Genomic DNA, 461,373 nt, shown 5'->3' on the forward strand with positions numbered 1-461,373 from the left:
CATTTAGTCTCTTAATCTTTGCTTCATTACTATAAGCAATAATTGCTTCCTTAAACACTTTTGAAACTCCAGGCACATTAACAATTCTTGATGATATCATTCCTCCTGTACATGATTCAGCAATAGCAATAGTTCTTCCCTTCTCCATCAATAATTTAACGACTACCTCTTCAAGAGTAATATCTCCTTCTCCGTAAATAAAGTCTCCTAATCTTCTTCTTATCTTTCTCTCCACTTCTTCTATTAATTTCTCTGCCTCTTCTTTACTTTTTGCCTTAGCTGTTATTCTTAAAATAGCCTCTCCTTCTTTTGCATAAGGAGCTATTGTTGGATTGGTTTGATTTTCTATTAAATCCTTTACCCTCTCTTCCATAAAACTTTCCCCTAAACCACAGATTCTTAATACTTTTGACTGAATAGTCTCGGAAGAAAGAGTAAGAAGATATGGTACCACGTATGTTTCAAACATAGGTATCATCTCTCTTGGTGGACCAGGAAGAAGAATTAATATTTTTCCATTAGTCTCCAAAATCAATCCAGGAGCTGTTCCCCAATCATTTGGTATCACTTTGCTCCCTTCAATTATATATGCCTGTTTTATATTTCCTTCTGTAAGAGGTAAACCTCTTTTTTCAAAAAACTCTTTTATTCTATTTAAAGATTCTTCATGTAGGATTAGTTTTTTACCAAAAAATTCAGCAGAAACTTCTTTAGTAAGATCATCCTTAGTAGGTCCAAGCCCTCCTGTGGCAATTACCATGTCACTTCTTGAAAAAGCAATTTCAAGAGCATTTTTTAATCTTTGAGGATTATCACCTACAGTAGTATTGAAATATACCGTTATACCAAGTTCAGCAAGTCGTCTGTTTAAGTATTGTGTATTGGTATTTAAAATATCTCCAAGAAGAAGCTCTGTCCCTACTGATAATACTTCACAAATCATATCTATTTTTCTTTCCTTTTAAAAGTTACTTTTACATGATATTATTATAATAGTTTACAATAATTTTTAATTATGGTTAATAAGGAGAATATGTTGAACTATCTTAATTTACTACTGAAGATTAAAGACGCAACAAAAAGGTCTGAAAATCTTGAAGACTGTATAAATAGAATAAATAATGAACTTAGACCTTATAAGCTAAATATTTCTTACCATTTAAGCTCCAAATATCTAAATTCAGAAAATGAATGCTCAAAATTGCTACAAACCGCTGAAAAACCTTTAACATTAATAATCAAGGGAGAAGAGAAGCTTACAAATTTAGACCTTAGCCTATTTGAGATTATCCTCCTTGAAATAAAGGAATTTTTAAAAGACTTAGAAGTTAAAAGTAAAAGTGAAAATATAAGAAAAATTTTAGAAAAGATATTAGAAGAAATAGAAAAAGTGGTAAGCTACACATCTGCAAATATTGGAATACTTTATGAAGATAAAATTAAATTTTTAGCTTTTAGAGGATATGAAAAATACAATATAGCAGATTTTATCAAGACCTTAGAACTGACAGAAAAAGAGTTTTACACAATAAAAACAGTTATATCCACTAAAAGTCCCCTACTTATAGAAAATACTGATGAATATCCGAATTGGGTATACATACCAGAAACATCATGGATTAAATCTCATCTGATAATTCCTATCATATATAACAATAATCTTATAGGTATTATAGGTCTTGATAGCGACAAACCCTATTCGTTTACTCAAAATGATATAGAAAAACTATCCTTCATGATACCTATTATCGGTCTTGCAATAGAAAATGCCAAGTTATACGAAATATTAGAAAAAGAATTAGAAGAGAAAACCATAGAAGAAAGAAGAGCAAGATCCTCATTATATCAAGTAATAAAAGTATCTTCCGAGCTTGTAGAACTAAAAGACCCATATACCTCTGGACATCAAAAAAGGGTTGCTAAAATATCTTCAGTTATAGGGAAACTATTGGGTTTCACTCAAGAAAGGATAAGGTTTTTAAATATTTGTGCTTTATTACATGATATAGGAAAACTTTCTATTCCCTCTGAGATTTTAAACAAACCAGGTCCACTAACTCCATTGGAGAAGAGACTCGTAAATACACATACAGAAACAGGCTATAATATCCTGAAAAGAATAAATATTTTACAAGAAGTGGCTCCTGTAGTATATCAACATCATGAAAGAATAAATGGATCAGGATATCCTTTAGGCCTTAAAAATGATGAGATTCTTATAGAAGCAAGAATAATAGGAGTAGCAGATGTGTTAGAAGCTATGACATCTCATAGACCTTATCGTCCTGCCCTACCCTTAGAAATTGCTATAGACGAAATTAAAAATAATAAAGGTATTTTATATGATCCTAATGTGGTTGATGCTTTACTATATGCCATAGACAAAGGGAGGATAAGACTATGAATTTAAAAGAGATGATCAAGGAAATACTTCCAGAGGTAATCGAGCTTAGAAGAAGCTTTCACATGTATCCTGAGTTAGGGTTTCAAGAATATAAAACTTCTGAGAAAATAGTAAACTATCTTGAAAAAAATGGAATTGAGGTAAGGAAAAATGTAGCTAAAACAGGAGTTTTAGGCATATTAAGAGGGAAGGAAAATGGGAAGACTATCTTGTTCAGAGCTGATATTGATGCTTTACCTTTGGAGGAGTTGAATAATGTACCATATAAATCAAAGCACAAAGGAGTTATGCATGCATGTGGACATGATGGTCATACAGCCATATTATTAGGCACTGTCAAAATTCTTAGTAAACTTAGAGATCAATTAAAAGGAAATGTTAAATTTGCCTTCCAACCCGCTGAAGAGCTTCCTCCAGGTGGAGCGGAACTTATGATTAAAGAAGGAATCCTTGAAAATCCATATGTAGAGAAAGTTTATGCCCTTCACCTATGGAATCTTTTACCGAAAGGTAAAATAGCAATAAGAAAAGGGGTATTCTGTGCTCAAGCGGATGCCTTTACTATAAAGATAAAGGGAAAGGGAGGACATGGATCTGCACCTCATCACACTATTGATCCCGTTATCGTAACAGTAAATATGGTTCAAGCCCTTCAAGCCATCCCCTCAAGAGAGATAGATCCTTTAACTCCTTTTGTACTAAGTGTTTGTAAAATTCAAAGCGGTAATACCTTTAATGTAATTCCAGAGGAAGCAGAAATTCAAGGTACAGTAAGAAGCTTTGATAGAAAAATAGCAGAAAAAGTAAGAGATAGAATTAAAACCATATCTCAAAAAATAGGAGAAGCCTTTGGCTGTAAGGTAGATCTGGAATATCAATTTGGATATCCTCCAGGAAAAAATGATGATCATGAGGCAGAATTTGTTAAAAATATAGCAAAAGAAGTTATAGGTGAAGATAATATAGAGGAAATGACTCCCTCCATGGGAGGAGAAGACTTTTCATACTTTTTAGAAGAAAGGCCTGGAGCCATGTTTTTCCTTGGTTCAAGAAATGAAGAAAAAGGCTTTATTCAACCCCATCACTCAGCCTATTTTGATTTTGATGAAGAAGCCATGGCAATTGGTATAGAAATGTTTGTTAGAATAGCATTACAAAATCTGATATAATTTTTGTGAAAATAAAAAATGTTAAGAGGGAGGAAGTAATAAATGTTTAACTTAGATAAAACTATATTTAGAATGTATGATATAAGGGGAGAAGTACCAAAAAATTTAAATAGAGAAGTAGCCAAAACAATTGGAAAAGCTTACGCAGAATTTATTAAAAAAAGAATAAATAAAGAAGATCTAAAGGTTTCAGTAGGAAGAGATGCAAGATTATCTTCAAAAGAACTTTCAGAAGGACTAATTGAAGGTTTAAGATCTTCAGGGATAAGCGTTATAGATATAGGGCTCTGCCCAACCCCACTTCTTTATTTTTCACTTTTCAAGCTCCCTGTAGATGGCGGTATTATGATTACAGGAAGCCATAATCCACCTCAGTTTAATGGCATGAAAATCTGTGTAGGGAAGGAAACTATTTATGGTCCTCAAATTCAAGAGTTATATGAGATAGCAATTAATCTTAAAGATCAAATACCAAATAAAGAGGGCACTTATGAAACCTTTGACATCATATCTTTATACAAAGAATTTCTCATTAATGAATTTGGAAATTCCGCCATAACAAAACTCCCTAAAGGAAGCATAAAATTAGTTGTAGATTCTGGAAATGGATGTGGAGGATTAGTGGCTCCTGATGTACTTAGAAAACTTGGAATTGAAGTAATTGATTTATTCTCAGAACCTGATGGAAACTTCCCAAATCATCACCCTGATCCTACGGTAATTGAAACTTTAAAGACATTACGAGAAACCATATTAAAAGAAAAGGCTGATTTTGGTATAGCTTATGACGGAGATGCTGATAGGTTGGGAATCGTAGACGAAAAGGCAGAAGTTGTATATGGAGATAGATTAGCCTATATCTTTGCCAAAGGAATATTAAAGGAAAGACCAGGAGGAAAAATCATAGGAGAAGTCAAATGCTCCAAATATCTTTTTGACCTAATAGAAAAATTAGGAGGACTTCCAGTACTATCCCCTGTAGGCCATTCCCTTATTAAGAAAAAGCTAAGAGAAGAAGATGCACTTTTTGCAGGAGAAATGAGTGGACATATATTCTTTAATGACAGATTTTTCGGGTATGATGATGCCATCTACGCAACTTTTAGACTCGTAGAACTATATGCAATAGAAAAGCTTAATAATCCAAATTTTGTTTTCTCTGATTTTCTTAAAGAATTTCCCGAAGTATATGCATCACCAGAGATCAGAGTCCATTGCAGTGAAGAGAAAAAATTTGAGATCATTAAGACCTTCTTTGATAGATTAAAAGAAAAGTATCCTGAAATAGAAAAAGATATACAGAAGGTCATAACAATAGATGGTGTAAGAATTGAATTTTCTGATGGATGGGCATTAGCAAGAGCAAGTAATACAGAACCAGTAATTGTATTAAGATTTGAAGCAAATTCCCCTGAAAAATTAGAATTTTACCATAAGGTTTTTGAAAGTATAATCAAAGAAGCTTGCTAAGGAGAAGGGCTAAGCCCCTTCTCCTCTTCTACAAAGAAATAACTTTTCTTACATAACTTAGAACATTTTCGATTATCTCTTCTTCTGGTGAATCCTCATCCATAATAATTTCAAATATTTTATCCTCTATCTCTTTAAAATCCTTACCAAGAGCATTCGCAATATCCCTGGCACTTAAATTCCAACTATCCCCAAGAAGCATTTTAGCAATATTTAAATCTTTTTCAGAAAATAGTCTATCTAAAGGGAAACGAGATATAGAAAGTACATAAAGGGTAACAATAGTATTATTAAATACAGGATTTTCCAAAGAAGAATAGCTAAATACCTCACCTGTTTTTAGATCTAAAGCTACAATACCGTTCAGAGTAGGAGGATCATAATGTTCAATAGCCCGTCTCACTATATCCTCTATATTCATTCTCCTAACTATATTCCTAATAGATTTTTCTAATTTCTCTAAATCAATCTCTTTTCTATCCAACCTTTTCACCTAAAGGATCTTTTTTTAAATTCTGTATAGAAGATAAATAATATAAGAGTCAATAAAAAAGATAAAAGTTCATTTGAGAAATAAGAACTAAAAGGCCTTTAAAGATCAAATAAATAAATGAAAAATTAAAGGAAAAAACCTTTAAAAACCTATAAATAACAAAGATAAATAAAAAGAAGAAAATTAGTTCTAAAAATATTAAGAAGATAATTAAAATCTTTCTTTTTACTGCTTCTAATCTTAACCTTTTAAGTATATCAAGAGATACTCTCTCCCATTCCTCTCTTATTCCTGCCTCATAAACTTTTTCACTGATAATTTTTTCTACTTGTAAAAACTTATCAAATTCCTTTTTACACTCTTCACAAGATTGAAGATGTAAAAAGAAATCCCCATCCACATCAGGGTATAAAAACATTTTCTCTCTAAATTCTTCACAATTCATTTTTCTCTTCTTGTAAATAATTATATATCTTTTTTTTAGCCCTATAAATATGACTTTTTATGGTATTAAGAGGAATACTCAGTTTTTTACTTATCTCCTCATATGAATAGCCTTTATAATAATAAAAAATTAAAATTTCCTTCTCAATTTCATTCAGAGGTCTCCATATATCCTCCCTCTCTATTATACACTCCGGATCTTCTACACTCCCTTCTAATAATTCTTCCTCATAAACCCATCTTCTCTCTTTTTTTAAATAATCAATAGCAAGATTTTTGGCTATCTTAAAAAGATAATTCTTTGCTTTTTCTTCTTCTAAGGATACCTTCATGGCTTTCAGAAAAGTTTCCTGAAGGATATCTTTTGCTATCTCCTCATCCTTCAAAAATCTTCTCAGAAATCTGTAAATTTCTTCACCATAAATCTTAAAATATTTCTCAATATAATCCATTTAATAAAATTATATAACAGATATATAAATTTTCCAAAAATTGCATAAGCTCTCTTTATGTTATAAAATAAATGCTAAATTGCATGAAAGGAGACATATTTCTTGGATGACTATTACTTTTTCTCAATTGTAATACCCGCCCACAATGAAGTAGGATATGTGGAGTACACCATCGAACATCTCAAAGAAATAGATTATCCTCAAGAAAAATTAGAAGTAATCATAGTAGAAAACGGATCTACAGACAGTACCCTTGATGTAATCAGAAAATTTTCTCCTTCATGGTTTAAAATTATATCCATAGAGGAATCAGGTGTTTCTAAAGCCAAAAATATAGGCATTGAAAATCTCTCTGAAAACAGTAATTGGGCGATATTCTTAGATGCGGATACCTATTTTGAAAAAGATTTCTTAAAGGATCTTAACAAATATCTACATGAACATGCTAATGAAAATTTAGGATGTGGTATGGTATCACTCCTACCTTATCCAGATTCAAAAAAAGCAAGATGTTGGTACCATTTTTATAATTTTGCCAATAAGACCACAAAAACAACAAGATCTATACAGATAATAAGAAGGGATCTTTTAAAGGATCTCAGATATGATGAAAGCTTAACCTTTGATGAAGATACCATGATGATAAGACAATGTAGGAAAAGGGCAAAATATTTCTTCTTTAAGACTAATAAGGTCTACTCATCCACAAGAAGATTTGAGAAAAATGGATGGATAAAACAATTATTCCAATGGATGTACTATGCATCCCTGCCCTATAATAAAAAGAAAAAGATCAAATACAAAGTACTTCGTTAAAAAAGCCTATATAATAACTCCATTACTGTTCCTGATATTATAGGCACACTAAAATTATCATCAATAGGGTTTGGAACAGCTTCAACAATGGAAGCTATTATTGCTCCTATAAACACTAAATAAAAGGGTAATATATTAAAATACCAAAGAAAGAAAGCACAAGTTATACTAGCACATAGAAAACCGAGAGAACCCTCCAATGTCTTTTTACTACTCTTAAATATCTTTCTTTCACCAAAATTGATTCCAATCCATTTTGCCATCATATCTCCAAGGGATGTGAATCCAAGAGAAGCAAAAGAAATATTTATATCAAAAAGGACAAAACTCAAAAATATTCCAAGAAGAAAGTTTGTTATAGAAGAAACTCTACCCTTCTCTTTCTCCTTAAAAATTCTGAAGTTTTTAAAAAATTCTAACTGGAAAAAGTTCTCTACTTTCCATAATAAAATCCTTAAGAGATCAATTGTAAAGAAAAGAGCAAGAATTATGCCTATCAATATAATTACAAATATTCTGGAAAATATAATAGTAAGAGGTATAAAGAATAAAGCAAAGGGACGTGACATTATCCTCCAAAATGTATGTTTTTCAGTGTAAAATTTAAATCCATCCCTTATTAAGTTTTTAACTGCCTCCATAACAATAATAAAAACTAAAGAAAACATAAACCAAAAGTCTGCATTCAAGCCAATATTAAGCCCTACAAAAGTAACTATAATAGGAAACATGGTCATAGTAAATACATCACCCTTACCCTTTATGGCCATATTAAGCAATAAAGCATAAAGAATAATATATGATAAAAGATAAAAGACCTGCAATACTGAAAAGCTTTGGCAAATTACCTTAAAAAATATAAAAAAGAAAAGGCTTAAAGAAGTAGCAAACCCTCTTCCCCCTCTAAAATCCAAATAAAAGGGAAATTTATGCCCCAAAACAGCAGAAAAACCTGCCAAATATGTATAGGGAAGAGAATATTTAAATAGATAATTAACTATAAACATAGGTATAAATCCTTTAAGAACATCATATAAAGCAGTAATAAAGGCTAAGAATCCTCCAACTGTCCTTTTTACATTCAATGTGCCAGGATTACCATCTCCTACTTTCCTAATATCAATCTTTTTAATCCACAGAGGTAAAAAATAACCTGGTAAAAAGGAACCAAAAAGATATCCTATTAAGGACGATATAAGAACCCTAACTAAAGTGGTCATATTTACGCCCCCAAAAATTTTATTTCTTATTACTACCCTTTCTAATTCATTTTATGCTATACTTCCCATTATGAAAAGAATAAATCTTCCAAAAAAATTATTTTTTGATGGAGCTATGGGCACAGAGCTACAGAGAAGAGGTCTTCCTCTAGGATCTCCTCCTGAAATATTAAACCTTCAAAATCCATCCTTAGTTGAAGAAGTACATAGAGATTACATAAAGGCAGGAGCCATGGTTATAGAAACCAATACTTTTGGTGGTAATAGAATAAGGTTAAGAAGAGCAGGACTTGAGGACAAGATCGAGGAAATAAATAGAAAAGGGGTAGAAATAGCCAAAAAAGCATCAGAAGGAAAAGTATTCATTGCAGGATCAATAGGTCCCTTAGGTGAACTTTTGGCACCCTTTGGAGATATAAATGAAGAAGAAGCCGAAGAGGTATTTTCCGAACAGATAAAAATATTAGTAGATACTGGTGTTGATTTCATACTTATAGAGACCATGATTTCTCTACAAGAAGCCTTGATAGCCCTAAAATCTGCGAAAAAATACAACACCTTGGTTGGAGTAACTATGAGTTTTGAATGGATTGGAAATCAAGGAAAAACTCCTTTTGGGGATGAAGTAGAAACATCTATTAAAAAATTACAAGAAGAAGGAGCAGACTTTGTGGGAGCAAATTGTGGAAAAGGTATAGAAGATATGGTTAAGATCGCTAAAATTATACGAGAAACTACAGACCTTCCAGTACTTATTCAACCTAATGCAGGAATTCCTAAATGGGAAAATGGAAAACTTATATATCCCGCTACTCCCAATGATTTTAAAAAATTTGTAGAAGAGATGCTTAACTTAGGTATAGATTTTATAGGGGGTTGTTGTGGTACTACCCCTACACATATAGGTGTATTCAAAGAGTTCTATCCTATATTATAACAATCTTTAATAGCCTATAATTTCATATACCCTTGGAAGTATTTAATTCTTGATATTTGTACAAAATTTAGATAAAATCAAAAACAAAAAGGATTTGTTAAAAAATGCACGAGTGGGCTTTAGCAGAAGGTGTTGTAAACACAGCTTTAGAAATAGCTCAGAATAAAAATCTGAGAGAGGTAAAAACTTTATTGTTAAAAGTAGGAGAAATTCAACAAATAGATTTAGAAATTTTTGATTTTGCATTAAAAGAACTTTCTAAAGACACAATTTTAGAGAATGCAGAAATAAAATATGAGAATTTTACAGCTTATCTATTATGCAATTTTTGTGGACATAAATGGGCTTTTTACGAAAGTTTCAACCAACTTAATGAAGAAGAAAAAGAAGCAATTCACTTTGTGCCAGAAACCATCCATGTATATATTAAATGTCCAAAATGTGGAAGCCCTGATTTTGAAATAACAGAAGGAAGAGGAGTATTTATAGAGGATGTATTATGAAACTCATTGATCCCAGATTATCGGTAATTGAAAAAAGGTTAGAAAACGTAAAAAGAATTATACCTGTAGCAAGTGGAAAGGGAGGAGTTGGAAAAAGCATTATATCTGCACTTTTGGCCCTTTTGTTAAAGGAAAAAAATTATAAAATAGGACTTTTAGATCTTGATTTATATGGTCCTTCGTTACATATTCTTTTGAACAATCAACATTCCTTTCCCAAAGAGGAATATGGCCTAAAACCGGTAAATATTAACAATATTGATTTCATGTCCATCATTTACTTTACCCAAAACAAACCCCTTATCATGAGAGGGAAAGAATTAACAGACACACTGATTGAGCTATTCACAATTACAAGATGGAATTCTCTTGACTTCCTTATTATAGATATGCCTCCTGGAATGGGAGAGATACTCTTAGATCTTATAAGATTAATCAATAGATTGGAATTTCTTATAGTAACAAACTCTACGAAAATTGCCATGGAAACAGTAGAAAAGCTTATAATATTTTTAAAAGATCAAAATATACCCATAATTGGGCTCATTGAGAACATGAAAATAGGAGATCAGGATTTTGTAAAAGAAAAATGTAATAGTTTAGGTATAAACTATTTAGGAAAAATTTCCTTCTACCATAAGTTAGAAGATTATTACGGAGATAATAAAGAAATAATAAATTCTCCTATCTCAGAAGAAATCTCTCAAATAGTTAATTTCTTTGTATAAAAATCTTGTATAAGAGAGAGGGTGGACTATGGAGAACATCAAGATTAAAGTAAATGGAAGTGAGGTAGAAGTTTCTCCTGGTAAAACAGTACTCCAAGTCTTAAGTGAACTTGGTATACACGTACCTGTGCTTTGCCATTATGAACCCCTTATGCCTCAAGGTTCATGTAGGCTGTGTGTAGTAGAAGATAGAGGTGTTTTAAAAACTGCTTGTACAACTCCTGTAGAGCCCAACATGGACATAAAAACCGATACACCTAACGTAATCAATTCAAGAAAACTGGTCTTACAGCTCCTATTTACCGAAAGGAACCATTATTGTATGTATTGTGAAGTCACTGGTGAATGTGAACTTCAAGATCTGGGATACGAATTTGGATTAGATCACTTTGAGTTTCCTACTTACGAGAGAAAATTCCCCGTAGACAATTCCCATCCCTTCATAATTATGGATCATAATCGCTGTGTACTATGTAGAAGATGTGTAAGAGCATGTTCTGAAATAGCAGGACACTTTGTACTTGGTGAAATGGAAAGAGGAATTGATACCATGATTATCGCAGATATGGACATACCCCTTGGTAAGTCCTCTTGCGTATCTTGTGGACTTTGCGCCCAAGTATGCCCAACAGGAGCTATCATAGATAAAAGATCTGCCTACTTAGGGAGAGAAGTACAATCGGATGTTATCTATACAAACTGTGACTTATGTCCTGTAGGATGTGGTATAGAGGTTTATAAAAAGAAAGGAGCAAATTTCATAGTAAAAATATATGGAGATTGGAACTCTGATGTATCTCAAGGAGTTCTTTGCAAAGTTGGAAGATATTTATCCCTTTATGATGAAAAGAAAAGACTAACAGGAATAAGAGTAAAAGATGATTTTGGATACAGAAAAATTAGTGAAGATCAACTTATAAAATTAGTAAAAGATAAGATAGATAAAGGAATCGCTTATGTAGATGGTACTTTATTTAATGAAGAACTGGAGCTTATTAAAGAATTATTCAAAGATAAAGTATATGCCCTCAATCCTGAGGAAATTCCCATATCATCTAATATAACCTTAAACGATTTGGATAATAGAAACTTCTACGTTGTTATTGGTACAGATCTCAATAGAGAATATGGTACCGTAGGATCCATAGTGAAAAGAAATGTTATAGGAAATAAAGCAAAACTTATGGTAATAGATAAGGAATTTAATAGTCTTGCTAAACTTGCTGATTATGTGTTTAACATAAAAGATATGTCCATGGCTTTGGAAATAATTAAGAAACAAGATGACGTAGTAGTTATATATAAGGATATAAATAGCGATGAAATAAAGCTCCTATCCTCATTAACAAATGCCAAATTCCTCTATCTACCAAAAGAGACTAATTCCTTAGGGCTTCAAAAATTAGGAATAAAACATAACAACATTACTGCTGAATATGTATTTGTATTCGGAAAGAATTTAGAAGGCTTAAAGAATCTAAACATAAAGGATTCAACAGTCTTTGTATTTACACCATATGAAAATGATGAAATTCACAAAGCAACTGTATTAGTCGGAATCTCTAACGGTTTTGAAAGAGAAGGAACTTTCTATAATTTAGAAGGAAAGAAGTTAAAGAGAGAAAAAGTACTAAGACCAACATATGACACTGTAGATTTAAAGACTTTCCTTTCACAAATCTTAGGAAGAGCAGAAAAAGTTTCTTAAAAAGAGGTGAAAACAATGGGTAAGATAAAAGTAGCTTCCATATGGTGTGAGGGATGTTCTGGATGCCATATGTCCTTCTTAGATATGGATGAAAGACTTGTAGAACTTATAAATAAAGGCCTGGAGATCAATGCTACTCCTATAACAGATTTAAAGATACCTGATGAAGGAACAGATATAGGAATAATTGAAGGAGCGGTAGCTACAGACCATCATGAAGAAGAAGTAAAAATGATGAGAGAAAAATGTAAATTTATAGTTGCCCTTGGAGATTGTGCTGTATTTGGTGGAATTCCTACCATGAGAAATTATGTTTCTGTAGAAGAACTTCTTGAAAGAGGCTATATTACCACTGAAAGTACAGTACAAGGTAAAATACCTTCTTCTGAAGAGCTAGGGAAACATCTTCCCAAAGTAAAAGCGGTAAATGAAGTTATAAAAGTAGATTTCTACATCCCAGGTTGTCCACCCTCAGCAGATGCTATTTATTATGTATTAAAAGAAATTTTAGAAGGAAGAGTACCTAAATTAGAAGGCGAACTTCTTAAGTATGAATAATGAGGTGAGAACTATGGAAAGAAAAATTACCATAAGCCCAGTTACAAGAATAGAAGGACACGCAAGAGTTACAATCCATTTAAATGAAGATGGAAAAGTGGAAAAAGCCTTTATGCATGTAGACCAATTTAGAGGCTTTGAAAAATTCTCTGAAGGAAGACATTTCTCTGAAATGCCAATTATAACACCAAGAATCTGCGGAATATGCCCCATTAGTCACCATTTAGCATCTGCTAAAGCTACTGATGAAATCATAGGAGTAGATATACCAAAGACCGCTAAACTTCTGAGAGAACTAATCCACATGGGGCAGTTTATTCAATCCCATTCAATGCATTTTTTTGAGCTTGCAGGACCAGATCTTATACTTGGTTGGGATGCTGATCCCAAAATAAGAAATGTGGTAGGATTAATTCAAGCTAATCCTCAACTTGCTTTAAAAGCAGTAAAGCTTAGAAAATTTGGACAAAGAATTATTGAACTTGTAGCAGGAAGAAGAATACATCCCACATTTGCAATACCTGGAGGAGTAAACTCTGCACTATCTATCGAAGCAAGAGACGAGATATTAAAAGGAATAGATGAGATGATAGAGTATATAAAAGAGGGTATAAAAATAGCAGAGGACTTTATAGAGAAGAATAAAGAAACTTGTGACAAATTTGCCAGCTTCTCCACAGGTTATATGGGACTTGTAAAAGAGGATGGATCATTAGAACTTTATGATGGAAAAATAAGATTCATGGATAAAGATGGAAATATAGTAAAAGAATTTAAGCCTAAGTACTATCTTAAATATATTGGAGAAAAAGTGGAAGATTGGACATACTTAAAATTCCCCTATTACAAACCTTTTGGATATCCTGAGGGAGTATATAGAGTAGGACCTCTTGCAAGACTAAATGTGGCGGAAAAAATAAGCACACCTTTAGCAAATGAAGAATTCAAAAAATTCAAAACTCTTGGAAATGGAAAACCAGTAGAAGGATCCATATATTATCACTATGCAAGATTAATTGAAACCATCTATGCATTAGAAAGAACAAGAGAAATTCTTGAGGATCCAGACGCAATGAGCCAAGATGTATTAAGGCTTGGAGAAGTAGTCAATGAGGAAGGAATTGGAGTAGTAGAAGCTCCTCGTGGTACACTAATTCATCACTATTGGGTAGATGAAAAAGGAACTATTGAAAAAGTAAACTTGATAGTATCAACTGGACATAATAACTGGGCAATGAATAAGGCAGTAGAAGAGGTAGCAAAAGCCTTTATAGATGGGAAAAATTTAAAAGAAGGGATGCTAAATAGAGTTGAGGGAGCCATAAGATGCTATGATCCATGTCTCTCCTGCTCTACCCATGCTATAGGAAAGATGCCCCTTCTAATAGAGCTTTATGATAAAGATGGAAATCTCTTGGATACAATAAAAAGAGATTGAAAAAAGTATTATTAGTAGGTTTTGGAAATCCTTATAGAAGAGATGATGGCTTAGGAATAAAGCTCCTGGACCTTATAGATGATAAGGTAGAAAAACTCAAGGTCCAGGAGCTTACTTTTGATATGGCAGAAATCCTTAAAGATTATGACATAGTCATATTCATTGATGCTTCCATAGAAGGAGATGAAATATCATTTAAAAAAATAACAGAAGAAAAGACTTTTTCCCCTCTTACCCACCACACATCCTGTGAAGAACTACTTTCCTGGACAAAAACTCTTTATAATAAAAATCCTGAATTTTATCTTCTATCCATAAGAGGGTATGATTTTGATTTTGGAGAAGAAATCTCGGAAAAGGCTTTAGAAAACCTAAAAAAAGGATTAGAATTTATAAAAGGATTTCTTGAAAATATATAATGGAAAAAACCTATAAAATAAAAATCTGGGGAATTGTTCAAGGAGTTGGATTTAGACCCTTTGTATACAGGCTTGCTAAAAGCCTAAATCTTAGAGGATGGATCTTAAACTCTACAGGATCTGTTCATATACTAATTCAAGGAGAGGAAGAAAAAATAAAAAAATTTTTAGATGATCTTGTAAAAGAAGCCCCTCCTCTCTCCAAAATAGAAAAAATTGAAAAAGAAGAAATAAATCTCTCAGAAAACATTATAGATTTCTCAATTATTGAAAGCAAAGAAGATACTGGATTTAACTTCATATCTCCAGATATAGCCATATGTGAAGACTGCTTTAAAGAAATGAGAGATCCAAAAGATCGCAGATTTAATTATCCATTTATAAACTGTACTAACTGTGGCCCAAGATATACCATTATTGAAGATTTACCATACGACAGAGATAAAACAACCATGAAAATATTCCAGATGTGTGAAAGATGCGAAGAAGAATATCACGATCCAGAATCAAGAAGATTTCATGCTCAACCTATATCTTGTTATGATTGTGGACCAACTCTCTGGATAGATGGAGAAGAAGCTTCAAACATTTTTGAAAAAATTGGAAAATACTTAGAAGAAGGAAAAATATTAGCTATAAAAGGGCTTGGTGGCTTCCATTTAGCCTGTGATGCCACTAATGAAAGAGCAGTTATAAAATTAAGAGAGAGAAAGAAAAGACCATCTAAACCCTTTGCCCTTATGATGAAAGATATGGATACGATAAAGAAATACTGCTATGTGAATGAGGATGAAGAAAAAATATTACTTTCAAAAGAAAGACCAATAGTCCTTTTAAAAATTAAAGATCCAAGAGATATATCCGAATATGTGGCTCCTAATAACAAATATTTAGGCATAATGCTTCCCTACACGCCTTATCATTATCTCATATTTGATTACTTTCCAAAACCTCTCATAATGACAAGTGGAAATATATCTGATGAGCCTATTATTAAAGATAATGACCATGCAAAGGAAAGACTTAAAAACATAGCGGATGTATTTATCTTTCATAACCGAAATATAGCCCACAGAGTAGATGATAGCGTAGTTTTTGTAGAAAACAAAGAATTAAATATTATAAGAAGAGCAAGAGGATATGCTCCTGATCCAATAAAAATTCCTATAAAGATAAAGCCTACTCTTGCCCTTGGTGGAGAACTGAAAAACACCTTTTCCCTTGGTAAAGAAAATTATGTTTTCATGAGTCCCCATGTTGGAGATTTAAAAGATAAAGATACCCTTCAGGTATATGAAGAAATAATTCAAGAGTTCATCAGACTATTTAGGATAGAGCCTGAAATCTTAGTACATGACTTACATCCCCAATATTTATCCACAGATTTTGCAGAAAAATTTAAAAAATATATGGAGGTAAAAGCCATTCAACATCATAAAGCTCACTTTTTCTCTCTACTTTTAGATAGAGGAATCACTGATAATATTATTTGTTTCTCCTTTGATGGTACTGGATATGGGGAAGATGGAAATATATGGGGTGGAGAAGTATTTATAGGAAATTTGGAAGAAGTAAAAAGAGTAGCTCATTTTAAATATTTTCCAGTAGCTGGAGGAGATTATGCTATAGAAAACCCAAGATTAATTGCACTATCTTATATAACCAAATATTTACCATCTGAAATTGAAAAGATATTCCCCCATATTGATCCATTTGAAAAAGAGATAACAAAAAGATTAATTGAAAAAGATGAAAACATATTTTACACATCCTCCTGTGGAAGAATTTTTGATTTAGTCTCTGCCCTTTTAGGAATAAGGGAAAAAATAGATTATGAAGGTCAAGCTGCCATAGAACTTGAAATGGAAGCTATGGAATCTGACGAAGAAGACTTTTATCCCTTTAAAATGATAAAAGAAAAAGAAACATTTAAGATTGATATATATCCGACCATTGAAAAGATAATTTTAGAAAAAGAAAAGTATGAGAAAAAGGATATCGCTAAAAAATTTCATAACACCATTACCCAAATAATTCTACAAATCTCAGAAATATTAAGAGAAGAATATAAAATCAATAAAATAGGCTTATCAGGAGGTGTATTTCAAAATAGACTTCTTTTAAGAACAACTATACCCTTATTAAGAAATAAAGGTTTTGAAGTATTCACTCATAAAAATGTACCCACCAATGATGGAGGAATCTCCTTAGGACAGATTATTTTAGGAAAAGAATAAAATTTTATACTATTTACTTTTTTCTGTTTTTTAATATAATATAAAGTAAATAGGGTAAATAACAAGACAATTTTAAATGCACATTAGAAAAATCCTAACTCAGAAAATTCAATCCTGAAAATTTTCAGGAAATTCATCAATTTTAGACCTTTGAAAGGGATATAGATTTTCTCCTTTTAAAAGATTCCCTCAAAAAAATTAATTTTTAAGTTATATAGGGGGGCTTATGAATAACTTAAAAAAATTAAAAACATTTTTTCTTTTTATAACTCTTTTTTTCCTTTTATCTCAGTTAACAATAGGGAAAGAAATCACAAACTCTGAAGATTGTATTCTATTTAAAGATGATTTCGAAAGAAAGGAAATAGGTACCAACTGGATCATTGTGGATGATGCTCCTTCTTCTGATTGGAAAATACAAGATGGAAAACTTGTTCAGAACAGTAACGTGTATAGAGCAGATAGTGAGTATGACTACTTTCAAGGTACCCACATAGTTACCAAAGAAAGTTTTTCAGATTTTATTTTTTCCTTTGATTTAACATCCACCGATGATGATGGAATTGGAGCTGTCTTTAGATATCAAGATAAAAATAATTATTATAGATTCATCATGGTAAAAGACCCCCAAAATAAAGGACCTTTTAGAAGAATTGACAAGATTGTTAATGGCAAACCATTTCAAGTGCTTGCTATTGATAAGAATAACGCCTATGAAGTTGGAAAAAAATATAGGATTACTATTGAAGCAGTAGGAAATCAAATTAAAGTATTCATTGATGACAAAGAAATTTTATCCGCTCAAGATGACACATTTAAAACAGGAAAATTAGGTTTTATGACATATGCAAATACTGGATACTTTGATAATGTTTGCGTTTCTATAGTAAATAACAAAACCACATCTTCTGAAAATTTAACAAGTTTTAATTGGACCGGTACGTGGGATACAACCTGGGGAAAGATGTATTTAGTACAAGTAGGGAATATGGTTATAGGATATTATGAGCATGACAACGGAAAAGTTGCTGGTAAAGTAATAGATAATAAATTAATAGGTATTTGGTTAGAAGCTCCCTCATACTCACCCCCAAAAGATGGAGGAGAATTTGAATTAACCCTATCTCCTGATGGCACATCCTTCACCGGCAGATGGAGATATGGAAATTCTGGAGACTGGAATACTGATTGGGAGGGTAAAAAGATTTCTGATATTGTCCCATCTCAAGAATTTAACATCCGATCTGAAAAAGATTCAATCTCAAACATAATTGAAGCAAGTACCAAAGAAAAAACAGTTATTTCTCCTGAAGAAGCATCCTTTTATGATAAGGGAGAAAAAGTCATTCAATCAGAAATGAATATTGGTCCTTCTGGTGGTGAGATAGTATTATCAGATGGAACAAAACTTTTAATCCCTCCAAATACAATCAAAGAAGATACAAAAATAAGCATAAAATCAATCACTAATCCAATATTTTACTCAAAGGAGGCAAAAGGGATTGAAATAAGTGGTATCCAAAAACTTTTTGGTGAAATTACTCTTGTTGTAAATGGGCCAAAAGCTTTAACAAATGATGAATTAAACATCTTTGGCTACGACCATATAAATAAAGGGAAACTTGATTTAGAATATGAATATAATCCCTCCACAGGAATTATTTCAATAAAACTATCACCCTCTTTAATATATAGGTCATCACTGTCAAATATAAAGTTATGTTACAACACATTAGAAAAGATAAGCGCTGATTCTAATACTCTTAGTCTAAAAGATAGACTATTCATATATATAGGATATATTCCTAAATACACCCCAAAACAAAAAGAAAAGATCATAAGAATGCCATACTATGAACAGATTGGAGGATCTTGCGTTTCAACAAGTGCACTAATGTTTCTTAAATTTTCAGGAAAAGATATTGAACTATATGACATTTTAAGAGAGTTAGGAGCAAATGATTCTGATTTTGGCTTAGACGAAGATCAAATTGTATATTCACTGAAAGACTATCTTAGCAAAGAAACAGGTTTTACCGCCTATTCAGTACCTATATTTAAGTTAGATCATTTAAAATGGAGGGTTCTTTCTGAAATAGATAAAGGACATCCCGTTATTTTAAGCTGGGGAGATCATGCTGTAGTATTACTTGGATATACCGAAAATGGAGAAAAAATAATCATGCATGATCCCCAAAATATTTCTCCAGCAAACAATGAAAACGGAACTATGTACACCATCAGAGATTGGAACTTTATAAAAAATAGACATAAATTCCCAACTGAAAAGTATATAATTATAGTTGTAGACGGAAACTTCGCTACAAGCCCGTCTTTATCCTTGGAATTACCTGCAAGAGATGAAAAAGGAGCAATGACTACAGGAGATATATCATTCCTTGTTAGAAATCCCAATAATCAAAAATTAGTACCTTTTTACCAATTACAAATAAAACCATCAGAAAGTAAAGATGGTTATATATGGGTTAAATCAACAGGTGATAAATTAGAAATAATACCTCAAGATGCAGAAGTTTTAAATTTAAAGCTATACATTTATAACGGCTCAAATTACAGCAGAGATATTGAAGTGTATGCCACAATTGATGAAGGAAGATATGGAATTCCAGGAAAGCGTATAACCTACAATAGAGCTAAATTTACCATACCTGAAGCAAAGTTTAATGAGGCAAACTATATAACTTATAATCATCAATTTAAACTTGAAGATATAAGAGATTTAACACTTGGAGATAAAGACGGAAAACAAGAGATATTAATAAGAGTGGGATTATGGGAAGGAGATTTAGTAAGAGACTCCTTCTCTATAAAAGCAGTTATATCGCTTATTCCAAAAGTTCTATCAATAGAACCAAATACAGGATCTCCTGGAGATATAATTACCATAAAAGGTCTTGCTTTTGGAAAAAATCAATCATCAAAAAGTAAAGTTATGATAGGAAATACTCCAGCTGAAATTTTAAGTTGGAATGACAAAGAGATAAAAATCAAAGTTCCTGAAAATGTTCAAACAGGTCCTGTAGTGGTATATGTTGGAGAAAAATATACTTATGAATCAAATAAAGATGTAAATTTTAATGCAAAGACAAAAGTTAAAACTCCTCTAAAAAGAAATTTAAATGGTATTCATGGGTTAAGTTTTACATTACCCGAGTGGGTCCATAGAGAGGGCAAATGGTATATAGAAACACCTGCTGTCGTTTACCTTAAATTTTCTGACGGTAGCATAGAAGGGGTAAAAGAAGAAGGATATCATACATCTATAGCTTCCGGATCTTACAATGATGAAAATTTAATGGTTTATTTTGAATGGAGTTTCTTTGATGATGGCAGAGATTATTGGAATACAATAGTAAAAGGCAAATTTGAGGGTAAAATAAGAGATTGGAAATATCAAAATAATGTAATTGGAGTAATAATAGAAGGAGAGATAAATTGTACAGTCAGATGTTTTTATATAGATGTAGAGAATAATAAAACAGTTTACGATGTACAAAAAGACTTTATCCTTCCTGGTTGGATTTCAATTCAATTTAAATAACTTCTTAATGATATCCTGATTTAAACTTGTATAATTTATCAGGAGGAAATAAGAAGTATTATTAATATAGAGAAAAAAATAATTTAAAACCTATTTTAAGTTAACAATATTCCATTTATCCTTATCTTTTTTAAGAGTAACATACAATATTTCATACTGAGATACTCCATCTAAGGATCTTGGTCTTACAGCCATTTTCACAATTTCCCTTTCCTCTTTAAAATCTTCTACTAAGAAACCAATATTGTCTGATACTAAATTAGAAATCTTCTCTCTTAAAATACTCAACATAATCTTTCTTTCTGGATGTATCTTAGGAAAAATATCTATAGGTATACCCAGGTACCTTTTCTTAAGTTTTTCATATATCCATGAATAAATATCTAAACCTTCATATTTATCATCACATACTACATAATCTGCATTAACTATTTCTTTAACCTCCCATTCACCTTGCTCTCTATAAAGTAAAGAACAAAAATTTAAATAATAGTTCTCTCCTTTCCCCTCCACATATGCGAAGTTTTCTTTTACATTTATGTATGTAATTGTTATACTTATATCAATATCATCAGGAATTTTTATATCTTCCCTTTTGTAATAAAAATCTTGATTCACATATTTTTCTGGAAAATTTTTCAATTCTAACTTTAACAGATCTATTAATAGATTTTTATCTAATATCACCATAGGAAAAACCAAAGGCTTCATTGGCTCTACAATACTTATTTTCTGATCTTCTGCAATTTTAAAAGGAGGAATTACCCTTATAGAGGAAACTCTATCATTCCATCCTATGGTGCTTAAATCAGCAATTGAAGATGTTATTTCTACATTCTTTCCCTCAAAATGAGAATTCTCATAAATAATAACTTTCCAGCCATTTGGTATCTTTATAGATGAGATACGATCATTAAATTTATATATAGAAAGTTCAGAGTAAAAACCACATATAGAATTATTAGGTAGGTTATAAGGCAATTTTAAGAAATATCCTTTGTAATTCTTGTCTTCATAAAATATAGGAAAATCATAAGATGGAATAGAGGCCTTAATAATCTTAACTGAAGATATCTTGTCTCCCATTTTAAAATCATCAGAATGTAGATCCTGAATAGTGCTTTCAACAAAAAGTTTCCTACCTTTATAATTTTTATCCTCATAGACCTCTAACTTCCAGGTATAGAAAGGCAAAAAGATTGATGATATTCTATCATTGAAACCAAATTTAGAAAGATCATCTATATTGTCAAAAATTGGTAAGAAAGCTCCATCACAATTTTTATCCTCAAAAAATACTGGATATAACGGTATTTCTTGAGGAATATCTTCCATCATCCAGATCTTTACATATACTCTTGCCCTTAAATCTCCCTCTCCATAACTTCTAATATAATATCCCTGTATTATATTCCATACTTTCATTCCTGAAATAGCATTGTAACTAAAATCCTTAGGATTAAATTCAAATAGAAAATCTTTTCCAGTGCCTGGCCTTATATCCATCTCCTCATCCTTATGCTGAGATCCACGGAATCCGCTATCACTCTCATACATTCTTATTTGAATTCTTACAGGCTTCAAATCCCATAAAGGTTTTAATATTCCCCAAACTGGAAAAGGATGACTCTTATCCACATATTCTGCTTCAGTGTAAGGATAATCAACCTCATTATTTACCACAAACATTACCCAGTAGTCACTATCTCCTCCTGGTTCCTCATTGTTTATATTATCCCAACCTTTTCCGGTATCAAGATCCATAGCTTCTGGTATTCTAACACGGAGCCATTTTACATCTTTTTCATAATCTATTGTACAATTTCCTAAAAAACTAAAAGCTTCTCTTATTATAGAGTTATCAAGAGGTGCTAAGTTTTGCACCTCTTCCCAATTAACCTTTACTATTTCTCCAAAATCACTTCTTTTTTTCATTCCTTCTTCCAATTTATCTATGCTATGTACTTTTATAAATCCACCTTTATAAGATGCCTCAAAGAGATCCTTAGCTATTAAAGTACAATTTGAAAACCATTCTATTCCCAAAAAAGGATAATCTGGACTATTTTGAGATGTTAAACCTATTCCTGGAACATTAGGCATATCATCAAAAACAATATCCAAACTTCCCCATATTCTTGGAGCTTTCCATGCTCCACCATAGGTACAGAGCCATCTAATAGTTCCCTCATCAAAATCTGTTAATGTATATAGATGTTTTTTATTACCTTCTTTAAAATCATAAATCAAAATCTCATTCCAAAACTTACTATTATTAAAATCTTCCGTCACCCATTTTTTTATAAGTCTTAACCACTCTAAGGATGCCTTATAGGAAGTTCTATATGCAGAATCAAATAATGGTCTTCCCGCATGATCTTTATTTAATACATCATGATTAGTTTTTCCCCAAAAAGTTGTTAACCTATTAACATTAAAATACATACCACCTCTTTTTTTAACATCCTCTATTGCCTTGATTAAATCATTTGGAGCTCTTTTCAAAACATCAAAATAAGTAGCATCCTTTATTTTAGAGTAACTACTCAAGTTTAGTTCAACCCAATTAGAATGAGCATAAAAATCCTGAACAATATGTAAAGAGATACCAATAATAAGAAGTGCTCCTAACTTATCATTTTTATTAACCTTTTCTTTCATAGCATTATATGTATTGAATATTAATTGTTTCCAATATCTTTCAATAACCTCCTCATTATAAAGATTATCAAAGTGTAAAAAATCTACCAATTTTTTAGAAACCCTACAAAAATCATCATCTATTACATACTCAACTGCCTTTTCCTGAAATATATCTACATAAGAATTTCCAACAAGAGCTAAAGAGAAAGCATCTTTATTAAAACCCACTCCCCTCATAACTTCCCTTATCAAATCATAATGATAACCCATAGAGAAACCAAAGGTAATTTCTAATAAAAATATACTTAAAACAATAAAGAAAAAACTAAATCTAATTATCCTTCTCATGTCTAATTACCCCCTTTAAATTGAAGCATTCTTAAACTATTTCATTGAGGGATAATTTTGAATGATTCTGAGTAGCTATAGAAAGTAAAACTTACAGTAATAATTATCCCTTTTTAATTATAATAACACATTCTTATGGTGCTTTAAAAAATAATTTTAAAGTAATACAAACATAGTACCTACTAAAGATATGAGTTGCCCAGGATAAAATTACGTATATTTCTTATGCCTGTTTATTTATCTTATAAGTATGTGTTCTAAAAAAATTATGAATAATAATCGTCTTCCAAAAACATGTAAAACAGCTTATAGATTTTTCATTCTATTCACTATTGATTCATTAGTAATTAATATATTGACTTTTTTAATATATGAGTTACACTATAACTGAGGGAAAATGTAAAAAGTATTAAAATTCATCAATAATACCTCTTATAAACTCTTTTCCCCCAGGCTTTCCTTGTAGACTCCTAATTTAAAATATTAGAACAGGAGGTACAAAAATGAAAAAGTCGATTTTAAGAATCTTTATTTTCCTAATTATCCTTTTAATTCTTGCCTTTGCAAGTACATGGAAAAATAGAAACTATTACGGAGCTAACTTCCCCTATATAGGTGGGCTTTTTTGTCATGACGGTGATTACGTAGAATTCGAGGTAAACGATGAAAATAACGGATTTTATTACATGACCCGCTATAACAAAGAGGTTAATTTAGAACCATATTTTTGGAACAGTGAAGAAAACAAATGGGTAGGCCTTGGAACAACCCTTATCCTTCCTGCAAATGTATATCCAGTAGGAGAAAATTTCAGATACGCCCCATGGAGGTGGGTATCTTTACAACAAGGTTATAAAGGAAAGACAATACAACTTAGACTTGTAGAAAATAGAACAGTAAACAATCATTATTGTCCTTCAAATGATATTATTATAAAATTTAAAGACAATAGTCAAGTAAAGTATTGGAAAGGTGTTGACTCTGAGAGTTGGTGTGATTTAGATCAAGTGGCAAAATAGCCTCTATCTCTCTAAAGCTAAAATATTAAAGAGCCCCCATATGGGGGCTCTTTATTTTGAATATATTTAAAAAATAGTATAATTTGTAACTAATATGTATAAAGTACTATCTTATAAAATCAGGTTTAGGCGTCCCAGATCTTACAATTCAACACAAGTATAAAGAAAAATTTATAAACCTTTGGAGAGAACCTGTATATAAAGATATCTTGAGGTAATGAGAGCAGAAATAGAAGAAATTGCTAAAAATTTAGATTTCTACATAGAAATTGCAGGTAAATATATAGGAATACAAATAAAGCCAATAACTTATGATCAAAACCCAAAAAATTTATAAATGGAAAGAATGGTTAAGTAGTACTTATGAAAAATTTGAGAAAGAAAACGGTAGAAAAGAGATTTATGATAAAGAAATAATAGAAGATATTAAACTGGTTATAAATGGTAAGAAAAGGATTCATCAGTGAATTAGAATTACTGGATTAAACTTCTATATAACTTTAACAATAGAAATAGAATTCATAGTTAAATATAAAGGAGAATATTCAAACCAAAATATTTGGAAAAGAAAAACTGTTATAAAATTAATCTGAATAAGTCTAAACAGACTGGAGTTTATAAATTGAGCTTTTCCAGATGGCATTTTAATGAAAAACATAAAATCACAATAAAAGGGGGCATACAAGAAAAAGAGTTATTATGAAGAAAGAGCATGCTATATAGGGAAGAAATCACAGAATTCATTGACAAATATATTCATTATAAAGAAATATACATTGAAAGTGGCATAATTCACCGAAATATTGCATAGTTTAATAGATCATTCAGAATATTAATCTAATTTAGATAACATAATAGAGATAATCTCAAAAACTGATATAAGAAATACTAATGCCATTAAATAAACTAGCTATTGATTATTTAAAATTATTATTTCCTCATATAAAAGTGCTATTTGGTATTGACAGAGACAAACTTAAAATTTTTTACTTAAAATCTGCTCATAAAAAAAGAGGTATAATAAGAAAACAACTATAAATAGGATATAAAAGTGAGGAGATAAATATATGAATGAGGATTTTGGGGAACTTAAAAAACTATTAAGTGAAATTGAGAGTTTTTTAAAGAAATATGAAGAAAATAGAACCCTTGAATTAGAAAAAGAATTACCTTCTCTCTTAATAAGAACAAAAAATCTTCAAAACTCTTTAGAAAAAATTTTGAAACATCTAGAATTAATAAATGATATGCTAAAAAATATTACACAAACTTTACCCAAAATTCAAAATACTGAAGAAACTATTAATAATAAAATTGAATTAAAAGATTACATAATACCTCTCTTGGAAGCTCTATATAAATTAGGAGGAAAAGCAAGTAATACTGAGCTTATAAAACACATAGAACCAACAATTAAAGCCATATTAATGGAAAAAAATATACCAGACATCAATTTAATTCCATGGCAAAAAGATATTCAAGAGTGCAAGTTAATTTTAATAGATAAGGGATTTCTTAATAAAGACTCTCCGAATCATATATGGGAACTCTCAGTTAAAGGATATGATTATGTAAAACAATATTTAAATGATATTATATATGAAATATTACCGAAGCCAACGTTTACGTTGGAAAATAATGAAAATATTAATGACTATATAGAAGAAGTTTCTACAAAAATGTATAATTTATCAAAGGAATTAAATATAAACATTAATGATGATTCTATAAAAAATTTCATCAAAGAAGTAAATAAATACAAACCCCCTTCACCTTCTGAAGAAATAGCTCTTTTTGAAAAAGTTAAAAAGGGTGATAAAAAAGCAAGAGATACCTTAATATTATCTTATTCATTCCTCGTCCTTGATATAGCCCAAAAATATAAATTAAAAAATCTAGAACTTTGGGATTTAATTCAAGAAGGATATATAGGTCTAGCAAAAGCTGTAGATTCATTTAACTACAAAAAGGGTTCTAAATTTTCTTCCTATGCTACATTTTGGATTAAAACACAAATTGAAAAGTATATTAAAAAGAAAAATAATTAGAAAGTTAAACAATCTTAATTAATGTATATTTAATGTAAATTAAAAAAAATGACTTATATTTAGAAGGTTTATTAGAAAAATCTAAAAAATTTTTAAAAACAAAGAACAAAAATAAGAAAAAGTGAAGTTTCAAAATTTATTATATAAAATATGAAATTTAGACTTAAAGAATACAAAGAAAATTTAAGAAAATTCATTTTAAAGAGATAGCAAAATATAAAGTACTCTCGCCTCTTCAAGAAATAGAACTATTTAAAAAAATGGAGCAAGGCAATAAAATAACTTCTTCCTGTTCCTACTCCTGCTACAAAAGCATCAATCTTTCCCTCTACCGCTTCCCATATTTCTTTTGCAGTAGTTTCTTTATGAATTTTAGGGTTTGCTGGATTCTTAAATTGCTCTGGCATAAAACTTCCTAGAATTTTTTTCAATAATTCTTCTGCTTTCTTTACCGCTCCTGCCATTCCCTTTGAGTGAGAATTACATCTGCTCCGTAGGCTTTTAGGATATATATTCTTTATAAGTTCACAGTCTCAGGCATAACTAAGATACACTTATATCCTTTCACAGCAGAGATCATATCAAGCCCGATTCGAATAAATTTAGGGACAGAAATAAATCCACTTCCACTTTTATTTATAAGAACCGGATATAACGGAGAAAAAGAATCTATAAGTTTTGGATTAGGAGTTAAATTTTCACAATTTAATTTAGATTATGCTTTTCTATGTTCAAAAGGACTTTCTAATCAGCATCTTCTAAGCTTTTCAACAGAATTTTAGAAATAAAAATAATAGTTTATCCTTTTAAAACTAATTACATTAATAAAAAAAATAAAACCCTCTGCACTTGCAGAGGGTGAATTTTCATTTAAAGTCTGAAATATGGTCCCTAAAAGCTATTATCTTTCTTTCTTTAATATATCATTTAGAAATACATTAGTTGTTATTACTCCCTTACCAATAGGAGCAAGCTATACAAGAACTTTTAGGGTTTCGTTTCTCATTGCTATACCAAATAGAACTTGGAAAGAGTTTGATGACCAATTAGCTACGTGGAAACACCATGCATCCTCCTCTCTTGACCAACCTACCCACTTGGTCTCGTTAAAGGCATACCTGTGAGTACCATAGAAAAATGGAATTCTAGAATAGATCTTTTTGAAGAATTCTTTGAAGTTTAAATATTAATGCATAATAGAAATAGGATAGAGAATGTATTTGGGAATGTAAAAAGGGAAAGAGGAGATCACTTTAATACAAGAAAAAGAATCTTGCAAGAATATATACAATTTCTCTTTTCATATTATTCAACATAAGAATTCTTTTAATTTGACTTTTTAAAATATGTCAACGGTTAATGAAAATATCACTACTCTCATATCCTTATGAATTGAGGATATTTTTTCCAAGGTTGAACTTTGGGTTCCATATTTTCTTATACTATTTTTATTCTCTTCTTTCTTTATTTGGTACCAGCTCTATTTGATAAATTTTGCCTTCGTAGTCTGCATTTAACTCACCATCTCCATGAATATGAATACATACTAAACTCCTCTCTTTCTTAAAAATTGTCTTATTACCTTCATTTAGACCATAGATTCTCCCTCCATATGAAATTACAATCCCTTTTAATTCTTCTTCTTATCTCATTCCTATAAAGAATCTCATCTAAAACCTCTTCAAAAACACCTTTCACAAATGATAGAATAGGATCTTAAACTCTATACAAAATTTCTTGTTATACCTCTCTATAAATCCCTTAAGTGAAATATTTGCAGATTCTATATCTTTTATACCTTCTATTCTTAGCTCTTCTTTAAGTCTACACTGCAGAGTCTTAAAAAATCTTTCTATCCTCCCTTTTGCTTGAGAAGATTCTGCATAAATCTGAATTATTCCTAATTCTCTCATAGCTCTACCCAATTATGTTAATGGTTTATCTATTCCTAATAGTTCTTCTTCTATACTTAGCTTATCTTCCTTGGGAATTTTAAAAATGATATGCTTATCATGATAAATAAAAACAGGTATAATATGAGTTTTTATTATGTCTTTCATTAAGAAAAAATATCCTTCAAGATCTTCTGTCTTTTTAGAAACATTAGATAATATTTCTACTATTTCATCATCAATAGCAAATAAGAGATAATATTTTCTCCATCTATTTAGTTGCGAGGCTTACATCTATCTGGACTAACATTCCTTTTGATTCTTTTCTTTATAGGGAAAGAATATACATGGGATTTAAGAATTTTTTTGCTCTGGTATATTGACTTTTTTAATATATGAGTTATTCTATAAATGAGGGGAAAATATAAAAAAATAAAATCTCATTAATCAAACTTATTAAAAATTCTTTTTTCCTCAGTGTTTTCTCAAGTATTTCCATTTAAAATATTAGAATAGGAGGTACAAAAATGAAAAAGTCGATTTTAAGAATCTTTATTTTCCTAATTATCCTTTTAATTCTTGCCTTTGCAAGTACATGGAAAAATAGAAACTATTACGGAGCTAACTTCCCCTATATAGGTGGGCTTTTTTGTCATGACGGTGATTACGTAGAATTCGAGGTAAACGATGAAAATAACGGATTTTATTACATGACCCGCTATAACAAAGAGGTTAATTTAGAACCATATTTTTGGAACAGTGAAGAAAACAAATGGGTAGGCTTTGGAACAACCCTTATCCTTCCTGCAAATGTATATCCAGTAGGAGAAAATTTCAGATACGCCCCATGGAGGTGGGTATCTTTACAACAAGGTTATAAAGGAAAGACAATACAACTTAGACTTGTAGAAAATAGAACAGTAAACAATCATTATTGTCCTTCAAATGATATTATTATAAAATTTAAAGACAATAGTCAAGTAAAGTATTGGAAAGGTGTTGACTCTGAGAGTTGGTGTGATTTAGATCAAGTGGCAAAATAGCCTCTATCTCTCTAAAGCTAAAATATTAAAGAGCCCCATATGGGGGCTCTTTATTTTGAATATATTTACTTAAAATAGTTAAAATAATATAATTTAATATCAGACTATGTATAAAGTAAAGTGGGACAAAGAAAACAATTTAGTATTATTATCAGATTCTACTGATGAAGAAATCACCCCTCCGAGGCCTGTTTTTTTTGAAGAACTTGATCTTTTAGGTTTTGATAAGTATTGGGAATATCCAAAATCAGAAGAACCCCTTTTGTGGAACATTGGAAGAAGATATTACTATAAGGGAAAGTGTGTAGCTGAAGCAAAAGGAGGTAATATTTTTGAAGCCCCCAAAATTAAAATAACTGAGGAAGGGAAAAACCTTGTTTTAAAACCTATTGATATTGACTTATTAATACAGAAAAATATAGATGCCATAAAAACCATAGAAGGTGAAGCTATTGATTTCATAAATAATACATATAAAAACTATAAAGATAAAGTTGATGCCTTTATAGTTGCTTATAGTGGAGGAAAAGATTCACAAGTAGTTTTAGATCTTGTATCTCGTACATTACCCCCAGATGAATATTTCGTTATTTTTACAGATACTACTATGGAAATACCTCCCACATATGAAACTTATGAGGAAACAAAAAAGCTATATCAGAAACTATATCCTAAATTAAAATTTTATACTGCAAGAAATGAAAGACATTCTTACGATCTTTGGAAAGTATTTGGTCCACCAAGCAGATTAATAAGATGGTGTTGTTCCGTATACAAAACTTCTCCCCAAATAAGATTATTAAAATCATTATTTCCTGATAAGACAAATCTAAAAGTATTAGTTTTTGATGGTGTAAGAGCAGATGAGAGTACAAGAAGAGGTAGATATGAAAGAATAGCAGAAGATGTAAAGCATATCAATGTAATAGATTCGAGAATAATATTAAATTGGACAAATCTTGAAGTGTTTATGTATATAATTTACAGAAAGAACTTGATCCATATAAATATTCCCATAAACTATGGGTATAGATATGGTTTGACCCGAATAGGTTGTAGCATATGTCCCTTTGGATCTCCATGGACAGAATATATTATAAACAAATTATTTCCAGAGCAGACTTTAGAATATATATCTGAGATTCGAAAAACAGCATTCTCACTTGGTTTAGAAAATATAAAGGACATTAATAAATATATCTCAAAAGGCCAATGGAAAAAAAGAGGTGGCGGTAAAGGCATAGATAGAGAAAATGGATATATTATATTAACCGAGTTTCCTACTTTAGAAATTATTTTATTCAATAATAACAAAAAGATTAAAGAAAATATAACATGGTTGCAAGTATTAGGGGATACCTCAATATATGTATTAAACAATGGAAATATCTATGAAGGAGTAATAAGATTACAAGATAAAACAATCATTAATTACAAAATATCTTTTACCAATAATGTTCAATGTAAATTCTATACTTTAAATAAAGATAAAATAAGTCTTTTAAAAAAAATTCTGAATAAAATTACATATTGTATTAACTGTGGGGTATGTGAGGTCGAATGCCCTAATAATGCTATCAATGTATTACCCTATATATCAATAGACGAAACTAAATGCAAACATTGTTATTCATGTTTAGATTTTAACTCCTACGGATGTACAGTTGCAAAATCACTCAATCTTCCGAAAGGAGATACAAAAATGAAAAATACAAAAAGCACAGGTATCGATAGATATTCAACATTTGGATTAAGAGAAGGCTGGTTAGTAGCTTTCTTTAACAAAAAATATAATTGGTTTAACGATAACAGTTTAGGACCTAAACAAGTAAATGCTTTCATCATTTGGTTAAAAGAGGCAGAAATATTAGATAACACATTTAGAGGGAAAAAAATATCTAAAATAGGAGAAAGCTTAATCGAATTATTTTATAAGAATACTCAACTTGTATGGGAAATAATATTAATAAATCTTTTTTATAATTCAAAAATTATTAATTGGTATCTATCCGAAATACCATGGAAAACTTCTTATAACAAACATGATCTTTTTAAAAAATTAAAAGAAAATTATCCTAAGCTATCTGATGGAACATTAATGAATCCTCTTAATGCTCTTATTAATCTTTTTGAAAATAACAAATATATTAGTAATGTTTTAAAGATAGGAATAATTAAAAAAGAAGGTTCAAATAAGTTAGTAGAAAAAATAGGCACTGACAATATACACCCAATAGCTATACTTTATTCTATATATAGATACGCTATATCAAAGGATAGATATAGACTTACGGTTTCAGAATTCTATAGAGAAGATAATAAAGATGGAGGTCCTTATCTTATATTTGGAATATCAAGACCAGCATTGGAAAACCTACTAAGGGGATTACAAGAATCTCTAACAGAATTAATAAAAGTAGATATCGTGGCTGATTTAGATAATATATATCTCTCTGAAGATATAAAAGATTACTCTCAGATACTATATTATGTAAAATGAATAATTTTATAAAAATAAATGGTTATAAATACTACACTTTTGGCTTAAGACAAGAGTGGTTATACTCTTTCTTAACAAATGGTGAAAATTTTTTAAAAGAAAATACTTTAGGGCCAAAACAAATAGAAGCATTTATTTATTTACTAAGAGACTGTGAATTAATAGATAAAAATAAAAATCTTACTCCTCTTTTTCACCTTCTAAAATCGATATATTTAAAAGATGGACCATATTCTCAGATTCTTTGGGGTGTAATATGGATAAATTTATGCTTTAATGTTCTAATATTTACTTATTGGAATACTCTCAAAATAGGCATATATTTCAGAAAAGAGATCATTAACAATATTATAATATCTTATGGTAAAAAGAACAGATCAATAATAAATTATTATTGTACTCTCAAAGAAACTCTCTCAAAATCTCCAATAGGTGAAATTTTAGGACAAGGTATACCAATTAAGAAGGGAAAAATTATCCAAGGATTTAATAAAATTGGACTTAAAAGTTTACACCCTTTAGTGATACTGTATAATCTATACAAGTATGCAGAGAGAGAAAATTTATATGAAATAGATCTCTATTCCTTAGAAAATACACTCTATTCACCTCAGAAAATATTTTCCATATCTACAAAAGATTTGCAAAAATCATTGTTAGACAATTCCCAATATTATAATTTATATAGATTATCCTTAGATAGACCAGGCCTCATTATTCTTTATGACTCTTTGAAGGCTATTAATATATTAGAGAAATATGTAGGGGGAGAAAAAAAATGAGATATGAAGAAATAATTGGCCTTCATGAATATTTTCAGCCAGTTTATGATATCATTCAAGAACCAAAAAACTACTGGAAACAGTTTATTCCAACAAAATCTTTTTTAGAAATATTAGAGAAATTTCTTAATTCATTAGAAGCAACAAATCCTAAGGATAGAAAATCTATTTGGATTCAAGGAACATATGGAACAGGAAAAAGCCATGCAACAGGTGTAATAAAACATCTTTTATGGGATGATCCTTCTGAAATAGATGATTATCTCAGAAATATTGAAAAAGTACAATTAAGAGAGAGACTTAAAAATTTTAGAAAAGAAAATAGAGTACTCCCTGTTACTCTAAAAGGTATTTCTGGTATATATTCTCCAAAAGAATTTAGCTTAATAATTGAAATAGCGGTTAAAGAATCCTTAAAAAAGTACAACATTTCAGTGATAGCAGAAAGTGAATTTGATAAATATTTAAAATACATAGATGATCCAAAAATCAATTGGCAAGATGTTATAGAGGGAAATCCACATTTAAAAAGCCTTGTTGGCGATATAAATGGTCTTAAAAATAAATTACATCAGAATGATCCTGAAATAATAAAATTAATAGAAGAAGCATTAGGAGATTTAAAAATTGTTCATCCTAATATAGAGGATTGGCTTAGTGAAATACTGAAAAATTTAAGTGATCAAGGTATAAAATATATGACCATATATTGGGATGAATTTACTCCTCTTTTAGAGCTTTCTCAAAGCCCTGCACTGCTTAATATTCTTCAAAATATAGCAGAAAAAAGTTTCAATGAAAATATATTTCTTTTTATAATATCTCACAGACACCCTCAACAAACTCAAATTGAAAAAGAAGATCAAGAAAAAGTATTAGGAAGATTTTTAAGCATAAACTACTTTATGGAAAATATTACCACGTTCCATATAGTTTCGAAAACTATAGACAAAAAGAGAGAGGAAGATTGGAAAAAAATCAGAGATAATATTTATAACACGTATCCTGGATTAAATAAAGTATTAAATAAGCTCGTACCAGACAATACAGAGACCGCAAAAGTATTAAAAGATTTATTTCCTATCCATCCATACACAGCTCAACTTGCGGTAGGAATTTCAAGATACATAGGATCCACAGAAAGAAGCATCTTTAGCTTCTTATATGATGAAGAAAAAGGTTTTATAAATTTCATAAAGAATTACCCAGATAAAAATAATGTATACCTCTTGACAGCAGATAAACTGTGGGATTACTTCATAGATGATTTAAAAAGAAGACAAGATGATAAAATAGGAAATATTTTATCAAAATATTATTCTTATCATGATTCTTTAAAAAATAAAGGTGAAGAATATCTGACCATCTTCAAAGGCATACTAATTCTAAATCTTCTACAATCAATAATTACTTTAACTGACGAATCATCTTTATTCATACCCAAACGAGAAAACATAGAAGACATGTTTTTAGGAACCCACTATAGAGACCACATAGATCAAGTTTTAGATTATATCGACAAAAATATAATTCCTAAAACCCCAGATGGATTATATCGAATATTCCAAACTCCTCTCCCAGAAGAAGAATTAAGTAGGGAAAAAGAATCTGCAAGAAGAGAATTTGAAGATATAACTAAATTAATAAATGATGATACTAAAAACTCTCTGTTAGATACCATTAAAAACAACCTTTTAAGAGAACCGAATCTAAATATATACTGGGCAGGACTTTCTGAAAATGAGATCTTAAGAAAAATAGACAGAGATTATAGAAATTCATATGAAATAAATATTGCTCTTTTCCTCCCAAAAATCAATGAGGAAATATCAATAATCAAAAAAAATATAAGGAAGATAATAAATGGAAATCCAAAAGCTCGAAATATAGTATTTGTAGTATCAAATAGGGAATTTGGAGAGCAAGACTATGAGAGATTATTAGAGTATATCGCAAGGAAAAAAGTAGCTTATAAACACTCTTTTAATGAAGAAGCCCAAAACAACGAAAAATATATAGATAAATTGATCAATATATGGATTGAAAAAGTTGAGAAAGATTTTGTTAACATATTATTTAGGGATAAAGAAGAAAAGATAACTTTCTCATCAATAGCAGATAAAATCAATAAGGATTATTCAAAAGAAATATTTACCTCAGGATTAGAAAATATCGAAGGTTTAACTAAAAATAGAAATCTTTGGACATTTAGAAATTCAATAAAATACGCTAAAACATTTCTTACAGTTGAGAATAGAAAGCAATTAGAAGATGAATTAAAAACCGCTTTAGATAAGCCAATATTAGAAATATTAAAATCTAAAAGTGGTGAGTATATTGTTAACAGCAATTTCGAATTTTACAACAATATAGATCCAGATCACCCAACCTTTAAGATTTTCAAAGAGGTAGAAAACAGAATAAAAGAACATGCTGGTAAAACCTTCAACTTAGGTGAATTATTAGAATTTTTAAAAGAACCTCCATATGGTATTTATCCTAATATAATACATTATGCCTTATTAGGATTCGTTTTAAGACCACATACAAATAAATTATATGAGACAGGAACAGGCAAAAAAGTAAACCCAACAGTTATGGAAGATAAAATCAAAGATATTTTTGAATATTTTACTAAGGGGAAAGAAAAAGAAAAGTTAGAAGTAAGGCTTGGAACTCAAAATGAGTTAGAACTTACTGAAATTTTAAAAGATATTTTTGGATTAAAGGAGGCTGAAAATCTAAATAAAGCGAAGTGGGAAATAAGAAATTGGATTAAAGAAGTAAATCTACCTATTTGGAGTTTAAAATATTTACCACAACAAAACGAAGGTGTAACAATAGCTATTAAAACAATTGAATATTTAAGTAAAAGTATCGATAAAGAATTAAGCGAAGAGAATGTTATAAAATATCTTCAATTATTTAAGAATGTAAAAACTGATTTAAAACTAATTTTGAAGAAAGAAAAAGTAAAAGAAGGATTTAAGAATTGGTTATTAACTCAGCAAAAAGAGGTAAAAATTAATGAAGAAGAAATAGAAGAAGTAATAGATTACCTATATAAGCACATGCAAGAGGAAGTTGCGTTATGGGATGAAAAAAATGTACTTTTAAAATTGAAGGACTGGGCAAAAGAGAAAGACAAAGAGAGATATAAAATTGAATTTATAAACAATTTATGTAATATATTTAATCTGCAGAAAAGAGATAATATTCAAGAGCTAAGGGAAGATATCAAGAATTATATAAATAACAATTTAAGATATCCCTTGTGGAGCATAAAGTATGTTTTAAAACTTGATGAAATAAACCACATAATCAATTTCTTGGAAGAGTTTATAAGAAGTAATAAAGATCCATCTCAAGAAGATATAATAAACTTCTCTAATTTACTTCCTACATGTGAAAAAATCTTGTATTTAAATCTTAATCCAGAAACAGCGGAAAAAGGCATCCAGGAATTACTAAAAACAAATAGTAAAAAATTATTAGATAATAATGAAATTAATGACTTTTTAGATTTTACAAGGGAAAATCTAAAAAAGGATATTTACTTATGGGAAGAAAAAGATTTAAAAAATTCTCTTACTTTGTATGAATTTCTAAAACTAATAGCAGAGCTCTTTAATATAGATAAAAATTACATAAAGATACCAGATGATCTAAAAATAAAAATAAAAAATCAAGTTACGAATAAGATATATCCCTTCTGGGCCGTTGGATTAATAGATGATAATGAAGTTAAGAAAACAACCGAGGAACTATCATATTATATAACATCAGATAAAAACTATTCATTAACCGACATAGAAAGTTTATATCAAATGCTTGAAAATAATAAAGAAAAAATTAAATCCATTTGGGAATCCACTCAGATAGAAAAATTATATAAAGAATGGTTGAGAGAGATTTTAAAAACCACGGAAGATGTATCTAAAATAGTAAGTGAGATTAAAGCCAAAATACGAAACGAAGATTACTACTGGAAAAAGACTGTCGTAGAAAATCTAATTCTGAAAGAAAAAGAAAATCTCATAAGAATATTGAACAAAGAGAAAAAGGAAAAAATAGCACAAAAGATAAAAAATACTAATAGAGACTTAAGAGAAATATTAGTAAAACTCATAGATAAATATCCCCAAATTATTTCTGATCTAGAGGAACTTCTTTAAATGGACAATATAAATGACTTGTTAAGAACAATTGAGAAAGATAGGAAAACATCGAGTATAACTTATAATAGATTTCCTGTAAGGTTTATATTGTTAAATAATTACTGGGATCTAAAAAATCTTATAAATGCGCTACGATCTATTTTAGATATAGATTTCTTACATTTAACAGATTTTGATATATTTAAATATTATAACGATGCATGGATCACCATATATGATATAATAAATTTAATAAATAATCTTAATCCCCAAAAAGATTATCTTCTCTTATCGATATCAGAATATTGCAGGTTTCTCTCTGATGATAGCTTTTACTCTCTTTTAAGTAGTATTATGAGTATAGAAAACACTCAAAATAACCTTGAAAGAAGAATATATATACCATTAATAGGAATAAAAAATAAATTTGAAAAGATCTTTTTTGATAAATATCCAAGAAGAAGAGAGATAATACCTTTTTGGATATTAGAAGGGAAAAGAGAAAAATACAATTTATATTTCATTAACTTTTTAGATAAAGCAGAAACTCAAGACACACTTATTATCGAAAATTCAAAAGACTTTCTAAATATATGGGAAAAGAATTTAAATAACTATCTTAATATTGTATGTCTTTCTAAAACATTAAATACACACTCTGACCATGTAATAAGTGATGATATATTTGATGTTTACAAAATTAAAAATTATAAAGAATACTTAAACCATCTATTTTACATTAATATCCCCATAGAATACAAAGAAGAAGAGAAAGACAATTGGGAAATATTATGTAAAACACTACAAAATAAAAAATTCACAAACTTTTATGAATTAACAGAAGATCTTCTAAATGTTAAAAAGATCAATATAACAGACCTATTAAAGCTTTGGGTTAAAAATGATAAGTTCCATTTATGGCTTCTAAAGAATTATATAATAAACAAGGAAGAATACAAAGAAACTTATGCATCAAGAGTTCTTAAATCCATAGAAAGCTACGAAATAAAAGAAATTTTAAGTAAATATTACACCCTCATCTTTGAAGATTCAAAACCTAAAAATGATATTTTAGAAGAAAGAAGTAATACCCTCAAAAATCTATTAAAAGAAGATATAAATAATATAGAGCCTATAATCTTAGAAATTGATAAAATTCTCAAAGAAAAAAGTAATATTTTACCTCCAGACAAGTTTAAAATCTATTTAACTGGAACCACATATTTCGAAAAATCATGGATTATGCAAAATTACGATAAAGTAGAAAACTTAAAAGAACTATATCCTGAACTTTACTATTACTTAGAAAAAGATGTTAAAATTGTGAATTTAAAACCAGACCAAAATTGGATTTTAGATTACTTTAAAGAATACCATATCTCGAGATTAAAAAATAAGCCTACAGAAAGACTATTAGAAATTCTTAATGAAAAAAATAGAAATGAAGATACTTTTTACGAATGGTATCATTCCTTTCCTAAAGTTAATAATTACAAAATAAAAGATGAATATGAAAAATTATGGATTGATGCTTTATCCTTAGAATTTCTACCTTTAATAGCAGGAATATTAGAAGAAAAAGGATACAAAATAGAAGCTCATATAGTAGTATCTAATCTCCCTACAATAACAGAGATAAATAAATTTGAAGTAATTGAAAGAATAGATACTCTAGATAAATTTATCCACGAAAAAAAAGATCCAAATATATATCCAGGACTGATTAAAGAGATGGAAATAATAAAGAATATAATAAAAAACAAACTTCTAACTGGAAGTGATAATTTTGTTATATTATCAGATCATGGATTTACTGCCTTTTCCAATAAAGTTTTACAAAATCAGAAACTTCCAGAACTTAAGGTAAAAGAAAATGAGCCAAGGTATGCTGTATTAGAGAAAGATATAGCTCTTAAAGCGAAAGAAGATATAATAGTTTATGACCATGATGATAAAAAATATGTTATAGCATTAAAATACACCTCTTTTTCCTATCCTCAATCTCTTGAAACACATGGAGGTGCAACTCCAGAAGAAGTGTTAGTACCTATTATTTATGTGACAAAATCAAAAGTAAAGGAAAAAATACCATCTTATAAAATTGATATACCAGATAAAGAAGTTAGTATTAGAAATCCTCTTCTAATTTTCTACATCACTCCGTTTATAGAAGATGTCGTAGTTAAATACAAAGGTGAAAAGTTTGAACCCATATATTCAGAAGAAAAAAAGTGTTATACAATTAATTTAAGTAAACTCAAACCTGGTACCTATGAATTAACTTTTCATATAAGAGGTTATGAGGAAAAACATAAAATTATAATAAAAGGAGGCATACAAGAAAAAGAGTTATTATGAACAAACTCAGTAATTTAGATGAAAAAATTAAAAAAGTTTTTCCTGATGTATCCCTCTTAAAAATTAAAGAGAATTATAGCGTTTTTAATGGTAAAAATCTTCCATCTTTTATTAAAGATTGGCTTATTAGAAAGTTTTCTGATGATGAAGGAAAGGTATATAAAGAAGAAATAATAGACTTCATTGATAAACATATTCCCCAAAAAGAATCAGCCAAAAAACTTAAAGGTACTCTCATGTATAATAAAGAATCTATAGATATATTAACAAGAGTATCAATAGAACCTGACATTAAAAAAGGAATTTTCAAATTCTCCATTCCTGACCTTGAAATAAAAGATTACGAAGGAAAAGTTATGGAACATGTCATTGAAAAACATCCAGAATTGAAAGGTGGAGAAATTTGGGGAGTTTTTACTCTTAGATATATAGCAGATACGAAAGAAAACTTTATCGCCATAATAGGATATAAGCCTTTTAAACCTTATGACATAGACTTAGAATACTTTAAGGAAGGAAGAAAAGAATTTGCTCTTGAAGAATGGGTAGATTTATTAATAAGATCTATGGAATATAATCCTATTGGATTTGCTAGTTTTGAACAAAAGTTACAATTTATATCAAGACTCCTTGTCTTTGTAGAGCCAAGATTAAATATGATCGAACTTGCCCCAAAAGGAACAGGAAAATCATATATTTTTAATAATCTTAGTAAGTATGGATGGTGTGTAAGTGGAGGAAAGGTAACAAGAGCAAAAATGTTTTACGATATGGGAAAAAATATTCCTGGATTCATAACAAGATATGATTTTGTAGCTTTTGATGAAGCACAAACCATAGAATTCTCAAACGATGAAGAAATGAGAGCTGCATTAAAAAGTTACTTAGAATTGGGCAAATTTACTATTGGAAACTACCACGGAGAATCAACAGCTGGATTTATACTTCTTGGTAATATTCAACTAGATAGCAATTTAAATCCTATAAATCCCATTTATTTTAAAGATTTACCAGAATCTTTTCATGAATCAGCCTTATTTGATAGGTTTCACGGTTTTATAGAGGGCTGGAGACTTCCAAGAATTAGAGAGGACTTAAAAATAAGTGGATATGCATTAAATGTTGAGTATTTCACAGAAATATTGCATAGTCTAAGAGATCGCTCAGAATACTCTTCTATTGTAGACGATATGTTAGAAATACCTCCTAAAGCTGATACAAGAGATACTACCGCCATAAAGAAATTAGCCACAGGTTATCTGAAATTATTATTTCCTCATGTGAAAGATCCAAGTGACATTGATAAAGATGACTTTGAAATTTTTTGCTTAAAACCTGCTCTTGAAAAAAGAGGCATAATAAGAAAACAACTACACTTGATGGATCCTGAATATAAAGAGGAACTACCTGATATAAAGGTGAAGAAGTAAAATGATGGACTCAGATTTTTGGGAACTCGAAAATCTGTTAAGTGAAATAGATGAATTTCTAAACAAATATGAAGAAAATAAAGAAGAAATTCAAGAAATTATATTGTCTTTCATAGAAAGAATAGAAAAAACCAATAAAGAGCTTATGAATATTTCAAAAAAATTAGAATATATTACTTTAAAGCTAAAAAATCTTGTTAATAACTCCCAATCACCTTCTAAATATGAAGAAAAAGGTAATAGAATTAAAGGAGAAATAACTCCCAAAGCTTTTTTTAGGCTCCATATACTTCTCACATTATATGAATTAGGAGGTAAAGCCCCCGCCTTAGAGGTCCATAAAAAATTAGAAAAAAAATTAAATGATCTATTAACCCAAAAGGATAAAGAACTATTACCCTCAGGAACTGTAAGATGGATTAAAAATGTAGATTGGTGTAGACTGATATTAGTACATGAAGGCTTGATGAAAAGAGATTCTCCTCGTGGTATATGGGAACTTTCTGAGAAAGGATATAAATATATAAAAAAATATTTAGAAGAAATCAATGGACGAGAATGATTTATACTTAGAAAGCCTATTAGATGAGATTAATAACTTTTTAAAAAGCAAAGAGCAAGAAGAAGCACAAACAAAACCCCAACAAGTATTCCCTAAGAAAAGTAAATTTAAACTTAAAGAACACAAAGATGATTTTGAGGAGATTCATTTTAAAGACCCCTCAAAATATGAATTACTCTCTCCTATTCAAGAAAAAGAATTATTTAAAAGAGTTGAACAAGGAGATAAAGAAGCAAAAGAAAAGTTAATACTGTCCAATCTCAAATTAGTATATTCTATTGCAAAAAGATATAAAGGAAGAGGTTTAGAATTCTCAGACTTAATACAAGAAGGATGCATAGGTCTCATAAACGCTGTTGAAAAATTTGATTGGAGAAAAGGTTATAAATTCTCTACTTACGCAACGTGGTGGATAAAACAAGCAATTACAAGGGCTATTGCAGAAAAGGGTGGAACAATTTATGTTCCTATCCATCTTCAAGAAAAGATAAATTATATTAAAAGATGTAGAAAAATACTTATGGAAAAGTTAAATAGAGAACCAACTATCCACGAATTATCAACATACTCAGGATATAGTAGAGATTCATTAAAGTCTCTCATGGATTGTAATTTTACAACTATTCCATACGATGTTCAAATAGAGAATCTTTCAGAGGAAGAATTTGAGAGTATCTATCCCTTAATAGACCAAAACGAAGATTTTACATTAACTATAGATGACATTTTACCTAATAATGACCAAAATTATGACCTCTTCTCCCAAATGGAAATAACATTTATAAAAAAGATTATAGATGAGTTATTAAATACTCTATCAGAAAGAGAAAGAGAAATTATATACCTAAGATTTGGCTTTAAAGATGGAACTCCCAAAACCCTCGAAGAAATAGGTAAAATATTTGGAATAACAAGAGAAAGGGTAAGACAGATAGAGGCAAAAATTATAAAGAAATTTAAGCATCCTTCAAAAAGAAAATACCTAAAATAGGGTAGCAAGTAATTTAAACTTGCTACCCTATAATCTTTTTTACCAAACTATCTTTACAAAGGCTGTTTTCCCTTCTTGAGCCACATAATCCCTTAAAACATTAGAAAATCTTATCATCATTTTATCTCTGTTTTTCATTGTTAACTTCTTCAAAAATGGATATGGCTTTAAATTTACATATACTCCTTGCAATTCTATACTCACGTCTCTCTTCAGATCATTTATAAGCATTACTTCAATAGACAAATCATTTATTTCAATTGATTGATAGAATTTATTAAAAATACTACTGTTTAGCCCTTCAAAAAGAGAATTGTTGAAGTTAACATATAGATTATCATCCTTAAAAGAAAATGATATTACCCTATCCTCTACTTCTTCACCTTTTGTAAGGGGAATTTCAATATCTGCCACATAAAAGCTTTGAAGATTATTCTCTTCATACCTTACATTTTCTACATTATCAAAATACTCTTCTAATACACTGGTAATTTCATCCTTATTTTCCTTGAAAGTATCCTTAGAGACAATTTCAAGTCTCAACAATGAATTAACCCAAATCATATCAGTTTTACTATCATTAACAAAATCATATAGGTCACTAAGATAAATATCTGAAGAGATGTCCAACTTACAGCCTGATAATGTGATAAAAAGACATATAATCAAAGAAACCATTATTAGCTTTTTCAATAAACCCACCCCCTAATTAATTTTTTTATTATACTCCTACATCACTTCTATACTAAATATAAAACTATATGTAATTGTTTTTGCTGAATCCTTTATATATACAGGAATCTTTATTCCTACATTATAAATTCCCCTCTTAAATTCAGAATATATTTCTCCTTCTATAGAATAATAATAACTGCCCAAATAGCTATCATATTCATATTCCAAAAGGTCATAAGGAATCATATATGCTTTAACTTTCCCATAAGGAAGAATATTACTTACATAAAAAGGATTGTAACATGTATAGTAATAAACATCATCTGGGTTAAAACACGCTAAGTAAGTAGATTTTCCTGATGAGTAAGTAAAGGTTGCGTTACGCCAATTAATTTGCAATTCACTGCTTATCTTATTCTCCAATTCATAATATATCTTGTTTTCGTAAAATACAAAGCTTATTTTTATCAAATCATCCTCAAAATAAAGATTTTCAGACTCCACCGGATAAAGCATCTTTACCTTTGCATGGGGCAACAAACTACATCCTGACAAAATAGCTAAAAGTAAGAATAATATAAATATTATTAAATATTTCTTCATTTTACATCACCTCCTGTAATTAATAATAACCAGTCAAAGGGTCAAAACCTGACCTTATAGAAAAATGTAAAAAAGAATTTAATTATGGAAAATGAAAGATTAATTTCTGTTTTTTAAAAGTCAAATTTTTATTTTTTATGTTAAAATGAACTTAATAAATTTTGGGTTTTACAAAGCATCTATGGATATAAATGGTCCAGTAAATAATATTATATAGATGAATTTGGAATAAATATCTCAGATGTTAATGGAATTCAGATTTTAAACTCTCAGATAAGCTATTGTGGATTTGGATGTATTGGAGGACCTGAAGGTCAGGAGGGTGGTTGGCAAAATGTTCTAATAAATAGATGCATTCTTTCTTATAGTGGCCATTATTATCAAGGAAAAAGGGGACCAGGTCCTTATGATAGACCAGACGGATTTGGTATTGAAACCTCTAATGGACCTATAGAAATAGCAAATACCTTAGTTGAGCATAATAGAGGCGACGGTATTGACTCTAAAGCTGAAAATACTTATATACATCACTGTATTGTAGCTAATAATTCATGTGATGGTATAAAATTGTGGGGCGATAATAGTAAAATAGAAAATACTCTCATATATGGAAGAGGAGATGGAAAAAGAGAAATTACCCCATGGTCAGCTATTGTAATATCTACTGAAAAAAGCAATTCTTCATTTTTAATAATTAATGTTACTGTTGATGACGAAATTGGTAATAACTATCTTATGTATGTTCAATATGACTACCCTGACATACCAATTATTCTAACAATGAAAAACAATATATTAAGCGCAAGGGGTCCAAATTCCCCAATTTTCTTAGGAAATTCTGTTAAATTTAAAATAGAAAACAATCTATTTTACATGCCAAAACATCCTGAAAGAGTTATTGAGCATTTAAATAAAACATATGGGGCAAAAGAGGTTAATAACATAGGAAAAGGCAATTTATACGGTGATCCATTATTTATTCAAACTGCATTTGGAAATTTAGGTGACTATCACCTAAAAGATGGAAGTCCTGCAATTGATAATGGCACATTAGATGGTGCTCCTACTACTGATTTAGATAATAAACCTCGTCCTATTGGTAAGGGCGTTGATATGGGTGCCTATGAAAAATGATTAATAATTTTTTGAATTTTTTACTTTTTCTTGTTTTTGAAATTTTTTTATTATAAAATAATATATATTTAAATTTTAGGAGGAAAAATGTCCAAAAAATATTTTGTATTTCCTTTATTAATAATTCTTTTGCTGACCTTTTCTTTTAGCCAAACTAATCTTTCATATGCAAAATTAGAAGGAAACATATATCATAAAGATGATGGAAAACCAATTGAAGGAGCAATAATAAGAATATTAGGAACAGATTGCATAGGTATTAGCGATGAGGATGGTAGATATGTAATAAAAAATATTCCGATAGTTGGAGAACAAGAAACTTTTACAATAGATGTTTATGAACCCAATTTGAAATCTATAGTCCTGAGAAGACCAGTAATTCTTAAAGCTGGAACAAATCAAATAGATTTTAGTATTTCTTTATCAGAGTTATTTAAAAAATACTTTGGAAATTTTGATCAAGAATTCCCCTTTTCTATAAAGCTAACTAATGATTCATGTTATTTAATATCTGGAAAACTAACTCCCATAAATTCAAATAAAAGCTATTTATATTTATTGAAGGTAGATAAGTATGGCAGAAAAGTTTGGGGAAGAACATATTCTATTGGTGAAGATCTGCTTAATGCATATGTAGATATAAATGACAATGAATATATAGTAACTGCAACAGCAATAAATAAAGATAAAGGCCATGATATATATCTTTTAAAATTAGATAGTAATGGAAAAATTATATGGGAAAAGAATTATGGAAGATCTGATTGGGATGAAATGATAAAGAACTTTATTATAACCAAGGAGAGAGAAATTGTAGCTGTAGGACTTGTAAGGATAAGAAACAAAGAATCAATAAAGAGTGATAATTACATAGTTAAATTTAACAAAAATGGTGAAAAAATATGGGATAAAGTCTATGGAGATAAAGGTGAGGATTATTTTGAAAAAGTCATTCAAGCATCAAATGGAGACTACATAATTGTTGGGTCAACTACACCAACAGATAAACCATCTTATGCTACCTATTATAGAATAGATAGAAACAGCAATTTAATATGGAACAAAGAAATTAAAAGTGAGGGACCTGTTTATGGAAAGGCTCTAATTGCAGGTCCACAAGGTTATGTAATAGTTGGCAATGAGTATAAAAATTTACAACAAGGAATTTTCTTAGTATACATTAACGATAAGGGAGATGTATTAATTAGGAAAAATTATTCCAAAAAGGGAAGAGATACTCATGTTACTTCTATAGCAAAAAATTCTAAAAACTATATATTGGCAGGATATGTAAATGAAAACAAAATTAATAATTCCTACATCCTTAAGTTAGATTTAAATTGGAATTTTGTTGGAGAAATTGTGGAAAGAAAAGATTTTAATAATTTTATAACTGATGTTATAAGTGAGAAAGATATTTACTTTATATTTTTAGGATATTTAATACAAGACCAAAATATGGACATTTATCTATATAAGATTTCTTTATAATTATAAAATACTTTTAAGCCAAGATTAAAAATTATATAGGTCTCTTTTTATAAGATCCCAGTTCCTGAGGAGATTATCTTTTAAAAGATTAATCTTCTCAGGGACAATCTCGTAAGTATATGCATGTCTAAATATATGTCTAAAAACTCTAAGCTCATCAAGAACAGCATAGCTTTCTTTTGATAAAATTTTAGGTCTAATTCCATAAATCTCAACAGTCATTCTCTTTAGAAGTTCTTTATGATAATATTCAAAGTTTTCTATTTCATTTTCAAAGGTTTTGGGTATCTCTCTAAATAAATCCTCAAAAGCATTATAAAGGTTATGTGGATTGTATGCCAAGTAAATAGTCTTTTCTTTTCTTTCCAGCACTGTTTAGTATCCTAAAAGTAAACTAATTTTCTCCTTTTTCATTTTATTTTCAATCCATGCTTATAGATTTCTTCTTTAAATTTACAATATTCAAGTTCCACAAGATCAATTTTTCTTCCTAATAATATCCTCTAAATCGGAAAAAATCCTAAAATAATTCTCCTTTAATCCTTCCACTGCTATATCCACATCAGAAGAATCGTAAAAATAATCCTCCATAAGTATGGAGCCAAATAGATAAACTTTTTCTACTTCTTTATCTCCGAAATAATCTCTGAGTTTTGGAATAATCTCCTTTAATAGCTTTTTCCTCTTTAGCTCTCTTTCTTCTTTTTCTCTTAGAATTTTTTCTTCCTAAATAGATATGTCAAACATGATTTAGTATAACATAAATTTAAATGTTCTATGGGTTATATATTATTTAAAATTGAATATAAGGGGGAGATTAACTTATCTCCCCCATTTTAAATTTACTAATTATTAAAATTCGAGAGCCACATCATAAATCTCTAATTCATCATAGGTTCCCATTAAGGAACGTGCTCCATATGGCCAATAAGCCATATTATATAGAATTAATCCAAATGGATTATGTCCTATAAAGAATAGCTGTTCATTATTTAGTGGTGTATTATAGCTTTCCTCATCCATTAGTTCACCATCAAGATAGAGTTTTATTTTTCCTTGAGTTTGACTCCATGTAAAGGCAATTTTATAAAATTTATCTGGAGAAAGAGTATAAATAGGATCTGTGTATGCATACGACCAGCCATAACCACTCCATGTACCTGACCAAAAATTATTGTGATTTTCCCCGTCACACCAAGCAGCAATAAAAAATGCACCAGTAAACGCATCTAACCAACCTACAGTATCAATCAAAAAACCACCCTTGTGACTTTCTAAATTTTGATAAAACTCATACATATTGCTGTCTGGTTTAAAGTAAAACATTATGGTTCCTTCTGTTGGGTTAATATAGGAAGTACTGTAACAGATATAACTATCTAGCCCATCAAGATGTACTCCATCACCAACCACCCCTTGTGTAAAGGTAATACCCCTTACTGATGATATAGTCTCTTGATAGTAAGGACTTGTATATTGAGATTCATTATTTGTTTTATTATTTTCAAAACTATCCTTAAAGACAGGAATTATTGTCCCTTCACTTACTGTTGTGAAGCTCCATATAGGTCCAGATTTTACTCCACCTTTACCATCTTTTGCCACTATCTTCCAATAGTAAGTAGTGTTATAATTGAGATTTTCCACAGTATAAGTTGTAGAAGTATAGTTTTCTTCTCTAAGTTGTGGGGTTTCTGTATCTCCAAAGTATATGTCATATTTTAAACTATCTCCATCTGGATCACTACATGTCCAAGAAAGAGTAACTGTAATTGGAACATTAGTTGCATTATCTTGTGGATTTGGATTTGAAGGAGCAAGAGGTGGCTGATTTGAAACTGCAGGTTTAGTCACACAACCACCTGCTATAAAAAGGAGTATAAAAATAATCCCAAAAAGCTTTAATATAGAGGTTTTCATTAGGATCTCCTCCCTTTCAAATAAATTAGAGATTAAAAAGTTATAGTTTTAAGGGGCCCAACTATAAATTTTTAATCTCTAATTATATTTTATCTTTAATACATTAATTAGCAAAGTGATATAGATCACACTTTTTTGAGATAATTTTTAAAGTTAATTATTAAAAATTATAAAATTAATATTGACAAAATCTAAAATTTATTTTTAAAATTATTAATAATAAAGGCCAAAATTGGAGGAAATTTTTATAAAAAGAAAACAATTTAAAAATAAAACTTTACATATAGTAAAGAAAAATATAACACTTCTTATTATTACTTTAGTTCTTTCTATTATTGTTTCCTTCACAAACATATATCTCATTAGCCTTGAAAAGAATATTGTAAACGCTATTTTGCTGAAAAATAAAGACCTTTTTATAGAGATATTTACAATGATTTTGTCAATAATGTTAGCGAAAATATTTTTAGAGTACTTTAAAGCATATCTTTTAGGAAAATTCTCTGAAAATGTATTAAGAGATATAAGAAATGATATAGGTAAGAAGTTAATAAATATGAATATTGGTTATATAGAGAAAAATTCTACTGGTGATTATATATCAAGACTTTCAAATGACCTCTCCCTTATTCAAGGCTTTTTAAGTAACTCCTTAAACGACCTCTTATATCATCCTATTACTTTTATTCTCGGTATTATTCTTGCTATATCTATAAATTGGAAATTGACTTTATTTTGTTTTGCCATAATTCCTATATCTATAATCCTTGCCTTAATTATAAGTAAACCAGTAGAGAAATATACAAAAAGACAACAAGAAGCTCTTAGCGATGTAAACTCTGTTGCTCAAGATTCGATTTCTGGCATAACCTTGGTAAAAGTTTTTAATTTAGAAAAGGAACTTTTTAATAAATACGAAAAGGAATTGATAAAGTCTTTTAAATCAGGACTTAATTCAGCCAGATTTGAAGTCCTTTCTGAACCAATTAAAATAATGATACAGATTATACCTTTTGTACTTATGTCCTTTTATGGAGGAAATTTAGTCCTTAAAGGAGAATTAACCCTTGGAGGAATTATTGCCTTTATAGAGCTTATTAATGTATTTTTAGCTCCTATGAATGTGCTTCCTAATGTAATAAATTCCTATAGGAAGGCAAAATCTTCTTCAGAAAGAATAGAGGAATTATTAAATCAAGAAGATGAAAAAGGGAGAGATGTAAAAGAAGAAAAAGTAAGTAATTACGATATAGAATTTGAAAATATATATTTTTCATATGATGAAAAAGAAATATTAAAAGGTATAAGTTTTAAAGTAAAAAGAGGAGAAAAGGTGGCTATTGTAGGAGAAAGTGGTAGTGGCAAATCAACCATTATTAAACTTATACTTGGTCTATACAAACCTCAAAAAGGGAAAATAAAAATTTTTGGGGTAGATATAAAGGATTGGGATCTATCAGCTTTAAGAGAAAAATTTCTGTTGCTAATCAAGATATATACCTATTTCCTGAAAGTATTAAGGAAAATATTAGATATGGTAATTATAATGCAAAGGATGAAGATATCATTTCTGCTACCAAAAATAGTCTTGCCTATGACTTTATTATAGAGAATATAGGTTTTGAGAGAGATTAGAGAAAGAGGAATTTTAATATCGGGTAGAGAAAGGCAAAGAATTGCCATTGCAAGAGCTCTACTTAAAAAGGATGCAAGACTTTTTATTCTTGATGAAGCCACATTAGCCTTAGACACAGAAACAGAACATACCTTACAAAATATATTGAAAGAGGAGTTAAAAGATAAAACTGTTTTAATCATTGCTCACCGATTTTCATCCATAAAAATAGCAGAAAGAATAATAGTCCTTGATGATGGGAAAATTATAGAAGAAGGTACCCATGAAGAACTCATATCTCTTAATGGTAAATATAAGGAACTTTGGGAAAAAGGATTTAAAGAAAGTAATGACCAAGATATGTTAGATATGCAAAGTTAATTTTAAATTATGCACTCTATCTTTTCATATTCTCCATCTCTTAAATAAAGAGAGTATGGATACTCAAGTACTTCTTTACTTATCTCTTCTTTTTCTCCATTTCTTTTATACAATATATATTTCTTTACTTTTATATCCTTACCCAACAAGTCTTTTCTTTCTTGATTTATAAAATATATGAGAGTATTAAAGAATTTTATTACAAAAGTATTTTTGGGTACAAATATCTTTTCCTCGTTTCCATTTCCAAAATATGTTACCTCTTCATCATCTGTTGTAAATAAAAAGCTAGGAATTGAGGGTTCTGGTTTAAAACAAAGTCTATTATTTTCATCAAGATAAAAGGGATTTCCTCCTAATGTCATAAGAATAAGCATGTTATAAAATTCCGCTGTACTTCCAGAAAGTCTCGCTGAAAAACCAGCACCATGCAAATTTTCATCAGGATTTGCACTACTCACAATAAAAGAGACATTTTCAAATATGCTCCTTTTATATACTTCAGGGCTCATAAATGGTACAAGACACTTTTTCATATCCTCATAGTAGGTATCAAATTCTTTTGATCTTAAAATCTCTAAAAGATATTTGTACTCAAGATGGAGAAATACACTCTCATTTTCAAGCCATCCAGGTAGAAAGGCCTTTATTCTTCCAATTTCCAATGGGGCATCTTTCAATGATTCATTCACTTTATACATCTTCAATTTCTTATCATAGAGATCACTTTCTTTTATTCTCTTAATTATTTCCTTCTTTTTATTAGGGTCTTTCTCTACTTTTAGATAATGCACCTGACCTTCAAGAAAGAGAGGTAACTCATTTCTTTCAAATCTTTTAGGCTTTATTACCTTCTTCCCCTCTTTTTCTAATATTTCATAATCTATTAGATCATAATAGAAATATGTATGGTACAATCCTTTATCTTTAATAAATGCTTTCTCAAGTCCTATATCTATTTTCTCTAAAAAAACTTTTATCCTGTCAACAACATCAGATAGCTTTACTGTTATCTCATCTCCACTTATCCCCAATCTTGTTCTTTCTCTATAAAACTCTCTTAATTTTGAGCTTTCATCCCAGAAATTAAAATTAGAAATTTCCCCTATTAGATTTTTCTTTGTAATTTCAAAAAGACCATTAATCAAATCCATGACTTCAATTGGAATTTTTATCTCTCTATCTGATAGACGATATTTATCTATCCATCTTATTAATAAAAGAATTAACCTTTTAAGTTCAAAAGTCTCATTTACAGAAGATCCAAAAAGTCCAGGAAGCCCATTTAAAGCATCATTCCAACCTGGTTTTCCAGCCTCCATCTCTATTCCCACATTATCAGGATCAAGAGTTGAATATTTTACTACTGCAAGGGTGATCAACTTAGAGATCAAGTTAGTATAATATATATCCCCTTTACCATATTTTGTCCTTACTTTATTGGGTTCTATCTTCCTGGATTTTATGAGTTTTTCTTTTTCTTCATCCCTTTTTAGTGATCTATACTGTCTTACACCTTTATCTGTTAAAACATACCTTTCCTCTCTTGGTAAAACAATTTCTGAATTATCATAATAGGTAAAGATATTTAAATCCAAAAGTAGATTAGCCATTTTATCTGGAAAAACAGACTCATAACTTTCTATAAGATCTAAATTGTAGAACCAATGATCAACCCAATATCCTTCTCCATGTTCTGCATCTTCAATCTTTTTAGAATTTGTAAGAAGAAATGATATAAACTCTATTAAATCCCCCTTTTTCAATCTATATTTGTATTTTTCAAGAATCCTTATAACATCATAAGGAATAAAAGGCCTTTTTAAGATCTCATAAAGCTCCTTTTCTATATCTTCATCTAACCAGTCTTTTAATTGATCTAATTTTTCCTCAGATAACAAGTATTTAATTCCTTTAATCACAAGAGGATTATATCCATCCAGTTGAATAAGATTTACAAAATACCATATATTAAAATAGTCTACACTTGGATTGAAATATATATCATTTCTTCTATTTTGATTTATATCTCTATAATTGGCATTACCTTGAGAAAAATAATTAGCTTCAAGTCTAAAAAAGTTATAATCTCTCTCCAAATCTCCATGTTTTCTTGAGAAAAGATAAATTATATCTTTCTTACCCCCATAATCCAAAGTAACAGGAAGACCACCCCTTAATATATTGTCAAGAAAATTCTGTTTAGCATAAGAATTAAATTCTTTTGAAGAACTATAAACAAAGGAATTATCAATAATACTTCTTATAAGTATCTCATTCTCTTCTGCCTTTCTTTCAATAAACTCTTTTTTAGAATATCCATTAATAATGGAATTCAATCTCTCTACAGAGTCAGATCTTCCTATAATAGAGATAATACTCTTTTCCTCATAAGGCGAAAGAGAAATTTGAGAATAAGAAAAAGCTGAGGGGGTCCTATCACCATAAAACAAGGTATTAATCTTAAAATCTTCCTTTGCAAAATTAAATGGATATGAAAAATCATCAGCTGGATAGAATATTAAAGACGGCTCTACAATTATAGGAAGAAGTTTATTATCTTCTACAAAGGAAAAGTAAAAATGCCCATTTTTTATAATCTCAACTTCAGTTACATCTTGAAAGGTTGTATATAACCTATAAAAAGGAGCATTATTTTCTCCATTATCAACCCGATACCATGCTTCTATTGTTCTGGACATATTTTTCATAACCTCATTTGTAAGTCCATAAGGTAAAAACTGTGGTATTCCATCAATAATTTCTAAATCAATATCTTTATTTTTAAGATTCTTAATAAATAATACCCTTATTAAAGCTCCTATAGGCTCATTGGGAAGAGTAAAATAATTTACTTTACATGCAATATTAAGAGTATTATTTACCTCATATATGGTAAGATCATATGGTGTAATACTCATATGATTTTCTTTTTCAAATTTTTGATTTTCAAAGGATTCTCTAAAAGGCTCATAAATAACTCCATTTATCTTTATAAAAGTTCTAAATCCATATATAGGGGTCAATCTATAAGCTTTATTAGCAGGATGAAACTCAAGGATAGCACCATCTTTACTTTCAAATCCAAAACTTGCAATACACTGTGCTCTATTCACATAAAAACACCACATAGGAATACCCATAATTCCAGAAATACCAGGAAGGAAACTGGAAAAAGGATATGCATAGTTATAATTGTATATATTAAAGGTTAAATCTTTATCTTTATCCACTTCGTATTTAACTTTGCTATTCATAATACCCTCCTAACTTTCAATTTGTTTCATCCTAAAACTTATTATATATAACATTTATTTAATAAGCAATAAAAATTCCTTTGTAATAGGATCAAACATTCAAGTAATACAAATTTTCATCTCTTGATTTAAAACTTGCTCTTCTCAATCTTTTATTTATATTCTAAATACTTTATTAAGTTCCCCAATAAAAATATTCAAAGACTTAAATAATTTATTGACTTTTTCTTGAGGCGTAATGAACCATTTTGAAAAAATATCCTTAAGTAGATTATCTTCTCCCAAATTTTTCAGTATCTTTTTATGAAATCCAAAAAGGATACTATATATAATTAGATCTTTAATTTTATTTATACCATCATTATTTTTAATCAAATCATCAAGATTATCCTTTATATATCTTTTATAAGCCCTCCATCTAAATGCCATTAATTTACCTTCATAAGTATAGGTTGAACATTTAGAAATAAAAATTGATCCAAAAATTAGATTATGAGCTGAAATTATTATTAAGCCTAAATCAAAGATTAATAATGATATAAATAAAACCAAAACCCATAAGTAAATATTTAATAGAAAATATTTTTTAGGTTTTACATTAATCCATCTTAACTTCTTATAAAGATTTTCTCCTATTGCTCTATTAAAAGCTTTTTTAAAATTTTTTAGATTTAATTTAGAGATATCGGATAAATTAAACTCATTTCCTATTCTTCTTAATAAAAAAAGTAATATTTTTTGTTCTTCACTTAAATTATCATCTATTTCTTTATCTATCATAATAATTTTGTAATTTCTATTTTCTTCCTTAACAATAATACATTCATTAAAAGCAAGATCTATAAATGTAGCAGAATACGCCCTTTCCGAAACTTTTACATGTTTTTTCAAAAGTAGCTCAACCCATGCTGGAGGTAATTTAAGAGGAAGTACTTCTTTTACCTTTTGCAAATACATCAAAATTCAAAATAAAAAATAAAATTATTAAAAGGATAATAATTTTCTTCATAAATTAATTATAGCAAAAATATTGCTAATTTTCTTAATTATCTCAGAATATTCTTTTTTATAGAAAACTATAAAATTTCATTTATAATAAACATTAAATAGATTATAAACAATGGAGGATCTTTTATGGAAAAGAGAATAACAGTTATAGGAAGCTATAATACCGATCTTGTTTCAAAAGCTCCCCATCTTCCAAAACCAGGAGAAACAATATTAGGAGGTCCTTTTATAATGGGACCTGGAGGAAAAGGATCAAACCAAGCAGTATGTTCTGCAAGGTTAGGTGCAGAAGTATACTTTATAGGATGCATAGGTAATGATAACTTTGGGAAAATAGCAAAAGATTTCTTATTAAAAGAGAATGTAAAAGTAGATTATCTAAAGGTAAGCGATAAAACTCATACAGGGATAGCTTTAATAATAGTAGATGATAAAACAGGAGAAAATATGATTGTGGTAGCTCCTGGGACAAACATGGAGGTTAATATTGAGCAGATAAATGCAGTGAAAGATATAATTTTAAGTTCCGATGTAGTCCTACTACAATTAGAAATCCCTATAGAAACAATATCCTATGTATTGAACTTGGTTTCAAATGAAAGGAAACCATTATCTATATTAAATCCAGCCCCAGCAAGAAAATTAGATGATAAAATATTGGGTAAAGCTGATATTGTAACTCCTAATAGAAATGAATTAGAGATTATAACAGGGATTAAGATAGAAACCTTAGAAGATGTAGAAAAAGCATCAATAAAAATGCTTTCTTATGGGACAAAGGGAGTAGTTGTAACTCTCGGAAAAGATGGGGCTTTTGTAGTAACTGAAAACAAAAGAAAACATATACCATCATTTAAAGTAGAAGCCGTGGATACAACAGGAGCTGGTGATGCTTTTAATGGGGGCCTTGCAGTAGCCCTTTCAGAAGGGAAAGACTTAATCTCTGCAGTAACTTTTGCCAGTGCAGTAGCTGCCTTAAGTGTTACAAAAATGGGAGCTGCCTCTTCCATGCCTTACAGAGAAGAGGTAGAAAGATTTTTGAAAGAATATTCCAATTAATTTGGGGGAATTTGAAATATGCAAAAACATTATTTAAGTTATTATGAAAGATTAAAAGTGGAGGAATTGCAAAGTAAAGATGAAGGAAAAGATTTATCTACATTGAAGGAGGAAATAGAAAATATATCTAAAATGAAAGATTGGGAAAAAAGAGAAGAGATAGCCAAAAAGTTATTAGATAAGATTCAGGCTATACCCATAAGAAAGGATTATAAATATAATGAACCATCAAAATTGGAAGAAATATTTAGAGAGTCTGATGAGGAAAAGGAAAATTATAGAGTAAAAATAACTCTTGATGAGAAACTTTTAGACAAGATCTATGGGGCTTATTTAGGGAGAATGGCAGGATGCCTCTTAGGAAAACCTATAGAAGGTTGGCCTCGTAATAAAATATGGAATTTTTTGAAAGATACTAATAATTTCCCCATAAAAAAGTATCTTTCTTCGGATGTTGATAAAGAGATAAAAGAAAAATATGGAATTGAGGATGTAAAGTGGCGAGGATGGATTAATAAAATTGATCATATGATTGAAGATGATGATATAAACTATACTATTCTTGGACTCTACATTTTTAAGAATTACGGAGAAAACTTCACTCCTGAAGATGTAGCTGAATCATGGCTCTTTAATCTTCCCATATTTCACACTTATACCGCAGAGAGAGTTGCTTATCAGAATCTTGTAAATTTAATTATGCCTCCTAAATCAGGAGAATTTAGAAACCCTTATAGAGAATGGATTGGCGCTCAAATAAGGGCTGATTTTTGGGGATATATAAATCCAGGAAACCCCAAAAGATCAGCAGAATTTGCATTTAGAGACGCATGTGTGTCTCACGTAAAAAACGGAATCTATGGAGAGATGTTTATAGCATCCTCTCTTTCTTGGGCTTTTGTATCGGATAACATAGAAGAAATAATAAAAGTAGGACTTTCTGTAGTCCCTAAAAATAGTAGATTCTATGAAGCTATTAAAAACATCATAGAATTTAAAAAAGGAGGTAAAGCTTTTGATTGGGTAAGAGAATATATTTATGAAACCTACGAGAAGAATAGGAAAAATGAAGAATATTGGCATAATTGGTGCCATGTTTTGTCAAACGCTCAAGTTGTGGTTGCATCCCTTTTTTATAGCGACCTTTCCTTTGAAAAAGGAATAACAAATGCTGTCTCTTGTGGACTTGATACTGATTGTAATGGGGCAACGGTAGGTTCCATCTTAGGAGCAATATATGGAGCAAAAAATCTTCCAGAATACTGGATAAAACCCTTAAATGACACAGTAGAGTCAGGAGTATCTGGTTATAATATTTGCAAAATTTCTGATTTAGCCAAGGAAACACTGGATATAGTTAAAAAGATACAAAATTCAACTTAGAGCATTTCAAAATATTTTCTAATTTTCTGTGCCATCAACTTCCTTCTCTCTTGTAGAAAATTTAAGTAATCTATATCATTATTTTCAAGAATGGTTATAGGTATACAATGCATCTTAAAATTTTCTACAAGATCATCAAGATTATTTATACCTCCGTATTTCAAATTCTTAGTATTACATTGACTTATAAGCTCCTTAATATACTCTTTCGGGGGTTTATTACCTATAGCCAAATTTATCTCTGACTGTGCCATAACGTAATTAGCTATTTGGTTATAATCCTTCCGATCACTAAACCCACTCTTTTTTAGATAATCTTTCGGAAATATATGATGTACATCTCCCTTTATAGAAATAAGATCTTCTACAGTAATATCCTTTGACAAGAAACCTTTATCTTTCATCTTTACTTGAGCTGCAAGAAAAACCTGAAAATAAGGATAATCGCTTGAAGTAATCATACTCTCTGGTAACGTAACACTCCAAAAAGAATCTGAAAGTTCTGCCTTAAAAATATTATTTATAAATTCCTCAGGATTACTTTCCTCTAATCTCTTAATATCTTCATCAAACTGAGAATCAGGCGATCCTGAATACCTTGATGTTAGTACAGACATGACAAACCACTTTCTTACATAAGATTCTATTTTAGCAGGATGTATCCCTTTCTCCTTTAATGTAAGAAACAAAGCATAGGAAAAATTCAACGGGTTATATGCTCTTATCATAGAACTATCTATGAAACCTGCAGACCTAATAATCATGATAAATTTTTTAAAATTGGCTTCATTTATATAATCAAATAATCCTTCTCTAAATTTGTTTATAGTATCCTCTATTATTTCTTCTTTATATTCCTTGGTTTTAAAATCTCTTCCAGATAATAAAGCAACTAAATCTTGTAATTTACCCCTTTTGAATTTATAAGTAAATATAGTCCTCAACAAATCCACATATGATGGATCATATAAATCTTCTTTACTCTCTTTAAGCCATGCCATCTTTTTAAAATAATCTGTATTAGCAAACTCTTTATCGTTTTCTAAAATTTCATGATAAAATTCAGGTTTGTCAGCTAAATAACAAAAATAATCTATAGCCTTACGAATGATATCTCCCCCATATTTATCATTGACAGCAAATTTCGACATGGCAAAATCAGACTGATTAAGTTGGGTACCTTTTGAATTCATTCTAATAAATATCTCTGTAACTTCCTCTAAATCTAAATCTGAGTTTAATTCAATAACTCCTACAGGTACATTAACTATACTTCTTAGAGCATCAAGAGACAAAAATATATCATCTTTAATCACATCAGGATTAGATAAAACATAGTCTTCTACTAACTTTAAAAAATTAAAATCTTGGGAAAAAACTTTTGAAATATCTGAAATCCATTCCTTGTTCTTTTCTATAGCTGTATTTGTTACCTCGAATATTTTCTTCTTAGGATTAAAGGCTATCCTAATTTTTCTCTTTCTATAATCTTTATCTACTATCTCTTTACCTAAAATTGCGGTCATTAGAGCTGTAACCCTTTGTTGACCATCTATTAATATCTTTTTACCCTTTGACAATGCTCCGTCCTTTGTTTTCACATTAGGATTTTGCCAAATAATGATATATCCCACAGGATAACCTTTATATAATGAATCTATAAAATCTCTAACTTGAGTAGATTCCCACACAAAAGGTCGTTGTATCTCAGGAACTGCTACTTCACCAGATTGAACCCAAGAAAGTAATGTTGATATAGGGTATTGATTAACTGAGAATTTTTGAATAATCATTTCTTATATCCTCCGTCTGATCCTAAAATATAATAACATATATAGGATATCATAATAAAAAGAAGACTATCAATCCATTAATTTTCCAAATATTACTTAATTTGTTATTTATTAAAAATTGTGTCATACTATTTATGGGACAAAATTATCCCCAATTAGGAGGTATATTATGAAAAGGAGATTTATAGTCTTTTCCATTCTTTTCCTTTTAATACTTTCCTTTTCCCTGTCTATGGATAATAATACAGCAATAATATCTGCAAGCAATAATGCCTTTGGTATAGATCTGTATAAAAAAATAATTACTGAAGAAAAAGGAAATATCTTTATATCACCCTATAGCATATCATCTGCTTTAGCAATGACTTATGCAGGAGCAAGAGGAAATACAGAAAAACAAATGGCAAAAGTATTATACTTTAATATTCCACAAGAAGATCTTCACAAAGCTTTTTCATCCTTAAATTCATACTTTAATAGACCCAACAAAAGTTATCAGTTGGCTATTGCAAATTCCCTTTGGGGACAGACTAATTATCCTTTTCAGAAGGAATTCATAAATCTATTAAACAAATATTATTCAGCAGGATTTAATGAAGTAGACTTTATAAATGAAGAAAATAGAGAAAAAGCAAGATTAACCATTAATAAATGGGTAGAGGATAAGACAAATAATAAAATTAAAAATTTAATACATCCAGAAGATATCTCTGCTCTAACACGGCTAATACTTGTTAATGCTATTTATTTTAAGGGAAAATGGCAAAACCAATTTGACCCTCAAGAGACAAGAGATATGCCCTTTAATTTAGAAAACCAAAAGAAAATTAGTGTACCTATGATGCATCAAGAAGGAAGATTTAATTATACAGAAGATAATGAAGTACAAGTTTTAGAATTACCATATTCAGAAAATGAAGTATCCATGATTATATTCTTACCTAAGGAAGGTATAAGTCTTTCTGACTTTGAAAAAGAAATTTCTGTAGAAAGAATTAATAAATTGTTGGCAAATTTAACTCAAGAAAAGGTTGATGTATATATCCCCAAATTCAAAATGGAAAAAAGATACATATTAAATAAACCTCTTATTGATTTAGGCATGAAAGATGCTTTCGATATGAGTCTTGCTGACTTTTCAGGAATGGCCGAAAGTAAAGATTTATATATAAGCAAGGTAATACATCAATCCTTTATCGAAGTAAATGAGGAAGGTACAGAAGCTGCAGCAGCAACAGCAGTGATAATGTCAGGTAAAGCTATAGCCCCAATGATTATTGAATTTAAAGCAGATAGACCATTCCTATTTATCATTCGTGATATTAAAACAAATACTATACTCTTTATGGGAAGATTTGTAGAACCTTAAATAAATAGGGTCAAGCCTCAAGGCTTGACCCTATTAAAATTTATATTTCTAAATTTTCAATTTTAACCCATTCAAGAATAATATCTTTATATTCATCCTTTATTCTATACACATAATCTTTTTCTGATTTATCCCAATAGCCTTCTATAAAATCCTCTTTACCCAATAGTTTTCTTTTTAGCTTCAACCCTCCACGTGCCCCCGCAATCTCTTTTCCTGATAATTTTTTTCCAATACCTAAAAATGCTTTTTCCTTAGCAATTTCATTCATTAAAACAAGTAAATACTTTTTTGTATAGGATATCTTTCAACTTGAGCCAAAGCAGCTATTAATACTTTTTGATAGTGAGTACATCCTCTCAAAAATTCTAAAAGTTCATCTTTTGTCCATGGTTTTTCTGATTTTTTCTCTTCATTTTCATCCTCTATACTCTGTTCAGATATAGCTTCTGCTATTTCTCTTATCAATTTAATTATATTTCCAATATTTACACTCTCAATCGGGAATATAAGACTTTGAATTTTTTCTATAGCCTTTGATTCACCTACTACAGGAGTCAATTCTATTTTTAAATTAACTAAATCAATAAGGTCAGTATATAATATTACTCGTATTTTGTCTTTATACTTACTTCCAACTATTTGTTCAATCAAAGGTTGAACATCACCTTTACCAATAACATATAACCCAAAAACCCTTTCATTATCGTACTTTTTCTCAAGTTGAACAATATATTCTCCAAGTTGTGAAACACTTCCGATAGGCCATGTATTTTTTACCACGTTGTTTCCAAAGGCCATTTATCTTTCTCAATAAACTCTCTAAATTTTTTCGTCTGTTCACTTCCATCCTTCAATTCATTACCTATTAAATTTAACATATCCTTTATCTCAAGCATAAACCCTCACTCCCGTTCATAATTATCTAAAATTATACAATAAACTTTAAATGCCAATCTGGAATATTTTTAAACTCATCAGGTATTATATCTGTCACAATATAATCTACCTTTTCAAGCGTACATACACGGAAGGGTGCAGATGTACCAAATTTACTACTATCTGCCAATAAAACCACCTTGTCTGCCTTTAATATTATAGTTTTTGCAACCTCTGCTTCCTCCATATCAAAAAAGGTAATACCACTTTTTAGATCAACACCATTTGCTCCTAAAAAGTAAAAATCAATCTTACCTATCTCTTGGAAAAACTTTATAACATATCCACCTATACATTCAAAAGATTTTTCCTTTGTAGTACCTCCAGAGTGAATAAGTTTAAAAGATTTCCTCAGATTAATAACAGCCCAAGCAGAAGTTATAGAGTTAGTTAAAATAGTAAGATCAGTTATAGGACTTTCATCTAATGCTTGCACCATATAATATATGGTTGTTCCTCCACTCAAGGCAATTATTGATCCATCTTTTAATAAGGATAAGGCCTTTTTACCTATTTCTTTTTTAGCCTCTTTATTTTCTTCCAATTTAACAAAAAAAGAATTTTCAGAAGTAATTCCTGTAAGGGTAGCTCCTCCTCTTACTCTCTTTATCAATCCTTGACCTTCTAAAAATCTTAAATCTCTTCTTACGGTTATCTCAGAGATACCAAGTTCCTTAGCTATTTCAGGAACAGTGATATATCCTCTTTCTCTAATAAGTTTAATTATTTTACTAAATCTATATTCTTTCATATTAATAAAACCCCATTCTATAAGTATTTTGATATTTGTTCTTTATTATATTTGATCCAAAAATGATTGTAAAGAGACAAAAAAACTCTTCTTTTTATAAATTTCTTATCTATAACATTCAAAACACATTGTTTATTTAGACTAAAATTGATATAATAATGAACAAAAAATAAAAGGAGGTGTTTCAATTGAAAAAAAATAGTGGTTCTCCTTATTACTTTCCTTTCTTTACTCTTGATCACTACTTCTTTTGGTCAAAAAACAATCACAATTAGATATGGAGTATGGATGAGTGAACAAATAGATGGCATTAAAGCACAAATTTCTGCTTTTGAAAAAAAATATCCTAATATCAAAGTAAAACTTGAACATGTACCATGGGAAGAATATTGGACTAAGTTACAAACCATGATAGCAGGTGGAGATTGCTGGGATGTATTCACTATGGATAATGGATTCTATCTAAAAGATTATGTGGCTAAGAAAACCATAGTAGATATTACATCGTTCATAGAAAAAGACAAAATTGATCTTAGTGTCTATCCTTCTGGAATTCTTAAGCTTCATAACATAAACGGAAGATATTATTCTCTTCCAAGAGACTATGATACTATCGCTATGTATTTTAATAAAAAGGCTTTCGACGAACTTAAACTAAAGTATCCAGATACTAATTGGACTTGGGAAGACGTAAAGAAGGCTGCAGAAAAATTAACGAAGAAAGATGCAAAAGGATCTGTAGTAAGATATGGTATAACAGCTGACGGCGGAGCATTAGCTGTTTCTCAAGGATTTCTATTCCCATTGATTCTATCTCTTGGTGGATCATTAGTAGACAAAGAAGGAAAAGTAGTTTTAGATACCCCTCCAGCTGTAGAAGCACTTTCTTTTACAAAAGAATTAACTGAAAATGGTTTTGCACCTAAACCTGGCGTTACTTCTGAAGATTTGTTTATAGCCGGAAGAAGTGCTATGAATTTTGGTGGATCATGGATGCTTGGATATTATGCTCAAAATATTAAAGCCTTTAATTTTGGAGTAGTTATGCTTCCAAAATCCAAATTAGGAAAGAGGGCTACCATATCAGATTCCTTAGGTAATGTAATTTGGAGTAAAACTAAAAATTTAGATGCTGCTTGGACTTTTGTAAAATGGATGGCTGGAAAAGGAGCAGCTAAAATACTTGGCAAGACTGGGACTGTAATTCCAGCCTATAAAGATGCAGATAAACTCTGGGTACAAGGATTTAAGAAATTCGGAAAGGAAAAGGATGCTCGGGTATTTATTGATTCTGTAAAATTCACTAATCCATGGCCTCAGACAGAAGGAGCAAGTGAATGGTTTGACAGATGGGAAACCTATTATATTGTTGAATTTATATCTGGAAGATTGCCAGTTGAAGATGGCCTAAGGCAAGCTGTACAAGAAATAAACGATATCATTATTAAGGCTAAAGAGGAATAAAAATATTATAAGAGGGGAAAGATTTTGTCTTTCCCCTCTTTATCTTAGGAGGAACTTTTCATGAGAGAGCCTGGAGGTATAAAGAGAAGTATACAAGGATTATATTTTTTTCTTTTCATTCTTCTTTCTCTTATATTTGCGTTATTAGCCTATTATATTCCTTTTGGAATATCCTTTAAACTTGCCCTTTCCAAATACGATGCCATTTCACCTCCAGAATTTGTTGGTCTTAAGAATTTCAAAAAAATATTACAAGACAAGATATTTTGGATTTCATTGAAAAATTCATTCTTATATACTTTATATGTAGTACCTGCTTCTTTAGTATTAAGTTTCCTTATTGCAGTTGGCCTTAATCAAAATTCAAAATTTATAAGAACATTAAGAGTATTTTATTTTGTACCTACAGTTACCTCATCTGTAGCTATAAACTTTGTATGGTTATGGTTCTTCAATCCTGAATATGGCCTATTAAATACAGTACTTGGCCTTTTGAGTTTAAAAAAAATTTATTGGTTAACAGATCCTAGAATAGCCCTATTTTCTTTAGCCTTAGTGGGTATATGGGGTAGCCTAAGCTATAACATAATTTTATTTTTAGCAGGGCTTCAAAACATACCCATTACATATTACGAGGCTGCAGAACTCGATGGGGCTACTAAGAAAGATATTCTATTAAATATAACTATACCTCTTATGACTCCTATCATATTTTTTATACTCATCATGCAGATCATAAGTACAGTACAAATGTTTGAAAGCGTATTTACTATGACTCGCGGTGGTCCTGGTTACTCCACATATACTATAGTATATTATATTTACAGAAATGGCTTTAACTGGTTCCGAATGGGATACGGCACAGCCCTCTCTTGGATTCTTTATTTCATCTTACTTATCTTAACAATCATTCAATTCAGATTTCAAAGGAGATGGGTATATTATGAGTAAAAAATTCATTTCTATAATTCTATTGATTGGAGCTATTCTCATGTTTCTTCCATACTGTTTCATGCTAATAGTATCCTTCGAAACCATAGAGGAAGCACCTTCTGTTCCACCTCGACTCTTTCCCCTGAATCCTATTACTAATAACTATAAAGAAATATTTATTAAATTAGATTTTGCTAGATATTTTTTAAATTCTCTTTTTGTTACCTTAACTTTAGTATTTTCCCAAATATTTCTTTGTTCTTTAGCAAGCTATGCTTTTGCAAGGCTTTATTTCCCGTATAAAAATGCCATTTTCCTAATATTTCTTTCAGTAATTATGCTACCCGGAATTGTACTCCTTATACCCAGATATATTATTCTAAAAAATTTAGGATTAATTAACACTTTAACAGGAGTCATTCTTCTAGAAATATTTAGTGAATTTGGCATATTTCTTTATAGACAGCACTTTCTTTCTCTACCCATTGAAATGGAAGAGGCAGCAATTGTAGATGGGGCAAGTATATGGAAAATATTATGGCATATTATGATGCCTTTATCAAAACCTATTACTTTATCCTTTGGACTTTTAGTCTTCATATATGCATGGAATTTATTCCTATGGCCCCTTATAGTTATTACATCCCCTGAGAAGAGAACCCTCCCTATAGCAATAGCCTTATTACAAGGGCAATATTTCAGTAATTGGGGAGTTATAATGGCAGGAGGTATTATTGCATCACTTCCACCAATTATATTATTTCTATTCACCCAAAAGAGTTTCATAGAAGGAATAGCCTTTAGTGGTCTTAAGTAGATTAAGGAGGTGCTAAAGAATGAAAATATGTTTTATTGGTGCAGGTAGTGTAGTATTCACAAGAAATCTTCTAAAAGACTTAAGTTTATTTCCAGAATTTAAAGATTTAGAAATCGTCTTAATGGATATAGATCCAGAGAGATTAGAAGTAGCTAAAAAAATAGCAGAAGAGATAAAAGAAACTAAAAAACTAAAATGGTCTATAAAAAGTTATTTAGAAATGAAAGAGGCCATAAAAGGCTCAAGTTATGTCATAAATACAGTACAAATAGGAGGAAAAGAAGCTACATATGTAGATTTTGATATATCTGAGAAATATGGTTTAAGACAAACCATAGGAGATACTCATGGTATTGGCGGAATAATGAGATTTCTAAGAACAGCACCATTCTTTAAAGAATTAGTAAGAAATATTGAAGAATATGCTCCTAACTCATTACTTATTAATTTTACAAATCCTATGTCCATGAATCAGTGGTTCATAAATGAAATATCAAATATTAAAAATATAGGTCTTTGCCATTCCATACCATACACTATTGAGCAATTAGCAAGCTACATAGATGTGTCCGTAGAAGAAATAAATTACAAGGTAGCAGGAATAAACCATATGGCATGGGTCTTAGTTTTTGAAAGAAAAGGTGAAAATTTATATCCCTACCTATTTAAAGCAATGGAGAAAAAGGAAATTTGTAAAAAAGACTCAGTAAGATTTGAAATATTAAGAAGATTTCATTATTTTGTAACTGAATCCTCAGAGCATAATGCAGAATATTTCCCATACTTCTTAAGGGACAATGATTTGATTGAAAAACTCAATATCCCTATAAGAGAATACATAAGAAGAGTGGAAGAGAATGAAAAAGTCTTTGAGGCTTTTAAGAATTATTATTTGAGAAATATAAAAGAAGAATATAATTTAATAAAAAGATTTTATGGTGATGACAATACAGATACCTCTAAAGAATACGCAGTTCAGATTATTCATGCATATGAAACCAATGAGTCTAAACAAGTATATGGTATCGTAAGAAATAAAGGAATTATAGAAAACTATCCATATGATTGTATGGTAGAAGTACCATGCTATGTAGACAGAAATGGAATTTCCCCTCTCTATATTGGTAAAATTCCAGACCAACTTGCTTCATTAAATATTATGCAAATAAATGTACAAAGATTAGCAGTAAGAGGAGCAATAGAAAGTAATAAAGATTATATTTACTATGCTGCCCTTTTGGATCCAGTAGCTTCTTCTCTCCTATCCCCTGAAAAAATCCATAAATTGGTAGATGAACTACTTGAAGCCCATAAAAAATATTTAGGAGATATGTTTGAAAGAAAATAGGAGGAATTCAATATGTGGCTTAATAAGGATTATTTAAGGAAAAAAGGAGTATATTCCATATGTACATCGAACTCTTTTGTGATAGAGACATCCTTAGAATATGCTGAAGAAAATGATGATTATATACTGATTGAAGTTACACCCCATCAAGTAAATCAATATGGAGGATACTCAGGAATGACTCCTGAAGATTTTAAAAACTTTGTTCATAGACTGCTGAAAGAAAAGAACATAAAAGAAGAAAGAGTTATCTTAGGTGGAGACCATTTAGGACCTCTACCTTGGCAAGAAGAAAAAGCCTCTTCAGCAATGAAAAAAGCAAAAGATCTTGTAAAATTATTTGTTGAAAGTGGATATAAAAAAATACATTTAGATTGTAGTATGCCCTTAGGAGATGATCCTCCCATATTAAATATGGAAACTATTGCAGAAAGAGAAAAAGAACTTTTAGAAGTAGCAGAAAATGCGGCAGAAAGGCTTAATATTAAACCAGTTTATGTGGTAGGGACAGATGTACCTGTAGCAGGTGGAGGTGAGAAAGAAGGAATAACCTCAATAGATGAATTTAAAAAATCTCTCTCTGCCTTTAAAAAATCCTTTCAGAATTTTCCCCATATATGGGATAGAATTATAGGGTTTGTAGTAATGTTGGGCATAGGTTTTGATAATGATAAGGTTTTCGATTATGATAGAAAAAAAGTTATAAATCTTTTAAATAAAGTTAGGGAAGAAGATTTATTTATTGAAGCCCATTCTACTGATTATCAAACTAAAATACATTTAAAAAAGATGGTAGAAGATGGTATAAGAATTTTAAAAGTAGGCCCTGCTCTTACTGCGTCCTTCAGAAGAACCCTTTTTATTTTAAACTTAATCGAAAACGAACTGATACCAAAAGAAAAAAGATCAAATCTTAAAGAAATTGTTCTACATGTGATGAAGAAGAATGATAAATATTGGTCTAAATATTATAAAGAAGAAAATACTGATAAGGATATTTTATATAGCCTATTGGACAGGATAAGATATTATTGGGAATTTCCTGAAATTAAAAGATCTCTTCAAATTTTATTGAAAAACCTCTCTGAAAATATAGATATGAGATTTATATATCAATATTTTTATGACGAATATTACCTCATAAGAGAGGGAAAAATTAAAAATAAAGTAACAGATATAATAAAGCACGAAATTAAAAAAACCTTAGAAGATTATCACTATGCAATTCATATATAATTTTTTAAAGTTTCTCCATCTACCACTCCCTCCATAGGTCCCTTCTTTGTTACACTCAAAGCTCCAATAATATTTGCAAGTCTTAATGCCTTATTAATATTATATCCTTGCAATATACTTGCTATAAATCCTGCATCAAAACAATCACCAGCTCCCGTAGGATCAACCTCATCTACTGGATATGGATCTACCCTATAATGTTCCTCTCCATAATAAGCTTCTGCTCCCCTTTTTCCTTTCTTTATTACAATGATTTTTATCCCAAATTCTCTCAGCTTATCCAAAGCTTCTTCCATACTTTGAGATTCAGTTATAGTCAAAATCTCTATCTCTCCTGACAAAACTATATCTGATTTAGAAAGAATATACTTGAGAGTTTTTAAATATTCTGGGGATAAACCCAATTCAACCCTAATATTGGGATCAAAAATACCATTTTCTCAAATGAATAAGCCAAATCAACAGCCTTCATTATAGCATCTTTCATATTTTTACTTATTGCCAAAGAACATCCCATAATATGTAAACATTTTACATTTTTTATCAAATCCTCTGTAATATCTTCTGAAAAAACCTTACTTGCTGCTGAATGAGGAAGATGAAAAATAAATTTTCTTTCCCCATTTGAAAAATAAGTAACAAAAGCAATACCAGTTATATATTCTCCAGTTCTTTTTATCAGATCAGTTTGAATCCCGTCCCTCTTTAACCTTTGATAAACCATTTCTCCAAAATCATCTTCCCCAACACATCCTATTATTCCCCCTCGGAGCCCTAATTTTACAATCTGATCAATAAAAATTGCAGGAGCACCACTCGGGTAAGGACCTAATAACTCTCCAGGATGCAAAAAATCCTGATCCAAATTTTTGGCCATCATCTCTACAAGTATTTCACCTACAGTTAAAACATCAAGTTCCATACAATATACCCCCTATCTTATTTTTGTTTAATTATATCTCAGATCATACCCATTATAAGGTATAAAATATGGTATAATCTTAAAATACAAAGAAATAATTTAGGAGGAAACATATGTGCCTTGGAGTACCATTAAAAGTGGTGGTAGTTAGAGAAGATAACACTGCTCTTGTGGACATGGGAGGTCCTACTCTCGAGATAAGTACTATCTTTACCCCTGAAGTAAAAGTAGGAGATTATGTTTTAGTACATGCAGGCTTTTCTATTAGTATTCTAAGCGAAGAAGAGGCCGGCGATATATTCTCTACCTTAGAAGAGATTGAAAAGTAAAGTGGATATTAAGGAAGTAGTAGAAAGAATAAAAAAGATATCAAAAAAAAAGATAAATATAATGGAATTTTGCGGTACTCATACTCATGAAATCTTTCGTTACGGAATTAGACAACTTTTACCTGAAAATATTCATCTTTTATCAGGACCTGGCTGTCCTGTATGTGTAACATCAGAGGATGATATTGATTACATAATAGATCTTGCACAAAATTATGATTTAGGCATTATAACCTTTGGAGATCTGATAAATGTACCAGGAAATAATGGTAGTTTAAATTACCTAAGAGCAAAAGGTAAAGAAGTAATTGTTGTGTACTCCCCTTTAGAATCTATAAATATAGCAAAACAAAATCCAAACAAAAAATATCTACTTATAGGGATAGGTTTTGAAACAACAGTTCCTAACTTAGCCTTCACTTTAATTAAAGCTAAGGAGGAAAATATCAAAAATCTGTATTTTCTCTCATTACATAAACTAACACCTCCTGCTATGAAAGCAATTTTAGACATGGGAGAAATAAAAATTGATGGGATTATCGGTCCTGGACATGTGTCTACAATAATAGGGAGAAAGGGTTGGGAAGAATTATTTAATACATATAAAATTCCTTTTGTAATAATGGGATTTAAACCTGAAGAAATATTATATGGAATATATCACTTATTAAAAATTATAGAAGAAGAAAGGCCAGCTCTTATCAATGCATATGAAAAAAGCGTAAAAGAAGAAGGAAATAAAACTGCATTAGAATATATGTACAAGGTATTCAAAAAAGGAAGTGCCAATTGGAGAGGTTTAGGAACCATAGAAGATAGTGGTCTTATTTTAAATGAATCATTTGAAGAATTTGATATCCGAAAAATATATCCTCAAAAACCAAATATTTTAAAGTCAAAAAACAATTATTGCCGATGCGGAGAAGTGTTAAGAGGAGTTATAAAGCCTACAGATTGTCCTCTTTTTGGAAAATCTTGTACACCTGAAAGCCCAAAGGGACCTTGTATGGTATCCTCAGAAGGCACATGTTCAGCCTATTACATTTATGGAGGAGAATAAATGGAAGATATTATTCTTCTTTCTCATGGAAATGGAGGAGAAGCAACAAGAAAACTTATTGAAGAAGAGATATTGAAATACCTTGGAAATGAAATCTTAGAAGAGCTATTAGATTCTGCTCTTATAGATATAAAAGGGAAAATTGCATTTACGACAGATTCCTTTGTAGTATCTCCTATCTTCTTCAAGGGTGGAGATATTGGAAAACTATCCATATACGGTACCATAAATGACCTCTCAGTAATGGGAGCAAAACCTCTTTATATAAGTGTAGGATTTATCTTAGAAGAAGGCCTATCTTTAAATGAGTTTAGAAAAATATTAGAATCTATGCGATCTGCTATAGATGAATGTAATGTTAAAGTGGTGACTGGAGATACAAAGGTGGTAGAAAAAGGTAAGGGAGATAAAATTTACATAAACACTACAGGAATTGGCATAATAGAAGATGGGATAAGTTGGCATGGTAGAAAAATAGAGGAAGGTGACATTGTAATTATAAATGGAGAGATTGGAGAACATGGACTATCAATAATGTTGGAAAGATTGGGAATAAAAACCGAAGAAATAGAATCAGACCTTGCTCCACTTCATAACATAACTCTTCCTCTTTTAAAAATCAGTAGTGGGATAAAATTTATGAGAGATCCAACAAGAGGAGGAGTTGCTGGTGTACTAAATGAAATTGCTCAAAAATATAATGTGGAAATTGAGATAGATGAAGAAAAAATTCCCGTAAAACCATGGGTTAAAAATGCCAGTGAAATTCTTGGAATAGATCCTCTATACTCTGCCAATGAAGGAAAAGTTGTTATCATTGCAGATAAAAAGGAGGAGAAAAAAATTATAGAATTTTTAAGAAATCACCCTTTAGGTCAAAAAGCACAAATAATAGGAGAAGTAAGGGGAAAAGGAAAAAGAGTTTACTTAAAAACTAAAATGGGAACAAAGAGGATATTAGATCCTCTAAAAAAGGATCTTTTACCAAGAATTTGTTAAAATCTAAGAATTAGGAAGGAGAATAATTTTATGAATACAAAAGTTGTAGTATATGAAACCGATTATAATAAAGATGAGTTAAAAGAAAAAATTTTAAAAGCTTTTGATCATTTTAAGCTACCAGATCTTAAAGGAAAAAAGACTTTTATTAAGCCTAATCTTCTTATGGCAGCACCTCCAGAAAAAGCTATTACAACTCACCCAATTTTAATAGAATCTTTAATAGAAGTACTTAAAGAAAAAGGAGTAAAGGACGTATATATTGGGGACACCCCTGGAACCACAGCTACAAACATGGATCATCTATATAGAATAACAGGTTTAAAAGAGGTAGCAGAAAGACAAGGAGCAAATCTTGTTAATTTATATACCTATGGAGTTATAAGTATTAAGAGTGACATTGCAGGAGAAATACCAATAACAAAATTTATAAAAGAAGTGGATTACATAATAAATGTACCCAAATTAAAAACCCATACCTTTATGCTAATGACGTGTGCTATAAAAAACACATTTGGTCTTGTACCCGGCATGAATAAATCAAAAATGCATGCTATTGCAATAAATCCAGAAAGCTTTGCCAAAATTTTAGTAGATATATTTAAAGAAGTAAACCCCTTAATAAATATCGTTGATGGAATTATAGGTATGGAAGGAGAAGGACCATCTGCTGGTAATCCAAGAAGATTTGGGAAATTAATAATAGGTGATGACGCAGTTGCGGTAGATGTAATATCAAGTATAATCCTTGGATATAGTCCCCAGGAAATATTCACAAACTTGATAGCCTATAAGAAGGGTCTTGGTGAGATAGATATAGAGAAAATTGAGATTATCGGTGAAGAAAAAGATAAACTTTACAATCATAATGTAGCAAAGGTTAAAAACTTCTACTCCATAACAAAAAATTTACCATCTTTTATGGGTAATATAGCTTCTTTTTTATTTAACAAACTAATACGACAATATCCTGTTATTGATGATACCAAATGTATAAAATGCAGAATATGCGAGAATGGTTGTCCTAAGAAAGCTATATCTTTAATAAATAATAAAATGGTTATAGATTACAGTAAATGCATCTCTTGTTTTTGTTGTCATGAACTTTGCCCTCAAAAAGCAATTAGACTTGAAAAAAGTTTATTAGCAAAGAACATATTTAGATAAAAAATTAATCTTCTTCCAAAGACAAAATTTTTCTTCCAAAAATGGAGATAAGAAAGACAAAAATCAAAACCATTATAGTAGATAAAGTATATATAAAACTTAAATCTCCTTCTTCAACACCTACAGATATTCTTAAAGCTTTACCTACATAATAAAGGGGCAAAAAACGAGCTAAAATCTTCAGATAATTAGGTAGAAAATCAAGAGGAAAATACACACCTGAAAAGAAAAGCATTATATTTACAAGTAAGTTCCCTACATTATTTGCAGTTTGTGGCTCTTTAAATAAAGCAGAAAGTATAATACCTAATACCATCATACCAAGAATTGAAGAGAATAAAGACAATAAAAAGAGACCCCAATTGATTGAAAAGTTAAGATTAAAAATGATTTGGGCTACCAAAAGAACAAGTATACATGATAAAATACTTAAAATAACGTTAGCAAAGACCATACCTGATACAAATGATAAAGGACTTATTGGAGTTACTGCAAATCTTTTTAATACCTTCCTTTTCCTATAATATCCAAAAAGAGCAATCATAGTAAATATAGATCCTGAAATAGAAAAACTTAAAACACCAGGAATGCTATATCCTAAGCTTGTTACACGAACCTTTCCAGGATCAATAAATTCTTCTTCAACTTTAACAATTCCCCTTCCCTTGCCTATCTCATGGAGTGCATAAACATTAGCAAGATTTTCTCCAAGAGTCCTTAAGAATGGTTTCTGCTGAAAACTTGAAAAGTTAATTAATAAATTAAATTCATTTCTGTCAAATATTACTCCCCCATCTATATACCCTCCTAATACCTGATTCCTTAATTCTTCCTCATTATCTACTAATACAACTTTCATATCTCCTAACTCTTTTAATACTTGAACAAGATCACTATTATCTTTAATAATTCCTAAAGAAATACCATATTCGTTAGTACCTGTAGCACTTTCACCAAAAACAAAGCCAAATATTATGACAAAGATAAGAGGAAGTATAATGGTAAAGAGAAAGGTAAAGGTATCTCTATAAAAACTTTTTATTCTATAAAATGCAATATTAATAAATACTCTCATGTTAATTCCATATTTCTATATTTTTTAATAGATATCAGCAAAAAGATTAAAAAGTAAACTAAAGGAATCAAAATAGTTAAATATATAGGATATGGTGAAGGCATAATACCAAGCGTATCCCTTATACCCGCTGCCAAATACGTGATAGGATTAATAATAACAATCCACTTTACAAACCACGGCACATCATTCACAGGAAAGTAAATTCCACCAAGAAATTGTAATGGAAAATTAAGAATCTGCCCTATCACATTAGCTGAATTGGTGTTTTTAGCTACCGCTGATATAAAAAATCCAAAGGTAGAAATGGTAAACATGGTAAGAAATACATAAAAAATAAAATAGAAAGAGAAAGGATTAACAGAACTTTTATAAATCACCTTTCCCACAAAGGAGAGAACCAAAATCTGAAGAATAAAAAAATAAAAGCGAGAGAGAAAATAAGATAGGAAAAAATTAAGAGGTGAAATAGGGGTTAACTGAAATCTTTTTAATATTTTACCTTCCCTATACCAGGAAAGTTCTTGCCCAATTCCAAACATTCCTGTAAAAAATATAGCAATTATAACAATTCCTGGAAATATGAAATCAACATATGAAAATCCCTTTTTGCTACCTAATATTTTGCTTTTCACCTTATATTCATTGACATTTGTCATCCTTTTTACAAATTCTAAATTCATTCTATCTATAATACTTCTTACAACCATACTTGCAGCTTGAGAAGAAAGACTATGCCTTAAGGTATAAACTTTAATTGGTACAGGATTTACATCAGCCCCAAACATTCTCATAGTGATATTAGAAAGTACAAGAGAATCAAATCCTTCGGGAATTTCTACTATAAGTTTTGTCTTACCCTTTTTCAAATCTTCAAGTAGTTTTTCTCCAATACTAATATCTTTAAAAATTTTTAAATTAAATATCTTTTCTTCTCCTTTACTTAGATCTTCAAATACATTGTAAATAATATTTGAAAAATCTCCTGATTCATTTTTTACCAAATAAATATCAAAATTAACCCTCTTTACTTCATATAAAGATGAAAAAATAGTTATAAGAATCATCATTAAGATTGCTGGAAATGCGATACACCAAAAAATATAAGCTTTTTCCCTTATAGCAGATTTAAAAAAATAGGTTGAATTTTTAATAATCATCATTCTTCTCTAAGCTGTCTTCCTGTTAATGTTAAAAACACATCTTCTAAATTTGGCTGTCTTATAGTCTCATTTCTAACCTTTATACCTTTTCCTTTAGCTATCTTTAAAAGGTTCTCGATAGCCTCTAAAACATTGTTTGTCTTAATCACAAGACGCTTATTCTTAGAATTAAATACATAATTCAATCCCATATTATTTAAATCTTCTAAAAAGCTATGATTTTCTTCTATATCTACTTCAATCACACTTTCCCCTCCTATACTTCTTATTAGATCTTCTGGAGTACCCTCTGCTATTATTTTTCCATGATCCATAATACATACCCAATCAGCTAAAAATTCTGCTTCTTCCATATAATGTGTTGTAAGAACTATAGTTTTACCTTTCTTCTTTAGATCCAAAAGAAGATCCCATACACTTCTTCTTGCTTGAGGATCAAGGCCAGTTGTTGGTTCATCTAAAAATAAAAGAAGAGGATCATTAATAATAGCAAGTCCTATAGCAAGTCTTTGTCTTTGACCACCCGAAAGTTTCTCCACATAACTTTTCTCTTTTTCTTTTAAATTAACAAAGTCAAGTACATCATCTACCCTTAGTCCGCGCTTATAAAAACTTCTAAACATAGAAAGAGTTTCCCTTACAGTAAGATGAGAAATAAGATTAGTCTCCTGTAAAGAAACACCTATTAACTCTTTCTCTTCTCTCCCAATTCTATCAACTTGTCTTCCAAATATAGTAATCTTGCCACTATCTGGGGTTCTTAAACCTTCAATTATTTCAAGTGTTGTTGTCTTTCCCGCACCATTAGGCCCCAAAAGAGTAAAAATAGACCCTTGTTTTATCTTAAAGCTTACACCATCTACCGCTTTAACATTACCATAATATTTTCTTAGATCTTCGACTTCTACAAGAAATTTATGGCTATTCATAAAATATATAGTAGGATAAACTCAAAAGAAAGTCAATTAAAGTTATACATAAAAAGGGAAATTGATATGATGGTTAAAATGTTAAAAAACAATATATTGACTTATGTCTACCAATTATATTAAAATTTCTACTAAATATTTATAAAAAGGGATGGTTAAAATGTTCGTCACTAAAGGTAATATAAAAAGGTTTTTTAGTACTATGTATACAATCGTTTTTATTATTATCTTCCTTTTATTATTAATTCCATTAAAGGCAGAAACAAGCGCTACGCTTAGTGCGGATATTATAGTTATACCTAAAAAACCTATTGGTAAAAAACCGACTAATGGGAATCCATTAATATCCCACAAATTTGGTGCAGATCCAGCTGTTCTTGTATATAACGATAGAGTGTACATATATCTTACTAATGACATTTTAGAATATGATATTAATGGTAATGTAAAAGAAAACTCATATAGTAAAATTAACAAGATAAGCGTTATATCATCAGAAGATCTTGCCAATTGGACTGATCATGGTGAAATTGAGGTAGCCGGATCTAATGGCATTGCTAAATGGGCAATGAATTCTTGGGCTCCTGCAGTAGTATGTAAAAAAATAAATGGTAAAGATAAATTTTTCCTTTATTTTTCAAACAATGCCAGTGGTATTGGTGTCTTGACATCAGAATCACCAATTGGTCCTTGGACAGATCCTCTTGGAAAGGCTCTTATTTCTTGGTATACTCCCGGAGTAGTGGGAGTTGTATGGTTATTTGATCCTGCTGTACTTGTAGATGATGATGGAAAAGCATATATTTATTTTGGTGGGGGAGTTCCAAAAGGAAAAGAAGAAATGCCTAACACAGCAAGAGTTATGCAGCTTGGCAATGACATGATAAGCGTTATAGGAGAGGCAAAAGTAATACCAGCTCCCTTTATGTTTGAAGCCTCAGGAATTAATAAAATAAATGGTCTATATTACTACTCCTATTGTACAAATTTTTACGCTGGACCAAAACCTGCAGGAAGCCCTCCCACAGGAGCTATAGTATACATGACAAGTAAAAACCCTATGGGACCCTGGGAATACCAAGGAGTAATATTGAAAAATCCAGGATACTTCTTTATTGTTGGTGGTAATAATCATCATCAACTTTTTGAATTTAAAGGTAAATGGTATATCGCATATCATGCTCAGACTCTTGCGTTAGACATGGGAGTTGCAAAAGGTTATAGATCACCTCATATAAATGAAGTAAAAATTGAAAACGGAAAGATTAAAGAAGTTATAGCAGATTACAAGGGAGTATCTCAAATAAAACCCTTTGATCCTTATAAAACTGTTGAAGCAGAAACGTTCGCATGGTGTGCAGGAATCTCTACAAAGAAAGAAAATGCAAGCAACAATATGTGTTTAACAGATATAGATAATGGGGATTGGATCGCCCTATCAAAAGTTGATTTTGGAAATATACCACCGAAGAAATTTGAAGCCGTGGTTTCCAATATCAATGGGAAAAGTTATATAGAAATTAGATTAGATTCTATAGATAGTAAACCAATTTCTGTTATAGAGATTACCCCACAGAACAATGATTCATCAAAATGGATTAAAGTGGAAGCAGATATCAACAACATAACAGGTACTCACGACTTATATTTTGTTTTTAAAGGTGAAAAAGCAGTTAATTTATTTGATATGGATACATGGAGATTTGTAAAGTAAAAAGAAAATTTATAAATATTGGAGGTTAATAAATAATGACTCATATCAAAATTGAAAAAGACAAACAAATAGGAACTTTTCCTGACAATTGGAAATTTTGTGTTGGTAGTGGTCGAATAGGTCTTGCTCTTCAAAAAGAATATATTGATGCTCTAACTTATGTACAACAGCATATTGGATTTAAATATTTAAGAGCCCACGGACTCCTTCATGATGATGTAGGAATATACCGTGAAGACATAGTTGGAAATACCGTTCAACCTTTTTACAACTTTACATATATTGATAGAATTTACGATACATTTTTAGAACTTGGTATACGTCCTTTTGTAGAAATAGGCTTCATGCCATCAAAACTTGCTTCTGGTACACAAACTATATTCTATTGGAGAGGAAATGTTACTCCTCCCAGTGATTATAATAAATGGGAAAAACTCATTAAAGCAGTAGTTAAACATTTTATTGAAAGATATGGAGAAAAAGAGGTAGAACAGTGGCCCTTTGAAATATGGAACGAACCCAATTTAAGTGGATTCTGGAAAGATGCCAATCAAGCTGAGTATTTTAAATTATACGAGGTCACAGTAAAAGCTATAAAAGAGGTAGATGAAAACATAAAAGTTGGTGGACCCGCTATTTGTGGAGGAGGAGAACATTGGATAGATGACTTTCTAAATTTTTGTTATAAAAATAACGTACCTGTAGACTTTGTAACCAGACATTCATACACAGCAAAAACACCTGAATATACGCCACACTTTGCTTATCATGATGTAAATCCTATTGATTACATGATAAGGGAATTTAGAGAGGTAAGAAATCAAGTAAAAAATTCACCTTTCCCTAATTTACCCATCCACATAACCGAATACAATAGCTCTTATAATCCTTTATGCCCTATACATGACACTCCCTTTAATGCTGCATACCTTGCAAGGGTTTTAAGTGAGGGCGGGGATTATGTAGATTCCTTCTCTTACTGGACATTTAGTGATGTCTTTGAAGAGGCAGATGTGCCAAGATCAATTTTTCATGGTGGCTTTGGGTTAGTGGCATTTAATAACATCCCGAAACCTGTATTCCATATGTTTACATTTTTCAATGCAATGGGCAAAAAGATATTGTATAGAGATGAACATATTTTAGTAACTCAAAGAGAAGATGGATCTATTGCTATTGTTGCATGGAATGAGGTTATGAGCAAAGATGCAGAACAAGAAAGAGAATATAAGCTCGAAATACCAGTAGAATTCGAAGATGTATTTATAAAGCAAAAATTAATAGATGAGAATCATGGTAATCCATGGAAGACATGGATCGATATGGGTAGACCAAGATTTCCATCAAAGGAGCAAATAAAAACCTTGAAAGAAGTAGCTCAACCCTACATTACCACATGGCGAATGAAAGCAAACAATGGATACATAACATTCAATATAAAACTTGGTAAAAACGCAGTAGCATTGTATGAATTGTCAAAAATTAAAGATGAAACACCTACATACATAGGACTTGATGATAGCAAGATTCCGGGATACTAATATCCTTATATATTAATGTATAAATTCGAAGGAGGAGTCTTATAATGGCCATCATGGAAATTAATTTTTATTCAAAGATGCTTAAAAGAAGTACAACACTAATGGCTGTATTACCTGTAGATAGATTTGATAGAAGCTTTTCCAAAAACACAGATATTGATTCAATGAAGACAATATATCTCTTGCATGGATATGCAGGAAATCATATGGATTGGTTATATGGAGCCCAAATAGTAGAATTATCTTTACGTTACAATGTAGCAATATTTATGCCATCTGGGGAGAATAGTTTTTATTTAGATGATGAGGATAGAGAAGCTTATTACAGTAGATTTATAGGCGAAGAACTAATCGAATTTACAAGAAATATATTTCCTATACCGGAAAAAAGAGAAAAAACTTTTATTGGAGGATTATCCATGGGAGGATATGGAGCATTGAGAAATGGCCTTGTTTATAATAATGTTTTTGGAGGAATAATTGCTCTATCCTCAGCCCTTATAATTAACAAGATATCAGGCATCACTCCCGATTATAATAATGGCATTGCAAGTTATAAATACTATAGACACGTATTTGGAGATTTAAATTCCTTAATTGGTAGTGATAAAGATATAACAGCTCTTGCTAAAAGGTTAAAAGAAAAAGGAGAAAGTATTCCCAAAATATATATGGCCTGCGGAAAAGACGATTTTCTTATTCAAGAAAACAGAGATCTATATAACTCATTAAAACAAGAAGGAATAGATGTAACCTATGTGGAAGATGATGGTACCCATGACTGGCAATTCTGGAATAAATACATATTCAAGGCTTTAGAATGGATTAATAATAATTTTTAAAAATTAATTTACATTTTTACAGACCTTTTTATCATATCTATCTCTTCTTTTGTTAGCTCTCTGTATTCACCAGGGGCAAGATCTTCGTCAAGTCTCAAAGGTCCTATTCTTACCCTTTTTAAATATAAAACTTCATGTTTTAACTCAGACATTATATTTTTTATTATGTGATATTTCCCTTCTGTTATAGTAATAAGTATTTCTGACTCTTCTGGGGAGGTTTTTAAAACTTCCACTTTGAAAGGTTTTGTTTTATACTTCTCCTTTTTTAAATATATTCCTTCCTTTTCATATCTTGAAAAATCAATATCTGATACATCACCATCAACAATTACAAAGTATTCTTTTTCTATATTCCACTTAGGATGGGTAATTCTATGAGCCAGTTGTCCATCTGAAGTTATTATAAGAAGTCCTTCTGTATCAATATCAAGCCTTCCTATAGGAAATAGTTTATCAATCATTGGTTCAGAAGAAAATAAATCCATGACTGTTGGGTATTTTTCATCATAAGCTGCAGTAATGTATCCCTTTGGTTTATTAAGCATAAAATAAAAATTTTCTTTATACTCTATTTCTTCACCATCAATATTCACTATATCCTTATTGGGATCAATATGATATGAAGGGTCGTCTATAACCTCTTCATTTACCTTAACAACTCCTGATTTTATAAGTTTTTGTACTTCCTTTCTACTTCCAAAACCTTGATTTACAAGAAATCTATCAAGTCTCATCATCTTTTCTCCTCAAAGGGGAAGAAAGAATAAACTTTCTTCCCCTAAATTTTTAAAATACAAGATGATAAACGGTTAATTGAGGCACTTTTAATTCAAAATAGTTATTCTCAATATTACTAATAGTATCTATTTTCTTAATTTCAGGAGACCTATAATCAAATCCATAAATGGTGCAAGATGTATAAGTATAGTCCCCGCGAATCTTTATCTTAGCAATTCCTTCCTCATCCCACGTTCTATTTATCAAAATAATATGCAACTTATTTTGATCATCTTTGTGTATAGAGGCATATACAGGCATCTTCTCCACATCTGATGAGTCTGCTTTTACACATATATCCCCATACTTTGAGCCTTTACCATCATAGTTTAGATAGATGTTATAAGCTGAAGCAGCATAGGAACCACTCTCTGCCCATCTTGTAGCAAGATAAACCCCATATTTTCCAAAAATGCCAAGTACATCTACGAGAGCAATTCCCCCTGATATATGATCTTTTCCACCATAATCAAATTCTGTAATAGCAAGCTTTGTTCCTGGGAAATAAGTATCTATATCCTCCTTTATTCTTGGAATGAGAGGCAAAAATTCTGGAAACCATTGATTAATCCAGCTATTCTCACCAGAAGTTATCTGCCCTTTCACAGAAGTTTTATAGGTTGGATCCCAGAGAGTTCTTGGAGCTTGCATCCTTGCTATACATATATCTTTATCTTCTGCCCCTTCCCCATCGAAACATATTCTAACTCCAGAAGAAGATCTTGCCTCGGGATACCAATGAATAGACAAAACATCAAGAAGTCTCTTTCCAAACTGCTCAGAAGCCTCTCTCATTTTCTGCAGATAATAGCTTATAAACCACTTATGATTACCTTTTACGTTATTCCAATCTGGCGCATCTTGTAAACTATAAAATCCCATAAAGCCATAAGATTCATAACCAAAAACCAGAGCCTTTGGATCCATTTCTTTTATTACCTTTGCAAGCTCAATTGATTTTGTAATAAGCTCATTACATGTTACTTTTTGGGGATGAATCCTTGGATGAGTGCTATTCCAAAGATCTGGTTCATTGTCCAAAAGATATCCTTTTATACCTGTTTGGGAATCTGAATTTCCATATTTTGTTATAAGAAAATTTAGAAGCTCATCTATATAAACAAAATTATCATTAGTATCAGGATTTAAAGAAAGATTAGATCCCTTTCTAAATTTCACCTCAGCCCACCTTGAAGATGGTGCTGTCTCCTCTTCTGATACAGAACCATTAGCATCTTTTGCTACATATCCTGCCATCTGAAGAGTAATAAGGCTTATTGCTCCCATCTCTAAGGACTTATCATGAAACTTAGTAAGTACTATGGCAGGCTTATTATAGTCACTTTGAGGAATCCCCATATGCCATGGTAAGTAATAATCACTACTATGATACCAGTCTGACCCTGCATTAGAAGCATTATTCTCCCAATTATACCCTGTTAGCCTATTCCCTCCTATCCTTCTTGCTGTAGCTTTGACCCCTTCTATATCCTGATTTACCCCATATATGTAAGGACTTATTTCAGTCCTATCCTGATAAGGATCTATTGTAATATTACACTCAAAATTTCCTGTTGGCATAACAGTACCGTCATTGGTAGATGATTGTTTTGTACAACCTGCAATAAAAAGAAGAATAACAACAAGAAGTATTATTTTTAAATATTCCATAGTTTATCCTTCTCCTTAGCTAGAAATAATATCTAAATCCTATTGCTCCATCTACATCCAAATTAGTAGCAGGCACAAGATTAAGGGTTGGGACTATCTCAAAAAAGAAATCCAAGGTTGTTCCTTTTGGCATAAAAACTATTCCTAAGGGAACTCTCACCCCAAAATTTGTATTATCCTTTGCAAGTATTCTTAATCCTATACCATAATAAAAAGGCATAGAGCCCGATGTGGGTTTAAATATTCCAAAATTATGGGTTACATAATCGGCTGAGATATGCAATATATTGGCATCTATACTCCAAGCAATGCCAAAATCAAAAGCATTTACCTTATCTTGCCAAAGTCTCAAAGAGATTCCTGTTGGCTCACCAGCAATTATACCTACCCCAAAATTTCCTGCATAAGTCACTGAAAACAAGAAAATTAGAGTTGAAACAAATAAGATTAATCTTCTCACTATAACACCTCCCAAATTACATGAGATATATATTTAGTGCCATTTATTATATCATACAGAAATGAAGTCCTCTAAATATTATTCTGTCTGTTCCTTTATTACGATTGCTGGTGAAATCTTTCCTATTCTTCTTCTACTTAAATATTTAGATAGTATAAAAGCGCCAAAAAGAATAATAAAAGTTAGCCATATATCCTTAAATCCTGCATACATCTTCAATGAGAAGTCAAGATCCCTTAAAGCAACATTAACAATATACTTGATGAATGAACTATATAAAGGAATACCTATTAAAAATCCAAGAAGAAAAGAAACATTATTAAATCCTAAAAACATGGTACTTAATTCTCCATCTCTAAAACCAAGTATCTTAAATATACTTAATGTCTTTCTATTCTCAGTAATAATAAGAGAAGAAAGTATATAGATAATAATAAAGGCCATAAAGAAAGACACAATGTACATCATTTGCAATATCTGGTTCACACTTTCAGTAGAATCCTCAAAGGCTTTCATCAAATCTGATTTGCTCATGGATACAATTAATTCTTCCTCAGGGATATTTAATTTATCAATGGAATATAGCCCAATAAAAGCCCCATCTTCTAATCCAAAGGTTTTATTAAATTCTTCAAGATTCATATAACCAGTATTTCCTACAAAAAGATCTACTATTTTTGAAATCTTAAGAGAATATCTCTTCCCATCAATTGTATTTATTACCTTTAACATGTCACCTTCTTTTAAATTTAGCTTATCAGCAAGGGCTTGTGATATAACAAACCCTTCTAAATCTACCCTATTTCTTTTGTTATCTCTTAACACAATTAGTTGGGATTTCTTCTCTATTCCGTAAATTGTAATCCTCGTTTTTGTCCCTTCCTTATAAAAGGATAACATATTGAATCTTTCAGAATTAGGATATCTATGATCTTTCTGATAGAAATTAAAAACATACATATAGTTATATCTGAAAGTATTTTGAAATGTATCATAAACAAGGTTTGAAAGAGCTGATCCAGCAGTAATACCATACATTAATATCAAAGCAGAAAAAGCAACACCCAAAATAATTACAATCTCTCTCGAAGGATGAAGAAGAGCATGCTTTATCATTATTCTAAGCTTAAAAGATAATTTATCTAAAAAACCTATACGAAACTTTACTTTAAATGCCTTTTCTGCTTCTCCTTTTATTATCTCAACTACTTTTTTCCTTAATAGATCTCTTATAGCAAAGAATCCAGAAAACCCCATAAAAACTATTGGCAAAAATATACCCACAAAAAGATCTTTTACAGGAAATATCTTTTCCACAATTGGTACACTAATGAAAGATACATATAAATTTATAAAACTATCAGAATATATATAGCCTAAAATTCCACCTGGAATAGCACCAAAAAGCCAAATATAAAAAGGAAACATAATATATATCCTTGTAATCTCACCCTTGGTATATCCAAGAGCATAAAGAGTTCCTATCTCCCTATGCATAGAATTAATTATTCTTCTCAAAACAATAAAAAGAAGTAAAGAGGAGGTTAAAAGAATAGTAAACGCCATAACATATGAAAGAGGTTTTCCACTTTCTACTTTTTTTTCAGTAACAATAATTCTCCAATTCTCGTCTTTTTCTTGAAAAGAAATCAAATTATATTTTGAATTTATATCTGCCTTGAAAGAATCTATATCATTGACCTTACCTCTTACCATGTAATATCTATAAGCTACACTGGAAATAAATTTTTTCATATCTTCCATATTCATTATTCCAACACCAAAATGAGACGGGTCTGGTAAAATATCAGTTTCATTTTTTGTAATATAGATATAATCAGGGAGAGCCACATATCCAGAAATCTTAAAGGGTATTCCATTTATATTTATAGTATCTCCAATCTTCAAATTGTTATTTTGAGAAAAATTGGGATCAATAGCTACTTCTCCTAAACTTGGTATTTTACCTTCCAATATTAATGGATTATTTACCTTCTCAGTAATATTGAAAAATCTAATGGTTTTATCATCATAATTATAATCAAAATTAAATTTTTCCTCTATCTCCACATTATACTTTTTCTCAATCTCTTCTATATCAATAGGGAAAAAGGTAATAAAATGAAAATTTTCCTGTTTGTATTTCTCAACAAAATTTTTGTAATTGATGTCCACATTTGTCATAGTTACGCTAAAAATATTGTAGACAAAAGAGGCAAGAAAAACTAAAAGAATTATTCCTATAAAATGGGATTTATCTCTCCACATTATCCTTAATGGTATTTTATTGAGCATTACCAAACCACCTCCTCAGCAGAGAGAGGAGTGGCATTATCAACAAATTCAGTAAGTTCTCCACTTCTTAATTTAATAATTTTGTGAGACATTTGAGATATAGCAGTATTATGTGTAGCTATAATGATGGTAGTTCCATACTTTCTATTAATATCTTCCAAAAGCCTCAAAACTTTCTTTGCATTTTCAAAATCAAGAGCTCCAGTTGGCTCATCACACAAAATAATTGCTGGATTTTTTACTACTGCCCTTGCTATAGCAACCCTTTGTTGTTCTCCCCCTGATATTTCAAAAGGGTACTTATCTCTATGTTCCCACATTCCTACCACTTCTAAGACTTCTTTGGGATCCAATCCATCTTCAGAAAGATACTTAGTAGAGAGTACATTCTCATAAACAGTAAGAGAATTTACAAGATTATAGAATTGAAAAACAAAACCCAGTTTTCTTCTTCTATAATTTGTTAAAGCTTTATCGTCATATCCTGTTATCTCTTCCCCATCCACTATTACTTTTCCTTCGTCAGGTCTGTCTATTCCTCCAATTATGTTTAAAAAGGTAGTTTTTCCAGATCCCGAAGGACCAAGTATTACACAAAACTTACCTCTTTCTAATGACATATTAATGTTCTTAAGAGCATTTACTTTAAACTTTCCCACTTGATAGACCTTAGAAACATTTTCTACTTGAATAAACATAAAAACCTCCCCTAAAAATATCCTTACATCCTTTCAATACAATTATGACTAATCAGTCATAATTTGTCAAGATAATTTCATTTTTTCTCTATCCCCTCTTTTAAAAGTTTAAGGTAATCATTTTCTGTTTTTTTAACATAGTCCTTTGGAAGATCATATACATTTAATCCCTGCAATTTAGCCATCTCAATAAAAAATCTTTTTAACCCCCATGATGAAGACTCAATAAAAATTAAAATTAATTCAGGAGAAATATCCTCTCTAATCAATCCAACTTTTTGATTTTTTACAATCAATTCGTAAAGAAAAGATTTAGTTTTAGTTTTTAAAAATTCTTGTATTTCTTCTTTGTAGGGTGAATCATCATAAAAAGCAGTTTTTTCAAGAAGCATGTATTCATAAGGATGTTCTTTAATAAACTTCCATGTATCTTCAAAAGATTTTTCCACATATTCAAAAAGACTAATCTTTTCAAAATCATATCTGCCTGCAACTTCTAATATCTTTTTTGCTGACTCTTCTATAACATAAAAATACATATCTTTTTTATTCTCAAAATATAGATACATACTTCCTTTTGCCACTTTACATTCTCTTGATACATCTTCAATATCTACCTTACTATAAGGCCTTGTGGCAAAATATTTTATAAGCGTGTCTGTTATTTTCTTTCTTTTTTCTTCAGGCAAATTAAAAAAGGTCTTCCTTGGCACTACCTTTTCTCCCTATTTTTAAAACTACCCAAAATATCAAATTTTTACTTTACAGGAAGATAATTTATCTGTGATCCTACTACAATTTTCCCCTTTTCAATCATTAATACTGGTATAGTCTCTATCTTAATCATTTTAATACTGCCATCAGGCATACTTACTGATACCATTGATTCAAAAGGTTTTGGCCCTGGAAAGGAGAAGGCAATTTGATATATCCTAGTTATATCGACTTCTCCTACTTTAACTTTCTTCCCAAGAATACTAAAAGCTACTTCAAAAGCTACTTTTTCTACTTTAATATAAATCCTATTCTCATTCAATAAATACTTTACCGAAACTTCTCCGTAGGCAGGTGTAGTATAGCTCACAGAAGGAAACTTTATAGATACAGAAACATCAGCTTCAAATCTTGCCTTGTTGTCATCTAAAATTATTCTTGGATTTTTAACAATCCAGGTATACTCACTTTTAATCCCAGAAACATTAAAGCTCTCAGTTCTTTTTATCTCTCCAATTGCAGACAAAAATTTATTTAGAGTTTCTTGAGATATAACTATACTTGCATCAGCTTCATTTTGAGAAAAGGAGAAAACAGATATCAAGGTAAGTATAAATATAGATAGTAAAATTATTTTTAAACTTTTCATTTTTATTCCAACCTCCTCTATTCTTCCTTATCAACCCCATGATTGTATGCATATTCAAGGGCTTCTATCTGCATATTCTTCAATAAATCTTTGTAATAACCTCCTTTATTCTGCAAATCTTCTACCCTTTCAATAACATCCATGGCTATGCTATAACGATCTATCTGGTTCAATATAGCAAGTTGAAGGGGTGTGGTTATACCTCCTCTTCCTTTTAAGAAAGGTGCAAGATATCCAGCATCTATTCCTATTTTTCTATTTTCCCTATATCCTCTCACATGAATATTTCTATGATTATTTCTCCTATAGGTTAACCTATGTATAAGCCATGGATAACCATGGAAGTTAAATATTATAGGTTTGTCTTTTGTAAAGTAAGAATCAAACTCTTTATCTGTCAGTCCATCTGGATGCTCTGTATTAGGTGTAAGAGTAAAAAGGTTTACCACATTTACAAATCTTATCTTTAGATAAGGGAAAAACTCTTTTAAAAGCTTAACAGCATAGATAGCCTCTTTAGTTGGGATATCACCACAACTTGCAATAACAACATCAGGATCTTCTTCTGGATGATTACTTGCAAAATCCCATATTCCAATACCTTTCATAGCATGTTTAAAGGCATCATCCATAGAAAGATATTGAGGATGTTTTTGTTTATCTATGACTATAATATTTATTCTATTAGTGGTTTGGAAACAATGCCATACGGTACAAAGTAATGTGTTGGCATCTGGGGGGAAGTATACTCTTACCACATTAGGCCACTTATCCACAATAGATGTTATAAATCCTGGATCCTGGTGAGTAAAACCATTATGATCTTGTCTCCATACTACAGAGGTTAATAATAGATTCAATGAAGAGATAGGAGCTCTCCAAGGTACATCAGAAGAGATATCAAGCCATTTTCCAAATTGATTTACCATGGACGAGATTATGGGGGCAAATCCCTCATATGTATTTAAAAATCCATGTCTTCCAGTAAGAAGATACCCTTCAAGCCATCCCTCCAAGGTATGTTCTGAAAGCATTTCCATAGTTCTTCCAAATGGTGTAAGATATCCTTCATCCTCATCTTCAGAAAGAATCTTCCCCATAAAAACCTTTCCATATTCAAATACTGCATCTAATCTGTTTGATTTTGTTTCATCAGGTCCAAAGACCCTAAAATTATCTGGATTCAATCTTATAACTTCCCTTAAAAACACACCTAAAGGACGTGTATTTTCTGCCTTATCCTCAAAGGGTTTATCCACCCCCACTGCATAATCCTTAAGATTGGGAAGTTTTAATTCTTTTCTCAATAATCCACCATTAGCATATGGGTTAGCACTCATTCTTCTCTCTCCAGATGGGGCTATCTCCCTTAAATCTTCCCTAAGCTTACCATCAGGAGTAAATAATTTTTCAGGTTCATAACTTCTCAGCCAAGCCTCCAAAACCTTCAAACTTTCAGGATTTTCCTTTGCATCAGAAAAAGGCACTTGATGAGCTCTCCAATATCCCTCAATATAGTGTTTTCCAACCTTCCTTGGAGCAGTCCAACCCTTTGGAGTCTTTAAAATAATCATAGGCCAGTAAGGTCTAAATGGCTTATTCTGAGATCTGGAAGTATCCCATATATTCAGGATTTTTTCTATACAAGAATCCATAGTCTTTGCCATCTTCTCATGTACTTCAAGAGAATCTTCCCCTTCCACAAGATATGGTTCATATCCATAGCCTTTAAAAAGATTTAAAAGCTCTTCATTATCTATTCTCGCCAAAATAGTAGGATTATTTATCTTATATCCATTAAGAAGTAATACTGGGAGTACTGCTCCATCCTTAACAGGGTTTAAAAATTTATTTGAATGCCAACTGGTGGCAAGAGGACCAGTTTCTGCCTCACCATCACCTACCACAGTAATGGCTATAAGATCTTTATGATCAAAAACAGCACCATAAGCGTGAGACAAACTATAACCAAGCTCTCCACCCTCTTGTATAGATCCAGGAAGTTCTGGAGTACAATGGCTACCAAGACCTCCCGGAAATGAAAAGGCTTTAAAAAGATTTTTCATACCCTCTTCATCTTGACTAAACTGAGAATAAAGTTCACTTATAGTTCCTTCTAAATATGCTGGTGCAATAACACCTGGTGCTCCATGTCCAGGACCTGCAATAAATATACAATTAAGATCATATTTTTTTATTACCCTATTACCATGAACATATACAAAGGAAAGTCCAGGACTTGCCCCCCAATGTCCAAGAAGCCTCTCCTTTATATGCTCAGGTTTTAATGGTTCCTTTAAAAGAGGATTATCAAGAAGATAAATCATCCCAGCTGAAATATAACAGCAAGCTCTCCAATACTCGTTTAACTTTTCAATCATAATATCAACTCCTTTCTTAAATTTTTAATCAGCCCCTCCACCACCGCCCCCACCTCCTCCACCTCCTCCAGAAGAAGAGGAGGAAGATGTAGAGGAAGCTACACTACTTGAAAAGGCATTGCTAAAACTCTCAAGAGAAGAACTAAAACTTTGAATAGAATCTGATAAGCCCGTTATACTCCCTGCATAAGCGGGAGCATACCATGTTATCTGATCTACAGGGATACTTAACATCTGCATTGCCTTTAAAACTTCCTTAGCAACTCCTAACACAGTACCATAGACCAAATACTTCTCCCAAAGAACTAAAGAAGAGGGTGGTCGCTCTGAGATAAGAGAAAAATCTTTCAAATACCTCTTAAAAGCCTTCCATCTTAAAGCAAGTAATTTCCCTTCAGGAGAATATCTTTGTGCTGAATGCATAAAAATAATAGAAATAACAATGTTTATACCTATAATTAACATTAGCATAAGTATACTCCAAGAGTGTAGTATAGAGGTCAAAATTCCCAAAAAAACCTCTACCACAATCCACAAAATCATTAAGTATAATAATTTTCTTTTTCCTTCATCAATTATCCATTTCTTCTCTTGAAAGACTACTTTTTCTACTTCCTTATCAAAATCTTTCTTGAAACTACTTAAATTTTTTTTCTTTAAATCAGAAACATAGAATTCTTTACCAAACTCTTTAAATTTATTAAGAAGAAGTTTTAATTCTCCAGAAAGATCTTTCTCTACTTCTTTATCCATTATGATGATCTTATAATCTTTATGCTTTATACCTAAAAACCCCTCTTTAATCTCTTCTTTAAATTTGAGATATCCTCTTCTTGCCAGCTCAAGAGTTGAAGCCACAATAGAATCAGGCGAAAGGTTAGATGCTTGATTTAAAAGAGCATCTACCCATGCTGGTGGTATATCTGAAGGTGGCTCTTGCTCATACTCTCTATCATATTGTACCTTAGGCTCCCTTCCATATTTAAAATATATACGAAGAGGTAAAACAAAACCAAGAAGTAAGAATATTACTGACAATATACCAAAGATAATCGTTAAAATAGCTTGTATAAGCTGTTTTCTTTCTTCTTCCTTTTGCCACCTTTCCTCTTCTTTTAAGATTAAATCTTTACCATTTTTAGATATTGACTCAACCTTAAACGGATCCAAATTGGTCAAATAACCTCTTGGAAATACTACTCTTACCTCTACCCATTGATGAGGTGGTATATTTCCAGCATATGCAATTATGCCTCTGTAATCTCTTTTTATTCCTATCTTTCCCTCTATCTTAGGATGGAGCCAATAATTTATATCATTTTTGGATTTTATTTCAGAGGGTAAATTAACTTCTACCCACAAAACTGGAAGTCCTATATCCCAATCTCCTCCCCATACTTTCCAATAGAATTCAGCCACGTCATTATATACTTTTAGGGCATTGGTTAACTTATAGCTTATTACAAAAGTCTTTTCCGTATAATTTGCTCTATAAAACCAACTAATTTTATACTCTTTACTATTCTCAACCACATCAAAAGTAGCTGGAATCCTCTCTGATGTTTCAGGATGATAGGCATAATTCTTTAGAGATCCCCCAACTATCTCACCTACGGATACATCCTCCAAAGTATATTTTCCTCTTGGTATAGTAATCCATGCCCTTGAGAAAGATCCTGAAAAATCATAGGTTAATTGATTTTTAACATCTATCTCTCCACTTGGCAAAATATTGTAATATACTCTTGCTTCTCTTATTCTATATTCCTTTCCATAAGATATGGTAAATAATAAAAGAAGGATTAATAAGAATTTAAAAATCTTATTCATGTCTCCTCCTAAAATTATGTAAAGTTTAACATAATTATAGCATTTTAAAAGGTAAACTTTTGAAGAAAAGAAACTTGATTTCATAAATTTTTATCGATAATTGTAACAAAGATAAAATGTTATAATATGGAATAGTTACGATATTTAGAAAGGAGAATAAAATGAAAAAATTATTGATTACTATTTTAATCCTTACTCTTTTTATTTCCATAAGTTTTTCTGAGATATCAGTTAAAAAGGTATTAAAACTTGAATCCAATATAAATGGAAATAAGTTAGGAGAAGCTGTTAAATTTTATGAAAAGATAGTAACTACTAAAAGCTTTAGTATCAATGTAAAAAAAGAAAATAAAGTTCAATATAAGGTCTGGCAGAAAACTTTTGGTGGGGAAAATGATGATTATGGGTATTCTGTAAAGCAGACAAAAGATGAAGGGTACATCATTGCAGGACATACATGGTCTTTTGGGAATGGGGGGTCTGATTTGTATGTAATGAAGCTTGACAAAAATGGATATACAATTTGGGAAAAAGCTTATGGGGGAAAATCTTGGGATAAAGGAAACTCAATTTATGAAACAACAGATAATGGGTTTATTGCTGTTGGTGGAACAAAATCCGTTGGATCAGGCAATGTTGATTTTTACATAATAAAACTTGATAAAAATGGAAATAAAATTTGGGAAAAAGCTTATGGAGGAAGTAAGAATGAGGAAGCATATTCTGTTCAGCAAACAAAAGATGGAGGATATATTGTTGCAGGTTTAACATATTCCATTGGCTCAGGAGGAAAGGATGTTTACATTATAAAACTTGATAGAAATGGTAATAAAGTTTGGGATAAAACATATGGAGGAAATGGTTGGGATGAAGCCTTTTCAATCCAACAGACAATAGATGGAGGTTATATTGTTGCAGGATTTTCAGATTCATTTGGGGCAGGTAATGGTGATTTTTATATCATAAAGCTAAATAAAAATGGAAGTAAGGAATGGGAAAAAACTTTTGGTGGAAAAAATTATGATGAAGCATATTCTATCCAGCAGACCAAAGATAAAGGATATATTGTTGTAGGTTGGACAGAATCCTTTAGTAAGGGGGGGAGTGATGTTTACATAATAAAGCTTAACGAAAATGGAGACAAAGTTTGGGAAAAAACTTTTGGTGGAAAAAATAATGATTGGGGATTATCAATACAGCAAACAAATGATAGTGGTTATATTGTTGCAGGGGTTACTGAATCTTTTGGGTTTGGTGGAAAGGATGTTTACATTATAAAACTTAATAAAAATGGGAATAAAGCCTGGGAAAAAACTTATGGAGGAATAGATCGTGATGAGGCACTTTCTATCTGGCAAACATGTGATGGGGGATATATTATAGCAGGATTTACATTGTCTTTTGGATCAGGAGGATATGATGTTTATGTGATAAAAATAAATGAAGAAGGTAACACAGGACCATATCCACAGTAATATGTTTATCCAAAAAAATTTTGAAACCATGTATTTTTCCCAAAAAGACAACATAAGAGTGGTAGAGCTTAAAGGTAATCCCTATGAGATAGGCTATCAGCATGGAATAGCTCTTAAAGACGAGATTCAATATTTTAATGATAACTTTGAGAATTTAATATGTCTTTTTCAAGGCAAGATAAAAGGGAAATTATTTTATAGATTAATGCTTAAAACTGCAAAAGATTTTGAGAAAAAGATACTTAATTTTTACCCTGAATCCAAGGAATTTTTTGAAGAAATGAAGGGAATTTCTGATGCCAGCCATGTACCCTATGAAAAAATTCTTCTTTTCAATCTTACCGATGAAATATCTACTTACTATATTGGTAAAAGCATGAGAAAAAGCTGTTCATCCTTTGTTTTTAGAAATAAAGATGGAAGTTTAATTATAGGAAGAAATCTCGATTATGGGGTATTCATAGATGAACTTCCATTATGCACTACTATTTTTAAATATTACCCAGAAAAAGGAAATTCCTTTATAGCTATTTCTTGGCCTGCCCTTGTTGGGTCTTATACTGGTATATCAGACAATTTATTCGTTTCAATAAATGTATCCCAAAGTAAAAGAAAAGAGATGGGAGCTCCAGAATTTCTCCTAACCCGCAAAATAATTCAATATTCTAATAACTTAGATGATCCTTTAATAAATGCTCCATATACTTTTCAAGGATTAAATGTACTTGTCTCAGATAAAAATAATGCAGTTATTCTTGAAATAAGTCCAAAGATGAAATACATAAGGGATTTAAGGGATAAAGGCTTCCTAATAGCTACAAATCACTATCAACATCCTGAAATGATATCAGAACAAGCACAAAAACTTGTTGAAGAAATGCCTATCCCTCTTAAAGATGGGTCTTATGTTCACCAGATAGATACAAGGGAAAGGGAGAAAATAATAAGAGAAAAAATAGAAAAAGTTAATAATATAGATGTGGAATACGCCAAAGAAATTCTTAAAAGTGTAAGTACGAGGTTAACATTACAAAGTATTATTTATTTACCAAGAGAAAGAAAATTATTTATAGCCCAAAACATTAAATCTCCGGTAACTTATGGAACATGGGAGGAATTTAATATATGAACCTAAAATTAATAATAAAAGTTTTTCTTCTTTCAATAACACCCATTGGAGAATGCAGAGTTTCCATACCATATGGAATATATAATGGGCTTTCTCCTTGGGAAACTTTTTTAATAAGCTTTTTAGGAAATACATTAATGGGTATAGCGATATATTTTACTATTGATTTTATAAGTAGGGCTCTCCTTAGTAGAGAGCCCTTAAAAAGTTATTATGAAAGATTTTTAAAAAGAAAATTGAGAAAGCTAAAAATATATCCATCTGGCCTTGTTTTTTCATTGGTAATTTTTATAGGAATTCCTCTTCCTGGAACAGGAGCTTTTACTGGTGCCATATTAGCCAGAGTCTTAGGCCTAAATTTTAAAGAAGCCTTTTTTACCATAACCTTAGGTGTTATATTTGCAAGTTGCATTGTATCAATGCTTACCCTATTTAGTAATATAATTTTTTAAATCATTCTATTTCATTAAGTCTAAAGTAGAACCTAACTACTGATTTTGCATTTGGAATTTGACCCGCAAATATATAGTTTTCCAATCTCTTCTTCCAAGAATTTATTTTTTCTTCTCCTTTTTCCAAAAGAGAAAGGTTATCTCCAATTTTCTTCTTCATAGTTTTCAAATTTTTCTCCACTTCAACAAGTCCTAAAAGCTTTTTCCCCTCAATTTCTCCCCCATAAAGCATTATATTTAACATATTCTCAATATTCTGAATACCTTGCAAAGAAGTCCCAATTATGTCCATAGCCTTTTTACTTTGAAAAGCAAGATCCCCAATAAAATCTCCAATGTTTTTTATATCATCTGAGAAACTATTAGTCTCTATCTCTTTCTTAACCTCTTCCGCCATCATCAATGCCTTTTTCCAATCTTCATCATTACTACTTTCTGCTTTCCCCTTTATAAATCCATATAAATTATTAAAGCTTTTGGGATACTCTTTTAAATTTTTTGATATTAAATAGGCTTTATTTTGATTAGCCATAAGGGTAAAGGGCAAAGTAAGGTATTCTTGTGGAATAATTGGAGTATTTTTCTCTATACCTTCAAGGATTCCTTTAAGAATTTTTTGATGAGCTTGATTAAGTAAAAGAAAGCCTTCAATTCCCTCATTAATAGATTTAAGTTGCTCTTTCATTGATAAATCAACTGGAGGAAGGGATGGAAGTGCAGTGAAGGTAATAGCAGGTACCTTCAATTTTTTACCTCTCAAAGAAAGCCTTAATTTTGCATCAGGAATAGGATATGTAAAACCTGTAAGCCTAACTGTTTTCCCCAATACCATTATCATAAAATCATTGGGATTCCTAAGTACAAAATCATCGGCAGAAAACTCAGTAGACATTACTACTCTTAAAGGAATATCTTCATTAGGTTTCATATAAATCTCTATATCTAAATCTCCTGATTTCCCTAAAAAATCCCTTGGTTGTACTAATTTTCCATTATATTTATAAGTAATCTTAAAATCTAAAGGAACCTTTTTATTAACTTCTCCTGTTAAATATATATTCTTATTGTCAGAAGATTCTCCATAAATCACTATGTTACCCTTTTCTACCTTCATTTTTAGATCGTTAGTGTGCAACTTTACATTTTTAATATATTTTCCATCTTTTATGATATTAAAATTTCCCTTTCCTTCTATACTAATCCAATTTACAAGATCTACCCTTTTAGCTTTACCTTCAGCTCCAAGAAGGACATAAATGGTTTCATCATTTTTAATCTCTAAAGAATGTCCCAAAGAAATACTAAAAATTATACCCATCAATATTAATATGATAATTCCTCTTTTCACCTTCTCTCCTCCTTCCTTATAAAACCTAATTTATCAAGAAAAGAATCCAAAGTTACAAGGATAGGGACCACTAATAAGGTTACAAATAATACACTAATAATAGCTCCTCTGCTGACAAGCATAGCTAAATTCTTTGCCATAAAAATATCAGAAAAAATACCTAAAGGAAAGGAGATTAAAAACATGGTACCTGCACTAATTATGATACTATTTATACCTTCAAAGGCAAAATGGGCAGAGGTAATTCTATCAAACCCTTTTCTCTTTGCTTCCAAATATCTAGAGGTTAAAAGCACAGCATAATCTATAGTTGCTCCAAGTTGGATAGCCCCTATAAAAAGATTAGAAGAGAAAAAGATAAAACCATATGTTAGGTAATCTATAAGAAGATTAATCGTTATGGCAATCTCTATAACAAGAACAAGAAGGATGGGAATAGGTAAGGAAAGAAAAGAGAAAGCTACAACCATAAAAATAGCTATTGTAGATATAACGTTTATCTTATTTAAGTCATTAGTGGTTACATCTTTAAGATCATAATTTAAAACAGGAATTCCTGTAAAAGTAACATTATATCTTTTTTCTATTTTTTCTCTCATTCTTTCTATAAAATCATAAGATTCTGGGGAACCATAGGAAAAATTTGCATCTAAAGATAGATAAGAAACTCCATCCTTAAAGAAACTTTTCTTCACACTTTCTGGCACCATATAATCTGGCAGTAATAGATCTACCATTTCATAGTACCCCATGATACCTGTCACGTAAGGTTCTTTCTTTAATACTTTTATAATTTCTTGCCAATTATCTGGTGATTCTTTACCTATAACAAAAATGGTAGACTTTTTTTCAAATATGTCTTCTAACTTTCTTTGTCCTATCATGGAAGGTATATTTTCTGGAAGTCCTCTTAAAAGCTTATAATCTACAGGAAACTTAGGAATAATAAAAAGGGAAAAAGCACCAATAAGAAATATAACAAATATTACAGGCCTCCATCTTATTACAAAATTGAATAACTTTTCTCCAGGTACTCTTAAGACCCACCTCTTAGAACTTGACCATTTATGATGAAATTCATATAGGAGTACAGGAAGAATAGTAAGAGAAGAAATAAAAGATACCAATACACCTCTTGTCAAAATAAATCCAAGATCTTTACCGAGCCCAAATCTCATATAAGTCATAGCAAGAAAACCAGCCATAGTAGTAGCTGAACTTGCCACAATACTTGTAGCTGTAGTTCTAACTGCTTCCCATCCTGCTTCTCCCTTACTTTTTGTTTTTGATTCTTCCTCATATCTATGGTACAAAAATATGGCATAATCCATAGTAACACCAAGTTGTAAAATTCCCACAATCATCCGAGATATAAAACTTATCTCTTGCCCTAAAAGAGTAGAGATGGCAGTATTTATAAGAATAGAAAGAAAGATGGTATAGTAGATAAGAACGGGTACATACATTGAGGGTACAAGGAAAAATAAGAATATTATGACCAATATACTACCAATAAGAAGATAACGAATGGTTTCTCTTTGAGTTAAATTGCTTAAATCTTGAGCAATAACCGCATTACCTGTAAAATAGCTTCCCTTTGGAAGAATCAAATTTATCTCTTTTATTGCTGATTTTGTTAAAGGACTCTGGGAGGATTCTATAAACTCAACTTTCAAAAATGTATATCCCTCTTTTATAAACTTATCTTTTATATTTTGATCCCAAAAATAATCAGGCAAAAAAATATCTTGAAAATCTGAAATCCATGAAACCTTTGATACTCCTTTTATTTGAGACACCTTTTTCTTTAAAGAATCCACATCATAGGGATTATTAAAACGAAGTAATATAAATGCTTCTTCACCCAGTTTAAAGGTACTACGCAGTTCATTTAAAGCATTAACTGAAGGAAGGTTCTTTGGAAGTAGAGAATAAATGTCATAGTTTACCTTAATATTTAAACTAAGATAAAAGGACAAAATAAATAATACCAATGATAAAATGGCTATAATCTTGGAATGTCTAAAACAAAAAAGATAAATCCTTTTCATAACTCTCCCTCCTCATAAATTCCCAGAATTCTTTTAGTAATCAGAAGGATGAAATCCATAATTCCTTTAACATAACTACTTTCAATCTCAAGATTTTCATGCAAAAGACCATAAACCCCATAAAGTATAAATACTGCACATCTTTTGGAATCAAGCTGAGGATCTTTTTTTATTTTCTCAATAAGTTGAGAAAATGGCTCTATTAATTTATCCAATATTTCAAACGATATCTTAACCCTTAATGGAAAATATTGAGGACTATAATAGATCTTAGAAAAGGATCTTAAATCCTCAAAAGCCTTTATCACTGAGCTTACAATCTTATTGTATTTATCCACTAAAGAGATTCTTTCATCTTTAAGTATTTCTATAAGTCCCTTTATATAATTCTCCACATAATACTTTATTGCTTCCTCAAAAATCTCTTCTTTTGAAGAAAAGTAATAATAAAACATACCAGGAGAACCCTTAACTTCTCTCAATATATCCCTTATGGATGTTTTTTCATAGCCCTTCTTGAGAAAAAGGCGAAGAGCAGTTTCAATAAGTTCTTTCTTTCTTATTTCAGGATCTTTACTTATTCTCATATTTATTCCCCACTATTGAACGAACGTCGTTCTGTTTATTATAAAAAAGATAAATTCTTTATGTCAATAAAATTATGGACATAAATAAATATTAAATGGCCTCTTTTTTAGGTTTATAAAAACTCCAAAATAGATAGATTATAAGAGCTATAAAAACTAAAATAGAAGGTAGTTGAAAACCATAAAAAGCTAATATTATAGAAAAAGCAAGAATAAATCTATAATATGAAAATACCTTTAAAGATGATTTTTTCACATAATTTAAAAGAATATGAATACTGAAGATTCCTACAACAAAGGATACTAAAGCTCCGTATAAGATATATGTAAACTCCCCTGTTTGGTTACCTTTAAAAAGGTCTATAAACTTAAAGAATACCGCCCCACCTATTAAAGGAAGGGACATATAAAAAGAGAATTTTGTAGCTTCATCTCTTCTTAATCCTACATACATTCCACCTGATATAGATGAACCAGACCTTGAAACTCCAGGAAAGAGTGCAAATACTTGCCAAACTCCAATAATTATAGCCTTTTTTATATCTAAATCTTTAAGTTCCAAGGGCTTACTTTTATATCTTTCCAATAGGAGAAAGATAATACCAAAGACTACTACTCCCACCAAAATAATCCATATTGCAAAAGGATAAGTTTGAGGCTCTGAAATTTTCTCCACAAAAGGATCTAATAAAATCCCAAAAATACCAGCTGGAATAGTGGCAAGAATTATAAGTCCAAGAATTTTCCTTTTTTCTCCCCCTTTAAATATGGCAATTAAAAACTCTATCCAATCTTTTATAAAATATAAAAATACAGCAAGAAAAGTACCAAGATGTAATCCCACATTAAAAGTTAGCCCAAAATCGGGTACCTTAAATAAATAAGGAATTAAAATCAAATGAGCGGTACTACTTATGGGTAAAAATTCTGTTATTCCTTGGACAATACCTAAAATTATTACCCAAAATTCCATAAAAACCTCCTATTTACCAACACAGAAGTTTTCAAATATCTTATCCACAATATCTAAGGATACTTCCTCACCTAACATATTCCCTAATGATCTTTCAATATCATAAAGAAAAGACCCAAGTATATCAATAGCATTAAAATTTTTCAAGGTTTTTATTGACTCATCTATTAAGTTATTTATTTTTTTTAGCTCTTCTTTGTGATATATATTTAGAAACAATCCATCTATAGATTCTTCTGCAATTATATATTCTTTAAGCTTCTCTTCTAATCTATCAATACCTATATTATTTTTAGCAGACACGTATACCCTTTCTATATTCTCAGGGAAAAAGGATAGATCAATTTTCAAAGGTAAGTCTATTTTATTGATAACTAACAAAACTTTCTTATTTTCATAACTCATTATCCCTTGAAAAAGATTCTTTTCTTCCTCAGTAATTTCAAGACTTCCATCAAGTACAAAAAGAATAATATTTGATTTTTCAAGGATCTTTTTAGTTTTTTCCATTCCCAATTTATCCAATATATCACGGGGAATAGAAAGACCCGCAGTATCATAAATTTTTATAAGATAACCAGATAAATAAATCTCTCCTTCGATATAATCCCTTGTAGTACCTGGTATTGGTGTTACTATTGCCCTATCTTCCCTCACTAAAGAATTAAAAAGGCTTGACTTTCCCACATTTGGCTTTCCTACTAATATAACTTTATAGCCTTCTTTAATTAAATCACCTTTCTCCCCCTTTAATAAAAGTTCCTCTACCTCTTTTTTAATCTCTTCCAATATTCTTATCCACTCTGATTTCTCCTTCTCTTCCACATCCTCAGGAAAATCTATGGAGGCTTCCAATTGTACTCTTAAAAATTCTACTCTATCTTTTAATTCTCTTATCCTTTTGGAAGTGTCACCTTCCAATTTTGATAGAGCTATCCTCAATGACGTTTTACTTTCTGCCCTTATAATTTCATTTATGCTTTCTGCTTGGAGAAGATCAATCTTTCCATTTAAAAAGGCTCTTTTGGTAAATTCACCTTTTTCTGCTATTCGAGCACCTTCATTAATGATAATCTTTAAAACTTCTTCAAGAATAATAGGACTCCCATGGGTAAATATCTCTACCATATCCTCGCCTGTATAGGAATTTGGACCTTTGTAAACAGCTAAAAGTACCTCATCAATGAACTCATCATTATAGTAGATTCTTCCATAATGTAAAGTATGAGAAGGTACTTTTTCAAGATCCTTCTCTCTGATAGGTAAAAAAATTTTCTTGGCAATTCCTATAGCCTGTGGTCCACTTATTCGGATTATCCCAATAGCACTATAACCAAGAGGGGTAGCTATAGCTGTAATTGTATCTTTCATTTTTCCTTAGGTGCTATAACCACATACCTATATGGATCTTCTCCTTCACTATATGTAATTACATCAGGATCATTTTGCAAAGTTAAGTGAATTATTCTTCTTTCTTTTGGAGTCATAGGTTTTAGTTTGTACTCTTTCTTTTCTTTTTTTACCTTAGCAGCTATCTTCCTTGCCAACTCTTCTAAATACTTTTCTCTCCTTTCTCTATAATGATCAATATCCAAGGTAATAATATCGGTTATCTGCATTTTAGAGGCATAAAGACGGATTATATACTCTAAGGATGAAAGTGTTCTTCCTGCAGGACCAATTAATTCTCCTAAATTATCCCCTTCAATACTTATTTTTATATTCCCCTCTTCCTTTAATATCTTTATTTTGGCTTTAACATTTAACATTTTTAAGATTTCTTTTATAAAATTCCTTAATATATCTTCAGGAATTTCCTTTATCCAAGCATATATGCGAAAAGGCCTTGCTCCTATCCCTAAAATTCCTTCTCTTCCATACTCAATAATTTTATAATCTATCTTATCAAGAGGAACTTCCAAAATCTCTTTAGCCTTGAGAAGAGCATCTTCTAAGGTCTTGCCCTCTATCTCAATCTCCTTCATATCAGTATTAGCCCTCCTTATGGAGCCTAAATACTATATACTGTTGCAGTAACTGGAATAAACTAGATACAAGCCAATAAAGCATCACACCAGCAGGTACTTTATAAAGCAGAAACATTCCAGTAAAAAGTAAGGTTGTAAAGATATTCATAATTTGCTGCTGTCTCTTTTGCTCTGGTGTTGAAGACAAAGAAGACAATATCCCAGAAAAATAAGTTACAATAGCCATGATAATCAAAAGAAGATAGTCTGGCTTAGTGAGATCTGACATCCATAAAAAACTGGGAGTTACAGTATACTTATAATTCAATAAAAGCTGGTACAAAGCAATAAGAATTGGAAATTGGATAAGAAGAGGTAAACACCCCATCATCGGGTTAATTCTATACTGCTGATAAAGTATCATAATCTGCTTATTCATTTCTTGAGGATCATCTTTAAATTTCTCCTGAATCTTTTTTATCTCAGGCTGTATTTTTTGCTGAAGATATATACTTCTTAATTGGGCATGAGTTAATGGATATAAAATAATCCTTACAAGAATCACTAAAAATATTATGGCAACCCCATAATTCCCAGTCCAACTATAAAAAAGCTCCAAAAGATATCCTAAACCATTTGCTAAAGCATTTATCATTTATTTATTCCTCCTTTGCAATTTCAATTCTAATAATTCTTCTTTTGTAGGTACAGGATCATAACCACCCGGATTAAAAGGATGACACCTCAAAATTCTCTTTATAGCAAGAATACTCCCCTCAAAAACCCCAAACCTTTCTATGGCTTCTAAGGCGTAGGAAGAACATGTGGGATAAAAACGACAGGAAGAAGGTAAAATAGGAGATATAAATCTTTTATATATTTTTATAACTAAAACTAACAATTTCTTAAGCATCCCTTAAAATACCAGCTTTTATCCATATATTTAATAGCATATCCTTCATTTTATGATAATTAATATTTTCTATATTTTCTCCTGGCTTAACTATTACAAGAATCTCTGCATCATCACTTAAGTAAGGTCTATGAAGTCTATATACTTCTCTTATAAGTCTCTTTATTCTATTCCTAACAACTGCAGGCCCTACTTTTTTACTTACACTTATCCCTATTCTTCTTTTTTCTCCTCTTCTTATATAAACAACAAAATTCTTAGAGAGGGAATAAGGTCTTCCCTCTCTTAAAATACGTAAAAAATCTTCTTGTCTTTTTAACCTTTCTTCTTTTGGAAATGAATAAAGTCTCAATTATACTGTTAATCTCTTTCTTCCCTTCGCTCTTCTTCTTTTTATAACTCTTCTACCACCGGGAGTTCTCATACGGGCAAGAAAACCATGGACTCTTTTTCTATGATGTTTTTTAGGCTGATAAGTCCTCTTCATTCCTTACCCTCTCCTTTTCTTTAAAAATTTCTGTATTTCTAGGGATACAAAGTAATACTAACAAAAAAGGCTTTTATCGTCAAGGTAAAAACTCGGGAATGTATTTCTTTCCTCCTTTTATAATCTTAAATTCCTCGGGTAAAGAATTGATATTATTTAATATTCTCTTTCTAATATTATCTGTCTCTTCAAAGTCTCTTATGATCTTACCTTGAGATATAAGAGGCTTTAAAAGAGGCTTTTTACCAGGAAGTAATTCTGAAGTATGAAGTCTTACAGTATCGTTAAAATTTTCACTTCTCTGAACCTGTTTTGCACCTGGCATATTACCCACTTTAGCAATTGGGTTCCCATCTACTTCTACGATTTTTAATGCAAAATCTATAACTGGAGCATTAGCTACCCTTGTTCCAATTCCAAAGGCATCTACCAAGTCTCTGTATTTTTCTACTTCATACTCATCAAGACCCCCACTCAAAAATATCTGAATATTATTATAACCTCTTCTTGCAAATTCCCATCTAATATCTTTTATAAGATAAGAAAAATCTTTACTATCTATTCTTATACCTTGAAGCCTATCTTTCAAAGCTTCCAAAGCATTTAATGCACCTATAGTAGGAGAACCATAGGTATCTACAAGGGCAATTCTTGGTATTTTAGGATCTACATATTGATCAAAAGCTGAAAAAGCTTCTTTTTCGTCTCCTATAATCAAAATTAATGCATGAGGCATAGTGCCAACAGGAGTTTTATAAATATACTTTGCCCCTAACACATTAGATACTCCATCAAATCCAGACACATATGTGGCATACTCTACTACTGGAGCTAAAAATGGATGTTGTCTTCTAGTCCCAAAACTATATATCTTTTTATTTCCTGCTGCAATTCTTACACGAGCTGATTTTGTTGCAATACCTGACATAAAACAGATAAACCCTAATATAGCAGTTTCATATCGAGCAAAATCTCTATATTTTCCCCTTATTTGGAGCACAGGCTCATAAGGGAAGAATATCTCTCCCTCTTCCATGGAATAAACATCTACTGGAAGGCCTTCTAAAAGCTTCGCTACTTCATATATTCCAAGAACTATTCCAAAGTGATAATTTTCATCAGGAAAACTTTTTGTAAAAAGTTCCATTACTACTTGAGGATTTTTGCTTAAACCATCTAATACCTCTTCAGTCCTTAAAAAATAGGCATCAGTACATAAACCATTCTTTATTTCTTCTGGTCTTGCAATCAAAAATTCTTTCAATTTATCTCCTCCCATTTTTCTATAAATTCTTGAGTTGTATATATCTTTGCATTATGAATATCTTTCATATATTTTAAAGCTCTTTCATGCTCTTCGGGGACAAAAGATGCTGTGGCATCTGAAATAACAATCACCTCAAATCCTCTAAAAAAGGCATCAGCAGAATTGTGAAGTACACATATATGGGTGCTTGTACCTGTAAGTATCACTGTATCCACATTATGTTTCTTTAAAACATCTTCAAGATCTGTTTTATAAAAACCGCTATAAACTTTCTTATTTATTACATAATCTTGAGGAGAAGGGGCAAGTTCAGGTATTATCTCAGAACCTTTATCTCCTTCCATAGCATGTTTTCCCCATAAGGAAAGCTCTTTATCCTCCTCAGAATGAGAATCTCTTAAATAGATAACAGGTATATTTTTCTCATGAGCTTTTTCAATAAGAAGCTTAATATTAGGAACTATCTCTTGAGCATATGGATTACCAAACTTTCCTGTAACAAAATCTACTACCATATCCACTATAATTAAAGCAGGACGCATCATACTCCCCCTTTCTATTCTCTTTGATTTCTATTATAACAATAACAATAAAAAATATAAATAAAGAAGGAAGGCCTCTATAGACCTTCCTTCAAGAATGATCTAAAAATTAGAAAATTAAAATCCTATTTCTTCCCCTTCATGAAATACCAAATAAGAAGAATAATCACAATAACTATCAACACCCACCAATACCACGCCATCTTATTTTTCCCCCCTTTCTATAAGTACTAACTATAAATAAGTTTATTCCTTTTCTTCCCATATGTCAACCCACACTTTTCTATACCTTGGTCCATCAAACTCCGCAAGAAAGACTCCTTGCCAAGTTCCAAGATTAAGCTTACCCTCCCTTACAAATAGAAAGGTATTTGTCCCTACAATAGTACTCTTAATATGAGCAGGAGAATTTCCTTCAGCATGAGCATAGGGAATGTTAGAGGGAACTATCTTATCATAAGTAGATATAATATCTCTCACCACACTAGGATCATAATTTTCATTTATTAATATTCCTGCTGTAGTATGAGGGACAAAAATGAAACAAATTCCATTTTTTACATTACTTTTCTTTATAGCTTCTTCAATCTTATCTGTTATATCTACAAGAGCCACCTTTTGAGGAGTAGATACGGAGATTTCGTAAAACATAAGCCTGCTTTCCTCCCTTCTTTTTATTTTTCCTATTTTTTCATTATAATAAATATTAGGAAGATTTAGAAATACAAAAGTTTTAGGGGGTGTAATAAAAAATGGGAAATGAATGGAAAGGAAAACTTATTAAGATAGATGATTATAGATATATGATACCTGAGGATCATAAGCCTTTTATGAAGGTACCGGGGATTATATTTGCTGATGAAAAATTAATGGAAGATATCGTTAAAGACCAATCTCCAGAACAAGTAGCCAACGTTGCATCTCTACCTGGCATACTAAAATACTCTTTAGCTATGCCAGATATCCATTGGGGATATGGATTTCCTATAGGTGGAGTAGCAGCTATGAAGAAAAAGGGAGGGGTTATTTCTCCAGGAGGTGTAGGATACGATATAAATTGCGGTGTAAGATTGATAAGAACTAATTTATCAAAAGAAGATGTTTTACCAAAGATAAGAGAGTTGGTAGATGAGCTTTTTGATAAGATACCAGCTGGTGTAGGCTCAGAAGGAGATCTGAGGGTAAAAGGTAAAGAACTTGATGAGGTACTTGAAAAAGGTGCTCAATGGGCTGTAAAACAGGGTTATGGATGGAAAGAAGATTTAGAACATATAGAAGAAAGAGGAAGACTAACATATGCAGATCCAGATAAGGTATCCAAAAAAGCAAAGGAAAGAGGAGAGTATCAATTAGGTACTTTGGGCTCAGGAAACCACTTCTTGGAAATTCAGGTAGTTAGCAGAGTTTTCGAGCCAGAAATAGCTGACAAGTTAGGAATCTTTCCAGATCAGATAGTAATTATGGTACATACAGGATCTCGTGGTCTTGGACACCAGGTAGCAGAAGATTATATCAGAGTAATGTCTAATGCCATGAGAAAATATGGCATTGAAGTACCTGATAAACAACTTGCTTGTGCTCCCTTTGATTCTCCTGAGGGTCAAGATTATTTCTCAGCCATGTCTTGTGCAGCCAACTTTGCTTGGGCAAATAGACAAATGATAACCCACTGGGTGAGAGAGGTATTTGAAAAAGTATTTAGGGAGGGGGCTGAATCCTTAGGAATGAGGCTTATTTATGATGTGGCCCACAATATTGCCAAATTAGAGGAACACGATATTGATGGAAAAATAGAAGAGGTAATAGTACATAGAAAAGGAGCTACAAGAGCCTTTCCAGCAGGACATCCAGACCTTCCAGAAGATTACAAGGATATAGGTCAGCCAGTGATAATACCCGGAGATATGGGAAGATCTTCTTTTCTTCTTATAGGTCTTCCTAAGGCAATGGAACTCTCCTTTGGATCTACTTGCCACGGAGCAGGAAGAACCCAAAGCAGAAGTAAGCTTTTAAAAAGTGGCTTAAGAGCTTCGGATATTGAAAGGGAGCTACTTGAAAGAGGGATTATAGTAAAAGCAGCATCTAAGGCTTCTATAGTAGAAGAGGCTTCAGAAGCTTACAAAAATGTAGTAGATGTGGTAAATGTAGTACATAACGCAGAAATTTCAAAAAGAGTTGCTCAGATGAAACCATTAGCTGTAATTAAAGGATAGAAAAAAGGGGAAGGACGTAAGCGCCCTTCCCCTTTAAAATAGTTCCCTCAAAAACTCATAGAAAGCCCTACTCTATGGTAAAATCCACCCAAGTTTAAAGAGTATAAAAGAGCATAATCAATTACTATATTATCCTTTTTAAAACCAAGACCAAAAGTAGGAGAATCCACATTCCATCCTAATCTCACATATACGACTTTCCTAAACAAATATTCCCCACCAATCTGGAAACTTAAAGATGGAATACTAACATTTCCAGATACTGCTAAGTTTTCTGATTGATATGAAAGTCCAACCTTGATGTTTGGTGTTATTGGTTCATCATAAGATTCTGTTCCATCAGACCATGACACATTATTATAAAGATTATAAACTACAGCTCCAATTTTAACTTGAGGAGTAAGTTTAAATATTACTCCTAAATCTATACCAAAGCCTTCTGAATTATAAGGAGATGGTAAAACTGCCCACATTCTTTTTATATTCATTCCTACAGAAAGATTAGAAAACAAAACTTTACCTATAGAATAGGCTAACACATTCTCAGAATAGGGTACTCCTAATTCTTCATCAGGAGAAATTCTACTATAATATAATGCACTTGCCCACATTCCCTTATCAGGTACAGCAAAGGATATAATAGTACCTGTTATGTTAGGTCCGCTAAAACCAAGACTTTCCGGAGTTAAACCTAAATAATTATAGGAGATAAAAAATTGAGAATTATAAAGTCTTGCTATTGATGCTGGATTATATGTAATCCCATTAATATCTCCTTCTATTGCTATAAAAGCACCTCCCATACCCATAGCCCTTGGACTCCATGAAAGATAAGGTCCTTCAGAAAAACCCCCATAGGTTTGAGCATAAGATCCAGAGGATAAAATTGTTATAGCTAAAATAAGAAACACTATTTTTCGCATTTTAACTCTCCTCCTAAAAATTATCACTTAACTACAACAAATCCCTTAAATTTATATTTAATCGCCCCATTTGACTCTTTAATTGTAATCTTTACGAGATAATAACCATTAGGCACTAATCTACCTAAATTGTCCTTACCATCCCATGTTACAGTATCTTGAGCTTGCACACTAGTAAAAGTTCTACTATATATGGTCTTTACCAATGTACCGTTCATACTGTATATATCTATTTTAACCTCTGATATATTTCCAAAAGAAGCCTGTACTTGGAAATCTATTCTAAGTAACCCTTTCTTAGGAGAAAAGATAGATGGCGTTACAATAACATCTCCAGAAGCAGTTGAAGAAGCTTCTAAATTTAAGGTAAAAGTATAGGTATCATCTACAGAGTTACCAGTATTATCTGTAGCCCTTAAGATTACAGTATAAATGCCTTTAGTCCATGTATAAGAAGTAGTATTTACAGTAAGAGTAGCTGTACGAGAATCTGAGGAAATCTGATATGTATATGTCCCAACTTCCATTCCATTAGGATCTCTAAGCTTTATGTATGTCTTATAAATGTTAGTATCAATTCCAGTAGTATTATCTTTTACTACCACTGATACTTGAGAGGGCGGTAATACGAGTATAGCATTCTTTGTAGGATAGGTACTTTCTATATAAGGTTTACTCATGTCTAATGTAAAGGAAGTATAGGTGATAGTATAATTTCCTGCCATATCATATAGAGTTATAGCCATATTATAAACTCCGTCTTGAGCCAAAATATCAGATGATATAGGTACTACAAGTAGGTTCTTATCAGATAAAGTAGGATCAAAAGCTAAAGGAAAATTACCTATGGGTGTAACTAAGTTTATTCCAGACTTTGTAATATCAATTCCTGTACCTGTATCTATATATTTTACTTCTATTTTTTCAACTTTTGATACATTGCCAGTTGGCAAGACTGAAATTATAACGGGACGGCTCAAATCTATTGTAATTTTTGAGGTATTAAAGAAAGTATTCCCAAGAAGATCGGTAAGTCTTATAGTTAGATAATAATCTCCTTCTGTAAGATTATAGCCTGAAGGGATATTTAATATTAGAGTTGCATTATTAGGAGTAATAGAGGTATAGGTATAAGTTCCAGCTATTTCAGGCCCTGCTATGATAGTACCAGATGCTGAGGAAATTTTTACAAAGGTTTTTACAGGAGATAAATCTATTCCGACACCAGCATCCCCAACTGATACTTGAATTTGAGTAAATGTATAGTTTAGGGTAGTAGAATTTAAAGAAGAATTTATAACATAAGGTGGGGTCGTATCTAATAAGAAGGTGGATGTGGTAAATGTAGAATTTCCAGCTTTATCTATTAAATAGATGCCCATATTATATATTCCATCAATCATATTTATAGATGAAGGTATATCAGCTACAGCTAATATAGATGTGGTTTTATCTTTATTAAATAATATTTTTTGAGAATTTCCATTTGGAGTAAAGAGTTCAATATAAGAGCCTACAGGAGAATAAGGATAATTATCCCAAAGATTTAAACCAGATCCTTCATCCTTATAATTAACTCTTATCTCCGATGTCCCAATTATAGCCCCTTTAGGCTCTACATCTATAAATTGGGGGGAAGAATTATCTATAATAAAACTTGAAGTTACCAAGCTTCCTTTATTTCCCTTTTTATCTATTGGTTCTACTTCTATAGTATAATATCCAGTTGTAAGAGCACTAGTAAATGTCCAATAAATTGTATCATGACCATTATGAGATTGAATTCCCCCTACATATCTTCCAATATTATCTCTTACCCTTATAGCAGATTTTTCTAAATCTGGACCAATACCTCCTCCATCATCTAAAATAGCAAAAACACTGGATATATTACTCACTAAAGACCCCGAAGATGGATATATTGAGAGGACTTTAGGAGGAGTTATATCTTCTGGTACAACTATAACTTCTCCTAAAGTGATATTTGTTATTAAAGGTTTTAGGGGAACATTAATAACAGTATTACTGGTAGAATCTATGATAGTATATATTGGCTCTAAAATAACTTTATAATTTCCTGGAGGATTTCCCACAATCTTATAATACCAAGTAGTTAGATCTTCCGGTTTCTCTTTAACAAGCTCTAAATCCTTTTCACCATACCAATAAAATGTTGCAGGACTTGTTACATTCTCAAAAGCCATAGTTCTTACCACGTTGTTATTACCATCAACAACAGATATTTTCACATTTGTCAAAGATGCTGTATAAGGCTTTATGTCAAAGCTTAGAGCTATACTACCTATGGTTATACCTTCCTGATCAAGATAAAAAGATGGATCCCTGTTAAATTCATTCCCATAGGTGTCTGTAAAAGGTTTGGTATACGTAGCCTTATAAAATGGTTTATTCGGATCTAACATAGAACAAAAAGGATTAGGTGTTCCTATAAGATTAGAAACTTCCACATCAGGAATATCTAAGATCAATTTACTAGATGCTGTATTAACATTTCCTGCATAATCAGCAGCAGTTATTGTATAAATAATTATTCCTTCCTTAGCCAAGGAACCACCAAAATAGCCATCCCATTCCAAATTATATGTACCAGGGACCGGACAAATTCTTCCATTCCAATCAAGTAATGTATAAGTTGCATTATTACTATCCATGAGAGTAACTGTAACTGTAGCATATTCACTTATATAAAATGATATATTAACCATGTCTCTAAAACCATCCCCATCAGGAGAAAATGGATTAGGAGACGCAGAGAGATTCTCAATAGATGGTTTTGTCCTGTCAGCTTTAACAGAAACAATAGGAGAAGTATATGTTGTCCCTGATACTTTAGTTGCTACAACATAACTATATAAAACGCCATCTGTGGTATTTGTATCAGTGTATACATTAGAAGTTACAGTAAAGTATGTATAAGATGGATATGGATTTCCATCACCTTCAATTCTATAAATTGTATAACTTGTAGCTCCAGAAACAGCATTCCATCTTAATTCGATACTTCCCCCAGGTAGGGGTTTTGGATAACCGGATTGCCAAGTAATAGTTTGAGCTAAAGTATAATCAATAATTAAAAATAAAAAAATTGTTAAAAATAAAACTTTTCTATACATAAATCCCTCCCCTAATTATTCTCAATCTTAAGAATTTGTTGATATTATATCACAAAAATCCTTATTAACCCCATTAAACTTCTTTAATCCTTTACACTTCCTTGCTTTTTCTGATATAATAAAAACAAGAGATTATAAGTTTTTTAAAAAATCTTTGTAAGAGGGGAGAGAAATGGAAAATAAAAAAATCAGTGTGAAAGAATTCCTGGACGTTATTAAGGGAAGTCCTATTATTGCCGCTGTTAGAGAAGAGGAAAGACTTCCTCAAGCTCTTCAAAGTAAATCAAAGGTCTTATTTTTGTTAAAAACAAATGTCCTAACTTTACCCAATATTGTACAAGAGATAAAAGCTCATAATAAATTAGTATTTATCCATTTAGATTTATTAGAGGGTTTGGCACAAGACAAATATGCTTTAAGATATTTGGGAGATGTGGTAGGAATAGATGGGGTTATTACCACAAGATCCAATTTAATACAGCAAGCAAAAGCAGAAGATTTGATAGCCATACAAAGATTCTTTGTACTTGATTCTTCCGCCTTAGCCACCGGTGTAAAGATCATGCAAACAGCAGAACCTGATCTTGTAGAAATCCTTCCTGGAATCATCTTTATTCATTTAGGAGAAGAGCTAAAAAGTCAGATTCCATACCCATTAATTGCAGGAGGATTAATAAGAACTCCAGAAGAAGCAAAGGAAATTCTTGCAGCAGGAGCAACAGCTATATCTACAACTTCTTTCACTTTGTGGAATCTTTAGTCTCTAAGAATAATTGGAGAGCTCTTTTCTTATAAGAGTTTAAAAGAAGAGCATATTTAATCTCGTCGCGGGTTTCTTTATCTGGGGTTTCTTTTAGTTTCTCTCTTAGCTCTTTTTCTTCCTTTTCTAAAGTATGAAAATCAATTTTCTCTATCATCTCTGCGTTATCGGTAATAACATATGCCTTATCTCTAATAAACTCCATAAATCCTTTACCTACTACAAAATAAGAAGATCCTTTATCAGTTTTTGAAATAAGAATTCCAGGGATAATTCTTGCCAATGTATTTACATGTCTTGGTAAGATTCCAATCATGCCATCCTCTACCGGTACAATAATGGAATTTACATATCCCCTATATATTACTTTTACTGGTGTTACAATCTCTAAATATACTTCCTTCTTAACATCTTCTTTCATGGCTAATACATGAGAGCACCATGCTCTTCAGCTTTTTTCTTGGCATCTTCTAAAGTACCAACCATATAGAAAGCATCTTCAGGGAGATCATCCACTTCTCCCTCAACAATAGCCTTAAAACCTTCAATAGTCTTCACTCTTGGTACATAGACCCCCGGTATATTTGTATAATGGGCTGCAACAAAAAGAGGCTGAGATAAGAAAAGTTGTACTTTTCTTGCTCTATTTACTATAATTCTATCCTCTTCAGAAAGTTCTTCCACTCCCAATATGGAAATAATATCTTTAAGACTTTCATAATGTTGTAATATCTCTACTACTTTTTTTGCCACCTCTGCATGCTCATATCCTACAAACTTTGGCTCTAATATTTGAGAAGAAGAAGCAAGAGGATCCACCGCAGGATAAATACCCATTTCTGCAATACTTCTTGAAAGGACAAGGGTAGAATCAAGATGAGAAAAGATAGTAGCAGGAGCTGGATCACTTAAATCATCTGCAGGAACATAAACTGCTTGGACAGCTGTAATAGAACCAGTATCTGTAGATAAAATTCTTTCTTCCACTTCACCAAGCTCTGTAACAAGAGTAGGTTGATAACCTACAGCAGAAGGAATTCTCCCTAACATTGAAGAAACTTCAGACCCAGCTTGAACATAACGGAAAATATTGTCCATAAGAAGTAGCACATCTTTACCTAAATAATCCCTAAAATATTCAGCAATAGTTAGAGCAGTGAGAGGTACTCTCATTCTAACTCCAGGGGGTTCATTCATCTGCCCAAAAACAAGAGCTGCCTTAGACAAAACCCCTGATTCCTTCATCTCTAACCACAATTCATTCCCTTCACGAGATCTTTCTCCTATACCTGCAAAAACTGATATCCCACCATGAGCTACCGCTACGTTATGTATTAATTCCATAATTAAAACTGTCTTTCCAACCCCAGCACCCCCAAAAAGTCCTATTTTACCACCTTTGGGGAAGGGTGTAAGTAAATCTATCGCCTTTATCCCTGTTTCAAGGATAGCATAGGAGGGTTGTACTCTTCTAAACTCAGAGGCTGACTTTATTATAGAGGATAATTCTCCTTCAATCTTATCTCCCCCATCTATTGGCTCACCAAAAACATTAACTACTCTTCCTAAAACATCTTCTCCTACTGGTACTCTTATGGGATGAAAGGTCCTTTTCACCATAAGACCTCTACTTATACCTTCTGTAGAACCTAAAGCCACTGTTCTCACTTTTCCTTCCCCTAAAAGAATTCTTGTTTCAAGAATAAGCTTTTCCTTCTTGACTGGGTTCTCTACTTCTAGAGCTTCATATATGCTGGGTAGATCATATTGGAAATAAACATCAACAACAGGACCATTTACAGCCACAACTTTTCCTTCCAAATCATTTCACCTCTTTTTCTAAAGTTTCCATACTGGAAGTTATATCTAAAAGCTCTCTGGTAATTTGCGTTTGTCTGACTTGGTTTAGCTGAAATAACAATCTTGAGTATACCTTTTGTGCATTCTCATGTGCTCTTTTCATGGCAAATCTTCTAAAAGCTTGTTCACTGGCTGCTGAATCAAGAATTATCTGGTGAATTTGAGTCTCTATTATGTCATTAAGAAGAGGATCTAATATGGAAGATAAGGAAGGCAAAAATATAAAAAATTCTTCTTTTTTATTTTCCAAATTTATAGGAATCATAGGAAGAATTCTATGTACTTTAACCTCTTGTCTCACAATATTTATAAAATCAAAATGAATAACATAAAGCTCATCTATCTCTTTTTCAAGAAAATCATTAATAAGTTCTCTTGCAAGAACCCGAGCATGGGAGAAGGATGTATCCTCTAAAAATTTTAAGTAGGTTTTCTTAATATTTAGCTTTTTCTGAGAAAGATACCTTTTAGCATGAGACCCAATTACATAAAAGTTTAAGTTTTGAAGCTTTCTATTATTTAAAAATTTTTCCAATGCATCTATAATTTGTAAATTATAACTTCCACAAAATCCAAGATCAGATGTAACAACTAAGATTCCTGTTTTGAATATAGGTCTTTCTTTTATAAAAGGATGATTCAAATACTCATCAGGAATTCTAACAACCATCTCTTCTAATATCCTATAAAGCTCTTCTGTGTAAGGCTTCAATCTTAAAGCTTTATCCTGTAGAGCCCTAATCTTTACCATACTTAGGGTTTCCATAGAATGGATAATATGAGTTATATTTTGTATGGTCTTTACTTTACGCCTGAGTTGTTGTAAGGTTGGCATATTCTTTTTGAAATTCCTGAAATGTAGTATGAAGTTGATAAATTATTTGATCTGATAATTCTAATTGCTGTCTTAGTAAAACCAATAGAGACGAAGCCTTAAGTTTTAGATAAGCAATATATTTAACTACCACATCCTTAACTTTTTCTACAGGATAAGAGTCCAGAAATCCACCATTAGCAAGATAAAAGGTTATAATTTGTTCTTCTATTGGCTGTACCTCATGAGCACCTTGTTTAAGAATTTCCTCAATTCTTTTGCCTCTTTCTATCTTTTTCTGAGTAGCCATATCAAGTTCTGTACCAAATTCAAGGAACATTGCATATTCCCTATATTGAGCAAGATCAAGTCTTAATCTTCCAGCAACTTGTCTCATTCCTCTTGGTTGAGCAGAACCACCTACCCTTGATACCGAAAGTCCCACATTTATGGCAGGACGAATACCTGAATTAAATAAAGATGTATCAAGATAGATTTGTCCATCAGTTATAGATATGAGATTTGTAGGAATATAAGTTGCAATTTCTCCTGCTAAGGTTTCTGCAATTGGTAAAGCAGTAAGAGCTCCTCCACCTAATCTTTTATTTAATTTGGCAGCTCTCTCTAAAAGATGAGCATGAAGATAGAAAATATCCCCAGGATAAGCCTCTCTTCCAGGTGTTCTTCTCAATAGTAATGCTATTTCTCTGTAAGTATTAGCATGTTTTGTAAGATCATCATAAACTACAAGTACCTTTTCCCCTTGATGCATAAAATACTCACCCATAGCACATCCTGCCATAGGAGCAATATATCTTAATGCGGGTGCTTCATCAGGAAAGGTTGCTATTACTATAGTATGGGAAAGAGCATCATATTCTCTCAGAGTTTGCACAAGCCTTGCAATATTTGTCCTTTTTTGAGCAATAGCTACATAAATACAGATGGTGCCATAATTCTTTTGATTTATAATAGTATCAATAGCAATTGTAGTTTTTCCAGTCTGTCTATCCCCTAATATTAGCTCTCTTTGCCCATGTCCAATAGGAATTAAAGCATCTATCGTTCTTATACCTGTATACAAAGGCTCTTTTACAGGCTCTCTATCAAAAATACTTGGCGCTTCCCTATCCACAGGCATATATCTCTCAGGGAAAATAGGCCCACCATCATCTAATGGATCTCCAAGAGGATCTATTACTCTTCCCAAATATCCCCTACCAACTGGCACTTGTAATATTTTACCAGTGGAGTATACTATATCTCCTTCTTTTACATATTCGTCTTTTCCAAAAAGAACTATTCCAACTGTATCTTCTTTCAAACTAAGTACAAGACCCTCAACCCCAGATTCAAAGACTACCATCTCTCCTACAAAAGCTGAGTTCAAAAGCGTAGCCTGTACTACTCCGTCTCCCACACTTTTTACATAACCAATATTAGATATTCTTGGAGAAAAATCATATTCTTTTAATTTTTCTTCAATTCTTCCTATAGGAAAGCGTAATATTTCCTCCCTCATATATTCTCAACCTCTTTTAGGAGTTCATAAATTTGTGAAAGATGATACTCTAAGGAATTATCAATAAGAAATTCTCCTATCAATAATTTAAAACCAAGACCCATATTAGGATCTACCTCAAAAGAAAGTTTATAACCTCCTGGAAGAATTGACCTCAATTTTTCTTCAATCTGAGCTTTCAATGAGGGTTTGATATTATCCGAAGAAATAAATTTAACTTCCTCCAAATCATTTGGTTTTACCTGAGAAATTACTAAATTCATACCATTAACAAATTTAATAATAAGGAGCTCTTCCGTACCTTCGGGTAAGAACCTTCTGAAGAATTCCTTTATAATAATCTTGGATAGATCCAAAATCTCTTTTTTAGCTATCTCCAAGGCTCTTTTTCTTTCTGCCATCGATATTTCATGAGCTCTTATAATAATTCTCTCTGCTTCTTCTTCTGCCTTCTGGAGTATATCCCTCTTCATCTTCTCAGCAGTATCCACTGCTTCTTGGATAATTTTAGATGCCTCCTCTCTTGCACGAGAAAGCTGTTCTTCTCTTTGTTTTTTCAATTCTTCTGCCTCTTTTAATTTAGTCTCTGCCTCTAAAATTGCACTTTCTATCTTTTGTTTTCTTTCATCCATTATCCTAATGATAGAACCTAAAAGATATCTTTTAACTAACCAGGCAAGAGCAAGCAGGTTTACAATAGTAGATATTATAGTGAGAAGACTAAATGAAAACATATTTTTCCCTTCTTAATTTATGAGATTTTTCCCAAAAGAGGATTTGCAAAAAGAAGTATAAGAGCTACACTTAATGTAAATATCATAATAGTCTCAATAAAGGCAAGGGCAAAAAGAAGCATACGGTTAATTTGATCAGCAGCCTCTGGTTGTCGAGCCACACTTTCAAAAGCACTTGCAGCTGCATTTCCCTGAGCCTTTGTAGCATTCATACCTACTAATGCAACAGAAAAACCTGCTGTAACAATAGAAACAATAATTACCCATACGATCATATTCTTTACCTCCTTTACTCTTCTAAAGCTGCTGCAAGATATGCAGCGCTAAGGCTTGTAAATATAAAAGCTTGAATAAATCCCATAAACATATTCAAGGCCATAATAGGTACAGGAACAATCAAAGGTGCAAGAATAGTAATTATTCCAAGAACAATATGTTCACCAGAGATATTTCCAAAAAGTCGCAGTGCAAGAGATACAGGACGGGTTATCTGCTCAAGGATATTTATAGGAAGAAATAGGATAGAAGGTGAGATAAAACTCTTAAAATATTCTATTCCCTTCTCTTTAAAGGCTACATATTGAATATACAAAATAGTACCTATAGCAAGACCTGCTGTTACATTAATGTCGGATGTAGGAGAAGTAAAACCCGGTATAAAGCCAGACCAATTTGATATAAGGATGAATAAAAAAAGAGTCCCAAAAAAAGCAAGGTGTCTATCTGCTACATCCTCAGGTAAAAAACCAGTAATGTATCTTTTGAACATTTCAACAAGAGTTTCAACAATATTTTCCTTAGTGGTAAGCTCTTCTCTGGGTTTATAACTAAACCAAAATAAAAGAACAAGAACTATTAGAGATATAATCTGTAGAGATATGAAAGTGTCAGTAATAGGTATACCAAAGATTTCTCCTATAATTCGAGGTCCTATTTCAGGCCCTTTTTCCATCCTTATTCCTCCATGTTATTATTATCATATATCCTTGCCCTATTAAATAGCCAATTAAAAATAATATAATTCCTACAAAGCCAGCTCTCAAACTTAATAAAAAAGCTAAAATCAAAACTCCATATCTTTTTATTATACTTCTATTATATCCTCCTATTCCATACCTTTTTAAATCATAAGCTAACCAACAAAAAGTTATTATACTACCACATAATCCAAAAATCAAAGATGATATGGGAGGATATAAAAAGAAGAAAACAAGTCCTATCAGTACTCCTATAAAGGCAATCTTCAAATATTTACCGTAGAAATCTAAAGATATCACGGAAACCTACCCATATTCCAAGAACTGTAAATCCTAAAAGAAAAACAGGTGATGTACCAAAAACTTTATCTAAATAATATCCTATAAAGATACTAACCAACAAAGAACCAAGAAGCCCTGTTCCAAGGGCAAAAGTAAAATTAAATATCTCCCAAATGTTCTTAGGTTTCTTTTTATTCATTTTTTTAAAATCAAAATTTTTTTATCTGTCTCAACGCCTCATAAACCACTATAGCTACTGAATTTGATAAATTTAAAGATCTAACTGGACCAAACATGGGTATAGTTATTGAATTCTCCCAATACTTATTGACAATATCCTCTGGTATTCCTTCATCTTCAGATCCAAATATCAGATAATCTCCTTCTCTATACTCTACCTCAGTATAAAATTTATAGGCAGGAAATTCAACTAAGAAAAACCTTCCCCTTTTATTCTTCTCATAAAAATCTTCCCAACTCTTGTAAGTTTCGTAATCAAGATAACTCCAGTAATCAAGACCTGCTCTTTTTAAATATTTATCTGTCAAGGAAAAACCAAGCTTACCAACTAAATGAAGCTTGGAATTAGTTGCCACACATAACCTGCCAATATTACCAGTATTATAAGGAATCTGTGGTTCTATAAGTACTACATGGAGATTATGCTTCATTAACCTTTGAGAAGCTCCTCTACTATCTTTCTTATCCTTTCTCCTTCAGCCAATCCTTTTAATCCAGAAATTGCTTCTTTCATAACCTTTCCCATATCTTTGATATTAGTAGCTCCAACTTTCTCTATTATTTCCTTAATCTTTATCCTTAATTCCTCATCTGATAGCTCTGCTGGTACATATTCCTCTAAAATCTTTAATTCCCTCTCTTCTTTTTCAGCAAGGTCAAGCCTCCCACCTTGATTATACATTTCAATAGCTTCTCTTCTTTTTTTAAGCTCCTTCTTAATTACCTCTAACACTTCTCCATCATCTAATTCTTTACCCTTTTCTCTTAACTCAATTTCTCTATACTTGATTGCAGATCTTAAAGTGCTTAAAACTTCTGCCCTAAAATTATCTTTGTTTTTTAGAGCAGTCATATAATCTTTTGTGATCTTTTCATAGAGCATTGTTTTAATCCTCCTTCTCCAGTATTTCTATAATTTTAATCCAACCTCTTTTTGTATTTTCAGGATTGTAACCCCCACCGCCAAGTATCAATAGTTTTCCATTACACACCATATTTGAAAGATCTATTATTTCTTTTACAAATTTCCCATAACCTTCCACACTGTAATTTAAATGGGTAATTGGATCACCTGAAAGTCCATCTACTCCAGCTTGTAGAATTATAAAATCAACCTTAATTTCCCAAGCAAAATTTTTAATCTCTTCTAAAGCAAGTAAAAGCTCATCATCAGAAGCTCCAGGAAGCAAAGGAATATTCAACTTAGTACCAAAAGCATTTCCTTTTCCTCTCTCATCCCTTTTCCCTGTACCTGGATAGAGAAATCTACCATCCTCATGAACATCTGCAATGTATAGATGAGGATCATCCACGTATTCGTAAAAAACCCCATCCCCATGATGGGCATCAACATCTATATAGAGAATATCTTGAATGTTATACTTTTTTCTCAAATACTCAATACCCACTCCAATATCATTGAATATACAAAAACCCGCAGCAGTATTCCTTCTTGCATGATGCAAACCTGCCATAGGTACAAAAACTCTTTTATATTTTCCCTCCATTATGAGATCTATCCCTTTTAAGGAAGAACCTACTACATAAGAGGCCGCCTCATAACAATCTAAAAAGGCAGGTGTATCTCCATAATCCAAATAACCCTCTCCTGTCTTTGATTTTTCAATCACAAAATCTACATATTCTTTTGTTTGAAAAAGCAGTAAATCATCATAGGAACTTATTTGAGGAGTTTCTCTTTTTATCAAAGTATCTCTTCTTTCTAATTCTTCCTTAAAAGATTCCAATCTTCTTCTATTCATAGGATGAGGTTCTGGAAAGGAATAGAGTAAAGATTCTTCTCCCCAGATAAAACTACTCTCCGTATTCTTCAATTTCTACCCCCCTTTTAGAAATATATTCTCTAAATTCCTCCTTTAAAGATATAGGTACCTTTACTTCCAAAACCACATCTTCACCAAAATTCTCATCTATCTCGCAGGAAAAATTTTTAATAAGTTCCCTCTTTATATTAGGGAAATCTTTATATGTAACCTTAATTCTATAGTTGACAGTAACTATCTTTTTTACAATTTTAGCCTTTTCTATGGTTTTCTCCATTGTAAAATGGTAAGCATCAATAAGTCCTCTAACACCTAATTTAATCCCACCAAAATATCTCACCACAATACCTATTATATTATATAAATCTTTCTCTCTTAAAGCATTCAATATAGGAATTCCTGCTGTTCCAGTAGGTTCTCCACCATCAGAAAAGTACTCTTCCCCAGTTACCTTTCTATAAGCATAACAATAATGGGTAGCATTTTTGTAGTTTTCTTTCACACCTTTTAATATATCAGAGGGATTTGTTTCCAATGGTTTTATTATGCCTATGAAAAGAGATCTTTGAATTTTCACTTCAAAGGTTTCTTCATTTTCAACTGTTAGATATTTTTCTACAGGACTCATTCGCTTCCAAGTATTATCTCTAACTCCCTTATCTTTTCATTTCTTATAACCTTGAATATAACCTTACTGTTTGGTGGTGTATGACTCAAAAATCTATGTAAATCATCAATATTATTTATTAATTCATTATCAGCCATAATTATTATATCACCACTTAGTAAGTTTCCCTTTTGAGCAGGGCTTGATGGAGCTACTCTTATAATATATACTCCACCTTCTTGCTTCAAATTTAACATATCCCTCAATTTTCTTGGGATTACTACACTTTGACCTATAATACCAAGATAACTTCTTCTTACCCTACCCTCCTTTATAAGAAGACCAGCTACCCATTTTGCTGTATTGATAGGAATAGCAAAACATATTCCTTGAGCACCCTGTATTATCGCTGTATTCACTCCTATAACTTTTCCATATATATCCACTAATGGTCCTCCAGAACTTCCAGGATTAAGGGCTGCATCTGTTTGGATAATATTTTCCATAAGATGCCCACTATAACTTCTTAATGATCTCCCTAAAGCACTTATTACCCCACTGGTAACACTATGCCCAAATCCTAAGGGATTTCCTATGGCAAGAACAATCTGTCCTACCTTTAAAGCATCAGAATCTCCCAATTCCAAATAAGGAAGATCCTTTTCGGGGATCTTAAGCACTGAAAGATCTGTTTGAGGATCTTCTCCCACAAGCTCTGCATTATATGATCTTCTATCTGAAAGAGTTATCTGAATTTTTGTAGCTTGGCGAGTAACATGACTATTAGTAAGGATATATCCATCAGAAGTAAAGATAAAACCAGAGGCAAAGCCTTTAATCTCTTGAGGACCAAAAAAGAATGGAATAAAAGTACTTTGACTTAGATCAATATTAACAACAGCAGGACTAACCTTTTCCACTACCCTTACCAAAGCATTAGAGTATGCTTCTAAAAATTTTTCATAGTCTTCCATCTTTTGAACCCCCTAAAATCCAATGATAAATCTTCCCTATACTTTTCTCTAAAACATCAAAATGATCTGTCTCTTGAAGTATTACAAAGGTAATGTTATTCCTTTTATATTTTTCTGCTATTTTAAATAATTCATCCCTATTATAAAATTTATCTCTATCTCCCACCACTACAAGAGTAGGAACATACAGACTATCCCATATCTTCTTAACAGAATCTGGAAAGGCAGATTTAAAAAAGGCTAAAGAGTAATTATTAACTAAAAGTTTATCCTCCACTCCCTCAGGAAGATCCCATGAAATAATCCTAAAATGAGGGAATAAAAAAGATAAGAATTGAAATATTTTGGTAGTATTCTTTATTTTCAAAATATTATTACTATTAGTAGAGATCTTTTCTACTGGTAATCCACCAGATATTAGAATCAAACCTGCAGGATTTAAATTATACTCCATAAAGTATTTTAGGGTCAAAGCTGCTCCCATACTATGGCCACCTAGGTAAACTGGTAAACCAGGATTTTCCATCCTTACAATCTCGTAAAATCTATACATATCTTCCGAAAGAGACTTAAAATCAGGGGAATCTCCTCTTCTTCCTTCTGACCTTCCATGTCCTCTTATATCAGGAAGATAAACCTTTATCCCTAAATCAGCCAAGGCTTTTGCAAAAGGGAGGTAATACTTACCATAAACAGAAATACCATGAATAAATATCAAAGTTGCCTTTGAATTATCCGTTTTTACTATTCTATATGCAATAGAAGTGCCATCATAGGATTTAAAATATAATACATCATTATCCATATTTTTTATTCTTTTAGCAAATTCTTGAAAATCTAAAGACAAACCACAACAAAGGAAAACTAATAAAAGGAATAATAAAATACAAAGTAATTTATTCCTCATACAGTAACTTTTCCTTATCCTCAACGATCTCTTGATTCTTTATTAGAGTCACAACTTTGTTAACATATTTCCTTTTATCACCAAGAAGAATAGCTCCAACAAGCTTATCATCCTTAAATATTAGCTTTCTATAAAAACCTTCTTTATTCTTATTAACCTTTATTTCATAAACTTCTCCTTCTGGATTAATCTCTCCAATAGAAGTAAGATCTATTCCTGTAACTTTCAAGGAATTAAGAGGAATAGTACCTTTATATTCTACTTTTCTTCCCATCATATTTTCTACAGCTACCCTGGCTTGCTCCAAACATGCTGGAATAATGCCATAAATTCTTCCTTGATGCTCTATACAGTCACCCACAGCAAAAATTCCTTCCGCACTTGTTTCCATATAGTCATTTACAACTATTCCTTTATTTACTCCTATTCCCGAATTTTTTGCAAATTCCACATTGGGTATAATACCAGCAGAAATTATAAGTAGATCGCCGTTTATTATTTTGCCATCTTCTAATTCAATCCCTACAAATTTTCCATTATTTTCTAATACTTTCTTGGCCTTTACTCCAAGATAAAAGCTAAAACCAAATTTAGATTGAATAATACTTTGAAGTACTTTACTACCCTCATCATCAAGCTGTCTGGGTAAAAGTCTTGGGAAAAATTCTAATCCAATAATTTTTAGACCTCTTTGATATAAAGCCCTTCCTGTCTCTAGCCCTAAAAGGCCACAACCTAAAAGTATTGCTGTTTCTTTTCCCTTTATATAGGAAAGAATATTTAAGGCATCATCTAATGTTCTAAGGGTAAAAACACCTTCTACATTTATGTTTTCAAGAGGAGGTATTTGAGGTCTTGCTCCAGAAGCAATAAGCAGTTTATCATAATTGTATTTTCCCTTATTCGTTTCAACTTCTTTTTTAGAAATATCTATCCTTAATACTCTTTCTCCCAATATTACATTAATCTTTTTACTTTTGTACCAGTCGTCAGTATAAAAGAAAATTTCCTCTTTTTTAATATTTCCTGCTAAAAATTCTATAAGTTGTGGCCTTGCATAATAGGGATATTTTTCTTCAGAAATAATAATTACTTCGGATTCTTTATCCTTTTCTCTTATTAATTCTGCTGAAGTTATTCCTGAAACCCCGTTACCAATAATAAAATATTTCATATACTATAACCTATACTGGTTTGAACATACTTTTATCCGCACCACACACAGGACATACCCAATCATCTGGAATCTCTTCAAAAGGTGTTCCTGGTGGAATATTCCCATGAGGGTCTCCTTCCTCTGGATCATAAATGTACCCACATACTATACATCTATATTTTGTCATAAACTTAACCCCCTTATTAAAATTTATTTTCAGTTTTAAATTATATCAAAAAACTACAAGTATTTCTATTAAAAACTTGGTAACAAGGTAAATCCCTCAGGTCTACCCATAAGTTCCAATCCTTTTGATGGAAACGCCTTGAGATATATGCTAAATTGGAAACTTTGGGTAGCAAAATAATATGTAGCTTTCATATTAAAACAGTGAAGATCCTTCTCTAAGGAGAGAGAATAAAAGGTATTCCCTAAGGTAGGTATATAATAACCTAAAAGACTAAGTTTACCAGCATAATGCCAATCTCCTGTTATATTAATTCCTACCTTATAATCCACCCTTTTAATTAGGTTAGCATTTAAATCATATAGACTACCGAAAGAAAAATAAAAATTTGGATTCTGAAAAATACCTTGGATAAAAAGAGGCGTGAATGTTTGTGTATTCCAAAGATAAGACGTCTTAGCAGAAAAGGTTGCCGTTTTTTCCAGTTTTAGTATTCCTGAAATAGATAAAGATGTAGGTGTATTATTGATAAAATTATAGCCTTGCTGTAAGGATATATTTATATTGGGGTTTCCAATAGTAGCTTGGAGACCTATATTGTTGATATTAGTTAAATAATCGAAATAGAAAGGAGTATTCCCAGAATCTCCAGTTACAATATCTTTTCCTAACCATTGGAAATTATAATTTAGAAATCCTGATATTAAAGATGAAAGTCTATAGCTATAACTTATATTTCCAAATAAAAGATAACGTGCATCTTGAGTACCATAGAATTCCTGCTTAAATCCAAGATTTGAAGAGATATTTCCAGTAGAAAATAATAACTTGGGAGATAAAGTTAAAGAAAATCCCATTTTCCATGTATTGATAGTAAAAGGAATACCTGGCTCAATATAATTTCCAAAAAGTAATTCCAGCCTTGATGGAATACTTGCAAGTGATAATTTTCTACTATAATAAAATTCTGGCACCTTCTTTAATAGCAAATCTGCAGTATTAGTCCATCTTTCATTGGCATATATATAAAATCTTTGAACAGTATCATCGTAATCAAGATTAATATTTCCCTGCAAATCCTCTTGTCTACTTCCTAAAGTATAAGAAAGCTTGCTATATCTTATATTGGACTGTAGTTTTAGATTTTTATTGAAATCAAGAGTTGTATTAATATTTACCCCTTTATTATCAAAGTTGGGATTATTATTCCAAGTACCAAGTATATTAGTTCTTAATATTCCAGAGGTATAGGTTAAATTAACTGAGTTTTGCAAGGAATAATTACCAGAATAAGGATAAGAAAAATATATGGAATTAAAATTTAAGGAAAGAGAAGAAAGAACATATTTACCAGTAATACTAAGTCTTAATTCATCAGTATTAAGATTGTAATTATAAAGGTAGTGAGCATCTATATTTCCATAAAGATTTGGAAAACTATACTTTTGAGATAGAGAGAATTTAAACCCTTGATTTTGAGATATAAGAAAAGTAAGAACACCAGGAACCCCCCAAAGATTATATGAAAAAGGATAAGTAAGATATAGTCCAAGAGTAGAATCATAACCAATCTGAGGAAATGGAGAAGGCTCCTTTGTGAGAGGAATTACATAATAAGGAACATAAAAAATTGGTAGATAAAAAGCAGGATATGGAAATCTTAAAAAGAAAATCACATTAATAAAAACTACCCTATCATTAGGATAATATTCAATTTGAGATGCAGAAAGGAAATAATGAGGATTTTCATAAGAACAAGTAGTAAAAGCACCTTTCTTAAGGGATATATCTCCCTTCTTCCATATTAAATCTTCTCCTTTTATATACATCTTTTCCTGAGAGTCAAGTACCTTATATTTTAATTTCACATTTTTTATAGTAGCTTTCTCTTCCTTATAAAAGTACTCTATATCTTCTGCCCAAAATTCTCCCTCTCTATCTTTAAAATAAACATTACCTTCTGCTATAAATAAGGCTTCTCTTATATTTCCCTCTAATCTGTCTGCCTTTATTAATATATCTTTTCCTGAAAACTCCACATTACCTTCCGCCTTAAAAAATTGGGTTTCCCAATTAAAAGATATTTTTTCTGCCTTTATTTTCCAAGGAGTCTCGGCAAAAGCTATATGTAGGATGAAATATAGTATTATAGTAATAAAAACTAATCTTTTTACCATTTTCTTATCTTCCATATAAATACTCCCAAACTGATACTTCCTAAGGTAATATTAGGCAACCATGCAGAGATAAAAGGAGAAAAAATAGCATGTTCTCCTAAGGATCGAGCGATAATGTTGAAACCATAATAAAAGAAGGCAATAATAATACTAAAGGCAGTTCCCCAAAGTCTTCCTCCTCTTCCTGTAATAAGGATTACACTAAATCCAAGGATAGCAAATATAGGTAATGCAACACTTTGGGCGATCCTTAGATAATCCTCTACAAGATAGGATCTGGCAGATATTCCCGATTTTCTATAAACTTCAATTCTTTTCTTAAGTTCATTAGTAGGCATCTCTTGAGGAGTTCTATCTCTATAAAAGATTAGCATAAAATCTTGAGGAAGATTTATCTTAAACTCCTCAAAATTTCCCTCCCATGCTACAAAGGAATCCTCTCCTAAATAATGTACTATGCCATTTTTCAATATAAGTGAATCTCTATTCCAAATAGCCTCCTTTGCAGTGTAAATAACAGGAAATTTATTGGAATTTGAGGTATCATATACAAGTACATCTTCCATTTTATTACTCTTTTCTATTATTTTTTTAACGTAATAATACCTTCCCTCTTCATCATGAAAAAAAACATTTTCACCCTTTACAGGAGCAGGATTTAAAAAAAAGTATTTTTGAATCAATTGATTAGCACGAAAATTAGATTCTGGAATAAGAGAATAAGTAAAAAACCAAAGAATTATGGAAAGCAATAGGGAAAACAAAAGGGGTACAATTGTCAGAGAAAAAAAATAAATTCCACTACATCTCATAGCAAATATTTCGCCATCTCTCATAAGCCTTCCAAAGGAAAAAATTATAGCGAAAAGAAGAGACACAGGAATCACAAATACTAACAATGATGGAATCTTATAGTAAAGAAGTTTCAATACAACCTCTAAACTGATCCTTCTTAAAATAATAAAATCAGAAAACTCATAAAGTATTTGGATTAGCATTACTAATATAAATCCAAATATTCCCAAGAAGAAGGGACCTAATAATTCACTTAATACATACTTGTGATAAGTTTTTATTCTTATCATTCTTTTACATAAAAGGTAGTATCTATATTGCCTTCTGCCTCAACCCTCTTATCCTTTACATATACTACAAGCTTTTTACAATTTATTTCATTCTTATCACTATCCAACATCTTTACATTATCTAAAAAGGTATAAACCTCTTTATCAGTATCAAAGTCTGCACTACTTGCAGTTACTATAAGATCTTCCCTCTCTATTCTTACGCTTCCAGTTAAACTTCCTGTTTTATTCTTTAAAGAGTAAACTACTCCCTGAGAAAAAAGTTTTGTAATTTCTATTTTCTCTCCACTTTTTCTCTGCAAAACCACATTTACATTTTTCTTTAACTCCAAGATCTCCTTTTTAAGATCTACCTTTAAATCCTCCCCGACAATTGATAAATCTTTTTGAGTAATACTTACTTTTCCTGGAGCTTCTACAATACTGGTATCTTGATTATAAAATATCATTGTGCTTGTAATCTTTGTCTCATCCTCTTGTCCAGGTTTATATATAACAGTAACATTTCCCTCTGCTCGAGTCACCTTTTTTCCAAAATCATATGATATTTTCTGGGCAGAAATCTTAATAGGAGTTTTAGTTTGTGAAAAACCAATTCCTATAATTAGCACAAAGATTAAAAAAATTCCAATTATCTTATTCATGTTTTTCCTCCCCTCTTAATATAATACTTCTATCACCACATTACCTTCAAAATCAGCTTTTCCTTCCTTAGAATCAAATCTAAAAATATCTGCCTCGGCCCTAAACTCTCCTCTCTTCTCAAATCTTACCCTTCCCTTTGTACTAACAAATTCCCCTGTATCAAAATACCATACCCCTTCTCTTGCCTCACCCACATAACCATCCTCAGTTTCAAAATATAATCTATCTGGTATTTTCATTATCTTTTTATCCCTATCTACCTCTGCCTTTTCTGTTTTTATATACAAAGACAATTTATTATCTCTATATACTTTACCATCTATATTCCCCTCAAAGAGAAATTTTCTATAATTTAAATCAATACTTAAATTATCAGCTGAGATCTCCCAACTCAGATTTCCCTCATCTCTACCCTTCAAATGTACCTTTTTGGCATAAATACCAGGCTTCTCATAATTAGAAGATACTTCTTCTTTTTGTGGAGGAAAAAGATAGTAACTTCCTCCCCAAGCAATAAGAACCACCAATATCAATATACTAAGAAAAATTGTCCGTCTCATTCTTTAATCAATTTTATCAAAAGAAATATTAAAAATCCCAAAAACATGGGCATATCCCCCCAAAAAGTATAAAGAGAAAAGCTCCCTTTTGGAACTTCTCCATAAATAGCAACTTTTTCCCCTTCTTTTGTTTCTTTTATAATCCTACCATAAGGATCAGCGAAAAATGTAATCCCCGTATTTGCTACCTGAACTATAGGTCTCCTATTTTCTACTCCTCTAAGAAGAGATTGATTCTTATGCTGATAGACTGCTGGTGTCCCTTGAAACCAGCCATCATTAGTTATAACCACAATTATATCACTATGTCTTTGAGAAAGTATTTTTGATGGATCTGAGAATAAAGATTCAAAACATATAAGTACACCTATTTTCTTCCCATCAATAGATAAAGGATAAAAACCAGGGCCACTACTATAATTTCCAATAAGTCCTCTAAAATACTCTGGAATTACATAATTGAAAGGAAAGGGAACTTCCTCAACAAAAGGTACAAGTTGTACCTTCCTATGCACTTTATATCTTCCATCCCTTGTGATGAGATATGCAGAATTATAAATATTTCTTCCATTCATCTCCAAGGATCCTAAAAGAAGATTAGTATTTTTAAACTCTGCAAGCTCTCCCAACTCCTTGAGATATATGGGAGAATGATTTAAATAGCAAAAAAGTACACTCTCTGCCCATACCACTAAATCCAAATTATCAGGAAGATTTAATGTTAGTTCTTTATGAACCTTGAATTGGTCATAAATATTGGTATAAAAATATTTGGAAAAGCTATCATAACTTCCTTGTACCGCCCCCACCTTCATAAATGAATTGTAATCTCCCCTGCCTATAAAAAATCCTACAATAAATAGAGAAATAAAAACAAAAATAAAAGAAATCTTTCTTTTAAAATCCGATTCCCTAAATCTTGCTATTACAGTATTAACTAAAACGACCAAAAAAACTAAACCCAATTCGCCAAATATACTTGCCCATTGAAGAAGAGGATAAATATGAACCAAAGGCTCCCCAAATGACCCCCAATTAAAGGCAAGAGGTCCATGGGATCTTATCCATTGTATAAATACCATAAAAAAGGCTGGAAAAAATATAGAATTCTCTTTTCTTTTTACCCCCCAAAGAAAAACTCCATAATATAGAGAAAGATAAATAATAAGAAGAAGATACACAAATATGGAGAGACCTATACTTGTAAAATGAGATACCAAGCGTGGTATCCAATAAAAGTTAACACTATTATAGCCAATTCCATATAAAAAACCTAAGATAAAAGCTTTCCTTTGAGTAATTTCCGGAAGAAGGGAAAAAAGAGGTATAAGGGTAAAAAAGATAAGAAATGAGAAATTAAAGGGAGGAAAAGAGAGAATATAAAAGAGTATAGATATAAAAAGATATATAAAAATTCTGAACTTGTTTACTCTAACCATATTTTTATATGACTTACTTGATCAGAAAAATATTCATCATACAATATTTTTCCACTGATAGGATTGGTTAAATCTATATATATATCTTCCTGATATATATCTTCCTGTGGAACACTCCATAGAAGATCAGCTAAACCTTGTATGTATGATGGGCTTCCTAATATTTTGTATAAATATATCTTCATATAAAGCTTACTTAGAGATCCCCCAAAAACAATCAATGGAATTTGAAAAATCAAAGTAGTTTTATCCTCTGAAATCTCACCTTTAAGTTGAGCATGTATCAAAGAAAATAGTTGAAGAGTTGACAGATCTCCATTTTTGCCCCACTTAAAGTTCAATATATCCCTATCTCCATCACACCATATGAAGTATTGCCATGTACTTAGATCATTACTTACATATCCATCTTTATTAAATGGAATCACAAGGGAATAGTAATTACTACCATCGTATAAACTTAAAGGATTATAAAACTCTAATTGAATTTTTAAAAGTCCTTTCGGTCTTATAGTAACAGTACGTGCACATCCTGATAAAAAAAATAAAATAATAAGTAGAAAAATAAAAATTCTTTTCATAAATGCTACTTTCTCCTCTTTAAGAAGAATGTACTTCCCTCTCCTTCTCTACTTTCCACTTCTATCTCAAGACCTGCCACATCTGAAAGCTTTTTAGCAAGAGAAAGACCAAGCCCATACCCCCTACTACTTCTTGACTTATCCAATTTATAAAATCTTTCAAAAATCTTAGAAATCTCTTCCTCAGGTATACCTTTTCCATAATCTCTTACGAAAAATTTACCATCATTATAACCTATATCAATTAACTTTTTATCAAGAGAATTTTTTATTCCATTCTCAATAAAAATTCCCAGGATAATTTCAAGAACTTTCTTTGGAAAAATCACTTCTTCATTTTTATTTAGAATTATATGAAATTCATATTCTGAATAAATCTTTGAATATTTCTCCTTTATCTCTTCCAAAAACTCCTTTACCCAAAATTTATTGAAAATTATATCTTCTGAGACCCTTGCTGTTTCAAGAAGAGTATCTACCATATTTACCATATATTGAGTTGTTTCCTCCAATATGTTTAATGACTCCTCAAGAACTTTTTTATCCTCTTTTCCCCACCTTTTTAACATTTTTATATACCCCAAAATAGAAGTAAGAGGAGTCTTCAATTCATGAGAAACATCCGAAGAAAATTCTTCCTCCCGTTTATAAACCTTTTCTATCCTATCAAGCATCATATTCAATGTATTCACAAGCTCCCAAAGTTCATCCTTTGTCCTGGGAAACTCTATCCTATCTTGTCTTCTTATATCCACCTTTTTTGCCTCTTTTATTATTCTTCTTATTGGAGATAAAAATCTATTGGACATAAAATAACCAATAGCCATGGAAGGAATTATGGAAAGTAAAGCAAAAAGTATGGAATTTCTTTTTAACCTATCAAGGGCATATATGGTAGATGTAATATCCTTACCAATAAGATATTCATCTCTTTTAACTATGAGTACATAATATCCATCATTAGTATTATATATACCTTCTTCTTTCACTTCACCCAAACTAAAGGGATCTTGAATAACCACTCCATTTTGGGCAATATAGTAGGAAGAAATTCTTCCCATTCCCCTTCCCATCATAAATCCTCTTCCATAGGAAAAGCCAAAAAAACTCTTATACAGATCCTTTTTATGCTCATCCATAATGGTATTTTTAGAATTCTCGTAAAAAATCAAAGAAAAAAGAGAAATAAAAGTTACTATAACAAAAGTATAAGTTAGAGTGATCTTCCAAGCTATTTTCATAATTAATCTTCCCTAAAAGAATATCCAATTCCTCTTATGGTTTTTATATATTTACCTTTATCCCCCAGTTTTTTTCTCAGATAATTTATGTATACCTCTACTAAATTTTTTCTCTCATCATCATAATCTCCCCATACATATGACAAAATCTTATCCTTAGAAAGAACCATCCCTGCATTTCTCATTAAAAAATAAAGAAGAGAGAATTCAGTTTTAGATAACACTATCTCTTTTCCATCAACTAAAGCTCTATACTCTGATGGGAAGATTGAAATACCATATTTTTCAATTACTTCTTCCTTCTTTTCCTTTCTTCTTGAGACAGCCTGAATTCTTGCTAAAAGCTCTTCTATACTAAAAGGTTTTACTACATAATCATCCACCCCAAAATTAAAAGCTTCTACTTTATCCTTAACTTCGTGAAGAGCGGTAAGCATTATAATACCCATATCAGGATATTTATACCTCAATCTTTTTGCCACTTCTTTTCCAGATATTCCAGGTAGCATTATATCAAGAATTACCAAATCTGGCTTAAATTCTTCTGCTTCTATAAGGGCATCATAACCATCATAGACTACCTTTACCTCATATCCTTCATGGGTAAGCTCAAGATTTAACAGATTTGCTATTTTCTTATCATCTTCCACCACAAGAATACGCATAGTTTAAGTATATCACAAAAATCTGATATAATTTAAAATCATGGATATAAGTGTGATTATGCCAACATATAATAGAAAAAATCTATTGGAGATCATTCTTCCTCAAATTCTTAATCAAGATTTTGAAGGGGAATATGAGGTTATTATCTCTGATGATGGGTCTTCTGATAATACTAGTGAGCTGATTAATAACTTTCAAAAAATGTACCCTAACTTGAAATATATAAAGAGTAAGGAAAGAAAAGGACCAGCCCATGCAAGAAATATGGCACTTAATATCTCTCAAGGTAAGCTTATAGTATTTATAGATAGTGATATATACGTTAAGAAGGATTTTCTTAAAAATCACTATGATATCCAAAAAGAAAATAATTTTAATGTAATAGTACAAGGACCTGTGATAAACACATATAACTGGAAAGAACCATGGACAGAAAAATTCAAATTAAGGGATATTTCATCCGCCTTTTTCGCTACGGGAAATGTAAGTGTTTCAAAAGAGCTTCTATCCGTTACAGGATTTTTTGACGTAAATTTTTCCTTTTATGGTTGGGAAGATTTAGAATTAGGAATAAGACTTAAGAAACTGGGAGTAAAACTGGTAAAATCAGAAAAAGTTATTGTTTGGCATCTTAGTATTCCTCCTGATCTTACTAATTTACCATATCTACTAAATAAAGAGAGAGAAAGGGCAAGATCAGCTATTTATTTTTATAAGAAACATCCTACTTTAGAAGTTAAAATGATGATACAAATGGGAAGAATTTATAAAATAGGAAACTTTATTCAAAGATTCTTTGGATTAATAAATGAAAAGAATATAGAAAAGTGGTTTAATTTTGCAGAAAAGAAAGGATATCATACATTATCCCAGATTTTCCTTTCAGGAGTACTAAATAAGGCCTATTTAGATGAATTGGATAAAATTTCCTCATAAACTGCTCTTGTTCTTTTAGCCATTTTTGCAGAAGTAAATTCATTTATAAATTTTTCATATCCTTTTTGAGCTAACTCATTCCTCATATTTTCCTTCTCAATAAGAGTTACAATTGCATTAGAAAGAGCATTAATATTCTTAGGAGGCACCAAGATTCCATCGATACCATCACTTATAATCTCTGGTATCCCACCTACACTCGTTGCAATAACAGGTACTTTGACTGAAAAAGCCTCTAATATGACTAATCCAAAAGCCTCAAAAAGTGAAGGCAAAACAAATATTTGAAAATTCTTTATGTAATCTCTTGCCCCAGGCATCTTTCCTAAAAAGTATACTTTATCTCTAATATTTAACTTTTTAACTAAATTCTCTAATGATTTTCTCTCTTCCCCATCTCCTATTATTACTAACTTCACATTATTATATCTTTTCGCTACCTCATAGAAAGCATAAACTAAGTATTTAATACCTTTTGTCTTTGTTAATCGGGCAGTAGTTCCTATAATAAACCCATCCACCTTAATAGGTAAATTTTTCCCTTCAGTACTTTCTGCAATTCCATTGTGAATAACTACAACCTTATCCTTTGAAAGACCTTTTTTAATAAGAATTTCTTTATCATAATTAGACACACATATGACCCTATCAGCCAACCTACTAAAAAAGACAGAAAGAGAATAATTTAGATAAAAAAATGTGGGTGGATAACCATGACAAGTAAATACAACAGGAATATCCGGAAATAACTTTTTAGCAATAAATATCAATTCATGTGCTCCATGTATATGAATCAAATGAGGATTAAAATCATTAATTATTTTTCTAACCCTATCCTTATATTCTCTAATATTTAAAAAACCAAGATATGGAATTTCACTATAAGGTATATTGTTGCTATTTAATATGGTTATTCCTCCCCCTTGAGGAGCTGTTACTAAAAATTCATACTCATCCTTTAAAGCCTTAATAAGCTCTATTACATGGTTTTCTGTACCTGCAAGATTAAAGTATGGAAGAAGAAAAAGTACCCTTCTCATATAAACTTCTTAAAATAGCTCCAAAGAAGAAAAATATAATTCCAAGATGTAGTGACCACATAGTACCATCAAAAAACTGATGTCCCATATATGCTGTATACCCACTCAGAACAGCCAAAGAAAGGTAATCTTTATCTCTCAAATAAGCTTTTATTCCCCAGTAAAAAAATTGAAAAATGACTAAAGAAAAAGAAAGAAAACCCAATATACCAGTTTCAGCAAGAAGATTCAGGGGAAGATTATGAGCAAAAGACATATTTTCTTTTATAGCTTGAGGTAATCTATAATAAGGATACATCTTGCTAAAAGCAGAAAAGCCTACCCCAAAAATAGGATGATCTAAAAACATTTTCCAAGCAGATATCCATATATAAATTCTTTGTATTTTTGAACTTGAATATGGATCAACTCTTGTCAAGAAAAAGGAAAATAAATTGTCCTTTACTAAAATAGATTTTATAAGAAAAAATACTAAAATTAACAGTGCTATTATGCTCATATATAAGACCTTTCTTTTAACCTTTTTATCCCCTAAAATAAATATCAAGATCTCAGCTAAAATCAATCCCAAAATTGCTCCTTGTGACATACTAAGGATGAGTCCTACAATAAGTATAATTAAAGATATAAAATGCCACAATTTACCATTATCTGTTAAAATTTTCAATTGTACTAAGGGAATAGTAGTAGCTAAAACAGTACCTAAAGCATTTTTACCTAAAATAGGAGTTTCTGCATAATATCCCTTATTATGAAGAAATATATTTATTCCAGAAAAAGCAAGTAGAGTAGCACCAAAAATAAAGTAGTCTAATACTCTATCAATTAATGAGGGGGAGAGATTTTCCTTTATAAAGAATAAGTAAAATAAAACCAAAAATAGCAGTACTAAAAAATTTAATAATGAAAATTTCCTAAAAGTAGAAAATAAAGAAGATAGAAAAAAAGAGATGATAAAAAAAATTAAAATTGGATCTATGTTTTTAAAACTAAGCTCTCTGATTCTTAAAACACGAGAGAAAAAATATATGATAAATCCAATTGTCCCTCCACCTACTCCTAAAAAAAATCCCAATATATATAATATTTCTTCCATTCTCATGAAATAAATTATAACACAATTTTAGAAAATAGGGGGGATTTTTGTCCCCCCCTTCATTTTTTATTTATAATGTTTATTCATCTCTTCATTCCAAGGTTGTGAGAGAAGAGTTTCAACAAGATTCTTCCCTTGTTCAAAACTTTGAGTTCTTGGGTCATCCATAACCATAAGAAGAAGACTCTTCCTATCTCCCTCACGAAAAGCTTGAAGTATTCTTTCCATTCTTAACCATCTTGGTATTAATACATAAAGCATCAAACGGGATGGAATTTTCTCAATCTTTTCTCTTTCAATTCCATTCTTATCTACATATACTGGTATCTCCACAATTACATCATCAGGGATTCCAGGAATAGCACCATTGTTTGGTACATTAATAACCAATCTTCTTCTGTTATTGTTTACTATAGCATCTACAAAAGGTATTATAGATTCCATACTTTCTTCCATCGGTAATTCTTTTACTACTGACACATTAGGATCTCTTGCCAATCTCTCCATTTGCTGCAATCTAAGCTTTAATCCATAAAGATACATGGTCCATCCTATCTCGGAATCTGGACCTCCTGCAGGATACCATTTTTTCTTCTCATTCAAGCTTGTATGGAACCACCAAGGTGAAACACTTCTTGGAGTATCTCCGATAGGGAATAAACCATAAAGTCTATACATCTCTACACTTGCAGGAGAAAATTGAGTATATTCCCAAGGAGATATCATATAATCATAAGAATTCCAAATCTTTGGAGCTTCTTCCTCTATCCATTTATCTATTAAGGGATAGGCATCTTGCCCTTTATACTTAAATTTCGTCAAAAAGATGCAATGATTAAACCCTGCTACTTGCTCTTCTATATCCTTAGGATCCAACCCCAAAGCTCTTACCAAATGGAAAAGCTCTAAATATCCATGACAGAAACCAACCACCTTAAGGCCAGATTCTCTTAAAGCTAAATTTGTACTTTCAAATACAGGATTAGAAACCTGCATATACCATGCATTAGGAGCCAACTTTTCTACATCCTTCACCAAATCTCTTACAAACCTTAGTTGTTCATAGGCAGCGAATCCCCCATAGTAATCACTTACTTTATCATCCACTCCCCTGTAATAACCTAAACTTTCAGCAATTTCTCTTTCCTTCTCCATATTATGATATCCACCTATTTTTACTGTATTTATTACAAAATCAGCTCCATCTAATGCTTTTTTTCTATCTGTGGTCTTTTCAAGTTTTAAATCAGTACCGGCCTCTTTTCTATACTTATCAGCTAAAGAATAAACAAGATCAAGCCTATCCTCATTAATATCCATAAAGGTTACTGTGCTTCCAGAAAGATCTTTGTAGTAATTAAGATCTTGAATAAGCTTCATAGAAAAGGCTACACTACCAGCACCAATAATAGCTATTTTTACCATAAAACTACCTCCTTAATTTAAATTTTTTAAGAAATATATTTATGACACATTACCCAACGATCATCTATAAGAATCTTTTTAGGCTCTTCTCTAAAACATATATCTCTTGCCTCATCACAACGATCTGAAAATTTACAACCAAGTTTAGAAAATTCTTTAACCTCTTGGACAGAAAGTTTTATATTACCTTCCCAACGTTTATCTATGTCCGGCTCTGGCACAGAGTCAATTAAGAGCTTGGTATAAGGATGTAGAGGTTTAAGCATAACCTTCTCTACAGGTCCTATTTCCACAATATTTCCTCTATACATAATGGCAATCCAATCACTAATATAATAGGCAGTAGTCAAATCATGGGTTATATATAATACCGAAACACCATATTTTTCCTTAAGTTCTTTGAACAGATTAACTATGGACATCCTTAAAGAAGCATCAACCATAGAAACTGGCTCATCCGCCACAAGCAAAGACGGAGTTGTTATAAGCGCTCTCGCAATAGAAACTCTTTGAAGCTGTCCTCCAGAAAGTTCATGAGGATATCTTTTTTCTATCTCTTTTAGATTCAAGCCTACTGCTTGTAAACTCATATCAACAATATCCATCGCTTCTTGCCTATTCTTAGCAAGACCAAAATTGATAGCTGTATTAAAAAGATAAGAATCTACTCTTTTTAAAGGATTAAAAGCTTCAAAAGGATTTTGAAATATGGGCTGTACTTCTTTCATAAATTTAAGTTTATTTTTTCTAGAACTTAAATCAGTTACTCTTTCCCCCTTATAATATATTTCTCCGGATGTTGGTTCAATTAAACCTAATATCATACGAGCTAAGGTGGTTTTTCCAGATCCTGTCTCCCCAGCAATAGTCAGTATTTCAGGCTTATTTAAAGGTAAATAAAAACTTTCTTTATTCACTGCTACTAATTTTACCCCTAAAAATCTTCCCCCAATTACAAATATCTTGGTTAAATCTTTAACGTATAACAAAAAATCTTGTTCCATCATGTTTTCTCAACCTCCTTGCTGTGAAGAAAACAGGCCACTTTATGTCCTTTCTCTATCTCTACTAAGTCTGGCACCATCTCTTTACATTCCCTCATTGCATAAGGGCAACGAGGATGAAATCTACAGCCAGATGGAGGATTTAAAAGAGACGGAGGAGCTCCTGGGACACTCTTTTTCAAGGTTTTATCGCCTATCCTAGGAAGGGATTCAATAAGATATTTAGTGTATGGATGTAGAGGATTCTTAAAAATATCTTTTGCGCTACCTATTTCCACCAACTTTCCTGCATACATAATAATTATTCTATCAGCCATATTAGCATGAACTCCCATATCATGAGTTACCATAATTATTGTATCTTTAAACTCCGACTGAATCCTTTTTAAAAGTTGGATTACTCCTCTTTGCACTACCACATCTAAGGCTGTAGTTGCTTCATCAGCTATAATCACCTTAGGTTTAAGTATAGTACTTAAAGCTATAGTAACTCTCTGTCGCATACCTCCTGAGAGTTGATGAGGAAATGAATTCAGAACTTCAAAAGGAAGACCCAAACTCTTTAAATGTTCTCCCACCATATCCCTAATTACATTATTATTTGTGATGTTAAGATGTAACTTTATTACATCTTCAAAAGTCTTTATGATTTTTCGTGTTGGATTTAGTACACTCATTGAACCTTGAGGCACATAGGAAAAGACCTTCCATTTTAATTCTTTTAAAACATTAATATCCTTTAATATATCTACTTCTCTACCACCATATTTATAATATATCCCACCTCCCATCACGCTTAAGGGAGGTTTAATAAGCCCAATAAGGGTTTTCAATAGAGTACTCTTACCACATCCAGACTCTCCAGCTATTCCCAAAATCTCATTCTCCATAACTTGAAAAGACACATTATCAACTGCCCTAACTTTTCTCTCAATACCATATAAGGAAGTAATATAATAAGCCTTTAAATTTTCCACTTTTAAAGCATACATTAGGCTTCTTGGCCTCCTTCTTTCATCCTCATTCTTTGAATTCTTGTTCGTGGATCAAGATAATTACTAATACTCACCGATAGAGTATAAAGAGCTATGAAAAGAAGTATAGCTAAAATTACAGGGGTAAAAATCCACCACCATATTCCTCTTAGAAGAGCTTGATATTGTAATGCCCAGTAAATAGTCGTCCCTATAGTAGGAGTTTCCAAACTTGAAAGTCCAAAAATAGCGAGGGTAGTTTCCATTCCAATTGCCCATAAAATTGTGTTTATAAAGTTAGCCATTACCCATGGTATAACAAAAGGAAGATGCTCTGTCATAATAATCTGAAAAGTACTCATTCCTGAGAAATTTGCTGTATATGTAAATTCTCTTTCTCTAAGACCTAATACAATAGCTCTTACCTGTCTTCCTCCCCAGGGCCAGGAGAATAAAGAAAGTATAAAGGCAATTAGAATAAGACTGATATGCTGTTTTATTATTGAGGATATAAGAATAAGAATAGGTAGACTGGGAATAACAATAAAACTATCATTTACAGACATTAGAAATCTATCAAGACTTCCACCTCTGTAACCAGAAAGAAGCCCCACAAAGGTACCAATTACAATTGATATTACTGCAGTAAGAGACCCAAGGATTACAGAATTTCTTATAGCATGTGTTAAATTCCAGAATATATCTTGTCCCATAGAATTTGTACCCAATAGATAACGAAAAGAGGGAGGCTGATTTTTAGGAACCACATTCCATAATTTTGGATCATAAGGAGAAACAAAAGAAAGTAAAGCTAAAAAAATTAACAAACATATAACTGTAAAACCAAAGGCAAACTTTTTATCACTCCTATATAAATCTCTTATCACCAATAACATAACTATATCTTTCCTCCTTATCTATAACGTACACGAGGATCAAAGAGAGGATATAATAAGTCAATTACAAGAGCTGCTGTGGCTATTCCTATAATAGAAAGTACAGCTATTCCCATAATTAAATTAAAATCACCGTTATTAATTGCCATATAAAGAAGTTGTCCTAATCCAGGATATGAGAAAACTGTCTCTGTAATCAAAGATCCACTAAAAATACCACCTATTTGTAAGGCTAAATTCGTTATCTGAGGAAGCAAACCATTCCTCATAACATATTGAAACAGTATCTTCCTTGATGGAATCCCCATTACTTCAGCATATGTTACAAAATCTTCAGCTACAATAGTGGATGTTAAAGATCTCATACTTAGGAACCACCAACCAATACCTATTAGGATAAGAGATAATGCTGGTAGAGTAGCATGCTTAATTACGTTAAATATAAATTCTAAAGATAAAGATGGTGTAAGACCTATGCTGTATCCTCCTACCATTGGAAAAATAGGAAAAATATAGGCAAAAAGAATTAAAAGTACCAAAGCCATTATATAATAGGGAATTGGATAAATTGACATGGCAATTATAGACATAAATTTTGACCATTTTTTATCAGCATAATATCCAGCTATTCCACCAAGAATATTACCTATTACCCATGAAAGGATAGCAACAACAACTAAAAGACCTGCAGTCCAAGGTAAAGAATTTGCAATTATAGAAATTACAGGTGTTGGAAATATTGATAAGGAAGGCCCAAAATCTCCCTTAAATAACCTTTTCCAAAAACCTAAATATTGTTCCCATATACTCCCCTTCAATCCATATAACTCCATCATAGTATCCTTCAATTTCTCTATTGCAGAAGGATCAAGATATTGAGCACCGTAAGATGTCATTCTATTAAGAACTGTTACTACAGGATCTAAAGGGGTAAATCTTGGAACTAAAAAAACCACAGTCACACCTATAAATATAACAATAAAATATTGAATCAATCTGGGAATTATATATCTTTTTAATAAATTCATTTTATAATTTTCTCCCTCCCTAAAACAGGGTTTCCCCCTCGTTTAGAGGGGGAAACCCCAAAATATATTCTTATTACTTTCTGCCAGTTGGCTTTATATGTGGTAAGATAAACTTAAATTGACCCCACCACCATACAGGTGCCATATAAGAATTGTCCGATGTTGGGAAGTTAGTCCAATAGTAATGATCCTGTGAATTAAATTTCAAATTGATTATAAAGACTGGTGCTGGCATTTCTTCTACATAAAGCTTCAATATATCACTTACTATAGCCTTTGCCTTTTGAGATTCTGGCTGTAATTTTACTAACTCATCAAGGAGTTTATCTAACTTAGCACTCTTCCACCTAATCTGGTTCCCTGAAGTAGCCACCTGCCCTGTTGGTTTATAGAATCTGGAATGATAACCTTGTACAAAGGTGTAGAAATCAGTTGCTGGTACTTCCCAGTAAGAACCAACCTCAAAGTCTCCAAGATTCCACTTATTCCCGAATGGTCCTGCCTCTACCGTCTCTACATTTACATCTATACCAAACTTTCTCCACTGATCAGCTACTGCAAAAGCAAGTCTTGTAGCATGTATTTCAAAATTAGCAGGAGCGGTAATAGTTATCTTCCAAGGAGTTCCATCTGGTAAGTACCATTTTCCTCCAACTTTCTTAAATCCATTCTTTACTAAGAGTTTTTCTGCCACATCTGGAGCATATTTCCACCAACCTATACCAAAGATTTCTCTTGGATTACCTGTTACTACATAACCTCTCTTCTTTGCATAATCTACAATTCTATCTGGCACTGTTGGATCCCAGGGTTTAAATCCATCTTCTAAAGTAAAATTCTTCAACCAATTTTCCATAGGTAAGTAGTACTCTTTTAATAGAGATTCTGTTGCACATATCCATAAAGGATTGACCCTTGCAATTCCATCAAATCCAGATGTTACTACATCAACTATATCTGTAGCTAATGTTAAAGCCCATCTTACATCTTTATTATTGAATGGTGGCTTTTCTAAATTCATAGCCATTATTCTTGCCCTTACATCATCCATCCAAGCCCATGGAAAATCTTTATACCATACCCTTGAATAGGGGTTGCTTTTTCTTAGAATCTCCCAAGATTCAGGAGTTAAGTCAAATATTAAATCTAATTGATGTTGAGCTTGTGCCATTACCTTCTTTTCATCAGGACCATAGTAAATAAAAAGTACATATTTGGGCTGAGGCATACCATATATCTGGCCTACACTTGTCCTTCTCCAATCAACTCTTCTTTCAAATAACCACCAATATCCTTGAGGATCATATTGCTTCAAAACATAGGGTCCTAAAGAAACAGGTGGGTTAAATTCAAACTTTAAAGGATCTGCTACTTTTTCAAACACATGTTTAGGCATAATATAACAGGTAGCATAGACAATAGAGGTAAAGAGATAATGAAAAGCCGGTACTGACTCTTTTAGTTCAAACACTACAGTGTAGTTATCTTTCTTATAGACCTTAGATACATATCTATTTAAAGCATCACTATAAGACATTCCAGGATGTTTCATAAGATAATCTACAGTAAATACAACGTCATCAGCAGTGAAAGGCTTTCCATCACTCCAATATATTCCTTTTCTCAACTTAACTGTCATTTTTCTAAAATTATTTTCATATACTGGTTCAGATTGAGCTAAAGCATTGATTACTTTACCTGTTTGTGAATCTAAGTACCAAAGACCATCAAATAACATCTGTTGAGCCCCATTACCTACTGATACTCCTGGTTTCCAGAAATTAAAATCTTTTGGATTAGCTAATCTTCCATGTAGTGCATCCACTATAAGTGTTTCATGACGAGGAACCTTAGGAAGTACTTGAGAAAATGTAACAGTTTGACCTACTAGGGAAAGCATCAGAATGAATAATATTATAATTGAAAACTTTTTCATTTAATCTTATCCCCCTTTCCAAATATTTTTTAAAAACAGAACCCTCAGAACCATAGCTTTAAACCCTAATTACCCTTTCATCACCTCCCTAATTTAATTAATTTTTATTTGTGTAAGCGCTTTTACAGAATGATAAATATCATAAAATAAAAAATAAGTCAAGGGGTATATAAAAAATTAGAATTAAAAATATCTTCAATTTAAATTTTAAGACGTCAATCTAATAATAAGCTCTAAAGGAAGCTCTAAATGGGTAAAAGAAGTTTCAATTCCCAATAATAAATCAAGGAGTATTTTTGCTCCTACTTCTCCCATTTCAGTCATTGGTTGTTTTACTGTGGAAAGACCTAAATATCTGGCATCTGATATGTCGTTAAAACCAATTATAGCTACATCTTCAGGTACCTTTATTCCTTCCTCTAAAAGTGCTCTCATCAACCCTATGGCTTGAGTATCTGACGCACAGAAAACAGCATCAAAGGGAATTCCTCGACTAATTAAAGTCTTACCTGCTCTATATCCTTTCTCCAAGGAAAAACCAGTTTGAATATGGAGTAGAGGATTAAAAGGAATCCCAGCCTCCTTTAATGCTTCTAATAAGCCTTCATATCTCCTATAACTTGCCATAAACCCTAAAGGATCATTTATCACACCACTAACAAAGGCTATATTTCTTCTACCTGTAGCAATAAGATATCTTACAGCCATATAAGCTCCCTTTTTATTATCAACATATACACTGGAAAACTCAGGATGAAAACTATCAATAAGTACTACAGGCTTTTGAGCATTTTTTAAGATCTTAGCCTCATCCTTTTTAATATCAAAGGAAACTACAATTAGACCATCACATCTATTAAAAAGCTCAGGAGAAAAAATTTTCTCTCTATCTTCTATCCTCTCAATATTATATAGATGAATAGAATAATCGGTTTTAGATATCACATTATTTATACCCCTTAAAACCTCTACAAAGAAATCCCTTGTGAAAAAAGGAACTACAATAGAAATAACATTGGTTTTTAAAGACTTTTTTGCCAAACTTCTTGCCACCACATTAGGAGAATATCCTAATTTTTTTATTGCCTCTAATACCTTCTTTTTTGTCTCTTCATTTACTCTTGGAGAATTATTAAGTACTCTTGATACTGTTGCTATACTAACTCCAGCCTCTTTTGCCACATCTTTTATTGTTACCATTAATACACTCCCCTTTCTATTCATTGCCTTTTCTATTTATATCTAAATATTTATTTTACCAAATATTATATATTTGTAAACGTTTTCTTAGATAAAAATAAAATTGACATATTGTTTTTCATAGACTTAAAATCTAAAACATGAGAGTTTTATTTATTAGTAATGGCTATGGAGAAGATTACGTAGCAGTCAATATTATAAAAGAGTTAAGAGAAATAGATAGTTCAATAGAAATAGAAGCCCTGCCAATTGTAGGGGAAGGATTTTTATATAAAAAAAATCAAATACCTCTTTTAGGACCTCATAAAAAATTACCATCAGGTGGATTTATAACTAATCTAAGAATTTTATATAAAGATTTAAAAGAAGGATTATTGAATCTTCATCGGAAACAGTGGGGAGAAATTAAAAAGTGGTCTAAAAAAAATGGATATATAATAGCAGTAGGCGATATTATACCCCTCTTTTTAGCAAGATTATCCCACCAAAAATTTTTCTTCGTAAGCATTCAAAAATCAGTATATTACACATTAAAAGATGATAAAAAGGTAAATATACAAAAACTTTCCAAGAATAAAGCAATGGAAATTGCTATAAGAACTTACCTGTTGGAATATTTTCTTATGAAATCAGAAAATCTTTTAAAAGTTTTTCCACGTGATCTTCTCTCTCACTTAATTCTGGAAAAAACAGGAATAAACTCCGAATACTTAGGAAATCCTATGATGGATGGCTTAGAACCTGAAAACAAAATACCCATTAACAATTTTTACAATTACATAAAAATTCTGATTCTACCAGGATCTAAAATACCAGAAGCTTATTATAATTTTCAGCTCCTTACTGAGGGTATATTACATCTTTTGAGATCAAGATTAGAGGAAAAATTTCTTTTTCTTACTGCTATATCTCCTAATATTCCCATAAAGGAATTAGAAAACATTTTGTTTTCCAAAAATTTTAAAAAGTATATAGAAACAAAAGATTATATACTTTTCAAAAATAACAGTCATGCACTAATTCTTACCCATGCCTTCTCTGATTGTATTCATCATGCACAGATAGGACTTTGCATGGCAGGAACAGCAACAGAACAGTTTGTAGGTCTTGGTAAACCAGCCATTGCCATATTTGGTAAAGGGCCTCAATTTACTAAAAAGTTTGCTCTTTTACAGAAGAGACTCTTAGGTGATTCTCTTTTTTTAGCCAAAAATGCAGAAGAAATTCCTAAAATATTCTCCATGATACACAATAACAATGAACTTCTAGAGAAGATATCCATAAATGGAAGGAAAAGAATGGGGGAAAAAGGAGCTTCCAAAAGGATAGCAGAAAAGATTTATCAAATTATTAAAGTTTAAAGGGGGAGGAAAATGGAAGAGATAAAAAAGAATTTTAAAAATCCTGAAAAAATATATAGGGCGATACCTTTTTGGTCATGGAATGATAAGCTTAATGCTCAAGAACTAACAAACCAAATAAAAGATTTTAAAGAAAAAGGTATTGGTGGGTTCTTCATGCACTCAAGGGTAGGTTTAGAGACTGAATATATGGGAGAAGAATGGTTAGATTTAGTAGAAGAAGTGGTAAAAAATTCCAGGGTAATAGATATAGATCCATGGCTTTATGATGAAGATAGATGGCCTTCTGGCTTTGCAGGAGGTAAGGTCGCAGAAAAAATTGGAGACGAAGGAAGGGCTAAAATTCTTACTTTAAAAATATTGAAAGATGCAAAAGAACTTAATGGAAAAGAATTGACTATTTACAAAGGGAAAATAGAAAGTGAAAAAATAAATAGTATAGAAAGAGTAAATAATATCGAGAATTTAAGACTTTATAAAGATGAAAACATTTTAGCATTATATAGGATCGTTGCTGGAAAATCTGATTGGTATAATGGTGATGCACCACCAGATAATCTAAATCCTAAAAGTGTGAAAACATTTATACAAGTTACCCATGAGATATATTACGAAAGACTAAAGGAAGATTTTGGAAAACAAGTTAAGGGTATATTTACCGATGAACCCAATATATCTCCTTTTCTCTGGGGAGGAAATTTAGAATATTATGCATTACCTTGGACTGATATATTTCCTGAATATTTTAAAGAAAAAAGAGGATATGACTTTTTTGATATAGCTCCCTTTGTATTCTTTTCAGGAGAAAAGTCCATAAAGGCAAGATATGACTATTGGAGAACCATTTCAGAGCTTTTCTTAGAAAGTTACACTAAAAATATCTATAATTGGTGTAAAGAGCATAATATATTATTTACTGGGCATTATTTAGAAGAAGATAACTTCCCTCATGTAATATTATGTAGTGGATCTATAATGCCTCATTACGAATACATGGATATTCCAGGAATAGATATATTAACCGAGGTAAGATATGAATACCTTACAGCAAAACAAGCAACCAGCGTGGCAAATCAATTAGGAAAAAGTAGAGTTATTTCCGAAACTTATGGATGTACTGGATGGGAATTTACCTTTGAAGGACAAAAACATGTGGCAGACTGGCAATATGCCCTTGGAGTAAATATGAGATGCCAACATCTTTTTTTGTATTCTCTTAGAGGTTGTAGAAAAAGAGACTATCCACCCTCTTTCAATCACAACCCTTCTTGGAAGTATCATCCTCTCATAGAAGATTATTTTGCAAGACTTTCCTATATTCTAACCTTAGGTAAACCTGTAAGGGATATTCTTCTTATCCACCCTATTGAAAGTAGTTGGTGTGAATTTAATGGAAGAGATAAATCTGTACCCCAAGAAAGAGGAGAAGAATTTAAAGAGATTATAAATGCCCTTTTAGGAATTCATTATGATTTTGATTTGGGAGATGAAAAGATTATTGAAAAATATGGGAAAATAGATAAGGAAAGAAAAGAGTTTATAGTAGGAGAAGCCAAATATATATTAGTAATAGTGCCACCAGTAATTACCCTAAGAAAAAGTACCCTTTCCTTACTTTTAGAATTTCTAAATAATGATGGGAAAGTAATTATTATGGAGCCATTACCAGAATATGTGGAAGGAGAAAAAGGGAAAGAAGAATTGAAAAAACTTTTTGATCATCCAAATGTAATAAGAGTAAAGGGAAGAAAAGAACTTGCAGAAAATATTAAAAATATAATTCCAAGAAGAATATCCATAAGAGATGTGGTAGGACAAGAAGTAGAACAGTTTCTATATATGGAGAGAAATTATGATGGTAAAAAGATTTTCTTTATAGTAAATAATGATAGGGAAAGATCCTATAATGTGGATCTATACTTAGAGGGAAAAGGAAGAATAGAAGAATGGGATCTTCTTACAGGAGAGATAAAAGATGTATTTTCAATAGAAACTGAAGGATATCAACATATTCGTACTACTTTTGCTCCCTCAGAATCCAAATTATACATACTATATAAAGGAGAATACAAGAAAATAGAAAGGCCAAAGAAAATAAAAAGGACCATCTTTTTAGAACCTACCTTTGAGGTTAAAAGATTAGACCCTAATGTACTCACTATAGATACTGCTCAATTTAAATTAGATGGAGAATGGTCTGAAGAGACACCTATCTGGATTATTCAGAGAAAAATTAGAGATACCCTTGGAATGATTAACATCGATCTGAATAGTGGAATTCAAAGATGGAAATGGGTTAATATACCTCATCCTAAGGATAATACTAAGATTGAATTAAAAATGAGATTTAATATAAAAGATCTGCCAGAAAAAGACTTATATCTTTTAACAGAAAATATAAAGGAAATGATCAGCTTAAAGCTAAATAATAAAGAGATACCTATAATAGATGAAGGATGGTTTATAGATAGATCTTTAAGAAAGATTCCATTAAAGGAATTTAAGATAGGAGAAAATATTATAGAGATACTCTTGAACTATAGAAATTCAACAGAGCTTGAAGATTTCTATATTATAGGTGATTTTGCTGTAAATATAGATAGAGAAATAATTAAAGAAAATAATAGAATTACATTAGGAGATTGGGTTTTTCAAGGATATCCCCACTATGCAGGAAGCCTTATATACAAACAGATATTCCCTTTCCATAAAGATCCTAACGAAAAATATCTACTAACTATTGAGGATTTTTCTGCAGGAGTTATTAAAGTAAATCTAAATGGAGAAACAGTAGGATTTATCCCATGGAGATTTTACAAATTAGATATCACTGATTACTTACAAAACAGTAATAATTTATTAGAATTAGAAGTAGTAGGTAGCCTAAGGAATATGCTTGGTCCTCTTCATAATAGAGCAAAGAAAATCCACTTTGTAAGTGCTCTCTCTTTTAGACCAGAGGGTGAGGAATATACAAAGTCATACGTATTCCATTCTTATGGATTATTTTCACCAGTAAAAATAGAGGTGATAGGTTAATATTCCTTTCTTTCGTCCCAACTTTTATAGCTACCACATAGCCAATTAAGAGTTAAAAACCTCTCAAGAATAATTCCTGAGAGGAAGAGATAATCTTCACCAGTAATACGATAAAAGGGCTTTCCTTGTACTGGAAAATCATCTTCTATAGTATAAGAGATAGCACCAGAAGAAAGAGCTTTTTCTACCAATAACTTTACAGCATCTTTATATGATTTTCCTTCTTCTAATTTATAATTTTCCTTTTCCATTCTCCCAAGCTTCCACCTAAAATACCATATCTCAGCTATATCTCTTTCCTTAATTAGCTCTTTAAATGGTCTTAATTTAACTTTTCCTAAAAATTCATCTCTACTTTTTAATACTGGAATCACATCTATCACATCACTTAATCTAAAACCTATATCATAAGGGGGAAGTTTATCAATAAGAGATAAAGCCCAGAAAAGTACACCTAAGGATTCCAGATAGGTAAAGGAAAGTAAGGTTTCATTCTCATCCCATTTTCCTATATCTTTTCCAAGAAGTATTCTTTCTTGTTCTGTAAAAAAATTTTTTAAATTTTCCTCTTCAATCCATTTATATACTTCTTGGAAAAAATTACTTTCAATATTGAAAATTTCTTTATCAGGGGAAGAAAGATAAATTGCCTCTGCCTGTGACCTCAGAAACAAAACAGAAAGACAAAGAGCTCTATTTATAACCTCTCTTTCAGTAGGTGGATTTAAGTAAATCTCTTCTTCCACTTTTTACACCTTATAAGTCACAAAAAATATAAAGGCATAAAAAAAGGTAACAAAAGTTAAAATTAAGCTAAGTAATAATATAATTTCTCCAAACTTCTCTTTTATTTTCCTCATTTCTATCCTCTCCTTTACATTTCATTAGAGTATATTATAATAAATAAAGGTTGCAAATTAAAAGAGGAGGGAAAGGTGATTCATTCTCTAGATTTACCTCAAAGAATAATTTATGGGATTGGTTCAATAGAATTTCTTGGCACAGAGCTTAAAAAAATTGGAGAAAAATTTCTACTTCTTACCGGAGAGCACTCTCTTAAAAAAAGTGGAGTCTTAGATAAGATTTTAGAAGATATTAAAAAGCATAAGTTAAACGTAATCCTTATTACAGGAATTCCCCCAGAACCATCTTTAGAAATTGTACATCAACTCTGCGATAATATTGTAGGTAACAACTTTGATGGAATTATTGGAATTGGTGGTGGTAGTGTAATGGACATGGCTAAAATCATCGCTTTCAGAATAAAAACAAAAGCTAATCTTTTAGAATATAAGGGCAAGGAAATAGAAGAAGCACTTCCTATTATATCAGTACCTACCACAGCTGGAACAGGTAGTGAAGCTACAAGATTCGCAGTAATTACCGATAAAGAGAAAAAGGATAAATTTATTCTCATGGGAAAAGCTTTAATTCCTACTCTTTCTATAATAGATCCTGAACTTACCTTTACCATGTCTCCTCTCGTAACTGCCTCTACAGGAATAGATGCCTTTTCTCATGCCCTTGAATCTTATCTTTCCAGAAACTCTTCTTGCATGGTAGAATGCTATTCAAGATCAGCTTTGGTGGATATATATAATTTTTTACCGAAATCAGTTCTTGAAAATTCCACATATGCCAAGGAAAGAATGGCTTATGCTGCCTTTTGGGCCGGTATTGCCATAAACAATACAAAAACCACTTTAGTACATGCTATGTCAAGACCCCTGGGAGGAATCTATAATATACCCCATGGAATAGCAAATGGAATTTTACTTCCTCCTTATTTAAGATTTAATGCCCCTTTTATTCATGATGAAAAATTAAAGTTTCTAAAGAACCTTTTTAATGGAGATCCTGCTGAAAAAATGGAAGACTTTCTTAAAACTCTCAATCTACCAACCAGAATTAATCAAGTTACCTCTCAACCTCTTGATTTAGACCTTCTTGTAAAGAGGACATTAGAAGCAAAATTTAATGTAGAAAACAATCTTAGGCCTGTTAGGGAGGAAGATATATATTATCTTTTCCAAGAAGTAATGTAGAAATGGTAAAAATAAGGCTCATAACCATATCAAGAGATTTCGGTACAGATATAGATGAAATCATAAATAAAATATCAAAGAAATTTAATGGGGAAATTTTAGACCGTAGAAGAATTCATGAAGAATTAGCCCTTGAAGGTTTTAATATACAAGAATTTGAGAATAAAGAGAAAGAACTGGAAAAAGGAATTAGAGATCCTAATTTCATAGAAACTTACAAAGAACAGGTAAGAATGATTGTTAAAAAGTATATGGAAAAGGATTATATCATTTTTTTATTAGGAAGAGGAGGCCAATTTCTCTTTAAAGACGAAAATTATTCCTTTCATATTAACGTTATCGCACCCTTAGGCTATAGAATAAAATTCTTAACTAATAAATTTCTCCTTTCTGAGGAAAAAGCCTTGGAACTAATAAAAGAAAAAGACTTTTCAAGAGAGATTTTCTATAAAACGTTATTTTTAAACAGTTGGAAAGACCCATCTTTATACCATTTAACTATTGACAGATCTTTTTTTACTGCAGAGGAGATAGAATCTATCATTGAAAAGGTAATAGAAAGGCAAGAATCAAAAATATATACTCCAGAACAACTATCTCTTCCCCAAAAGCCTAAATTTGCTAACAAAACCGAAGAAGAATTTGCAAAGATATTAACCTTTTATCAAATAAGGTGGGAATACGAACCAAGAACATTTCCATTGGAATGGGATAATGATGGGAATGTAATAGAATCCTTTACCCCAGATTTTTATTTACCCGATTTTGATCTATATATTGAACTCACATTACAGAGACCAAGGGTTATGGGGGAAAAACTAAAAAAAATAAAAAAACTAAAAAATTTATATCCAGATATAAAAATAAAATTATTCTATGGTAAAGAATATGAAAAACTTTTATCAAAATATGGAATTAAAGGAATAAGATAGAAATATGGAAAAAATAGGAAAAATACTTTTTACAAAAGAAGATATTGAGAAAAGGATAAAAGAATTAGGAGAAGAAATAAGCATAGATTATAAAGACAAAGATCTTATACTCGCTTGTGTCTTAAAAGGAGCAGTATATTTTACCGTTGATCTTACAAGAAATATTAAAATTCCATTTATTTTAGACTTTATCTCCATATTAAGCTATGGTTCATCTAAGAATAATCAAGGAATTGTCAGAATTACTAAGGACTTAGATATAAATATAATGGGTAAAGATGTAATAATAATAGAGGATATTGTAGATACTGGATTAACTTTATCTTATTTAATAAGAAATCTTCAAACAAGAAACCCAAATTCTATAAAAGTATGCACGCTCCTTGATTGCCCAGGAAGAAGAATAATAGATATAGAGGTAGATTATAAGGGTTTTGAAATACCAAATTACTACGTTATAGGATATGGGCTTGATTATAAAGAAAAATATAGAAATCTACCATATATAGCCATATTAGAAGAATTTTAATTAAAGCCTTGAGGCAAGCGCTAAAAACTTATCTATATAACTCTTCATACCTTCTACATGCTTAATAATCTCTTCCCTAAGCTTCTCTCCCTCATCCGTTAGACGATATACCTTCTTAGCAGGGCCCGTTTCTTCCATGCTCCATCTACCAATAATAATACCTTCTTCTTCCAACTCCCTTAAAATTCTATAACCTCTTCCCATACCACCTATACCTGGTGTAATAATACCTGGGAAAGCCTCGGTAAGACTTGAGATGAGTTCATATCCGTGGAGCTCTCTATCTGATAAAGAAATTATTATCCAAGCTCTCAACCAGAAGGTAGGAGAAAGACCTGTAGATCTTACATTGCATCTTTTCATACTCCAGCCCTCCATATATCCTATATCTACTTTTAATATATATACCATTTAAATATTTGTCAAGTAAGGAATACCCAGCAAAAACGAAGAACAATATATTAATATTTATACTTTCATTATATAATTTTAAAAGATTTTTTTAATTGGAGGTGAGATCAAACATGTTTTTAGTAATCTTTCTTTTAGTTTTATTTTTAAAAGAGATAATAAGCTTTTATTTAGACATAAGAAATCTAAAATATGCCCTTTCTCATAAAGAAGTCCCTGAAATATTTAAGGATATTATTACAGATGAAGACTTTAAAAAATCACAAATTTATTTGAAAGATAGGGTTATATTCAATTTATGGTCTAAAACCTTTGATTTTATCTTTAACCTAATATTTATTTTCCTTCTTTATCCATATATTGAAAAAATTGTTTCATCAATAACATCATCCTTTATTCTTCAAGGTCTTCTATTTTTTGGAATATTCGGTCTCATAAATCTTATTATTTCTATACCCTTTGATTTATATTACATCTTTGTAATAGAAAACAAGTACGGATTTAATACTATGACCCCTAAGATTTTTCTTCTTGATCTTATCAAATCAATTATCCTTTCTATAATTCTTGGCACACCTATACTCTCTTTACTTCTTTACATTATTAAATCTGATCCCAATTTTTGGTGGAAATTTGCCTTAGTAATAATAATATTTGAAATTATAATGGTATATATCTACCCCATATTAATTGCACCTATTTTCAATAAATTTACCCCCTTAGAAAATGAGGATTTGAGAAAAAAGATTATAGAGCTGTTAGAAAGAGTAGGCTTCAATGTAAAACAAGTATTTGTGATGGATGCTTCAAAAAGAACAAGAAAACAAAATGCCTATTTTACAGGTATTGGAAAATCCAAAAGAGTAGTACTTTATGATACATTACTCTCATATCCTCAAGAGGAAATTGTTGCTATTTTTGCCCATGAATTGGGTCATTATAAAAAGAGGCATATTACTATTCTAATGCTTTCTTCAATAATATTTTATGTTTTCTATATCTATCTAACTTTTATTGTCTTTAAATCTGCCCCCCTAAGTAAATACTTTGGAGTACAAAAGGAGTTTACTCTCCTTACTTATGCCTTTATCTTTGCTTCATCTTTCTTTTACTTTTTAAATCCATTAATAAATTTCTTGTCAAGAAAAATGGAATACTCAGCTGACAGATTCTCTGCAGAACTTATTGGAACTCCCTATCCTTTAATAAGTGCCTTGATAAGATTAGTGAAAGAAAATCTTTCAAATCTTTATCCTGATCCACTATATAGGACTTGGTATTACTCCCATCCTACACCTTCAGAAAGAATCTACCATTTATTAACCTTAGAAAAGGAGGTAAAAAAAGATGAAAATAACAATAGCCCAAATTAACCCCACGATAGGAGATGTTGAGGGAAATTTTAATAAAATAGAATTAGCCATAGAGAAGGGGATCAAAGATAATTCTGATTTAATTATATTTCCAGAAATGTCCATATTAGGATTTCCCCCCTTTGACTTACTAAAAAGGAAAAATATAAAAGAAAAATTAGAATATAGTATAGAGAAAATCCTAAGAAAAAATTATCCAATAGGTATTTTAATAGGATCTCCTTATTATACTTCTCATGGCATTTATAATAGTGCCTACTTATTTTATAAAAATACTTTAAAAAGAGTTGATAAATTCCTTTTCACAAAAGATCCACTACTCAAAAATCTTTATTTTCAATGTGGTAATTCAGAATTTATAGAGTTTAATAATCATAAAATAGGCATCTTTATAGGGGACGATCTTTTACAGTGTGATGACACAACGCCTTTACAAGAATATCTCTATCAAGTTGATCTAATTATTATAATTTCCTCTTCTTTTTATTATTTAGGAAAAAGAAAGGAAAAAATTGAAAAGGCAAGAAATATAGCAAAAAACTTCAACAAAAAAATTATATATGTAAATCAAGTAGGGGGAAATGGGGAATTAATCTTTGAAGGTGGTAGCTTTATAATTTCAGAAAAAGGAGATTTGATTTTTGAAGGCAAAAATTTTGAAGAAGATATAACAACCATAAATTTGGAAAATCTATCAGTAACTTCTTATAAAGAAGAAGACATTTCTTTTATATACAATGGTTTAATTTTAGGAGTAAGAGATTACTTTAGAAAATCTGGTTTTGAAAAAGCTGTAATTGGACTTTCAGGTGGGATAGACTCTGCAGTTGTAGCTTGTATTGCCAAGGAAGCCCTAAGTGAGGAAAAAGTATTAGGAGTAAGTATGCCTTCTGTATATACCTCAAAAGAAAGTATCGAAGATGCTAAGGAACTTTCAAAAAATCTAAATATTAATTTTAGGCTTTTATCAATAAAAGATATATTTTACTCATACCTAAAAGAATTAAATCCCTCTCCATCTCCTGTTATGGATGTGGCAGAAGAAAACCTACAATCCCGTATAAGAGGAAATCTACTAATGTTTATATCAAATAGAGAAAATTACATTGTACTTGCAACAGGAAATAGATCCGAAGCTCTTACAGGTTATTGTACCCTTTATGGAGATACAGCAGGAAGTCTGGAGGTTATTGGTGATATCTATAAAACTACAGTATATAAATTGGCAGAATACATAAATAGGGAAAGAGAAATTATACCCAAAAATATTATTACAAAAGCACCATCTGCAGAATTACGTCCAAATCAAAAGGATGAGGATTCTCTTCCACCCTATCCTTTATTAGATCCTATTCTTTCCGCATATGTGGATGAGAACAAATCAGAAGAAGAAATTATAAATTTAGGATTTCCTAAAAATATAGTAAGAAATGTTATAGAAAAAGTTGAAAAAAGTGAATATAAAAGAAGACAAATCCCACCTGTATTGAGAATTAGATCCAAAAATCCTTTAAGAGAAAGGGTCTTACCCTTAGTTTATAAAATAATATGATATAATTCTTTAGATTAACTAAAAAGGAGGTGCTAATTTTAATGAGAAGAAATCGTTTTACCGAACCCCAAATGGATGAGAAAGATATACAATACCTAAAACAATTAGCCCACAAATGTAGAGGCGACATACTAAAAATGACCACATTAGCTGGATCTGGTCATCCCGGAGGTTCCATGTCATCAATTGAAATGTATTTAACCCTTTATTATTTTGCAAATGTAGATCCTCAAAATCCAAAGAATCCTGACAGAGATAGAATTATTATCAGTCACGGTCATACCTCTCCAGGAGTATATTCAGCCTTAGGTAATCTTGGTTTTTTCAATATAGATGAGGCTATTGCGTATTTTAGGCTCGCTGGAAGTATATTTGAGGGACATGTGGAAAGATATGTACCAGGAGTAGAATGGAGCACAGGTAATTTAGGACAAGGACTTTCTGCTGGTTGTGGAATGGCACTTTCTGCAAAACTTCTTAAAAAAGATTTCCATGTATTTGTAGTAATGGGAGACGGAGAACAACAAAAGGGACAAATATCCGAGGCCAGAAGATTTGCTAAAAAATATAATCTATCAAATTTAACAGTCTTAATTGATTATAACAAGCTACAGCTTTCAGGACCATTATCTGAAATCATGCCTCAAAATATAAAAGAAAACTACCTCTCTGATGGATGGGAAGTAATAGAGGTAGATGGACACGATCTACAAGCGTTATATAAAGCTATAAGACAAGCTGTATATGACGAAAAACCAACTGCCATATTAGCCCATACAGTTATGGGTAAAGGTGTTTCCTTTATGGAGAATAAATTTGAATTTCATGGAAGAGCTTTAAAACCAGATGAATACAAGAAAGCCATTGAAGAACTCGGAATTGAAGATGATCTTGAAAAATATAAAGCTATGAGAGAAAACTTCAAACCAAAAGATAAACACATTGTTGAGCCATATTCTATTAATATTGATACTGGTACACCTATCACCTATGATAAGGATGCAAAGATTGATAACAGAGGAGCCTTTGGAAAAGCATTGGCAGATCTTGCCAAATTAAACATTGGTAAAGAAGGAAAGACACCTATTGCGGTAGTTGATTGCGATCTTATGGAATCGGTAAGAACCCATGAATTTGGAAAAATCGCCCCAGAAAACTTCTTTGAGACAGGTATACAAGAACATAATGCAGCTACTCTCTCAGGAGCTCTTTCATCTCAAGGAGTTATAACCTTCTTTGCAGACTTTGGAGTCTTTGGAGTTGATGAGACTTATAATCAGCATCGCTTAAACGATATTAATTATACAAATTTGAAAGTTATAGTAACCCATTGTGGACTCGATGTAGGAGAAGATGGAAAAACCCATCAATGTATAGATTATATTGGTACATTTAGAAATCTCTTTGGCTTTAAAATTATAATTCCAGCAGATGGTAATCAAACAGATAGAATAATAAGATACGTAGCAAGAGAATTTGGAAACTTCTTAGTAGTTATGGGAAGATCTGTAACACCTATAATTACTGATGAGGAAGGAAATCCTCTATATGGTGGGAACTATGAATTCATATATGGAAAGATGGAAAAAGTAAGAGATGGAGATAAAGCGGCAATCATAGCTTGTGGCCCTATGGTTTTTAGAGCAGTACAAGCATGGGAAAAATTAAAGGAAAAAGGAGTCAAAGTTAAAGTATTTAATTTCACATCTCCAAAGGAGATAGATTGGAAAGCCTTAGAAGAAGCAGCTAAAACGGGATTTGTAATCACCTATGAGGATCACAATGTAAATACTGGAATTGGAAGTATCATTGCAGAAGCTCTCTTAGAAGGAGGCTTCAAGATAAAATTTAGAAAATTTGGAGTAAAAGAATATGGACTATCTGGAAAACCAGATGCTCTTTACAAGATGCAAGGATTAGATGTAGATTCTGTGGTTGAAACCATACTAAAAGAAATATAAGAAAATATAAAAAATAGGGGGGTAAATCTTCCCCCCTTATTTTATTTTTAGATTAATCTCTTCTAAATATATTTTCTTCTGTTGGGGGCCAAAGTACATTTTCTTCTTGTAATAAATTAAAAGTGTAAAGCTCTAAGTTCTCTGCAACTCTTTCTTCTCTTTCTCTTATTGCCCTTAGAAGTCTTGCATAAACCCTTTCTATCTCTTTTGCAAGGAAATAAAGCTCCTCGTTAGATTCTATTTTACAATTCCAGGTCTTTCTATCAAATTTAATACTTAATGGCCCCTGATAACTCTCCAATGGAATAAGCATAAGTTCTGCAGTATTTTGTCCCCATTTTTCTGCCAAAGTTCTTGCTATAGCAGAGAGTAATTTTTCTGAAAACTCTATAATCTTCTTTCTGGCTTCCTCTTCCCAAAGCTCTAAATAATCTTTAACTTCAATAGTATCAAGAGAATAGACGCTTATAAATCCATAAGGAGGTAAAATTACAGGAGGTGGATTTGTAGGCTTCCCTTTTTTAAATATCCAAAACTTGATTTCTTCTGCACTTCGGTATAAAACCACACCACTAAATTCCCTATTTTGTAGAGCAGAGAAAAACTTTGCAGGAATTATAGTATTAGCATCCAGATCTATATATAGAGGATTTCCCACATATACAGCAGAAAGAACAAGTATAAGAACTTTATCAGTAGGGTAATAGGTAATTTTACCAAATCCCTGCTGAATCTGCCTCATAATAAAATCTACTGCCTCTATTCCCTCCATAGCTCTATTGTTTTGTACCTTTGCAAAAAATGCCTTCCCTTCATAAACAAAAATTGCTCCTTTGTACTCCTCATCAGTGTAGAGAATTACTCCTGTTGAGTTTTCCTTTCTCAACTTTTTAATAAATCTCTCCGCATTTAATAGAGCAGCAGGTAGGTTCTCAAACTCAGGCTTCACTTTTTCTAAAAGATACATAAACTCTTTCATAGTCTTCCCCCACCTAAATTAAAAAAATCCCTAATGAAAGTTTAACATATATTGTTATAAAATAAAAGATGTTATGTAAAAAAATAAAAAAGATTGGAGGTAATAGATTAAAAAATGATGATCGACTACCACATGCATCTTGAAAGAGGACCTTTTGATGAAAATTGGTGGTTAAAATTTTGGGAAGAAGAGAAAAAGAAAAATATACAAGAAATAGGTATAACAGAACATGGCCATAGATTTAAAGAATTTAGACCTATTTATGATCACATTCCTATTACTGCCCCATGGTGTGATAGTAACTTAGAAGAATATCGAGAATTTACCACTTTTTTAAAAGAGAAATACAAGATCAAGGTAGGAGTTGAGATGGATTACTTCCCTGAAAAAGAAAAAGAGATAAAAGAACTTCTTGAAGAATATAATTTTTTTGATTATGTGTTAGGATCGGTACATTTTATTGATCACGGTTTTGGATTTGATATAGATCCCAGCGATCCAAGATGGACTGAAAAGGATATAGAAGAAATTTTTGAGGATTATTTTGATAAAGTAGAAAAGATGATAAAAAGTAATCTTTATGACGTAATTGCCCATTTAGACCTTGTAAAACTTTGGGGTGGAAGAATTCCTAAGAATATCTCATCCATATATGAAAGGATTTCAAAAGTAATTATAAGTTCTCAAATGTCATTAGAACTAAATACTGCTGGCTGGAGAAAACCAGTCAAAGAATTGTATCCATCCCCTGAATTTTTAAAAATTATATCTTCATATAATATACCTCTAACCTTCGGAGCTGATGCCCATACCCCAGAAGATGCAGGAAGAGATATAGAAAAAGCTTACCAGATTGCAAAAGATTTAGGTTTTAAAAAAATATCTATCTTTGAGAAAAGAAAAAAAATTTTAATAGATCTATGATGAAAGGAGTGAGAAATTTGATTGAAACCGGGAAAGAAATATTAAATTACCTTTCTCGTCTTGGCGTAGATTACGCAGATGTAAGAATTGTAAAAAGACTCAAAGAGGAGATTGAAGTTAAAAATGGAATTTTAGAAACAGCAGTAAAAAACGAAACCTACGGATATGGAATCAGAGTACTCTATAATGGAGCATGGGGGTTTGCATCTTCCTTTGACTTCTCCCAATACAAGAAAGTAGCAGAAAAAGCCCTAATAATAGCCAAAGCAAGTGCCAAAACCAATAAAAAAAGGGTAGCTTTAGCCCCTGCAGAAATCATAAAGGCTAAATGGAGCAATAGCTACCAAATAGATCCATTTTTAGTACCTTTTGAAAAAAAATTGGATCTACTTTTTACAGCTGATAAAACTATGAGAGAAGTTAAAGGCATCACCCTTACAGAATCTTCTCTATCATTTTTTAGAGAAGATAAGGTTTTCTTAAGTAGCGAAGGAACAGAAATAGAGCAGAGTATATTAGAAAGTGGTGGTGGAATTACTGCCTATGCAATCGAAGGAAGCGACATACAAAGGAGATCTTATCCTAATTCTTTTGGAGGTGATTTTAGAAAAGGGGGATGGGAATTTATTGAAGATTTAGACCTGGTTGGACATGCAGAAAAAATAGCAAAAGAAGCAGTTAGCCTCCTTTCCGCAGAACCATTACCCGAAATGGTAACTACTCTTATTTTAGATGGAACCCAATTAGCTTTACAGGTACATGAATCTTGTGGACACCCAACAGAACTTGATAGAGTATTAGGGATGGAAGCAAGTTTTGCAGGAACAAGCTTTTTAACCTTAGAAAAAAGAGGCAACTTCCAATATGGATCAGAGATTGTAAATATTGTAGCCGATGCTACTCATCCTTATGGTCTGGGAAGTTTTGGATATGATGATGAAGGAATACCTGCCCAAAGAAGTTATTTAGTGAAAGATGGTATTTTTGTAGGATACTTAACTTCAAGAGAAACAGCAACCATATTAGGAGAAAAATCAAACGGTACTATGAGAGCGGATGGATGGAATAGAATTCCTATTATAAGAATGACAAATATTAATCTTCTTCCCGGAAATATACCTTTTGAGGACTTAATAGCCTCCACAGAAGAAGGAGTTTACATGGCAGTAAATAAAAATTGGTCAATAGATGATAAAAGATTAAATTTCCATTTTGGGTGCGAGATAGCTTATGAAATAAAAGATGGAAAGATAGGTAAGATTTATAAAAATCCATATTATACAGGTATTACCTATGAATTTTGGAGAAGTTGTGATGCTATAGCTGATGAAAAATCTTGGAGAGTCTGGGGAGTACCAAATTGTGGAAAGGGAGAACCTATACAAGTAGCCAGAGTTGGACATGGTGTATCTCCTGCAAGATTTCGTAAAGTAAAGGTAGGTGGTAAATAATGTGGGGAGAAGATAGAGCATTAAGTTTTCTTAAAGATTTAATTAAAAAGCTACCCTATGAAAGAAAAGAAGTATGTTTACATATAAATTCCCAAGAATTAACAAGATATGCCAATAATATTATCCATCAAAATGTAGCTGAAGAAAATTTAAACCTATATATAAGAGTAGGTGAGGGAAATAAGAAGGTTGCTATATCTACCAGTAATTTAGAAGGAAAAAGTTTAGAAAATCTTATCAAAGATTTGGATACTTTACTAAAAAGTCAACCTGATACAGAAGAATTATATCTGCCAGATCCAGAACCTATCCCAAGTTACGAGAAAAAGACTTTTGATCCCTCACCAGAAAAAAGAGCAGACATTGTTAAAAAACTTATAGACAAAGCTGAAAAACATAATTTAAATACTTTTGGAGCAATATCAGAAGAAATAGGAGAAATAGCAGTAGTAAACTCAAAAGGTTTAGAATCATATGGTACTTACGCCTATTCTCATGGTAAGGTTATGTATATGGGGGATGGATCTGGATACCAAGAAGAAATAGGGAAAGATGTAGATAGTATAGACTATGAATCCCTATCGGAAAGAGCCCTTCAAAAATGTATAGATAGCAAAAATCCTCAAGAAATAGATCCAGGAATTTATACTGTGATCCTTGAGCCTTTAGCAGTAGGGGAACTTTTAGAACAAATAGCCTATTTTGGTTTTTCAGCTAAAGCAGTACAAGAAAAAAGATCTTTTATATCCTTATATCAAGGACAAAAAATATTTAAAGATAATATAACTATCTATGATAATGGCTACGATCCTAACGGAATAATATTTCCTATAGATTTTGAAGGAGTGCCTAAAAAACACGTAGATCTTATTAAAAATGGTATAGTAATGGGACCTGTATACGACACTACAACCGCAGTAAAAGAAGGAAAGAACTCTACAGGACATGCCCTTCCTCCACCATCTACCTATCCATTACCTTTTAATCTTTTCTTTGTTGCAGGAGAAAAACCATTAAGCAAAATTATATCTGAAACTGAAAAAGGAATACTCGTTACAAGATTTCATTATGTCAATGCCTTCTTAGATCCTATTAGAGTTTTGGCAACTGGGATGACAAGAGATGGTACATTTCTCATAGAGAATGGAAAAATTACAAAACCCCTTAAAAATTTAAGATTTACCCAAAGTTTTATTGAAGTCCTTAGTAATGTAGAAGAGATCTCAAAAGAAACCTATTTAGTACCCAATATAGGTTTTGCAAGAGTACCTGCAATTAAGGTTTTAGCATTTAATTTTACTGGAAAAACAGAATTTTAAAAAAATATAGGGGAGAGATTTTTCTCTCTCCCCTCACTAATGCCTTATTAATTACTTTTCTTCTTTAATCTTAATTTTTATTCCTTCAATCTTTTCAGGTTTAGCCTTTGGTAATGTTAAGGTAAGTACTCCATTCTTATATACAGCCTCACTCTTATCAGGTAGTACAGGCTTTGGTAGATCTATTCTTCTATAGATCCTTCCAAGCCTTCTTTCTTTTCTATAAAAGTTCTCCTTCTTTACTTCTTCCTCTTCTTTAGTTTCTCCCTGGATAACTACACTATCTTCTGTTACGCTAATATCTACATCCTCTGGTTTGAAGCCAGGGAGTTCAACTTTTAATACTATATTTTCGTTGGTCTCATACATATCTATAGCAGGGGTAAAGCTCCCTCTTCTTTCCTCAACAATTCCTGGTTCTCCAAAAAATTCGGAGAACAATCTATCCATTTCTCTTTGAAGATGTCTTATTTCCTCAAAGGGATCCCAATATCTTCTTAACATAATTCCACCTCCTCATTAGATTTTGATATATATTAACTTTTTCTATATATATTATATATCCATAAAAATTTTTGTCAAGGGGTCTGAAGAATGTAGGGTAAATAGAAGATATGGAAAGGAGAGTTGGTGTTCTAGAAAATCCTATTACTTATGGCTATGAATACGATAGTTTCGTAATATCCCAATTAAAAGAGGAATATGTATAGAGAATAAATCGTCAACAAGCACATGTCCAAAATATGCCATTAATATAGATAAGATTATTCTCTTCTCGAAGTTAAAATCCCTTCTTATTCCCTTATAAATTTGTTCAAGGGGTTACTGCATGTCTTAGAATTTCTAAAATTCCCTTTTTAATATTAGTATCATCTTTTAAAGCATACTTAGGAAAATAATATACAAAACATCCAAGCCCTACAGCAAACCATAAATTATCCCTAACCATTCTTATTATCCCTTTATATATGTATAGTCTTTCATAAATAGAACTTTCGCTCCCTTTTGAAAAGACATGCAAAAACATATACTTAAGATTTGGAATAAAAAGGTTAAATCTTATAAAAATTATCAAAAGAATAACCCAAAATATATACCAGTATTTCTTAAGAAAATAAAAAACTCTTTGAAAAAAACAAAAATAAAAAACCAAATATAAGCCCTAAAAAGGCTCCTCTCGTTTGGGTAATAAAAAGTCCTAAGAAACAAAACAATAAATAAACAAGATTTTTCAATTTAAAACCATCTTTTATTAAAATTCCCAATCCAGCCATAATGCCAAATTCAAGAATAAGGAAAGCCCTTGTTCACCTACACCTAAAACTAGTCCCCTACTAAAATTCCCATCTACAACCTCAAAATTATCAATGTGGATAGAAATTTTAAATGCATAAGATAAAGTTAAGATTAAACCCAAAAAAAACTGCCCTTAAAAATAGAATCTATAACTTTTTGGGGATATAATATTCTATATTTACCTAACGTATAAAACCAAAGAAATACAATAGGTATAAAGGAGACCAATAAGGCTTCTAATTTTCTCCCCGAGATTAAAGAGCTAACAAATCCTGATAGAATAAATCCTAAAATAAGAACCTTATCCAATTTATCAGAAAAGATATTTCTCAATGCTTCTTTGACCTTTAAACCTATGGATAAATAGATAGCATATGGTAATTGAAAAATATAACTGAAGGTAGATAAGATCAACACCCAAATCTCAAGATTAACATTATTTAGTTTATTACTAAATTTTTTCTCCATAACATATCTTTATACATCAACCTATTAATTTTTTCAAGAATTTTAATTAAAAGGCATTTCTTTACTATATAACATACTAAAGATCAAACATTGACATACTTTTGATAATAATTACAAAAATTTTAAAATTCTATTAACTATTAGAAAGGGTGGTATGTGATATTATTTCATATATAAATTTATAAATTATGTATGAAGGAATTCTGATAAACAAATCTTAAAGGAGGGAAAAAATGAAAAACAGCTTTCCTAAAACTAAAGAAGAAGTTTTAAAGTATATCAAAGACAATGACATTTATTTTGTGGAGATTTGGTTTGCAGATGTATTGGGATATCTTAAAAGTTTCACTATAACAGCCCACGAACTTGAGAAAGCCTTTGAAGAAGGATTGGGATTTGATGGCTCATCTGTTAGAGGATATACGAGAATTGATGAAAGTGATATGATTGCTTTTCCAGAACCAGAAACTTTTACCATTCTCCCCTGGAGACAAAAAGAGATAAAAGTAGCAAGAATGTTTGCCACAATAGTAGAACCAAATGGAAAACTCTTTGACGGAGATCCAAGAAATGTACTTAAAAAGATGCTAAAGAAAGCAAAAGATATGGGATTTACTTACTATGTTGGTCCTGAATTAGAATTTTTCTATTTCAAATCTCCAAACCCACCCCTTGAGGTATTAGATTGGGGAGGTTATTTTGATTTAATACCAAGGGATGAAGCTATAGACTTAAGAAATCAAACCGTTAAAATACTTGAAGAAATGGGTATTACAGTTGAATATAATCATCATGAAGTAGCTCCCTCTCAACATGAAATTGATTTTAGATATTCCGATGCTCTCACAATGGCAGATACAGTTATGACCGCAAGATTAGCAATAAAGGAAGTAGCCTATCTAAATGGAGTATACGCAACATTTATGCCCAAACCTCTTTTTGGACAAAATGGCTCAGGTATGCATGTTCACATGAGCTTATTTAAAGATGGAAAAAATGCCTTTTTTGAGCATAACGATCCATACCATTTATCCCCAATTGCCAAACATTTTATTGCTGGTCTTTTAAAACATGCAAAAGAAATTACATTAATCACCAACCAATGGGTGAATTCTTATAAAAGGTTAGTACCTGGTTATGAAGCACCAGTTTATATATCTTGGGCTATGAGAAATAGGTCTGATCTTATTAGAGTACCCATGTATAAACCTGGAAAGGAAGAAGCTACAAGAATTGAATATAGAGCTCCTGATCCAGCTTGTAATCCTTATCTCGCCTTTGCTGTAATGTTAGCCGCAGGACTTGAAGGAATAGAAAAGAAATATCCTCTTCCAGATCCTGTAGAAGAGAATGTTTATCATATGACAGAAGAGGAAAGAAGAAAAAGAGGAATAGAGAGTCTTCCTGGAAGCTTGATTGAAGCCATAGAAATAACTGAAAAAAGTGAGCTAGTAAGAAAAACATTGGGGGATCATGTATTTACAAACTTTATAGAGAATAAGAAGATTGAATGGGATAATTACAGAAGACAAGTGACTACCTACGAGTTAGAAACCTATCTACCAATACTATAAAAAAGGAGGGAGAATTCTCCCTCCTTTTAATATGCGTATAATCATGCTTCATGAAGCACTCCTTCCTTTACTATAGAGTAGGCTATAACCATATACCCTCCTAAATAGATTATCCTATTTATTTTAAAAAGTTCATAGGAACTAAGTATATATGAAAATATCAAATTAGCAACCGAAAGAAGAGCAATACTTAAAGTTAAAAGGTAATAATTTTTAGCGATCTCTCCACCCCAGAAATTAGTAGTAATAGTTAGAAAGAGAATCATAAAAACAACAAGTAGCATATAGTCTCCTATTAAAAACAATATATTAATAATTTTATCTTCGAGAAGCATGGTGCTATTAAGTAGAGTAGGTAATATACCTACCTGCAAAATCAAGATAAAGAGGAGAATCGCATTAATTACAAGAAGAAAATTCTCGTTAAAGCTCAATCTTACCCTTAAAGAACTGCTTAGGAATATAATAAAAAGTAAAAGGGCAACAAAATTTAGTATAAATGACAAAAGCTTTAACATTTGAGCATTTTCAAATTTAAAAATTATATCGAGAAAATCACTTAAAAGATAGATAAAAAAACCTAAAAGGATAAAAAGCCAACCAAACCACAATTTCTGTTTCCTATCAATCTTAAAGAAGAATAATAAAGCCACAACAAAAGCTAAAAATTCCACAAAAAGATAAACCATATTATAAATATTTTCAGGAATATTAATGTTAAATAAGGGAATAGTTGAAAAGAGAATAACAAGAAGAAGCCCTATAAAGAACAAAATCTCTACCAGTCTCACTTTGTCTTTCATATCACCCTCCTACCCTCTCAAGATTTTCAGGATTCAAATATGAAAATACTTGAGACATCTCTGGACTACTTTTTATACTTTCATAAAACTCTCTATAAACATCTATGTATTTTTGATCTGACATTTTCTTTCCCCAAAGTTTTGAAACCTCTGAATTTATTTTTTTTATCAATATTACAAAATTGCTAACTAATTCATACCAGCTCACATTGAGGTTATTACTTAGTAAGAATTCACCATTGTTTATATTTAAAATATCTTTCCACAATCCCTCATTTTCATTATATATCTTCTCTATAATTTTCCTTATCTTTTCAGGATAAATTCCAATTCCCGTATAGGCTCTGACCAAATAATTTAGAAAAGAAGTAAGAATTTCAGCTATAAATTCTGTATTTCTCTCAATCTCACCAAATCTTAAAGAGGGAAGTTTTAAATTTTTAAAATCTTTTAGAGAAACAATGTGAAGCATCAAAAATCCTGATTTACTATTTAAATAATTTATGAGATTTATCTTATCCTCATCTTGACGCATCTTACCATCTTTCTCTGAATAATATCCTAAATATCTCCCATCATAAAAGAGAAAGTGAAGTTTTTCAGTATTAAAATCTAAAAAGATATGCCCTATCTGCTCCCTTTCCATAAGTTTTTCTATCATACCCATAGAATCAAATATCTTAGCATCACCACTTAAAACAGGATTAATAAATAATCTAATAAGTAAACTTTTTATAATTTCATCTTCAAGAACATATAAAGATATTGAGGAAACCCTCATCATAGCATCAGTAACAAAAGTCTCAATAGCTTCATCATCTTGAACCAAAATTGTACTATCAGTATAGGTAAATGCCTTTCGAGGATCACCATCTGTAATAAGTATTTGAGTAGTAATATCTCCAACTTTTCCCTCTAATACCCCATTAAAATTTTCCATATGAATCCACGCTACAAGTTCTTTTACATTAATTAGTGCTGAAGGCGTATCCTCGTATATAGGCTTTCCTTTTGGAAATTTCATTTTTATGCCCCCCTAAATTAAGAATTTTAGTGTTTATTTAATCTTTAATTTATTTTACCACAGAATAAGATGTGTAATATAATATTTAATCATGAAACTCACAGATCTTTTTTTTATATTCTTAAAAATTGGATGGTTGACCTTAGGCGGTGGATATGTAATGATCCCCCTATTCTTAGAGGAGATTGTTAAGAGAAGAAATTATATGGATGAAGAAGAATTTATAAAAACCCTTACCCTAGCTCAACTTTTTCCAGGTCCTATAGCCTTTAATCTTGCTGTTTCTGTAGGATATAAATTAGGAAAAATAAAAGGAGCTATCATATCTGCGTTAGCTGTAGTTATACCATCCTTTGTATCTATTCTTGTCATAGCTATCTTCTTTTTAAATTTTCAAAAATTAAAAATAGTACAAGGATTCTTTTATGGTTTAAGACCTGCCATTGCCTCTGCTATGGTTCTTGCAGTATTTGAAATTTTCAAAAAAAGAAAGTGGAATACTCTACGCTTTCTTTCTTTTCTTTTTCTATCATTAATTTTGATTGTATTTAAAATCAATCCTATTTATATAATCATTCCATCTCTTATAGTAATAATCTTATGGGTATACTTCAAGAATTAGCAAAAGTCTTTTTTAAAATAGGTCTTTTTGGTTTTGGGGGTGGATATGCTATCATTGCCCTAATAAGGCATTTAGTTGTAGAAGAGACAAAATGGCTTACTAACCTTCAATTCATAGATGTGGTTGCTATATCTCAAGTAACGCCAGGTCCTCTTGCCCTAAATGCAGCAACTTTTATAGGTTATAAAATGGGGGGAATATTGGGTAGCTTAGTGGCAACTTTTAGCTCTGTGTTAGCACCCTTTATCTTAGTGTATCTGGCATCTTATTTTGTCCATAATATTGGAAAAGAAAAAGTAGATCTGTATCTTTCTCTCCTCTCACCTCTCACTTTTGCCCTTATTATGTCTGGGACTTACAGTATATTAAAAGACTCTATATCTGATCCTTTTAGCATACTTCTATTTTTTATCTCATTATTTTTAGGGTATAAGGCAAAATGGAGTTTAACAAGAATCTTGCTTGTTTCTGGAATTATAGGTGAAATCTTATATTTATTCTTTAAATAGATTTATTGTATAGTACGTAAAAATATGGTAGAATTTAATCAAAATATAGCTTATTTTTTAATAATTATGAAAAAATTGGAGGGCATATAAGATGACAACCAACCTTTTAGAAGATTTTTTAAAATCTCTTTCAATCAGTGTATATCCTTCCTCTTTAAGAAGAATTAATGAAAGTTTTTATATTTTTGTAGCAAAAACAAACAAGGAAAAAAGGGTTGGTTTTTTGACAGATTCTAATTCTTTCTACCTACAAGATCCTTATTTTCCTGAGAATAAAAAGATAGAAGAACTTAACCTTTATGTAAATCTATATCCATTGAATTTTGACAATTACAAAAAAATTAATAATTTTATAAAAATATCTCCTTCCATATGTAAAAGAAAAACTTCCTTTGGTACTGGAGATAGATTAGGATTAGTAACCTCAGCTCAAATTTCTGCCCTAAAAGAATATAATCTTTTCCCTATAGTTGCCCAACAATCCCCGAGAGAACTTATCAAAACCCATAGAGATTTTAAAGATGTACTGCTTAAAAGTGTATTAGGAATTTTGGAAGCAAATTATCAAGGAGAATATGGGGCAGACGCAGATCACATAAAAGATGAAAAATACCTTTTAGAAGCAATAGATGCTGGATACACTATGTATACCTTAGATATAAGTGATCTGATACAAAAAATATCCTCCCTTTCTCAAAAAGAATTAAAAGAAAAATTTGAAAAGATATCAGGTACCTCAAAAAAGATAATTGAAAAGTATGCTGGCAGAAAAGTAAAGATCTCTGAAGACCAATACTTCGAACTTTCTTATGATGAACTTTGCAAATCTGCCATAATTTACGAAAATGCTATGCCCTTTATAGAAATGGTTTATGATATCCTAAGAAGTAAACTAACTGAATTTGATATAGAGATTTCCATTGATGAAGGAGAAAGGGATACCACTCCAGAAGATCATGTATTTGTGGTTGAATACCTACATCAAAAGGGAATTGACTTCAAGAGTCTTGCTCCTAAATTTCCAGGTGAATTTCAAAAAGGAATTGATTATCAAGGCAATATAAAAGAGTTTGAAGAATCTCTTGTAAAACATTATACATTAGCTAAAAACTTGGAAGGATATAGATTAAGTCTACATTCAGGAAGCGATAAATTCAGTATTTATAAGATCTTTTATAAAATTACTCAGGAAAATTTCCATATCAAGACATCAGGTACCAGTTGGCTTGAGGCAGTTAAAGTAATAGCCAAATTTGAGCCAGATTTATTCTTAGAGCTATATAACATTGCTCTTGAAAGTTTAGAAGAAAGCAAAAAAGCCTATAAAGTAAATATTAAGAAGGAAGATTTTCCAAAGGAAATAAAAGAAGATCTATTAGCTTTTCTTTCCAAAAAAGAAGTAAGACAACTTTTCCATATATCATATGGAACTCTCTTGGAGGAGAAGAGGGAAGAGATATATTCCATATTAGATAAATATGAGGAAGATCATTATAAATTTGTATATGAAAATATAAAAAGACATCTTCAGGAACTTTTTGAGGAGGGAAAAAATGTATAAAATAGCCATCGTTAATTCAAGTAGTTTTGGTAAATATTTTCCTGAACATATAGAAAGACTCAAAAAGATAGGTAACATAGAAAGATTCACTTTTCCTGGCGATATGCATGGTAAGGAATTGGCAGAAAAACTTATGGGATTTAATATTATTATAGCAAGTGTGACCCCATTTTATGATAGAGAATTCTTTGAATATAAAGATGAAACCCTACTTATAACGCGCCATGGTATAGGTTATAACAACATTGATATAAAAACTGCTACAGAGAAGGGAGTAATCGTAACTAAAGTACCAGGAGTAGTAGAAAGAGAAGCTGTAGCAGAAACAGCTATTGCCTTATTAATGGCGGTAATGAGGAAAATAAGAGAAGCATCTCTAAAAGCAAGAGAAGGTAAATGGGAAGAAAGGGCCAACTTTATAGGTTGGGAAATTAAAGATAAGACTGTAGGAATTATAGGATATGGAAATATTGGAAGTAGGGTAGGAGAAATCCTTAAAAATGGTTTTAATGCAAAAGTAATAGCTTATGACCCCAATATCCCAGATGAGAAATTAAAACAAATGTGGGTAGAGCCAGTATCCCTTGAAGAATTATTAAGTAGATCAGATATTATCTCTCTTAATGCCTCTTTAAATGAAAAAAGTAGGTATATGATATCAGAGAAAGAATTTAATATGATGAAAAATGGAGTAATTATAGTAAATACAGCAAGAGGAGAATTAATGGATGAAGAAGCATTGATTAAAGCTATAAAATCAGGAAAAGTTGCAGGAGTAGGCTTGGATGTAATGAAGGATGAACCACCAGATCCTCAAAATCCTCTCTTACATATGGATAATGTGGTAGTAACACCCCATATTGCTGCATATACTTATGAGTGCTTAAAAGGCATGGGAGACAAAGTAGTTTTAGATGTAGAAAAAATAGTCAATAAAGAAATCCCTGATGAAATCATAAATAAAGATGTATTGGAGAAATTGCCATGGAGAAAGATTTAGTTTTAGCAGTAGATTTAGGAACTACAAATATAAAAAGTGGAATTATTGATAAGGAAGGTAGAATTTTAGCCCTTATACAAAAAGAATTACCTTTAGAAAAGGATGCTTTAGGAAAAGCAGAGCATAATCCAGAGACCATATTTAATATATTTGTAGAAGTAGTGAGAGAAATAGTAAAAGGTTTTGAAGAAAGAATTAGTATCTTAATAACCTCTTCCTATATGTTTGGTCTTCTACCACTTAATAAAAACAAAAAGCCTCTCACAGGAATAATAACTCTCCTTGATACCCGATCCAGAGAAATTTTTGATGAACTTTTAAGAGAGGTAGATTTTAAGGAGATATATAAAAGGACTGGTTGTCCCCCTCTTCTTTATTATCCCTTTGTAAGAATATATTGGTTAAAAAAGAAACATAGGGAAATTTTTGATTCTGCTAAATATTATTTAGGTTCTAAATCATTTCTCATATATAAACTCTTAGGAGAAGCCTATACAGAACCAAGTATAGATTCCTCAACTCAGCTTCTAAATATTCATACCCTAAACTGGGATCCTTATGTCTTAGATTTTTTAGGTATAAAAGAGGAAAACCTTCCCACTGTAGTTCCAGGAGATAAAATATTAGGTAAACTCCCCAAAGAGACCTTAGATCTTCTTGGTCTAAAAGGAGATGTACTTTTAGGAGTAGGACTTTATGATGGTGGTGCTGTAGGTACAGGGATAGGCGCATTAGCAGGAGATGGAATAGGAATAATAAATATTGGTACTACCGCCATGTTTAGAGTACCATATCCTAAGGCTATCTTTGATAACCCAGAAAAAATGAGAATACAAGTACCTTATTTCTTTGATAATAAGTGGTTTCCAGGTGGAGGAATAAACAATGCAGGAATTATTCTAAAATGGTTTAGAGACAATATGTTTAATATGAGTTATGAGGAGCAAACTAATATGACAAAAGATGTTGATTCTGATGACCTCTTCTTCCTTCCTTATCTTACAGGAGAAAGAAATCCAGACATAGGAAGCATAGCCTCAGGTGTTTTATTTGGACTTCGTCCCCATCACAATAAAGCCCATGTAATAAAGGCAGGTATGGAAGGAGTATCCTATATTATAAGGATGCTATATGAAACCTTAAAAGAATTAGGAATAGAGATAAAAGAAGTAAGGGCTGGTGGGGGTGGAGCAAGATCAGATACCTGGATGCAAACTCTTTCAAATATAATGGGTATGGATGTAGCTGTAGCAGATACCGATGAACCTGCTCTTTTAGGTTCAGCTATCTTAGGTTTCAAAATAATAGGAGAATATCCTTCATATAGATCAGCTACTGAAAAAATGGTAAGAATCAAAAAGATTTATAAACCAGAGGAAGAAAAGGTTGAATATTATAAGAAAAGATTTGACTTTTTTGTATATCTTACCAAAAATTTAAAAGAAGCTTTTTCAATCCATACTCAATTAAAAAAGGGAGGTTCTTAAAATGAAAAGTTTTGTGGGGCTTATAGGGCTTGCTGTAATGGGACAAAACCTTGCTTTAAACATAGCAAGAAAAGGATATACTGTGGCTGTTTATAACAGAACACTTGATAAAACAGAGGAATTTATAAAAAACAGAGTAAAAGATGAAAAAATTTCTCCATATTATGACATAAAAAGTTTTGTAGAAGGAATAGAAAAACCAAGGAAAATAATTCTTATGGTAAAGGCAGGAAAACCAGTAGACGATGTTATAAATGAACTTCTTCCTTATTTAGAACCAGGAGATCTTATTATAGATGGAGGTAACTCTCATTATAAAGATACTTCAAGAAGACTCCAAGAATTAAGAGGAAAAAATATTCTATTTTTAGGTATGGGGGTTTCAGGGGGAGAGTATGGAGCTTTATATGGTCCCTCTTTAATGCCTGGTGGGACAAAAGAAGCCTATAGTTTAGTAGAGGAAATGCTTCTCAAAATAGCAGCAAAAACTGAAGATGGTCCATGCTGTACATATGTAGGACATGATTCAGCAGGTCATTTTGTAAAAATGGTCCATAATGGAATTGAATATGCAATTATGCAGATCATTTCTGAAGTTTACGATATTATGAGAAAAGGATTAAAGATGACATCAGAAGAAATAGGTGTCCTTTTTGAGGAATGGAATAAAGGAGAACTTAACTCATTTCTTATGGAAATCTCCTATAAGATTATGAGATACAAAGATCCAGAAACAGGAAGACCTTTGGTTGAGCTTATACTGGACAAAGCTGAGCAAAAAGGTACTGGAAAATGGACAGCTCAAACTGCTTTAGATTTAGGTATACCAACCCCCACCTTAAATCTTGCTGTAGAAGGAAGAATCATCTCTCATTTTAAAGAAGTTAGAGTAAAACTATCTCAAATAGCCTATAAAGAGATGGAGAATATAGATTTAAATAAAACAGAGGTTATAAAAGATTTAGAAAAAACCTTACTTCTTGGAGTATTTATATCCTTCTCTCAAGGTCTTTGGCTAATTGACGAAGCCTCAAAAACCTTTGGGTACGAAATAGATCTATCTGAGGTGCTTAGAATATGGAAGGGTGGCTGTATAATTAGAGCAAAGATCTTAAATTTCTTAAGGGAAATAATAAAAGAAAATCCTGCTAATGCTAATCTATTACTATCTCCTTTGGCCATAGATTTTATAAAAGATAAAATTTCCTCAGTAAAAAGAATATCTCAAATTGGAAGATCTCTATCTATTCCTCTTCTTGCCATAAATTCTACTCTTGACTACTATTATGCTTTATCTTCTGAGAATCTTCCTGCCAACCTTATTCAAGCTCAAAGAGATTTCTTTGGAGCCCATACCTATGAACGAACAGATAAAGAAGGCATTTTCCATACTGAATGGGAAAAATTAGAATAGGAGGTGAATAAAATGGGTTATGTGGAAGAGCTTTTCAATATAAAAGATAAAGTAGCCTTTTTCACAGGTGGGGGAGGTATATTAGCCTCTGCCATATCTGAGGGTTTAGGAAAAGCAGGAGCTAAAATTATACTTACAGATATCAATGAACAAGCTCTTATGAATCAGGTAGAGAAATTAAGAAGTATGGGGATTACTGCAGAAGGATACATAATGAATGCCTTAGATAAAAAGAATGTGGAGGAAGTAGCCCAAAAAGTAAAAAGCACCTTTGGAAGAGTAGATATTCTTCTTAATGCTGCAGGAGGAAATATACCAGAAGCAGTTACATCTGATAAGGTAACTTTTTGGGATCTTCCAGTAGAATCAATACAAAAAGTTGTAAACATAAACCTATTTGCAGGAGCTATAATTCCAAGTCAAGTCTTTGGTAAGATGATGTTAGAAAATCCAGATGGTGGAGTAATTATAAACTTTGCTTCCATGTCCTCTTTTAGACCTCTTACAAGGGTAGTAGGATATTCAGCTGCAAAAGCAGCAGTTGCAAACTTTACTCAGTGGCTTGCAGTATATGTAGCAAAAGAATTTTCTCCTAAGATCAGAGTCAATGCTATTGCCCCAGGTTTCCTTATCACAAATCAAAACAGATATTTACTTCTAAATGAAGATGGATCTTTAACTCCCCGTGGAAAAGCAGTAATAGATCATACACCAATGGGAAGATTTGGAGAGCCTGAAGAACTAATTGGCACAATTATTTGGCTTGCTTCTCCAGCCAGTTCCTTTGTAACAGGTGCAATAATCCCAATTGATGGTGGATTTAATGCTTTTTCAGGCGTATAAAAAAGAGAGGAGCAAAGGCGCTCCTCTCTTTACATTAAATATATAGGGTTTGTAAAGGCAAGAAGTTTATTTCCCTGCCAAAATTCTAAATACACGTAACCTTTATCTTCAAATCTTATTTGAAAAGCTCCTTTCTTTGTTTTAGGTATTTTAATAAATTCTTCTCCGTTGTATATAATCTTTACATCAGCTTCCTCTTCACAAGAGTATTTCAAAAAAATATCATCATCTATTCTTAAAGTCTCACCTATATTTTTATCATTCATATAGAATTCTACTTTAGGTCCAGAAGTAACATATACTTTACCTTCCCTTACACTCCTTATAATATTTTCAAGGGTAAGACTATCTACATAAACATAATTTACAGGGGTATCATCTCTTATATCTTCTATTTTATGCATATCAGAACTTCCAATAGCCGTAACTTTATATCCCTCTTTTAAAATCCTTCTCCATTCTTTTATTCCCTCAGTAATTTCAAATTTTCTAAGACCAAAGGTACCTGTCCATACCTCCATGGCATCCACGTAATCATAATCTATAGATATTTCACATCTACAACCAGGACATATGGGATAAGATAGAGTAAAAGGATGGGCAATACAGAAGATTCCCTCTTGATAATGTACCTTCTCAGCTAATCTTCTTATCCCCACATCAGGATTTACAAGATCCCAAGAGATATAATCACAGATTCCAAGACCTAAAAAATGTCCCCAAAAAGTAGTAAACTCTATACCTCCAAATATAGGGTATCCTTCATCCTCTATAGTGTGATATCCTGAAATTTTATTATGATCAGTTAAAAAAATAAAATCCAATCCTCTTTTAATGCTAAATTTAACAAGCTCTTCTATAGAAAGGGCACCATCACTATGGTTAGAATGAAGATGAAAATCCCCTTTTACCCAACCTTCTTTACTTTCCCATTCACGCAAAACAGAAGTATAAGGAAGAATAGGATCAGCTATTTTTGTATTATTCTCCCTATTCAAAAAGACCACTACATTTAATATACATCTTTTTAAAATCTGCTTTACTTCTAATATTAATTTCCACTCTCCTGGGGGAATCTCACCTGTAACACAACCAAGAGTACTTTCCTCTACTCCTATCTTAATCGGAATACCTTTCGTAAATCTATTATCACCTGTACCTCTAAATTTCCCCTCTGAATCAATAATCCTCAAATTAACTATGTTCTTTAAAGGAGAAAACTCTCTCCATATTTTCTCTAAAATCTGATTATTCTTTACATCTAATGGTTCAAATCCTTGTGATACATATTTCTTAAGAGCATCAATAATGGGCCTTTTAGATTCCTCATAGGATATACTTTCTGGTTCTAAAATTCCTTTTATTACAATCTCTTTTATTCCATCAGGGATTTCTATGTCTATAGGGATAAGCTTCTTAGAGTCTTCAGGATAAAGCTCTATATTAAAATGAAATTCATTACTCATATCCTCATATATCCCCCTTTATGAATGGTATTATACCTTAAATATTTTTATGTTAAAATACTTTATATTGAGAGATGGGAGGTAACTAATGAGTAATAAAGAGGTGAGTTATTTTAAAATTTTTCTTCTTGGTTTTGGATTCCTATCCATTTCTCTCCTATGGGCTATTTATAACTCTGACATTCCCATCATACTTCAGAAAACCTATAAGCTTTCAAGCTTTGTTGTAGGATGGATAATGAATCTTGATAATATCCTTGCTATCTTACTTATACCATTAATAGGGGCATTATCCGATAGAACCGTTACTAAAATTGGTAAAAGAATGCCATATATTATAAGCTCTCTTCCATTAGGAGCTATATTATTTGCCCTAATTCCTTGGATTCCTCTTGTATGGGGAATAAATACTGCTTCCTTGCTTCTGACCATTCTTGTAATTTTCTTAATGAATATTGCACAAGGAATAGGAAGAGGTCCTGTAATATCTTTAATGCCTGATCTGGTACCTCCTGAGGAAAGATCTCCTGCCAATGGGATTATAAATTTTATGGGGGGATTAGGAGCTCTTATCGCTTATTTTTTTGTTGGAAGAATATCCGCTGAAAATCGCCCCTTAGGCTTCCTTATCGTTGGAATTATACAGATTATAGCTGTTTTAATCTTACTTATCTTTGTAAAAGAGCATAAAGATTCCATAGTTTTAAAATCTTCAGAAAAGGTCTCCTGGAATGAATCCTTTAAAAGCCTTCTAAATATAAGGGATAAAAATCTTATATTTTTACTAATAGCTATTTTATTCTGGTTCATAAGTTTTAATGCAATAGAAACCTTCTATTCTGTGTATATGGCATTAGAATCTGGTCTTGACCCATCTGTAGGAGAAACCCTTGCCAAAACAAATTTGGGAATTTTATCCTTATCCTTTATGATATTTTCTATTCCATCAGGTTTCATTGGCAAAAAGATTGGTAGAAAAAAGGCTATTCTTTTGGGGATATTGGGCATGATTGTAACCTTAATGGGACTTATTATTTTGAAAAACATAAATATAATAAGATATCTCTTTATAATTGGAGGAATATCTTGGGCATTAATAAATATAAACTCTCTACCTATGGTTTTAGATTTTGCTTCTTTACAATTTCAAGGTACCTATACCGGTTTTTATTATTTTTCTTCCCAACTTGCCAGTATTATTTCTCCCCCATTAGCTGGCTTTTTAGCCGATATATTTAAAACGCGATTTATCATATTTTCTTTTTCTGCCTTTTTTGCCATACTTGCCCTAATCTCGATTTTAGAAGTAAAGGAGAAAAAAGCAGATGTTAATTTTAGGACATAGGGGCTGTGCATATTATCCAGAAAATACTATGAGGGCTTTTGAGGAAGCATTAAAAATAGCAGACGGTATAGAACTTGATGTACAAAAAACAGAAGATGGAATTCTTGTAATCTCTCATGATGAAAATCTTAAAAGGCTTACAGGAATAGATCTAAACATAAGAAGAACAAGCTTTGAAAATATAAAAAGGATAAATATTCAAGGAGAAAAGATACCAACCCTATCAGAGGTCTTAGATTTTGTTAAAAGTAAAAATAAATTTGTAGATATAGAAGTAAAAAACCCTGAGGATTTTATAGATACATACAAAATGGTTAAGAATTTTTCCTTAGAAAATTATGTGATATCTTCTTTTTGGCACAAGGGACTTTATGCTTTAAAGCTTCAAGAAAGTGCAAAAATAGGACTTCTTTATGTCCATGAACCAAGACCTGAAGAATTAGAAAAGTATTTCCAAATTGCAGATTTTTTAAAACCAAATTATAACTATGTAACAGATGATTACAGGAATTACTTTAAGGTTACCATACCTTGGACTGTAAATGATGAAGAAAAAGCAAAATATTTTAAAAAACGAGACACCTTCGCTATCATAACAGATTTTCCTGACAGAATTTTAGAAGGTATTAAAGGAGGGAAAGAAATGGTATTTAACAGTCCATATTTATCCTATTTTCTTCAAATGATTGATAAGGATACTGTTAAAAAAGGAAACAAATTAATAAGTTTTGAAGCAGTTAACTATATTATTCCCCTACATATAGAGGAACTAAGTATAGAAGGTGGAAATATAAAGATAAATAAAGAAATACCTTTTGTATGGAATATAGGAGAAAGGGTCAATTTTGAGATAGAAGCAATAGAAGAAAATCCAAAGATAAAGATTCGGGTAAGAGAAGTAGGTGAAGTAATATTTACCTTGAAAGATATAAGAAATTTCTTAGTATAGATTATTTATCTACTCTCCCTTTTAATAGATACCATATATAGAGATCCAACTCTCCTGAGACTTTATTGAGTAAAAAGGAGAGCTCTTTAAATTCCATTTCTATTTCTTCGTACCTTTTTTCTGTCCAAGCTTTTGGAATCTCCCTGATTATTCCTTCATTAAAAAGAAATCTCAAAATGTGTTTGTCAAGAATTGCCACATCCAATTTGCCAATATTTCTTAAAAAATGGCTTGCTTCCTTCCAACCTATCCCTTTTGCCTCTTTTACCAAAATCCTTCTTGCTTCTTTCTCAGGTAGATTAAAAAGATCTCTTAAGCTTCCAATAAGCTTACGATTTTCCACAATATACCGAGCTCTCATTAAAGGATACCTATGACCTACTTCTTTTAACTTCTCTGCTAATTCATTTTCTGAAAGTCTTGCAAAGTTTAATTTTCCTATATAATTTTGGGCCTTTATACCTCCTTGAGCAGACCAATTGGCAGTAAGTACACAAAAGGAAAGCTCTGAAAAAAGATCAAGCTCAGTTCCATATTTTCCTAAATTTTCAAATTCCTTTATTCTTTTCTCAACAAGAGGATAAGCCTCTTCTTCTATACTTTTTATCTTTTCTACTGCTGATCTATACTTCCACATCTATAAATTCCTTAAACCCTATCTCCTTAAGATCTATTTTACAAGTAAAGGCGAAAAATATTCCTCCTCTTTCCTTTAAAAGTCTCGCTGATAGAAAGAAATCCATATCAAGATCTTTATTTGGTTTTACTAACTTAGCATCTTCCCTTTGTACCACAAACACTACCCATTTTTCAAAAATCCAATCTGCCATATATTCTAAATGTCTTGTCCCCCTTAAAGTTGGTGCATCTGGAAAAAATCCTATATGATTTTTTACTAATGTAACTGATTTTACTTCTACAAGTATTTTATTATTTACTAGAAAATCATATCTTTTGCCATGGAACGTAAATTCTTTTCTTAAATCTTTGACCTTTACAGGAAATCTATATAGATTTTCTTCAAATATACGATTGGCTAAGGATGCATTTAAAGAAACAAGATTTCCGTTCTCTACCCCAAGAACAGCCTCAAAAGATGTTTTTCTTTTTTCTCCTTCTTTCTTAGATATATAAACCACAGATGAAGGATAAATTATATTTTCCAATCTCCCAGGATTTGGAAGATATGAAAGTACCTCTTTTCCATCATACTTTATAAATAATCTGAATCTTTTTTCTCTTCTTATAACTTCCGCTGATTCTAAAAGAGGAAGTCTCATAGAATGAATTATAACATAAAAGGGAGAAAGGAATATATTTCCTTTCTCCCAAAATAAAATTAGGTTATTACTTATTATTTATGTTTACTTCAAAAGATCCACTATCTTTTTGCCCTGATAGGTTAAAAGGTCCAATTTCTTGAGGGCCAATCTTTTCACATTATCAGGTAGAGGTACATATAAGAGTTCTTCAGCATATTTGTCTCCCTTTTCATATGCCCATCTAATAAATTTTACAAGAGCCTTTCCTTTTTCTAAATCTTTCTGTTCCTTAGGGATCAATAAGAAAGTGTAACCTGTAATAGGATAGCTATTTCTTCCAGGAGCATCTACTATATATACTGCAAAATCATCTGGTACCTTAAAGAAAGCTGCTGAACTCTTTATAGTCTCAAAAGTTGCATCTACCACATTACCAAATTTATTTCTTATTTTTGCATAAGGAAGATTATTTTGCTTTGCATAAGCAAGCTCTACATATCCAATAGCACCTATAGTATTTTTAACAATTCCTGCCACTCCCTCATTACCTTTTCCACCTATTCCTACTGGCCAGTTAACAGATGTACCCGCTCCTACTTTTTCCTTCCACTCTGAACTTACAGTAGAAAGAAAGTTGGTAAAAATAGCAGTTGTACCACTACCATCAGATCTTCTTGCTACAATAATAGGCATATTGGGAAGATTTAAATCTTTATTTACTGCTCTTATTTTGGGATCATTCCAGCTCTTTACTTTTCCAAGATAAATATCTGCTATAAGATCTCTTGTGAGTACTAAGTTATTTATATTAGGTAAATTATAGATCATCACAACAGCACCTATAACAGTAGGTATCATTATTAAACCATTTTCTCCCTGATCTTTTCCAGGAAGAGGTGCATCTGTTGCCCCAAAATCTACTGTTCTTGCCTTTATTTGCTGAATACCTGCCCCACTTCCTACAGATTGATAATTTATTTTAATGCCTGTTTCTTTCTCAAACTCATAAAACCAACGAGAATAAAGAGGATAGGGAAAAGTTGCTCCCGCACCGTTTATAAGAATACTTTGACCTAAGGATATAGAAGAAAGAAGAAGTAAAAACACTAAAATGAGAACCTTTCTCATGAATTTCCCTCCCTTTTAAGAATTAATATTCCTAAAAGAAATCTAATTTTTTAACTATTATCACCTCCCTTTCCAATTATTTCCATTATAGATTCTATTTTTTATAATTTAAAGTCCATTTAATCTTCAGTTAAATTTGTATAAAAAAAGGTTAAGTAATTGTTAAAGATAATCTGTGCTATAATAAATAAAAATTTTTAGAAAGGAGCGTGCAAAATGCCAGAATTTGGTACACCATTTTCAGTATTAGGCTTAGAAAGAAAAATTACAAAGGAAGAACTTATCAGAGCTATAAGATTATTCATTGCTGCAGAGTATGAAGCTATCCAATTATACGAGGAAATTGCAGAGGCTACTGATGATCCACTTGCTAAAAAGGTCCTTTATGATATAGCCAATGAAGAAAAAGTTCATGCTGGTGAATTCTTAAGACTTTTGAAAGAATTACATAAAGAGGAAGAAGACTTCTACAAAAAAGGCGAAGAAGAAGTGGAAGAGATGATAAAAGAGGAAAAAGAGTAAAAAATGTTTCACGTGAAACACTTTTGAGGGGATAGAATGGGTAAGATCATATCTGTTGCTAATCAAAAGGGAGGAGTAGGTAAAACTACTACAGTTATAAATTTGGGATATGCATTAGGAGAAATGGGTAAAAAAGTACTTATTGTGGATGGAGATCCTCAGGGAAATGCTACTAGTGGAATCTCTCCATTAAAAAATAAAAAACCAAATCTTTATTCAGCCCTTATAGGAGAGGTACCTATAGAAAAAGTTATATATCCTTTAAGGGATGGAAAAAATCCTATAAGAGAAAAGCTATTTCTAATACCTTCTAACATAGATCTGGCAGGGGCAGAGGTTGAACTGGTTTCAATGTTATTTAGAGAATTAAAATTAAAAGATTTGTTGAAAAAAATCTCCGATAATTTTGATTTTATTATTATAGATTCACCCCCCTCTCTTGGCCTTCTTACTGTTAATGCATTAGTTGCTTCAGATTTTGTATTAATACCCCTTCAATGTGAGTATTATGCTTTAGAAGGAATATCCCAACTTTTGAAGACTATAAATATAATCAAGAAAAATTTAAATCAAGATTTAGACATATTAGGTGTAGTACTTACCATGTACGCAAGAACTACCCTTGCTCAGCAGGTAGTAGAAGAAGCCTATAATTATTTTAAAGACAAAGTGTTCAAGACCCTTATACCAAGGAATGTCCGTTTAAGTGAAGCACCAAGTTATTCCCTTTCCATATTTGAATACGCCCCCGATTCTACAGGGGCAGAAGCCTATAAAGAATTTGCCAAAGAGGTGGTAGAACGTGTCTCTTAAAAAGAAGGGTTTAGGAAGAGGATTAGAAGCACTTCTTGGTGAAAATGAAAGGGAAGGAATAGAATTTGTTCCCATAGATAAAATTATTCCAAATCCAAAACAACCAAGAGAGACCCTTAACCCTGAGACATTACAAGAACTAATAGACTCAATAAAAAATGTGGGACTTTTACAGCCTATTCTTGTAAGACCAAAAAATGATTTATATGAAATCATAGCTGGTGAGAGAAGATACCATGCTGCAAAAGTAGCAGGTTTAAAGGAAATACCTGTAATTATTAAAGACATTGACGATCAAACAGCATGGGACATAGCCCTTACAGAAAATCTTCAAAGAGAAGATCTAAATCCTATTGAAAAAGCAAAAGCCTTCCAATACTATATAGAAACCTTTAATGTGACCCAAGAAGAATTAGCAGAGAGATTATCAATTAGTAGATCTGAGGTAGCAAACTTTCTCAGGCTTTTACAGCTTCCTCCAGAAATCCAAGAAGAGGTAAGAAGGGGAAATCTTACCTATGGCCATGCAAGAACACTTCTTGGAGTAGATGACCCCTACATTCAAAAACTTCTTGCCCAAAAGGTTATAAAAGAAAAGCTTTCAGTAAGAGAAACAGAAGATTTGGTAAAAAAGAAAAAAGTAAAGGAAAATATAGATCTTCCAGAAATAAGATCCATAGAAGAAAAACTACAAAGGCAATTAGGTACTAAGGTAAAGATACAACCTAAATCCCCTAATAAGGGTAAAATTACTATAGAGTATAAAAGTATGGAGGAGTTAGAAAATATTATTAAATTATTTCTGGACTAAATTATGAAAAAACTAAATGGAAAGATTCTTGAAAATTTAATACTTGATACATTAAAGGAGTTTGTAATTCTTTTGGATAAAAATTTAAAGATTCTTTTTGCCAATTCTTCGGCAGCAGAATCCCTACAACTTCAAAAAGAAGATATGATAAATAAATATTGTTATGAATTATGGCATCAAAGAAAAGAACTATGCATTAATTGTCCAGTAATAAGAGCAATGAAGAAAAAAGAACCCGATGAAGGAGAAGTGGTAACCCCCGATGGAAGATACTGGTATATAAAAGGGTATCCTGTAATAAATGAAGAAAATCAAGATATAGTAGGTGTTGTAGAGATAGTACAAGAAATAACAGAGAAAAAGAGAATGGAAAAAGAAATTCAATATTTAACATTCCATGATAAACTTACAGGTCTTTACAATAGAGCCTTTTTTGAAGAAGAATTAAAAAGATTAGATACAAAAAGACAGCTTCCTATAAGCATTGTAATAGGAGATTTAAACGGTCTAAAATTAGTAAATGATGCCTTCGGACATGAAAAGGGAGATGAACTTTTAATAAGTATCGCGGATGTTTTAAGAAAATCGTGTAGAAAAGAGGATATTATTGCCCGATGGGGCGGAGATGAATTTGTAATAATCTTTCCTAAGACACCTAAAGAAATAGCAGAGAAAATCTGTGATAGAATAAAGCAAAACTGTGAAGAACATAATAAAAACAATAATCAAACCCCTATACCTTTAAGCATCGCTTTAGGATATGCCACAAAGGAAATAGAGAATGAAAAAATAGATGAAATATTAAAGATAGCAGAAGATAGAATGTATAGAAATAAATTAATAGAAGGAAAGGGATTTAGAGATACGGTGCTTCAAACCTTAAAGGAATTGCTTTGGTCAAACTCTTACGAAAGCAAGGTGCATGAGGAAAGAATAAAGGAACTTGCCATAAGGATGTCTGATATACTGTATCTTTCTAATATAGAAAGAGAAGATTTAATACTTCTTTCTTATTTTCATGATATAGGAGAAATTACCATACCCCCTGAAATTTTAAAAAAGTATACATCCCTTACTGAGGAAGAATTTAAAAAAATAAAAACCCATCCAGAGGTAGGATACAGAATAGCAGAAGCATCTTATGAATTAACCAAAATTGCAGACTACATTCTTACTCATCATGAGTGGTGGAATGGTAAAGGATATCCAAGGGGATTAAAAAGAGAAGAAATTCCCCTTGTATCAAGGATCTTTTCAATAATTGATGCCTATGAAGTAATGACCTCAGGAAGACCATATAAGAAAGCAAAGACAAAAGAAGAGGCAATAGAAGAGCTAAAAAAATGTGCAGGATCTCAATTTGATCCAAATTTAGTAGAAGTATTTTTAACAATTATATAAACCATGGAACTTAAAGGGATAATTTGGGATTGGGATGGTACATTAGTAGACTCTTATACAGCTTGTATTGTAACCACTAAAAAGATCTTTTCTCATTTTGGTATAGAGGTAAAAGAAGAAGAATATAGAAAAAACTTTTCTCCAAATTGGTATGAAATATATGAAAATCACGGTTTACCAAAAGAATATTGGGAAAAAGTAGATGAGCTTTGGAAAAAATATTTTGACTATTCTCTAGTTAAGTGGAGAGAGAAGGCAGAAGAATTACTTTATTTCTTAAAAGGTTTTGGCCTTAAATTAGGAGTGGTAACTGCAAGTACAAGAAAAGATATTGAATCGGAAACTCCCTATTTACATCCCGAAAGATTTATAGACGAATGGATTTTTTGGGAAGATTCAGAAAAACCCAAACCAGATCCTATGCCTTTAAAAAAGATTTTACTAAAGATGAAATTATCTCCCTATGAGATTATATATATAGGAGATGCCCCTCAAGATATTTTAATGGGAAAAAGACTAAAGGTAGTAACTATTGGAGTTTATTCTTCATTTGTCTCCCCAGAAAGATTAGAAGAGGCATCTCCTAATTTCATTTTTAAAGATCTAAATGACATCTTTCATTTTTTTAAGGATTTACTTCTCTAATAATTTCTCTAAATTCTCCTTAATACTCTTTATAAAAGTTTCCGTATCTACATATTTATCAACAGGCGGTACTGCAAGAGGTTGAAGATCCTTTGTCATTATTCCACCTTCAATAGTCATAATCACCGACTTTTCAAGCTTATCAGCAAATTCTATAACATCCCTATCTCCATCTAATTCTCCTCTCTTTCTTATACCTCCGGTCCAAGCAAAGATGGAAGCAGTAGGATTAGTAGATGTCTTATTACCTTTCAAATACTCGTAATAATGCCTTCTTACAGTTCCATGAGCAGCTTCATACTCATATTCTCCGGATGGAGATACTAAAACTGATGTCATTAAACCAAGACTTCCAAACCCTGCAGCAATCATATCAGACATCACATCCCCCTCATAGTTCATACAAGCCCACAAAATTCCACCCTCACTTTTTATTATCTGGGCTACTGCATCATCAATAAGAAAATATCTATAACTTATACCACTATTCTCAAAGTCTTTCTTTCTTTTTTCTACCTCATCTCTAAATATTTCCTTAAAAAACCCATGATAAATTTTTGATATAGTATCTTTTGCTGAAAACCATAAATCAACTTTTTCGCTTAAAGCATAGTTTATACACGATTTCGCAAAACTTCTAATAGACTTCTCTGTATTATGAATAACCATAAATACACCTTTACCATCAAAATTATGAACCGAGAAATTCTTGTTTTCAGAATTTTTTAAACTTACTTCCAAAGAAACATTACCTTCCACTTTGTATTCAAAGGCATTATAGATATCTCCATATGCATGTCTTCCAATAATAATAGGCTTTTTCCATGTTCTAACAAAAGGTGGAATATTTTTTACAATAATAGGTTTCCTAAAAACAGTACCATCTAAATATGCCCTTATTGTTGCATTTGGACTTTTCCAAGCTCTTTTTAGATTATACTCTTTTACTCTTTCATCATCAGGAGTAATAGTGGCGCACTTTACCCCTACCTTATATTCTTTTATAGCCTTAGCGGATTCCAAAGTTACCATATCATCAGTCCTATCTCGATTTTCAATTCCTAAATCAAAATAGATTATAGGTATATCAAGATAAGGAAATATAAGCTCTTCTTTTATCCATTTCCACATAACTCTTGCCATTTCATCTCCATCAAGTTCTACAATTGGATTTTTTACTTTTATCACTTTATCATTCCTCCTTAAAAATAATATCTTGAAGGATTATAATAATATAAATAATACAAGAGGAAAGGGAAAGGGAGCAAGTACATGTGGTGGTTTAAAAAACCCTATCTTATTCTTATATATGAAATCACATTTATCTCTCCCTTGACACCTGAGAAGAAAATAGAGATAGAAAATCAAAAAAATTATATTTATAGAATTTTAGAAGAAGAATTTAAAAAAGCAAATTGCGAGGTTATTATTTGGGATAAAGATAAATATCATCAACCAATAAATTCCACTTATGCAGTAATAATTAATCCAGTTTATCTTAGCCTAAATGAAAAAGTAGAAAATGTACTCAAAAATAATACAGAGGATATAAACCTTTTAAGAGAGGATCTCCCAGAGGTAGAACCCTTAGCTGTAAAAATTGGCAAAAAAATTTGTGAAATTCTACAAATTTATCCAGAGCTTCACCCCAATTTTATAAATATGATATTCATGGAAGATAATATAGACATTCATCATATTAAATCCTCCACAAAGGTGCTTTTTATAAGATTCCTTATGGCAAAATTAGGAGCCTTTAAAAATATAATAGTTCCGATAAAAGAAAATAAAATAAAAGATAACAAAATTATCTTAGGAACCTTAGAAGGAGGACATCCCTCCCTTTCTTTAAATGAAATTGCCAAAAGACTTATGGTTTTTGGTTCATGTAAAGAGGTGGGTGGTTGGAAAGAAATAGAAAATATAGAAATTCCAAAAGAAGTATGGCAAAAATCAATAGTTTTAAATAGTGTGATTGACCTTGGAAAATTCTTAGGAGAAAAAGGATTACTTTCTTCTCCTGTAGAGATAAAAAATCTAATAAAAGACGAAAAATTATATAAATTTATTACTAGATTAATCAATTACTCAAGACAGGCTGAAGGAGCTTTCATGGCTTATGAGCCTGATATATATAATGGTGTTTTTGCAGTAACATGTTCAGGAAAATATGGCACTATAAAGAGTAATCTTACCTCTAAGGACATAGCTTTTGTCATACCTATAGAAGAAAGAAGAATTGGAGTAATAAAAAAGGAAGGCGAAGAAACCTTAGGCCCCTCTGTAGAAGCAGAAGAATTTGTTATACCATTATGGGAACATGACAAAAAGATAAAAATTAAAAAGGTAGAAAATGGTTATTTATATGATGAAAAAGGGAAATATATGCCTCCTATAAGAGGAATTGTTCATCTTCATAGAGGATATAAAATTCATTTTTTTAATGATGAATTCATAGAAGTACCAGTAGATATAGAAAATTATCCACCAGTTGGATGTGGAGTAGATCTTATGCAAGAAATGAGCAGATATGCCATTAATAAAGCAGTAGAAATATGGGAAAATAAGGATAGAAAGCCTTGTCTAGCCTTTTTCAATGTACCTAATCATGGTACTAATATATTTATATTTTGGAAGGATATAAATGGTATTATTCCTAAAAATCCTTTTTATTTCCTTATAAAGTATATTTCAGAAAATAAAATAAATTTCATAGAAGTACCCCAACTCTAACTTTAGTATTTTTCTTACAATTTTTGTTAAAATTTTTTAATAATTTCAAAATGAAATTACCCCCCTTTACAAAATTGTTTCTATATGATATTATTTTAAACACAAAGGGACCTTAGAGCATGGTCCAAGATATAATTTACCCCAAATATAGGAGGTGTAAAGATGAGGGGTAAGGTTTAGGGGTACTTTTAACAGTTTTACTTTTAACACTCTTGTTTGTACCTTCTACCTTAGGTCAAGTTTCTTTACCACGTAATGAGACTGTATATACTGTTGGAGCTCTTTGGTCAGCAACTACTTATAGCTTATATGCACCCTCAGCAACCTATGGAACAGAACATTTCATGTACTTACCACTCTTTATCTACAGCAACATGAAAGACGGATGGTTACCAGTTATTGCTGAGTCATTCACAGCAGTAAATAAAACCACATTAAGAGTAAAGATTAGAGATATTGCAAAATGGAGTGATGGTACACCAATTACAGCTCAAGATGTTGAGTTCACCTTCAATTGTACAAAGGAAGTAGGATTTGGTCCTGGTAATGGTTGGTGGGATTACATTAAATCTGTAAAAGCATTAGATAGCAAAACTGTAGAATTTGTAATGAGACCAGATGCTCAAAACTATGCATCTTTCTTAGGTTATGCATTAACAACAAGAATCGTTCCTAAACACGTATATGAACCACTTTTAAAGAAAGGCGTTCAAGCTGTAAAAGACTTCCAAAACGATGATCCAGCCAAACAAGTAGTATCTGGACCATATAAACTCTACTACACAGATCCTAACATCGTTGTATACGGAAGGATTGATGATTGGTGGGGTAAATCTGTATTTGGACTTCCTGTACCCAAATATATTGCCAACGTGATTTATAGAGATAACGCAGTTGCAAACTTAGACTTTGAGAAAGGAAATGCTGATTGGGCAGGAGTATTTATACCAGATGTAAGCTCTCTCTGGAAAACCAAGAAACTCCCAATTGGTACATGGTTCAAAGATAAACCATACTTCATGCCAGATGGACTTGATTTACTCTACATAAGCTACTACAACCCACTTCTTAAAGATCCCGCTGTAAGAAAAGCTATTGCCTACGCTATTCCATACAAAGAAATGCTTGATAAAGCATACTTTGGCTACGGTAACCAAGCCCATCCATCAATGGTAATAGATGACTTTGAAGCATATCATGAATACATTGATCATGCATATGCAAGATATTACTGGGGTTCTCCAGATGGAAAACCTAAGACTGATCTTAAGAAAGCAAACGAGATACTTGATAAGGCAGGATACAAGAAAGGAAAAGATGGAATAAGAATTAGCCCAGATGGAAAGAGAATGGGTACCTTCACCATCCAAGTTCCAAATGGTTGGACCGACTGGATGATGATGTGTGAAATGATGGCAGCAAATATGAGAGCAATAGGTCTCGATGTAAAGACTGAATTCCCAGACTACTCCGTATGGTGGACAAGATGGACACAAGGAACATTTGATTTCATACTTGGATGGTCTGCTGGCCCCGGATTTGATCATCCATGGAACGTCTACAGATTAGTACTTGATCCAGCACTCTATAAGCCATTTGGTCAGGATCAATATGGTAACTTTGAAAGATATAACAATCCAGAAGTAGGAAAACTCTTAGATAAGATTGCAGCAACTCTTGATCCAAAAGTAAAGAAGACATTATTCTACCAGATACAAAGAATTATTTACAGAGACCTTCCTGCTATACCTCTCTTCTATGGTGCCCACTGGTATGAATACAACGAAACAGTATGGACAGGATGGCCTAATGCAGAAAAACCATGGTGGTTCCCAGCTGCTCCATGGAGTGGATATGCACTTCCTGTCCTCTTTGGTATTGCACCAAAAGGTCAAACACCCAAAGTTCCTACATGGGTAGAACTTAAAGCAAAAGGCGGACTCTTGATACCAACCAACGATATACTCAATGCCTTAGCAAAAGCAAAAGCCAAGTAATAATTTAGGAAAGCAAAATGGATCATGCTCTAAGGTCCTAAAGGTTAATAACGAAACATATCCCCCCGGATTAGATTCCGGGGGGTATATTTTGATTAAAAAATGCAATAGGTAAACACAACAATACAAAAGGAGGCTTATAAATAAATGCCAAAATCAGCCTTAAAACCTTTCTTAAAATATATAGGAAGAAGGCTTTTCTTCTTAGTACTAACATATCTCGTTGCCATAACCATAATCTTCATACTACCAAGGGCAATCCCTGGAAATCCTCTTGCCACCCTTCTCCAACGTATAGCTGTACAGGGTGCAGCCAATCCAGAAACCGTATCAAATGTACATAAAGCTCTTATGAAAGAATTTGATATAGACAAACCCATAATAATACAGTACTTAAAATTTATAGGAAGACTTTTTACAGGAAATCTTGGAACCTCTATTCATTTTTATCCTAAAAAATGTCTTGATGTATTAGCACCTTTTATTCCTTGGACTTTATTTTTACTTATACCAGCCACCCTTACAGCCTGGATAATTGGAAATACCTTAGGAGCAGTAGCCGGAAATAAGAGAGGTACATGGATAGATAATATAGTCCTAAATTCTTCTCTTGTAATTAGCCAAATACCTTACTATTGGTTAGGTATGTTACTTATTTATACTTTTGCAGTAAAACTAAATATATTTCCGAACCAAGGAGGATATTCTCAAGGAATAATCCCAAGTCTAAATATCAAATTTATATTAGATGTTCTTCATCACTATATACTACCTTTTTTCTCTATAGTAATTGCAGCTATAGGGGGATGGGCCATTGGTACAAGACTTCTTGTTATTTATGAACTTGATGCAGATTATACCGTTTTTGCTGTAAACTTAGGAATGAGAGATTCCACAGTTTTTAAATACGTTTTCAGAAATATACTCTTACCCCAAATAACAGGTCTTGCTTTAAACTTAGGTTCTGCCCTTGGCGGTGCTTTAATTACAGAGTTAATTTTCAACTATCCCGGTACTGGATATATACTATTTAGGGCTTTGAGCACCTTAGATTACCCCTTAATACAGGCCATATTTGTAATCTTAATAGTTGCTGTTTATTTAGCCAACTTTATTGTTGATTTTGTTTATGCCATTGTAGATCCAAGAATAAGATTAGGACAAGGAGAGGGAAGCTAAAATGTGGAAACAAATGATAAGACCTTTATTTAAAAATCCCAAATTTATTGTTGGATTGACCATATTCCTATTAATAGTTCTTATGGCTTTAATAGGACCAGTGGTCTATCCCAAAGATCCCACTTCCTTTGCAGGAATGCCAGAACAACCACCAAGTAAAGATTATCCCTTAGGAACAGATACTTATGGGGGAGACCTATTAGCTAAACTTCTAAATGGTACTAGATCTTCACTCTATATCGGATTCTTAGTTGCTATTATCTCAATGATCATAGGTTTATTAGTAGGAATCTTCTCAGCAATGAAAGGTGGAATAGTAGATGAGCTTTTAATGTCCTTTACAAATATTGTACTAACCATACCAAGCATTCTTCTTGCCATATTAATTGCAAGTTACCTAAGAATTAGAAGCTTAGAAGTCATAGCAGTAATCTTAGGAGTTCTTACATGGCCATGGTTTGCAAGAGCAATTAGAGCTCAACTTATGAGTTTGATAAATAGAGAATATGTATATCTTTCAAGACTTGCTGGATATAGCGACTTCAGACTTGCAATTGAAGACCTAATTCCTGCAATAGCTACCTATGCCTTTATGGCTTTTATACTCTTTATTAATGGTGGTATTTTAGGTGAAGCAGGATTAAGTTTAATTGGCTTAGGACCAACAAAGGGAGTAACCCTTGGCGTTGTACTACAATGGGCAGTACTTATGGAAGCAGTAAGAAGGGGATTATGGTGGTGGTTTATCCCTCCTGGTGTTGTCATAGTTCTTCTTACTTCCTCTCTTCTAATAATAACCACAGCAATGGATGAAGTATTTAATCCAAAGCTAAGAGAGAGGTGATAGAAATGAAAGGAACATTAATAATAAGCTTAGATAATGTAAAAGCATACTATGCGAGAGGAGAATATTATGTAAAGGCAGTAGATGGAGTAACATTAAATGTTTATAAAGGAGAAACAGTAGGAATTGTAGGTGAAAGTGGTTCTGGAAAATCTACTCTATCAAACGTTATGATAATGAATATCAAAAAACCATTAACTTTTATTGACGGAAAAGTAACATTAAATGTGGGAGCAAACTTCTTAGAGCTAAATAATATGTCAAGACAGGAGCTACAAAAAATTATATGGGGGAGAGAAACCTCCATTATTCCTCAATCAGCAATGAATGCCCTTATGCCAACAAAAAAAATAAGAGATTTCATCTCTGACTTGGTAAAAGATCATTTTGAAAGAGCCTTAAATGAGGAAGAAATCGTTGAAAGGGCTAAACAAAGATTTACCGATGTAGGAATAAGCCCTAACGATATATATAGATATCCTTTTGAACTTTCTGGTGGTATGAGACAAAGAGCAGTAATAGCTATTGCTACTCTCTTAAATCCAAGACTTCTTATATGTGATGAGCCTACATCCGCCCTTGATGTGGCAAATCAAAAATTAGTATTGAAAACCCTTGAACAATTAAGAGTAAGAGAAATTGTAGAGTCTATAGTATTTATAACCCATGATATTGCTACTGTAAGACAGATTGCCACAAGAATGGTGGTTATGTATGCAGGAAAAATTGTTGAAAATAGCCCTACTGATGACATAGTAAAAGAACCTCTACATCCTTACACAAAGGGTCTACTTATGTCAGTTGTAACTCCAGAGCCAGAAGTAAAGAAACGTGGTATATCTTTCATTCCAGGTACACCCCCAGATCTTGCTAATCCACCTATGGGTTGCAGATTCAATACCAGATGTCCTAATAAGATGCCAATATGTGAAAAAGAGGAGCCTCCTCTTATAAAGATAGATACAAATAGAGAAGTAGCATGTTTTCTATTTAATAAATGAGGTGAGATAAAATGGCACTTTTAGAAGTTAAGAATTTAAATAAAATATATGAAGTGGGTCTTTTTGTAAGAAGACATATACATGCAGTGAAAGGTATTAATTTTACAGTAGAAAAGGGAGAGATAGTATCTCTTGTAGGAGAAAGCGGCTCTGGTAAAACTACTACTGCAAAGATGATATTAAGGCTTGAAAAACCAACCTCTGGAGATATTATTGTGGATGGTATAAATGTTTGGAAAGATATAAAGACAGTGGAAGACAAGAAAAACTATTATAGAAAAGTACATGCAGTATTCCAAGACCCTTTTGCCAGTTATAATCAATTTTATCCTATTGATAGAATACTACATCAAGCCTTAAATTTAATAGGTATAGATCCCAAAAATGAAAGATCTAAGGAACTAATCGAAGAAGCATTAGTAAATGTAGGTTTAGAGCCCAAAAACATTCTTGGAAAATATCCTCACCAGCTTTCTGGAGGAGAAAAACAAAGAATAATGATTGCAAGATGCTGGATTTTAAGACCATCATTAATTATAGCTGATGAACCTGTATCCATGATTGATGCATCAACTCGTGGTGGTATAATAAAGCTATTTGAAAGATTAAGGGATGAAACAGGAACTTCTATTATATTTATTACCCATGATATGGGACTTGCTTATTATATATCAAATAGAATCTTCATAATGTATAAGGGTGAAATAGTAGAAGAAGGAACACCTGATGAAATAATTTCATCTCCAAAACACGATTATACAAAGAACCTAATTGGAAGTATACCAACCCTATATAAGAAGTGGGAAGATATTGGAGAACTGGAAAAAAGAGCATAGGGGAGAGGCTTTCTCTCCCCTTTTATTTTTTTATTAATATTATCCACGTTACCTAATCCCCTTTTATAAAATTACCTTTTAATTATTTTATTAGTACCAACGTGAAATTTTCATGATATACTATAAATATAATTTGTTAGGGAGGTATATTAAATGGAGAGGGATATAAAAAAACTTATCTCACAGATGACTCTTGAAGAAAAAGCCTCTTTATGCTCTGGACTTGATTTCTGGCACACAAAACCCATTGAAAGACTTGGCATACCATCAATAAGAATGTCTGATGGTCCCCATGGACTTAGAAAAGAAGAGACCATGTTCAGCAAGACTGTACCTGCCACCTGTTTTCCACCAGCATCATGCCTTTCTGCCTCTTGGGATAGGGATCTAATTGAGAGAGTAGGAAAAGCTATTGGAGAAGAATGCCAGGCAGAAAATGTACAAATTCTACTTGGACCTGGAGTAAATATAAAAAGATCTCCCCTTTGTGGAAGAAACTTTGAATACTATTCTGAAGATCCACTTCTCTCATCAGAGATGGCCAAACACTTCATAAAAGGAGTACAAAGTGAAGGAGTAGGAACATCTATAAAACACTTTGCAGCTAACAACCAAGAACACAGAAGACTTACAGTAAGTGCAGAAGTAGATGAAAGAACATTAAGAGAGATCTACTTAGCCAGTTTTGAGAAGGCAGTAAAAGAAGCAAAACCATGGACAGTAATGTGCTCTTACAACCGAGTAAATGGAGTATATGCCTCTGAAAATGAATTTCTTTTAACAAAGGTATTAAGAGAAGAATGGGGATTTGAAGGATTTGTAGTATCAGACTGGGGAGCTGTAAATGACAGAGTAAAAGGACTATCAGCAGGACTTGATTTACAGATGCCTTATGATGGAGGTTGGGGAGACAAAAAGATCATAGAAGCAGTAAAGAAAGGAGAACTAAAAGAAGAGATTTTGGACGAAGCAGTAGAAAGAATACTAAGCATTGTCTTCAAGGCTATAGAGAACAAAAAAGAGAATGCCACATATGACAAAGAAGCCCATCATAGGCTTGCCAGAGAAGTAGCAAGAGAATGCTTTGTCCTTCTTAAGAATGAAGAAAAGATCTTACCATTAAAGAAAGAAGGAAGGATAGGTTTAATAGGAGCCTTTGCAAGAAAACCTCAAATACAAGGAGGAGGAAGTGCCCACGTAAACCCAACCATGGTAGATGATGCAGTAGAAGAGATAAAGAAACTTTTGGAAGGAAAAGCAGAGACACTTTATGCAGATGGATACAAAATAGAGACTGATGAAGTAGATGAAAACCTCATAGAAGAAGCAAAAGAAGTAGCAAAGAAATCAGATGTAGTAGTAATCTTTGCAGGACTTCCTGAAAGATACGAATCGGAAGGATTTGACAGGCCTAACATGAAGATGCCCGAGAATCACAACAGATTAATAGAGGAGATAGCAAAGATAAACAAAAATGTAGTAGTGGTACTAAGCAATGGAGCACCAGTAGAGATGCCATGGGTAGATAAGGTAAAGGCAATACTTGAGACCTACAGAGGAGGACAAGCCTGGGGAGGAGCAGTGGCAGATGTACTTTTTGGAGTTGTAAGTCCATCAGGAAAGCTTCCTGAAACCTTCCCAAAGAAATTAAGTGATAATCCCTCCTATCTCTTTTTCCCAGGGGAAGGAGACAAGGTAGAGTATAGAGAAGGAATCTTTGTAGGATACAGATACTATGACAAGAAGGAGATGGAAGTACTCTTTCCCTTTGGACATGGCCTCTCTTACACCACCTTTGAATATTCAGATCTAATTTTAGACAAGAAAGAGATGACTGATGAAGAGATATTGAAGGTAAGGGTAAAGGTAAAGAATACAGGAGGGATGAAAGGTAAAGAAGTAGTACAGCTTTATGTAAGGGATGTAAAAAGTAGTGTAATAAGACCAGATAAAGAGCTAAAAGGATTTGTAAAGGTAGAGCTTGAGCCAAAGGAAGAAAAAGAGGTTACTTTTGAACTTGATAAGAGAGCTTTTGCTTACTATAACGTAGAGATAAAGGACTGGTACGTAGAGACAGGAGAGTTTGAGATACTAATAGGAAGATCATCCAGGGATATAGTACTCAAAGATACAGTATTTGTGAAATCTACAAAACAAATTAAGAGAAAGTATCATATTAATTCCACTATTGGTGATATCTTAGATGATCCTGTGGCAAGCGTAAAATTTCAAAATGTACTTAAACAATTTGTAAGCCTATTCCCACAATTCTCAACTGAAGAGGGTATAATGAACTTTGCAGAGATGATGAAATATACACCTTTGAGAGGATTAATACACTTTGGTAGTGGTAAATTTACAGAAGAAATGTTAAATGATTTACTAAAAGAACTCAATTCTTAAATTTCAATTAAAATAAAAGGGAGATAAAACATGGAGATTAAAGGAAGGCCTGCCACTATATGGCTCTCTCTTCCTTCAGATCTTCTTATAGGAGAGAGCGTCTTAGATATAAAGGACGATCTTCTTATAGAAAAAAGAAAAGTATTTTTTGAAGAAAGATATACCTATCTATTATTATCTGAAATAGAAGGTATTGAGATTACTCAAAAAGGGGATAAAATCTTTTCTTTTCTCTTTTTTGCCTTTTTGGCAGGAAGACTCTATTTTCTTTCTTTCATATCTTTACTAATTTACTTACTATGGAGACCCACTTTTCTTATTGTTCATGGAAAAAACTTACAGATAGGAATATCTATAAATCAAAAAGATATTAAACCTTATGTGGAATTTGCTAACAACTTAATTGAGAAAGTAAAAGAATACAAAAAGCATTGAGGGGGATTTTAATATGATTATTCATATAGTACCAGAGCCCAAAAAATTAGAGTTTAAAGAAAGATGGTTTGAGTTTGATGGATTTGAAAATTTTCCTGAATTTCTTTCTAAGGAATTTCAAATACCAAAAGGAAGTTGGAAGATTAAAAAAATAGAAAAAAATGGAACAGGCATCAACATTAAAGATAAAGAAGTGGAAATATGGGGAGATACAAACATATGCTTTGCCACTTTGATCCAGTTAATACTACAAAACAAAAATCAATTACCAGAAATATATGTGGAAGAAGATTTTAAATTTAAATTCCGAGGTTATCATCTTGATATAGCGAGAGGCGGCGTACCTTTACTTAAGGAATTCAAAAGAATTTTAAGACTACTATATTTATTAAAATACAATTTCTTTGCCATATACTTTGAAGATCTTTTCCCTTGGAAAAGCTTTCCCCAAATAGGATCTCTAAGGGGAAGACTTGCTGAAGAAGAATTGAGGGAAATTATAGACTATGGTAAGAACTTAGGAATAGAAGTTTTTCCATCCTTAGAGCTTTGTGGACATATGGAAAATATTCTTATTCTACCTGAATTTATGAAATATAGTGAATGGCATAGACCTGAAGAAGGATGTTTAGATGTTTCAAACGAAGAAGCCAGAAATTTTACCTATAAACTTTTTTCCGAAGTAATAGAATTCTTCCCATCCCAATATATCCATATTGGTGGAGATGAAACATGGGCTCTTGGAAGAGGAAGAAGTCTCGATAAAACAGGTATATTTCAAGGACCTGAACTTTTTGAGATGCATCATAAGAATCTAATCTATCAAGTGAAGGAAAGTGGAAAGATACCAATGGTTTGGGGAGACATGCTCACGGGAATGTATTTGAGAGAGGAAGAAAAGGAAAGATGGAAGATAGTTCTTGAAAGTAATATATGGGATGAAACAGTTATTGCTAATTGGGATTATACCCACCTCTCTGAAGAACATTTTGAGAAGAAGATAAATATGTTTGGAAAAAGAAAGGAAAAAGAAATAGCCTCTCCTGGGGTTTCCAACTGGGGAAGGTTTTATCCAAATTTTGATATTGCTTTAACTAATATTACAAATTTCTTAAGACAAGCCAAAAAAGAAAACCTTCCAGGATTTCTTCTTACAGCATGGGGAGATGATGGGGCTGAATGTCTATATTCTTTTCTAAATCCTTTAATACTTGCCACTATGGAGATTGCGGAAGGAAAGGAAAATTGGGAAGAAAAATATAAGGCATTATTTAAAGAAAAAGATGAATTAATAGAAATAAGAAAATTATTAGGACAAAATTCAGTAGCAGAAACTATAAAACATGTATTTCTTGGAGATACTTTGTACAGATATAATACAGAATTCAAAATTGAATTGAAAAGCACTGGAGATTTTTGGGTAGATTACTATTTAGGCATATCTTCCCTTTTATCTAATAAGGATGAACTTCTCAAAATATATAGCAATGTATTAAACAAAATGGAGTCTATAGCTTTACCAGAAGATCTTTCCCTTATGAAGAATATGCTAAAAATAGCCATCAATAGACTTAATGGAAATTTAAGTTTTTCCGAATATATAGCCTTTGGAAAGAAATACACAGATCTTTGGCTTTCTGAAAGGAAGAAAGCAAACTTAGAAAAGGTCATTATAAAAATATATGGGGCAGGAGGTAGGGCAGATCTTAATATATACTAAAGAGCATTGTAAATAATATGACCCTCTACCATAGTAAGTTTTACATTAAAAGATTCATCCAATACAGTAAGATCTGCATCCTTTGATACTTCAAGGCTTCCCTTTCTTCCATCCATACCTATTACCTTAGCGGGAGAAAGGGAAGCCATATAAACAGCATCTACCAAATTAACAATTTCTTTTTCTACCATATTTTTAATTGCTTTATTCATGGTTAAAGTGCTACCAGCTAAGGAACCTGATTCAAGTGTTGCCTTTCCATCCCTCACTAAAACCCTTTGTCCTGCCAAACTATATTCTCCATTAGAAAGTCCAGCAGCCATAATTGCATCAGTTATTAAAACTACTTTATCCCTTGGTTTTATCTTGGTTACCAATTTAAGTATATGATCTGAAAGATGATATCCATCAGCTATTATCTCCACTGACAATCTATCATCTACTAAGGCAACCCCTATAATCCCAGGCTCACGGTGATGAAGAGGCCTCATACCATTAAAAAGATGAGTAACATGAGAGAGTCCCAAACTTATAGCCCTCTCCACATCTTGAGAAAGGGCAGATGTATGTCCAGCTGATATTATTACTCTTTTTTTTGATAGATATGAAATAAGATCCAAAGCTCCTTCTAATTCAGGGGCTAATGTAATAAGCTTTACATGGGGAGAAAGAAGTTCATTAAGACTATTTAAATCTGGTTTCAAAATAGCATCTTCTCTCTGAGCTCCTTTATAATCAGGATTTAAAAAAGGTCCCTCTAAATGGATTCCTATAAATTTCGTTCCTTTTATGACATTAGATGAAATATACTTTTCTATCTCATAAATTGCCTTTTTCATTTCAGGAAGAGAAGAGGTAGCAAGAGTAGGAAGACAAGAAGTTACCCCTTTTGATGCAAGGAAATAAGAAATTTCCTCCATATCATTAAAAGAAGAATTAAGAAAATCTCTTCCATAAGATCCATGAATATGAATATCAATAAATCCTGGTGATATAAAAAAATCTTCTAAATAAAAAACCTCACTATCTTTGTCTACTTCCTTTCTTTCTCCCACATAAGAAATTTTATCCTCTTCAATCTCAACCATTCCTTTTTGTAAAATCCTATCCTTCAATATAACCTTTCCAATAAAAACTCTCTTTTTCATGTTAAAACTCCTTTATTTTATCTTTATAGATTTTAATAAGCTTCTGATTTATATCATTCTCCCTACTATCAATACTACATCTAAACAAAGGAGGAATAATATCCATTCTCTCTAAAATACAAGCAGTCTCATAAAAGATCTCATGTAAAATGATAGAGGAAATAATAGTAGATACGGGTGAAGTCTTTATCTTTTTATCTCTCTCTAAAGATAGAAGAAGATCGTCAGAAGGTCCTGGAATAAAAATTACAAGATCACATATATCTTTTAAATTTTTCTTGGAAGAATGTTTAGAAGGGATATTAGAATTTTCCTTGTTTATAAGACCTATTGTATAAACTCCTCTTTTCTTTGCCTCCAATACAGAATCAATAGCAATCAAATCTCTACCAGTATAGGATATAACATACAGAATATCCTCAGAAGACAATTTATGATTATTTATTAATACCCTTCCATATCCTTCAATCCTTTCTAAAAAATTACCTTTCAGTATCCCATCCATATAGGAAGTGGAAAAATCCCATATAGGATTAATACATGCAAAAACTCCTGCCCTAAAGAAAAACTCTAAGGATAAAATATTATAATGCCCAAAACCAAGTATATGTATAATGCCACCATTTTTTATAGATTCCGCTGTTTTTATAGCTGATTTTTCAATAGATTCTTTTTCCCTTTTTATTTCCTCGAGAAGTAATGACAAAGTATCTATATATTTCATATTAACACCCTCTTTATAAAAGAGGATACTTTATTATAACACTATTTTATCAAGGTTATTTACTAATCGTTTTCTTTCTGATTTCTTATCCAAGGAGTAGACAGAAAGTAATGTAGGAAGAGGTTTTAATCTAAATTCTTGAATAAAATTTTTTAATATACCCTTAGAAAAAGAAACACCCCATTTCCTATCATACCTTACATAATTTCTTATAAATTCATCAATTAAGATTCTATCTTTCTCATTAAGATTTAAATAATAATTTATAAATTTGTCCCTTTTCTTCAAAGGCAATATATTAAAAAATTTAACTGCAAGGTCTTTTCTTCCCTCCAAAAGAGGATGAGATTTTCCAATAATCTTGTTTGTAAACCACATGATAAACATATTTTTTTCAGCCTTTTGAATAAAAAGATCTATATCATTTATAAAAAGACTATAAAGTTCTTTTAAATTAAAATTACCTTTATAATCATTCCTCTTAATTAAACTCATATAAGTACTTATAAAAAGAATTTTCCTTTCTTCTTTTGAAATCTTATTTAGCTTCTTTTTATTTTGTAGAAACTCCTTAGTTATCTTTAACTTTACATACTCATTTACTATAGGATATGGATCATTCATATAATCTACTTTTAAATCTATCCTTTCAAGTATATTTCTTATAGTCTCTGATCTTACCTTAAAAGTCCAACCTTTTAATATTTTTGAGAGATTAGGCTTACTTATACCCAAAATATCTGATAGCTCATACAACTTTTTATCTTTTCCAATATTAATTAGATACTCCCTAAGCTCTTTTGTATTTTCATAACTTGAGATATCAAAATTAATTCTCTTAGTATTACAAAACTCAAATAAACTCTTATAATGCTCCTTTGTTCCCCATCCTCCCTTTTCTGGAAGATCATCATATAAAAGACAAATTATTTCCGCTGTCTCCCATATATCTTCATCTCTTACAATCTTTTGTATCTCAAACAAAGTATCAAGAATATAAAACCTTCCCTCCATATCCTCCCTAAAACAGCCTAAATAATAACAAGCCTTTTTAGATATGTTAAGAGAAAAGCAAGGATGTATATCTTTAAGATACCAAGAAGCATTATTAAGATTAGATAAAATTCCTGTAGGATGGGGAATTTTTAAAGCAGTTTTTGCTCCTTCAAAATATAGCCTTATTGCCGATCTTATGTTATTCTCCATTACTTCCATATTTGCCCTATTCCAAAGAATAAAAACATAAGTAGATGGATCTTTAAGATATTCCTTACTCCAAAAACGTATCTTAGCAGATCTTCCCTCGTAGGACCTTTTTAGATAATAATCATACAGGATAGGTGCAATTATCTTCCTGGCAAGAATGGGAATTTTAGAAAAATTTTTCCTAATATCCTCTAATATAAATTCAGCATTTTTGTCTTTAAGAAACCTAAGAAAATTAACTTTATCCGAAAGCAAAATATAATATAGGGTTAAATTATCTTTGGAAAGTTTCAGGGCTTTTTCCACATATTGTAGAGCCAGTTCATAATCCTGAGACCACTTATATCTCTGAGCTACAAAATAATAATACCACTCCTTTGGCAATTTTTCCTCTAACATAAGATTTAAAAAGGGTTTGGAAAAATTACCATATTTAAATAAAATATAAGAGATAGTATGTACCTTTTTATACATATTTTTGTTTTATTATATCAAAAAGTAATATTAGATACAGCAATATCAAAAATAAGAAAAAGTATAGAAACATGGATCTCAAAATGTAGATAATATCTTAATCTTTATTAATAGTATATTTGATTGTCAAATAAAAAGATATATTGTTAAAATAGAAGTTATCTTAAAGGAGGATATGTTAATGAAGAAAATAATAACCATTTTAATAATATTGATTATATCATTATTTAATATTGTTTTTGCTGACCCAGCACCAGGTGAAAACCAAACCTATAGTTCTAAGCCACCTGTAGAGGTTGTAGTAAATCTTTCCAACGAGTAAGCTAAAAAAATTATCTGGAAGGGGGGAGGGGGACCCTCAAAAGGGTCCTTCTTTTTCTTATTACATGAAAAAATTTCTAATCCTAAAAATCATAATACTTCTATTATTAATGTTTTTTCCTGCAAAAGGTGAGAACACAAATACTCTTACCTTTGCAGGAGATTATAACTTTCCTCCTATCGAATATATAGACTCCCAGGGAATTCCTCAAGGGTTTGCAGTAGATATTATAAGAGAGTTGGAAAAAAGGATTAATAAAAAGATCAATATAATACTAGTACCATGGAATGAAGCAGTAGAACTTCTTGACAAAAGAGAAATTGATGGCATAGAGTTTATGAGGGTAACCGATGAAAGAAAAAGAAAATATGATTTTATCACATATTTAGAGAGCTTTAGTGTAATAATAATACCCTCTGATTCACCTATACAAAGCTTTGGTGATCTTAAAAATAAAAAAGTTGCAGTTTTAAACCAAGATGTAGCTCATATATTTTTAAAGGATATAACAGAGACTATTCCTTTTAAAAGTTCTGAGCTTGTTGTTCAAGCTTTAATAGAAAGAAAAGCTGAGGCTGGAGTACTTAATTACTACGTGGCAAGATATATCATAAATAAAAATAATTGGAATGATCAACTTAAAATACTCCAAGATAAACTCTTTTCAAGTTTTGCAGGTATTGCCCTTCCTAAAGGAAGCCCTTATTATTCTGAGATTAAAAAAGGCTTAACTGAGATACTAAATAGTACACATTATAGAAACCTTTTAACTAAATGGTTTGGAGAAGAAGTATTACTAAGGCTGGAATATAAAAAGAAAGAAGCAGTATCTAATGCTTTAATTTTTATGATTACTATAATTATCCTTCTATTAATCGGCATTTTAGGAAGCAGAGAATATCTCAAGAGGGAAGTAAAAAAGAGAACTAAAGAGATCAATTTAGCATACACTTTTCTCAAAGATATAGCTCAAAAAAACTTAGATGATATAGAAAAAGTATATTTTGAAAAATTAAAAGAACTTTTTCCCAATTCCAATATCAAATATTACAAGAGAAAAAATGGAGAATTTTTTCTTGCCTACTCCTATCCTCAAGAAAAAGGATATTCATTAACAATTGAAGACATAGAAAATATGGAAGGTTATAGAAGATATTTTATGGTAGAGGGAAATATTTATTCTGTATTAATAATTGAAGAAAATATTCCTTATCCTATTACTTACTTTAACCTTTTATCAGAAGAATTTCAAAATGCATTAACAAGGTTATATATAAAAGAGAAGATAGATAGGGAAAAAGAGATAAATGAAATTATGAATCTACTTTCCAAAAAAGAGGATGAAAATATTCTTTTAGAAAATCTTTTAAAAAGAGTCTTACATATTCTTAAAGCTGATGCAGGATCAATAATGATCTATGATAAAGAAAATAAAATATTAAAAATTAAAGTTGGGATAAATATACCTCATGAGGTAATAAAGAATAGTGTTCTAAAAGAAGGCGAGGGAATAGCAGGATGGGTTTTAGAGCACAGAGAACCTTTAATATTAGAAGATGTATACAAAGATAAAAGATTTAAAATTATAGAACCCCGTTTTGAAATCAAATCCTCTATATGTTATCCGCTAATACACAAGAATGAACCAGTTGGGGTAATAAACATAAACAGCCTAAGAGAAAACAGAATTTTTACTAACGATGACCTTTCCATTATAGAAAAATTTGCCCCTTTAATTTCTGCATATATTTACAATGAGGAAATGGAAAAAAAGATATTTAAACTTCATCGTGAAACATTAATCACCATTGTAGAGATGGTAGATGCAAGAGATCCTTATACAGGAGGACATTCAAAAGAAGTAGGTAACATAACAGTAAATTTTGGTAAAAGTTTACTTCTTAATGAGGAAGATATGAGAAGATTAGAGTATTCTGCCTATCTTCATGATATTGGAAAGATAAAAGTGCCAGATTTTATTCTGAAAAAACCTGGAAAACTTTCTGATGAGGAATATATGATAATGAAAATGCACCCTGTATGGGGCGAAGAACTTTTACACCATATATCAGTCTTTAGAGACATAAGTAAAATAATTAGGCATCACCATGAAAGATGGGATGGAAAGGGTTATCCTGATGGATTATCAGGAAATGATATACCCTTTTTATCAAGAATTATTACATTAGCTGATAGCTTTCAAGCCATGACTGCTTTTAGACCATATAAAAGACAATTAACCATCGATGAAGCTATTCAAGAGATAAAAAGGTATAAAGGTACCCAATTTGATCCAGAGCTTTCAGATTATTTCATAGAATTCATTCTAAAAGAGACTAAGCCAATAAAATAATTAAAACTTACTTACAAAATCCATTATTAATTCCTTTAATGTGGGAATTCCTGCATCTTCATAATGGTAATAAATTCTTATAGTCTTATGTCTTATATTTATCACAGATCTCAAATCTACAGGAGTTCCTATAATTACATAGTCACAATCTACATTATTAATAGTTTCTTCCAGCTCTTTTAATTGTTCTTTACTATAACCCAAAGCAGGAAGTACCTTGTCTATATGTTTATATTTTTCATAAGCCTCCTTTATACTTCCAACTGCATAAGGTCTAGGATCCACCAATATAGCCCCTCTCTCCTTTGCAAATAGATATCCAGCTCCAAAAGGCATTTCTCCATGAGTCACAGTAGGTCCATCTTCTATCACCAATACTCTCTTTCCTTTAATATCTTCTTCCTTCTCGGATATTATGGGTGATTTTGCTAAAACAATCTTTGCCTTCTTATTTCTCTTTCTCACATTCTCCATTACCCTATTAATATTCTCAGAAGGAGCAGTATCTACCTTATTTATCACTATTATATCTGCAAGATATACATTAATCTCCCCCGGAAAGTAAGATAATTCATGACCTACTCTGTAAGGATCAACTACAGTGATAAAAAGATCAGGCTTATAAAAGGGAAAGTCATTATTCCCTCCATCCCAAACTATTATATCTGCTTCCTTTTCTATTTCCTTTAATATCTCTTTATAATCTACTCCTGCATATAAAATAGCCCCCTCTTTAAGATGGGGCTCGTATTCCTCTCTCTCCTCTATAGTACATTCATATTTATCCAAATCCTCTAATTTTTCAAATCTCTGAATCCTCTGTTTTAAAAGATCACCATAAGGCATAGGATGCCTTACCACTACTACTTTAAATCCTCTTTCTCTTAAAGTTTTAACCACATATCTTGAGGTTTGACTTTTCCCTGATCCTGTTCTTACTGCACAAATAGCTATAACTGGCTTTTCACTTTTTAACATGGTCTCCGTTCCAAGAATTTTAAAATCTGCAGAAAGAGATAATACAAGACTTGCTCTCTGCATCACATACTCATGGGATACATCGCTATATGAAAAAATTACTTCATCCACATTATATTCTTTAATGGTTTCTTCCAATCTATCCTCACTAATAATAGGAATACCATTGGGATAAAGTTCTCCAGCAAGTTCAGGTGGATATATTCTTCCTTCTATACCAGGAATCTGGGTAGCAGTAAAAGCTACTACCTCATAATCAGAATTATCTTTAAAATAGACATTAAAATTATGAAAGTCTCTCCCACCTGCCCCCATTATAATGACTTTTCTTCTCATAATATCACTCCCCTAATTTATTCTTTATATATCTTTTTCACATAAGGAGATGTAAAGGCTTGAAGAAGGGCAGAATAATTTAAGGAAAAGCTTAAACTATCTCCTACTTTAAGATCATAATCTCCTATATCCACTACTGTATAATCTGATGTAGCTCCTAATACTTCAATACCTGGAATTTCAGGAATAATTCCTTGAGGATCAATATCTTGTCTTCCAAAATTCATAAGAGCTCTTCTCCTTATCCCTTTATCTACAAAGGAAGGCTTATGGGCAAAGGCATCCTCATTTATAACTCCCCAAGGCATCGATGGCTTTTCCTTTATCTCTAAGATCTCCCCTATAAATCTAAAGGTATCAAGACGAGCCCCTGGAATAGGATTTCTAAAAGCAGTGTCCTTCCCCAGCATAATTCCTTCGCCAATTCTCAGATGATTTATTTTTTTTGGAATTTTCCCTTCAAAAAGAAGAGGAATACTACTGGAATTTCCAGCAGATATAAGAGGCAAATTTATAGAAAAAGTTTTTTCAATTTTTTCCACTAAATCTATAAATTCCCAATAAGTCTCTACAGTAGGTACTACACCCCCAAAACATGTAAAATTAGTACCCAGGCCATAGAGTTCTAAATTTTTCATCCTAAGAACTTCCTTTACCACCATTATCAGTTCATCTTTTTTCCATATTCCTTCTCTAATATCCCCCATCTCTACCATAATTATTACCTTATGCTTTTTTCCTAATCTTTCTGAAGCTTCCTCTAAAGCCCTTAAAGTCATAATCTCTGAATTTAAAGAAACATCTGCATACTTTACTTCTTCTTCCACTTGAGAAAAGCAAGGAAGCCTAATAAGAGTATACTCTATATCTACCTCTTCTCTCATTCTTTTTATGCTCTCAATCCGAGAATCAGAAAGTCCTCTTACCCCAGCCTTTACAAGAATATCTGCTATTTTAGGATCCCCTAAGGAGACCTTTGTAACTCCATCTATATATATTCCCATTTCCTTTCCCTTTTCTACAATTAATTTAGCATTATGATAAATAGCCTTCAAATTAATCTCTAAAAGAGGTGAACATATATTCATAACCTACCTCCAATTCAAAATCCATGCCCCCAAGATCATTATTATAACCCCTATTATTCTCTTTCTTATATCTTCTTTAAAGACATTTTTAGCAAGAAACAAAGTGACCAACATACTCAACATAGAAAGGGGTTCAGCAACACTTACATCTATACTTCTGAAAGCAATAAGAAGAAACATATAAGAATAAGCATTAATACCTGCAGCTATAGTTACTAATAAAGTCTTTTCTTTTAAGAGTTTGAATATTTCCTTTAATTCTTTTCTAAGAAGTATATAAAAAAACTGATATATAGTAATAACAAGATACAAGAAAAAGCAATAAAAAAGAGAATCTATTTTACCAACTACAAATCCATCAATAGTCCTACCAATAGCAATAAGAAAAGAACTTCCCATCATAAAAAGGGTATCCTTTCTTTTAAAGAGCCCATAGAGAGATTTATATAGATTTTCTTGGCGATTTAAAAAGGAAGCTCCATATACTAATAAAGAAAGTCCCACAATCTTTGATATGGTAAAAGGCTCCTTTAAAAATATACTGGTAAGAATAAGAAGAAAGAAAACATTGAAATTATATAATGGACCAACAAGAGAAGCTTCACCAATGGAAAGGGATTTAACGTATAACACAAAGGAGATGGAATATATGAATCCACTAAGGATGCCATATTTAAGAGTGGATAAATCAAAAGAAGGATTGATAATGGCGAAGGGAAGTAAAAATAAAACAGCAATACCAAAAAATAAAAAAGATGTAACTATACTATTACTATCTGTTCCTACCTTCTTAACTACAATTTTTTCATAACCTAAAAGAATAATTCTTCCAAGCAAAAATATATAGGCCATCATAATGAATATTTTACTATAAGATTGTATAATTTAAAGTGGAATGAGAGAAAAGGTTTTTATAAAATTAATTATTTTAACCACATTCATAATAAATATCTTATACGCACAAGATATTAAGATAGATTTTTCCTTAGGTATAAATTCTGAATGGAGAATTGATAGATTCCTCCCCCTATTTGTTGAGATCTATAATGAAGGAAACAAAGTAAAACTCATATTAGAAGTAATATATACTCAGGGACTTCGATCTGCAGGGTATTGTGAATCCACATACAAGAAAGAAGTAGAAGTACCACCTCTTTCTCAAAAAAGGTTTGAATTTCTCCTTCCCCCAATAGATTTCCGCTATCCAGTTAGAGCCAGAGTTTTAAAAGATAATAAGACTATCAAAGAAGAGAAAATAGATTTTTCATTAGAAAGAATAACCTTACCCCTTGTATTAATAATAGGAAGAGAAATACCAAAGATAGATTTCTTTAAAAAAGCAAGAATAGTAAGAGTATATGATGAGAAGCTTTTACCTATCAATTATAAAGCTTATGACAGCTACGATTTAATAATTATAGATAGGAATTTATTTAACTCCTTTTCAAACTCTATAAAAAATTCTTTAATAATGGCAAAGATATTTACAAAAAGGGTCTTATTTAACGATGAAATAAATAAACTTTCCAAATCTATAAAACCCACACCTTATACTATAAGCATTCCTCATAACACTTTCCTATACACACCTGATCCTTCTACATTACAAGGCCAAATGTTCCTTTATCCTGATAGATGGCAGATCCTTATCTTTTTATCTCTGTACTTTATCCTTATCTTTCTTTGGATAAAATTTCTTTTTCAGAAAAGATACTCTTTTATCTCTTTCTTATTCATAATTATTTTTTCATCATTAATAGGTTTTGGGATAAACCAATCCTTTACCAAGGATGCCATAGCCTATGGAGAAAAATATCTAATTTTTCTTGATAAAAATACATATGTTGCAGAAAACCTTATCCATATATCTCTTTTTTCTCCCTTCAAAAGAGATATCACTATAGAATATCCCCCCAATATATTTCTTCTCTATAATGCCTACTATCAGCCTCAAAAAAACAAAACTACTCTATTGGTAAATATCAATAATCAAAAAGCTAATTTATCCCTGGAAAGAAATAGAATATACTTTTTAGAAGGCATATCTTATCATTTTATACCCATAGATATTAAAATTAAGGAGTTAAATGATAGATATATATTGGAGATCTCCAACAATTCTCCTATAAATATAAAAGATTGTGTATTTAAGCATGGAAATAAAGAAAATTATGTGGGATATATTCCTAAAAACGCATATAAAGAGTTCATTATCTGGAAAAGTGGATTAAAAGAGCCTTCTCTTTTAAACGAATTCATAAAAAAATATAGGATAATACCTCCTATTGGAGATAAATTAATAATTTGGGGAAGAATAGATGAGCCCCTGAACCATGTAAAGATTTTAAATATTAAAACCCAAAAAAGTATAGACGGGATTATTATAATTCCTATAGAAGGATGAGGAAAATATGAGAATATGGTGGTTTATTGATTTAAAAGCAAAAATTTCTGATAAGAAATATCTAAGAATTATCTATACTTATTTCTTTATCATAACCCTAATTACCGTCATAATTTGGCCATCTAAATCCTTTGATCTAAATAAGTATTCTATAACAGATCTTTTTCTTATATTTTCCATTGCTCATTTCATATTCATAACATACCTTTCTTCCCTTACTTTCTCAGGAAATCTTATTGCAGAAAGAGAATTTAAGATTATAAACCTTGCTCGCTTTTCACCATTTAAAATAAGAGAAATAATAAGGGGAAGATTTTTATCTAACTTACTTTATCTTATCTTTATCCTTCTTATCCTTCTTCCCTTTAATTTAATGATAGGTTTCTCTGTTGATTTTTCAAAAATAATTATTCTTTACTTTCTTCTTCTTTTAGATTCCCTTCCCATTATGGGATTAGGAATTCTCTGGTCAACCTTTTCCAATCCATCTATAAACTGGCTTCTCCACTGGACCACCTATATCCTATTTATAATTTTTCCCTTTCTCTTCCCATCAACCTTCTTTTTATTTCCTTTAAATAACATCCTCTGGCTTGTAAAGGCAGAAAACATCCTATATTTAAAGGTAAATTTTTACCCTTCAAGAGACCTTCCTATTATTATAATTTTCTACTTAATTATTTTTTTAATCTCTATACTTATCGCCGAAAAAAGGTTAAAATATTATCAAGGAGTTGATAAAAGATGAGATTTTTTTGATAACATAGAAAAACTTATTAATAAAGTAAATTCCTACCACCTTCTCGATATCATTTTTGTTTCTATATTAATTTTTTTAAACACTATTCTCATTTTTAATCTTCTTTCCGTGAAAATGAACTTTTTTATCCTTCTTCTTCCATTCCCTATTTTTTATTTATATTTTATAAAAAAGAAGAAACCTAATTATTATCAGATAATTCTTCAAACAGATAAATATTTCTCTTTAGATGAAGAGTTAATAACTTTTTGGGAATACAAAGATTACGATGATCCATACGGACTTATGGAAAGATTAAGAAAAAGATTAGAAGAAAAGCTTTCTAAAATAGACTTATCAAAGGCTTACAAATTTAAACCCTCTCCTCTTTTGAAAATTCTATTCCTTATCTTTGTATTTCTTTTAATACTAAATCTTATAACCTCTAAGGATATGCCAAAAAGTATTCCTCATATATTGGAAAACAAAGAAAATCAAGAAAGTAAGGTCAGTAGAATACCTGAAGAAAAGTTAGCTCTTAACGAAGAACTTTCCAAGAAGAATATTCCAAAAGAAAAGATATCTCAAGAAGAGTTTGACAAAGAGAAGTTAAAAGAAATGGAAAAACCAAAATCCTTAGAAGAATTTCTATCCCAATATAACTTGGATAAAAATACCCTAAAAAAAGAAAATAATCAAGCTGAAAAACATAAAGAAGAAAGAAAAGAAGCATCAAGTAAAAATAATAATCAAGAAAAGGGAGAAGAGGGAAAAGAGCAGAATATAAGTAATCTTCCCTTCCAAGGAGCAGGAAAATCCTACGCTTATGCTAATCCTTATGAGTCCAAAGAAAAGAGCACTCTTCAAGATGAAAAAGCTCTTAAGGAAGATATGAAGGGTAGTGAAACTCCATCAAATCAAGAGGGAACATTACCAGTTCCTACAGAGAGTGGGAAAGAAGTAGATAAAAATCCAAAATCAGGAAATTTACCAGGTACAGAAGAAAGGCCAGATAAACTTGGTCAAGAAACTCAAAGAAAAGTCTTTACAGGAGAGAAGATTTATGTACCACCATCTCAATCTGAAGAACTGGGCAAAAATTATCTATTTCAAGCACCAACCTTAGAAGGAAGAAGACTTTCTCAAGATAAAAGCCTATCTTTCAATCCTTCTTATGCTAAGGAGAGAGCAGTATCCTCAAGAATTCTCCCTTTAGAATTTAAAGAGATTTTAAAAACCTATTTTTCTCAGTAAAGGAGGTTTAACAAATTGACTTTATCAATACAAGATTTTACAGCTGTGGTAGATAGAATCAAAAAGGAGATAAGTAAAGTAATCGTTGGATATGATGAAATTATTAATTTTACTATTATATCTCTTCTCTCAGGAGGACATGTACTTTTAGAGGGAGTACCTGGTATTGGAAAAACTCTACTTGTAAGAACCTTAAGTGAAATTTTGGATTTGAAATTTTCTCGTATTCAATTTACTCCGGACCTTATGCCTGCAGATATTACTGGTACCAACATCATTTTAGAGGATGAAAACGGAAGAAAATATTTCAAATTCCAAGAAGGTCCAATCTTTGCCAATATAGTATTAGCAGATGAAATAAATAGAGCTACACCTAAAACCCAATCTGCCTTATTAGAAGCTATGCAAGAAGGAAGTGTTACATCTGGAGGAGTAATATATAGCCTTCCAAAACCCTTCTTCGTAATGGCAACCCAAAATCCTATTGAGATGGAAGGAACTTATCCATTACCCGAAGCCCAACTTGATAGATTTTTCTTTAAACTTATTCTTACCCCTCCATCCCAAGAGGAACTATTAGAGATTATTGAAAGAACTACAAATATTGAGACACCTAAGGTTAATAAAGTGGCAGACGGTAATACTATAGAAGAATTAAAGAAAATTGTAAGAAGTGTACCTATACCAATGGCTGTAAAAGAATATGCTGTAAAGATTGTACTGGCGACACATCCCGAAAGCCCCCATGCTACAGAAAAGGTAAAAAAATATGTAAGATATGGGGCAAGTCCAAGAGGAGCCCAAGCTCTAATTCTTGGAGGAAAGGCTTTAGCCCTAATAGAAGGTAAATCAAACGTAAGTTTCAAAAATATCAAAAAGGTAGCCATTCCTGCATTAAGGCACAGAATAATATTGAGCTTTGAAGGAGAAGCTGAAGGAATAACCACAGATGAAATAATAGAAGACATATTAGAGAAGGTGAAAGAATAACTATGGAAATATTAGATACAGAATTTTTAGAAAAAATAGAGAAATTAAGATTAGCAGTTAAAAAAATTAGGATAATAAGTAATGTGGGGGAAAGGAAAAGTCCCAAAACAGGAAAAGGCACAGAGTTTTCAGATTACCGAACTTATCAAATAGGAGATGAACTTAGGTATTTGGATTGGAATATATACGCTCGTTTTGAAAAATTTCTTGTAAAACTCTTTGAAGAAGAGGAAGACTTAGAAGTACATATTCTACTTGATAGCTCCTTATCTATGGACTTTGGAATTCCAACCAAATTCTTCTATGGGAAAAAATTAGCCTTAGCCTTCAGTTATTTAAGCCTTTCAGCCTGGGAAAAAGTCACCGTCACATACTTCCAAGATGATATAAAAGGAATCATCTCCTTAGAGAGGAAAAGAGAAAATATATTCAAATTATTAGATCAGCTTAATAAATTAGAGGCTCAAGGAAAAACAAATTTAAATGAAGTCATAAAAAAATATGTCTCATCTCTTAAAAGAAGAGCTATTTTAATGGTAATATCAGATTTTCTTTCACCCTATAAAGATGGAATCTTATATGCAAGATACAAAAAACTTCCAGTATATTTAATTCATGTGATCTCAGAAGAGGAAATATCTCCTCCATATGAAGGAAATCTCCAGTTAATTGATAGCGAAACCAATGAAATAATCAATCTATATTTGGATAAATCCCTAATAGAGAATTACAAAAAGACTTTAGATAAATTCCTAAAAGATATAGAAAATTTCGCTTTAAAAACTAATGCAGAATATATGAGAACATCCACCGTTATCCCGGTGGAAGATCTACTTTTTAGATACTTAAGGATGGGAGGATGGCTTAAATGAATATAAAATTTCTTAATCCATCCTTCCTATTCCTATTATTTTTAGAAGCTATCATTATAATCCTTTACTTAATAAAACCAAAAAGACTAAAGATAAAAGTACCAAGCTTAATACTTTGGGAAAAGACCATTGAAGAGAAAAATTTAGGAAGATGGTTTAAGAAGCTTCCTAAAAATCTACTTTTACTATTTCAGCTTCTTATCCTCTTTTTCCTTGTATTATCTCTATCAAAACCTATACTTAGTCTTCCCAGCATAGGATCAAAACCCACAATAATCATCTTAGATTCCTCTGCCAGTATGGCATCAAGGGATATATTACCATCCAGATTTCAAGAAGCAAAATCAGAGATTATAAAACTTATCAAAAGAAATCCCTTTAACATAAAGATGATAATAGCAAAGGAAAAACCAGAAATTATCTTAAATAAGAATGGAAGAGAAATAGAAAAGGAATTAGAGAAAGAAAAAGTCTTTCTTGGAGAAGGAAATTTAGAGGAAAGTATTAGAAAGGCAGAAAGTATATCCAAAGGAATCTCTCATGAAATTCATATCTTTACTGACGGAAGCGATCCTATCTCTATTCCAAAAGATTCTATAAACCAATATTTTTTACATATTATTGGAAGAGAAAGCTTTAATATAGGGATATTAGATGGAAGAATATTTCCCAAGAATGAATATATATATGAGATATTTTTAAAAATTGGGAATTTTTCACATAAACCTCAAGAATTTAATTTAAGGATAATACAAGACAACAATAAATTAAAGGAAGAAAAAATAAGAATGGAACCCAAGGAAATAAAAGTAGTAAAAACTGAGATTACAAAGGCTAAAGGAAAAATAGTAGGAGAAATAGATGTAAGAGATAACCTTCAAGAAGATAATAAAGCCTTCTTTTATATACCAACCTTTTCTCCAAAGGTTTTGCTTATCACCCTTGGAAATCCATTCTTAGAGAAAGCATTAAGATCAATACCCAATCTAAAAATCGATGTCAAAAGAGATTTTATAAATGTAGACCTAAAAAATTATAACTTTTACATCTTCGATGGACTAATCCCTTACTCAGATATATCAGGAAATTTTCTATTTATAGGTGGATATCCTGGCATTAATCCTCAAAATATAGAAAAGATAGGAAAAGTTAAGATACTAAGCTGGGAAGAGCATCCTATCACAAGATTTTTACAACTTTATGGAATAGGTATTGATAATGCTTATACCTTTAAAGATGAAAACTTAAAACCCCTTATATATACTGATAAGGGACCAGTAGCCTATATTTATGAAAAAGGCAATTCAAAAGGTATAGTATTATCCTTTGACCTATTATCCTCATCTTTTATATATAGTGATTCCTTCCCCATCTTCATATACAACTTATTAAGATACTATCTTTCTTATGATCCTCAAAAAAGATGCGATAATTATATGGATTCTCCAGGATTTAAAGAATATAATGGATACCTTTACGCTGTAAACATATTTTCACAAAAAGAATCAGATATATCTAATAAAATAAATATGGAAACAAAAAAGGAAGAAAGTAAAAAGGAAGAAAAAGGCTTTATACAAATAGATCTCTCCAAACCTTTAATATTCTTAGTCTTTCTTCTTCTTATAATGGAGATTTTCTTCTATCAAGGAGGAAAATACTATTCATGATATCTTTTGAAAATCCCATCTTTTTAATACTTATCCCCATAATATATATAATCATTAAAAGATACGGAAAAAGATCTCTATTAAGATCCCTAGAAATATTGCTTATCATCTTTGCGCTATCAGGCTTTCAGATTGTATCTTTTTCTGATAGAACAAATGTATTTTTCCTTTTAGACCAATCTGCCAGTATACCATCTTGGGAAAGAGAAAAAGCAATAAGCTTCATAAAAGAATCACTAAGGTATAAAAAATCCTATGATAGGGTAGGTATAGTATCTTTTGGCGGAGATACAAATGTGGAACATGATCTTTCAGAGAACATAGATATATCCTCACTTACTGGGATAAAGAATCCATATTTTACAAACATAGAAGATGCGGTAAATACTGTACTTGGATTAAAAAGCAAAGATACACCAGCAAGAATTATATTACTAAGTGATTTACAAGAAAATGCAGGAAATATAGAAAATATTCTCAGGAAATTAAAAGAGGAAAAAATACAGATTGATATCTTTCCTCTTAATACATCTTTCTATAAAGAGATAGGTATAGAAAAAATTCAAAATCCGGAAATGGTACATTTAGGACAGGTTTTTCCTGTAACAATAAAAATTAAAAGTTATGGGGTAAAAAACGCCAAATTAAGAATAAGATTTGAAGGAAAGCTATATACTTATGAGCTAAAGGATCTTAAAGAAGATAATATCCTTTCCTTCTCATTAACCTCTCAGAAAACAGGTTTAAAAGAGATAGAAGTTGAAATCTTATCCTCAGATGATACCTACAAAGAAAATAATCTTTATTCTTCTTATGTATATGTGCAAGGCAAACCCAAGATTCTTTATCTTGTAGGTAAGGGCTTTTCCTCCATCTTTCCTCAAGCTCTCATTAATCAAGGTTGGGAAATAGATTTTGATTATCCTAAATACAAAAAAATACCAATGATAGATAACTATCAAGCAGTAATAATAGATAATGTGCCAACCAGTGATATTTCTTTGGATAAAATGGACCTTATAAAAAGATATGTAACAGAAAAAGGAGGTACCTTACTTATACTTGGAGGAGACAAAAGTTTTTCTGCTGGAAACTATCATGGAACTCCTTTGGAAGACATTCTTCCTGTTACATTGAAACCAGAACAGATTCTTAAAAAAAGCAATGTAGCTATTGTAATAGTACTTGACGCTTCTGGAAGTATGGGAAGCTACTCGGGAGGAGAAGCAAAAATAGAACTTGCTAAAGAATCATCTCAACTTGTAATAGACCTTTTGGAAGAAAAAGACTATTTTGGCCTTATTGCCTTTGATCACTCCTATCAATGGATTGTACCTTTAGGGCCTCTTTCAGATAAAGAAAAGGCATCCTCCCTTATATATAAGATATCCCCAGGGGGAGGTACTGCTTTATATCCTCCGCTAAAATCTGCAGGAGAAGTACTGCAACGCGTACCCTTAAAGAGTAAACATATTATAGCTATCACTGATGGTCAAACTGAGGGAGGAGATTTTTATAATCTTGTAAGAGAACTTGCAAAAAATAACATCACAGTTTCCACTATTGGAATAGGAGAAGATGCAAATATCCCACTATTAAAAAATATAGCCAGTTGGGGAAATGGGAGATTCTATCATACATGGAATATCCGAAATCTTCCCCAACTTCTTCTCTCTGAAACTAAAGCGTTATTAAGATCTAACATAGTAGAAAAAAGATTTTTACCCCAAGCTAATTTAGAGGAAAAAGAAGAATTTCCGCCTCTTGAAGGATATGTATTAACTTCTTCTAGATATCCTTACCCAGTCTTGTTATCATCTCCTGAAGGAGATCCCATCTTAGCAAAAGGCCAGTTTGGGTTAGGACAGGTTATAGCCTTTACATCTGCTTTAAAACCCTACTGGGGAAGAGAATGGCTTTCATGGATTAAGTTAGGAAGCTTTTTTAGTGAGATGTTGAGAGAATCTATTCCTCATCAGATTTCAGAGGTTCAAATAAGCATAAGGGGGGAAGGAGGAAAGGGAATTATAAACTTAATCTATACTGATAAAAAAGGAAATTACATAAACTTTGCAGATTTAAAATACAAAGTAATAGATATGGAAGGAAAAGAATTCTCAGGAAATATGATACAAAAATCAGCAGGAAATTATGAGGGCACCTTCCCTATTGATAGATTAGGAAAATATCAAATTACTATTTATGAAAAAGAAAAAATTATTGCAAAGGTTCCATGGATGTTTGGAAACTCTCCTGAATTTTCCTCAAAAAAATTCAATAATAATTTAGCCCAAAAAATTCTTTCTTTTACATCTGGAAAGTTCCTCTCAAATCCATCAGAAGTATTTCGTAGAATATCCTATCCCGATATAGAAAGAAAAAATCTTCTTCCCATATTACTTATAACTTCCCTTATACTTTTCCTTTTAGAACTTTTCCTTAGAAGATTAAAAGAGATAAAGGAGATAATCTTAAACTTCCTTGGAAAAGTAAAAATAATAGAAGATCAAGAATGGTATAAAGAAGTAGAAAAGAAGATATTAGAAGAATTCAAAGGGAGTTCATCTCCATCCATGTTGGAAACAGTATCCTTGGAGATGAGAGCCCGTATGTTTATAGCCCATCTCAAAGAAGAGGAGAGAAAGAAAAAAGAGAAAAAGTAAAACTACTTAAGGTAAAAGGTAGCAACTACTGCCACCATAACTTCTTTTTCAATTGTTGAGGTATTGTAAGTTCCATAATCGCTTATCTCTGTAGAGTTTGGAGCCAAGACTTGTACAGCCCCCATATGTACAGATCTAATTGGACCTACTTTTTGTCCAGTACTTTCTGCAATCTTTTCCGCCCTATTTTTAGCATCCTGCATTGCCTCAGAAAGAAGATTAATTCTTAACTCTGGAAGTTTAGAATAATAATACTCTAAGGACTGGGTTGAGAAGGCTACACCATTATCAGTTAACTCTTGAAAATTCTTAGCAAGCTCTGTTATCTTTCGAATATCATTAGATTGCACCTCTACCGTTTGTCTTAAAATGGAATCCCTTGAATATTGCCTATCACTATAAAGCCAAGGTTGTTCAAGGTATACTGGAGATATGATAACAGTATTTGTATCTATGCCATTCTTTTTCAAAAATTCTAAAACCAAATTTAAATCTCTACTCATCTGTTGATATCCTTTATTAAGTGAATTAGCAGGTACAGTCCTTGTAAAAACTCCTACCCATTTCACTATATCTGATGTAACCCTTTTTCTTGCAGAACCTGTAACCGTTAAAGTATTATCTAAAGACCTTATCCTAATAAATGTATAGGATAAAATAAAAGCACTTATGATTATACTTATTCCCAATATTAATGCCCACAAAACATTATCATTCTTCATCTTGCTTCCCATAATAAAAAAATTTAGTTTATTATACCAAATATATTAATCATATTTTCTTATTATAGAACTATAAAATTCATCCAGATCTTTTTTATAGTAGTTTATATCCTCATAACTTTTTCCCATCATATGCCTCATCATAAAATTTCCTTCTTCCTGACATATCCTATCATGAATAGGAAAAACTTCTCTAATTAAAAAGAGGGTAAAGAGTACCAATCTTGAACTTCCATAAACCCTAGTTTCTCTCCCTGGAATAGCCTCCACTCCTACACTATATCCAAGTTTTATACTTTCTATAATATCCTTTAATTCCAAACTTAGTGAAAAAACTACTGTATAATACCAACCAAAAAGACTTCCAGTATCACACCCATGAGCATCTGTAACTCCAACTACAGGAATATTTTCACCCTTACTTTTTTCATAATGGTAAACCATTTGAAGATTATTAGAGGATAATTCAGAAATATGATATCCTCCCACTATCTCCACAGCATCAAAAATCCTCTTTTCATATAAGAGATGAAGGAGTCTTTCTGAAATATAATAGCCTTCTTTAATTCTCCAGAATGGATGACATAAAATACCAAGTCCTTCTGCTTTTCTTATTTTATTAAAAGACCATATAGAGGATGCTAATTGATATCTTTCAGGAATATCTGGTATTTCTAATTTTAACTTTTCCTCTATCTCCCAGACCTCCCGATTATATTTTTCTCTTTCTCTTTCAAATAATTCATTGATACTAAACTTTCCTCCAAAGTTTACAATATGTAAGGGATTATTGGGAGGATGGACCTCTTCTCCAGGAAATATCTTAAATCCCAAATCTAAATCTTTAAAGGTGTCAATAGCCTCAATAGAAGGAAAATATTTACCATGATCTGTAATAGCTACAAAATCTAAACCTATTCTTCTACAAGAACTTGCCACATAGGAAGGAGATTCTAATCCATCAGAATAATAAGTATGAATATGCAAATCACCTTTATAGGGTATTCTCATTAAAAGATCATCATTCACCGAATATATTGAAAAAGAAAAATTTTTATTGCCTATATCTATATAGATCACATGTTCTTGTTCCTCTTCAAAGAAACCCTCTATATAAAGCTTATTCCTATCACGCTTTACTTCAAGCCTCTTATATTCTTGTCTACTATTATAACTAACAGGAGAATGGAAAACTTTAACTTCAACTTCGGGTATTTTCCAATAGGAAAATTTAGGTTCTAAAGTTATAATCGATTTTGTATTTGCTCCTACTACCTTTGGATAAATTTTAAAATAATTATCAAGACTTATCATTTCATATACTCCTTTCTAACAATTTCACCACTTACTTTTAATCATTATCTTTTAAGGTAATAAAAAACAAAAATTCCTTGGTCAGACTCTTAATTTTTTCCACCAATATATAGATAAAATAAACAATACTTATAACATTAGAATAAAGAGTACTACTACTAAAATAATTTCTTAACCCTGAACTTAGAAACCATAAACCAGGAATTAAAATAAAAAGAGAATATAAAAGACTGTAAACCTTAAAAATTGACAGAACATTCTTTTCAGCATTAATTACTCTTAACCTTAACCAAGGAATAAAAAACATTAAAAAGCCAGAAAATAAAAGAGCAAGAGAAAAGATATATCCTTCCTTGGATATCAAAAAAATTATTGAGCTGATCTTTCCATCCCCATCTTTTAGATTTAGCAAGATAAAAACAATATATGGCATTATCGACATTAATGACATTTTGAAAGACTTAGGATATGAGAAAAAATGAATACCCAAAAATATATAAAGAGCAATAATAAACCACTGGGTATACCATCCAAGATTCGTCTCACTTAGAGAAAAGCCATAAAAGATTATAGTACTCTCAATAAGCATTAACAAATAATTAGAAATAGCAGTGCATAAATTATATTCTTTATACTTTAAGAACTCAAGATGAACCGGCATGTAAACTATACCACCAATAAAAGATGCCAAAAACAAAATAATGAATAAAACAGAAAGCTCTTCTTCCTTGTCCCCATAATTTATATAAAAATAAATACTTGTGAATAAAAATAAGATAGAAAAAAGAACCATAAAGGCTATAAACGTCCTATTAATAAAAGCCTCTCTTTTCTTATTTTCCTTTATAGACATTTTTAATCCCAAAAATTAATCTGAGAAAGGTATCCTCAATATAGGATCAAGAATCTTAGGAAAAGGTAAATGAGGTTCTGTTTGGTACCAAAAGGCAGTAGAGGAATAATCATCATATCTATTATTGTTATGTCCCTTTTCTATAGTTACCTTTATAGACTTCTCAAAATAAATAGGATCCTCTATATGGAACCTATAAAGAGTAATATATCCCTTCCAATTATTCTCACCTGGTAATATCAAACCATGGTAAGGAGCAGAATATTTTTGAGTAGGACACCATGCCATATTAAAATAATCTTCAGTACCTGTGCCATGTAATGACGGTGGCCATTTTTCACCATCAATGAATATCATATCATCTCCCTCTCCATACCAATTGAATAAATCCACTTCTCTCCTATTATGTATAAACAAAAAGCATCCCACATAATGCCCTTTACCTTCTGCCTCTAATATTACATAATTACTCTCACCAGTCCTATTTTCACCCCCAAATTGAAAAACATCATTCATGATAAAACCTGAGCTTATACCAAATGCAGATTCCGGTCCTGAAATTATCTCCTTTACTATATCTTCTTCACTTTTACCCTTCGCAATCTCCCTTCTCCATTGGGAATGAAAATATAATGTATTCTCTGGAAACTCTGGCCACAATTCATAATCAATATAATAATATACAGTTAAATCTTGAGAAAAATTCTGATTTTCTATAGAAATAACAGCTCTCTTTTTAAAGGGCATAGGAAACCATAAGTTAAATCCTTTACCATTTTCTGGACTCATCTGTATTGGTAAAGAAACAAAATTCTCAGTCTTACAATGACCACCTCCAAAAAAGTCTCCTATAGGAACCTCAACACTCGGATTTTCCTCCTCATCCCACCACATTCTTAAAATCCCTAATCTCAGAAAATGTTTCTCATTGGATCTAAAAGTCATCCATATATGAACTATTGCCCCGGGACCTTCTATATCTGCTAAAACCTTACTTTCTCCTGCCTTTATTTGTATAAAATCTTTATTCCCCCCACTTTTATCATAACTTGATATTCTCTTTCTCTTTATGTTCCTCTGAAACATCAGAGATCTTAAAGATGTATATGCATATTCCATATTCATCCTCCTGAATTTTCAAAATTTATTAACATAGTTTACCATATAGATAAAGGAGGATAGAAGATTAAATAATGATTAGAGAATCAGGCAATTCGTACTAACCTATAATCGGCACCACCCCTCCCTGGAAATTTTTAAAATAATTACAAGGCAGAAAATAAAGCTCACTGTTAAAGACAAGCAAAATTAAACTCACTTATAATATTCTTTTCATACGCAACCCCACAAGTTTCAATTATTTACCCAAAAATAGAAAAACAGTATCTGTAACTATAACAATTCAAGCTATTTCAATAAATGATATAAGTGTAGCAGATGAAGATAGTCCTTTTAATAAAATATTTCCCCATGAGTCTTTGAAAAAGTAAATTGATATTAAGTAAATAACAAATTGGGATCTCTCAATTTTCTGTCACTTCCCATACAAAACTTTCATTTAATTTCATCATTGATTATTAGCTTAAGAAAAATATACTTGTTTTTAAAGAACTTTTTAAAATAAAAAAAGAGAAGAATATAAACAAAAGCTTATTGTTAAAGATAAATCACAACTTCAGCTATATTTTCTTTTCTCCAAATTTGTTTAAAAAAAGGTTAAAGAAGGCTTATGAAAAAGATTATTAATCTTCTCTTAGTCTTTTTTCTTTTTACCCTTTCAATATCTGGTTTAACATCTAAATATGAATCCGAAGTTTCAATAAGTGTTTGGCAAAAAAACATATAGGGGAAGTAGTGATGACTGGGCTAATTCTGTAAGGCAAACAGAAAATGGTGGATTTATTGTAGTAGGAGGAACAAGATCCTTAGGAGCAGGAGGTAGTGATGTTTATATTTTAAAAATAGATAAAAATGGAGATAAATTATGGGAAAAATTTTATGGCGGAAGTGGTAATGATATAGCATATTCTATTCAGCAGACAAATGACGGCGGATATATAGTCGCAGGATATACATATTCATTTGGAAAAGGAGGAAAAGATGTATACATCATAAAACTTGATGCAGAAGGAAATACAGGACCATATCCTTCTAAGTAATGAATGATTAATAATATCAAGCTAAAAATATGATTATCATGATTCTTAAAAAGATCTATTTAAGAGCCAGAAAGCAAAGGCACATAAACTCCTTTTAAAGGACCTAAATGTGAATTTATGATGTTATATGACGAATTCTTACATTACTGAAGATTTCAGTCAATTTTAAATCACACCTGATTTTGAAAAAATTTTCTGAATATATGTCTCATCTTCTTGAAAGATTATGTTGTGCTTTTCAAAATCAACCTTTTCATAGTTGCCATCCCCAAATATCATTTTAATATCATCATAGGAAGATATGGATACGATAAAAGCATCAAGTATTAGAGTAATATCTCTCCCTTTTACTTTTTCATTTACCTTCTTTTCTATTTCTTTTATATAAGATGCACATAATTGAATTTTATATCATTAAAATTTCCTAAATTTCTAATACCTTTTGGATCAACAAAAATCATATTTTGTTTGTTTCCATTTTTAGCCCATATAATGAAATCAGGATAGAAGCCTGAGCTTATAAAAAATCCTATTCCTTTTCTTGATAGGTTTCTAAGTAAAAATATATCTGTGTTTCCAAGTAAATGTTTGTTTTTATTCAAAAAATTTTTAAAATCTTTAATGAATTTTGTCTCACCCCTATTTAATTTTACAGGAATTGCTTTAATTTCTTCTTTGTCTTTCTTCCAGATGACCAACGGGGTATATAGATGATTGTCAAGATGAACTAAAAAAGAATTCCAATTTTTCCAATTTTCAGGAAATTTTCCACTATTAGGATCATATTCACTTAGCTGTTTTATAACTTCCTCTATATCTTCTGTTAATTTCATTGGAATTTTGATGATAACCTTATTATCTTCTGGAAACATAGTAGAATGCCATTTAGTTAATGGCTCAACTTCCAAATAATCCATAGTTTTTCTTTTTTCTTCTCTTCTGTAAAACTTCTGAATGTAATCTTTTAAAATCACCAAAATTAAATCGTGAATTTTTTTTATTCTTTCAACTTACTTCTTTATACTGATATCTATGTTCATACCTATTGGGAATCCTCCTAAATTCTTGACTTTACATAAAAAAATTATATTAGTATTCTTACATAAAATTGAAATATTTTCAGAGGGATAAAATGAAAACATTAATGAAAATTATGATTATATTGTTTTTATGCTACTTTTTCTCTTCTTTCGAATAGGAACAATAATTTTAATAGCTAATTTCTTTAAGAGAGGCACACCAAAGGATGATAGAGTTTATTCTATTATAAAAAATTACCCTCATTTAACTTATAAAAGTGTGCAATTTAAGTCAAACAAAAGTCAAATTTTAAAGGGATATATCTACTGGAAGAAAGCTGATAAGGCAAGGAAAGGAATAATAGTAATTTCTCATGGATTTGATCAGTCTCATATTGATTTTATAAACGAAATAAATTATTTTACAAATAGAGGATATTATGTTTTTGGATTTAACAATACTGGCTGTGGCGAAAGTGAAGGAGAATCTAAAATTGGCATTCCCCAAGCAGTTATTGATCTTGATTATGCATTAAAATTTATTGAAGAGAAAGATGATTTTAAAAATACTCCTATATTGCTTTTTGGGGTTAGCTGGGGTGGTTATGCTGTCTGCTCATTACTATCAAATCCACATAGGATCGCAGGTGTAGTTTCATGTGCTGGGTTCAATTCTCCGCATGAAATGATAAAAAGTTTTTTAATAGATTCTTATGGATTAGGAGGAAGAGTCATTTCCTTCTATACAAATTTATTTGACAGAATAAGATTTGGGAAACTTGCAAGCATAACCGCAATTGATGGAATAAAGAAAAGTACAATACCTATTTTGATTATGCATAGTAAAGATGATGACACTGTAAAATTAAAGGTTAGTATTTACGAAGCATGCAAAATTTTAAATAAACCAAATGTTACCTTAAAAATATATGATAATAAAGGACATATTGTTTATTTATCAGATAATGCTATAAGATACTATAAACAAAAAAAATAAAGAATTTGAGGAATTAGCAAGAAAATATGGTGGCTATAAGAAAATACCTGAGGATGTACTGGATAAGTTTAAGAAAAGTATTGATCGTAAATTGCTAAATGAGATTGATCAAGATATAATGGACTATATAGTCAAATTTTTTGATAAAGCAATAGAATTAGCAAAAGCTATCTAATTTTTATTTCATTTTTAAATCATGTTAAACTAAAAATATGAGATTAGGAAATAAACCTATTCCAGAAAATATAATGGGGTTAATCCCAAAAGCTCAAAAGATTCTTGATGAGAATCCAAAGGTAATCTTTGCCTATCTTTTTGGAGGACTAGCAAGAGGAAGAATTACCCCTATTAGTGATGTGGATATAGCAGTATATCTAAAAGATTTTAAAAGTGAGGAGGACATTTTTGATATAAAATTAGAGCTTTTAACTTCTTTATCAGAAGTATTAAATACAGAAGAAATTGATTTAGTGGTATTAAATACTGCTCCTTTACCTTTAAAAGCAAGAATTATACAGAATAAACAAGTATTGGTAGATAAAGATCCAAATTTTAGATACTCTTTTGAATCTTTAACTTTAAGAAAGTATTTTGACTTCTCTATTAAAGAGAAGGCAATTCTTTATAGGAGATTTGGCATTGGTAGATAGAGAGCTGATTTTAAGAAAATTATCAGAAATTGAAGAGCATCTTCAAGAATTAGAAGAATTCAAAGATATATCCATTGAGAATTATGAGAAAGATTGGAAAATTCAAAGAATTGTAGAGAGAACTCTTCAAATTCTTATAGAAATTTGCATAGACATAGCTAATCATATAATTTCTGATGAAAAATGGAGGGTTCCTTCAAGCTATAGTGAAACCTTTAAAATTCTATATGAAAATAGAGTTATTGATAGTGCACTTTTCAAAAATTTGGAAAAAATGGCTAAATTCAGAAATATCATTGTTCACAACTATGATAAAATTTCTCCAGAAGTAATGGTTAATATTCTTAGGAAAGAATTAATTGATTTTTTAAAATTTAAGGATAGTATAATTCTTTGGCTATCTAATAAGTAATATATAGCAAGGCAAATGTATTCTACCGTGAGCCCTCTAAGCTACTTAAATCCTCAAAACAATCTAAACAAACCATTTTTCCTTCTTTTATTCTTATACTTCTTTCGCTTGCCATCTCCCCACATATCTCACATTTTATAGAAGGGTATATTCTCGCTCTCTTAGGAATAGGGTCCTTAGGAGGCTTAAAATCAAAAAGTTCTTCTAAAGATGATATAAGAATATACCTTGTCCATTCATCTCTGTCTTCTCCTCTTTTTCCTCCTTTAAAAACTATTCTTACTCCCTCATTGGTATCCCTTCTAAAAAAGGTAAATGCTTGTTTTCCTTTATCCTTAAAGATAAGATTTCCTTTACCAAAGGTGCACCCAATTATATACTGTATTGCATCCACTCCACAAGCATTATTCTCCGTTATACATACCACCTCTTCATCCTCTGAAAAAGTCAAATTAAGCTTTTTAATAGCAGCTTCTGCTGCCCTATATCCTATAGCAAGTCCAGGACATGAATGCCCATGAAAAGATACACATTCATCCCAAAGAAGATCGTTGAAAAAGATTTTTCTTCTTGGCCTTTTTATAGCATCAAGGTCATATACATAAGGCTTAATATCTAAAAGAGGACTTTTATCCAAGGCATCTAAACCTTTAACAACTAAATTATTCCCTTCGATTCTCACAAGATCCACAACACAAAAAGCAATTGGATTTGGCCTTGATGGAGATCTAGTAGCAAAAACTCCTTTTTCTTCAGGTCCCCATGGAGTTACTGTTTTTAATACATCTCTTCTTGCCCTATCACACCAGTACAGAACAATAATATGTCTCAAATCTTGAAGATTCTGAATTGCATCTATATATTCTGGAAATACCTCAATAATAGATTCTTCTACAGGATTTGCCCATCTTCCTTGAAAAGGACCCTTTTCTTTATACGGACTATGAATTATTCCGATAGGTTTTAATTCCGTAAGAATCCCTCCCTTTACTACATAGGTATCACTATAGGAATACCTCTTACCTTTTCTAAAATTACAGGTATTCCATAAACCTCTTTAATCACTTCCTCATTAATCGAATTTATATCTCCATAAGAAAATATGGTACCGTTTTTTAAAAATATGAATTTATCTGAAAATCTAAAAGCCAGATTTAAATCATGAAGCACTATAATAGCTAATATATCTTGAGTTTTAACATGCTCTTTCACTATACTGAGCACCTCTATCTGATTCTTTAAATCCAAATTATTTGTTGGTTCATCCAAGAGCAAAATCTTAGGTTCCTGAGCAAGAGCCCTCGCAATAATAACCTTTTGAAGCTCTCCTCCTGATATCTCATTAATATTTCTTAAGGCCAAATCTTCCAAATTTAATCTTTCTATTATATTCCTTACAACTTCCATATCTTTTTGACTTACATCCCATTTAATATAAGGGCGTCTTCCTAAAAGAATAGCATCAAATACTGTTAAGTTTGTATAATCATACTTTTGGGAAACATAACCTATAATCTTTGCAAGATCCTTTCTTTTTATACTGCTCAAATCCTTCTTGTCCAAATATATAGCCCCTTCTTTAGGCTTTAAAATTCTGTTTATACACTTTAAAAGGGTAGATTTTCCTGCCCCATTATTCCCTAAAATACATAAAATCTCTCCCTTTTCTACTTTAAAAGATATATTTTTAAGAACAGGTACGCTCTTATAACTAAACCCAATATTCTCAATCTCAAGAATCATCTTCTATACCTCTTAGAAAGAAGGTATAAAAAGAAAGGAGCACCAAGGAAAGAAGTAATAGCTCCAACAGGAAGAACAATTGGTGATATAATAGTTCTTGCCAGAGTGTCAGAAAGAAGAAGTAAGACCCCTCCAGAAATACCCGAAGCCGGAATTAAAAATCTATAATCATTTCCCACAAATCTTCTCATTATATGGGGAGAAATTAAGCCAATAAATCCAATAACTCCACAAGAGGCTGTCACTACAGCAGAGATAAAAGAGGAAATAAGCATACTAATAATTCTTTCCCTTTCCACATTTATACCTAAGCTCTTTGCCGTTTCCTCTCCACTTTCCAAAGTATTATAATCCCACCTTTTAAACATAAAATATATAAAGCTAAGAAATACAGAAATAGTCATTATAGTAAGCTCTCTCCAAGAGATTCTCCCTAAATCTCCAAAAGTCCAAAAAACCACAGTAGCTATTTTCACTTCATCGGCAAAATATTGCAAAATTGTAGTAAGAGCAGAGAAAAGAGATCCTAAAGCAACACCAGAAAGAACCATAGCCTCAGGAGTTACCCTATAGTTTATGGAGAGAATAATAATAACAAAAGTTGCTAACATAGAGCCCCAAAAGGCAAAGAGAGGAACAAGATAAGGTATATTTTTACTTATCATAGTTATGGCCAATGTAGCACCAAAAGCTGCTCCTTGAGATATTCCTAAGGTAAAAGGAGAGGCTAAGGGATTTCTCAATATATTTTGGGAAATACATCCTGCTAAAGAAAGACCTATTCCAGCTACAACAGCCCCAATAATCCTTGGTATCCTTATATCCCAAATTATAATTCTTAACCTTTCATCTCCTCTTCCCAAAATAGTCCTTATCACATCCTTAAGAGAGATACTATAGGACCCCGCATTAAGGGCATAAAAGGAAATAAAAAGCATCCCAAAAGCTATAGAAAGAATTATCCATATCTTTCTATTTATGTATAACTTATATTCTTGAATTAAATCTTTTCTTTCCATACTTTACTCTTCCAGATTTACTTTTCTAAATCCGCCATATGCTTTTTCCATTTCTTTATAAATATTTCTTCCTCTTTCTCCAAAGAAGAGAGTATATATCTCATTTGCCTTTTCAACAGGATTTATATCTCTAAATTCCTTAGGATAAACTACCTTTGCAATATAATACATATCACAAAGAGCGGTATCAATATTGGTATTATAATTGTTATAGGGCAAGATACCATATATGTTTTGTTTCCTATATGCCTTTAAAGCTTTATAAAAATCAGGATTTTTACTAAAATCCTCTTTAACTAAATATAGATTTCCAAGGTCCACAAAAATAATATCAGGATCCCACAAAAGAAGTTTCTCCTTCTCAATAAAAATACTTCCCTTCTTACCAATAGAATCAGCCACATTCTTTATGTAAAGAGGAGTAAAAAGAGGAAAGAAACCTTGTGTACTCTCGATACCTCTTGCCCCCTTAAATCCCAAAGCTCCTACATAAACACTTGGCCTGTTTTTATCACTAATATACTTTGTCCTTAATGTAAAACTTCTTTGGGTATTTTTTACAAAGGAGATAAGAGCTTTTACCCTTGGCTCTTTATCTAAAACCTTGCCTATAAGTTCTATAGATTTGAATAAATCCTCTTCAAAGGTCCCAAGAGTTCCATAACTTAATACTACTACAGGAATCTTTGTCCTACTCTGAAGTTTATCTGCTCCATCTTTATCTAAAAGCTGGATTGCAAAAATTACGTCAGGATTTACAGAGATGATCTTTTCAGGATCAGGAGATGTATCAGGTCCTCCTTGCCCTATTATTGGAAGTCTTTCAATAATATCACTAAAGGCCATATTATAACTACGTCCTATTGTGTATTTTTTATCTATATTCTCTACTCCCACAATTCGACTAAACTGATCCACATAACTCACTAACCTCAAAGCTCCAGGTCCAATAGCAACTACTCTTTTTACAGGTTTATTTATCTCTACCTTTCTCCCTAAAAGATCTGTAATTTCTATCCTTGATTTACCTTGGGAAAAGGTGAAATCAATAAGAAAAAATACTAATAAAATCAGTAAAGCAATATATTTCATAAAACATAGTTTCTTCCTTGCCATCTTTACCTCCTCCATTTTAAGTAGCACTTTTTTGAAAAATTATAACACAAAAACAGACAATCTTAAACAAAAAGACCTACAAAAACTATAAGAAGTTAAGTTATAATTGATATAAAGATTAGGAAAGAGGGGGAAGATAATAGTGGAAAAGGTAAACGAGAGGGAGAAGGAATTTAGGTTTGGAGATTGGGGCCCAAAATATTTAATGAGAGGACCTAAATTAGAGTGGGGAATATTAAAAATAACTCCAGGAAAAGAATTAGGAGCTCATTACCATAAAGAAGTTGAAGAAATATTTTACGTATTGTCTGGAAAGGCCGAGATGATTGTAGACGAAAATAAATTTGAAATAACACAAGGAGATGCTGTAAGAGTTGAGGCAAATGAGGAACACAACATTATCAATCCTTCAGAAGATTTTCTTGCGGTATTTATAAAGGTACCATATATCCCAGAAGATAAATATACAAAATAATAACGGAGAATTATTATGTCCATCAAAAAAGGAGAAAATATTGAAGGAATTTACAAATACAAAAAGGAGAAAGAAGTAAAACTTCCCTTATTCATATCAAAAGTTCCCGCAGGATTTCCCTCACCAGCAGAAGACTATATAGAAAAATATTTAGACCTCAATGAACTCCTCATAAAACATCCATCTGCCACCTTTTTTGTCAAAGTCTCTGGAAACTCTATGATAAATGCAGGAATTTACGATGGAGATATTTTAATTGTAGATAGAGCTTTAGAACCACAAAATAACGATATAGTTATTGCAGTAATAGATGGAGAGCTTACTGTAAAAAGATTGATTATAAAAAATAAAAAGATATATCTTTACCCTGAAAACTCCAACTATAAACCTATAGAAGTGGGAAGTGAAGAAAGTAATTTTATAATTTGGGGTGTTGCTACCTACGTTATTCATAAATTATGAAACACAAAAATGTATTCTTCATTGTAGATTGTGATTCCTTTTATGCCTCCTGTGAAAGAATATTTAACCCAAAAACTTGGGGAAAACCTGTAGTAGTACTTTCTAATAATGATGGATGTGTGATCTCCAGATCTCAAGAGGCAAAAGATATTGGTATTGAAATGGGAGTTCCTGTTTTCAAATGCGAAGATCTAATAAAAAAGTATGATGTACAAGTTTTCTCAGCCAATTTCACCTTATATGGAGATATCTCAAGAAGAGTAATGAATACTTTATCATTATTTTCGCCAGACATAGAAATATACTCAATAGATGAAGCATTTTTAATGTTTCCATATGAAGAAAACAAAGATTATACATCCATAGGAAAAGAAATAAGAAAAACCATATTAAAATGGATAGGAATACCTGTTAGCATAGGAATAGGTCCCACAAAGGTCTTAGCCAAAATAGCCCTCAAAATTGCTAAAAAAGATAAGAATGAAAAGGTATTTAATTTCCTGGATATAAAAGATCCAGATGAGATATTAAAAAATTTTCCTGTAGAAGACATATGGGGAATTGGTAAAAGGTATGCAGAATTTTTAAAAAGTAAAGGAATAGACACTGCCTATAAACTAAAAAATCTTCCTGATAGTTTCATTAGAAAATTCCTTACTATAATAGGATTAAGACTTGTATGGGAATTAAGAGGTATATCTTGTATACCCTTTGAAGATATGCCACCTCCTAGAAAATCAATTATTACATCCAGATCCTTTGGAAGCGATATTGAAAATATTGAAGATCTCGAGACCGCCATATCAAACTTTATTACTATATCCTCAGAAAAACTTAGAAAACAAAAAGCTCTTGCCAATTACATCCAAATATTCCTCCTTTCAAACCCCTTCAAAGATACCCCTCAATATTTCAATGAGATTACTATACCTTTAGAAAGACCTACAGCAAACACTATGGAATTGATTAGCTATGCCCTTTTAGGATTAAGAAAAATATACAAAGAGGGGATAAAGTATAAAAAAGCAGGAGTTATACTAATGGGACTTACTCAGGAAAAAGAAATTCAATTAAACTTTTTCTATACTCCATATCCCAAAAGCAAAGATGAAGAACTTATGAAGGCATTAGACGAGATAAACCAAAAATACGGAAGAAACACAATCTTTCCTGCCATAAATGGTATTCCTTCTGAAAATCAAAAATGGAGGATGAGGCAGAGAAGAAAATCAAGAAGATTTACCACATCTTGGAATGAGCTCCCCATTGTCAAAGCGTAAAAGGTTTAAGTAATCTCAGAAATGTGATACAGATCACTTTCAAAAAATCATTTTTTGATTTAATATAATGTATATAAAGAGTTATGATTTATAAATCACCCTCTAAATAAGTTTTATAAATCATCAACTCTTTAATACTTCAATATGAGGGGGGTAAGATGAAAAAATGCATCCTTTTATTCCTCTTAATCTTTTCCATTATATTTCTTTCTTCTACAAATGCTGCTCCAATAACACCAAAGTATGGAGTATTATTTGCAAGAGATGGTCAGACTATAAGCTATAACTTTACATTCCCAGATATCCCAGTCGTCTTAACTTCTGCTCAGATAAATGGGAGAGCGTTATCAAGCTGTGCGGTAGATGTGGAAAAAGATAAGTTTAAGATATCTCTAAGGGATGATGCAGGAAATAGAGTATCCTCTGCATGGGTTCAGTGGATTGCATTCCTACCTAATCCATCCCTTAAAATGGTAGGTGGAATAATAGTTGCAAGCCATGGTCAGAGAATTTCTTTCAATCTTCCCACATATCCAGTTATTGTTACAAATGCACAGATAGGAGGTAACGCATTAATTTCTGGGGCAATGAATAATTCTACTACTGGATTCGACCTTTACCTTGTTGATAGCAATGGAAATCCTGTCCAAAATGCGTGGGTACTTTGGGGAGCTATTGTTCCTGATGAAAAGCTTAATGGATTTAAAGGAGAAGTAAAATTACTCGGAAATGGTGTAAATATCAGCTTCTCACCTCCTTTCCCACAGGATCCTGCATATATACTATCCGCACAACCTGGTGTAATTGCTGGTGCTGTAAATAACAGAAAGGATGGCTTTTTACTTTCCCTTATAAAACATGATGGAACACCTGCCCAAAGCGTTTGGGTACAATGGCTTGGATTTGCTGGAATACCTACTACAACACCTCAAGTTACTATCCCCCCTCAGGTAAGTTATACAGAAATTGGAAGTGGATATGGAGCAGATATTTCCTCTGGTACATATAAATACACCATTGATAATGGATATTTGAAGGCATGGGTCTATGCTTATGCAAAACTGCCTGCAAGTGATGTTACTTCTTATTTAAGAGTACTTACTTACAGAAAAATTCAAATTAATGCTCCTGATAACAATTTTTACAATTGCAATCTAAATATGACAGTAGATGTTAAGGGATTAATTGCAAAAATTGATTATGCAATTCCTTTAGGTGCAAGTGACACTCAGTATTTAGGGAAAGTTGGTGTAGGAATAGTGGAATGGCCAGATCCATATAATTTCCAAAATAAACCTGGATATTCTGCAATAGTATGGCAAAAAGCCTCCCAGGATTGGTTAGAGTATTTACAATCCACAGTTTATACCACATATGGAGGCTTAGTGGGATATTTTGTACCAGGTTATGATGCCTTAGTAACTCTTTTACAAGTAGCTAATCAATCTATTGATGCAGCAGAATGTGTAAACGGAACATACAGATTAGATTTTAGAAATATACGTTTAAAAGGAAACACTACTTACTGTATATATGCATACATAGAAGGAAAGGCAAGAGCAGTTTGTTTAGGTGCTGCAGAATCTGCTTGCGAAGTAGATTTTTATCACCATGCTCCATATATTGCAGAATCTAAAAATAATGATCCTCTTAGGGGAAGAGGAGTAAAAATATTGAACTATAATATTACTTTTAAATCGCAGTAAAGAGAGAGTATATCCTTTTATCTTTCAAGAATAACTAGGATGAATTTTAATAAAAAAGGAGGTAAAAATATGAAAAATAGATTTAATTTCCTTCATATTTTCCTAATTACCATAATTCTCCTAACTATTTCTATTGGAAAAAATTTTTCAGAATTAACCTTTGCTGGAATAACCTATCCTTATCAAGCTGGAATTTTATGTCATGATGGAGATTATGTAAGATTTTACTGTGATGCAAATAAAAATAACTATTTCTCTTATATGACCTCAAAGTCAAAATCTTGTTATATTGAGTTCTACACCTATAATGAACAAACAAAACAAGCAAAAGGAGAGGGCAGTGTCGTAAAGTTAATTGCTAATCAATATATCCCATCAACAAACTTGAATAGCTGTAATTTCAAAATCTTCTATATCCCCTCCAAATATTATGGAAAAATAATTGAGATCCATTTTGTAGAAAATAGATCTGTAGGTGGAGTAAATTGTCCAGAAAATGATCTGATTATAAAACTACCCCATATGGCAGAAGTAAGAAGATGGCGAAAAGTAGAATCTCCTCCTTGGTGCGACTTAGATATCTTTGGATTATATTCGGAAAATGATTGGAAGAACTATGCTAATAGTGTGGCAGATATAAGATTGAAACAAGGTATAGAAAGCATCTTTGGTTATAATGGAATATTCCAATCTATAAAGAATATAAAACCAAATGAAGTTTATACCAATGTAGCCTTAAACAGTATTCTTTCTGGAATAGCAGATGCCTATCTCCCATCCTCTTTTTTAGATCTTATAAATGATTGGATAATTGATAATACAATAGAACTTGCAAGTGTTATCTATGAAATTCAAAAAACCGCTTTAGGAGAGTTAGGAGCAGCTTATGGAGATGTTTTAAGTGCTGGTTTCATGGCAGTAGAATACGTACAATGGACCAAAAGCATATTATGGGAAAAAGTACCATTATCTATACAAAATGCTCAAGAAGCAAAATCTACTATTGAAAATTACCAAAACATAGCCAATTCATTATATTCTACCTCCTACTCCCAATATCAAGCCTTAGTAAATTTAATAAATCAAGAAAAAACTGCAAGACTACAAGGAAATAAATTATCATTGTTAAATGCTCTACAAGGACAAAAAAGCATCTATTATAAAGCTGGCTTTAGAAACAATCCCAAATTCCTAAACGATAATATAAGTGATAGTGAAGGCTTACCTTTGATCCACATTGCCCTCAAAGCCTATAGAATAGCCCAAAGAGAATCAAGCAGAACTGATATACCAAAGGAGTATAAAAATGCTTGGAAAGAGATAAAATTACTTTCCAAAAAATTAACCAACACATACTTTGATCTTTTCATATTGACCGATTGGGTGTTAAAAACAGAAAAGGAAAAATACCTACTTAAAAATTTTTAATAAGAAGGAGGATAAAATGAAAAAGTTCAAATTTATTTTATCCTTAATTCTCATAATTTTTTTAAACATAGGCTTTTCAATTGCCCAAGAGGAAATAGAAGAATTTATAGAAGAGGAAGTTGAAGGCTTAGAACTAATCCAAAATGGTAATTTTAACGAACTTACACCATGGGAAATAATATTAATAAATATAAAAGAGACTAACTACTATGAAGCACAAATATATGTTGACTACTTTATGTGGGTAAGAAAAAATTCAGAAGCTGATGGAGGATTTGTAGGAATTAAACAATCCTTAGGAAACTTCGATTTAAGAGATAAAAAAAGTTTAAAATTATCCTTTGATATATTAATTTCCTTTCAAGAATTAGATTCTGATGGATGGGCAGGAGGAGAATATCCAGCTCAAGTTATACTAATATTTGAAAACGAAAACAATGAGGAATATGTATATAAAAAATGTTTTATACTGAAAGGAAGCACAATAAATTATCCAGAAAATAATGTAACAGAAATAGAAAGTGGAGATTTTTATCACTTTGAGGCAGATTTAATAGAAGAAGATATCTATAATAATATAGTATCTCATCCATATCTAAAAGAGATTATTATTGGTGGAAGTGGTTGGGACTTTGTAGGGGCAGTTGATAACGTATCATTAATCGTAAAGTAAAATTGTTAAAATATTTTAATTTGCCTTTTTTTCAAAATAAGTTATATTTAAATAGAAATAATTATAAACCACAAGGAGGTGGAGCTATGAAAAAAATATTAATATCAGTTTTATTAGCCTTAACTATCTTTACTTTAACTTATTCTCAACAAACTCCCAAAATAGATGGAAAGCTTTCTCCTAATGAATATAATAACTATATTAATCTTTCTAATGGTGATTTTAGGATGTTTTGGAAAATTGTAGGAGATGAAGTCTATATTTTAATGATTGGAAGAACAAAAGGCTATGTAGCTCTTGGAATAGCACCAACAGTAAAAGCTGGAAATGCAGATTATATAATAGGGTATGTGACTGACAAAGAAGTAAAAGTATTGGATTATTTTGCCCCTGAAAAACATGTAGCACATACATTAGATAAAAAACTTGGAGGAAAAAACAACATATTAGAATTTGCAGGCACGGAGGATAATGAATATACCTACATTGAATTCAAAAGAAAACTAATAACAGGAGATAAATACGATAAAGAATTTCCAAAATCTGGGAAATTACTTATCGTTTGGGCTTTAGGAAGCTCTGATGATCCAAGCTCTATGCACGCAAAAAGAGGTTATGGAGAGTTAAACTACTAAAATAAAAATACAAAAAGGGGGCTTTTTAGCCCCCCTTAACTATAATTCTTAACTACTGAGGATTAGCTCCTGTATTTCCATCTTTATCAAGCTTTAACACATAAAAATTATATGCACTTGGTCCAAAAGACGCTGTAGCACCTGCCACTATATATCCACCATCGGGTGTAGTCTTTATACACCTTGCTTCATCATTGGAAGGTCCCCCATATTTTTTATCCCATTCCTTTATACCATTACTATCAACCTTTACCACATATACATCTTTAAAGCTTTCCTGAGAAGTCTCTCCTGCCAAAATAAATCCCCCATCACCAGTTTTTACTATGGAATAAGCTTTATCATTGTTATTTCCTCCAATTTTTCTTTCCCAAGCTATATTCCCATTTTCTAATACTTCCAATAAATAGATATCATAGTCTCCTGATTCTTTTGAATCACTATATCCGCAAACAACATATTTTCCTGCCTCTACCTCTACTACATCAAAAGCTCTATCATCTCCAGTATCTCCATAAACTAAATGCCATTCTTCTTCTCCATCTTCCTTAAGCTTCAATATATATAAATCATAGTCGTTACTACCTTTATTTACATGTCCAACAATGATAAAACCTCCATCGCTGGTAGGCTTAACACTATTTGCACACTCAGGTTGAGTACCCCCGTATGTTTTTGACCATGTTACGTCTCCTTGACTATTAAGCCTTAAAATATAAAAATCACTACCTCCAGCTCCAAAGGAAGTAGTATATCCCGCCAATATATACCCATCATTTAACTTAGCTATACTGTTTGCAATATCAGCATTAATTCCCCCAAAACTTTTTACCCAATCTGCATCTCCATCTTGTTTGAGTTTTAAAACATAAAAATCAGCATTTCCCTCTCCCATAGAATAGGTCTCCCCTACACCTATATATGATCCATCATCCAATTGTAAAATAGAGTAAATTATGTCATCAGCTGAACCACCATAAAATTTTTCCCATAATTTATTTCCATTTGCGTCAAGCTTAAGAATATAAGCATCACTACCTCCTGCCCCATAGGATAATGTCTTTCCTGCAACAATATACCCACCATCATTGGAAACATCTACAGAAAAGGCAAAATCATAGTAATCACCACCAAATACCTTTTGCCAAATAATTGGTTCGAGTGGTTTGGTCCCTGAGGACATACATCCAGAAATAAATAAAAGGAGCAATATAAAGAGATAAACTTTTACATTTTTCAAGAAAACCCCTCCCCTCTGTTATAAATAGAAGAAAAAAAGAGAAGAAAAGAGTAAAATTGTGTTATGAAGAAGATCTGCCAAATTTGCAAAAATTTACTTCTCTTTCTCCTTAATAATATTATAATAAAAAAATAAAAATTCAATTAAATAAACTATTGGTCAGTATTAGTAGTTTTTGTAACAAGGCTAAAATTCACATCCATTTAAGAATTAGTAATTCTATAATAAATAATTACTTAGCATGAGGGGCTTTTATACCTCATTAAAAAATGCTTTAAAGTCTGTTCTTCATAAATTATACCTGAACTATAAAAAATGGGCGATTTTATAATTAATATCTTAAGAAATATTATTCTGTCTCTTCTTTTTCAAATTCTACATTAATTTGCCCTAAACCTTCCCTTAAAATTTCATAATCTTTAGCCTCAATCTCGCCTTTTTCCAAACTTATTTCAATATGAACATTTATATCATCAAAATTCTTGCTTAATTCGTTCAATGCTCTGAAAATATAAGCAAAATTTCCTTTATTTTTTATATTAAAACTTAAATAAATTTTCTTATACTTTTTAACTAAAGTTTCTGAAGAAGAAAGAGATGTCCCATAAGGAGGATTTTCTACTTCTACATCTCTCTGATGTTTAGGTGGATAAACCTCCTCCTCTTCTTTTATTTGGGGTGTAGCTGATTCCTTGACTTGCACATCTTGCCTTTCTTTTGTTAGCACCTCATCATCCTCAAAAGTTGGTTCCTCATATATTTTTCCCTCTCTTTTTATGTAAAATATACCTATTTTTACTCCTTCTATTATTGCATTTTTTAATACATCTTCATTTAAAAGTATTGGATTTCCGGGAGTTCTATAAAAGGACTCTAATAAATTTTTAGTAGAAACTTCTTCCTTAAGATAACGCTCTTCTATATAATTGGGGGTTATCTTATCAAAAATAATTCTCTCACTTCTTAAAAACTCAAGAATCTCCTTATCCAACTTATTTTTACCTATGGTTGCTAAACCTAAATTAGGAATTGTTTTTCCATTAGGAAGATATAAGTTTCTGTAATATTTTCTTAGCTCTTCATATTCTTTTTCTTTTAAATTTTCAAGCTTTTTCTCTATTTCCTTTCTTCTCTTTTCATCAAGTTTTATATTCACATCTTTATATATCTTCTCATATGCTAACTTGGTTTTTATGTAGTCCTGAAAAGAAACCCTATAACTTTCATCAGGATATAGAAATATTAATGTATTTCTATATACTCTTGGGGTTTCTCCCAGTTTTTCCAAAAATTCTCTAAATTTTTTTTCATCTGTATCTTTTGTAATCACAATCTTTATATTTTTATTATCAGGAATATCTCGTGGAAATTGTGGAAATATATAGACAGATATACTCTTATCCTTGGAAATCGAATTTTCTATAATTTTTCTCTCTTCTTCATTTATCTCATGATAAGTTATATTTTCCTTTGTAATCACAACCATACGATTTAAATTAGGCTCATTGGTGAAATAAAGACCATCATCAGAAAGGAAAAATAATTTTTCTCTCAATTTATTTACCACATCATCTATTACACTACTTTGAATTTCTGGAAGAGATGTATATATCTTTAATTCTCTAATATTTATTCCTTTATAAGTAGAATCCTTTTTCCCTGAAAATGAGGTCATAAAAATACATGTTACCACCTTAGTACCTAATTTATATGGGCTATAAGATGATCCCATCTCTGTATCTACTTTCTTAGCTCCTGACGTCTCAAGGGTTATATCATGAGCTATTACGCTATCGTACTCATTCCCAATATGCTCCAAAAGCTCTCTTCTAATCCTATTATTTTTCAAATTAAAATCTCCTAGTCCAATAAAAGGAACCTTCTCATCCTTCAAATCATAAACCACTTGAGAAAGAAGTCTCAAAACCCCTCTTGTTCTTTGGAAGTTAGGATATGAACCCCATCTTGTATAAAGTATCTCTATAACTTCAGGCTTAAATGGATAACTATTTAAAAACTTTTTCCTATAACTTTCCAAATCCTCCTTTTTACTAAAAAGATTTTCCCTTTCCAAATAATCCACATACTCATTTACAACTATTTTTGCTTTATCCTCATCTATCCATTGAAAAAGCCTTTTCCTTATCACGCTACTTATCTCTTCCTCAGCTATAGGGGTAAAAATCTCTTGCATTCTTCCAAAAATCTTTGATACTCTCTGAAATATTTCCTCTCCCTTTTCTCCATATTGCTCCATATCACTCGATGGGAGGGTAACCACAAGCATAGACCTTCCTGAGGATGCAACCGCTTGAGTTAATTCTTGGAAAAACACAATAGTTTGTTCTAATAAAGTAGTTTCTCCTAAATTTATCCCTGCAGATTTTACACAATAAGCAAGAACTTCATCCATAAGAATAAGCACAGGTTCATTTTTATGAAGAATTTCAATAAGCTTTTCCTTACCGCAAGATGTATCACCTTTTGTTATCTCTATTTTCCCTGTAAGTTGTCTTTCCATCTCTTCCCATAATCTTACATCCTTTGCATCGAAAGCTGTACCTTCTAATACTACTACATTTGCCCCCCATTCTCTTGCCTTATGATATAAGGCAATTAAACTATGGGTTTTTCCACCCCCAAAAGGAGTTTGAAGCTGAAGAGTTGAATTTCTACCTTTTCCTTCTAATCTTTCTTCCACTACTTTAATGAGTTCATTAAGTCCATGGGTCATATGGGTTTTTTGGAAAAAAATAACAGGATCAACATATTCTGAAGGTGCGTCTCCTTTATACACTCTCCAAAGGTCTGCAGCATATACATCTAAGGTAAATTTCCCTTCTAATATATCTTGATGAGGTCTTACAATTTGGACAAAGGGAACTAATGAACTCACCAATACTCACCTCTTTTCTTTAACTTTCAAATCTTAATTGCTCAATATTTATCTTTTCTTCATCTTTTTTATAGCTTTCCTTACCAGCTAAGAAGCCATCAATAAGCCTTTTTTCTTTACTATCATTGGGTAAAGTCTCTGAAATTGCTTGAGCAACTATATAGAAATATTCTTTATCAGCAAAACCTTTTCTCTTTAATGCAGACTTTATTAATTCTCTCTTTCCTTCACTATAATAATTCAATACTAAATGAAGAGCATCTATAAGCTCATTTGATTCTTCTATATCACTTATCTTTCTTTCATGAGGTCCCAATACCCTTATAAACTCCTTCTCCTTTTTTATGAATCCCTTATTCCATTCTTTCTCAATATCAATTCCTACACTTTGGGCAAGTTTTCTTGCAGAATCAAATTCTACCTTACTTTCTCCGTAGGTCCATCGCCATAGAATATAAAATCTAGTAAGGGGTGACAAATAAGCTGAAATTCCATCATGCAATATTTTATGAATGGCATAATCAGTAACAACTTCTCTTACATACTCCAACAACCTATCTGCTCTTATCTCATCTCCACTAATATCCATCACCTTTTCATATCTTCCAAATATCTCTATGGCAGAACCTATGGCGGATATGAAATAATCTGCCCCACTCACTCCCTCTTTCCAAAGATGATCCAATTTATTATATACATATTTTTTGATCTCCTCTTTTACCTCATGAAACCAACCTATACCTTCTTTTTTTGCTTTTCTTGCCACTATATATATGGAGGATGATAATGTTGCTGACTCTCGAGCTCTTAATCTTGACTTCATCTCGGTATCTATAGGCCAAGATGCAGAAGGTACAAGGCCAGAATCTAAAAGGGAGTTTATCAAAGTCTCCCAACCTGAGGTAGATTTATGAGTATATACAATCACACAGATTCCATTAGGCTTTAATACTCTATATATCTCTTGAAAAGCCTTTTTAAGATTCTCCTCAAAAAACTTCTTTCCAGCCTCAAATCCACCTTCATTATGAGAATAAGCAACAATCTCTTTACTCTTAGGTGTTAAAGGGGTTAAAAATAAATCTGGGTATAAATCCCCTATACTTCTTTTTAACCATACATAAAAAAAGTCGGATAAATAAGAATATGGCACATTATCATAATAGGGTGGATCAGTAAAAACAGCATCAAAGAAATTATCAGGATAGGGAAGTTCTGTGGCTGATGCTTGAATAACTTTGGGTAGCAAGAGTTTTTTCATTCTTTTCCCTCCAAAAGTTCAAAATAAATTTTTTCAAGGGAAGATTTCCGTTTCATACCCTTTCAAGCTCCCTTAATATATCACTTTTAATTTCCTCTCTAAGAAGCTTTTCCCTCACAAGATCAACCTCACAATCAAGAATTTTTTCAAGTTCATCCCACAACTCAAAAAATTTAAGCCCAATTGGTCTCTCAATTTCAATAAGAATATCTATATCGCTTGTTTCTTTTTGCTCACCCCTTGTATAAGAACCAAATACTCCAAGTATAACCACACCATATTTTTCCCTTATCTCCTCTTTGTGTTCCCTGAGAATCTTTTTAATCTCCTCTAAGCTCTTCATCCTTCATCCTCTTTCTCTACAGGTGGAATTTGAGAAAGATGGGAGAGAGTTTCTATCGTATCCTCTATTAAGGATTTCCACCCTCCCACACTATGACTTAAAGGATTAATTTCAGTATAGTCCCATGTCATACCCAAAGCTTGTCTTGAAAAAGCTCTTTGAACTTTTTCAAATCCTGGTTGCCATGGCGTTAATACACAATGATAAGAAGAAAATCTACTTAAAAATAGCCCCAAATAACTCACCACTGCCTTCGCATACTCTTCATCATATCCATCTTCAATCATCTTTTCATATGCCTTTCTTACCTTCTCCGTAAAAGTAATCAATGCCAGCTTTTGGCGAGAGTTAAAAAGATCACCCCATTTACTCAATCCAAAATTACGAACTGAAAAGGCACGTTCAGCCCCACGCCCTCTTCCCTCTGGAGTTGGTTCATCCGGTACAGGATCCATTCCCCATTCTTCCATTAATTTATTTCTCTTTTCTTCTAAGTATCTCTCTGCCTCTTTAAAAATTTCCATATCTTTTTCTGTTGCCAATCTATATGTCTTTCCTTCACCTTTCCCACTATATAAGACTACTGCTATCATTCTCTGGCCAGATTTTCCATTTTGAAACAGCTTTCTTGTGGTATCATCATCTATGGTAGATCCACATATAGGGCATACTACTATAGCCCTTGAGACAGTGCCTTTTTCAGGATCAAAATCAGGAGGCATCTTTTCATATCCATCGCCAACAATCTTAAACTTAACCTCTTTTCCCTCCACATAGGGATATAGAGAGATCTTTTTATTATCCTTTTTGGCAAGCCAAAATTGCCTTACAAGGGGGATTTCTGCCCCACAACTTGGATTTTGACATAGTATAGTTCTTGCCCAAATATATCCAACAGGAATTTTTCCATCTTCATCCTTGGGATAGAATCTTTCTATCTCCTTTTTTGCCTCATTTAGCACCCATTCCCCCCATTTTTTTACGTCTTCAAGAAGGGGATTTATCTCAGTCTCTTCTTCAAAAAGACCATTGTTTACTTTTATCTTCTTCTTTCCATACTTTTGAGGATACTCCAAGGTACATTTTAATATTAAAGTTGCCACAGGATTATATTCACTGGCATATACTTCGCATCCAATCCTATAAGCTTCTAAGGGGATAGATCCTCCTCCTGAGAAGGGATCAAGAACCTTTGGTGGAACCCCATTATTTGCAGAAAGTATTTCCTCTCTTGCCCTTTTTATATAATGTCTATTAAGAGAATTTTCCCATTTAGAAAAATTTATGATAAATTGCCTTATTTCCGCCTCTTTTACTGGATCATTAGGATATGGGATTAATGCAGAATAAGATGTAACACGTGAGCTTGCTAAGGGACGCCTTGCCCACCATATATGTAAAGTTGATATATGCCCTTGTCTAATATTTTTTTCCTTGGAGGACTCTTCACTTACCTCTTTAACAGGGAATGTTACCTCAATAAATCTTTTATCTTCCTTCATTATCCATATTCCTCCCTCAATTATTTATTCTTATTCCCTTCTCTTTCCATTCCTCAGGACTTACTATATATCTAACCACTTCTATTTTCTCCTCAGGCTTTATAGTGGCCGAAGGATTTTTGATAATATAAAGCTCAGGTGATTTTCCACAATTCACTACCACATAAAGATAATATTTATCCCCAAATCTTTTTGCCATGTACCATTCATTTGGTGTAAGGGCTACCGATCCCTCATCAACTCTTGCCTTTACTTCAATATATCTTACTTCATTCTCTCCTCGTGATTTGATATCATATCCTAAATTTTCCTTTGATACATCCTCGGGAATCCTTCCCTCTTTTCTCTCAAAATCCATGGCTACTTTCATCCCTATTCTCTCTATCTCTTCATCGCTTACCATCTCATCTTTACTTTTTCCAGAGATTACACGTATGACCGTAAGAATTCTGGGCTTAGTATAGGATAAAGATGTCTCTTGCTCAATTTCCTTTTCCAAATTTTTCCTTGCTTCTTGATATTTTTTCTTTTGTTCTTCCTTATTACTAATGACAATATCAACCTTTTCTCCCTTTGCTTTTCTATCTTCATATTCTATGATTTCATTATCAAGCTCTGTGATAAGATCATTTAAAGATTTAAGTCCATATTTTCTTTTTATTTCTGCTTGTCTTTCTCTCTCCTTTAAAAGCTCCTCTTTATATTTTTCTATGAGATTTAGGGAAAAATTTATTATTTTCTTTTCATCAAAATTTATATTTTCATCAACTTTTTCAAAAGGAGTAAGTTCCCATACTATCTTAGGATTCACCTCTCTTATTTCTCTCCCATCATCATATAAAGCAAAGATTCTTTTACCAGCAATACCTTTTGCATCCCTTACTTCTCCCTCTACAAAGTATATAATTCCATTATATCTTCCATCTGGATCTAAAAAAGTAGCTCCTTTCCTTAATTCCTTTTCTCCCTGTTTCATCACCCAAGAGAGGACAGCTTCAAAAAGAGGATGACCAAAGGAAACAAACTCAGCATTCTCTCTTGATGCTATCTTTTTATCAAAGGTTATCTTACTATAACTTGTCGAAATTGTTCCGTATGCATTCTTAAAATTATCATCATTATTAAACCTTCTCAACTCATAAGGCACAGAATCTACTGATAAAATGCCCTCTTTCTTTATTGATAGTTTTCCCCCCACTTTTTCAAAGGCATGTTTGAAAAATCCCTCCACATATTCTGGCACAAGTCTTTGTTCTTCAGCAAGCTCAGTCATCTCCTTTATTGCTGTAAAATCAATATTTCTTACAGCAAGAGATTCAGCAAGCACCTCTTCCTTTATCCTTTTAAGCTCTTCATCATTTCCTATAATCTCTATCTCTTTATATATATCATCTATGCTCTTAATCTTAACTACAGCATCAATAACCAACTGATAAAGATTCTTTCCAGCAAAGATATCACCAATCACATCATATACCCTATCACTCCCTAATTTACTCTTTATTTCCTCCAATTTATCTAATAGCTTACCTAATATCCTACCTTCTATGGTACCCTCAGCTACCATATTAAATATATATACATCCCTATTTTGACCAAATCGGTGAATTCTACCCATCCTTTGTTCCAGTCGAATGGGAGTCCAAGGGATATCATAGTTGATCATTATATTACAAAATTGTAGGTTAATACCTTCACCTGCTGCTTCTGTTGCTATCATTATTTGGGTTTCATTCCTAAATATTTTTTCCTGCTCTATTCTATCCTCAAGTTTCATCCCACCATGTATAAAATTTACCTTATAACCCCATTCTGATATTTTCTTCACCAAATATTCCAAAGTGTCTTTTGCTTCAGTGAATATTAATATTTTTTCTGGACCACCTGTCTCTTTTATCTTATTAAATCCTTCTTCAATAGCTTTTTTAAGCTCGCTAAGCTTTACCTCCTCGCCTCTTTCGTATATTTCCTTCGCCATATTCATTAATTTTTCAACAATTCTTATCTCTTCCCTTAACTCTTCCTTTGTCCTTGAAAAGGTTAATGTCTCCCATTTCTTTTCTTCTTCCCATCTATTTTCCTCTTCCATATCATCAATCTCTTCTATACTTTCTATATCTAAAGAGGGTTTTTCTTGAATATCTCCATCATTTAATAATTCCTCTAATCTCCTTTTTCTTCTTTCTAAGGATCTATATAAAGCATAAGCACTTGATGCCATCCTCCTTTGGAGTACTAAAAGGGCAAATCCCACATTTCTTTTATTATCATTAACCGTTTGTTTGTTATATTCCTCTCTTACATATCTTACAAGCTCATTATAAAGTTCCTTTTCCTTATCTGAAAGTGGAAACTTAACTGTTATGGAATACCTATTAGTAAATATGGGTTTATTATTGAAATCTCTTAAATGTTCTTTTAACCTTCTCACAAAAAGCGGATTATCATTGTTCCTCAAAGATTCTTCTAAAATTTCTTTACTGGAAAAATATCCTGGTCTAAGTAGATCTAAGAATAATCTAAAATTTTCAGGATCTCCCTTATGAGGTGTTGCACTCAAAAAGAGCAAATGAGGAGATATTTTTGATAATACCTCACCTAACCTATATCTTTTGGTTTTCTTAGTTTTATCATTATATCTATATGCAGCCATCTTATGGGCTTCGTCTACAATTATAAGGTCCCATGTGGAATATCTCAAAGCTGATAAGATTTCATCTTGTTTTGCAAAATCAATAGATGTAATAACCTGATTCTTCCTGTTAAAAGGATTATCTCCATATGTAGAATCAAAGATTGATCTATCTATCACCTCAAATGTTTCGTCAAATTTTTCTTTCATCTCTCTTCTCCACTGATCCATTAAATGTCCGGGTACTACTATCAATATTCTATTTATTATTCTTCTAAGCTTTAATTCCTTTATCACTAAACCAGCCATAATAGTTTTTCCAGCACCAGGGTCATCAGCAATAAGAAATCTTATCCTTGGTTGTTTTAAAATATTTCTATATACTGCATCAAGCTGGAAGGGAAGGGGCTCAATCTTTGAAACATTTACAGCTAAGAAAGGCTCAAAAAGATCTGCATATTTAAATCTTATAGCTTGAAGATTCAATTTAACAAACTCAGGATCTCCCAGAAAATCCCAAATATTAGAAATTTTATTTATATCTTTTAAATCTGATTTAGGAATTATGGCATCAACGGGTGAAGGTGATTTTATTGTCCTGCCTAAAATACGAATCCTCTCATCAAAATATTCCACATCTATGACTTCCACAGGCTCATTCCAATATTTTCCTTCTATTATATCCCCCTTTTTTATCTCCTCCATAGATTAAAAATCCCTTATTTTTAATTTTTTTTTGTTTTATTATAATATATTTAGTAAAAACTTAAAGGATCTATCAATATTACCTTAAAAATGAAAAAAATATACTTTCTCCTATTACTTTTCATAGGGATTTTAATTATCTTTACATGGATCTTTACCCATAAAGATGAGATCTTTATTTTTAGAAACAATAAGGAACCCTTCTTTGCTAAGGAGCCAATCTTAGAAAATTTAATGTTTACCTCTAAGAAAGAAGAACTTTTAAAAAAATTTGGAAATCCTGTTAATACAAAAAGAGAGTATTGGGAAACCTATGAAGATTACATAGAATACCTTTATTATCCATGGGGTACAGTATGGTTTGCTCCTTCCCCAAAGAATAATGATTTAGCAAGGTACATATTCTGTGTAGAGATTACTAAAAGAGGATTAAAAGGACCAAGAGGAATTCAAGTGGGAGATAGTTATAAAAAAGTACTAAATAGCTTTAGATATAACCCAGAAAAAATAAGAGATAAAGAGTATCTTTATTATTTTTCAAAAATTGAAAATGGCATATTATATGAAAAATTCGGAATTATAAATTATAAAGATAAAGAGATAGATAGTATCTTCTATCAAGACTCACTATATTGTAATGTGGAATTTAAAATAGAAAAAGGGAAAGTTATAAAAATTAAGGCCTATCTTCATGAATTTTGATAACCTATGTTTAAAATTACTCATGTGATCCCCATCACTTACTTTATTTTTGAAAATGATTTAAAATATTAATAGTTAAAAGATGAGGGGGGATCAAAACCTCAGTCCGAAACATTACATTGATTCTTCCTCAACTTTTAACAAGCAACAATTAAGGAGGAAAAAATGAAAAAAGTATTTCTTATTATCACTCTACTATGGCTCATTCTCTCAATTAGTGTTGTAAGTGCTCAAAACTTTAATGTTCCACAAATTCCTCAAAATATTCCCAAAATATCAGTAAAACTAACCACTCCAGTAGTACTTGATGCCAAAAGCTCCAAAATTATCATCATTAAGAAACCACCTATTACTTTCAAACCCTTTGATTATACCTTCTTTAAGATTCAAAAAAGTCAGATAATCACTCTATCAAATGGAAAAAAAATTACCAGTGAGGATTTTTTAAAAGAGATCAATGAGATCGAAAAAACATTAAACTCCTATGGATACTCTTTGAGAGATCCAGAAGAAGAAATTTTAATACAACGCATAGTAATACCAAAACAAAATTTTGAAATCCAAAGAAAAATATTTAAAGAGATAGTCCCATATACTCCAGAAACAAAAGAAGAACCACCAAAGGAATTTAAAAATTTAAATTGGGAAAGAATTTGGGAACTCCCATTAGGGAATGAAGACTTTAATGTAAAAGTAGGGACTGGACTAAAACTTATAGGAGAAGAGAAGAAAGTAAATTCAAACGCCTTTGCATATGCCACAGTTGGACTTTTAGGTAAAAGTGCAGAATTAATTAAGGTGGAAACTGATATAGGTGCAGGAGAAAACAATACATCACAAAAGGGTTATACAAGAGTCTATATACTGGGAGAAAAAAAGATTGAAGAATCCTTTAAGACAAATGTAAAATATAGGGATAAATCTGAATATAATGTAGATTGGAGCTTTCCAATAACCTGTCCAGTAGGTCCTTTTAATGTATCTGGATCCTTTGGATTAAGAGGAAAAATAGGTGTAGAATTAGGAGCGGTATTAGATCCTCTATATTGTAGTGGTTTTATTAATCCATATGTAGATACCAGTGCTTATGCAGAGATTGGATTAAATTATAAAGTGGCAAGTGCAGGTGTAGGCGGAGAATTAACCTTACTAAAAGATAAACTTAATATAAATGGTAATTTAAACTTAGTATTACAAAATCCAGTTTATAACTCCTATTTCCAAATCTCTGCAAAAGGTGAAAATGAACTAAATGCCTTATCTGGAAATTTATATTTCTTTGTTCAAATAGATTACCTTGTAGGCAAAAAGAAGTTTAAAGCAGAGATCTATGAATGGGACGGATTTAAATACTCTACAAAACTTTTTGAATATAATTCAAAAGAACCAGCATATAAAGACAAAGAATTATGGTTATCCATAAAAGAGATTAGAGGATTAACTCCCTATAGTGCAAGAAATGAAGATTTAAAAATAAAATCTAATTCTTTCCGTGTAATAATAGATGTAGGAGCCCAAACATATAGTAAAGAATTCATAGATTTAGATAAAAATGGGATTTTATCTTCCAGAGACTCTATATGGAACATAAAAATACCTTTAAGTAGTCAAAACCCTCAAATACCTATAAAGATTACTGTCCAACAAATTTATTCCTTAGGAGAATTAAAAAATTTAACTGCCACTTTAGATCTTTCCAAGGATCAAAGAAAAGAGATTGATCTCTTTGTAGATATAAATAGTAACACTTTTACAGGTACTATAAATGGTAAGATCGACGAGGAAAAAATAGCTATAGGTGATACTAATTATTGGGGAGAAAGATATCATCAGCTTAGATTCATTCTCTCATCAAGCTTAAAGTTTCAGCCTGCTCCAGCAAAATAAAAATTTAAAATTTCTAAGGGGGGAGTTATTCCCCCCTCGAAAACTTTTAATTCTTTTTTAATCATCCATTTTTAATCCTTAATTAAACCTTAATTTTAATTTAAACCTCATACCCTAAAGTATATAAAGGGTTAGGAATCATAAAAAATTAAGAAAGGAGGAAATTGAAAGGAATGAAAAAAATCTTAGTATGTCTCTTATTAATCCTAATAACCTTTAGTTTTGCCACCGCACAAACCCCCAAAGGAAAAATAGAAATAGAATTTTGGCACTCTTTTAGTGGAGCTCTTGGAGACAAATTAATAACCCTTGTAAATAAATTTAATTCAAGTCAAGATAAGTACTACATAAATGCTATTTACAAAGGATCATATCAAGAATCAATGTCAGCAGCGATAGCTGCTTTTAGAGCTGGAAAGGCTCCCCACATTGTTCAAATTTTCGAAGTCGGTACAGCAACAATGATAGCAGCAAAAAATGCAATCTATCCAGTACATCAACTATTTAAAGATGTGGGTCTTAGCTTAAATAGCCATATATATCTTCCTGCAGTAAGATCCTATTACAGCTTTTCTACAGGACAAATGGCTGCTATGCCCTTTAATAGCTCCACAGCAGTATTATGGTATAACAAAGATGTGTTCCGTAAAGCTGGATTAAATCCTGAAAATCCCCCAAAAACATGGGAAGAGGTAAAGAAAACTGCATTACTAATAAAAAATAAAGGAGCATCTAAAATAGCTCTCACCACTTCATGGTTTTCTTGGACTCAACTGGAACAATTTGGAGCAATTCATAATATTCCTTTCGCAACTCGTGCCAATGGCTTTCTCGGTTTAGACGCACAATTATCCCTTAATCATCCTCTTTTTGTGAAACATATGCAAAATTTAGTAGATTGGCAAAGAGAAGGTATCTTTACATATGGAGGAAGAGATTCTCAACCAGACAGCCTTTTCATCTCAGGAGATGCAGCCATGTTTATAGGCTCCTCAGCCACATATGCCTCTATCAAAAGAGATGCGAAATTTGATTGGGGAATGACTTATCTTCCTTACTATGATGATTTTATAAAGAAACCGTGGAATTCTATAATTGGCGGTGCTGCACTCTGGGTTATGCGAAGACCAGACGCAACTAAAGAACAATATAAAGGAGTAGCTGAATTTTTTAAATTTCTTGCCAAACCAGAAAATGATGCATGGTGGCACATAAACACTGGATATGTACCAGTAACTCTCGAAGGATATAAATATGCTAAATCTCAAGGATTTTATAAGAAAAATCCTTATATGGAGATACCAATCCTTCAACTTACAAGAACTAATCCCTCAGCGAATACAAGAGGTTTAAGATTAGGAAATTTACCTGCTATTAGAATAGTAATATATGAAGAAATGGAAAAAGCCTTTCAAAATCAGCAAAGTGTAAAGGAAGCAATAAACAATATATTGATACGTGGAAATAAAATCCTTAGAGAATTTGAAGCAATATATGGAAAATGAAATAAGTAAAGGGGAGGGTAAATCCTCCCCTTTATACTTTGATTTTATGAGGAGGAATTAAATGAAGTCACATCCTGTTTTTCGAAACAAGATCTTGCCCCTGATGCTAATAACCCCCCAATTATTAATAACTATAATCTTTTTTATATGGCCTTCTCTTCAAGCACTCTATCTTGCCTTTGTAAGAACAGATCCTTTTGGACTTTCAATCAAATTTGTAGGTTTAGCAAACTTTGTAAATCTTTTTTCAGATAAATACTATATACAATCTATTACTACTACCATTCTCTTTTCCTTAATAGTTACACTGATCTCTATTCCTATCTCCCTACTTTTAGCAGTAATGGTAGAAAAACCAATATACTTTAAAAAAATATTTAGAACCTTATTAATATGGCCTTATTCCTTAGCCTCATCTGTAGCAGCAGTATTATGGATACTCCTTTTTCAACCTTCTATCGGATTAATAACAAAAATTTTAATTTATTTTGGAATTCAATGGAATTATATTTTAAATGGAACACAAGCCATTATTTTGATAACATTAGTAGCCACATGGAAACAGATAAGCTATAATTTTATCTTCTTTCTTTCTGGACTTCAATCTATTCCAAAATCAATGATAGAAGCAGCTGAAATTGATGGGGCAAACTCTAAACAGATATTTTGGAAATTGATATTTCCTCTTTTATCTCCTACTACCTTCTTTTTATTAATAATGAATTTAACATACGCATTTTTTGATACTTTTGGAATAATAGATGCTTTAACTAAGGGTGGTCCCGGAAAAGCAACTGAAACATTAACTTACAAAGTATACGTAGATGGAATAGTTAATTTCAACCTAAGCAGTTCTGCCACCCAATCCGTTGTTCTTCTAATACTAGTAAGTATTTTAACAGCCTTACAATTTCGTTATCTTGACAAAAGGGTTATTTATCAAGGTTAAATCTTTATTAAAAGGGGAAAAATACATTATGAAAAAGAAATCATATTTAAATCATATAAAAAGTTACTGGTTTGCTTATTTTATAATTATATTAAGTATTATACTTTTAGCTTTTCCCGTATATGTAGCTTTTATTGCCTCAACCCACGATGCATCCACTATATCTCGAGGCCAGTTACCTCTAACTCCAGGAAAATATCTATTAGAAAACTACAATACTGCATGGAATATAGGAAAAGGAGAAAGAATTATCAGCATACCTGTTCGTAAAATGTTAATAAACTCACTAATTATGGCTTCTATTATAGCAATAGGGAAAATTGCTCTATCATTACTTTCCGCCTATGCAATAGAGTATTTTTATTTTCCATTCCGTAGTTTCATATTCTGGTTAATCTTCATTACCCTTATGTTACCTTTAGAAGTGCGTATTATACCTACTTATAAAGTTGTCTCTGATCTAAAACTAATTAACACCTTTACAGGATTAACTGTTCCTCTTATGGTATCTGCCACTGGCACACTTCTTTTTCGCCAAGGCTTAAGGAATATTCCAAAGGAACTTTTAGAAGCTGCTAAAATCGATGGTGCTGGTCCTTTAACTTGCCTTGTTTTCTTAGTTATACCTTTGATGCTTCCCACCATATTTTCTTTATTTGTTATACTCTTTATATATGGATGGAACCAATATTTATGGCCATTACTTATAACTACAGATATTAATTTTCAAACTATAGTCATGGGTATCGTAAAAATGATAGGAGGAGCAGATACTTCTGTAGACTGGAATATAGTCATGGCAAGTACTATGATATCTCTACTCATACCAGCACTTATTGTGATATTTATGCAAAAGTTACTTATAAGAGGACTAACTGAAACTGAAAAATAAGAGAGTTAATTAAAAACAAAATTTAGTTAGAATATTACCCTAATATTTAGTATAATTAAATACATGGAGATAGATGTATCTTTTGTAATACCTGTAAAGGATGAAGAAAGCACATTAAAAGAGCTATACAGGGGTATAGTTGAGAATACCACCCCCTTAAATCTATCTTTTGAAATTATCTTTATTGATGATGGAAGTACAGATAATTCTTACCAAGTTTTAAAAGAGCTCCATAAAGAGGATAACAGAATAAAAATAATAAAATTCAGAAGAAATTTTGGAAAAGCTTCTGCATTATCAGCTGGATTCCAAAAAGCGAAAGGTAATATCATTATTACCATGGATGCAGATCTTCAAGATGATCCAAGAGAAATCCCCAGATTTATTGAAAAGATAAAAGAAGGTTACGATTTAGTTTCAGGTTGGAAAAAGGAAAGAAAAGATCCTATTACAAAAACATTACCATCAAAGATTTTTAATAAATTAGCAAGTCTTTTTTCTGGTGTTAATATACATGATTTTAATTGTGGATACAAAGCCTACAGAAGAGAGGTTATTGAAAATTTAGAAATTTATGGAGAACTATATAGATATATTCCTGCATTAGCCTATAGCAAAGGCTTCAGCGTTACAGAGATTCCTGTAACCCACCATGAAAGAAAATATGGAAAATCAAAATATGGATGGGAAAGAATAATTAAAGGATTCTTAGATTTGATAACCGTCATATTCCTAACAAGATTCCTTAAAAGACCTATGCACTTTTTTGGGGGTACTGGAATATTGTTTTTCTTATTTGGCTTCTTAATAAACCTATATTTAGTAATATACAAATTTATAACAGGAGAAAAGATAGGTACACGACCCCTACTAACTCTTGGAGTATTATTAATGATCGTAGGTATACAATTTCTATCTATAGGACTTATAGGCGAGATGCTAAGTCATCTTACCCATGGAAGAAAAAAAGAATATCTAATTTTAGAGGAAGTAGGGTTTGAGTAGTATATATCTAAAAAAGCTTCTTCCTGAAATCCCAAGACTCTTAGGTCTTTTGGACAAGAATTTCCAAAGTCCAACTTTTGGTTGTTTTGATAGAAATTTCTGGCATTACAATATTACTGATTTTGCTTGTGCAAGATTTCAAGAAGCAGTATTAACATTAGCTCTTCTTTATAATTTAAATGACCCTGAAAACATCTACTTCCAAGACAACAAGATCCTATCTTTTATTAAAGGTGGAATAGACTTTTGGTGCAAAATACAAAAGAATGATGGATCTTTCGAGGAATGGTATCCTAATGAACATAGCTTTGTAGCTACAGCATTTTCTACCTATGCTATATCAGAAACTTTAATTATCTTAAAGGAGAAGTTAGATACTGATAAAGTAATAAAGCATTTAAAAAAGGCAGGTGAATTTCTATTATCCCATGAAGACTTTTCAGCCTCCAATCAAGTAGCAGGTAGTATTATATCCTTGTACAATATTTATCTATTAACATCGGATGAAAGATTTAAAAAAGGAGCATTAATGAAATTAAAAAAATTAGAAGAGATACAAAAGGAAGAAGGATGGTTTCCAGAATATCAAGGTCCAGATATAGGATATCTATCCTTAGCTATTGACTATCTTTCAAAATATCATGAGAAGACAATGAATGAAAAAGTACAACACATGATAACAAAGGCCATTAATTTCTTAGTTTACTTCTCCCATCCTGACCTTTCTTTTGGAGGTGAATATGCCTCCAGAAACACAAAATATATAATCCCATCTGGAATAGAATACTCAGCAAAATGGAATGATTCCGCAAGAAGAATCTTATATTCTTTGAGAAAAGCTCTACAAGAAGAAAAAGGCATTGGCCCCTTTAACTTAGATGATCGTTATCTTGCTTATATAGGCTATACTTATCTTCAAGCACACCAAAATTTCTATAATGGAGAATTAAAAAGTCCTATTTATGAAGAAAAATTTTCCCAATATTTTCCAGAAAGCGGTATATTTATAGAGAGTAATGAAAATTTCTATATTGTAGGAAATCTTAAAAAGCAAGGTGTCTTCAGGATAGATTTTAAAAAAACAAACTTTTCTCTAAAAGATAGTGGACCTATAGTATATACCAAAGGCAAAATTTATTCACCCTTTTTAAACCCAGGCTCCAAAATATACTCTCAAGATTGTTACATTACAGAAGGATACCTTTTAAAGATTCCCTTTAACAAAATGACACCTTTAAAAAACATACTGTTAAGATTATTCCAGATAACTTTTGGAAGGAATAAAAAAATAAGTTTTTTGATCAAAAATATATTAAGAGGAATGCTTATTTCCTATAAAAAAGGAGGACCTATTTTTCTTAAGAGAAAAATAAAGGTAATGGAAGATAAATTTGTCATTGAAGAAGAAATAAATTCCCCTTACATAATAGACAAGATAGGAATTGGAGTAGAAAATCCATACATATTCATACCCTCCTCAAGATATTTCCAGATACAAGATTTGAAAGATTCTTTTAGCTATCATATATTAGAAGTGAATAACAAATTTATTAAAATAAGAAGAGAGTATGATGGAGAAGGTAAAGAAAAACTTACTTATTAACATTTTAAAGTCAATAATTACTGTTCTTGTTTTTTACTTTATATTTAAGAAAATACCTACAAAGGAAATAGTAAAATCCCTTGTTTACATAAACATAAAACCTTTATTTTTAGCTGTAGTTTTTGGTTTTCTATTTACCTTCTTTAAGATAATCAAATGGCATCTACTCTTAAAAGACTTATCCAAAGAAAATTGTCTCTCAAAATCTGCAGAAAGCTATTTTATAGGTATGAGTATAGGGCTTATAACTCCAGGAAGAGTAGGAGAGATAGCAAGAGTTGGAAATATTGACAAAGAAAAAAGGGTAGAGGGTTTAAGCTTAGTCATACTTGATAAAGCCTTTGACCTTTTAGCAGTTTTAATCCTTGCATTAGCAGGTTTTTATATATTCTTTGGAAAATTTATTTCCTTTCTTTTAGGAATCTTTATTCTTTTCTCTCTCTTTGTGATTTTTTATCAAAGAGCAATAAAAAACATAAATAACATATTTCCCTTCAACAAATTTCCAGATTTTATACAAGGATTTTTAAAAATAAAAAGGAAAACCCTTCTTATAAACTTTCTCCTTTCTCTATTATCCTACACTATCGTATTAGTAGAGGTATACTTTTTAGCAAACTCCTTTGAAAAATTTTCTTTTTTATCCACCTTTATTGGCTACCCTATAGTCATGCTTGTAAATCTCATCCCTATTACAATTGGGGGATTAGGTATTAGGGAAGGAACAGCAGTCTTTATTTTAGGAAGATTAGGTCTTTCTCAAGCAGCCTCCTTTAACAGTGCCTTTTTGTTATTCTTAATAAATACAGCAATTCCTGCTATTATAGGATTGGTAGAATTAAACAAAGATATAAAAAAAAGCAGTCTAATTCCTATAATTACCATCATAGGATTCATTCTAAGAGTTTATAAAATAACAGAAAGGAGTATTTGGCTTGATGAAGCTATAACTGCCCAAATATCCCAAACCGGAATTTTAGGCATTATTCTCAATAGATCACAAACAGGAATTCATCCCCCCTTATATTTTATACTTGTTTATTTTTGGACATGCATATTTGGTGATTCAGAATTAGCCTTAAGATCTCTTTCTATGATCTTTGGAGTTTTAAGTATTCCCCTTTTATATAAATTAGTTAAGAAACTCTATGATGAAACTACAGCCCTAATTTCTTCACTTATTTTTGCTCTATCCCCCTTTTTAATCTATTTTTCCCAAGAGGCAAGAATGTATCCATTATTTACTTTCTTAGCCCTTCTATCTCTAAACTATATATATGATTTAAGCAATAAAGAATTTAACAAGAAAAATCTTATCAAACTCCTAATAATAAACTCTCTTTTGCTTTATACTCACTTTTTCTCAAGTCTTCTAATAATAGCTGAAAACATTTATATGTTCATATGCCAAAGAAAAAATTTTAAGAATCTTAAAAATTGGATTATAATACAGTTTATAACATTACTCTTCTTTTCTCCATGGCTTTACGTAATCTTCACAAGAAATACTCCAGAAGTATATCAAGGGGCTCAAAAACTTTCCCTCTACACTATTAGTGTCTCCTTTTATCAAGCCTTTTTCGGGTTTGCAAGAAGTCTCCTTGAAAGACTAAACTTACACTACTTCTTATTTATAATATTTTGTGGGCTGATTATTTTGGGATTATTATCACCTTATGAAAACAAAAAAGGTTTTTTATTAAATATCTCGTACTTTTTTATACCTTTCATAACTTTAATTATAATCTCCTCTTTTGGAAAAAGTTTTTATAGTAGTAGATATCTTTCTCCTTTTATACCTGCTCTTTTTATCCTTATGGCAAGAGGAATTAAGAAATTTAGATATTATCCCATAATTACCATAATAATATTGTTTATCACTGGAACATATCTCTTTTTAAACATATCATATTATCAGCGCATGAGCTACCTAAATCGTCCATGGAGAGAGGTGGTAAGGTATATCCATGAGAATTCTCAAGAAGAGCATATAGTATTAATTAGTGAGCCTTTTTACTATAGACCATTTGAATATTACAATAGAGGAAGGCTCCCATATATTCCTGTGAATCCAGATTTTTTCTCTCCTGAAAATATAGAACAAAAAATTAAGAATTATAAAAAGATTATTCTAATCTTATCCGATATAAATCCAAGAACTTTAAAAATAAAAGAATGGCTTGATAATAAATTTAAATACAAAAACAGGACAGATTTTTATAAAGTTGTAATATATTCATACGAAAGTTAGGAGGAAAAAGATGAGAAACGTAGGAATTATAGGAACTGGATATATTGGCCTTGTCACAGCATTAGGACTTGCAGAAGTAGGAAATAGAGTAATATGTTTAGATATAGATGAGGAGAAAATTAATCTTTTAAAGAAAGGCATATCTCCCATTCACGAAGAAGGGATAGAAGAACTTTTAAATAGAAATATAAAAGAAAAAAGAATTTTCTTTACTACAGACTTTCAAGAAACAATAGAAAAATCAGAAATTATCTTTATATGCGTGAATACCCCTTCAAAGGAAGATGGAGAGGTAGACCTATCTCAAGTAATATCTTCGGCAAAATCCATAAGTAAATTTCTAAAGAATAGAAAAATAATAGCTATAAAAAGCACAATTCCCATAGGAACATTATCCAAAATAAGAGAGATTTTTAGTAAAGAAGGTAAAAAAGAAGGAGATGAGTATGAATTAGCAATAGTACCTGAATTTCTAAGAGAAGGAAAAGCGGTTTATGACTTTTTCAATCCTTCGAGAATAGTTATCGGGGCAGAAAAGGATTATGTAATAAACTCTTTAAAAGATTTATTTTCTCCCTTTCAAGCTCCAATAGTAATAACCACTCCCATAACCGCAATCTTAATTAAATATGCCTCCAATGCCTTCCTTGCCATGAGAGTATCTTTCATCAATGAGATAGCCAATATATGTGAGAGATTCTCTGTAGATGTCTTTGAAGTTATAGAAGGAATGAAATACGATAAAAGAATAGGAGGAGAACATTTAAGCCCAGGAATTGGATTTGGAGGCCCTTGTCTTAGTAAAGATCTTATGGGACTCATTAAGATGGCAGAAAAAAGTGGATATGAACCTGATTTCTTAAGAGCTATCTTAGAAAAGAATGAACATCAAGTAAGACATATAGTTTATAAAGTAAAAGAGCAACTTTCTGATCTTTTATATGATTATACCATTTCCATATGGGGACTTACATTTAAACCTAACACTAACGATGTGAGAAATTCTCTTGCTATAAAAATAATAAATTTATTAAAAAATGACGGAGCAAATATAAAAGCTTATGATCCTTACGGTATGGAAGAGGCAAAAAAAATCATAAAAGAAATAGAATATTGCAATGATATATATGAAGCCTCAAAAGATTCAGATTTAGTGCTTATTCTTACCGCATGGAATGAATTTAAAAAAGTAGATTTTACAAAGTTAAAAAGACTTATGAAAAAGCCTATCATTATTGATGGCGTTAATATATTAGATCCTAAGGAAGCTAAAAACCATGGATTTATCTATAGAGGCGTAGGAAGAGAGTAAAAATTTCAAACTCTAAAGTTGAGAGAGAAGATCCATAAAGAATATAAAGATCTCTATGGGGTATATAATGTACAGTTTCGAAGATGTTGTAAAAAAAGTTATTCTAACACAAAAAGAGTTTGCTATATATGAAACATTGAAAATTGATGAAGATAATTTTCTTTCCTATATTTTCTTCTCCCCAAAAGAAAAGTTAATACTTAAAGAAACACAAAATATAAGAGAATTTTTTGAAAAATTAGAGAAAAAACTTCAAGAAGGCTTTTATCTTGCAGGATTTTTATCCTATGAACTTGGATATTTTTTAGATTATAAGGACAATGTGGATTATAATCTTGAATTTCCATTAGCCTTTTTTTATGTCTATGAAAGACCAATAATCTATAATCATAAAACCGGAGTTTTTGAAGAAGGAGTTGATTTAATAAATAACTTTTCCCCTATAAAACTTGATAAGAAAAACCCAAGGTTTAAATTAACTAATCTACGTCTTAATATTTCCAAGAAAGAATACGTGGAAAACATAAAGAAAATAAAGGACTATATCTTTTCCGGTGATACTTATCAGATTAACTACACAATAAAGTTAAAGTTTGACCTTACAGGTTCAATTCTGGGATTATACAATAAACTAAAACAAACCCAAAGTGTCTCCTATTGTGCTTTTATTAAAACAAATAATTTTTCTATAATATCCTTCTCACCAGAACTATTTTTTAGAAAAACTAGGGATATTGTTATTGTTAAACCCATGAAAGGAACAATTTCTCGAGGTAAAGATATCTATGAAGATAAAATTCAAGCCTATAAATTACAAAAAAGTATCAAAAACCGTGCAGAAAACATAATGATAGTTGACCTTTTAAGAAATGACTTGGGAAAGATTTCTTTATTGGGTGAAGTAAAAGCAAAAAAACTTCTTGAAATAGAAAAATATAAAACCTTATTTCAGATGACTTCTACAATAGAAGCAAGAATAAAACCAAATATCGATCTATACACACTGTTTCATTCCTTATTTCCTTCTGGTTCTGTAACTGGTGCCCCCAAAATTAGAAGTATGCAAATAATAAAAGAACTGGAAACAGAACCAAGGTATGTTTATACGGGTTCTGTAGGATTTATAAAACCAAATTACGATGCAGTATTCAATGTGGCAATAAGAACTTTGTTGATAGACAAAAATGGAAAAGGTGAGTTAGGGATAGGAAGTGGAATAGTTGCAGATTCTGACCCTCAAAAAGAATATGCTGAATGCAAGCTTAAGTATAAGTTTTTAGTAACAAAAGTTCCAAAGTTTAGATTAATTGAAACAATTTTGTATTGTGCTAACTTTAATAATGAGATTAAAAATTTTTATGACTTAAATCTAAATATCACAAAAGAGAATTTTGAACAAGGATATTTTCTTTTAACATATCATTTAGAAAGACTTAAGAATTCAGCTTTATATTTTGATTTCCAATTTGATGAAGACCAAATTTTAGATAAGTTATACAGGTTAAGAAAAAATCTAACAGAACAAGCATACAGAATAAGACTGTTACTTTCAAAAAATGGTGATATAGAAATACAAAAATTTGTATATGATATAAAAAACTTTTGTTCAAAAAATATGGAAAAGATTGTCCTCTCCAAATACCTGGTAGATAAAAACAATGTTTTCTTGTATCATAAAACCACTAACCGTAGGCTTTATAATAGAGAATATAAAAAACACTCAGAAAAATTTTTTGATGTATTATTTGTTAACAAGAATGGTGAAGTTACAGAGACATCACGGGCTAATATTTTTATTAAAATAGGAAATCATTACTATACGCCGCCAAAATCCTCAGGATTACTAAATGGCGTATTTAAAAGGTTTTTGATAGAACGGAATAAAGAAAAAATTAAAGAGAAAAAGATAAATGTAGAAGAAGTTTTTAAAGCAGAAAAATTATTTATTACAAATGCTGTTTTTGGAATAAAAGAGGTAAAAATTTACAAAACCTAATTTAGATATACCTAAGGAAAAAAATATGGAGGATAAAGATATAAAAATAAGAGGACATCATCTAATCTGTTTATTACATTTTGAAGGTAAAGGATATTCTGAGGAATTTATTGAAAATATGAAGAAAATAAAAGAAAAATTAGAGGAAAACTCTTTATTTATATTAGTTGCGGAAAGGGATAGTATTTGTGATAAATGCCCATATTTAAAAAATGATAAGTGTTTAAGAGAAAGCTATCCTAAGGAGATAGAAACAAAAGATAAGGAAATTATAAATTATCTAAACTTGACCATAAGGGAAAAATATAATTTTCTCGACATAAAAAGATTGATTTTTAAAACACTAACAAGATCAAATTTTGAAAATTTTTGTAAAAATTGCTCTTGGTTTCCTTTATGTTCTCAAAAAAACTTGTTCAGATAATTTAAATATAGAGTGTAACCTAATTTTTTTTCTATTTTCAAGTATATTTCTTGCAAAAATTTAGAAATTATTATAATCTAAAACGTTAAGTTCCCAAGACATAAACTATATATTAAAAGAGATAGTTTTATTCAATATCATAGATCCTATAGAAAATTCAGTTACTCAATAAATAGCATTGTCTTTGGTTTGATACTTATAGTTTTACCTTTTGAAATATTCCTCTTATCCTTCTATCCACAAGTAACCCTTTTTATGTGTAAATCTACCAAGAAATTCCTTCCCATATTCAGGACATAAATATAGTAAAAAGTGAAAATAATATCTCTAAAAATATATAGTGTCTTAGATATGGAAGGAAAAATATCCTCCCTTAATTTTCCCCTTTTTACATTATTTCTATCTATTTTTGGCATTATGATTTCAAAATTTATTAAAGCTAAACCTATTCAACTTTGGATCATATTTATATTTCTCTTAATTTCAATCTCTTCCGCATTTTTTATTCTTTTTCCTTCAAGATTTCCATATGATATTAAAACTTTCTCTGAATCTTATATGAACACCCAAATTGGAACCCGGCTTACTTTACCGATAATCATGGGTACAACTTTAGGCCTAATTCCTTAGTATCAATAACCCCCAAAATACAATATCAACTTCTCAGAAAATAAAATAACCTTATCAAATAACGAAAAGTTGTCTGGCATAACCCTGGCTCTACCCAAAAACTACATAGTAAAAGACCTTCCCTCTGGAATTATTTTAAATGATGATAAAGATTATCAATATTTAATAATAACCGATAAAAACGCAGATAAAAAATTAACCATTCCATTTTCTTTAAAATAATCCATCTTTACTTAATCATAAAAGTCAGTGTATTATTGGATAAAAGGGCTATAAAAAATAAATAGTGTGGGAGGTCGTCTTTTATGATAAATCCTAAGTTGCCCTACATATGGTATGGGGGAGATTATAATCCTGAACAATGGGACAAAGAAGTTTGGAAAGAAGATGTAAGACTTTTTAAATTAGCCCACATCAATATTGCTACAGTGAACGTCTTTTCTTGGGCTCTTTTACAACCCTCAGAAGATACCTATGATTTCTCAATGCTGGATGAGATCATCGATAATCTCTGGAAAAACGGAATCTACATCTGTCTTGCCACATCCACCGCCTCTCAGCCTCACTGGATGTCTGTAAAGTATCCAGAGATTCTTCCTGTAGATATAAATGGAGATAAGAGGGTACATGGAGGGAGAGTAAATTTTTGTCCCAACAGCAAAATATATAGATATTTTTCAGGAAAATTGGTAGAAAAATTAGCAGAAAGGTATGCCAATCATCCTGCCGTTTTAGTATGGCATATAGCTAATGAATATGGGACTTATTGTTATTGTGATAATTGTGCAAAAAGATTTAGAGATTGGCTAAAAAGAAAATATGGTACATTAGAAGAGTTAAACAAGAGATGGTATACTACTTTTTGGAGTCAAACAATTTATGATTGGAATGAGATAACAGCTCCCACATTAAGGAGCGTAATGTTTCAACACTGGTGGACAGGAAAGCTTTCAACTGTAGCTCAAGGCATGGTACTTGATTATTATAGATTTATGTCTGAAAGTATCTTGGAATGCTATCTAAATGAATACAATATAATAAAAAAGTACAATCCTAATATACCTATAACCACAAATCTTATGGGTACTTTTAAACCCCTCAACTATTTTGAATGGGCAAAGCATATGGATGTGGTTTCATGGGACAGTTATCCTTACCTAACCGATGATTATATTAGTATTGCTTTTAGGCACTCTCTAATGAGAGGCCTAAAACAAGGAGAACCCTTCATGCTTATGGAACAAACTCCCAGTCAAACTAATTGGCAACCTTACTGTTATATAAAAAGGCCAAAGGTAATGAGACTTCAAAGCTACCAAGCAGTCGCCCAAGGTGCAGATACAGTTATGTTTTTCCAATTAAGACAATCAAGAGGAGGACCTGAAAAATTCCATGGAGCTGTTATCTCCCATGCAGGACATGAAAACACAAGGGTCTTCCAAGAAGTTAAACAGTTGGGAGAAGAATTAAAGAATTTAGGAGATATCCTTTTAGGTGGCAAAGTAAAATCTCAGACAGCAGTTATTTTTGATTGGGAAAATTGGTGGGCTCTTGAAAACTCTCAAGGTCCAAGTACAGCAATAAACTATGTAGGAGGTGTAGAAAGTTACTTCAGAGCTCTCTTTGAAAATCTTATGGGTGTAGATGTAATAGGAATAGAAGACAGTCTGGAAAAGTATAAGGTAGTAGTAGCACCTCTCCTTTACATGATTAGGAAAGAGACGGCAGAGAAAATAAAAGAATACGTTAGAAAAGGTGGAATTTTCATAACAACCACATTAAGTGGATTAGTAGATGAAAATGATCTAGTATATCTGGGAGGATATCCCGCCCCATTAAGAGATCTTCTTGGAATATGGGTAGAAGAATTTGATGCCTTACCACCTGAAATGAAAAATGAGATTCAAATAACAGATGAATTTAAAAAGGAATTTTCAAAAGAAGCCTATGAATGCAACTTAGTATTTGATGTAATCCATTTTGAAAAGGACACAGCAAAGGCTATAGGTGTATATACAAAGGACTATTATAAAGGCCAACCGGTGATTACTGTAAATAAGTATGGAGATGGATATGCTTACTATGTGGGATCCTTTGCCTCCCATGAATTTTTAAAGGACCTAATAAAATATATATCTAAAGCCCACCATATAGAACCACTATTCAAAGATGTACCTTATGGAGTTGAAATTACTCAAAGGGTAAAAAATAACAAAGTATTTACCTTTGTATTAAATCATACAGAAGAAGCAAAAAGAATAAATATTGGAAATAGAAAAAAGGACCTTATATCTGGAAAAATATACGAAGGAGAGATAGAGATACCTCCAAGAGAAGTACTAATCCTTGAGGAATAAAAATATATAGGGAGGGGGAAGAAATAATCTTCTCCCTCCATGAAAGGCCAAATTATGATATTTTTTGTTATAGCCTTTCATCCTGAAGCAAAACCATTAATAGAACATTTTAAACTAAAAAAAATTCCATCATCAAAATTTGAAACATTTTCCAATAATCAGGTCTTTCTTATTTTAACGAGGGAAGGAATGATAAAATCTTCTATAGGCACTACCTATTTATTGACAAAATTTTCTGCCCAAGAAAAGGACATAGCCATAAATTTAGGAATATGTGGAGCCCAAAATAGAAAATTTCAAAAAGGTGATATTATTTTATGCCATAAAATCATAAATCATTACTCAAAAAGAGCCTTTTATCCAGATATTATTGTAAATCACGACATGAAGGAAGGCATTCTTGAAAGCTTTATGACACCTGTAAAAAAAGATATGGAAGAGAAAATAGAAGGGGACATTGTAGATATGGAAGGTGCTGGATTTTTTGAATCAGCCTCCTTCTTTTTGCCTCCCCATAATACCCATTGTATAAAGATTGTCTACGACTTCTTAGATTACGAAAAAATTGAAAAGGGAGAAATTTCTAATCTTATTTATAATCATATCCCTAAGATAGAAAGGTTTATTTACTCTTTATCGGAATTAAACGAATGTGAGAAATTACCATTTGAAGAGGAGAATATAAAGAATATTGTAGAAAAGCTAAAAGACAGCCTAAATCTTACCTTCTCAATGACCCATGAATTGGAGAAATATTTAAAGGGCTATATAATAAGAAAAGGTAGTATTCCCAAAGAAATCTTTGATTTCCTTAATATAAAAGTTACTTCAAAAAAGGAGAGGAAAGAATACTTTGAAAGAATTAAAAAACTTCTCTACCCTTAGACCCTTTTCCCATATATATGTAGAAAAAGAGGTTCTATTTCATTCTATAACAGAAAAAATCCTAAATAGATTTCCTAAATCAATAATTATAGAGATTGATAACTATAAAGAGGTATTTTCAAGATCAAACCAAAATTACAAAATTCAAGAGCTAAGCAGAAAACTAATATTGGCAAAGAAAAGAAAGGAATTTATATATCCAGGCCCCCCTTTATGTCCCAATTTCGGACAATATTATTTTTACTATACTACATTAATCCTTAACTGTATCTTTAGCTGTGATTATTGTTTTTTAAAAGGGATGTATCCTTCAGCCCATATAGTGGTATTTGTAAACATAGAGGATTACTTTAAAGAAATAGACAAAATTTTAAAAGATCATCCTATTTATCTTTCCATATCCTATAATACAGACCTTTTAGCCCTCGAAAATATCATTCCTTTCTTTAGCATGTTTTTAAATTACGCTGAGAATAAGAAGGATTTAATCATTGAAGTAAGAACCAAATCAGCAGAATATAAACTATGGGAAAAAATAAAACAAAAGGACAACATAATTTTATCCTGGACATTGCTTCCTGATGAGATCATTAAAAAGTATGAAAAAACACCACCCTTAGATCTTAGAATAAAAGCCATAGAAAAAGCTATAGATTACAATTGGACAGTAAGACTAAATTTTGATCCCCTTATTTATGTGGAAGATTATAAAGAGATATATCAAAGATTTGTGCAAAGAATATTTCAAGAAATTGATCCATCTAAGATCTATGATCTATCCATAGGGGTCTTTAGAATCCCAAAAGATTATTTCAAAAGAATGAAAAAAATCTTTATAAATGAGGTCACCCTCTTCCCTTACGAAGAGGGTGACAACGCCTATACCTATCCTTACGGGCTTAAAAAAGAAATGATAAACTTCTTAATCGATAATGTTTCTTCATACATACCCAAGGAAAAAATCTTTATCATCTAAATTATCTCTTAGAAAATATATATTCTAAAAGCTCTCCTTTCATATCATGAGCATATTCCCAAGCAAAAATTCCACCAAGCCTATTTCTTTTTACATAGTCAATAACATACTCTAATGCTTCCTTATCCATATATGTAATAAAGGTATCTCCATCAAAGAGATATGGAGCCTTAGCAACATCATCCCAATATCTCTTAAATTTTCCACTACTTATAAGCTTTTTTATCCCATCCCAAGAAATAGCATCTATACTCTCCTTATATGGTTGGAATAATCCATTATTCTCATTCTTAACTCCTTTCCAGCCTCTTCCATAAAAAGGTACTCCTAATAGTATCTTCTCTGGAGGAACCACATTTAGATAAAGTTTTATTGCCTGATCAGTACTCCATCCTCCCCAAGCAGGATCCTTTGGATTGTTATAAAGATTTGCATGGTGCCCTGTAGTAGAGCTCCAAGATCCATAGTAGTCATAACTCATGACCTTCAAATGATCTACTATCTTAGAAACTGCCACTACATCATTTTTTTGGAGAAACCATGGAGAGGCAGGAACTGCAACAGATAAGGAATAATTTTTACCAGTAGTTTCTGAAAGATTTAAAAGCATATCCCTTAATTCCTTAAGTAAAATCACATAATTTTCCCTATCTTCTGGCCTTGTCCTTATAGGAAGACCCCAGTCAGGACCCACAGGATATTCCCAATCAATATCAATACCATCAAAACCATAATCCAAGATCATTTTCTTAGCATTAACACAAAACTCAGCTCTTAATTTAGGATCATTAGCCATATCTGAAAATCCTTCTGCTCCCCACCCACCTACCGAAATTATTATCTTTAAATCTTTATATCTTTCCCTTAATTTCTTTACCTCTGATTTTAAATCAAAACCCATTTCCACATCAGGTATAAATATTTCAGAGCCATTTCTTATCAATCCAAAGGCAATAATTAACTCATCAACTCCCTTAAGGTTTAAATCATCTCCCTTCCAATATATTCCCTTACTTATTTCCTCCTCTGTATCTCCCAAGGGCCATGTCCTAATATAGGTTCCTACTAAAAAATAGCCATCTTTTGGAAAAGAAGAATTAAAAAGGAACAAAATAAGAAATATCGTGGATAGCAAACAAATTAATCTTCTCATTTAAAATCCCCCCTAATTTTTTTGATTAATATTATATAATTTTTAGGTAGATATAGTCAACTATATTAACTAAATATTAACTAGCATTGAATAATATATAAAAAAGGAGGATCTCCTATTGAAATTTTCAAGTTTTCAATTAAAATAAAAAAAAAACAATATACTCGTATTGATAATATATGGAAGAAGAGAAGGAAGTATTAATAGTAGAAGATTCGCCAGCCCAAGCAGAGCATCTAAGAAGAATTCTCAGCAAATATGGATACTCTTCTTTTGTTGCTTTAAATGGAAAAGAGGCTTTAGAAATCCTTAAAGATCACTCTCCCAAAGCCATAATCTCCGATGTAATAATGCCAGAGCTTAATGGCTTCCAACTCTGCCAAATTGTTAAGCAAAACGAAAAGACAAAAGATATAACTTTTATTCTCCTTACCTCCCTATCTGATCCCAAAGATATTGTGGAAGGGATAAAAGTGGGAGCAGATGGTTTCATAATGAAGCCCTATAATGCTAATTACCTAATCTCTACCCTCCAATATCTATTGTCTTTGAAAGAGCTAAGAAAAACTGGAATTATTGAACCATCTATAGAGTTTACTCTTTTCGGTAAAAGATATCGATTAAATACATCCCAAATCCAAATATTAAATTTACTTTTATCAGTGTATGAGAAAAAATTTGAAGAAAGTTTAGAAATAAAAGAACTTAAAAACACCATAGATAAATTAAGCAAAGAGATCACTAAGATAAAAGAACAAGAAAGTGAATATGATGTTCTTATTGAAGGAATTCCTGCTCCCATTATAGTAATTAGAAAAGATAATGAAGAGATTATCTCTACTAATTCATATGCATTATCCTTTTTCAATATAAAAAAAGAAGAAATTATAGGGAAAAAAATTACTGATCTTTTATCCTTTACTCCCCTTTATTTTGCCAAATTTAAGGCACTTCTTCTTCAAAATCATGAAAATAAAAGCTTCAATCTAAAAGGAAAATTAATATCTAAGGAAGAGGAATTAGAAATTATCGCCACCTATATAACTTATAAAGAGATACCTTCTTTACAACTTGTTATTAAGAAAGGTTAAAACCCTTTTCCCTAAATAGCCTTATACAAATATCTACCACTTCTTCATAATACTTTATACCTTTCCACTTTTCTATTTCAGAAAGGGCTGTATCAATACCAAGAGGAGGACGATAAGGCCTATGAGATGACATAGCATCTACCACATCCGACACTGATATTATGCCCACTTCCAGACTTATATCTCCATTCTTTAATCCATCAGGATAACCTGTACCATCAAGCCTTTCATGATGGTGATACACAATATCTAAAACCTCTGGAGGAAAATCTATATTTTTTAGGATATCATATCCTTTAAAAGGATGCGTCTTCACAATCTCAAACTCAATAGGAGTAAGTTTTCCTGGTTTATTTAATATCTCCGTAGGAATTGCAATCTTACCAATATCATGAAGTAGAGCCCCTATGTAAATTGCATTTATCTTTTCCTTTGAAAACCCCATCTCTTGAGCTATTCTTTTAGAAAGCTCTGCAACCCTTCTTTGATGGTTGGCTGTATAAGGATCTTTGTGCTCTATAATTGAAGATAGGGTTTTTATTATCTGTTGGGAATAACGTTCCAATTTAGAAACTGAATTTTTTAACTCTTTTTGAAGATGCTTTTGTTCCGTAACATCTACAATATATGCCACAGCCTTCTTTTCCTCAAAGATAGATATAATGCATCTCAAATCTCTAATCCCATAACTTGGATCATAGGCTTCAAGTTCAAAATCCAACTTTTTATCTCCTTTGTAAAACTTAATAATCTCCCTTTTTACAATATCAAGATTTTGAGCAGTAAAATAATTAAAGAAATTTTCTTTAAAATTTTCAAAGGAAAAACCCACATACTCCTTTTCAAAAACATTATTCATCCTAACGAGTTTTATCTTATGTATGAATTCAAATATGGCCTCGGGATATGTATTAAAATAGGCCTCAAGATTCTCTCCTACAATTCTCCTTAAAGTGTCGAAATAAACCATAAGATTCTCAATATCAAGCTCAATAATAGGAACAGGTGCCTCCTGAAAGATCATCAGGTTTTCTTCATAAATCTCTTTTAACTTTTTAACATCATAGAGTACATAAACAGAAAGATCCTCTTTTACAATGGGAAACACATGGTAATGTATAGTTACCTTATTTCCATTCTTAGTTAAAAGATTATCTTTCTTTAATACTTCTTCAATATCTACCCCCTTCAATTCTTCCTTGGAGTAACCAGACAACTCTTCAAAACTCTTATTACAATTAAGAATTTTTCCATGTAAATCTGTTATTAAAACAGAAAATTCAAATTCCAAATCATCTTTCATTAAAAAACGATCTCCTTATTTCTACATATACCCTTTTATATTATATAGTATTTTTATATTATATAGTATAATAATATTAAATTTATGAAGAGAACAATAATTTTTGTCACTTTTATTATCATATTACTTAACATATCTCATCCTCAAAGCTTAGATCTTAGAGGAAACTTAAACTTAAATCTTTATTACTCTTACTTTTTAGGAGAAACTTCTCTTAATTACCTTTCTTCAGATATAAAAGAGGGATTATACCTCTCACAAAACTCTCAATTTTCATTAAACTATCTCTTACCAAATCTATCTCTATCCTTTAATTATCTCTCTCAACCTGTAGAAAAAATAAACCTTTCCATAGACACCTATAAGGTTCTTCTATATTTTAGTAATAATTTATCTTTATCCCTATCTCCTCTAACCCTTCACAATAAAATCCTTAATGGAATATATGTGAACTATAAAAACGATAAGTCAAATATACTTTTTGTAGTATCCCAGATTGAGAGCAAAAAGAAGATAGCTAAAATATATGGCAATAATTCAGAGGGTCCCTATTTCATAGGGGACTTCTTTCTTGTACCAAATAAAGAAAGGGTCTTTTTAAATGGAAAATCCTTAGAAAGAGATACAGATTATATTATAGACTATACCTATGGGATTTTATATTTTAGCTTCCCTATATCCCAAGATGATGAATTACTTATAGAATATGAGGCCTCAGGATTTCAAGAGATATATAATCTATATGGATTTAGTCTATCTTATAGTCTTATTGGCATGAATTTTATAAATCTACAAGATACAAATACTAAAACTAATAGAAGATTTTTAGAAGGGAATATTATATTTAAAAAGAATTTCCAATCCTTAGAAATAAGAAGAGCTTTTTCCTTCTTAGACGAGATTTATTCTGGATATGCAGATTATATAAAATATTCGTTAACACTACCAATATTGAATATAAACTTTGAATACCTATTTGGAGATAAAAATTATCCATATATACCTCAAGTATTAGGAAACCTAAATCTTACTTCAGGAGAAAAAATCTATTCTTTAAACTTAAAATTAAATCCCTCTTTCATAGATCTTCTTTTTAACTTCTCTAAAGGAAAAGATGGAGAAAAAATTATAAGTAATGCAAAATGGAATATATATTCTTCTAATATCCTTTTATCTTATAAAAAGGAAAAGGACAATATTACCAATGGAATATTTTTTACATATACAAAAGCCTTTTTAAATCTTGGATATCAAAAAGAAATCTCCCAAAACTATATAGCAAGTACCTATTCTTACAGTTTTCAACCAAAAACGGACAACACCCAGCTTTATATATCCGTATCTAAGAAAAATATAAATTCATCTGGCTCTATTTTAGAAGAAAACCAGCAAAATGCAGGAATCACCATATCAAACAGATCATGGGAAATAGGTTTTGGAGAAATCTACAAAGAAAATATAAATTTAAATCCCTCCTCTCCAATAAATATTACCCAAAATTTTATCACCGATGGATACAATTCAATTTTTGAGCTCAATTATGTACCTGTTCAAGATCTATCTATTTATATAAATAATGTATATGTGGAAAATAATGGGACCTTTACATATTATCTACCAGACGGTACTTATGAAACCTATACCGTAAGCTATACCATAGAGGAAAATCTATTAAATATATTATTTGAGGATGAAAATGGGAAAAATCCTCCACCCTCTGGACTCACCATAACTGTAAATTATAAAGCCTATATTCCTTTCAAGAGTATTACAAAAACTGATACTTTTAGCCTAAAGCTAAAATTCCAAAACCTTTCTCTCTCTTTGTCTTATCAAAAAATCATAAAAGATCTAAAGGAAGATAAAGTACTTTCATTCTCTACTTACGGCATGATTCTTCCCTCCCTTTGGATAAATATTACAGGAAATACTTACCTTGGGAAAATAAAAAATAATATTTCTCTAAATGCTACTTATTATTTTAATCCTTCCTCTTTATACTTTGGCCTCTATTACAATGAAATAGAAGGTAGAAGAATTTTATCCTCAAATATTACTTTGAAACTATACCTTGCACCTTACGAAGCCAATTTAGGCATTGATTACTACAGAAATGACTATTCCAATGACTATTTTCAAAATACAGGTTACAATCTAAATCTAAAGAGAAAATTTAACACATGGGAATTAAAAGGAAATATATCCCAAAACTGGAAATCAGCATCCTATAACCTTGGCCTTTATAGAACAAATCTCCAAAGTCTATCTATATCCTTTAATTATTTCGAAGGAAAGAATGAATTTTCACTTTCCCATGAAGGTTATAGTAATTCTGCCAATAAATATACTCTATCCTTTTCCTATTCTCCTTCTAAGCTAAAAGATAATATTTTTTACATAAAATATGTATATAATATATTAAATGACCAATTTCTTTCTATTTATCAGATAGGTGTAAAAGGTACTATAAATTTTTAAAAATTTGACATACATTTTTGTAAGTAGTATTATTATCAAGGAATTTATAGGAATGAAAGGAGCGAAAGACCTTGAAAAAGAATAAATTCTATATAACAACTCCCATATATTATTCAAATTCTGAACCCCATATTGGGACTGTATATACTACGATCGTTGCGGATACCTTTGCCCGATTTTATAGGCTAAAAGATTATGATGTCTTTTTCTTAACCGGCCTTGATGAGCATGGCCAAAAATTAGCAAGAACCGCCCAAGAAAAAGGCTATTCTCCTCAAGAATATGTAGATATGATGGCCCAGAAGTTTTTAGATACATGGAAAAAAATTGGAATAACAAATGATGATTTTATAAGAACAACCCAGAAAAGACATGAAGAAGTAGTACAAAAGGTATTTCAAAAGCTATATGACAATGGGTATCTATACAAAGGTACCTATGCAGGATGGTATTGCACCCCCTGTGAAACATTCTATCAAAAAGAGGAACTCCATGATGGTAACTGTCCCAATTGTGGAAGACCTGTGGAATTTTTAGAAGAAGAAACCTACTATTTCAAATTATCCGAGTTTGGTCCCGCTCTCTTAAAATACATTGAGGAACATCCAGAATTTGTGTACCCCGAGTCAAGGAAAAATGAAGTAATAAGCTTTATAAAAAGTGGATTGAAAGATATAAGTGCTACAAGAACTACGGTAAAATGGGGAATACCTGTACCCTTTGATCCAAAGCATACAGTATATGTATGGTTTGATGCGCTGGTAAATTATATAAGTGCCCTTGGATATTTAAGTGATGATGATACAAAATTTAGAAGATATTGGCCTGCAGATGTACATCTTATAGGCAAAGATATTTTAAGATTCCATGCTATCATATGGCCTGCCATCCTCATGGCTCTAAATATTCCATTGCCAAAAACTGTCCTTGCTCATGGATTCTGGACCATAAAGGGTGGAAAAATATCAAAATCAAAAGGAAACAAAGTAGATCCTCATGAATTAATTAATATTTATGGGGTAGATGCCTTAAGATACTTCTTACTTAGAGAAGTCCCCTTAGGATTAGATGGGGAATATAGTGATGAAGCTTTCCACAGAAGATATACTTCAGATCTTGCCAACGATCTTGGAAATCTTTTAAATAGGGTGCTTACAGTGGCAGAAAAATATAGTGAAGGAAAAGTGCCAAACCCATCAGAAATGAAAGAAGAAGATAAAGCCTTATTGGAAAAAACAGAAGAAATGGCAAAAAGAGTAGAAGATGAAATGGAAAAATTCAACCCCTCATCTGCCCTTAGTTGTATTTGGGAAGTTATTCAAGATGCCAATAGATACATAGATCAACAAGCTCCTTGGAACTTAACATCCGATAAAGAAAGATTAAATACCGTAATCTATACCCTTTTAGAAACTTTGAGAAGAATATCTATTCTCCTTTATGCCTTTATACCTGACTCAGCTGTTAAAATACAAGAGCAGTTAGGATATCAAGATCCACAATTCTCTTGGGACCTTATTAAGGATGTTAAGATCCCGGTAGGGCAGAAACTAAATAAAGGTAAAATCTTATTCCCAAGAGTAGAAAGAAAGGAAAAGGAAGAGAAAGAAGAAGTTAAAGAAGAGCCAAAGATCCCTATTGAGGAATTCAAAAAGATAGATCTCAGAGTAGCCAAAGTATTATCAGCAAGAAAGGTTGAAAATAGCGATAAATTGCTTCTTTTGGAGATTGATTTAGGGGACGAAAAAAGACAAATAGTAGCAGGAATTGCAGAACATTACAAACCTGAAGATATGGTAGGAAGGGAAATCATTGTGGTGTATAATCTACAGCCGGCCAAAATAAGAGGATACGAATCTCAAGGTATGCTTCTTGCAGCCAAGGATTCGAAGGGTCGCCTTGCCATATTGACTCCTGAAAAGGAGGTAGACCCAGGATCGAAGGTGAGTTAAGATGCCATTAGCATTATACAGAAAATATAGGCCTCAAACCTTTGAAGAAGTTGTAGGCCAAGAGCATATAGTAATAACATTACAAAATAGCCTTAAGTATAACCATATAGGTCATGCCTACCTCTTTGCAGGTCCAAGAGGTACAGGAAAGACTACTATTGCAAGAATCTTAGCAAAATCTCTTAATTGTGCAGAAGGTCCAACACCAACTCCATGTCTAAAGTGTGCCTCTTGTATGGAAATTGCAGAAGGAAGAAGCATAGATGTAATTGAAATAGATGCTGCCTCTAATCGTGGAATAGATGAGATAAGGGATATCAGAGAGAAAGCAAGACTCTTACCTGTAAGGGATAGATATAAGGTATATATCATAGACGAAGTCCACATGTTAACAAATGAAGCCTTTAATGCCCTATTAAAGATATTGGAAGAGCCTCCAGATCACGTAGTATTTATCATGGCAACCACTGAGCCTCAAAAGGTACCTTTAACTATTCTTTCCCGATGTCAAAGATTTGACTTTAGAAGATTAACAAGGGATGAGATAGTTAAACAATTGGCAAAAATTGCAGAGAAAGAAGGGGCTAAAATAACAGAAGGAGCATTAAAACTCATTGCCTTACAAGCTCAAGGCTCCTTAAGAGATTCCATTAGTCTTCTTGAACAGCTCTTGGTATATGGAGATCAAGAGATCAATGAAGAACTTGCAAGAAACCTTCTTGGTCTTCCCACCTATGAATTTACTTATACCTTTGCAAAGGCCCTTGGAGAATATAACTTAGCAGAAGGTTACAGTCTTCTTCAACAGATATTTCAGATGGGTAAAAACCCACAACAATTTGCAAGGGATCTTTTACGGCATTTTAGAAATTTACTTCTTCTTAAGGCAGATCCAAGGGTTGGAAATATTCTCTCCCTTACTCAGGAAGAATATGACGAACTTATAGAGGAAACGAAACTATATACCATAAAAAGATTACAAGAAATAATTGATCAGCTTCTTATCTTAGAAAATAGACTTAGAGACCTTACCAACGCCCCCTTAGTTATGGAAATGCTTCTAATTCCTCTCTTCATAAAACCAGAAGGTGGAGAAGTAATTTTAGAAGCACCATTAGAGAAAGAAGAAAAGAAGGTAGAAGTTAAAAAGCAAGAACCAGTAAAAGAAGAAAAGAAATCAGAAGAAAAAGGTATAGATATAGAGGTTGTCAAGGATAAATGGACAACTGTATTAGAAAGAGTAAAGAAGAAAAAAGTATCCTTAGAAGCCATGCTTAGAGAGGCAAGAATTGTAGGAATTGATGAGGAAGGAAGATTAGTTCTTGGCCTTCCCAAGACATTATCATTCCTTAAAGAGAGATTAGAAGAAAGACCAAATAGAAGTGTAGTAGAAGAAAAAATAAGAGAGGTTTATGGGGTACAGATTCCTGTAAAATTTATTACCATGGAAGATGATCTAATTTTAGACAATCCCAAAATTTCCAGTAAGAAAGAGGAGAACCTTTCTACTGAGGAGATAAGAAACTTCTTTAAGGGAAAAACCTTAGAATAGGAGGGATAAAGTGAAAGGAAATCCATTTGAAGCCATGAAACAACTTAAGAAGATACAAGAAAAAATGGCCAAAATTGATCAAGAACTTGAACAGACCTTAGTTGAAGGTACAGCAGGTGGTGGAGTAGTAAAAATAGTAATGACTGCGAAAGAGGAAGTAAAAGAAGTAAAAATAGATCCCGAAGTAGTTAATAAAGAGGAGGTAGATGTATTGGAGGATCTCATCTCAGCTGCCTTAAGAGATGCCCTTACAAAGGCAAAAGAAAAGGCAGCTGAAAAAATGGGAAGTCTCACTGATGGACTTCCTTTTCCTCCTGGACTTTTCTAAAATATGCATGAAAAAAGCTTATTTGAACAGCTCATTGATGAGCTAAAAAAGATACCTGGTATTGGGCCTAAGTCAGCTCAAAGGATAGCCTTTTACCTTATAAAACAACCCCAAGAGAATGTAGAGCATTTAGCAAACACCATCTTAAGGGTTAAAAAACAAACAAAATATTGTTCTATATGTTATAATCTCACCGAAAAGGATCCATGTGAAATATGCTCTAATCCAGATAGAGAGCAATCTATTATCTGTGTAGTGGCAGATCCAAAAGACGTATGGGCTATAGAAAAGACATCACATTTTGAGGGAGTTTACCATGTCCTTGGAGGACTTATATCTCCCCTTGATGGTGTATTTCCAGAAGATTTAAGAATAAATGAACTAATAGAAAAGGTTAAAAAGGGAAATATAGAGGAAGTAATACTAGCTACTGACTCTACCCCAGAAGGAGAAGCAACTGCCCTTTATATAGCTCGTCTTTTAATCCCTTATAAAATAAAAGTTACTCGTCTTGCCCATGGACTTCCTGCAGGAACAGAGCTTGATTTTGCTGATGAAATTACCTTAATCCATGCTATAGATGGAAGACAGGAACTGAAAATAAATTTTTAAAAAAAGGAGGTTGAAGTATGAAGGATATGTTAGAAGTTCGCTGGCATGCTAGAGCAGGGCAAGGAGCAAAGACCGCTTCCTATCTCCTTGCTGAAACAGCCATGGAGGCTGGAAAATTTATACAAGCCTTCCCTGAATATGGTCCAGAAAGAACCGGAGCACCTATGAAGGCCTATACAAGGATAAGTGATAAACCTATAAGAATACACAGCCAAGTATACAATCCAGACGTAGTGGTAGTTCTTGATAAAAGTCTAATAGGAAAAGTAAATGTATTAGAAGGGCTACCTTCTGATGGGATCATCATTGTAAATACCACTCAAGATCCTAAGGAGGTTAGAAAAGATCTTGGAATCTCAGATAGGAAAATCTATACCGTAGATGCTACTGGTATAGCTCTTCAAACTATTGGAAGGCCAATACCAAATACCCCAATGCTTGGAGCCCTTATAAGAGTAGTTCCAATAATTTCCTTAGAAGATGTACTCGATCAATTGAAAAAGAAATTTGAAGGGAAATTTAAACCCGAGGTTATCGAGGGTAACCTTCAAGCTATAAAAAGAGCTTACGAGGAGGTAAAAGGAGAATGAAACTTCCAGGATGGAAAGAATTAGTTAATTCGGGTCCAATCCTTCCAGCATCTACATCTAAAGAGTATAAAACTGGAGATTGGAGAACCTTTAAACCAGAAATAGATTACAATAAATGTACTACATGTATGTTTTGCTGGCTCTTCTGCCCAGATTCTGCAGTAAAATTTGATGGGCAAAAAGTATACATTGATTATGATTATTGTAAAGGCTGTGGAGTCTGTGCAGCAGAATGCCCTGTAAAAGCCATAACCATGAAAGAAGAAGAAAAGTAAAGGAGGGAAGAAGATGAAAACCCAAGTTAGAAAAATTGCTATAGAGGGAAATGAGGCAGCAGCATTAGCTTTCAAACAAATAAATCCTGACGTAGTAGCTGCTTATCCTATAACTCCATCTACTGAGGTGGTACAAAAATTTTCTGAATATGTGGCAAACGGAGAAGTAGATACCGAATTTGTACCTGTGGAAAGCGAACACAGTGCTATGAGTGCCTGTGTCGGAGCATCTGCTGCTGGAGCAAGAGTTATGACATCTACAGCATCTCAGGGTTTAGCCCTCATGTGGGAGATGCTTTATATAGCGGCATCCTTAAGGCTACCTATCATAATGACAGTTGCAAACAGAGCTTTATCTGCTCCTATTAACATTCATGGAGATCACAGCGATGCTATGGGAGCAAGAGATTCCGGATGGATACAAATCTTCTCTGAAAATGTACAAGAAATATATGATAATATATTCCAAGCAGTAAAGATTGCAGAAAATGAAAATGTAAGATTACCTGTAATGGTAGGATATGATGGTTTTATCACAAGTCATTCTGTAGAAACCATTGAGCTTCTTGATGATGAGGTGGTTAGAAATTTTGTTGGAAAATATAAACCAAAATATACTCTACTTGACGTGGATAATCCTATCTCTGTTGGACCCCTTGCCCTTACCGACTCCTACTTTGAGTTTAAAGTAGCCCAAGCACATGCTATTGAAAATTCTCTCCCCATTATCAAAAAGGTAGGAAAGGAATATGGAGATCTTACAGGAAGATACTATGATGTGATTGAAAAATATAAGATGGATGGAGCTGAATATGTTATAGTAGCTATGAGTTCTACAGTAGGTACAGCAAGAGAAGTGGTAGATAGCCTTAGAGAAAAAGGGCTTCCTGTAGGACTCCTTAAAATAAGAGTTTTTAGGCCATTCCCCACCGAGGACATCGTCAATGCATTAAAGGATGTAAAAGTAGTAGGAATCCTTGATAGAAGCATGGTACCAGGATCCTTTGGAGGACCTCTCTATCATGAGATCACATCTGCCATGTATCATTTCGATAAGAGACCAATAGCCCAAGCCTATGTATATGGTCTTGGTGGAAGAGACATCACCACAAACCATATAGAAAAGGTATTTGAAGAACTTATGGAGATAGGTAAGAAGGGTAAGCCAAATCCTCTTACCTACATCGGAGTAAGAGAATAGGAGGTGCTAAAAATGGCAATAAATCTCAGAGAATTAGCATTAAAAGAAGAGAGATTAGTAAGTGGACATAGATTATGTGCAGGTTGTGGTGCCAGCATTATTGTAAGAATGATATTAAATGCCATAGACGAACCAGTGGTAGTAGCAAACGCTACAGGATGTCTTGAAGTAGCAACCACCATATTCCCTTTCACAGCATGGAATGTACCATGGATTCATAGCGCCTTTGAAAATGCAGCTGCTACCATATCAGGAGTTGAGGCAGCTTATAGAGCTTTAAAGAAAAAGGGAGAAATAAATAGAGAGATAAGATTTTTAAGCTTCTCAGGTGATGGTGGTACCTATGATATTGGTCTCCAAGCCCTTTCTGGCGCCATTGAAAGAGGCCACAGGGCTGTATATATATGCTACAACAATGAAGCTTACATGAATACAGGTATACAAAGATCTGGTGCAACCCCAAGAGGAGCCTTTACCACAACCTCTCCAGCTGGAAGAGTTATTCCTGGTAAACCTCAAAAGAGAAAAAATCTTACTGAAATGATGGTAGCTAATGGTGCAAGATATGTGGCACAAGCATCCCCAAGCCACTGGAGAGATCTGATGGAAAAAGTAAGAAAGGCTGTAAATACAGATGGTCCTGCCTTCTTAAACATATACTCCACATGTCCCAGAGGATGGAGAACACCAGATAATTCTGCTATAAGCATATCAAGACTTGCAGTAGAAACTGGAGCTTGGTTCCTTTATGAAGTAGAAGATGGAAAATACAAAATAAATTACAAACCCGCAAAAGGATTTAAACCCATTGAAGAATATATCAAGGTACAAGGAAGATTTGCCCATCTCTTAAAGCCAGAAAACGCCCACATATTAGAAGATCTTAAAAAGGATTTAGAAGAAGAATGGAATAGACTCCTCAGACTTGAGGAAGTTACAAATAAATAGTCATGGATAAGAATAGGCACCTCTCCTATAGGAGAGGTGCCATCCCCATAAAAAAGAATATAGATTATAAACTGGGAGTACATCTATTCCGAGGCGATAGAGCTATTTTGGAAGATATAAAACTATTAAAGATAAATACCGCTCAAATATTTTCTGGAAATCCAAGGAGCTACAGACCTAATAACGAAAAACTTCCCACCTTTCCTTTTTCAAGCATATTCATCCATGCACCCTACGTGGTTAACATTGCATCCTCCGATGAAAAAGTATGGAATCTATCTATAAAAAAGGTAAAAGAAGAATTAAAAATTGCCGAAGAAATGGAATGGGAAGGAGTAGTTATACATGCAGGAAGCAGTAAAAAAATGGGAAAAGACGTAGCTAAAAAAAATTTCTTAAAAGCCTTAGAAAAAATCTTTGAAACTGACGGAGTTAAAAGGGCAAAACTTATTATGGAAAATAGTGCAGGAGAAGGAGACGGATGGGGGTCTACAATAGAAGATTTAATCTCTGTATATGAAGAATTTCCTGATATCTATTTCTGTCTTGATACATGTCATCTTTTTGCAGCTGGATATAATCTCAAAAATGAGAGAGTATGTAGAGAAACCTTTTATAATTTCTTTGAAAAGATACCTCAAGAAAAATTAGTTTTAATCCATATAAATGATTCCCATTTTCCCCTTGGATCAAAAAGGGACCAGCATGCCCATGTAGGAAAAGGTGCCATGGGAGTTACAGCCTTCCAAAATCTATTAAAAATTGAAACCATAAGAAGAATTCCTTTAATACTTGAAACTCCTAAGGACTCTCCCATGGCAGACCTCTATAATTTACATATAATAAGAAAAATACTTGAAAATTCCGACTAACCTATCAAATATTTCTTCACAAATTTCATCTTCTCATAAGTATGGAAAGTACCTCCACCTTCATGTCCATTAAAAGGATAAATCTTAATATCCTTTTCTCCTTTGTAATGATTATAGGCTGCAAAAACAGTAGATGGTGGACATATCATATCCATAAGACCTACAGAAAAGAGGGCTTTAGCCTTTGCCCTTGCTGAAAAATTCACCCCATCAAAATAGGAAAGAGTTTTAAATACTTGATCTTCATGATCTCTATGAGTCTTCAAATATTGCACTATCTCTTGATATGGATATCCATCGGTAATCTCTACAGCCCTTCTATAATGGCATAAGAAAGGAACATCAGGCATAGCAATCTTTAGATCTATACCAATATAGGTAGAAAGTCCAGCAACAGCAAGAGTTATACCTCCTCCTTGACTTCCCCCTGTAATACCAACCCTATTTTTATCTACCTGAGGAAAGGACAGTAAAGTTTCTACTGCCCTTACCGCATCTGTAAAAACCCTTCTATAATAATATTTCTTCGGGTCCAAAATACCTCTTGTCATAAATCCAGGATATTCTGGATAAAAAGGTGCATCATCATAATCAGGAGTATCTCCAGGACTCCATGAACTCCCCTGTCCTCTTGTATCCATTACTAAGTGGACAACTCCCATATTAGCCCACAAAAGAAAATCATAAGCAAAACTCCTTCCACCGCCATATCCAATATATTCCACAATCCCAGGAAATTTATCCTTTCTGTCCTTTGGAACAATAAGCCATGCCTTTATCCTCTGCCCCTTATAACCAGAAAAAGTAACATCATAGGTCTCCACCAATTCAAGTCCAAAATCTACCTTCTCAAAAACAGGATCCAAAGGATATTTTCTTGATTCTTCAAGGGTCTCTTTCCAAAAATCATCAAAATCTTCCGGCTCTTCCCTTTCAGGTAAATATTTCCAAAGCTCTGAAAGTGGCAGGTCAAAAAGTGCCATAAAACACCTCCTCTTTAAATTTTTGAAAATAATTATACTACAATTGTATAAGAAAGATGATGATAGAGCTTTTAATACATATAATCTAAATCCTATCTACAAAGAATCTTTCCTTTACTTTTTCTTATGTGTTATAATTATTACAATAAGTTTTAAAATAATTAAGTAGATTAAGGAGGAAAGTAAAATGGCAGATATTAGATCATATGAGATAGTAGAAGGATTATACCTTATTAAAAATCCACAACTTTTCTTTAATTTTAATAGCTATCTTTTATCATGTCCCTTGGATCAAAACATTAAGCTAAACATCCTTTTTGACCCCCTTCCTTTAAGATGTTTTAAAGATTTTGTAAAAGCTATTGATGATCTTATAGGAATAGAAAATATTGATATTATTTATACAAACCATCAAGATCCAGATCTTACCTCTTCTGTTCCTGCTCTTCTTGACCTCTCCAAAAAAGCCTTCTATCTTACTTCTCAGGATACATGGAGACTTACAAGTGGATATAATATTGATCCAGATAGGTTCCAACCCATTGAACTACTTCCCAATAGAAAATTAAAGTTTAGCAAAGATAGTGATGATTGTCTTCAATTTATTCCTACTCCTTTTTGTCACTTTAGAGGTGCTTATGCAGTATATTATCCTAAACTTAAGGTCCTTTTTACAGGAGACCTCCTTGGAGGGGCATCTACAAAAAAATCTGAAGGAATATATGCTGATAAAGATTCATGGGTTGGTATTAAGCTTTTCCATGAAGTTTACATGCCCACAAAGGAAGCCTTAAGACTTGCTATAGATCAAATTGGAAGATTGGCTCCTATTCCCGAACTTATTCTCCCTCAACATGGAGATATCATAAAGGGAGATTTAGTTATAGAGTTTTTAAAGAGATTAAACGAGATTGATGTTGGATTGGATTATATAAAGAAAGAGGAAAGAGAAAAAGAACTTTATATAAGAGTCTTTAATGATATGCTGGACTACGCAAAGAGTAAATATGGAGAAAAGGCAGTGATAGAGAAATTGAATAATATAAGCATTCAAATGTCCAACTATCCTGAGATTATTAAAATAGAAAATGGAGTAATCTCTGAGGTTTACATACCTCCAGCCACTGCTTTTGTATTTATATATGATTTATTCTGCCAGCATCTCTCTGAAAAAGACAAAGAAGATATAAGACTTCAATCTATTGCAATATTCAAAAAATATAACTTATCGGTACCAGAAGAATTGCTTTACAAAAGAAGCAGTTCTTTGGTAGACAAATTAAGAATAATCTTTAATCCTATAAGAATATAATAATCAAAAGCCCTCCAATTTTGTTTGGAAGCTATTTTATACTTTTTGTAAAAAGGCACTCATATCTTCAAAAGTACCAATAATATATAGAATATCTCCTCTATAAATTTTTTCCGATGGACTAATATTACTTATAACATTACCTCCCCTTTGAATAGCCAAAATTGACAAATTATATTTTCGCCTCAATTCCAATTCCTCTATTGTTTTTCCTATAATTGATTCTGGTGGCTCTATCTCAAAAATTTTAACGTTTGCTGAAAACTCCATATAATCAATAACATTTGGAGCTACTAATCTTTGAGCAAGTCTCACTCCCATATCCCTCTCTGGATATACAATAAAATTCACACCAATTTTCTCAAGAATCTTTTCATGTGGCTCACTTATAGCCCTTGCAATTACAAATTGCACACCAAGTTCTTTAACCAAAAGAGCTGTAAGTACACTTGATTCCACATCATGAGCTATAGCAACTATGGCCACATCTACATTTTGTACTCCAGCCTCTCTTAAAGCATTTATGTTCGTTGAGTCTAAAACTCTTACAAAAGACACATAATCTTTGACTTCCTCAACCTTACTTTCATCTTTATCAATAGCTATTACAGAATATCCCATTCTTTCAAGGGTTAAAGCCACCGATACTCCAAACCTTCCTAAACCTATCACTGCAAAACTCGTGAGCTTTGTCTTATCAAGACCTGCCTTTTTTAGACTATAAGCTAAAGATTTCATAAATTAACCTATACTCACCTCCTCAGTTGGGTACTCAACATGAGATCTCTTTGATACAGGCACCAAAATTGCCATACCTGCAGTAACAGTACCAACTCTTCCTAAAAACATGATAAAAATAATAACCAATTTAGCAAAAGGAGAAAGATAAGGAGTTATTCCTGTAGAAAGCCCCACAGTACCAAAAGCAGATACTACTTCAAATAGAATGGAAAGAGGAGGAAATGGCTCTGTTATAAGAAGAATAAACCATCCTAAAATTACAAGAGTGATGGACAATAAAAATACAGTATAAGCCCTTTTCACATTATCCCAAGTAATAGTTCTATCTTTAAAGTGAAGATTTTTCCTTTCTAAAATTACTGCTACTACACTCAACCAAAGAACTAAAAAAGTTACTGTCTTTATACCACCCCCTGTTCCACCTGGAGATGCACCAATAAACATAAGAACCATCAAAAAAAGAAGAGTAGAAGGGTTTAATTTTCCAATATCCAAAGTACTAAAACCAGCTGTTCTTGGAGTAACAGACTGAAAAAAGGACGCTAAAAACTTTGACCATAGATTTAAAGGTTTCAATGTCTTTGGATTATTATATTCAAGCATAAAGATAAAAATAGTACCTATAATAATTAAAAATACTGTTGTAACAATTGCCATCTTACTATGCAGAGAAAGATGTAGCTTCCTTTTAGTAAATTTTTGGATAAAATCATAAATGACAATAAAGCCTATACCTCCAATTACAATAAGAGATGTTATTGTAAAAACTAAATGAGAATTAGAAACATATCCTGTAAAACTTTTAAAACCCCCTAAAAGGTCAAAGCCTGCATTACAAAAAGCAGAAACTGAATGAAATATGGCAAATTTTAAGCTCTTTAAGAAAGAATAATCTTTAATAAAGACAAAAAACAAAGAAATAGCCCCCAATAACTCAAATATAAATACTATAATAAGTACACTTTTTAAAAAAGAAACAATTCCTCTAAGAGACGTAGTATTTAACGAATACTGCAAAAACAATCTTTCTTTAAGTTGTATCTTTCTATTTAAAAGAAGCATCATGCCTGTTGCAATTACAGCATAACTTAACCCACCTATTTGAATTAAGAGAAGAATCACTAAGTGGCCAAAATGGGACCAATAAGTACCTGTATCAACAACTACAAGTCCTGTTACACAAGTAGCAGATGTTGCTGTGAATAAGGCAGTAAGAAAATCAGTAAACTTACCTTCTGCAGAAGAGAAAGGTAACATTAAAAGTAACGTACCTGCAAGAATTACTGCTCCAAAACTTAAAATCAAAAATAAAGCAGGATTTAACCCTCTTTTTTTAGAAACAATTTCACCATCAATCATAAAAGCTAAGAAAAAAATACACCTCTTTTCAAATAAATCTTTTTCTTAACATCTAAGTATTCTATATCTAAAGCATTTATGAGTCAAATTTATAAAATTAATTAGAAGCCATAATATAGATATCATATAAGGTTATTAATTTAACACATTTTTAATTGAAACTTAAGAACATAATATTTATAATTAAACAAAATAAAACTCTTAAAAGAGGTTTTGAGATTTATGGGCAGTGTAAAGGATTTAATAATTTTGGAGAATCCATCCGAAAATTCCCTTGGTAGAGGTAGATTCATCTTTTCTGACAGATATTCTGTATTTGATTATGGAGAAATGCCAGACCTCATAGAAGATAAGGGTAAAGCTATATGTATAGTCACATCTTTCTTCTTTGAAAAATTAGAAAATCTGGGAATTAAAACCCATTATATAGGAGTAGTAGAAGAGGATAAAGTAAAATCCCTTTCTGAGCTAAAAAATACATCTAATATTCTTGAATTTAAAATGGTAAGAGTAGTGAAACCTGAATTAAAAGATAATATTTATGACTATTCTATTTTCCAAAGCCTTAAAAATAATTTTCTCATTCCTTTAGAGGTCATATATAGAAACTCCCTTCCAGAAGGTTCTTCTGTATTTAGAAGATTAAAGGATGGAAGTTTAAAAATGGAAGATCTTGGACTTAACAAGATACCAAGACCAGGAGAAAAACTTGAAAAACCAATAGTAGACTTTTCCACAAAATTAGAGGTAAATGATAGATATCTATCAAAAGAAGAAGCTCAAAAAATAAGTGGCCTCACTATGGAAGAATTTGAAAAACTTATAAATATTACCCTTTTTATAGATGACCTTATAACTCATGAGGCAGAAAAAATAAGTTTAATAAACGAGGATGGAAAATTTGAATATGCTTTTGATGCAGAGAGAAATTTCATGGTAGTAGATGCCTTAGGAACTCTCGACGAATGCAGATTTACCTATAATGGAATACCTATAAGTAAGGAAATAGCAAGAATATATTACAGAAAAACTGAATGGTATAAGGAAATAGAAGAAGCAAAAAAGAAAGACAGATTTAATTGGAAAAATATGGTAGGATTCCCACCAAATCTTCCAAAAGAACTTAAAGACCTTATATCCTCTATATACAAAGCTTATGCTAACGAAATAACCCAAAGAGAATGGTTTGATGCTCCTCCTATGAAAGATCTTTTAAATCGACTCCAAGAGCTTCTTCAATAGATCTTTAATAAACAATTTTAAATGTTTGTAAACTTTATAACATACCCATTTTTTAAAGAGATCCATCTTTTATTGTCCTAACTTTATCCACAACTGTGGATAACTTTGTGGATAGGTTGTGGATAACTCTGTGGATAACTTTATAAATCTGTGGATAACTTTGTGGATAGAATATTAATTGTTGATTATGTGGAAAACTTTGGAAAACTTATCCACAGCCAAAAAACATACATTTCTTAACTCCTTATAACTTATCCACAATATCCACACCCCTAACTACTACAACAAGGTTTTTTATTTTGTAAAACACCCTTTGTATTTGTTACAGTAGGCTGTGGATAAAATCACGATGATGTAAAAAAGCCCCCTAAATAGGGGGCTTTCTTTGAGAAAGGAAATTCTGACTGGGCTTTGTTTCTTTCGAAAAAATTATAACTTATTTTTTGAATTTATGCAATAATATAAAAAAATTTTAATACTACTATAAGTAACACGAGTTATTTTAATAGATCATATAAAAGAATAAAATTTTCATATCTATAAAAAAGTTTCAGAGAAAAACGATTTATTTTAAAAGTATGATATAATTTTTAATATGATCCAGGAATTTGAGATTATAAAAAGACTTATTTTTTCTTTAATACTATCTGGCATAATAGGATGGGAAAGGGAAAAGGAAGAGAAACCAGCTGGATTTAGAACACATATACTGGTTTCTCTGGGAGCTACTCTTTTTATGATTGTTTCAGCTTATGCTTTTCCAAATACTGATCCAACTCGTATAGCTGCTCAGGTGGTTACTGGTATAGGTTTTATAGGTGCAGGTACTATTTTAAGAAATGAACATTCTGTAAAAGGTTTAACAACAGCAGCAAGTATATGGGCTGTCTCAGGTATAGGTATGGCTGTTGGTGCAGGACTTTATTTTCCTGCTTTTTTTACTACTTTATTTATATTAGCTGTTCTCATATTAGCAACAAAACTTGAGAAAGTATTTATAGGTTCCCATAGAGATTTAATATTAAAATGTAAAATAGAAGATAAGCCAGGGGTTATAGGAGAAATTGGAACTATTCTTGGGGAACTTAAGGTTAATATAAAACAAATAGGTTTAAACTCTATAAATGAAAATATAGCAGAATTAAATTTAATTTTGAGATTGCCATCTAAGATTAAAATGGAAGAGATTGTAGAAAAGCTTTCAAAATTATCCTCAGTAAAAGAAATAGATATCATTTAGAAAGGGGAGAGACAAAAAGTCCCTCCCCTTCATTATTTTATTTCTTCCAAAATTCGACCATTTCTCTTATTTGTTTTGTTTTATATTCTTCATATTTCTTTGCTCCTAAATCATCAAAGCCTTTTAAGAATTCAGCCCATACTTTATCAAAATCTTTTTTAGGTGCCATTACTACCTTTGGAATATTTTTAATTACATAATCGAAGAGCTTATTTCCAATGGCTCTCATATCTTCATCTGGTGTTGGATACATCCATAGATATCCCCATGTTTTTACAGGATATTCGTCAGCTTTTGGGAATAGATCTTTCCATATTTCTACCTTATATGCTGCAAGAACTTTCTTTTCTACTTCTGTATAATTCTTTCTTATATCTTCTTTTGTGGTATCAGGAACTACTGGATTTCCTGTAGAATCAATATAGTAATTAGGAAGTCTTGGCCATGGATATACATATACTCCTATTCCAGTCTTTCTTCCGAAGTAGGGATCTGTTCTTCTTGCTTGATCCACATCGGGTAGGAATTGTCTCTTTCCATTTACATATGTATGATGTACTCCTTCTATTCCCCATTGCCTCAAAATATTAGCATCTTCTGTACATAGCCAATCAAGAAATTTTATAGCTCTTACAGGATCTTTACAGCTTTTAGTGATAGCTATACCCCATCCACCGGTGTATCCAACTCTTACATCAGGTGGAGCCTGTTTTATTCTCTCGCTTACAGTAACAGGATAATATCCATACATATATTCATATTTTCCTGATCTTCTTAAAGCTGTAAATGGTTCTCCTACTGCCCATCCTGCATCAATTAGTGCTAAAACTCTTCCACTTGCTATTTTTGCCTTATAAGTATCTTCTTTTTGTATGAATGTTTCTTTGTCTAATAGACCTTCATTCCACATATGATTTAGCCATCTAAAATATTCCTTCTCTATAGCTCTCTTATAATGGAAAGTACATTTTAAAGTTTTAGGATCTACATATAATTCTCCATCATCAGGAGCTCCCGTAGCTTGAAATGCTGGATTTGTTACACTTATTACTGTTCTCCAATCATCAGCACATAAGGTAAGTGGTATAGTTGGAAGTCCGTCTGTAGTTGGATGTTTTTTGTAATATGTTTTTATTGCATTTTCAAAATCTTTTAGAGTTCTAATTCTTGGATATCCAAGTTCCATAACTACTCTGTGTTGAAGCATGAACCCACCATTTACATCAAGAGTTCTGTCATTATCTGTGGTTAAACCAAGACAGTAAATATGAGGATCTTCCTTACTCCATTTTAATCTCTTTAAGTTTTCCCCATAAGCTTTTTTAATATTTGGAGCGTACTTTTCTATTAAATCATCAAGGGGTATTAATGCTCCTGCATCCTTCAAAAGAGAAAGATCTCCTTTAGCATATATTAAATCTGGATAATCTCCGCTTGCTGCCATAATTTGTATTTTTTCTCTTACAGCAGCCTGGTTAGGTGCGTATTCTATATCTAAGGTTACACCAGTGAGTTCCTTTATCTTTTGGGCTACTGGACTTTTGAATTGGTCATCATTGGGATTAACTTCTCCTATATATACTTTAAATGTTATAGGCTTATTTGCTTCGGGTGTAGGATTCATGGGCTTAAATAATTTTGCTTGAGCATTTACTTCTCTTATGCTTACACTGAAAATGAGGCTAATTACTAATACTATAGCAAAAAACCATCCTAATAATTTTTCTGTCCTCCTCATAAAATTCTTTCCCCCTTTAGAGTTAATTTTCATAGAATATTTTTTAATTGTAAATTACTCTTTTTAAACACCTCCTTTCTTAATTTTTTATTGCCCCAAGAGTCATTCCTTTTACAAAATACTTTTGTAAGAATGGATACACAACTACAATAGGCAATGTGGTTACTATAGTCATTGCCATTCTTAATGATTGGGGAGTTACTCTCATAGTTCTTGTAGGATCTAAGTTACTGTAGTAATCAATAGTGGTGGAACTTGCTGCAGCGTTAGCAAGGATTTTCTGAAGTTCATATTGCAAGGTAGTAAGATTTTTATTTCCTCCACAATACAAATAGGTATCAAACCATGCATTCCAATGCCCTACTGCTACAAATAGTGCAACTGTGGCAAGAACAGGTATACACAAAGGCAATATTACCTTTAAGAATATAATAAAATCATTGGCACCATCAATCATAGCTGATTCTTGTAGTTCTGATGGTAAGGTATCGATATAAGCTCTAATAACAATAAAATTAAATGGATTTATAAGTCCTGGAAGGATATAAACAAGAAAATTATTCATTAGTCCTAAACTTCTTATCAAAAGATATTCTGGTACTAAACCACCTCCTACGTACATGGTGATAACAAACAGTGTAGTAATAAGTTTTCTTGCAAAAAAATCTTTTCTACTAAGAACGTAGGCCACTATAGCTGTAGAAATAACACTGGTTATAGTCCCTATTAAAGTTCTTAAGGTTGATATTAAAGTTGCTCTACCAATTGTAGGATAATTGAATATTTCTTTGTAATTATCTAAGGTAAATACTCTGGGGAATATGGTGATACCACCTTTTATTGTATCAAAAGGATCATTAAGGGATACAGCTAAAACATATAGGAAAGGATACAATGTTATTATAACTAATAATATCATTATTCCGTGGTTTATAATATCGAATATTTTATCTCCTAAACTTCTATTCATATTCACGTCCTCCTAAATGATTTTGTACCCTGTAAATTTTTTACTTAATTTATTTGCTGAGAAAAGAAGAATTAAGCTAATTACAGATTTAAAAATACCTGCTGCAGTACCGAAGGAAAATCTTCCTGCTCTAATGCCATAATCAAGGGCATATAGGTCTATAACGTCGGATACATTCCTTACAGCTGAGGTTCTTAAAAGGAATTGTCTTTCAAATCCAATATTTATAATATTTCCTATACTCAATATAAGTATCAAAATAATAGTTGGCATTATGCCTGGTAATGTGATGTGCCAGATTTTTCTAAATCTTCCAGCTCCATCTACTTCTGCTGCTTCGTATAACTCTGGATTTATGGCTGTCATAGCAGCTAAAAATATAATGGTATTCCATCCCAGCTCTTTCCATATGTCTGAGAAGACTACAATCCACCAGAAATACTTAGGTTCTCCAAAAAATAGTATGGGTTGTTCAATTATTCCAATTCTCATAAGAAGGTGATTAACAACCCCATCAGGTGCAAGCATGGCATGTACTATGCTTGCTACTATTACCCACGAAACAAAGTGAGGTAAGTAAGAAATAGTTTGTACTGTTCTTTTGAAAGTAGAATTTCTGATTTCATTTATTAAAATAGCAAGTATTATTGGAAGAGGAAAACCAAAAATAAGTCCAAGAATACTCATAGCAAGAGTATTTCTCATGACAAGGTAAAATTCTGGGTCAGAGAACATCTCTTTAAAATATTTCAATCCAACCCATTGCTGTTGAAATATAGGTATTCCTGGCTTGTAGTTCTGAAAGGCTGTAATCCATCCCCATAAAGGGATATAACGAAAGATGATAAGCCATATAAGAAATGGGAAAATCATAATGATAAGGTATTTTTGTTTTTTTAATGTCTTTATAAAGTAGTTCACTTCAATCCCTCTTTCTTTTTTTCAAAAATTATCAGAATATTCCTTTTAATAAAACCTTAAAAAATAGAAATTTTTAGAGGGAAAAATTAGACTTTTTTCAATTTACAAAAATTGTATTGAAGATTTATACTTTAAAAAATTTTAAAGTTTGGGGTTGTTTTATGTTTATCAAATTTTCCAACATAAAAATGTATAAAAAACTCATAATCAGTTTCATAGCCATATCGATAATCCCCATACTTATCCTTGGTACTGTAACTGTGGTTCATTTTAGGGATTTTGCCTTGGAATCTTCTTCAAAAGAAGTTTATAACAATCTAAACTCAGCAAAATTTCAGATAATGAAGATTACAGAGGAAGTAGTAAAGATTGCAGATAAATTAATGATAGATCAAAGGTTAAAGGAACTTTTACTTTATAAATACAAATCCCCGATGGAGACTTTTATAAAGTATTCTCAGTATAGAGAGATAGAAAATTATAAAACTCTTTTCGCTAATGCCATAGCTTATATAAGAATATATTCTGAAAATCCAACTATTTTAGAGAATGGAATTTTTTATAAAGTAAAGGATTATATTAGAAAGGAGAATTGGTATAGGACTGCCATAAATCTAAATGGATTTATAAGATGGGAATTAATTTATCAGAAAGAAGATATTTATCCTGAAAAGTATTTTAGTCTTGTAAGACTTCTTAGAGATCCTTATAACGAAAGTTTTGGAGTTTTGGTTATTAATCTAAATAAACTGGAAATCAAAAAGATATTAAATCATCAAATTTTTGATACTTTTCTTATTAATAATGATGGATATATTGTAGCGAGCAATAATGAAAACTTAATAGGTACCATCTTCCCTATTGATAAATCAAAAATTATACAACCTGAAGGATATTCTTTAAAGTATAACAATAAAGATTATAGAATTTTCGGTATTTATTTACCTCTTGCTGGTTATAACAAGGATTTTTATCTTGTAAGTATGGTACCCTTGGACTATATAATGAGAGAGCCTTACGGTATGTTTAGATTTGCCATAGCTATGATAGTTATTTCTGTAGGGCTTTCTCTCTTGTTTGCTTTAATATTATCTAAGAATATGAGCAAGAGAATAGCAGTATTAAATAATGTAGTAAATGAGATATCTCATGGTAATTGGGATATGGAGTTTTCAATATCTGGTAAGGACGAAATAGGAGAACTTGCTGAGAATGTAAAAAATATGGCAAGAAATATAAAGATGCTCAATGAGTTGAAGATCAAACAGAAAGAAATGAAATTAAAAATATTGACCAATAATTTGAACCCTCATTTTCTATTTAACACTTTAGAGACTATTCATATGATGGCTATATGTAAAGAGCAGTGGGATATTGCAGATATTACTCTTAAGCTTGGTAACCTTTTAAGGAGAATTATAGAATTTGAAGGAAAACCTATAAAATTAAGGACAGAGTTAGAACTTGTAGAAGATTACTTGAAAATACAAAAATATAGGTTTGGAAAGATAGATTATAAAATAAATGTGTATGAGGATATAGAAGATCTATATATACTCCCTTTTCTAATCCAACCAATTGTTGAGAACTCTATCATACATGGTCTTGAGGAGAAAGAAGAGAAGGGAATTATAAATATAAACGTTGTTAAAAAAGAGGATAAGTTAATAATATCCATAGAAGATAACGGCGTAGGAATGTCTCAAGATGAAATAGAAGCTATCTTTAACAATGAAGATTTAGGTGGAAAAAGAATAGGCGTAAAAAATACTATGGAAAGAATAAAGCTTTTCTACGGAGAAGATTTTGGGCTTAGAATTCAAAGTGAGGTAGGAAAGGGTACAAAAGTAGATATAGTACTACCGTATCATGTTTTAAAAGGAAGTGATAAATATGTACAAGGTATTAATAGTTGATGATGAACCCATTATAAGAAGTGGCTTAAAAAAAGTTATAAATTGGGAAAATCATGGATTGAGGATTGTGGGAGATGCTGATAATGGGGAAGAAGCTTTGGATAAAATTATAAGGCTTAATCCTGATCTTTGCATTGTGGATATAAAGATGCCAAAAATGGATGGATTGGAATTAATAAAAAAAGTTAAAGAGATTGGTATGAGAATAAAATTTATAATTCTTACAGGTTATCCTGAATTTGAATATGCAAAAAAGGCTATAGATTTAGGTGTAGAGAGTTATCTTTTAAAACCTATAGATCCAGAAATTCTTAAAGAAAAGGTTATGCAAATTGTAGAACAGATAAAGAGTGATAAATTATTATATGAGTTATCCCGAGATAAACTTTTAGAAAAACTAATAAAGGGAGAATTGAAAAACGTTAAAGAAGAAGATCTTAATAGAATTTATAATTTCAATTTTCCATGGGATTCTTATGAAATAGTATTAACTGATGATTTGAATATTGAGGGTAAAAAAAATCATAATATTGATAGCATAATTCAAACTTACACTTTTATGGGAAATTCTTTGTGTTTTCTTATTGCTGATATAAAGAATCCTTACTTTAGAAGGAAGTTAATGGATGTAAAAAGGCAATTCAAAAAATTATTTGGATTTAATATATCATTCTTTGTAGGGGAAAAAGTTTTCAAACTTAGTGACTTACCCATATCTTATAACACTGCTTTAAAATTGAAGAACAAGAAGTTTCTCTTTAATCAAAAGGAAATAATAACCTATCCTAAGGAGGCTAAATTTGGTGATTTTCAAAATACCGATGATTCAAAAATAATTTGTGAGATTATAAAAGCTATAGAGTTTGGAAATCTTAATAACATTCATCTTTTTCTTGAGATAAAGATGAATAATCATACTGTAAGAGAGGATGATGAGGAAGAAATAAAATCAAGTTATCTTAATCTATTTATAAATATAATAAATTATTTCTCTTCTAATTATCCTTTCTTTAAGGAGATATCTAATAAATATTTAGATAAAAGAATAATATGCGAATTTTATAAAAAGCGATCCCTTATAGACCTTCACAATTTTGTAAAGGAGATGGTATTAAACGTGTTAAGAGATTTTTCAGAAAAAACAGGCAATAATGTACTTTCTCAGATAATAGAATATATAAATGCTAATTATTATAAAGATATTAAGTTAAAGGATTTGGCAAAACAATTTGGATATAACAGTAGTTATTTTGGAAAGATATTTAGGAAATATACAGGTGAAAAATTTAATACCTATATTGATAGAATAAGGATAAATAAAGCTAAGGAATTACTTTTGAAAGGTGAGAAGGTAGTAGATGTAGCAGAAAAGGTAGGTTATAAGGATCTGGATTACTTCGTTTTTAAATTTAAAAAATATACAGGAAAAACACCTCAAGCATTTAAGGAAAATATCTCTTAAAAAACACATTTCCGTATAGCTTTCCAATTAGTTAAGTTTTGGCATACTTTTAATATAAAATTAATAATTTTAGTTTCATTGAAAAAAGTATTAAATTAGTTTTTTAATTATATCAGGAAAGGAGATGTTGAAATGAAAGTAAAAGAGTTAATATTGAAGAATAAATCAGGTTTGCATGCTCGTCCCGCAGCTGTTTTTGTTCAGACAGCAAGCAAATTTAAGAGTAAAATAATAATAAAAGCTAATAACAAAGAAGCAGATGCAAAAAGTATATTAAAAGTACTTTCTTTAGGGGCTAATCAGGGGACAAAACTTATATTAGAAGTTGAGGGGGAGGACGAGGAAGAAGCTCTTAAAACCCTTTCAGAGCTTATAGAGTTGGGTTTAGGGGAGGATTAATGGGTAAACGGGATAGAAAAGAGAAAATTTTAAATGTTATTTTAGAGGCTTCTCATCCTATAAAGATAGAAGATATAGCGGAGAAGACAGGCTATAGTTTATCTACTGTTAGAAGGGAATTAAGAAGTCTTGAAGAGTTTTTGTTTGCCCATGGAATTGAAGTTAAGCATATCCCATATAAAGGTGTTCATATTACAAATCTTGAAAAGGACTCACATCTTTATATTATGTCTTTATTATCCCAAAATGAACAGATAACTAACAAAGAAAGGCATAAATTGATGATTCTTGACCTGCTATTATCAACAGAAAAAATAACATTAGAAAATTGGGAAGAAAAATTCAATATGAGCCATCCTACAATTGTAAAAGATTTTCAATTAGTAAAGAAATGGATGATTAATCACAAACTAAATATAATAGCTAAGCCTCATTATGGAATTAGATTGATAGGTGAAGAGAAGTATATTAGACAGGCAATCTTGGATTTAATCTTGGAGAGTTTATCGGAAGAAGAAAAAGGTAAGTTGTTAAATGAGGTACTTTTAAATTATAGAGTAAATTTACCTTGGATTGATATTTTTAATGACTCCTTTTTTGGAATTATTAAGTTTTTAAATGAAATAGAGAATGTATGGGATGTAAAATTTACTGATGATAGTTTTCTTCATTTATTGTTAATCATTGGGATTTCTATAAGTAGATTGAAAAAAGGATATAGATTGGAGGACTTTTATACGAATTATTATGATTTAAATCCTCCTTTTGATATTTTAGAAAGTTTTTATGATTTAAATTTAGATGATAGGGAAAAAAGATTTATAAACCTATACTTACTTTCTTCTGAATTAGAATCTGGTAAGAGTTTTCTTAAAGAAGATAAGGATTTAAGAAGTATTTTAGAAAAGGAGATCTTTAATTCTTATTCTTTTAAGAGTAATATCTTTAAAGTTTTTTTGAGTCATATACAGACTGCTATCTTCAAGATAAAGAATAATATAAACATATATAACAATATGTTAGAAAAAATAAAGAAAAACTATCCAATTATATACTATATTTCATGCGAATTATCAAAAACTCTTGAAAAAAGATTTGATATAAAGATTCCAGAAGAAGAAAAAGGATATATAACATTATATTTGTTAAGACTGTTCGAAAAAATGGCTAAGAAGAAAAAGATTATTGTAATATGTCCTTCTGGAGTATTAACAGCGAATCTTTTAGCAGAGAAAATAAAAAAAATATTTGAAGATGTTGAAGTTGTAAAGATAACATCAATAAGAGACTTACCTCGAAATCCCTCTAAAGGATTTATATATGTTAGTACTATTCCACTTTCTAATTTTGGATCACCCTATTTTCAAATTTCACCATTATTCTCTAAGGATGAAGAGGAAAAGTTCAAAAATTACATTTATAACTTTTATAAAGAAAATGTTTATGTAGAGATTATGGAAGTAAAAGATGAAAATGAGATTTTACAATACATACCTAAGGACTCTACTATTATTGCCATAAAGGAGAAACTATATTGGATCTACTCTAAGGAAGAACCAAAAGAAGAAAAGTTTATTTTGTTCTGTAACCCCAACAATAAATCCTATTATATGTATATCCATCTTTTTGATTATTTTAAGACTATATGGTTATCTCAAAAGATAGCTACAAGTATATCTCTGAGAAATTTAAATAGGATCAGTGAGGATTATTTACTCAAATTGCTATATTCCTTGGAAAGGGGAATTTAATATGAAGATAATAAAGGGTATTTCTGGATCTCCTGGAGTTACTATAGGTAAGGTTTTTCTTTGGATTAAGAAAGAAAAAGATCTAAATTATAAAGGAGATGAGGCAAAAAAGATTTGGAGAGAAGCAAAGGAAGCTCTTAAAGAGGAATTAAATAATAGATTATTGGATTTGTCTGAGACAGAAAGAGATCTTGTAAACTTTTATTTATTACTTTTAGATGATCCTACTTTTGAAGAATTTCTCTTTGAAAAAATAGATGAAGGTTTAGATTTTAAAACTGCAGTTGAAATAACCACTGAAAGGTTTAAAAAAGAATTTTTAAATTTAGATGTTTATTTTAAAATGAGGGCCCAAGATATAGAAGCTCTTAAGGAAGAAATATTTAGGGTAGTTGTTGGAGAGAGCTATCCAAGCTTAGAAGAACCTTCCATATTGGTATCAAAAGAAGTAACACCTTGGCAATTAATTAATATTCCAAAAGATAAATTATTGGGTATTGTTAGTGAGAAAGGAGGAGTGCTTTCACACCTTTCCATAATAGCAAGGAATTTAAATTTGCCCCTTTTAATAGGTGCTAATGTTTTAGAGATTAAGGGGGGAGAACTGGCTATTTTAGATGGTGAAAAGGGAATTTTGATATTAGATCCTTCTTCTCAGGAAGTTGAAAAGTATCAGAGATTATACGAACGTTATAAGATACTTCAAAAGAAAGCAATAGAGTTCAAAAACTACGTACCTAAGAAAGAGAATGGAGAAAAATTCTTTATCTCAGGAAATATTGGTAATTTGGAAGATGCCTTTTTAGCTTTAGAGCAAGGAGCAATGGGAATAGGCCTTTTTAGAACTGAATTTTTATTCTTGGAGAGGAATGATCCCCCATCTGAAGAAGAACAGTACGAAATTTATAAAAAAGTTGGAGATCTATTTTTAAATTATCCTGTTATTATAAGGACCTTAGACATTGGTGGAGATAAAAATGTACCCTATATACAGTTTGAGAGAGAAGAAAATCCATTTTTGGGGCTTAGAGGAATTAGGTGGTCATTATATGAAAAAGTACTTTTTAAAACTCAATTAAAGGCGATTTTGAGGGCAAGCATTGGAAATAATATTCATATGATGTTTCCTATGGTAGATTTGGTAGAGGAGGTAATAGAGGCAAAAAAACTTGTGAAAGAAGCAGTAGAGGAGCTGGAAAAGGAAGGTAAAGAATATAAAATTCCCCCTATTGGTATAATGTTGGAGACACCTATATCTATTTTAAACATAAATAGATTTGCAGATTTTGTAGACTTTTTTAGTTTAGGTACAAATGATCTTTTTCAATATACTTTTGCTGTAGATAGAACTAACGAAAAAGTCTCCTATTTGTATAGGCCATATCATCCTGCTTTTTGGGATTTAATTAAGGAAGCAATAGATTCTGCTCATAAAATTGGTAAGTGGATTGGTATTTGTGGAGAATTAGGTGGGGATTTAAGGGCCTTCTTACTTTTATATTCTCTTGGTATTGATGAGGTGAGTGTAGCCCCATTGAGGATTCCAATTTTAAAGTTATTGAGTTCTAAAATAGCCAAGGTTGATGTTTCTTTTGATTCATTACAAGAAGATGAACTTTTAGAAGTATTAGATAAGCATTATCAAAAAATCATGGAAGAAATAGGAAGTTAATAGTTAATTTTTGAAAGAATTTTAATTCTTTAATATTATTTTAACTTTCTTGAATAAAGTTGATGTATCTTTGATAATATTCAAAAACGAGGTGGTGAAAATGTTAAATTTCTTAGAGGCTATAGGAAATAGAATAGAGATTTTAGATAGGGTTGATACATGGGAAGAGGCGGTAAGAATAGGTGGGAAACTTTTAGAGAAGGATGGTATTGTGGAACCTAATTATATAGATAAAATGATTGAGGTATGTAAAGAATTGGGGCCTTATGTGGTTATTGCTCCAAGAGTAGCAATCCCCCATGCTCGTCCCGAAGATGGGGCAAAATCCTTTGGGGTTTCTTTATTAGTAATAAGGAATGGAATAAATTTTGGATCTTATAATGATCCTGTTTATCTTGTAATTTCTTTTGCAACTCCTGATAAAGAATCTCATCTTGAATTTTTACAAGAGTTGGCAGAAATTCTTCAAGATTCGGAAAAATTAGCAGAACAGTTTATAAGTTTTAAAGATAAAGAGGAAATTAAAGATTACATTAAAAAGTTCTTTTCTAAAGTTAATACATAAAAGGGGTGTTACAAATGGTGAACAAGAGACTTAAGATTGTTGCTGTTTGTGGAATGGGTTTAGGTAGCTCCTTAATATTAAAAATGAATATAGAAAAGGTAGTAAAGGATCTTAATTTGGAAGCAGATGTTTCAACAACAGATATATCTACTGCAAAGGCAGTATTAGGAGATGCAGATATTGTTATTACTTCTCCAGAATTAGCTCCACAACTTGGGGAGTTAAAAGCCAAAGTTGTTACAATTAAAAATTTTGTTAATTTTCAAGAGATGAAAGAAACCTTGGAGAAAACCTTAAAAGATTAAAAATATATGGGGAGGTGCCAATATGTGGATTCTTAAGTTTATCCAAGATATCCTAAGTGTACCTGCAATTTTGGTGGGTGTTGTGTCTTTTGTAGGTTTGGTAGTTCAGAAAAAGACATTTTCAGAAGTGATAAGTGGAAGCATAAAAACTGTATTAGGATTTTTGATCTTAGTAGCTGGTGCCGTAACTTTGATTGGTTCTTTGAATGCATTGGGTCCAATGTTGGAAACAGGATTTGGAATAAAAGGGGTTGTTCCTAATAATGAGGCTATAGTTGCTATTGCCCAAAAAACCTTAGGTAGAGAAACTGCTTTAATAATGGTATTTGGTTTCCTTGTAAATATACTGCTTGCCCGTTTTACACCATTTAAGTTCATATGGTTAACAGGACATCATAGCTTTTATATGGCTGCTTTAATTTCTGCAACCCTTGGAACAGCAGGTCTTACTGGAGCGGGACTTGTGATATTAGGGGCAATAATTTTAGGATTAATGCAAGTTTTGATGCCAGCATGGATACATCCTTATATGAGGAAGGTAACAGGTTCTGATGATATTGCTTTAGGTCACTTTGGTACTTTAGGATATTTTGTTTCAGGTGCTATTGGAAGTCTGGTTGGAAAGCCTGAAGATAGTACTGAAAATATATCCTTCCCAAAGACTTTAGGCTTTTTGAGAGAATCTTTAGTAGCAACAGGTATAACTATGATTATAGTATTTTTAATTGCAAGTATTGCAGCAGGTCCTTCCTTTATAGAATCTAAATTGAGTGGAGGTCAGAACTTTTTAGTATATGCAGTTGTACAAGCTTTAACTTTTGCTGCAGGAGTGGGTGTTGTAATTTATGGTGTTAGAATGATAATATCAGAAATTATACCAGCATTTAAAGGAATTTCTGATAAGATTGTACCTGAAGCAAAACCTGCATTAGACTGTCCTGTAACATTCCCTTATGCTCCTAATGCTGTAATAATTGGTTTCATATTTAGTTTCTTAGGTGGAATTGTTTCTATGCTTCTTATGCCTTTGTTGGGTTTACCAGTTATCATTCCAGGTTTGGTGCCTCATTTCTTCGTAGGAGGTACTGCTGGAGTAATTGGCAATGCGACAGGAGGTAAAAAAGGAGCTATTTTGGGATCCTTTGTAAATGGTATTATTATTAGCTTTGGTGCAGCATTGTTACTACCAGCTCTCGGAACACTTGGATTTGAAAATACTACTTTTGGTGATTCTGATTTCCAATGGTTAGGAATATTGATAAGTTTAATAGCTAAGTTATTTAAATAATATAAATCAATCAATTTAGGTATATAATAGAATAGATTGAATTTAAAACCCCCTGTTCTTGCAATAAGACAGGGGGTTTTATTAGGAGGTTAAATAAGATGAAGACAAAGAGGGCTTTTTTAATTGAGCCAAGAAAATTCGAGATTGATTACGTAGATGTGGAGCCAAAGAGAAATGAGGTATTGGTAAAAGTTGTCTCTTGTGGCCTTTGTAATTGGGAACTTAATCATTGGCATGGAAGACTCGGAACTTTTCCACAATCATTGGGGCACGAATGGGCAGGAATTGTGGTGGATGTTGGCCCTGATGTAAAAAATTTAAAGCCAGGAGATAAAGTAACCGCATTACCGGATGATCTTAGTGGTTTTTCACAATACACAGTAGTAAGTGAAAAAAATTGTATTAAGCTTCCTGATAATATAGATATTAAATATGCTCTTGGGGAACCACTAAAGTGTATTATTACCGTATTAAGGGCAGCTCGACCTGAGGTTGGAGATTATGGGATTGTTGTAGGATGTGGTTTTATGGGATTGTTGTGTATTCAAGCATTAAAAGGAAATACATTATCAGAACTTATTGCTATTGATATTGACAAAAAGAAATTAGATATGGCCTTAGAGTTTGGTGCTACAAAGATAATTAATGCAAGAAAAGAAAATGTTGTAGAGAAAATACAAGATATAACGAAGGGACATATGGCCGATTTTGTAATAGAAGGTACTGGAAATCCAAATGTATTAAATATTTGTCAAAGATATTTGAAGACAGGGAGAGGAAGATTGATTCTAATGAGTTCTCATGAAACTGAGTGCGATAAATTTGATTTTAGAGAGGCAATAAAAAGGTCCATAGAGATAATAGTAGCTCATCCTTCTTATTCTTTAGATCCATATGATGATTTAAGAAGGGCTGTAAATCTTTTAGAGAAGGGAACCTTTAATATAGAAAGATTGGTGACACATGAATTTTCTCTTGATAGTATTCAAGAGGCTTTTGAAGCCTTAGAGAATAAACCTAAAGGGTATATTAAAGGCTTAGTAGTAATAAATGAGGTTTAATAAGGGAAGATACCCTCTATCCCAGAATATGGAACAGAGGGCATATTAAAATTATTCCCAGTCAAGGAGTCTTTTTTCTCCTTCAATCTTTTTAATATCTGTAATATCTTGTGTAACTTCTAACGTTCCAAGATAGTTTCCATTTTTATCTCTTACAGCAAAATATCTAATAAGTATTAATCTTCCATTCAAATTTATCCAGAAATCAGCATGATCTTTTGTGCCTTTCTTAAATTCATTCACAATCTTTTCTACTATATGGACACTTTTTTGAGGATGACATTGTTGTACTTTCCTACCAATCACAGCCTTTGTTCTTACGAATATTCTATCTTTTGTCTCGCTGAAATATCTTACTTCATCATTTTTGTCAACAAAAGTTATATCTACAGGAAGGGTGTTTAAGAGTGCTTCTAATTCTTCTAAGGTAAAACTTCCTGTAGGTAGATTTATCATACCTTCTTTCTTTTCTGATTCCTTTTCCTCGGTTTTTTCTACTGGTGTTAATACAGATGGAGGAGTGAAACAGCAATATCCAATTTCATCAAATTGTAATCTTATGTCTTTTAATTCATCCTCAGAAAGTACATGAAGGGCCATGGGAAAGAGAATATTGTTTTCTTTATAAAAGTGGCTTGATAGCATCTCTGAAAGATCTGTAGAAAGAAGTGCTATTTTTCTTATAAATTCTTCAGGTGATATATTTTTAAAAGTGTCCATAAGTTTATATATATCTTTCTTTATGGCTCTTATCTTATCATGATCCATCCACATTATGGCAGGTGGTTCTGTTATTCCATGTTTTTCTAAATATGGGAAAAGTACGTTTTCTTCCCTTAAATAATGTTTCTCTGACTCCTTAAAGTGATTTACTATATCTTGTAATTCGCTTAATTTCTCTTTTCCTTCCTCATAATCTTTTATGTTTCTCATTTGTTCAATAATGTTCTTTAATTTATCTGCAAATTCTAATAGAGCTTTATGCTCTTCCATAAGAATAGTTATAGGATTTCCTGGACCACCTTCGGGTCCTTTTTCTAAGGATTCTTGAAAAACTGCAAGATGTACTTCACAAAGTTTCATTACTTCTTCTCTTGGTAGTCCTTCTTTAATTAATTCTTCTTCAATTTGGGCTATTTCTGTAGGAGTAACACTACCAAACATCTGTTTAAATTGCCTTTTTAAAACTTCCGGGTCTTCTCCTTTGTGAATTTTTTTAATAAGCTCCTTTAATGCTTCTTTTCTACTAATTCTCATTCCAAAAATCTCACTCATTGGAAAAACCTCCTTCTCTTAAATTGATGATTTAAAATTTCTTAGTCTTAAAGAATTTGAAACCACAAATACAGAGCTAAAAGCCATAGCAAGTCCTGCAATCATAGGATTCAAAAGAATACCAGTAAATGGATATAATACTCCTCCCGCTATAGGTATTCCAAGAGTATTATAAATAAAGGCCCAGAAAAGATTCCATTTAATAGTAGATAAAGTCTTTTTACTAAGCTCTAAAGCTCTTACAACCCCCTTTAAATTGTTTCCTGTAATGATTATATCAGATGATTCTATGGCAATATCTGTGCCAGATCCCATTGCTATTCCAAGATCTGATTGAGTTAGAGCGGGAGCATCATTTATACCATCTCCTACCATGGCAACAAATTTACCTTCCTTTTGAAGTTTCTTTATTTTGTTTAATTTATCTTGGGGAAGAACTTCTGCGAAAAAGAAAGATAGATCCAAGATTTTTGCAACTCTTTCTGCAGAGACATTATTATCTCCTGTCATCATTCCTACCTCAAGACCCATATCTTTTAATTTTTTAACTACCAACTTTGCTTCCTCTTTTAACTCATCTGTAAAGGTTAAAATTCCTACGGGAATATCATCTTTTTTCAAAAGAGTGACAATTTTTGACTCTTTTATATATTGTTCATAGATATCTTTTATTTCCTTACTTAAAACTACGGGTTTTCCTAAAAAGTATTTTGAATTATTTATTACTCCTTCTATTCCTTCTCCTGGAATTTCTTTTATCTCTAAGATTTCTATAGGTTTTATCTTTTCAATTTCTCCCTTTTCTAATACTGCTTTTGCTAAAGGGTGGTTTGAAAATTGTTCTAAGGATACAGCAATTTTTAAAATTTCCTCTTTTGAGGCATTATTCAGAGGAATAATATCATCAAGTTTTGGCTTTCCATATGTTAATGTTCCTGTTTTATCAAAAATTATGGAATTAATTTTATCAGTCTTCTCAAGTACTTCAGCGTTTCTTATAAGAATTCCCATTTGAGCACCTTTGCCAATTCCTACAATAAGAGCTGTAGGAGTTGCAAGGCCTAATGCACAGGGACATGCAATGATTAATACCGCTATGAAATTGGAAAGAGCATAATTAAAAGATGGTTTGGGACCAAATATGTACCAAAGAAAGAAAGTAATAACAGATATGGTTAAAACTGTAGGAACAAATATGCTTGCTATTTTGTCTACTAATCTTTGTACAGGAGCTTTTGTATTTTGGGCAGATTCTACCATCTTTATTATTTGAGCTAAGACAGTTTCTCCCCCAATTTTTGTTGCCATAATTTTTAAGGCACCATTTAAATTTATAGTACCTGCAAAAACATTATCTTTTTCTTTCTTATCTTTAGGAGTACTTTCACCTGTAAGCATGGATTCATCAACAGAAGAATATCCTTCTACAACTATTCCATCTACAGGTATTTTTTCTCCTGGCTTTACAAGTACAATATCCCCTTTAACTACATCATTAATAGGTACTTCTATAAATTCATTATCTCTTTGGACCAATGCTTTTTTAGGTTTTAAACTTATTAGTTTTTTAATAGCGTTAGATGTTTTTCTTTTTGCCTTTAATTCTAAATATCTTCCAAGAAGTATAAAGGTGATTATTACTGACGATGTATCATAATAATAAACTTCAGGGGAAAGATTTTTTAAAGCAAAAAAAGATGGATAAAAGGTTGCCAATGTACTGTAAAGGTAGGCTGATGTGGTACTTAGAGCAACTAATGTATTCATATCAGAGGTTTTATGTTTGAGAGCTGTCCAAGCATTTTTATAAAATCTGTAACCTCCATAAAGTTGTACAGGTGTTGCCAAAAGAAAAAGTAAATATGGAGAAAGTTTAAAGAAAAAACTTCCTAAAAAAATGGGAATAGTAAATATTAAGCTTATAATAAATCTTCTTTTTAGATCTTTTAGCTCCTTTTCCCTATATAACTCTTGTAAATCTTCTATTTCACTTTCTTTTGGCTCAAAAGCTTGATATCCTAATTCGTTTATTATCTTTTGTATATCCTTTAATGTTATTAATGAAGGAATATATTCTACATATAACTCCTCTTTTGCAAAATTTACATCAGCCTTTATAATACCATCTAAATTTCTTAGAGTATTTTCTATCCTTTGAGCACAACCTATACAGCTCATTCCAGAAATTGGTATTATTGATTTGTTGGTTATGACCTTATAACCTAATTCTTTTACCTTGTTTTTTATCTCTGTAAGATTTAAGTTGTCCCCTACAATTTCTGCTTTTTCCAAAGAAAAGTTTACTTTAACCTCTTCTATTCCTTTTATATTCCTTAAATTATCCTCAATTCTTAATGCACAGCCTGCACAACTCATTCCAGAGATAGGAATTACAATTCTTTTTTTCATATGTAAAACTCCCTTTTATAAAATTTTCTTTTATATTATATACTAAATTGGTAGGATTTTAAATTAAAAAATTTTAACAATAAAAAAGATAAAAGGTCTAATTTTGACCCTTTGCTTAGATAAAATCCTCAGTAAAAGATATAAGGAGGTGATATATAATGAGATTCAAAAGTATAGTATCTTTATTGTTTCTTTTTATTCTACTTTTTAATTTTGCTTTTGCTCAAAGCTCTGCTCCAAAACTATATGTGGAAAAAGTAAATAGCCCAGAAGGATATCTCATTGATCCAGTAAAAACATATTTTATAGAAAAGATTAGAGCAAAAGGTATAGAAGTAGTGTATGATAAAGCACAAGCAGACTATATAGCAGAATTGACAATAGTATCTGCAAATAGTAGAAGAAGTTTTAATTGGGTATTTCTATTCCTTTTCTATTTCTGGCCTATTGTTCCTGCTACAACTGTTCAAGGAGATGCCATTGTAGCTGTAAGAATATTTGATATAAATGGACAAGAAGTAGTTTTTGATCAGGCAGGATCAGTGAAAAGTGGAATGTGGTTCTTTGGTGATTTTGTCTCAGGAAATTCTGTGAAAAGGGATGCAGCTTTAGATTGTATAAATAAAATAGTGTCAAGACTCAACATAAGATAAAATTTCTTTTTAGGGGGGAAATTTATATCCCCCCTATTTTATTGATGATCAAAATTTTTAAGAGAATTTTTTCATTGAGGGGTTTAAAAATGAAAAAAATTTTTTAATTTTTTTTTCAATCTTTCTTTTTTTATTATGATTTCTGGCTGTACACCGAAAGATACATTATCACCTCAAATATCTATTTCTCTGTCATCCTCTGATCTAAATAATCTTTAAGGAAAAGTGACAATAAGTGTAAACATAGTTGATAGATCCCTGACTAAAGATAATCAAAGGGGTCCAAGTGGGATTAATAAAATAGAATTATATATTGATATGACAAAAGTTATGGAAAGTACAACAAGTTCTCTCACCTATGTGTGGGCTACAGAACAATATAAAGATGGTTATCATACTATAATGACAAAATCTTATGATAATGTTGGAAACGTGGGAATTGTAAGTGTAGGCGTTAGGGTTGTTAATGCTGAGTGGCTCTTTTTAGTTTACTTAGATGGTGATAATGATCTGGAAAAATTTGCTATTCAAGATATGAATGAGATGGAGATGGTAGGCTCTACAAATAAAATAAAAATTCTTGTCCTTTTTGATCGTATACCAGGATATGATACATCAAATGGAGATTGGAATAATGCAAGGCTATATTATGTTACTAAAGATTACGATGCAAATAATATAAACTCAGTTTTGATTAAAGACTACAATGAATTGGATATGTCAGATACAAATACATTAAAGGATTTTATTATCTATGGAATGACAAATTACTCGGCTAAGAAGGCTTGTTTGGTTTTTTGGAATCATGGTGATGGGGTTTATCCAAGATCACCCTCAAAGGATGATGTTCAAAGAGGTATTGCTTGGGATAATACTACACCTGGTTACCCATGGAATTGTTTAACTATTGATAAGGTGATAATTGCTCTTGAATCTGCAAGGCAAGTTACAGGAAAGAAAATAGATGCGATTAATATGGATGCTTGTTTGACACAGATGTTTGAAGTGGCATGGGAGTGGCAGTATGGGACGGATTATTTAGTTGGATCAGAGGCTATAGTTCCAGGTTATGGTAATGATTATTACACATTACTTTATCATCTAACTCAGAATCCTACGATGACACCATCGCAATTTGCAAAAACCATAGTAGACGATTACTACGCTTTTTATAATGGAAAAGATGATACTACCTATTCTTATATAAAATTGGGATCTACTTTTGATACAGTAAAGAGCAAGTTTGCAGTCTTCGCAAAAGCTCTTTATGAAGCTGATGATAATCAAATGGCAATTATTAAAAATGTTTGGAATAATGTAACATACTTTGATAAGACGGAGTTATAATGATCTTTGTGATTTTGCATATAAGTTATATTTAAATAACACAAATTAAGATATAATGATAAAGGTCTATGATTTAGTATATACCCTTTTAAATAATGTTTATTATGAAGATACTGGTAAATATGCAAATACAAATAAAGCATATGGTGTATCAATCTTAATTCCTACATATAGTTCCTGGCAAAATTATAATGGATATGATCAATATAATCTTCTTAAAATAAATCAAGATACTTATTGGTACTATTTTGTTCAAAGATTCGCTTATTATACTCAATATTAATTTATTTGCATCAAAAATATGGCTGGATATGAAAAATATATTTTCCTGCCTTTTTTAATCTAAAAATTTATAAGGACAGTTTTTGTCACTTAAGGAATTTATAATAGTAACCAAAAATAAAATGTGAGGGGTGAGAGTATGGAAGAGCCAAGAAAAATTACATTGGGTTTAATTTTTTCCTATATATTTGGGGGTATGTTTATCATTTCAGGATTAGGGCATTTAATGTCAGGAAATATATTTGGGGGAATAGCAATTTTAATTTCAGGCTTAATTATTTTTCCATCTACTTATAAGATAATAATTGCAAAGACAAATATATCTTTATCAACAGGTGTTAAATTACTAATTGTTTTAATAGCTTTGATTATTTTTGCAAATACTACAGATAATAGTAATTTATCAGAAAAAAGTAATGTGAATTTAGTATCTGAAACTAAAAAGGTAGAAGTAGTAAAAAAGCCTGAATTGGAAATAATTAGCTTAAGAATGGAGAGAGATGAGCTTGGGGGTTATGTAATAGGTATAGTGAAAAATAATACTAATAAACAATATAATTATGCACAAATTGATATAAACCTATATGATAGTCAGGGGGTACAGGTTGGAAGTACTTTTGCAAATATAACCAATTTAGAGCCTGGAAGTATATGGAAATTTAAAGCTCCATTTTTTGAAAAAGAAGCGGTAAAATGCAAGGTAAAATCTCTTTGGGGATATTAGAAGTTTAGATTTGGTGAGATGGGGAGGAATTTTTTTAAGGTCAGTTTTTGACCCTTTAAACATTTATAATATCTCTTAGGAAAAAATTAATAAGGGGGATATCTATGAAGATAATAGATTATGTATCTCAGGTAAAATTTGGAGACCCTCAAAAATATGAAAGTATAACTATCATTCCAATTTTTGCAGAAATAAATAAAGTTCCTTTCTTTATAACTTTGGATGAAGCCTTGAAGACAAATGGGTTCTATATAAAAGAGGTTGATCAAACAGGTACAGTACCAAATTTAAAAGTAATAAATAAGCTTGATCAAAAAGTGTTTATTTTAGATGGGGAAGAATTAAAAGGAGGAAAACAAAATAGGGTGGTAAATACATCTTTGTTAATAAAAAACAAATCTGAATTTGTAATTCCTGTGAGCTGTACTGAGCGAGGAAGATGGCACTATGAATCTCATCATTTTGGGGATCCTGATGTAGTGATACCTGCTGATATTAGAAGAATTAAGAATGAGAGTGTATTAAGCTCTTTGCTTTATAGCAATAGATACAATTCAGATCAAAGTATGATATGGGCTGAGATTGAAAAGTTGCAAAAAGAATTTGGAATAAAATCTGAGACTTCAGCTATGAGGGATGTTTTTGAGAAAAGAAAGAATTTATATGAGAATATGAAAGAAAAGTTTCCTTATATAGAAGGGCAGAATGGAATAATAGTATTTCAAGATAGAAAATTTGATGGTTTGGACATTATCTCTCTAAAATCTGCCTACAAAAATCTTCATGATAAATTGGTAAAAAGCTATATATTCAGAAGCAAACTTCTTAAAAAAGAAAATAATACAGATTATGGAGATGAATACGAAAAATTTTTAAAAGAAATAGAAGCTATAGAGCCATTAAAATTTAAATCTCCTGCCCTTGGCTGGGATATAAGAATTGCGAGCAAAAATTATGTAGGATCCATTTTAACCTATGCAAATAAGCCTATACATATTAACTTTTTCAAAAAAAGAATATAATAATAAGAAATAATTTAATAGAGGGGGGATATAGAATTTGAGATTTAAAGTAATCTTAGAAGGTGATATTCTTCCTGTTGATTATCGCAACCATTTTATGGGCTTTATAAAAGAAGCCTTGAAAGTTTCAGATTTGGGAAAAGAATATTTTGAGAATCTTTATAAATATGAAGAAGGGGGTGAGATTAAGAATAATAAATCAGGAAAGCCTTTTTGCTTTGCAGTAAGATTTATACATGATAAAGAAGAATTCAAGAAAGATAAAGATATTTTATATATTAAAACGCCTATAGAATTTTATATCTCAAGCCCAGATCCATGCTTTTTAGTTGCTCTTTACAATGGACTATTAAGTAAAAAATTATATCCATTTAAAATGGGAGAAGGAGAAATACACAAAAGAAAAAGTATTGTACTTCTTAGAGAAAAAAGTATAAAGGAAAACAAAGTAGTTTTTAGAACTCTTTCTCCTATCCTTATAGAGGATAAAAATGATAAGCCACTTCTTCCTATTAGTCCAGAAGATGGGAAACCTCTTTATAAGGAAAGTGAAGATTTTGTTTACTTTCTCAGAGAGTTTAATTACATCTCTGATACTATTTTAAAAAGTGTAAGGGGATATGGATTAAAAGAGGGATTAGATTTTAAACCTATTAAGCTAAGAAAAGAAGTAGTTAAACATAGGGTAAGGGAAAAGGATATAGAGTCAAAACTTTATACCTTTACATGCTTTTCTGGGGTATTTGAACTATGTGGTGATATTGAGGACTTGAATTATTTATATCAGCTTGGTTTTGGATTAAGAAGGGCTCAAGGTTTTGGTATGGTGGAGGTGGTGTAAATGGCTGATAGTGTGATAAGACTATATCCTGGAAATTGGTTATACAATGCAGGAGTAATTGGATTTTTGTATTCATTAAAGGAAGTTGAAGGAATTCCTTATGAGGATGTGGCAAATTTTAAAGATGATGGATCTTTAGAAATAAGAAAAGATATTTTTGAAAATTTAAAAGTTGATGAGAGGTATTTTAGTGAAAGAAAAATATCTTCTATTGTTGGAAAATCAGATTTGTATAGGAATTACTTACAAGAACCATGGAAAGATAAATTTCCTTATTATGTTGAAAAGCTCTCAAAGATTGAAGAGAAAGAAGATGCTATACCTTGTGGCCTGTGTTATAGAAAATTTTATTTATTAAATGATGATATTAAAGAATTGGAAAATTTAGGATTAAAAAAGTTTTTAGAAGGTGTATCTAAATTTGATATGAGACATATGTCTATGTTAGGTCCATCTATAGGAGGATTTCCAAATGGTTTTTGGAATAATTCTCAAACCTTTCGTGTATGCCCTCTATGTGCATATTTAATTATCCATCATCATCTATCATTGGTGGATCTTTCTGATAAATCTAAGATCTTTGTGAATGCTCCTTCATTTAAGGTTATGTGGCATTTAAATAGATATGTAAAAGAAATTTATGGAAGAGAGAAAATAGAAGTAATAAAAGAACTTTTGGGAATGTCTATTATTGAATTGGCTTTAAAATTTCATATTCAGCTTGGTAAATGGACAATGATGAATATTGAGGTGGTGAACCAATATAGAGAAGGAGATAATGATAAAATAGAATTCTTTTCTTTACCCTATGAAACCATATTACTCCTCATGGATCGTAATATAGCAAGTTTAATTAATGATATAGGTGAGATAAATGTTTTGAATTTGGTTTTGGATAGTAAATACAGAGAGATTTTAGATTTTGGAGAAAGAGTTTTTAAAATTGGAATTAAAAACAAGAATGATTGGGGTAAGCATGAGAATGATTTCATAAATAAAAAGATAAAAATGGATAAGAATAAAAATAATCTCGTAGCCTTCTCTCAAAAGCTTTTTAAACTCTATGCTCTAATTGAAGAGAAGATAGGAAAGGGGGTTTATGTATGAATGATAATTTTAATTTTGATGAAATAATGAGTAATATTAAGGAACAGATTAAAAATGGAGAGGTTAATTGTGGTTCATTAAAAGATTTAATTGAGAAATATAAAGAACTTGGTTTTCATATACAAAAATTATTGGAATATGCAATTAAAAATACGAAAGAAGATAAAGATAAATTGAATAACCTATATGAAGAGATTAAGGAAGAGAATATAGCAAATCTTTGTGAGCAATTGAGATCTTATGGGGAAAGATTAAGATTTAGAAATTCTGGAGTATATGAGAGATTTTATGATAAGAATAAAAATGCTCCTGCTGGTATGACGTTTAGATTGCTTGAGCTTTCAAGACTTGGAAAAAGAGATGAAGTTTTTTACATAATACTTAGAGAATTTGCTACTGCACAAGAAGAGGTTGATGAGAAGCTTGTAATGGCATTTAATCCTAAATATTCCGTGGAAAGTTTTAGAGCCTTGCTTTATTCCTTTTTAAGTGGACTATTAGGTAAAAATTATTAAAGAGGAGGTATCTAAAGATGAGAGAGAATAATTTAAGCCATATAACTATTACTATTATTTTTGAAGGATCTGCTTTAAATAGAGATGAAAAAGTAGGAGGAAATATTTTATCTATTAAGAAACTAAAGAAAGGTAATAAAGTAGTAAGTTTTATAGGAAAACCTGCTATAAGACATTATCTTTTTGAAACTTTAGTGAAAGCTCACGGATGGAGCCCGAGCGCGGTTAGAGTGCAGGATGATGTAGTACAGTTTGATATTACTAAGGATGATATCTTGACAAGTCATGAGCTTGATGCTTTTGGATATATGTATACTATAGGAAAGCAAGTTTCTATTACAAGAAAAGCTCCAGTTGGGATAACAAAGGCGATAGGATTAGATCCTTATGAGGGTGATATGGCATTTTATGCAAATCATGATTTGGTAAATAGGGGGATAAAACAAGGACTTGATGCAACACCTAATCCTTATAATAAAGAAGAACATTATTCCTTTTACAAAGTGAGCTTTACGATAGATGTGGATATTTTGGGAAAAGATGAGTGGATTGTTAATAAAGAGCCTGAATTTGATGGTAATGTATTAAAAATTACATTATCAGAAAATAAGGAAAAAAACACAGTTATAGAAAAGGTAATAAGTTATGTTAAAAAGAGTGACGATAACAGATATGAATTGGAAAATGGGGTTATAAAAATTGAAAAATTAAAAGGAGAGAAATACAAAATAATCTTCCAACTTAACGAAAAAGAAAAGAAGGAGCGTATTATACAAATCCTTGAAGCTATAAAAGATGGTCTTTATGCCCAATCAAGTAATGAACAGAATACTATTATTCCTCTATTTTTAATAGCTGGAAAAGTAAAAGTCCCATCTCCTGTATTTCATCCTTATATAGAAATTGTTCCATTAGACAATATATCTTATAAGGTTATCGGTATTAATGATGCTTTAAATAATAGTTGGCTTGAAGAAGTATTTATTATGGACAGCCAAAAAATAAAAGCTGATAAAGATAAGTTAGCAAAAGAGGTAAAACATGATTGGAATGAATTCTTAGGTAGTCTTGGATTAACTTCTTCAACTTCAGAAAAAGGTGGAGATAATTAATGGGGGATAAGATAACAGCCTTAAAGATTAAGATATATCAGCCTCAGGCTCATTATAGAATACCTTTTACGTATCAGAGAAGGCATACATATCCTATTCCACCCTATTCTACGGTTCTTGGTTTAATTGCTAATGTTCTTGGTATAAGAAATATACCAGGGCAAGAGGAACCATGCATTGAAGAAAATTGTGATTGTCCATATCATAAATTTAAAAATATAAAAATTTCTATATGTGGAAAATTTCAGGCAAAGACTAGTGAATATGTTTGGTTTAGGAATTTAAGCAAAGATGCTCATTTGGGAAGATTTGTTGTCATAAATAATAGATATGTAGCAGGACATATAGAGCATATAGGGGGACAAAGTCCTTGCACAGTTGATATATTAAATGATGTAGAGATCTTAGTTTATCTTTATCATCAAGATAATAGTTTTTTGGAAGAAATTAAAGAAAGTTTCGAGAATCCAATAAATAGAGGATCTCCATTACATCTTGGAAGGGCAGAAGATTGGATTGTAATAAAAGAGATAAAATATGTAGATTTGGAAATAGGGGAAATAAATGGAAACTACGGATATTTCTTTTGGATTCCTGAACGGAATTTCAATAATTATTCTGTTATTGATAAAGTGGAAGGATTAATATATAATCTTCCCACTTTTTACAAGATAAAGGATGGAATTAGAGTTTTCGATTTTATTAGAACCAAGCTAAACGATGGAAATATAGGTGAAATATTTAGCTTTATAGATAAATCAGAAAGAAATTCTGATTTGAAAGAGGGTATACCTATATTTTTTGCTGATTTAAAGGGGGGTTAAAATGGTTAAAATTCTTGCTAAATCCTTTAAAAAAGATCAAGAGGAAATAACTTTGTCAAAGCACACAGAAGATGCCTTAAAAGTTTTTGAAAAAATAAAGGATAAAATTAATGATAAACATTTATTGGAAGCTACAGAGTTGGCTATATTTTTGCATGATCTTGGCAAAGTACTACCAGCTTTTCAAATAAAAACCCTTAAAAATAAAGATTATGAACCTTTTGATGTATCTTATGAAGTTCCCCATTCCCTATTTTCTATCTTTTGGATATCAAAGGATAAATTAAAAGCTAAATTTGGGGAAGATTTTTTTAATTTCATAATATCAGCTATCTCTTATCATCATTGGAGAGATAATTTTGATGATTTCATATCTCGAGATAATGAAATATTGAGAAAATTATGTGAAAAAGTACAAGAGGAGTGGGGAGAAAAATTAAAGAACAATTTGATTACAGAATTTTCAAAATTTAATGAATATAAAGAATATATAGATATAAATCACCCATGGATTAAAGGTATTCTAAATAGAAGAAGTTTGATGAATTATGCAATTCCTCCATATAAATTTGATTATGAGCCTTTGAGAAAGGAAGTAAAGAAGGAATGGGTACTTATAGCAGGATATTTGCAAAGATGTGATCATTATGCATCTTGGTGTGAAGAGGAAGGTGAAGATTTAAATAAAGTTGAAATAGAGTCTCTGAATTATCAAGATATAGTTAATAATATTAAAGACAAAATAGGTGATAAGGCTTGGCAATTTAATAATCTAATAGATGGAAATTTGATCCTTATTGCGCCTACGGGATATGGTAAAACAGAATATGCCTTTTTGTGGTCTAAAGGTGATAAGTTTATATATACCCTTCCTTTGCGATCTGCTGTAAATCAGATATATGAAAGAGCTGAAAATATTTTTAATAAAGATAAAACAGGGTTATTGCATTCTGATGCTGATGTTTATTTGTTGGAGAAAGAGGAAGATGTGATTGATCCTATTAAAGCTTATGAAACTGCAAGACAAATCTCTTATCCTGTATTAATATCTACAGGAGATCAATTTTTTCCTTATGGTTTAAGGCCACCAGGATATGAGAAAATATTCTCTTTATTCTCCTATTCAAGACTTGTGATTGATGAAGTGCAAGCGTATGATCCACAAGCTTGTGCTATTATTACGAAATTTATCGAATGGATTACAAAGTTAGGTGGAAAATTTTTATTAATAACTGCAACTTTACCTACTTTTGTAAAGAAGAGAATTGAGGAAGTAATAAATGGAAATCTTGAGATAATAAATATCTATGAGAAAGAGAGGGAGGATTTTAAGAAGATATTTAAACACAAAATAAAGATTAGGTATATAGAAAGTGATGATAGCAATGAAAAGAGTGAATATATGGATAGAATATCTGAGAAAGAGTTAAAAGAAATAATAAAAGAGGCTGAAAAAGGAAGAAGAATTCTTGTAATTTTGAATACTGTGAATTTAGCCCAGAGAGTTTTTGATGATTTAAAGGAGTTAACCAGAGAAAATAAAGAATTAAATAAGAATATATATCTGTTACATTCAAGATTTACTTTTGAAGATAGAAAAAATAAAGAATTAAAGTTTTTAGAGCAATTCAAGAACCCTAAGGATCCATTGGAAAAAGAAGGAAAGATTCTTGTAGCTACTCAAGTGGTAGAGGCCTCTCTTGATTTGGATGCAGATGTTTTGTTTACAGAGATATGTCCTCTTGATGCTTTAGTTCAAAGAATGGGGAGAGTTTTAAGAAGATATTTTTATAGAGATGGAAAGGTCATAAATAAGAGTGACAATAATGAATATGTAATAAATTCTAAGGAATTTAAAGCATACAATGAACCTAATGTATATATATGGATATTTAAAAATGGTGGAAGTAAAGGTGGAAACAGGGTGTATATGAAAGAATTGATAAATCTTTCTATTAGCTGGCTTTTGAAGAAAAGGGATATTGATGATTTGGAGGAAATAGTTTCAAAGGATTACTTAGAAATATTAAAAGATTTAGTTGATAATGAGAAAGGTAGAGGTAGTAAGAAAAAAGAAGATAATATATATCAAAAATTAATTGAAAAAAGATGGGATAAGAATATAGATGGTATAGAAATTGAAATTTCTGAATACGATAAATATTTGTTAATCGATTTATTTTATAAAACTATGGAAAGTAATAAGCTTAATGTAAAGGACAACAGCTATCTTAATAGATTCTACAATACTATAGATCTTCTTGATTCTGGGTGGATGTCAGAGAAAAAGTCTGAGGCAGAAAGGCTTTTCAGAGAAATGTACACAGTACAAGTTATTCCTAAGAATCTTATAGAGGAATTTATAAAAGATTTGAAACAATTTGTGAATAATGAAGGAAGGTTTGAAGGAGAAAAATTTGACTATACCACTTTTAAAGGAAAAGTTATCTCAAAATTCTGTGTAAATGTGGATTTAAGAATGTATATGAGAGATGGAATTTTAGATGCTAATAGATTAAGAAGAATAACAGAATATTTGCATGAGGTAGGTTTTAAAGAAAAAGAAGAAGTTTTTGAAAAATATGATAAGTTAATCCGATGGTTAAGTGATATTTATTACGATAATGAAGCCGAGTATGAGAGTGAGAAAGGATTTGTGAGAGAGAGTAGTATTTTATAAATGGAAGATTTATCCTTACCTCAAGATCTAAGAATAACAGGAATAAAAATAAATTATCTATTTGTTTGCGAAAGGAAATTGTGGCTCTTTGATAGAGGTATTGGTATGGAACATACCTCGGAAAAAGTATTATTAGGTAAGATTTTGGAGGAAAGTAGTTATCTTTCAGAGGAAAAAAGAAAGATTATGATAGATGAACTTATATGTATTGATATTCTCTCTGAGGATGAGATAAGAGAAGTTAAATATAGCAATAGAATGGAAGATGCAAATAGAATGCAAGTTTTATATTACCTATATTATTTAAAAAAATTAGGAGTAAAGAAAAGAGGCATTCTAAATTATCCAAAGCAAAGAAAAAGAGAGATAGTTGAACTTAATCAGGAATATGAAAAGAAGATAGAGGAGGCTCTTCTTAAAATAGAAGAAATAATAAAAATGGAGAAGCCTCCTCCTGTTGTCAAAAAAAGTTATTGTAAAAAATGTGCATATTATGAATTTTGTTTCATAGGGGAATGAAGATGGGGAGAGATTATTATATATTTTCTAATGGTTCTTTGCGGAGAAAAGAAAATACTGTGTATTTTGAAACATCTAATGGAGAAAGAAAGTTTTTCCCAGTAGAAAATATAGACAGCATACATCTTTTTGGAGAGATAGATTTAAATACAAAAGTCCTAAATTTCCTTGCACAAAACAACATTGTATTACATGTATACAATTATTACGGCTATTACTCTGGATCTTATTTACCCAGAGAAAAAAATATATCTGGAGAAGTTATTGTAAGACAAGCAGAACACTATTTAGATAAGGAAAAAAGATTTTATCTTGCTTATTCTTTCGTGGAAGGCGCCCTTTACCATATGATAAGGAATTTGAGAAATTATAATGGAACTGAGGAAAATCAAAAGAAGATTGAAGAAGAGCTTAAAAAAGCAAGAGAATGTAATACTATAAATGAATTAATGGGATGTGAAGGGAGAGCAAGAGAAAGTTATTATCAAGCGTTTAATATATTTTTAAAAAATAATTTTTATTTTGAAAAAAGAGAAAAAAGACCTCCTACAAATCCAATTAATGCTTTAATTTCTTTTGGTAATTCTTTGATTTATGCGATAATTGTATCTGAGATCTATAGAACCCAATTAAATCCAGCAATAAGTTATCTTCATGAAGTAAGAGAAAGGAGATATTCTCTCAGCCTTGATATTTCTGAAATATTCAAGCCTTTGATTGTAGATCCTGTAATATTTAAGCTTATAAATAATAATATGCTAAAATTATCAGATTTTGAAAAAGATGTAAATTATTGCTACCTTACTGAAGATGGAAGGAAAAAGTTTATTCAAGAGTTTGAGTCCAAAATTCAAACTACGATTAAACATAGAAAGCTAAATAGAAATGTATCATATAGATTTCTTATAAGACTTGAATGTTATAAATTGGTAAAACACTTTTTGGAGGATGATTTATATAAGCCATTGAAGGCTTGGTGGTGATCATGTATGTAATTATTACTTATGATATAAGTGAGGAAAGAGTAAATAAGGTAAGGAAAGTATTAAAAAGATATTTCAATTGGGTCCAAAATTCGGTTTTTGAAGGTGAGATAACTTTAGCAAAACTTGAAAAATGTAAATTAGAATTGAGTTTCATAATAGATAAGGATGTGGATTCTGTATACTTTTATCTTGTAGACAATAGGAATAATATTAGCAAAACTGTTTTAGGAATAGAAAAAGATGTAACAGACAATATATATTAATTTGTTTATTTTTGCAGTAAACCTATTTTTAAATGATTTTTCTTTAAAAATGTTGAAAAATCTAACATTAAATATGAAATTTTTTATTTTGGTAAAATTAAACTTAAGGTTCACTGCAATTATGGTTTTAATCTAAAAATTTTGTAATTATATTAGTAATTGTATAATACTATAGTTACAATTTAATCTGATTGTTGGGTTTGATCTGAACTATGTGGGATTTAAATTTCCTCAAAGATTTCTCGAAAGCGCAGAAGAGTTAGCAGTTTGATCTGAACTATGTGGGATTTAAATGTAACAGCCGATGAGACTGTTGTAGGAATAGCTTTAGTTTGATCTGAACTATGTGGGATTTAAATCATAAAGAAAAAATCTTGAATATAGCGCTAAATAAGGTTTGATCTGAACTATGTGGGATTTAAATAAAACCCAAAGATGCCGCAGGGGTGGACTGGGAAGAGTTTGATCTGAACTATGTGGGATTTAAATCTTTTTTAGTGTTGGTAAAGATGGTATCATCTTAGCGTTTGATCTGAACTATGTGGGATTTAAATGAATTTACTCTCGATGAAGTATTTATACTTCTAAAAGTTTGATCTGAACTATGTGGGATTTAAATGGAAGTTTCCTTCCAGGCGCGCTTGAGAAAAGAGTAGTTTGATCTGAACTATGTGGGATTTAAATGTGTATTGCGTCACAAGTGTTCGCGCTTTTCTATCCGTTTGATCTGAACTATGTGGGATTTAAATGTGCCATCCCACACGTCTGTTTTCAATACTACATACTGTTTGATCTGAACTATGTGGGATTTAAATCCAGTTTGGGCGGAAAAGGTGAGGGATGGGAAGTAGGTTTGATCTGAACTATGTGGGATTTAAATTGTGCGCGTGTATTTGTGCGCACAAGGGAAAAGGGAAGTTTGATCTGAACTATGTGGGATTTAAATTTGGATAATCTCCGTAAGCTGTGTAGATTACAATCAGTTTGATCTGAACTATGTGGGATTTAAATAGTTTGGTCTGGGGGAAGGAAGATAAAAGCAAATATGTTTGATCTGAACTATGTGGGATTTAAATCATCATGAAGGAAATTGGTGAATATGAGATAAAAGAGGTTTGATCTGAACTATGTGGGATTTAAATAAAAAATAAAAAAGGGGGAGGGAAATCCTCCCTTTCGTTTGATCTGAACTATGTGGGATTTAAATACTGTCTCTTGTAAGGAGGCCAGCTCGCTCCGCTTCGTTTGATCTGAACTATGTGGGATTTAAATTGAACTCAGAGTTGATGTTGCGGGGAGCGAATAGCGTTTGATCTGAACTATGTGGGATTTAAATCAAAGCTCTCGCACTGGAAAGAAACAAACTCTTCCCGTTTGATCTGAACTATGTGGGATTTAAATGTTTTAATTTTATTGTTTCAATCCCTTATAGGTACGGTTTGATCTGAACTATGTGGGATTTAAATGGAAGCTTCCAGGCGCGCTTTTGGAAAAAGAGTGCTCGTTTGATCTGAACTATGTGGGATTTAAATATGCTTTTATGGGCGCAAGGAGTTTTGCGCCAAATCGTTTGATCTGAACTATGTGGGATTTAAATTATAGGTACGCTACAAACGCGAAAAGGGAATGCGCGGTTTGATCTGAACTATGTGGGATTTAAATATTTTTAAAGTTTTTTTAAAGTTTTATTAAAACTATGTTTGATCTGAACTATGTGGGATTTAAATGTAGTTAGTCGATGGGCTAAGCTCATATGGCGAATGGGTTTGATCTGAACTATGTGGGATTTAAATCAGCAGTTAGTATGCCAAGCGGAGACTAAACCTAATGTTTGATCTGAACTATGTGGGATTTAAATCCTTCTATCAAGGAAATCTAATAGTTCCGCAAAGAAAGTTTGATCTGAACTATGTGGGATTTAAATCGTTCTGTGGTTTGTTGCAGGATTTGCACTTGTGTGGTTTGATCTGAACTATGTGGGATTTAAATCCCCTTTCTTTTTATTTTTATAGGAGGTGAAAAAATGTTTGATCTGAACTATGTGGGATTTAAATTTCCACGCCCCCTACGAGGAAGGAGCCGACTTCTACCAGTTTGATCTGAACTATGTGGGATTTAAATATTTTGAGTATGCGTAGGGTTTGAGGAGTAAAAGGGGTTTGATCTGAACTATGTGGGATTTAAATATTAGTTGTATAATTGGCACTAAGGCTTTGATTATAGTTTGATCTGAACTATGTGGGATTTAAATCATCTGGGAATAGAGGTGCTCCTGCGTTAGCAAGTTTGTTTGATCTGAACTATGTGGGATTTAAATTCTGTGTAAGCACGATAGACAAGTTCCCTAATAGTTTGTTTGATCTGAACTATGTGGGATTTAAATTCTTCTTTATAGATGTTTTTCTGCCCAGTAAACGAGTTTGATCTGAACTATGTGGGATTTAAATAAAAATTTTGGGTAATCTTTAGCTAAGTCATTTATTGCGTTTGATCTGAACTATGTGGGATTTAAATGGGATCAGGTATGGGTTAAGGTAGCAGAGCATATACAGTTTGATCTGAACTATGTGGGATTTAAATGTCATTTCGTGATCACCAGGTGGCAAGAGAATTGTGTTTGATCTGAACTATGTGGGATTTAAATTTTTTTTTACCCTCTTGACAGAATTTTAAAAAAACGTTTGATCTGAACTATGTGGGATTTAAATTAGATAAACAGACAGTAAATGCAATGCGTGCGATCCGTTTGATCTGAACTATGTGGGATTTAAATATCTGCAAAAAGAAAACTATTCTTATTTGTCCCCGGTTTGATCTGAACTATGTGGGATTTAAATTCTTGGGCGAGGACACCGTCTTGTGGTACAGGATACGTTTGATCTGAACTATGTGGGATTTAAATCATTCTCAAGCTCTGTATCCTCTTCACTTGGTGGAGTGTTTGATCTGAACTATGTGGGATTTAAATGATATCTGTTTGCACTTGAGCTATTTGGTATAGGAGTTTGATCTGAACTATGTGGGATTTAAATTGCATATTCAATGTAGGTGTGCGGAAGGCTTGGAATGTTTGATCTGAACTATGTGGGATTTAAATGGAAAAAAATTTCTGGAAGCATAGCACAGGAAAAAGTTTGATCTGAACTATGTGGGATTTAAATGTTTGGTCTGGGAGAAGGAAGATGAAAACACACATAGTTTGATCTGAACTATGTGGGATTTAAATTTGCCCTGTAGCTGTAAGATAGATTGCAAACGGTGGGTTTGATCTGAACTATGTGGGATTTAAATGAAGAATATGAGGAACAAATCAAGGCAGAGGAAAGAGTTTGATCTGAACTATGTGGGATTTAAATTCAAAATCCTTATGAACCCTAAGTTCTAATAAAATAGGTTTGATCTGAACTATGTGGGATTTAAATTTCTGGTTTTGTATGTATGTCTGATCTTTGGGATGAGTTTGATCTGAACTATGTGGGATTTAAATTTATTTTTTTCGCTTGAGCTTTTTTTGCTCAAGCTTGTTTGATCTGAACTATGTGGGATTTAAATAGTTCCCTAACCTGTTGGGTAATGAAATGATCTGGGCAGTTTGATCTGAACTATGTGGGATTTAAATACCCGAGAGGAAATAGAAGAGTGTTATAGAACACTCGTTTGATCTGAACTATGTGGGATTTAAATCTCTTTAGAAAACACACTGAACAACTGGGTCAAAGAAGTTTGATCTGAACTATGTGGGATTTAAATTATTTCCGCAATAAACTTCTTCATCGGCTGGCTTGTGTTTGATCTGAACTATGTGGGATTTAAATAGCAAATCTTCCCATTATGTGGGACCCATGGATGATGTTTGATCTGAACTATGTGGGATTTAAATAGGAAAATAAGGATGTTTTTATACAAAAATATACCTAGTTTGATCTGAACTATGTGGGATTTAAATCCTGAAAAAAGAAGCAAACGAGGAAGGGAGAAGAAGTTTGATCTGAACTATGTGGGATTTAAATGAGCTATCAAAGCGCTTAGTGGTGGTTTGTTGCTACGTTTGATCTGAACTATGTGGGATTTAAATATGGAAAACTAATGTGTCTGGAGCGTGTTGCAAAAGTTTGATCTGAACTATGTGGGATTTAAATTCAGTTGTAATAACCCATGACCTCCTGCGAAAATTTGTTTGATCTGAACTATGTGGGATTTAAATATGGGAAGATCTATAAAGCAGGCGCATCGCAAGGAGGTTTGATCTGAACTATGTGGGATTTAAATCAATGTGCTTCTTGTAGTAGTAGGGTCTATACATATGTTTGATCTGAACTATGTGGGATTTAAATCTTTGATGATCCTTCTACAATCGCATGAATCGGATAGTTTGATCTGAACTATGTGGGATTTAAATTGTGCGCGTGTATTTGTGCGCACAAGGGAAAAGGGAGTTTGATCTGAACTATGTGGGATTTAAATTTCTTTGGCGATTTTTGGGGGTATATGGCGCAACAGTTTGATCTGAACTATGTGGGATTTAAATTAGAGGCAATGAAAGTCTCAGCAGTCTGTATATAAGGTTTGATCTGAACTATGTGGGATTTAAATTATATATCAACTCCAGTTAGCCTGCAAACTTGAATATGTTTGATCTGAACTATGTGGGATTTAAATGCTCTCTACGAGAATAAATCTTTTGAAAATTTTGAGGGTTTGATCTGAACTATGTGGGATTTAAATTAAGGCATACTATTTTAAAACCCCCTATCATTCGCGTGTTTGATCTGAACTATGTGGGATTTAAATAACAATAGATACCCTACAGACAATTATACTAAAACTCTTGTTTGATCTGAACTATGTGGGATTTAAATGCGGTAGAAGCTCCATCTTCTCTTACTATTACTCCATGTTTGATCTGAACTATGTGGGATTTAAATTTTGTCTGTGAGGAATTCTTTAACAAGCTCCCAAAAGTTTGATCTGAACTATGTGGGATTTAAATGAGACCTCCTCGGATGATAGAGGGGACCTTTGATAGTGTTTGATCTGAACTATGTGGGATTTAAATTTTATATCTTTGGGCATAAAGCACCTCTAAAAGGTAGTTTGATCTGAACTATGTGGGATTTAAATAAAAAAGAGATGGAGACTTTCTTAGAAGAGCTTAAAGTTTGATCTGAACTATGTGGGATTTAAATTGGTTTTTCTTCGATAGCTTGATTGGGGAAATATTAGTTTGATCTGAACTATGTGGGATTTAAATTTTTTATCAAAAAACCTTAAACAAACTATATATTGTGGTTTGATCTGAACTATGTGGGATTTAAATTTGGAAATAAGGCTTGCAGAAATACCTATACTCGATGGTTTGATCTGAACTATGTGGGATTTAAATAGGTATGCTTCGGAAATGGCTTCGTATTGAGAGGAGTTTGATCTGAACTATGTGGGATTTAAATTGCAGTATCAACAGGAAGCACTTCACAAGTAACCTCGTTTGATCTGAACTATGTGGGATTTAAATGTGGAAACAGACACAAAAACAAAAAAAAGAATAAGATGTTTGATCTGAACTATGTGGGATTTAAATTTGCTAAAAAACTCTTGATTGGGGGGACGAATATGAGTTTGATCTGAACTATGTGGGATTTAAATTTTATATCTTTGGGCATAAAGCACCTCTAAAAGGTAGTTTGATCTGAACTATGTGGGATTTAAATGTGCGAGAGTTTCGCGGAAGCTCTCGCACAGGTAAGGTTTGATCTGAACTATGTGGGATTTAAATACCAAATAATCTTTTTGATATTTTTACTTCCTTCTCGTTTGATCTGAACTATGTGGGATTTAAATAGGCAATAGATATTCATTATTGCGCACAAGCCTTCAGTTTGATCTGAACTATGTGGGATTTAAATTTGTAGGAATAGCTTTAGAGAGTGCCGCGCAGGACGAAGTTTGATCTGAACTATGTGGGATTTAAATGCGGATTGAGTTCCTGGCGCTCTCAACTGGGCATCATGTTTGATCTGAACTATGTGGGATTTAAATGCCTTTTTATCTCAAGCTTGATATTTACTACTTGCCAGTTTGATCTGAACTATGTGGGATTTAAATTCTGCACATCTACATTGGATATGCAATGGTGGATGCGTTTGATCTGAACTATGTGGGATTTAAATCAACCAAGGTCAATCTTGACTTCTGACTTCTGAATTGTTTGATCTGAACTATGTGGGATTTAAATAATTCAAACCCAAAAACAAAAACTACAAATAAACCGGTTTGATCTGAACTATGTGGGATTTAAATTACACTATACTTTGATGCGGCGAATGGAATAAAAGCGTTTGATCTGAACTATGTGGGATTTAAATTACGAACTTGCGCGCCAAATCAGGCACCACATAGGCGTGTTTGATCTGAACTATGTGGGATTTAAATAATACACTTGAAGCGATCATGTCAGAGAAGAAAATAGTTTGATCTGAACTATGTGGGATTTAAATGCTTACGACACCCGAGATAATACAACTTGTAAAAGAGGTTTGATCTGAACTATGTGGGATTTAAATTGCTCTGTTCGGCTATGAGGGGGGTATTAATACTGTGTTTGATCTGAACTATGTGGGATTTAAATCAAGTTTTGGCGGAGTATTTGCTCCAGAACATTTGAGTTTGATCTGAACTATGTGGGATTTAAATCCAAATAGCGTTATATCCAAGTCGTTTGTGATCAATGTTTGATCTGAACTATGTGGGATTTAAATGGGATTTGCTTTCTTTTTTGCAATCCTAAAGGGAATGTTTGATCTGAACTATGTGGGATTTAAATGAAATTAGGAAAACTATCGAAGAGGCCAAGAAGGGTCGTTTGATCTGAACTATGTGGGATTTAAATTCTCTTTCTCTTTTTGTGGACAGGGACACAAGAAACGTTTGATCTGAACTATGTGGGATTTAAATTGCTTGGGGAATTTAAAAAGCTTAATAATTCGGGTCGTTTGATCTGAACTATGTGGGATTTAAATATGAATTTTGTCAGTTTTTTGGTGTCTATGTTGTGTGTTTGATCTGAACTATGTGGGATTTAAATATGGGAAGATCTATAAAGCAGGCGCATCGCAAGGAGGTTTGATCTGAACTATGTGGGATTTAAATCAATGTGCTTCTTGTAGTAGTAGGGTCTATACATATGTTTGATCTGAACTATGTGGGATTTAAATCTTTGATGATCCTTCTACAATCGCATGAATCGGATAGTTTGATCTGAACTATGTGGGATTTAAATTGTGCGCGTGTATTTGTGCGCACAAGGGAAAAGGGAGTTTGATCTGAACTATGTGGGATTTAAATTTCTTTGGCGATTTTTGGGGGTATATGGCGCAACAGTTTGATCTGAACTATGTGGGATTTAAATTAGAGGCAATGAAAGTCTCAGCAGTCTGTATATAAGGTTTGATCTGAACTATGTGGGATTTAAATCAATGTGCTTCTTGTAGTAGTAGGGTCTATACATATGTTTGATCTGAACTATGTGGGATTTAAATCTTTGATGATCCTTCTACAATCGCATGAATCGGATAGTTTGATCTGAACTATGTGGGATTTAAATTTATTTGTTCTAATCCCAGTTGTATAACATAAACAGTTTGATCTGAACTATGTGGGATTTAAATTTTCTTGTTTTTCGCAAATTCGCATATTCGCATTTTGTTTGATCTGAACTATGTGGGATTTAAATTAACTCATTATCCCACTTTACGTTTCTCTTAATCTGTTTGATCTGAACTATGTGGGATTTAAATGTAAGTGGTCGTTTACACCTACTGGCTCCTCCAAGAGTTTGATCTGAACTATGTGGGATTTAAATGGTGTTACGAATGGCGTGGTGTTCTTCGATTTAAGAGTTTGATCTGAACTATGTGGGATTTAAATGGAGTTTCTTTGAGACCTCCAAGTCTTTTTGCGCTATGTTTGATCTGAACTATGTGGGATTTAAATTCTACAAAAACGGAGGGGGCTTTTGCAGATCCAACAGTTTGATCTGAACTATGTGGGATTTAAATAGCGCAAGTGTTTTTAAAAGCAACATAACCGGTAAATGTTTGATCTGAACTATGTGGGATTTAAATGCGAAATAAAGTGGCTCAAAGATTACAATATTGAGAGTTTGATCTGAACTATGTGGGATTTAAATAGCACAACTTCAATTCGTTAGATATTATTAGTTTTTATCTTTTATTCTGTAGAAATGATCTTCTATTTCACTCTTTGGATAGTGAGCTATTAAGGATTTTTAATATTAAATCTTTGTAACTGTATCCTTTTGCTTCTGCCATTTTTACAATATCAGAGTAATTAGGAATTAAAAGAGGAAGTGAATTTACATCCAAAATAAAAATTTCTTCTCCTCTTACTCTCACATCAATCCTTGCATAATCTCTAAGTCCAAAATACATAAAAATACTTCTTGCAATATCTTTTATACTTTTTTCTATATTTTTATCTATTCTTGCAGGACAAAAATATTTAGTTTTCTCTCCAAACTCTTCTTTTACTCTTCCAGAGTAAAATCTTTCAACACTTTCAGGAAGTTCTGAAAAATCAATTTCCAAGAGGGGGAGAATCTCTAAATTCTTCTTGTTTCCGAGAATTCCCACACTTATCTCTTTACCCTCTATGAATTCCTCAACTAAAGCTTCTTCTTGAAATTCTTTATGAATATAATCTATCATATATTTTAGCTCTTCTTTGTTTCTTACTAAGGACTCTTTTCTTATTCCCTTTCCACTCCCCTCTCTGTTTGGTTTGACAAAAAGAGGAAAAGAAAGATTAATATTCTTGGGTATTCTTTCATCAGGATACACAAGAAAAAATGGAGGTGTTGGAATTTTGTAGTATTGTAATAAAATCTTGGTATGGGTTTTATTAAGACAGAGAGAGTGGGTATATGCTGAAGGACCTGTATAGGGGATCCCTAAAAAATCACATAGTGATGGTATAAGTATTTGTCTTGTTTCTTTTCCTTGAGTGAAAAGATTGAAAACAAAGTCAACACTTTTAATTCTTTCTAGAAAGTTTTCTGAGACAGGGATTAAAGTTACAGTATATCCCTCATCTTTTAGAATATTTTCTATTTCATTTACCATTAATTCATAATCTGAAGAACAAGGAAGATTATAAGCTATCCCAATTCTCATATTAATCTTTCTATTCTTTCCTTTTCTTTAAGAATTTTTCCCCTTTCATCTACACAATAATTAGCACCATTTATTACGAAAGTTTTAACTTCCCCTCTTGCCACAGAGAATCCTTTGAGCATGGGAGCATCTAATATACCGCATTTGATGGCATTATATATATTTTCAGGTGATAAAAAATCATCCTCTGATTTTGCCAAGTTTTTTATAGCGTCGAGAATAATTAAAGCTTCCTCTTTTAGTTCTTCCTTTCTTTTGAGAATTTCGGGATCCGATGAGAAATCAGGAAGCCCTGAAGAAGCTAAGATATAAGCTCTTTTCACCATCTTTACACTCTCTATAATCTCTTTACTCCTCGCAGGATACATAGCCTCAGAATAGGATACTACATGAATTATATGGGGTTTTAAATAGGCCCCATAAAACATTGAGGATACCAATTGTCCCATAGCAGAATAAGGGTCTGCTGGAAAGGATAAAAGTCCTGTTCTTATCATTCTGTAAGAGACAAAATCTTCATCATGTAAAGATTCTACAAGCTCAATCTTTGCAAGAGCCTTTGCTATATCCATCTTAGGTGATATATTGGGAGGAGTATTTAGCATATATTGAGCTACGTATTCCTTAACCCCAAGTTTCTTTGCTACTAAACTAGCTATATAGCATGTTGCAACTCCAATGGCATCATGGGCATTTCTTAGTTCCCATTGATGAGATTCATTGATTTCTACAGGAATTCCATTTTCTGCATTCCATTTTATACCTTCCATATTTTCTTTTATTGCTGATAAAAGTTCTCGATCTGATCTTCTGTCCAAATCAGAATACCAAGTTAGAGGTATAGCGGACCATGCATTATTAATGGTTTCTTTAAGAAGCTTTGAAAATTCAATAAGATTTTTAGTGCCAGAATAACATCTTAATAATGGAAAGTTTCCTCTTCTTGTAGCATTATATAATCTTATAAAATCCTCTTTTTTCCTTAACGGAACCCCTCCTGCACCATCTTGTTTTGGATCCATTTTTTCAGGTTCAAAAAAATAGCTTTGAGTATTTTGGTCTGGAGCTATTGAGATAATATCTAATAATCCTGAATCTGCTAATTTTTCTATTTCTTTTATGGTTTCATCAAGACTTGGGAGGCCTATATGATGTCTGAATAGAGGAAAGGGACTTTTCCAATTTATTCTTTCTTTTAAAGTTTGAGGAAATGTCCTTTTATCTTTTTTATCTATAATCTCTCCCTGAATCTCTTTTAAAAAATCTATGACATCTTCTATCTCTTCTGAGCCATCAAAAACCTTATAAATATAGGAAAATTCCCTTGCTACTTCACCTGTTTCCTTTGTACCTCCAAATAGAAATATCCTGTTTTCCATTAAGTTTTTGCTTTTAAGTTCCTTTTCTAAATCTGAAAGTAAATTTCTTAACGGTTCTCTTCCTAATCTATAACTTATAGCAACAATTTCTGGATTTGTCTCAATAATTGCCTCTATGAGTTCCTTTATGGAAATTGCTCCTCCAAGATATATAGTTTTAAAGCCTAATTTCTCAGCAAGGTTTAAAAAATTAAGAACTCCTGCGGTATGAATACAACTTCCAATACTTGCCCCTAAAATCTTTTTCACTCTTCCCCCACCTCTATGTATCTTATTATATCTTCTGCAGTCATTCCCTCTAAGCCCAAAGATTTTACAGTCCTCCCCTTAGAATAGTAATCCTCTCCCATCATAACAGAAACAAGATGTATAGTAGCATCTATAGTAGGAGTAGAGATGCCAAAATGTTTTCCAAAGGAGGAGATGGGGACAAGACTCATGGGCACATCTTCTAAAATATATCTATTAGCAATTACGGTAGGTGCCATTATGTCTCTATATCCAGAGTTACTGTGAATAGCTTCATAAAGATCTCTACCATCTACATCATAAGCATATTTTAACCATTGTTTTGCTGTGAGAGGCTCTACTTTAAAAGCTTTCATAACATTGCATCTTTCTTCATCAATAGATTCTAAAACTTTTGCTACAGAAGGGGATATTCCTTCAAAATAGAATTCAAATTTTCCAAAAGTGAATTCAATTCTTGCTACATTTAAAATTGTAGTAGCTGGATGAAAAACTGCACCTATATTGTTGAAACTTGTAATAACTATATTTTTTGCAATTTCAAATTCAGGCATTACTCTTTTTAATGTTTTCTGTAATATTGGATTATCCTTTGCAGGAAGGCAGGATACTGGAACCGCATTCTTTTTTCTAAATATTCTTACTACTCCAGGGTTAGAACATCTTGAAGCAAATATGAAAGTTTGGGCTTCAGCAATAAACACCTTTTTTCTACATCCTTTATCCTTTAAAACTTTTCTAAACTCCAAAGCTCCTCCTGTTCTTCCTGGATTTAAAACAATTAATTGATCATCTTCTAAGTGAGGTGCCAATTTCTCAGCTATCTCTCTATGAGCAAAGGCTGGTACTACAACTAAGATTATTTCTCTATCCTTTATTGCAGATTTTATATCTGTAGTTGCTAAAGAGATTTCATATTCCCCAGAATATTCTCCTTCTAATATGATTTTTCCAGAATTTTTAATAGGTTCTATTCTCCACTCGCTTCTATTGTATAAGGAAACATCATAACCTTTCATAGAAAGGTAACCTGCTAAAGCTTGTCCTCCGTTTCCTGCACCTATTATACATATTCTAATCATAATTTTACCTCAATAATGATTATCTATTAACTTATCTGTATTAATAATAACATGAAATAACTGATTCAGCAATTCAGATCTAACTTTACTTAATGGTTAGGCTATATAAAGTGGAGAAATTTAATCTTATGCATCTTTAATGTAAAATCTACTAAGATGTGTTAAAAACCCGTAGCAATTTAGCCACTGGTAAATTGGTTCATGTTTTTAATTTACAATCTTATGATAGTTTATAAGTTCTGTATTTGATTTCATTTTTTTCTAAAGCCTCAAGTAAGATTAGTATTTGTTTATTAACACTTATTTCACCGATGAAATCTGAGACTCTTGCAAGTTTAAAGGCGTTTTAAAAGGCTTATGTGGAAAGACTGGAGGTGTTTAATATCTCTTTTATGTTCTGGGGAAAAAACCTTTCTTAATACCATCAAACTCATACTAAGAATTAGAAATAAGGGTTCATATATAAAAGTTATGGAAAGAGGATAAAGTTCTTTTGTTTCTTCTCTATTTTGAATATATATTTATTGATCTATCTGAACTATATAAGTAGATTCTTAAAAAGAAAACACTACCAGGATGCAAAATAATAGGTGATCTAAAATATGCTTGATAAAAAGGTTATAATCAATAAGAAACACACAATAATTAAACTTCCTATTTCAGAAGTTTGGGATAAATATAAAAGAAAAAATGGAAAATTAAAAAACTTATAGAAAAAACACTCCACTCCTCAAAAGGTTAAAGAACTTATAGAAAATTTTTCTTATATTTTAAAAAAACTAAAATAGGCCCTTACGAATAATTTAAAAATTTTGAGAGATAACCTTTAAGATCTTTCCAATGTTTATACAGTATAACGGCAAAATTACCAGCGTAAAATAATAGTAAATGTTTTTCACCCAAAAAGAATTTATAAGTTATATATGGAGAAAGTACTATAAATCCCATGATTACTCTTAATGCATCCTCTTCTACAGTGGTATCTTTAGGTTTTATCATTGTAAAGATAGTAAAAGTGGTTCCTAAAATAGTAGGAGCCTCCCATTTGGTAAGTACAGACCATGCTCCAAAGGATACAGCTACAGCTTTTCCCCCTTTAAATCTTAACATAGGGGAAAAGGCATGTCCAAGTACTCCAGCAAGAGCAGAAAAAGCTATAACATATTTGTTTTCTACTATTCCTAAGGATATGAATAAGGCAATAGGTAATGCTCCTTTCAAGTAATCAAGGAGTAGGGCTAATATGCCATATTTCCATCCCTTTGCTCTCCATAAATTTGATGCCCCTGGGTTTCCATCTCTTATTTTTGATAGGTCTATATTTAACATCTTAGCTATAATATATGAGTACATTATGGAACCTGAAAGAAATTGAAAAAGAATTACCAAAATGTTAATCCACACGAATTTTTCTCCCCTTCCATATTACTGTTTTTGTAAAGAAGGTTCTAAATATGGAGTAGGAAAAGACAAATAAAAAGAAGATAAAATGTAAGGGAAAAAATAGGGCATCATACCATTTATAATCTCCTAATTTTCTTTGTAGTATATAAAATTGAAAGACATAAAGGGGGTATAGTATATTGAAAAGATTGCTCTTGAAATAGAAGATGCTGGCATATACACCATAAATATAAAAGAAAATAAGAAGGAAGTTTAATAGGTTAATTGAAAAAGCTCCTTTGGCCATATTTTTACTAAAACCTCTGAAAAGATCTAAAATCCCATTAGGATACATTCTAAATTTTATATATCCATTTCCTAAGAAGTTATTTACAGGTATGTTTTTTTGAATGCAATTTTTGGCAAGGGACATGTCTTCTACTACTTTATCTTTGACCTCTTTATGGCCCCCTACCATTTCGTAATCTTTTTTAGATATCAACATGGCTGGTCCAAAGGCCCCATCTTTTTTACCCAATAATGCCATGGAGAATATGGATACTAAGTTAAAGGTAAAATTCAAATGCTCATAAAACCTTTCAAATCTTTGATATGGCCAACAAGATACCAATCCTTTATATTTTTCATAACTTGCTAAAAGAACCTCTATAAAATCTTCTCTTGGTTCCACATCAGCATCAAGAAATAAAAGCAATTCACCTTTTGATTCTAAATATCCATTCCATATTGCCCAGTTCTTTCCTACCCATCCTGCTGGTGGCTCTTCATGTAAAGACACTACCTTTACATTAAATCTTCTTGCTACCTCTTCTGTATTATCCTCAGAATTGTCATTTACGACTATGATTTCATAAGGTCTGTAAGTTTGCCTTTCAAGAAGAGAAAGAAGCTTGGGAAGATTTCTCTCTTCATTTCTTGCAGGGATTATAACAGAGATCTTATAGTCTCTTGATATCAGGCCTTCCCTCTTAAGAAATTTAAGAGTCTTATAGTATAACCAACCTATTCCCCAAGAAATTATAATTATAATTTCTTTCATTTTTTCAGATTATAGCATTTTTTTGTGTTTTTAAAAAATTAAAATAAGTATTATAATAGATCATAAAAGGTTAAAAATTTATTAAAATACTTGGGGGTGTCTTATGAGTAAAAAGAGAGTATTTTCCATCTTTTAATCCTATTTTTAATGTTAATTTTTGTAACAAACATTGGTGCGCAAACGAAAAAAGTAAGACTTAGTATTATAGATGTGGCAGGAAATTTACAACTTACTAAAGATGCTATAGAGGCCTTTAAATTAGCTCATCCTGATTTAGTAGAGGATATTGAGTATTTGAAGGCCACCGCTCCAGAACTTCCAGCAAAAATAAAGGCGCAACAGATGGCAGGAAATGTAACTACTACTATGGTACTTACTGGCTATGATGCTATGGCCTCTGGTTTGGAGATGGGACTTTGGGAAAATATCTATCCAACCTATAAGCAATATTTTCCTGGCCTTGAAACCAAGTATCTTCCTGGAGCAAAAGCGGCCTTTGATCTCTTCCAAGGATATGGAATAGTAGTAGTATATTGCCCCGGAGGACCAATGTTTACCTATAATCCTGAGAAATTAAAGAAGGTACCTCAAACAGCTGAAGAACTTCTTGAGTGGGCAAAGGCAAATCCTGGTAAATTTATGTATGCAAGGCCTGCAAACTCTGGACCAGGAAGATGCTTATTGCAAGGATTGCCCTACATATTAGGTGATAAAGATCCTAAAAATCCAAAAACATGGGATAAGACATGGGCATATCTAAAAGAGCTTGATAAGTATATAGATTATTATCCTACAGGTACTGCGATTACTTTTAGAGCTTTAGCAGAGGGAAGTGTTTATATTATTGCAAGCCATCTTGGTTGGGATATGAATCAAAGGATATTGGGAGTAATTCCTCAAACCTTCAAGGATTTCTTCTTGAAAAATACTACTTGGGTAACAGATGCGCATTTTATGTGTATGCCAAAAGGATTAGATGAAAATCGCAAAAAAGCTACACTTCAACTTATGGCATGGCTTTTAAGACCAGAAATGCAAGCTTTAACATATGATAATGGATATTTCTATCCTGGTCCAGCTATAAAAAATGTTCCTCTTAGTAAGGCCCCAGCCGAAATTCAAGAAAAGATTAAATCTGCCATGAGGAAAGAATATGAAGATGCTATAAGAAAATTCCCATCAACTACCCAACTTGGAGCAAAAGAATTAGTAGAGGCTTTTGATATGTGGGATAGATTAGTAGGATCAAAAGTAAAGTGAATAATAGGATGGAAGGGGAGGATTATCTCCTCCCCTTTTTGAAAATATAAAATCAGGGTAAGGGGGATAGAATGAAGGATTTTAAGGAAATTAAAATTCAAAATCTTGTAAAATATTATGGCAACAGAAAGGTTGTGGATAGTTTTAGTTTAACTATCGAAAATGGTGAATTTATTACTCTTTTAGGACCATCTGGGTGTGGAAAAACTACTATTTTAAATTCAATAGCAGGATTAATACCTATTGATGGTGGAAGTATATACATAGATGATGAATGTATAGATGATGGAAAGAGATTTGTACCACCTGAAAAGAGAAACTTTGGGATGGTTTTTCAAAATTATGCCCTTTTTCCTTATCTTACAGTTTTTGAAAATGTAGCTTTTGGACTTAGAATTAGAAAAATTCCAGCTTCAGAGATAAAAGAGAGGGTTATTAAGGCTTTAAGATTGGTTCATTTAGAGGAGCATGTTGATAAGTATCCAAGACAGCTATCTGGTGGTGAACAACAGAGGACTGCCTTAGCTCGTTGTATAGTAACAGAACCTCGTCTTATGTTGCTTGATGAGCCTCTTTCCAACCTTGATGCCCTTCTCAGAATTGAGATGAGGTATGAATTAAAAGCCATTCATGAGAAATTAGGTATTACTACTATATATGTAACTCATGATCAGCAGGAAGCATTAGCACTTTCTGATAGAATAGTAGTGTTAAATAAGGGGAGGATTCAACAAATTGGTACTCCAGAAGAAATATATTCATATCCAAGGAATTTATTTGTAGCTCATTTTTTAGGATTTAGAAATATATGGAATGTGGATGTAATCCATGTAAAGAATGGAGGAATAGAGTTTAAATTAGGAGATTTTGTTTTAAATGCAGTATTAAATGAGAAATACAAAGAACACGTTCTTAATTCTATTAGGGATAAAAAGAAACTTTATATTTCTATAAGACCAGAAGATATAAAGATAGGAGAAGGACCTAGTAATTCCTTAGAGATGAGGATTGAGGTTATAGAATATTTAGGGCAGGTAAGACAGCTTTGGGGATACTTAAATGGTAATTTACGTATTGAAATATCTACTATTGAAAAGGTAGTGCTTAATCCAGGGGATAAGATTAATATATATATATTCCTCCTGAGAGAATTCTTGTTTTTCCTGAGGAGGATGTCCAATGAAAAAGAGAGAATTTTTAACAGTATTTTTATTGCTTTTACTTGTGCTTATATATTTTATTTTCCTTTTTATCTATCCCTTTATATATGGTCTTCTTTTAAGCTTAACTAATGATGAAGGAAAATTTACCTTTGCAAATTTTATTAAATTTTTATCTGATCCTTGGGATGCTAATACTATATGGATTACTTTAAAGATAGCTATACCTGCTACTTTATTGAATGTATTAATAGCTATGCCTCTTGCCTACTATATGCGTCATGGAATAAAGGGAGAAAAATTAATATCTTTTCTTTTGATTTTACCCATTACATTAGGGAGTGTTTTTGTGGCAGAAGGTATGCTTACTTATATGGGACCAAACGGTTGGCTTAATAAGATATTATTAGCATTAAAAATAATTGATAAGCCTTATAGATTTACTCATAGTTATTTAGGAGTACTTCTTGCATTGATAATTCAAGGTTTTCCCTTTGTATTTTTAATGCTTTTAGGATATATATCTGGAATTGATCCTACCTTAGAGAAGGCTGCAAGTATACTTGGTGCAAGCAGATGGTATATATTTAGAAGAATTATATTCCCTCTTTGGATGCCAGGAATAGCAATGGCTACCTCTTTGAATTTTGTCATGAACTTTACAGTTTTTCCTTCTGCTGTGTTATTAGGTCAACCATCTGGGCCTACAAGAGTAATTTCTATAGCAGCTTACCAATGGGCTTTTGAAAAATTTGATTTTCATATGGCATCTGCTATTGCCATTATTATGGGCTTAGTAGAACTTATCTTTATTCTTATTGTTATGCTTATAAGACAAAGATTTTTCAAAATTGTTGCTACTTCAGGCGGAAAGGGATAGGAGGGATTTTTTAAATAATGAGAAAGATAAGATTTTCAGGAATATTATATTGGATAGCCATCTTTGTTTATGTATTTAATGTTTTAGGGATTATCTTTACTGTAATCTTGAATTCTTTAAGTAAAAATTGGTATACAGATTGGTTTCCTAAAATATTTACATTAGAATGGTACTCATATATGGCTAAGGAACATGATCTTCCACAGCTTCTTTTTGCCACTTTTGCAGTGGTAATATCTGTAGCTTTGATCTCGCTTCTTATTGGTTATCCTGCTGCGTATATTTTTGCAAGATATAATTTTAAATTTAAAAATGTTCTTCTATCTCTTCTTCTTGTACCTATGTTGGTACCTCCTATGACCTATGGTATACCTTTAGCGGCCATGCTATATAAATTAAGACTTGCTACAAGGATTTCTGGAGTAATTCTTGCTAATTTAGTGCCTATAATTCCATATGTGGTACTCATCTTATATCCTTTTATTGAACAGATAGATGTAAGTTATGAATCTGCTGCAAGAATTTTAGGAGCAAGTAGATTAAGAACCTTTGTTAAGGTATTATTACCTTTAACAGTGCCTGGTATATTTACTGCAGCCCTTCTTTCTATTGTAAGAACTATTGCCATGTTTGAGTTGACCTTCTTGGTAGCAGGGCCAAAATCTCAAACAGTTATTGTAGCTCTTTATTATGATGCCTATGCAGCTGGGACACGTCCTCCTCAGGCCATAGATGCTCTTGCGGTAGTTTATTTTCTAATTACTGTGACTTTCCTTTTAATAGCTTTAAAATTTGCAAGTCCTACCCAATTTGTATATAGGGGTAAATGATTTACAAATGAGGGGAAGGGAGTAAATTGTGGGGATTTCTATTTACTGAGGGAAACTTGTAGGTTTTTTAAGAGATAAACATAGGAAATGTGGGTAAAGTAGTAATTCTTAAATTATTTGATAAAGTTAAAAACATCCATTCTTCTTTCGGGAGTTTTATCTGGGTAATTGTTTGTATATCCCAAGGTTACTGTCCAAAGAGGTTTATATTCTTCTAGTATTCCTATTACTGTATTTGCATGATGAAAGACATTAAAATCTTCTTTTTAGCTCTTTCTCTGATAAACGCATCCTCAGAGGAAAGCATAATTTGCCTTAAATCTTCATTTATTTTGTTTAAAAAGGCTTTATTTTGAATTACTGTAAAGAACCATGGTGGAACATTTCTTGCAGAAGGGGCGTAAATGGCGCATTCAAGTATAATTTTTAGTTTTTCTTCTTCAATATAGTTCTTATTGCTTCATTGTCTAAATTTACCATATTAATTACTATTCCTAATTTCATTTTTTTTCTATATTTTTAAGGTTATAAGGAGAAATTTAGATAATAGAATTATATTATAATTATATACTTTTCTTTAATTTTGAGGAATTTTAAATTTTTCTTTTGATATCTTTCTTCTTCTCCTTAATTTAACAATGCATGAAGTATTAAAGGGTGTGATAATTCCTTTTGAAAGTCCTTTTTTTAAATTTTTCCATAGGAATAATTAAGGAAGTAAATTGATAATTTTTTAAAAATTGGAAGGGGTAGGAATAAAGAAACCTTAATAAATTATAACCCTCCCAGATTAAGGGAGGGTTATGATATATTTTTGTAAGGGAATTATCATTTATTATAGGCTAAAATTTTAAACCTGTCATAGCGATTCCTTTTATTACATATCTTTGAGCAATTAAGAAGACAATGAGTATAGGAAAGACAACAATAGTTGATCCTGAAAGAATTGTTCCAATGTTTTCCCCATACTGTCCTGCAATAACTGATACTGCAACAGGTAATGTGTACATGCTTTCATCAGTTGCTACAATAAGAGGCCAAAGAAAAGAGTTCCATGCTCCAATAAATGCAAAAACAAAAGAAGTTATAAAAAATGGTGTAGAAAGAGGTAAAATTATTTTAAAATAGATAAAAATTTCGTTTGCTCCATCTATTTTAGCAGATTCTATTAAATCATCAGGTATTCCTTTTATAAATTGTCTCCAGAAAAATATACTTCCTGCTCCCACAAGACCTGGAATTATAATCCCTTGATATGTATTTAGCATGTTAAGAATTCTTACTATTAAATATGCAGGAATCAATGTCATTTGACCCGGAATCATCATAGTAGCTAAAATAAGAAATATTAAAGTATCTCTTCCTCTAAATCTAAATTTAGAAAAGGCGTATCCCGCCATTGAATTAAGAAGAATAGAAAGAGGTGGTGCAATGGTAACAATAATTAGAGTATTTAAGAGAGGTCTCCAAAAATTTATTCCTTTAAAAAGATCTATATAATTTTTAAGGGTAATTTCTGATGGAATGAATTTGGGAGGAATTGTGTATATTTCTCCAGGAGTTTTAAAAGATGTAATAAGCATCCAAAAAAAGGGAGTTGCGGTAACAATAGAAGCTATAATTAAAAATCCATGAACTAAGATTTGCTGAAGTATACCTACCTTTCTTTTTCTCACATTTTCACCTCTAATCCTGAAAAACTCTCATTTTCATTTGAATATAAGTTAGGCCGAAGATCATAACAAATAAAATAAGCGCAACAGAGGAAGCGTATCCAAATTCAAAGGCTCTAAAACCTTTTTGATATAGATATAAAACTATGGAAAGGGTAGAATTTAAGGGTCCTCCTCCTGTTAACATATAAGGTTCTTCAAATAATTGTAAATAGCCAATTCCTAACATAACTGATACAAATAGAAGTACTGGTCTTAATCCTGGAAGAGTAATATACCAAAATTGTTGCCATCTATTTGCCCCATCAATTTCAGCTGATTCGTATAATTCTTCGGGAATTCCTTGAAGTCCTGCGATAAAAAGGAGCATATTGGGACCTATTGCCTTCCATACTACAAGAGAAACTACTACAAACATTGCCCATCTTGTATCAGAGAGCCATTCCTGAGGTGGTAATCCAAAAAGTCCTAAGAACCAATTTAAAAGACCATATTTAGGATTTAATATCCATGACCATACTACCGCTATGGCAATGGTGCTTGTAACAGATGGAAGATAAATAAGAAGGCGAAAGAAATTTTTAAAATAAGTTTCCTCTCTATTTAAGAGAAATGCAAAAAGCAAAGAAAAAAAGATAGTTAAAGGATAAGCAAGAATAAAAGCATAAAATGTATTTAGGACTGCTTTCCAAAATAAGTCATCATGCAAGACATCTATAAAATTTTGGAACCAGATAATTTTTGTTTTACTCCAATCCAAAAAAGAATAGGCATTAAAATCTGTTATGCTTAAAAATAAAGATGTTATTACAGGAAGAACAGTAAAGACTAACAAAAGGAGTAAAGATGGACCAATAAATAAAAATATCTCCCAGATTTTATTCTTCATTACAGAGAAAACCCCCTTAAAATTAGATAGGGGCTGGATAATTCCAGCCCCATTCTTTACTTCCTCAATATCTTCTGTAGATCCTTGTAAAGAAGTTCTACTCCTTCTTTAACATCTCTATTTCCGAGACATACCTCTTCTACTCTTCTCCCTAAGGCGGTTTCAATCTTATCCCATTCTGGAACTATAGGTGTAGATTTTGCATCATCTAATTGCTCTCTGAATACCCTTGTTATTGGGTCGTTAGAAAGTTCAGGCCTATTCCAAACTTCTCTTAGGGCAGGAAGCGATCTTAAAATCTTATACCACTCCAATTGGTTTTCAGATCTTGTCATAAACTCTATAAAGCTCCAAGCTTCTTTTTTGTTTTTTGAATCCTTGAATATTACCCAGTTTGATCCTCCTACAAAAGACGTTCTTGTCTTTTTCTTTGGCATTATTGAAACTGTCCATTTCCCCGTAATTTTGGGAACCTGCTCTTTTATCATGGAAACCATCCATGGACCTGAAAAGAACATTGGGAGAAGTCCTGATTCAAAATCTACAAAGACATTTGCCCCACCTTTTGCTACAAGATTTTCTTTGAAGAATCTGGAATAGAATTCTAAAGCTTCTATAAATTCTGGATTCTTAACAAGGATATTCTTATTCTTGTCAATAATATCTCCACCATTCTGCCAAACGAAGGGCATAAAGTTTGCAGCTTCTGTTGGAGAAAGACCTATTCCTGTTTTCCCTACGCCATATTTTTGGGAAAGTTTTTTAATTGCATCATAAAGTTCATCCCATGTATCTGGTGCCTTGTTATATCCTACTTCTTTAAGCATATCTGTTCTATAATAAAGTACCCTCACATCTACATACCATGGTACTCCATATACTTTATTGTTATAAACTACAGTTTCCCATGAGCCTGCAAAGAAATTTTCAGGCTTAACTACTTTAGATTTAGCAATATAGCTTCCAAGATCCTCAAAAGCTCCCATAGCGGAAAAGGGTGCCATCCAAGTAGTTCCCATCATAGCAAGATCTGGGACCTGTCTTCCAGCAACTCCTGTTAAGATCTTACTAAAAGCTGCAGTCCATGGAAGAGGTTGGACATCAACTTTTATGCCTGTCTCCTTTGTGAATTTTTCTGCCATAATGTTTAGATTTTTTGCCTCTTCTCCCATAGCCCAAATTTTTATTGTTTTAACTTGAGAGAGGGAAAAAGAGCTTAAAATTATTAAGAGGATCATAATTATTAATAAATTTCTTCTCATTTCTTACACCCCCAAGGCCTTTTTATAGGGGGGAGTTTCTCCCCCCTAAATTTTTTACTTAAGCTCTAAGGTTCCCCAGTTTTCAGGATGTGCCCATATCTCAGGGAGATCAACCCAAGATAGCATATTTTCTCTTACATATGCACCAATACCTGCATCTTGCTTATTAGAATTATGTATGGTATGACAGAATCCAATTTTTATTCCCTCTTTAGGGATTACACCTAAATATTTCCAGGGTATGGCAACTTCTATATCATATCCATAGTCAGTCCTCTTAGAAGCAACTTTTACTTCTGGTGCTACAACTTTTATATCTCCGGGATTTGCATCTTCATGTCTTACCGCTTGAACATTTCCTGTGGTATCAAAAGGTAAAATTGCAATCTTAAATATTCCTGCATTGGAGCCTGCAACTAATGGATTAAGGTAAAATTCTATGGAATCTGTTCTGTAATATGCTCCAATATCTGTAGGGGCTATATTTATTACTAAATATTCATCATAGACCTTAGCATAAAGATATAGATATTCATTATCCCACAAAGCATAGAAGTTACTATGAAGAATTTGTTTTTTCTTATCTACTTTTGTAAATCCTGGTACATTCATATCTTCAGTAACTTTATTCTCAATTGCTAATTTCCATAAATCTTCAAAAATTCCATCAATCTTTGGAGAAGATTCTATTTTAACTGCTTGTGTAGACTTCATCTTTGCTTCTAAGGCTTTCTTTTCATATTCTTCTTTATACCAAGGAGTAACTGCATAATCTGCCCTCTTATACTTGAATCCTATCTTTCTCATTGCATCTCTTACGTATTTATTTTGCATAAAGTATTTCCAAACCATACCTGTTCTATAGTTTTCTATCATGAGTAAAATAGTCCCTTGATCAATCCCTATGTGTTCTTTAGAATACCAATTTTCATCCACATTAAATCCACTGACAAATCCATATTTACCCCAGATTAGTGGTCCATGCTTAGATAACATTCCTTTTATAGCCTTCATACTAAGATCTGGAACAAAAGGTAGTGCTCCGATGGATGCATAAGGAACTATAGTTCCATCGTGATTTCCTTCTGATGCTCCATAGGCCCTGTATCCTCCGGGACCATCACCTGCGGAAAGTCCCCATATATCATCATCATATGTTTGATACTCACTCTTTCTTAGGAAGGTAAACATGTAATTGTATCTTGCTGCAGCTGCTGCATTATTAAAGTAATTTGCATATTTGTCTTCCTTATTCCTAAAGTCTATCCAAATATTGGGATATAGATAGACAAAGAGTACTTCATCTTTAAATGAGATGTATGTGTCATTTATAGGTCTTGAATATAGATCCCATGCAGAAACTGGAATAGGATATGTAGGTGAACCTATAGCTAAGAGAGTGGCAAGAATTCCTTCATCAAAGTTATCTCCCCATCTCCCTCCGAGAAAACCACCTTCAGGCTTCCATCCCATAGATAAGGTGCTTCCACCTGCAAGCATCCATTGCCAATTAACATTCCTATATATTTTATCTGCAAGAGATTCTATCTCTGTTCCTTTGAAGTATTCTCCTACAAAGATTACACCAGCAAGAAATAGAGCAGTATCAATAGATGATAATTCGCAGTTCCATACTCTTTTTCCTGTCTTCATATCTACAAAATGATAGAAGAAACCATTATATCCTTCTACTTTTCCTTCTGCAAAACTCTTTAAAGTAGTAAGTACTCTATTATATCCTTCTGTTTTTGTTATCCATCCTCTTTCAATTGCTATAGGAATAGCAGTTAACCCAAACCCTACAGCTGCTATACTTGATGGTGAGTCTACTGTACTTCTATCTTTTATTAGCCCATTTTCTGGATTTGCCTCATTCCAGAAGTATTGGAAAGTCTTTTTCTGAATTTCATCTAATAATGCATTATCACTTAGATCTAAAAGTCTTGCTACTTCTTCTTTTATCTTAGGATCTGCCTTTGCAAGAAGATCTTCTCTTGTTAATTTCTTTTTCTCTATCCTCATGAAAAGCCCATCTATATAGAATGGTTCTGTCAAAGGTATTTTATTTCTGTTTTCATCATATCCTGCAAAGGCAAGGTAAACCATATATTTTCCACCGACTTCTGGTCTTGTCATTTCTCCTGCAAGTTCAAAGGTTATAGCATTCCATCCATCAGTAGGTTTTGTGCTTGAAAATACTCCTCCGACCCATCTCCATTCTTTTGTAAGATCTGCCATTCCAAGGAAGAACATTTCTGGTTTAATTTTCATCTCTTGTGGAATATATAAATTAAGTATAATCTTGTTTCCTCCTTTATTCCATATCTCAATCTTATCTTTTGGTATAGGCATTGCTAACTTTGTCTCTAAATTCTTGCCATCTGGAATTACCTTCATTGAAGCATTTCCCTGAATTACATATTCAGTATTTAGTTCAAAAACCGCTCCAGTATTGTCGTTATTGAAGGTTTCAATCTCCTCTTTTGTATCCATAGTCCATATATATGCAAATTCTCCAACATAACTTACATATAATCCATCAATATAGAATGCATCCACTAATGGAACTTTATTTCTTTTTTCATCATATCCTGCAAAGGCAAGATAAACTTTATATTTCCCATTCTCTGCCAAGCTTTTCATCTTTGGAGTAAGTACAAATTCTATGTCATTCCATCCTTCTGTAACTTTTGTATTTGAGAATGTACCATCTACCCATTCCCAGCCTTTTGTAAGATCTCCCATTCCCATAAAGAACATTTCAGGCTTAATCTTCATTTCTTCTGGAATGTATACTTTCATAATTACTTTATCACTTTCATTCCATATGCTTATCATATTCTTTGGAAGCCATAATGCTACCTTTGTTTCAAGGCTCTTTCCATTAGGTATTACCTTCATAGAATTTGTACCATTTGCAACATAAATATCACTCAGTTCAAAAACTGCTCCTGTATTATCATTATCAAATGTTTTTATCTCAGATAATGTATCCATGCTCCATATATATAATTCTTTAGGTTCCTCAAAAGATTCAATAACTACTTTATCTACATAGAAAGGATCCTTTATGGGAATTTTCTTTCCATCCTTTTCCTCAATAAATGCAAAATATAGTATGTATTTTCCATCAGATTTAACATCCTTCATTTTGGGAGAAAGTTTAAATTCTATTACGTTCCAACCATCTACTGCTTTGCTTTCTGAGAAAACACCATCAACCCAAGCCCAATCAGTAGTTACATCTGCCATTCCAAGGAAGAATTTGTTGGGTTTTGTTTCTGCAGATTTTTTAATGAAAACTGATATCTTTAATAAATCTTTTTCTGCCCATTTTGATAATATCTCTCCAGATATTTGGAATGCTATTTTTGTTTCATCAGATTTTCCTGAAGGAATAATTTTTATAGAATGTTTTCCATCTGCTACGTATTCTATGCTTTTTTCAAATTTTGCTCCTGTATTATCATCGCTTAATCCTGTTATTTCATCCATAGGATTTACATAATCAAAAGAAAAAGAGAGATTTCCAAGAAAAATTAATATTAAAATAATCATTAAAAATCTTTTCATAAAAAACCCCCCTTATTTTTGTTTATAAAAGGAACAAAAATCTTTTAATTTTTCTCACCCCCTTTTAAATATTTACTTCTACAAAAACAGGATTCTTAGGCCCTTGATAATTAATAGTGTCCCCATTAATTTTTTTACCATCTAAAAAGATTTCAAATTTTCCCTTTCTTCTTATATAAATCTCATAAATTTTTCCTCTAAATAATCTTTTAACTTTTACTTCATCCCAGTTTTCAGGAATGTTTGGAGAGATTTTTAAACCTTCCCAGGTTGGAATTATTCCTAAGATTCCTTCTATTCCCGCTATGAAATACCAAGTTGCAGATCCTGTATACCAGCTCCATCCTCCTCTTCCAAAATATTTTGAATCTGGACCATCTACATTTCCACATGTTACATAAGGTTCTACTTGGTATAGATCAGGGTTCATTCCTCTATAAATGGGCATAAAACTTTTATAAATCTCGTAAGCAATCTTATCTTTTACTTTGCATACTGCTAAGACTGCCCAACATCCTGCATGGGTATACAGTCCCCCATTCTCTCTAACTCCAGGTGCATATCTTGTAAGATATCCAATTTGTGGATTAGGTTTTGTATAAGCAGGATATAGCAGTAAAGGACCATATTCTCTAAAAAGATATTTTTTCATAGATTCATAAGCTTTTTCTTTTTTGTTCTCTTCTGCAGAATCATTTAAAATTGCCCAACTTTGTGCATTTAAAAATATTTTTCCTTCCTCACATGATTTACTTCCAATTGGCTCGCCATTATCCTTAAAGGCTCTTATATACCATTCTCCGTCCCATCCATATTTATTAATTGCTTCTTTAAGTTCTTTTGCTCTTTCTCTATAATATTCTGCTCTATCAAAATCTTTTTCTTTTTCTGCCACATAAGAAAAATCAAGAAGTATTCCATATAGAAAGTGCCCTAACCATATACTTTCACCCTTTCCTTCTGTTCCTACTGCATTCATTCCATCATTCCAATCCCCATTTCCTATTAATGGAAGTCCTCGAGGACTAAACTTCTTTAAACTTAGATCAATGGCTTTATAGCAGTGTTCATATATTGTTCCTTCACCGCTATCTATATATGGGATGATTTCTTTAAGGATAGACCAATCATCTGTATTTTTTAAATATCTAATAACTAAAAAGGGAAGCCAAAGTCTATTGTCAGATATCTCATTTCTATGTCCTATCTTACTAATAGGATGCCACCAATGATAAACATATCCATCGGAAAATTGATGTTTTGCATGAAGTTTTATCTGATCAAAAGTTTTTTTAGGATCAAGATACAAAAATATCTGACTATCCTGTAATTGGTCTCTAAAACCATAAGCTCCGCCTAATTGGTAATATGCTGTTCTTGCCCAAAGTCTTCCAGAAATGGCTTGATATTTTAGCCAGTAATTATTCATAATATTGAAAGCTGGATCTTTTGTCTCTACATAAAAACCAGATAATAAGTCTTCCCACATCTTTTTAACATCTCCTAAGGCTTTCTCTACTTTTTCTTTTGTATTGTATTTTTCTAAAATTTTTTCAATATTTTCCTCAGAGTTATTCTTTACTGCTCCAAGGGAAAAGATTAAGATTTTTTCTTCACAAGGATCAAGTTTTATATCAATTTTCAAAGATGCGATATCATCTTCCCACTTTCCAAAAGTATTTGTTAATCTTCCCTCAATAAGTGCCTTAGGAGAGACCAAGTCCCTATACATTCCTATAAACTCTTCTTTTGAGCCTTCTGCTTCACTTACAGGATAGTTTACCCAATGGAAAGCCGTATAATCCCAATCTTTGTTCCAATGTTCTCCTTTCTCATTAGGGATTTCCCATAATCTTTTCCTTGAATAGATATAGTTTTTTTCTTTGTTAAAATAGGTTTCAATAAAGGTTCTATGAAATTCTCTATGCCAATCAGGAGCGGATCCAAGATTCCATTCAAGATAAGTAAAAAGAGAAAGGTCTTTTTTCTTTTTATCTTCGTTTATTATTTTAAGAATCCATATTTCTAATGGATCCTTTAAAGGGACAAAAAGAGTTAATTCAAAAGTTATATTGTAATATTTTGTTTTAAATATAGAGTAGCCAAAGCCATATATGGCTTCAAAATTTTCATAATCTGAACATACAGGTTTCCAAGGTATGGACCAAAAAATTTTTTTCTTGTTATCTCTTACATATATATATTTTCCAAAATCATCTTTTATAAGATCTTGATTCCAGCGAGTTATTCTATTTAGAGATGCATGAGTCCTAAAGCTATATCCAGAACCTGTGTTAGATATAACAATACCATAATCTCCATTACTGATAACATTTATCCAAGGTTTAGGAGTTTGTGGAGTTTTTATGACATACTCCTTCCCATTTTCAGTAAAATAACCATATTTATTTTCGAAAAGTTTCTCTTTCATTTTATCCTCTCATATATAATTTATTTTGAAAAAAATATGAAACGTTTCTACTTTAATTTTATTTTAAATTTTTCTTCTGTCAAGAGGAAATTTTGTAAATAATTTAACTTTAAAATTTTAGTATTTCTATTTATTCTTTATAAAAATCCTTGAAGATTTGAAAAAAACTGTATAAAATTATAAAAAACGTTTCTTTAAAAGGAGGGATTTTATTTGGTCACTATAAAAGATGTGGCAAAGCTTGCGGGTGTTTCTATTTCTACTGCTTCTTATGCATTGAATAATAGTAATAAGGTAAGTGAAAAAACAAGAGAGAAGGTTTTAAAAGCTGCAAAGGAGTTAAATTATATCCCTAATAAATTTGCTCAAAATTTAAAAAAGCTAAGAACTGATTTGATAGCCCTTATAGTTCATGAAATTAATGGCCCCTTTTATGATAAATTGGTTCAGGGAATCCTAGATGTGGCTCATATTTTGGGATATAATTTAGTCATATTTTGCGAATCTGGTCATGGAAGACCATCTTCCTTGGTTTTTTTAAAAGAAAAAATATTTAATGGTGCCATAATAATGACTCCTGTGGTCTCAAATGATGATATTAAAGAGCTTGTAGAAGAAAACATACCCTTGGTCCTTTTAGATAGGAAATTAGAAGAAGTTAATGTATGTAGTGTTCTTATAGATAACGAGAAGGGTGCTTTTGAAGCAGTAAGACATCTTATTGAATTAAATCATAGGAAGATTGGTTTTATTAGTGGTCCTCCAGATTCTTATGATAATAAAGAAAGATATAAAGGATTTGTAAAAGCAATGGAAAAATTTGGATTAAAAGTATATGAAGATTTAATTATTCAAGGTAATTTTACTGAGGAATCAGGTTATAAAGCAATGAAAGAGTTTATCTCAAGGAAAAAAGGAGAAATGCCTACTGCATTTTTCTCCTCTAACGATGAAATGGCAATTGGAGCGATGAAAGCTTTGCAAGAAGAAGGTTTTAAAATTCCTGACCATATATCCATTGTGGGATTTGATGATATAAACTTAGCCCAATATGTACAACCTAAGCTTACAACTGTAAGAAGACCAATGTATGAACTTGGTTCATTTTCTGCTCATATGTTAATAAATACAATAAAGGGAAGGTTAAAATATAGCAATATTACCTTAGATGTTGAGCTTATCTTAAGGGAATCTACCAGGAAAGTCTGATTACTTCTTCTTTTATTCCTTTATCTGTAACCTCTAACAAGATAAAATGGGGTTTCCCTTCATCAATTTCTGTTGATACGTAAGGGCGAGCCCCTCCAATTCCTGAAATTATATAGGTTACTCCATTTATTACCTTTCTATAGTACATATGAATATGTCCTGAAAAGACATAATTTACTTTATATTCTTCAAAAATTCTCATAAGTTCCTTAGACTCAAAAGGATCTGCCTTATGAAATAAGAAGAAAAAACTGGGAGATATAATGGGCTGATGCATGAAAACAAATTTATATTTTTTATCTGTGTTTTTTAATATGTTAATAAGCCAATTCATTTGTTCTTTTCCTATTTTTCCTGAAGAATTATTAAGAATTATAAATCTTGAGTTTTCGTAATCAAAATAATAATAAAGAGGTCTTCCTGTAAAGGCTTGATACTTTTCACCTTTGGGATCACCCTTTAGATCGTGATTTCCAGGGACAAAATAAATGGGAATTTTGACATCTTTTATAAGATTTCTTAAAAAATTATATTCCTCTTCACTACTATTATCTAAGATATCTCCCAATTGAATAATAAAATCTGGTTTTCTTTTTAAAATTTCAGAAAAATTTCTCTCAAATACTCCCTTTACAGGTCTTCCTGCTCTATCACCAATTACTGCAAAAGTAAAGGAATAAGAGATAGAAAATATTTCCCAAAAGACAAAAAATATCAAGAATATTATCTTAAGTATTTTTTTAATCAGCTCTCTCATCTCTTAGATAAATGGACTAAAAGTCCAAATTGAGACAATCTTGTTACTATTATACAAAAAGGGTGGTTAAAATTTAAGAGTTATAAAAAGGAATTGAAATTTATACCTTTTGAAACTCTTGAGGTTGTGTTAAAATTTTAAAAAATTATTTAAAAAATTAGAGGAAAAGAAATGAAGATATTAGTTTGTTTTTCTTAGAGACATATTTAATAAGAAGATATTTAAGACTTTTGAGGAAAGATTAAAGAGGTAAGATATGAGAAATAAACTTTTTATAGCTGTACTTCTTGGCTCTTTTATTACTTCCTTTTCTGCCTCTGCTATTAATGTGGCTTTACCTGCTATTGGCAAGGAATTTTATCTTTATACTGTTTCCTTAAGCTGGTTGTCTACTTTATATCTTCTTTCAAATGCTTTTTTACTTCTTCCTTTTGGTAAGATTGCTGATATTTACGGAAGAAAGAAATTATTTTCTATAGGATTATTTGTATTTTCTATTGGAGCCTTAATAAGTATATTATCTTTTAATTATGATATTCTCGCATTTTCAAGGATTATTCAGGGGTTTGGAGGATCTATTCTTTTTGCCACAACCCCAGCCTTAGTATCGTCTATTTCATTATCATCTGAGAGAGGTAAAAATTTAGGATATTATGTTACATCTGTGTATTTAGGTTTGTCTTTGGGACCATCCTTAGGAGGTTTTCTTACTAAGTATTTTTCCTGGAGAAGTATTTTTATATTTACTTTAATATTAGGGATGATTTCTTTTATAATGAGTCTTTTTGTAGAGGAAGAATTGGAAGGACAAAGTAGTGTGAAATTTGATCTTTTAGGATCTTTTCTTTATGCCTTTTCTGTTACTTTTATTTTATTAGGACTTTCAAATCTGAAGAATGAATTGGGAATCATGGGTATTTTATTTGGAGCTTATTTATTGTTTTTATTTTATTACGTAGAAAAGAAGATATCTAATCCTATATTTCCTATAAATCTTTTTAGGAATAGAAGATTTATATTTTCAAATTTATCAGCTTTTATAAACTATGGTGCTACATCTGCCCTTTCTTTCCTTTTGAGTATATATCTCCAAAGTGTAAAATATATTGCTCCTCATATTGCAGGTTTTTTACTATCCTTTCAGCCGATTTCGCAGGTTATATTTTCTCCATGGGCAGGAAGATTATCAGATAGGAAAGATCCAGGTATAATAGCTTCTTTGGGTATGTTGATAATCTCTATAGTTATATTTTTCTTATCTTTTCTTTCTCCTAATACTCCAATTTTTCTTATCTCTCTATCTGGATTTTTCTTAGGTTTTGGTTTTGCACTTTTTTCCTCGCCTAATACCAATGCTATTATGGGGAGTGTGGATAGAAGTCTATATGGTGTAGCTTCTTCTACTTTAGCAACCATGAGAGTTTTAGGGCAGACCTTTAGCATGGCACTTGTTAATTCTGTTTTTTCTATTTTATTGAAGGATATGTCAGGTTTGGAATTTTCTCTTGATTTTATGTATGCCTTTAGAATACTTTTATACATCTTTACTTTACTTTGTGCTTTAGGTATATGGGCATCTTTTCAGAGAAACAAAGAGTAGATTTTAATATTTTTATTTTAACGAGATATTTTTCTGCTTTTTTATTTTAGAAAATTTAGAAAAAGTGATCTAAATCACTTTTTTAATTTTATTAATGTGATAAAATAATATCAAAATTTTAAAAAATAATGGAGAGGGGGATGATTCTCATGATTATTAGAAAACTCTTTATATTAATTCTTTTAGTATTGCTGATAGGAGGTTGTACTCCAAAACCTACTAATAATCCTCCCAATACTCCATATAATCCAAATCCTCCAGATGGTGCAACTTCTGTAGTTCTTGATCCAGTATTGAGTTGGCAGTGTTCAGATCCAGATGGTGATCCTTTAGTATTTGATATTTACTTTGGAACAAATGCTAATTCTCTATATTGTATTAAAGAGAATCATAACTCTACAAGTTATAAGATAATGGATTTAGCATTCAATACTACGTATTATTGGAAAGTAGTAGCAAAGGATGGAAAGGGTGGTGTCAAGGAAGGACCAGTATGGAGCTTTACTACTCAAGCTGAAGGACAAACAAATAATCCACCAAGTGTTCCTGCTAATCCAAATCCACAAGATAATGAAAATAATGTTCCTACGGAGGTTATTCTAAGCTGGCAGTGTTCAGATCCAGATGGTGATCCTTTAGTATTTGATATTTACTTTGGAGTAAATCAAAATAATTTAGGAATGTTAGTGAATAGTCACCCTACAAGTAGCTATCAGGTAAAAAATTTAAATTATAATACCACCTATTATTGGAAAGTAATTGCAAAGGACAGTAAAGGAGCTCAAACAGATGGACCAACTTGGAAATTTACTACAACTCAGAGTGGAGATGTAGCAAAGGCAAAGTTGTTAGTAGCTGATTTAAGAAATACCATACTTACAATTCATGACTATAAAGGCATAGGGGTTCCTGGAATAGTTGATACACCATTTAATAGATTATCTGAAGAAATACATGAGAAGATTGTTCCAGATCTTAGTGAAACAATAGACAGAATAGGATTTATTTTATCTTGTGTATCTCAAGCATCTCCACCAGGAACATATACCTTTGAGTATACAGAGATAGGTTATGTTCTCCATATAACTGCTGATGTTAATCAATGGGAAAATTCATCCTCGATTCAGATAGCTTTTCAAGGATATAAAGGTAATTCTCTAATTGATGATGGTAACCTTACAGTTAATTTTGATGCTAATAATTTCCCAACAAATGGAGAGTTAAATGTTACTATGGGAACTAATGATGGTAATATGAGTATAAATGGAAACTATACAGCAACAAAACTTGCCAATTCTAATTTTCCTGCCACAATAACAATTACTGGTATGATTACTTCACCCTATTTAAATATCGATTTAAGAGATAATAACAGGAAACTTTATGCAGAGTTTGGAGAATGGTATGATCAAAATCAAGAGATATGGTTATCTTATTTGAAGAGAATATATGTTTCTGGACAAATTACCACTACAACAGCACAGGCAGAAGGAAGTCTTGATATAACATTTGTACATGTAACCTATCAGAATGGTAATACTCAAAATCCTCCCAAGAATATCTCCTTTACAGGAACCTTTAGAGAGATGATGAATGGTCAGCCAACTGGTGCTTACTTTACAGGTACTATTACAGGTGAATATTTAAATCCAGAAAGTTATAATCCTTATGAGGAGTATGGTCCTAATAATTTCCCTAAGTGGAATGCCAATTTTACAGGTCATATAGAAGCTCCTCAAAGACCAAAAATCGATGCAAATCTTGGGATAAGACATGATACATATCAAGTTTATGTTATAAATGCAGGATATGAAAGGACAAATCCTGATGGTTCAAAGGTATGGCTTAAGACGCCTCAGAGTCCTGTATCATCTTATAACGAATCAACAAGTATATTAACTGTTACTTTGAATAATCAAGATGGATTAATTGTTAGCTTTACAGTAGATGGGAATCAAAGTGGAGATGATGTATTTACAGGTACTATAAAAAATAATGCTGGTATTAAACTTGCTGATCTTTATCTTTTAAATGGTGTTCCCATGGTTAAGTATATTGATGGATATATAGAATCTATATTTTAAAAAAGATTTTTAGGGGAGAGGATGTCCTCTCCCCTTTTAGTTCTATGAAGTTAAAATTGATCCCTCTGATATTCTTTTTTGTTATTAAGATTTGTTATGGTTTTTCCTTTTCAAGTGATGCATTCTTTTCTTTTAGTAGTATATCTTTAAGTAATTTTATTAGTATTTCTGGGGATGGTATTTTAAATGGAGATATAAACACAAATCTAAAGAATCATATGTTCATGTTGTATGGGAATCAAATGAAAGTTTCTTTTAAGGGATTTGAAATAGGAGCTTTATTCTATAGTGAATACTATGGTTATATTAATAATTCCACGTTGAATTTTATAAAGGGATTGATTAATAATGATCTATCAGTAGGTGATTATGATATTTATGGAGAGATTAAAGGGTATTCTGTAGGTGGTATTTATATGAAAAGAAGGGTGGATCTTGGAGATTTTTGGGCTCTGAATTTCAGTCCTAAATTATACATAGGCCTTGATTATCAAAATGGTGTTTTGAAAGGTAATTTTTCCAGGATAGATGAGGTAACATATAGCTTTGATCTTTTACTTGATTATATTTATAACAAAAATTTACTTTATACACGTATGGATAATGCAAAGGGTAAAGGCATAGGTTATTCCTTTGATTTTGAGATTGTTTTTAGTCCCTTTGAAAATTTTTCCTTTTATATAAATATTCAAGATTTATGGGGAAAAATTTTTTGGTTCCATATTCCATATACTGAGGCTAAGACATCTACTGATAGAGAGTATGTGGATGAGAATGGCTATATTGTCTTTAGACCTTTAATAAGTGGCTATGAGGGTTGTAAAGACTTTATTCAACTTCTTCCTTTGGAATTAAATATAGGTATAGCTCATAAAGGGGAAAAGGATGAATTCGTTATGGAACTATCTTTCAAAGAAGAGTATAAATCCCTTTTTATAAGATATTATTATAGTTTGTTTTCATCAAATATTGAAAAGTTAACACAAATCAACTTTGGAAGGTTTAAAATAATGGACAACCTTTCCCCTTCAGGTTTCTATTTTCTATTTTATATAGATAATTATCAATTCTTTAATATGGTTTATGGTCTTTCCTTTTTAATGTAAATTTTTTCTTCTGAGCTTTTTAGCATGTCTCCCGATACCTTTATATAAATCTCTCCTTCTTCTTCAATACTCTTTATGACAGCCAAGGCTTTCCCTTTATATAGATATCCAAGAGAGCTTACAAAAGATCCATGGAAAAATGGATCCGAATTTCCAAGGGCTATTAATTTTCCACTTCCCTTTACTTCTACTGTTATTTTATTATCTGCATCGGGTACTTCCAAGCCTTTTTCATTCACAGCTATAATTTTTACATAGCATAGATCTCCATAAGAAATTAGTTCTTTTCTATCAGGAATAAGTATTAACTTTGAAGGATCAGAAGTAGTTTCCAATCGATCTCTACCAACCTCTTTTCCATCTTTATAAGCTATTACTTCCAATACACCAGGTTCATAAGTAATATCATAAATAGTCTTGAATTTTACTTTTTCTCCTGATAATTTTCTTCCAAGAGATTTTCCATTTAGAAAGAGTTCTACTTCATCAGCATCTGCATAAATATATATTCTTATAGGTTTTCCTTCATATCCTTTAAAGTTATAGATTCTTTCTACTGGTTCCCATGACCATGCTCTCATGTATAATTTTTTCCCGTAAAGTTCTGGAGGAAGTGCAAATATAATAGGATCTTTTCTATTTCTCCATACTATATCTCTGTAATAAGATTGGGGCCTCTTTTCTCCGCATATATCAATATCTCCACAATTTGCTAAAAACCATGGATATTTTCCTAAGAAATTATTGGCTTCTTCTCTATCTATAGATACTCTTCCGATTCCTGCCTCTCCAAGATAGTCAATGGCAGTCCATACAAAATCTCCAATAACATTTGAATTTTCTAATGTTTCTTTCCAGTTATCATACATGGTGTAAGGGAATGTCTCAGTGCCACATATTATACGATCTTTATATTTAATCCTATCGTACGCATACCTTTCAATCTTATAGTTATATCCTGCCACATCTAAGAGTTTAAAGAATCTCTTTGTTATTTCTCCCCATCTTTCTTTTGTTTCCTCATTGCCCTTCCATATACCTAAAAGGACAATATTGTCTTCCTCCATATCTTCTACATTTATACTTTCAAAAGAAAGTCCACAAAAGGCAGAAGTAACAAATCTTGTAGGATCAAGCTCTTTTACTTTTTTAGCTAATTTATCACTCCATTCATATATGCTTGAGTATCCTTCTTCTCTTTCCCAGTCTATTCCAGATCCCCATGTAACTTCATTCCCTATAGACCACATAATGATGGAGGGGTGATTGAAATCTCTTTTTATAGTGCTTTCTACCTCTTCTTCCCAGCATTTTTCAAAATATAGGTGGTAATCATAGGATTTTTTGCCGCATGTCCAAACATCAAAGAATTCGTCAATTACTAATAGTCCTAGCCTATCGCAAGCAGATAAGAAAGAGGGAGCATAGGGATTGTGGGCGAGCCTTACAGCGTTAAATCCATTATTTTTAAGAATTTCTACCTTTCTTTCTTCAGCTCTGTCATAACTTTTGCTTCCTAAAATCCCATGGTCATGATGTATACATCCACCCTTTAGTTTTATTGGTCTACCATTGAGTTTAAGCCCTTCCTCAGGAGATATACTTATACTTCTAATACCAAATTCGGTCTCAGATGTGTCAATTTCTTTATTGTTTTTTATTACTCTTGCTCTGATTTTATAGAGATAAGGATTTTCTATATCCCAAAAGATAAAATTAGAAAGTTCTATATCTGTTCTAAATTCTTTTTCTTCTTTTGAATCTAAATAAAAATCTATCTCTTTTGATTTTATTAACTCGTTATTTTTTGAGAAGATTTCAAAGACTAATTTTCCATTTTGAACTTTGTCATCGGTGTTTTTTAATATAACTTTGGGATATATAATAGCCTTTTCATTATTTAATATGTCGTATGTTATATGAAATTCCCATGGTTTTATATAGACTTTATCTCCTACATGTAGCCAAACATGTCTATAAATACCTGTTCCTGCATACCAACGAGAACTCGGTTTATGGGTATTTTCTACATGCACAATAAGGATATTCTTTTCTCCAATTTTTACATACTTAGTTATATCTACAAGGAAGCTTGTATACCCATAAAAATGTTTCTTTACTAAGAAACCATTTATAAATATTTCAGAGATTCCCATTATTCCTTCAAACTCCAAAATTATATTTTTATCTTTGTATTCTTCTCCAAAATCTAACTCTTTTTTGTAAAAGAGGCTACATCCAGCGGTAAATCCTTCGTCAGGTCCTGACGGATTTTCTTCTCTTCTTTCCTTTTCAATAGCTATGTCATGGGGCAAATCTACTGAAATCCAGTTTTTTTCTCTCATAACAGAGTCAATATAGTTAAGAGGACTTTCTAAGTATTCCCATGATCTATCTATATTTATCTTTTGCATATTAATACCTCCTTTGTAAAACTAATTTGGAAAACAGGCAACTTTATGTTGAGGAGAAACTTCTATAAGTTTTGGTTCTTCTTCAGCACATTCTGGTTTTGCTTCTGGACATCTGGGATGAAAAGCACATCCTGGTGGTGGGTATATTAGTGATGGTGGACTTCCAGATATACCTTCTCTTTGTTCTTTTTCTCCTATTTTAGGAAGAGATTGTATAAGATATTTGGTATATGGATGGATAGGATTTTTAAATATTTCTTGAGTTGGTGCCTCTTCAATTATTTTTCCTGCGTACATAATAGACATTCTTGTGGTTAGTTGAGCATGTATACCCATATCATGGGTTACTATAATAATGGTATTTTTAAATGTTTCTTGGATATCTTTGAGTAGCTGAATGACAGCTCTTTGGGCCACAACGTCTAAGGCAGTAGTTGGTTCGTCTGCTAATATCACTTGAGGATGCAGTAGGGTTGCAAGAGCGATTACAACTCTTTGACGCATTCCTCCTGAAAGTTGATGGGGATAGGCTTCTAATATTTCAGGAGATAGCCCTAAATCTTTTAAATGTTCTCTCATTAGATCAAAGTATTCTTTTATATCCTTTGCTTTTATATGACTTTCTAAAATTTCTAAAAAGGAATCTTTTACTTTTTTAACAGGGTTTAATACATGCATGGACCCTTGGGGTATATAAGAGATGAAGGACCATCTTAAATTTTTAATCTCTTTTTTGGTAAGAGAAAAAACGTCAATAAAATCTCCATTTGTTTTGTAAAATAATTTTCCATCTATAAGTTGGAGTGGAGGGTCTAAGTTAGCAAGTAATGCTTTTAAAAGAGTAGATTTTCCACAACCGCTTTCTCCTGCAATACCATATATTTCATTTTGTTTTATACTGAGGTTAACATTATTGACTGCTTTAATTACTCTCTTTTCTCCCCAATATTCCAGGATATAAAAGGCTTTTAAATTTTCAGTTTTTAATACTTCGCTCATTTTTATGCTCTCCTCCCATTATATAGGTGGCACTTAACTATCACATTATCCACCGTTACTTCTTTTGGCTCTTCTTTTTTACAAGTCTCCATTACATTTTGGCATCTTCCTGCAAATTTACAACCTGTTTTAAGGTATTCTGTATATTCAGTATCTGCAATACTTATTTTTCTTTTCCATTTTTTATCTGGATCGGCTTCAGGTATAGACTCTATGAGAAGTTGAGTATAAGGATGTTTAGGATGAATTAGTACTTTATCTACAGGTCCCATTTCTACAATATTTCCTCGAAACATTATTGCAATTCGCTCACTAACATAATAGGCAGTGGCAAGATCATGGGTTATGTATAGAACGCTTAGTCCTGTTTCTTTCTTTAATTTTGAGAAAAGATTTACTATTGACATTCTTAAGGATGCATCTACCATTGAAACTGGCTCATCTGCTATTAATATAGATGGATTGGTTAAAAGAGATCTTGCAATGGATGCTCTCTGAAGTTGTCCTCCAGAAAGTTCAGTAGGATATCTACCGTTTATTTCATCAAAAGATAGTCCTACTGCTTTTAATTTCTCATTGATTATCTCTTCCGCATGAGATTTATTTTTAGCCATTTTGTAGTTAAATACAGTCTCATAGAAAATATCATCTATAGTTAGAAGAGGATTAAAGCTTTCAAAGGGGTTCTGGAATACTGCTTGGACCTTTTTTCTAAAATCTTGAAATTTATTCTTTTGAATAGGTTTATCTTCTATAATGATATCTCCAGAAGTTGGTTCTTCAAATCCTAAAATTATTTTAGCTGTGGTAGTTTTTCCGCAACCACTTTCTCCTGCAAGGGTAAATGTTTCAGCTTTATTTATATAAAAGGATACATTATCAACTGCAGTTATTTTAACTTTTGAAAATATACTTCCTATTGAATATATCTTTTTTAGATTTTTAACCTCCAATACTTTTTCCATTTTTAATCTTCCTCCATAAATGGCGTGAGTCTAAATATTTGTTATTTTCCAAAGCCAATTCTTTGGAATCGGGCTCTTGGATCTAAATATTCACTTAAGCTTACTGATATCCAATATAAAGCAACAAAAAGAAGAATAGCAGTAACTATAGGAGTAAGAAGCCACCACCAAAGCCCCATGAATAGAGCCTGCCTATATATGGCTGTCTGGAGCATGGTACCTATGGTAGGTACTGTAGGATCTATACCAAGGCCAAGATATGCAAGAGTGATCTCCATACCAATAGCCCAAGACATATTGTTTATAAATGTGGTAAAGACTATTGGTAGTACATGGGGTAAAAGCTGTTTTCTAATAATTCTTATAGTGGGCATACCTGAGAGTACTGCTACTTTTACAAATTCTCTTTCTCTTAAACTTAAAACTTGTGATCTAATTACCCTTGCATCCCAAGCCCATGAAAAGAAAGCTAATAGTATTCCTAAATTAAAGAAGTTATTTGTCCAGTCTTTAAGAATCATAGATATGGCTATAAGAATTATTAAGAAGGGAAGTACCATGGTTGTGTCTCCTATTGTAGTTATGACTCTGTCGGTTGTCCCACCTTTGTAGCCTGCTAAAATTCCTATAATTACTGCAATTATTCTTGAGAAAAAAGCAGTAACTAATGCGATTATGAGAGAATTTTTTACAGCAAAGGTAAGTTGCCAAAATACATCTTGTCCTAACCAATTAGTACCTAAAGGATACTTAAAAGATGGTGGTAGGCCAGAAGGTACTTGATACATCCTTTGTGGATTATAAGGTGAGAAAAAGGAAAGGATAACTAAAAGAATAAATATGCAAATAATAATGAAGGCGACAACAAATCTATAGTCTTTAAAAAGATCATAAATTAAGCTTTTAACAGTATTCACTTTTTTCATCCTCCGATGAGAATTAAGTTTATTATCTATAACGCACTCTTGGATCAAAGAAAGGATAAATAAGATCTAAAAATAAAACTGATGTGGTAACTGCTACCACAGATATACACATAATTCCCATAATTAAATTATAATCAGCTCTCATTATGGCATCATATAAAATCTGCCCAATTCCTGGATAGGTGAAGACCATCTCTGTGATTAATGCCCCACTAAATATTCCTCCAAATTGTAGTCCTAATTGGGTTATCATAGGTAACATGGCATTCTTTATGATATGGCTAAAAACTATATTTTTCTCATCTACTCCTGCTGTTTTTGCATATATTACGTGATCTTCTGTCTGTATGCTTTGAACAATTAATTTCATACTTTGAAATTGCCAGGCTATTCCCACTACAAGAAGAGTTAAGGCTGGTAAAGTGGCATGTTTTATTATGTTTAAAATAGTTTGTAGGTTAAAAGACAAAGTTCTTCCTACCCCTATACCTCCCCCTAAGGGAAATATGGGGAATATATAGGAAAATAAAATAAGAAATATAAGAGCAGTTATATAATAAGGTATAGGTCTTATAATCATGATTAATATATCAATAGCTTCCATCCACTTTTTTCTAAAATATCCTACAATACCCCCTGCAATGACTGCTATTATCCAACTTAAAATGGTTGTTACAGAAAGAAGCCCTAAGGTCCATGGAAGAGCCATAGCAAGGAGTTGATTTACAGGTGTTGGGAATCGAGAAAGAGAAGGACCAAAGTTTCCACTAAAAAATCTTTTCCAAAACATTATATACTGGTCCCAAAGGGTTCCTTCCAGACCATACAATTGTTTAAGGGTTTTGATTATTTCTTCTTGTTGTTCAGGAGAAACATATACTCCAAAGGTTTGATATTGAGTAAGTTGTTGCTTAACTGGATCTACAGGAAGGAGACGTGGGAAAATGAATATTGCAGTTAAACCAAGAAAAGTTACTATTACATATTGGATTAATCTTGGTATTAAATATCTTTTTATAAAAGACATTTCTCCTTTATTCCTCCTTTTATTGAAGGTCAGGCAAGGTGTTAACCTTGCCTGACCTATAATCAATGTTTACTTTCTTCCTGTTGGTCTAATTTGATGGAGAATATATTTTAATTGAGGCCAAGTTGTGAAGTTATCACAACGTGCGTAGTCATTCTTAGGGCTTGGCCAATTGGTCCAGTAATATTCATCAAAGACAATAGCAATAGGACAATTGAAACAAGGAATAGCAACCATTTCTTCTATTTGAAGTTTTAAACCTTCAAGACCAAGCTTTTTGATAGTGGCAAGATCACTCCAGCGAGTTTTTTCAAGAGAAGAGATTATCTTATCCATTCTTGGATCGCTCCATCTGCATGCCCATCCAAGTGTAGGTTCTCCAACAGGTCTTACGTACTTACTGTTCATAGCATTGAAGCATAGATAGAGGTCAGGATGTAATCCCCAAGGTTCACCAGCAAACCCACCATGTCCTGTATTTAATACTTCAAATTGTCCATTTAAGGCAAGAGTTGCAGCTGCTGCAGATACATTAAATACAACATCAATTCCAAATTTCTTCCATTGTTCTGCAACTCCAAGAATTACAATGTTTGCCATATCAGTGGGATCAGGCCCTCTTAATATGGTTATCTTCCATGGTTTTCCATCAGGTAGATGCCATTTTCCTCCAATTTTCTTAAATCCATTCTTTACTAGTAATTTCTCAGCTACTTCAGGAGCATATTTCCACCAACCGTATCCTAATGTTAGTTGTACTTCTTCCTTATTTTTAGGATCAATATCTACCTTGTAGTTTTTCTTTGCCCAATCAAGAAGTCTCCAAGGTGCTTCTGGATCCCACGGTTTGAATTTTTCCCCTCCACCAATATCAAGGGTAAGATTCTTTAACCATGCTTCTAATGGTTTGAAGTACCAGTCGTAGAAGTTTTTACCTACTACAAGAGGAAGTCCAGGAGTCATAGCCACCATTCCATTATATGTTGATATGGCTAATTCTACGATGTCAATTGATAAAGCAAGAGCCCATCTTACATCTTTATTATTATAAGGGAATACTAAATGGTTAAAGGCAGGTCCTCTTGTAGAGATATCTCTTGGGTCAATATATGGCCATGTATCACGATAACTTCTTGTTGTATTACTCATCTTTAGCATTGTTAGCATTTGCTCTGCAGTCCCTTGTATAACATCTAATTCGTGTCTTAACATAGCCATATTCTGTTTCTCAGGAGGTCCATAATTGATAAATAATACGTACTCTGGTTTAGGTTCTCCAAATAATTGTCCTGTGACAGTTCTTTGCCAATCTATTCTCTTTTTCCAAAGTACCCAGTAACCAGCAGGATCATGGCTTACATATACATAAGGACCTAAGCTTACTGGTGGGTTAAAATCATAGGTAAGTATGTCTTTTACTTTGCTAAATATATGCTTAGGCATGGGTCTAAGAGCTCCCCATCTTTCTAAGAAGAAGGTATGGAATCTGGCGTTTGGTTTATTAAGATCTACAACTACTGTATATCTGTCAGTAGCATAAACTCTTTTAACATCTTGCATTGCACCATGATAATCGAGTCCTTCTGTTTCTTTTACTTTTTGAATTGTAAACACTACATCATCTGCCGTAAATTCAACACCATCACTCCAGTAGATACCTTTTCTTAATTTAATAACAAGTCTTGTAAAATCTTTATTGTATATTGGACCTTCGGAAGCTAAAGCATTTATAATTCCACCCTTTACTACATCTGGGTTTAATGTCCATAACGGCTCTGTTACAAATTGGTGAAGACCACAGTTTTGGGCTCTCCATCCTGCCCACTGGTTCCAATTACCTGGTACAGGTAAAGGAGCAAAAAGAAATGGTAGAATTAAAGTTTTGTCTCTGGGTATACCTTGGGGTAGTACTTGGGCTGATGTACCAGTAAAGGAGAAAAGTACCAAGAGGATGGCTAAGACTAAAAATACTTTTTTCAAGGGTTGCACCCCCTCTTTTAAGTAAAATTTTTATTAAAAACTAAGGCACAGGTATATTATATATAATGAAAAAGTAAATATCAATAACTAATTTTTTGCTATAAGAATAAGATTATGAATAGTGTATTTCCTAAAATTAAATCGCAAGATGAATTGGAAAATCTAGATTGGAGTTAGAAAACTTTTTAATAATATTTTTTTAATTTTATGATAAAATAGTCAGTAAATATCTATTATTGGGGGTGTAAAGAATGAGAAGTAAAATTTTTATTTTTTTACTCTTAGTTCTATTATTATTGGAGGTGAGTTTTTCTATGGATGAGGTTAAAAGTATTACTTTGGTTACCAAAGTTTTTCCTGAAGGAGAAAAGGTTTATGCTGTAGTTATTGAATATGCTTATGAAGTAGATGGGAATAGATTAGCTCCAAACATCTTTGAAGTTGAGTCAAAGATTGGTAATATGGGAAAAAGAACTGTAAAAAGGGTATATGCAAATTCAGATGGAAGATTAGTAATGAATTTTTTTGCCAATAGAGGAAGATATGTAATTATAGAGTTAGATCCCAAGGATATGAATGCTATTACAACATATTTTGATAACAATAGGTTTTTAACGGGTAGGCATAAATTAGAGTATTTAGTAACTCAGAAGACTGATATATATTCTATTGATGGTAAGAAGATTCCAACCTTTTCTTTGGAAAATACCCATGAGAAACATTTGATTATTGATGATTTTATAGCGGAATTATATCATGATAAGGAGCTAAATGTAGATCTACCATACCGTTTATTTATCCCTAAGAATACTGATTCTTCTAAAGTATATCCTCTTGTAGTCTTTCTCCATGGAGCGGGAGAAAGGGGAAATGATAATTATTTGCCTCTTGCAGGCAATAGAGGGGCTATAGTTTGGGCAGAGCCTGGACATCAAGCAGAGCATCCTTGTTTTGTACTTGCTCCTCAATGTCCTCCTTATAGCAGTTGGACAGGACTTATTACTGGTGGAAATCCTTTTAAGGCGAATAAAGAGCTTTTGGCTGTAGCAAATCTTATTAAGGATTTAATATCTAAGTATAATATTGATAAAAATAGAATATATATAACTGGACTTTCTATGGGAGGATATGGTACTTTTGCTATTCTTATGGAGCATCCCGAACTCTTTGCGGCAGCTATTCCCATATGCGGTGGGGGAGATTTAAATAGAGTAGATAGAATAAAGGATATTCCAATGTGGGTATTTCATGCGGAGGACGACCCATTAGTGCCTGTTTTCTTATCTCGTGAGATAGTAAGAAAATTGGTTGATATAGGAGGAAAGGTTAAATATACAGAATTTCCTAAGGATTATCTTGAATCTATAGGGTATCATCCTCATGCATCTTGGGTGCCTGCTTATGAGAGTGAAGAGGTAGTAGATTGGCTATTCTCTAATTCTAAATAAGAAGGTTTATATATGGGGTATATAAGAATATCTGATACAAAGGATTATTTTATTAAAGATGGAAAAGTGTTTTTCTATTTTGCAGATACTTGTTGGAGTGCCTTTACAAACATCACTATAGAAGAGTGGAATGATTATCTAAACTATAGGAAAATGCAAGGATTTAATACTATCCAAATTGATGTTCTTCCTCAATGGGATAGGAGTGTTACCGATATTTATATGGATCCCTTTGAAGTATTGCCTAATGGAAAATGGAATTTTAATAAGATAAATGAAAAGTATTTTGAAAGAGCAAGAAATATGGTAGAGATGATGATTGAAAGAAACCTAATTCCTGCTTTAGTAATACTTTGGGCAAATTACGTACCAGATAATTGGTTATCTAAGATGTTAGCAGAAAAAGGTGTCTCTCACGTTATACCCAGGGAAAATTTAGAGGAGTATCTATATTATGTGATAAACAAGTTTAAGGATTATAATCCTATATTTATAATATCTGGAGATACAAATTTTGAAGGAGAGGGAGCAACAGAATACTATTTAAAGGCATTAGAGATGGCTAAAAAATATGCTCCAAATTCTTTAACGACATTGCATCTTTGTGGTGGTTATGCTGATGTACCAGAGGAAATAATTAATTCTCCTTACTATGATTTTTATATGTATCAATCTTGTCATTTTAAAGATAAAATGCATTGGGGATATGAAATAGCCCTTAAATTTTATAATAAAAAAGTTAAGAGGCCTATTGTTAATGGAGAGCCATGTTATGAAGGAATAGGATCTATAGGAAATTATAATGTATATGGAAGATTTACAAGGAATGATGTAAGAAAAGCTGTATGGCAAAGTCTCCTCTCTGGTGCAAAGGCTGGAGTAACATATGGAGCTCATGGAATATGGTCCTGGGAGAAAGGATTAGGGGAATATTCTGTTTCTGATTATGCTGCACCATATTATTGGAGAGATGCCTTAGTATTTCCCGGAGTTTACGATTTGAGTTTTGCAAAATGGGTTTTTGAAAAATATGAATTATATGATATAGAACCAGCAAATGATTTACTCATAAATGAAACCCAAGAGATAAGAGTATCTAAAGGAAGAAACAAAATTGTAATATATAATCCATATAATTTTAATATAAGATTGAGATTAGATGAGGATTATGAATGGGAAGGAATAGAGCTTATGGAAAGGAAATTTTTTGTGCCGGAAGTTAAAAAATCAGAAGGTGAAACAATAATTAAAATGTCTCCATTCAATGGTGATTCCTTATTAATAGGATTAAAGTAAATTGAGCCCGTAGCTCATAGGCTACGGGCTCTTTCTTCTTACTTCTTATTCCTCTCCCATTAATCTCTCTACCAAATGATCAAGGAAGGCATTTAGATCTTTCCATCTTATAGCTACTAATATTTCATCTCCCTTTTCATCTGGCACTGTATATCCATCATCAGTGACCTTTATTTTTATCGGCTCAATTTCAAGAAATTCGTGAGAATATGCTAAGTACACAGCAACGGTATCAAAAAGTGTTGATGAGTGATTTTCTGAATCAACTTTTGTCCATGTTACAAGTTTTGCCCATATTTTATAATTTTCTATTAAGGCTTTTAGAATGGGTTTTTCTGAATTATATATCTTTTTGTATCTTTCTCCATCTAAGAAAACTAAACCACATGTATCAAGAGGAGTTATGAGCTTACTTATAAAATTAGATGAGAAAACTCTTCTAAGGGAAAGGACGTCAGACTTTACATTAGCCTCTGGATCTCTCCCATCTTTACCTCCATATCCTTTATATATACTTCCATGCATTCCAACAAAATTACATTTTTTAGGTAGGTCAGGGTAGATTTCTATTGCTTTTGCTATATTTGTAGCAGGCCCTATAGATACTATAGTAATAGGTTCTTCTGAATTTTTTATTAGATCAACCATAGCTTGAATACCGTCTTCATATATTTCTCCTTCGTAGGAATTTATATCAAAATCTCTTACAAAAGGTTCTTGAAAATTCAAAGAGTTTTTAGGATCTCCTATACCTATACCAATTGGTATTTTTTTTCCTGCTATTTTAAGTATTTTGGCAATAATTTTTGCCCTATAAATAGTATCTCCACTTACTGTAGTTATTAATTTAACATCCAGTTCAGGAGAGTTAATAAGCATAATAAGAGCCCATGTATCATCAATATCGGTGCCTATATCGGTATCAAGAATTACAGGAATCTTATTCATGATATAATCTCCTCCCATAAGTTTTTATCCGTTTTTATTGGTATGCTTTTCTTAATATCTCAGTAGTTTCTTCAAAGCTCAATTTATATGGATCCCTTTCAAAAAGTCCTCCCATAGTTTTTATAGCATTATCTGCTAATTTCTCAATTTCATCCCTCCTTATTCCATAGTCAGACATCTTTAAATTGCCTACTCCACATTCTTCTTGTAATTTTTTCATAGCTTTTACAAAGGCATATGGTCTTTCCTCATAGGGAAGAGAATCTATGTCAACCCCATAGCTTTCGCGAGCTGTATGTATCTTTCTATTAATTTGGAAACAAAAAGCGAATGATGTGCTTCCAAGCTCATAATTAGTCCTTCTAATATATTTACAATGAATCCTTCTAATTTTTCATTGTTCTCAACATTGCTTATAACTTTCCAGGGATCTGTTTCTGTATCAGTACCAGCTGTAGTAGTTATTGTAACTCTTTGTAGGACAGGTTTTTCTGTGTTAGGAAGAATTTTATCAAAAACCACATATTCAACTTTTAAACTCTTTAATATATCAATAAGTCTATCTAAATATCCAAGTTTTTTCATAGAGCCACCTGCAGAGATAACAATAAGGGCTTTTTCCCCTGGTAATTTTTCATTTCTTAATTTTTCTAGACTACCTGGTCCAAAAAGAATTCTTGGAGGAATATGGTAAATAAATTACAAGATTTCTTTCATTTTTTGCACCTCCTTGTTTATTTAATTATGTGATAATTATTTTTAGTAAAAATTATAAACTTAGTGTATTTTTTGTCAATCAAAGAAGAACGTTTGTGATAAATTTATTTTTTGAAAACATTGACAAACTATCAAATACTATCTATAATAATCTAAAAACAATCAATATATGGGCTATAAATGATCAAAAGTTAAAAAAGAGGTATTAATCCTCAAGATAAAGGAGGTAAAAAATGTCTTTAGTAGAAAAGGAGATAAAAGAACAAGTTGAAATTTTGCCTCTTACCCTTGAATATGTGGAGAATTACCTTGCTAAGGAAAAGATACCATCTTTTATCTTGGAAAATGATCTAATTTATTTTATAGGATGTGGTACATCCTTATATTTAAGCCTTTCTGCTAGTAGATTTTTTACATTAAAAACAGGGAAGGAGACAAAATTTCTTCCTGGGGGAGAAATATATTTTGCATACCATGAGAATATAGGAAATAAATCTTTAAAAAGATCAGCTATTTTAATATCTCGATCAGGAGAATCAACAGAAGTGATTAGAGCAGGAAAAGTTTTTAGAAAAATGAATATTCCAACCTTAGGCATAACTTTGGAACCCGAGAGTTCTTTAACAAAAATATCTGATGTAAGCATAGTACTTCCTTTTAGGGAAGATTCTATTGTGATGACAAAATCTTTCTCTGGAATTCTTTTGTCTTTAGAACTTATTGCAAGTTATATGATGGGAGAAGGTTTTAATACTTATAGAAAGCTTGTGCAAAAGACACCTGAGATTATTCAAAAAATGGAAGAGATAGCTGAAGAGAATCTAAATTTTAAACATTATGTCTTTTTGGGACTTGGAGTGGAAGAGGGAATTGCTAGAGAATCTGCCTTAAAACTGGAAGAAATGTCTCTATCAAAGGTAGAGGCTTATTCTACTTTTGAATATAGACATGGTCCTAAATCACTAGTAGAAGAGGGTTTTTTAGTATCTCTCTTTAGAAGAGGATTAAAAGAAGAAGAAGATCTTATACAAGAATTAGAATCTTATGGAGCAAAGGTTATTACTATTGGGGATAATGGAGATCACATTCCTGTATCTTATTTGCCAGAAAGCATCTTCCTTAAGGTATTATGGGGACAGATTCTTGGCTTAAAGATAGCTTATTATAAGAATATAAATGTGGAAAGTCCAAGAAATCTTTCCAAAGTAGTGAAGTTTTAAAGGGGGTTAAAGAATGAAGAGATTTATTTTTCTATTGATAACTTTGATTTTGATAGGCCTACCTTTATTTGGACAAAGTAAAATAGAGATAGTCTACATGAGGTGGGGAGATCTAAAGGAAATAGAGATAGAGAAAAAGATAGTTGAATCTTTTAACCAATCCCAGAATAAGATCTTTGTAAGATTAGAATCGACAGCATGGGGAGCTTATTGGCAACAGCTACAAAATAGGATTGCTGCAGGAAATGCTCCTGATGTAATACTCATGGATGGTGCTTATTTTATTGATTTAGCCTCGAAAGGTGTATTTTTAGATATTACTGATTGGATGAATAAAGAGATAAATCTAAAAAACTATTACTATGATCCTGAGGTATGTGAATGGAATGGTAAGAAGTATGCTATGGTAAGGGATATTACCATTGGAGGTGTAATGTATTACAACAAAGATTTATTTGACAAGTATAAGGTAAGATATCCTGATTGGACATGGAACTGGAATAAATGGTTGGATGCAGCAAAAAAGTTAACAATAGATGAGAATAAAGATGGAACTCCAGAGATTTGGGGTTTATATATACCAACATGGGGTGAAGGAGGATTGTATCCCATCATATGGAGTGCAGGGGGAGAGATATTAACAAAGGATAGGAGAGCATGTGTAATATACTCAAATCCTAAATCTTTGGAGGGATTAAAGTTCATGTATGATATAAGGTATAAATATAAGGTATGTCCATCAGAGAGTTTTATGCAAGGATTAGCAGACCCATTTATGACAGGGAATTTTGCGATGACCACAGGGATCACATCCTTTATAGTGGGGTATAAGAAATTACCTTTTAGGTGGGGGATAGCACCAATACCAAGTGGTCCAGCGGGTAGGCACATGACAGTAAACCAGTTATCCTTAGCCATATACTCGAAGTCGAAATATCCCAGGGAGGCATGGGAGTTTATAAAGTTTGCGGTAGGACCGAAAGGGCAGGAGATAATGGGTAAAGGGTATCAGGCCATACCAGCATTGAAGACAAAGACGAGGGTATATTTTGATGAGGAGAATATAAGGCCGGCGTTAAAGATATTTGAGTTATATGAGAAAGGACAATTAAAGTCATTAAATTTTACTCCATCCTGGCTTGAGTGGAACAATATGTTAGAGACCACCTTAGGATATGCATGGCAAGGGAGGGTAGATATAGAGAAAGCAGCCAAGACAGCAGAAGAAAGAGTAAACAAAATATTAAAAGAAGCTTGGGATAAGTTAAATAAGTGAGGTATTTTACAATGAAAAATACAAAAGCCTCTAAAATTGAGAATATAGTAGGTTATATATTTTTAAGCCCTTGGTTATTTGGGTTGATTTTCTTTGGCCTTGGACCATTACTTTTCTCTATATTCTTGGCTTTTGCTGAATGGGATCTTATTGTTCCTCCTAAATTTATAGGGCTTGGCAATTTTATAAATCTTCTTCAAGATGATATGTTTTGGAAATCTTTTAGGAACACATTAATTTTTAGCTTTTCTGTTCCTATAGTGACATTCCTATCTCTATTATTAGCTTATCTTATGAATAGACCAAAAGGAATATTTTCATTTTTAAGATCCATATATTTTATTCCCTCGATTACTCCTGCGGTTGCTAATACTGTTGTTTGGGTATGGCTTTTACATCCTACTGTGGGAGTGGTTAATTTTCTTCTTAAAAAATTGTTTTTAATAAATGGACCTAATTGGTTAGGAGATCCAAATTGGATTATTCCATCTTTGATAATTATATCAGTTTGGGGAGGTTTAGGATATAATATTGTTCTTTTTACAGCAGGTTTACAAGCAATTGATCCCCAGATATATGAGGCTGCAGAGATAGATGGAGCAAATCAGTGGGATATCTTTTTTAAGATTACCTTACCGCTTATATCTCCAACAACCTTTTTTGTTATTGTTACCTCCTTTATATGGGCTTTCCAAGTTTTTGATATATCCTATATTGCTACTAATGGAAGACCTGATGAACATAGCTTGACTATCGTTTATTATCTTTTCCAAAATGCATTTCAATACTTTAAAATTGGAAAAGCATCCGCTATATCATGGGTTCTTACTAATGTTATCCTTTTAGTTACCTATATAGAGTTTAAATTAGAAAAGAAATATGTCTTTTATGGTGAAGGAGATTAGAGAAAATGAAAAGATCAATGTTAGCTGATTATATAATAATGGTGATCCTGATAGCCTTAAGTATTATTATGCTTTTACCTTTTCTTTGGATGTTTTTTACCTCTTTAAAGGATTGGGGAGAAATATTTAAATTTCCTCCTACCATTTTCCCTTCTAAGGTTCGTTGGGAAAATTATAGTGAACTCTTTCAGATGGCTCCTGTATGGGCGTGGTTCAAAAACTCTATGTTTCTTTCTGTAATGTCCACTATAGGGGTATTAGTTTCTTCTTCTATTATAGCTTTTGCTTTTGCAGTTATAAACTTTAAAGGAAAGAGTTTTTGGTTCTCTCTTCTTCTTTTAACTATGATGGTTCCTTTTCATACTACAATGATTCCTCAATATATACTTTTTAGATATTTAGGTTGGATAAATACATTAAAACCATTATGGGTTCCAACTTTTACAGGAGCTCCTTATATGATATTTCTTTTGAGACAATATTATAGGAGTATACCGCAATCTTATCTAGATGCAGCTAAAATTGATGGAGCGTCCTTCTGGTACATATTTAAAAATGTATATGTTCCTCTATCTTTGCCTGTTACGGTAACTGTGGGACTTTTAACCTTTATTAATCAATGGAATTACTTTCTTGGTCCTTTGATTTATCTTAATGATGTTAACAAAATGACTTTAACTGCTGGTCTTTCCTTTCTTCAAGGACAAAGTTTTGGGTATTGGAATTATATAATGGTAGGTGCCACGATAGCTGTTGTGCCTATTTTAATCTTATTTTTATTTACTCAAAAGTTCATTATTGAGGGTATTATGCTTCAAGCTGGTATTAAATAAATGAAGGGGAGGTTAAGAAAAAATGAAAAAATTAAGGTTCTTAAGTGTGCTTCTTGTAAGTCTCCTTTTAATTATACCTTTGGAGGCTCAAAACAGAATAGAGATAGTCTACATGAGGTGGGGAGATCTAAAGGAAATAGAGATAGAGAAAAAGATAGTTGAATCTTTTAACCAATCCCAGAATAAGATCTTTGTAAGATTAGAATCGGCAGCATGGGGAGCTTATTGGCAACAGCTACAAAATAGGATTGCTGCAGGAAATGCTCCTGATGTAATGCTTATAAGTGGAGCCTATTTCATCGACTTGGCCTCAAAAGGTGTATTTTTAGATATTACTGATTGGATGAATAAAGAGATAAATCTAAAAAACTATTATTATACTCCTGAGGTATGTGAATGGAATGGCAAGAAGTATGCTATGGTAAGGGATATTACCATTGGAGGTGTAATGTATTACAACAAAGATTTATTTGACAAGTATAAGGTAAGATATCCTGATTGGACATGGAACTGGAATAAATGGTTGGATGCAGCAAAAAAGTTAACAATAGATGAGAATAAAGATGGAACTCCAGAGATTTGGGGTTTATATATACCAACATGGGGTGAAGGAGGATTGTATCCCATCATATGGAGTGCAGGGGGAGAGATATTAACAAAGGATAGGAGAGCATGTGTAATATACTCAAATCCTAAATCTTTGGAGGGATTAAAGTTCATGTATGATATAAGGTATAAATATAAGGTATGTCCATCAGAGAGTTTTATGCAAGGATTAGCAGACCCATTTATGACAGGGAATTTTGCGATGACCACAGGGATCACATCCTTTATAGTGGGGTATAAGAAATTACCTTTTAGGTGGGGGATAGCACCAATACCAAGTGGTCCAGCGGGTAGGCACATGACAGTAAACCAGTTATCCTTAGCCATATACTCGAAGTCGAAATATCCCAGGGAGGCATGGGAGTTTATAAAGTTTGCGGTAGGACCGAAAGGGCAGGAGATAATGGGTAAAGGGTATCAGGCCATACCAGCATTGAAGACAAAGACGAGGGTATATTTTGATGAGGAGAATATAAGGCCGGCGTTAAAGATATTTGAGTTATATGAGAAAGGACAATTAAAGTCATTAAATTTTACTCCATCCTGGCTTGAGTGGAACAATATGTTAGAGACCACCTTAGGATATGCATGGCAAGGGAGGGTAGATATAGAGAAAGCAGCCAAGACAGCAGAAGAAAGAGTAAACAAAATATTAAAAGAAGCTTGGGATAAGTTAAATAAGTAGGGGGTGATAAAAAAATATTTAAAATTTCTATTTTCAATACTATTTAAGAAATATAGGAGGTGTTTTTAAATGAAAAGGTTTTTAGTGATTTCCTTAATTCTTCTTATAGTGGTGAGTATATCCTTTGGTGAAAATATAAAATTAAGACAGGGAACATGGACCCATTATGCTCCTTATGTAACTACACCACCTAAGGTAGACGGAGATGTTTCAGTTTCTGAATATTTCTTATCTCCAAGATATTATGTGGGATTAAAGCAAGATGTAGATTATATTCCCGAAAATTGGAAAGGACCCGATGATCTATCAGTAGTATATTACATGGTATGGGATAAGAATTACCTTTATATTGGAGCTATAGTAAAGGATGAAAGTATTGTACAGCTTGCTACTGGTGAAAATATTTGGCAGGGAGACCACTTAGAGCTCTGGTTTGATACTGATCTTCAAGGAGATTTTGAAGATAAGAAAAACAATAAAGACGATTTTCAATTTGGAATAAGCCCTGGAGATTTTGATCTTTTAGATCCTGAAGTTTGGGTATGGACTCCACCTGTTCTTACAGAAGATGTTAAAAAAGTACAACTTGCTGCAAAGAAGATAGATGGAGGATATACCTTGGAATTTGCAATTCCATGGACATTATTAAAGGTAAAACCTGAGCCTAATCTTCTTATGGGATTTGCATTCTCTCCTAGCGATACTGATACTCCTGGTAAGTTAGATCAGGAAATGATGATGAGTTCTGCTCCTGGATCAAGTCCTAACTGGGGTAATCCAACTTTCTGGGGTAACTTAATTTTAGTAGATCCATTGGAAAAGTTCTAACGAAATAAATTTAATGGGGATAAGGGGGAATTCTCCTTATCCCCTTTTTATTTAAAAGAGGTGAGAATTTATGAGGAGGTTTTCAAGATTTTTTTTAGTATTATTTTTACTCCTTATTCTTTTGTATATAGAAAATGATATTTGGGCTGATAATGGTTTAAGAAAGAATCCCTTGAAGGATATAAAGAATTTTGTGTTCTTTTACGGTAAAGGCAATGTGGATAAATTAGAGAAATATGATCTTGTAGTAATACAAGATTATACCCTTACAAAGGAGGAAGTACAATATTTAAGAAGTAAGGGAATAAAGGTAGTAGTATATGTTACTATTGGTGAATCAGATGTGGATCCAAATACTATCGGTATACCCAAAAATTGTGTTCTTGGGAAAAATGAAAACTGGAACTCATGGTTTATTGATGCAAGGTGTGATTTTTGGCAAAATCTTGTATTGAATAAGATGAAAAATTTAATCAATGAAAAAGAATATGATGGCTTTTTCTTAGACACCTTAGATACAGCAGTTATTTATCCAGACACAAGACCTGGAATGGTAAACCTGGTGAAAAGGATAAGAGATACTTTTCCTAATGCTATTTTAATACAAAATAGAGGGTTTCAACTTCTTGAAAATACAGGAAAATATATAGATGCAGTTTTATGGGAAGATTTTGCTAGTGGATATAATTTTGTTTCAGGAAAATATGAGAAAAATGTCATATTAGATGCTTTAGTAAAAAGGCAAAAGGATCTTGCAGAAAAATATGGGTATATTATATTAGCTTTAGATTATAGTGAAGAAGATGATATAGATCTTATCAATTATATTAAGAATCAATGGCAAAAATACGGTATTTTAGGTGCAATTACTGATTTATACATTTCAAAAATATATGATTTAAGTAAACCTGTTAAACCAAGGGAATATACTACAGATAATATAGATCAATTAGTAATTATGGGAAAAAATGATAAGAATTATATATATGGGGATGGATGGAAAGATTTGGAAAATATTTATGGTACTTTTGCAAGAAAGTGTGAGGGGTGGAGCGCAGGAGTAATTTTGACTTTTAAAGAGAAAAAGGACTCCATATTCTATGTTACTATTTATGATGGAGGAGTACAGGATTTGGCATTAAAAATAACAACATATAATGGACAAAACTGGCCATTTATTGCCTCCATACCTGTTGGAGATAGTGAGGTCTTTAAAACTTACGAGGTAAAAATAAAGAAGGAAGAAATGTATGATAATGATCCTGATGTTCCTTTTATACAGCAAAAGTTTGGTTTTCAAGGAGCAAGAGTACTTTTTATAGGTTATCCAAATAAGCCAGAAATTCATTTTGGAAAATATGAAATCACAAAAAAGAAAGATAGAATATATTTTAGAATAGGAAATGCCGGACTCTTATCTGCAAAAAATGTGGAAGTTTGGGTTCTTGATTCTAATAATAATGTTTTGGAAAAATTCTTTGTGGATGAATTAAAACCTAATGAAGTTAAAGAGATAGAATATAAATTTCCTAAAGGGATTGATATATCCGAACTATATTTAAAGGCAGATCCTGATAATAAAATAGGTGAGATAATTGAAGAAAATAATATATTAAAGGTAAGTATAAAATAGAGGGGTAGGTTTAAGTATGTATTATCTTGGAGTTGATGGAGGAGGTACAAAAACCTTAGCTTGTATTGTAGATGATAAGGGTAAGCTTGTATTTAAAAATATTTCGGGGCCTACCAATATACTAGAAAATGGGGAAGTGATTTTTAGGAAAAACATAAGGGAACTTTTAACTCCATTATTGAGTGAAATAAAACCAGAAGAGACTATATCTTGTTTTGGACTTCCTGCGGTTGGTGAATTTAGAGATGATATAAAAATGTTAAGAAAGATAATAAAAGAAGAGGTACAAATTGAGCCTAATTTTATTGTAAATGATGTAGTAGTAGGTTGGGCTGGTGGGAATTTAGCAAGGGATGGAATCCATTTAGTGGCAGGAACAGGAACTATTGCTTACGGAAGAAAAGGAAATAGAGAAGTAAGAGTAAGTGGATGGGGAAGTATTATCGGAGATGAGGGAAGTGCCTATTATATAGGGGTAGAAACTCTGAGGGAAGTAAGTAAAGAACTTGATGGAAGATCTAAAAAGTCATTACTTTCCATAATGCTTTTTGAAGAATTAGGTCTAAAAGATACTTTAGATTTTATCAACTTTATATATGATCCTAATAAGGATAAAAGGTCAGAGATAGCATCAGTAGCAAAGATTACCTATGAGATAGCTTTAAAAGGAGAGAAAAAGGCTATAAAAATATTGAAGGAGTCTGCAAAGGAATTAGTTTTAACAGTGGTTACAGTAAAGAAGAAGTTAAGACTTATGTATCCAGTTGTAACATATAGTGGAAGTGTAATTGAAAAGAATGAAATTATGAGGACAGAATTTATAAAGGCCCTTCATGAAGAAGGATACAAGGTAAGACCTCCCCAACTTTCTCCAGTCCTTGGAGCTATTGTTTATGCCTATGTTAACTATCATGGATATTATCCTGATAATAGTTTTATTGAGAATCTAAAGAAGATAGAAAGGAGTGAGGAAAATGGATAAAGTGAGTGTAATAATGATAGGTGCTGGAAATAGAGGCTATGAAGCCTATGGAAGGATTATTTTGAAAAGGCCTGATATAAAGGTTGTAGCGGTAGCAGAACCAAATGATATAAGAAGGGAAAGGTTTGCGAGAGAACATAATATACCAAAGGAATATCAATTTAAAAGTTGGGAAGAGGTTTTTGAGAGAGAAAAATTTGCTGATGGTGTAATAATTACTACTATGGATATAATGCATGTGGCACCTGCAAAGGCTGCTATAAAGAAGGGATATAAGGTTCTTCTCGAAAAGCCAATTGGAGTAAATATGGGAGAGATCAAAGATCTTTATGGAGAGGCCAAAAAATATAATGCAAGTATAACTGTAGCTCATGTTTTAAGATATACTCCCTTTTTTCAAAAGTTGCGGGAGCTTTTGAAGAAAAAGGTAATCGGAGATCTTGTGGGTATTAATCTTGTGGAAAATATTGGCTTTTTTCATTTTGCCCATAGTTTTGTAAGGGGAAATTGGAGAAATAAAGATACATCAGCTCCTTCTATTCTTGCTAAAAGTTGTCATGATTTAGATATTCTTCTCTTTTTAGTGGGAGAAAAGGTTAAATATTTATCATCCTATGGAGAATTAGTACATTTTAGGAAGGAGAAAGCTCCTTCTGGAGCAGTAGAAAGGTGTTTAGATTGTAAGATTGATGATTGTCCTTATGATGCTAAGAAAATTTATCTTGTAGATTATACAGGTTGGCCTGTTTCTGTGATATCTGAAGATTTATCGTTAGAAGGAAGGCTTAAAGCCTTAAGAGAAGGTCCCTATGGAAGGTGTGTTTATTTCTCTGATAATAATGTGGTAGACCATCAAGTTGTTTCGTTAAAATTTGAAAATTCCATATATGCAACCTTTACCATGACAGCATTTACAGCGAAAATTACAAGAAAAATTAATATTTATTGTACTCATGGAGAGATTTATGGGGATTTAGATAATAATGTTATTGAAGTGAAATACTTTGGTAAAGGAAAAGAAATGATAAGTCTCAATTTACCTTTTAGAGATATGGTAGGGCATAGTGGTGGTGATGAGGGAATTATAGACGAGTTTGTTAAAGTACTGAAGGGAGAGGTAAAAGATACATTATCAAACATAGAAGAGTCTATTGAAAGCCATCTTATGGCTTTTTCTGCTGAAGAAGCTAGATTAAACAATAAAATTATTGATATGGATCAGGTAAGAAAAATTTTCTATGAATTATGATAAGTTATTTATTGCTTTTTTTAAGGATTCTTCATAGTAAGGCATATCATCCATATTATAAAGCTCTAAGATATAATTTCTTAATACAGAATAAAGTGGTCTTTTAGCAGGTGCTTTAAAGTTTTCTGGATTAAGTGGAATAATCTTGTCTTTTGAAAAGCCCGCTATTTCTGCTACTTTACATGCAAAGTCATATCTTGTAATGGTTCCTTTATTGACAATATGATATGTACCGAAAAGTTGGGTATAGGAAAGCTCTTTTACTTTTCTTACTAAGTCTTTTGCATAGGTACAAGATGCAAAATGATAATTACTGAGATGAACTTCTCTTCCTTCTTTTAAGGTATTATATATCTGGGTTAGAGCATTATTTCCATATTCACCGAATACATAAGAAGTTCTTATGATGAAATATTTTTTACAAAATTCTCTTGTAAAAATCTCTCCATATAATTTGTTTTTTCCGTAGGTATTTATAGGATTTGGTGGGTCAAATTCTGTGTATGGGGTATCTTTGTCTCCTGAGAAAACATAATCAGTACTTATATAAATAAAAGGTATATCTAAAAGAGCACAAGCAATGGCTAAATGTTTGGTACCTATTGCATTCACTTTCCATGCTTTTTCTTTATCTTCCTCACATATGTCTGGAGATCTTATGGCTGCAGGATGTATTACTAAGTCTGGTTTTATTTTTATAATTTTATCAATTGTATCTTTATCTTCGATGTTCATATCTTGATGACTTATAGGAATTATTTCCTCTTCCTCAAACTCTTTTGAAAAATAGCTTCCTAAAAAACCTTTACTACCTGTTATTAATACTTTTCTTTTCATACTCTTTCCCATCCAATCTTTTCCAATTTACTTATGAGATCTTCCTCATCCCCTAAGAGGATAATAAAATGATTGCCGATGGGGTTTTTTAAGAATCTTTCTTCCTTTATCCTTACAGATATTTGAGTTCTGCACATATTATTTTCCCAAGATTTTTCTACTACTTCTCCGGTAAATACAGTAAATTTATGATTTTTCCCAAGTCTTAATATGGTAATTTTGTCTGTTTTTATATGTCCTTCTATACCTACACTACTCAAGGTTTCGAAATGGGTGTTAAGATTAAAATATTCAGGAACATTTACTGCAATTGTACAGTGAGCAAAAGTATATGTATCATCATCTATCCTTGCCAAATTAGCCATGAATGGTGTTTTTCCAGTTAATTTATAGGAAAATAGCATGGTAGCAAGAGCTTCTGTATCTCCTTCACAACTTGCTATAATTCCCTCCGCATTCAGTAAAGATAAGGCAAGACATCCTGTAATTTTAAGGTTTATAGCAAGATCAAAACATCTTATTGTAAGGGCAATTAGGTCGTATTTTCGGATAATTTTCTTTAAGGCTGAATAAATTTTGGTTGCTTTTATCAGTTCTTTAAAAGATATCTTTTTTTCTTTTGATAAGTTCCATATTTTATTGGCAAGTTCTGTGTCTTCTTCCATGTTTTCTTCTACCTCGGTAAGGGAAATTTCTATAATATTTAATCCTATTTCTTTTAATATATCATAATTTCCGCTTTTTATTAGCCAATCACTTGGTTTTCCTATGATCCCTATGTTTTTATTTTTTATCTCATCAAGGGTTTTTAAAATTTTCATGGTCTTTTCTTCGGGATTTGGAATTAATATGGTTTTTATTCCCTTTTCTTTAGCATATGCCTGTATCTCTAAACTTGCAGCTAAGCCGTTAAAAGTACCAAAAGGAAGTAGATAAAGGCCATCTTTTAAATAAGGTATAGACAGCTCTTCAGTTCCTCCTGTAAGTAATATTAAAGCATCAGGATTTTCACTTTCTTCTAAAGTGATATATTTTCCAAAGTATTCTTTTGCTTCTCTTAATTTATTTTCCACATCATAGGCTATTGGACTTAGTAAAAATTTAACCTTCATTTTATTTCTCCTTTCCACAACTTATCATCTTTACATATTCTGCCATCTGTTTACCAAGAAGTCTGCAAGCTTTTTGTTCTGCTTCCTTTGGATATCCAACAGAGACAGCTCCATAATGGGCTGTAACACCTGGAGCTGAGTAGTCTGGAAGTCCAAATACTAAGTATCCATAATTCATAAGAATGGTTAATATGGAATAGAGAGTAGCTTCGTTGCCTCCTCCAAGTCCTCCTGAAGAGGAAAAGGCTGCTCCAATTTTTCCTTTTACTTTTCCCCATGCTACGCTAACACTTTCATCAAAGAATTTTTTAAGTTTCCATGTAAGGGTACCACAATAAGCTGGAGATCCAACTATAATTCCATCGTAATTTAAAAGATCTTCAGGTTTTGCTTCATCTACGTGCTTTAGAGTAACCTCAACTCCTTCTACTTCTTTTACTCCTTTTTCCACTTCTTCTGCCATCTTTTTTGTATTACCAGAAACACTATCATATATGATTAATACCTTGGGCACAAAAATCCCTCCTTATATTCAAAATATCTATCTATTTAGTTATCTTACTATACTTTTGGGTTTTTAATCAACGAGAGTAATAAGTAAGGGCGTAATTTTTAGTAGGGTTATCAGACCTGTAATATATATGATGATAATTATTAGTACTTTCTATCCAGTCCCAAATAGAATCCCAGTCAGTATAATAATCCTGCCAAAAGATTACATTGTATGGTTTATTGTTATATGGGCATATTAAGGGTTCTGGAAAATATTGAGGATTATTAAAAAAATAGGTTGTAAAGGCCCAGGCATCTCCAGTAGGATCAGATCCTCCATCTGGATAGACTCCATTTTTTAAGTAATATAATTCTAAGGATGTTTTTATAATTCTCATGTTCTCAAGTTGAGCATTTCTTTTGGCTTGTTTTATGGCATCAAAATATAATGGGATCGCTATGGCAACCAAAATAGCAATGATAGAAATGGTAATTATGAGCTCCAATAAATTAAAACCCCTCGCCTTCATATTATAAATTTTATAATAATTATAAAAATATTTCAATCTCAGCCTAATCTAAGATCTTCATCTCTGGAGTTAGCATCATGGATTTTTATACGTACACACCAATGCTTGCACATTCTGAGTTTGTTTCATCATTGATATATTGTATTCTCCTTCTTTTTTGTTTATAATATTTTTGAAATGAGGGGTATACTTTATCTATTTTCATGGGGTATAGGGTGGTTGTACTATAAGGCTCTTAAATTTCTTAAGAGGGAAGGTCTGATATCAAGGGACTATAAGATCTCTGTTATCATCCCTGCAAGAAATGAAGAAAGAAATCTTCCCAAGCTTCTTTCTCTTCTTGAAAGGCAAACTTACAGACCTTATGAAATCATAGTTGTAAATGACAATTCTGAGGATAATACAGAAGAGGTAGCAAGAAGATTTAATGTAAAGGTAGTGTCTTTACATGAAGAGCCACCAGCAGGATGGGTAGGAAAGAACTGGGCAATATGGAATGGATATTTAGAATCAAAAGGTGAATTGCTTTTATTTCTTGATGCTGATGTGGAACCAAGAGAAGATTTTATAGAGGTTCTTTTAACAAGTTATGAAAAATATAAAGGATTGGTATCTTGTTGGCCATATCAAAGATTTGAAAGGTTTTATGAGCATTTGAATTTTATATTTAATCTTGGAGCAGTTATTACCATGTCTTCCTTTGGTAAGGAAGGGGCATATGGTCCGGTGATGCTTATATCCAGAGAAGATTATGAGAGAGTTGGAGGACATTTAGAGATAAGAGATAAAGTAGTGGAGGATTTTTATTTTGGAAATCTTTGTATGAAAAATGGAATAAGCGTTACAAACCTTCTTGGGGGAGATCATGTAAAATTTAGGATGTATCCTGGAGGTTTTTGGGATTTATTAGAGGGATTTACGAAGAATACTTTTCAAGCTATATATTCTTTGAGTATTAGGAAGGTTTTATATCTTTTAGCTTGGTTTTATGGAATGTTAGGAAGTTATTTTTATGATGGTATTTTTAATATTTTTTATCTGCTTTTTGTTTTTCAGCTCTACATATTTACAAAGAAATTAGGAAATTATAATATTTTAGATTCCTTTCTTTATCCTTTACATTTTCTTTTCTTTATCTTCGTACTTATCTATTCCACAGTAAGGGGATCCTTTTTAAAATCTGTTTCCTGGAAGGGGAGAAGAATAAATGTGGGATAGTTTGATGATAATTTTTCTTCAATTTCTCTCAGGATCTATGATGTATTCCTATTTTATAGCCAAGCTTCTTAATATAGATTTAACAAAGGTAAGGGATGGTAATCCAGGAGCTTACAATCTCTGGATTTCTACAAATTGGAAAATAGGAATATTGGGTGTGCTTCTTGATTATCTTAAGGGAATGTTTCCTCTTCTTTGGTTTATAAAATATAGGGATCTAAAAGATAGGTTTATAATAACAACAGCTGCTTTGGCAGGAATACTGGGTCATGTTTTCTCTCCCTTTCTTGGAGGTAAAGGGGGAAAGGCTATATCAGTTTCTTTTGGTGCTTGGACAGTAGTAACCGGTCTTCAAGGACCACTTTTTTTAGGTCTTTCCATGTTTATATTTAATCTTACAAAATGGCATGGAGCATCCCCCGAAGAGGATGCTCTCAAGGTATTTTATGGTTTTTTGTGCTTAATTCCCTTTGTAACTTATAAGGTTCTTACTGGAGATATTTATATCTTATATTTCTTTTTAGTCAATTTTATTATTATCATTTATACCCATAGAAGAGAACTTTATAAAGTTCTCGTTAGTGCATAAATTATTCTAAGGATATCTTTAGATTTACAGGATTCTTAATGATATCCGAGACAGGACATCTTCTTTCTACTTCTTTCATGAGCTCTTCAATTTTTGCCTTGTCTACGGGGGTTTCAATCTTAACCCTTACTCTTACTTCATCATATCCAGCTCTTATATTGGGATCTCCCATAAATCCTCTTGGATCAAGATCACCTTCTGTATAAATCTCTACATTCTGGAGAGGGATATTTTTCTCTTTAGCTATTACCTGAATTACAATTCCTAAGCATCCAATTAGGGCTGCTAATACTACTTCTACTGGGTTTGGAGCAGTGTCTTCACCTCCAAGAGAGGGTGGCTCATCCATGTTAATGATGAATTTATCCCTAATTTTTGCCTCTACTTTGAGGTTACCAAGCCATTTTCCCTCAGCCTTAAAAGTAACTTTTCCCATTACTATATACCTCCTTTTTAATTTTAACTTCTGTTATTCTAACATCTCCTACTAAAAAAGTAAATATTTAATAGTTTAATTCATAAAATCCTTGATATATAATATTAACATGAGAAGTAAGGGGTTGACTTTCATAGAGGTAATGGTAGCAATCTTTATCTTAGGACTTATTGTCCTATTCCTTTCAAATTTATTTACCAAAAGCCTGGATTTATTCTTTGGGAAATCAGAAGAAAATGAAATATTTTCTAATGCTCAGATAATTCTTGATAGGCTTGCCAGGGATATAAGGCAGGGAAGGGAAATCTTATATATGAGTACAAATACTCTTACTATAAATCTTAGTACAGGTGTGACTCATACATACTCCATAGTAGTAGGTGCTGATGGTAAAAAATATTTTGCCCTTGATGGACAGATTCTTGCAGGACCTATTGAGAACATAACTTTTACAGGTACAAGGCTTGATAATACTTATACTTCCAATCTTCGTGAAATAAGGTTCATTATATTTACCTTAACTATGACAAATGGAATGAAGTATTCAAGCAATGTGGGATTGAGGGCAGATTTACCAACAAATTTGGGCGGAGTTGTGATAACAGAGATAATGTATGTTCCTCCTACAAAGGATAAATTAGGGAATAATATTGTAACAGCAGATCTCCAGTTCGTTGTAATTTACAATAATACTCAAAATCCTATTGATCTAAGGGGATGGAGTATTAATGGAAATCTATTTTCAGTATCAGTAAACAATACGTGGACTTTATTTCCAGGAAAGTCTGCTGTTATAGGAACAAGGAACTCTAATTTAATCAATTCTTATTATTTCCCTTTACCAGAATATGCTATTTATATAAAGACAAATAGTTCTGGACTTGGAAATGGTGGATTAAGTTTAAATAGTGGTGGAGATACTGTTGTAATAAAAGATAGTTTTGGAAGAATTGTTGACCAAATAAGTTTTACATCTTCTTGGGGTGGTCAACCTGGAAGTACCTCAGGACGATTTAGAGTATGGTATTCCATGGTTAGAAAGTCTCTTTCTTTGCCAACACAAGATGCATCTAATTGGACAAACTCTTCTAATTTAAATTATATAACCTTCCAAGGAAATGTAGCGTATGTAGCATATTGCCTTATGCCTAAATTAGTAATATCTGAGATTATGTATTATCCTTCTCCTTGTACCATACAAAGGTGGAATACGTCAGATCAAAGAATGATGGAATATATTGAGATCCACAATCCCACGTATTCTACTATATCTGTTGAATATGTAAATTGGTTTAATAACTATGCTGTATATACTTCTTCGAATCCTATTATGAGCCTTGTAAGTGAAACATGGACTCTTATGCCTGGAGGGTATATGGTGGTTAGTGGAACTTCTGCAAATATTTTGGATTGGTATGGGTTATCTGGTATAAATTATGCTAAAGTTTCAAATAATGGATTAGGACCATCTTTTGGTGAACTACCTAACGATTCTTATACTTTAACTTTATTAGAGAATCGAAACATTAGTGATAGAGTTATTCGGGTATGTGATGTATATTACAACTCCTCGATGGGCGGTCAACCTGTTCTTGATGGTAATACAGAGAAGTATTATTCTTTGGAATTAAAGAATGTAGGGCTTTTAGGTCTTTTATATGATTCTTCCAATTTCGCATCTTCTACTAAGTTGTGTTATAGTGTCCAAGGATATGATGGAAAATATTATTATATTTATGCCACACCTGGCTCAAAAAATTCTGTATCTCCATGAAAGAGATTAAGAAGGTTATTCTTAAAAAGGGTGTTCATACAAAGATTGTAAGGGGTAATCCATGGATCTATGCCAATGAGATCTCTAAGATTTTAGGGGAGATAAATCCTGGAGATATAGTAGATATTTATGATAGCAGTAATAGCTTTATAGGTAGGGGATATATAAATCCTAATTCAAAGATAAGGGTAAGAATACTTACAAGGAAAGAAGAAGAAATAAATAGGGATTTTTTTAGAGAAAGAATTATTAGGGCATGGGAATACAGAAAAAAAGTTGTGGAAACCTCATCTTGTAGAGTGGTTTTTGCAGAGTCTGATTTTCTTCCAGGACTTATTGTAGATAAATTTGAGGATATTCTTGTTATACAGACATTAACCCTTGGTATTGATAGATTTAAGGAGATAATAGTTGAAGTATTAGATGAAATTTTTAATCCTCGGGGAATATATGAAAGAAATGATGTGCCTGTAAGAGAAATAGAGGGCCTTCCTCAAATAAAGGGTCCTATAAAGGGAGATTTTGATCCTAAGGTAATAATTAATGAAAATGAAGTAAAGATATTGGTAGATGTAGAGGATGGTCAGAAGACAGGATATTTTTTGGATCAGAGAGAAAATAGGAGGGCTTTAAAAGGTTTGGTAGATGGGGCAGAGGTTCTTGATGTATTTTGTTATACAGGGTCTTTTTCTCTTCATGCTTTAAAATATGGAGCTAAAAGAGTTTTAGCGGTAGATTCTTCCAAGATAGCTCTTGAATTAGCCAAGGAAAATGCTAAGTTAAATGGATTTTTAGATAAGATAGAATTTGTTGAGGAGAATGCCTTCCATCTTTTGAAAAATTTTCATAAAGAGGGTAGAAATTTTGATGTGGTGATTCTTGATCCTCCTGCCTTTGCAAAATCCCAGAGGAATCTTGATAATGCTTTAAGAGGGTATAAGGAGATTAATCTTAGGGCTATGAAAATAATAAGGGATGGAGGTTTTCTTATCACTTGTTCATGTTCTCAGCATGTTATACCGGAAATATTCCAAAAAGTAATTGAATCTGCAAGCTATGATGCAAACAGAATATTGCGACTTGTAGAGTTTAGATATCAGGCAAAAGATCATCCTATTCTTTTTTCCCATCCAGAATCGTTATATCTTAAATGTGGAATATACCAGGTTTTAAAAAAATTATAGTTTTATAACAGAGGAAACTTCCTCTTTATTTTCTATTATTATGGAAAAGATTTCCTTGTCTATATATTTTTCAGTAGCTAATTTCTTCATATAACTTAATACTTTATTTTCTGAAAGCCCCAATCTATAGGGTCTATTCTCTAAGAGAGCTGAATAAATATCGGATATAGTGATTATCCTTGCAGGAATTGGGATACTCTCTCCTGATACTCTAAAAGGATAACCTTTTCCATTTAATTTTTCATGGTGATATGAAGCCCATATAGTAATATCTTCGTATGGAAGTCCCTTTTTAAGGGTAAGATAGGTTTTAAAAGGATGTATTTTAATATAATCGGTATCTTTTTTAGATAATTTTTCTTGCTTTAAAAGTATGGAAGGGGGTAATGCTACCTTTCCTATGTCATGTAGATATCCTGCTATTTTTATTTTCTTAATCATTTCTGAATCATAGCCTAATTTTTCTGATAAATAGGAGGCAACATTGGTTACATTTCTTGAATGTCTAACCTGAATCTTACTTCTATAGTCTACGATTCTTGCTACAGCTTTCGAAAGTAGTAAAAGACCATCTATATCTAATTTTAAATCACAGGAGAAATCTTCAGGAGATGGGGTATCATAATTTACCTCAAACCAAAAAGATTCCTTGTTAGATAGGGATAAGAAAGCCTCCATTACATCTTTGTTAAATAATTTTTCTCCTTCTTCCTTTACCCTTTTGATAATCTTGTTTTTTTCCTTTAATATATATTTTTGCTTATTTAATTTATGATCTATAAATTCAGCAAGAAATAAGATTTGGCTCTCCATAGGTACAGGTTCTTCTTTATATATATTTCCTTTCCCAAAATCCCATGCTATATGGTGATATTTTATGATTTTGGAAATATTTTCTAAGAAGGGTATATCAGATATAAAAAGGCTTCCTTTCAAGGCATGCTCGTCTATCTCTTTGGAAGAGTTTTTAAAATTATTGTTACCATTTCCAGCATCGTGTAAAAGAGCAGATATTATTAGGTTATATTTCTCCTTTTCCGATAAATTCAGTTTATCTGCTATGAAGAAAGAAATGTTGGCTACCCGAGAGGAATGTCTCCTTTTTTCAGGTACCTGATTGTCCAAGTTTTCTGAAAAAGCAAGCAAAAATCCAAGTAACGACACTTTTTCTTCCATAATCTCCAAAATTTTAACACAATCCAAATTTTTTTGTCAAAAAAACTTTTGTTAAATTATTTAAAAATTTTTTTAAACAGGTTAAGCCTTATACTTTCTGTCTTTTTATAGATTTTACCCAAAAGGTTTGATTTTTATTTTATTTTTTAGTTAACAATAACTCTATCTTTCCCTTCTTTTTTGGCTTGATACATTAAGTTATCTGCTCTTTCTATGATTTTCTCCTTATTATCATCTTCCTTTACTAAGGTTCCTCCTATGGATACGGTGACATTTAGAATTTTTTCTTCCAAATGTATATGTGAATTTTTTACTAAGATTCTTAATTTTTCAGCAAGCTGATATAAAATATTCTTTTTTTCCAAATCAGAATATACCACAATAAATTCTTCTCCCCCATATCTTCCTACCATATCTGTAGCTCTTATATTATTTTTTAACGTTTCAGCAACGGTTTTTAATACCATATCTCCTATCTTATGTCCATAAGTATCATTAATTTTCTTAAAATCATCTATATCTATAAAAAGTACTCCAAAGCTATGATGATATTTTTGGAATTCATTTATCTTCAAATCTAAATAGTAATCTAAGAATCTTCGGTTGGGAATTTCTGTAAGTTCATCTATATAAGTTTTTCGATAAAGTTCACTTACCATTTTCTTTAAATGTAAAGTTTCGGAAGTCTCTCTGAAAATTTCAACTGCCCCTATAATTTCCCCATTCTTAGCTTTTATGGGATTTACACTTACAAGTACTGGTAATCTTACTCCGTCCTTACGATGAAGAAAAACTTGTTTTTCTACAATTTTATCTTCTTTTATAGCATAAACTAAGGGACACTCTGAAAGACATAGCTCATTTCCCTTTTCATCTATATGTCTAAGGATATTATCATGGCAGTATTTTCCTATAATTTCTTTCTTTTTGTATCCTGTAATTATTTCTGCTGATTTGTTCCAATATATGATTTTTCTATTGGTATCTACAAAATAAATACCATCAGTAATATGCTCTAACAATTTTTTGTAAAAATTTTTAGGAATAATTTTGGTTTTATACTTCTTATTCATATAATTGTTATAGTCTCTCCTTTCTTTGGGTAGATTACTTTGCAAAAATCCTTAAATTGGTCAAAAAAGTCTATATTTTTATCCCTTTCTGTGTGTATAGGTATTAAGTATTCTGGTTTCGCATAATCAACAAGCTTTATTATTCCATCACCATGAATATGTCCACTGGCATGAAAAGGAGATTCTTCTCTTTTTTCTACCAAGTTTCCCCTTATCTCTATGTGGAAGTAATTTAGCCAATTTTCTATCTTTTTTTGATCTATTTTCATCTCTTCATTAAAAGCTTCGCTGGAGGAGAATATATAAGTACCACCATGGGGTAATATATCAAGTAGAATATGAAAGTCATAGTAAGACATACAGAGGATAAAATCATCAGGATTGTTTCTTATTTCTTTTGCGGAGATACCTTTTCCTTGAATATCATGTCTATCTAAAAGGTTCTCTTCCCACGTTTCATAGGAACCTTTTGGTTTTTTGTAAAAGGTTATGTATTCATCTTCCTTAGGGTCAGGATATCCAACCAGGGATAGAGCTTCCAAGAGATATATATCCTTTAGGGTTAATACAAGTCTTTTTCCTACCTCTTTTGCTATTTCCAGAAAACTCATTAATCGATCAATATTTCTTGCTCCAAAATCAGCAATTATATATCCTTTTGAGTTTTTAACAATGTGATATATATTTTCTTTAACATCTTCTTCAGTATATAGGCGATCTACTTTTGGATGGGTACCTTCACATATTAGGACTTTTATTGGTATTTCCTTTAATTTTTCAATAAATTTTTCTGAATGATCTTTGTTTCTTCCATGTAATCTCAGATCTCCCGTATATACAACCCAGCCTATTTTTGTATTTATGGCAAAACTTACTGCTCCCGGTATAGAGTGGTCTACAGGAAAGTAAGTAATCTCAGAAGAACCTATCTTATAAGTTTCATAGTCTATTATGTTAATTGGTTTATTTTCTATATCAATGTTTCTTTTATCCTTTCTTTCAAGCTTATTCCAAAATTCTTCTATCTTAGATATTGATCCATTACCAAAGGTGATATATGGTCTTTTTATAAATTTGTTTCTTTCTGTTTTTAAGACTCCGTTTTCTTGGGTTTTTCTCCTTATTAAGCATAGATCAGATATTATTCTGCTCGTATCTTCTAAGCTTTTTATGATAAGGGATGATATAAGGGATGTAATAATAGGTATATCCTCATGGAGATAGGAAAGGTATCCTACATGATCTAAGTGGGCGTGGGATACAAGAATAGCTATAGGATTTATTTCCCGATACCATGGATGATTTTTAAAGTTTTCCCAAATTTCTGGGATTATTAAATCTTCTCTGTATACTCCTTTCAAAGGGGGTATAAGGTTTAGATGGAAAAGATCATAAATTCCTAAATAACTTCTTGGTCTTAAGAATTCATCAAAGTATTTATTCTCGTCATTGAAATTAATGCCGAAATCTAAAATAAGGGCAGATTCATCCTCTTCTAAGAGTATTTTATTTCCCCCTATACAACTTACTCCATCAAAGAAAGTAAGTTTCAAGCTCATGTTTTATTTTATCATATGATACAATAAGGGAGAAAGAAAAATTGGGAGGGATTTTATCATGCTTGAGACTATTAAAGTTATTAAATCAAGGGTAAGTGTGAGAAAATATTTAGATAAGGAAGTACCAAAGGAAATTTTAGAGGATCTTGTGGATTGTGGCAGATTGGCACCTTCTGGATATAACAGACAGCCATGGGTTTTTTTAGTAGTAACAGATAAAGCTCTTAAAGAGAAATTGGCAGATGTGACGCCATGGGGTAGGTTTTTGAAAGAGGCAGGAGCTGGAATTTTGATCTTTTGTGAAAAAGATGCAGAGACAGCATTAGAGGATGCCTGTGCAGCTGCAGAAAATATTATTATTTCTGCACAAGCATATGGATTGGGTACTTGTTGGATAAATTCGTACAAAAAAGCTCATTCTGAGGATGTTAAGAGACTTGTTAATTGTCCTGATAATCTGGAACTTATGGTTATGCTTGCAGTAAGTTATCCTGCGGAGATACCCCAAAGGCCAAAGAAAAAGGAACTCCATGAGGTTTTAAAGTGGCAGACTTTTTAAATCTTGATATATTGTTTGAAGATAATCATTTACTTGTTTTAAATAAACCTGCAGGTATCCTTGTACAAGGAGATATTACAGGAAAGAAGACTCTTTTACAAGCTGCAAAAGAATATATTAAGATTAAATATAAAAAACCTGGTAATGTCTTTTTAGCTATAGTGCATAGATTAGATAAGCCTGTGTCTGGAGTAATAGTTTTTGCCAGGAATAGCAAATCAGCGGGCAGGCTTTCAGAGGCTTTTAGAGAAAGAAAAGTAGAGAAAATATATTTAGCGTTAGTAAAGGGCATTTTTAGAGAAAAAAGTGGTATTTTAAAAGATTATATTCATTGGGAGGAACCTGAGAAAAAGGCAAAGATTGTATCAGATGGTTCCTTGGGTAAAGAGGCTCTAACATTTTATGAAGTAATAGATGAGGATAAAAATATGTCATTAGTAAAGCTTATACCTTATACAGGAAGAAAGCATCAACTAAGAGTACAGCTTTCAAAAATAGGTCATCCTATTTTGGGAGATGAAAAATATGGAGGGGGTAAAATCTTTAAAGACAAGATATTTCTTCACTGTTATAAATTAACCCTCCTCCATCCTGTAAAGAAGGAGAATATGGATTTTAAAGCTAAGTTTCCAGACTTTTGGAAAGATTTTTGGAGATATGATATTAATAAAGAGATTCCATATCCTCTGTAATTCCATTATTTTTCGCTATTTTAGAGTATAATTCTGCACTTTTTCTCCAGATTCTCTCTTTTGTATCAAAGTTTGTCTCAAAAAGCCCAAATCTTTGTTTAAACCCTTCTGCCCACTCAAAATTATCCATAAGACTCCAATGAAAATATCCCCTTACATCTACTCCTTCTTTTATTGCTTTATGTAATGCTATTAAATGGGATATTAAGTATTTTGGCCTTCTGTCATCTTGGGCATCTGAGATACCATTTTCGGTAATATAGATGGGTTTTTTTGTAAGCTCCCAAAATCTTTTAACTACTTTATAGAAGCCTTCTGGATAGATTTCCCATCCAAAATCTGATCTTTCATTATTGGTAGCTGTATTTATGGAAGGGTTAAAAAAGGTCTTAATTCCCATTAAAATTCTTGTGTAATAATTTATTCCTAAGTAGTCCAATGTATCTTTTGCATATGGGATATTTTCTTTTAAGAGAGGGGAGGAGAATTTACCAGTAATAAGGGTTTCTATGAAAACCCGATTATATATTCTGTCTGCAAAACTTGCAATTTTCCTGTCTATAAAAGATTTGGAATTCAAAGGCTCAATAAGGAGTACATTATAAGCTATACTTACTTCTGCATCTTTTCTTATATCATGGATTAATTTATAGACTTTAGCATGGGCTTTTACCATATTATTTAGTACTTTTAACATCTTTTTTAGGCTCTTTTCCTGGGGAGGAAATTCTCCATAAAGATATGCCATAAAGGCATAGGCATTGGGCTCATTTATGGTCATGTAATATTTCACAAGATCTTTAAATTCACCTACTACTTTTTCCACATATCTTAAATAATAATCAATAGTTTCTGGATTTAGCCAACCTCCTTTTTTAGCTATCCATAGGGGATTTGTAAAATGATGAAGTGTAACAAAGGGCTCTATATTTCTTTTTCTTAAAGAGATGATCATATCTTTGTATCTGTTTAATGCTTCTTCATTGAATTTTCCTTCTTCAGGCTCTATTCTACTCCATTCAATGGAAAATCTATAGGCATTATTATTTAACTTTTGTATTAGGTCAAAATCTTCTCTATATCTGTTCCAGCTATCACAAGCAGATCCTGATATCTGTCCATCTTTGACTTTTCCTTGACTTTCAAACTCCCACCAATCGTTGTAAATATTACCCCCTTCTATTTGGTGAGATGAAGTGGCAGTACCCCAATAAAAATTCTTGGGAAACTCATATTTTACCATCTTATACCTCCCCAAAAAGAAAGATATATATTAGTATATCAAATCCTTTATCTTATTCCAGCTCCTGACATAAGTCCCCTTACAATATATTCTTGTAGAAAAGTATAAATAACAACTACTGGGATAATAGTAACAAAAAGGGCTGCCATCATAGCCCCATAATTGGTTCCGTAAGCGCTGGATACCAGGGAGAGTAATACACAGATAGGTTGTTTCTCTCTTAAGGGAAGGAGAATAAGAGACATAAAGAGGTCATTGTAAGACCAAAGAAATACAAATATTCCGGCTGTGACAAGGGCAGGTATGGAGGTAGGTAATATGATTTTTAGAAAGGTTTGAAGTACAGATGCTCCATCTATATATGCTGCCTCTTCCAATTCTACTGGTATAGATTTCATAAAGCTGGTAATAGTAAGGATGGAGAAGGGGAGAAAACAAGCGGTTTGAAGAAGTATTAGGGAAAGATAACTTCCAGAAAGACGAACTGTTTTGAAAACAATAAGGGCAGGAATTACTATGGAGAAGGCAGGTACTAATTGGGCTCCTACGAGGAAGGAATTTATTAAATTTGCTCTTTTAAAGTTAAGTCTGGCAATAGCATAAGATGCAAGACTTCCTAAAAATAGTACCAGTAAAGTTGTGCTAAAAGAAATAATTGCACTATTTTTAAATCCCTTTAAGAAATTTATATTTCCGTAGTTTGAAAGTTGAAGATAATTTTCTATATGAAAACTTGTTGGAAAAGATAATGGGTTTAGCAATATTTCACTTGTGGGTTTAAAGGAATTTATCATTACCCAATATATGGGGAATAATGTGGTTAGTCCCCATAAGATTAATAATGTATATTTCAAAAGAGAATATAATTTTCTCATTTTGATTCCTCCTTAAGCCTGATATATAATTCTTTCTCTTTTGGTTATTATCTGGGCTATAAGAGAGAGAATTATACCAAGGAATATAATAACAGTACCTATAGCACTTGCATATCCTTGATTTTGTCCTGTAAAGGCCACAGTATAAAGGTAGGTACCTAAGACTTGACTTGCATCCATAGGGCCTCCTCCTGTTATCACATAGACCACATCAAAAACCTTAAATGTACCTATAATTACTAAAGAAATACATACAGCTAAGACATCCCATATAAGGGGAATAGAAATATAAAAGGCTTTTTTAAACTCACTGAATCCATCTATTTTTGCAGCATCATGAATACTTTGAGGAATTTGATATAGAGCAGATAAAATGATGACAAAATAGAAACCTACATATTGCCATATGACAGGTATAAGTACTGCCCATAAGGCAGTTTTGGGGGTAATCCATAAAACCTTTTCTTTACCTAAGAGGGAAAGTAAAGAATTAAGAAGCCCATAATCATAGCTATACATAAGATAGAATAAAAGACCTATTGCGCTTCCTGAAATTATTACTGGAAAAAGATAAATGGTTCTAAAAAATTTATATCCTCTTCTTAAAGTATCTACAATAAGGGCTAAGACAAGAGCTATTCCTATTTGAAAGACAACAGCAAAAAGGAGCAGTATAAAAGTATTTTTTATGGCTTTAATAAAGGATATATCTCTGAAAAGATACTTATAATTTTCTATTCCTATAAAAGATTTGTATTTTGAAAAATCTCTCCAATTAAATAAACTGTAATAAAAAGTAGCAAAAAGGGCATAGTATATAAATATGCCTATGATGATTAAACTTGGTAAAAGAAACCATAATTTATATTTTTTTGTATATTTCTCCTGCATATTATTACCTCCTTAAAAACAAAAATCAAAAGGGGGAGAGGGCTTTTTGTCCCCCTCCCCCCAAAAGATTTATATAAAGGGGGAGTAAGTATTACTTTTGTGCTCTTTCATGAATTTCTTTTGCTTCTTTTAGTAGATCCTTTGCTGATCTTTCTCCTGTAACTACATAGGAAAGTCCTAATCTTATCTTTGTAAAGGCTTCTGGTACAATTTGAGCATCAATTGGCATACAGATAGCTCTTGCTTTTGCCATCATATCAAATCCACTTTTTGCAGCAGGTGAAAGACCAGTAAGATTAACTTTTACTGCAGGAACTCCTGCTATGGATACAAATTTGGCTACAATCTCTGGAGATGTCATGAATTTTACAAATTCAACAGGAAGACCTTTCTTTTCTGCATTTGCCTTTTTGCTAACATACCAACCAGATCCAAAACCACCGATTATGTCAGTGGGATGAGCTTTTCCACCAGGAACTACTGGAAGAGGCATAATAACAGTATTTTCTTTATCTTTTAAGCCTCCTACACACCATGATCCATTAACCATCATACCAGCCTTCTTAGTATAGAAAAGTTCACGAGCTTGATCGTCTTTTATAGTAAGTGCATCCTTAGGAAATGCTCCCAATTTATATACTTGTCTAATGTAGTTTAATCCTGTCTCCCAAGATGGATGGAATGGAGTATCGTGACCTTCTGGACCCCCAGCGGAAAGAACAAAAGTCTCAATTAAGTAATAGGATTCAAGAATTGATCCAGCAATTGGGATAATATTCTTAGACTTCAAAATGCTAATAGCTTTAGTGAATTTACTCCACTCAGTAGGGAGAGCAAGATTATATTTCTCAAAAAGATCTTTATTGACAAAAAGTCCTTCGTAGAAACCAATTGTTGGTAATGCATAGATTTTTCCATTATATTCTTTGATATCTCCTTTGTATGTTGTGAATTTTAATGCAGCTTTATTGAAATTATCGCTCCATTTTTTATCCTTTTCTATTTCTTCATCCCAAGCATATACTTTCCCAGTCTTTAATAATGGTACAGCATCAGCTCCAGTAAAGAAGAACATAACATCGGGCTCGTTATCTGTAGCAAAATCTGTTTTTACCTTTGTTCTTATAGCATCATTAGCGGTAGGAACAGCTTCATCTATAATCTCTACATTTGGATATTTCTGCTTAAAAAGAGCCATGGCTTCTTTCCAAGCAGGGGAGAAAGGATCCTCTCCTGTGAAGTATGTAACTACTCTTAATTTAACTGTACTTTGAGCAAAACTCATAAAGGTACTGAGTAATAGTAAAACCGCAATTACTAATAGAAGGGTCCTAAATTTGGGTTTTGAGAAAGACATTTAAAACACCTCCCTATAAATTAGTCAACTAAGTTGACTTTTGGGGAATTATATCATTAACTTTTTATTTAGTCAATATAGTTGACTAAATTTTTTAAAATAATATCCCTTATCCCCAAGTTAATTAAGGAATAAGGATTTACCTATACAATAAAAGGCTTGATGATACTTTTGATAAAATGTTAATATTATCCTTAGAATATGAAAGAACAAAAATAAATATTTTAATAACGCAGAAAAAAATAAAATTTGGGGGAGGTGTACTGTGAATATTAAACTTGACCACATATCCATTATTGTAAAGGATGTAGATGAAAATATTAGATTTTATAGCGATATATTAGGTTTTAATGTAAAGTTGGATTTTTATGATGAAGGAGAAAAGGCAAGAATTATCTTCTTAAATATGGATAGTTCAATGTTGGAATTAATAGCACCAGATGACCCCCCAATTTATATGGAAAAGAAAAAATGGGAAGATAGGAAAAAGACAGGAGTAGAACATATTGCTTTTTTTGTGGATGATATAGATAAAACTTGTGAATATTTAAGATCAAAGGGCATTGAATTTGTTTTAGGACCTTTGGAATTTCCTGATGGAAAATATGCATATTTTTATGGTCCTGAGGGAATTTTGTTAGAATTAATAAGCTGGAAGATGTAAATATGAAAAAGATATATCTTGCTGTACCTATCATAAATTACTACAATAATGAACTTACGAAAAAATTGGCTAATTTAATACAAGATCTTGGCTTTGAACTTACTTCTCCTTGGGTGCTTTCAGGAGTTGATACAGATATATCTCCCCAAGATGTATTTATCAGAGATACTATGGGAGTTAAGGCCTCGGATATAATTTTGGCAGAAGTTTCCAAACCAAGCCATGGAGTAGGAATGGAGATAATGCTTGCCTATATGGAAGGGAAAAGAATAATACTTTTGGCTAAAAAGGATGTAAAACTTTCGGCCCTTTTGGAAGGAATAAAAGATGCTACTATAATAAGATATGAGGATGAGGGGGAACTTTTGGAGAAATTGAGAGATGAGTTGGGGGATTACTTTCATAAATGCAGAAAGAGTTAGTAAGTGTTGTTATCCCTTCCCATAATGCTGAAAATTTTATAAAAAATGCTATTATTTCTGTATATAAACAATTTTACAGGCCAATAGAGATTATTGTGGTTAATGATGGTTCAACAGATCAAACAATAAAGGTTGTTGAAAATTTGAAATCCACAATTTTAGATAACGGTGTTTTTATAAGGCTTATAAACTTAGTAGAAAACAAGGGGGCTGCAAATGCTTTAAATATAGGTTTTAAAGAGGCTAAAGGCAATTATATATGTTGGTTGAGTGCTGATGATATGTTTATAAATCCCCAAAAGATAGAAAAACAAATATTATTAATGCGGAAAACCAATACTGTTTGGAGTTATTGTGAGAAATATTATGTAGGGGAAAGTATTGATAAATCAATTCTAATGGGAAATTCATTAAAATTTAAAATTTACCAATTTTTAGCTTCTTATAATGTTAATTTTTTATTTTTACTTTTATTATATTCTAATCCTGTAAATGGAAGTTCTTTGATGTTTCATAAAAATTGTATAGAGTATTATGGAAATTTTGACCCGACGTTAAAAAACATAGATGCCGATGGTGATTTGCTTATGCGTTATTCCCTGTTAAAGATTAAACCATCAGTTTTAAAGGAAGTTGGAGTTTTTTATACTCAACATCCTTTACAAACTTCTAGAAAAATAAAAGAAATGATATATGGATGTGATCTAACGAGAGTAAGAATTTTGAGATTGTTAGAAAGAGAAGGAATATTAGAAGAATTATCAAAATTAATATTATATTTTTTCTTATTTATCATTTATAGTAACAAAAAGGCTCACTTAGCATATCCCTTTACATCAGAATTTCTTTTAGATTATTTAATTAAAAGAAAAAATACTCCTTTTAAAAAATTACTGAAAAGAACTCTCATAGAAGTTACGGAATACATAAAATATTTAGGATTTGATAAAGAAACTTTTTATAAAGATATAGAAGAGAAATCAAAAAGTATTGTTTTTGAGGAGTTCAAAAGATTGTTGAAAGAAGGGAGAAAAATACAATGATGTTGGTAATAGGAGGAAGTAGCTTCATAGGAAAAGGTATACAAAATTTAATTAAAGATAGCTCATTTGCTAAATCATTTGTATTTGCATACAATATGCATCCAGAAAATATAAGTGATAGCTTTCAGAAAATTAAGATTGATCTTCAAGAAGAAGATAATTGTAAAATACTTAGGGAATTTAAATCTTGTATATATTTAGCAGGTAATAGTTTTCATAATTTAGCCTTTTCAAATCCAGGAATAGATTTAGATATGAATGTTAAAATTTTTTTAAATTTTATGAAATATTTTAAAGGACAATTAATACTTTTATCTTCACAAGCTGTATATTATGGGCTTAGAGGTGAAATTTCTGAAGATACTGTTCATTATCCGACTATACCATACGGTCTCTCAAAAAGATTTCAGGAAGAATATGCTAAATACTTCTATAGAATTGGTTACTTATCAAAATTATGGATTTTTAGATTGATGTATGCTTTTGGAAATGGTGAAAGATCAAATAGGTTAATTCCAAAATGTGCCAAGGCAGTTTTAGAAAATGAAACTATAAAAGTTTTGGGAAAAGGTAAATCGTTTTTAAATCCTCTTCCAGTAAATTTTGTTGCCAAAATATTATTTAATGCTATGTTACATATTATGAAAGAAAACAATAAATTTTTAGAAATAACCAACATAAATTATCCAGAAAAAATCACAGTATTAGATGTAGTTAAATTCTTATATAATATAAAACCTTTTAATTATGTCGTAGAAGAGGGAGAAGAAATTTGGCCAGTTGATTTTTGGGGATCTATTAATAAGCTTATTAACTACCTAAAAATATGGGATATGAAGTTCCCTAATATCTGGGATGAGTTAAGGGTTTATTTTCAAGAACTTTTATATGGAGGTAAAAAGTATGAGTAAGATTCTAATTACTGGAGCATTAGGTGTTATAGGGAATTATTTATATAATTTTCTAAAGGATGAGGGTTTTGAAATCATAGGAATTGATCAAAAAATTACGGATTATGATGATTATATAAGGGCAGATATAGCACATTTTGAAGATTTATGGAAGGTTTTCAAGCAAAACAAAATAGAGAAAGTTATACATTTGGCTGGTGAAGTGGGTAGGATGGTGGGAGAAAATTACCCTCAAAAAATGATATATGTAAATAATGTTGGTCTTATTAATATTATATCTTTATGTTTAGATTATGATGTTGAATTAATATATTTTAGTACTTCTGAAGTATATGGAAACTTGTTTAATAGTGGATTTGAAGTTAAAGAAGAAGATATAGAATTAAAGGGTACTCCATTTATGACAACAAATATTTATGCGCTAAGTAAGCTTTATGGTGAAGCAATAGTGAAACATTATGTGGATAACTACGGACTTAGAGCTTTGACTGTAAGACCGTTTATGGTTTATGGCCCTGGAGAATATCCTAATAAGTATAGAAGTGCAATATCAATTTTTGTTTACAATGCCTTGACAAATAAACTAATAACAGTGCATAGAGGAGCAGTAAGAGCATGGTGTTATATATCTGATTTTGTAGAGGGGGTTAGATTACTTTTAGATTATCCTATTGAAACAGGAAGATATGAGGCTTTTAACATTGGATCTGACGAATACCATACTATGGAGGAAGTGGCAAGAATAATAATTGAAGAAACTGGAGGAAATTTTAATAATTTAGAGATAGTAGACCCTCCTTCTAAATTTTTAAGTTTGGTAAAAAAATTCTCTATAGAAAAAATTAAAAAGATAGGATATAAGCCTAAGGTTTCTCTTAGAGAAGGGGTTAAGGAAGTAATAAAATGGCAGAAAGAATACTTAAATATTTGAAATATCTTTAAGATCTTTTGAAACAAACTAAGTTAGATAATCTCGTTAATTATGATGTAATTTTTTAACTTCTTTTAAGAGAGAAGAGATATTTGTATAATTAGGATACTAAAGATAGAAAATTATATAAAAAATTATATAATATCTAACTCTAAGTTATTTATTAGGAAGATGTAAAAATAATCTAAATATGATGTGTTTAGATTATATAATTGTAGGATCTGGATTTTCGGGAAGTGTAGTAGCAGAGAGAATAGTAAATGTTTTAAATCAGAGGGTTTTAATGATTGAAAAGCGAAACCATATAGGTGGTAATTGTTTTGACTATTTTAATGAGAATGGGATATTAATTCATAAGTATGGTCCTCATATTTTTCACACTAATTATAAGCATGTATGGGATTATATTTCGCAATTTACCGAGTGGAATTACTACCAAAATAAAGTATTGGGATTAATAGATGGTAAAAAGGTACCTATTCCTTTTAACTTAAATAGTCTTTATGTATTATTTCCTTATAGATTAGCAAATTTGTTATAAGAAAAATTAGTTGTAAATTTTGGTTATGGGAAAAAGATTTCAATTTTAAAATTAAAAAGTATTGAAGATAAGGATTTAAAGATATTGTCAGATTATATATATGAGAAAGTATTTTTGAATTATACTCAAAAGCAGTGGAGAGTTAAGCCGGAAGAGCTTGATTGTTCTGTTATTGAGAGGGTGCTAATATATATCAAAGGATACCGAAGGAAGGATACTAAAAAATTTTTTAAAAGATGTTGTCAAGTCCTAATATAAAAGTTCTGTTAAATGCAGATTTCATAGAAGTTGTAGAAGTAGATTATGAAGAAAGAAAAGTGTATTTTTTAGGTAAAGAATTTAAAGGTAAACTAATATTTACAGGTTCTATAGATGAATTTTTCAATTATGAGTATGATAAGCTTCTTTATAGATCTTTAAAGTTTGAATATGAGACTATAGAAAACGAATATTACCAAGAAGTGGGAGTAATAAATTATCCAAATGAATATGAATTTACAAGGATTACTGAATACAAACATATGACTGGACAAAAGTCATATAATACAACCATAGCTGTAGAGTATCCTCAAGAATATGATGAAAAAGATATTAATAAGGATATACCATTTTATCCTATACCAAAAAAGGAGAGTATTGAATTCTACAAAAAATATGAAGAGAGAGCAAAAGAATTTAATAATATTATTATCTTGGAAAGACTTGGTGATTATAGATATTATAATATGGATGAGGTAATTAATAAGGCTTTAAGTATTTTTTATGAGTATTTAATCAAGAATGAATAAAATATTGTTTTTATTATATTCTCCCCATTATTTTCATAAAAGTTTAGCTAATTCTGTAGGAGCTGTAGATTTAGATATATTGAGCAATAAAAAGAACTATTTTGAAAGAATTTTGTTTTATTTGAAATATGCTCTTAATTCATCATCTAGTGATATTCTACTTTGTGAAGGAACTTTTTTGATACCATCTTTATTTAAGCTTCTTCCTTTCAAAAGATTTAAGAAGACTATTATTAATATTTCAGCAGATCCTACATTATTTTATATAAAAATTAAAAGAATAAACATTTTAAAAAGATTTTTGTACTTTTTGGCGATGCCTCAGGTAGATTTGTTTATATGTGTAGGTAATATGGAGAAAGATATTTTGAAGGAGATATATCCTAATTCTAAAATTATTGTTACTTATCCTTATATTAAAGAAGAAAGATATAATTATCTTTTAAATCTTCCTGTAAAAGAAAAGTTTAATCATAATATATTGTTCATAGGAAATGGTCCAGATTATTTTTGCAAGGGTTTAGATATCTTAGCGAATACTTTTAAAATTGTAAAGAAAAAAATTCAGGATTCTGAGCTTTTTATTTTAGGTAATTGGGATATGGAAATTAAGAAAAAATTTAGCTATGATGGGATAAAATTTATTGATTTTACAGATGTTTGTGAATACATTGAAAAATCATCACTTTATGTGCATTTAGGAAGAGGGGAAGCTTTCTCGGTTAGTACTTTAGAAGCTCTATTAGGTGGTATCCCATCTATAGTTTCAGAGTATACTGGAGCAAAGGAAGTTGTAGGTAATTTAAGAAGAGATTTTGTTGTGCCTTTAGATTCAAAGATCGTAGCTGAGAAGATAATAGAATATTTTAGCTTACCTGAAGATGAAAAAATATATTTATCCTTGAAAGCTAAGAAATTAGGTAGAAGATTTAAAAAAGAATTAATTTTAAGTAATTTTATTAAAGAATGGAATGTCTATTTTAAATTATGAATTATTTTATGATTCTCCATATTTTTCTATAATCATAATTGTGAATATACTCTATATTTCCTACAAAAAGTTCTAAGAATAGGGCTTTAAATAGATCAATTTTAGAAAATTTTTGAAAATTAATTATAAATTTTGCAATAGACTCTAAAAATAGAGGTATATATACAAAAGGTTTACCATGTTTTTTAAAAAATCTTATCTTATTCCTCATGCCATATAGTTTTTCCCCTTAGTTGTTTTATTATTTAGAGACGTTTTATGATATATGATACTTTCAGTAATTAAATAACCAGGTCCAAAATACTCGGATAGTCTATATGTATAATAAGTGTCATCATACAAAATAAAAAAGCTTGTATCGATAGGTCCTACTTTATTAGCTAACTCCCTATTTAGAAGAGGACCTACAAAAGAATTTGCTTCAAGTTTATATATGGGTTTTATTGTTTTATCTCTTTTAATATATTTTTCTTTTAGGATTAAAAAATTGATTTTTAATTATGAGAAGAAATTTCAATTTCATTAGAATATTTATTTAATATTAACTGAGCTAAAAAAGAAGCCTTATTCTTTTCTTTAAAAGATAACAATTTCTCTAATACATTGATCTCTGGTTCAGCATCATCAAGAAGCCATATTCAATCAAAATCTTTTTTTAGGGCTCTTTGAAGTCCTTCATTAAATCTCCTGATCCTCCAATGTTTTTATTAAGTTTTATATAGTTTATTTTTGTGATGTTATTACATCCTAAGTATTTAAATTCTCTGTCATTTATTATTTCTTTATTATGAATTATCCCTTCTTCTCCTAAAAAGGTTTGGGTTCCAACAGATGAGGCATTATTAACTAAAAAAGATTTCATCTATGGAATAACTCTGTTTCAATAAAGCAGAAAGACATTCATAAAGCAACTGTTTACTATTATAAGTTACTACAACACAACCGATTTTTTCTTTTGTCATAAGCTCTTCATTATTATATTTTTGAAATACTTAATTATTTATTGTATCATATATTTATGCTTAAAATTCTTATTGATGCAAGAATGATTGATTCTTCAGGTATAGGTACATATCTTCAAAACCTGATTCCTTTTTTGAAGGAAAACCTAATTTTATATCTTTTAGGAGACAAAGAAAAAATAAATAAATATATTGATATTTCTGATGTAACTGTAATTCCCATGAAATCTTCTATATATTTTCCTTGGGAGCAAGTAGAGTATATTTTAAAAGTGAAAGATGTTGATGTTTTTTGGTCCCCCCATTTTAATGTACCTATATTTCCTGTAAGGACGAAAAAAAGAATTGTTACTGTACATGATGTTTTTCATTTAGTTTTTAAGGATTTATATAATCTTTTTGAAAGAAATTATGCTAAGCTTCTTATAAACTCCGCAGTCAGATTTTCAGATTTGATAATTACAGTGTCTCAATTCTCAAAATCTGAGATATTAAAATATACAAAGGTAAAAGGAGAAAAGATAAAGGTAATATATAATGGGATAGATACAAAGAGATTTAAAGTATGTCCTAATGAGGAAAAAATAAAGATAAAGAATAAGTATAATCTACCTGATAAATTTCTATTTTTTGTGGGAAATGTAAAACCTCATAAGAATCTAAAAGGATTATTGAGAGCTTTTGAAAGGATTATAAGAGATGAAAGGGATATATTTTTGGTAATTACGGGTAAAAAAGAGGGTTTTATAAAAGGAGATAAAGAGATTTTCAAAATATTAAATAATAAATATCTCAAGGATAAGGTAATTTTTACTGGATATGTAGACAATGAAGATCTTCCTATTTTGTATAATCTTGCTGATCTTTTTGTTTTTCCATCTTTTTATGAAGGATTTGGGCTACCGCCTCTTGAGGCTATGGCTTGTGGATGTCCTTCTGTGGTTTCTAAGATTCCTCCATTGTTAGAAGTTTGTGGTGATGCGGTATATTATGTGAATCCTTATGATGTAGAAGATATAGCAGAAGGAATTATTAGGGTTTTAAAAGATCAGAATTTAAGAGAGGAAATAAAAAGGAAAGGATACGAAAGAGTAAGAAACTTTTCTTGGGAAAAGTCTGCTATGGAACATTTAAAGACAATAAAAGATGAAGTGGGTTATTAAATATAAGGGAATTTAAATATTATTTACTCTTTCTATGTATTTTTTTATGTCGAATTTTTCTTCTAATCCCCTTTTGCTCATATATCTGACCTTTCCAAAGATTTTTCTTTCTTGAAAAGGTCTATCATGGGATCCAAGACACCAAGATATACCTGAATATCCATTAGGATCTCTACCATCTAAGGAATATTTATCATTTAAATAACAAATGAAATCAAAGGCTCGCTTGGGATGTAAGGTCCATTCGATAACTTTTTTGGCCCAATACATTCTCATATAGCCATGCATTTTTCCTGTTTTCAATAATTCTTTTTGCGCTGTATTCCAATATATATCGTGGGTTTTTGCTTTCTCCAAGTCTTCCAAATTATAGATATAATCTCTTTTATCAGAGAGATGTTGCTCCAAGGTATATTTAGCCCATTCTGGAATACCTTGATATTGGTTATAAAAAGGATTGTAGTAACAGAAATTTCTTGCAAGCTCTCTCCAGATAATTAATTCATTAAAAAAGCTTTGGACATTTTCGTCATTAAAATCATAATTTTTAAGAACTTCAAGGACAATTTTAATGGGAGATATCTGTCCAAAATGTAAATATGGACTTAGATTTGATTGATAATCATATGCGGGATTAGATCTTAATTCTTTATATTTATATAGTTTGTTTTCTATGAAATCTTTCAACCTTTTTTCTGCTTCATCGCTTCCGCCCTTAAAATATTTCTCAACTGTTGATACTGAATTGTCAATAGATAATATCTTTAATATTTCATCTACATTTTGAATTGATAAAGGATTAAAGCCAAAATCATATCCATATGATTTAACTTTTGGTGTTAACTTTTCTAAGGGTTTGAGATATATATTTAATAAATTAAAAATCTTAGGCCTTATAGTCGAAGCATAGGTTTCTTGTTTTGAAGAGGCAATTTCAATAGGTACAATTACATCACTTTCTATTTCAAATACTGAGACTTCAGAATTGTCTGCTATCTCTTTATTTATTTTTCGAGGATGCCTTAAATATCCTTTATCTAATATGACAGCCACATAATTCTGGGAGCTATTTATTACTTTCTTGTAAGGGGGGTTAATCTTTTCAATGATAAATTGAATGCCTCTTTCTTCTATATTTTTCTTTGTCTTTAATATACCTTCTAACATAAATCTGTAATATCTAATATTGGAAAACTTATACATGTCAGAAATCGGAAAATATACAACTAAAGGCTTTTTCAGTTGATTAGAAAGATATACTGAAAATTCTAAACTGTGATTTTGATCTTCTCTTTGACTTAATGACATATAATATAAGACAAATTTACCATTTTTATTTATATCTTTATTGTTAATTTTTCTTATTCTCTCTTTATCCATATTTTTATTAATCTTTCGATTTTAATATGCTTATATCTATGATCCATTCATATCTTGATCTCTCATTAAATTTTTGAATTGCTTCTTTTTTATGTTCTTCAAAAGTTGTTCTATTACAATTATTTACTTCCATAAAATGATTTATAAGATCTTCCAGTTTTATTTTACCTTCGCTTGCAAGTATAGTGGCCATTCCCCAATGTTTTATCAGATGACAATTTTCACAAAGAGCCATAAATCCCTTTAACTTTAAGATATGATTCTGGTCATCATATTCCCATACTTCGTGACAGTGGAGTTTACCTCTTTTACCACATATGCTACACTTGTAATTTGCCCTTCTAAATACTTCTTTTCTTATTCTATCCCATACTTCCTTAGGTAGATATTTTCTAAGATTTTCTCCCCAAGCACTTTCTGGGACGGGCTCTATTGTTAACTTTAAATCCTTTTTTGTCATTAATTATTAAAATAAGTTAATACCAATCAAGCTAAGAAGTAAAATAAGGTTCAAAATTGTAACTATTGTACCGATTAAAATGAGTATTGCATTATCCCACTTAGAATTCGCAAATTTACCCATCACATTTCTTGATGAGGTCAATTTTATAAGGGGAAAGATGGTAAAGGGAAGTTGAATACTTAGCATTATTTGGCTCCATATAAGTCCTTGGAATGGATCAGATATGAAGAAAAGTATAAGTAAAGCACCTATGAGGGTTATGGATATTCCTATACGAGTATGATTATCTTTTAGATCAAAAGGCTCATGGGATATTCCGGCCCATATACTTCCACCCGCCATAGCTGCTGTTATGGAGGATGAGAATCCGGAAAATAAAAGAGCTACTGCAAAAATCGTAGAAGCTAAATTTCCAAGGAGAGGTTTTAAGGTTATGTAGGCTTGGGGAAGTTCTGTAATTATGGTGTTATTCTTATAAAAGGTTTCTGCTGCAATAAGAATCATAGAGCTATTTATAGCCCATCCTACAATCATAGCTAATATGGTATCAAGGTATTCATATTTTAATTGCTTTTTTATTATATTTTCTTCTTCTAAGTTCCACTGTCTACTTTGAATTATTTCCGAATGTAAGAATAAGTTATGAGGCATAACTACAGCCCCCATAACACTCATAATTATGGGGATAGAATTAGGAGGAAAGGAAGGTACCGTCCAACCTATAACTGCACTTTTCCAATTAATTTTTACTAATGATAATTCGAATAAGAAAGAAAGACCTATAAGCGATACAAATCCTATAATATATTTCTCAAGTTTTCTATAATTATTTGATATCAACATATATATTACAAGGAGTGTCGTAAGGGTTGCACCTATATTGATTGGAAGATTGAAAAGCATATTGAGGCCTATTGCTGCCCCTAAGATTTCTGCAAGAGCGGTGGATATAGAGGCAAGCATTGCTGTAATAAGTATGAAATAACTTGTTTTCTTTGAAAAGTATTTGGCTACTGATTCAGAAAGACATAGACCAGTGGCAATCCCAAGGTGAGCTGCATTGTGTTGTAGAAATATGAGCATGATGGTAGAGAGGGTTACCATCCAAAGTAAAGTATATCCAAATTGAGAACCTGCTGACATATTAGAAGCCCAGTTTCCAGGATCAATAAAGCCTACTGTTACAAGAAAGCCTGGTCCAATGTATTTTAATATCTCTAAAGCACCCAGACTGGGTTTGTGATTTCTAAATAGATCTTTTATTTTATTTAGCATGTTTAATTATTCTTCTCTAAATACTTTTTATATCCTAAACTTTCTAATTCTTTTGCTTTATTCTCTACTTCTTCTTTCATTTTTTCTTTGTATTCTTTCATTTTTTCTCTTAATTCTGGATATTTCACTCCTAATATCTCAATTGCTAAAATCCCTGCGTTCTTTGCTCCATTTATGGCAACAGTGGCTACAGGAATTCCAGAAGGCATCTGTACTATAGATAAAAGAGAATCTAAACCATTCAAAGATGAGGTCTTTATAGGAATACCAATTACGGGTAGAGGAGTAAGGGCAGCAATAACTCCTGGGAGATGAGCTGCACCTCCTGCAGCAGCAATTATTACTTCTATACCTCTTTTTTCTGCTTCTTTTGCATATTGAAAAGCTCTTTCTGGAGTTCTATGTGCAGAAAGTATAGTTATTTCGAAAGGTATTCCAAATTTTTCTAAGATCTCAGCAGTCTCTCTAACTACAGGAAGATCACTATCACTTCCCATAATAATTCCTACTAAAGGTTTATCCATGAAGCACACCTCCACAACTTTTTTGATAATAATAATAACTTATAACTATTTTTAAATGCAATATTTTTATTATTCTTTTTCTCCTCATTTTCTAACCAATCATTAATTTTCATTCTGTGTTTCTTTTTCTTACCTTCTATTTTAATTCTCTTGATTTCCTCTTCAATATTTTAACAAGCTATCATATGGAAATACTGCCCATAAAGCGAAGCTTAAATTCTTCTTTGGTCTCTTCTCGGTACTTTTTTAACCTTCTTCACAATTCAGTTTATTATATATTTTTAATACTACTTTTATAATCTTTGCGGTTTCAATCCCTTATAGGTACGCTACAAACTCGCGCTCAATTTTTAAAGTTTCTTTAAAGTTTTTTGTTTCAATCCCTTATAGGTACGCTACAAACCATCCTTATTCACTTTCATTCAAACCACCTCCAGTTTGTTTCAATCCCTTATAGGTACGCTACAAACATGAATTTTTGAGAAATCTCGAAACTTGCGTTTGGTGTTTCAATCCCTTATAGGTACGCTACAAACGAGCCAGCACTCCGCCATTCCATTTATAAGTTCCTTCGTTTCAATCCCTTATAGGTACGCTACAAACGGGCTATAGTTTCCCCTCTTTTTTTATTTAGAAAGGGGGTTTCAATCCCTTATAGGTACGCTACAAACCATCTTCATCTTGCCCGAAGTATTCTAGCAAAGATAGTTTCAATCCCTTATAGGTACGCTACAAACAATCCTAAAGGGAATGCGCGTTCGCGCGCATTCCCTGTTTCAATCCCTTATAGGTACGCTACAAACTTGGATAGGCTCGAGGGATTGATGTGGCTTTGTAACAGGTTTCAATCCCTTATAGGTACGCTACAAACGTAACGAATGGCGAAGTGTCATACTACAAGAAAACGGTTTCAATCCCTTATAGGTACGCTACAAACAGGTGGGAAGATGAAGGTAGATAAAAAAGGATTTCTGTTTCAATCCCTTATAGGTACGCTACAAACAAGCCTGTATAGGGAAGCCTCCTCTTTAGTAGCGTCGTTTCAATCCCTTATAGGTACGCTACAAACCCGTGGAAAGGGCTAAAAAAGATCTCTCTAAAAATTACTACCCTTATAGGTACACTACAATTTTGTTGGTAGTATAGCATGAGAAAAATTAGATGTAAATAGGTTTTGATGTGAAAATTTATATTTCTGTCGATCCTCCAGGGTTTTGGGGTTATCGGGGGCAGACTGTAAAAATAGTTTTTAAGAATAAGCTAAAATATTTTCTAATAGAGTAAAGAACTATTTATGAAAAATTTTTAGGTTAAAAATCATTAAGAAGTTAGTAAATATCAATTCTAGCAATAAAAGTGTGTTGCTCTTAATTGTTACATTTTTTGTCGATCTTAAAGAGTTTTTGAGAAATCTTATTTTTCTTTGAGTTTATATGTAACAAAATATCAGCCTGAGATATTTAATTAATCCCAGGCTGATTTTTTGTTTTAATTTTTAGATAAGCTAAGTATTGCTTGAGATAGTTCATTGATAGCTTTTGTTAGGTTTTCAAGTCTTGTCTCTATTCTTAATAAAAGTATTAAAGACACAACTATAGGAAATCCAAGATTGCTTATTAATTGATATATATCTTCCAAGGCTTACACCTCCATATGGATATATTTCTTTTTTTCGTCAAGTTTAACGAAGGAGAATTTTAATTTTTTTGCTATGTTATATACTTCTTGTAGATCTGTGGCTGTGATATCACAAGCAAGTCTTTTCATATGTTTTGAATTTGGTACCCCTCCTACTTCTTTGTTGTGTTTTTCACAACGATATCCACTTGTAATTTTTATTTTACCTTTTACCATGGCAGATAATTTTTCCATTTCATCAAGAAGAGATGGGTGTATTATTACCTTTTTACAACATGGGCATTGAAAATCTTTAAGGTAGAAGTTTTTAGATATTTTAATATCATTTATTTCAGGCATTTTTGTCCTCCTTATGTTCAAGTCCTATTATTACTTTTGAGATAATCAATGGGATTAGATGTTTTTCAAAAAATATGGGTAAACATTCTGGACATACAGGATTTTCATCTATAAAAAATACAAAATTTTTCTTTTGGCCACATATTTTGCATGTATAGCTTGGAAAGGTTTGATATAAGAAGCTAAATTTAAATTGTACTCTTTTTACTAAGTTTTCAAACATATTTAACTCTCCTTTTTTTTGGGTGGAGGTATTACCTCCACCCTTTAATTTTAGTCGTAGTAATCGCTAATATTCGTTTCTATTATTCTTGCGTCAACTTTTTCTACCAGATCTCCTGTTTTTCCTTGAAATATATTTTGATTTATTATTGTGTCCATAGCGCTTAAAATCTGGGATTCTGTTAAGTCATCCTTAGGATCAGAAATTCTTATGGTAAAGTTGCTTCCTCCACTGTCTCTAAATATCATTCTCACATATTTTCTTGTGGAATAAGTGGCCATCTTTATACCTCCTTATTTTTAGATTTCAGATAACTCTTCATCATTGGTTCTTACAACTTTAACTAGTGGAAATTTTTGAAGGGATCCCAAAGCTTGAGCTACTGTATATACTGCCTCATCTGGTACATCTGCTTTTACATTGTTGAAGCTTCTGTTTCTTAATACGGGGTTTCCTTGCTGGATTCCTACCTGTACTCTAAGAATAAGTCGGGAATTATAAGGTAAACTTTGTACTGCCATTTTTTTACCTCCTTTCTTTTGGGATTCTATTAAATAAATCCTAAGAGTGGGTGACATAAAAATATGTTATAATTTAGAAAATTTCTTTATAGGGGGTAAATAATAATGAAAAAAATATCCATATTTTTGATTATTTTTATGCTTTTTATTCTCTCCTTTTCCTTTTCTCAGAATTTAATTGTTTATCAGAGAAATTTTGCTGTAGTATCTCTTGAAAAAGAGGTAAAACTAACAAAAGGAGTCAATTTTATAGCCTTAGATGAAGTTCCTCAGAGCGTAGGTGCGGGGAACTTTTTTATATATTCAAGTAAGGGAAATAGAATTTTGGAGGTATTGTATCCTCCATCTGGTATTTTTATCTATTCTTCTGAAGATATGATTGATACTTTAAAGATTGTTTATATTCTTCCAAATATTAATTGGAATGCTGTTCATTCCTTTTTTATTGATAAAGATAAATTAAGATTTTCTTCTGATATTTATCTACAAAATAAATCTGATATGAGTTTTCAAAAAATAAAGCTTTCTGTTTTGGCAGGGGAAATAAATATAGAGAGAGGACCTCAGGAAATGCTACAGGAAAAAGGTTTAAGCGTTCTTGCTATGCGGGTTCCCTCTGAGACAGAGTTAAAAGAAGTAGAAGGTTATAAATTATTTGATCTTTCAGGTGAATATAGTTTAGCTAAAGGGGGTACGAAAATTATCCCTATTATAGATGCAGAGATAAATAATGCTATTAAGAGATATGCTTTTCAAAATGGAAAAGTTTATATTTTATGGAATATAGAGAATAAAAAAGAGAATGGGCTTGGGATTCCTATACCTATGGGAAGTCTTAAAATTTTTGAAATGGTAGGAAATAAGGTAATCTTTTTAGGGGAAAGCAGTATACCCAATATAGCAGTTGGAGAAAAAATAGAAGTAATACAAGGAATTGATTTTGATATAAAAGGAGAGAGAAAGGTTTTGGAGAGTAAGCAGAGAGTTGAAGGAAAATATGAGATAAAGGAAGCAAAGGTTTCAGTAGAGATAAGAAATAGTAAAAAGGAGGATGTGACTGTAGAGGTAAAGGAATATATTTATGAAGATAGTGTGGAGATTGTTTCTTCTAATTTCTCTTATGAGAAGATAGATAAAAATACTTTTGTATTTTATGTAAAGGTGAAGGGAGAGAGTTCTGCCACATTGATTTATAATTATACTTCAAAAAGGCTTAGATAATGACTTTTTGTAGTATAATTTATCTCATGAAGAAAAAGAGTATATCTAAAAAACGGAGTCTTTGGCAGATAATAAGTCTTCTTATTGTGAATTCCTATTTTTTAGCTCCTTGGGGTAAGCATATACCTGTGCCAGTTTTTAATTGTTATTCTTGTCCATTAGCAAGTTTTGCTTGTCCTATTGGTACTCTTCAGCATTTTATAGTGCTTCATCAATTTCCCTTTTTTACTCTTGGTATTCTTTTTCTTTCGGGTTTACTTCTTGGGAGATATTTTTGTGGCTGGCTTTGTGCCTTTGGTTTTATTCAAGACCTTCTTTATAAAATTCCAGTGAGAAAGATAAGGATAGAAAATAGATTTGCTACTTTTATAAGATGGAGTATTCTTATTATTCTTGTAATTTTGATCCCCTATTTTACTCTTGAACCATGGTTTTGTAAGCTTTGTCCTGCAGGCACCTTGGAGGCAGGAATACCTCAAGTCTTAATACATCCACCTCTTAGAAATCTTATTGGTTTTTTGTTTGCCATTAAGATTCTATTTCTTATCTTATTTATTGTTTCTTCCATGTTTATATCTCGTCTTTTTTGTAGATTTATATGTCCTCTTGGTACTATCCTTTCTGTTTTCAATAAAATTTCCTTTTATCATTTAGAAGTAAAGCCCACCTGTCCTTCTTGTAGTTTATGTAAGACAAAATGTCCTGTAAATATAGAGGTTAATAAGGATCCTAATTCTCCTCATTGTATCAGATGTCATGAATGTTTCATTTGTGGACAGGTAGAATGGAAAATTAAATAGTAAAGAGGGTGATACTTTGATAATAACTTTTTTAGGGGCTGCAGGCGAGGTTACAGGCTCTTGCTTTCTCTTGGAGAATAATAAGAAATATATTGTAGATTGTGGTATATTTCAGGGAAAATCTGAAAATGAAAATGCAGTACCTTTTACTTTTGATCCTAAGGAGATTTCTGGAGTAATTCTTACTCATGCCCATTTGGATCATTCGGGAAGGATTCCTAAGCTTGTAAAGGAAGGATTCAAGGGTAAAATATACGCTACCTATCCTACTATAGAACTTTGTGAAATTCTATGGCTGGATACTGTAAAACTTATGAAAGAGGAAGTGGAAAGAATAAATAGGAAAAATCTTAGATCGGGTAAGCCTCCTATAGAGCCTCTTTATACAGAAAAAGAAGTAGAAATGGCCATGAAGCTTTTTGAACCAGTGCCTTATGATGAAATGTTAGATCTTAATGATATAAAGGTTAGGTTTAGGGATTCTGCCCATATTCTTGGCGCATCCTCCTTAGAGGTATGGGGAGATAATACTAAGATAGTTTTTTCTGGAGATATAGGGCCACAAAACAATGTAATGGAAGGAACTCCACCTATTATTGAGGGAGCAGATTATGTAGTAATTGAATCTACCTATGGTGATAGACTTCATAAGTCTTTGGAAGATACGAGAAAAGAATTTGAATCAGTTATCTTAGATGCTTTAAATAGTGGAGGTAAGGTACTTATACCTTCCTTTGTGGTAGATAGGGCTCAAAGGGTAATATATGAAATTATGCTTTTATCCTATAAATACCCAATCTTAACAAAAATTCCTATATTTTTTGATAGTCCTATGGGAAAAAAGGTAACAGAAGTTTATGAAAGGCATAGTAATCTTCTTTCGGGAGAAATTCAGAAATATTTTCTTGAAGGAATAAGCCCTTTTCAATTAAAAAATTTAAAATTTTTGTCTACTCCTGAGGAATCAAAAAGTATAAATGATCTTGATATAGGAGTTGTTATTGCAGGAAGTGGAATGTGTACGGGAGGAAGAATTCTTCACCATTTGAAACATAATTTGTGGAAAGAAAATACCCATTTGATTTTTGTAGGTTATCAGGCAGAGGGGACATTGGGAAGAAGGATTGTAGATGGCGAGAGGAAGGTACATGTGATGGGAGAGGAAATAACAGTTAGGGCTAAAATTCATACCATAAATGGATTTTCTGCTCATGCAGATCAAAAGGATCTTTTAACTTGGACAGATAATTTTCAAGGTGATCCTACTTTTATCATAGTTCATGGAGAGCCTAAGGCTTCTCAAACCCTTGGACAGTTATTACAACTTAGAGGAAGAAAGACTATTATTCCTACCTATGCCCAAACCTTAGATTTAGAAAAGAAAGAAATTATAACTCCAAGGGTTACTCCTAAAATTGATGTGTATTCTTTGATCTCTGATTTAGAGAATTACATTGAAAAATTTAAGTCTCAGACAATTCCTCAGGATATGGATACCTATTCTCTTTTAAATTCTGCCTTGATACTTCTTAAAGAGATAGATAAAAGGAGTACAAACGCATGAGAATTATAATCTTGATTTTATCCTTTTTTCTTCTTTTTATTTCCTCTTTATCTTCTTATGTTAAGGGAGATTATGCACTAAATGTGATTTATGAACTTTCTGATAAAAAATATATGGGTAGACAAGCAGGTACATTAGAAAATAGGGAGGCTATTAATTTTTTGTCTTCGGAATTAGATAAGATAAATGTTAGTAATTATTTTTTGCAAGATTTTCCTGTAGAAGTTTATGAGCTAAGGGATATGCCCGAATTTGCTATAAAGTATAATCAGGAGTTAAAGAAATTTAAATATAGGGAAGATTTTAGAGATAGATTTTCGGGAAGCTGGAAAGTAGAAGCTCCTATTGAAGGGGATGTTAAAAATATTAAAGATAGTTTTTGGCTTACAGATTATAGGAATGGAGTTACGAAGTCTCAGGTTGTTGCCTCTATTTATGGTGCAAAGGGAGTAATATTGGGTATACCAAAGGATATGACGGAATTGATTTTTGAAAAATCCTTGTTCTTTCAAAATAGTAATCTACCTGTAATCTATATTTCTTCTCAAATATTTCAGAATATAAAGGATCTTTTAGATAAGAAACAAAAAGTAATAGGTTATTATAGGATTGAATATGATAAAAGATTAGAGAAAGCCTATAATCTTATTTTTTATGTACCATCAAAGATAAAAAGTGAGAAAGTTTTATTAATTTCTGCCCATGTAGATCATGTGGGAAAAGAGCCTGATAACACCTTTTTTCCAGGTGCCAATGATAATGCCTCAGGCGTTGGGGTTTTAATGGAGATAGCAAAATTAATATTGGAAAAAGGTAATGATTATCCTTTTAATATATTATTCTTAGTGACAAATGCAGAGGAGAAGGGACTTTTAGGAGCAAAATACTTTGTGGAAAATTCTCCTGTTCCTCTTGAAAATATATTTTTAAATGTAAATTTAGACTGTGTAGGAAGGGGAAAATTCTTAATAGTAGGTTATAATACGTATGCTGAGAAATATATTAAAAAATTGAGTGTACCTGCAAATTTTGTAGAGAATTATTATCTGTCCGATTCGGATCAATATATCTTTCATCTTCTTAAGATTCCTGTTTTCTTTTTTATAAGAAGTGATTCAGAGGGATATATTCCTGATCTTCATCAAAAGTCTGACACAAGAGAAAAGATAAAAAGAGAAAATTTGGTGGAGACAATGGATTTGTTTTTTAACATATTAGATGATATTACTTTAAAATTTTTTTAATTTACTTTACGATTGATTTTTCTAAAATTAAAATAAGGGTAGTTTAGTTTTTATGGGTGAAGAAATATATGAGTAAAAGTATAGGAGATAAAATTTTTAAAGGTCTTGCCATTTTTGCAAGTCTTCTACTTGTTATTCTTGTTATATCCCTCTTTATATCATTAGTTATTTATTCTATCCCCAGTATAAAGAAATTTGGATTTAAATTTGTAATAGATAAGATATGGGACCCTGTGGCAGATAAGTATGGTGCTTTACCTGCTATATATGGTACATTGGTTACATCTTTTCTTGCTCTTCTTATTGCCTTTCCTATAAGTATTGGAATTGCTATATTTATCTCGGAGCTTGCTCCTATTTTTTTAAAACGTATTTTTTCTTTTATTATTGAGCTTTTAGGGGCAATACCAAGTTTAATTTATGGTATGTGGGGACTTTTTGTTTTAGCTCCCTTACTTCAACTTAAGATAGGTCCTTTTATTCAAAGAATCCTTGGATTTTTACCATTCTTCCAAGGATATCCTATGGGAGTAGGTTATCTTACTGCTGGAGTTGTTCTTTCTATTATGATCATTCCAACCATATCTTCTTTGTCTCGTGAGATATTAATGGCAGTCCCTATGGATCAGAGGGAGGCAGGATATGCTCTTGGTATGACTAAATGGGAGGTTATATCAAAGGTAGTTTTGGGTAATGCAAAGTCAGGAATTTTTGCAGCAGGAATTTTAGGGCTTGGTAGGGCTCTTGGTGAGGCTGTAGCTGTAACTATGGTAATTGGAAATTTTCATGATATATCCATATCCCTCTTCTCTCCTGGAGTTACTATAACCAGTGTAATTATAAATCAGTTTGCAGAGGCAACAGGTGAGTTAAAGCTTTCTGTACTTATGGAACTCGCTTTAATTTTATTCTTAATCACTTTTCTAATAATGGGGTTTGCTCGATACTATATATTGAAGAGGATTGTTAAAGAATGAATTATAGGACAAGAAAGATAATAAATAGAGTAATGTTAACCATAAGCATGATAACATTCCTTATTGGATCTTTATTTCTTTTTTGGATTTTAGGGGATGTATTTATAAAGGGTATTAGATATATAAATTTCAGTCTTTTTTTAGAGCTTCCCAAGCCTCCAGGTGTTCCGGGTGGTGGAGTTGCAAATGATATTGTAGGTACATTAATTCTTACTTTAGTGGCATCTTTAATTGGAGTGCCTATAGGTATGATGATTGCTATAGCTATTACAGAATATCATTTAGGAAAGCTTGCATGGTGGGCTAAATTTTTAACAGAGGTACTTACCAGTTTTCCAACTTTAATCATAGGTGTCTTTGTTTATACTATAATTGTTATCCCTATGAGGACCTTTTCAGCTCTTGCCGGAAGTATAGCTTTATCTATAATAATGCTTCCTGTTATAGCTAAATCTACAGAAGAATCTTTAAAAATGGTGCCTATCTCTGTAAGAGAAGCAGCTTATGCCTTGGGAGTGCCAAAGTGGAAAACAATTTTGAGAGTGGTTATTCCTTCTGCATCCAGTGGTATAGTAACAGGAATAATGATCGCAGTAGCAAGAGTTATGGGAGAAACTGCGCCTTTACTTTTTACTTCATTTAATAATGTATATTGGAGTCTTAGCTTGACTAAGCCAATTGGAAGCCTTACTGTAACCATCTTTAATTATGCCACATCTCCATATGATGATTGGAGAAATAAAGCTTTTGCATCAGCCCTTGTTCTTGTTACTATTATTTTGATTTTAAATATAATTGCCCGAATATATGCGAGTAAAAAAGGAAAACATTAAGGGAGGAATGTGCATTGGATAAGATAAGGGTCGAAAATTTAAATGCATGGTTTGGGTCTATGCATGTCCTTAAAAATATTAATCTTTCTATTAAAGAGAAATATATTTCAGCTATTATTGGACCATCAGGTTGTGGAAAGACCACTCTTCTTAGATGTTTTAATAGATTGCATGAATTGTCTCCTGGTGCAAGAGTTGAAGGTAACATCTTTTTGGGTAATTTAAATATATATGGTAAGGATGTGGATCCTGTTATTGTAAGAAGAAGAATTGGAATGGTTTTTCAAAGACCAAATCTTTTTTCTAATATGACTATTTATGATAATGTAATTGCAGGATATATCTTGAACAATAAAAGACTTTCAAAATCAGAAAAGGATGAAATTGTGGAAAGAAGTTTAAGACTTGCTGGAATTTGGGAAGAGGTTAAGAATAGATTAAGGGAGTATCCTTCTAGCCTATCAGGCGGGCAACAACAAAGAGTTTGTATAGCAAGAGCCTTAGCTGTGCAACCCGAGGTATTACTTATGGATGAGCCTACATCAGCTTTAGACCCCATATCTACATATAGAATAGAAGAGACTATAAGGGAATTGAAAAAGGAAGTCACAATAATAATTGTTACTCACAATATGCAACAAGCAGCAAGAGTATCAGATGAGACGGTATTCATGTACCTTGGAGAAGTTATTGAGATAGGACCTACTGCTGAGATTTTTACAAATCCAAAGAAAAAGCTTACTGAAGAGTATATTACAGGAAAGTTTGGCTAATTTATTCGTGAAGCTCTTTTAATTCTCCTGTTTCCATATAATATATTCTTTCTGCTATATTGGTTATATGGTCTGCTATTCTTTCTAAGAATCTTGCAATCATAAGATATTTTACTTGCTGAGGGGCAGTCTCAGGTGCATGTTCGATCTCTTCTATAACCTCATCATATATTCGGTAATATGTTCTATCAATAGCGTCATCTTGGTCTACCACACTTAGTATAAAGTTAATATCTCTGTTAATAAAGGCATCCAGTGAATCACAGAGCATTTTTTCAACTAGTTCAAACATGTTTGTTAAATTTTTGTTTAATGGCAATAGGGGTAACTTGATTAGTTCAATAGTGAATTTGGCTATATCTACACAATAATCTCCCATTCTTTCTATATCACTTATAATTTTCATTGCAGCAGCAATTACTCTAAGATCATGAGCCATAGGTTGCTGAAGAGCAAGAAGCTTGAGACAGTTGTTCTCTATACTCCAATTGTATTTGTCTACAATATCATCCATATCTATAACTTGTTTTGCTAAAGCCTCATCTTTGTCTATTATGGCTTTTTTACTTTTTTCAAGCATATCCTTTACAGTAGAGCCCATTTCTACAAGTGAGTTTTCTAATTTTTTAAGTTCTTCTAAGAAATTCTGTCTAAGCAAAGCTCCTTATCCTCCTTAGAACCCATTTTGAATTTTAGTAATTATACCAATAAGATTTTATTTTTTCAATTGTAAAAGAAATTATAAGGTAATGTGTTATAATGATGTTAGTATATAAGTTAGAGAATGATTGGAGGTAAATATATAATGGGTAGAGTACTTGAGGGGAAAAGGGTGTTGATAACAGGAGCTTCCCGAGGTGTTGGTTATGAGATTGTAAAGTTATTTTTAGAAGAAGGGGCAAGTATAATTGGTATTTCGAGGGATGAGAAGAGATTAAGAGAAGCAGAGTCAGAATTTAAGAAATTGGGGGATTTTGAAGGTCTTGTATTAGATATATCCCAAATGGGTTTTGAAGAAAAGGTGGTAGAGTTTGTCAAAAATAAATGGAATGCTTTGGATATTCTTATTAATAATGCTGGGGTAATGTTAGCTTATGGAGGATTTTTAGAAGAAGATAAGGATATATTGGAAAAAACTTTTCAAGTGAATCTTTATGCTCCGTATTATCTTATAAGGGCTATGGTACCTTTTCTTCTTAAAGGTAATGAGCCAAGAATAGTGAATGTTAGCTCTGGAGCAGGTACTTTTTCAGCTTTAAGAGAGATGTATGATATTGCAAGCTATAGATTAAGTAAATTTGCACTAAATGGTCTTACCGTGCTTCTTGCTAATGAATTGAAAGGAAAGGTTGCTGTCAATGCTTTAGATCCTGGATGGGTAAAGACGGATATGGGTGGGCCTAATGCCCCTGGAAGCCCAAAAGATTCTGCAAAGGGAGCTTTGGCTCTTGTTACTATGCCTTTTGAAGTAACAGGAAAATTTTTCAAAGATGGTAAGGAAATTCCCTTTTAGGATATAGATATTTATTGAATAAGGGGAAGGGGATGTATTAAGGTGAAGTTTCCTATTGGGAAAGAGATTTATATTAAGACCCCTGCATTTCTGATAAATATTAAAGAACTTATTTCATGGTTTAGATTGGAAAAATTTAATGGCGTGCTTTGGGGGGAAAGCTCTGATTTTATAACAGAGATATTAATTTATAATGGTGTTGTACCTAAAGCATACACTATTAGAGAAACAGAGATTTTGGCAGAAGATAATGCTTCTATTGAGATATTTGTAAATGATTTTATTGCAAGATCCAATTTAATATCTCTTTATTCTCTTGAAAAAGAGATAGTTTTGTCTATTTTAATAAGTTATTTTTCTACTCCTAAAATTTTTCAGGAAGAAACCTATCTCTTTGTGGCCGATAAATTAGTGGAGGAAGCCAAAAAAGAAAACACCATATCTCATATATTGATTGAAAGTCCTTCTGATAAGATTCATTTTTTATTTAGTAAAGGTAAATTTTTAGGATGTTATCAAGAAAGGGATGGGATTTTAAAAGATGAACTTTCTATTTCTGAGTTTTTTGAGAATAAAGAAAATCTTCTTAGTTTCTATCAAGTAAGAGAAGAGGAATTTGAAAGATTAAATATTCCTTCTTTGAAGTTTAGCTTTATAGAAGAAGATATAACTTCTTGGACAAAAAAGTTATTGGAATATGTTAATTACGTGATTAATTACTACACTGAATTTGGAATGTATATTAAAAATATGGAAAGTTTATTAAAAAATTTAAAGATATTAGAGAAATCATTAATATGTTCAAATAACAATTTTACAGTTAAAAATGAAATTATGGAAAGTTATGATGAGGTAGAGAAAGAGGTTGTTGAACTTATAGCAAGAATAAATAGAGAGCTTGCTGGTATATGGGGTGAGAAATTCGTTAAGCAAAAATATATGCAAGCTTATAAGAAGTTTTTGGAAGGAAATCAGAATGATAAGGTAATAATTGAGCTTCTTGATAGGTTGAATCCAGAGAATATTGAGTTTTGAAAGGGGGAAGGGATTTTGAATACGACATATAAAAGGCTTAGTATTTTATTTATTATTCTCTTTTTACTTCCATTTTTAGTATTTTTAGGTGTAAGTTTCTTGTTGGTGGAACAAAGATTCTATCCAATTCTTTATCAGTTTTCCATTACTCTCTCTTTGGGAATTGCCCTTTATTACTTTCTTAAAGTGGACCGTAGATGGAAAGGTTGGATTGGCTGGTTTTTCTTGGTTTTGAGCTTAATCTTTCTCTTCGTAGGTGATACAATTTGGAATTTTTATGCCATATTTTTGAATCAAGAGGCTCCTTTTCCTGGTATATCTGATATTTTTTATGCTCTTTTTTATCTTCTTGCCTTCATGTTTCTTTCCTATTTTATAAGGCTTTTGAGGATTGAGTTAAATCCTTCTGAAAAGTTTATGATTATAATAATATCATTGGTATTTTTAAGCCTTCTTATTCAGCAAGTTGTACTTCCGATTTTAGTTTCTAACACTCATTGGCTTGAGAAGACCTTAAATGTTTTTTATCTTCTTGGTGATTTTATTTTACTGGTTTTAGCTTTTGTGCTTATGATTCAATTTTGGGGTGGTAAAGTAGCGAAGAGTTATGCTTACTTTATTCTTGGTATATCTGCATGTACAATTGCTGATATTGTTTTTTCATATATATTTGGGAATTATGGTATATCTAATTGGGTAGATATTTTTTATCTTTTATCCTTTCTTTTACTTTCCTTTTCTGTAATTGTTGAGAGTATGTTGTATATAAATAAGTAAAGTATTTTTTGATTAAAAATTTTATTGTATTTTTTTAATTTTAGGTATATAATATTCTACAAACGATTGCGTATAAGTTTTTAAAGGGAGGTGGAAAAAGAAGAAAAAAGGTTTTTTTCTCTATGTATCAAAACGTTTCTCAAAAAATTAAGTTAGGGGGTTAGTGATTTTATGAAGAAGTTAGTTTTCTTGAGTTTAGTGTTGTTAATGGTATTCACATTATCTCAAACAGCCTTTTCACAATTAGGACCAAATGTACCAAGAAATGAAACTATAGTAGCTAATATATTGAGTGGAAGAATTGGATCACCAGACAACTTCAATGTATGGCCAGCCACATGGAGATCACCCGATAGAGGAATACAACAATTAATGCTTGAACCAATATGGATAGTAGATCCAGCAACTGGAAAGGTTATAAATGCTCTTGCAAAAGAAAAGCCAATATATAACAGTGATTTTACAAAGAATGCTCTTGCAAAAGAAAAGCCAATATATAACAGTGATTTTACAAAGATGGTAGTAAAATTAAGAGAGGGATGCTACTGGAGTGATGGAGTAGAATTCACAGCTGATGACTTGGTGTATACTGTAGAACTTATTATGAAATATCAGGAATTAGGATACAATGCTACTTTTACTGAGTATGTAAAAAGAGTATACAAAACAGACAAATATACTGTAGTATTTGAATTGAAGAAGCCCAATGCCAGATTCCATGCCTATTTCTTAGATAGATGGGGAGCTTGTAGGCCATTACCAAAACATGTATTTGAGAAAGTAAAAGATCCTATATCCTTTGATTTCAAACCACCAATAAGTTCTGGACCATATGTATTACATAGCTATGATCCAGGTGGATACTGGGTACTCTGGCAGAGGAGAGAAGATTGGCAAAGAACACCAACAGGAAAACTCTTTGGAATGCCACAACCTAAATATGTACTCTTCTATTACTATGGACCAACAGAAAAACAAGTACTTGCAATGAATAACCATCAATTAGACATGGCAGATCTAACTATGGAAGGATTGAGATCGGTATTATCAACAAATAAATATGCAAGGGCATATAGAAAAGAATTTCCATACATAGTGAACGTAGACCCATGTGTAAGTGGAGTAATATTTAACAATGCAAAGGCTCCATGGAATAATAAGGAAGTGAGATGGGCATTAACATTAGCAATAGATATAGTAGAGTATGTAGGACTTGCTTATGACGGAGCAGTAACAGTATCAGCCTTACATATACCTGCAACTCCAGCTTATATGGAATGGTACTTCAAGCCACTTGAACCATGGTTAAAGAATCTAACAATTACAGTAGATGGAAAACCATTTAAAGTATATGATCCAGATGTACCAATGAGGATAGCAGAATATGCAAAGAAGAGAGGATACAATGTACCAAGTGATCCTAATGAAATTAGAAAGATATTTGGATTAGGTTGGTATAAGTATGCACCAGATGTGGCGGAGAAATTACTTATAAAGAATGGATTCAAGAGAGATAAAGATGGAAAATGGTTAACACCAGAAGGTAAACCATGGAAGATCACCATATTAACACCACCCAACCCAGCATCAGTTAACTTCAGGAATGCCTTTGCATTATCTCAAGTGTGGAAGAAGTTTGGAATAGATACTGAGGTATATGCTACAGAAAATGACGGAACATTAATGAACGTAGGTGATTTTGAAGTATCCACATCAGGACAATGGCCAGCAAGAGAGCCATGGGGTGGACATCCAGACTTATACAGAACTCTTGAGCAATTTGATTCAGCATATTACAGACCACTTGGTGAATACTATCCAGGCCATCAATGTAGATGGACCAATCCAAAACTTGACCAAATCATAAAAGAAATGCAAAAAGTAAGTTGGGATTCTCCAAAGAACAAGGCATTAGGAATGGAAGGATTAAAGATAGTAGCTCAAGATATGCCAACAATTCCAACATTCACATATCCAGGAGTAGTAGGGTATGATGAATACTACTGGACCAATTATCCAACAGCAGAAAATCCATATTGTATACCATATCATCATTGGCCTAACTTCAAGTACATGTTACCATTCTTGAAGCCAACAGGAAGGAAGTAAAAAATAAGCCCCCCGAAAGGGGGGCTTTTTATTTTTGCCTCTCTATAAAGAACCTTTTACACCTTAAAGTGTATAAATAGTTAATATACTCATTAATAGAATGGTTTTTTATAGTTTTTATTGTATAATTTTTTAGAATTATAGCCTTCAAAAGGGAGGTTATTTTTTTTATGGAGAAAGGTTTTAAGCCTAACTGGGAGGAAATTTTTGACCCAGAAGACTACATATATTTTTATGAAGATATGCTTAATGAGGAAATGACACAAATAGAGGTAGATTTTATAAGAAGGGAACTTGATTTAAAAGAACAAAAAAAGATTCTTGATATGGCTTGTGGATATGGAAGGCATGCAAATAGACTTGCATTATTAGGGCATGATGTTACTGGATTGGATATAAATGAGAAATTTTTGGATATGGCAAAAAAGGATGCAGAAAGGTTGGGAGTGAAGGTTAATTATATTTTAAAGGATGTTAGAGATATGGATTATAATGAAGAGTTTGATGTGATAATATCTATGTTTACTTCCTTTGGATATTATGAAGATGAGGAAAATTTTAAGATTCTTAAAAATACTGCAAGATCACTTAAAAAAGGTGGAAAATTTTTGCTTGATATAAGTAATAGGGATTTTATTCTTAGGAATTTTTTACCTTATACTGTTATAGAAAAAGAAGGGAATTATATGATTGATTTTAATTTTATAGATATTACGGAGAGTAGAATTTATGCAAGGAGAATAATAATAAGAGATGGTAAGATAAAGGAAAAGCCATTTTTTATAAGAGTATATACACCTACAGAGATTAAACTACTTTTGGAGATGGTAGGATTAAAAGTGATAAAATTCTTGGGAGGATATGATAGTAGTTCTCTTTCTATTTCTTCCCGTAGAATGATTGTTATCTCTGAAAAATAGTTTAGGGGGAGGTAGTATATGAGAAAAATCTTTTTTGTAATTCTCTCTTTAATATTACTTTTTAATATCTCACTTTCTATGGATTTTCAGACTGCTAATAATCTTTTTTATGAGGCAAGAAGAGATAGAGATGTAAACAAAATCATATCTCTTATCTCTGAACTTGAAAAGGACTCTAATCTTCAAAAAGATTCTTATCTTCTTACGGTACTTGCAGATGCATATTTAGAGTATGGACATTGGGGAGTTATTGGAAAGGATAAAGAAAAAATGTATGAAAAAGCAAGGAGTTATGCGGAAAAAGCAATAAAACTTGATGACAAAAATGGAAGAGCCTGGTATATCGCAGGTGCAGCTATTGGTAGGCTTGCCCAATATAAAGGTATTATACAAAGCCTTTTTATGTTGGGAGACTTTGATAGGTATATAAGCAAAGCAATAGAGATTCTTGAAGATCCTTTATATAAAACTTTTGCCCTTCTTGCTATGGGAATGAGATATAGGGATGTACCATTTCCCCTATATAATTATGGAAAGGCAGAATATTATATGAAAGAAGCCTTAAAATATACTCCTATTTATCCTAATATTTACCTAGAGCTTGGTTATTTGTATCTTAAAATGAATAAAAAGGATCTGGCAAAAGAAATGTTTCAAAAGGTTATAGATAGCCCTCCTCATCCATGGCTCTTAAAAACTCATGAAGAGTCAGTATCTTTAGCAAAACAAGAACTTTCTAAATTAAAATAGATTAAGAAAAAGTTCCCCAAGGCTAAAAAGCCTTGGGGATTTTTTTATTCTTCTATAAATTTAGGAAGCTCGTCTTTTGTTATAACGAAAGGATGATTGAAGACTTTTTTGATATGAGAGGGCTCATTTTTATTTGGATCACTTTCGAATCCACTCCAAGTCATAAACCATGCCCAGTAAGCTTTCTCCTTAACCATAGCATCAGGATCTGGTATAGTTCCTGTTTCCGTCATGGCTACTAATTTTTTACCACCAAAAAGTTTTACAATATTGTAGAACATGCCTGTAGAGGGTGAATAATCTTTGTCTTTTAGATATATATCAGCTCCGACTATATCTACGTATACATCTCCAGGGTACCAGTCAAGGGCAGAAGGAGAATCAGTAGTGGTCCAGATCCATATTAGATTGTTTATTTTATGATAATTAACAAGTCTATCAAAAAGAAGTCTCCATAATTTTTTGCATGGTTCTGGACCTTTTGCTCCCCACCAAAACCATCTTCCTTCAGCTTCATGGAGAGGTCTCCAAAGGACGGGAACCTTTGCTTCTTGTAGTCTCTTTAGTTGTACTGCTATAGCATCTATATCTCTTATTAAAAGCTTGTAATCTTCAGATTCTGGATGATTCATCGCATATTCAAGATCGAAACTTGTGGCTTGCGTATAAAAGCCTCTCCACCATTCCTTTCCAGGTACATCATAGAGTCCCTTTGGAGCATTCCAATGCCATTGAAATTGTACAATTCCTCCCATTTTCCACCAATCTATAGCATCTTCAACATCCCTGGAAGATGCTCCTCTTTCAACTCTTGAGGGAGAGTAATCTATCATATCAAAACCACATATGGCTGGAAATTTATCAGTTAAGGTCCAGATATAAAAGGAGTCTTTATAGCCTTGTTGTCCTGATAAGGTATATTTTCCATAAATATTTATTAGGTAATCCATTAATTTCTGAGCTTCAGGAGATGGATTTGGAGTTATCAGCTTATTAGTAGGATTTAATGCTGGGATTTCCGCCTTTTTTATCTTAAAATAATCCAGCAAAAACCATCCCCAACTTTTTACAATACTTATGGTATTTTTCCCTTTCTTCAATGGTATTAATCCTCCTGATACAGTAGTGAAGCTTTGAGATGGGTTAAATTTTATATTTGTTTGGAAGGCTCCATTTACGTAGAGGGAATTTTCTTTATATCCATATGGAGCTGCATATCCAATTATAATCTCATACATACCATCTTCTGGTACCTCTACAGTGACGGTGCAAGAATCACCATCTTGATCGAACCCATCCACATATCCACTGCCTTGATATCCTGAAATTGTTTTTGCTACGAAAGTACCTTTCAATATTCCATTTTCTGCTTGGATAGTTATTTCTGATTGAGAAATAGATATGGAAATAGTTAAGAGCAGTATAAAGATAAGAGTAATATATTTTTGCAATAAAATGCCCCCTTTCTTTTTTTGTAATTATTTTACATTTAATAACACATTTATACAATAATAAATATTTATTTTATATAATTGTTACCGTTATTATAAAAAGAAAGCCTCGGATTTGAATCCGAGGCTTTATAATGATTACAAATTTCGCTTGTTATCTATTCCCATTCACAGATAAAGCCCTTTTGGATAGTTGGCACATTTCCCCATTTTCCAAATTTTTCTAACGTTTTATATATTATTAAATATTTTTCTACTTCCAAGTTATTGGGCTCCCCAGTGTCCCAATTGTAGAATACAAATGGTTCTTCAGTTACCCATTTAAATTTTCTTTCTCTTTCTTCATATTTAGCTCCTAAGAAGTAATCATTTTGTTTACCATAAATAGATAGGAGAAATTCAATAAATCTTTGTTCTTCTAAGGATGTAATAGTGGCGAGATGTCCTCCCATATTTTCGCAAAAATCTTTTGCTTCTTCCCAGCTTAGATTTTTATCTATAACTGCATATGTATGATTATTGATAGGATTTGTTATTTTTATTATATTTGCTGTTTCTTCTTCTGCTTTTTTAGGAGTTTCTATAAAAAGGGATGGAACTTGTCTATTTAATCCTATGTAGTATCCACCATAAAGGTGGTTTCCTATGCTATTTACTTGTATATAGTATGTGCCAGGTTTTAATTTTAAAGAGATTTGGTAATCAGAAACTCCTATGTCATTTCTTGCTATTTCTTGTTTATTTCCATTATAAATGAAGATGTAAGTAATCAATGTGGGTTCTTCTGTAAGATATATATCTAAGTCCATTTCTTGAGGAATATGGAATTTGAAGAAGTCATCTCTATCTTGTTTTTCATTTCCATAATATCCTAAAGTTCCTGAGATTACAGATGGAATACTTACATCTACAGCATTATTAATGTTATCGTTTGGTTCTTTGTCTCCTTTAATGTTTTGAGGTATAAATTTATTTTCTATAGTATAGCCACCGTAATGGATGTCCCAAAGACTTGATATTAATAAATAATATGTTCCAGCTTTTAGATTGGGATATATTAGTTTATAACTCCTATTTCTTGTTTCATTTCTCAAAATTTCTCTTTTTCCATTTACATCATAGAGGAAAGCATAAGTAGTTAAAGAATCATCGTTTGTGATAGTTATTTCCAAATAACCATCTGAAGGTAGGGTTATTTTAAATCTATTATTTCTATCCTGACTACCATTTCCATAATATCCTAAATGCCCTGTGATTTCGGAATTTATTTCAATATTTTTTGCCTCGTCTATTCCTTGTTTTAGGTCTACATTATCATTGGGCTCAATATCATTTTTTAAAGGATCCTTTTCGAATTTGTTTGTTAGCGTGTAATTTCCTTGATGTTCTTCATATCATCGGGTTACCTTTACATAATACTTACCTTGTTTTAAAGCTTTTCTTATTACCAGTTTTTCATTTCTTATACTATCTTCTGCCCGAGCAATTTCTTTTTTACCATCAGTATCATATAAGAATATATTTACATTTAGAGTTTTGTCCGATGTTAATGTTAATATAAGGAGGCCATCAGAACTTAGGGAAATTTCCCATATGTCAGTTTTTATGGGTGATTTTAAATTACTTGTAACAGCTCCATTTAAAGGTAAATTCCCTTTAATTATTTCCTGGGTCTGAGCTAAAGAAAGTTTTAATGATAGGGAGAATAGGATTAGAATAATTAAGACAAAAAGAAAAAATTTTTAAACATTTTAAATTTCCTCCTTTTAATAGTGATATTTCAATAGGGTAATAGGAGAAGAGAAATTAATTTTTCACCTCCCCCTAAAATTCTTAATACTATCATAACATAATTTTTTTTAATGGTGAAAAATTAAATTGGTATATAATAAAAGAATCTCTTGATTACAAAGAGAATATTTGTAGATAATACTAAGGAATATTTACAATATTGGAGGTAAATTTTATGGCAAGAAAGATTTTAATTGCTATGTTTTTAAATCTGTCCATGGCACTTTTAGAGATTATAGGGGGTGTTATCTCTGGAAGTCTTGCTTTAGTAAGTGATGCTTTACATAACGTAAATGATTTTTTTGCTTTAGTGATAAGTTATCTTGCAGAACTTATTTCAAAAAATAAAAAGAGTAACAAATACCATACTTACGGATACAGAAGGATTGAAATTCTTGCTGCTCTTTTAAATGGGATTTTACTAGTTATTATATTTTTATTTTTGATTTTAGAGGCTTTTCATAGATGGAGATCTCCCAAGGAAGTACAGGGTTTACAAACATTTATTATAGGTATTATTGGACTTGTAGGTAATATTTTGGGAGCTTATGTTCTTCATGAGGATTCCAAACGTAATTTAAATGTTAAAGGGGCTTTTTTACATCTTTTATCTGATGCTTTGTCTTCTGTTGGAGTTATAGTTGGAGCTATTTTTATAATTTTTTATAAACTATATTATATAGATACTATAATATCTCTTCTCATAGCAGTTTTCATTTTTTATAATTCAATATATCTTTTAAAGGATACTATTCATATTTTGATGGAAGGTACTCCAAAAGGCATAAATATAGAAAGTGTTGTTTCAGAGATATCAAAGATACCAGGAGTTAAGAATGTACATCATATTCATTTATGGCAGATATCAAGTAAAGATTTGCTTTTTTCTGCTCATGTAGTATTAGAGGATCAAATGCTTTCTAAGGCTGAAAGGATTGCGGAAGAGGTAAGAAAGCTTTTAAAATGTAAATTTGAGATAGATCACTCAACTATTGAACTTGAGACTGAAGATAGAAACATAGATAAGAATTGTAGGTGTGAGTACTGATGTTTAATTTTTTACCTGTAAATCTTGATGAGGTAAGGAGAAAAGGTTGGGATGAATTGGATGTAATAATTGTTACAGGAGATGCTTATGTGGATCATCCTTCTTTTGGATCTTCTGTGATTGGTAGAGTTCTAGAGTATCATGGCTTTAAGGTTGGTATAATTCCTCAGCCTGACTGGAGAGATAAAAACTCTTTTAAAATACTTGGGAGGCCAAGACTTTTTTTTGGTATTACTTCAGGTTCTGTAGATTCTATGGTGGCTAATTGTACTCCAAATAAATTAAGACGTAAGGAAGATGCCTATACTCCATCAGGAACTTATGGTAAAAGGCCTGATAGAGCAGTTATTGTATATGCTAATGTAGTACATGAATTGTATCCTGATGTACCTATTGTATTAGGGGGACTTGAAGCAAGCTTAAGACGATTTTCTCATTATGATTATTGGGATGACAAGATTAGACATTCTATTTTGTTAGATTCGAGAGCAAAGATTATTGTTTATGGAATGGGGGAAAAACAAGTAGTAGAGATTGCAAAACTTCTTGCAAAGGGTAAATCTTGGCATGATATATATATTGTGCCAGGAATTCTTTATTCCCTTAGTGAGAAAGAGTTTAAAGAGTTTGTAGAAAAAGGAATATTAAAAGATTATGTAATGCTTCCCTCCTTTGAAGAGGTCTCTCAGGATAAAGATAGATATCATGATTTTAATAGAATGTTATTAAATGGGATGAAAAAGAGAAAGACTTTGATACAAAGGGATGGAAAAAGATATATTGTACAAAATCCTCCTATGGAATATTCGGAGAAAGATTTAGATTTAATATATTCTCTACCTTTTCAAAGACTTCCTCATCCTTCATATAAAGAAAAGATTCCAGCTTTTGAAACAGTAAAAACTTCTATAATTTCCCATAGAGGTTGTTTTGGAAGTTGTACTTTTTGTTCTCTTAATCTTCACCAAGGATGGCAAGTAATATCTCGTAGTGAAGACTCTATATTAAAGGAAGCCTATAATCTTTCTCAACATAAGATATTCAATGGAACAATTTCAGATGTTGGTGGACCTACTGCCAATATGTATAGTTTGAGATGTAAGGTTTATGGTATACCTGGATCTTGCACTAACAGAGATTGTTTATTTCCTGAGATATGTCCAAGTCTTGTAGTTGACTTTTCTCCTCAGCTAAGACTTCTTAAAAAGATAAAAGATATTCCTAAAATAAAACATGTCTTCATAGCATCAGGAATAAGATATGATCTTGCATTAAAGGATACAGATTATATAAGAGAGATCATAAAAGAAGGATATATTGGAGGACATATGTCTGTAGCACCAGAACATGTGAAAAATAATGTCCTTGAGATTATGAAGAAGCCTAAGTTTGAGGTTTATGAAAGTTTTATAGCAGTATTTGAAGGAATAAAAAGAAAATTGAAGAAAGAGATATATGCTATTCCATATTTTATATCTTCTCATCCTGGAGCTACACTGAAGGATGCATGGGATCTTGCTATTTATGTGAAAGGATTGGGCCATTATTTAGAGCAAATTCAGGATTATACTCCGTTGCCACTAACTCCAGCATCTTGTGCATTTTATACGGAGTATCATCCTGATAGAAAGGAAAAAATATATGTGGCAAAAACCTATGAAGAAAGAAGACTTCAAAGAGCTTTGGTACAATATAGAGATAGGAAAAATAGGGAATTTATTTTGAAAAATAAAAACAAGATACCTTTTCCCATTGATAAGTTGTTAAAGTAGTTCATAAATAAATCATTTTTCTTGTCATTCCACCATCAACTATAAAGTTTGCTCCTGTAATAAATCCTGCGTCATCTGATATTAGGTATAGGACAAGACTTGCTATATCTTCAGGTCTTCCTACTCTTCCTACGGGATGTTGTTTGTGATCAAGCTCTGTAAGCTCTGCGGGTTTTCTTAAGCTCTTTTTCTTCCACTCTGATACTTCAATCCAGCCAGGACTTATACAATTTACCCTTATCTCAGGACCAAGACTTATAGCAAGGGCGTGAGTTAATGCATAAATTCCACCTTTTGAGGCTGAATAAGCTTCCGTATTTGGCTCTGACATAAAAGCTCTTGTAGATGCAATATTTATAATTACCCCTTTTTCCTTTTTGAGATAAGGATAGGCATATTTACTACATAAAAAGGCTCCTGTTAGGTTTACTCCTAAGACTCTATTCCATTCTTCTAAAGTGAGTTCTGATATATGTTTGTTTATTCCAATTCCAGCATTATTGATAAGATAGTTAATCCTTCCAAAGATTTTGATAGTCTCTTCTATCATATTTCTGACTTCTTCTTCATTGGATACATCAGTCTTAATAAATTTTATCTCTCCCAAGGATGAATATTCTTCTTCCGTTTCTCTTCCTGCTTCTTCATCAATCTCTGCAATTACTACTGAGATGCTATTTTCCAAGAATTTTTTGGCTATGGCTTTTCCAATTCCTTGCCCTCCTCCAGTTACAATAGCAACTTTTTTATACATACTTTCCAAACCTCCTTATTGTGGTTAAGAACTTTCAATATTATATTATTGTTAAAGGGAAGATATAAAGAGATTTCTTAAGATGAATTTATTAGAAGAGAAAAACAGAATAATAAAGTTTTTAAGAGAAAAGTTAGACGAAGAGGGAAAGAATGGATATGTTATAGGGGTTAGTGGAGGACTTGATTCTGCTGTTGTATTGTATCTTTTATTGGAAGCTGTAGGCAAAGATAAGATTTTTGCTCTTATTATGCCTGAAATGGATTCTGAGCCTTCTTCCCTTAGAGATGCCTTATTTTTAGTTAGAAACTTAGATGTTCCCTACAAAGTATTTAGTTTGACAAATACTCTTTGGGTGCTAGGGGTATACAAGATTATTCCTCTTTTTTGGCTTCTTTTAAGACCACTTAAGAAAAAAGCGGTAAGATATCTCTATGAGGAGTATTCTAAATCCTTAGGTAAACCTATATTTTTTGCCCAAAGAGGTAAAGTGAATAGTAAAAGATTTAGGTGGTTTTATGAGGGTATTGCGTACTATAGGATAAAGCATAGATTGAGGATGATTCTCCTATATTTTTATGCAGAAAAAAAGAATTTTCTCGTAGTAGGTTGTACTAATCTTACAGAGGAACTTTTAGGATACTATGTAAAGTATGGGGATGATGCTGCTGATGTAGCACCATTATCTCATCTATATAAGACGGAAGTCAGAGAGCTTGCAAAGTTGTTGAAGGTCCCAGAAAAGATTATTAATAAACCTCCTTCTCCAGATCTATTACCAGGAATTACAGATGAATTTTCTTTGGGAGTTGACTATGAGACTATTGATAAAGTTTTAGTATCTTTTGAAGAAGGTATAAGCCCAGAGTATGTTGAGGGGGTTGATAGATCTTTTGTAGAGCTTATTTATGATCAATATATTTTTATGAAAAAAGAAAAGAGCAAACCTTTAAAGTTAGCAAGAAAAGAATAGTTTAAATTGTAAGGAGGTATATTAAATGGAGAGGGATATAAAAAAACTTATCTCACAGATGACTCTTGAAGAAAAAGCCTCTTTATGCTCTGGACTTGATTTCTGGCACACAAAACCCATTGAAAGACTTGGCATACCATCAATAAGAATGTCTGATGGTCCCCATGGACTTAGAAAAGAAGAGACCATGTTCAGCAAGACTGTACCTGCCACCTGTTTTCCACCAGCATCATGCCTTTCTGCCTCTTGGGATAGGGATCTAATTGAGAGAGTAGGAAAAGCTATTGGAGAAGAATGCCAGGCAGAAAATGTACAAATTCTACTTGGACCTGGAGTAAATATAAAAAGATCTCCCCTTTGTGGAAGAAACTTTGAATACTATTCTGAAGATCCACTTCTTTCATCAGAGATGGCCAAACACTTCATAAAAGGAGTACAAAGTGAAGGAGTAGGAACATCTATAAAACACTTTGCAGCTAACAACCAAGAACACAGAAGACTTACAGTAAGTGCAGAAGTAGATGAAAGAACATTAAGAGAGATCTACTTAGCCAGTTTTGAGAAGGCAGTAAAAGAAGCAAAACCATGGACAGTAATGTGCTCTTACAACCGAGTAAATGGAGTATATGCCTCTGAAAATGAATTTCTTTTAACAAAGGTATTAAGAGAAGAATGGGGATTTGAAGGATTTGTAGTATCAGACTGGGGAGCTGTAAATGACAGAGTAAAAGGACTATCAGCAGGACTTGATTTACAGATGCCTTATGATGGAGGTTGGGGAGACAAAAAGATCATAGAAGCAGTAAAGAAAGGAGAACTAAAAGAAGAGATTTTGGACGAAGCAGTAGAAAGAATACTAAGCATTGTCTTCAAGGCTATAGAGAACAAAAAAGAGAATGCCACATATGACAAAGAAGCCCATCATAGGCTTGCCAGAGAAGTAGCAAGAGAATGCTTTGTCCTTCTTAAGAATGAAGAAAAGATCTTACCATTAAAGAAAGAAGGAAGGATAGGTTTAATAGGAGCCTTTGCAAGAAAACCTCAAATACAAGGAGGAGGAAGTGCCCACGTAAACCCAACCATGGTAGATGATGCAGTAGAAGAGATAAAGAAACTTTTGGAAGGAAAAGCAGAGACACTTTATGCAGATGGATACAAAATAGAGACTGATGAAGTAGATGAAAACCTCATAGAAGAAGCAAAAGAAGTAGCAAAGAAATCAGATGTAGTAGTAATCTTTGCAGGACTTCCTGAAAGATACGAATCGGAAGGATTTGACAGGCCTAACATGAAGATGCCCGAGAATCACAACAGATTAATAGAGGAGATAGCAAAGATAAACAAAAATGTAGTAGTGGTACTAAGCAATGGAGCACCAGTAGAGATGCCATGGGTAGATAAGGTAAAGGCAATACTTGAGACCTACAGAGGAGGACAAGCCTGGGGAGGAGCAGTGGCAGATGTACTTTTTGGAGTTGTAAGTCCATCAGGAAAGCTTCCTGAAACCTTCCCAAAGAAATTAAGTGATAATCCCTCCTATCTCTTTTTCCCAGGGGAAGGAGACAAGGTAGAGTATAGAGAAGGAATCTTTGTAGGATACAGATACTATGACAAGAAGGAGATGGAAGTACTCTTTCCCTTTGGACATGGCCTCTCTTACACCACCTTTGAATATTCAGATCTAATTTTAGACAAGAAAGAGATGACTGATGAAGAGATATTGAAGGTAAGGGTAAAGGTAAAGAATACAGGAGGAATGAAAGGTAAAGAAGTAGTACAGCTTTACGTAAGGGATGTAAAAAGTAGTGTAATAAGACCAGATAAAGAGCTAAAAGGATTTGTAAAGGTAGAGCTTGAGCCAAAGGAAGAAAAAGAGGTTACTTTTGAACTTGATAAGAGAGCTTTTGCTTACTATAACGTAGAGATAAAGGACTGGTACGTAGAGACAGGAGAGTTTGAGATACTAATAGGAAGATCATCCAGGGATATAGTACTCAAAGATACAGTATTTGTGAAATCTACAAAACAAATTAAGAGAAAGTATCATATTAATTCCACTATTGGTGATATCTTAGATGATCCTGTGGCATGGGAAAAACTTCAAAAATTTTTATTGGAACTTGAAAACAGATTTTCTATACCATCATATATATCTGCAATAAATAGGCCAGAAAATTATTTAAGAAATGATTGTTTGAGAAGAATGATATTCTATTATGTAAGAAGAGGGGCAGATCCAGAAGAGGTAGAAAAACTTTTTTATAAATTAGTAGAGGACCTTAATAGCTGATTGAAGGAGTATTTGGGAGGGAGAGGGGAAAAATTATAAGGAGTATAATAGGTTATTGAACATATAATTTTAAAGGGGGAATATTTTATGAGAAGATATATTATCCTTATTCTTTCTCTTATTACTATTATAACTATGACCTTTGCTCAAGAAGAGATATCCATAGCCAAGGATTTTGTATATCTTATGTCTCAAGGTGATTATGAAAAGACGGTAGGATATTTTGATTCTTCAGTATCTGCTGTTATCTCTTCTTCGTTGAAAGAGATATGGGAGAGTCTAATAAAAGGAGTAGGAAATTATGAGGGTATAATTGAGGAAAGAACTGAAGAATCTGGAAATTATAAAATTATATACTTAACAACAAAATTTTCTAATGCTTATATAGATATCAAGATGGTTTTTCTAAATAAAAATATTGTTGGTTTATTCTTTTTACCCGCCCAAATAAAAAGCTTTAACACTCCACCACCATATGTAAATCTTGAGGCTTTTGAAGAAAAGGATTTAAAAATTGGTAAAGATTTTGTTCTCCCTGGAAAGCTTACTATACCAAAAGGAGAAGGGCCATTCCCAGTAGTCATATTTGTCCATGGAAGTGGTCCAAATGATATGGATGAGACGATAGGACCTAATAAGATATTTAGGGATTTGGCATGGGGGCTTTCAAGTTTTGGGATTGCTACTTTGAGATATGATAAAAGAACAAAGGTATATCCTCAAGAATTTTCTAAGTATGAAGATGGTTTCACAGTAATGGAAGAAGTGATAGAAGATGTTCTTTATGCCATAGAGTTTGTTAAGACTCAAGAAGAAATTGATAAATCAAAGATATTTATTTTAGGACATAGCTTAGGAGGAATGCTTGCACCAAGAATAGCAAGCCTAAGTAAGGATGTGAAGGGAATTATTATCATGGCAGGACCTACAAGACCATTAGAAGATTTAATATGGGAACAAATTAATTATATTGCTAATTTAGATGGCAAAATAGATGAGAAGGAGAAGGAGCAACTTGAATTGATAAAAAAGGAAATTGAAAAATTAAAGGATCCAGAAATAGCAACAAAATACCCTTTATCCATGAATATATTAGGTGCTCCTGTTAAATACTTTTTGGATTTAAAAAATCATGACCCAGTTAAAACTCTTTCTGAATTAAATATTTCTGCCATAATTATGCAAGGAGAAAGGGATTATCAAGTAACTATAAAAGACTTTGAGGGTTGGAGTGTATTATCTAACAAAGAGAATATTACATTAAAGTTATATCCTAAATTAAATCACTTATTCATGGAAGGTACGGGAAAAAGTACGCCAGATGAATATAACAAGGTAGGGAACATACCAGAATATGTAATTAAAGATATAGCTTTGTGGATAAAAGATCAAAAATAAATGTATATTTCTATAGAATTTGTGAAATTTAATAAGTGTTGTATTATTGAAATGCTATAATTTCTATTGTAATATATGTATTGTTAAATTTTTAACAATATTAAAGGAGGGATTTTAGAATGGATGTAAAACCTAATTATACCTTGGATGTCAGAGGAGAAGTTTGTCCTGTACCAGATGTGGAAACAAAGAGAAAGTTAAAGACGATGCAATCTGGAGAGGTTCTTGAAGTACTTATCGATTACGCTCTTTCAAAAGAAAGAATTCCTCAAGGGGTAAAAGAGGTTGGAGGGGAAGTCCTTACAATTGAAGAGATAGGTCCCAGTGAATGGAGAATTCTTATTAAAAAACTATAGAAGGAGGTTGTGAGATTTATGATTTGGCAAGGGCTTTTAGTAGGAATACTTTTTGGAGTTGTTTTACAGAGATCAAGAATGTGTTTTAATTCTGCTTTTAGAGATGTTAAATTTAGTAAGGATAATTATCTACTTAAAATGGCAGCATTAGCTATATTAGTAGAAACTATAGGATTTCATTTGGTAGCTTCCTTAGGATTTATTAAACTTAATCCCTTACCCTTTATCCCACTTGCTCAGATTGTAGGTGGATTCTTATTTGGAATGGGAATGGTACTGGCTGGTGGTTGTGCAAGTGGTGTTACATATAGAATTGGAGAGGGTTATATAACCTCTATATTAGCAGGTCTTTCCTTTGGAATAACAGCTTCTGCTGTAAGAGGAGGAAAATTAAATTTTGTGAATTCATGGTTTGGTAAGCCCATAACTGTTAACTTACAAGATCCAGGTATATATAATGCAGTAGATGGAAAGGTAAATCCTACTCTTGCAACTCTTTTGGGGATTAATCCATGGATTATAGCTATAATTTGGGCAATTATTTTAGCTATCTATATATGGGGTACCAAGACTACTGAAAGACAAACTACAGGGCTTAATTATATTACAGGTGGTATAGCTCTTGGAATAGTAGGAATCATTGGTTATCTTTCTCAAAAGACATATGCTTTAGGTATTACTGGAGGATGGATCAATTTGTTAAGGGCAACGACAACAGAAACAAGCTATAATTGGATAGGAATGGAAGTTCTCGGCATAATTGTTGGAGCATTTATATCTACTTTAGCTTATAAGGAGTTCAAATTAAGGGTTCCAAAAGATCCTAAGACTTATGTTCAGGTTATAGCGGGTGGTATTTTAATGGGATTTGGAGCAGGAGTTGCTGCAGGGTGTAATATAGGTCATGTTCTTTCTGGTCTTCCTCATCTTGCTTTAAGTTCTATTTTGGCTACTATTTTCTTTGTTTTAGGAAATTGGTTTATGTATTGGTATCTATATCAAAGGAAACAATGAGTGAGGTGAATAAAATACTATGCATATTGCTATACAAGTAAATGTTCCCCCCTATACATATGAGGATTTAGATACAGCAATCCATTTAGCAGAAGCAGCTTTGAATAGAGGGCATAAAGTATCCATATTTCTTTTTGCTGATTCAGTTCTTTCTGTAAATTCAAAAGTTAAACCTCTTAGAGTAGATAGAAATATTCCTTTAAAGATGAAAGAGTTGTCAGAAAAAGGGGTAGAGATTCATATTTGTGGATTGTGTGCTGATTATAGAGGTTTATCTTCTGAGAATACTGTTGAAGGTCCTAAATTTTCTGGGGTTCCTGAAATGGCATCTTTAATTTTTAATGCAGATAGATATATAAATTTGATGCCGTAGGAGGAATAGAAATGAAAAAGGTTTTATTGGTCGTATATCAAAGTCCAGGAGGATCTATTTGGGTAAACGAAGCTCTTCGTAGTGCTTTTGGTATGTATGGTGAAGATTTAGAGCCTTCTATTCTATTAATGGAAGATGCTGTGGTTGCAGTCAACCAAAATACTCACCCTGAGAATCTTGGATGTCTTTCTCTTTCTCTCTCTTTTAAATATTTGGAGAGGTATGGAACTCCTGTATATGTAGTGAAGGAAGATTTGGAGAGTAGAAAGGTAAAGGAAGAAGATCTGGAACCTAAATGGAAGGTAAATATCATTTCAAAGGATAATCTTTCTGATTTTATACATTCTTTTGATAGAGTAATTTTCTTCTAAATGAGGTGGTAAAAAATGGCACTTATAGTAATTAAGAAAAGTCCTGTTGAAAATATAAGCAAAAGGATGTGGGAAATTACAAAACCAGGAGATGTTATTATTTTGGTGCAAGATGGGATATTTTGGGCTATAAATGAAAAAAGTAAAGAATATTTAAAAGATGGTGTTTCTGTGTATACATTAAAGGAAGACTTAGAAGCCAGGGGATATAGGGAAGAAGATAGCATATACAGTTGTATAGATTATAATGGTTGGGTAGAATTAATTGAAAAGAACGAATTGATTATATCTTAAGGAGGCCCAAGTAAATGGAAAAGTATGATGTAATTTTTTTAGGCGGAGGCTCTGGAGGTTATGTAGGAGCAATTAGAGCAGCAGATTTAGGAAAGAAAGTATGTGTGATAGAAGAAAGAGATTTAGGGGGAACTTGCTTAAATAGAGGTTGTATACCTACAAAAGCTCTTTTAAAGAGTGCAGAGATTTATAACAGTATTAAAGAAGGACATATACTTGGAATTAAGGTTGATTCTTTTGGATATGATGTGAATGGAATATATGATTGGAAAGAAAATGTAGTTAAGAAATTAGTAACAGGTATAGAATACCTATTCAAGTCAAGAAAAATTACTTTGAAAAAAGGAAAGGGGAAAATTCTTGATAATACCACAGTAGAAGTAGAAACAAAGGAAGGAAAAGAATTAATTAAAGGAGATAATATTGTTATTGCTACAGGATCAGAGCCTGCTATAATTCCATCTTTTAAGATTGATGGTGTAAATGTACTCACATCCGATGATGCTTTAAGATTAAGAGAAATCCCTAAGGATATACTCATTGTAGGGGCAGGAGCTATCGGTATAGAGTTTGCAAACTTTTATAATGCTTTTGGTTCCAAAGTAACTATTGTGGAAATGATGCCTCAAGTAGTACCTACTTTGAAGGATAAGAAGATTGCTGCTCTTCTACAAAGAATTTTAAGTAAAAAGGGAATTGAGATTAAGACAGGGGCAAAAATAGAGAATATAGAGGTTAAGGATAGTAAAGTATATTCTACTTTATCCACAGGAGAAACTATAGAAAGTGAGAAAGTGCTTGTCTCTATTGGAAGAAAATTAAATTCGGATAATATAGGTCTTGAAAATGTAGGAATAAATACTGAAAAAGGTAGAATAGTAGTTAACGAATATCTAAGAACAAATGTGGATAATATATATGCTATTGGAGATGTGATAGGTGGTCTTTTACTTGCTCATAAGGCCATGAAAGAAGGAGAAGTAGTTGCTGAGATTATTGCAGGGGAAGAAAAGAAAATGGATTATAGAGTACTACCATGGGCTATATTCTCTAATCCAGAAATTGCAGTTTGTGGTTTAACTGAGGAAGAAGCAAAGGAACAAGGTATGGAAGTGCTAATAGGAGAATTTCCATTTACTGCTAATGGTAAGGCTGTTACCATGAATGCTACTGATGGACTTGTAAAGGTGGTTGCAAGAAAAGAGGATAAGGTACTTATAGGAGCTCAAATAGTGGGTCCAGAAGCCTCTGTAATGATAGCAGAACTTGCTCTTGCTATTAAGAACAATCTTACTCTTGATGATGTGGCAGATACCATACATACCCATCCTACTCTTCCAGAGGCTATTATGGAGGCAGTAAAGGTACCTTTAGGAAGTGTAGTACATATTGCTTTAAGAAGATAGAGAAATATAAGGAGGAAGGCTTTTTGCCTTCCTCCTTTATTGTGTTTCTTTAATAATTTTAAGTTTTATTCCTCCAATTTCAATTCTTTTTACTTCTTGAGGATTTTTTAAAGGTGTAAATATATATATGATTCTTTTTTCCAGATCTATGTTCTTCACAATTCCTAAGGAAAGTAATTTCTCCCTTTTATCTAAAAGACCTACCAACCTTTCTCTATAATCTTCTTTTGTGAAATCCACATATTTGTCTATTGAGTAAACTAAGAAAAGAGGAAAAACTAAGATTTTGCTATCTTGAAAATATTTTTCATATCTTTTTTCCCTGAATTCTTTTCTTTCTTCTGGCCCTCTTTCTCTTGCATATGGACTTCTTGGTACTTTATAAACCTTTTTGGCAAATCTTCCTATAATTTTTAATAATGAGTCTAATTCATTTAAAAAGTATATTCCTACAATAAAATCTGGATTAATAAGAGAGGTTTTGTAGTATTTTAAAATTTTTCCTAATCTTCCTTGTACAAGGCCACAGGTATTTATAATTATCAAATCTGCCTTTTCTTTTGCTTCATCAAGAAGCTTTCTTACTCCTGTTATTACTTGTAAAAATTTTCCTACAGGGGTAATTTCCCCTACAAAGTACCAACTATCTACAAATATATTTTCTGAGCTTGATAGTTCTCCTTCTGGATAGATAAGAGAAATGGTACCTGGTAAACCAATATCCGCTTGTCCTAAATCGGAATTAATTACTGCTACTTTTAATCCATTCTGAATTCCCAAATCTGCAAGATATTTTACAAATGTACTTTTACCAGCATTTGTGAGTCCTAAGACAAGAATAGTACCCTTCTTATTTAGGAGCTCTCTTGCGGTCTCTTCCCATTCTATAGGGATATGAAACATTTAATCTCTTATTCTAAAATTCTGTTATTTTCGGTAGATTCTGGTAAAGTTCCTCAAGACCATAAAACTCTCTTGCTCTGGGAGAGAAAATATGAACTATGAAATCGTAGTAATCAAGAAGGGTCCATCCAGTACCTTCTCTTCCTTCTACTCCTCTTGGTGTAAATCCAAGTTTTTCCATTTCTTCTTCTATAGTTCTCTGAATTGCTTTTCTTTGAAGTGGAGTAGCACCTGTGCATATTATTATAAAATCGGTTATACCTAATGCTTTTGAGACATCAATAATTACTATATTCTCTCCCTTTTTCTCCGATACAATCTGAGCAACTCTTAAGGCTTTTTCTCTGCTTTCCAAGAAATTCATCACCCCTCCTTTGTATTATTAACTCTAAAATATTGATTTAATATCTCATCTAACTTGTTTCTATCGGGAATTATATAACTTATTCCATTAATATTTTCTGGAGTTCCAGGCATTAGAAAAGTATTAATATCTTCTTCAGTTATATCCAAGAACTTACTTGCTATCACTAAACCCTCCATAAGAGAGATATTGGTAGAAAGAATAGAGCCAGCAAGTGATATGTAATAGGGAAGATTAATAAGGTTTACCTTCTCTTTTGCTTGTTTAAATAAGGCTTTTAAAAATTTTTGTTGTCTTTCTATTCTTCCTAAGTCTCCCATTAAATCATGTCTAAATCTCACATATCCTAAAGCCTCTTTACCATTTAAATGATGAAGACCAGGATTAAGATCTACAAGGAATTTATCTGTTTTATCCCTATAATACATCCTTTTTTCTACTTCTATATCTACACCGCCTATGGCATCTATAAACTTTTCAAATTGCTGAAAGTTTACCTTTACATAGTAATGTATAGGAATACCGATAAATTCTTCAATGGTTTTCAGAGATAGATCAATTCCTCCATAAGCATAGGCATGATTAATCTTTGTATATCCATAATTAGGTATATTTACCCTTGTATCTCTTGGAATAGATAGTATATATACCTTTTTATTTTTAAGATCTAAGGAAGAAATCATTATGGTATCTGATCTTCCAGGATCATCTTTCCTTTCATCTACACCGAGCAGAACCACATTTATTTTATCCACATGATTTAGAGCTACATCTAAGAGATCTACTTTATCCAAAGAAGGATAATTTTTAGTAGGAGTGTAGTTATAACTTCCTTGGATATAATAATATCCACCAACTCCTACTGCTATAAGTACTAATAGGAGTATTAGAATTCCTATTGAAAATATTTTCCACTTCTTCATATATGTCTCTTACCTCCAATTTTTACTTCTTTTATTAATATTATTATATACCTAAATAAAAGACCCCTCCTTTGGGAGGGGTCTTTTATTTTAATATTTTAGATTAGTCTAAACTATTGACCACGATTTCTTCTTTCGCGTGGTCTTTCTTCCCTTGGTTTTGCTTCATTAACAACAATTTTTCTTCCTTTTACTTCTGTGTTGTTAAGTTCAGCTATCATTTTTGCAGCAGAATTGTCATCTACTTCAACAAATCCAAATCCCTTAGATCTTCCCGTATTTCTGTCAGAGATAATTCTTGCAGAATATACAGTCCCGTGATTTGAGAATATAGATTTTAGCTCTTCTTCTGTTGTAGACCAAGGTAAATTACCAACATACAAAGTCTTACTCATTTTTTCACCTCATGGAAAGTTTTAGATTTTTTAAATTGGGAAAGCTTTTTACGGGAGCGTTTCCAGAACCCCTGAGAACTTGGAACAATAGGATACTGCTCGGTACACTTCACCTCTCTTTCTGGAAAATAAAAATGCTTGAGAACTCATTTGGTGGGTCCAAAGGATTCTCAAGCATTTTCTTTTACTTTTGTCTTCTTTTTTCAAAAATCTAAACATATAGATAACCTTAATTGCAGGATTAACTATACCATATAAATTTATAAATGTAAAGTATATGATATAATTATCTTCAAGTTTTAGATAAAAAAGGAGGAAGGCTTATGAAGATTGCCAATTGTAAGGCTGGAGAGAGAAATTTTGTTGGCCTTTTTTATGAAGATAAAATGTTAAACCTTTCTAAAGCTATCCATATATATTCATCCATATATGAAAAGACTTCTAAGAATGTGGATAAAATTGATGATCTTCTTTATATAGATGATCTTCGTGAATATTTGAGGAAAGTGTTTGATTTTATTCTTGAGCATAATTTTATTTATACCCTTACAGAAGAAAAATTTAAGTACCTTCCTCCCATATTAAAGCCTCAAAAAATTCTTGCCTTAGGCAGAAATTATTCTGAACATGCAAAAGAGTTAGGACATAAAATACCTAAGGAGCCTGTCTTTTTTAGTAAAGCACCATCTTCCCTTATTGGACACGAGGATAAAATAGTTTATCCCTCATTCCTTACAAGGGTAGATCCTGAAGTAGAATTAGGAGTGATAATAAAGAAGAAAGGTAAATATATTAAAGAAGAGGATGCTTGGGACTATGTTCTTGGCTATACTATAGTAAATGATGTTACTGCTAGAGACATGCAGGCAGAAGATTTTCAAAATACTAATCCTTGGTTTAGATCCAAAAGTTTTGATACTTTTTGTCCTATAGGCCCTTTTTTAGTATTCAAAGAGGATTTAAAAGAACCTCATAACCTAAATATAGAACTTAGGGTAAATGGGGAAGTAAGACAGAAGGATAATACTAAAAATATGCTCTTTAAAATTCCCCAAATTATTTCTTACATTTCCAAACATCTAACCTTAGAGGCTGGAGATATTATAGCTACTGGTACACCTTCAGGTATTGCTCCTATAAATCCTGGAGATGTGGTGGAGTGTTTAGTAGAAAAAGTAGGTGTATTAAGGAATAAAGTAGTAGAGGAAAAATTATAACGTTATTTCTTTTCTATCAGTTCGTCTAATTTACTGAGTACCTCTTCTACGTGTCCATCTACTTTTACATTTTTCCATGAATATACAATCTCTCCCTCTGGAGAGATAATAAAGGTGCTTCTTATTGGGCCTTCCGTCTCTTTACCATACATTTTCTTCTTTCCCCATGCCCCATATAGTTTAATTACCTCTACATTTGGATCAGAAAGGAGAGTAATTTTTAAATTATTTTTTTCCACAAACTTTTTATGACTTTCTATAGAATCTTTGCTTATTCCCACGACTTCTACATTCCTTTTATTGAATTCTTCGATCTTTTCTGAGAAATTTACAGCTTCTTTTGTACAACCTGATGTCATATCTTTTGGATAAAAATACAGTACTACCCATTTACCCTTAAAGTCTGAGAGACGCCAATCTTTTCCATTTTGATCTTTTAATGTAAAATCTATAGCTTTCATAAATTCTCTTCCGCCTCTTTTACTAATTCATTAATCAGATCTTTTACACTTACAATTTTGTCAACCCTGTAAGCATTAGCTCCTGCAAAAGCAAATCCTGCTTTTAAGTTTCCCTTTTTGGCATTTAGTAATGCCAAGGCTATGCAATATGGAGTATTTTTATAATCACATGTCCTTATGCATTGAAATACACATTTGTATGGTTTCTTTTCTCCCCTTTCAACTGCCTCTAAAAACTCATTTTTTATGGCTCTTCCAGGAAGCCCTACTGGACTTTTTATAATAACTACGTCCTCTTTTTTAGCCCTTAAGTATTCTTGTTTGAATTTTTCATCCGCATCGCATTCATAGGTAGCTACAAACCTTGTAGCTATCTGTACGCCACTCGCCCCTAATTTAATGAATTTTGCTATATCTTTTCCATCATATATACCACCACCTGCAATTACAGGAATTTCTTTATCATATTTTTCTTCTAAGATTTTTATCTCATCTAATACTTCTTTTAATCTATTCTCTAAGGTTACATTAGGGTCTTCTAATTCTTCCTTCTTAAATCCTAAATGACCCCCTGCTAATGGCCCCTCTACTACAAAGGCATCAGGTACATAATTGTACTTTTCAATCCAGCTTTTGGCTATGATTTTAGCTGCCCTTGCCGAGGAGACAATTGGGACCAATTTTGTAACTGCTCCTTTTATAAGATATTTAGGAAGGTCTAAAGGAAGACCGGCCCCTGAAAAAATAATATCTACCTTTTCTTCTATTGAAGTTTTTACCATATCTGCAAAATTAGAAAGGGCTACCATTATATTTACTCCAATTATACCCTTTGTTTTTTCTTTTGCTTTTCTTATTTCATTTCTTAACGCTCTAATATTAGCTTCAATAAAATTTTCAAAAAAATCTGGTTCATCCATACCAATACCTGCTGTACCAATTACGCCTATACCTCCTGCCTCTGCTACAGCTGATGCAAGTCCTGAAAGAGATATTCCAACAGCCATACCTCCTTGTACTATTGGTATTTTGGCTACTAAATCCCCAATTCTAAGTTCTGGTAATTTCATTTATTTCCTCCTCAAAATTTATATACCCATAATATTGTATCCTGCATCTACATAGAGAACTTCTCCTGTAATTCCAGATGCAAGATCGCTTAAAAGAAAAACTGCAGAATCTCCTACTTCTCTATGTTCAATATTTCTTTTTAAAGGTGCTTTTTCTCTGTGATATTCAAGCATGTCACTAAATTTAGCTATACCTCTTGCAGCTAAGGTGTTTAATGGTCCTGCTGAGATAGCATTTACCCTTATATTTTCTTCTCCTAAATCATAGGCTAAATATCTAACTGAAGCTTCTAATGCTGCTTTTGCAACTCCCATCACATTATAATTAGGAACTACCTTTTCAGCCCCATAATAGCTTAGGGTAATTATACTGGCAGGTTTGTTTAATATTCTTTTGAATATTCTGGTCATAGCTACAAAGGAATATACACTTATTTCTATGGCAGTTAAGAAAGCATCTTTAGAGGTTTCAACAAAGGGATTTTTTAAAGCATCTGATGGTGCATAGGCTATAGAATGTACAAATCCATCTATCTTCCCTATATTTTTCTCAATTTCCTCAGCTACCTTTTCAATATTTTCATCTTTTGATACATCACATTCTACAATAAGTGGTTTTGGATTTAAGCCAGCTATTAATTCTTCTACATTTTCTCTTAATCTTTCATTTTGATACCCAATAATTACCTCTCCTCCAAATTTCATTATAGATTGAGAAATAGCCCAAGCAATACTTTTCTTATTTGCTACATTAAAAACAGCAAATTTTTTCCCCTCTAACATAAGACATACTCCTTTCTTTTTAGGGTTTATTTTAAAAAATTATACCATAATGGGGTTATGGGTTTATTATTCTTCGGGATGTACAGTTATAACTTCTATTCCTTCTTTTTTAAGCTCTTCTATATAATGGGGTGGAACATTATCATCAATGATAATTTTATGCATAACATTTGTGGGTGCTACGAATGAGAAACATTCCTTTCCAAATTTACTATGATCTGCTACTCCTATAATTTCTTTTCCCATCTCTATGATTAATTTTTTAATTTGGGATTCAGCTATACTTGCTGTATACATACCTTTTGAAGGTATAATTCCAGATATACCTAAAAATACCTTATCAACTCTAAATTCTCTTAAAACCCTTTCTGCCAATGGTCCAATGAGAGCAATAGTCTCTTTTCTAAGAACACCGCCTGTTAGTATTACTTCTACGCCTCTTGCGTTCAGAAGTTCTCTTGCTACTTCTATTGAATTGGTAAGCACTGTAAGATCATGTTTATTTTTTATATTTTTTGCTATTTGTAATGTAGTACTTCCTGCTTCAATAAATATGGATTCACCATCGTTTATGATCTCTGCAGCCTTTTTCCCAATTGCCATTTTTTCTTTAAGGTTTTGTCTTTTTTTAGTAGTAAAAAGAGGTTCAAAGGAAAAACTATGAGGTAGTATTGCTCCACCATGTGTTCTCTTAAGAAAACCCTCTTTTTCTAAGGCTTCAAGGTCTCTTCTTATTGTAGCTCCTGTTACATTAAATAATTTAACTAAGTCGTTAACTTTGATACTTCTTTCTTTTTCTAAAAGCTCAAGTATTTTGGATCTTCTTTCATCAGGAAGCATAATTTATATCACCTAATTATTTTATTTTTGGATAATAACATAAAAAATTGGTGATTGTCAAAAAAGGGGAAATTCCCTCACGTATCAGATTCTTCTTAACCTTTAGCCATATTTTTCTGGAATAAATTGTAAAAAGTTTTTGTTCAAAAGTTATATAATTTCATCTTGTATATTTAGATGTATAGGTCCCATCTAAGTTATGCTTTATGGAGAATAATATTTATCTTTATTATAGCTTTAAATAAGCTATATTTAAGGATTCGCTAATTTTTAATTTTTTAATCTTATTGACGATTTTTAATTTTTATAGTATTATGTTATCGTTAACATAAAAGTAGTAAATGAATAGGGGGATCTAAGATTGGTAACTATTAAAGATGTGGCTAAAAGGGCTGGAGTATCAGTAATGACCGTTTCAAGGGTTATTAATGGGAGTAAAAATGTAAGTGAAAGTACCCGAAAGAAGGTCTTAAAAGCTATTGAAGAATTAGGCTATGTTCCTAATTCTGTTGCAAGAAGCTTGGTATTAAAGAAAACTTCTACTATAGGACTTGTGATCTCTGATATAACAAACCCATTTTTTACAACAATTGCTCGTGGTGTAGAGGATACTGCAATTTCTGAACATTACACAGTAATAATATGTAGTACAGATGAAAATCCTGAAAAGGAATTAATGTATGTAGAAGTTTTGGCTAAAAGTAAAGTAGATGGTGTTATCTATGCCTCTGCGTCTGGGAAAAAAGCTCCCTTAAAATCTTTATTCCTTAAAAATATACCTATAGTCTTGATTGATAGAACGATTGAAGGTGTTAATGACTTAGATATTGTAAGAGGAGATAGTGTATATGGGGCATATTTGTTAACAAAACATTTAATTGAATTAGGGCATAAGAGAATAGGAATTGTGGTTGGAAGTACATTTATTTCTACAGCAAGAGATAGAGTAGAAGGATATAAAAAGGCTTTGAACGAGGCAAAAGTTCCTATTGATGATAGTTTAATAAAAATTAGCGAGAGATCTAAATTCTCTAAGGAAGATGGATATAGATTAACAAAAGAGTTATTAGAGATAAAAGATCCTCCAACAGCTGTTTTTGGGGGTAACAATTTAATGGCTATTGGTGCTATGTTGGCAATTAAAGAAAAAGGATTGGAAATTCCAGATGATATTTCTCTTGTTTCTTTTGATGATATTGAGAGTTTGTCTGAGGTATATCCTTTTCTTACTGTAGTAAAACAGCCAGCCTATACAATGGGAGTTTTGGCTGCGGAACTTTTAATAAGGAGAATAGAGAATATAGATAAGATACAAGAAAAAAGAGAGATTATGTTGACTCCTGAATTAATTATAAGGAAGTCTACAGCTCCACCTAAGAATTAATTAAGAGGGGAGGATATTTTCTATGAGTAGATTATTTCCTATTAGAGTTGGTGAAAAAAGGTTTATAGAGGATTACCCTAAGGTAGGAATTCGTCCAACTATAGATGGAAGATATGGGGGTGTAAGAGAGACTTTAGAAGATCAAACTATGAATCTTGCAAAGGCAGTTGCAGAGTTTATTGAAAATAATGTTTATCTTCTCAATGGAGAAAAAGTTAAATGTGTAATCCCAGAAAGATGTATTGGAGGAGTTGCAGAAGCAAGAATGGCAGATGAGCTCTTTAGAAAAGAAGGAGTGGGAGTATCTATAACTGTTACTCCTTGTTGGTGTTATGGAGCGGAAACAATGGATATGAGTCTTGATATTCCAAAGGCTGTTTGGGGATTTAATGGTACAGAAAGACCAGGAGCAGTTTATCTTGCAGCAGTTTCAGCTGCTCACAATCAAAAAGGGCTTCCAGTATTTAAGATTTATGGAAAAGACGTTCAAGATAGAGATGATTACACTATCCCCTCTGACGTAAAAGAAAAGATAATTAAGTTTGTAAAGAGTGCTTTAGCAGTAGCTATTATGAAAAACAAGTCTTATCTTTCTATAGGTAGTGTCTCTATGGGAATTGCAGGATCTATTGTTGATCCTGACTTCTTTGAGGATTATTTAGGGATGAGGGTTGAGTATGTTGATATGACAGAAATAATTCGTAGGATTGAAAGAAAGATTTATGATGAAGAAGAATTCAACAGAGCAATGGAGTGGGTTAAAAAATATTTGAAAGAGGGGGAAGATCCTAATCCACCTGAAAAAAGGGTTGATGAGAAGAAAAAGCAGGAAGTATGGGAATTTGTAGTGAAGATGACGTTAATAATCAGAGATTTAATGGTTGGAAATAAAAAGTTAGAAGAACTTGGTTATCCTGAAGAAAGTTTAGGACATAATGCTATTGTAGCGGGATTTCAAGGGCAAAGACAATGGACAGATCATTTTCCAAATGGTGATTTTCCAGAGGCTATTTTAAATTCATCTTTTGATTGGAATGGATTAAGACAACCTTATATATTGGCAACAGAGAATGATAGTCTCAATGGAGTATGTATGTTATTTGGTCATCTTCTAACTAACACTGCTCAGATTTTTGCTGATGTTAGAACTTATTGGAGCCCTGAAGCAATATATAGGGTTACAGGATGGAAGCCTGAAGGTTTAGCCCAAAATGGAGTAATTCATTTAATAAATTCTGGACCTGCTGCTCTTGACGGTACAGGAGAACAAGAAATAGATGGAAAACCAGCTATAAAGCCATTCTGGGAGATAACTGATGAGGAAGTTTTGAAATGTATTAATGTCACTAAATTCTGTTATGCTAACCTTGGATATTTTAGGGGTGGTGGTTTTTCTACGGACTTTACTACAAGAGGAGGCATGCCAGTAACTATAAGTAGATTAAATATAGTTAAGGGGCTTGGCCCTGTTTTACAGATTGCAGAGGGTTACACAGTGGAACTTCCTCCCCATGTTCATGATATTCTGGATAGAAGAACAGATCCAACTTGGCCAACTACATGGTTTGTGCCTAAGCTTACTGGAAAGGGTGCCTTTAAAAGTGTTTACTCAGTAATGGAAAATTGGGGGGCAAATCACTGTGCTATTACTTATGGGCATGTGGGTGATCTTTTCATAACCCTTGCTTCCATTTTAAGGATTCCTGTTTGTATGCATAATGTGGAGGAAGATAGAATATTTAGACCAAGTGCTTGGTCTATGTTTGGTACTCAAGATTTAGAAGGAGCTGATTTCAGAGCCTGTTTAAACTTTGGACCACTCTATAAAAAAGTAAGAGGATAATAAATTTTAAATAAGGGGGATGAAACTATAAATACTGAAACCTTAGTCTTAATGGAAAATATAAATAAAAGCTTTCCTGGGGTACAAGCTTTAAAGAATGCTTATTTTGAGCTGAAACGTGGTGAGGTACATGCATTGGTTGGAGAAAATGGAGCGGGGAAGTCTACATTAATGAAGATATTAGTTGGAGCTTATAGAAAGGATTCAGGAAGGATTGTATATAAAGGAAAAGAGGTGGACATTCCTAATCCTCGTGTTGCACAAGAGATGGGTATAAGTATGGTTTTCCAAGAATTAAATTTAATGCCTCATCTCACAGTAGCTCAAAATATTTTTATAGGTAGAGAACCAAAAAAGAAAAATATACCAATATTCTTAGATGATGACGGGATTAATAAAAGAACAAAAGAACTTTTAGATATGCTTCATTTAAAAGTGGATCCAAAAGTAAAAGTTTCAGAATTAACTGTTGGTAAACAGCAAATGGTTGAAATTGCTAAAGCCTTATCATTTAATTCAGAGGTAATAATTTTTGATGAGCCAACAGCTGCTTTAAGCGAAGCGGAAACAGAAGAGTTATTTAGTATCATAAGAAAGTTAAAATCTCAAGGAATAGGGATAATTTATATTTCCCATAGATTGGAAGAATTAAAACAAATAGCTGATAGAGTAACTGTAATGAGAGATGGACAATATATAGGAACAGAAAACATAGAAAATGTGACCATTGATAAGATTATAAGCATGATGGTGGGTAGAGAGATTTATGAGACTCTTAGAGAAAAAGAAGTAGAGGAAGGGGCTGAAATTGTCTTAGCTGTTAGAAACTTAAGAAGAGGAAAGATATTAAAAAATATTAATTTTGAATTAAGAAAAGGGGAAATCTTAGGATTTGCAGGATTAATAGGAGCTGGAAGGACAGAGTTAGCAAGAGCAATATTTGGTGCCGATCCTATCAATTCCGGAGAAATATACGTAAAATCTAAAAAAGTTAATATTAAAAATCCATGGGATGCTATAAAGCACGGTATTGGATATCTATCTGAGGATAGGAAAAGATATGGTTTAATGCCAAATTTGGATGTGAAGACAAATATAATTTTGCCTTCTATGAGTGAATTTTTAAAAGCATTAGGTTTTGTTGATGATAAAAAGGCAGAGAAAGTTTCAAATGAATATGTTCAGAGGTTAAAGATAAGGACACCATCTATTAGGCAAAAGGTTATGAATTTATCTGGAGGAAATCAACAAAAGGTTGTAGTCGCAAAATGGCTTTTAAGAAATTGTGACATACTCATCTTTGATGAACCTACGAGAGGTATAGATGTGGGAGCGAAAAATGAAATATATAAGCTTATGAATGAATTAATAAAAGAAGGAAAATCAATTATAATGATCTCCTCGGAGCTTCCTGAAATATTAAGAATGAGTCATAGAATTGCGGTTATGTGTGAAGGCAGAATAACAGGGATTCTGAATTCTGAAGAAGCCACTGAGGAGAAAATATTGAAATATGCTACCATGTATGAAGACCAAAAGGAGGTTTTAATTTAAATGGTTAATAAATTATCAACTATTTTCTCTAAGAGTGGACTAAGACAAATTTTAATGTTTGCAAGTCTCTTTTTGCTTTTTACCTTTTTCTCAATTGCATCACCTAATTTTTTGACTTATGAAAATGTGGTTGCGATTTTGCTTGCTACTTGTGTAAATGGTCTTCTCGCTCTTGGTGTAACCTTTGTTATTATAACAGGTGGTATTGACCTTTCTATAGGTACTGTTATGACTATATCCTCTGTGATGAGTGGTGTTTTTATATCTTTTTGGAAATTACCAGTATTTATTGGTGTTTTAGGGGGAATATTAACAGGTACCTTAGCTGGTTTTATTAATGGGTTTGTTATATCAAAAATGAAATTACCTCCTTTTATTGCAACTCTGGGTATGATGATGATTGCAAAAGGTTTGGCTTTGGTTATATCAGGCTGTAAACCAATTTACTTTATGGATGCTCCTATATTTAATAAGATTGCTATGGGTTCTATTATAGGAAAAATAATACCAGGTATCGGAGAATTCCCTAATGCGATTTTGTGGTTTATCCTTTTCATAATTATTGCGAATATTCTTCTCAACAGAACCGCTCTTGGAAGATATACCTTTGCTATAGGAAGCAATGAAGATGCAGCAAGATTATCAGGTCTGAATGTTGATAAATGGAAGATAATAATATACTCCTTATGTGGAACTTTTGTGGGTATTGCTGGTGTCATAATGGCTTCAAGATTAAATTCTGCACAACCAGCTTTAGGTCAAGGATATGAATTGGATGCTATTGCAGCTGTAGTAATAGGAGGCACATCATTGAGGGGTGGAGAGGGCTCTATAATAGGAACAGTCATAGGTGCATTAATTATGAGTACTTTAACTAATGGTTTAAGAATTCTCTCTGTACCTCAAGAATGGCAGATTGTAGTAAGTGGAATTATAGTTATTGGTGCTGTTTATCTTGATATGATGAGAAGGAGCAGAGAGATATGATAATCTGGGTAATATTTGCCCAAAAGGCAAATATTATAAAAAATCCTTTAACGGGGGAGGTTTAAAAAATGAAGCGCTTCCTAATTGTATCCTTAATGTTCATTTTCCTTATTGGTCTTTCCATTACGTCCGCCCAAAGACCATACATTGCTATGGTCTCCAAAGGGTTCCAGCATCAGTTCTGGCAAGCAGTAAAAAGTGGTGCTGAAAAAGCAGCAAAGGATTTAGGCGTAACTATAACCTTTGAAGGTCCAGAATCTGAAGCAATGGTAGATAAACAGATTGAAATGCTTCAAGCAGCTCTTGCTAAGAAACCTGCAGCTCTTTGTATTGCAGCTCTTGATAGCAAAGCAGTTATACCATATCTTGAGAAAGCACGTCAAATGGGTATTCCTGTAATTGGATTTGACTCTGGAGTAGATAGTGATATTCCTGTAACAACAGTTGCAACAGATAATATAAAGGCTGCGGGTCATGCTGCTGATAAGATGGCAGAATTTATAGGAAGGATTGGTGAAGTTGCTTTAGTAGTACATGACCAAACAAGTAGAACTGGAATTGATAGAAGAGATGGATTTGTAAATAGGATTAAACAAAAGTATCCATTAATAAAAATAGTTGATATTCAATATGGTGGTGGTGATCATCTTAAATCTACAGATCTAACAAAAGCTATTATACAAGCTCATCCAAGATTGAAGGGTATTTTTGGAGCGAATGAAGGGTCTGCTATTGGAGTAATTAATGCAGTTAGAGAGATGAATAAGGTAGGAAAGATAGTAGTGATAGGATATGACTCTGGAAAACTGCAGATTGAAGCAATTAAATCTGGTTTAATGAAAGGTGCTATAACCCAAAATCCAGTTGGAATGGGTTATATGGCTGTTGAGGCTGCTGTAAAAGCGATTAAGGGTGAAAAGTTACCAAAATTCATAGACAGTGGTTTCTATTGGTATGATAAGACAAATATTGATGATCCTAAGATAAGAGAGTGTCTATACGAGTAAGAGATAGAAAAAGGTAAATAAAGAAGGGGAAGGCAAAAAAGCCTTCCCCTTCTTTATTACTATCTTTTTTTAGAGATTTATTTTTATTTTATTAGGCAAATCTACAATTTCAATATCTTTTTCTACTGTTGGCTTTTTTAATACCAATATAAATCTTAGCTCAGGAGTAATAGGATAAGGTAACCAGTGCCATACTCCCTCATTAAGGACAAAAGATACTGTGCTGTCTATCCAGAAAGCTTCTATGGAATTTAAATCAGGTATATTTTTCCCATGAGTTGCAGGAGCAAGGCAAATTATTCCAACTCCCGATATAGGAATAAAGGCTTCCAAGGTTTGCTTATGTCTTTCTATTTTTTCTAAGATAAAATCTCTATTGAAATCTCTTCTGATTTCTAAATATCCTAAACATCCCTCACTTCCGAGAGATGAAATGTCAGCGATGTTGTGATAATAGTTAAAGACTTCTGATTTTGCTGCAGGAGGATTATTAAAAGGAGGAACTATTAAGGTTCCAAATTTTTTGAAATTCTCTTGATTAGGGTATTTAACTTTAATCTCCATTTTTCCCTCCACAATATGTTTTTTTATATATTTTGAATTATTTTTAATTATACTGTTTATTTAATATCATTTTTAACTTATTTTGTCAATGAATATAAAAACTTTATAGATAAAATAGATAAACTAATCTAAATGTTTTTTTCCTTTTCTATGAAAAATATATTCTTATTGTTAAGATTCTTACTGTTTTTTGATGTCTTTCAATTTTTTGACAAAAATACATATTATATGTAAAATAAAAAATAAAAATAAATGAAAGAAAAAGATAAAAGAAGATGAAAATTTATGCTAAAGAGGGGAGGTGAGTAGTTAAGTATCTAAGATTTCAAGCGGATATATAAAAATCTTTTAATTAGGGGGGATTATTTATGAAAAAGTTTTTGACCGTTTTATTAATTGTTCTTCTTACCTTAGGTACACAAGGATTTTCTCAAAAAAAATTTGTTATTGGGTTAGTATGTAAAACTGCTGGTAACCCATTTTTTGAAGCAGTAAATAAAGGAGCTCAAGAGGCTGCAAAAGAATTAGGAATTACTGTTTTATATCAATCTCCAGCTGCGTCAAGCGTTCAAGGGCAAATTGATATTATTAACTCAATGATTGCTCAAAAAGTTAGTGCAATTTGTGTTTCTGCCAATGATCCCGATGCTTTAGTTCCAGTATGTAGAAAGGCTCAACTCAGAGGTATTCCAATTGTGACTTTTGATTCTGCTGTGAAACCTCAAGGAAGAAAGCTTTTTGTAAATCAGGCAGATATGGAGCAAATAGGAAGAATTCAAGTTCAACTTTTAGCTAAGATGATAAATTATGAGGGCGAAATTGCTGTACTAAGTGCTGCCTCTACCATGGCTAATCAAAATACGTGGATAGAATGGATGAAAGAAGAACTCAAAAAACCAGAATATAGTAAGATGAAGCTTGTGGCCATAGTGTATGGAGATGATATTAGAGAGAAAAGTTATAATGAAGCAATGGGATTATTTAAATCTTATCCAAACTTAAAGGGAATAATTGCACCAACGACAGTGGGTATTGCAGCTGCTGCTCGTGCTATTGAAGATGCAGGACTCTCTGGAAAAGTGCAGTTGACAGGTCTTGGTTTACCAAGTGAAATGGCTGAATATGTGAAGAGGGGAACATGTAAAGCTTTTGCTTTATGGAATCCTATAGATTTAGGTTATGCAACAATATATGCTACTTATCGTTTGTTAACAAAAGAGATAAAGGGTAATGTAGGAGAGAAAGTTAATTTGGGTAGGCTTGGAGAAAGAAAAATAGTTGATGAAGGCAATGGTGGAAGAATGATAATTCTTGGACCTCCATTTGTATTTGATGCATCTAATATAGATTATTGGTCAAAAGTATACTAATTAAAAAGGAGGGGGAGAATCTCTCCCCTTCTTATATTTTTATTGAAAGAAGGGGTTAATAAAGCATATGAGCGATTATGTATTAGAGGTTTTTGGAATATATAAAACTTATACAGGAACAAAACCAGTTTTACAAAATGTTGATTTTAATTTAAAAAGAGGAGAAATTCATGCTTTATTGGGAGAAAATGGGGCTGGAAAGTCTACTTTGATTAAAATTATAAGTGGTGTATTGCAACCTGATAGTGGAGAGATTATTTTAGAAGGAAAGAAAATCCATCTGAAAAATTCTATGGATGCTCAAAAATATGGTATTGCTGCTGTTTTCCAGGAGCTTGCCTTATTTCCGGAATTGAGTGTGGCTGAGAATATATTTATAGGCCATTATAAATATAGTCCATTTTTTAAAAATATTGATTGGAAGAACCTATATAAAGAAGCTGAGAATTTATTAAACTTCTTAGGGATAGAATTGAATCCTAAGGTTCCTGTAAAAAATCTCAGTATAGCTGAAAGGCAATTGGTAGAAATTGCAAGAGTTTTATCCATAAATCCTAAGATTTTAATTATGGATGAACCTACTTCTTCCTTGACCTTAGAAGAAACCCAAAGACTTTTTAATATTATAAGAAATCTTAAGCATAAGGGCACTTCTATTATATTTATTTCTCATAGGTTGGAAGAGGTTTTTGAAATAGCTGATAGAGTAACAGTACTAAGAGATGGACAGTATATAGGAACAAGAGATGTAAAAGATACAAATATGGATGAGTTGATTCAAATGATGGTAGGAAGAAAATTAGAGGATATGTATCCTAAGGTAGAAGCTAAAAAGGGTAATATTCTGCTTAAGGTAGAAGGATTAACAAAACATGGGGAATTTTATGATATTTCCTTTGAACTTTATGAAGGAGAGGTTTTAGGAATAGCAGGACTCGTAGGTTCTGGAAGAACAGAGGTTGCTCAAACTTTATTTGGAATAAGAAAAAAAGACAGAGGTAGGATATATATAAGAGAAAAAGAGGTAGAAATAAGTAGTCCTAAAGATGCTATAACTCATGGAATAGTCTATGTTCCTGAAGACAGGCATCAGCATGGACTACTTTTACCTATGGATATTGTATGTAATGTTACTCTTCCTATTTTACAAAGTTTAGCCAATAAAGGAGTTATTAATAAACAAGAAGAAGAAACTCTTACAAAAAGATACTATGAATTGTTAGATATTAGAGCTACTGGATTCAGACAAAAAGTTATGAATTTATCTGGAGGAAATCAACAAAAGGTTGTCCTTGCTAAGTGGCTTGCTACAAATCCAAGGATTCTTATTTTGGATGAACCTACAAGAGGTGTAGATGTGGGAGCTAAAGTAGCTATTTATAACCTAATCAATAAATTGGTTAAAGAAGGTTATGGAATAATACTTATTTCTTCAGAAATGCCTGAGGTAATAGGTATGAGTGATAGGATTTTGGTGATGCATGAGGGAAGATTAGTGGGAAGTCTTTCAAGAAAGGAAGCAACTCAAGAAAAGATTTTGTCATTAGCTCTGGGAAGAGGACATCTGGTAAAGAGTTAACGATAAAAGGAGGCTGTTTATGACAGAGTTAGATACTATGAGTGGAATAAAGAAAGATAGTAATATATCAAGGTTGAGAGAGATAGGCATAATATTTCCTCTTTTCTTTTTTGGTCTAATTATAGCCATAAGAAATCCATATTTTGTGACCTGGGAGAATATTCGTTATATTCTTCTTGATGCATCTATATTGAACATTGTGGCTATAGGAGAAATGATGGTAATTTTGACTGGGGGAATAGATCTTTCTGTTGGCTCTAATCTTGCCTTGACAGGTATGATTGTCTCTATGCTATATAGAGATTTGCCTAATCTTCCGGTTATTTTAGCACCAATTTTAGGTATTATTATTGGGGGTATATGTGGGGCTATAAACGGTTTATTTGTAGCAAAAGGTAGGGTAATCCCGATTATAGCCACTCTCTCTACCATGTATATTTTTAGAGGACTTGTTTATATTATAAGTCAGGGAAAGTGGGTTAATGCTCATGAAATGCCTGAAGGTTATAAGCTCTTAACAAGGGTGGAAGTTTTTGGTATTCCTATATTGATTATTTATGCTTTTATAGTTTTTCTTCTTTTTTACTATATACTTAACTACAAATCTATAGGAAGAAGTATATATGCAGTAGGTAATAATCCCCAATCTGCGGTCTATATTGGTATAGATAAAACAAAAGTGCTTTTTTTAGTCTATCTAATATCAGGAATTTTATCAGGTCTAAGTGGTGTTTTATATACATCAAGATTTGCCTCTGCCGAAAGTAGTGCTGCTGTAGGGTTTGAATTATCTGCTATTTCGGCTGTAGTTATAGGTGGAGCAAAAACTACTGGAGGATCAGGAAAAATAGGAGGGGTTGTTTTAGGGGTATTATTGTTGACCATGATAGTAAATGGATTAAATATTATGAGAATTTCTCCCTTCTATAAGCTTGCTCTACAAGGACTTATGTTTTTGACTGCAATAGTAATAGATTCCTTGATAGCAGAAAGAACTCAAAAAAGGTATAGGAGGAGATCATGAAGTTAAAAATTAAAATTACTTGGGAAATAATCTTACTTATATTGATTATATTAGTATTTGTAATAAGCAGTATTTTGTCTCCTTATTTTTTAGATATAGTAAACCTACTTGATAACACCACTAATTTTATGGAGAAAGGATTAATCTCCCTTGCTATGGCGTATATTATTATTAGTGGAAATATAGATATCTCAGTAGCATCAAATATGGGAATGACATCTGCTTTTATGGGTGTCCTTCATAGAGCAGGTACTAATATTTGGATTTGTGTTTTAATAGGGCTACTAATAGCTACTTTAGGAGGATTTTTAAATGGTTATCTAATTGTTAGATTTAGGTTACCTGCTATAGCAATAACTCTTGGTACTTATGCTCTCTATAGAGGAATAGCTTATATTTTATTACAAGACACAGCAGTAGGAATTGAATCTGAAAGTTTTATGTACTTAGGACAAGGGTACATAGGAAACACTCCCATCCCCTTTTCATTAGTAGTATATATTATTTTTGCTTTTATTTTTGGCTTTATATTACATAAAACCACTTTGGGAAGATACATATATGCTACAGGGAACAATGAGCAAGCATGTAAATTTTCAGGTATACCAGTAGAAAAAATAAAAATAATATTATTCACTCTTATAGGTTTTATGTCAGGTTTAGGAACTATATTTTTAACATCAAGATTAAGCAGTATAAGGCCTGACATAGGTAGTGGTTTAGAACTTGAAGTTATAGCAACGGTGGTTTTAGGGGGAGTAAGCATATTGGGTGGATCTGGAAATATGATTGGGGTTGTACTTTCTCTATTCTTACTTGGATATCTCACTTATAGTCTTAATCTTTTAAATATACCAAGCCAAGTGATAACTATTATACTTGGATTATTATTAGTATCAACGATTTTAATTTCTAACTTTATAGAGCAAAGAAGAAAACTTGTAAAATCTTGAAAAAGGGGTGTTTAATAAATGGAGAGAGAACTTGGTGCTAAGATTTGGCTTATACCAGATGCATATTTACCGGGTGTGGGTGATGTTAATTTACCAAGTCATGAGTCTACATGTATTTTAAATGTAAATGATAAACCTGCTACTGTTAAATTCACCTTCTATTTTGAAGATAGAGATCCAATAGAGTCAAAGGAGATAGTTGTGCCTGCAAAGAGAACATGGCATGTAAGATTGGATAGATCAGAAGAAATTCTTGGGGTGAAGCTAGAAAGAGATGTACCTTTTGCAATTAAAGTGGAGAGTAATGTAAAAATTGTAGTGCAACATTCAAGATTAGACACAAGACAACCCAATCTTGCCTATATGACTGCTATTCCTTGGAATATCGATTAATTAATATTTCTTTAATGTTTTTATGCTTGACATTTAAGGGGGTAATGTTAATATAAAAGAAAAAGAAATGAAAATGAAGAATGAAAATAAATAAAAGAAAAATAAAAAGGAGGTGCTAAAGTTGCCAAAAGAGATAAAAGTATTCCCAGAATTTGAACCAGGATATATTGAGGTTGGTGGGAAAGTCCCAAAGTTTCAATATAATAAATCCCTTAAGGATGAATTAAAAGAGGGAACAATAACAAGGGAAGAAAGTATTGATCTTTTTAAATGTATGCTTATGATTAGAAATTTTGAAGAGATGATATATGAATTAAGGGCAAATAAAGGGAAGTATGGGAATATACGCTATTTATATATAGGAGCCACTCATCTATCTATAGGACAGGAAGCAGTACCTACAGGTGGAATATCAGTTATTAAGAAGGATGATTATATAACAAGTACTCATAGAGGACATGGGGATGCAATAGCTAAAAGTTACTTTGGATTAAAAGATATGTCAGAAGAGGAGCTTTTTTCTTTTATAGAAAGTAACAAAGAGATTGCCAATTTTTTAGGTTATGACTGGAAGAACAAAAATAAAAATATTTTATATCAATACGCTCTTGATATAGAACTCTTTAAGGCTATAGGAGAACTATTTGGAAAGGAATGGGGGGCATGTAAGGGAAGAGGAGGATCCATGCATATTGCGGACTTCAGTGTAGGTCATTTAGGGGCGAATGCCATAGTTGGAGGTAGTATGGGAATTGCAGTAGGATCTGCTATGGCGTCAAGATATATGGAGGATGGAAAAGTAACCCTATGTTTTATTGGAGATGGGGCTATGAATACGGGTATAGCTCATGAGGCATTGAATATGTCTTGTATGGCTCAATTCACTAATGGATTGATGAAGAAAAAGTTTGGTGTACCAGTCATATTTATGGTTATGAATAACCAATATGGAGAATCAGGTCAACAAAAGGGAGAGGTCACGGGAATAGATTATATTGCAGAAAGAGGATTTGCTTATAACAAAAAGGGAATGCATGCTGAAGTTGTAAATGCTATGAATGTGCTTGCTGTAAGAGATGCGGTAAAAAGAGCAGTGGAAAAGGCAAGAAATGGTGATGGACCTATTTTGCTTGAGTTTTGGGGATATAGATTTGTGGGACATTCTTTAAGTGATACATTGGAAAAACCAGAAGATGGTACATATCGTACATATGATGAGCTTCAAGAATGGAAAAAATATGATCCTATAGAAAATTTTGCAAAGGAATTGATAAGGGCTGAGGTACTTACAGAAGAAGAAGTAGAAAATCTCAAGAGAGAGGCTCGCAAAAAGAATGAAGAAATAGCAGGAAAGGTAATAGAATCTCCCAATCCTGATCCTAAACAAATGACTCTATATGTATTTAATGATGCTCCTATTGACGATTATGTACCTGAAAAGTTTAGAAACGTTACTGTGTTAAAAGAACCAGCCTTTAAAGATAGGGATCCAGAGATAGAGATAAATTATAAAGAGGCTATAATTGAAGCCTTGTATCAAGAAATGAAGAGAGATGCAAGGATACTCATGTGGGGAGAGGATATTGCGGATTATGGTGGTTCTTTTGGAGAAACAAAAGGTTTATTGGAAATATTTGGGAGAGATAGGATATTTAACACTGCTATATCAGAAGCTGCAATAGTAGGAACAGGAATTGGTGCTGCTATGAGAGGATTGAGACCTATTGTTGAGATCATGTATATTGATTTTATTTTAATTGCTTTAGATCAAGTGGCAAACCAAGCTGCTAAGATGCGTTATATGACTGGTGGTCAAGCAGAAATACCTCTTACTATAATAACTACTATTGGTGGTGGTAAAGGATATGCTGGACAACACTCTCAAAGTATTGAGTCCATATTAACCCATTTTCCAGGATTGAAAATTGTTGCTCCATCAGATGCTTATGATGCAAAGGGGCTTTTAATATCAGCTATAAGGGATAAAAATCCTGTGATTTATATAGAGCATCAAAATCTTCTTCAAGATCCATTACTTCTATCTCTTTCGAAAAGAAAAGTACCAAAAGAGGATTACATAATTCCATTAGGGAAGGCAGATATTAAAAGGAGAGCTAAAGATTATGATAAAAGTGTAACGGTAGTTTCATGGTCAGCCATGTTATATGCGGTTTTAAAGGCATCAGAAGAGTTAGAAAAGGAAGGAATTGAATTGGAGGTTATAGATTTAAGAAGTCTCTATCCTTTGGATATGGATACTATAATAGATTCGGTAAAAAGGACAAGAAGATTTGCGATTGTAACTCAAGCAGTAGAGTTTATGTCATTATCAGCTGAAATAATTACTCAACTTTTTGAAAAAGCAAATTCATATTTGGAGAGACCACCATTGAGGATAGGGGCTCCTTATTGTCCCCCCCCAGCCTCTCCAGTTCTTGAAAAAGCTTACCTTCCCAATGATAAGAGAATAATAGATGAGATTAAACAGTTATTTTAGAAAGGAGGAAGGATAAGGATGGTGAAGAACATTGTTATGCCAAAGGTTAGTGATGTAATGGAAAATGGAACTGTCACTACTTGGCTTAAGAAAGAAGGAGAAAAAATACAGAAAGGAGAACCATTATTAGAGATAGAGGTGGAAAAGGCAATAATGGAGATAGAGAGTGAATATGATGGTTATTTAAGAAAAATATTAGTAAAAGAAGGAGAGACAGTTCCTGTAGGTACTGTTCTTGCTTATGTTACTGATACCTTAGATGAGGAAATTCCAGAGTAAGGGGGCATAAATTTTGAGTGGAGATAATGAGATTAAAAAGATACTTTTGGGTACTACAAGAAGGACTATAGCTGAGAGACTTTTGAAGAGTAAGCAAAATATACCTCATTTTTATGCTGAGTTAGAGACGGATGCTACAAACTTAGTGAATGTGAGAGAAGAGTTTATAAATAAAAATAATGTAAAAATATCTTATGATGATTTTATTATCAAGGCTGTAGCATCCTCTATAAAGGATTTCCCTTTAATAAATTCTCGTTTTAAGGAAACAGAAATAGAACTTTTAGAGGAGATAAATGTTGGTTTTGCGGTCGCTTTAGGGGATGAAGGTGTAGTGGTGCCTGTAATTAAAAATGCTGATAAGAAAAATATTCTTCAGATATATGAAGAAAGGATTTTATTGATAGAGAAGGCAAGAAATAGAAAACTGAGAGTTGAAGATATATCTAATAGAAGTATAACAGTAAATAATGTAGGAGTTTTTGGAATAAAGTCCATATTAGCTATAATTAATCCACCTGAAGTTGCTATAGTTACTTTTGGGGCTATTCAAGATAGAGTGGTTCCTGTAAATGGTGAGATAATGATTAGGAAAATGATGGATATTACACTTTCAGCAGACCATAGAGTAATAGATGGGGCTTATGGTGCTAAATTTCTTGTAAAGATAAAAGAATTTCTTGAGAATCCTAATCTGTTATTAACTTAGGAGGATAATAAAAATGGAAACCATAGCTTTAAGAATGTATGGAAAGATGGGTCTTAGGCTTGAAAAATTTGGGCTTCCCGATATTAAAGAAGATGAAATACTTGCAGAGATAATTTCAGATACCAGCTGTCCATCTACTTATAAAGAGATAGTGCAGGGGTCAGAGCATCCGAGAGTACCAAAGGATATTGATAAAAACCCTGTTATTGTGGGACATGAAATGGCAGGTATTATTTTAAAAATTGGAGAAAAATGGAAAGATAAATATAAAGAAGGACAAAAGTTTACTATTCAACCTGCCCTTTTATATGAAAAAGGTCCTGTAGGTGTATTAAGTGCTCCTGGTTATTCATACAAATATTTAGGGGGGCTTGCTACAAGGGTCATTATTCCTAATGAAGTGATGGAACAAGATTGTCTTTTAATATATGAAGGAGATGCTTTCTATAAGGCATCCTTAGTGGAACCTCTGTCTTGTGTGGTTGGTGCTGTTAATGCTCAATATCATACAAAGGAAAATTCATATGAGCATATAATGGGTATAAAGCCTGGAGGTAAAACTGCGATTTTAGGTGGAGCAGGTCCTATGGGTCTTGCTTTTCTTGCTTATCTTATTTATGGTCCTCAAAATCCTGGATTGTTAATTATTACTGATATTGATGATTCTAAGCTTCAAAGGGCTGTTAGAGCTTTTCCTGTAGATAAGATTAAAGAAAAGGGCATAGATATTAGATTTATTAATCCTACAAAAGATCAATCATATAAAGAAGTGAAATATGATGATATCTTTGTATTATATCCCAGTCCTAAATTAGTTGAGGAAGCAGACTCTCTACTTGACAGAGATGGATGTCTAAACTTTTTTGCAGGACCAACAGACCATAATTTTACCGCATGTGTTAATTTCTATAAGGTTCATTATGATAAGCATCATTTTGTGGCTACATCTGGGGGAAATGCTAATGATATGAAGATAGCTTTAGATCTTATTCAGAAAGGCATTATAGATCCTTCTCCTATGATTACACATGTTGGGGGTTTGAATGTGGCAAGGGATGTGCTTTTAAATTTTCCCAATATTCCTGGAGGAAAGAAATTAATCTACACCCACATAAAGTTTCCTTTGTCAGATATTGATGATTTTGAAAGATTAAGCATTGAAGGTCCTACCGAATTAAGAGATATTTATAGAGATCTATATCAAATTGTTAAAGAGAATAATGGATGGTGGTGTAAAGAAGCAGAAGATTATATATTGAAAAAGGGGGAGAAAATAGATGTGTGATTGCCAAAGATTAAAAGATAGAGTAGCAATTGTTACTGGAGCAGCTCAAGGGCTTGGTGAGGCTCTTGCTTATAGGCTTGCTAAGGAAGGTTGTGATGTTACTGTTGCTGACATAAAAATAGATAAGGCTCAAGAAGTGGTAAGAAGAATTGAAGAGGAATATAAAAGAAGGGCATTAGCTATAAAATGTGATGTAACTAATGAGGAAGATGTGAAAAATATGGTAGAAAAGACGGTTGAGGTTTTTGGAA

General features: G+C 31.7%; 415 protein-coding genes, 3 pseudogenes and 2 CRISPR repeat arrays (2 of these 420 running past the window's edge). Of the genes and pseudogenes, 232 read left to right on the forward strand and 186 right to left on the reverse strand.

Annotated features, from left to right (window positions below; all coding sequences use genetic code 11):
• Positions 1–943: the 5' portion of a competence/damage-inducible protein A gene (locus ACY3IT_RS00285; RefSeq protein ID WP_463082796.1), read on the reverse strand. The gene continues 293 nt to the left of window position 1, outside the view; 943 of the gene's 1,236 nt are visible here — the first part of the coding sequence; the start codon lies at positions 941–943; the stop codon falls past the left edge of the window.
• Positions 944–1,015: 72 nt separating this feature from the next.
• Here ACY3IT_RS00285 and ACY3IT_RS00290 point away from each other — a divergent pair, with 72 nt between their 5' ends.
• The 3 genes from ACY3IT_RS00290 to ACY3IT_RS00300 are packed head-to-tail and all read left to right on the forward strand — an operon-like array spanning position 1,016 to position 5,043.
• Positions 1,016–2,404: an HD domain-containing phosphohydrolase gene (locus tag ACY3IT_RS00290; protein WP_463082797.1), complete on the forward strand. Its 1,389-nt coding sequence runs from the start codon at positions 1,016–1,018 to the stop codon at positions 2,402–2,404.
• Positions 2,401–3,573 (forward strand): M20 metallopeptidase family protein, encoded by a 1,173-nt coding sequence (locus ACY3IT_RS00295; protein ID WP_463082798.1) that lies wholly within the window; start codon positions 2,401–2,403, stop codon positions 3,571–3,573. The genes ACY3IT_RS00290 and ACY3IT_RS00295 overlap by 4 nt, the downstream gene beginning before the upstream one ends.
• Before the next feature lie 42 nt (positions 3,574–3,615).
• Positions 3,616–5,043: a phosphomannomutase/phosphoglucomutase gene (locus ACY3IT_RS00300; RefSeq protein WP_463082799.1), complete on the forward strand. Its 1,428-nt coding sequence runs from the start codon at positions 3,616–3,618 to the stop codon at positions 5,041–5,043.
• Between the two features lie 28 nt (positions 5,044–5,071).
• Here ACY3IT_RS00300 and ACY3IT_RS00305 read toward each other — a convergent pair whose 3' ends face one another.
• Genes ACY3IT_RS00305 through ACY3IT_RS00315 form a run of 3 tightly spaced genes read right to left on the reverse strand, consistent with a single transcriptional unit; the run spans position 5,072 to position 6,432 of the window.
• Complete coding sequence (locus ACY3IT_RS00305; RefSeq protein ID WP_463082800.1) at positions 5,072–5,536, reverse strand: hypothetical protein; 465 nt, start codon at positions 5,534–5,536, stop codon at positions 5,072–5,074.
• 49 nt (positions 5,537–5,585) lie between these two features.
• Positions 5,586–5,981, reverse strand: coding sequence for a hypothetical protein (locus ACY3IT_RS00310; RefSeq protein ID WP_463082801.1), 396 nt, complete (start codon positions 5,979–5,981; stop codon positions 5,586–5,588).
• Positions 5,971–6,432 (reverse strand): RNA polymerase sigma factor, encoded by a 462-nt coding sequence (locus ACY3IT_RS00315; RefSeq protein WP_463082802.1) that lies wholly within the window; start codon positions 6,430–6,432, stop codon positions 5,971–5,973. The genes ACY3IT_RS00310 and ACY3IT_RS00315 overlap by 11 nt, the downstream gene beginning before the upstream one ends.
• A 102-nt stretch (positions 6,433–6,534) precedes the next feature.
• On the opposite strand from ACY3IT_RS00315, the gene ACY3IT_RS00320 reads away from it, so the two are divergent.
• Positions 6,535–7,248, forward strand: a complete 714-nt coding sequence (locus ACY3IT_RS00320) for a glycosyltransferase family 2 protein (protein ID WP_463082803.1) — start codon at positions 6,535–6,537, stop codon at positions 7,246–7,248.
• On the opposite strand, the gene ACY3IT_RS00325 is transcribed toward ACY3IT_RS00320, so the two are convergent.
• Positions 7,245–8,468, reverse strand: a complete 1,224-nt coding sequence (locus ACY3IT_RS00325; protein ID WP_463082804.1) for a glycerol-3-phosphate acyltransferase — start codon at positions 8,466–8,468, stop codon at positions 7,245–7,247. The two genes, ACY3IT_RS00320 and ACY3IT_RS00325, sit on opposite strands and share 4 nt — an antisense overlap.
• A gap of 70 nt (positions 8,469–8,538) precedes the next feature.
• Between ACY3IT_RS00325 and ACY3IT_RS00330 the strand changes: the two genes are divergently transcribed.
• The 9 genes from ACY3IT_RS00330 (at position 8,539) to ACY3IT_RS00370 (ending at position 20,558) form a co-directional block, all read left to right on the forward strand.
• Positions 8,539–9,405: a homocysteine S-methyltransferase family protein gene (locus ACY3IT_RS00330; protein WP_463082805.1), complete on the forward strand. Its 867-nt coding sequence runs from the start codon at positions 8,539–8,541 to the stop codon at positions 9,403–9,405.
• A 104-nt stretch (positions 9,406–9,509) separates the two neighbouring features.
• Entirely contained in the window at positions 9,510–9,908 is a 399-nt protein-coding gene (gene hypA / locus ACY3IT_RS00335) for a hydrogenase nickel incorporation protein HypA (protein WP_463082806.1), read from the forward strand.
• On the forward strand, positions 9,905–10,636 hold the full coding sequence (locus ACY3IT_RS00340) for a P-loop NTPase (protein WP_463082807.1): 732 nt from the start codon (positions 9,905–9,907) through the stop codon (positions 10,634–10,636). Before hypA ends, ACY3IT_RS00340 begins: the two co-directional genes overlap by 4 nt.
• 28 nt (positions 10,637–10,664) lie before the next feature.
• Positions 10,665–12,344 (forward strand): 2Fe-2S iron-sulfur cluster-binding protein, encoded by a 1,680-nt coding sequence (locus ACY3IT_RS00345; RefSeq protein WP_463082808.1) that lies wholly within the window; start codon positions 10,665–10,667, stop codon positions 12,342–12,344.
• 15 nt (positions 12,345–12,359) lie between these two features.
• On the forward strand, positions 12,360–12,902 hold the full coding sequence (locus ACY3IT_RS00350; RefSeq protein ID WP_463082809.1) for an NADH-quinone oxidoreductase subunit B family protein: 543 nt from the start codon (positions 12,360–12,362) through the stop codon (positions 12,900–12,902).
• Positions 12,903–12,915: 13 nt separating this feature from the next.
• Positions 12,916–14,340 carry a Ni/Fe hydrogenase subunit alpha gene (locus tag ACY3IT_RS00355; RefSeq protein ID WP_463082810.1) on the forward strand — a complete coding sequence of 475 codons (1,425 nt, stop codon included), beginning with the start codon at positions 12,916–12,918 and terminating at the stop codon, positions 14,338–14,340.
• Positions 14,337–14,759: a hydrogenase maturation protease gene (locus tag ACY3IT_RS00360; RefSeq protein WP_463082811.1), complete on the forward strand. Its 423-nt coding sequence runs from the start codon at positions 14,337–14,339 to the stop codon at positions 14,757–14,759. The genes ACY3IT_RS00355 and ACY3IT_RS00360 overlap by 4 nt, the downstream gene beginning before the upstream one ends.
• Entirely contained in the window at positions 14,759–16,996 is a 2,238-nt protein-coding gene (hypF, locus tag ACY3IT_RS00365) for a carbamoyltransferase HypF (protein ID WP_463082812.1), read from the forward strand. The genes ACY3IT_RS00360 and hypF overlap by 1 nt, the downstream gene beginning before the upstream one ends.
• Positions 16,997–17,222: 226 nt before the next feature.
• Positions 17,223–20,558 carry an IPT/TIG domain-containing protein gene (locus ACY3IT_RS00370; protein ID WP_463082813.1) on the forward strand — a complete coding sequence of 1,112 codons (3,336 nt, stop codon included), beginning with the start codon at positions 17,223–17,225 and terminating at the stop codon, positions 20,556–20,558.
• Positions 20,559–20,648: 90 nt separating this feature from the next.
• On the opposite strand, the gene ACY3IT_RS00375 is transcribed toward ACY3IT_RS00370, so the two are convergent.
• On the reverse strand, positions 20,649–23,549 hold the full coding sequence (locus ACY3IT_RS00375) for a beta/gamma crystallin-related protein (RefSeq protein WP_463082814.1): 2,901 nt from the start codon (positions 23,547–23,549) through the stop codon (positions 20,649–20,651).
• 503 nt (positions 23,550–24,052) lie between these two features.
• Between ACY3IT_RS00375 and ACY3IT_RS00380 the strand changes: the two genes are divergently transcribed.
• The 4 genes from ACY3IT_RS00380 to ACY3IT_RS00395 all read left to right on the forward strand — a co-directional run bounded on the left by ACY3IT_RS00380 (position 24,053) and on the right by ACY3IT_RS00395 (position 26,616).
• Entirely contained in the window at positions 24,053–24,568 is a 516-nt protein-coding gene (locus tag ACY3IT_RS00380) for a hypothetical protein (protein ID WP_463082815.1), read from the forward strand.
• 217 nt (positions 24,569–24,785) lie between these two features.
• Positions 24,786–24,905, forward strand: coding sequence for an MjaI family restriction endonuclease (locus ACY3IT_RS00385; RefSeq protein ID WP_463082816.1), 120 nt, complete (start codon positions 24,786–24,788; stop codon positions 24,903–24,905).
• A complete protein-coding gene (locus ACY3IT_RS00390; protein WP_463082817.1) occupies positions 24,880–25,035 on the forward strand; it encodes a hypothetical protein in 156 nt (51 codons plus the stop codon). Before ACY3IT_RS00385 ends, ACY3IT_RS00390 begins: the two co-directional genes overlap by 26 nt.
• Before the next feature lie 600 nt (positions 25,036–25,635).
• Positions 25,636–26,616 (forward strand): sigma-70 family RNA polymerase sigma factor, encoded by a 981-nt coding sequence (locus ACY3IT_RS00395; RefSeq protein WP_463082818.1) that lies wholly within the window; start codon positions 25,636–25,638, stop codon positions 26,614–26,616.
• 287 nt (positions 26,617–26,903) lie between these two features.
• On the opposite strand, the pseudogene ACY3IT_RS00400 reads toward ACY3IT_RS00395, so the two are convergent.
• Positions 26,904–27,208, reverse strand: a pseudogene (locus ACY3IT_RS00400) (pyridoxal-phosphate dependent enzyme); the annotation flags it as partial.
• A gap of 292 nt (positions 27,209–27,500) precedes the next feature.
• On the opposite strand from ACY3IT_RS00400, the gene ACY3IT_RS00405 reads away from it, so the two are divergent.
• Complete coding sequence (locus ACY3IT_RS00405; RefSeq protein ID WP_463082819.1) at positions 27,501–27,740, forward strand: hypothetical protein; 240 nt, start codon at positions 27,501–27,503, stop codon at positions 27,738–27,740.
• Positions 27,741–28,310: 570 nt separating this feature from the next.
• Here the strand turns inward: ACY3IT_RS00405 and ACY3IT_RS00410 are convergent.
• Together ACY3IT_RS00410 and ACY3IT_RS00415 are read right to left on the reverse strand one after the other, a co-directional pair.
• Positions 28,311–28,529 (reverse strand): hypothetical protein, encoded by a 219-nt coding sequence (locus ACY3IT_RS00410; protein ID WP_463082820.1) that lies wholly within the window; start codon positions 28,527–28,529, stop codon positions 28,311–28,313.
• 12 nt (positions 28,530–28,541) lie between these two features.
• Entirely contained in the window at positions 28,542–28,676 is a 135-nt protein-coding gene (locus ACY3IT_RS00415; protein WP_463082821.1) for a hypothetical protein, read from the reverse strand.
• A 359-nt stretch (positions 28,677–29,035) separates the two neighbouring features.
• On the opposite strand from ACY3IT_RS00415, the gene ACY3IT_RS00420 reads away from it, so the two are divergent.
• From ACY3IT_RS00420 to ACY3IT_RS00455, 8 genes are all read left to right on the forward strand, one after another.
• Complete coding sequence (locus tag ACY3IT_RS00420; protein WP_463082822.1) at positions 29,036–29,551, forward strand: hypothetical protein; 516 nt, start codon at positions 29,036–29,038, stop codon at positions 29,549–29,551.
• 106 nt (positions 29,552–29,657) lie between these two features.
• Positions 29,658–32,051: a phosphoadenosine phosphosulfate reductase domain-containing protein gene (locus ACY3IT_RS00425; protein WP_463082823.1), complete on the forward strand. Its 2,394-nt coding sequence runs from the start codon at positions 29,658–29,660 to the stop codon at positions 32,049–32,051.
• On the forward strand, positions 32,048–32,833 hold the full coding sequence (locus ACY3IT_RS00430) for a hypothetical protein (protein ID WP_463082824.1): 786 nt from the start codon (positions 32,048–32,050) through the stop codon (positions 32,831–32,833). Before ACY3IT_RS00425 ends, ACY3IT_RS00430 begins: the two co-directional genes overlap by 4 nt.
• A complete protein-coding gene (locus tag ACY3IT_RS00435; protein WP_463082825.1) occupies positions 32,830–37,008 on the forward strand; it encodes a hypothetical protein in 4,179 nt (1,392 codons plus the stop codon). The genes ACY3IT_RS00430 and ACY3IT_RS00435 overlap by 4 nt, the downstream gene beginning before the upstream one ends.
• A complete protein-coding gene (gene pglZ / locus ACY3IT_RS00440) occupies positions 37,009–39,348 on the forward strand; it encodes a BREX-4 system phosphatase PglZ (RefSeq protein WP_463082826.1) in 2,340 nt (779 codons plus the stop codon).
• The gene (brxL, locus tag ACY3IT_RS00445) at positions 39,345–40,778 is read left to right on the forward strand and encodes a BREX system Lon protease-like protein BrxL (RefSeq protein WP_463082827.1); all 1,434 of its coding nucleotides are present in this window, start codon (positions 39,345–39,347) and stop codon (positions 40,776–40,778) included. The genes pglZ and brxL overlap by 4 nt, the downstream gene beginning before the upstream one ends.
• 1 nt (position 40,779) lies before the next feature.
• On the forward strand, positions 40,780–41,340 hold the full coding sequence (locus ACY3IT_RS00450; RefSeq protein WP_463082828.1) for a winged helix-turn-helix domain-containing protein: 561 nt from the start codon (positions 40,780–40,782) through the stop codon (positions 41,338–41,340).
• Complete coding sequence (locus ACY3IT_RS00455; RefSeq protein ID WP_463082829.1) at positions 41,327–42,331, forward strand: sigma-70 family RNA polymerase sigma factor; 1,005 nt, start codon at positions 41,327–41,329, stop codon at positions 42,329–42,331. The genes ACY3IT_RS00450 and ACY3IT_RS00455 overlap by 14 nt, the downstream gene beginning before the upstream one ends.
• Positions 42,332–42,370: 39 nt before the next feature.
• Here ACY3IT_RS00455 and ACY3IT_RS00460 read toward each other — a convergent pair whose 3' ends face one another.
• The gene (locus ACY3IT_RS00460; protein WP_463082830.1) at positions 42,371–43,024 is read right to left on the reverse strand and encodes a DUF7424 family protein; all 654 of its coding nucleotides are present in this window, start codon (positions 43,022–43,024) and stop codon (positions 42,371–42,373) included.
• A gap of 36 nt (positions 43,025–43,060) precedes the next feature.
• Positions 43,061–43,609, reverse strand: a complete 549-nt coding sequence (locus tag ACY3IT_RS00465; RefSeq protein ID WP_463082831.1) for a hypothetical protein — start codon at positions 43,607–43,609, stop codon at positions 43,061–43,063.
• A gap of 228 nt (positions 43,610–43,837) precedes the next feature.
• On the opposite strand from ACY3IT_RS00465, the gene ACY3IT_RS00470 reads away from it, so the two are divergent.
• Positions 43,838–44,743: a choice-of-anchor Q domain-containing protein gene (locus ACY3IT_RS00470; protein WP_463083652.1), complete on the forward strand. Its 906-nt coding sequence runs from the start codon at positions 43,838–43,840 to the stop codon at positions 44,741–44,743.
• Positions 44,744–44,830: 87 nt separating this feature from the next.
• Positions 44,831–46,234, forward strand: a complete 1,404-nt coding sequence (locus ACY3IT_RS00475) for a peptidase associated/transthyretin-like domain-containing protein (RefSeq protein ID WP_463082832.1) — start codon at positions 44,831–44,833, stop codon at positions 46,232–46,234.
• Between the two features lie 24 nt (positions 46,235–46,258).
• Here ACY3IT_RS00475 and ACY3IT_RS00480 read toward each other — a convergent pair whose 3' ends face one another.
• From ACY3IT_RS00480 to ACY3IT_RS00490, 3 genes are all read right to left on the reverse strand, one after another.
• Positions 46,259–46,606, reverse strand: a complete 348-nt coding sequence (locus tag ACY3IT_RS00480) for a ribonuclease toxin HepT-like protein (RefSeq protein ID WP_463082833.1) — start codon at positions 46,604–46,606, stop codon at positions 46,259–46,261.
• 105 nt (positions 46,607–46,711) lie between these two features.
• Entirely contained in the window at positions 46,712–46,951 is a 240-nt protein-coding gene (locus ACY3IT_RS00485; RefSeq protein ID WP_463083653.1) for a nucleotidyltransferase domain-containing protein, read from the reverse strand.
• Positions 46,952–47,086: 135 nt separating this feature from the next.
• Positions 47,087–48,154: a LamG-like jellyroll fold domain-containing protein gene (locus ACY3IT_RS00490; RefSeq protein WP_463082834.1), complete on the reverse strand. Its 1,068-nt coding sequence runs from the start codon at positions 48,152–48,154 to the stop codon at positions 47,087–47,089.
• Positions 48,155–48,386: 232 nt separating this feature from the next.
• Here ACY3IT_RS00490 and ACY3IT_RS00495 point away from each other — a divergent pair, with 232 nt between their 5' ends.
• Both ACY3IT_RS00495 and ACY3IT_RS00500 read left to right on the forward strand, forming a co-directional pair.
• Positions 48,387–49,763 (forward strand): ABC transporter ATP-binding protein, encoded by a 1,377-nt coding sequence (locus tag ACY3IT_RS00495; RefSeq protein ID WP_463082835.1) that lies wholly within the window; start codon positions 48,387–48,389, stop codon positions 49,761–49,763.
• A 12-nt stretch (positions 49,764–49,775) separates the two neighbouring features.
• The gene (locus ACY3IT_RS00500) at positions 49,776–50,150 is read left to right on the forward strand and encodes a hypothetical protein (RefSeq protein ID WP_463082836.1); all 375 of its coding nucleotides are present in this window, start codon (positions 49,776–49,778) and stop codon (positions 50,148–50,150) included.
• Positions 50,151–50,152: 2 nt separating this feature from the next.
• On the opposite strand, the gene ACY3IT_RS00505 is transcribed toward ACY3IT_RS00500, so the two are convergent.
• Positions 50,153–53,407, reverse strand: a complete 3,255-nt coding sequence (locus ACY3IT_RS00505; RefSeq protein WP_463082837.1) for a hypothetical protein — start codon at positions 53,405–53,407, stop codon at positions 50,153–50,155.
• 156 nt (positions 53,408–53,563) lie between these two features.
• A complete protein-coding gene (locus tag ACY3IT_RS00510; RefSeq protein WP_463082838.1) occupies positions 53,564–54,364 on the reverse strand; it encodes a DUF2207 family protein in 801 nt (266 codons plus the stop codon).
• A 177-nt stretch (positions 54,365–54,541) separates the two neighbouring features.
• Between ACY3IT_RS00510 and rbsK the strand changes: the two genes are divergently transcribed.
• Together rbsK and ACY3IT_RS00520 are read left to right on the forward strand one after the other, a co-directional pair.
• Positions 54,542–55,474, forward strand: a complete 933-nt coding sequence (gene rbsK, locus ACY3IT_RS00515; protein WP_463082839.1) for a ribokinase — start codon at positions 54,542–54,544, stop codon at positions 55,472–55,474.
• 18 nt (positions 55,475–55,492) lie between these two features.
• The gene (locus ACY3IT_RS00520; RefSeq protein WP_463082840.1) at positions 55,493–56,857 is read left to right on the forward strand and encodes an ADP-ribosylglycohydrolase family protein; all 1,365 of its coding nucleotides are present in this window, start codon (positions 55,493–55,495) and stop codon (positions 56,855–56,857) included.
• Here the strand turns inward: ACY3IT_RS00520 and ACY3IT_RS00525 are convergent.
• Positions 56,854–58,650, reverse strand: coding sequence for a GmrSD restriction endonuclease domain-containing protein (locus ACY3IT_RS00525; RefSeq protein WP_463082841.1), 1,797 nt, complete (start codon positions 58,648–58,650; stop codon positions 56,854–56,856). The two genes, ACY3IT_RS00520 and ACY3IT_RS00525, sit on opposite strands and share 4 nt — an antisense overlap.
• Before the next feature lie 169 nt (positions 58,651–58,819).
• On the opposite strand from ACY3IT_RS00525, the gene ACY3IT_RS00530 reads away from it, so the two are divergent.
• Positions 58,820–60,019 (forward strand): serpin family protein, encoded by a 1,200-nt coding sequence (locus ACY3IT_RS00530; RefSeq protein ID WP_463082842.1) that lies wholly within the window; start codon positions 58,820–58,822, stop codon positions 60,017–60,019.
• 40 nt (positions 60,020–60,059) lie between these two features.
• On the opposite strand, the gene ACY3IT_RS00535 is transcribed toward ACY3IT_RS00530, so the two are convergent.
• The 4 genes from ACY3IT_RS00535 to ACY3IT_RS00550 are packed head-to-tail and all read right to left on the reverse strand — an operon-like array spanning position 60,060 to position 61,709.
• The gene (locus ACY3IT_RS00535; protein WP_463082843.1) at positions 60,060–60,290 is read right to left on the reverse strand and encodes a hypothetical protein; all 231 of its coding nucleotides are present in this window, start codon (positions 60,288–60,290) and stop codon (positions 60,060–60,062) included.
• Complete coding sequence (locus tag ACY3IT_RS00540; RefSeq protein ID WP_463082844.1) at positions 60,290–60,820, reverse strand: hypothetical protein; 531 nt, start codon at positions 60,818–60,820, stop codon at positions 60,290–60,292. The genes ACY3IT_RS00535 and ACY3IT_RS00540 overlap by 1 nt, the downstream gene beginning before the upstream one ends.
• Complete coding sequence (locus ACY3IT_RS00545; RefSeq protein WP_463082845.1) at positions 60,796–60,918, reverse strand: hypothetical protein; 123 nt, start codon at positions 60,916–60,918, stop codon at positions 60,796–60,798. Before ACY3IT_RS00545 ends, ACY3IT_RS00540 begins: the two co-directional genes overlap by 25 nt.
• Before the next feature lie 32 nt (positions 60,919–60,950).
• Entirely contained in the window at positions 60,951–61,709 is a 759-nt protein-coding gene (locus ACY3IT_RS00550) for a DeoR/GlpR family DNA-binding transcription regulator (protein WP_463082846.1), read from the reverse strand.
• A 288-nt stretch (positions 61,710–61,997) separates the two neighbouring features.
• On the opposite strand from ACY3IT_RS00550, the gene ACY3IT_RS00555 reads away from it, so the two are divergent.
• Genes ACY3IT_RS00555 through ACY3IT_RS00575 form a run of 5 tightly spaced genes read left to right on the forward strand, consistent with a single transcriptional unit; the run spans position 61,998 to position 67,507 of the window.
• Positions 61,998–63,173 (forward strand): ABC transporter substrate-binding protein, encoded by a 1,176-nt coding sequence (locus tag ACY3IT_RS00555; protein WP_463082847.1) that lies wholly within the window; start codon positions 61,998–62,000, stop codon positions 63,171–63,173.
• A 60-nt stretch (positions 63,174–63,233) separates the two neighbouring features.
• Complete coding sequence (locus ACY3IT_RS00560) at positions 63,234–64,124, forward strand: carbohydrate ABC transporter permease (protein WP_463082848.1); 891 nt, start codon at positions 63,234–63,236, stop codon at positions 64,122–64,124.
• Positions 64,117–64,923 carry a carbohydrate ABC transporter permease gene (locus ACY3IT_RS00565; RefSeq protein ID WP_463082849.1) on the forward strand — a complete coding sequence of 269 codons (807 nt, stop codon included), beginning with the start codon at positions 64,117–64,119 and terminating at the stop codon, positions 64,921–64,923. The genes ACY3IT_RS00560 and ACY3IT_RS00565 overlap by 8 nt, the downstream gene beginning before the upstream one ends.
• A 19-nt stretch (positions 64,924–64,942) precedes the next feature.
• On the forward strand, positions 64,943–66,271 hold the full coding sequence (melA, locus tag ACY3IT_RS00570; protein ID WP_463082850.1) for an alpha-galactosidase: 1,329 nt from the start codon (positions 64,943–64,945) through the stop codon (positions 66,269–66,271).
• A gap of 12 nt (positions 66,272–66,283) precedes the next feature.
• Positions 66,284–67,507, forward strand: coding sequence for a class II D-tagatose-bisphosphate aldolase non-catalytic subunit (locus ACY3IT_RS00575; RefSeq protein WP_463082851.1), 1,224 nt, complete (start codon positions 66,284–66,286; stop codon positions 67,505–67,507).
• Here the strand turns inward: ACY3IT_RS00575 and ACY3IT_RS00580 are convergent.
• Together ACY3IT_RS00580 and ACY3IT_RS00585 are read right to left on the reverse strand one after the other, a co-directional pair.
• Entirely contained in the window at positions 67,498–67,911 is a 414-nt protein-coding gene (locus tag ACY3IT_RS00580; RefSeq protein WP_463082852.1) for a carbohydrate kinase family protein, read from the reverse strand. The two genes, ACY3IT_RS00575 and ACY3IT_RS00580, sit on opposite strands and share 10 nt — an antisense overlap.
• Positions 67,887–68,429, reverse strand: coding sequence for a PfkB family carbohydrate kinase (locus ACY3IT_RS00585; RefSeq protein ID WP_463082853.1), 543 nt, complete (start codon positions 68,427–68,429; stop codon positions 67,887–67,889). Before ACY3IT_RS00585 ends, ACY3IT_RS00580 begins: the two co-directional genes overlap by 25 nt.
• A 113-nt stretch (positions 68,430–68,542) precedes the next feature.
• Between ACY3IT_RS00585 and ACY3IT_RS00590 the strand changes: the two genes are divergently transcribed.
• From ACY3IT_RS00590 to ACY3IT_RS00605, 4 genes are read left to right on the forward strand one after another with little or no spacing between them, the layout of a single operon-like run.
• Positions 68,543–68,758, forward strand: coding sequence for a HypC/HybG/HupF family hydrogenase formation chaperone (locus ACY3IT_RS00590; RefSeq protein WP_463082854.1), 216 nt, complete (start codon positions 68,543–68,545; stop codon positions 68,756–68,758).
• Positions 68,748–69,818 (forward strand): hydrogenase formation protein HypD, encoded by a 1,071-nt coding sequence (gene hypD, locus ACY3IT_RS00595; RefSeq protein WP_463082855.1) that lies wholly within the window; start codon positions 68,748–68,750, stop codon positions 69,816–69,818. The genes ACY3IT_RS00590 and hypD overlap by 11 nt, the downstream gene beginning before the upstream one ends.
• Complete coding sequence (hypE, locus tag ACY3IT_RS00600) at positions 69,819–70,817, forward strand: hydrogenase expression/formation protein HypE (RefSeq protein ID WP_463082856.1); 999 nt, start codon at positions 69,819–69,821, stop codon at positions 70,815–70,817.
• 30 nt (positions 70,818–70,847) lie between these two features.
• Entirely contained in the window at positions 70,848–71,984 is a 1,137-nt protein-coding gene (locus tag ACY3IT_RS00605) for a DUF362 domain-containing protein (protein ID WP_463082857.1), read from the forward strand.
• A gap of 4 nt (positions 71,985–71,988) precedes the next feature.
• On the opposite strand, the gene ACY3IT_RS00610 is transcribed toward ACY3IT_RS00605, so the two are convergent.
• From ACY3IT_RS00610 to ACY3IT_RS00620, 3 genes are read right to left on the reverse strand one after another with little or no spacing between them, the layout of a single operon-like run.
• Entirely contained in the window at positions 71,989–73,059 is a 1,071-nt protein-coding gene (locus ACY3IT_RS00610) for an ABC transporter permease (protein WP_463082858.1), read from the reverse strand.
• On the reverse strand, positions 73,056–74,222 hold the full coding sequence (locus ACY3IT_RS00615) for an ABC transporter permease (protein ID WP_463082859.1): 1,167 nt from the start codon (positions 74,220–74,222) through the stop codon (positions 73,056–73,058). Before ACY3IT_RS00615 ends, ACY3IT_RS00610 begins: the two co-directional genes overlap by 4 nt.
• A complete protein-coding gene (locus ACY3IT_RS00620) occupies positions 74,219–75,151 on the reverse strand; it encodes an ABC transporter ATP-binding protein (RefSeq protein WP_463082860.1) in 933 nt (310 codons plus the stop codon). Before ACY3IT_RS00620 ends, ACY3IT_RS00615 begins: the two co-directional genes overlap by 4 nt.
• Before the next feature lie 160 nt (positions 75,152–75,311).
• Here ACY3IT_RS00620 and ACY3IT_RS00625 point away from each other — a divergent pair, with 160 nt between their 5' ends.
• Genes ACY3IT_RS00625 through ACY3IT_RS00635 form a run of 3 tightly spaced genes read left to right on the forward strand, consistent with a single transcriptional unit; the run spans position 75,312 to position 79,248 of the window.
• Positions 75,312–76,865, forward strand: a complete 1,554-nt coding sequence (locus ACY3IT_RS00625) for a glycoside hydrolase family 43 protein (protein WP_463082861.1) — start codon at positions 75,312–75,314, stop codon at positions 76,863–76,865.
• A 35-nt stretch (positions 76,866–76,900) separates the two neighbouring features.
• Positions 76,901–78,406: a GH39 family glycosyl hydrolase gene (locus tag ACY3IT_RS00630; protein WP_463082862.1), complete on the forward strand. Its 1,506-nt coding sequence runs from the start codon at positions 76,901–76,903 to the stop codon at positions 78,404–78,406.
• 44 nt (positions 78,407–78,450) lie between these two features.
• The gene (locus ACY3IT_RS00635; RefSeq protein WP_463082863.1) at positions 78,451–79,248 is read left to right on the forward strand and encodes an alpha/beta hydrolase; all 798 of its coding nucleotides are present in this window, start codon (positions 78,451–78,453) and stop codon (positions 79,246–79,248) included.
• A gap of 8 nt (positions 79,249–79,256) precedes the next feature.
• Here the strand turns inward: ACY3IT_RS00635 and ACY3IT_RS00640 are convergent, their stop codons facing one another.
• From ACY3IT_RS00640 to ACY3IT_RS00680, 9 genes are all read right to left on the reverse strand, one after another.
• The gene (locus ACY3IT_RS00640) at positions 79,257–79,985 is read right to left on the reverse strand and encodes a pseudouridine synthase (RefSeq protein ID WP_463082864.1); all 729 of its coding nucleotides are present in this window, start codon (positions 79,983–79,985) and stop codon (positions 79,257–79,259) included.
• 52 nt (positions 79,986–80,037) lie between these two features.
• A complete protein-coding gene (locus tag ACY3IT_RS00645; protein ID WP_463082865.1) occupies positions 80,038–81,699 on the reverse strand; it encodes a glycoside hydrolase family 44 protein in 1,662 nt (553 codons plus the stop codon).
• Positions 81,700–81,718: 19 nt separating this feature from the next.
• Positions 81,719–82,159 carry a hypothetical protein gene (locus ACY3IT_RS00650; protein WP_463082866.1) on the reverse strand — a complete coding sequence of 147 codons (441 nt, stop codon included), beginning with the start codon at positions 82,157–82,159 and terminating at the stop codon, positions 81,719–81,721.
• A gap of 78 nt (positions 82,160–82,237) precedes the next feature.
• Positions 82,238–84,454, reverse strand: a complete 2,217-nt coding sequence (locus tag ACY3IT_RS00655; RefSeq protein ID WP_463082867.1) for an ABC transporter permease — start codon at positions 84,452–84,454, stop codon at positions 82,238–82,240.
• Positions 84,454–85,152: an ABC transporter ATP-binding protein gene (locus ACY3IT_RS00660; protein ID WP_463082868.1), complete on the reverse strand. Its 699-nt coding sequence runs from the start codon at positions 85,150–85,152 to the stop codon at positions 84,454–84,456. Before ACY3IT_RS00660 ends, ACY3IT_RS00655 begins: the two co-directional genes overlap by 1 nt.
• A 77-nt stretch (positions 85,153–85,229) precedes the next feature.
• Entirely contained in the window at positions 85,230–85,865 is a 636-nt protein-coding gene (locus ACY3IT_RS00665; protein ID WP_463082869.1) for a TetR/AcrR family transcriptional regulator, read from the reverse strand.
• A 44-nt stretch (positions 85,866–85,909) separates the two neighbouring features.
• Positions 85,910–86,515 (reverse strand): hypothetical protein, encoded by a 606-nt coding sequence (locus tag ACY3IT_RS00670; RefSeq protein ID WP_463082870.1) that lies wholly within the window; start codon positions 86,513–86,515, stop codon positions 85,910–85,912.
• Positions 86,516–86,532: 17 nt separating this feature from the next.
• A complete protein-coding gene (locus ACY3IT_RS00675) occupies positions 86,533–88,896 on the reverse strand; it encodes a phosphoketolase family protein (RefSeq protein WP_463082871.1) in 2,364 nt (787 codons plus the stop codon).
• A gap of 24 nt (positions 88,897–88,920) precedes the next feature.
• A complete protein-coding gene (locus ACY3IT_RS00680; RefSeq protein WP_463082872.1) occupies positions 88,921–90,726 on the reverse strand; it encodes a DUF2207 family protein in 1,806 nt (601 codons plus the stop codon).
• Positions 90,727–90,887: 161 nt separating this feature from the next.
• Here ACY3IT_RS00680 and ACY3IT_RS00685 point away from each other — a divergent pair, with 161 nt between their 5' ends.
• Genes ACY3IT_RS00685 through ACY3IT_RS00695 form a run of 3 tightly spaced genes read left to right on the forward strand, consistent with a single transcriptional unit; the run spans position 90,888 to position 93,782 of the window.
• Complete coding sequence (locus tag ACY3IT_RS00685; RefSeq protein WP_463082873.1) at positions 90,888–92,201, forward strand: hypothetical protein; 1,314 nt, start codon at positions 90,888–90,890, stop codon at positions 92,199–92,201.
• A complete protein-coding gene (locus ACY3IT_RS00690) occupies positions 92,167–93,330 on the forward strand; it encodes a C45 family autoproteolytic acyltransferase/hydolase (RefSeq protein ID WP_463082874.1) in 1,164 nt (387 codons plus the stop codon). Before ACY3IT_RS00685 ends, ACY3IT_RS00690 begins: the two co-directional genes overlap by 35 nt.
• Positions 93,327–93,782, forward strand: a complete 456-nt coding sequence (locus tag ACY3IT_RS00695) for a COG2426 family protein (RefSeq protein WP_463082875.1) — start codon at positions 93,327–93,329, stop codon at positions 93,780–93,782. The genes ACY3IT_RS00690 and ACY3IT_RS00695 overlap by 4 nt, the downstream gene beginning before the upstream one ends.
• Before the next feature lies 1 nt (position 93,783).
• Here ACY3IT_RS00695 and ACY3IT_RS00700 read toward each other — a convergent pair whose 3' ends face one another.
• The 13 genes from ACY3IT_RS00700 to ACY3IT_RS00760 form a co-directional block, all read right to left on the reverse strand.
• On the reverse strand, positions 93,784–95,130 hold the full coding sequence (locus ACY3IT_RS00700; RefSeq protein ID WP_463082876.1) for a hypothetical protein: 1,347 nt from the start codon (positions 95,128–95,130) through the stop codon (positions 93,784–93,786).
• Positions 95,127–97,181: an efflux RND transporter permease subunit gene (locus ACY3IT_RS00705; protein WP_463082877.1), complete on the reverse strand. Its 2,055-nt coding sequence runs from the start codon at positions 97,179–97,181 to the stop codon at positions 95,127–95,129. The genes ACY3IT_RS00700 and ACY3IT_RS00705 overlap by 4 nt, the downstream gene beginning before the upstream one ends.
• On the reverse strand, positions 97,178–97,768 hold the full coding sequence (locus ACY3IT_RS00710; RefSeq protein ID WP_463082878.1) for a TetR/AcrR family transcriptional regulator: 591 nt from the start codon (positions 97,766–97,768) through the stop codon (positions 97,178–97,180). Before ACY3IT_RS00710 ends, ACY3IT_RS00705 begins: the two co-directional genes overlap by 4 nt.
• 91 nt (positions 97,769–97,859) lie before the next feature.
• A complete protein-coding gene (locus ACY3IT_RS00715) occupies positions 97,860–98,741 on the reverse strand; it encodes an undecaprenyl-diphosphate phosphatase (protein ID WP_463082879.1) in 882 nt (293 codons plus the stop codon).
• Between the two features lie 9 nt (positions 98,742–98,750).
• Complete coding sequence (gene mnmE, locus ACY3IT_RS00720; protein ID WP_463082880.1) at positions 98,751–100,112, reverse strand: tRNA uridine-5-carboxymethylaminomethyl(34) synthesis GTPase MnmE; 1,362 nt, start codon at positions 100,110–100,112, stop codon at positions 98,751–98,753.
• Positions 100,109–100,726 carry an RNA-binding cell elongation regulator Jag/EloR gene (gene jag, locus ACY3IT_RS00725; RefSeq protein ID WP_463082881.1) on the reverse strand — a complete coding sequence of 206 codons (618 nt, stop codon included), beginning with the start codon at positions 100,724–100,726 and terminating at the stop codon, positions 100,109–100,111. Before jag ends, mnmE begins: the two co-directional genes overlap by 4 nt.
• A 7-nt stretch (positions 100,727–100,733) precedes the next feature.
• Positions 100,734–101,363, reverse strand: coding sequence for a YidC/Oxa1 family membrane protein insertase (locus tag ACY3IT_RS00730; RefSeq protein WP_463082882.1), 630 nt, complete (start codon positions 101,361–101,363; stop codon positions 100,734–100,736).
• Positions 101,364–101,621, reverse strand: a complete 258-nt coding sequence (yidD, locus tag ACY3IT_RS00735; protein WP_463082883.1) for a membrane protein insertion efficiency factor YidD — start codon at positions 101,619–101,621, stop codon at positions 101,364–101,366. It abuts the gene before it with no gap.
• Entirely contained in the window at positions 101,614–101,973 is a 360-nt protein-coding gene (gene rnpA / locus ACY3IT_RS00740) for a ribonuclease P protein component (protein ID WP_463082884.1), read from the reverse strand. The genes yidD and rnpA overlap by 8 nt, the downstream gene beginning before the upstream one ends.
• Positions 101,974–102,108 carry a 50S ribosomal protein L34 gene (gene rpmH / locus ACY3IT_RS00745; protein ID WP_012547104.1) on the reverse strand — a complete coding sequence of 45 codons (135 nt, stop codon included), beginning with the start codon at positions 102,106–102,108 and terminating at the stop codon, positions 101,974–101,976.
• A 79-nt stretch (positions 102,109–102,187) separates the two neighbouring features.
• A complete protein-coding gene (locus tag ACY3IT_RS00750; protein ID WP_463082885.1) occupies positions 102,188–103,372 on the reverse strand; it encodes a nicotinate phosphoribosyltransferase in 1,185 nt (394 codons plus the stop codon).
• Positions 103,369–103,917 (reverse strand): cysteine hydrolase family protein, encoded by a 549-nt coding sequence (locus tag ACY3IT_RS00755; protein WP_463082886.1) that lies wholly within the window; start codon positions 103,915–103,917, stop codon positions 103,369–103,371. The genes ACY3IT_RS00750 and ACY3IT_RS00755 overlap by 4 nt, the downstream gene beginning before the upstream one ends.
• Positions 103,918–104,163: 246 nt before the next feature.
• Positions 104,164–104,568, reverse strand: coding sequence for a secondary thiamine-phosphate synthase enzyme YjbQ (locus tag ACY3IT_RS00760; RefSeq protein WP_463082887.1), 405 nt, complete (start codon positions 104,566–104,568; stop codon positions 104,164–104,166).
• Positions 104,569–104,669: 101 nt separating this feature from the next.
• On the opposite strand from ACY3IT_RS00760, the gene ACY3IT_RS00765 reads away from it, so the two are divergent.
• Positions 104,670–106,130, forward strand: coding sequence for an RtcB family protein (locus ACY3IT_RS00765; protein ID WP_463082888.1), 1,461 nt, complete (start codon positions 104,670–104,672; stop codon positions 106,128–106,130).
• A gap of 47 nt (positions 106,131–106,177) precedes the next feature.
• On the opposite strand, the gene ACY3IT_RS00770 is transcribed toward ACY3IT_RS00765, so the two are convergent.
• The gene (locus ACY3IT_RS00770) at positions 106,178–107,053 is read right to left on the reverse strand and encodes a PorV/PorQ family protein (protein ID WP_463082889.1); all 876 of its coding nucleotides are present in this window, start codon (positions 107,051–107,053) and stop codon (positions 106,178–106,180) included.
• Positions 107,054–107,076: 23 nt separating this feature from the next.
• Positions 107,077–110,187, reverse strand: a complete 3,111-nt coding sequence (locus ACY3IT_RS00775) for a FlgD immunoglobulin-like domain containing protein (protein ID WP_463082890.1) — start codon at positions 110,185–110,187, stop codon at positions 107,077–107,079.
• A 172-nt stretch (positions 110,188–110,359) separates the two neighbouring features.
• Here ACY3IT_RS00775 and ACY3IT_RS00780 point away from each other — a divergent pair, with 172 nt between their 5' ends.
• Positions 110,360–110,947, forward strand: coding sequence for a glycerol-3-phosphate responsive antiterminator (locus ACY3IT_RS00780; RefSeq protein ID WP_463082891.1), 588 nt, complete (start codon positions 110,360–110,362; stop codon positions 110,945–110,947).
• On the opposite strand, the gene atpC is transcribed toward ACY3IT_RS00780, so the two are convergent.
• From atpC to ACY3IT_RS00905, 25 genes are all read right to left on the reverse strand, one after another.
• Positions 110,928–111,368 (reverse strand): ATP synthase F1 subunit epsilon, encoded by a 441-nt coding sequence (gene atpC, locus ACY3IT_RS00785; RefSeq protein WP_463082892.1) that lies wholly within the window; start codon positions 111,366–111,368, stop codon positions 110,928–110,930. The two genes, ACY3IT_RS00780 and atpC, sit on opposite strands and share 20 nt — an antisense overlap.
• 2 nt (positions 111,369–111,370) lie before the next feature.
• The gene (atpD, locus tag ACY3IT_RS00790; RefSeq protein WP_463082893.1) at positions 111,371–112,768 is read right to left on the reverse strand and encodes a F0F1 ATP synthase subunit beta; all 1,398 of its coding nucleotides are present in this window, start codon (positions 112,766–112,768) and stop codon (positions 111,371–111,373) included.
• A gap of 1 nt (position 112,769) precedes the next feature.
• Positions 112,770–113,642 carry an ATP synthase F1 subunit gamma gene (gene atpG / locus ACY3IT_RS00795; protein ID WP_463082894.1) on the reverse strand — a complete coding sequence of 291 codons (873 nt, stop codon included), beginning with the start codon at positions 113,640–113,642 and terminating at the stop codon, positions 112,770–112,772.
• Entirely contained in the window at positions 113,614–115,143 is a 1,530-nt protein-coding gene (locus ACY3IT_RS00800) for a F0F1 ATP synthase subunit alpha (protein WP_463082895.1), read from the reverse strand. The genes atpG and ACY3IT_RS00800 overlap by 29 nt, the downstream gene beginning before the upstream one ends.
• On the reverse strand, positions 115,140–115,877 hold the full coding sequence (gene atpF / locus ACY3IT_RS00805; protein ID WP_463082896.1) for a F0F1 ATP synthase subunit B: 738 nt from the start codon (positions 115,875–115,877) through the stop codon (positions 115,140–115,142). The genes ACY3IT_RS00800 and atpF overlap by 4 nt, the downstream gene beginning before the upstream one ends.
• Before the next feature lie 17 nt (positions 115,878–115,894).
• Positions 115,895–116,152 (reverse strand): ATP synthase subunit c family protein, encoded by a 258-nt coding sequence (locus tag ACY3IT_RS00810; RefSeq protein WP_463082897.1) that lies wholly within the window; start codon positions 116,150–116,152, stop codon positions 115,895–115,897.
• Positions 116,153–116,166: 14 nt separating this feature from the next.
• On the reverse strand, positions 116,167–116,829 hold the full coding sequence (atpB, locus tag ACY3IT_RS00815) for a F0F1 ATP synthase subunit A (RefSeq protein WP_463082898.1): 663 nt from the start codon (positions 116,827–116,829) through the stop codon (positions 116,167–116,169).
• Positions 116,813–117,154, reverse strand: coding sequence for a hypothetical protein (locus ACY3IT_RS00820; protein WP_463082899.1), 342 nt, complete (start codon positions 117,152–117,154; stop codon positions 116,813–116,815). Before ACY3IT_RS00820 ends, atpB begins: the two co-directional genes overlap by 17 nt.
• A complete protein-coding gene (locus tag ACY3IT_RS00825; RefSeq protein WP_463082900.1) occupies positions 117,129–117,335 on the reverse strand; it encodes an AtpZ/AtpI family protein in 207 nt (68 codons plus the stop codon). The genes ACY3IT_RS00820 and ACY3IT_RS00825 overlap by 26 nt, the downstream gene beginning before the upstream one ends.
• A 10-nt stretch (positions 117,336–117,345) precedes the next feature.
• A complete protein-coding gene (locus ACY3IT_RS00830) occupies positions 117,346–117,807 on the reverse strand; it encodes a tRNA (cytidine(34)-2'-O)-methyltransferase (RefSeq protein WP_463082901.1) in 462 nt (153 codons plus the stop codon).
• Complete coding sequence (locus ACY3IT_RS00835; protein WP_463082902.1) at positions 117,807–118,259, reverse strand: GatB/YqeY domain-containing protein; 453 nt, start codon at positions 118,257–118,259, stop codon at positions 117,807–117,809. The genes ACY3IT_RS00830 and ACY3IT_RS00835 overlap by 1 nt, the downstream gene beginning before the upstream one ends.
• Before the next feature lie 4 nt (positions 118,260–118,263).
• Complete coding sequence (locus ACY3IT_RS00840) at positions 118,264–119,211, reverse strand: acetoin utilization protein AcuC (protein ID WP_463082903.1); 948 nt, start codon at positions 119,209–119,211, stop codon at positions 118,264–118,266.
• Positions 119,192–119,788 (reverse strand): IMPACT family protein, encoded by a 597-nt coding sequence (locus ACY3IT_RS00845; protein ID WP_463082904.1) that lies wholly within the window; start codon positions 119,786–119,788, stop codon positions 119,192–119,194. Before ACY3IT_RS00845 ends, ACY3IT_RS00840 begins: the two co-directional genes overlap by 20 nt.
• Positions 119,785–120,741: a S1C family serine protease gene (locus ACY3IT_RS00850; protein ID WP_463082905.1), complete on the reverse strand. Its 957-nt coding sequence runs from the start codon at positions 120,739–120,741 to the stop codon at positions 119,785–119,787. Before ACY3IT_RS00850 ends, ACY3IT_RS00845 begins: the two co-directional genes overlap by 4 nt.
• Entirely contained in the window at positions 120,728–121,648 is a 921-nt protein-coding gene (locus ACY3IT_RS00855; RefSeq protein ID WP_463082906.1) for an alpha/beta hydrolase, read from the reverse strand. Before ACY3IT_RS00855 ends, ACY3IT_RS00850 begins: the two co-directional genes overlap by 14 nt.
• Positions 121,638–122,822, reverse strand: coding sequence for an NAD(P)/FAD-dependent oxidoreductase (locus ACY3IT_RS00860; protein ID WP_463082907.1), 1,185 nt, complete (start codon positions 122,820–122,822; stop codon positions 121,638–121,640). The genes ACY3IT_RS00855 and ACY3IT_RS00860 overlap by 11 nt, the downstream gene beginning before the upstream one ends.
• Positions 122,823–122,832: 10 nt before the next feature.
• A complete protein-coding gene (gene rd, locus ACY3IT_RS00865; protein ID WP_463082908.1) occupies positions 122,833–122,991 on the reverse strand; it encodes a rubredoxin in 159 nt (52 codons plus the stop codon).
• A 68-nt stretch (positions 122,992–123,059) separates the two neighbouring features.
• Positions 123,060–125,183, reverse strand: coding sequence for an LPS-assembly protein LptD (locus tag ACY3IT_RS00870; protein WP_463082909.1), 2,124 nt, complete (start codon positions 125,181–125,183; stop codon positions 123,060–123,062).
• Positions 125,162–126,253, reverse strand: coding sequence for an LptF/LptG family permease (locus ACY3IT_RS00875; RefSeq protein WP_463082910.1), 1,092 nt, complete (start codon positions 126,251–126,253; stop codon positions 125,162–125,164). Before ACY3IT_RS00875 ends, ACY3IT_RS00870 begins: the two co-directional genes overlap by 22 nt.
• Positions 126,250–126,897: an LPS export ABC transporter periplasmic protein LptC gene (gene lptC, locus ACY3IT_RS00880; RefSeq protein ID WP_463082911.1), complete on the reverse strand. Its 648-nt coding sequence runs from the start codon at positions 126,895–126,897 to the stop codon at positions 126,250–126,252. Before lptC (ACY3IT_RS00880) ends, ACY3IT_RS00875 begins: the two co-directional genes overlap by 4 nt.
• 15 nt (positions 126,898–126,912) lie before the next feature.
• Positions 126,913–127,458, reverse strand: a complete 546-nt coding sequence (lptC, locus tag ACY3IT_RS00885; protein ID WP_463082912.1) for an LPS export ABC transporter periplasmic protein LptC — start codon at positions 127,456–127,458, stop codon at positions 126,913–126,915.
• A complete protein-coding gene (gene lnt, locus ACY3IT_RS00890) occupies positions 127,455–128,897 on the reverse strand; it encodes an apolipoprotein N-acyltransferase (protein WP_463082913.1) in 1,443 nt (480 codons plus the stop codon). Before lnt ends, lptC (ACY3IT_RS00885) begins: the two co-directional genes overlap by 4 nt.
• Positions 128,885–129,478: a hypothetical protein gene (locus tag ACY3IT_RS00895; protein WP_463082914.1), complete on the reverse strand. Its 594-nt coding sequence runs from the start codon at positions 129,476–129,478 to the stop codon at positions 128,885–128,887. The genes lnt and ACY3IT_RS00895 overlap by 13 nt, the downstream gene beginning before the upstream one ends.
• A 5-nt stretch (positions 129,479–129,483) precedes the next feature.
• A complete protein-coding gene (locus ACY3IT_RS00900; protein WP_463082915.1) occupies positions 129,484–130,719 on the reverse strand; it encodes a sensor histidine kinase in 1,236 nt (411 codons plus the stop codon).
• A gap of 2 nt (positions 130,720–130,721) precedes the next feature.
• Positions 130,722–131,384 (reverse strand): response regulator transcription factor, encoded by a 663-nt coding sequence (locus ACY3IT_RS00905; protein ID WP_463082916.1) that lies wholly within the window; start codon positions 131,382–131,384, stop codon positions 130,722–130,724.
• Positions 131,385–131,424: 40 nt separating this feature from the next.
• On the opposite strand from ACY3IT_RS00905, the gene ACY3IT_RS00910 reads away from it, so the two are divergent.
• Entirely contained in the window at positions 131,425–132,321 is an 897-nt protein-coding gene (locus tag ACY3IT_RS00910; protein WP_463082917.1) for a glycosyltransferase family 2 protein, read from the forward strand.
• On the opposite strand, the gene ACY3IT_RS00915 is transcribed toward ACY3IT_RS00910, so the two are convergent.
• The 9 genes from ACY3IT_RS00915 to ACY3IT_RS00955 all read right to left on the reverse strand — a co-directional run bounded on the left by ACY3IT_RS00915 (position 132,288) and on the right by ACY3IT_RS00955 (position 142,944).
• Positions 132,288–133,361 (reverse strand): glycosyltransferase family 4 protein, encoded by a 1,074-nt coding sequence (locus tag ACY3IT_RS00915; RefSeq protein ID WP_463082918.1) that lies wholly within the window; start codon positions 133,359–133,361, stop codon positions 132,288–132,290. The genes ACY3IT_RS00910 and ACY3IT_RS00915 overlap by 34 nt on opposite strands.
• Positions 133,327–134,457: an O-antigen ligase family protein gene (locus ACY3IT_RS00920; RefSeq protein WP_463082919.1), complete on the reverse strand. Its 1,131-nt coding sequence runs from the start codon at positions 134,455–134,457 to the stop codon at positions 133,327–133,329. Before ACY3IT_RS00920 ends, ACY3IT_RS00915 begins: the two co-directional genes overlap by 35 nt.
• 66 nt (positions 134,458–134,523) lie before the next feature.
• On the reverse strand, positions 134,524–135,882 hold the full coding sequence (locus ACY3IT_RS00925) for an alpha-glucosidase/alpha-galactosidase (RefSeq protein ID WP_463082920.1): 1,359 nt from the start codon (positions 135,880–135,882) through the stop codon (positions 134,524–134,526).
• 26 nt (positions 135,883–135,908) lie between these two features.
• A complete protein-coding gene (locus ACY3IT_RS00930; RefSeq protein ID WP_463082921.1) occupies positions 135,909–136,889 on the reverse strand; it encodes an ABC transporter ATP-binding protein in 981 nt (326 codons plus the stop codon).
• A complete protein-coding gene (locus ACY3IT_RS00935) occupies positions 136,886–137,878 on the reverse strand; it encodes an ABC transporter ATP-binding protein (protein WP_463082922.1) in 993 nt (330 codons plus the stop codon). The genes ACY3IT_RS00930 and ACY3IT_RS00935 overlap by 4 nt, the downstream gene beginning before the upstream one ends.
• A complete protein-coding gene (locus ACY3IT_RS00940; protein WP_463082923.1) occupies positions 137,878–138,756 on the reverse strand; it encodes an ABC transporter permease in 879 nt (292 codons plus the stop codon). The genes ACY3IT_RS00935 and ACY3IT_RS00940 overlap by 1 nt, the downstream gene beginning before the upstream one ends.
• A 17-nt stretch (positions 138,757–138,773) precedes the next feature.
• The gene (locus ACY3IT_RS00945) at positions 138,774–139,784 is read right to left on the reverse strand and encodes an ABC transporter permease (protein ID WP_463082924.1); all 1,011 of its coding nucleotides are present in this window, start codon (positions 139,782–139,784) and stop codon (positions 138,774–138,776) included.
• Between the two features lie 73 nt (positions 139,785–139,857).
• Positions 139,858–141,720, reverse strand: coding sequence for an ABC transporter substrate-binding protein (locus ACY3IT_RS00950; protein ID WP_463082925.1), 1,863 nt, complete (start codon positions 141,718–141,720; stop codon positions 139,858–139,860).
• 207 nt (positions 141,721–141,927) lie between these two features.
• The gene (locus ACY3IT_RS00955; protein WP_463082926.1) at positions 141,928–142,944 is read right to left on the reverse strand and encodes a LacI family DNA-binding transcriptional regulator; all 1,017 of its coding nucleotides are present in this window, start codon (positions 142,942–142,944) and stop codon (positions 141,928–141,930) included.
• A gap of 116 nt (positions 142,945–143,060) precedes the next feature.
• Here ACY3IT_RS00955 and ACY3IT_RS00960 point away from each other — a divergent pair, with 116 nt between their 5' ends.
• The gene (locus ACY3IT_RS00960; RefSeq protein ID WP_463082927.1) at positions 143,061–144,281 is read left to right on the forward strand and encodes a lipid-A-disaccharide synthase-related protein; all 1,221 of its coding nucleotides are present in this window, start codon (positions 143,061–143,063) and stop codon (positions 144,279–144,281) included.
• A gap of 12 nt (positions 144,282–144,293) precedes the next feature.
• The gene (locus ACY3IT_RS00965) at positions 144,294–147,320 is read left to right on the forward strand and encodes a glycosyl hydrolase (RefSeq protein WP_463082928.1); all 3,027 of its coding nucleotides are present in this window, start codon (positions 144,294–144,296) and stop codon (positions 147,318–147,320) included.
• On the opposite strand, the gene ACY3IT_RS00970 is transcribed toward ACY3IT_RS00965, so the two are convergent.
• Positions 147,317–148,066, reverse strand: coding sequence for a DUF4272 domain-containing protein (locus ACY3IT_RS00970; RefSeq protein WP_463082929.1), 750 nt, complete (start codon positions 148,064–148,066; stop codon positions 147,317–147,319). The genes ACY3IT_RS00965 and ACY3IT_RS00970 overlap by 4 nt on opposite strands.
• A 189-nt stretch (positions 148,067–148,255) precedes the next feature.
• Here ACY3IT_RS00970 and ACY3IT_RS00975 point away from each other — a divergent pair, with 189 nt between their 5' ends.
• Genes ACY3IT_RS00975 through hpt form a run of 3 tightly spaced genes read left to right on the forward strand, consistent with a single transcriptional unit; the run spans position 148,256 to position 150,826 of the window.
• Complete coding sequence (locus ACY3IT_RS00975) at positions 148,256–149,365, forward strand: iron-containing alcohol dehydrogenase family protein (protein WP_463082930.1); 1,110 nt, start codon at positions 148,256–148,258, stop codon at positions 149,363–149,365.
• Positions 149,366–149,367: 2 nt separating this feature from the next.
• Positions 149,368–150,297, forward strand: coding sequence for a cytidylate kinase family protein (locus ACY3IT_RS00980; protein WP_463082931.1), 930 nt, complete (start codon positions 149,368–149,370; stop codon positions 150,295–150,297).
• Positions 150,298–150,301: 4 nt separating this feature from the next.
• Positions 150,302–150,826, forward strand: a complete 525-nt coding sequence (hpt, locus tag ACY3IT_RS00985; RefSeq protein WP_463082932.1) for a hypoxanthine phosphoribosyltransferase — start codon at positions 150,302–150,304, stop codon at positions 150,824–150,826.
• Here the strand turns inward: hpt and ACY3IT_RS00990 are convergent, their stop codons facing one another.
• Positions 150,827–151,189: a PadR family transcriptional regulator gene (locus ACY3IT_RS00990; RefSeq protein ID WP_463082933.1), complete on the reverse strand. Its 363-nt coding sequence runs from the start codon at positions 151,187–151,189 to the stop codon at positions 150,827–150,829.
• Between the two features lie 161 nt (positions 151,190–151,350).
• Between ACY3IT_RS00990 and ACY3IT_RS00995 the strand changes: the two genes are divergently transcribed.
• Genes ACY3IT_RS00995 through ACY3IT_RS01005 form a run of 3 tightly spaced genes read left to right on the forward strand, consistent with a single transcriptional unit; the run spans position 151,351 to position 156,123 of the window.
• Positions 151,351–152,610, forward strand: a complete 1,260-nt coding sequence (locus tag ACY3IT_RS00995) for a M48 family metallopeptidase (protein ID WP_463082934.1) — start codon at positions 151,351–151,353, stop codon at positions 152,608–152,610.
• On the forward strand, positions 152,585–154,162 hold the full coding sequence (locus ACY3IT_RS01000) for an NAD+ synthase (protein WP_463082935.1): 1,578 nt from the start codon (positions 152,585–152,587) through the stop codon (positions 154,160–154,162). The genes ACY3IT_RS00995 and ACY3IT_RS01000 overlap by 26 nt, the downstream gene beginning before the upstream one ends.
• A gap of 41 nt (positions 154,163–154,203) precedes the next feature.
• Entirely contained in the window at positions 154,204–156,123 is a 1,920-nt protein-coding gene (locus ACY3IT_RS01005; protein ID WP_463082936.1) for a transketolase, read from the forward strand.
• Between the two features lie 52 nt (positions 156,124–156,175).
• On the opposite strand, the gene ACY3IT_RS01010 is transcribed toward ACY3IT_RS01005, so the two are convergent.
• Positions 156,176–157,102 (reverse strand): hypothetical protein, encoded by a 927-nt coding sequence (locus tag ACY3IT_RS01010; RefSeq protein WP_463082937.1) that lies wholly within the window; start codon positions 157,100–157,102, stop codon positions 156,176–156,178.
• Positions 157,103–157,216: 114 nt separating this feature from the next.
• Here ACY3IT_RS01010 and ACY3IT_RS01015 point away from each other — a divergent pair, with 114 nt between their 5' ends.
• From ACY3IT_RS01015 to ACY3IT_RS01025, 3 genes are read left to right on the forward strand one after another with little or no spacing between them, the layout of a single operon-like run.
• Complete coding sequence (locus tag ACY3IT_RS01015) at positions 157,217–158,026, forward strand: histidinol-phosphatase (RefSeq protein WP_463082938.1); 810 nt, start codon at positions 157,217–157,219, stop codon at positions 158,024–158,026.
• A 17-nt stretch (positions 158,027–158,043) separates the two neighbouring features.
• Positions 158,044–159,477 (forward strand): TldD/PmbA family protein, encoded by a 1,434-nt coding sequence (locus ACY3IT_RS01020; protein ID WP_463083654.1) that lies wholly within the window; start codon positions 158,044–158,046, stop codon positions 159,475–159,477.
• Positions 159,477–160,796 carry a TldD/PmbA family protein gene (locus tag ACY3IT_RS01025; protein WP_463082939.1) on the forward strand — a complete coding sequence of 440 codons (1,320 nt, stop codon included), beginning with the start codon at positions 159,477–159,479 and terminating at the stop codon, positions 160,794–160,796. Before ACY3IT_RS01020 ends, ACY3IT_RS01025 begins: the two co-directional genes overlap by 1 nt.
• A gap of 51 nt (positions 160,797–160,847) precedes the next feature.
• Here the strand turns inward: ACY3IT_RS01025 and ACY3IT_RS01030 are convergent, their stop codons facing one another.
• From ACY3IT_RS01030 to ACY3IT_RS01040, 3 genes are all read right to left on the reverse strand, one after another.
• A complete protein-coding gene (locus ACY3IT_RS01030) occupies positions 160,848–161,300 on the reverse strand; it encodes an Hsp20/alpha crystallin family protein (protein ID WP_463082940.1) in 453 nt (150 codons plus the stop codon).
• Positions 161,301–161,610: 310 nt separating this feature from the next.
• Positions 161,611–161,823, reverse strand: coding sequence for a hypothetical protein (locus tag ACY3IT_RS01035; protein WP_463082941.1), 213 nt, complete (start codon positions 161,821–161,823; stop codon positions 161,611–161,613).
• Positions 161,824–162,203: 380 nt separating this feature from the next.
• Positions 162,204–162,560, reverse strand: a complete 357-nt coding sequence (locus ACY3IT_RS01040; RefSeq protein WP_463082942.1) for a hypothetical protein — start codon at positions 162,558–162,560, stop codon at positions 162,204–162,206.
• A 233-nt stretch (positions 162,561–162,793) separates the two neighbouring features.
• Between ACY3IT_RS01040 and ACY3IT_RS01045 the strand changes: the two genes are divergently transcribed.
• On the forward strand, positions 162,794–164,134 hold the full coding sequence (locus tag ACY3IT_RS01045; protein WP_463082943.1) for a glutamine synthetase family protein: 1,341 nt from the start codon (positions 162,794–162,796) through the stop codon (positions 164,132–164,134).
• Between the two features lie 41 nt (positions 164,135–164,175).
• On the opposite strand, the gene ACY3IT_RS01050 is transcribed toward ACY3IT_RS01045, so the two are convergent.
• Both ACY3IT_RS01050 and ACY3IT_RS01055 read right to left on the reverse strand, forming a co-directional pair.
• Positions 164,176–164,937, reverse strand: a complete 762-nt coding sequence (locus ACY3IT_RS01050; RefSeq protein ID WP_463082944.1) for a hypothetical protein — start codon at positions 164,935–164,937, stop codon at positions 164,176–164,178.
• Between the two features lies 1 nt (position 164,938).
• A complete protein-coding gene (locus ACY3IT_RS01055; RefSeq protein WP_463082945.1) occupies positions 164,939–165,961 on the reverse strand; it encodes a hypothetical protein in 1,023 nt (340 codons plus the stop codon).
• 91 nt (positions 165,962–166,052) lie between these two features.
• Between ACY3IT_RS01055 and ACY3IT_RS01060 the strand changes: the two genes are divergently transcribed.
• The 7 genes from ACY3IT_RS01060 to ACY3IT_RS01090 all read left to right on the forward strand — a co-directional run bounded on the left by ACY3IT_RS01060 (position 166,053) and on the right by ACY3IT_RS01090 (position 173,397).
• On the forward strand, positions 166,053–166,583 hold the full coding sequence (locus tag ACY3IT_RS01060; RefSeq protein WP_463082946.1) for a chromate transporter: 531 nt from the start codon (positions 166,053–166,055) through the stop codon (positions 166,581–166,583).
• Positions 166,562–167,092: a chromate transporter gene (locus tag ACY3IT_RS01065; protein WP_463082947.1), complete on the forward strand. Its 531-nt coding sequence runs from the start codon at positions 166,562–166,564 to the stop codon at positions 167,090–167,092. The genes ACY3IT_RS01060 and ACY3IT_RS01065 overlap by 22 nt, the downstream gene beginning before the upstream one ends.
• A gap of 91 nt (positions 167,093–167,183) precedes the next feature.
• Entirely contained in the window at positions 167,184–168,653 is a 1,470-nt protein-coding gene (locus ACY3IT_RS01070) for a tagaturonate epimerase family protein (protein WP_463082948.1), read from the forward strand.
• Complete coding sequence (locus tag ACY3IT_RS01075; protein ID WP_463082949.1) at positions 168,646–169,653, forward strand: D-isomer specific 2-hydroxyacid dehydrogenase family protein; 1,008 nt, start codon at positions 168,646–168,648, stop codon at positions 169,651–169,653. Before ACY3IT_RS01070 ends, ACY3IT_RS01075 begins: the two co-directional genes overlap by 8 nt.
• Entirely contained in the window at positions 169,638–171,140 is a 1,503-nt protein-coding gene (locus tag ACY3IT_RS01080) for a gluconokinase (RefSeq protein ID WP_463082950.1), read from the forward strand. The genes ACY3IT_RS01075 and ACY3IT_RS01080 overlap by 16 nt, the downstream gene beginning before the upstream one ends.
• A 1-nt stretch (position 171,141) precedes the next feature.
• The gene (gene gndA, locus ACY3IT_RS01085) at positions 171,142–172,554 is read left to right on the forward strand and encodes an NADP-dependent phosphogluconate dehydrogenase (protein WP_463082951.1); all 1,413 of its coding nucleotides are present in this window, start codon (positions 171,142–171,144) and stop codon (positions 172,552–172,554) included.
• 12 nt (positions 172,555–172,566) lie between these two features.
• Complete coding sequence (locus tag ACY3IT_RS01090) at positions 172,567–173,397, forward strand: SDR family oxidoreductase (RefSeq protein WP_463082952.1); 831 nt, start codon at positions 172,567–172,569, stop codon at positions 173,395–173,397.
• A gap of 29 nt (positions 173,398–173,426) precedes the next feature.
• On the opposite strand, the gene ACY3IT_RS01095 is transcribed toward ACY3IT_RS01090, so the two are convergent.
• Entirely contained in the window at positions 173,427–174,863 is a 1,437-nt protein-coding gene (locus ACY3IT_RS01095; protein ID WP_463082953.1) for a CehA/McbA family metallohydrolase, read from the reverse strand.
• Positions 174,864–174,951: 88 nt separating this feature from the next.
• Between ACY3IT_RS01095 and ACY3IT_RS01100 the strand changes: the two genes are divergently transcribed.
• Both ACY3IT_RS01100 and ACY3IT_RS01105 read left to right on the forward strand, forming a co-directional pair.
• Positions 174,952–176,208 carry an MFS transporter gene (locus tag ACY3IT_RS01100; RefSeq protein WP_463082954.1) on the forward strand — a complete coding sequence of 419 codons (1,257 nt, stop codon included), beginning with the start codon at positions 174,952–174,954 and terminating at the stop codon, positions 176,206–176,208.
• Positions 176,189–177,157: a glycerophosphodiester phosphodiesterase gene (locus ACY3IT_RS01105; RefSeq protein WP_463082955.1), complete on the forward strand. Its 969-nt coding sequence runs from the start codon at positions 176,189–176,191 to the stop codon at positions 177,155–177,157. The genes ACY3IT_RS01100 and ACY3IT_RS01105 overlap by 20 nt, the downstream gene beginning before the upstream one ends.
• A gap of 1 nt (position 177,158) precedes the next feature.
• Here ACY3IT_RS01105 and ACY3IT_RS01110 read toward each other — a convergent pair whose 3' ends face one another.
• The 3 genes from ACY3IT_RS01110 to pstS all read right to left on the reverse strand — a co-directional run bounded on the left by ACY3IT_RS01110 (position 177,159) and on the right by pstS (position 179,547).
• Positions 177,159–177,794, reverse strand: coding sequence for an N-glycosylase/DNA lyase (locus ACY3IT_RS01110; protein WP_463082956.1), 636 nt, complete (start codon positions 177,792–177,794; stop codon positions 177,159–177,161).
• Positions 177,781–178,437 (reverse strand): DNA/RNA nuclease SfsA, encoded by a 657-nt coding sequence (locus ACY3IT_RS01115; RefSeq protein ID WP_463082957.1) that lies wholly within the window; start codon positions 178,435–178,437, stop codon positions 177,781–177,783. Before ACY3IT_RS01115 ends, ACY3IT_RS01110 begins: the two co-directional genes overlap by 14 nt.
• Positions 178,438–178,521: 84 nt before the next feature.
• Positions 178,522–179,547, reverse strand: coding sequence for a phosphate ABC transporter substrate-binding protein PstS (gene pstS, locus ACY3IT_RS01120; protein WP_463082958.1), 1,026 nt, complete (start codon positions 179,545–179,547; stop codon positions 178,522–178,524).
• A 216-nt stretch (positions 179,548–179,763) separates the two neighbouring features.
• On the opposite strand from pstS, the gene ACY3IT_RS01125 reads away from it, so the two are divergent.
• Genes ACY3IT_RS01125 through ACY3IT_RS01145 form a run of 5 tightly spaced genes read left to right on the forward strand, consistent with a single transcriptional unit; the run spans position 179,764 to position 183,739 of the window.
• Complete coding sequence (locus ACY3IT_RS01125) at positions 179,764–180,069, forward strand: ferritin family protein (protein ID WP_463082959.1); 306 nt, start codon at positions 179,764–179,766, stop codon at positions 180,067–180,069.
• Positions 180,070–180,105: 36 nt separating this feature from the next.
• Positions 180,106–180,882 (forward strand): ParA family protein, encoded by a 777-nt coding sequence (locus ACY3IT_RS01130; RefSeq protein ID WP_463082960.1) that lies wholly within the window; start codon positions 180,106–180,108, stop codon positions 180,880–180,882.
• The gene (locus ACY3IT_RS01135) at positions 180,872–181,693 is read left to right on the forward strand and encodes a ParB/RepB/Spo0J family partition protein (protein ID WP_463082961.1); all 822 of its coding nucleotides are present in this window, start codon (positions 180,872–180,874) and stop codon (positions 181,691–181,693) included. Before ACY3IT_RS01130 ends, ACY3IT_RS01135 begins: the two co-directional genes overlap by 11 nt.
• A 3-nt stretch (positions 181,694–181,696) precedes the next feature.
• Positions 181,697–183,094: an HD-GYP domain-containing protein gene (locus ACY3IT_RS01140; protein WP_463082962.1), complete on the forward strand. Its 1,398-nt coding sequence runs from the start codon at positions 181,697–181,699 to the stop codon at positions 183,092–183,094.
• A 3-nt stretch (positions 183,095–183,097) separates the two neighbouring features.
• On the forward strand, positions 183,098–183,739 hold the full coding sequence (locus tag ACY3IT_RS01145; RefSeq protein WP_463082963.1) for an HAD family hydrolase: 642 nt from the start codon (positions 183,098–183,100) through the stop codon (positions 183,737–183,739).
• Here ACY3IT_RS01145 and ACY3IT_RS01150 read toward each other — a convergent pair.
• The gene (locus ACY3IT_RS01150) at positions 183,728–184,882 is read right to left on the reverse strand and encodes an NADP-dependent isocitrate dehydrogenase (RefSeq protein ID WP_463083655.1); all 1,155 of its coding nucleotides are present in this window, start codon (positions 184,880–184,882) and stop codon (positions 183,728–183,730) included. The genes ACY3IT_RS01145 and ACY3IT_RS01150 overlap by 12 nt on opposite strands.
• Before the next feature lie 129 nt (positions 184,883–185,011).
• Here ACY3IT_RS01150 and ACY3IT_RS01155 point away from each other — a divergent pair, with 129 nt between their 5' ends.
• The 9 genes from ACY3IT_RS01155 to ACY3IT_RS01195 all read left to right on the forward strand — a co-directional run bounded on the left by ACY3IT_RS01155 (position 185,012) and on the right by ACY3IT_RS01195 (position 196,887).
• Positions 185,012–186,472, forward strand: coding sequence for a hypothetical protein (locus ACY3IT_RS01155; protein WP_463082964.1), 1,461 nt, complete (start codon positions 185,012–185,014; stop codon positions 186,470–186,472).
• 212 nt (positions 186,473–186,684) lie between these two features.
• Entirely contained in the window at positions 186,685–188,469 is a 1,785-nt protein-coding gene (locus ACY3IT_RS01160) for an ABC transporter substrate-binding protein (protein WP_463082965.1), read from the forward strand.
• A gap of 147 nt (positions 188,470–188,616) precedes the next feature.
• Positions 188,617–189,648: an ABC transporter permease gene (locus tag ACY3IT_RS01165; protein WP_463082966.1), complete on the forward strand. Its 1,032-nt coding sequence runs from the start codon at positions 188,617–188,619 to the stop codon at positions 189,646–189,648.
• 1 nt (position 189,649) lies between these two features.
• Positions 189,650–190,492: an ABC transporter permease gene (locus ACY3IT_RS01170; RefSeq protein ID WP_463082967.1), complete on the forward strand. Its 843-nt coding sequence runs from the start codon at positions 189,650–189,652 to the stop codon at positions 190,490–190,492.
• Between the two features lie 5 nt (positions 190,493–190,497).
• Positions 190,498–191,493 carry an ABC transporter ATP-binding protein gene (locus ACY3IT_RS01175; RefSeq protein ID WP_463082968.1) on the forward strand — a complete coding sequence of 332 codons (996 nt, stop codon included), beginning with the start codon at positions 190,498–190,500 and terminating at the stop codon, positions 191,491–191,493.
• 11 nt (positions 191,494–191,504) lie between these two features.
• On the forward strand, positions 191,505–192,329 hold the full coding sequence (locus ACY3IT_RS01180; RefSeq protein WP_463082969.1) for an ABC transporter ATP-binding protein: 825 nt from the start codon (positions 191,505–191,507) through the stop codon (positions 192,327–192,329).
• 153 nt (positions 192,330–192,482) lie between these two features.
• Positions 192,483–194,732 carry a glycoside hydrolase family 3 C-terminal domain-containing protein gene (locus ACY3IT_RS01185; protein WP_463082970.1) on the forward strand — a complete coding sequence of 750 codons (2,250 nt, stop codon included), beginning with the start codon at positions 192,483–192,485 and terminating at the stop codon, positions 194,730–194,732.
• A gap of 30 nt (positions 194,733–194,762) precedes the next feature.
• Positions 194,763–195,167 (forward strand): hypothetical protein, encoded by a 405-nt coding sequence (locus ACY3IT_RS01190; protein ID WP_463082971.1) that lies wholly within the window; start codon positions 194,763–194,765, stop codon positions 195,165–195,167.
• Between the two features lie 13 nt (positions 195,168–195,180).
• Positions 195,181–196,887 (forward strand): beta-N-acetylhexosaminidase, encoded by a 1,707-nt coding sequence (locus ACY3IT_RS01195; protein WP_463082972.1) that lies wholly within the window; start codon positions 195,181–195,183, stop codon positions 196,885–196,887.
• Here the strand turns inward: ACY3IT_RS01195 and nagA are convergent.
• From nagA to ACY3IT_RS01210, 3 genes are read right to left on the reverse strand one after another with little or no spacing between them, the layout of a single operon-like run.
• Positions 196,884–198,035: an N-acetylglucosamine-6-phosphate deacetylase gene (nagA, locus tag ACY3IT_RS01200; protein WP_463082973.1), complete on the reverse strand. Its 1,152-nt coding sequence runs from the start codon at positions 198,033–198,035 to the stop codon at positions 196,884–196,886. The two genes, ACY3IT_RS01195 and nagA, sit on opposite strands and share 4 nt — an antisense overlap.
• 1 nt (position 198,036) lies before the next feature.
• On the reverse strand, positions 198,037–198,759 hold the full coding sequence (locus ACY3IT_RS01205; RefSeq protein ID WP_463082974.1) for a sugar isomerase domain-containing protein: 723 nt from the start codon (positions 198,757–198,759) through the stop codon (positions 198,037–198,039).
• A gap of 33 nt (positions 198,760–198,792) precedes the next feature.
• On the reverse strand, positions 198,793–200,439 hold the full coding sequence (locus ACY3IT_RS01210) for a hypothetical protein (RefSeq protein WP_463082975.1): 1,647 nt from the start codon (positions 200,437–200,439) through the stop codon (positions 198,793–198,795).
• A gap of 181 nt (positions 200,440–200,620) precedes the next feature.
• Here ACY3IT_RS01210 and ACY3IT_RS01215 point away from each other — a divergent pair, with 181 nt between their 5' ends.
• On the forward strand, positions 200,621–200,761 hold the full coding sequence (locus ACY3IT_RS01215; protein WP_463082976.1) for a hypothetical protein: 141 nt from the start codon (positions 200,621–200,623) through the stop codon (positions 200,759–200,761).
• Between the two features lie 109 nt (positions 200,762–200,870).
• Complete coding sequence (locus tag ACY3IT_RS01220) at positions 200,871–203,114, forward strand: HD domain-containing phosphohydrolase (RefSeq protein ID WP_463082977.1); 2,244 nt, start codon at positions 200,871–200,873, stop codon at positions 203,112–203,114.
• Here ACY3IT_RS01220 and ACY3IT_RS01225 read toward each other — a convergent pair whose 3' ends face one another.
• Genes ACY3IT_RS01225 through ACY3IT_RS01235 form a run of 3 tightly spaced genes read right to left on the reverse strand, consistent with a single transcriptional unit; the run spans position 203,115 to position 206,371 of the window.
• A complete protein-coding gene (locus ACY3IT_RS01225) occupies positions 203,115–204,428 on the reverse strand; it encodes a cyclic 2,3-diphosphoglycerate synthase (RefSeq protein WP_463082978.1) in 1,314 nt (437 codons plus the stop codon). It lies immediately after the preceding gene.
• 17 nt (positions 204,429–204,445) lie between these two features.
• Positions 204,446–205,516 (reverse strand): alanine/ornithine racemase family PLP-dependent enzyme, encoded by a 1,071-nt coding sequence (locus ACY3IT_RS01230; protein WP_463082979.1) that lies wholly within the window; start codon positions 205,514–205,516, stop codon positions 204,446–204,448.
• Positions 205,517–205,519: 3 nt separating this feature from the next.
• Positions 205,520–206,371 carry a DMT family transporter gene (locus ACY3IT_RS01235; RefSeq protein WP_463082980.1) on the reverse strand — a complete coding sequence of 284 codons (852 nt, stop codon included), beginning with the start codon at positions 206,369–206,371 and terminating at the stop codon, positions 205,520–205,522.
• 40 nt (positions 206,372–206,411) lie between these two features.
• On the opposite strand from ACY3IT_RS01235, the gene ACY3IT_RS01240 reads away from it, so the two are divergent.
• The 7 genes from ACY3IT_RS01240 to ACY3IT_RS01270 all read left to right on the forward strand — a co-directional run bounded on the left by ACY3IT_RS01240 (position 206,412) and on the right by ACY3IT_RS01270 (position 216,108).
• Positions 206,412–207,920, forward strand: a complete 1,509-nt coding sequence (locus tag ACY3IT_RS01240; RefSeq protein ID WP_463082981.1) for a hypothetical protein — start codon at positions 206,412–206,414, stop codon at positions 207,918–207,920.
• A gap of 7 nt (positions 207,921–207,927) precedes the next feature.
• Complete coding sequence (locus ACY3IT_RS01245; RefSeq protein WP_463082982.1) at positions 207,928–208,668, forward strand: hypothetical protein; 741 nt, start codon at positions 207,928–207,930, stop codon at positions 208,666–208,668.
• Positions 208,669–208,794: 126 nt separating this feature from the next.
• Positions 208,795–209,913, forward strand: a complete 1,119-nt coding sequence (locus tag ACY3IT_RS01250) for a hypothetical protein (protein WP_463082983.1) — start codon at positions 208,795–208,797, stop codon at positions 209,911–209,913.
• Positions 209,914–209,928: 15 nt separating this feature from the next.
• Positions 209,929–210,903 (forward strand): AAA family ATPase, encoded by a 975-nt coding sequence (locus ACY3IT_RS01255; protein ID WP_463082984.1) that lies wholly within the window; start codon positions 209,929–209,931, stop codon positions 210,901–210,903.
• A gap of 2 nt (positions 210,904–210,905) precedes the next feature.
• A complete protein-coding gene (locus ACY3IT_RS01260) occupies positions 210,906–211,775 on the forward strand; it encodes a DUF58 domain-containing protein (RefSeq protein WP_463082985.1) in 870 nt (289 codons plus the stop codon).
• Entirely contained in the window at positions 211,772–213,445 is a 1,674-nt protein-coding gene (locus ACY3IT_RS01265; RefSeq protein ID WP_463082986.1) for a vWA domain-containing protein, read from the forward strand. The genes ACY3IT_RS01260 and ACY3IT_RS01265 overlap by 4 nt, the downstream gene beginning before the upstream one ends.
• Positions 213,442–216,108, forward strand: coding sequence for a VWA domain-containing protein (locus tag ACY3IT_RS01270; RefSeq protein WP_463082987.1), 2,667 nt, complete (start codon positions 213,442–213,444; stop codon positions 216,106–216,108). The genes ACY3IT_RS01265 and ACY3IT_RS01270 overlap by 4 nt, the downstream gene beginning before the upstream one ends.
• Before the next feature lie 2 nt (positions 216,109–216,110).
• On the opposite strand, the gene ACY3IT_RS01275 is transcribed toward ACY3IT_RS01270, so the two are convergent.
• The 4 genes from ACY3IT_RS01275 to ACY3IT_RS01290 are packed head-to-tail and all read right to left on the reverse strand — an operon-like array spanning position 216,111 to position 220,116.
• Entirely contained in the window at positions 216,111–216,842 is a 732-nt protein-coding gene (locus ACY3IT_RS01275; RefSeq protein ID WP_463082988.1) for an SIMPL domain-containing protein, read from the reverse strand.
• A 33-nt stretch (positions 216,843–216,875) separates the two neighbouring features.
• Complete coding sequence (locus tag ACY3IT_RS01280) at positions 216,876–218,144, reverse strand: PHP domain-containing protein (RefSeq protein ID WP_463082989.1); 1,269 nt, start codon at positions 218,142–218,144, stop codon at positions 216,876–216,878.
• Between the two features lie 37 nt (positions 218,145–218,181).
• Complete coding sequence (locus tag ACY3IT_RS01285) at positions 218,182–218,997, reverse strand: hypothetical protein (protein WP_463082990.1); 816 nt, start codon at positions 218,995–218,997, stop codon at positions 218,182–218,184.
• A gap of 15 nt (positions 218,998–219,012) precedes the next feature.
• A complete protein-coding gene (locus tag ACY3IT_RS01290) occupies positions 219,013–220,116 on the reverse strand; it encodes a glycoside hydrolase family 172 protein (RefSeq protein WP_463082991.1) in 1,104 nt (367 codons plus the stop codon).
• 704 nt (positions 220,117–220,820) lie between these two features.
• On the opposite strand from ACY3IT_RS01290, the gene ACY3IT_RS01295 reads away from it, so the two are divergent.
• Positions 220,821–221,156, forward strand: a complete 336-nt coding sequence (locus tag ACY3IT_RS01295; RefSeq protein WP_463082992.1) for a hypothetical protein — start codon at positions 220,821–220,823, stop codon at positions 221,154–221,156.
• Between the two features lie 380 nt (positions 221,157–221,536).
• Here ACY3IT_RS01295 and ACY3IT_RS01300 read toward each other — a convergent pair whose 3' ends face one another.
• On the reverse strand, positions 221,537–222,133 hold the full coding sequence (locus tag ACY3IT_RS01300; protein WP_463082993.1) for a hypothetical protein: 597 nt from the start codon (positions 222,131–222,133) through the stop codon (positions 221,537–221,539).
• Positions 222,134–222,326: 193 nt separating this feature from the next.
• On the opposite strand from ACY3IT_RS01300, the gene ACY3IT_RS01305 reads away from it, so the two are divergent.
• The 3 genes from ACY3IT_RS01305 (at position 222,327) to hepT (ending at position 224,234) form a co-directional block, all read left to right on the forward strand.
• On the forward strand, positions 222,327–223,172 hold the full coding sequence (locus ACY3IT_RS01305; protein WP_463082994.1) for an alpha/beta hydrolase family protein: 846 nt from the start codon (positions 222,327–222,329) through the stop codon (positions 223,170–223,172).
• A gap of 212 nt (positions 223,173–223,384) precedes the next feature.
• On the forward strand, positions 223,385–223,822 hold the full coding sequence (mntA, locus tag ACY3IT_RS01310) for a type VII toxin-antitoxin system MntA family adenylyltransferase antitoxin (protein ID WP_463082995.1): 438 nt from the start codon (positions 223,385–223,387) through the stop codon (positions 223,820–223,822).
• Positions 223,812–224,234 (forward strand): type VII toxin-antitoxin system HepT family RNase toxin, encoded by a 423-nt coding sequence (hepT, locus tag ACY3IT_RS01315; protein WP_463082996.1) that lies wholly within the window; start codon positions 223,812–223,814, stop codon positions 224,232–224,234. Before mntA ends, hepT begins: the two co-directional genes overlap by 11 nt.
• A gap of 22 nt (positions 224,235–224,256) precedes the next feature.
• Here hepT and ACY3IT_RS01320 read toward each other — a convergent pair whose 3' ends face one another.
• The 5 genes and pseudogenes from ACY3IT_RS01320 to ACY3IT_RS01340 form a co-directional block, all read right to left on the reverse strand.
• On the reverse strand, positions 224,257–224,796 hold the full coding sequence (locus ACY3IT_RS01320; protein ID WP_463083656.1) for an FmdE family protein: 540 nt from the start codon (positions 224,794–224,796) through the stop codon (positions 224,257–224,259).
• A 27-nt stretch (positions 224,797–224,823) separates the two neighbouring features.
• A pseudogene (gene tsaA, locus ACY3IT_RS01325) lies at positions 224,824–225,213 on the reverse strand (tRNA (N6-threonylcarbamoyladenosine(37)-N6)-methyltransferase TrmO); the annotation flags it as partial.
• An 11-nt stretch (positions 225,214–225,224) separates the two neighbouring features.
• Positions 225,225–225,977, reverse strand: a complete 753-nt coding sequence (locus ACY3IT_RS01330; protein ID WP_463082997.1) for an ABC transporter ATP-binding protein — start codon at positions 225,975–225,977, stop codon at positions 225,225–225,227.
• Positions 225,974–226,996, reverse strand: coding sequence for a FecCD family ABC transporter permease (locus ACY3IT_RS01335; RefSeq protein WP_463082998.1), 1,023 nt, complete (start codon positions 226,994–226,996; stop codon positions 225,974–225,976). The genes ACY3IT_RS01330 and ACY3IT_RS01335 overlap by 4 nt, the downstream gene beginning before the upstream one ends.
• 3 nt (positions 226,997–226,999) lie before the next feature.
• The gene (locus tag ACY3IT_RS01340; protein WP_463083657.1) at positions 227,000–228,112 is read right to left on the reverse strand and encodes an iron ABC transporter substrate-binding protein; all 1,113 of its coding nucleotides are present in this window, start codon (positions 228,110–228,112) and stop codon (positions 227,000–227,002) included.
• Between the two features lie 142 nt (positions 228,113–228,254).
• Between ACY3IT_RS01340 and ACY3IT_RS01345 the strand changes: the two genes are divergently transcribed.
• From ACY3IT_RS01345 to ACY3IT_RS01375, 7 genes are all read left to right on the forward strand, one after another.
• Positions 228,255–228,587: a cupin domain-containing protein gene (locus tag ACY3IT_RS01345; RefSeq protein ID WP_463082999.1), complete on the forward strand. Its 333-nt coding sequence runs from the start codon at positions 228,255–228,257 to the stop codon at positions 228,585–228,587.
• Between the two features lie 15 nt (positions 228,588–228,602).
• Positions 228,603–229,049, forward strand: coding sequence for a LexA family protein (locus tag ACY3IT_RS01350; protein WP_463083000.1), 447 nt, complete (start codon positions 228,603–228,605; stop codon positions 229,047–229,049).
• The gene (locus ACY3IT_RS01355) at positions 229,046–230,329 is read left to right on the forward strand and encodes a Y-family DNA polymerase (RefSeq protein WP_463083001.1); all 1,284 of its coding nucleotides are present in this window, start codon (positions 229,046–229,048) and stop codon (positions 230,327–230,329) included. The genes ACY3IT_RS01350 and ACY3IT_RS01355 overlap by 4 nt, the downstream gene beginning before the upstream one ends.
• 158 nt (positions 230,330–230,487) lie before the next feature.
• Entirely contained in the window at positions 230,488–232,035 is a 1,548-nt protein-coding gene (locus ACY3IT_RS01360; RefSeq protein ID WP_463083002.1) for a hypothetical protein, read from the forward strand.
• A 69-nt stretch (positions 232,036–232,104) separates the two neighbouring features.
• Positions 232,105–233,463, forward strand: a complete 1,359-nt coding sequence (locus ACY3IT_RS01365) for a hypothetical protein (protein WP_463083003.1) — start codon at positions 232,105–232,107, stop codon at positions 233,461–233,463.
• A gap of 16 nt (positions 233,464–233,479) precedes the next feature.
• Positions 233,480–234,136 (forward strand): hypothetical protein, encoded by a 657-nt coding sequence (locus ACY3IT_RS01370; RefSeq protein ID WP_463083004.1) that lies wholly within the window; start codon positions 233,480–233,482, stop codon positions 234,134–234,136.
• A gap of 86 nt (positions 234,137–234,222) precedes the next feature.
• Positions 234,223–234,771, forward strand: a complete 549-nt coding sequence (locus ACY3IT_RS01375; protein WP_463083005.1) for a DOMON domain-containing protein — start codon at positions 234,223–234,225, stop codon at positions 234,769–234,771.
• A gap of 52 nt (positions 234,772–234,823) precedes the next feature.
• Here ACY3IT_RS01375 and ACY3IT_RS01380 read toward each other — a convergent pair whose 3' ends face one another.
• The 6 genes and pseudogenes from ACY3IT_RS01380 to ACY3IT_RS01405 all read right to left on the reverse strand — a co-directional run bounded on the left by ACY3IT_RS01380 (position 234,824) and on the right by ACY3IT_RS01405 (position 245,350).
• Positions 234,824–236,011 carry a hypothetical protein gene (locus ACY3IT_RS01380; RefSeq protein WP_463083006.1) on the reverse strand — a complete coding sequence of 396 codons (1,188 nt, stop codon included), beginning with the start codon at positions 236,009–236,011 and terminating at the stop codon, positions 234,824–234,826.
• Positions 236,012–236,360: 349 nt separating this feature from the next.
• On the reverse strand, positions 236,361–238,907 hold the full coding sequence (locus ACY3IT_RS01385) for a DUF499 domain-containing protein (RefSeq protein WP_463083007.1): 2,547 nt from the start codon (positions 238,905–238,907) through the stop codon (positions 236,361–236,363).
• A 19-nt stretch (positions 238,908–238,926) separates the two neighbouring features.
• Positions 238,927–240,147, reverse strand: a pseudogene (locus ACY3IT_RS01390) (DUF1156 domain-containing protein); the annotation flags it as partial.
• Between the two features lie 73 nt (positions 240,148–240,220).
• The gene (locus ACY3IT_RS01395; RefSeq protein WP_463083008.1) at positions 240,221–240,511 is read right to left on the reverse strand and encodes a nucleotidyltransferase family protein; all 291 of its coding nucleotides are present in this window, start codon (positions 240,509–240,511) and stop codon (positions 240,221–240,223) included.
• Positions 240,508–242,013, reverse strand: a complete 1,506-nt coding sequence (locus ACY3IT_RS01400) for a DUF1156 domain-containing protein (RefSeq protein WP_463083009.1) — start codon at positions 242,011–242,013, stop codon at positions 240,508–240,510. The genes ACY3IT_RS01395 and ACY3IT_RS01400 overlap by 4 nt, the downstream gene beginning before the upstream one ends.
• Positions 242,014–242,029: 16 nt before the next feature.
• Positions 242,030–245,350, reverse strand: a complete 3,321-nt coding sequence (locus ACY3IT_RS01405) for a helicase-related protein (protein WP_463083010.1) — start codon at positions 245,348–245,350, stop codon at positions 242,030–242,032.
• 90 nt (positions 245,351–245,440) lie between these two features.
• Between ACY3IT_RS01405 and ACY3IT_RS01410 the strand changes: the two genes are divergently transcribed.
• The 15 genes from ACY3IT_RS01410 to ACY3IT_RS01480 all read left to right on the forward strand — a co-directional run bounded on the left by ACY3IT_RS01410 (position 245,441) and on the right by ACY3IT_RS01480 (position 264,724).
• Complete coding sequence (locus tag ACY3IT_RS01410; protein ID WP_463083011.1) at positions 245,441–246,052, forward strand: hypothetical protein; 612 nt, start codon at positions 245,441–245,443, stop codon at positions 246,050–246,052.
• A gap of 165 nt (positions 246,053–246,217) precedes the next feature.
• Complete coding sequence (locus ACY3IT_RS01415; RefSeq protein WP_463083012.1) at positions 246,218–247,939, forward strand: hypothetical protein; 1,722 nt, start codon at positions 246,218–246,220, stop codon at positions 247,937–247,939.
• 173 nt (positions 247,940–248,112) lie between these two features.
• Positions 248,113–249,444: a sn-glycerol-3-phosphate ABC transporter substrate-binding protein UgpB gene (gene ugpB / locus ACY3IT_RS01420; RefSeq protein ID WP_463083013.1), complete on the forward strand. Its 1,332-nt coding sequence runs from the start codon at positions 248,113–248,115 to the stop codon at positions 249,442–249,444.
• Between the two features lie 61 nt (positions 249,445–249,505).
• A complete protein-coding gene (ugpA, locus tag ACY3IT_RS01425; protein WP_463083014.1) occupies positions 249,506–250,393 on the forward strand; it encodes a sn-glycerol-3-phosphate ABC transporter permease UgpA in 888 nt (295 codons plus the stop codon).
• A 28-nt stretch (positions 250,394–250,421) separates the two neighbouring features.
• Entirely contained in the window at positions 250,422–251,285 is an 864-nt protein-coding gene (ugpE, locus tag ACY3IT_RS01430) for a sn-glycerol-3-phosphate ABC transporter permease UgpE (RefSeq protein WP_463083015.1), read from the forward strand.
• Between the two features lie 63 nt (positions 251,286–251,348).
• A complete protein-coding gene (locus ACY3IT_RS01435; RefSeq protein ID WP_463083016.1) occupies positions 251,349–252,290 on the forward strand; it encodes a glycosyltransferase family 2 protein in 942 nt (313 codons plus the stop codon).
• Entirely contained in the window at positions 252,283–253,893 is a 1,611-nt protein-coding gene (locus tag ACY3IT_RS01440; protein WP_463083017.1) for a prenyltransferase/squalene oxidase repeat-containing protein, read from the forward strand. Before ACY3IT_RS01435 ends, ACY3IT_RS01440 begins: the two co-directional genes overlap by 8 nt.
• A complete protein-coding gene (locus ACY3IT_RS01445; RefSeq protein ID WP_463083018.1) occupies positions 253,859–256,144 on the forward strand; it encodes a flippase-like domain-containing protein in 2,286 nt (761 codons plus the stop codon). Before ACY3IT_RS01440 ends, ACY3IT_RS01445 begins: the two co-directional genes overlap by 35 nt.
• Before the next feature lie 10 nt (positions 256,145–256,154).
• Positions 256,155–257,456, forward strand: a complete 1,302-nt coding sequence (locus ACY3IT_RS01450) for a UDP-glucose dehydrogenase family protein (RefSeq protein ID WP_463083019.1) — start codon at positions 256,155–256,157, stop codon at positions 257,454–257,456.
• A gap of 55 nt (positions 257,457–257,511) precedes the next feature.
• A complete protein-coding gene (gene pabB / locus ACY3IT_RS01455) occupies positions 257,512–259,452 on the forward strand; it encodes an aminodeoxychorismate synthase component I (protein ID WP_463083020.1) in 1,941 nt (646 codons plus the stop codon).
• A 25-nt stretch (positions 259,453–259,477) separates the two neighbouring features.
• Positions 259,478–259,876, forward strand: a complete 399-nt coding sequence (locus tag ACY3IT_RS01460) for a DUF1284 domain-containing protein (protein ID WP_463083021.1) — start codon at positions 259,478–259,480, stop codon at positions 259,874–259,876.
• Positions 259,877–260,575: 699 nt separating this feature from the next.
• Positions 260,576–260,728 (forward strand): hypothetical protein, encoded by a 153-nt coding sequence (locus tag ACY3IT_RS01465; protein WP_463083022.1) that lies wholly within the window; start codon positions 260,576–260,578, stop codon positions 260,726–260,728.
• Between the two features lie 83 nt (positions 260,729–260,811).
• Positions 260,812–262,863 (forward strand): beta-galactosidase, encoded by a 2,052-nt coding sequence (locus tag ACY3IT_RS01470; protein ID WP_463083023.1) that lies wholly within the window; start codon positions 260,812–260,814, stop codon positions 262,861–262,863.
• A gap of 54 nt (positions 262,864–262,917) precedes the next feature.
• On the forward strand, positions 262,918–263,748 hold the full coding sequence (locus ACY3IT_RS01475) for a 5'-methylthioadenosine/S-adenosylhomocysteine nucleosidase family protein (RefSeq protein WP_463083024.1): 831 nt from the start codon (positions 262,918–262,920) through the stop codon (positions 263,746–263,748).
• A complete protein-coding gene (locus ACY3IT_RS01480) occupies positions 263,717–264,724 on the forward strand; it encodes a spore photoproduct lyase family protein (protein WP_463083025.1) in 1,008 nt (335 codons plus the stop codon). The genes ACY3IT_RS01475 and ACY3IT_RS01480 overlap by 32 nt, the downstream gene beginning before the upstream one ends.
• Before the next feature lies 1 nt (position 264,725).
• On the opposite strand, the gene ACY3IT_RS01485 is transcribed toward ACY3IT_RS01480, so the two are convergent.
• Positions 264,726–265,877, reverse strand: coding sequence for a glycoside hydrolase family 18 protein (locus ACY3IT_RS01485; RefSeq protein ID WP_463083026.1), 1,152 nt, complete (start codon positions 265,875–265,877; stop codon positions 264,726–264,728).
• 179 nt (positions 265,878–266,056) lie between these two features.
• Here ACY3IT_RS01485 and ACY3IT_RS01490 point away from each other — a divergent pair, with 179 nt between their 5' ends.
• Positions 266,057–266,968: a response regulator gene (locus ACY3IT_RS01490; protein ID WP_463083027.1), complete on the forward strand. Its 912-nt coding sequence runs from the start codon at positions 266,057–266,059 to the stop codon at positions 266,966–266,968.
• On the opposite strand, the gene ACY3IT_RS01495 is transcribed toward ACY3IT_RS01490, so the two are convergent.
• Positions 266,955–268,271 (reverse strand): HD domain-containing phosphohydrolase, encoded by a 1,317-nt coding sequence (locus ACY3IT_RS01495; protein ID WP_463083028.1) that lies wholly within the window; start codon positions 268,269–268,271, stop codon positions 266,955–266,957. The two genes, ACY3IT_RS01490 and ACY3IT_RS01495, sit on opposite strands and share 14 nt — an antisense overlap.
• Positions 268,272–268,355: 84 nt before the next feature.
• On the opposite strand from ACY3IT_RS01495, the gene ACY3IT_RS01500 reads away from it, so the two are divergent.
• The 10 genes from ACY3IT_RS01500 (at position 268,356) to ACY3IT_RS01545 (ending at position 279,079) form a co-directional block, all read left to right on the forward strand.
• The gene (locus ACY3IT_RS01500; RefSeq protein WP_463083029.1) at positions 268,356–270,749 is read left to right on the forward strand and encodes a hypothetical protein; all 2,394 of its coding nucleotides are present in this window, start codon (positions 268,356–268,358) and stop codon (positions 270,747–270,749) included.
• Between the two features lie 71 nt (positions 270,750–270,820).
• Entirely contained in the window at positions 270,821–272,701 is a 1,881-nt protein-coding gene (gene metG / locus ACY3IT_RS01505; RefSeq protein ID WP_463083030.1) for a methionine--tRNA ligase, read from the forward strand.
• Between the two features lies 1 nt (position 272,702).
• Positions 272,703–274,253, forward strand: coding sequence for a DNA polymerase III subunit gamma/tau (gene dnaX, locus ACY3IT_RS01510; protein ID WP_463083031.1), 1,551 nt, complete (start codon positions 272,703–272,705; stop codon positions 274,251–274,253).
• Positions 274,254–274,263: 10 nt separating this feature from the next.
• Entirely contained in the window at positions 274,264–274,581 is a 318-nt protein-coding gene (locus tag ACY3IT_RS01515; RefSeq protein WP_463083032.1) for a YbaB/EbfC family nucleoid-associated protein, read from the forward strand.
• 3 nt (positions 274,582–274,584) lie between these two features.
• On the forward strand, positions 274,585–275,193 hold the full coding sequence (recR, locus tag ACY3IT_RS01520) for a recombination mediator RecR (RefSeq protein WP_463083033.1): 609 nt from the start codon (positions 274,585–274,587) through the stop codon (positions 275,191–275,193).
• A gap of 17 nt (positions 275,194–275,210) precedes the next feature.
• Positions 275,211–275,783, forward strand: a complete 573-nt coding sequence (locus tag ACY3IT_RS01525) for a 2-oxoacid:acceptor oxidoreductase family protein (RefSeq protein WP_463083034.1) — start codon at positions 275,211–275,213, stop codon at positions 275,781–275,783.
• Positions 275,780–276,058, forward strand: a complete 279-nt coding sequence (locus ACY3IT_RS01530) for a 4Fe-4S binding protein (protein ID WP_463083035.1) — start codon at positions 275,780–275,782, stop codon at positions 276,056–276,058. Before ACY3IT_RS01525 ends, ACY3IT_RS01530 begins: the two co-directional genes overlap by 4 nt.
• Positions 276,059–276,071: 13 nt before the next feature.
• Positions 276,072–277,259 carry a transketolase C-terminal domain-containing protein gene (locus tag ACY3IT_RS01535; protein WP_463083036.1) on the forward strand — a complete coding sequence of 396 codons (1,188 nt, stop codon included), beginning with the start codon at positions 276,072–276,074 and terminating at the stop codon, positions 277,257–277,259.
• 12 nt (positions 277,260–277,271) lie between these two features.
• Positions 277,272–278,207 carry a thiamine pyrophosphate-dependent enzyme gene (locus ACY3IT_RS01540; RefSeq protein WP_463083037.1) on the forward strand — a complete coding sequence of 312 codons (936 nt, stop codon included), beginning with the start codon at positions 277,272–277,274 and terminating at the stop codon, positions 278,205–278,207.
• Between the two features lie 2 nt (positions 278,208–278,209).
• Entirely contained in the window at positions 278,210–279,079 is an 870-nt protein-coding gene (locus ACY3IT_RS01545; RefSeq protein ID WP_463083038.1) for a deoxyribonuclease IV, read from the forward strand.
• Here ACY3IT_RS01545 and ACY3IT_RS01550 read toward each other — a convergent pair.
• Complete coding sequence (locus tag ACY3IT_RS01550; protein ID WP_463083039.1) at positions 279,076–280,062, reverse strand: acetylxylan esterase; 987 nt, start codon at positions 280,060–280,062, stop codon at positions 279,076–279,078. The two genes, ACY3IT_RS01545 and ACY3IT_RS01550, sit on opposite strands and share 4 nt — an antisense overlap.
• A 187-nt stretch (positions 280,063–280,249) precedes the next feature.
• Here ACY3IT_RS01550 and ACY3IT_RS01555 point away from each other — a divergent pair, with 187 nt between their 5' ends.
• Positions 280,250–281,374, forward strand: coding sequence for an oxygen-binding di-iron domain-containing protein (locus tag ACY3IT_RS01555; RefSeq protein WP_463083040.1), 1,125 nt, complete (start codon positions 280,250–280,252; stop codon positions 281,372–281,374).
• A gap of 36 nt (positions 281,375–281,410) precedes the next feature.
• Here ACY3IT_RS01555 and ACY3IT_RS01560 read toward each other — a convergent pair whose 3' ends face one another.
• On the reverse strand, positions 281,411–282,112 hold the full coding sequence (locus tag ACY3IT_RS01560; RefSeq protein ID WP_463083041.1) for a potassium channel family protein: 702 nt from the start codon (positions 282,110–282,112) through the stop codon (positions 281,411–281,413).
• 3 nt (positions 282,113–282,115) lie between these two features.
• A complete protein-coding gene (locus tag ACY3IT_RS01565) occupies positions 282,116–283,474 on the reverse strand; it encodes a TrkH family potassium uptake protein (protein WP_463083042.1) in 1,359 nt (452 codons plus the stop codon).
• Positions 283,475–283,696: 222 nt separating this feature from the next.
• On the opposite strand from ACY3IT_RS01565, the gene purC reads away from it, so the two are divergent.
• Entirely contained in the window at positions 283,697–284,716 is a 1,020-nt protein-coding gene (gene purC, locus ACY3IT_RS01570) for a phosphoribosylaminoimidazolesuccinocarboxamide synthase (RefSeq protein ID WP_463083043.1), read from the forward strand.
• 595 nt (positions 284,717–285,311) lie between these two features.
• Entirely contained in the window at positions 285,312–285,956 is a 645-nt protein-coding gene (locus ACY3IT_RS01575) for an MgtC/SapB family protein (RefSeq protein ID WP_463083044.1), read from the forward strand.
• Positions 285,957–285,993: 37 nt separating this feature from the next.
• On the opposite strand, the gene ACY3IT_RS01580 is transcribed toward ACY3IT_RS01575, so the two are convergent.
• The 3 genes from ACY3IT_RS01580 to ACY3IT_RS01590 all read right to left on the reverse strand — a co-directional run bounded on the left by ACY3IT_RS01580 (position 285,994) and on the right by ACY3IT_RS01590 (position 289,537).
• Positions 285,994–287,694, reverse strand: coding sequence for an ABC transporter substrate-binding protein (locus ACY3IT_RS01580; protein WP_463083045.1), 1,701 nt, complete (start codon positions 287,692–287,694; stop codon positions 285,994–285,996).
• A 79-nt stretch (positions 287,695–287,773) separates the two neighbouring features.
• The gene (locus tag ACY3IT_RS01585; protein ID WP_463083046.1) at positions 287,774–288,664 is read right to left on the reverse strand and encodes a carbohydrate ABC transporter permease; all 891 of its coding nucleotides are present in this window, start codon (positions 288,662–288,664) and stop codon (positions 287,774–287,776) included.
• Positions 288,665–288,676: 12 nt separating this feature from the next.
• Positions 288,677–289,537, reverse strand: coding sequence for an ABC transporter permease (locus tag ACY3IT_RS01590; RefSeq protein WP_463083658.1), 861 nt, complete (start codon positions 289,535–289,537; stop codon positions 288,677–288,679).
• A 209-nt stretch (positions 289,538–289,746) separates the two neighbouring features.
• On the opposite strand from ACY3IT_RS01590, the gene ACY3IT_RS01595 reads away from it, so the two are divergent.
• The 9 genes from ACY3IT_RS01595 to ACY3IT_RS01635 all read left to right on the forward strand — a co-directional run bounded on the left by ACY3IT_RS01595 (position 289,747) and on the right by ACY3IT_RS01635 (position 300,004).
• Positions 289,747–291,501 carry a sensor histidine kinase gene (locus tag ACY3IT_RS01595; RefSeq protein WP_463083047.1) on the forward strand — a complete coding sequence of 585 codons (1,755 nt, stop codon included), beginning with the start codon at positions 289,747–289,749 and terminating at the stop codon, positions 291,499–291,501.
• Positions 291,479–292,963: a response regulator transcription factor gene (locus tag ACY3IT_RS01600; RefSeq protein WP_463083048.1), complete on the forward strand. Its 1,485-nt coding sequence runs from the start codon at positions 291,479–291,481 to the stop codon at positions 292,961–292,963. Before ACY3IT_RS01595 ends, ACY3IT_RS01600 begins: the two co-directional genes overlap by 23 nt.
• 132 nt (positions 292,964–293,095) lie before the next feature.
• The gene (locus ACY3IT_RS01605) at positions 293,096–293,362 is read left to right on the forward strand and encodes an HPr family phosphocarrier protein (protein ID WP_463083049.1); all 267 of its coding nucleotides are present in this window, start codon (positions 293,096–293,098) and stop codon (positions 293,360–293,362) included.
• The gene (locus ACY3IT_RS01610) at positions 293,362–295,113 is read left to right on the forward strand and encodes a BglG family transcription antiterminator (protein ID WP_463083050.1); all 1,752 of its coding nucleotides are present in this window, start codon (positions 293,362–293,364) and stop codon (positions 295,111–295,113) included. The genes ACY3IT_RS01605 and ACY3IT_RS01610 overlap by 1 nt, the downstream gene beginning before the upstream one ends.
• 1 nt (position 295,114) lies before the next feature.
• A complete protein-coding gene (gene ptsP, locus ACY3IT_RS01615; RefSeq protein ID WP_463083051.1) occupies positions 295,115–296,785 on the forward strand; it encodes a phosphoenolpyruvate--protein phosphotransferase in 1,671 nt (556 codons plus the stop codon).
• Between the two features lie 49 nt (positions 296,786–296,834).
• A complete protein-coding gene (locus tag ACY3IT_RS01620; protein WP_463083052.1) occupies positions 296,835–297,350 on the forward strand; it encodes a PTS sugar transporter subunit IIA in 516 nt (171 codons plus the stop codon).
• Positions 297,351–297,364: 14 nt separating this feature from the next.
• The gene (locus ACY3IT_RS01625) at positions 297,365–297,655 is read left to right on the forward strand and encodes a PTS sugar transporter subunit IIB (protein ID WP_463083053.1); all 291 of its coding nucleotides are present in this window, start codon (positions 297,365–297,367) and stop codon (positions 297,653–297,655) included.
• Between the two features lie 22 nt (positions 297,656–297,677).
• Positions 297,678–298,943: a PTS ascorbate transporter subunit IIC gene (locus tag ACY3IT_RS01630; RefSeq protein WP_463083054.1), complete on the forward strand. Its 1,266-nt coding sequence runs from the start codon at positions 297,678–297,680 to the stop codon at positions 298,941–298,943.
• A 98-nt stretch (positions 298,944–299,041) separates the two neighbouring features.
• Positions 299,042–300,004 (forward strand): zinc-dependent alcohol dehydrogenase, encoded by a 963-nt coding sequence (locus tag ACY3IT_RS01635; protein WP_463083055.1) that lies wholly within the window; start codon positions 299,042–299,044, stop codon positions 300,002–300,004.
• 51 nt (positions 300,005–300,055) lie between these two features.
• Here ACY3IT_RS01635 and ACY3IT_RS01640 read toward each other — a convergent pair whose 3' ends face one another.
• The gene (locus ACY3IT_RS01640) at positions 300,056–301,279 is read right to left on the reverse strand and encodes a DUF438 domain-containing protein (protein WP_463083056.1); all 1,224 of its coding nucleotides are present in this window, start codon (positions 301,277–301,279) and stop codon (positions 300,056–300,058) included.
• 18 nt (positions 301,280–301,297) lie between these two features.
• Complete coding sequence (locus tag ACY3IT_RS01645) at positions 301,298–303,688, reverse strand: heavy metal translocating P-type ATPase (protein ID WP_463083057.1); 2,391 nt, start codon at positions 303,686–303,688, stop codon at positions 301,298–301,300.
• A gap of 158 nt (positions 303,689–303,846) precedes the next feature.
• On the opposite strand from ACY3IT_RS01645, the gene ACY3IT_RS01650 reads away from it, so the two are divergent.
• From ACY3IT_RS01650 to cas2, 14 genes are all read left to right on the forward strand, one after another.
• Complete coding sequence (locus ACY3IT_RS01650; protein ID WP_463083058.1) at positions 303,847–304,341, forward strand: hypothetical protein; 495 nt, start codon at positions 303,847–303,849, stop codon at positions 304,339–304,341.
• 225 nt (positions 304,342–304,566) lie between these two features.
• Complete coding sequence (locus tag ACY3IT_RS01655) at positions 304,567–305,688, forward strand: clostripain-related cysteine peptidase (protein ID WP_463083059.1); 1,122 nt, start codon at positions 304,567–304,569, stop codon at positions 305,686–305,688.
• A 55-nt stretch (positions 305,689–305,743) separates the two neighbouring features.
• Complete coding sequence (locus tag ACY3IT_RS01660) at positions 305,744–305,971, forward strand: hypothetical protein (protein WP_463083060.1); 228 nt, start codon at positions 305,744–305,746, stop codon at positions 305,969–305,971.
• A 138-nt stretch (positions 305,972–306,109) separates the two neighbouring features.
• Entirely contained in the window at positions 306,110–306,694 is a 585-nt protein-coding gene (locus ACY3IT_RS01665) for an FxLYD domain-containing protein (protein ID WP_463083061.1), read from the forward strand.
• Positions 306,695–306,798: 104 nt separating this feature from the next.
• Entirely contained in the window at positions 306,799–307,716 is a 918-nt protein-coding gene (locus ACY3IT_RS01670) for an ARPP-1 family domain-containing protein (RefSeq protein WP_463083062.1), read from the forward strand.
• Positions 307,717–307,753: 37 nt separating this feature from the next.
• Complete coding sequence (cas6, locus tag ACY3IT_RS01675; protein ID WP_463083063.1) at positions 307,754–308,557, forward strand: CRISPR-associated endoribonuclease Cas6; 804 nt, start codon at positions 307,754–307,756, stop codon at positions 308,555–308,557.
• Positions 308,558–309,664: a type I-B CRISPR-associated protein Cas8b1/Cst1 gene (cas8a1, locus tag ACY3IT_RS01680; RefSeq protein WP_463083064.1), complete on the forward strand. Its 1,107-nt coding sequence runs from the start codon at positions 308,558–308,560 to the stop codon at positions 309,662–309,664.
• Entirely contained in the window at positions 309,661–310,179 is a 519-nt protein-coding gene (locus tag ACY3IT_RS01685; RefSeq protein ID WP_463083065.1) for a hypothetical protein, read from the forward strand. Before cas8a1 ends, ACY3IT_RS01685 begins: the two co-directional genes overlap by 4 nt.
• A gap of 17 nt (positions 310,180–310,196) precedes the next feature.
• Positions 310,197–311,291, forward strand: a complete 1,095-nt coding sequence (cas7i, locus tag ACY3IT_RS01690; protein ID WP_463083066.1) for a type I-B CRISPR-associated protein Cas7/Cst2/DevR — start codon at positions 310,197–310,199, stop codon at positions 311,289–311,291.
• On the forward strand, positions 311,291–312,115 hold the full coding sequence (gene cas5b, locus ACY3IT_RS01695; protein ID WP_463083067.1) for a type I-B CRISPR-associated protein Cas5b: 825 nt from the start codon (positions 311,291–311,293) through the stop codon (positions 312,113–312,115). Before cas7i ends, cas5b begins: the two co-directional genes overlap by 1 nt.
• Position 312,116: 1 nt before the next feature.
• A complete protein-coding gene (gene cas3 / locus ACY3IT_RS01700) occupies positions 312,117–314,795 on the forward strand; it encodes a CRISPR-associated helicase Cas3' (protein ID WP_463083068.1) in 2,679 nt (892 codons plus the stop codon).
• Positions 314,796–315,314 carry a CRISPR-associated protein Cas4 gene (cas4, locus tag ACY3IT_RS01705; protein WP_463083069.1) on the forward strand — a complete coding sequence of 173 codons (519 nt, stop codon included), beginning with the start codon at positions 314,796–314,798 and terminating at the stop codon, positions 315,312–315,314.
• Between the two features lie 2 nt (positions 315,315–315,316).
• Positions 315,317–316,297, forward strand: coding sequence for a type I-B CRISPR-associated endonuclease Cas1b (cas1b, locus tag ACY3IT_RS01710; RefSeq protein ID WP_463083659.1), 981 nt, complete (start codon positions 315,317–315,319; stop codon positions 316,295–316,297).
• Between the two features lie 2 nt (positions 316,298–316,299).
• Positions 316,300–316,563 carry a CRISPR-associated endonuclease Cas2 gene (cas2, locus tag ACY3IT_RS01715; protein WP_463083070.1) on the forward strand — a complete coding sequence of 88 codons (264 nt, stop codon included), beginning with the start codon at positions 316,300–316,302 and terminating at the stop codon, positions 316,561–316,563.
• Between the two features lie 198 nt (positions 316,564–316,761).
• Positions 316,762–324,748: direct repeats of the CRISPR family, unit length 29 nt; unit sequence GTTTGATCTGAACTATGTGGGATTTAAAT.
• Between the two features lie 67 nt (positions 324,749–324,815).
• Here the strand turns inward: cas2 and ACY3IT_RS01720 are convergent.
• The 5 genes from ACY3IT_RS01720 to ACY3IT_RS01740 form a co-directional block, all read right to left on the reverse strand.
• Complete coding sequence (locus ACY3IT_RS01720) at positions 324,816–325,751, reverse strand: D-alanine--D-alanine ligase family protein (protein WP_463083071.1); 936 nt, start codon at positions 325,749–325,751, stop codon at positions 324,816–324,818.
• Positions 325,748–327,379, reverse strand: coding sequence for a cobalamin-dependent protein (locus ACY3IT_RS01725; protein ID WP_463083072.1), 1,632 nt, complete (start codon positions 327,377–327,379; stop codon positions 325,748–325,750). Before ACY3IT_RS01725 ends, ACY3IT_RS01720 begins: the two co-directional genes overlap by 4 nt.
• Entirely contained in the window at positions 327,376–328,458 is a 1,083-nt protein-coding gene (locus ACY3IT_RS01730) for an NAD/NADP octopine/nopaline dehydrogenase family protein (RefSeq protein WP_463083606.1), read from the reverse strand. The genes ACY3IT_RS01725 and ACY3IT_RS01730 overlap by 4 nt, the downstream gene beginning before the upstream one ends.
• A gap of 795 nt (positions 328,459–329,253) precedes the next feature.
• On the reverse strand, positions 329,254–329,865 hold the full coding sequence (locus tag ACY3IT_RS01735; RefSeq protein ID WP_463083073.1) for a glycerol-3-phosphate acyltransferase: 612 nt from the start codon (positions 329,863–329,865) through the stop codon (positions 329,254–329,256).
• Positions 329,855–330,904: a glycosyltransferase family 2 protein gene (locus tag ACY3IT_RS01740; RefSeq protein WP_463083074.1), complete on the reverse strand. Its 1,050-nt coding sequence runs from the start codon at positions 330,902–330,904 to the stop codon at positions 329,855–329,857. Before ACY3IT_RS01740 ends, ACY3IT_RS01735 begins: the two co-directional genes overlap by 11 nt.
• A 147-nt stretch (positions 330,905–331,051) precedes the next feature.
• On the opposite strand from ACY3IT_RS01740, the gene ACY3IT_RS01745 reads away from it, so the two are divergent.
• The 4 genes from ACY3IT_RS01745 (at position 331,052) to ACY3IT_RS01760 (ending at position 335,034) form a co-directional block, all read left to right on the forward strand.
• A complete protein-coding gene (locus ACY3IT_RS01745) occupies positions 331,052–332,164 on the forward strand; it encodes an ABC transporter substrate-binding protein (RefSeq protein ID WP_463083075.1) in 1,113 nt (370 codons plus the stop codon).
• Positions 332,165–332,235: 71 nt separating this feature from the next.
• Positions 332,236–333,456, forward strand: a complete 1,221-nt coding sequence (locus ACY3IT_RS01750; RefSeq protein ID WP_463083076.1) for an ABC transporter ATP-binding protein — start codon at positions 332,236–332,238, stop codon at positions 333,454–333,456.
• A complete protein-coding gene (locus tag ACY3IT_RS01755; RefSeq protein WP_463083077.1) occupies positions 333,344–334,204 on the forward strand; it encodes an ABC transporter permease in 861 nt (286 codons plus the stop codon). The genes ACY3IT_RS01750 and ACY3IT_RS01755 overlap by 113 nt, the downstream gene beginning before the upstream one ends.
• A 17-nt stretch (positions 334,205–334,221) precedes the next feature.
• On the forward strand, positions 334,222–335,034 hold the full coding sequence (locus ACY3IT_RS01760) for an ABC transporter permease (RefSeq protein WP_463083078.1): 813 nt from the start codon (positions 334,222–334,224) through the stop codon (positions 335,032–335,034).
• A gap of 226 nt (positions 335,035–335,260) precedes the next feature.
• Here the strand turns inward: ACY3IT_RS01760 and ACY3IT_RS01765 are convergent, their stop codons facing one another.
• From ACY3IT_RS01765 to ACY3IT_RS01790, 6 genes are all read right to left on the reverse strand, one after another.
• Entirely contained in the window at positions 335,261–335,479 is a 219-nt protein-coding gene (locus ACY3IT_RS01765; protein WP_463083607.1) for a nitroreductase family protein, read from the reverse strand.
• A 397-nt stretch (positions 335,480–335,876) separates the two neighbouring features.
• Positions 335,877–336,710 (reverse strand): carbohydrate ABC transporter permease, encoded by an 834-nt coding sequence (locus ACY3IT_RS01770; RefSeq protein ID WP_463083079.1) that lies wholly within the window; start codon positions 336,708–336,710, stop codon positions 335,877–335,879.
• Between the two features lie 10 nt (positions 336,711–336,720).
• Positions 336,721–337,596, reverse strand: a complete 876-nt coding sequence (locus ACY3IT_RS01775) for a carbohydrate ABC transporter permease (protein ID WP_463083080.1) — start codon at positions 337,594–337,596, stop codon at positions 336,721–336,723.
• Positions 337,597–337,652: 56 nt separating this feature from the next.
• Complete coding sequence (locus tag ACY3IT_RS01780) at positions 337,653–338,858, reverse strand: sugar ABC transporter substrate-binding protein (RefSeq protein WP_463083081.1); 1,206 nt, start codon at positions 338,856–338,858, stop codon at positions 337,653–337,655.
• A 54-nt stretch (positions 338,859–338,912) separates the two neighbouring features.
• Positions 338,913–342,431: a glucoamylase family protein gene (locus ACY3IT_RS01785; RefSeq protein ID WP_463083082.1), complete on the reverse strand. Its 3,519-nt coding sequence runs from the start codon at positions 342,429–342,431 to the stop codon at positions 338,913–338,915.
• A gap of 64 nt (positions 342,432–342,495) precedes the next feature.
• Positions 342,496–344,862 carry a GH36-type glycosyl hydrolase domain-containing protein gene (locus tag ACY3IT_RS01790; RefSeq protein ID WP_463083083.1) on the reverse strand — a complete coding sequence of 789 codons (2,367 nt, stop codon included), beginning with the start codon at positions 344,860–344,862 and terminating at the stop codon, positions 342,496–342,498.
• A 213-nt stretch (positions 344,863–345,075) separates the two neighbouring features.
• Between ACY3IT_RS01790 and ACY3IT_RS01795 the strand changes: the two genes are divergently transcribed.
• Positions 345,076–346,071: a LacI family DNA-binding transcriptional regulator gene (locus ACY3IT_RS01795; RefSeq protein ID WP_463083084.1), complete on the forward strand. Its 996-nt coding sequence runs from the start codon at positions 345,076–345,078 to the stop codon at positions 346,069–346,071.
• Here ACY3IT_RS01795 and ACY3IT_RS01800 read toward each other — a convergent pair.
• Positions 346,055–346,789: a metallophosphoesterase family protein gene (locus ACY3IT_RS01800; protein ID WP_463083085.1), complete on the reverse strand. Its 735-nt coding sequence runs from the start codon at positions 346,787–346,789 to the stop codon at positions 346,055–346,057. The two genes, ACY3IT_RS01795 and ACY3IT_RS01800, sit on opposite strands and share 17 nt — an antisense overlap.
• A gap of 295 nt (positions 346,790–347,084) precedes the next feature.
• Between ACY3IT_RS01800 and ACY3IT_RS01805 the strand changes: the two genes are divergently transcribed.
• The 3 genes from ACY3IT_RS01805 to ACY3IT_RS01815 all read left to right on the forward strand — a co-directional run bounded on the left by ACY3IT_RS01805 (position 347,085) and on the right by ACY3IT_RS01815 (position 351,618).
• Positions 347,085–348,428, forward strand: coding sequence for an MFS transporter (locus ACY3IT_RS01805; protein WP_463083086.1), 1,344 nt, complete (start codon positions 347,085–347,087; stop codon positions 348,426–348,428).
• A gap of 149 nt (positions 348,429–348,577) precedes the next feature.
• Entirely contained in the window at positions 348,578–350,512 is a 1,935-nt protein-coding gene (locus ACY3IT_RS01810) for a fibronectin type III domain-containing protein (protein ID WP_463083087.1), read from the forward strand.
• 44 nt (positions 350,513–350,556) lie between these two features.
• Entirely contained in the window at positions 350,557–351,618 is a 1,062-nt protein-coding gene (locus ACY3IT_RS01815) for a hypothetical protein (protein ID WP_463083088.1), read from the forward strand.
• Here the strand turns inward: ACY3IT_RS01815 and ACY3IT_RS01820 are convergent.
• The 6 genes from ACY3IT_RS01820 to ACY3IT_RS01845 all read right to left on the reverse strand — a co-directional run bounded on the left by ACY3IT_RS01820 (position 351,594) and on the right by ACY3IT_RS01845 (position 359,902).
• A complete protein-coding gene (locus ACY3IT_RS01820; RefSeq protein ID WP_463083089.1) occupies positions 351,594–354,032 on the reverse strand; it encodes a glycoside hydrolase family 2 TIM barrel-domain containing protein in 2,439 nt (812 codons plus the stop codon). The two genes, ACY3IT_RS01815 and ACY3IT_RS01820, sit on opposite strands and share 25 nt — an antisense overlap.
• A 21-nt stretch (positions 354,033–354,053) precedes the next feature.
• A complete protein-coding gene (locus tag ACY3IT_RS01825; RefSeq protein ID WP_463083090.1) occupies positions 354,054–355,031 on the reverse strand; it encodes an ABC transporter ATP-binding protein in 978 nt (325 codons plus the stop codon).
• 2 nt (positions 355,032–355,033) lie between these two features.
• Positions 355,034–355,996: an ABC transporter ATP-binding protein gene (locus ACY3IT_RS01830; protein ID WP_463083091.1), complete on the reverse strand. Its 963-nt coding sequence runs from the start codon at positions 355,994–355,996 to the stop codon at positions 355,034–355,036.
• A gap of 41 nt (positions 355,997–356,037) precedes the next feature.
• Positions 356,038–356,922, reverse strand: coding sequence for an ABC transporter permease (locus tag ACY3IT_RS01835; RefSeq protein WP_463083092.1), 885 nt, complete (start codon positions 356,920–356,922; stop codon positions 356,038–356,040).
• Between the two features lie 22 nt (positions 356,923–356,944).
• Positions 356,945–357,949, reverse strand: a complete 1,005-nt coding sequence (locus tag ACY3IT_RS01840) for an ABC transporter permease (RefSeq protein ID WP_463083093.1) — start codon at positions 357,947–357,949, stop codon at positions 356,945–356,947.
• Positions 357,950–358,018: 69 nt separating this feature from the next.
• Positions 358,019–359,902, reverse strand: a complete 1,884-nt coding sequence (locus ACY3IT_RS01845) for an ABC transporter substrate-binding protein (RefSeq protein ID WP_463083608.1) — start codon at positions 359,900–359,902, stop codon at positions 358,019–358,021.
• 278 nt (positions 359,903–360,180) lie between these two features.
• Here ACY3IT_RS01845 and ACY3IT_RS01850 point away from each other — a divergent pair, with 278 nt between their 5' ends.
• Both ACY3IT_RS01850 and ACY3IT_RS01855 read left to right on the forward strand, forming a co-directional pair.
• Positions 360,181–361,377, forward strand: a complete 1,197-nt coding sequence (locus ACY3IT_RS01850) for a prolyl oligopeptidase family serine peptidase (RefSeq protein WP_463083094.1) — start codon at positions 360,181–360,183, stop codon at positions 361,375–361,377.
• A gap of 12 nt (positions 361,378–361,389) precedes the next feature.
• A complete protein-coding gene (locus ACY3IT_RS01855; RefSeq protein ID WP_463083095.1) occupies positions 361,390–362,673 on the forward strand; it encodes an apiosidase-like domain-containing protein in 1,284 nt (427 codons plus the stop codon).
• Positions 362,674–362,718: 45 nt separating this feature from the next.
• Here ACY3IT_RS01855 and ACY3IT_RS01860 read toward each other — a convergent pair whose 3' ends face one another.
• Genes ACY3IT_RS01860 through ACY3IT_RS01870 form a run of 3 tightly spaced genes read right to left on the reverse strand, consistent with a single transcriptional unit; the run spans position 362,719 to position 364,317 of the window.
• Positions 362,719–363,621: a nucleoside hydrolase gene (locus tag ACY3IT_RS01860; RefSeq protein ID WP_463083096.1), complete on the reverse strand. Its 903-nt coding sequence runs from the start codon at positions 363,619–363,621 to the stop codon at positions 362,719–362,721.
• Between the two features lie 34 nt (positions 363,622–363,655).
• Positions 363,656–363,841 (reverse strand): hypothetical protein, encoded by a 186-nt coding sequence (locus tag ACY3IT_RS01865; RefSeq protein ID WP_463083097.1) that lies wholly within the window; start codon positions 363,839–363,841, stop codon positions 363,656–363,658.
• A 44-nt stretch (positions 363,842–363,885) separates the two neighbouring features.
• A complete protein-coding gene (locus ACY3IT_RS01870) occupies positions 363,886–364,317 on the reverse strand; it encodes an iron-containing alcohol dehydrogenase (RefSeq protein WP_463083609.1) in 432 nt (143 codons plus the stop codon).
• A gap of 254 nt (positions 364,318–364,571) precedes the next feature.
• Between ACY3IT_RS01870 and ACY3IT_RS01875 the strand changes: the two genes are divergently transcribed.
• The 9 genes from ACY3IT_RS01875 (at position 364,572) to ACY3IT_RS01915 (ending at position 374,555) form a co-directional block, all read left to right on the forward strand.
• Positions 364,572–365,558: an SIS domain-containing protein gene (locus ACY3IT_RS01875; protein WP_463083098.1), complete on the forward strand. Its 987-nt coding sequence runs from the start codon at positions 364,572–364,574 to the stop codon at positions 365,556–365,558.
• Between the two features lie 13 nt (positions 365,559–365,571).
• Positions 365,572–366,834: an ABC transporter substrate-binding protein gene (locus tag ACY3IT_RS01880; protein WP_463083099.1), complete on the forward strand. Its 1,263-nt coding sequence runs from the start codon at positions 365,572–365,574 to the stop codon at positions 366,832–366,834.
• 11 nt (positions 366,835–366,845) lie between these two features.
• Positions 366,846–367,739 carry a carbohydrate ABC transporter permease gene (locus ACY3IT_RS01885; protein ID WP_463083100.1) on the forward strand — a complete coding sequence of 298 codons (894 nt, stop codon included), beginning with the start codon at positions 366,846–366,848 and terminating at the stop codon, positions 367,737–367,739.
• Positions 367,740–367,744: 5 nt separating this feature from the next.
• Positions 367,745–368,572 carry a carbohydrate ABC transporter permease gene (locus ACY3IT_RS01890; RefSeq protein WP_463083101.1) on the forward strand — a complete coding sequence of 276 codons (828 nt, stop codon included), beginning with the start codon at positions 367,745–367,747 and terminating at the stop codon, positions 368,570–368,572.
• A gap of 22 nt (positions 368,573–368,594) precedes the next feature.
• Positions 368,595–369,863 (forward strand): ABC transporter substrate-binding protein, encoded by a 1,269-nt coding sequence (locus tag ACY3IT_RS01895; RefSeq protein ID WP_463083102.1) that lies wholly within the window; start codon positions 368,595–368,597, stop codon positions 369,861–369,863.
• Positions 369,864–369,932: 69 nt separating this feature from the next.
• A complete protein-coding gene (locus ACY3IT_RS01900) occupies positions 369,933–370,691 on the forward strand; it encodes a sugar-binding protein (RefSeq protein ID WP_463083103.1) in 759 nt (252 codons plus the stop codon).
• A gap of 70 nt (positions 370,692–370,761) precedes the next feature.
• On the forward strand, positions 370,762–372,324 hold the full coding sequence (locus ACY3IT_RS01905) for an endo alpha-1,4 polygalactosaminidase (RefSeq protein WP_463083104.1): 1,563 nt from the start codon (positions 370,762–370,764) through the stop codon (positions 372,322–372,324).
• A gap of 16 nt (positions 372,325–372,340) precedes the next feature.
• The gene (locus tag ACY3IT_RS01910; protein ID WP_463083105.1) at positions 372,341–373,306 is read left to right on the forward strand and encodes an N-acetylglucosamine kinase; all 966 of its coding nucleotides are present in this window, start codon (positions 372,341–372,343) and stop codon (positions 373,304–373,306) included.
• Positions 373,299–374,555, forward strand: a complete 1,257-nt coding sequence (locus tag ACY3IT_RS01915; RefSeq protein ID WP_463083106.1) for a Gfo/Idh/MocA family protein — start codon at positions 373,299–373,301, stop codon at positions 374,553–374,555. The genes ACY3IT_RS01910 and ACY3IT_RS01915 overlap by 8 nt, the downstream gene beginning before the upstream one ends.
• On the opposite strand, the gene rfbD is transcribed toward ACY3IT_RS01915, so the two are convergent.
• The 4 genes from rfbD to ACY3IT_RS01935 form a co-directional block, all read right to left on the reverse strand.
• The gene (gene rfbD, locus ACY3IT_RS01920) at positions 374,550–375,392 is read right to left on the reverse strand and encodes a dTDP-4-dehydrorhamnose reductase (RefSeq protein ID WP_463083107.1); all 843 of its coding nucleotides are present in this window, start codon (positions 375,390–375,392) and stop codon (positions 374,550–374,552) included. The two genes, ACY3IT_RS01915 and rfbD, sit on opposite strands and share 6 nt — an antisense overlap.
• Positions 375,389–376,504, reverse strand: a complete 1,116-nt coding sequence (locus ACY3IT_RS01925) for a hypothetical protein (protein ID WP_463083108.1) — start codon at positions 376,502–376,504, stop codon at positions 375,389–375,391. The genes rfbD and ACY3IT_RS01925 overlap by 4 nt, the downstream gene beginning before the upstream one ends.
• A gap of 1 nt (position 376,505) precedes the next feature.
• The gene (locus ACY3IT_RS01930) at positions 376,506–377,018 is read right to left on the reverse strand and encodes a flavodoxin family protein (protein WP_463083109.1); all 513 of its coding nucleotides are present in this window, start codon (positions 377,016–377,018) and stop codon (positions 376,506–376,508) included.
• 67 nt (positions 377,019–377,085) lie between these two features.
• Entirely contained in the window at positions 377,086–377,526 is a 441-nt protein-coding gene (locus ACY3IT_RS01935) for a type II secretion system protein (protein ID WP_463083110.1), read from the reverse strand.
• 177 nt (positions 377,527–377,703) lie between these two features.
• Here ACY3IT_RS01935 and ACY3IT_RS01940 point away from each other — a divergent pair, with 177 nt between their 5' ends.
• Together ACY3IT_RS01940 and ACY3IT_RS01945 are read left to right on the forward strand one after the other, a co-directional pair.
• Positions 377,704–378,744, forward strand: a complete 1,041-nt coding sequence (locus tag ACY3IT_RS01940) for a glycosyltransferase family 2 protein (RefSeq protein WP_463083111.1) — start codon at positions 377,704–377,706, stop codon at positions 378,742–378,744.
• On the forward strand, positions 378,734–379,333 hold the full coding sequence (locus ACY3IT_RS01945) for a glycerol-3-phosphate acyltransferase (protein ID WP_463083112.1): 600 nt from the start codon (positions 378,734–378,736) through the stop codon (positions 379,331–379,333). The genes ACY3IT_RS01940 and ACY3IT_RS01945 overlap by 11 nt, the downstream gene beginning before the upstream one ends.
• Position 379,334: 1 nt before the next feature.
• On the opposite strand, the gene ACY3IT_RS01950 is transcribed toward ACY3IT_RS01945, so the two are convergent.
• Positions 379,335–379,769 carry an OsmC family protein gene (locus ACY3IT_RS01950; RefSeq protein WP_463083113.1) on the reverse strand — a complete coding sequence of 145 codons (435 nt, stop codon included), beginning with the start codon at positions 379,767–379,769 and terminating at the stop codon, positions 379,335–379,337.
• Between the two features lie 109 nt (positions 379,770–379,878).
• Between ACY3IT_RS01950 and ACY3IT_RS01955 the strand changes: the two genes are divergently transcribed.
• Together ACY3IT_RS01955 and ACY3IT_RS01960 are read left to right on the forward strand one after the other, a co-directional pair.
• Positions 379,879–381,543, forward strand: coding sequence for a lamin tail domain-containing protein (locus tag ACY3IT_RS01955; protein WP_463083114.1), 1,665 nt, complete (start codon positions 379,879–379,881; stop codon positions 381,541–381,543).
• A 5-nt stretch (positions 381,544–381,548) separates the two neighbouring features.
• On the forward strand, positions 381,549–382,727 hold the full coding sequence (locus ACY3IT_RS01960; RefSeq protein WP_463083610.1) for a class I SAM-dependent rRNA methyltransferase: 1,179 nt from the start codon (positions 381,549–381,551) through the stop codon (positions 382,725–382,727).
• Here the strand turns inward: ACY3IT_RS01960 and ACY3IT_RS01965 are convergent.
• The 3 genes from ACY3IT_RS01965 to ACY3IT_RS01975 all read right to left on the reverse strand — a co-directional run bounded on the left by ACY3IT_RS01965 (position 382,722) and on the right by ACY3IT_RS01975 (position 386,535).
• On the reverse strand, positions 382,722–383,903 hold the full coding sequence (locus tag ACY3IT_RS01965; protein ID WP_463083115.1) for an HD domain-containing phosphohydrolase: 1,182 nt from the start codon (positions 383,901–383,903) through the stop codon (positions 382,722–382,724). The genes ACY3IT_RS01960 and ACY3IT_RS01965 overlap by 6 nt on opposite strands.
• A 146-nt stretch (positions 383,904–384,049) precedes the next feature.
• Positions 384,050–384,976 (reverse strand): GGDEF domain-containing protein, encoded by a 927-nt coding sequence (locus ACY3IT_RS01970; RefSeq protein WP_463083116.1) that lies wholly within the window; start codon positions 384,974–384,976, stop codon positions 384,050–384,052.
• On the reverse strand, positions 384,973–386,535 hold the full coding sequence (locus ACY3IT_RS01975) for an MBL fold metallo-hydrolase RNA specificity domain-containing protein (protein ID WP_463083117.1): 1,563 nt from the start codon (positions 386,533–386,535) through the stop codon (positions 384,973–384,975). Before ACY3IT_RS01975 ends, ACY3IT_RS01970 begins: the two co-directional genes overlap by 4 nt.
• 58 nt (positions 386,536–386,593) lie before the next feature.
• Here ACY3IT_RS01975 and ACY3IT_RS01980 point away from each other — a divergent pair, with 58 nt between their 5' ends.
• Together ACY3IT_RS01980 and ACY3IT_RS01985 are read left to right on the forward strand one after the other, a co-directional pair.
• Positions 386,594–387,094: a nitroreductase family protein gene (locus ACY3IT_RS01980; protein ID WP_463083118.1), complete on the forward strand. Its 501-nt coding sequence runs from the start codon at positions 386,594–386,596 to the stop codon at positions 387,092–387,094.
• The gene (locus ACY3IT_RS01985) at positions 387,079–387,786 is read left to right on the forward strand and encodes an RluA family pseudouridine synthase (RefSeq protein WP_463083119.1); all 708 of its coding nucleotides are present in this window, start codon (positions 387,079–387,081) and stop codon (positions 387,784–387,786) included. Before ACY3IT_RS01980 ends, ACY3IT_RS01985 begins: the two co-directional genes overlap by 16 nt.
• Here the strand turns inward: ACY3IT_RS01985 and ACY3IT_RS01990 are convergent.
• The 4 genes from ACY3IT_RS01990 to ACY3IT_RS02005 form a co-directional block, all read right to left on the reverse strand.
• Positions 387,758–389,029, reverse strand: coding sequence for a glycoside hydrolase family 1 protein (locus tag ACY3IT_RS01990; RefSeq protein ID WP_463083120.1), 1,272 nt, complete (start codon positions 389,027–389,029; stop codon positions 387,758–387,760). The genes ACY3IT_RS01985 and ACY3IT_RS01990 overlap by 29 nt on opposite strands.
• Before the next feature lie 47 nt (positions 389,030–389,076).
• Positions 389,077–389,904: a carbohydrate ABC transporter permease gene (locus ACY3IT_RS01995; RefSeq protein ID WP_463083121.1), complete on the reverse strand. Its 828-nt coding sequence runs from the start codon at positions 389,902–389,904 to the stop codon at positions 389,077–389,079.
• Positions 389,905–389,916: 12 nt separating this feature from the next.
• Positions 389,917–390,795 carry a carbohydrate ABC transporter permease gene (locus ACY3IT_RS02000; protein WP_463083122.1) on the reverse strand — a complete coding sequence of 293 codons (879 nt, stop codon included), beginning with the start codon at positions 390,793–390,795 and terminating at the stop codon, positions 389,917–389,919.
• Positions 390,796–390,886: 91 nt separating this feature from the next.
• Positions 390,887–392,152: an ABC transporter substrate-binding protein gene (locus ACY3IT_RS02005; protein ID WP_463083123.1), complete on the reverse strand. Its 1,266-nt coding sequence runs from the start codon at positions 392,150–392,152 to the stop codon at positions 390,887–390,889.
• A gap of 265 nt (positions 392,153–392,417) precedes the next feature.
• Between ACY3IT_RS02005 and ACY3IT_RS02010 the strand changes: the two genes are divergently transcribed.
• The 8 genes from ACY3IT_RS02010 to ACY3IT_RS02045 all read left to right on the forward strand — a co-directional run bounded on the left by ACY3IT_RS02010 (position 392,418) and on the right by ACY3IT_RS02045 (position 398,443).
• Positions 392,418–392,816 carry a VOC family protein gene (locus ACY3IT_RS02010; RefSeq protein ID WP_463083124.1) on the forward strand — a complete coding sequence of 133 codons (399 nt, stop codon included), beginning with the start codon at positions 392,418–392,420 and terminating at the stop codon, positions 392,814–392,816.
• A 2-nt stretch (positions 392,817–392,818) separates the two neighbouring features.
• A complete protein-coding gene (locus ACY3IT_RS02015; protein ID WP_463083125.1) occupies positions 392,819–393,238 on the forward strand; it encodes a nucleoside 2-deoxyribosyltransferase in 420 nt (139 codons plus the stop codon).
• Entirely contained in the window at positions 393,223–394,281 is a 1,059-nt protein-coding gene (locus tag ACY3IT_RS02020; protein WP_463083126.1) for a glycosyltransferase family 2 protein, read from the forward strand. The genes ACY3IT_RS02015 and ACY3IT_RS02020 overlap by 16 nt, the downstream gene beginning before the upstream one ends.
• Complete coding sequence (locus ACY3IT_RS02025) at positions 394,278–395,192, forward strand: NAD-dependent epimerase/dehydratase family protein (RefSeq protein WP_463083127.1); 915 nt, start codon at positions 394,278–394,280, stop codon at positions 395,190–395,192. The genes ACY3IT_RS02020 and ACY3IT_RS02025 overlap by 4 nt, the downstream gene beginning before the upstream one ends.
• The gene (locus ACY3IT_RS02030; protein WP_463083128.1) at positions 395,185–396,123 is read left to right on the forward strand and encodes an NAD-dependent epimerase/dehydratase family protein; all 939 of its coding nucleotides are present in this window, start codon (positions 395,185–395,187) and stop codon (positions 396,121–396,123) included. The genes ACY3IT_RS02025 and ACY3IT_RS02030 overlap by 8 nt, the downstream gene beginning before the upstream one ends.
• A 190-nt stretch (positions 396,124–396,313) precedes the next feature.
• Entirely contained in the window at positions 396,314–396,664 is a 351-nt protein-coding gene (locus ACY3IT_RS02035) for an NAD(P)-binding protein (protein WP_463083129.1), read from the forward strand.
• 236 nt (positions 396,665–396,900) lie between these two features.
• Positions 396,901–397,452: a UDP-galactopyranose mutase gene (locus ACY3IT_RS02040; RefSeq protein ID WP_463083130.1), complete on the forward strand. Its 552-nt coding sequence runs from the start codon at positions 396,901–396,903 to the stop codon at positions 397,450–397,452.
• On the forward strand, positions 397,445–398,443 hold the full coding sequence (locus tag ACY3IT_RS02045) for a glycosyltransferase family 4 protein (RefSeq protein WP_463083131.1): 999 nt from the start codon (positions 397,445–397,447) through the stop codon (positions 398,441–398,443). Before ACY3IT_RS02040 ends, ACY3IT_RS02045 begins: the two co-directional genes overlap by 8 nt.
• A gap of 1 nt (position 398,444) precedes the next feature.
• On the opposite strand, the gene ACY3IT_RS02050 is transcribed toward ACY3IT_RS02045, so the two are convergent.
• On the reverse strand, positions 398,445–398,654 hold the full coding sequence (locus ACY3IT_RS02050; protein WP_463083132.1) for a hypothetical protein: 210 nt from the start codon (positions 398,652–398,654) through the stop codon (positions 398,445–398,447).
• Positions 398,655–399,098: 444 nt separating this feature from the next.
• The gene (locus ACY3IT_RS02055) at positions 399,099–399,305 is read right to left on the reverse strand and encodes a hypothetical protein (protein ID WP_463083133.1); all 207 of its coding nucleotides are present in this window, start codon (positions 399,303–399,305) and stop codon (positions 399,099–399,101) included.
• A 156-nt stretch (positions 399,306–399,461) separates the two neighbouring features.
• Here ACY3IT_RS02055 and ACY3IT_RS02060 point away from each other — a divergent pair, with 156 nt between their 5' ends.
• On the forward strand, positions 399,462–400,568 hold the full coding sequence (locus ACY3IT_RS02060; RefSeq protein ID WP_463083134.1) for a glycosyltransferase family 4 protein: 1,107 nt from the start codon (positions 399,462–399,464) through the stop codon (positions 400,566–400,568).
• A 12-nt stretch (positions 400,569–400,580) separates the two neighbouring features.
• On the opposite strand, the gene ACY3IT_RS02065 is transcribed toward ACY3IT_RS02060, so the two are convergent.
• The 9 genes from ACY3IT_RS02065 to ACY3IT_RS02105 form a co-directional block, all read right to left on the reverse strand.
• The gene (locus ACY3IT_RS02065; protein WP_463083135.1) at positions 400,581–401,948 is read right to left on the reverse strand and encodes a deoxyribodipyrimidine photo-lyase; all 1,368 of its coding nucleotides are present in this window, start codon (positions 401,946–401,948) and stop codon (positions 400,581–400,583) included.
• A gap of 7 nt (positions 401,949–401,955) precedes the next feature.
• Positions 401,956–402,408: an HNH endonuclease gene (locus tag ACY3IT_RS02070; protein WP_463083136.1), complete on the reverse strand. Its 453-nt coding sequence runs from the start codon at positions 402,406–402,408 to the stop codon at positions 401,956–401,958.
• Positions 402,409–402,414: 6 nt separating this feature from the next.
• Complete coding sequence (locus ACY3IT_RS02075; protein ID WP_463083137.1) at positions 402,415–403,686, reverse strand: Nramp family divalent metal transporter; 1,272 nt, start codon at positions 403,684–403,686, stop codon at positions 402,415–402,417.
• A gap of 2 nt (positions 403,687–403,688) precedes the next feature.
• Positions 403,689–404,210: a 5-(carboxyamino)imidazole ribonucleotide mutase gene (purE, locus tag ACY3IT_RS02080; protein WP_463083138.1), complete on the reverse strand. Its 522-nt coding sequence runs from the start codon at positions 404,208–404,210 to the stop codon at positions 403,689–403,691.
• A gap of 307 nt (positions 404,211–404,517) precedes the next feature.
• Positions 404,518–405,279: direct repeats of the CRISPR family, unit length 30 nt; unit sequence GTTTCAATCCCTTATAGGTACGCTACAAAC.
• Positions 405,280–405,698: 419 nt separating this feature from the next.
• Complete coding sequence (locus tag ACY3IT_RS02085; protein WP_148805627.1) at positions 405,699–405,848, reverse strand: YvrJ family protein; 150 nt, start codon at positions 405,846–405,848, stop codon at positions 405,699–405,701.
• Between the two features lie 3 nt (positions 405,849–405,851).
• The gene (locus tag ACY3IT_RS02090) at positions 405,852–406,187 is read right to left on the reverse strand and encodes a YcbK family protein (RefSeq protein ID WP_463083139.1); all 336 of its coding nucleotides are present in this window, start codon (positions 406,185–406,187) and stop codon (positions 405,852–405,854) included.
• Entirely contained in the window at positions 406,180–406,410 is a 231-nt protein-coding gene (locus ACY3IT_RS02095; RefSeq protein WP_463083140.1) for a hypothetical protein, read from the reverse strand. The genes ACY3IT_RS02090 and ACY3IT_RS02095 overlap by 8 nt, the downstream gene beginning before the upstream one ends.
• A gap of 50 nt (positions 406,411–406,460) precedes the next feature.
• Positions 406,461–406,691 (reverse strand): DUF2922 domain-containing protein, encoded by a 231-nt coding sequence (locus ACY3IT_RS02100; RefSeq protein WP_463083141.1) that lies wholly within the window; start codon positions 406,689–406,691, stop codon positions 406,461–406,463.
• An 18-nt stretch (positions 406,692–406,709) separates the two neighbouring features.
• The gene (locus tag ACY3IT_RS02105) at positions 406,710–406,931 is read right to left on the reverse strand and encodes a DUF1659 domain-containing protein (protein ID WP_463083142.1); all 222 of its coding nucleotides are present in this window, start codon (positions 406,929–406,931) and stop codon (positions 406,710–406,712) included.
• A 105-nt stretch (positions 406,932–407,036) separates the two neighbouring features.
• Between ACY3IT_RS02105 and ACY3IT_RS02110 the strand changes: the two genes are divergently transcribed.
• The 7 genes from ACY3IT_RS02110 to pstB all read left to right on the forward strand — a co-directional run bounded on the left by ACY3IT_RS02110 (position 407,037) and on the right by pstB (position 414,343).
• Positions 407,037–408,152 carry a DUF4139 domain-containing protein gene (locus tag ACY3IT_RS02110; protein WP_463083143.1) on the forward strand — a complete coding sequence of 372 codons (1,116 nt, stop codon included), beginning with the start codon at positions 407,037–407,039 and terminating at the stop codon, positions 408,150–408,152.
• A gap of 26 nt (positions 408,153–408,178) precedes the next feature.
• Positions 408,179–408,952: a 4Fe-4S binding protein gene (locus ACY3IT_RS02115; RefSeq protein ID WP_463083144.1), complete on the forward strand. Its 774-nt coding sequence runs from the start codon at positions 408,179–408,181 to the stop codon at positions 408,950–408,952.
• A gap of 16 nt (positions 408,953–408,968) precedes the next feature.
• Positions 408,969–410,516: an MBL fold metallo-hydrolase RNA specificity domain-containing protein gene (locus ACY3IT_RS02120; RefSeq protein ID WP_463083145.1), complete on the forward strand. Its 1,548-nt coding sequence runs from the start codon at positions 408,969–408,971 to the stop codon at positions 410,514–410,516.
• Positions 410,513–411,760 carry a M28 family metallopeptidase gene (locus tag ACY3IT_RS02125; RefSeq protein ID WP_463083146.1) on the forward strand — a complete coding sequence of 416 codons (1,248 nt, stop codon included), beginning with the start codon at positions 410,513–410,515 and terminating at the stop codon, positions 411,758–411,760. The genes ACY3IT_RS02120 and ACY3IT_RS02125 overlap by 4 nt, the downstream gene beginning before the upstream one ends.
• A 68-nt stretch (positions 411,761–411,828) precedes the next feature.
• Positions 411,829–412,737 carry a phosphate ABC transporter permease subunit PstC gene (gene pstC / locus ACY3IT_RS02130; protein ID WP_463083147.1) on the forward strand — a complete coding sequence of 303 codons (909 nt, stop codon included), beginning with the start codon at positions 411,829–411,831 and terminating at the stop codon, positions 412,735–412,737.
• Positions 412,734–413,570 (forward strand): phosphate ABC transporter permease PstA, encoded by an 837-nt coding sequence (gene pstA, locus ACY3IT_RS02135; RefSeq protein WP_463083148.1) that lies wholly within the window; start codon positions 412,734–412,736, stop codon positions 413,568–413,570. Before pstC ends, pstA begins: the two co-directional genes overlap by 4 nt.
• A gap of 14 nt (positions 413,571–413,584) precedes the next feature.
• Positions 413,585–414,343, forward strand: a complete 759-nt coding sequence (gene pstB / locus ACY3IT_RS02140) for a phosphate ABC transporter ATP-binding protein PstB (RefSeq protein WP_463083149.1) — start codon at positions 413,585–413,587, stop codon at positions 414,341–414,343.
• A gap of 1 nt (position 414,344) precedes the next feature.
• Here pstB and phoU read toward each other — a convergent pair whose 3' ends face one another.
• Positions 414,345–415,001, reverse strand: coding sequence for a phosphate signaling complex protein PhoU (gene phoU, locus ACY3IT_RS02145; RefSeq protein WP_463083150.1), 657 nt, complete (start codon positions 414,999–415,001; stop codon positions 414,345–414,347).
• 147 nt (positions 415,002–415,148) lie between these two features.
• Between phoU and ACY3IT_RS02150 the strand changes: the two genes are divergently transcribed.
• The 6 genes from ACY3IT_RS02150 (at position 415,149) to ACY3IT_RS02175 (ending at position 421,447) form a co-directional block, all read left to right on the forward strand.
• Entirely contained in the window at positions 415,149–415,856 is a 708-nt protein-coding gene (locus ACY3IT_RS02150) for an SDR family NAD(P)-dependent oxidoreductase (RefSeq protein ID WP_463083151.1), read from the forward strand.
• 42 nt (positions 415,857–415,898) lie between these two features.
• The gene (locus tag ACY3IT_RS02155) at positions 415,899–416,891 is read left to right on the forward strand and encodes a hypothetical protein (protein ID WP_463083152.1); all 993 of its coding nucleotides are present in this window, start codon (positions 415,899–415,901) and stop codon (positions 416,889–416,891) included.
• 15 nt (positions 416,892–416,906) lie between these two features.
• Positions 416,907–417,668 carry a hypothetical protein gene (locus ACY3IT_RS02160; protein WP_463083153.1) on the forward strand — a complete coding sequence of 254 codons (762 nt, stop codon included), beginning with the start codon at positions 416,907–416,909 and terminating at the stop codon, positions 417,666–417,668.
• Positions 417,669–417,839: 171 nt separating this feature from the next.
• Positions 417,840–419,777, forward strand: a complete 1,938-nt coding sequence (locus tag ACY3IT_RS02165) for an ABC transporter substrate-binding protein (protein ID WP_463083154.1) — start codon at positions 417,840–417,842, stop codon at positions 419,775–419,777.
• A gap of 170 nt (positions 419,778–419,947) precedes the next feature.
• Complete coding sequence (locus ACY3IT_RS02170) at positions 419,948–420,697, forward strand: class I SAM-dependent methyltransferase (protein ID WP_463083155.1); 750 nt, start codon at positions 419,948–419,950, stop codon at positions 420,695–420,697.
• A gap of 18 nt (positions 420,698–420,715) precedes the next feature.
• Positions 420,716–421,447, forward strand: a complete 732-nt coding sequence (locus tag ACY3IT_RS02175; protein WP_463083156.1) for a tetratricopeptide repeat protein — start codon at positions 420,716–420,718, stop codon at positions 421,445–421,447.
• A gap of 44 nt (positions 421,448–421,491) precedes the next feature.
• Here ACY3IT_RS02175 and ACY3IT_RS02180 read toward each other — a convergent pair whose 3' ends face one another.
• Together ACY3IT_RS02180 and ACY3IT_RS02185 are read right to left on the reverse strand one after the other, a co-directional pair.
• The gene (locus ACY3IT_RS02180) at positions 421,492–422,898 is read right to left on the reverse strand and encodes a glycosyl hydrolase (RefSeq protein WP_463083157.1); all 1,407 of its coding nucleotides are present in this window, start codon (positions 422,896–422,898) and stop codon (positions 421,492–421,494) included.
• A gap of 158 nt (positions 422,899–423,056) precedes the next feature.
• The gene (locus ACY3IT_RS02185; RefSeq protein ID WP_463083158.1) at positions 423,057–424,070 is read right to left on the reverse strand and encodes a C-type lectin domain-containing protein; all 1,014 of its coding nucleotides are present in this window, start codon (positions 424,068–424,070) and stop codon (positions 423,057–423,059) included.
• A gap of 794 nt (positions 424,071–424,864) precedes the next feature.
• Between ACY3IT_RS02185 and ACY3IT_RS02190 the strand changes: the two genes are divergently transcribed.
• Both ACY3IT_RS02190 and ACY3IT_RS02195 read left to right on the forward strand, forming a co-directional pair.
• Positions 424,865–425,737, forward strand: coding sequence for a cation diffusion facilitator family transporter (locus ACY3IT_RS02190; protein ID WP_463083159.1), 873 nt, complete (start codon positions 424,865–424,867; stop codon positions 425,735–425,737).
• Positions 425,737–427,509 carry a YgiQ family radical SAM protein gene (locus ACY3IT_RS02195; protein WP_463083160.1) on the forward strand — a complete coding sequence of 591 codons (1,773 nt, stop codon included), beginning with the start codon at positions 425,737–425,739 and terminating at the stop codon, positions 427,507–427,509. The genes ACY3IT_RS02190 and ACY3IT_RS02195 overlap by 1 nt, the downstream gene beginning before the upstream one ends.
• A 1-nt stretch (position 427,510) precedes the next feature.
• Here the strand turns inward: ACY3IT_RS02195 and ACY3IT_RS02200 are convergent, their stop codons facing one another.
• Positions 427,511–428,263: a glucose 1-dehydrogenase gene (locus ACY3IT_RS02200; RefSeq protein WP_463083161.1), complete on the reverse strand. Its 753-nt coding sequence runs from the start codon at positions 428,261–428,263 to the stop codon at positions 427,511–427,513.
• An 82-nt stretch (positions 428,264–428,345) separates the two neighbouring features.
• Here ACY3IT_RS02200 and nadE point away from each other — a divergent pair, with 82 nt between their 5' ends.
• The 9 genes from nadE to lpdA all read left to right on the forward strand — a co-directional run bounded on the left by nadE (position 428,346) and on the right by lpdA (position 436,738).
• A complete protein-coding gene (gene nadE, locus ACY3IT_RS02205) occupies positions 428,346–429,236 on the forward strand; it encodes an NAD(+) synthase (RefSeq protein ID WP_463083162.1) in 891 nt (296 codons plus the stop codon).
• Between the two features lie 25 nt (positions 429,237–429,261).
• A complete protein-coding gene (locus ACY3IT_RS02210) occupies positions 429,262–431,526 on the forward strand; it encodes a glycoside hydrolase family 3 C-terminal domain-containing protein (protein ID WP_463083163.1) in 2,265 nt (754 codons plus the stop codon).
• 87 nt (positions 431,527–431,613) lie between these two features.
• Positions 431,614–432,924, forward strand: coding sequence for a DUF3887 domain-containing protein (locus tag ACY3IT_RS02215; RefSeq protein WP_463083164.1), 1,311 nt, complete (start codon positions 431,614–431,616; stop codon positions 432,922–432,924).
• Between the two features lie 119 nt (positions 432,925–433,043).
• Entirely contained in the window at positions 433,044–433,280 is a 237-nt protein-coding gene (locus ACY3IT_RS02220) for a sulfurtransferase TusA family protein (protein WP_463083165.1), read from the forward strand.
• An 18-nt stretch (positions 433,281–433,298) separates the two neighbouring features.
• Positions 433,299–434,294, forward strand: a complete 996-nt coding sequence (gene tsuA, locus ACY3IT_RS02225) for a thiosulfate transporter TsuA (protein WP_463083166.1) — start codon at positions 433,299–433,301, stop codon at positions 434,292–434,294.
• 19 nt (positions 434,295–434,313) lie between these two features.
• On the forward strand, positions 434,314–434,667 hold the full coding sequence (locus ACY3IT_RS02230; RefSeq protein ID WP_463083167.1) for a DsrE/DsrF/TusD sulfur relay family protein: 354 nt from the start codon (positions 434,314–434,316) through the stop codon (positions 434,665–434,667).
• A gap of 11 nt (positions 434,668–434,678) precedes the next feature.
• Complete coding sequence (locus tag ACY3IT_RS02235; RefSeq protein WP_463083168.1) at positions 434,679–435,038, forward strand: DsrE family protein; 360 nt, start codon at positions 434,679–434,681, stop codon at positions 435,036–435,038.
• 15 nt (positions 435,039–435,053) lie between these two features.
• Positions 435,054–435,332: a sulfurtransferase complex subunit TusB gene (gene tusB / locus ACY3IT_RS02240; protein WP_463083169.1), complete on the forward strand. Its 279-nt coding sequence runs from the start codon at positions 435,054–435,056 to the stop codon at positions 435,330–435,332.
• Between the two features lie 14 nt (positions 435,333–435,346).
• Positions 435,347–436,738, forward strand: coding sequence for a dihydrolipoyl dehydrogenase (lpdA, locus tag ACY3IT_RS02245; RefSeq protein ID WP_463083170.1), 1,392 nt, complete (start codon positions 435,347–435,349; stop codon positions 436,736–436,738).
• Between the two features lie 36 nt (positions 436,739–436,774).
• Here the strand turns inward: lpdA and ACY3IT_RS02250 are convergent, their stop codons facing one another.
• The 4 genes from ACY3IT_RS02250 to ACY3IT_RS02265 form a co-directional block, all read right to left on the reverse strand.
• Complete coding sequence (locus ACY3IT_RS02250) at positions 436,775–437,641, reverse strand: Clp1/GlmU family protein (protein WP_463083171.1); 867 nt, start codon at positions 437,639–437,641, stop codon at positions 436,775–436,777.
• A gap of 13 nt (positions 437,642–437,654) precedes the next feature.
• A complete protein-coding gene (rsfS, locus tag ACY3IT_RS02255; RefSeq protein WP_463083172.1) occupies positions 437,655–438,005 on the reverse strand; it encodes a ribosome silencing factor in 351 nt (116 codons plus the stop codon).
• Positions 438,005–438,928 carry an LCP family protein gene (locus ACY3IT_RS02260; RefSeq protein WP_463083173.1) on the reverse strand — a complete coding sequence of 308 codons (924 nt, stop codon included), beginning with the start codon at positions 438,926–438,928 and terminating at the stop codon, positions 438,005–438,007. The genes rsfS and ACY3IT_RS02260 overlap by 1 nt, the downstream gene beginning before the upstream one ends.
• Before the next feature lie 113 nt (positions 438,929–439,041).
• Complete coding sequence (locus ACY3IT_RS02265; protein WP_148805220.1) at positions 439,042–439,323, reverse strand: RNA-binding protein; 282 nt, start codon at positions 439,321–439,323, stop codon at positions 439,042–439,044.
• Between the two features lie 323 nt (positions 439,324–439,646).
• Here ACY3IT_RS02265 and ACY3IT_RS02270 point away from each other — a divergent pair, with 323 nt between their 5' ends.
• Positions 439,647–440,540 carry a fumarylacetoacetate hydrolase family protein gene (locus ACY3IT_RS02270; RefSeq protein WP_463083174.1) on the forward strand — a complete coding sequence of 298 codons (894 nt, stop codon included), beginning with the start codon at positions 439,647–439,649 and terminating at the stop codon, positions 440,538–440,540.
• Positions 440,541–440,542: 2 nt separating this feature from the next.
• Here the strand turns inward: ACY3IT_RS02270 and ACY3IT_RS02275 are convergent, their stop codons facing one another.
• The 4 genes from ACY3IT_RS02275 to ACY3IT_RS02290 all read right to left on the reverse strand — a co-directional run bounded on the left by ACY3IT_RS02275 (position 440,543) and on the right by ACY3IT_RS02290 (position 443,694).
• Entirely contained in the window at positions 440,543–441,001 is a 459-nt protein-coding gene (locus ACY3IT_RS02275) for a peroxiredoxin (protein ID WP_463083175.1), read from the reverse strand.
• Complete coding sequence (locus ACY3IT_RS02280; protein ID WP_463083176.1) at positions 440,998–442,071, reverse strand: NAD(P)H-dependent flavin oxidoreductase; 1,074 nt, start codon at positions 442,069–442,071, stop codon at positions 440,998–441,000. The genes ACY3IT_RS02275 and ACY3IT_RS02280 overlap by 4 nt, the downstream gene beginning before the upstream one ends.
• An 18-nt stretch (positions 442,072–442,089) precedes the next feature.
• Positions 442,090–442,854 (reverse strand): enoyl-ACP reductase FabI, encoded by a 765-nt coding sequence (locus ACY3IT_RS02285; RefSeq protein ID WP_463083177.1) that lies wholly within the window; start codon positions 442,852–442,854, stop codon positions 442,090–442,092.
• Between the two features lie 66 nt (positions 442,855–442,920).
• Positions 442,921–443,694, reverse strand: a complete 774-nt coding sequence (locus tag ACY3IT_RS02290; RefSeq protein ID WP_463083178.1) for a DeoR/GlpR family DNA-binding transcription regulator — start codon at positions 443,692–443,694, stop codon at positions 442,921–442,923.
• A gap of 361 nt (positions 443,695–444,055) precedes the next feature.
• On the opposite strand from ACY3IT_RS02290, the gene ACY3IT_RS02295 reads away from it, so the two are divergent.
• The 5 genes from ACY3IT_RS02295 to ACY3IT_RS02315 all read left to right on the forward strand — a co-directional run bounded on the left by ACY3IT_RS02295 (position 444,056) and on the right by ACY3IT_RS02315 (position 450,469).
• A complete protein-coding gene (locus tag ACY3IT_RS02295; protein ID WP_463083179.1) occupies positions 444,056–445,078 on the forward strand; it encodes a LacI family DNA-binding transcriptional regulator in 1,023 nt (340 codons plus the stop codon).
• A gap of 22 nt (positions 445,079–445,100) precedes the next feature.
• Entirely contained in the window at positions 445,101–446,921 is a 1,821-nt protein-coding gene (locus ACY3IT_RS02300) for an L-fucose isomerase (protein ID WP_463083180.1), read from the forward strand.
• A 51-nt stretch (positions 446,922–446,972) separates the two neighbouring features.
• On the forward strand, positions 446,973–448,475 hold the full coding sequence (locus ACY3IT_RS02305; protein WP_463083181.1) for a sugar ABC transporter ATP-binding protein: 1,503 nt from the start codon (positions 446,973–446,975) through the stop codon (positions 448,473–448,475).
• Positions 448,476–449,462 carry an ABC transporter permease gene (locus tag ACY3IT_RS02310; protein ID WP_463083182.1) on the forward strand — a complete coding sequence of 329 codons (987 nt, stop codon included), beginning with the start codon at positions 448,476–448,478 and terminating at the stop codon, positions 449,460–449,462. It begins immediately after the preceding gene.
• A 68-nt stretch (positions 449,463–449,530) separates the two neighbouring features.
• Complete coding sequence (locus ACY3IT_RS02315) at positions 449,531–450,469, forward strand: substrate-binding domain-containing protein (RefSeq protein WP_463083183.1); 939 nt, start codon at positions 449,531–449,533, stop codon at positions 450,467–450,469.
• A 69-nt stretch (positions 450,470–450,538) separates the two neighbouring features.
• Here ACY3IT_RS02315 and ACY3IT_RS02320 read toward each other — a convergent pair whose 3' ends face one another.
• A complete protein-coding gene (locus ACY3IT_RS02320; protein WP_463083184.1) occupies positions 450,539–451,033 on the reverse strand; it encodes an ureidoglycolate lyase in 495 nt (164 codons plus the stop codon).
• Between the two features lie 368 nt (positions 451,034–451,401).
• On the opposite strand from ACY3IT_RS02320, the gene rhaS reads away from it, so the two are divergent.
• The 10 genes from rhaS to srlD form a co-directional block, all read left to right on the forward strand.
• Entirely contained in the window at positions 451,402–452,403 is a 1,002-nt protein-coding gene (rhaS, locus tag ACY3IT_RS02325) for a rhamnose ABC transporter substrate-binding protein (RefSeq protein ID WP_463083185.1), read from the forward strand.
• Between the two features lie 67 nt (positions 452,404–452,470).
• Positions 452,471–453,982 (forward strand): sugar ABC transporter ATP-binding protein, encoded by a 1,512-nt coding sequence (locus ACY3IT_RS02330; protein WP_463083186.1) that lies wholly within the window; start codon positions 452,471–452,473, stop codon positions 453,980–453,982.
• A 19-nt stretch (positions 453,983–454,001) separates the two neighbouring features.
• Entirely contained in the window at positions 454,002–455,006 is a 1,005-nt protein-coding gene (locus ACY3IT_RS02335; protein ID WP_463083187.1) for an ABC transporter permease, read from the forward strand.
• Complete coding sequence (locus ACY3IT_RS02340; RefSeq protein WP_463083188.1) at positions 455,003–455,959, forward strand: ABC transporter permease; 957 nt, start codon at positions 455,003–455,005, stop codon at positions 455,957–455,959. The genes ACY3IT_RS02335 and ACY3IT_RS02340 overlap by 4 nt, the downstream gene beginning before the upstream one ends.
• 18 nt (positions 455,960–455,977) lie before the next feature.
• Complete coding sequence (locus tag ACY3IT_RS02345; RefSeq protein WP_463083189.1) at positions 455,978–456,352, forward strand: sensory rhodopsin transducer; 375 nt, start codon at positions 455,978–455,980, stop codon at positions 456,350–456,352.
• 112 nt (positions 456,353–456,464) lie between these two features.
• On the forward strand, positions 456,465–458,849 hold the full coding sequence (locus ACY3IT_RS02350; RefSeq protein ID WP_463083190.1) for an alpha-ketoacid dehydrogenase subunit alpha/beta: 2,385 nt from the start codon (positions 456,465–456,467) through the stop codon (positions 458,847–458,849).
• A gap of 18 nt (positions 458,850–458,867) precedes the next feature.
• Positions 458,868–459,128 carry a biotin/lipoyl-containing protein gene (locus ACY3IT_RS02355; RefSeq protein ID WP_463083191.1) on the forward strand — a complete coding sequence of 87 codons (261 nt, stop codon included), beginning with the start codon at positions 458,868–458,870 and terminating at the stop codon, positions 459,126–459,128.
• Between the two features lie 13 nt (positions 459,129–459,141).
• Positions 459,142–459,837: a dihydrolipoamide acetyltransferase family protein gene (locus ACY3IT_RS02360; RefSeq protein ID WP_463083192.1), complete on the forward strand. Its 696-nt coding sequence runs from the start codon at positions 459,142–459,144 to the stop codon at positions 459,835–459,837.
• A gap of 13 nt (positions 459,838–459,850) precedes the next feature.
• Positions 459,851–461,122, forward strand: coding sequence for a zinc-binding dehydrogenase (locus ACY3IT_RS02365; RefSeq protein ID WP_463083193.1), 1,272 nt, complete (start codon positions 459,851–459,853; stop codon positions 461,120–461,122).
• Positions 461,115–461,373 carry the start of a sorbitol-6-phosphate dehydrogenase gene (srlD, locus tag ACY3IT_RS02370; RefSeq protein ID WP_463083194.1) on the forward strand. The gene runs 539 nt beyond the window's last position, so 259 of the gene's 798 nt are visible here — the first part of the coding sequence; it begins with the start codon at positions 461,115–461,117; its stop codon lies beyond the right edge, outside the window. Before ACY3IT_RS02365 ends, srlD begins: the two co-directional genes overlap by 8 nt.

The organism is Dictyoglomus sp. GBS, from assembly GCF_055179815.1.

Bases quoted from the DNA above. Each gene is read 5' to 3' on its own strand.
- ACY3IT_RS00290 (WP_463082797.1), top strand. From the start codon at position 1,016: ATGGTTAATAAGGAGAATATGTTGAACTATCTTAATTTACTACTGAAG.
- ACY3IT_RS00295 (WP_463082798.1), top strand. From the start codon at position 2,401: ATGAATTTAAAAGAGATGATCAAGGAAATACTTCCAGAGGTAATCGAG.
- ACY3IT_RS00300 (WP_463082799.1), top strand. From the start codon at position 3,616: ATGTTTAACTTAGATAAAACTATATTTAGAATGTATGATATAAGGGGA.
- ACY3IT_RS00310 (WP_463082801.1), bottom strand. From the start codon at position 5,981: ATGAATTGTGAAGAATTTAGAGAGAAAATGTTTTTATACCCTGATGTG.
- ACY3IT_RS00315 (WP_463082802.1), bottom strand. From the start codon at position 6,432: ATGGATTATATTGAGAAATATTTTAAGATTTATGGTGAAGAAATTTAC.
- ACY3IT_RS00325 (WP_463082804.1), bottom strand. From the start codon at position 8,468: ATGACCACTTTAGTTAGGGTTCTTATATCGTCCTTAATAGGATATCTT.
- ACY3IT_RS00330 (WP_463082805.1), top strand. From the start codon at position 8,539: ATGAAAAGAATAAATCTTCCAAAAAAATTATTTTTTGATGGAGCTATG.
- hypA (WP_463082806.1), top strand. From the start codon at position 9,510: ATGCACGAGTGGGCTTTAGCAGAAGGTGTTGTAAACACAGCTTTAGAA.
- ACY3IT_RS00340 (WP_463082807.1), top strand. From the start codon at position 9,905: ATGAAACTCATTGATCCCAGATTATCGGTAATTGAAAAAAGGTTAGAA.
- ACY3IT_RS00345 (WP_463082808.1), top strand. From the start codon at position 10,665: ATGGAGAACATCAAGATTAAAGTAAATGGAAGTGAGGTAGAAGTTTCT.
- ACY3IT_RS00350 (WP_463082809.1), top strand. From the start codon at position 12,360: ATGGGTAAGATAAAAGTAGCTTCCATATGGTGTGAGGGATGTTCTGGA.
- ACY3IT_RS00355 (WP_463082810.1), top strand. From the start codon at position 12,916: ATGGAAAGAAAAATTACCATAAGCCCAGTTACAAGAATAGAAGGACAC.
- hypF (WP_463082812.1), top strand. From the start codon at position 14,759: ATGGAAAAAACCTATAAAATAAAAATCTGGGGAATTGTTCAAGGAGTT.
- ACY3IT_RS00370 (WP_463082813.1), top strand. From the start codon at position 17,223: ATGAATAACTTAAAAAAATTAAAAACATTTTTTCTTTTTATAACTCTT.
- ACY3IT_RS00375 (WP_463082814.1), bottom strand. From the start codon at position 23,549: ATGAGAAGGATAATTAGATTTAGTTTTTTCTTTATTGTTTTAAGTATA.
- ACY3IT_RS00380 (WP_463082815.1), top strand. From the start codon at position 24,053: ATGAAAAAGTCGATTTTAAGAATCTTTATTTTCCTAATTATCCTTTTA.
- ACY3IT_RS00385 (WP_463082816.1), top strand. From the start codon at position 24,786: ATGAGAGCAGAAATAGAAGAAATTGCTAAAAATTTAGATTTCTACATA.
- ACY3IT_RS00390 (WP_463082817.1), top strand. From the start codon at position 24,880: ATGATCAAAACCCAAAAAATTTATAAATGGAAAGAATGGTTAAGTAGT.
- ACY3IT_RS00395 (WP_463082818.1), top strand. From the start codon at position 25,636: ATGAATGAGGATTTTGGGGAACTTAAAAAACTATTAAGTGAAATTGAG.
- ACY3IT_RS00405 (WP_463082819.1), top strand. From the start codon at position 27,501: ATGGTCCCTAAAAGCTATTATCTTTCTTTCTTTAATATATCATTTAGA.
- ACY3IT_RS00410 (WP_463082820.1), bottom strand. From the start codon at position 28,529: ATGAGAGAATTAGGAATAATTCAGATTTATGCAGAATCTTCTCAAGCA.
- ACY3IT_RS00415 (WP_463082821.1), bottom strand. From the start codon at position 28,676: ATGAAAGACATAATAAAAACTCATATTATACCTGTTTTTATTTATCAT.
- ACY3IT_RS00420 (WP_463082822.1), top strand. From the start codon at position 29,036: ATGAAAAAGTCGATTTTAAGAATCTTTATTTTCCTAATTATCCTTTTA.
- ACY3IT_RS00425 (WP_463082823.1), top strand. From the start codon at position 29,658: ATGTATAAAGTAAAGTGGGACAAAGAAAACAATTTAGTATTATTATCA.
- ACY3IT_RS00430 (WP_463082824.1), top strand. From the start codon at position 32,048: ATGAATAATTTTATAAAAATAAATGGTTATAAATACTACACTTTTGGC.
- ACY3IT_RS00435 (WP_463082825.1), top strand. From the start codon at position 32,830: ATGAGATATGAAGAAATAATTGGCCTTCATGAATATTTTCAGCCAGTT.
- pglZ (WP_463082826.1), top strand. From the start codon at position 37,009: ATGGACAATATAAATGACTTGTTAAGAACAATTGAGAAAGATAGGAAA.
- brxL (WP_463082827.1), top strand. From the start codon at position 39,345: ATGAACAAACTCAGTAATTTAGATGAAAAAATTAAAAAAGTTTTTCCT.
- ACY3IT_RS00450 (WP_463082828.1), top strand. From the start codon at position 40,780: ATGATGGACTCAGATTTTTGGGAACTCGAAAATCTGTTAAGTGAAATA.
- ACY3IT_RS00455 (WP_463082829.1), top strand. From the start codon at position 41,327: ATGGACGAGAATGATTTATACTTAGAAAGCCTATTAGATGAGATTAAT.
- ACY3IT_RS00465 (WP_463082831.1), bottom strand. From the start codon at position 43,609: ATGAAGAAATATTTAATAATATTTATATTATTCTTACTTTTAGCTATT.
- ACY3IT_RS00475 (WP_463082832.1), top strand. From the start codon at position 44,831: ATGTCCAAAAAATATTTTGTATTTCCTTTATTAATAATTCTTTTGCTG.
- ACY3IT_RS00490 (WP_463082834.1), bottom strand. From the start codon at position 48,154: ATGAAAACCTCTATATTAAAGCTTTTTGGGATTATTTTTATACTCCTT.
- ACY3IT_RS00505 (WP_463082837.1), bottom strand. From the start codon at position 53,407: ATGAATAGCAAAGTTAAATACGAAGTGGATAAAGATAAAGATTTAACC.
- ACY3IT_RS00510 (WP_463082838.1), bottom strand. From the start codon at position 54,364: ATGTATTTGCAAAAGGTAAAAGAAGTACTTCCTCTTAAATTACCTCCA.
- rbsK (WP_463082839.1), top strand. From the start codon at position 54,542: ATGGAAAAGAGAATAACAGTTATAGGAAGCTATAATACCGATCTTGTT.
- ACY3IT_RS00520 (WP_463082840.1), top strand. From the start codon at position 55,493: ATGCAAAAACATTATTTAAGTTATTATGAAAGATTAAAAGTGGAGGAA.
- ACY3IT_RS00525 (WP_463082841.1), bottom strand. From the start codon at position 58,650: ATGATTATTCAAAAATTCTCAGTTAATCAATACCCTATATCAACATTA.
- ACY3IT_RS00530 (WP_463082842.1), top strand. From the start codon at position 58,820: ATGAAAAGGAGATTTATAGTCTTTTCCATTCTTTTCCTTTTAATACTT.
- ACY3IT_RS00535 (WP_463082843.1), bottom strand. From the start codon at position 60,290: ATGAATGAAATTGCTAAGGAAAAAGCATTTTTAGGTATTGGAAAAAAA.
- ACY3IT_RS00540 (WP_463082844.1), bottom strand. From the start codon at position 60,820: ATGGCCTTTGGAAACAACGTGGTAAAAAATACATGGCCTATCGGAAGT.
- ACY3IT_RS00545 (WP_463082845.1), bottom strand. From the start codon at position 60,918: ATGCTTGAGATAAAGGATATGTTAAATTTAATAGGTAATGAATTGAAG.
- ACY3IT_RS00550 (WP_463082846.1), bottom strand. From the start codon at position 61,709: ATGAAAGAATATAGATTTAGTAAAATAATTAAACTTATTAGAGAAAGA.
- ACY3IT_RS00555 (WP_463082847.1), top strand. From the start codon at position 61,998: ATGAGTGAACAAATAGATGGCATTAAAGCACAAATTTCTGCTTTTGAA.
- ACY3IT_RS00560 (WP_463082848.1), top strand. From the start codon at position 63,234: ATGAGAGAGCCTGGAGGTATAAAGAGAAGTATACAAGGATTATATTTT.
- ACY3IT_RS00565 (WP_463082849.1), top strand. From the start codon at position 64,117: ATGAGTAAAAAATTCATTTCTATAATTCTATTGATTGGAGCTATTCTC.
- melA (WP_463082850.1), top strand. From the start codon at position 64,943: ATGAAAATATGTTTTATTGGTGCAGGTAGTGTAGTATTCACAAGAAAT.
- ACY3IT_RS00575 (WP_463082851.1), top strand. From the start codon at position 66,284: ATGTGGCTTAATAAGGATTATTTAAGGAAAAAAGGAGTATATTCCATA.
- ACY3IT_RS00585 (WP_463082853.1), bottom strand. From the start codon at position 68,429: ATGGAACTTGATGTTTTAACTGTAGGTGAAATACTTGTAGAGATGATG.
- ACY3IT_RS00590 (WP_463082854.1), top strand. From the start codon at position 68,543: ATGTGCCTTGGAGTACCATTAAAAGTGGTGGTAGTTAGAGAAGATAAC.
- hypE (WP_463082856.1), top strand. From the start codon at position 69,819: ATGGAAGATATTATTCTTCTTTCTCATGGAAATGGAGGAGAAGCAACA.
- ACY3IT_RS00605 (WP_463082857.1), top strand. From the start codon at position 70,848: ATGAATACAAAAGTTGTAGTATATGAAACCGATTATAATAAAGATGAG.
- ACY3IT_RS00610 (WP_463082858.1), bottom strand. From the start codon at position 73,059: ATGAGAGTATTTATTAATATTGCATTTTATAGAATAAAAAGTTTTTAT.
- ACY3IT_RS00615 (WP_463082859.1), bottom strand. From the start codon at position 74,222: ATGATGATTATTAAAAATTCAACCTATTTTTTTAAATCTGCTATAAGG.
- ACY3IT_RS00620 (WP_463082860.1), bottom strand. From the start codon at position 75,151: ATGAATAGCCATAAATTTCTTGTAGAAGTCGAAGATCTAAGAAAATAT.
- ACY3IT_RS00625 (WP_463082861.1), top strand. From the start codon at position 75,312: ATGTTCGTCACTAAAGGTAATATAAAAAGGTTTTTTAGTACTATGTAT.
- ACY3IT_RS00630 (WP_463082862.1), top strand. From the start codon at position 76,901: ATGACTCATATCAAAATTGAAAAAGACAAACAAATAGGAACTTTTCCT.
- ACY3IT_RS00635 (WP_463082863.1), top strand. From the start codon at position 78,451: ATGGCCATCATGGAAATTAATTTTTATTCAAAGATGCTTAAAAGAAGT.
- ACY3IT_RS00640 (WP_463082864.1), bottom strand. From the start codon at position 79,985: ATGAGACTTGATAGATTTCTTGTAAATCAAGGTTTTGGAAGTAGAAAG.
- ACY3IT_RS00645 (WP_463082865.1), bottom strand. From the start codon at position 81,699: ATGGAATATTTAAAAATAATACTTCTTGTTGTTATTCTTCTTTTTATT.
- ACY3IT_RS00655 (WP_463082867.1), bottom strand. From the start codon at position 84,454: ATGCTCAATAAAATACCATTAAGGATAATGTGGAGAGATAAATCCCAT.
- ACY3IT_RS00660 (WP_463082868.1), bottom strand. From the start codon at position 85,152: ATGTTTATTCAAGTAGAAAATGTTTCTAAGGTCTATCAAGTGGGAAAG.
- ACY3IT_RS00670 (WP_463082870.1), bottom strand. From the start codon at position 86,515: ATGAAAAGTTTAAAAATAATTTTACTATCTATATTTATACTTACCTTG.
- ACY3IT_RS00675 (WP_463082871.1), bottom strand. From the start codon at position 88,896: ATGATTGAAAAGTTAAACGAGTATTGGAGAGCTTGCTGTTATATTTCA.
- ACY3IT_RS00680 (WP_463082872.1), bottom strand. From the start codon at position 90,726: ATGAATAAGATTTTTAAATTCTTATTAATCCTTCTTTTATTATTTACC.
- ACY3IT_RS00685 (WP_463082873.1), top strand. From the start codon at position 90,888: ATGAAAAAATTATTGATTACTATTTTAATCCTTACTCTTTTTATTTCC.
- ACY3IT_RS00690 (WP_463082874.1), top strand. From the start codon at position 92,167: ATGAAGAAGGTAACACAGGACCATATCCACAGTAATATGTTTATCCAA.
- ACY3IT_RS00695 (WP_463082875.1), top strand. From the start codon at position 93,327: ATGAACCTAAAATTAATAATAAAAGTTTTTCTTCTTTCAATAACACCC.
- ACY3IT_RS00705 (WP_463082877.1), bottom strand. From the start codon at position 97,181: ATGAAAAGGATTTATCTTTTTTGTTTTAGACATTCCAAGATTATAGCC.
- ACY3IT_RS00710 (WP_463082878.1), bottom strand. From the start codon at position 97,768: ATGAGAATAAGTAAAGATCCTGAAATAAGAAAGAAAGAACTTATTGAA.
- ACY3IT_RS00715 (WP_463082879.1), bottom strand. From the start codon at position 98,741: ATGGAATTTTGGGTAATAATTTTAGGTATTGTCCAAGGAATAACAGAA.
- mnmE (WP_463082880.1), bottom strand. From the start codon at position 100,112: ATGAAAGATACAATTACAGCTATAGCTACCCCTCTTGGTTATAGTGCT.
- jag (WP_463082881.1), bottom strand. From the start codon at position 100,726: ATGAAGGAGATTGAGATAGAGGGCAAGACCTTAGAAGATGCTCTTCTC.
- ACY3IT_RS00730 (WP_463082882.1), bottom strand. From the start codon at position 101,363: ATGATAAATGCTTTAGCAAATGGTTTAGGATATCTTTTGGAGCTTTTT.
- yidD (WP_463082883.1), bottom strand. From the start codon at position 101,621: ATGCTTAAGAAATTGTTAGTTTTAGTTATAAAAATATATAAAAGATTT.
- rpmH (WP_012547104.1), bottom strand. From the start codon at position 102,108: ATGAAGAGGACTTATCAGCCTAAAAAACATCATAGAAAAAGAGTCCAT.
- ACY3IT_RS00755 (WP_463082886.1), bottom strand. From the start codon at position 103,917: ATGCGTCCTGCTTTAATTATAGTGGATATGGTAGTAGATTTTGTTACA.
- ACY3IT_RS00760 (WP_463082887.1), bottom strand. From the start codon at position 104,568: ATGTTTTACGAAATCTCCGTATCTACTCCTCAAAAGGTGGCTCTTGTA.
- ACY3IT_RS00765 (WP_463082888.1), top strand. From the start codon at position 104,670: ATGGGAAATGAATGGAAAGGAAAACTTATTAAGATAGATGATTATAGA.
- ACY3IT_RS00770 (WP_463082889.1), bottom strand. From the start codon at position 107,053: ATGCGAAAAATAGTGTTTCTTATTTTAGCTATAACAATTTTATCCTCT.
- ACY3IT_RS00775 (WP_463082890.1), bottom strand. From the start codon at position 110,187: ATGTATAGAAAAGTTTTATTTTTAACAATTTTTTTATTTTTAATTATT.
- ACY3IT_RS00780 (WP_463082891.1), top strand. From the start codon at position 110,360: ATGGAAAATAAAAAAATCAGTGTGAAAGAATTCCTGGACGTTATTAAG.
- atpC (WP_463082892.1), bottom strand. From the start codon at position 111,368: ATGAAAGAAGATGTTAAGAAGGAAGTATATTTAGAGATTGTAACACCA.
- atpG (WP_463082894.1), bottom strand. From the start codon at position 113,642: ATGCCAACCTTACAACAACTCAGGCGTAAAGTAAAGACCATACAAAAT.
- ACY3IT_RS00800 (WP_463082895.1), bottom strand. From the start codon at position 115,143: ATGAGGGAGGAAATATTACGCTTTCCTATAGGAAGAATTGAAGAAAAA.
- atpF (WP_463082896.1), bottom strand. From the start codon at position 115,877: ATGTTTTCATTTAGTCTTCTCACTATAATATCTACTATTGTAAACCTG.
- ACY3IT_RS00810 (WP_463082897.1), bottom strand. From the start codon at position 116,152: ATGATCGTATGGGTAATTATTGTTTCTATTGTTACAGCAGGTTTTTCT.
- atpB (WP_463082898.1), bottom strand. From the start codon at position 116,829: ATGGAAAAAGGGCCTGAAATAGGACCTCGAATTATAGGAGAAATCTTT.
- ACY3IT_RS00825 (WP_463082900.1), bottom strand. From the start codon at position 117,335: ATGAATAAAAAGAAACCTAAGAACATTTGGGAGATATTTAATTTTACT.
- ACY3IT_RS00830 (WP_463082901.1), bottom strand. From the start codon at position 117,807: ATGAAGCATAATCTCCATGTAGTACTTATAGAACCACAGATTCCTTAT.
- ACY3IT_RS00835 (WP_463082902.1), bottom strand. From the start codon at position 118,259: ATGCTCTATGAAAAGATCACAAAAGATTATATGACTGCTCTAAAAAAC.
- ACY3IT_RS00845 (WP_463082904.1), bottom strand. From the start codon at position 119,788: ATGAGTCCTGTAGAAAAATATCTAACAGTTGAAAATGAAGAAACCTTT.
- ACY3IT_RS00850 (WP_463082905.1), bottom strand. From the start codon at position 120,741: ATGGAAGACTATGAAAAATTTTTAGAAGCATACTCTAATGCTTTGGTA.
- ACY3IT_RS00855 (WP_463082906.1), bottom strand. From the start codon at position 121,648: ATGAGGAATAAATTACTTTGTATTTTATTATTCCTTTTATTAGTTTTC.
- ACY3IT_RS00860 (WP_463082907.1), bottom strand. From the start codon at position 122,822: ATGAAATATTTTATTATTGGTAACGGGGTTTCAGGAATAACTTCAGCA.
- rd (WP_463082908.1), bottom strand. From the start codon at position 122,991: ATGACAAAATATAGATGTATAGTATGTGGGTACATTTATGATCCAGAG.
- ACY3IT_RS00870 (WP_463082909.1), bottom strand. From the start codon at position 125,183: ATGGAAGATAAGAAAATGGTAAAAAGATTAGTTTTTATTACTATAATA.
- ACY3IT_RS00875 (WP_463082910.1), bottom strand. From the start codon at position 126,253: ATGATAAGAATAAAAACTTATCACAAGTATGTATTAAGTGAATTATTA.
- lptC (WP_463082911.1), bottom strand. From the start codon at position 126,897: ATGAATAAGATAATTGGAATTTTTTTAATCTTTGTGCTAATTATAGGA.
- lptC (WP_463082912.1), bottom strand. From the start codon at position 127,458: ATGAGACGGACAATTTTTCTTAGTATATTGATATTGGTGGTTCTTATT.
- lnt (WP_463082913.1), bottom strand. From the start codon at position 128,897: ATGGTTAGAGTAAACAAGTTCAGAATTTTTATATATCTTTTTATATCT.
- ACY3IT_RS00895 (WP_463082914.1), bottom strand. From the start codon at position 129,478: ATGAAAAGAATTTTTATTTTTCTACTTATTATTTTATTTTTTTTATCA.
- ACY3IT_RS00900 (WP_463082915.1), bottom strand. From the start codon at position 130,719: ATGAAAATAGCTTGGAAGATCACTCTAACTTATACTTTTGTTATAGTA.
- ACY3IT_RS00905 (WP_463082916.1), bottom strand. From the start codon at position 131,384: ATGCGTATTCTTGTGGTGGAAGATGATAAGAAAATAGCAAATCTGTTA.
- ACY3IT_RS00910 (WP_463082917.1), top strand. From the start codon at position 131,425: ATGGATATAAGTGTGATTATGCCAACATATAATAGAAAAAATCTATTG.
- ACY3IT_RS00915 (WP_463082918.1), bottom strand. From the start codon at position 133,361: ATGAGAAGGGTACTTTTTCTTCTTCCATACTTTAATCTTGCAGGTACA.
- ACY3IT_RS00920 (WP_463082919.1), bottom strand. From the start codon at position 134,457: ATGGAAGAAATATTATATATATTGGGATTTTTTTTAGGAGTAGGTGGA.
- ACY3IT_RS00925 (WP_463082920.1), bottom strand. From the start codon at position 135,882: ATGGTAAAAATAGCTATTATTGGTGCTGGTAGTGTAGCCTTTTCTATG.
- ACY3IT_RS00930 (WP_463082921.1), bottom strand. From the start codon at position 136,889: ATGATGGAACAAGATTTTTTGTTATACGTTAAAGATTTAACCAAGATA.
- ACY3IT_RS00935 (WP_463082922.1), bottom strand. From the start codon at position 137,878: ATGTATGCTTTAAAAGTGGAAAATTTAAAGGCTTATTATATTACTTCC.
- ACY3IT_RS00940 (WP_463082923.1), bottom strand. From the start codon at position 138,756: ATGTTATTGGTGATAAGAGATTTATATAGGAGTGATAAAAAGTTTGCC.
- ACY3IT_RS00945 (WP_463082924.1), bottom strand. From the start codon at position 139,784: ATGAATTTATTAAAAAGATATATAATTCCCAGATTGATTCAATATTTT.
- ACY3IT_RS00950 (WP_463082925.1), bottom strand. From the start codon at position 141,720: ATGAAAAAGTTTTCAATTATAATATTATTCATTCTGATGCTTTCCCTA.
- ACY3IT_RS00955 (WP_463082926.1), bottom strand. From the start codon at position 142,944: ATGAATAGAAAGGGGAGTGTATTAATGGTAACAATAAAAGATGTGGCA.
- ACY3IT_RS00960 (WP_463082927.1), top strand. From the start codon at position 143,061: ATGAGAGTTTTATTTATTAGTAATGGCTATGGAGAAGATTACGTAGCA.
- ACY3IT_RS00965 (WP_463082928.1), top strand. From the start codon at position 144,294: ATGGAAGAGATAAAAAAGAATTTTAAAAATCCTGAAAAAATATATAGG.
- ACY3IT_RS00980 (WP_463082931.1), top strand. From the start codon at position 149,368: ATGGTAAAAATAAGGCTCATAACCATATCAAGAGATTTCGGTACAGAT.
- hpt (WP_463082932.1), top strand. From the start codon at position 150,302: ATGGAAAAAATAGGAAAAATACTTTTTACAAAAGAAGATATTGAGAAA.
- ACY3IT_RS00990 (WP_463082933.1), bottom strand. From the start codon at position 151,189: ATGAAAAGATGCAATGTAAGATCTACAGGTCTTTCTCCTACCTTCTGG.
- ACY3IT_RS00995 (WP_463082934.1), top strand. From the start codon at position 151,351: ATGTTTTTAGTAATCTTTCTTTTAGTTTTATTTTTAAAAGAGATAATA.
- ACY3IT_RS01000 (WP_463082935.1), top strand. From the start codon at position 152,585: ATGAAAATAACAATAGCCCAAATTAACCCCACGATAGGAGATGTTGAG.
- ACY3IT_RS01005 (WP_463082936.1), top strand. From the start codon at position 154,204: ATGAGAAGAAATCGTTTTACCGAACCCCAAATGGATGAGAAAGATATA.
- ACY3IT_RS01010 (WP_463082937.1), bottom strand. From the start codon at position 157,102: ATGAAAGAGTTTATGTATCTTTTAGAAAAAGTGAAGCCTGAGTTTGAG.
- ACY3IT_RS01015 (WP_463082938.1), top strand. From the start codon at position 157,217: ATGATGATCGACTACCACATGCATCTTGAAAGAGGACCTTTTGATGAA.
- ACY3IT_RS01025 (WP_463082939.1), top strand. From the start codon at position 159,477: ATGTGGGGAGAAGATAGAGCATTAAGTTTTCTTAAAGATTTAATTAAA.
- ACY3IT_RS01030 (WP_463082940.1), bottom strand. From the start codon at position 161,300: ATGTTAAGAAGATATTGGGATCCCTTTGAGGAAATAAGACATCTTCAA.
- ACY3IT_RS01035 (WP_463082941.1), bottom strand. From the start codon at position 161,823: ATGTTTTTGCATGTCTTTTCAAAAGGGAGCGAAAGTTCTATTTATGAA.
- ACY3IT_RS01040 (WP_463082942.1), bottom strand. From the start codon at position 162,560: ATGGAGAAAAAATTTAGTAATAAACTAAATAATGTTAATCTTGAGATT.
- ACY3IT_RS01045 (WP_463082943.1), top strand. From the start codon at position 162,794: ATGAAAAACAGCTTTCCTAAAACTAAAGAAGAAGTTTTAAAGTATATC.
- ACY3IT_RS01050 (WP_463082944.1), bottom strand. From the start codon at position 164,937: ATGAAAGACAAAGTGAGACTGGTAGAGATTTTGTTCTTTATAGGGCTT.
- ACY3IT_RS01055 (WP_463082945.1), bottom strand. From the start codon at position 165,961: ATGAAATTTCCAAAAGGAAAGCCTATATACGAGGATACGCCTTCAGCA.
- ACY3IT_RS01060 (WP_463082946.1), top strand. From the start codon at position 166,053: ATGAAACTCACAGATCTTTTTTTTATATTCTTAAAAATTGGATGGTTG.
- ACY3IT_RS01065 (WP_463082947.1), top strand. From the start codon at position 166,562: ATGGGTATACTTCAAGAATTAGCAAAAGTCTTTTTTAAAATAGGTCTT.
- ACY3IT_RS01070 (WP_463082948.1), top strand. From the start codon at position 167,184: ATGACAACCAACCTTTTAGAAGATTTTTTAAAATCTCTTTCAATCAGT.
- ACY3IT_RS01075 (WP_463082949.1), top strand. From the start codon at position 168,646: ATGTATAAAATAGCCATCGTTAATTCAAGTAGTTTTGGTAAATATTTT.
- ACY3IT_RS01080 (WP_463082950.1), top strand. From the start codon at position 169,638: ATGGAGAAAGATTTAGTTTTAGCAGTAGATTTAGGAACTACAAATATA.
- gndA (WP_463082951.1), top strand. From the start codon at position 171,142: ATGAAAAGTTTTGTGGGGCTTATAGGGCTTGCTGTAATGGGACAAAAC.
- ACY3IT_RS01090 (WP_463082952.1), top strand. From the start codon at position 172,567: ATGGGTTATGTGGAAGAGCTTTTCAATATAAAAGATAAAGTAGCCTTT.
- ACY3IT_RS01095 (WP_463082953.1), bottom strand. From the start codon at position 174,863: ATGAGTAATGAATTTCATTTTAATATAGAGCTTTATCCTGAAGACTCT.
- ACY3IT_RS01100 (WP_463082954.1), top strand. From the start codon at position 174,952: ATGAGTAATAAAGAGGTGAGTTATTTTAAAATTTTTCTTCTTGGTTTT.
- ACY3IT_RS01105 (WP_463082955.1), top strand. From the start codon at position 176,189: ATGTTAATTTTAGGACATAGGGGCTGTGCATATTATCCAGAAAATACT.
- ACY3IT_RS01110 (WP_463082956.1), bottom strand. From the start codon at position 177,794: ATGTGGAAGTATAGATCAGCAGTAGAAAAGATAAAAAGTATAGAAGAA.
- ACY3IT_RS01115 (WP_463082957.1), bottom strand. From the start codon at position 178,437: ATGAGACTTCCTCTTTTAGAATCAGCGGAAGTTATAAGAAGAGAAAAA.
- pstS (WP_463082958.1), bottom strand. From the start codon at position 179,547: ATGAGAAAGGTTCTCATTTTAGTGTTTTTACTTCTTCTTTCTTCTATA.
- ACY3IT_RS01125 (WP_463082959.1), top strand. From the start codon at position 179,764: ATGCCAGAATTTGGTACACCATTTTCAGTATTAGGCTTAGAAAGAAAA.
- ACY3IT_RS01130 (WP_463082960.1), top strand. From the start codon at position 180,106: ATGGGTAAGATCATATCTGTTGCTAATCAAAAGGGAGGAGTAGGTAAA.
- ACY3IT_RS01140 (WP_463082962.1), top strand. From the start codon at position 181,697: ATGAAAAAACTAAATGGAAAGATTCTTGAAAATTTAATACTTGATACA.
- ACY3IT_RS01145 (WP_463082963.1), top strand. From the start codon at position 183,098: ATGGAACTTAAAGGGATAATTTGGGATTGGGATGGTACATTAGTAGAC.
- ACY3IT_RS01150 (WP_463083655.1), bottom strand. From the start codon at position 184,882: ATGGCAAGAGTTATGTGGAAATGGATAAAAGAAGAGCTTATATTTCCT.
- ACY3IT_RS01155 (WP_463082964.1), top strand. From the start codon at position 185,012: ATGTGGTGGTTTAAAAAACCCTATCTTATTCTTATATATGAAATCACA.
- ACY3IT_RS01165 (WP_463082966.1), top strand. From the start codon at position 188,617: ATGCCAAAATCAGCCTTAAAACCTTTCTTAAAATATATAGGAAGAAGG.
- ACY3IT_RS01170 (WP_463082967.1), top strand. From the start codon at position 189,650: ATGTGGAAACAAATGATAAGACCTTTATTTAAAAATCCCAAATTTATT.
- ACY3IT_RS01175 (WP_463082968.1), top strand. From the start codon at position 190,498: ATGAAAGGAACATTAATAATAAGCTTAGATAATGTAAAAGCATACTAT.
- ACY3IT_RS01180 (WP_463082969.1), top strand. From the start codon at position 191,505: ATGGCACTTTTAGAAGTTAAGAATTTAAATAAAATATATGAAGTGGGT.
- ACY3IT_RS01185 (WP_463082970.1), top strand. From the start codon at position 192,483: ATGGAGAGGGATATAAAAAAACTTATCTCACAGATGACTCTTGAAGAA.
- ACY3IT_RS01190 (WP_463082971.1), top strand. From the start codon at position 194,763: ATGGAGATTAAAGGAAGGCCTGCCACTATATGGCTCTCTCTTCCTTCA.
- ACY3IT_RS01195 (WP_463082972.1), top strand. From the start codon at position 195,181: ATGATTATTCATATAGTACCAGAGCCCAAAAAATTAGAGTTTAAAGAA.
- nagA (WP_463082973.1), bottom strand. From the start codon at position 198,035: ATGAAAAAGAGAGTTTTTATTGGAAAGGTTATATTGAAGGATAGGATT.
- ACY3IT_RS01205 (WP_463082974.1), bottom strand. From the start codon at position 198,759: ATGAAATATATAGATACTTTGTCATTACTTCTCGAGGAAATAAAAAGG.
- ACY3IT_RS01210 (WP_463082975.1), bottom strand. From the start codon at position 200,439: ATGTATAAAAAGGTACATACTATCTCTTATATTTTATTTAAATATGGT.
- ACY3IT_RS01215 (WP_463082976.1), top strand. From the start codon at position 200,621: ATGAAGAAAATAATAACCATTTTAATAATATTGATTATATCATTATTT.
- ACY3IT_RS01220 (WP_463082977.1), top strand. From the start codon at position 200,871: ATGTTTTTTCCTGCAAAAGGTGAGAACACAAATACTCTTACCTTTGCA.
- ACY3IT_RS01225 (WP_463082978.1), bottom strand. From the start codon at position 204,428: ATGAGAAGAAAAGTCATTATAATGGGGGCAGGTGGGAGAGACTTTCAT.
- ACY3IT_RS01230 (WP_463082979.1), bottom strand. From the start codon at position 205,516: ATGAATATATGTTCACCTCTTTTAGAGATTAATTTGAAGGCTATTTAT.
- ACY3IT_RS01235 (WP_463082980.1), bottom strand. From the start codon at position 206,371: ATGATGGCCTATATATTTTTGCTTGGAAGAATTATTCTTTTAGGTTAT.
- ACY3IT_RS01240 (WP_463082981.1), top strand. From the start codon at position 206,412: ATGAGAGAAAAGGTTTTTATAAAATTAATTATTTTAACCACATTCATA.
- ACY3IT_RS01245 (WP_463082982.1), top strand. From the start codon at position 207,928: ATGAGAATATGGTGGTTTATTGATTTAAAAGCAAAAATTTCTGATAAG.
- ACY3IT_RS01250 (WP_463082983.1), top strand. From the start codon at position 208,795: ATGAACTTTTTTATCCTTCTTCTTCCATTCCCTATTTTTTATTTATAT.
- ACY3IT_RS01260 (WP_463082985.1), top strand. From the start codon at position 210,906: ATGGAAATATTAGATACAGAATTTTTAGAAAAAATAGAGAAATTAAGA.
- ACY3IT_RS01265 (WP_463082986.1), top strand. From the start codon at position 211,772: ATGAATATAAAATTTCTTAATCCATCCTTCCTATTCCTATTATTTTTA.
- ACY3IT_RS01270 (WP_463082987.1), top strand. From the start codon at position 213,442: ATGATATCTTTTGAAAATCCCATCTTTTTAATACTTATCCCCATAATA.
- ACY3IT_RS01275 (WP_463082988.1), bottom strand. From the start codon at position 216,842: ATGGGAAGCAAGATGAAGAATGATAATGTTTTGTGGGCATTAATATTG.
- ACY3IT_RS01280 (WP_463082989.1), bottom strand. From the start codon at position 218,144: ATGATAAGTCTTGATAATTATTTTAAAATTTATCCAAAGGTAGTAGGA.
- ACY3IT_RS01285 (WP_463082990.1), bottom strand. From the start codon at position 218,997: ATGTCTATAAAGGAAAATAAGAAAAGAGAGGCTTTTATTAATAGGACG.
- ACY3IT_RS01290 (WP_463082991.1), bottom strand. From the start codon at position 220,116: ATGGAATATGCATATACATCTTTAAGATCTCTGATGTTTCAGAGGAAC.
- ACY3IT_RS01305 (WP_463082994.1), top strand. From the start codon at position 222,327: ATGCTACTTTTTCTCTTCTTTCGAATAGGAACAATAATTTTAATAGCT.
- mntA (WP_463082995.1), top strand. From the start codon at position 223,385: ATGAGATTAGGAAATAAACCTATTCCAGAAAATATAATGGGGTTAATC.
- ACY3IT_RS01330 (WP_463082997.1), bottom strand. From the start codon at position 225,977: ATGATTCTTGAGATTGAGAATATTGGGTTTAGTTATAAGAGCGTACCT.
- ACY3IT_RS01335 (WP_463082998.1), bottom strand. From the start codon at position 226,996: ATGGAAAGAAAAGATTTAATTCAAGAATATAAGTTATACATAAATAGA.
- ACY3IT_RS01340 (WP_463083657.1), bottom strand. From the start codon at position 228,112: ATGGCAAGGAAGAAACTATGTTTTATGAAATATATTGCTTTACTGATT.
- ACY3IT_RS01350 (WP_463083000.1), top strand. From the start codon at position 228,603: ATGTCCATCAAAAAAGGAGAAAATATTGAAGGAATTTACAAATACAAA.
- ACY3IT_RS01355 (WP_463083001.1), top strand. From the start codon at position 229,046: ATGAAACACAAAAATGTATTCTTCATTGTAGATTGTGATTCCTTTTAT.
- ACY3IT_RS01360 (WP_463083002.1), top strand. From the start codon at position 230,488: ATGAAAAAATGCATCCTTTTATTCCTCTTAATCTTTTCCATTATATTT.
- ACY3IT_RS01365 (WP_463083003.1), top strand. From the start codon at position 232,105: ATGAAAAATAGATTTAATTTCCTTCATATTTTCCTAATTACCATAATT.
- ACY3IT_RS01370 (WP_463083004.1), top strand. From the start codon at position 233,480: ATGAAAAAGTTCAAATTTATTTTATCCTTAATTCTCATAATTTTTTTA.
- ACY3IT_RS01375 (WP_463083005.1), top strand. From the start codon at position 234,223: ATGAAAAAAATATTAATATCAGTTTTATTAGCCTTAACTATCTTTACT.
- ACY3IT_RS01395 (WP_463083008.1), bottom strand. From the start codon at position 240,511: ATGAAGAGCTTAGAGGAGATTAAAAAGATTCTCAGGGAACACAAAGAG.
- ACY3IT_RS01400 (WP_463083009.1), bottom strand. From the start codon at position 242,013: ATGAAGGAAGATAAAAGATTTATTGAGGTAACATTCCCTGTTAAAGAG.
- ACY3IT_RS01405 (WP_463083010.1), bottom strand. From the start codon at position 245,350: ATGGAGGAGATAAAAAAGGGGGATATAATAGAAGGAAAATATTGGAAT.
- ACY3IT_RS01410 (WP_463083011.1), top strand. From the start codon at position 245,441: ATGAAAAAAATATACTTTCTCCTATTACTTTTCATAGGGATTTTAATT.
- ACY3IT_RS01415 (WP_463083012.1), top strand. From the start codon at position 246,218: ATGAAAAAAGTATTTCTTATTATCACTCTACTATGGCTCATTCTCTCA.
- ugpB (WP_463083013.1), top strand. From the start codon at position 248,113: ATGAAAAAAATCTTAGTATGTCTCTTATTAATCCTAATAACCTTTAGT.
- ugpA (WP_463083014.1), top strand. From the start codon at position 249,506: ATGAAGTCACATCCTGTTTTTCGAAACAAGATCTTGCCCCTGATGCTA.
- ugpE (WP_463083015.1), top strand. From the start codon at position 250,422: ATGAAAAAGAAATCATATTTAAATCATATAAAAAGTTACTGGTTTGCT.
- ACY3IT_RS01435 (WP_463083016.1), top strand. From the start codon at position 251,349: ATGGAGATAGATGTATCTTTTGTAATACCTGTAAAGGATGAAGAAAGC.
- ACY3IT_RS01445 (WP_463083018.1), top strand. From the start codon at position 253,859: ATGATGGAGAAGGTAAAGAAAAACTTACTTATTAACATTTTAAAGTCA.
- ACY3IT_RS01450 (WP_463083019.1), top strand. From the start codon at position 256,155: ATGAGAAACGTAGGAATTATAGGAACTGGATATATTGGCCTTGTCACA.
- pabB (WP_463083020.1), top strand. From the start codon at position 257,512: ATGGGGTATATAATGTACAGTTTCGAAGATGTTGTAAAAAAAGTTATT.
- ACY3IT_RS01460 (WP_463083021.1), top strand. From the start codon at position 259,478: ATGGAGGATAAAGATATAAAAATAAGAGGACATCATCTAATCTGTTTA.
- ACY3IT_RS01470 (WP_463083023.1), top strand. From the start codon at position 260,812: ATGATAAATCCTAAGTTGCCCTACATATGGTATGGGGGAGATTATAAT.
- ACY3IT_RS01475 (WP_463083024.1), top strand. From the start codon at position 262,918: ATGATATTTTTTGTTATAGCCTTTCATCCTGAAGCAAAACCATTAATA.
- ACY3IT_RS01485 (WP_463083026.1), bottom strand. From the start codon at position 265,877: ATGAGAAGATTAATTTGTTTGCTATCCACGATATTTCTTATTTTGTTC.
- ACY3IT_RS01490 (WP_463083027.1), top strand. From the start codon at position 266,057: ATGGAAGAAGAGAAGGAAGTATTAATAGTAGAAGATTCGCCAGCCCAA.
- ACY3IT_RS01495 (WP_463083028.1), bottom strand. From the start codon at position 268,271: ATGAAAGATGATTTGGAATTTGAATTTTCTGTTTTAATAACAGATTTA.
- ACY3IT_RS01500 (WP_463083029.1), top strand. From the start codon at position 268,356: ATGAAGAGAACAATAATTTTTGTCACTTTTATTATCATATTACTTAAC.
- dnaX (WP_463083031.1), top strand. From the start codon at position 272,703: ATGCCATTAGCATTATACAGAAAATATAGGCCTCAAACCTTTGAAGAA.
- recR (WP_463083033.1), top strand. From the start codon at position 274,585: ATGCATGAAAAAAGCTTATTTGAACAGCTCATTGATGAGCTAAAAAAG.
- ACY3IT_RS01525 (WP_463083034.1), top strand. From the start codon at position 275,211: ATGAAGGATATGTTAGAAGTTCGCTGGCATGCTAGAGCAGGGCAAGGA.
- ACY3IT_RS01530 (WP_463083035.1), top strand. From the start codon at position 275,780: ATGAAACTTCCAGGATGGAAAGAATTAGTTAATTCGGGTCCAATCCTT.
- ACY3IT_RS01535 (WP_463083036.1), top strand. From the start codon at position 276,072: ATGAAAACCCAAGTTAGAAAAATTGCTATAGAGGGAAATGAGGCAGCA.
- ACY3IT_RS01540 (WP_463083037.1), top strand. From the start codon at position 277,272: ATGGCAATAAATCTCAGAGAATTAGCATTAAAAGAAGAGAGATTAGTA.
- ACY3IT_RS01545 (WP_463083038.1), top strand. From the start codon at position 278,210: ATGGATAAGAATAGGCACCTCTCCTATAGGAGAGGTGCCATCCCCATA.
- ACY3IT_RS01550 (WP_463083039.1), bottom strand. From the start codon at position 280,062: ATGGCACTTTTTGACCTGCCACTTTCAGAGCTTTGGAAATATTTACCT.
- ACY3IT_RS01555 (WP_463083040.1), top strand. From the start codon at position 280,250: ATGGCAGATATTAGATCATATGAGATAGTAGAAGGATTATACCTTATT.
- ACY3IT_RS01560 (WP_463083041.1), bottom strand. From the start codon at position 282,112: ATGAAATCTTTAGCTTATAGTCTAAAAAAGGCAGGTCTTGATAAGACA.
- ACY3IT_RS01565 (WP_463083042.1), bottom strand. From the start codon at position 283,474: ATGATTGATGGTGAAATTGTTTCTAAAAAAAGAGGGTTAAATCCTGCT.
- purC (WP_463083043.1), top strand. From the start codon at position 283,697: ATGGGCAGTGTAAAGGATTTAATAATTTTGGAGAATCCATCCGAAAAT.
- ACY3IT_RS01575 (WP_463083044.1), top strand. From the start codon at position 285,312: ATGATCCAGGAATTTGAGATTATAAAAAGACTTATTTTTTCTTTAATA.
- ACY3IT_RS01580 (WP_463083045.1), bottom strand. From the start codon at position 287,694: ATGAGGAGGACAGAAAAATTATTAGGATGGTTTTTTGCTATAGTATTA.
- ACY3IT_RS01585 (WP_463083046.1), bottom strand. From the start codon at position 288,664: ATGAATAGAAGTTTAGGAGATAAAATATTCGATATTATAAACCACGGA.
- ACY3IT_RS01590 (WP_463083658.1), bottom strand. From the start codon at position 289,537: ATGATTTTCCCATTTCTTATATGGCTTATCATCTTTCGTTATATCCCT.
- ACY3IT_RS01595 (WP_463083047.1), top strand. From the start codon at position 289,747: ATGTTTATCAAATTTTCCAACATAAAAATGTATAAAAAACTCATAATC.
- ACY3IT_RS01600 (WP_463083048.1), top strand. From the start codon at position 291,479: ATGTACAAGGTATTAATAGTTGATGATGAACCCATTATAAGAAGTGGC.
- ACY3IT_RS01605 (WP_463083049.1), top strand. From the start codon at position 293,096: ATGAAAGTAAAAGAGTTAATATTGAAGAATAAATCAGGTTTGCATGCT.
- ACY3IT_RS01610 (WP_463083050.1), top strand. From the start codon at position 293,362: ATGGGTAAACGGGATAGAAAAGAGAAAATTTTAAATGTTATTTTAGAG.
- ptsP (WP_463083051.1), top strand. From the start codon at position 295,115: ATGAAGATAATAAAGGGTATTTCTGGATCTCCTGGAGTTACTATAGGT.
- ACY3IT_RS01625 (WP_463083053.1), top strand. From the start codon at position 297,365: ATGGTGAACAAGAGACTTAAGATTGTTGCTGTTTGTGGAATGGGTTTA.
- ACY3IT_RS01630 (WP_463083054.1), top strand. From the start codon at position 297,678: ATGTGGATTCTTAAGTTTATCCAAGATATCCTAAGTGTACCTGCAATT.
- ACY3IT_RS01635 (WP_463083055.1), top strand. From the start codon at position 299,042: ATGAAGACAAAGAGGGCTTTTTTAATTGAGCCAAGAAAATTCGAGATT.
- ACY3IT_RS01640 (WP_463083056.1), bottom strand. From the start codon at position 301,279: ATGAGTGAGATTTTTGGAATGAGAATTAGTAGAAAAGAAGCATTAAAG.
- ACY3IT_RS01645 (WP_463083057.1), bottom strand. From the start codon at position 303,688: ATGAAAAAAAGAATTGTAATTCCTATCTCTGGAATGAGTTGTGCAGGC.
- ACY3IT_RS01650 (WP_463083058.1), top strand. From the start codon at position 303,847: ATGAGATTCAAAAGTATAGTATCTTTATTGTTTCTTTTTATTCTACTT.
- ACY3IT_RS01660 (WP_463083060.1), top strand. From the start codon at position 305,744: ATGATAAAGGTCTATGATTTAGTATATACCCTTTTAAATAATGTTTAT.
- ACY3IT_RS01665 (WP_463083061.1), top strand. From the start codon at position 306,110: ATGGAAGAGCCAAGAAAAATTACATTGGGTTTAATTTTTTCCTATATA.
- ACY3IT_RS01670 (WP_463083062.1), top strand. From the start codon at position 306,799: ATGAAGATAATAGATTATGTATCTCAGGTAAAATTTGGAGACCCTCAA.
- cas8a1 (WP_463083064.1), top strand. From the start codon at position 308,558: ATGGCTGATAGTGTGATAAGACTATATCCTGGAAATTGGTTATACAAT.
- ACY3IT_RS01685 (WP_463083065.1), top strand. From the start codon at position 309,661: ATGAATGATAATTTTAATTTTGATGAAATAATGAGTAATATTAAGGAA.
- cas7i (WP_463083066.1), top strand. From the start codon at position 310,197: ATGAGAGAGAATAATTTAAGCCATATAACTATTACTATTATTTTTGAA.
- cas5b (WP_463083067.1), top strand. From the start codon at position 311,291: ATGGGGGATAAGATAACAGCCTTAAAGATTAAGATATATCAGCCTCAG.
- cas3 (WP_463083068.1), top strand. From the start codon at position 312,117: ATGGTTAAAATTCTTGCTAAATCCTTTAAAAAAGATCAAGAGGAAATA.
- cas4 (WP_463083069.1), top strand. From the start codon at position 314,796: ATGGAAGATTTATCCTTACCTCAAGATCTAAGAATAACAGGAATAAAA.
- cas1b (WP_463083659.1), top strand. From the start codon at position 315,317: ATGGGGAGAGATTATTATATATTTTCTAATGGTTCTTTGCGGAGAAAA.
- cas2 (WP_463083070.1), top strand. From the start codon at position 316,300: ATGTATGTAATTATTACTTATGATATAAGTGAGGAAAGAGTAAATAAG.
- ACY3IT_RS01720 (WP_463083071.1), bottom strand. From the start codon at position 325,751: ATGAGAATTGGGATAGCTTATAATCTTCCTTGTTCTTCAGATTATGAA.
- ACY3IT_RS01740 (WP_463083074.1), bottom strand. From the start codon at position 330,904: ATGAAAGAAATTATAATTATAATTTCTTGGGGAATAGGTTGGTTATAC.
- ACY3IT_RS01745 (WP_463083075.1), top strand. From the start codon at position 331,052: ATGTTAATTTTTGTAACAAACATTGGTGCGCAAACGAAAAAAGTAAGA.
- ACY3IT_RS01750 (WP_463083076.1), top strand. From the start codon at position 332,236: ATGAAGGATTTTAAGGAAATTAAAATTCAAAATCTTGTAAAATATTAT.
- ACY3IT_RS01755 (WP_463083077.1), top strand. From the start codon at position 333,344: ATGAAAAAGAGAGAATTTTTAACAGTATTTTTATTGCTTTTACTTGTG.
- ACY3IT_RS01760 (WP_463083078.1), top strand. From the start codon at position 334,222: ATGAGAAAGATAAGATTTTCAGGAATATTATATTGGATAGCCATCTTT.
- ACY3IT_RS01775 (WP_463083080.1), bottom strand. From the start codon at position 337,596: ATGAAGAATAAAATCTGGGAGATATTTTTATTTATTGGTCCATCTTTA.
- ACY3IT_RS01780 (WP_463083081.1), bottom strand. From the start codon at position 338,858: ATGAGAAGAAATTTATTAATAATTATGATCCTCTTAATAATTTTAAGC.
- ACY3IT_RS01785 (WP_463083082.1), bottom strand. From the start codon at position 342,431: ATGAAAAGATTTTTAATGATTATTTTAATATTAATTTTTCTTGGAAAT.
- ACY3IT_RS01790 (WP_463083083.1), bottom strand. From the start codon at position 344,862: ATGAAAGAGAAACTTTTCGAAAATAAATATGGTTATTTTACTGAAAAT.
- ACY3IT_RS01805 (WP_463083086.1), top strand. From the start codon at position 347,085: ATGAGAAATAAACTTTTTATAGCTGTACTTCTTGGCTCTTTTATTACT.
- ACY3IT_RS01810 (WP_463083087.1), top strand. From the start codon at position 348,578: ATGATTATTAGAAAACTCTTTATATTAATTCTTTTAGTATTGCTGATA.
- ACY3IT_RS01815 (WP_463083088.1), top strand. From the start codon at position 350,557: ATGAAGTTAAAATTGATCCCTCTGATATTCTTTTTTGTTATTAAGATT.
- ACY3IT_RS01820 (WP_463083089.1), bottom strand. From the start codon at position 354,032: ATGCAAAAGATAAATATAGATAGATCATGGGAATACTTAGAAAGTCCT.
- ACY3IT_RS01825 (WP_463083090.1), bottom strand. From the start codon at position 355,031: ATGAGCGAAGTATTAAAAACTGAAAATTTAAAAGCCTTTTATATCCTG.
- ACY3IT_RS01830 (WP_463083091.1), bottom strand. From the start codon at position 355,996: ATGGAAAAAGTATTGGAGGTTAAAAATCTAAAAAAGATATATTCAATA.
- ACY3IT_RS01835 (WP_463083092.1), bottom strand. From the start codon at position 356,922: ATGAAAAAAGTGAATACTGTTAAAAGCTTAATTTATGATCTTTTTAAA.
- ACY3IT_RS01840 (WP_463083093.1), bottom strand. From the start codon at position 357,949: ATGTCTTTTATAAAAAGATATTTAATACCAAGATTAATCCAATATGTA.
- ACY3IT_RS01850 (WP_463083094.1), top strand. From the start codon at position 360,181: ATGAGAAGTAAAATTTTTATTTTTTTACTCTTAGTTCTATTATTATTG.
- ACY3IT_RS01855 (WP_463083095.1), top strand. From the start codon at position 361,390: ATGGGGTATATAAGAATATCTGATACAAAGGATTATTTTATTAAAGAT.
- ACY3IT_RS01860 (WP_463083096.1), bottom strand. From the start codon at position 363,621: ATGAATAAGATTCCTGTAATTCTTGATACCGATATAGGCACCGATATT.
- ACY3IT_RS01865 (WP_463083097.1), bottom strand. From the start codon at position 363,841: ATGAAAAAATTACAAGAAGAATGTGGAGTAGGCAATTTAAAGATGTCT.
- ACY3IT_RS01875 (WP_463083098.1), top strand. From the start codon at position 364,572: ATGTCTTTAGTAGAAAAGGAGATAAAAGAACAAGTTGAAATTTTGCCT.
- ACY3IT_RS01880 (WP_463083099.1), top strand. From the start codon at position 365,572: ATGAAGAGATTTATTTTTCTATTGATAACTTTGATTTTGATAGGCCTA.
- ACY3IT_RS01885 (WP_463083100.1), top strand. From the start codon at position 366,846: ATGAAAAATACAAAAGCCTCTAAAATTGAGAATATAGTAGGTTATATA.
- ACY3IT_RS01890 (WP_463083101.1), top strand. From the start codon at position 367,745: ATGAAAAGATCAATGTTAGCTGATTATATAATAATGGTGATCCTGATA.
- ACY3IT_RS01895 (WP_463083102.1), top strand. From the start codon at position 368,595: ATGAAAAAATTAAGGTTCTTAAGTGTGCTTCTTGTAAGTCTCCTTTTA.
- ACY3IT_RS01900 (WP_463083103.1), top strand. From the start codon at position 369,933: ATGAAAAGGTTTTTAGTGATTTCCTTAATTCTTCTTATAGTGGTGAGT.
- ACY3IT_RS01905 (WP_463083104.1), top strand. From the start codon at position 370,762: ATGAGGAGGTTTTCAAGATTTTTTTTAGTATTATTTTTACTCCTTATT.
- ACY3IT_RS01910 (WP_463083105.1), top strand. From the start codon at position 372,341: ATGTATTATCTTGGAGTTGATGGAGGAGGTACAAAAACCTTAGCTTGT.
- ACY3IT_RS01915 (WP_463083106.1), top strand. From the start codon at position 373,299: ATGGATAAAGTGAGTGTAATAATGATAGGTGCTGGAAATAGAGGCTAT.
- rfbD (WP_463083107.1), bottom strand. From the start codon at position 375,392: ATGAAAAGAAAAGTATTAATAACAGGTAGTAAAGGTTTTTTAGGAAGC.
- ACY3IT_RS01925 (WP_463083108.1), bottom strand. From the start codon at position 376,504: ATGAAGGTTAAATTTTTACTAAGTCCAATAGCCTATGATGTGGAAAAT.
- ACY3IT_RS01935 (WP_463083110.1), bottom strand. From the start codon at position 377,526: ATGAAGGCGAGGGGTTTTAATTTATTGGAGCTCATAATTACCATTTCT.
- ACY3IT_RS01940 (WP_463083111.1), top strand. From the start codon at position 377,704: ATGAGGGGTATACTTTATCTATTTTCATGGGGTATAGGGTGGTTGTAC.
- ACY3IT_RS01945 (WP_463083112.1), top strand. From the start codon at position 378,734: ATGTGGGATAGTTTGATGATAATTTTTCTTCAATTTCTCTCAGGATCT.
- ACY3IT_RS01950 (WP_463083113.1), bottom strand. From the start codon at position 379,769: ATGGGAAAAGTTACTTTTAAGGCTGAGGGAAAATGGCTTGGTAACCTC.
- ACY3IT_RS01955 (WP_463083114.1), top strand. From the start codon at position 379,879: ATGAGAAGTAAGGGGTTGACTTTCATAGAGGTAATGGTAGCAATCTTT.
- ACY3IT_RS01965 (WP_463083115.1), bottom strand. From the start codon at position 383,903: ATGGAAGAAAAAGTGTCGTTACTTGGATTTTTGCTTGCTTTTTCAGAA.
- ACY3IT_RS01970 (WP_463083116.1), bottom strand. From the start codon at position 384,976: ATGAATAAGAAGTATAAAACCAAAATTATTCCTAAAAATTTTTACAAA.
- ACY3IT_RS01975 (WP_463083117.1), bottom strand. From the start codon at position 386,535: ATGAGCTTGAAACTTACTTTCTTTGATGGAGTAAGTTGTATAGGGGGA.
- ACY3IT_RS01980 (WP_463083118.1), top strand. From the start codon at position 386,594: ATGCTTGAGACTATTAAAGTTATTAAATCAAGGGTAAGTGTGAGAAAA.
- ACY3IT_RS01990 (WP_463083120.1), bottom strand. From the start codon at position 389,029: ATGGTAAAATATGAGTTTCCCAAGAATTTTTATTGGGGTACTGCCACT.
- ACY3IT_RS01995 (WP_463083121.1), bottom strand. From the start codon at position 389,904: ATGAGAAAATTATATTCTCTTTTGAAATATACATTATTAATCTTATGG.
- ACY3IT_RS02000 (WP_463083122.1), bottom strand. From the start codon at position 390,795: ATGCAGGAGAAATATACAAAAAAATATAAATTATGGTTTCTTTTACCA.
- ACY3IT_RS02005 (WP_463083123.1), bottom strand. From the start codon at position 392,152: ATGTCTTTCTCAAAACCCAAATTTAGGACCCTTCTATTAGTAATTGCG.
- ACY3IT_RS02015 (WP_463083125.1), top strand. From the start codon at position 392,819: ATGAAAAAGATATATCTTGCTGTACCTATCATAAATTACTACAATAAT.
- ACY3IT_RS02020 (WP_463083126.1), top strand. From the start codon at position 393,223: ATGCAGAAAGAGTTAGTAAGTGTTGTTATCCCTTCCCATAATGCTGAA.
- ACY3IT_RS02025 (WP_463083127.1), top strand. From the start codon at position 394,278: ATGATGTTGGTAATAGGAGGAAGTAGCTTCATAGGAAAAGGTATACAA.
- ACY3IT_RS02030 (WP_463083128.1), top strand. From the start codon at position 395,185: ATGAGTAAGATTCTAATTACTGGAGCATTAGGTGTTATAGGGAATTAT.
- ACY3IT_RS02035 (WP_463083129.1), top strand. From the start codon at position 396,314: ATGATGTGTTTAGATTATATAATTGTAGGATCTGGATTTTCGGGAAGT.
- ACY3IT_RS02040 (WP_463083130.1), top strand. From the start codon at position 396,901: ATGTTGTCAAGTCCTAATATAAAAGTTCTGTTAAATGCAGATTTCATA.
- ACY3IT_RS02045 (WP_463083131.1), top strand. From the start codon at position 397,445: ATGAATAAAATATTGTTTTTATTATATTCTCCCCATTATTTTCATAAA.
- ACY3IT_RS02050 (WP_463083132.1), bottom strand. From the start codon at position 398,654: ATGAGGAATAAGATAAGATTTTTTAAAAAACATGGTAAACCTTTTGTA.
- ACY3IT_RS02055 (WP_463083133.1), bottom strand. From the start codon at position 399,305: ATGAAATCTTTTTTAGTTAATAATGCCTCATCTGTTGGAACCCAAACC.
- ACY3IT_RS02060 (WP_463083134.1), top strand. From the start codon at position 399,462: ATGCTTAAAATTCTTATTGATGCAAGAATGATTGATTCTTCAGGTATA.
- ACY3IT_RS02065 (WP_463083135.1), bottom strand. From the start codon at position 401,948: ATGGATAAAGAGAGAATAAGAAAAATTAACAATAAAGATATAAATAAA.
- ACY3IT_RS02070 (WP_463083136.1), bottom strand. From the start codon at position 402,408: ATGACAAAAAAGGATTTAAAGTTAACAATAGAGCCCGTCCCAGAAAGT.
- ACY3IT_RS02075 (WP_463083137.1), bottom strand. From the start codon at position 403,686: ATGCTAAATAAAATAAAAGATCTATTTAGAAATCACAAACCCAGTCTG.
- purE (WP_463083138.1), bottom strand. From the start codon at position 404,210: ATGGATAAACCTTTAGTAGGAATTATTATGGGAAGTGATAGTGATCTT.
- ACY3IT_RS02090 (WP_463083139.1), bottom strand. From the start codon at position 406,187: ATGCCTGAAATAAATGATATTAAAATATCTAAAAACTTCTACCTTAAA.
- ACY3IT_RS02095 (WP_463083140.1), bottom strand. From the start codon at position 406,410: ATGTTTGAAAACTTAGTAAAAAGAGTACAATTTAAATTTAGCTTCTTA.
- ACY3IT_RS02100 (WP_463083141.1), bottom strand. From the start codon at position 406,691: ATGGCCACTTATTCCACAAGAAAATATGTGAGAATGATATTTAGAGAC.
- ACY3IT_RS02105 (WP_463083142.1), bottom strand. From the start codon at position 406,931: ATGGCAGTACAAAGTTTACCTTATAATTCCCGACTTATTCTTAGAGTA.
- ACY3IT_RS02110 (WP_463083143.1), top strand. From the start codon at position 407,037: ATGAAAAAAATATCCATATTTTTGATTATTTTTATGCTTTTTATTCTC.
- ACY3IT_RS02115 (WP_463083144.1), top strand. From the start codon at position 408,179: ATGAAGAAAAAGAGTATATCTAAAAAACGGAGTCTTTGGCAGATAATA.
- ACY3IT_RS02125 (WP_463083146.1), top strand. From the start codon at position 410,513: ATGAGAATTATAATCTTGATTTTATCCTTTTTTCTTCTTTTTATTTCC.
- pstC (WP_463083147.1), top strand. From the start codon at position 411,829: ATGAGTAAAAGTATAGGAGATAAAATTTTTAAAGGTCTTGCCATTTTT.
- pstA (WP_463083148.1), top strand. From the start codon at position 412,734: ATGAATTATAGGACAAGAAAGATAATAAATAGAGTAATGTTAACCATA.
- ACY3IT_RS02150 (WP_463083151.1), top strand. From the start codon at position 415,149: ATGGGTAGAGTACTTGAGGGGAAAAGGGTGTTGATAACAGGAGCTTCC.
- ACY3IT_RS02165 (WP_463083154.1), top strand. From the start codon at position 417,840: ATGAAGAAGTTAGTTTTCTTGAGTTTAGTGTTGTTAATGGTATTCACA.
- ACY3IT_RS02170 (WP_463083155.1), top strand. From the start codon at position 419,948: ATGGAGAAAGGTTTTAAGCCTAACTGGGAGGAAATTTTTGACCCAGAA.
- ACY3IT_RS02175 (WP_463083156.1), top strand. From the start codon at position 420,716: ATGAGAAAAATCTTTTTTGTAATTCTCTCTTTAATATTACTTTTTAAT.
- ACY3IT_RS02190 (WP_463083159.1), top strand. From the start codon at position 424,865: ATGGCAAGAAAGATTTTAATTGCTATGTTTTTAAATCTGTCCATGGCA.
- ACY3IT_RS02195 (WP_463083160.1), top strand. From the start codon at position 425,737: ATGTTTAATTTTTTACCTGTAAATCTTGATGAGGTAAGGAGAAAAGGT.
- ACY3IT_RS02200 (WP_463083161.1), bottom strand. From the start codon at position 428,263: ATGTATAAAAAAGTTGCTATTGTAACTGGAGGAGGGCAAGGAATTGGA.
- nadE (WP_463083162.1), top strand. From the start codon at position 428,346: ATGAATTTATTAGAAGAGAAAAACAGAATAATAAAGTTTTTAAGAGAA.
- ACY3IT_RS02210 (WP_463083163.1), top strand. From the start codon at position 429,262: ATGGAGAGGGATATAAAAAAACTTATCTCACAGATGACTCTTGAAGAA.
- ACY3IT_RS02215 (WP_463083164.1), top strand. From the start codon at position 431,614: ATGAGAAGATATATTATCCTTATTCTTTCTCTTATTACTATTATAACT.
- ACY3IT_RS02220 (WP_463083165.1), top strand. From the start codon at position 433,044: ATGGATGTAAAACCTAATTATACCTTGGATGTCAGAGGAGAAGTTTGT.
- tsuA (WP_463083166.1), top strand. From the start codon at position 433,299: ATGATTTGGCAAGGGCTTTTAGTAGGAATACTTTTTGGAGTTGTTTTA.
- ACY3IT_RS02230 (WP_463083167.1), top strand. From the start codon at position 434,314: ATGCATATTGCTATACAAGTAAATGTTCCCCCCTATACATATGAGGAT.
- ACY3IT_RS02235 (WP_463083168.1), top strand. From the start codon at position 434,679: ATGAAAAAGGTTTTATTGGTCGTATATCAAAGTCCAGGAGGATCTATT.
- tusB (WP_463083169.1), top strand. From the start codon at position 435,054: ATGGCACTTATAGTAATTAAGAAAAGTCCTGTTGAAAATATAAGCAAA.
- lpdA (WP_463083170.1), top strand. From the start codon at position 435,347: ATGGAAAAGTATGATGTAATTTTTTTAGGCGGAGGCTCTGGAGGTTAT.
- ACY3IT_RS02250 (WP_463083171.1), bottom strand. From the start codon at position 437,641: ATGTTTCATATCCCTATAGAATGGGAAGAGACCGCAAGAGAGCTCCTA.
- rsfS (WP_463083172.1), bottom strand. From the start codon at position 438,005: ATGAATTTCTTGGAAAGCAGAGAAAAAGCCTTAAGAGTTGCTCAGATT.
- ACY3IT_RS02260 (WP_463083173.1), bottom strand. From the start codon at position 438,928: ATGAAGAAGTGGAAAATATTTTCAATAGGAATTCTAATACTCCTATTA.
- ACY3IT_RS02265 (WP_148805220.1), bottom strand. From the start codon at position 439,323: ATGAGTAAGACTTTGTATGTTGGTAATTTACCTTGGTCTACAACAGAA.
- ACY3IT_RS02270 (WP_463083174.1), top strand. From the start codon at position 439,647: ATGAAGATTGCCAATTGTAAGGCTGGAGAGAGAAATTTTGTTGGCCTT.
- ACY3IT_RS02275 (WP_463083175.1), bottom strand. From the start codon at position 441,001: ATGAAAGCTATAGATTTTACATTAAAAGATCAAAATGGAAAAGATTGG.
- ACY3IT_RS02280 (WP_463083176.1), bottom strand. From the start codon at position 442,071: ATGAAATTACCAGAACTTAGAATTGGGGATTTAGTAGCCAAAATACCA.
- ACY3IT_RS02285 (WP_463083177.1), bottom strand. From the start codon at position 442,854: ATGTTAGAGGGGAAAAAATTTGCTGTTTTTAATGTAGCAAATAAGAAA.
- ACY3IT_RS02290 (WP_463083178.1), bottom strand. From the start codon at position 443,694: ATGCTTCCTGATGAAAGAAGATCCAAAATACTTGAGCTTTTAGAAAAA.
- ACY3IT_RS02300 (WP_463083180.1), top strand. From the start codon at position 445,101: ATGAGTAGATTATTTCCTATTAGAGTTGGTGAAAAAAGGTTTATAGAG.
- ACY3IT_RS02305 (WP_463083181.1), top strand. From the start codon at position 446,973: ATGGAAAATATAAATAAAAGCTTTCCTGGGGTACAAGCTTTAAAGAAT.
- ACY3IT_RS02310 (WP_463083182.1), top strand. From the start codon at position 448,476: ATGGTTAATAAATTATCAACTATTTTCTCTAAGAGTGGACTAAGACAA.
- ACY3IT_RS02315 (WP_463083183.1), top strand. From the start codon at position 449,531: ATGAAGCGCTTCCTAATTGTATCCTTAATGTTCATTTTCCTTATTGGT.
- ACY3IT_RS02320 (WP_463083184.1), bottom strand. From the start codon at position 451,033: ATGGAGATTAAAGTTAAATACCCTAATCAAGAGAATTTCAAAAAATTT.
- rhaS (WP_463083185.1), top strand. From the start codon at position 451,402: ATGAAAAAGTTTTTGACCGTTTTATTAATTGTTCTTCTTACCTTAGGT.
- ACY3IT_RS02330 (WP_463083186.1), top strand. From the start codon at position 452,471: ATGAGCGATTATGTATTAGAGGTTTTTGGAATATATAAAACTTATACA.
- ACY3IT_RS02335 (WP_463083187.1), top strand. From the start codon at position 454,002: ATGACAGAGTTAGATACTATGAGTGGAATAAAGAAAGATAGTAATATA.
- ACY3IT_RS02340 (WP_463083188.1), top strand. From the start codon at position 455,003: ATGAAGTTAAAAATTAAAATTACTTGGGAAATAATCTTACTTATATTG.
- ACY3IT_RS02345 (WP_463083189.1), top strand. From the start codon at position 455,978: ATGGAGAGAGAACTTGGTGCTAAGATTTGGCTTATACCAGATGCATAT.
- ACY3IT_RS02355 (WP_463083191.1), top strand. From the start codon at position 458,868: ATGGTGAAGAACATTGTTATGCCAAAGGTTAGTGATGTAATGGAAAAT.
- ACY3IT_RS02365 (WP_463083193.1), top strand. From the start codon at position 459,851: ATGGAAACCATAGCTTTAAGAATGTATGGAAAGATGGGTCTTAGGCTT.